Raw genomic sequence first — 363,311 nt, 5'->3', positions numbered from 1 at the left:
GCCGCTCTCCCTCCTTCTCCGCGCGGGTGTTTAACTTTTGTATAACTTTGTCTATAAAAAAAATTTTTTTCGACAGTTTTCACCGATTGTGGACAAATATTTACACATCATGTGGACGAAACTGTCCACACATTATCCACATTTTGTGGATAATGAGAAAAAATTATTAAATTATCCAGAGTAAAAACAACAATATAATAGCAGATAGATACATATGTTGCAATGGTTTTAAAAATATTATCCACAAATCAAAAAAGGTGTGAAAAAATTTTACCCACAAGGTTATAAGATGTGAAAAACTTGTCGATAAATGTTGTGGATACAAAAAAACGACAAAAAAAATATCCACAGTAATAATCACAATATATTCAAAAAAAGATACTCCCGGAGTAGTTGACATTTCTCTTAATTTCTCACTATAATTAGAAAGACTGTCTTTTAACAGTTATTCCTCAGGGAGGTGTCATATATGAAAAGAACGTATCAACCAAACAAACGGAAGCGTAGCAAAGTACACGGTTTCCGTGCGCGTATGAGCACAAAGAACGGAAGAAAAGTTCTTGCTCGCCGTCGTCGTAAAGGAAGAAAAGTATTATCTGCATAGGCCACTGAACGATCAGTGGTCTTTTTTCTAACGGGAGTGACAATTGAGGTGTGATGAAAGCACATGAAAAAAAAATATCGCATAAAAAAGAATGAAGAATTTCAAGAAGTATTTAAAAAAGGAACATCGGTGGCGAATCGGCAGTTTGTTTTGTATGTTCTCGATAAACCAGAGCAACCGTATTTTCGCATCGGGTTGTCCGTTAGCAAGAAAATAGGGAAAGCGGTCGTTCGGAATCGTGTGAAACGATATATTCGCCAAGTGTTTCACGAAGAGCGCGATCGAATTGAGATAGGCAAAGACTATGTTATTATTGCGCGAATGCCGGTAGCTACGATGGAGTATGAAGAGACGAAAAAAAGCTTATTGCACGTTTTAAGACGAGCAAACGTTTTTCATTAAATGTTTGCTCGACCGATATGCTAAAATATTTCATGGAATGTATAAAGTAAGGGGGAAAAAACGAGTGAAAAAAAGGCAGGTCGCATGGCTGTTTTTACTTCTTGCTGTTGTATTAGCAGGATGTTCGGAAATTAACCAACCTATTACGGCGGAGAGTAAGGGATTTTGGAACGAATATATCGTTTACCCGCTATCTTGGTTAATTACATATACGTCTGAGTTATTTGGTTCGAATTACGGCTTAGGTATTATCGTCGTAACTATTTTGATTCGTTTAGCTATTTTGCCGTTAATGATTCAACAAACGAGAAATTCTAAGGCGATGCAAGCGTTGCAACCGGAATTGCAAAAACTTCGCGAAAAATACAGTTCAAAAGACGCGCAAACGCAGCAAAAGCTCCAACAAGAAACGATGTTACTTTTCCAAAAACACGGTGTCAATCCGTTAGCTGGTTGTTTGCCGCTATTTATTCAAATGCCGATTTTAATTGGATTTTACCATGCTATTATGCGCACAGAAGAAATTGCACGCCATAATTTTTTATGGTTTGACTTAGGTGAAAAAGATCCGTTTTTCATCTTGCCACTTGTCGCAGGGGTCACAACATTTATTCAGCAAAAGATAATGATGGCTGGCACCGAGCAGCAAAATCCACAAATGGCGATGATGCTTTGGTTAATGCCAATTATGGTCGTTGTTTTTGCGATCAACTTCCCAGCAGCACTTTCGCTTTATTGGGTAGTTGGAAACTTGTTTATGATTGCACAGACGTATTTCATTAAAGGACCAGACTTAAAAGCAACGAAACAAGCTGGGGGAACAGGAAAGTGAAACGAATCACGATGAGGGGCCAAACGGTAGAAGAGGCAGTGGACAAAGCGTTAGCGCAATTACATTTGTCGAAAGAAGCGGTCGATATTGTTGTTGTGCAACAAGAAAAAAAGCCGTTTCTTGGTTTGTTCGGTGGACAAGAAGCAATCGTGGAGATTGTGATCCGTCATCCGTTTGATTGTGTCAAATCGTTTTTAAAACATGTTATTGAGCAGATGGGTGTGCGTGTCCATCTCGCTTTCGAACAGAAAGATGAACATCTCGTCGTCCTGCTTTCAGGTCCAGAGGTTGCACGGGTGATTGGAAAGCATGGCCAAACGTTGAATGCGTTACAATTATTGGCGCAAGGAGTGTTAAATCGCTATACGGATCGTCCGCTTCGCGTTGTTATTGATGCGGAAGGATATCGAAAACGAAGAGAAGAAACACTTGTTCGTTTAGCAAAAAATATGGCGAAAAAAGCGATACAAACGAGGAAAGATATTTCGTTAGAACCGATGAGTGCATGGGAGCGAAAAGTCATTCATACGGCGCTAAGTGATGACGATAGAATACAGACGTTTTCAGCTGGGACGGAGCCGCATCGTCATGTCGTTATTTCACTAAAAAGATAAACATTCTCTAGGGGAAGTCGTTCCTAGAGAATTTTTTTTGTAAATTCAAACGCAGTATGTATGTTGTTATTCACATGTGGATAAGTTAAAATTTACTTGATTACCATTGTGAATAAAACACGAATGATATAGATGTGGATAATTTTGTTTTAAGAAAGAAGGTGAATAGCGTGGAATTCGATACAATTGCAGCGATCTCGACCCCGATGGGTGAAGGGGCGATTGCTATCGTCCGTTTAAGCGGGGATGAAGCGATAAAAATTGTTGATCAACTGTTTGTTGGTGTAGGGGGAAAGAAGCTAAAAGACGTCCCATCTCATACAATTCATTATGGACACATAGTACATCCGGAGACGAAAGAAACGATTGAAGAAGTGATGGTTACGGTGATGAAGGCTCCGAAGACATTTACGCGTGAAGATGTTGTCGAAATTAACTGCCACGGGGGGCTCGTTTCCGTCAACCGCGTTCTTCAACTCGTGTTAGCGTATGGAGCTCGTCTAGCGCAACCTGGAGAATTTACAAAAAGAGCTTTTTTAAATGGGCGTATTGATTTATCCCAAGCAGAAGCGGTCATTGATCTTATTCGCGCCAAAACGGATCGTGCCATGGCTGTTGCATTGAATCAAATGGAAGGTCGTTTATCGAAACTGATTCGTCGCTTGCGCCAAACGATTTTAGAAACGTTGGCACATGTCGAAGTAAATATTGACTATCCAGAATATGACGACGTCGAAGAAATGACGCATCGACTGTTGCTTGAGAAGGCGACAGAAGTGAAAAATGAAATTGAACGGCTACTACAAACGGCACAACAAGGAAAAGTGTTAAGAGACGGACTAGCGACAGTGATTATCGGTCGTCCAAATGTTGGGAAATCATCGTTGTTAAACAGTTTAGCTCATGAAAATCGTGCGATCGTGACGGATATTCCAGGCACAACTCGTGATGTTATTGAGGAATATGTAAATGTTCGTGGTGTACCGCTTCGTTTGCTAGATACAGCGGGCATTCGTGAGACAGAAGACATTGTCGAACGTATTGGGGTCGAGCGGTCACGGAAAGTGTTAAAAGAAGCTGATTTAATTTTGCTTGTACTTAACTACAATGAGCCGCTAACAGTAGAAGATGAGCAGTTGTTTGAAGCGGTCAAAGGAATGGACGCCATTGTTGTTGTTAATAAAACAGACTTACCGAAGCGAATTGATATGGACCGAGTGAAGCAATTAGCGCAAGGATTACCAATTATTACGACATCTCTTTTGGAGGAAAGAGGGATCGAGCAACTTGAAGAGGCGATTGCCTCATTGTTTTTCAGTGGAGATGTAGAGGCGCGCGATTTAACATATGTATCAAACTCGCGTCATATTGCATTGTTGACGCAAGCAAAAAAAGCGATAGAAGAAGCGATTCACGGCATCGAAGCGGGGATGCCGATCGACATCGTGCAAATTGATTTAACGAGAGCGTGGGAATTGTTAGGTGAAATCGTTGGAGATACGGTGCACGAAAGTTTGATTGATCAATTGTTTGCACAATTTTGTTTAGGAAAATAAGGAGGGTGTTTATGCATTACGAGGCAGGATCTTATGATGTTATCGTTGTCGGCGCCGGTCATGCGGGATGTGAAGCGGCGCTTGCTGCTGCACGCATGGGAGCAAGTACGCTAGCAATTACGCTCAATCTCGATATGATTGCTTTTATGCCATGTAACCCATCAATCGGCGGACCTGCAAAAGGGATTGTCGTTCGGGAAATTGACGCATTGGGCGGAGAAATGGGGAAAAACATCGACAAAACGCATATTCAAATGCGAATGTTGAACACAGGAAAAGGACCTGCGGTGCGAGCGTTGCGTGCACAAGCAGATAAATTTTTATATCAACAAGAAATGAAAAAGACGTTAGAAAACCAAGAGAATTTAACGTTATTACAAGGAAAAGTAGAAAAATTAATCGTAGAAGACGGTGTATGTAGAGGTGTCATTACGCATACAGGTGCTCGCTATTATGCTAAGGCTGTCGTTATTACGACAGGAACGTTTTTACGCGGTGAAATTATTATTGGTGACATTAAATATTCAAGCGGTCCGAACAATCAACAGCCATCGATTAAACTTTCAGAGCATTTAGAGGAACTTGGTTTTGAATTAGTTCGCTTTAAAACAGGAACACCACCGCGTGTAAATAGCCATACGATTGATTACAGCAAAACAGAAATTCAGCCGGGAGATGACGTGCCACGAGCGTTCTCCTATGAGACGAAACAATACATTACCGACCAACTTCCTTGTTGGCTCACTTATACGACAGAAGAAACGCACCGAATCATCGATGAAAATTTACATTTGTCACCGATGTATTCAGGAATGATTAAAGGGACAGGTCCGCGTTATTGTCCATCAATTGAAGATAAAATCGTCCGTTTCCATGATAAACCACGTCATCAAATTTTCCTTGAACCAGAAGGAAGACATACGCAGGAAGTATATGTACAAGGTTTATCGACAAGTTTGCCGGAGCATATTCAACGTCAAATGTTAGCGACAATACCGGGGCTAGAGAAGGCACAGCTCATGCGTGCTGGTTATGCGATTGAGTATGATGCTATCGTTCCAACACAGCTATGGCCAACGTTAGAAACAAAAGTTGTTCAACGACTATATACAGCAGGCCAAATTAACGGGACATCTGGATATGAAGAAGCAGCTGGTCAAGGGCTTATTGCCGGCATTAATGCCGCTTGTAAAGCGCTTGGAAAAGAGGAGTTAATTTTAAGTCGCTCAGAAGCATATATTGGTGTTTTAATTGATGACCTTGTGACAAAAGGAACGAACGAGCCATATCGCTTGCTAACATCCCGTGCAGAATATCGTCTTTTATTACGTCACGACAATGCCGATTTACGTTTAACGGAAATTGGCTATAAAATCGGTTTAATTTCACAAGAGCGATATGAGAAGTTTGTCGCAAAGAAAGAAGCGATCGAAGCGGAAAAGAAACGCTTAAAATCTTACATCATTAAGCCAACCCCACAAGTACAACAACTTATTCGGGATGCCGGGGGAAGCGAGTTAAAAGACGGCATTCGTGCAGCTGACTTGTTAAAGCGTCCAGAAATGACGTACGAGCACATTCAAATGATTGCACCAGCGGAACAACCGATTGATCCTGAAGTAGCAGAGCAAGTAGAAATTCAAATTAAATACGAAGGATATATTGAAAAATCGCTACAACAAGTTGAAAAATTAAAGAAAATGGAAAATAAAAAAATTCCAGAAGACATTGATTACGATGCGATTACAGGATTGGCGACAGAGGCGCGTCAAAAACTAAAACAAGTTCGTCCGCTTTCCATTGCACAAGCGTCACGCATTTCGGGAGTCAATCCGGCAGACATTTCGATTTTATTAGTGTATTTAGAGCAGGGAAAAATCGCACGTGTGTCAAATGAATAAAGAGGGATGAATGATGGATGTAAAGGTATTTCAACAAATGTTAGAGGAGAAAGGAATTTCGCTTTCTCCTCAACAACTTACTCAATTCGAAACATATTATCAATTGCTCGTTGAATGGAACGAGAAAATGAATTTAACGGCGATCACAGACGAAGAAGGCGTGTACTTGAAGCATTTTTTTGATTCCATCACACCTGCTTTTTATTATGATTTTTCGCAATCATTATCTATTTGCGATGTTGGAGCAGGGGCTGGTTTTCCGAGTATACCGCTAAAAATTTGCTTTCCTCATCTACATGTATCAATTGTTGATTCATTACAAAAACGAATCACATTTCTGAATCATTTAGCGGCACAACTTGGGCTTGAAGGAGTAGCCTTTTATCATGATCGCGCCGAGACGTTTGGACAAAAAAGTGTACGTGAGTCATTTGACGTCGTCATGGCTCGTGCTGTTGCTCGTTTATCTGTCTTAAGTGAGCTCTGTTTGCCACTTGTGAAAGTGGGAGGAACGTTTATTGCAATGAAAGGTGCATCAGCACAAGAAGAGCTTGAACAAGGAAAAACGGCTATTCGTGTTTTAGGTGGCGAAGTGGCGAAAGTCGAACAATTTTTATTGCCAATTGAAGAAAGTGAACGAGCAATCGTTTTTGTCGAGAAAAAAAGAAAAACACCGAAGAAATATCCACGCAAACCAGGGGTACCAAACAAGCTTCCGATTGAATGAATGTTTTGAGTTCTCAAAGGTGGTGTCAGGGGGAAATGAAGCATCCTTTTTCGCGATTTTTCAACTTTGGTGAAAAAGAGCAAGAAGAAATTGTCATACCGAATGAAGAAATAAAACGAATCGCCATTTCACAAATTGTTCCAAACCGTTTTCAGCCGCGAACCATTTTTGTTGAAGATAAAATTGACGAACTTGCTCAAACGATTCGCACGCATGGGATGATTCAACCGATTGTTGTTCGAGAATGCGAAGATGGAAAGTTCGAAATTATTGCCGGAGAACGAAGATGGCGGGCGGCACAAAAACTCGGTTGGACAGATATACCTGCCATTATTAAAAATTTAAATGATACGGAAACAGCCTCTGTTGCTTTAATTGAAAACTTACAGCGAGAAGAACTAACTCCGATTGAAGAAGCGGTTGCTTATGCGCGTTTGCTAGAATTGCATAATTTAACGCAAGAAGCGTTAGCACAACGGCTTGGAAAAGGACAATCGACGATCGCTAACAAACTTCGCTTATTAAAACTCCCTCAAGAAGTACAAGAAGCGTTATTGCAACGTCAAATTACCGAAAGGCATGCTCGTGCGTTAATTGTGCTGAAAGATTACGATAAACAGTTAAAATTGCTTGAAGAGATTATTCAAAAGCAACTCAACGTGAAACAGACAGAAGATCGAGTCGCGAAAATGCTAGAAGAAAGCGACGATGAAAAGCGCCCGAAGCCGAAACGAAAATCGTTAAGTAAAGACATGCGCATCGCTGTCAATACGATTCGTCAGTCGTTGACGATGGTTGCTGATAGCGGTGTTGCGATCGATTCAGAAGAAGAAGAGTTTGAAGACTATTATCAAATTACCATCCGCATCCCGAAGAAACAAAAATAACACCTCATCCAAAATGACGATGAGGTTTTCTTTTTGTATATGAAAATATTGAAAAATTCGTGATACAATAAAAGTATTATAAGCAAAGGATGGGGAGCATTGTGGGGAAAATTATTGCGATTGCCAATCAAAAAGGCGGTGTTGGCAAAACGACGACAGCGGTAAATTTATCTGCTTGTTTAGCTCATATGGGGAAGAAAACATTGCTTGTCGATATCGATCCGCAAGGAAATGCGACAAGCGGTATTGGTGTGGAAAAACATGACATCGAACAATGTGCTTACGATCTGCTAGTTGACGAAGTAGACGTACGTCAAGTTATTCGTCCAACAAATATCGATCGTTTACATATTATTCCTGCCACCATTCAACTAGCTGGTGCCGAAATCGAACTCGTTCCGATCGTTTCGCGGGAAGTGCGCTTACAAAAAGCGTTAAGCCCGATTAAAGATGCATATGATTTTATTATTATCGACTGCCCACCTTCACTCGGATTGTTAACGATTAATGCTTTAACTTCAGCAGATACAGTATTGATCCCCGTTCAATGTGAATATTACGCATTGGAAGGACTGAGCCAATTATTAAATACAATTCGCCTCGTACAAAAACATTTAAATTCCAATTTACGCATTGAAGGTGTGTTGCTGACAATGTTTGATGCGCGTACAAATCTTGGTATTCAAGTCATTCAAGAAGTGAAGAAGTATTTTCGCGAAAAAGTGTATGAAACGATCATTCCGCGCAACGTTCGGCTAAGTGAAGCACCAAGCCACGGAAAGCCGATTATTTTGTACGATGCGAAATCGCGGGGGGCGGAAGTATACGCAGATTTTGCGAAAGAGGTGATCGCAAATGGCTAAAGGGCTTGGAAAAGGCATTCATGCTCTTTTTACTAATTTAGAAGCAGAAAAAGGGGAAACGGTTCAAGACATTGAAATTCAACAACTTCGTCCAAATCCATATCAACCGCGTAAAACGTTTCATGAACAAGCGCTAGAAGAATTAAAGCAATCCATTATGGAACATGGGATCATCCAGCCGCTTATCGTTCGCCAAACAATTAAGGGATATGAAATTGTCGTAGGTGAACGTCGCTTTCGAGCGGCACAACTAGCAGGATTAAAAACTGTCCCGGCCGTTGTACGTGAACTTTCGGATGAAAAAATGATGGAAATTGCATTGCTTGAAAATTTACAGCGTGAAGACTTAAATCCGATTGAGGAAGCGACAGCATATCAATTATTGCTTACAAAATGCAAATTGACGCAGGAAGAGTTGGCGAAACGATTAGGGAAGAGCCGTCCACATATTGCCAACCATCTACGCCTTCTTTCACTTCCAAGTGATGTGCAACAAATGATTGAAGAAGGTACATTATCGATGGGGCACGGTCGAGCATTACTTGCATTAAAAAACAAACAAAAACTTTCAGCGGTTATTGAACGAGTTATTCAACAATCGCTCAATGTTCGCCAACTTGAGGCGCTTATTCAACAATTGAATGAAAATGTTCCACGTGAAACATTGAAAAAGAAAGAAGAGAAAAATATATTTTTAACGCAAAGCGAAGCGCTGTTACGCGAACGGTTAGGAACGTCAGTATCCATTAAAAAACATCGAAAAAAAGGGAAAATTGAAATCGAATTTTTCTCTGAGGAAGATTTAACACGTATTTTACAATTGTTGAACGCATATGACGAATATATGGATGAATGAGGGATGTGAAACATTTTGGTTTTGCTCGGTACGGTTGTGAACGGCATATGTATTCTTATTGGAGCACTGTTAGGGGCCATATTTCGGAATATTCCTGAACGCATAAAATCAACGGTAATGAGTGGGATTGGGCTTTCTGTCGTCGTTCTTGGTGTCAAAATGGGATTAGAAAGCAATCAGTTTTTAATTGTAATTATTAGTTTAGTTGTCGGTGGGGTATTAGGAGAAATATGGGACATTGAAGAAAAACTCGAAAGGCTAGGGAAATGGGTGGAGAAACGAGCAGGATATGGAGCAGAAGGAGCGATTTCTAAAGGATTTGTGAGCGCTACGCTCCTGTTTGTCGTCGGTTCGATGGCCATTGTCGGTGCGTTACATAGCGGGTTAAGAGGTGATCATCTCGTATTGTATACAAAGTCGATTTTGGACGGCTTTGCGAGCATCATCTTAACCGCTACGTTTGGCATCGGTGTTATTTTTTCCGCTATTCCTGTTGTCGTTTATCAAGGCTCCATCGCCTTAATGGCTACGCAAATCGATCGGTTCATTCCGCCAAGCGCCCTTGAGGCATTTATCGCTGAATCGACCGCGACAGGCGGAATTTTAATTGTTGCGATCGGATTGAACATGTTGAATCTTACATCTGTTCGTGTAGCGAACTTATTGCCAAGCATTTTAGTCAATGCCTTGATCGTTGCGTTTATGCATGTGTTATTCGAATAACTTATATTTCAGTTCATTTGTCTGCAATGATGCAAGCCGCTGATGTTTCTTTAGTTGCATACCTGCTTCATAAATACCTGTGGCGATCGTTTCCGCCATACTCATGACTAAATGAAGTCTCGTGTTTTGTAATACGAAAAATTCCATAAATCCACTCACATTGACGATCCCAGTAATGTGAGCATCGCCGACAGACGGGAGATTTTTATTGACAGCCGCCCCTGGTTTTAATGACCCTTTTTCAACTGTGACCATCCCAACGTTTTTCACACGACCAAGGCAAGCATCGACAGCGATGATAAATGAATGTTTATGTTGTTGTTGAATATCTTTTAGTCGATCTTCTAAATTAACAGCATGAATCGGATCTTTTAACGTTCCGTACACATAAAACGGCAACGCTCCTTTTTGTTCCAGCATTGTACCGACAAGTGGTCCGAGCGAATCGCCAGTTGAACGATCTGTACCGATACACATGATGATAATTGGTGTATGTATAGAAGCTGGTAGTAAGCGTAAAATGGATGATGAAAGTTGAACTGCCGCGTTTGGCCCATCGTAAAAAAATTTATTTTGCATATGTCCGTTCCCTCCTCCGGTTAAATAACGTGGTAACAGTATACGGAAAAATGTGAATATATATACATTGGGCGATGTAGAAAGTTCGTGCGCTACAAATGTAAGCAAAATACTGTTACAATAACTTATGCGCAAACAAAGAAGCTTGTATAGGTTATTTTGCTACAGCGGAGGTGGCTTGAATGGAGCAAACGAAAAAAATATATGACCGTATTGTTGAACAAATATTAGAAGGTGACTGGCTCGTCACAGTTGGTGTTAGCTTGTTTAAAATCATAGCGATTATTTTATTGGCTTCGATTTTGTTAAAGGTGATCAAATTGACGATTACCAAATTTTTCGCCGTTCGTCAAAAGGCGCCGATTCGGTTATCGGAACGAAGAGAAGCAACGTTAATGCGACTGCTGAACAATATGGCGACGTATACCATTTACTTTATTACGTTTGTGATGATTTTAGACGCTGTAGGCGTCGATATTCGTGCGATTTTAGCGGGAGCTGGAATCGTTGGATTGGCGGTTGGATTTGGGGCGCAAAACCTTGTTCGTGATATTATTACAGGATTTTTTATTATCCTTGAAGATCAGTTTGCCGTCGGAGATTATGTGCGCATCGGAACATTTGAAGGGCATGTTGAGGAAATCGGATTGCGCACAACGAAGTTAAAAAGTTTTACAGGTGAAGTGCATATTTTGCCGAATGGAACGATTACACAAGTGACGAACTTTTCTTTGAATAATAGTGTGGCAGTTGTCGATGTAAGTATTGCGTATGAAGGTGATTTAGAGCAGGCAGAGGCTGTTATTCGCGAAGTGTTAGAGGAAATGCCAAGTAAATATGAAGACATCGTCAGTCCACCAGAGTTGTTAGGAGTACAAAATTTAGGACCGTCTGAAGTGGTCATGCGCATTACATGCGAGACGAAGCCGATGCGTCATTGGCACATCGCACGTGCGTTGCGAAAAGAGATTAAGCTTCGCTTGGACGAGCGTGGAATTGAAATCCCGTTTCCTCGTTTAGTTCTCTATAGTCGCGAACAACAAGCGGAACGTGCTTAAACAACGGAAAGGAGTGTGCTATATTGAATAAGGAGTATGGCATGCATGATATCGTTGAAATGAAAAAGGAACATCCTTGCGGTACAAATCGCTGGAAAATTATTCGGATGGGTATGGATATTCGAATTAAGTGTGAAGGATGCGGTCATAGCGTATTGCTGCCGCGAAAAGAGTTTGAGAAAAAAATGAAAAAAGTGCTCATAAAGCACGAGGAATAGACGAAGAGAGGAGTTTCATTATGGGTTTAACAGCAGGAATTGTTGGTCTTCCGAACGTCGGAAAATCAACGTTATTTAATGCAATCACAAAAGCGGGCGCTGAGTCTGCAAACTATCCGTTTTGTACGATCGAACCAAACGTTGGCATTGTTGAAGTGCCAGATGAGCGTCTAAAAACATTGACGGAATTATTTAATCCAAAACGTACGGTTCCAACTGTATTTGAGTTTACGGATATCGCAGGAATCGTGAAAGGTGCAAGTAAAGGTGAAGGATTAGGAAATAAGTTTTTATCGCACATCCGCCAAGTTGATGCCATTTGTCAAGTTGTGCGATGCTTTGCTGACGAAAATATTACGCATGTGGCGGGGAAAGTAGACCCGATTGCTGACATTGAAACAATTAACTTAGAACTTATTTTTGCTGATCTAGAGACGGTAGATAAGCGGATAGATCGCGTTGGGAAAATGGCAAAACAAAAAGATAAAGAAGCAGTATTTGAATATGACATTTTAAGTCGCTTGAAAGAAACATTCGAAGCAGGAAAACCAGCTAGAACGCTTTCATTTACGGAAGAAGAAATGAAAGTCGTGAAGCAATTGCATTTATTAACGATCAAACCGATGTTATACGTCGCTAACGTCGGAGAAGAAGATTTAGCGGATCCGAACAGCAATGAGTACGTGCAACAAGTAAAAGCATTTGCGAAAGAAGATAATGCAGAAGTCATCGTTGTATGTGCTAAAGTTGAGGCGGAGATGGCGGAGTTAGATGATGAAGAAAAAGAGTTATTTTTACAAGAACTTGGCATTGAACAATCAGGATTAGACCAACTTATTCGTGCATCATACAGCTTGCTCGGGCTTGCTACGTACTTCACAGCGGGCGAACAAGAAGTGCGGGCATGGACGTTCCGGAAAGGAATGAAAGCACCGCAATGTGCGGGAATTATTCACTCTGATTTTGAACGAGGATTTATTCGTGCAGAAACGGTATCATATGACGATTTAGTTGCGGCAGGATCGATGGCGGCTGCGCGTGAAGCAGGAAAAGTACGACTAGAAGGAAAAGATTATGAAGTGCAAGATGGCGATATTATTCATTTCCGTTTTAACGTCTAATCTTGCATATGGACGACGTTCATGATATAATCATCAAATGTGAGTAATGATATATTGCTCCTTGCTCTGTAGAGAGCCGTGTAGACCAAAAGGAGGTGACTGTGTCGTGATGAGAAAGTACGAAATTATGTACATTATCCGTCCAAACATGGAAGAAGAAGCGAGAAAAGCAGTTGTTGAACGTTTTAACAACGTTTTAACTGAAAATGGCGCGGAAATTACGAACGTAAAAGAATGGGGTAAGCGTCGTCTCGCTTATGAAATTCAAAAATTCCGTGACGGTTACTACATGATTTTAAACGTTGTTGCGAAGCCAGCGGCAGTTCAGGAATTTGACCGTTTAGCACGCATCAGCGAAGATATCATTCGTCATATCGTCGTGAAGGAAGAAGAATAATTTCCTCATGAATAGGAGTGGTTCTGATGATTAATCGCGTAATTCTCGTCGGAAGACTGACGAAAGATCCAGAATTACGCTATACTCCAAATGGAGTTGCTGTTGCCACGTTTACGCTAGCGGTGAACCGAACATATACAAACCAACAAGGTGAACGTGAAGCAGATTTTATTAACTGTATCGTTTGGCGCCGACAAGCTGAAAATGTGGCCAACTACTTGAAAAAAGGTAGTTTAGCTGGAGTAGAAGGTCGAATTCAAACGAGATCGTACGAAAACCAAGAAGGAAAACGAGTATATGTGACAGAGGTTGTCGCCGATAGCGTGCAGTTTTTAGAGCCGCGAGGTGGCGGTGAGCAACGTGGCATGGCATCAGGCAGCTATGGCGAGCCGTTTCCATTTGGATCAAATCAGAACCCGAACCAAGGACGTAACAGCGGATTTAGTCGAATTGATGATGATCCATTTGCGAACGATGGACAACCAATCGACATATCGGATGATGATTTGCCGTTTTAATATAATATTAATTGGAGAAAGGAGGATATATGATGGCAGGACGTAAAGGTGGACGCACAAAACGTCGTAAAGTTTGCTACTTTACAGCAAACGGAATTACGCACATCGACTACAAAGATGTAGACACATTAAAGAAATTCATTTCTGAGCGCGGTAAAATTTTACCTCGTCGCGTAACAGGTACGAGTGCAAAATATCAACGTAAGTTAACGATTGCGATTAAGCGTGCTCGTCAGATGGCTTTACTACCATACGTTGCGGGCGAATAAAAAGAGAAAGCAGTAAGGGGGACGGAGCCTTACTGCTTTTTGTTTTCAAGGAGGGAAAAAGATGAAAAACGCTCGTGTATTGACGGAAGGAGCGGTGCAACTTGCCATTTTTACAGTGCTCCTTTTACTTAGTTTATATATGCCGGTTTTTGGAATGGTCACTACGTTTTTTTTGGCGATCCCCTTTCTTTTATTTACGATGCGCCATACATATAAAAATGGCTTGCTTTTACTTGCTGCATCATTTGTCCCATCCATTTGGTTCGGTTCGTTTTTGTCTATTCCGATGACGTTTATGTTTGCAAGTAGCGGAGTTGCGATGGGGCATGTTTGGCGCAAAAAGGGTGGAAAATATGCTGTTTTACTTGTTGGCACACTTTCTTTTTTACTTAGTATGATTATAATTTATGCGGGCTCTGTTTTGTTTTTCGATATTCACATTGGCAAACAAATTGAAGAAATAATGCAACAATCATTTCAAAGTGCAAAAGCGGTGTTAGAGCAACTAGGACAGCCGGTAAATGAGCAGTTTGAAAAAACGATGAAACAAACGATGGACGTTGTCATCGATTTATTGCCGACTGCGTTCGTTTTCGCCGCTGCATGTTTTGCTTGGATTACTCAACAAGCTGCCTTACCTATTTTAAAACGCTTAAACATGCCGATCGGTAATTGGCAGCCGTTTCGCGAGCTCGTTTTACCGAAAAGTTTGTTATGGTACTATTTAGCGGTTATGCTTTTGTTATTTTTCCCAATCGAGCACGGTTCATTTCCTTATGTTGCGTTGCTTAATTTGTTTCAAGTTTTACAGCTACTTATGACCATTCAAGGATTTTCGTTCGTTTTTTATTGGATGCACCATAAAAAAATGGGGCGTAAAGGCGCTATTGCCATTGTCGTTCTATCGCTATTTTTCCCTTTTTTACTTCACCTCGTGCGAATATTAGGTATAATTGATTTAGGATTTGATTTACGAAAGAAGCTGAAAGATTAATGATGCAAGGAGCTGACGTTCATGTCGAGTTTATATGAAAAGCAGAGGCATCGCTATCCCTTGTATGTTTTAATCGGTATTACGTTTGTACTGCTTATCATTGTTACGTATTTTGAATGGATGATTGGGATAGTCGCTGCTGTGCTCCTTGGCCCTACGTTATTTCACGTATTTCGATCGTATAAAGTTGCTCAAGAGGAAATTGAAGATTACATTTCTACTCTCTCTTACCGGATAAAAAAAGTTGGGGAAGAAGCGTTAATGGGGATGCCAATTGGTATTATGCTCATTAACGATGAGTTAGAAATTGAATGGACGAACTCTTTTTTATCTTCTTGTTTCGGAGTGGATACGCTCGTTGGACAATCATTATATGATGTTGCTGAGCAACTCGTTCCACTCATAAAAACAGAGGCAACAGAAGAAGTCATTACATTTCGTGATCGAACGTTTAAAGTCATTATTCGCCGAGAAGAACGATTGCTTTACTTTTTTGATATTACCGAGCAAGCACAATTAGAGCAAAAATATGAGCAGGAAAAAATCGTATTAGGTGTCATTTTCCTTGATAATTACGATGATGTGACGCAAGGGATGGATGATCAAACGAAAAGCCAACTCAATAGTCAAGTGACATCCATCTTAAATAGATGGGCGAGCGAATATGGTCTATTTTTGAAACGGACATCATCGGACCGCTTTGTTGCTGTGTTAAACGAACATATTTTACAGCAACTCGAAAAAAATAAATTTTCTATTTTAGATGAAGTGCGTGAGCAGACAGCGAAAAATCATGTGCCGTTAACACTAAGTATCGGAATAGGGACAAACTCCCCGTCTTTGCCAGAACTCGGTACGTTAGCACAGTCTAGTTTAGATTTAGCGCTTGGACGCGGTGGTGATCAAGTCGCGATTAAACAACCGAATGGAAAAGTAAAATTTTATGGTGGCAAAACGAATCCGATGGAAAAGCGGACAAGGGTTCGAGCTCGCGTTATATCACATGCATTGAAGGAGCTCATTTTAGAAAGTGAACAAGTGTTTATTATGGGGCATAAATATCCTGATATGGATGCGATCGGTTCGGCGATCGGTATTTTAAAAGTGGCTCAAATGAATGAGAAAGAAGCGTTTATTGTTATTGATACGAGCCGAATTGATTCCGGTGTACAACGATTGCTTGAAGAAGTGAAAAAGCAAACGGAGCTCTGGTCGCGGTTTATTTCCCCCGAGCAAGCGTTAGAGTTGGCGACAGAAGATACGTTGCTTGTTGTCGTAGATACGCATAAACCTTCGCTCGTTATAGAAGAACGGTTGTTGTTACGATTAGATCGGGTTGTTGTGATTGACCATCATCGTCGTGGCGAAGAGTTCATTGAAGATCCGATTCTCGTATATATGGAGCCATATGCTTCGTCTACATCAGAGCTCGTAACAGAATTGTTACAATACCAACCAAAGCGTTCAAAATTATCTATGCTCGAGGCAACAGCTTTGCTAGCAGGCATCGTTGTCGATACGAAAAGTTTCACATTACGCACAGGATCAAGAACGTTTGATGCAGCTTCATATTTACGCGCACAAGGGGCGGATACGACACTTGTCCAAAAACTGTTAAAAGAAAATATTGAGCATTACATTAAGCGTGCTAAAATAATTGAGAACGCTATCATTGATGAGCACGGGTTTGCGATTGCAAAGGGAAGCGCCAATGAAACATATGATCCCGTTTTAATTGCTCAAGCAGCGGATACGCTATTATCTCTAAATGGTGTTGTCGCTTCGTTTGTTATTTCGAAGCGAAACGATCAAATGATCGGAATTAGTGCCCGTTCGTTAGGAGATGTGAATGTGCAGTTAATTATGGAAAAACTTGATGGTGGTGGTCATCTCACGAATGCGGCCACTCAGCTTGCCAATATTACAATCGATGAAGCAGAAAAGCGATTGAAGGAAGCCATTCGAGAATATATTGCAGGAGGTAAGGACACATGAAAGTGATCTTTTTAAAAGATGTGAAAGGAAAAGGAAAAAAAGGGGAAGTAAAAAACGTTGCTGATGGTTATGCGCAAAACTTTTTATTTAAACAAGGATTAGCGGTCGAGGCAACCCCAGCCAACTTAAAAGCATTAGAAGCGCAAAAAAATAAACAAAAGAAAGAAGCGGAAGAAGAGTTAGCGCGAGCGAAGCAACTGAAAGAAAAAATTGATACGTTAACCGTCGCATTGTTTGCGAAAGCTGGTGAAGGTGGTCGTCTATTCGGTTCAATTACGAGCAAGCAAATTGCGGAGGCGCTTCAGCAACAACATGATATTAAAATTGATAAACGAAAAATTGAATTAGATGACGCCATTCGAGCGCTTGGCTATACAAATGTACCAATTAAACTTCATCCAGAAGTAACTGCTACATTAAAAGTACATGTACAAGAGCAAAAGTAATGAAATGTGATTTTATGCCGGATTTTTTCCGTGCATATAATCACATTTTTCTTATGAGAAAGGACGGTGAGCGTACATGACAGACATATTTGCTGATCGACTCCCCCCACAAAATATCGAAGCTGAACAAGCTGTGCTCGGAGCGATTTTACTAGAGCCATCCGCGCTCACAACCGCTTCAGAAATATTAATTCCCGAAGATTTTTATCGAGCGGCACATCAAAAAATTTTCCGAACGATGTTACAACTATCTGATCGTGGCGAGCCCGTTGATTTAGTGACGGTTACATCGGAACTAGCAGATGCAAATGCGCTTGAAGAAGTAGGAGGCGTGTCATATTTAACAGAACTTGCCAATTCCGTTCCAACAGCGGCGAATGTGCACTATTATGCAAAAATTGTAGAAGAAAAATCCATTTTGCGCCGTTTAATTCGCACGGCTACATCGATTGCTCAAGACGGTTATACGCGTGAAGATGAAGTCGAAGATGTGTTAAATGAAGCTGAACGTAAAATTTTAGAAGTATCGCAACGAAAAAATACGACGGGATTTCAAAATATAAAAGATGTGCTTGTTCAAGCGTATGACAACATCGAAATGCTTCATAACCGAAAAGGTGAGATCACGGGAATTCCAACAGGTTTTATTGAACTTGATCGAATGACAGCAGGATTTCAACGAAGCGATTTTATTATTGTTGCTGCTCGTCCGTCTGTCGGGAAAACAGCGTTTGCATTAAATATTGCCCAAAATGTGGCGACACGTACAGGTGAGAACGTGGCCATTTTCAGCTTAGAAATGGGAGCACAACAGCTTGTGATGCGTATGCTTTGTGCAGAAGGAAACATTAATGCGCAAAACTTGCGGACCGGCAAACTTACGCCAGAAGATTGGGGAAAGTTGACGATGGCGATGGGAAGTCTTTCGAATGCTGGTATTTTTATTGACGATACGCCGAACATTCGTGTTAGTGAAATTCGTGCCAAATGCCGTCGCTTAAAACAAGAACAAGGACTTGGTATGATATTGATCGACTACTTGCAGCTCATTCAAGGAAGTGGACGCAATCGTGAAAATCGTCAACAAGAAGTATCGGAAATTTCCCGCTCGCTAAAAGCGCTAGCTCGTGAATTAGATGTTCCTGTTATCGCTTTATCTCAGCTTTCGCGTAGCGTGGAGCAACGTCAAGATAAGCGACCGATGATGTCTGACTTGCGCGAATCGGGAAGTATTGAACAAGACGCGGATATTGTTGCTTTTTTATATCGTGATGATTATTACGACAAAGAATCAGAAAACAAAAACATTATCGAAATTATTATTGCGAAACAACGGAACGGTCCTGTTGGTACTGTACAACTTGCTTTTGTAAAAGAGTACAACAAGTTTGTCAACTTAGAGCGCCGCTTCGATGATGCAAACGTTCCACCTGGAGCTTAATTTATACGAATAAAAAACATAAATGAATATATAAACGTTCGGTTTTTTATTGATTTTTCGTAGTTGATTTGGTACACTTACTATGTTTGGAATTGATGAAGCGGAGGTGCTCGCTATGTCTTCAGTTGTTGTTGTTGGAACACAATGGGGCGATGAGGGAAAAGGAAAGATTACAGACTTTTTATCACAGCATGCAGAAGTGATTGCGCGATATCAAGGTGGAAATAACGCCGGACATACGATTGTATTTAACGGCGAAAAGTATAAATTACATTTAATCCCTTCTGGTATTTTTTATAAAGATAAAATTTGTGTGATTGGAAATGGAATGGTTGTCGATCCGAAAGCGCTCGTGCAAGAATTAGCGTATTTGCATGAGCGTGGTGTAAGCACAGACAATTTACGCATTAGCAATCGCGCACATGTGATTTTGCCTTATCATTTAAAGCTTGATGAAGTAGAAGAAGAACGAAAAGGGGCTAACAAAATCGGAACGACGAAAAAAGGCATTGGCCCTGCTTATATGGATAAAGCGGCACGTGTCGGCATTCGAATCGCAGATTTGCTCGACCGCGAAGTGTTTGAAGAAAAATTAGCGCGCAATTTAGCAGAGAAAAATGTGCTTTTTGAAAAAGTGTACGGTGTTGAAGGATTTAAATTAGAACACATTCTTGATGAATATTACGAATATGGACAGCAAATTGCCAAATATGTTTGTGACACATCTGTCGTATTAAACGATGCACTTGATGAAGGGCGACGCGTTTTATTTGAAGGCGCGCAAGGCGTTATGTTAGATATTGATCAAGGAACGTATCCGTTTGTTACGTCATCAAATCCTGTTGCTGGTGGGGTTACGATTGGTGCAGGTGTTGGTCCGACAAAAATTAAACATGTTGTTGGTGTAGCTAAAGCATATACAACACGTGTTGGTGACGGTCCGTTTCCAACAGAGTTAAACAACGAAATTGGTGATCGCATTCGTGAAGTAGGTCGTGAATACGGAACGACAACCGGGCGTCCACGCCGTGTCGGTTGGTTTGATAGCGTCGTTGTTCGTCATGCGCGTCGTGTTAGTGGAATTACAGATTTATCATTAAACTCGATCGACGTGTTAACAGGTATTGAAACGTTGAAAATTTGTGTTGCTTATCGTTACAAAGGACAAATCATAGAGGAGTTTCCGGCGAGTTTGAAAGTATTAGCGGAATGTGAGCCGGTATATGAAGAATTGCCGGGATGGACGGAAGATATTACGGGTGTAAAAAGTTTAGACGAGCTTCCAGCTAATGCACGTCGTTATGTTGAGCGCATTTCGCAATTAACGGGTATTCCGCTTTCGATTTTCTCGGTCGGACCAGACCGCTCTCAAACGAATGTTGTCCGCAACGTATATGCATAAGAAAAACGTCGATGACTCGTTCGTCGGCGTTTTTTTAAAAAAACTATTGTCTTATTACTAATTATATAATAGAATAATAGATGTCTGTTGAAATACGGTTCCGTGGTGTAGGGGTTAACATGCCTGCCTGTCACGCAGGAGATCGCGGGTTCGAATCCCGTCGGAACCGCCATTTTTATTGAAATAGCAATGCGATAAAAATTGGGAAGTTAGTTATACATATGGCTCGGTAGCTCAGTCGGTAGAGCAAAGGACTGAAAATCCTTGTGTCGGCGGTTCGATTCCGTCCCGAGCCACTTGCAAGCATAGATACGTATATGTGTCTATGCTTTTTTGTTTTATAATGGTGACATGGTACACTATATGTAAATATGCCTTTGGGGAGTGAACGTACATGGAAAAAAAAATTTTAGTTGTCGACGATGAAAAGCCAATTGCTGATATTTTGCAATTTAATTTAAGAAAAGAAGGGTACGACGTACATTGTGCATATGACGGTGTAGAAGCGCTGCAAAAAGTAGAAGACATTCAACCGGATTTAATTTTATTAGATATTATGCTACCTCAAAAAGATGGCATGGAAGTATGTCGTGAAATTCGTAAAAAATACGATATGCCTATTATTATGCTAACAGCAAAGGACTCTGAAATAGATAAAGTGCTTGGGCTAGAACTTGGCGCAGACGATTACGTGACGAAACCATTTAGCACACGCGAGCTGTTAGCGCGCGTCAAAGCGAATTTACGTCGCCACCAACAAAGACAAGAACAAGATGTAAAAGAAATGAGCGAAATAAAAATTGGTCCGCTCACGATTCACCCAGATGCTTACACGGTATCGAGACGAGGAGAACAAATTGAGTTAACCCATCGAGAATTTGAACTACTTCACTATTTAGCAAAGCATATCGGACAAGTGATGACGCGCGAACATTTACTGCAAACGGTATGGGGATATGACTATTTTGGCGATGTGCGTACCGTGGATGTCACCGTTCGACGTTTGCGTGAAAAAATCGAAGATAACCCTTCGCACCCGACATGGATTGTAACAAGACGAGGGGTCGGGTATTACTTACGAAATCCGGAACAGGAGTAACCGCATGAGAAAAGTGAGCATATTTCAATCGATTCATGTGAAATTTGCCTTGATTTACATTTTACTTATTTTAATTGCGATGCAAATTATTGGGGCTTATTTTGTACGTCAGTTGGAAGCGCAGCTTGTTGAAAACTTTAAAAATTCATTAAACGAGCGCGTTATTTTACTTGCTTATAACATTGAACAAGAAATGAACAAAGAACGCGATAAAAAGAGTCCGACGATCGAGGAAGAAATTCGTTCTATTTTACAAGACTTCGTTTCGCAAGATATTTCCGAAGTGCGCGTCATTGATCATAAAAGTAAAGTGTTAGGGACATCGAACCCATATAATCAAAATATTGTCGGAAAGCGCATGACAGACTTATTAATTAAACGAACGTTAGTGGCCGGTGAAATGACAGAAAAAATGCGCGTTGACCCGAAAACAGGTCATCGCATGTATATTTCTTCTACGCCTATTAAAGTGAAAAATGAAATTAAAGGGGCGATTTATGTCATCGCCTCGATGGAGAACGTTTTTGCGCAAATGAGGCAAATTAATAACATTTTAGCGACTGGAACGGGCATTGCTTTAGTCATTACGGCGTTATTAGGCATTTTATTAGCACAGACGATTACACGACCAATTTCAGATATGCGTAAACAAGCATTGGCAATGGCAAAAGGTAATTTTTCTCGAAAAGTAAAAGTGTATGGATACGATGAAATTGGACAACTCGCGCTCAGTTTTAACAACTTAACGAAAAAATTGCAAGAAGCGCAAGCAACGACAGAAGGAGAGCGACGTAAATTAGAATCGGTATTAACACATATGACAGATGGGGTTATTGCAACAGACCGAAAAGGACGAATCATTTTAATTAACGATGCCGCCCTCAACATTTTAAATGTTTCACGTGAAACAGTGCTTTCAGCACCGATTGTGACGGTATTAGGATTAGATGAACAATATACGTTCGAAACGTTAATTGAAGAACGTGAAACGTTAATTTTAGACTTTAGTACGGACGACGAAATGTATATTTTGCGCGCTTCTTTATCTGTCATTCAAAAAGAAAAAGGGCTTGTGAATGGCTTAATTGTCGTACTGCATGACATTACAGAGCATGAAAAAATTGACCGTGATCGTCGCGAGTTTGTAGCCAATGTGTCCCATGAATTGCGAACGCCGTTAACAACGATGCGCAGTTATTTAGAGGCACTGGCGGACGGAGCGTGGCGAGATGAAGAAATTGCTCCGAGATTTATTGAAGTGACACAAAACGAAACAGAACGAATGATTCGTCTCGTTAATGATTTGTTACAGCTTTCTAAGCTCGACAGTAAAGACTATAAATTGAAAAAAACACGTGTACATTTTATTCCATATTTCCATAAAGTCATTGATCGATTTGAATTAACAAAAAAAGAAAATGTTTCGTTTGTTCGTGACTTTCCAGATGAAAAAATAATTGTTTATATGGATGAAGATAAAATTACTCAAGTGCTTGATAATATTATTTCGAACGCGCTTAAATACTCGCCACAAGGCGGAACAATTACGTTTCGTGTTGAAAAAGTAGAAGATTACATTCAAGTAAGTGTGAAAGATGAAGGAGTCGGCATTCCGAAATCCGATTTATCGAAAATTTTTGAGCGTTTTTATCGTGTCGACAAGGCACGTTCGCGTAAGCTCGGCGGAACAGGATTAGGTCTTGCGATTGCAAAAGAGGTTGTCGTTGCACATGGTGGGCGTATTTGGGCAGAAAGTCAAGAAAGAAAAGGGACAACCATTTACTTTACTTTGCCGATTGAACAACAGAAAAAAGGATGAAAACGATGAAATACGAAACGATCAAGTCAATTGTATTGACGATTCTTGTATGTACGAGCGTTTTTTTAACGTGGAGTTTATGGACGTATCAACCGAAATATGATTTCATCGAAAACGCAAAATACATTCAAAATGTTCCTGTCAGTAATGTCGCCGTTGATTATGGCACAGTCATTCAGCCTCGTTATATTTTCATTCATAAAAATGAACAACATTATGGGATAACACATCATTCGGACATTTATAAATTTATGAAAGAGATGAAAAATTGGACATTCGATCATTTCGAAAACATATCAAGCACGATAAAGAAAGAACAATTTCTTTCCTTTATCCGTGGAAAAGGAAAAATTGAAATTATTTATCCCGATGACATACCGATTGAAATGTATCGAACGATGTTTCAGTTTGAAGATCAAGATGTCGAAAAAGTTCAGTTCGATCGCATCATCATTCCGATGAATGAAAACGAAGGAGAGGTGACTGTCTATTTCGTATCTGTCAATGAAAAGCGTATATATAAAGCGGTTGTTCAAGATGCAGCAATCGAAAATTTGAAACAAACATATTATGCGCGGGCAGAACGTTATACCCCGTTTTTATCTTATGACATTAGCGAAACAAAATCGTTGTTTTTACCAGCGCGTCCGCTCGTATTAAACCGATTGCAATATTATATGGATGAGTTAAGTACAGATCGTTTTAAAGATGCATTATTTACAGACCCAAGTTTTGTGAAAAAAGATGTACTCGATTTTGGCGAGGAATACACAGATGGATCACGCTTAATGGACGTTGATTTATCTAAAAAATTACTGTTGTACGTCAATCCAGCAGCTCGTGGTGAAACACAAACGTTTGACCCAACTATTTTGCAAAAAAGTATTGATTTTGTGAACGATCATGGCGGTTGGACAGACACGTATTATTTTGATCGCTTAGACGAAAACGGGAGAAAAGTAACTTTTCGTTTGTTCGCCAATGGCTACCCTGTATTTAATCGTTACGGAATGGCGGAAATTGTGCAAATATGGGGGGAAAACGAGATTATAAATTACCAACGTCCGTTATTCACATTAGCGATTCCCGACCGCGTGAGTTTGCCAATTACACTTTCGTCTGGATACGAAGTCATCGATCAGTTGAAAAAACAAAAAAATATTCAACATGAATTTATTGACGACATTTCAATTGGCTACGAACTTGTTCGCGATTCAGAGCGAGAAAATATCGTCGTTTTAGAACCATCTTGGTATTGTTTGTATAACGGAACGTGGCGGAAAATTGTGATGACGACAGATGAACGAAGAGGGGATATCATTGGATTGGAGTAAAACGAAAACCATTTTTATTATTACATTCCTCATTCTTGATATATTTTTAGGTTATCAATTTATCCAGAAAAAAAATAGTAGCCAGCTTGATGTCATTTTAGAAGCGACAATCGAGGAACAGCTCGAAGCGGATGGCATTACATATGTCGATTTACCAAAAGAGATCACAAAATCGACATATGTGAGTGGGAAAAGTAAAACATTCACAGAAGATGAAGTGAAAAAATTAACGAACCAACAAGTCGAAGCTGCAAATGAAACGGTGCTACAAGCCCATTTTATTAAACCCATTCCCCTACAAGACCCGAAAGATGGCTATCGGTTAACGGAATTTTTAAAGCAAAATATAATTGCTGGTGATCAATATACGTTTTGGAAATATGATGAGCATTTACAAGCGCTCATTTATTTTCAGCAATATGACGGAAAAACAATTTATAAAAATATGAGCAGTCACTACCGTCGCATAAATGATGTCTGAATTTTCAGTTTTATTTTTTCTGGACTTTAGAGAAAAAACGAAAACACCTAAGCGAGGGTAGTATACATCCATTTTTTTACTATAACCTATGACTTGTGCAACAACGACTGGCAAACCTTTATGGGACGCTGTTTCCTTCGATTTTTCGTAACCAAATGTGAGCGGATTTCCACAAAGAAGCCTTCAAATAGCGACTAATTTGTAAGTAACTGCGTTCGCTATTCGTGTTCAACTGAGCTAAAACATTCAGACAGTACACTATCATGGCTACGTACACTTGATTATGTACAGCTTGTTCACTGTGACCAAAAAACTTTTTAATGTTCAGATGTTGTTTCATCCATTTGAAAAAAAGTTCGATTGCCCAACGTGATTGGTAGATTTCTGCAATTTCATCTGCGTCAATGTCAAACCGATTTGTCAGTAAATGAAGCTTATTTCCTTTTGTATCTTGCAATTTGAGTAAGCGAAACACGTTTTCAGAACGATTTTGTGGTGTTCCAATGACAACCATTTCATCAGAGAATACGGGTGAATCTTCTGGTAACGAAAAGGATTCTAACACTCGGACAACAGCGTTTTTACGCAAACGGGTCACAAAGAAATAGCCATCTTCCGTCATTTGATCAAAGCGCCTATAATCCAAGTAACCACGATCAAACACGTACATGCATTCTTTGTCATCCACGAATACTTCTAGTTGACCACGATCATGTTCGTTGGCATTCGTGAGTACGGCTTTATCTGGATAGGAGAGTCCTTTTTCCATAAAAACAAGTCGTAAGTGAAGCTTTACTCCTGATTTTGTCTTTCGAAACTCTGCCCACTTATGATTGGTCAAATTAAGCGGTAATGTACTCGAATCAATGATTTTCAAAGGCGTTGTCACTTTTCTTCTTGTTTGGAAATTGGTTTTCCGATGAATTTGTGCCACTAAATCGAGAAAAATCGTTTGAAAGAACTCAGTTGGGATGGTATTGATTCGTCTCCCTAACTGTGAAAAACTAATCGATTCCAATCCCGTTGCTCGTTGTAATTCTTCTAAAAAGACAGCGTCACTCAACGCCCGTAAACTCTCGGTTTCATGGAGTTGGGCATACAAAAGCAGTTTCATAAATGAAGCCATATAAAGTTTCTTGGTATAGTGATTTAATTGATGTGTTTTCACTAGGTCGTCAAATAATGGACGATTAATCGGTGAAAACCATTGTTCAAATGATGTTTTTCGTGTAAACTTATCCATGGTTTTGTCCTTTGTATTGGATTTGGATGGTTTACTACCACCCAACCATTATAAAGGATTTTTTTGTGTTTGGATTATATTTCAGAAAATTCGGTTTATTTAAAGGTGTTAAATTATTTTAATGCGACACTAGTGATGAGCAGTATGTTACTTATTTATGTGAACGACAAAAATGAGATGGTCGGTTATGAACAAACATTGCTCATCGACTTAGAAAAGGATGAGAAAAAGCAAGAGATTTTACCAGCGATTAAAGCGTTAGAAACGTTGTATAAACGAAATTACTTAAAGCCGGGCGATCGAGTAACAAAAATCGATCTTGGCTATTATGCACTTGTCCAATTTACTGCTTCGCAAGTATTAACACCGACGTGGCATGTTGTTGTGAATGGAGAAACGGATTATTATGTCAAATGCATTTGAAGGACAAGTGATTAGTGATGAAAATAAAGTGTTGGAGTGAATTAGATGAGGTTTAGCGTTCTAGCAAGTGGTAGCACAGGAAATGCCTTTTATGTAGAAACGGAACGTGAACGATTGCTTGTTGATGCTGGATTAAGCGGGAAACAATTAGAACAACTATTTGCCGACATTGATCGTCATATTGAAGATATAACCGGTGTTTTAGTAACGCATGAACATAGCGACCATATTAAAGGACTAGGTGTGATCGCCCGTAAGTATTGCCTCCCGATTTATGCGAATGAAAAAACGTGGAGAGCGATGGAAAGTCTTATTGGTGATATCCCATCTGAACAAAAATTTATTTTTCCGACAGGTTCTGTTCGTACGTTCGGAGATTTGGATGTGGAATCGTTCGGTGTGTCTCACGATGCTGCAGAGCCGATGTTTTATGTGTTTCATTATGAAGGAAAAAAGTTAGCTCTCATTACAGATACAGGATATGTGAGTGAACGCGTGAAAGGTGTCATTCGGCATGCCGATGTATTTGTATTTGAAAGTAACCATGATGTAGAAATGTTACGTATGGGAAAATATCCTTGGAACATTAAACGGCGTATTTTAAGCGATGTTGGACATGTATCGAATGAAGACGCAGGTCTCGCTCTAGCAGATGTCATTGGTGACAAAACAAAGCGCATTTATTTAGCGCATTTAAGCCAAGATAACAATATGAAAGAATTAGCACGCATGACGGTCGCTCAGACGCTTGAAAGAAAAGGGATCATTGTAGGGGAATCTTTTCAACTGTACGATACAGATCCGGCTCGTCCAACGGAGCTTATTTCTGTATAAATTTCATCGTTTTTTCACCAATATATTGTATGTATATCATTAGATTAGGTAGTTAGGAAAAAAGAGTATTATAATGAAAAAGGGAGCAACATGTTATAAAGAAAGGATGGGTGAAAGATGGGTTATTATGATGATCATTATGAACATATTCGTCAAAAACAAAAAGGAAATCGTAGAGGAACGTTCTTAGCAGGTTTTGTTGGAGCTGTATTAGGTGGAATGCTTGTTATCGTTGCCGTTCCTTCTTTAGTGAAATGGGATGTCTTGCCTTATGAGCTCGAACAAACGGAAGAAAAACAAGTGACTGTAACAGAGCAACCAAAAGTAGATAAAAGTGTAGCTGTCGATGTTGTGACTCAAGTAACAAAAGCGGTGAATAGAGTATCGGATGCTGTTGTTGGCATTGTCAATATTCAAGAGGCGAGCTTTTGGTCGGAAGGTGGAGAAGCAGGAACTGGTTCGGGGGTCATTTATAAAAAAGAAGGAAATAAGGCATATATCGTAACGAACCATCACGTTATTGAAGGTGCAAGTCGTGTGGAAGTAAGTTTAAGCGACGGAGCAAAAGTACAAGCGCGCCTGCTTGGAAGCGATGTGTGGACGGATTTAGCTGTATTAGAAATCGATGCGAAACATGTCACAAACGTAGCCGAATTTGGCAACTCCGACGTCGTAAAAGTAGGAGAACCGGTCATTGCGGTCGGAAACCCACTTGGCTTGCAATTTGCAGGTTCTGTGACACAAGGAATTATTTCTGGCGTAAATCGTACAATCCCAATTGATATTGATCAAGACGGTATTCCGGATTGGCATGCAGAAGTACTACAAACAGACGCTGCCATTAACCCAGGAAACAGTGGGGGCGCACTCGTAAATATCGAAGGTCAAGTCATTGGAATCAACTCGATGAAAATTGCCCAAGAAGCTGTGGAAGGAATCGGATTATCGATACCGATTAACTATGCCAAACCAATTATTGCGGATTTAGAGAAGTTTGGGCAAGTTCGCCGTCCGTATATGGGCGTAGAATTGCGCTCGTTAAGTGATATTCCAGCCTATCATTGGCAACAGACGCTTCATTTGCCTCCTAACGTCACGGAAGGAGTAGCTATTTTACAAGTCGAACCGGGATCACCAGCTGCCCAAGCTGGTTTGCGTGAATTTGATGTCATTGTGGCATTAGATGACGAAAAAATTGCCGATGTGATCGCGTTAAGAAAGCATTTATATAATCGCAAACAAATTGGCGATACGATGAAAGTAACATTTTACCGTGATGGCAAAAAGAAAACAGTCACATTGAAATTAGCAAAACATTCGTTATAATGAAACGTCAGGGAATTCCCTGTCGTTTCATTCATGAATAAGGAGTGATGCATTGTGTGGAAATGTTGTGAACAACATGTTGAACTCGCTATTGATATGTATGTGGATGAAAAACAACAAGCACCTGAAATATCAACAATTTCTGTGGATAAAAAAGAAGAAATATGCGATTTTTGTGAACAACGCGCTGTATATATAGTAGGGAACTAATGTTTCTACACAATATGTGGATTCGTGTTGTGGATATGTGGATAAAACTTGTGGATATTATGTTTGTAAAGTGGGGATCACTTGTGAATATATACATTATTGCCGTGGGTAAGTTAAAAGAGAAATATTTAAAACAAGGCATCGAAGAGTATATGAAGCGCTTATCAACATATGCGAAAATGGACATCGTTGAAGTAGCTGATGAAAAAGCGCCAGAACAGTTAAGCGAACAACAAATGGAGCTCGTCAAAAAGAAAGAAGGCGAGCGTATTTTAGCAAAAGTTACGGATGACATGCATGTGATCGCCTTAGCGATTGAAGGAAAAATGATGTCTTCTGAGCAGTTCGCTCAAACGCTTGATCGGTTAGCGACATATGGAAAAAGCAAAATTGCTTTTGTCATCGGTGGGTCGCTCGGCTTAAGCGATGACGTCATGAAACGGGCAAACGAATCGCTTTCGTTTTCAAAAATGACCTTTCCACATCAACTCATGCGTCTTATTTTAACCGAGCAAATTTACCGCGCATTCCGTATCAATCGCGGAGAACCGTATCACAAGTAAAATAAGCGGCCGAATCCAGCCGCTTATTTTACCCCTTTCATAAAGCTTTCAATTTTTGGTGAGATGATGAAAAGAATGAGGCTAAAGACGATGGCGATTCCACCGATCGTTCCGAAATAAGCCATTTCTGTTTCTGGTGTATAAAACTTTACGATTTGCGCGTTAATCGCTTGAGCGGCTGCGCTTGATAAAAACCATAAGCTCATCGTTTGAGCTGAAAATGCCGCTGGAGCGAGCTTTGTCGTTGCCGATAAGCCGACCGGTGATAAACATAGCTCACCAAACACAACGATTAAGTAGCTTAGCACGAGCCAAAGAGGGCTCACTAATGAGTCGTTTCCACCGAGATAAGCCGGCAATAAAATGACGACAAACGATAACCCAGCAAACAATAAAGCTAAAGAAAATTTCTTTGGAATGGATGGTTGTTTATCTCCTAGCTTCACCCATAGCCAAGCGAAAATCGGCGCAAACGTAATAACAAACAACGGATTCAACGATTGGAACCAAGCTGGTGAAAGATCGATACCAGCAAAATGTAACTGCGTTCGTTTATCTGCATACGTTGCTAAAATAGTGGAACCTTGTTCTTGAATCGACCAAAACATCGCTGATGCGATGAATAACGGGATATAAGCAATAATGCGTGAACGTTCCACATCTGTCGTTTTCGGACTACGATACATTACGACGAAATAAATCGTTGGAATGACGATACCGAAAATGCCAACGAGTGAGACGAACAAATCGATCGTTAATATATTCATTGATGAGCCGATGAAAACGAGTAAAGCGATGATCGCTGCGCCAATTGCTCCCCATGTGAACACTTTTTTCTTTTCATCTGCAGATAATGGGTTTGGTACATGCGTTCCCGCAAGACCGAGATTTTTCTTTTTCGTTGCGACAAATACGAGAAGTCCGAAAAACATTCCGATCGCGGCAATCCCAAAACCGAGATGGAAATTATATTTCATGCCAACCGTTCCGACAACGAGCGGAGCTAAAAAGGCACCGAGGTTAATCCCCATGTAGAAAATGCTAAACCCCGCATCGCGACGGTGGTCCCCTTCAGCATATAAATCTCCAACGACGCTTGAAACGTTTGGTTTAAGCAATCCTGTCCCAAGAACGATTAACACCATCGAAACAAAAAACATTGTCACACTTCCCGGAACAGCTAGAGCAATGTGGCCGAGCATAATTAAAATGCCCCCGTAAAACACAGCTTTTGCCGTTCCAAACAATCGGTCAGCAACCCATCCGCCAATGATTCCTGACATATAAACGAGAGAACCGTAAATCGACATAATTGCCAGAGCAGTCGTTTGATCCAGCCCTAAACCGCCCTTTGATACTTCATAGTACATGTAAAACACGAGAATGGCGCGCATGCCATAGTAGGAGAAGCGCTCCCAAAACTCCGTAAAAAATAATGTAAAAAGTCCTTTTGGGTGGCCGAAAAAACCGCGTTGGGGAACGCTCTCGATCATGCGTTGTCTGCTTTGTGACATAACGAAACCCCTTCCATTTTTGAAAATAATAACTTTTATTTTCTGTATTTTCTATATGAAGCCAATCCTTAGTAATAAAAAGGCTTCACAAATAATGATTTTAAAACAATATACAGATTAAGTAAATAAAAAATTCTAAAATAATATAAGAGGATAGCTTTTCGCCATCCTCTTATTTGCGATGCATTTTAAACTGTAAAAACAATTCATTGTAATACGCAAGCGTGCTTTTACCGGGGTTTTCATATACTTCAAGCTTATCAGCAAGCTGTTCACTTGGATAAAAACGTTCGTCTTCAACGATCTCTTTCGGCAAGTATTCAAGCGCTTTTTTATTTGGTGTCGAGTAGCCGACGTATTCGGCATTTTGGGCAGCGTTTTTCGGGTCAAGCATAAAGTTAATAAATTGATGAGCACCTTCAATGTTTTTCGCTGTCTTTGGAATGACCATATTATCAAACCATAAATTTGTTCCTTCTTTTGGGATCACATAATCAAGCCGTTCGTTTTCCCACATGATTTCTGCCGCATCTCCCGACCAAACAATGCCGATGGCTGCCTCTTCATTTGCAAGAAGCATTTTAATTTCGTCACCAACGATCGCTTTTACGTTTGGCGTTAGCTTATCGAGTTTTTGTTTTGCTTGTTGTAAATGAGCCCTGTTCGTATCGTTCAGGGAATAATGCAAACTATTTAACGCCATGCCCATAATTTCGCGTGCGCCATCGATGAGCAAAACTTGATTTTTAAACGATGGATCCCATAAATCGTTCCAACTTGTAATTTCTTTTCCACCAAGTAGTGCGCGGTTATAGACGATGCCGAATGTTCCCCAAAAGTAAGGAATGGAATGTTCATTGCCCGGATCGAATGACAAGTTCAAAAAACGTTCATCAATATAGCGTAAGTTTGGGATTTTCGAATGATCGATCGGCAACAATAACCCTTCCTCTTTCATTTTGCTGATGGCGTATTCTGACGGCACAGCGACATCAAATGTCGCGCCACCTTGGGAAATTTTTGTCATCATTGCCTCGTTCGAATCAAACGTTTGGTAAATGACTTTTAATCCGGTTTCTTTTTCAAATTTTTTAATGAGCGCAGGATCAATATAATCGCCCCAGTTATAAATCGTTAACGTATTATTTCCGCCGTACCCTTCAGATGATTCGATCATTTTTGTCGCATAAAGCAAACTAAAAGAGGCGAGCCAAACAAGCACAAAAAGCGACAGTAATTTTTTCATTTTTTCCCCCCCTTAACGCTAGCACGTTGTGTCATTATGTAATACACAACGACGAGGAAAAGCGTAAATAAGAAAAGAAGGGTAGATAAAGCGTTAACTGATAACGAAATCCCTTGACGCGCACGTGAATAAATTTCAACAGACAACGTCGAAAAGCCATTGCCCGTCACGAAAAACGTGACCGCAAAGTCATCAAACGAGTACGTGAGCGCCATGAAAAAGCCGGCAAAAATGCCTGGTGTAATGTATGGGAGGACGACTTTCGTTAAGACGTTCCATTCGTTTGCCCCTAAATCGCGTGCTGCATCGATCAACGTCGGGCTCATTTCCTGCAGCTTTGGCAACACCATTAACACGACAATCGGAATGCTGAAAGCGATATGAGACAATAAGACAGACGTAAATCCGAGCTGAATGCCCGCAATCGTAAATAAGATCAGGAACGATGCCCCGATAATGACGTCAGGGCTGACGATTAAAACGTTATTTAGCGTAAGCAACGTTTGCTTCCAGCGATGTTTTGCATAATAAATGGCGATCGCTCCTAAAACGCCAATGATTGTCGCAAGCGATGACGATAATAAGGCAATAATAATCGTATGCAAAACGATAATAAGCAAGCGTGTATCAGCAAACACTTCCTTATACCAGTCAAGCGTAAACGATTCAAAATGATGCATCGTTCCGCCGCTGTTGAACGAGTAGTAAATTAAATAAAATATGGGCATGTATAACACGAAAAACACAAACGCTAAATAGAGGCGAGAAACTTTCATTGTCTCACCCCCCATTTTTTATTTCCTGTTAAAGCCATGATGCCGGCCATGGCAATCATTAAAAAGACAGCGATTGTCGCACCCATTCCCCAGTTTTGCGTCACGAGAAAATGCTGCTCGACAGCGGTGCCGAGCGTAATGACGCGGTTTCCAGCGATTAATCGCGTCAACATAAAGAGCGAGAGCGACGGAATGAACACTGCTTGACAGCCTGCTTTCACGCCATCAAGCGTAAGCGGAAAAATGACGCGACGAAATGTCGTCCATTCGCTTGCTCCTAAGTCGCGCGCTGCATCGATCAAAGAAGGGTTTAATTTTTCAAGCGCATTAAAAATCGGCAAAATCATAAATGGGATAAAAATATAAACAGATACAAAAACAAAACTAAAGTCCGTAAACAATAGTTGTTTCGTTCCAATTCCAATCGCTTCAAATAGTGCATTGACTGCCCCATACGTGCCAAACAAACCGAGAAAGGCGTATGCCTTCAACAATAAATTGACCCATGTCGGTAAAATAATAAGCAATAACCATAGCTGCTTATGCTTCGTTTTCGTTAACAAATAGGCAGTCGGATAAGCGATAAGAAGTGAGCATGCTGTAATTAAAAATGCATACCAAAACGAATTTAATGTCATTCGTAAATAAACTGGCGTAAAAAAAGTTTGATAATTGACGAGCGAGAAATGTCCTTCGATATCGAAGAACGAATAGTACACAATAAGAATAATCGGCGCAATGACGAACAAACCGATCCATAACCAATACGGGATGGCATAAGCGTAGCGGCGCATGTTATTCCCCCCCGCTTCTTTTCATAACATGGATAGCTTCTGGCTCAAAATGGAGGCCGATTTCTTCCCCGATTTCTGCCTTTTTCGTCGAGTGAACGAGCCACTCGTTACCATATGCATCATAACAACAAAGCTCATAATGTACACCGCGAAATAAAACAGAATCAACACGCACGCGCAACTTGCCGCGTTCAGCGGTTGTTAATTCTAAGTCTTCAGGGCGAATGACAATATCGACTCGTTCATTTTTCGCAAACCCGCGATCGACGCACGTAAATTGTTGATTCGCAAACTCTACAACGAAGTCATCAATCATCGTCCCGACAATGATGTTTGACTCCCCGATAAAATCAGCGACAAAGCGATTGACGGGCTCATCGTAAATGTCTTTTGGCGTGCCGCGTTGTTCAATTTTTCCTTTGTTTAACACGAAAATTTCATCAGACATCGCAAGCGCTTCTTCTTGATCGTGAGTAACGAAAATAAACGTAATACCGAGCCTCCGCTGCAATTCACGCAACTCATATTGCATCTCTGTTCGAAGCTTTAAATCGAGCGCAGAAAGCGGTTCATCTAGCAACAGTACGTCCGGTTCGTTGACGATGGCGCGAGCGATGGCGACGCGCTGCCGTTGTCCCCCTGACATTTCATGAATCGCGCGTTGCTCGTATCCTTCTAAGTTGACGAAACGAAGCGCTTCTTTTACTTTTCGTTCAATGTCTGCCTCCGGTATTTTTTTAATACGTAAGCCAAAAGCGACGTTTTCAAATACGTTTAAGTGAGGAAAAAGTGCGTAATCTTGAAACACCGTATTCACTCGTCGTTTATTTGAAGGCACGTGGTTTATCCGTTGGCCATGAAAATAAATATCGCCTTTTGTCGGTTCGATAAAACCAGCAATTAAGCGGAGAATGGTCGTTTTTCCGCAGCCGGACGGACCGAGAAGCGTATAAAATTTCCCGCGCTCGATGTCAAAACTAACATCATCAAGCACAGGGAGATCATCATCGTATTGTTTTGTGACATGGTTAAAGCGAATGATGACGCGATCGTCCATTTTGTTTTTCCCACCTCATTTATCCATTTTTTAAGTCCATTATGAACGATCATTTTATATTCAGCAACATTTTATTGAAGCGCGTGCGTATAAGACAAAACCGATCGGATCCACCTCATATGTTTGTAATTTTTTACGACCGATTCGAGCTGTTTTTGTATTTCCTTTGCGAGCAATTTTTCAACTTTCTCCTTTCATTATACATCCCCTTCAATCCGCTGGAGCGGTTCGATGGCAGGTCCTTCTAAAACTTTTCCGGTAAAACAAAAGCGAGAGCCATGACATGGGCAATCCCAAGAGTGTTCACTGTTGTTCCATTCAAGCTCGCACCCCATATGTGTACAAGTCGTGTCGACGACATAAAGCGTACCTTGTTCGTCGCGGTATGCACCTGCCCGTTTTCCGTCTACATTGACTACAGCTCCTTCTCCTGGCGATATGTCGCGAGGGGTACGAAGGGCGTATTCAAGCTTTCCGGTTAAGAAATGTTTAGCGACATCGATTCCTTCTGTCACGAAGTTTTGAAGCGATGGATGAGCGATAAATCGTGACGGCGTAAATAGATGGGCATAGCTGTTCTCTTTTTGCAACGTTAAATCGGTTAAAAGGTGGGCTGCGACAGTGCCTGTCGTCATTCCCCACTTTCGATATCCTGTCGCGACAAGCACGTTTGGATAACTAGCACGGACAGGGCCGATGTAAGGAAGATGATCTAACGTTACTAAGTCTTGTGCTGACCAACGATATAATACATTTGATAATCCAAACGTGTGGTTACAAAATGACTGTAATGCTTCGTAATGTTGCATCATGTTTGTTCCTTGTCCGACTTTATGCGACTCGCCTCCAATCAAGAGAAGCGGTCTGTTGTTCAGCACGGCAGATCGAAGCGAGCGCTTTGGCTCATTTGCGCTTAAATACATGCCTTGCAATCGTTCATGCGACTCGACTGCAATAACGTATGACCGTTCGGCATGTAAACGAGCAAAATAAAAAGAAGGATCAAAAAATGGAAAGTGAGTACAAATGACAACGGTGTCACAAGTGATCGTTGCTCCATTTTTCGTTTGTACAACCGGTCTTGTCGATGTCTCAATATGTTGTGCAACGGTTTGTTCATAAAAAGATGCCCCATGTTTGACAGCGAGTTCCACTAATGTTTTTAAATAATGGAGCGGATGGAATTGCGTTTGGTTGCGCATCATGATTGCACCTTGAACGGAAAAAGGAAGCGACAGTTGGTCGACATATGCTCCGTCAATGCCGATCGTTTCATACGCTTTCCACTCTGCTTCGAGCGCATGTAATTTTGTTTCTTCTGTCGTATACACGCATGCGTCTTCAATCGACAAGTCGCAACGAATGTCGTTTTCTTTCACTATGTGTATAATCTCGTGCAAAGCTTTTTCATTTGCTTCGTAATATTTCCGAGCGTTCTCTTCCCCGACATGTGAAATAAGTTCGTGGTAAATAAGATCGTGCTGGGCAGTAATTTTTGCCGTCGTATGCCCTGTTGTGCCGTTACATAGCCGGTCTGCTTCGATGACAGCGACACGCACGCCTTGTTTAGCGAGCAAATAAGCGGTTGTAATACCTGTTATTCCTCCACCAATAATTGCTACATCCGTTTTAATCGGCTTTGTCAAAGGCGGAAAGGATGGTATTGTTGTTGTTTGTAGCCAATACGATTGAGACAACCTTGGTAAAGACATGAGTTTGTTCCTCCATATCCATGTTTTTCTTAATTTTCCCCAAATCGAAAAGTTTATGATGAACATTTGTAAAGATGATAAAATGGAAATAGACGAGTATAGAAATGTTTTTACAACATAACGTAAGAGGGAGAGTTAAAGTGAATAAAGATGCAAGTGTTCGTTTACAAGATAACATCGTATTAGAGCATTACGGACTGAATGAACTGCATTTAGAGTCTGTCCGCCATTATCGCGAGCAGTTTGCGAAAGTAAAGCCAAACCACCCATGGAACGGTTTAGAAACGAAAGATTTTTTATATAAGATTGGAGCATGGGGAAAAATACGAAACACAAGCAAAGAGGGTCTCACACTCGCAGGACTTCTTATGTTTAGCGAAGAGCGAATGATTACAGAAGTTTTACCACAATATTTTTTAGAATATCGCGAATATGATGACGATATGCTTTGGTCAAATCGTTTCACATCCCAAGACGGAACGTGGTCGGGAAATATTTACGATTTTTATTTTAAAGTAATGAACGAGCTAAAAGATGGATCAGAAGCTGAAAAAGAAGCTATGCATGAGGCGCTCGTTAATGCGATTGTTCATGCCGATTACAACGGTGATGGGGGCATTATTGTCGAACGGCAACGCTCATATGTGCAATTTTCTAATCCCGGGCTTTTCGGTATTCCTTTAGAACAAGCATTTAGCGGCGGTGTTAGCCATTTGCGTAATCCGAATGTGTTTAAAATGTTTATTTACATTCATTTTTGCAAACGAGCTGGAGTCGGTTTGAAAACGATCGAAACGATTTGCTTGCAACAACCTGTCATTGATCAATACGATTTCCAGGAGCGGACGGTCATAACATTACCAATCGTGTCCTTTCCAGAAAGACATAAACAAGACGATGATCTAGAGATGATATGTGATTGGTCAGACAATCTAGAGCTAGCCGACTCCATAAATAACGACGAAAACTCCTATAATAGCGACGAAAACTCCATAAATAGTGAGTTAGAGTCCATAAATAAAGAGTTAGAGTCCGTAAACAAAGAATCTAACTGCGTAAATAGCGGACCTAACTCCGTAATTAGCGAAAATAACTCCTGTAATAGCGACCAAAACTCTATAAATAATCTAACCAACTCCGTAAATAATGAAGAAGAAACGAATATCGATCAAGAGCTCTGGAGTATTGCTGAGATTGCGCGTAAGAAAAAAAGGCTTGCACCGGCAAAGATGGAAGAAGTCATTTTGCAACTATGTGCCCATCGGCCATTAATGTTAAAAGAATTAGCTTATTTATTAGATCGAACGCCAGACGGGCTGCGCAACAATTATTTAGGAAAGTTATTAGCGGAAGGGAAAATGCGTTTGAAGTATCCAGAACAACTGAATCACCCGAGACAGGCATATATAACGAATAAGTAATATTCATGATTTGTTCAATGTTTCACAATCTAAAAATAAAAAATCATGTTACAATGATGGTAACAACAGAAAAGTTGAGGTGACGGCTGATGCTTATATGTGAATGGAGAGACTTTTCGACAGATGCAGAAACATATACATTGGGATTATTCGAAAAGATGATTGGCGATGAATTTGAAGCGATGATGTTTGAAGATGATCAAGATATTCCTTCTTATATATGGACGGTTAACTACGTCGTGATCGTTAAACGGAATACGCGTATGTACAACGATATTTCGTTTACGAAGATTCCACGCAATCCCGTATGTGAATAGCTGCTTCTTTTCCAAGAAGCAGTTTTCTTACAAAATACATTTGCTCAATATTTCACAAAGTTGACACACACAAACAAAACCTAATTCATTAAAATAAAAATGTGAAAACAATCACATTTTTATTTTCAACTAATTTGTGAATCTTTTCACAAAAATGATTATGGGAGGGGCTTATATGGCTGTGGAGGAAAAAGTATTAGACCAAAAGAAAGAAGTTACAAAAATGATTGATACGCTCGTTGCTAATGCTCAAAAAGCGCTTAAAGCGTTTCGTGATTACGATCAAGAAACGATTGATCATATTGTTAAACAAATGGCGTTAGCTGGGCTTGATAAACATATGTATTTAGCGAAACTAGCCATTGAAGAAACAAAGCGCGGCGTGTATGAAGATAAAATTATTAAAAACATTTTTGCGACAGAATACATTTATCATAACATCAAATATGATAAAACCGTCGGCGTTATTCGCGAAAATGAACAGGAAGGCGTCATTGAAATTGCAGAGCCAGTAGGCGTCATCGCCGGGGTAACCCCAGTCACGAACCCGACTTCAACAACAATGTTTAAAGCGCTCATTTCTATTAAAACGCGCAATCCAATCATTTTTGCGTTCCACCCATCTGCGCAAAAATGTAGCAGTGAAGCAGCACGTATTTTGCGCGATGCAGCCATTGCTGCGGGTGCGCCAGAACATTGTATTCAATGGATTGAAACTCCTTCTGTCGAAGCGACGCAACAATTGATGCATCACCCTGGTGTTTCGCTTATTCTTGCGACAGGTGGAGCAGGCATGGTGAAAGCGGCATATAGCTCAGGAAAGCCAGCATTAGGGGTTGGACCTGGTAACGTGCCTTGCTATATTGAGAAAACAGCAAATATTAAACGCGCGGTGAACGACCTTATTCTTTCAAAAACGTTTGATAACGGAATGATTTGTGCATCTGAACAAGCGGTCATTATTGATAAAGAGATTTATGATGCGGTGAAAAACGAAATGATCGCAAATAAGTGCTATTTCTTAAACGAAGAAGAAAAGAAAAAAGTTGAAAAGCTTGTTATCAATGAAAATACGTGTGCAGTCAATCCGAATATTGTCGGTAAACCAGCATATGAAATTGCAAAAATGGCCGGTGTGGACGTTCCAGTTGATACGAAAATTCTTGTCGCAGAATTAAAAAGCGTCGGTCCGCAAGAGCCGCTTTCTCGTGAAAAATTAAGTCCTGTATTGGCGTGCTATAAGGTGAATAGCACAGAAGAAGGGTTAAAACGAGCAGAAGAAATGCTTGAGTTCGGTGGACTTGGCCACTCCGCTGTCATTCATTCAGAAAATCAAGACGTCATTCTTGAATTCGGTAAGCGAATGAAAGCAGGACGAATCATCTCTAATGCACCATCTTCACAAGGGGCGATCGGTGATATTTACAACGCATACATTCCGTCATTGACGCTCGGTTGCGGTACGTTCGGAGGCAACTCGGTTTCGACAAACGTCGGTGCGACACATTTAATTAACATTAAAAAATTAGCGAGAAGGAATGTAAACATGCAATGGTTTAAAGTTCCGCCAAAAATTTACTTTGAAAAACATGCGACACAATATTTAGCGAAAATGCCAAACATCTCACGTGCCTTTATCGTTACAGACCCAGGTATGGTGAAGCTCGGCTATGTCGATAAAGTGTTATACTATTTGCGTAAACGTCCAGATTATGTGCATTGCGAAATTTTCTCAGAAGTTGAACCAGATCCATCAATTGAAACAGTGATGAAAGGTGCCGACATGATGCATGCGTTCCAGCCAGACGTCATCATCGCGCTCGGCGGTGGTTCGGCGATGGACGCGGCGAAAGCGATGTGGCTGTTCTATGAACATCCAAATACCGACTTTAATGGCTTAAAACAAAAGTTTTTAGATATTCGTAAACGCGTATTTAAATATCCAAAACTCGGTCAAAAAGCGCAATTTGTCGCGATTCCAACAACGTCTGGTACAGGTTCAGAAGTGACATCGTTTGCGGTCATTACAGATAAGAAAAATAACGTCAAATATCCGCTCGCTGATTATGAGTTAACACCAGATGTCGCCATCGTTGACCCACAATTCGTCATGACGATGCCAAAACATATTACAGCGGATACAGGTATGGACGTATTAACACATGCGATTGAAGCGTACGTATCGAACATGGCGAACGACTATACAGACGGATTAGCATTAAAAGCGATTCAACTCGTCTTTGAATACTTGCCGCGCGCATATAAAAACGGCAACGATGAAGTCGCGCGTGAAAAAATGCATAACGCATCAACGATCGCTGGTATGGCATTTGCGAACGCATTTTTAGGCATTAACCATAGTTTAGCGCATAAACTTGGGGCAGAATTCCATATCCCACACGGACGTGCGAACACAATTTTAATGCCGCATGTCATTCGTTACAACGCGCAAAAACCGAAGAAGTTTACAGCGTTTCCGAAGTATGAACATTTCGTAGCTGATCAACGTTATGCTCAAATTGCTCGCCTGCTTGGATTGCCAGCAAAAACGACAGAAGAAGGTGTCGAAAGCCTTGTTCAAGCAATCATTAAGCTCGCGAAAGAACTCGATATGCCGCTAAGCATCGCAGCTACAGGTGTGAAAAAAGAAGAGTTTGAAAGCAAAGTCGAACAACTCGCTGAATTAGCGTTTGAAGATCAATGTACAACAGCCAATCCAAAATTGCCGTTAGTGAGCGACCTCGCTGACATTTATCGTCAAGCGTATAAAGGGGTTTAGCAGTTAGTTAAATACGGAAGAATTTAAAGTTGTTCTTCTGTCAAGTATAGTATTTTATATGTGTGACCCGTGGTGCTAGATAAAATCGAGTAAGCATAAAAATAGCTCTTGCTTGTGGATGTCCTGTAGAATGAAAGTGCGATCCAACATTCCGATCCAACATTCGAAAGGAGAATCCTCATGCAAGAGCACTTTCGTTTTACTACAGATCAAGCGAAGATTCAAAAACAATATGCAGTCATTTTCTTTTTTGTTTCTGCCCAGCTGTCACAAATTCAATTCTATCTTCAACGTCGCAATCGTCATTTGGCGAAACAAGAAGACGCGGTGATCATGGCCATTCATCTTTTGGGAAAGCTACTTGGCTGCTCTTCCGAACGCGCATGGCATCGCTTTGTGGAGGGAAATTTATTTACCGATGGGCAGTTTATCGAACGATCCCGATACAATCGCCGTTGCCGAGCGCTGCGCTTTGCGATCAAATGGATTCGTCATGAACTAGCGAAACGTGGTCAACACCATGCCTATGCGGTAGTAGATAGCATGCCACTCGAGTTGTGCCATGCCGCAAGAATGTACCGTGTCAAACGATTCCAAGGGATCGCGGACATCGGACTTTGTGCGTCGAAAAAGCAGTGGTACTATGGGTTTAAGTTTCATCTTCAAGTGACCGACCAAGGACTACCTATGGGATACGTGGTAACGGAGGCGTCCTGTCACGATCGAACCGCAGCGGAAACCGTCATGACTCAAATTCCTCACCCCTATTCATACAGGGGCTACATTTTATAGTTCAATCATTCCTTCCTTTATTGCTTTGACGACTGCACCAACACGAGAATCAACACGGAGCTTTTTTATAATTGAAGAAACATGGTGTTCTACTGTTCTCTTACTTACATTCAATGAATTACTAATGTCTTCATTCGTTTTATCTTGAGCAATTAATTTTAGAATAATTAGCTCCATTTTTGTTAGCGGGGTGTTGCTACTTTCATCTATGTTGCTCGGGAAAAATGAAAACCCTTGATGTGCTTGTCGAATGGCAGTTGCTAAATGAAGAATCGAATCTTCTTTTGTAACAAATGCGGAAGCACCCGCTTGTTTAGCAGCGCGTATGTACTCATTATAATTGTAGCCGGATAAGACGACCACGTGGCGATCTGGATACAACAATTTTATCTTTTTTGTCCATTCTAAACCATTCCCGTCTTTTAAACGAATATCCATAACAACAACATGAGGATTTAACGTTTCGATTGCTTCTTGTAAACAAGATAACTGCAAAACTGTGCCAACAATTTTTATATCCTCTTCTCTTTCGAGTAATTCTGCCATGCCGTCCATCACAAGTATATGATCATCGACTAATAGCACTCTAATCATCATATTTTTCCACCTCGTCAAATGGAATCATTATAAAAATTCTCGTGCCAAGTTGTTGGTCGGAATAAATATCCCATCTTCCGCCTAACGTATGTAGTTGCTTTTCAACTGAAGCTAATCCGAAGTGATGTTGTTTAATTGCGTCATATGTGTTTATAGGGATAGAAAACCCTTTCCCATCATCTTCAACAGAAATGTGCAAAATATCATCTTCTTCGCATATGGAAATAATGATGGATGTAGCTTCTGCGTGTTTGACAGCGTTATAAGTAAGCTCACGAATAATCCGGTAAAGAGTGACTTGCAATGTCGAAGGAATAATTCGTAATCCTAAGTCATAATACACTTCAATATCAAGATGACTCTCCATGCGAATTTTATTTCGTAACTCATATAAGCTATTTTCTAAGCCTATATCTTCAACAAACATCGGATATAAATGTTCACACATGTTACGTACTTCACGAATTTTACTTTGTAATAAATTGTGAATTTGTTTCTCGCTTTCTTCATTTTTTCCCAATTGAATCCTTTGCCAAATGGCGATAAGCCCTTGCAATATTTCATCATGCAAAAACATGGCAAGCTTCCATTTTTCATATTCTTGAATGGAATATGCCTGTTTATTAGTCAAACGATCCGTTGTTTGTTCTGTTCGGTGTGTGAAGTACACTTGAATAGTTTGATATATAGTAATAGAAAAGATAAGAAATATGTTTACAGGAAATAAAGGGATATGGTGATCGATCACTAACAGTACAACATTACAAATAATTAAACTTATACATAAAACGGCAATTTTTCTACCCATCTTCTTTGCAGCAACACGCCAATTTGCAATCCCTTGCTTAGTTAATAAGTATGAAAGAACTAGAGGAAAGAAAATCATACTTGTTAGCGTGTAATAAAACGAAAGAAACGAAACACCAAATAACATGTTTGGAAGGAGGCTTAAAAGTATAACAGGTGAAAATGATAAACATAGTCCAACAATAAGTACAAACAATTCGTTTTTTATTTTTTTCGAGTTCGAGCGAAGATGGAACGTAATTAATGCGACGCATGTGCCAACAGCCATAACAATATTTAGTACGATAAACAATCGAGCAATGGTTTTTATAGATGTCTCATCTGCAGCTACACTTCCTCCAACATAAGTGACGAAACAAATGATACTCGTCCACTTTGTAATAGAGGAAACATAGTGGAAAGTTCTTGGTCTCGTTGAACTTGGAAAATATTTAAAAAATTCGAGAAGTGCGTAAGGCGCTAAACAAACAGCGAAAGCTTCAACCATTTGTGCTGTCTGCACACCTCGACTTGAAGGAATGGCAGATATGATTGCAATGGCACTAACACACATTAAAGCAAAAAAACGTTGTACAACGATGGATGTTGGTTTTTGAATATACGTATATTTACCAATTAACAAGAAAAACATCCCGATGAATAGAACAATATAATACGGGTGTTTCATATATTTTTCATGTGATTCGATCAAAATATAAGTAATAAGGAGAAGTGAGAAAAACCAAATCATTGTAAAATGTCTATTCATTGTATCACGAACTTTCTAAGTATGTTTTTAGTTCATAAATGGCTTCTTGTTTTGTTGGAAAGCAAATTTCTACTTGTTTTATTGCACGTTTCATGTATATATCAGAGAGAACAAAACAGTAGTCCAATGCCCCCGTTTTTTGTATATAATTTCTTATTAATGAAATATGGTCTGTAAAATTAGGGCAATTTAGTTTGTTCAATAACCACCCATTATCATGCATCAAACTGTATTCTAAGGCCTTAATAAGAGGCAAAGTCGCTTTTTTACATGTCAAGTCATTTTTTTGGTCACGAAACTTACGCAAGGAAGCCCCTGCCTTTAGGCACGACGAGGAATTGCACCTTACGCAAGTTCCGCCCCCCCTTTCCATAAGCATATCCGTCAAATCGCTGAATGACTTGGACATATCTATAATTTATTCCTTGTGCGATACGCTTTCCGTCCTTGCCTTTAATATCGAAACTTCCAGTCTTTCTACATGCGACTTCGCCAAACCAAACGCCTTGATATTTCCCTCTTGGGACAACAGCCTTAACCATGTCCCCTGTTTGGAAGCCAAAGAAGAACTTTTGTCTTGCAAGATAACCTCTTGGGAAGCCATATCTATCTAGGTTTGTGCGTGAACGACTACCACGCCCCTTTGCTCTAATGAATAACACTTCTTTTGTTTTGAAATATAAGTGATTTGGTGTGCTTTCGCCTACACAACAAGCGTCAAAATAATGTGTTTTCGGCAAGTCTAAACGAATACGATTCATTTTCGTTCGTGCACCTGTTCCACACTCTACTTCGCATCCGCTTTGTTTTAACACTTCATACACTTTCCACCTTGTCGAGTTGACAGCACTTGCATCTTTTAATGATTCTTTGACTTGCTTTTGAATGTGCGGATACCCGAATTCTTCTGCTGTCTTACTTCCTTTGCGCTGATTACAGTCATGACAGGCAAGACATAGGTTATCCACTCGGTCTGTTCCACCTCTCGATTTTGGAATGATATGCTCCACTTCAAGTGGAACATTTTCTTTTCCGCAATAACAACACTTCCGCCCAAACTTTTCAAGCAAATACTCCCGTACTTCATATCCTTGTAGCGTGCCTTGTTGATACTCTACACCATTGATTTCAGGATTTCGCATGAGTTGCGTGTCGAATTTGGCATTTTCGTATGATATATACCCAATGGGGCATAACTTCTTTAGGCGGTTAACCCATGTTTGGATATTTTGCACACGACTCTCTAGTGATGACGGCAACCACCCCTCCTTTCGCTTGCGGTTCAGAAAGCGTGGTTTTCTGTATCTTGTTTTTCGATTTCGTCTTGCTCGACGAAAAGCACGCCTTTTATCTATTCTTTCCTTGATGTCTGTGCGATGGTCAAGTTGCCCTAACCATACCACTTCTTGTCCTCGCAAAATCGCTAATCCTGTATGTCTACTTCCATAGTCGATTTTTAGCCGATATGTTGTTTCATTTTCTGATTCGTCTACTGATTTTTTCAAGATGATGGTAAATGGGAATCGTTTGTAAATCGCCGCCTTCCCTTGTTTCAACAGCTTTCTTGCAACTGCTCCGTGACAAGGAGCAAGCGGACGTTTGTTTGTGTCTAACACAAAAACCATAGGGTTCTCCCCTTTCCTCTGCATAAAGCAGGTCATATTCTCCTCGACCATGTTATAGATGCTTGTTATGTGCAAGACACTAGCGCTACCCACCACGCTTGTTTAACCTTGCACGACAGAGGAACGGGCTGGAGAAGCACCCGAACGTGTCATGACATCTATAACGTAGGCTCTGTTTCAAGCCTTGGTCTGGTCAACATGGGGCTTACAAGCCCATGACTTTAGTCATTGGGTTGTTGACATAAAATATCCTTTGCATCATTACGCAGTTGACCACTTATTCCAATATATGTTGCAATATCGTACCACTTGTACGCCAAAGAACCAGCTCCTAGTTGACAAACAAGTCTTGTTAATGATGATGATTTTTGCGAGATTAGTTTAAAATATTGTTCTTCTGTTGGAACGGATGTGTCAATAGTAAAGTGCAAATCGCTCCATTGTCCATTACATGCTTCCTTCAGTTCTTTCATCATGCGACATATTTCTCTTTTTAAGTTTCGAGGTGTATGCAAAGCAATTAAATGTATGGCCTCGACAAATAATGTATTAGCTATCGTAATCATTTCACCCATAGATGCGTGTTCTCTCACATTATTGTTTTTTTCTTCGTCTGCAATATCATCAAATAGATCTGTTGCTAAAATTAAAAATTCAATGGCAACAGCATATGGAATAACCATTTCAGTTTGTACATGGTTGTGAAATTTCGCGATATAAGTATAGAACTCCCCCCAGCAAAAACGTGTATGTTCATGAAATAATTTTCCAGGGGAATGGAGTAAAAATTGAATACGTTCACATATTTCTTTTTGAATGAGAGAGTATTCGTCTAAATAGTGCAGCATAAATGACTGCATTTCTCTTCTTCCTATATAAGTCAAAGCCACTGATCTCCTTTTTCTTTAGTTATCCCTTGATTGTTAAAATACTCTGTAAGTGAAAGAAACGCGTCAGAAGAAAGCTGTACTCTTGCGTTATCCCAGTCTTCTTGTGTAATAACTTTTTTCGTATATAGCTGCTGAATAACTGTCCATAAGTTCTTTTCCATCTCTTATCTTCCCCTCTTTTTATACAAAATTCTACTTTATAATGAAACATTTGTCATTTATTTTTTGAAAAATAGGTATTTTCCGCAATGAAATTTGCGGAAAATACGGATATGATAGGATGGAAGTTTGTGATAGACTGAAAGCGAGCCGGCTCAGAAGAGAATATTTCGTAAGGGAGGATGTTGAATTGAAAATGAAGACTAAGACTGCCCTTGCATCTTTAGGTCTTTGTACGGCTTTACTATCAGGTGCGCATGTATATGCTGAGGTTCAGAGCGGGATATTAGAATACAAAGGTTTGCAAGCAAATTATAAGTTGGATGTTGATTGGAATTTATTTGATAATGATAATGCAGTAGCGGAGACAAAATTTGTCAATCCTAAGAGTGGTTACAAAGTAGCTGTAAGGTTAGAAATGTGGAAAAATAATAAAATGCAAGGATACAAATATCAAGAGGATAAGGAATGGGCTCAAGCAACTTACTCTTGGACAGGTGTAGATGTCTATCAAAGTCGCCATTCCATTAATGATACAGCTACGAACAAAGAGTTAGTTGTCCGTTCATTACGTGATGATTGATACCTTCTGTAAAGCGAAAATAAATAAGCCTAATGCTTATTTATTTTCGTTTCATTTTGATTTATCGTGTTTGTGGAAGGTGGTTTTTATATGTCCTTTCAATCTTTTAAGAGTCAATGGCGTGCTCATCCATTTACAACTGCCTTTGCCGTTTTAGGTTTAGTTATATCACTACTGATGATTTCAATCGGTATTTCTAGCATAAATTATTCTCATTTACTTCAAAGACAGCTTGAACAGTATGCTCCGCCACATGCAACAAAGCTAATGGTGACATTTTCACATGAACCAACATGGAATGATCTTTTTCGATTGTTTGACAATATAGATCAGGAAACAGGGATTATATTAGAAGGTGTGGCTCTTTTGCATGATGGCATGCCTATCATGGTGACCCCGGAACATGTAAGGGAGTCTGTTGAGCCCCGTCTACCTATAAAGGAAGGACGTTATTTTACTGAGAAAGAAATAAGAACGGGAGAGAAAGTAGCTCTTATAGGATCCGAATGGGAAAAAGATACAACGATCATTGGGAATGAGCGCTATATTGTCTTATCGGGTGAGCGATACAAGTGTATTGGGATAATTGGGCTAACGGGAGAAAATTCAAGATTATTGGATTCACAAGTTCTTATTCCAATGACGTCATTACCCCCGAGTGTTATTAGTAAATTATTAAGTCAGCAGCAAATTACATTGACACTCTATAATGCTAAAAAAGATACGTACAAGGATGAAAAATCTATTCGTATGCAAGCAGAGAAGTTATTTCCACAAGCAAGCATTGATTCTTTTCCATACGAAGCACAGTTATCGTTCCGAATTGATATTGGTGATCGCCTAATGCTTATCGTTCTTATTTACTTACTTTCTTTAGTTAATGTTGTGAATTTATCGTTTTATTGGGTACAAGAGAGAATATATGAAATTGGAATAAGGAAAGCGTTCGGATATACGAATCGCGACATCGTTTTTATGATTTTTAGTGAAATGGTTGTATTATGTAGTATTGCAGTCGTTTTTGGGTATGGTGTGCAATGGCTATTTCAGCATATATTTGAAAAATGGGTAGGATTCCCATTACGCATTTCTTTGTTGCACTTTTCAGCAGCAATTGGATTTGTTTTTTGCTCATCACTAATTGCAATTATCGTTCCAGCTTTTCGTGTTTTTCGTGTGCAACCTATTCATGTCATACATAAAAAGTAGAAATTGAGGAGATAAAAAATGAAGTATATGCTACTCAATTTGAAAAGCATGTGGCAAAGAAAATGGATCATAGTATTAATGATCGTTCAACTCATTGTATCATTTTGGGTCATCAATCATGCGCTGATCACAATCGAGACAATTCGTTATCAACAAAAACAACTATTTTCTGTTACGCATATGAAAGAAGAAACGACCATTCGATTGTTTATTCCAGATGGTGACGATAGTCAATGGTTTGTAGAGAGATTTCGCAAACTTGAAAAATTTATAAAAACAATACCAAATGTAAAGGGATACGGATCTTTTGAAGAAACGACGATTAGTCCACAAAACTTCGTAAATAAAAAACGATACATGCGAAAAAATGAACAATTGTATGCAAATACTCGTATGGAATCATATACAGATAGTACAAAAATTATATATTTCGACTATGACATATATCGTCTTTTTTCAAAGTTTCAATTAATGAAAGGAAGGGAACTAAGCAAAGAGGACTTTGAGAAAACAAACAAAGATGTGATTCCTATTTTAATAGGATATGATTATCACGATGTATTTCACATTGGAGATCGGTTTCAAGCTCTAGCTGGATTAGGAGAGAATGCGTTTTTTGTTACATACGAAGTCGTTGGGATATTGGAACAAGGGGCGAAATGGTTATCCGCCAATGATTATCTTATTGATCACGCGAATGAGCTAGATCGTTTTTTTGTCGCTCCATATTTTCCTGAGGAAAGAGATGGAAGACCGATGGATGTTGCAGTGCGGCTAAACAACCTATTTTTGCAGTTATCTGATAAGCGGGAGTTTTCATCTGTCGAGAAAACTATCGAACAGAAAGGGAAAGAGCTTGGTATTTATCCGACGTTAAAAACAATTTCCAATGAGATGAAAGAGTATAAAAATAATACAAAACAAAGCGCCCGATTTACTTTTATGGTTGGCTTGTTTTTCGTTGTTGTTACACTCATTGGGGTAATTTCTGTGATGATATCTTCTATCCAAGCACGTAAATACGATATTGGGGTCATGATGGTGACTGGGGCAAGCAAACGTGATATCAGGCGAATAGTTGTGATGGAATTGTTTTTACTTGTGATGACTTCAGCCATTATCGGTGTTGTGCTAAGTTATTGGACAGAATGGCAAGATACATTTTTTGAATATAACATTCGTTTGCAAGCGTTCACTTGGTCGTTGTACGTAAAAATTATGGTTGTTTCATGTTTTATAGTTTTGCTATCTTCATTTATTCCACTTTGGAACGTAAATAAATTAGTATTGCGCAATTTGGTGGAAGGGAGGGAATAAATAGATGTTCATTGAATTACAAAATGTAACAAAAATATATGGTAAGGATGAATACGCGACGAAGGCACTAAGTCAGGTAAGTCTACAAATTGAACGTGGAGAGTTTATTTCAATTATGGGACCTTCTGGATCGGGAAAATCGACTTTATTAAATATTATCGGATGTATGGATGTCCCGACAGAAGGAGTATATCGACTTGAAGGGGAAGATGTAACGAGATTAAATGACAGACAGCTAAGCGATATTCGCAATAAAAAGGTTAGCTTCATTTTCCAACAATTCGCATTAATGACAAACTTCACTGTATTTGAAAACGTTGAACTCCCATTATTAAAACGAAACATGTCAAAAAAGGAGCGACGCGAAAAAGTTGAATATTACTTAAACAAGCTTGGCATTTTTCATTTGCGACAAAAGAATGTTTCTAAGCTATCGGGGGGACAAAAACAACGTGTTGCCATTGCAAGGGCGATGGTAGCGGAAACGAACATCGTTTTAGCTGATGAACCGACAGGATCGCTTGATCGTCAAAATGGTGAGAAAGTAATGGAGCTCCTTCAACAAATGAACGAAGAGGGGAAATGTATCATTGTCATTACACATGATGAAAAAATAGCTTCTTATGCTAATCGGATGATTTATCTTAGTGATGGATGCATTCAGCTAGATAAGGGAAAGGGGTAGTGTGAATGAGCAAAAAGTTGTTGCTTTTGTTCGGCAGTCTTACGTTTATTGTTTTGTTAGGCATATTGTATTATACGTTCATATACAAAGAGACATTTGAATCATCCGCAGAAGGATTATTTTTACCTGAACAGTATGAGGAAAAATATCGTGTTTTCGAAGCAACCATTGAGGTGAATAAAATAAAGTACGAAAAGTTGCATATTGACCATCGCATTCAGCTCAAAGGCGGTAGTTTGATATATGAACTGTATGATCCAAAAGGAAATATCATCGATCGAGGAGAAGTCACGGCTACGCAACCGTTAAATAAGCAATTGAATATAACACCACAAAAAGGAGTATGGAGGGCGAAATATTACACAAACAAAGATACAGATGGAAAATATATACTCTTATTAAAAAGCATTGAATGAGACGGTCGCGCTTCGATGGTTGTTCTTTCGTAACTATTCATCCCGATAGTAGTATGTAAAGAAACCCAACACAAATAGGGCATCCCCGTAATAGAAAATGCCTTAAGTGGTAGAAAGAACACGATCGAGCGTTTCGCCTGTCAACAGAAGACATAACGAATCCCACACGTTTTTTTCGTGTTTCGTCAGTGTGGAAACGATGCTTCTTGTGATGCAAAAAGACTGGGCGAATGTTTCTTCGCGAAATGTACCCGAAATGTTCTCTTTGACTTTAACCATGCGAAGATCGCGTTCGGCTTGGTTGTTGTCAAAGGGAACATGCACTTCACGTAAGAAACGCAACGCTTCTTCCTTTCGTTTTTGAAGGCGTCGAACAAAAGCGAGTGCTTTTTTCGGAAGAGGCGTCGCCGTTTCCAATCGGTGTTGTGCTCTTTCTAGGATGCGATCATACACTCGTTCCCACCGTCTCGCTTCTTCTTCGGAAAGTGCACCGTGATGGGCTTCGACGGCTTGTTTGGCGGCTAACAGAAACGTCGTCATGCGCATCGCCCACGTATTCCCTTGTTCGATGAATCCTTTTAACTCACGCAAATGGTGGTCATGACAAAGGGCATGGGTGGCATGTGTGTATTTCGGATATGTACCGAACGCATCGTGCATCATCGTCCCTTCATATCGGGGAAGAATCCCGATATCATCGGTCGCTTTTTTTCCATGAGAAGCGTGAGGAGCCAAGTACGTATATTTCGATGTGCACGCGACATGCACCCATGCGAGTTTCCCCTTGATGCGCAAACTTGTTTCATCGACATGCAGGATGTTGGATTCAAGTAAGGCGTCTTCGATGATGTCCATATTTGATTCCAGCGATTCGCGTCCTCGTTTCACCATATTGGCAAGGGTTCCTGTACTAATCGAGTGTTGATATAACGCTTCGATTGTATCACTTAAACGCTTGTAAGGGATCAATTGGATATGATGTAAATAAACAGCGAGCGCCGTGAGCCGTGGACCGTATTGCACATGATTCGTGACATGGGATGGGAATTCGGCTTGTTGAACACATCGACAATGCGGACACGATTTCACTTCACGTTCATGTTGTGTCACCTCGATCGCCACAGGAGGGACATCAAACACTTGACGGATATCGACTTTGAACGGTTTGACTTCACGCAAAGAAGACCCACATCCTTGACACGTATGCACACGGTGGACGACACGATGATGTGGATGTTCCACTTGACGGAGCGTCGTTCCTTGATGTCCTTCTTGTCCGCCTGGCTTGTTGCCAGATGGTTGACGAGAAGAACGTGTGTTGGCAAAACGGTCAGAAGATGGGGGCAAATGGCTATTGGAGCTGTTTTTTTTCGTGCGTGCTTCCAGCTCTTGAACGCGATACTTCAGTTGTTCATTTTCTTTGCGTAGCTGTTTGTTTTCTTTCAACAGTTGCTCAATGACTTGTTGTTGGTGAGTAATGAGCTGCTTTTGTTGTTGGACTTTGCTGATTAAGCTTTCAACTGTAAATACAGCTTGTTGTACCGTCAACATGCGATTCACCTCCTTGTCTATCAATATTCACATCATGGACAGGAAAAGCAAAAAATATTCAGCTCACTTTATGATGTGGCTGAATAGTTACGTTCTTTCAATAGAAATATATTTGTTTAATAAACATGTATGGGAGGTACCTGTAAGAAACCTCTTTTTTTATTTTTAAAAATTTTATAGATAAAACTTTTTGCATATGTAGATTGTCCTTAATTATAGAAGATGATGCGCATCATCGAGTAAAAAGATTGGAGGAAGCTATAGTACTATGACGGGTGAAAGGAATGAGCAACATATCATTGATTTTATTATGCAAAATCAAGAGCGGTGTTATAGACTTGCGTACAGCTACGTACAAAACGAGCAAGATGCGCTTGACGTTGTACACGATTCAATAGTGAAAGCTCTTCGCTATTCAAAGACATTGAAAGATATCGGATCTCTAAAGACGTGGTTTTATAAAATTGTCGTTCATACATCACTCGATTACTTAAAAAAAAGAAAGAAAATGTACGTTTCTGATTGTAAAGTAGAAAAATGGTATTTGGTAGACTATTCCACTTCTCTGTGCGTCACGGAAGCGATATCTATGTTATCACCTATCGAACAAACAATTATCAAGCTACGATTTTTTGAAGATATGAGAATTGAAGATATTTCTGAAATTCTCGACATGAACAAAAGTACTGTAAAAACAAAACTGTATGCGGCTCTAAGAAAAATGAAAGGAAAGGTGAGCGAATCATATGAAACGGATAAATGATTGGAAAAATGAGTATGAGCGCATTTCGATTCCTCCACTATTGAATGAAACTGTAAATAAAGCTGTTTTGCTTCATCACAAAAAGCGCTCAAGAAAAAAGGTTGCTAAAATGTTTTTTTTATCAGCAGCAGCAATTGTTTTTTCATTTGTGGGAGCTGTCAACGCATCGCCTTCTATGGCAAAAGCGATGGTTAGAGAGCTGCCCATATTAAGAGATATTATTAAGGTAGTGACTTTCTATTCTATCCATTTCGAAAGTGATAATGAAAAATACGCTGTGCATATGAGTACACCACATATCGAAGGACTGGAAAACGAAAAGTTGTCAAATTTTTTGAATGAGAAGTACATATTGGAGAATAAACAATTATATGATCAGTTTATGAAAGAAATCGATGAAATAAGAAGGAGCAGTACACAAGTCAATCGGTCTCTTGATATGGGATATGAGATAAAAACAGATGATGATGGAATTTTATCTATTGCTAGATATGTAACTGAAGTAGCTGCTTCCGCGTCTACTAAGATGCGTTTCGATACCGTTGATAAAAGAAGAGAGATTTTAATTACTCTTCCTAGTTTATTCAAAAATGATGAATATGTGAATGTCATTAGCAGATATATTAAAAAGAAGATGATGGTAGATATGAAGGAGGATGAAAATAAAGTATACTGGATTGATCAATTTACAAATATAGATCCGAATCAATCGTTTTATATCAACAAAGACCGCAAACTTGTCATCGTATTTGATGAGTATACAATCGCTCCGGGATATATGGGTGTGCTAGAGTTTGTTGTCCCGACAGAGCTACTAAAGCACTTGCTGGTTAGCAACGAATATATCTACTAATGGAAGTGGTTTAGAGATGTGTCCCTTCTTTTTGTTTATGGTACACTAATAGGGGAAAGCGAGGGACGGATGGTGAAACAAACGAAGACGAATGCTGTGCGCATGCTCGATCGCGCACGTGTGCCATATGAATTGCTCACTTATGACTATGACGATGGGCAAATTGATGGGAGATCGGTTGCGAAAAAAATTGGACAACGTGAAGAGATTGTATATAAAACGCTTGTGACAAAAGGGACGAGCGGACAACTTTATGTGTTCGTCATCCCTGTCGCAGCGGAGTTGGATTTGAAGAAAGCGGCGGCTGTTGTCGGTGAAAAAAGCGTGCATATGTTGCCTGTGGCGGACATTGAAAAAATGACAGGGTATGTGCGTGGCGGTTGCTCGCCAATTGGGATGAAAAAACTATATGCCACATATGTCGACGAATCGGCGCTTTTGCACGAGCAAATCATTGTGAGCGCAGGGAAAATCGGCATGCAAATGAAACTTTCTGTTCAAGACTTATTAAAGTTGACAAATGGGAAAACCGCACATGTCATTAAAGTGTAGGAGGGTTGACGCATGCGAATGGCAAAAGAGGAAGAACAACAATGGTTAGCACAACGTATAGAAGAAGGATTGTTAACTGACGACAATCGCTTGCTTTGGGAAATGATTTTGCCAAGTCGCTTAAAGCGGATGTACGATGTGTTAAGCGAACGGACGAGGTACATTACCATTTTGACGGAAGCGGTAGACGACCCACACAATCAAGCAGCCGTGTTGCGTTCAGCGGAAGCGTTCGGTATTCAAGACGTTCATGTCGTCACCGGAACGGCTCCATTTGAACCGAATAAATGGGTGACGCGACATGCGGACAAATGGTTAACCGTGCATAAACATTCATCGATTGAGCGGGCAATTCACCATCTCCAACAAAACGGCTATCAAGTATATGCGAGTTATTTAGGAGAAGGAACAATTCCGCTTGAACAAATTGACGTAGCGAAGCCGACAGTGCTTTTGTTCGGAAATGAGCATCGTGGCGTATCAGAAGAGGCGCTTGCTTTGGCAGATGGAAAGTTCGTCATTCCGATGAATGGATTTGTGCAAAGTTTCAATATTTCCGTTGCAGCAGCTATTTCTCTTTACGATGTGACGAAGCGGGCGAAACAAGTGGTGAACGAGCGCTATCATCTGTCGCTAGCGGAAAAGAAAGAAATATATGAACATTGGATGAAGCTTTCACTTAGCCCACGACTAAGAAAAATGGTGGAAAGTCAAATGGGAGGACGCAATGATTAAAGCAGTTATTTTTGATTTAGATGGCGTCATTGCAGATACGGTTGAGCTATATTATATCGCGACAAAACGTGTCGCCGATGAAATCGGAGTGCCGTTTGATCGACAGCTCAATCAAAAGCTTCAAGGTATGAGCAGACAGGCGATGGTTGAGGCGCTTCTTGGAGAAAAGGCGCGTGAATGGTCGGAAGAAGAAAAGCGAGCCCTTGGCGACCGGCGCGGTCAATATTATCGTGTGTTGATCGAGCAATTGTCGCCGAGCGACGTGTTGCCGGGAATGTGGGATCTTCTTTGCGACATTCAGCGCGACGGCGTCCCGATGGCGCTCGCATCGTCAAGTTCAAATGCAAGTGTAGTTGTTGAGCGGCTTGGTGTGCGTTCATTTTTCGACGTCATCGTCGACGTAAAAACAATTACGCGCATGAAGCCCGATCCAGAAATCTTTTTAACGGCCGCTAAACATCTTTATGTCGATCCGCGCTTTTGTGTTGCCATTGAAGATGGTGAGGCAGGAATGAAAGCGATTAAGCAAACAAATATGTTTTCCGTCGGTATCGGGAATCATTTAGCATCTTTATCTCCAGACTGGCTCGTGCAACAGACAACACAATTGACGTGGGACGAGTTAAAAAAACGGTTTATGCAAAAAGCTGGTCAATGACGACCAGCTTATTTTACGCCTAATATTTGTTTTGCTTTTTCAACACTTTCTTCTGATGGTGTCGGGATGCCTTCAAGCGGATACGTCAGTCCGAGCGCTTTCCATTTGTATACACCTAGTTGATGATATGGGAGCACTTCAATTTTTTCGACGTTGTCTAATGTGCGAATGAATGCAGCTAAGCGACGTAAATCTTCTTCATCGTCTGTGACGGTTGGAACGAGCACATGACGAATCCAAACGGGTACGTTTCGCTCTGATAGTAGGCGCGCAAACGCTAAAATATGTTCATTCGTTTTTCCTGTTAGTTTACGATGTTTTTTTTCATCGATATGTTTTAAATCTAGCAAAATTAAATCCGTATACTTCAGCAACTCATCTAGCTTTCGTTGGAACGTTTCTTCCTCGGTATAACAGCCGCCTGAAGAATCAATCGTTGTATGAATGCCAAGCTCTTTACATCGTTTAAATAATTCAATGAGAAAATCGATTTGTAAAAGCGGTTCGCCACCGCTGACCGTTATTCCACCACCGGATGCTTGCATAAAAGGCAAGTATGTTTGGGCATCAGCGATGATTTCATCGACGGACATTTGCTTTCCTTTGCCAATTTCCCACGTATCTGCGTTGTGGCAATATTGACAACGCAATAAACAGCCTTGGGTGAAAATGACATAACGAATGCCAGGACCATCAACTGTTCCGCACGATTCAATCGAATGAATAAATCCGTTCATGATGTTTGCCTCCTAGGTAGAAAGCTCCCACGCATCGTGGGAGCTTCCGCGTCACATTGTTTCATGGAACGTCCGATTAATGACATCAATTTGTTGTTCACGTGTTAATTTAATAAAGTTCACCGCATAACCTGATACGCGAATCGTTAGTTGCGGATATTTTTCAGGATGTTCCATCGCATCGAGCAACGTTTCGCGGTTAAAGACGTTGATGTTCAAATGGTGACCGCGTTTTTTAGCATATCCGTCTAAAATTGCCACAAGGTTTTGAACGCGTGTTGCATCATCTTTACCGAGTGCTTTTGGCACGATTGAGAACGTGTTTGAAATGCCATCTAATGCATATTCATACGGTAATTTTGCGACAGAGCTTAACGACGCAAGCGCACCTTTTGTGTCGCGGCCGTGCAACGGGTTAGCGCCAGGTGCAAACGGTTCGCCTGCGCGACGGCCGTCAGGTGTATTTCCTGTCTTTTTCCCATAGACGACGTTTGACGTGATTGTTAAGATCGATGTTGTATGTTTTGAATCGCGATACGTTTTATGTTTGCGCAATTTTGTCATAAAGCGCTCAACAATATCGACTGCAATTGAATCGACGCGATCATCGTTGTTTCCATATTTCGGGAAGTCGCCTTCAATTTCAAAGTCGACCGCTAAGCCATTTTCGTCGCGAATCGTTTTTACTTTTGCATATTTAATTGCGCTAAGTGAGTCAGCGACGACAGAAAGACCAGCAATTCCCGTTGCCATCGTGCGCATGACGTTTGTATCATGAAGCGCCATTTCAATGCGCTCATAACAATATTTATCGTGCATGTAGTGGATGACGTTTAACGTATTAATGTACAACTCAGCTAGCCATTCCATGACGTTGTCAAATTTGCGCATCACTTCATCGTAATCTAAGTATTCAGATGTGATTGGCGCAAATTCTGGACCGATTTGCACTTTTAATTTTTCATCTACGCCGCCATTAATCGCATATAATAATGCTTTCGCAAGGTTTGCGCGCGCGCCGAAAAATTGCATTTGTTTACCGATGCGCATCGCGGATACGCAGCACGCAATGCCGTAGTCATCGCCGAACTCAGGGCGCATTAAATCGTCATTTTCATATTGGATAGAGCTTGTTTGAATCGACATTTTCGCGCAATATTTTTTGAACGCTTCTGGTAATTTTGTCGACCAAAGAACCGTTAAGTTTGGTTCTGGCGCTGGACCTAAGTTATCAAGCGTATGCAAGAAGCGGAATGAGTTTTTCGTCACAAGCGGACGGCCGTCAATCGCGACACCGCCGATCGACTCGGTTACCCACGTTGGGTCGCCGCTAAATAGCTCATTATATTCTGGTGTTCGCGCGAATTTGACGAGGCGTAACTTCATAACGAAATGGTCAACGAGCTCTTGTGCTTCCCGTTCTGTTAATGTCCCTTCTTGCAAGTCGCGTTCGATATAAATATCTAAAAACGTAGAAACGCGACCTAAACTCATTGCTGCACCGTTTTGTTCTTTAATCGCCGCAAGATAAGCGAAATATAACCATTGGAACGCTTCGTGTGCGTTGCGCGCCGGCTTTGAAATATCGTAGCCGTAGCTTGCCGCCATTTCTTTTAGTTCTTGGAGGGCGCGAATTTGCTCTGCTAGTTCTTCGCGGAGACGAATAATGTCTTCGCTCATTGTACGCGCACCTGTATTTCGTAAGTCTTTTTTCTTTTCTTCAATTAAACGATCAACGCCGTATAAAGCAACGCGGCGATAGTCTCCGATAATGCGGCCGCGTCCATAGGCGTCAGGAAGCCCTGTAATGATGCCTGCTTTGCGCGCCGCTTTCATTTCGTCCGTATACACGTCAAATACGCCTTGGTTATGCGTTTTACGATATTGAGTAAAAATTTTCTTTACGTCATCGCTCACTTCATATCCGTAAGCTTCGCACGCCTGCTCCGCCATGCGAATGCCACCAAATGGCATAAGTGCCCGTTTAAACGGTTCGTCTGTTTGAAAACCGACAACTTTTTCAAGTTCTTTATTTAAATAGCCAGGTCCGTGCGATGTAATGGTCGATACGATTTCCGTATCCATATTGAGAACGCCGCCTTTTTCGCGTTCAAGTTTTGAAAGTTTCATCACTTGTTCCCAAAGTGTTTTTGTCGCTTCAGTTGGACCTTGTAAAAACGATTCATCCCCTGTGTAAACGGTTACGTTATTTAAAATAAAATCGCGAACGTCAATTTCTTTTTTCCACTTATCGCCTTTGAACGTTCTCCAAGCGTCCATTAAAGCTTCGTTCACAGTAAGTAGCGCCATCATAATCTCCTCCCAATCATTATCATTAAGGAATAGTACCCCCTATATAAAGAATACTACTTCTTTACAAAGATGGAGGGATGAAATGATGACAAATTTGTGAAATGTTGATCAAAAACATTTTCTAAAATAAATATTTTTCAAAAAATTATTTTTATAAAATTTGTTGCATAAAAAATAAAAAGCTGATAATATGTGAAACATGAAGAACATAGCATGTTTATACAAAGATACTCATTGTTTTACAGCAAATAGTAAGGGGGAGTAACAATGATAAAAAAAGGAATGATTGCAACACTTGTTTTTATACTTATGTTCGCGCTTGTCGGATGCGGCGGTTCGACAGAAAAGACGACATCAAAGGAACAGAAAAAGAAAATTACCGTTGTGACAAATCCATCATTTGCGCCGTTTGAGTACATGGATAAAGGAGAAATTGTCGGTTTTGATATTGATTTATTAAAAGCGGTAATGGACGAGGCTGGACTAGAATATGAATTAAAAGGCATCGGTTGGGATCCGTTATTTGCAGCCATTCAAGGAAAAACAGCGGATATGGCCGTTTCCGGTATTACGATCAACGATGATCGGAAAAAAACATACGACTTCTCTATTCCGTACTTTGAATCGACACATATGATTCTTGTCAAAGAAGGAAGTTCGATTAAAAGCGCGAAAGATTTACAAGGAAAAGTAGTCGGTGTGCAAAACGGGACAACAGGACAAGAAGCGGTTGAAAAAATTTTAGGAAAAGAGAATAAAAATATTAAAAAGTTCGAGGATACAGTCGTCGCAATTATGGACTTATTAAACGGCGGTGTGGAAGCTGTTGTGACGGACAATGCTGTCGCAAACGAATATATAAAAAATAATCCAGATGCAAAAATCGTGGCATTTGAAGATCCAGATCATTTTGAATCCGAATTTTACGGTTTTATGTTCCCGAAAGGTAGCGAACTCAAACAAAAAGTAGACGAAGCGTTGAAAAAAGTCATTGAAAATGGCACGTATACAGAAATTTATAAAAAGTGGTTTGGCACAGAGCCGAATATTGAATCATTACAACAACAGCAATAACATGGATGTAAAAGTTGCGTAACTGTCCCCGGTTACGCAACTTTTTCAAAGGGAAAGGTGAGACATATGGATTTTCGTTTTGATATTGTAGTTGAATATGCGCCGTTCTTTCTTAAAGGGGTATTGTGGACGATCGGCCTATCATTAGTCGGTATCGTCTTTGGTACGGTGCTCGGGTTAGTGATTGGGCTTGGAAAAATGGTTCAAAACCGCTTCATTCGTCTTCCGTTTGATTGGTACGTTCATTTTTTCCGTGGCACGCCATTATTTGTACAAATTTTACTTATTCATTTCGGTGTGATGCCTATTTTTACCTCTCAACCGAATCCTCTCGTATCAGGAGCGATTTCCTTATCTTTAAATGCCGCTGCGTATATCGCAGAAATTTTTCGGGCCGGCATTCAATCGATCGATCGTGGTCAAATGGAAGCAGCTCGCTCGCTCGGTATGACACATGTACAAGCGATGCGTTACATCATTTTACCGCAAGCGATTAAGCGAATGATTCCGCCGCTTGGCAACGAATTTGTCGTTCTTATTAAAGATTCATCACTTGCAGCAATTATTGCGGCACCTGAGCTTATGTATTGGGGACGAGCGATGCAAGGGCAATATTATCGCGTTTGGGAGCCTTACTTAACTGTTGCCCTTATTTATTTAATTCTCACTCTTTCGCTAAGCAAGTTGCTACACTGGTTAGAAAGAAGGTATGATGCATGATTCAAGTGACCAACTTAAAAAAATCGTACGGATCGCTACATGTGTTAAAAGGAATTGACGTGCATATTCGTGAAAAAGAAGTTGTCGTTGTCATTGGTCCTTCCGGTTCAGGAAAATCGACATTTTTACGTTGTTTAAACATGCTTGAAGATTTCGATGAAGGCGATATTATCATCGATGGATTTCGTTTAAAAGATCCGAAAACGGATTTAAATAAAGTGCGCGAAGAAGTAGGAATGGTATTTCAACGATTCAATTTATTTCCGCATATGACGGTGCTGGATAACATCACACTCGCCCCGATGAAAGTGCGCAAATGGCCAAAGGAAAAAGCGGAAGAAAAAGCGCTACAATTGCTTGCGAAAGTCGGTTTACAAGATAAGGCGAACGTATATCCAGATTCATTATCAGGTGGACAGGCACAGCGTGTCGCGATCGCTCGTGCGCTTGCGATGGAGCCGAAGGTGATGTTATTTGACGAGCCGACGTCTGCGCTCGATCCCGAAATGGTCGGGGAAGTGCTTGCCGTCATGAAACAACTAGCAAAAGAAGGAATGACGATGGTCGTCGTGACACATGAAATGGGATTTGCTCGTGAAGTTGGGGATCGTGTGCTCTTCATGGACGGTGGAGTGATCGTAGAAGAAGGAACGCCACAACAAATTTTTGATGCGCCACAACATGAGCGAACGAAGTCGTTTTTATCCAAAGTGTTATAGGAAAAAGGTGTCCAGTTTGTCAAGACACCTTTTGTTTTTTTATGCTAATAGTTGCTTTTCCAAAGCTACTTCGACCGGAACGTAATCGTAACCGAGGTCGCGTGCGACTGCTTCGTATGTGATTTCTCCGTTTGCGACGTTTACACCGAGGCGTAATGCCGGGTTGTCCGCAACAGCTTTTTGCACGCCCTTGTTTGCAATTTGTAGTGCGTACGGCATTGTGACGTTTGTCAATGCGAGTGTAGAGGTGCGTGGAACCGCCCCTGGCATGTTCGCGACTGCATAGTGAACGACGCCGTGCTTCACGTATGTTGGGTTGTCGTGTGTTGTCACATGGTCGCTCGTTTCCGCAATGCCACCTTGGTCGATCGCTACGTCAACGATGACAGAGCCTGGTTGCATCGCTTTTACCATTTCTTCTGTCACAAGTTTTGGCGCTTTCGCCCCAGGAATTAATACGGCACCGATCACAAGGTCGGACTCGGCGACAGCTTGCGCGATGTTCATTGGATTAGACATAAGCGTATTAATTTGGCTTCCGAAAATATCATCAAGTTCACGTAAACGTTCGGCGCTTAAGTCGATAATTGTTACGTTTGCGCCTAAGCCGATCGCAACTTTCGCAGCGTTTGTTCCAACGACACCACCGCCGATAATCGTTACTTTTCCACGACTAACGCCAGGAACGCCTGAAAGAAGAATTCCTTTTCCGCCTTTTGGTTTTTCAAGGAATTGTGCACCGATTTGTGCTGCCATGCGTCCTGCTACTTCGCTCATCGGTGTTAAAAGTGGCAACGTACGACCAACTTGTACTGTTTCATAAGCGATCGCAATGACACCCTTTTCTTTCAATGCACGTGCCAACTCTGGCTCAGCAGCAAGATGTAAGTATGTGAATAGCACTAATCCTGGACGGAAATACTCGTATTCGCTCGGTAGCGGCTCTTTTACTTTCATAACCATATCCGCTTGCGCCCAAACGTCTGCAGCGCGCTCAATGATTTGTGCCCCTGCATTCACATATGCTTCATTTGTAAAACCGCTTCCAACTCCTGCATCTTTCTCAATGATAACAGTATGTCCATTGCTGACAAATGACATAACGCCAGCAGGTGTAATGGCAACACGATTTTCGTTATTTTTAATTTCCTTTGGAACACCAATAATCATAAGCTGTTTCCCCTTTCATGTTGTCTTTTTGTATTATCTACAGTATAAACGGTTTTTATCATTTGTTGTTTGTTAAGAAGGGAGAAAGAAAAAACGAGCTTTTGTGGATTTCCACAAAAGCTATGTTGTCCGATATTTGTCTAATTTCATATCGATATATAGTTTCACTTTTTCGCTCATGTTCCCTAGGTCGATGTTTCCGATTTCATTGATTCGCTTCAGACGGTAAGCGAGCGTATTCGGGTGAATATTGAGCGTTTTCGCCGTTTCGTTGACGTTGCTGTCACAGTCGAGATACGTTTCGATCGTCTCAACTAAGTTTGTATGATGCTGTGCATCGTATTGTTTCAGCTTTTCGAGTGCTGCGTTGTGGAAATCCCCATGTCGTTTTTTCTCAAAAAGTAAATCAAAAAATTGATACATGCCTAGATGTTGATAACTTTGAATATTCGCAAGTTGATGAGGAAAGGCGCGTTTCATTTTCAATACCGTTTGCGCTTCTTCGTAGCTTTTAGCAATTTTTGTATAGCATTCATATACATTTCCGAATGCTCCCATCATAATGTCAACGCGAAATCGTTCTTTCATTTGCGTCATAAATGAACGGAAAAATCGTTCAATATGTACTTCTCCATAGACGTTCGAACTTGGCGCAACGAGCACAATTAACCGCTGATGATCAATCGTATAAAGCGGAATAGCGAGTTGTTGCGTCGTTTTTAATAAGTAATCAATTTGCCGCTCTACTTGCGTTTGAATGTGTTGTTGAAATTGAAAAATGCCGACAGAAAAAAACGGATACACATGTACGTTTAGTTGATGGCATTGTTCAACGATGTCATGGGAAGATGAAAAATGTCCGGTGAGTAGTTTCCAAAAAAACTCTTGAATGCGCTCTTCTTTTTTATGTTTGCGAATTTGTAATTGCAACAATAAATTTTTTGCTGCTTTCGCTGCTTGTTTTAACAAATCAAACTGATGTTCTGTCCACGGCTCATTCATTTCAATTGCCCAAATAAATCCGAGCACCTCTTTATTTTTCCAAGTCGAGATAGCGATGCGATTGCCTAGCCCTACTTCTGAAATTTCGGCGACACGAACAGGCTCCTCACTTTGTAAAAGTTTTGGAATCACCCCTTCGCGCCATAAACTATTAATGACGCGCTCGGGCACACGACGATGAATGATGGTCGCTGTACGGGCGGGATCGGTATAATGCTCATGTCCACTGTAAGCAATTAAGCGATGGTTTGCATCTTCAATCGTAATCGGACATTGCAATAACTCGCTCACACGATCGGCAAACTCCTCTAAACTTTCAAAATGAGTGGCAAAAGGGTTCACAAACATCCACTCCGTTTCGTATGTTGTTTTACGATCATTGTAGCACGTTTTATTTTTGTGCGTTGCATTTGCATAATTAAACGTATTACGATGGAATGGGAGGGATGATGATGAAGCAAGGAGTTATTAGTCTTGGTGAAGCGTTAATTGATTTTATTCCGCTCGATGCAACAAATCGGGTTTACCAAAAAAGTCCTGGTGGGGCGCCAGCGAATGTCGCGGTCGGTGTTGCACGGCTCGGTGTTCCAGCGACGTTTTTAGGGAAAGTTGGTCGCGATGTATTAGGCGTTTTTCTAAAAGAAACGCTTGATGCATATGGAGTGAATACATCTTTCCTTCAATTTAGTGATGATGTTCGCACAGGTGTCGTTTTTGTAACGTTAGCTGAAAACGGAGAACGAAGCTTTGATTTTTACATTAATCCGAGTGCCGATCGCTTTTTAAGCGAAAAGGAAGTGGATGAGTCGTTATTTTTGACGCATCGCATTTTCCATTTTGGTTCTATTTCACTTATTAGCGAACCAGCACGAAGCGCGACAAAGCGGGCTGTTATGTTAGCTAAAGAAAATGGAATGATCGTCTCGTATGACCCGAATTTACGTCTCGGTCTGTGGGAAAACGAACAACAAGCTCGCGAAATGATTATATCTATGTTAACTGAAGCGGACGTATTGAAAATTTCCGAAGAGGAATTGACATTTATTACAGGGGAAGAAGATATTCAAAAAGGTGTAGATGCCCTTGCTTCCTACAACATTCCACTTATTGTCGTCACGCTAGGAGAAAACGGAAGTTATGCGTTCACGAGGGAAGGATCGGTATTTACCCCAGCGCTTAAAGTAGAGGCGGTGGATACGACAGGGGCAGGAGATGCGTTTGTTTCCGGTATGCTTTATTGCTTGCATGAGCAAGAAGGGGCGATCGACGACTTGTCGCTTGCGGAAGTTGAACAAATGGCGCGTTTTGCGAGTGTTTCAGGGGCGCTAGCTGCATCAACAAAAGGGGCGATGACAGCTTTACCGACGCGTGATGAAGTCGAACGAATTTTACGAGAAGGTTGGTCGAAATAATAGAAATTATGTTAAAACTTTTGCTTGTCAAATGATCAACTGCTTTCGTATGATGAAAGAAAAGGGAGTATTCCTTCAAATATGGAAGGTTGCTCCTTTTTCATTCAATGACAAAAGGTGATGAAGCGATGGAGCAAGATAAGTTAAAAAAAGTAGTGGAAGCAGCGAAATTGTATTATTTACTAGACTACAATCAAAACGATATTGCGAAAAAGCTTGGCGTATCGCGGCCGACGGTGTCACGTTTACTACAACAAGCAAAAGAAGAAGGAATTGTAGAAATTAAAATTAATGATCCTGCCGAAGATATTCAACAGCTAGCAACACAACTTGAACAAAAGTTCAATTTAAAAAAAGCAATTGTTGTATCCGTTCCTGAACATCAAGATGGCATTATTAAAAAATATTTAGGGAAAGAGGCGGCTGAATATTTACGTTCGATTGTAAAAGACGGAGATGTCATCGGCGTCACATGGGGGACGACGCTGTATCATGTTGCGTTACAGCTTAAACATAAGCATGTGAAAGACGTCAAAGTCGTTCAATTAAAAGGTGGCGTCAGCTTGTCGGAAACGAATACGTTCGCTTCTGATATTTTACATTTGTTTGGAAGCGCATTCAATGCAACGGTACATCACTTGCCTCTCCCGGCCATCGTCGATCATGTCGTTGTTAAGCAGGCAATGGAGGCAGATCGCCATATTCGCAAAATTCTCGATCTCGGTCGACAAGCGAATATTGCTGTATTTACGATTGGATCAATTAAATCGGAGTCGCTATTGTTCCAGCTTGGTTATTTTACAGAAGAAGATTTGCAAACGATTTATTCAAAAGCAGTCGGTGACATTTGTTCACGCTTTTTTGATCAAAACGGAAAGCTATGCAGCGAGGAGTTAAATGCCCGCACGCTTGGCATTGAGTTAGAAGAGTTGAAAAATAAGGAATACTCGATTGTGATTGCGGGAGGTATTCATAAAGTGGCAGGCATATACGGAGCATTGAAAGGAAAATATGCAAACGTATTAGTAACAGATCAATTTACTGCCGAATGTTTGTTAGAAAAAGAATAAAAAACGACAAACGGGGGAAAAGAAGAAAGCCCCCTTTATTTATGCAAAGAAGGAAGAAAGATGGAGCAAAAACGTGAATTTTATTTTACGTTTGTTCATGCTAACGTTTACATATGTTCGTTTTCCTGTTATATTGATGATGTAATCAAAAATTCAACTTAGTAACTGTAGTTGAGCAATTTTCGTTACAATAATTACCATTTAAAAAGAGACAAACAGGGTACCCCTTATGCCACGTGGAGCTGTTTTTTCACGGTATCAATGGGAATATTTTGTTTTGCTGCACGATAAATGAACTCCACGAGGCTATGTCCTTTTCTCTTGCGCAGGAGATCGAGCCCATCCGAAAAATCACTGTTAGACTCGAACATGCTGTACACATACGCAAGTTGCACCAAGATCCAATACCGTTTCACCGCCCGACGCCCGCGAACGCGGTATCCATCGAGTTTCAGCTGGTCTTTCGCTTGACGGAAAAAACATTCGATCGACCAACGTGCAGCATAGTAGCGCAAGATCTCTTCATCGCTTAGCTCGCGATCGGTGCTCAAGACGCAATGAAGATGTTTCGGCGTCATCGGCTGATCGGCTTTCCATGCGAGCAGCACCACGGCATCCTTGAGACCGTTCAGAGCGCCTTCGTAGCGATACACCCGATAACGCTCTTTTCCCACCGTGACGAGGCGGGTATCCCGTGGCTCCATAGATTTGGCAAATTCTTTTGCTTGAATGGCCGTCCCTTTTGGATAGAGAATCCGATTCGTCTTCAGCATCGCGATGACGTGGAACCCTTTTTTCAAGCAGGCTCCCACGAGGGTTTTCGATGGATACCAAGAGTCCATGAGCACATAAACGGGGCGACTCACATCCAACGAAGAAAGCATCTCGATCGCGAGTTCCCCTTTGCTTTTCCCCGCCGTCTTGTCGTAGAGGCGAAAGGCAAAAGGAAACGCTTGAGTCATCGTATGAACCATGAGCCAAACGAGAGAATGTCCCCAAATCGATTTTTTCTCTGCGTGACAATAGTGCCAATCACACCCTTGAATGGCGTGTGTTGCCCGTGACGAGGGCTTCGTTTTTTGGCAAATCGTATCATCGATCGAAACAAAAATGGGTTGATTCTCTCGTTTCGAGCTGCGTTCGACACGATGAAGCACCCACTGTTGGAGTTTGCGAAGCAGCGTCTCTTCCTCCCATGGGCTTTTCGTGAAAAAATGGCTCAGTGTCGTGCGATGGTTCGGATGAAAACTCCCATGATGTAGATCGGTCAGCGTTCCCGAAAAGCCCTTTGTAATCATCGCATCCACGATATGAACGAGATGCTTCATGACAGGTTTCGAGAAATAAAGGGCCAACCCCAACATCGTCAAAAACTTGTGGATTCCTTGGTGATGTGCTAATCTATTCATGAGACATGAACCTCCTTGTGAATGGTTTGTTGGCACATCTATTCTAACCAAGGAATCGGGTTCATGTCTTCTTTTTTGTTTGGTTGTAAATTTATGTTAGTAAATTTGCTCATCTACAGTTAGTAAGATGATTGTAGCTATATTTATTTAAAAATAGGGAGGAACGAATGGTCAACTACCCCCACTTAGCTAACGCTTGAAGTGAGGGCTTGCAACTCCCCAGAAGTGCAAACGGATTTCGTCCTCCTTCCTTGACTTGGGGTTGCATCAGGGGCAGGTTGACGACTACCCAACGACGCAGGTCATGCCTGCATCGTTACCGATTCTCTCGGTGTGTCTGTTGGCAGTACTTGGCTTCCACACACAACAGACGGACCTACGCTCGATGTTTTACGGTTACAACGTTTCCTGTAACCAACTCCATACATCGAGTAGCAGTTATTGGAGTGCCTTTATTGAACGGTTTTCTCCACGCCTTTATTATATCATACACAAAAGAAAGGGGGAACGCGCATTCCTCTCCCACTTACTCCCTTTGGTCGTTGAAGTGGGAGTCTCCTGCGCGAAATAGGATGAACATTGCCCGTATGATTGATCATACGTTATTAAAGCCAGAAGCGACGAAAGTGCAAATTGAAAAGTTAGTAGAAGAAGCGAAAAAGTACGAATTCGCATCAGTATGCGTTAACCCAACGTGGGTAAAGCTTGCTGCTGAACGTTTGCAAGGAACAAAAGTAAAAGTATGTACCGTCATTGGCTTCCCGTTAGGAGCGACAACGCCAGAAGTGAAAGCTTTTGAAACAAAACAAGCGATTGAAAATGGTGCGCAAGAAGTCGATATGGTCATCAATATTGGTGCGTTAAAGGATGGTGACGATGATCTTGTAGAGCGCGACATTCGTGCGGTCGTCGAGGCTGCAAAAGGAAAAGCGTTAACAAAAGTTATTATCGAAACAGCGTTGTTAACAGATGAAGAAAAAGTGCGCGCATGCGAAGTTGCTGTTCGCGCAGGCGCTGATTTTGTGAAAACATCAACGGGATTTGCCAGCGGCGGTGCGACAGTAGAAGATGTCGCATTAATGCGCAAAACGGTTGGTCCAAATGTCGGTGTGAAAGCATCTGGCGGTGTGCGCAGCGCAGCGGATGCAAAAGCGATGATTGACGCTGGAGCAAATCGGATCGGTACAAGTTCTGGACCTGCTATTATGGAAGGAACAACTTCAAACGAAGCATACTAATGGAGGCATTCGCATATGAAAGAAGTATTACTAAGCTTACTTGCTGGGCTTGTCGTTGGAATTTTGTTTAAATTTTTACGTTTGCCGTTGCCAGCCCCGCCTGTGTTGGCAGGAGTGATAGGGATTTTTGGCGTATATTTAGGTGGCGTCGTCGCTGACTGGTTAATGAAGACGTTTTTTAACTAAATAGCCCAAGAAGGGATGATCAACAATGAATAAACAACTATTAATTGAAGCGGCAAAACAAGCGAGAGAGCGGGCGTACGTTCCGTATTCAAAGTTTAAAGTTGGGGCAGCGCTATTAACGAAAGATGGGAAAGTGTATGGAGGTTGCAACATCGAAAACGCATCATACGGTTTATGTAACTGTGCTGAACGTACAGCTTTATTTAAAGCGTACTCAGAAGGAGACCTTGAGTATGCGATGTTAGCTGTTGTTGCGGATACGGAGCGTCCTGTTCCGCCATGTGGCGCATGCCGTCAAGTCATTGTTGAATTGTGTGACCCGAATATGCCTGTCATTTTAGCCAATATGAAAGGCGATGTACAGGAAACGACGGTGAAAGAACTTCTCCCTGGAGCTTTTTCAAAAGAAGATTTGCGATAAGCGTCGGCTTTTCCGACGCTTTTTGCATTGATACATAACAAAAAAGGAAATATAATCGTGTAGAGGATAATTTGACAGCTGACAACGGAGGTGTGACATGAGTCAAGATGTATCAAGAAACAAGTTGCTTTGGATCGCGGGGCTTGGATGGTTGTTTGATGCGATGGATGTCGGGATGCTTTCATTCATTCTTGCGGCTTTGCAAAAGGAATGGGGATTAACAGCTGAGCAAATGGGTTGGATTGGGAGCGTGAACTCGATCGGTATGGCCGTCGGTGCTCTTGTGTTTGGATTGTTAGCTGATCGTATCGGTCGAAAGCAAGTATTTATTATTACGCTTTTATTATTTTCGATCGGAAGCGGCTTATCTGCTTTTGCGACAACGTTAACGGTATTTTTAATTTTACGCTTTTTTATCGGTATGGGACTTGGCGGTGAACTTCCGGTTGCTTCCACGCTCGTATCGGAAAGCGTACCCGCTCATGAGCGCGGGAAAGTTGTCGTTTTATTAGAAAGCTTTTGGGCAGGTGGCTGGCTATTAGCTGCGCTCATTTCATTTTTCATTATTCCGACGTACGGTTGGCAAATGGCACTCATTTTAGGGGCTTTACCTGCGTTATACGCCATTTATTTGCGTATTAACTTGCCCGATTCACAAAAGTTTATTGCGGTAAAAACGGCAGAACGTCGTTCTGTTTGGCGCAATATCGCAGACGTATGGGCAAAACCTTATGCGAAGCAAACGACGATGCTTTGGATTTTATGGTTTGCGGTCGTCTTTTCGTACTACGGCATGTTTTTATGGCTGCCGAGCGTGATGGTGATGAAAGGATTTAGTTTAATTAAAAGCTTTGAATATGTGCTAATTATGACGTTAGCGCAATTGCCAGGTTATTTTAGCGTCGCGTGGTTAATCGAACGCATCGGAAGAAAAGCGGTGCTCATTATTTATTTAGTTGGGACAGCGTTAAGCGCTTATTTCTTCGGAAATGCCGAGTCGGTTGCGATGTTAGTGACGTTTGGAGCGCTGTTATCATTCTTTAATCTCGGCGCATGGGGAGCGCTTTATGCCTACACGCCAGAACAATACCCAACGGTTATTCGCGCGACAGGGGCAGGCATGGCCGCTTCATTTGGACGTATTGGTGGCATTTTAGGACCGCTTCTTGTCGGTTATCTCGTTGCACAAAAAGTATCAATTACGATGATTTTTGCTGTATTTTGTATCGCGATTTTCATTGGTGCACTTGCCGTTCTTTTCCTCGGCAAAGAAACGAAACAACAAGAACTCGCATAATCATTCGAAAAGAAGCTATAATGGTATCATTGTAGCTTCTTTTTTGAAAGGGGATTTTCTTTTGGGCGTTTCTGTAGTTATTGCGACATATAATCGGCTACTTCCGCTGGCAGAATTGCTAGAGTCGTTAAGCAAACAAACGTATAAGCCAACGCAAGTTATTATTGTCAACGATGGGGGCTCATCGGTACAAGCTGCTGTCGATGCATATCCTGAGCTTTCTATTGAGCTCATGGAATTAAGCGAAAATGTCGGGCACGTCGAAGCTCGGAATATCGGTGTGCGTGCGGCGACAGAAGACTTTATTATGCTGTGTGATGATGACGATTTACTATTGCCGTGCCATATGGAGCGAATGATTGCAAATATGAACGACGCGGACTTTGTATATAGCGATGTAGAAATTTTTCATTATCGCACGGAAAATGGTATGCGTATACCGACCGATCGCTTTTTATTTGCATATGAATATGATTTACAAGCAATGCGTACATTTTCGACGTATGTTCCTTCAGGGAGCATGTATCGGCGCACCATTCATGATGTAATCGGGTATTTTGATTCATACGTTCATAATTATTGGGATTGGGATTTCTTTTTACGTGTAGCGAAAGAGTTTTGTGTCAAACGCGTACCGACAGCGAGTGTTCTTTATGCTTTTTCCAATGAAGGAGATCATTTATCGAAACAAATGAATGAAACGAGACAAATGTATTTAAACCGATTAAGTGAAAAACATGAACTTGGCAACCTACCAACGAAAAACTTTTGGCTCCTTTTATCAGAGCCGGATGTGCAAAAACGGCAAGCAAAGAGTGAAGTCATATGGGATGGTGAACCGTTTCGTTCGCGGCTCGCTCATCTCGTTCGTTGTTAGGGGATATGTACAGAGTCTTTGCGAAGGCTCTGTTTTTTTGTTTATAGAAAAAGGAATAAAGAAGAAATGTGTCGAAAAACTAACAAGGTTAAGTAGTTTCTACTTGACAAATAAAAATTACTATATGATAATTTATATCGAATTATAATTGTTATAATTTGATTTGTCAGTCATATTTTCTATATGGCTGGATCATACTACTAACATACAAAAAAATGATGCAGGAGGATGATGAAGCATGTCATTAGTAGGAAAACAAGTACAACCATTTAAAGCGATGGCGTACCATAACGGTGAATTTATCGAGGTAACAGAAGAAAACTTAAAAGGAAAATGGAGCGTCGTTTGCTTCTATCCAGCAGACTTTACGTTCGTTTGCCCAACAGAATTAGAAGATTTACAAAACGAATATCCGAAATTAAAAGAGCTTGGTGTTGAAGTATACTCTGTTTCAACAGATACACACTTCACGCATAAAGCATGGCACGATCATTCGCCAGCTATTAGCAAAATTGAATACGTAATGATCGGCGACCCTTCACAAAAATTATCACGCATGTTCGAAGTGCTTGATGAAGAAACAGGTCTTGCGCAACGCGGTACGTTCATTATCGATCCAGACGGTGTTATCCAAGCAGTTGAAATTAACGCTGACGGCATCGGTCGCGACGCAAGCACAATTGTAAACAAAATTAAAGCTGCACAATATGTGCGCAACAACCCTGGCGAAGTATGCCCAGCAAAATGGCAAGAAGGTGGGCAAACATTGAAGCCAAGTCTTGACCTTGTAGGTAAAATTTAAGGAGGCTTACGTCAATGGTATTGGATGCTGAAATTAAAGCACAGCTCGCCCAATATCTACAATTGATGGAAAATGACATTGTGTTAAAAGTGAGCGCGGGAGACGATTCAGTTTCCCGCGATATGCTTGCTTTAGTCGATGAGCTTGCAACGATGTCATCGAAAATCAAAGTAGAAAAAACAACGTTAGAGAGAACGCCAAGCTTTAGCGTCAATCGCGTTGGCGAAGAAACGGGCGTTGTGTTCGCAGGAGTGCCTTTAGGACATGAATTTACTTCCCTCGTGCTTGCGTTGCTTCAAGTGAGTGGACGTCCGCCAAAGGTCGATCAAGCGGTCATTGATCAAATTAAAGGTTTACAAGGAACGTACCGTTTTGAAACATACGTCAGCTTAACGTGCCATAACTGTCCGGACGTCGTTCAAGCATTAAACGTCATGAGCGTACTAAATCCGAATATTTCACATACGATGATTGATGGAGCAGCATTTAAAGAAGAAGTCGAACAAAAAGACATTATGGCGGTGCCAACTGTCTTTTTAAATGGCGAACCGTTCGCAAGCGGTCGGATGTCGCTTGAAGAAATTCTTGCGAAGTTAGGAAGCACGCCAGATGCTTCAACGTTCGCAAACAAAGACCCGTTCGACGTGCTTGTCATCGGTGGCGGACCTGCCGGTGCAACAGCAGCCATTTATGCTGCGCGTAAAGGCATTCGCACGGGAATTGTCGCTGAACGTTTTGGTGGTCAAATTTTAGATACACTAGGCATTGAAAACTTTATTAGCGTCAAATATACAGAAGGTCCAAAGCTCGCGGCAAGCCTTGAAGAACATGTGAAACATTACAATGTTGACATTATGAACTTGCAGCGTGCGAAACGGTTGGAAAAGAAAGACCTCATTGAAGTTGAACTTGAAAACGGCGCCGTTTTAAAAAGTAAAGCGGTCATTATCGCGACAGGTGCGCGTTGGCGCAATCTCGGCGTCCCTGGCGAAGCGGAGTTCAAAAATAAAGGGGTTGCTTACTGCCCGCATTGCGACGGTCCGTTGTTCGAAGGAAAGCATGTCGCGGTCATTGGCGGTGGTAACTCTGGGGTCGAAGCGGCAATTGACCTGGCGGGAATTGCTAAGCATGTGACCGTTCTTGAGTTTGCGCCAGAATTAAAAGCGGATGCTGTGTTGCAAGATCGTTTGTACAGCTTACCGAACGTAACAGTCATTAAAAATGCGCAAACGAAAGAAATTACAGGTACAGACAAAGTAAACGGTCTCACATATATTGATCGCGCAACAGGCGAAGAGCACCATATTGAACTTCAAGGTGTATTCGTGCAAATCGGGCTTGTACCGAATACAGAATGGTTAGAAGGAACGGTAGAGCGCAATCGCTTCGGTGAAATTATCGTCGATAAACGCGGTGCAACAAACGTTCCTGGTGTCTTCGCTGCTGGCGATTGTACAGATAGCGCATATAAACAGATTATCATTTCCATGGGCTCAGGCGCAACAGCTTCTTTAGGTGCGTTTGACTACTTAATTCGGAATTAACCGGTTTCCCTCCCCTTGACGCTCGTATTGTCGTTTGATACAATATTAGCCAAACGAAATACAGGTGCAACGATGAAAGATGGATAGTAGCTAAGATCGTTCTTTTATAGCGAGCTAGGGAGGGTGGAAGCCTAGCAAAGACGCTTAGCGAAACGGCAGTCTGGAGTTGCTTCACGCAAAAAGTGGATGCGTTACGCATCAACTAGGGTGGAACCGCGGGAGTTACGCTCTCGTCCCTAGGCGAAAGGCCTAAGGACGAGAGCGTTTTTTGTTTACACTTCGTAAGAGGAGGATGAAATATGTCGGTAACGATGGATCAAATTGTGGCACATGCGAAACATCGCGGTTTTGTTTTTCCTGGCTCAGAAATTTACGGCGGGTTAGCGAATACGTGGGATTACGGTCCGCTAGGGACAGAATTAAAAAACAATATTAAGCGCGCATGGTGGAAAAAGTTTGTCCAACAATCGCCGTACAATGTCGGATTAGATGCAGCGATTTTAATGAACCCGCGCACGTGGGAAGCGTCAGGTCATTTAGGGAACTTCAACGATCCGATGATTGACTGTAAACAATGTAAAGCGCGTCACCGGGCAGACAAACTTATCGAAAGCGCCCTTGAAGCGAAAGGCATTGAAATGGTTGTCGATGGGCTTCCATTTGAAAAAATGGAGCAGCTCATTCAAGAGCACGACATCGCTTGTCCGGATTGCGGCAGTCGCGACTTTACGAACATTCGCCAATTTAACTTAATGTTTAAAACGTTCCAAGGTGTGACGGAATCGAGCGCGAACGAAATTTATCTTCGTCCTGAAACGGCACAAGGCATTTTTGTAAACTTTAAAAACGTGCAGCGGACAATGCGCAAAAAATTGCCGTTTGGTATTGCGCAAATCGGAAAAAGTTTTCGGAACGAAATTACACCTGGAAACTTCACATTCCGTACGCGCGAATTTGAGCAAATGGAGCTTGAATTTTTCTGCAAGCCAGGAGAAGAATTGCAATGGTTTGATTATTGGAAACAATATTGCGAACAGTGGCTTTTATCGCTTGGCATGAAGCGTGAAAACATTCGTTTGCGCGATCATTCCGAAGACGAACTATCTCACTACAGCAACGCGACAACAGATATTGAATATAAGTTCCCGTTCGGTTGGGGCGAGCTATGGGGCATTGCATCGCGCACCGATTACGATTTGCGCCGTCATATGGAATATTCAGGAGAAGATTTCCATTACCTCGATCAAGAGACGAATGAGCGTTTCATTCCGTACTGCATTGAACCTTCACTCGGTGCAGACCGCGTGACGCTTGCCTTTATGATTGATGCATATGAAGAAGAACAACTTGCGGACGGCACAACGCGTACCGTCATGCATCTTCATCCGGCATTAGCGCCGTACAAGGCCGCGATATTGCCGTTATCGAAAAAGTTATCAGAAGGTGCACGTGAGATCTTTGAACAATTGTCACAACACTTTATGGTTGATTACGACGAGTCAGGATCAATCGGTAAACGTTATCGCCGCCAAGATGAAATTGGTACACCGTTCTGTATTACGTATGATTTCGACTCAGAACAAGATCAAATGGTAACTGTGCGCGATCGCGACACGATGGAACAAACACGCATTCCAATTGTACAATTAAAAAGCTTCTTGGAAGAAAAAATTCAGTTTTAGACGAAAACAGGCTATCCTATGTAGTAGGGTAGCCTTTGTATTAGAAAGGAGTGAAAAGATGAGCATATTGAAAAACGATTGGGCTCCTTTATTAGAAGAGGAGTTTCAAAAACCGTATTATTTGAAGTTGCGTCAGTTTTTAAAAGAAGAATATCGAACGAAAACGATTTATCCCGATATGCACGATATTTTCAACGCCCTTCATTACACGCCATATGCCGATGTGAAAGTCGTTATTTTAGGACAAGATCCGTATCACGGGCCGAATCAAGCGCACGGATTAAGTTTTTCTGTCAAACCGGGCGTCGCTTTGCCTCCGTCACTATTAAATATTTTTAAAGAGCTACACGATGACCTCGGGTGTTATATTCCAAACAACGGTTATTTATTAAAATGGGCGAAGCAGGGAGTGTTATTGTTAAATACGGTATTAACGGTACGGCAAGGGGAAGCAAACTCGCACAAAGGAAAAGGATGGGAACATTTTACGGATCGCATCATTGAACTTGTGAATGAAAAGACGGAGCCGGTCGTCTTTATTTTATGGGGGCGTCATGCCCAAGCGAAAAAAGCGCTCATTACAAATGAACATCATTATCTTATTGAAGCCCCGCATCCGAGCCCACTTTCAGCCGCGCGAGGCTTTTTCGGCAGCCGCCCGTTTTCGAAAACGAACGCGTTTTTACAACGAACAGGGAGAGAGACGATTGACTGGCAAATCGAAAACATTTGATACTCGAATAAACTGTTATGCATGCAAACATTTTTACGTCACGTGGGACCCGCAGCTGCCGCGCGGTTGTCGTGCGTTCGGTTTTAAAAGCGTCGCGTTGCCGTCTATTGTCGTTAAGCAATCATCTGGCGCGCCTTGCATGAAGTTTGTAAAAAAAGGACATAAGGGGAGAAACGGATGAGTTCGTCGCGCTCTATCGTCGTTTCCGTTGTGGCGATGCTCTTCGCCATTGCTGCAGGAACGATAGGGTTTATGTTTTCTGAGCAATTAACGTTTTTTGATGCTCTTTGGTTGACTGTTGTTACGATTTTAACGGTTGGCTATGGCGATACAGTTCCACAAACGTTTTATGGGAAAATGTTTGCACTGATCATTATTCCCGTCGGTATTAGCATCGTGACATACGCGACAGGGGCGGTTGCTTCGATGATGATGGAAGGGGAATTTTCGAAAACAGTGCGGAGGCGAAAAATGAAAAAGAAAGTTGAAACGATGAGAAATCATATTATCGTATGTGGGTATGGACGAGTGGGAGAACAAGTCGTGCGCGAGCTTGTCAAAAACGGGACACCTGTCGTTGTTATTGAGCGAAACACGGATTGGCTCGAAGAAATGGACGACCCTCTTCCGTGCGTCGAAGGGGATGCGACAGAAGATGACGTATTGATCGCGGCAGGCATTGAACGGGCGGCTGGCTTAATTGCCGCGTTGCCATCTGATGCTGATAACGTCTTTATTGCCTTAACAGCAAAAGGAATAAACCGCGACATTCAAGTTGTCGCGCGTGCCGAACGAACGGAATCGGAAGAAAAATTGCGACGTGCTGGTGCGGACAAGGTGATTAACCCTTCGTTTTTGGGCGGCCGGCGCATGGCGATGACGATGTTAAAGCCTGTGAGTGTCGATTATGTTGATACGATTTTTCATGACCATGCAGAACAATATGCGATTGAAGAAATTACGATTGAACCTCATTCCCCATTTGTCGAGACATCTGTTCGCGATCAAGCGGTGCGTACGCGCTTTGGTGTGACGATTATTGCCATTCAACGTCAAAACGACATTATTGGCAATCCGATGCCAGAGGAGCGATTTTATGTTGGAGATGTCATCATTGTATTCGGTGAGAAACGAGCATTAGATGCGTTTGAACAGGCAGTAAACAAAAAGTAAGCAGCCATATCGGCTGCTTACTGTAATGCATAAATTCTCGCTTCGTGTGGGCGCATATGAAGCGTCGTTCCTTCTTCTTTGACGTCTGTATAGTTGCCGAGCAAGAGGCGGCGACTTGCAGAGCTGATCTCTTCTGGCAATGTATATACGTTGTCGCTGTCGCAATGATTTAAAACGATAAGCCAGCGAACGCCATCGAGCTCGCGTGTATAAGCATAAATATACGGCTCATTTTCTGAAAGATCGCGGAACGTGCCGTACACCATTACCGGATTTTGTTTGCGTAATTGAATAAGCTTTTTATCACGGCTGTTGATTATCCAAAATTAGGCATACTCCTCCCATATATTCGGGCATACTCAAATAAGACAGCTGCCATCTCGGATTTCCATTCGAGAGGAAGTTGCCCAGAGAAAAAACGACGGACAAACGAAAGAAAGGTAAGGGACGAGGTTGTCCGTTTTTCCGTTCGATGATATAGCCATCTCAGTAACACATAAGCGATAAATGCCGCAAAAAGTTGGTTGTATACCGCATGCTCGTTGGTGCCAAATAAGGTCGGAACGTTTAGATATTGCTTGATCCATCGGAAAAACACTTCCACTGTCCAACGTTCTTGATACATCTCGGCAATCTTTTCCGCCGATGCCTCTAAGACGTTCGTGACCACACGGATTTCATGCCCGTTCGCATCCTGAAAGATCACGACGCGATGGCGCTTTTTGGAACGACATTGTTTCGTTCCTAACTGGCAAGTAAAATCCGCCACAATAGAAGAAGAGGAGGAAGAAAGGCGCTTTAGGCTCTTTTTTTGATGGATCTCGACATTGTCTTTCATCCGAATCACAAACGGTTGCTTCTGTTCGACAAACCGATCGAGGCGTTCAATTTTAAAGTACGCTCGATCTTCGACAAGAACCGTTTGTACGTCTGTGAGCCGCTCTCCCACCGGTCCATCGTGGCGCAACCCTACGGTTTCTACGATGTCGCTCGGCATTTGTTGCTCAGGGGAATACGCGACGTGCATTTTCACTCCGGATCGTTCCCCATGATAGGGTGCCCATGTCAGGCGGTTTTTCCCCACGGTGACGGTCGTGGAGTCTACTATACGCAATGCTTTTGGAAAGCGAAGCGAACGGCGGGTTTGGCGATTGCACTTAGAAACAACCAAAGCAAATAAGCGCTTCATCACCTCGTACGGAACTTCTTTCGCTTTCTTAGAAACCGTCGAGTAATGAAACGTCGGCAATCCGTACATTTTCGCCACATCGGCACCATGACGGAAACTTTTCCATTCGTGAAGTGCCGCCAGCAGAAAAAAATCAACCAACGTGCGCACCGTAAACGTCCGCGAAGTGTCATGGTAGCCAACGGCTTCGGTAATCGACTGGAGATCTTCATCAGAAACAATTTTTTGCATCAAATTTGGGAGTGTGGTATGCTTGTGCATAGAGAGCACCTCCTAGGTTTGTTTGTGTTGTTACTTACATTCTACAGGAAAGGTGCTCTTTTTTCTATGTTTTTTATGGATATTATTGGTTAATCAACACGCCTGGCTTTTTATAGTAATAATATACTGAGTTTGGATCAGCTAACGCTTGTTTCACGTTAATTTCTTTATAATTCGGATTCACTTTTAACCAAGGCGTTCCCGTCGTAAATCCTGCATGTTCGCTATCGTCCCACTGCATTGGTGTCCGAGAATTATCGCGGCTTAATAGCTGCAAGCTTTCTAGCACTTCTTTCGGATCGCGACCTTTCGCGACTTCTTCCGCATATTTGTTTTTCATCGCAATGTCGTTATAGTCATCAATTGAGTCAAATTTGACGCCCGTCATGCCGATTTCTTCTCCTTGATAAATGTAAGGCGTTCCAGGCAACGTATGCACGAGCGTAGCGAGCAATTTCGCTGATTCAACACGGAACTGTTTATCGTTTCCGTAGCGCGTCACTTGTCGCGTATGGTCGTGGTTGTTTAAAAATTGTGAGTTCCATCCTTTCCCCCACAACCCTTCATACCAACGTTTTTGAATTTGTTTAAAGCGAATCGGATCCCATGTCGGCATTTCGTCACATACTTCAAAATGGAACAGCGTATGTAGCTCGTTTCGGTCTTCTCCAACATATTTCAACCCTTCTTCTGGCGACACGAAAGCGACTTCACCGACTGTGAAAATATCATAATGCTTTAACACTTTTTCATGCATTTCTTGCAAGTAATCGTGCACGCCTGGGTTGTTTGTTAAATAGCGAATGTCATATGGATTTTCGGCATCAGGAAATCCTTCAGGTTTGGCAAGCAAAGCAATCGCATCTAAACGGAACCCGTCAATGCCTTTATCTAACCAAAAGCGCATCATTTTATAAATTTCTTCACGAACTTCTTTATTTTCCCAATTCAAATCTGGTTGTTCAACTGCAAAGGAATGGAAGTAGTATTGCCCTGTTTTTTCATCGTATTCCCATGCGGACGGTGTAAAGTACGAACGCCAGTTATTTGGCTTGTCACGCCATATGTACCAATCGCGTTTCGGATTGTCTTTTGATGAACGAGACTCAATAAACCAAGGGTGTTGATCGGATGTATGGTTTACGACAAGGTCCATAATTAATTTCATTCCACGTTGATGCACTTCGTGAAGCAGGCGATCAAACGTCTCCATATCCCCTGCTTTATCCATAATGCGATAATAGTCTGAAATGTCGTATCCGTTATCTTTATCTGGTGACTCGTAGCACGGATTGAGCCAAATGACATCGACCCCTAAATCGTGAATGTAATCGAGCTTTTGAATGAGTCCTTCTAAATCGCCGTATCCATCGCCGTTTGAATCAAAAAAGCTTCGCCAATATACTTGGTATACGACAGCTTCTTTCCACCATGTCCGTTTCATTTGTTGTCACTCCTTTGTCCAATTAAAGCGTTTTCAATTTGAAAAGTTGCTATGTATAAGATACCATTGTCTTAAGGGAAAAAGGAAGACGGGAGTGAAAACGTTTTGAACATATTAGTGACACATGTGTTAACAAAAATGGAAGAAGAAATTGCAAAAGCAAAGCATACGTCGTCACCGCAGACGATGCGTGAGCATATGTATGCCGTTCGTGCATTGTGTGACGTTATTTTACAACAGCCGCCAGCGAACACGTCAACGATTGTTGCCACGCAGCCGACAACAAAAGAACGATTAGACATTGACGGCGATGCAAACGGATCATCATTACTTGATTTTTAGGGGGAATGAACATGAAACTATTTACAATTATCGCTTCCATTAGCGCAGCATTATGTGTCGCGCTCGGTGCATTCGGAGCGCATGTGCTCGAAGGGAGAATTCCAGAGCGATATATCGACACGTGGCAAAAGGCGGTTCAATATCAAATGTTCCACACGATCGGTTTGTTTATTGTTGCATTACTTGCGACAAAATGGCCGAACGTGACGCCGGCTGGTTGGTTGATGCTTGTGGGAATCGTTTTATTTTCAGGCAGTTTATATGTACTGAGCTTGACGCAAGTAAAAATACTTGGAGCGATCACGCCGTTTGGTGGCGTATCGTTTATTATCGCTTGGCTACTTTTAGCGTATGTGGCGATGAAACATATGTAAAACGAGGCGTGCTTGACGCCTCGTTTTTAACGTGGAGCATATGTGCTTAATCCACCACCCGATGCAAATGGATATTCATAATTAATTTCTTCATCAAATGTCACATAGTCGAGATAAATCATCGGCAATAAATAGCGCATGCCTGTTTGTGGATCACTTAAAATAAGATGGTCGCGTCCAGCTGCTTCAATGGCGCCGCGGAAAATTTTCGCATTCCATTCACGATTGTTTTCAAACGTCGCATAAACTGTGGCGATTTTACCTTTGTTTAGGCGCAAAATGTTTTCAATGTACGACTCTTCAATCGGGAGCATCCCCGGTAGCGGTTGGCTTGCGGTCGTTGGTGTTTGCATCGCTCCCGTTTGGGGCGTAAACGTTGGTGTAGGCAACCCAAATGGATATGTTGGCATTTGGTACGGATAGTAGTAAGGATATGCATAATAAGGAACTTGTTGTCTTTCTTCACTCATACTAATCCCTCCCTTAAATTAATATACACGTGGACAATCCGAGCGAGTTGGCGCGTAAAAACAATGAGATTTGAAGCGACCGGTATTCCATTGATTAAACCATCGTGCTGGACAAGGACCATCTGGTCGGAAAAACCAAAGCGCATTCGTTGCTGGATGAAATCGCTCACCGCGAATGACACGACGGGCAAGGCGCATGTCTTCTTCGCGGGCACGTTGATAAAAATACCCTTTTTGTACAGCTTCAAATCCCCCAGGACTTTGGAATACCATTTGTCGAATGGTACGCAGTCCAATAAAATCTAGACAGTCTGCGATGACTCGATTAATTCCTACGTTCCCTACCATCAACATGCCGAGTTGACCATCTTCTTCTGCTTCTGCCCGCATGAGACGCGCAAGCAGTTTGACCTCTTCTTCTGTATATGCAACAACAGCCATCCCTTCACCTCGCTTTATGGAAATCGCTATTAACCTATGATGAAACATGCGAAAATGTGAGGAAAGTCGTCATTGTTATATGTATGAGATCCATCATAAAAAAAGACCTCCAAATCGGAGGCCTATACATGTAAAAACGATTGTATTTTTTCCTTTGGCAAGATGTTCCCAACAAAAAACGAGCCAAACTCACCAAATCGTGCGCTTACTTCATCGAAACGCATTTCGTACACAAGCTTTTTAAACTGAAGGACATCGTTTGAAAAGAGAGTGACGCCCCATTCGTAGTCATCAAAGCCGACAGAGCCCGTAATAATTTGTACGACTTTTCCTGCGTATTTTCGTCCTGTCATGCCATGTGCGCGCATTAAATTGCGGCGTTCTTCCATCGGAAGCATGTACCAATTATCATTTCCTTGACGACGCTTGTCCATTGGATAGAAGCATACGTGATTTGTTTTCGGTAAAATCGGATATAAACGGCGGCGCACTTCTGGGTTTTCATACGGATCGCCAGCTTCTGCCGGCAAATAGTTGCTTAGCTCAACGACAGAAACGTATGAATACGCAGGGATGAGATATTCAGCTAACTTTGTTTTGTTGATTGCTGTTTCAATTTCATGAAGTTCTTCCATCGTCGGACGTAAAAGCATAAACATGACGTCCGCTTTTTGCCCCATAATCGTGTAAATGGCGTGACTTCCCTCTTTAGCCGCTTCCGTTGTTTCCCATTTTTCCACTAGCGTTAAAAACTCATGAATTGCTTCTTGGCGCTCTTCGTTTGTGAGCGTCTTCCAAGCCGCCCAATCAACCGTGCGAAAATCATGCAGGCAATACCAACCGTCTAACGTTTGTGCTGCTTCGCTCATATGTCACACTCCTTTTGTATGTACTGTTAAAAATTTTATCATATGTGTTTCGTTTATGACAAACCGCACTATTTCAATCGTTTGTGAATGAGGAAAGCGATGACCATGACTATTCCGCCGACGATCGTGATTGTTGTAAAATGTTGTTCAATAAATGATTTCGCTTGCGCACCTAAGATGAAAATAATAAGACCTTCAGCGAAAAAGCGCGCTCCGCGGCCGATGAACGACCAAAAAAGCAACGTGCGAATGCTTATGTTCGAAATGCCCGAAAAAATCGTAAACACTTTATACGGAATTGGGGTAAATCCTGCGATGACAATCGCCATCGCTCCGTATTGTTGAAAGTATTGTTCTACTTTGTCCATTTTTTCATCAGAAATAAAATAACGTAAAATCGGTCTGCCGAATTTTTTTCCAATGTACCACCCAAGCAGTGCGCCAAAGACGGAGGCGATCGTTGTTAAAAAAGAAAACCATAGCGCCTTTTCCGGCTGAGCGATGCTTAACGGGATTAATAACACATCAGGTGGAATCGGGAAAAAAGAAGATTCAGTAAACGAAACGATGACGAGACCAATGACGCCAAACTCAAGCAACCATTGTTCAAGGTGATGAATCCATTGTGACATACGTAACGCTCCTTTGTATTGTGCATGTTTTTTAACAAATATATCACTTGAAATAAAAAAACAGAATTATTATAAAAAAAAGACTATTTTCGTTTGCGGCGTAATTCATTGCTTTTCGTCTCAATAAGAGTATTCTAATAGATAGACGAATTTTTTTAAACTAAGGAGGAACATTTCGTGAGTGATTTATTTGCAGCCTTAAAACAAAAGGTGGCAGGGAAAAATGTAACGATCGTGTTTCCAGAAGGATTAGATGAACGTATTTTAACAGCTGTCGGACGTCTAGCGACAGAAAATGTATTACAGCCGATTGTCATCGGCGATCAAGAAGCTGTCGTTCAAAAGGCGAAAGAGCTCGGCTTGACGTTGGAAAAAGTAGAAATCGTTGATCCGCGCTCATATGAAGGAATGGATGAAATGGTGGCGGCTTTCATTGAACGCCGAAAAGGGAAAGTCACAGAAGAAGATGCTCGCAACATTTTACTTGATGAAAACTATTTTGGCACAATGCTCGTCTATATGGGAAAAGCGCACGGTCTTGTTAGCGGCGCCGCGCATTCGACGGCAGATACTGTACGTCCCGCGCTACAAATTATTAAGACGAAACCGGGCATTCGTAAAACGTCTGGCGTATTCATCATGGTGCGTGGCGATGAAAAGTACGTGTTTGCAGATTGTGCCATTAACATCGCTCCAGATAGCCAAGATTTAGCAGAAATCGCTGTAGAGAGTGCACAAACAGCGAAAATGTTTGATATTGAGCCGCGTGTAGCGATGCTTAGCTTCTCAACAAAAGGGTCAGCCAAATCGCCAGAGACAGAAAAGGTCATTGAAGCGGTGCGCCTTGCAAAAGAAATGGCGCCAGATTTAACGCTCGATGGCGAGTTTCAATTTGATGCGGCGTTCGTACCTTCAGTTGCGAAAAAGAAAGCGCCTGATTCTGTCATTCAAGGCGATGCCAACGTTTTTATTTTCCCGAGTTTAGAGGCGGGAAATATCGGCTACAAAATTGCCCAACGTCTCGGCAACTTTGAAGCGGTCGGTCCAATTTTACAAGGATTAAATCAACCGGTAAACGACTTATCGCGCGGATGTAATGCCGAAGATGTGTACAAATTATCGCTTATCACAGCAGCGCAGGCGCTAGCGGCGATGGAATAATGAGCGAATTGTTGCGACAACAAACGTGGCGCATTATCGATCATTCGAGTCTCGGCTCATTGTTTGATGCTAAGCAGTCATTTGCATTCGATGATGCGCTTTGCGAATCGGTCGGTAACGGTCATTCACAACCGATTGTTCGCTTATGGGTGCATCATCATACCGTTGTACTCGGTATTCAAGATACGAAATTACCGCATATTGAGAGAGGACTCGCCTACTTACATGAACAAGGGTGGCATACGATCGTTCGCAACTCCGGTGGGTTGGCGGTCGTACTAGATGAAGGGGTTTTAAACGTTTCACTTATTTTTCCTGATACAAAAAAAGGAATTGATATTGATCGAGGATATGAGGCGATGGCGACACTCATTGCGCGTATGTTGCCAGAAGCGTATGTGCAAACAGGGGAAGTTGTCGGTTCGTATTGTCCGGGAAGCTTTGATTTAAGCATTGATGGAAAAAAGTTTGCAGGTATTTCACAGCGGCGCATTCGAGGTGGTGTCGCGGTGCAAGCGTATATATGTGTAAGTGGAAGCGGCGCCGCAAGAGCGGAGTGGATTCGCCAATTTTATGAGCGCTCGCTGGCAGGAAAACAAACGAAGTTCACGTATCCGACGATCGTTCCGCATACGATGGCGTCGCTTAGTGAATTACTCGGCAAAGAAATGACCGTTTCATCACTCATCATCCGCCTATATGAAACGCTTCAATCGTTTGGAAGTACGCTTGCGCCATCATCGCTTACCTCGGAAGAATGGGAGCGATATTACATGTATTTTCAGCGCATGATTGACCGTAATGAGATGATGTTGCCGAAATAAAAAAGCTGTCGCATCGGACAGCTTTTTTATTCAGCAATTTTTTCGAGTTTCTCTAAATTTCCGTTACGATCCATTTTAAAAATAGGCGCTTTAAACTCATCTTCTGAAATCTCGATTTGTCTTGCCCGATTAATGATGCGAGCCATCGTTCCGTAATCTTCGCGCAATTCTTCATTTTCTTTTTGTAGTTTTGTAAATTGTTGTTCTAGTTGTTTATGTTGTTGTTGTAGTTGTTCAAGTTCAAGCTTGAGCTGTTTATTTTCGATTAGTGCCGTTTCTTGCCCGACGTACGATTGCTTTAAGGAATGTAAAAAAGCAATGACATGATCGAGCGTTAAATGATTCGTCTCAACATGTTCATATGCATTTATCTCGACTTGTAACGGTTCCATTCCTAACTCCTCAAGTGAAGGAACAGGTGGTGTATAGAGCGGTCGCTTTCGCAAGGCATGCTTATTTCCGAGTGCTCGTTGTCTTTGTTTCCGAAACTTTTTCGCCATTTGTAATGATTCTTCATATTGTTGGCGGACGACTGCATTCCAGCGAAACCCGCATGCCGCTGACGTACGATTCAACTTATCGCCCACTTCTTCAAACGCATTTAATTGCGTGCTCCCTTCGCGCACATGGCGAAGCACCGTTTCAGCTAGCAATAAATCTTCTTCTTCAGTCCAAGCATCTTGTCGTTTTTTTGTCATGAAGAAAACCCCTTTCGCATTCTTTTACTTTTATAATCACCAAAAAAGGAAAAAGATATACTATTTTTCAAAGGAAATAGGTATGAGTAAAATGTTTGTGGGAGAAAAAAAGACAGGTTCCTGATTTGGTATAATAAGGAACCTGTCAGATATGTAAGCAAAATAGATGAAAAACGGGCTCTCCTCCTGGTAAGGTAGTAAGTGCGAAAAAAAATACAACCAAAGAAAGGAGTGGAGCCCATGCAGGATTATATCACAAACGGCTTGACATTAAAAGAGATCGAACAGTCTTTATTTAGACATATGCAAAAACAATATGGTCATCTCCTTCAACAGGTGTTGGAGGAGATCGACCGCACATTGGCAGAACAGCGGGACAAGAAACGATATGCGCTCAAAGATAAGCGGACGATCCGACTCCAAACGCTATTTGGAGAGGTGGAAGTGAAGCGAAACTACTACTTTGACCGTGAAAAAAAGGTGTATACGTCTTTACTCGATGTCTTTCTCCAGTTCGATGGGGCGCATGGAGTGAGTCCGCTATTAGAGGAGACAGCGATTCATCTCGCCGTGACGGGTTCTTCGTATCGACAGGCTGCGCAGTCGCTTGAAAAGCTGGTGGGGTATGCATGTATGAGTCACGAAACGATTCGCCAGTCCATCATCGAGGCAGAGGTGGAAGGGCACCGTGCGATGGAGAAAAAAGGGCGCGTGTTTTTTATCGAAGCAGACGGGTTGTACGTGAAACGTCAACGAAGCCGCATCAAAGGAAAAGAAGAAAAGATCATCACGATTCACCAAGGATGGGAGAAAAACGGGAAACGCGTATCCTTAGTGAATCGACGGTATATGGTTCATCAAACGAATGAACCGATTTGGGAAGCTGTAGAGAATTTTCTGATGAAGGAATACAGCTATGATCCGTTTGAGGATTGGGTGGTCATCAATGGAGATGGAGCCCCATGGATTACAGCGTGTCGAGAATATTTCGGGGACAGGGGGTACTTTCAGCTTGATCGGTTCCATGTGGCAAGAGAGATTCGTCAATTGTTCCGAGGTCATGCGAGATATCGGGTGATTCGAAAGAAGTTAGCATCATGGGATGAAGAAGGTGTGTTACGAGAACTCACAAGTGCCATCGGTACGTTAGAACATGAGGAGAAGGAAAAGCAACTCGAGGCGCTTGTTCGTCGAATCGAGGAGATGCCAGGATGTTTGCGTGACTATCGCGTATGGTTGAAGGAAAAAGGGATTGACACGACAAACATGAGGGCGATGGGGAGTGCGGAAGGAACGATGCATGTGTTTGCGAAACGAAGTAAAAACGGTCGAAGTTGGAGGGATGCAGGGATTGAAGCGATGTTGCGAGCGATCGTCGCGATAAAAGATACGTTACTCATTCGGACACGCGATGGAGTGATGTATGGCGTGGAAGAACGAGAAGAAACGAAACGAGAAACGATCGTGAAAAAGGCACTGAAGCGCGTGCAAACGCAAATGACAGAAGTGGTACGAGATAACATCCCATACCTTCGCCAATCTTCAGGGACACCGATTTACGAGGCATTGCAAGCATTGAAAGGTTTTTAAAACGAGAGAAAACGCACATACCTACAGGATGAGAGTAAGTAAAAGCGCTTACATATAACGATTTTATAAAACCATATATAACCAAAAAAATCGGTCGAGAAAAAAATCTCCCACAAAGTCTTGACTCAAACAGGAAATAGATGCAGCTTGCATTGTTTGTATATAAGCGTTAGAATACTCGTTAGCGAAAAGGAGTGAGGACGGTATGCAAAATGAATTTCGCGTCTGTGACGATTGCCAAGCAACGAATTTAAAAACGTTGTTGCCAAGGTTAAAAAAGTTGGATCCGAACGCCACGATTGAAATTGGCTGCCAATCATATTGCGGTCCAGGTCGAAAAAAAGTGTTTGCGTTCGTCAACAATCGTCCTGTATCAGCGATGACGGAAGATGAATTAATTGAAAAAATTGCTGCGAAGTTGAAAAAATAAGGTGGCGGTTACCGATCAAGGGGCATTCTATGCGAGAGGAATGCCTTTTTTGTTTGATTTTGGTATATGTCATTGAAGGAAGTCTTTGTTTTTTTCATAGAACGCTCTATAATAAAGCTATGTTATGGACGGAAGAGAGGGAGAGAGATTGTATCCCAACGAAAAGTTAAGCGAAGAGAAAGTGTTTAAAGATCCGGTGCATCGGTATGTGCATGTGCGAGATAAAGTCATTTGGGATTTAATTGGTACAAAAGAATTTCAACGGCTGCGCCGCATTAAACAGCTCGGTACGACGTATTTGACGTTTCATGGCGCGGAGCATAGTCGCTTTAATCATTCGCTTGGCGTTTATGAAATTGTCCGTCGCATCGTTGACGATGTGTTCGCCGGTCGACCGGATTGGGATGAAAACGAGCGCTTGCTTTGTTTATGCGCTGCGCTTTTGCACGATTTAGGACATGGACCGTTTTCACATTCGTTTGAAAAAGTGTTTCATCTTGATCATGAACAATTTACGCGCGCGATTATTTTAGGCGATACGGAAGTAAACGCGGTGCTTCGTCGTGTATCGTTTGATTTTCCGAAAAAAGTGGCGGAAGTGATTGCGAAGACGTATGAAAATAAGCTTGTCGTTAGTCTCATTTCAAGCCAAATTGACGCCGATCGTATGGACTATTTATTGCGCGATGCATACTATACAGGCGTCAGCTACGGGCATTTTGATATGGAACGTATTTTGCGTGTCATGCGCCCACGTGAAGAACAAGTCGTCATTAAACGAAGCGGCATGCATGCGGTAGAAGACTACATTATGAGCCGATATCAAATGTATTGGCAAGTATATTTCCATCCCGTCACGCGTAGCGCCGAAGTCATTTTGACGAAAATTTTGCACCGTGCGAAACATTTATATTTAGCTGGTTATACATTTCAAACACCTCCTGTTCATTTCCAATCTCTTTTTCATGGAAATATGCAACTAGAAGACTACTTGAAACTGGATGAAGCGGTGACATTATATTATTTTCAACAATGGCAAGATGAACGAGATGCGATTTTAAGCGATTTATGCTGTCGATTTATGCATCGTCATTTATTTAAATACGTCGAATTTCAACCGACGAATGAGGAAATGAAAAAGCTAGTGGAATTGACGACGTTGTTTAAAAAAGCAGGCATTGACCCGGATTATTATTTAGTCGTTGATTCTTCATCGGATCTTCCTTACGATTTTTACCGCCCGGGAGAAGAAGAGGAGAGGCTTCCGATTTATTTGTTAATGCCGAATGGGGAGTTGCGTGAATTATCGCGGGAATCAACGATTGTTGATGCGATTTCCGGGAAGCGTCGCACCGATCATAAATTATATTTTCCGCAAGATTTTCTCGATGATTTATCGACGAAACGAAACGTGAAGAAAAAAATTAAACAACTTTTATATGAATAGGAGATGAGGGCGTTGCTTTTCGAGCATGCGAAAATGTTGAAAGCGTTAGCAGCAGTAGGGGAAATTGTCGGTCGAAAAAAACTACAAAAAATGATTTACATTGCGAAAAAGATGAAGTTTCCTTTTTATGAAAAGTTCGATTTTCATTTTTACGGTCCGTATTCGGAAGAATTGACGTTGCGTATGGAAGAGTTATGTAACGTTGGCTTTGTGCAAGAAATGAAAGAAAAAAAAGGCGGTTACTATCAATATCGTTACGTGTTGACGGAAGCGGGCGAGCAGTTTTTGACGCACTATCATTTGGACATGCCTGATTTAGACGTTTGTTTACGCAGTTTAAATGAACAAAGTGCAAGATTTTTAGAGCTAGTTTCGACGATTTTATATTTTGAAGATTTAAGTAAAGATGAAGTGAAAGAAAAAGTATTTACATTAAAAAGCAAGCAGCGATATACGGAAGAAGAAGTGGAAGAAGCGTATCGTTACATCGAGCAGTTGCGTGCACAAGCGTACATAAAAAGCTGACCCCCACAGGTCAGCTTTCGTCGCTTAATCGCTTTCCGCCAATCGCATAATGATTTTTCGACATTTCTTCAATAAAGACGACAATTTTTTCTTTCGGTGCACCTGTCGTTTCCGCAACGGCTTCTGTTACTTTCTCAACGAGCGCTCGTTTCTGTTCTTCTGTGCGTCCTTCAAGCATTTTTACTGTTACATATGGCATCTCCACCGCCCCTTTCCTCTTCATTCGACAATCGTTATTATACCACTCATCGACCGTTATCAGTAGTGCTTTCCCTTGTTTTTCGTGTATAATAATCAAAAAATGAAAAAAGTTTGAAAAGGAGAAGAAACGTGGACCAATTTTTAGCATATCCGCTTCGAGAAATACCGTATGTTGTTTTGGCGCTTGCGATTGCATTTTCAGTCCATGAATTTGCCCATGCCTACGTGGCGTATAAATTTGGCGATCCGACGGCAAAGGAGCAAGGGAGGCTGACGCTGTCGCCGCTCGCCCATTTAGACATTCTCGGAACGTTGCTTATTTTCATTGCCGGATTTGGTTGGGCGCGTCCGGTGCCGGTCAATCGTGGCTATTTCCGTCATCCACGTGTGGCGGGTATTCTCGTTTCTGTCGCTGGCCCGCTCAGCAATTTGTTGCTTGCGGCTATCGGTTTTGCTTTATGGTATGGAATGATTCGCATCGGCATATTTGACTTTATTCCAATATGGTTTCGAGACGGGTTGTATCAGTTTTTTGAAATTTATATCGGATTGAATATTTTACTGTTCGTTTTTAACTTATTGCCGTTTCCTCCGCTTGACGGGTATCGCATCATCGAAGATTTAGCGCCGATGCATATACGTGCCAAAATGACACAATTTGAAAATTATGGAGCGCTCATTTTTTTAATTCTCATTTTCACGCCACTAGATCAATATACGATTCGACCAATTTTCCACGTAGCCATTCCAACGGTTGCTCAATGGCTACAAGACATATTTTCAACGCTCATTTTATGATGAAAGGATGAACGATCGTGGAAGAGAAAAAAAAGCCAATGTTTAACATTATTAAAAAAGAGCCGAAAGTGCACGGAACGTTTGGTACAGGGGTGCTTAGTTTGGCGAACGTTTCTCCTGTCATTATCGATGTTGAAGCAGGCGAAGCGTTTATTGATATGGGAGCGATGCATGCGCGCAGCGTCGTAGAGAAAGGCATTAAGTTCACACCAAATCGTGATGAAGTGCCAAACGGCAAGCCTTATTGGCTCGTCTGGGTAACGATTGATCAGGCGGAAGAAGGGGCGTATTATGCCGGGGTGACGGCATGCGAAATGACGGTCGATCGCGAGGCGCGTCGCGGATATAAATCGCTTCCCGAACATGTGAACCGCATGGACAAATCGTTAAAGCGTCATATTATTGTCGATCATATGGATGCGCGGTCAAAAGAGGTGTTAGCTTCGTTTTTACAACAACATAACCGCGACATGTGGGAACGCTCAAGCGAGGAGTTAAAACGTCAGCTTCAAAATCATGGATAAAATGTGACGGTTTTGTGAACGGAAACCTATGTATACTTGTCGTTGAGTGGGAAAAGGAGTAAACTAAAAGTACAAATGTAACACATGATAAAACTAGGACGCATAAACGCCCAAGCACACGCGCTTGGGCGTTTATGTTTAAAACCAGTCGAACAGTCGCTTAAACCATGAATCTTTTTCCTTTTTCTTCTTTTTCTTTTCCGTTGGATGGTCTTTGCAGTAGTCTGTCGGTTCTGTACCGACGACATAGTAGCTTAATCGTTTTGTCGGACAAGCGGTTGTCGCAAGTTCCCCGCTATGAGGATCGACATATACGCCAATGACGCCTTCTGGCGGTTCGAATGTCGCGACTTTTCTTCCGCGTAAACTATCTTCCATAAAATTGACCCAAATATGTTTGGCGTATTGTTTTTCGTCTGTGCGATCAATCGTTTCATCTCGGTCATATCCCGTCCAGACGGCTGTGACAAGTTGCGGCGTGAAACCGATCATCCAACTATCTGTTTTCGTCGTCCCTGATTTTCCAGCATACGGACGGGTCATGCGCGAAATAATCGATTGTCCCGTCACAGACGCATAATCGTTAAGCGTTGGATCAAACATGCCTGTCATTAAATGTGTCGTGACGAAAGCGAGCGCTGGATCAAGTATTTGTTCATCGTTTGATTGTTGTTCGTATAGCACTTTTCCTTCGAAGTTTGTCACTTTTTTAATAAATACAGGTTCGACCTTTTTTCCTCCGTTGGCGATGATGCTGTAGGCGCGCGCCATATCAATGACTTTAACGGGCGACGTCCCGAGAGCAAGCGACGGCACTTGTTTCAGTTTACTTGTAATGCCGAGTTGTTTCGCAATTGCCACAAGCTTGTCCTGTCCAAGCAACAAATGCGTTTTTACGGCATAGACGTTGTCAGATAAGGCAATCGCTTGGGCGAGTGTAATCGTATCGTTTGCGTAATAGTTGTTAAAGTTGCGCGGTGCATATGTCGAACCGTCTTCAAGTGTAAACGTCGTTGGTTCGCTACGTAACAACGTTGATGGGGTAAACCCATGTTGTAGCGCGACATAATATAAAAACGGCTTGAATGTAGAGCCAGGTTGACGTTCCGCTTGTGTCACGCGATTGAACGGGCTTTTTTCATAGTCGCGTCCTCCGACAAGCGCTTTGACTTCTCCTGTCTTTGGCTCCATCGCAACAAGCGCCACTTGAATGTTAGACTGCGAATGAATCGTTTCTTTTATTTTTGCTTCTGCGATTGCTTGCATGTCGATATCGAGCGTTGTATACACACGCAATCCGCCCATTTCAATCGTTTCTTCATCAAATCCGAGTTTTGTTTTTAACATTTGTTTGACCGCATCTTGAAAATACGGGGCGATCGTTTTTGTTTTCATATGCTCGCCGTTTGAAAAATGAAGCGGTTCATTTGCTGCTTTTTCGGCTTCTTTCTCGGATAAAAATTTTGCCTCGACCATCGAATGTAAGACAATGCGTTGCCGTTTTTTTGCTCGTTCCATATCGACAAGCGGTGAATAGTAGCTCGGGCCTTTCGGAATGCCTGCGAGCATCGCTGCTTCCGCTACGGTTAAATCGCGGGCCGATTTTCCGAAATAAAAGTTGGCGGCTGCCTCAATGCCGTATACACCATGTCCGTAATAAATGGTGTTTAAATATCCTTCTAAAATGTCGTTTTTTTCGTAGTTTGCTTCCAGTTGAATCGTATACAGTGCTTCTTGTATTTTTCGCCACCATGTTTTCTCATAGCTTAAAAATAAGTTGCGTGCATATTGTTGTGTAATGGTGCTTGCTCCTTGCACTTTCGCCATTGCTTTAATATCTGCGATGATTGCTCCAGCAATTCGTTTAACATCGAACCCGTAATGGTCGAAAAATTTTCGGTCCTCTACCGCGATCGTTGCATCAATGGCGTGTTGAGACATATCGGATAGTTTTATCCAATATCTTTTTCCTCCGTAATGATTTTCACCAATTTTCGTTCCGTCTTCTGCATAAAAAATTGTGGATTGCGGAACGGCTAAAGGGGGAGGGCCTTTCCATTTCGCAAATATAATAAGTCCGGCGATCGTGAGTGTGCATAACAAGCTAGCAACAAAAGCGAACAAAAGAAAGAGTCGCATATATTTAAACGTTCGTTTCCATCGTTCGATGGCAATCGTCTCCATAGCCATCACCTCATTTTTTACGTTTACAATTTAGTATAAAAACATTTTTATTTTTTTAAACGTTTTCTAGCAATTTTTACTTGAAATTTTGCTAGATTGCTCTATACTTTTTCATGTTTAGCATTTTATTTTTTGGGCATGATAAGCGGTGCATTATTGACGAAAGGGTGTTCAATATGGAACTTTGGTTTACTGAAAAACAGACGGACAACTTTGGGATTACAGCACGAATTAAACGCACTTTACATACAGAACAAACGGAATTCCAAAAGCTCGATATGGTCGAAACAGAAGAATTCGGGAACATGCTTATTTTAGACGGCATGGTGATGACAACGCAAAAAGATGAGTTCGTCTATCATGAAATGGTGGCGCACGTTCCGTTATTTACGCATCCAAATCCAGAAAACGTTCTTGTTGTTGGTGGCGGAGACGGCGGTGTCATTCGTGAAGTGTTAAAGCATCCGAGCGTGAAAAAAGCGACGCTTGTTGAAATTGACGGCAAAGTGATCGAGTATTCGAAAAAATATTTGCCAGAAATCGCCGGTCAATTGGACGACCCACGCGTTGAAGTGAAAGTAGATGACGGCTTTATGCATATTGCGCAAAGTGAAAATAAATATGACGTCATTATGGTTGACTCGACAGAACCTGTTGGCCCAGCGGTGAATTTATTTACAAAAGGGTTTTATGCAGGCATTGCGAAAGCGTTAAAAGAAGACGGCATTTTTGTCGCGCAAACAGACAATCCATGGTTTAAAGCGGACTTAATTCGCACCGTTCAACGTGATGTGCGCGAAATTTTCCCGATTACGCGTTTATATATCGCAAACATTCCGACGTACCCAAGCGGTATGTGGACGTTCACCCTCGGTTCGAAAAAGTATGATCCGCTTGAAGTAAGCGATGACCGTTTCCATGACATCGAAACGAAATATTACACAAAACAGCTTCATAAAGCATGCTTCGTATTGCCGAAATTTGTTGAAGACTTAGTGAAGTAAGGAGAGAAAACGATGCGATTCGATGAAGCGTATTCTGGCAACGTATTTATTAAGAGCCACCCAAATTTTGAAGAAAGCCAGGCGGTTATTTATGGAATGCCAATGGACTGGACAGTGAGCTATCGCCCAGGTTCTCGCTTCGGTCCAGCGCGCATTCGCGAAGTGTCGATCGGGCTTGAAGAATATAGTCCATATTTAGACCGCGAGCTTGATGAAGTGAAATATTTTGATGCGGGTGATATTCCTTTACCGTTCGGTAACGCTCAGCGCAGTTTAGACATGATTGAACAGTTTGTCGATCGTATATTGGAAGCTGGAAAGTTTCCGCTCGGTCTTGGTGGCGAGCATTTAGTGTCTTGGCCAGTTATGAAAGCGGTATATAAGAAATATCCAGACTTAGCAATTATTCATATGGATGCGCACACAGATTTACGCGAACATTACGAGGGTGAACCGTTGTCGCACTCGACGCCAATTCGTAAAATTGCTGAGCTCATCGGACCGAAAAATGTATATTCTTTCGGTATCCGTTCTGGAATGAAAGAAGAATTTGAGTGGGCAAAAGAAAACGGGATGTATATTGCGAAATTTGACGTACTTGAGCCGTTAAAAGAAGTGCTTCCGACGCTTGCAGGCCGCCCGGTATATGTGACAATCGACATTGACGTATTAGATCCAGCGCATGCGCCGGGAACAGGAACTGTTGATGCAGGAGGCATTACGTCAAAAGAGCTATTAGCTGCCATTCACGCCATCGCTCGTTCAGATGTGCGCGTTGTCGGAGCAGATTTAGTTGAAGTTGCGCCTGTATATGATCACTCTGAACAAACAGCCAACACAGCAAGCAAACTCGTGCGCGAAATGCTTCTCGGTTGGGTGAAATAAAGATCAATCCCTGTCGGTGAGACAGGGATTTTTCAATGGGGAAGGAAAGTATAAAATTTTACGATAAGGAGGCTCACTGTCTAGCTCCAATTCCCACCAGTGTCGTGTGTTTTGTCCTCTTTTTTGGTTGTAACATATTCACTGTAGGAAACAAGGGCAATACTTTTTTATCTTTAGGTAGTTTTGTTTATCGTTTATTATGATGAATAATAAAGTTGACGAGTGAACTCCTTTTTATGTCTTTATTAATCTTAGAGTAATTTTCTACAAACAAAACAAGTACACGATATAAATAGTAACCGATCCAAATACCGAATGTATTCATTAAAATGTCATTAATATCTACAATTCGTTCGGAATATGATGTTAGAATAAATTGAATTAGCTGTAACCCTTCAATGACAAGAGGAACAAGTAAACTCCAAAGGATCTTTTCTTTGGAGTTTACTTTTTTTATAAAAGGAAATATGATCCCAAAAGGAACGGTCATAAAAATATTCAGTATATAATTGATAGGTGAGCGATGTAGGTTAATAAAAGGTACCACATTTATTATTTCATCTATGTTTTGCTTAAAGGAATTGCCAAGAAACAAGGTGATAGGGAATTGTGTATATTTAATTAATAAACATATATAAAGAAAGAAAGATGATAAAAAAAAGAATCGTATACGTTCTTTTCTGAACTTTATCCATATAAACATAACACCCATGGCAAAAAAAATAACAAAAAGCGGTCCTTCGAAATATATTCTCATAAAATACCACCTTAAAAGAAATGGTTTTAATAAAAGGTTTAGAGAGTTTCTATGGTGTAGATAATTTGCCGCTACCGACTATTTTCCACCCATTATTGCTTTTTACTATAACTAAATACTGTAGTTGAGCAATTTTCGTTACAATAATTACCATTTAAAAAGAGACAAACAGGGTACCCCTTATGCCACGTGGAGCTGTTTTTTCACGGTATCAATGGGAATATTTTGTTTCGCTGCACGGTAAATGAACTCCACGAGGCTATGTCCTTTTCTCTTGCGCAGGAGATCGAGCCCATCCGAAAAATCACTGTTCGACTCGAACATGCTGTACATATACGCAAGTTGCACCAAGATCCAATACCGTTTCACCGCCCGACGCCCGCGAACGCGGTATCCATCGAGTTTCAGCTGGTCTTTCGCTTGACGGAAAAAACATTCGATCGACCAACGTGCAGCATAGTAGCGCAAGATCTCTTCATCGCTTAGCTCGCGATCGGTGCTCAAGACGCAATGAAGATGTTTCGGCGTCATCGGCTGATCGGCTTTCCATGCGAGCAGCACCACGGCATCCTTGAGACCGTTCAGAGCGCCTTCGTAGCGATACACCCGATAACGCTCTTTTCCCACCGTGACGAGGCGGGTATCCCGTGGCTCCATAGATTTGGCAAATTCTTTTGCTTGAATGGCCGTCCCTTTTGGATAGAGAATCCGATTCGTCTTCAGCATCGCGATGACGTGGAACCCTTTTTTTAAGCAGGCTCCCACGAGGGTTTTCGATGGATACCAAGAGTCCATGAGCACATAAACGGGTCGACTCACATCCAACGAAGAAAGCATCTCGATCGCGAGTTCCCCTTTGCTTTTCCCCACCGTCTTGTCGTAGAGGCGAAAGGCAAAAGGAAACGCTTGGGTCATCGTATGAACCATGAGCCAAACGAGAGAATGTCCCCAGATCGACTTTTTCTCTGCGTGACAATAGTGCCAATCACACCCTTGAATGGCGTGTGTTGCCCGTGACGAGGGCTTCGTTTTTTGGCAAATCGTATCATCGATCGAAACAAAAATGGGTTGATTCTCTCGTTTCGAGCTGCGTTCGACACGATGAAGCACCCACTGCTGGAGTTTGCGAAGCAGCGTCTCTTCCTCCCATGGGCTTTTCGTGAAAAAATGGCTCAGTGTCGTGCGATGGTTCGGATGAAAACTCCCGTGATGTAGATCGGTCAGTGTTCCCGAAAAGCCCTTTGTAATCATCGCATCCACGATATGAACGAGATGCTTCATCACAGGTTTCGAGAAATAAAGCGCCAACCCTAACGTTATGAAAAACTTGTGGATTCCTTGATGATGTGCTAATCTATTCATGAGACATGAACCTCCTTGTGGATAGTTGTGGCACATCTATTTTAACCAAGGAATCGGGTTCATGTCTCCTTTTTTGTTTGGTTGTAAATTTATGTTAGCGAATTTGCTCATCTACAGTAAATAGTATTTTGAAGAATCAGAATCTAATTTTGATGGAAAAGATTCTTTTATTTTTGACACATTACTTTTATCATTGTTTTTTGATACATAATGATTCACACACCCGTAGCTAGTATCAAACCCTGTTTTTTCTCTGTAAAGACAATAAGTTACTGTTTCTCCTGGCGGGGTGATGCCATCAGCCCAGTTTTCTTTGCTGCCGTTGTAAAAAGCGTGACCATCTATTGTAGCTGTTCCTTTGTTTAAAGTGTGATATATTCCGTTAGCCTTTCCATCAACTATATAAACAGCATTATAAGAGTACGAAGAGGATATTGCCGATACAATGATGGGAGTTAGCATCACAATCGATATGAGTAACATCATAGATATTGTAAAAATTCTTGGTTTCATCATTCGCCCTCCTAAAATTTCTTTCATTTTCCTGCTTCATTATTATAAACTTTTTTTCTATACATGTATATCCGTATATTCCACAATTTTTTCATTTTAAATATTTGTATATGTTTTATCGAAAATGGGCAATTGTCATTTTCTTACATTTGGTAAAAATAAAGGCTCTTTACCGAAAGTTGTACTTGACTATTTCAGGACACCTCTTCCCTATACTTATAAGGAAAAATAAGTAAAAATATTTTTGGACACGAAGGCTCAAAAAATCCCTCTCTTTTCAAGTGTATGTTGTGGTGATGAAACAAAATAAAGTGAAACTTGTCAGTTTTGCACATAGAAAAGTACAGATAAAACGTTTGGGAAAGAGAAAATGCGCAACGAACTTTGGATCATTGGCGAGCTATTGCATGTATGCGCCTCTTTTTCTATACTTATCTACAGTCATAACAACAGCAAGGATGTGGGGAAGGTGAACGGAACGCCTATACAGCTCAAGCACGTAACAGAAATTCGGGACGGGGCACGAAAAGAAATTGTTGTCATTGAGGCAAATGGTTTATACTACTTAAAAGGAGACGCAACGTATGTAACGTTTGAAGAGATGTATGAAGGGGAGACGATCAAAAACGTCGTGAAAATTGCCAATGATGAAGTCGTCGTTCTCCGTTCCGGTGCGATCTCGATGCGCCATACGTTTCGCAAGCAGTCGGAAACGATCGGTACGTACGAAAGCCCGATGGCGCGCTGGGAAATGAAAACAAAAACAGAACAAGTATTGTATCAGTACAACGAGAAAGCGAAAAAAGGGAAGCTGTTTTTTTCTTACATACTTCACTTATCTGGTAAACATGTCGGCCGTCATGCTGTGACGATGTCGTTTAAGGAGGCAAAAAAATGAACATTGTTGAACAAATGAAACAAAAATTGAAGGAAGAAATAAAAGAAGCAGTCATTCGCTCAGGAGTCGCGACGGAAGAAGACGTGACGAACGTCATTTTAGAGACGCCGAAAGATAAAGCGCACGGCGACTATTCAACAAACGTCGCGATGCAACTCGCGCGCGTTGCAAAAAAGGCACCACGTATGATTGCGGAAGACATTGTCCGCCACTTTCATGGTGAAGCGGTATTCGTTGAAAAAGTAGACATTGCTGGACCAGGGTTTATTAATTTTTACATGGACAATCGCTATTTAACAGAACTCGTGCCAACCATTTTACAAGCAGGGGACGCATACGGCGAAACAAACGTCGGCAACGGTCAAAAAGTGCAAGTTGAGTTCGTCTCCGCAAACCCGACAGGTAGTTTGCATTTAGGTCACGCACGTGGAGCAGCGGTTGGTGATTCGTTATGCAACATTTTGAAAAAAGCAGGTTTTGACGTCACGCGAGAATATTACATTAACGATGCCGGCAACCAAATTGCTAACTTAGCCAAGTCGGTCGAAGCGCGTTATTTTCAAGCGCTTGGCATTGATAAAGATATGCCAGAAGACGGCTACTTCGGTGAAGATATTATTGAACTAGGGAAAAAATTAGCAGAAGAACATGGTGACAAGTTTGTCGCGCTAGATGAACAAGAGCGACTTCAACAGTTTCGCGAGTACGGATTAGCTTTTGAAATGGATAAAATTAAAAAAGATTTAGCGGACTTCCGCGTCACGTTTGACGTATGGTATTCGGAAACGTCTCTTTACCATAATGGAAAAATCGAGAAGGCGCTTGAGACATTGCGCGAAAAAGGACATATTTACGAACAAGACGGCGCGACATGGTTCCGTTCGACGACATTCGGTGACGACAAAGACCGCGTGCTCATCAAACAAGATGGCACGTACACATATTTATTGCCGGACATTGCATACCATCAAGATAAACTTGAGCGCGGATTTGAAAAAATTATTAACATTTGGGGAGCCGATCATCACGGTTACATTCCGCGCATGAAGGCGGCGATCGCTGCGCTCGGATACGACCCTGATGTATTAGAAGTTGAAATTATTCAGCTTGTCAGCTTGTATCAAAACGGTGAAAAAGTGCGCATGAGTAAGCGGACAGGAAAGGCGGTTACGTTGCGCGACTTAATGGAGGAAGTCGGACTAGACGCCACGCGCTATTTCTTTGCGATGCGCTCGTCGGATACGCATTTAGATTTTGATATGGACTTAGCGGTGTCGCAATCGAATGAAAACCCTGTGTACTATGCGCAATATGCTCATGCGCGCGTATGCAGCATGCTTCGCCAAGGAGAAGAGCAAGGGTTATCATATGACGGCGACTTATCGTTCACGTATGAATTGGCAGAAAAAGAAATTGACTTGTTGAAAAAGGTAGGAGAGTTTCCGTCCGCGGTTGCGGAGGCGGCGGTGAAACGTTCACCACATCGCATGACGAACTACATTTTCGAGCTCGCTTCCGCGCTGCATAGCTTTTACAATGCGGAAAAAGTGCTTGATGCAACGAATGTTGAAAAAAGCCGCGCTCGCCTAGCGCTTATGAAAGCTGTACAAATTACATTGAAAAATGCGTTAGCGCTTGTTGGTGTACATGCACCGGAAAAAATGTAATGCAAAAGAGGGTGTCCCCAATAGGGCACCCTTTCTCATTACAACAATGGAGACATCAAAGTCGCAACGCCTTCTTTTAGTCGGTCAAGCCAAGGCAGCTTGCGAAAATATTCCGCTGTCAATAATGTAGATGTGTCGATGTCGTGAGCGATCGTTTGTTTCACATATTGAATGAACGGTTTGTCATATATGTAACAATTCATTTCGTAGTTGATGAACAAACTGCGATGATCGAAATTCGCTGTGCCGATATCACATATATCGTCATCGATGACAATTACTTTTGCATGGTAAAACCCGTTATAAAACTGATAAATACGAGCTCCGGCACGAAGAAGCTGACGAAAATAAGGATATGCGGCTTCTTTGACGAGTGGATGATCCGCTTGCATCGGGGCAATAATGGTTAGTTGAACACCTCGTTTCATCGCTTTCAAAAGAGCGTTCATCAATTTTTGGCTCGGAATGAAATATGGGGTACCGATCAAGATTTCCCTTTTCGCTTGTTCGATCAGTTGAATAAACTCATCCTCCAAATATGCTCCATCTGTCGGAAGAAAGCGGTGTTTCACCGTTCCTTTTTGAAGAGATGGAAAATACCGTTCATCATCTCCAAACGATTGCCCAGTCGCTTTTTTCCAATCTTCTTGGAATTGTCGCTGCAAATCATGAACCCCTTCTCCCATAATTTTTAAATGATAGTCGCGCCAATGGCCAAACTTCGGATCTTGACCAATATATTCTTTTCCGATATTAAATCCACCTAAATAGCCGATTTTCCCATCAATGACTGTTATTTTCCGATGGTTTCGTTCGTTTAACTTGTAGAAAAAAAACGGCAATGTTGGACGATTCGCAAAGGCAAATTGCCCGCTTTTTTGTCGGACGGAAGGAGGCAATCCGAAGCTTCCAACCCAATCGACAAGGAGGCGCACTTCCACCCCTTCATTTACTTTTTGTTCAAGTAAAGAAAAAAATCGTTGCCCCATTTTATCATCGCGCACGATATAAAATAAAATGTGAATGTGATGTTTCGCTCGTTCTAGTTGCGCGAAATAGTCTTCAAACAGCTCCTCTCCGGCTGTAAATAGCGTGATGTCGCTTTGTCGTTCGACACCGCTTTTTTTTCGCGATGTCGTTTTTGACACTTTATCGCCCCATTTATAATCGAGCAAAAGAAGAAACAATAAAATAATAGCAACTATGAGCCAGCTCATGCCCCCACTCCTTTCATTGTTGTAGTTTTCCCAAAAAGAAAATAAAAAATGAGAAAAAATATTGACTGAATGCTCATTCATTATATAATGAAAGTAAGTTTGTTCAGAAAATTTATTTTATTTTTACAACAAAGGGGGAAGGGTATTGTGCTTTGGTTGAACTGGATTGCATTTTTACTTGTGACAGCGTACGCCGTTCATTTATTTGTGTATCTCGTGAAAACGCGCATTGCGTATATTAAGTTAGGGAAAAAAGTTGAGTTTGATGGAAAAGTGAAAGAGCGTCTACAAAACATATGGGTGAACGTCTTTGGGCAAAAAAAGCTGTTAAAAGATAAAAAAAGCGGGATCATTCACGTCATATTTTTTTACGGCTTTATTCTCGTTCAGTTTGGTGCCATTGATTTTATCATTAAAGGGCTTGTGCCAGGGGCGCACTTGCCGCTTGGGCCACTTTATCCAGCGTTTACGTTTTTCCAAGAAATTGTCACATTGCTTATTTTAGTGGCGGTGTTATGGGCGTTTTATCGCCGTTACATCGAGAAGCTCGTCCGTTTAAAACGTGATTTGAAAGCAGGGCTTGTGCTCATTTTTATCGGTGGACTTATGCTTTCGGTGTTGTTCGGTAACGGTATGAGCCGCATTTGGCATAACGAAGGGACGTCGTGGAGTGAGCCCGTCGCTTCTGCCATTGCGCTTGCGTTTAGTTGGGTAGGGGAAACAGGAGCAGCGGTATTGTTTTTTGTCGCTTGGTGGGTGCATTTGCTTATTTTATTAACGTTTTTAGTGTACGTGCCACAATCAAAACACGCCCATTTAATCGCTGGGTCAGTTAACGTCTTTTTCAGCCGATTAACGAGACCGAAACTTGAAAAAATCAACTTTGAAGATGAGACACAAGAATCGTTTGGCGTCGGGAAAATTGAAGACTTTAAGCAAACGCAACTTATTGATTTATATGCCTGTGTCGAGTGCGGGCGCTGTACGAACATGTGCCCAGCAACAGGAACAGGGAAAATGTTATCGCCGATGGACCTCATTTTAAAATTGCGCGACCATTTAACAGAAAAAGGGGCAGCGATTACATCAAAAGCTCCTTGGGTGCCAACGTTTGCGTTTGCGAACACAAAAGGAAACCAGCTCGCTTTTATGGCACAAGGAATGCGAGAACAAGCCGCAACGATTGAAATGCCGAACTTAATTGGCGATGTCATTACGGAAGAAGAAATTTGGGCATGTACGACGTGTCGCAACTGTGAAGACCAATGCCCAGTTATGAATGAACATGTCGATAAAATTATTGATTTGCGTCGTTACCTCGTATTAACAGAAGGAAAGTTAAACCCAGATGCACAACGGGCGATGACAAATATCGAACGTCAAGGAAACCCATGGGGACTCAATCGCAAAGAAAAAGAAAACTGGCGCGAATTGCGTGAAGATGTCCGTATTCCGACAGTAAAAGAAATGCAAAAAGCAGGGGAAGAATTCGAATATTTATTCTGGGTTGGTTCGATGGGTTCGTTCGATAATCGAAGCCAAAAAATTGCGTTAGCCTTTGCGCGTCTGTTAAATGAAGCAGGCGTGAAATTTGCGATTTTAGGAAACAAAGAGAAAAACTCGGGCGATACGCCGCGTCGTTTAGGAAACGAATTTTTATTCCAGGAATTAGCGACAGCCAATATTGCCGAATTTGAAAAAGCGGGCGTGAAAAAAATTGTGACGATCGACCCGCATGCGTATAACACATTCAAAAACGAATATCCAGATTTCGGTTTTGAGGCGGAAGTATATCACCATACAGAGTTACTAGCAAAGCTTGTTGAAGAAGGTCGTCTTGTCCCGAAATATGAAGTAAACGAAGTCGTGACATTCCATGATTCATGTTATTTAGGTCGATATAACGACGTATACGATGCACCGCGTCAAATTTTGAAAGCGATTCCGGGCGTGAAACTTGTTGAAATGGCACGCCATCGCGAAACAGGCATGTGTTGTGGCGCTGGTGGTGGGTTGATGTGGATGGAAGAAACAACAGGCACCCGCATTAACGTCGCGCGCACAGAACAGGCACTAGAAGTGAATCCGACAGTTATTAGCTCTGGCTGTCCGTACTGTTTAACAATGTTATCAGATGGTACGAAAGCAAAAGAAGTAGAAGAAAAAGTTGGCACGTATGATGTTGCTGAGTTGTTAGAAAAGGCGGTATTCGGACCTGTTCATTAAAAATTCTAAAAAAAATAAATAGTTTTATTTTTAAGATATTTTAAGTATAATGAAGGAAATAGGAAGGTGTACGGTTTCGTGCGCCTTCTTTGCCCGTCCATCATTGAACGAGCGTTCGCTCAATATTTTTGAAAGGGCTTTCTTATAACGAAAAGGGGGATAAACATGGGGAAAACGGTCATTGTTAGTGGGGTACGTACACCTTTTGGAAAGTTTGGTGGCAGTTTAAGCGCATTGAGCGCAGCGCAGCTTGGAGGTATTGCGATCAAAGAGGCGCTCGTGCGCGCAAATGTTAGTGCAGAAGATATCGATGAAGTCGTATTTGGCACCGTATTGCAGGGTGGACAAGGACAACTTCCATCGCGGCAAGCAGCGAGAGAAGCGGGGATTCCGTGGGAGACAAAAACCGAAACGATTAATAAAGTGTGCGCCTCAGGGATGCGTAGCGTCACGCTCGGTGATCAAATCATTCGTGCTGGAGATGCGGACGTCATCGTTGCAGGTGGAATGGAATCGATGAGCAATGCGCCGTATATATTACCGAAAGCACGTTGGGGATTGCGTATGGGCGACTCGACGGTGAAAGATTTAATGGTCTATGATGGATTGACATGCAGTTTTACAGGTGTGCATATGGGTATTTACGGAAGTGAAACAGCAAAAGAGTTAGGTATTACGCGCGAAGAACAAGACCGCTGGGCGTATCGCAGCCATCAATTAGCGATTGCGGCGATCGAAAGCGGCAAATTTGCTGAAGAAATCGTCCCTGTTTCTATTCCACAACGAAAAGGGGAACCGATCACCGTAGCGGTGGATGAATCACCGCGTAAGGATACATCGCTTGAAAAATTAGCGAAACTGGCGCCCGTATTTGATCCAACAGGCACGATTACAGCAGGCAATGCGCCGGGGGTAAACGATGGAGCAGCTGCGCTCGTATTAATGAGCGAAGAGCGCGCGCAAAAAGAAGGGCTCACGCCACTTGCGACAATTGTAGCCCATACGGCGATTGCCATTGAAGCGAAAGATTTTCCGAAAACACCAGGCATCGTCATCAACGAATTGTTGCGTAAAACAGGCAAAACCGTAAACGACATTGACTTATTTGAAATTAACGAAGCGTTTGCTGCTGTCGCTTTAGCAAGCATGAAAATTGCTGACTTGCCAGAAGAAAAAGTAAACGTCAATGGCGGCGCGATCGCGCTTGGGCACCCGATCGGAGCGAGCGGAGCGCGCATTATGATTACGTTAATTCATGAATTGAAACGTCGCGGAGGCGGCACTGGCATCGCAGCGATTTGCAGCGGTGGCGGTCAAGGCGATGCGATCATGATTGAAGTTCATTAACGGGGGATGGGACGATGAAAAAAGTAATGGTTGTAGGCGCAGGCCAAATGGGATCAGGAATTGCCCAAGTGTGCGCAACGGCAGGGTATGATGTCATTTTAAATGATGTCAACGAAGAGCGTGTACAATGGGGGCTCAACAATATTAAAAAAAGCTTGAATAAGTTCGTTGAAAAAGGAACGTTAAGTGAACAACAGCGTGATGAAGCAATGGGTCGTATTCGTACGTCGACTGATTTGCGTGATGGAAGCGACGTCGATGTCGTCATTGAAGCAGTCGTTGAACATATGGATGTGAAAACAGCACTGTTTGCCCAGCTAGATGAAATTACACCTCCGCATGCCATTTTAGCAACAAATACGTCCTCGCTACCAATTACAGAAATCGCTGCAGCTACGAAACGACCAGAAAAAGTGATTGGCATGCATTTTATGAACCCAGTACCGATTATGAAACTCGTCGAAATTATTCGCGGTCTTGCGACGGCTGACGAAGTGTATGAAGCGATTGAGCAAATGACAAAAACGTTAGGAAAAGTGCCAGTTGAAGTGAACGACTTCCCAGGGTTTGTTTCTAACCGCGTATTAATGCCGATGATTAACGAGGCGATTTATTGTTTATACGAAGGTGTCGCGACGAAAGAAGCGATTGACGAAGTGATGAAGCTCGGAATGAATCATCCGATGGGACCGCTCACTTTAGCGGATTTTATTGGCTTAGATACGTGTTTATACATTATGGAAGTGCTTCATGATGGGCTTGGTGACGATAAATACCGCCCATGTCCGCTTTTACGCAAATATGTGAAAGCGGGTTGGCTCGGACGAAAAACAGGGCGAGGATTTTACACGTACGAATAAAGGAGTTGACACCATGAATTTTCATTTTACAGAAGAACAACAAATGATGCGTCAAATGGTGCGCGAGTTTGCAGCAAATGAAATTGCACCGTTCGTCGAGCACATGGAGCGTGGGGAGTTTCCGCGGCCTATCCTTAAAAAAATGGCGGAGCTTGGGTTAATGGGCATTACCGTTCCTGAACAATACGGTGGAGCGGGGATGGATTTTACATCATATATCATTGCGATACATGAAATTTCAAAAGTGAGCGCAACCGTTGGAGTCATTTTATCTGTCCATGCGTCTGTCGGCACCAATCCGATTTTATATTTTGGAACGGAAGAGCAAAAGCAAAAATATGTACCGAAGCTAGCGAGCGGGGAATATTTAGGGGCGTTTTGCTTAACGGAGCCAGGGGCAGGATCGGATGCGGCAAGCTTAAAAACGACAGCTATTCGCGACGGCGATCATTACGTATTAAACGGCTCGAAAGTATTTATTACAAACGGGGGCGAAGCGGACACGTACATCGTATTTGCCCGTACAAATCCAGAAGAAAAAGGAAGTAAAGGAGTAAGCGCATTTATCGTTGAAAAACATACCCCAGGTCTTGTCATCGGAAAAGACGAGAAAAAAATGGGGCTTCACGGATCGCGCACCGTTCAATTATCGTTTGAAGATATGCGCGTACCAGCAGAAAATTTGCTCGGTCAAGAAGGCGATGGCTTTAAAATCGCGATGGTTAATTTAGATAGCGGTCGCATCGGAATTGCAGCGCAATCGCTCGGCATTGCGGAAGCAGCGCTTGAACATGCGACGAATTATGCGAAAGAACGCATTCAATTCGGTAAGCCAATTGCAGAACAACAAGGCGTTGCTTTTAAACTAGCCGATATGGCCACGAACGTTGAAGCGGCTAAACTGCTCGTTTATCGTGCAGCGTTTTTACGCGCAAACGGTATGCCATGTGGAAAAGAAGCGTCGATGGCGAAGCTTTTTGCATCGAAAACGGCGATGGAAAACGCCATTGAAGCGGTACAAATTTTCGGAGGCAACGGTTATACCGAAGACTATCCGGTTGAACGATTATTCCGCGATGCGAAAGTATGTGAAATTTACGAAGGAACGAGCGAAATTCAGCGGCTCGTCATTAGTAAACATTTGTTTAGGGGGATGGGGAAATGAACTTTCAATTAAGCGAAGAGCATGAAATGATACGAAAAATGGTGCGCGACTTTGCGAAAAACGAAGTTGCACCAACCGCAGCAGAACGCGATGAAGAAGAACGTTTTGATCGCGACATTTTTAATAAAATGGCGGATCTCGGTTTGACGGGCATCCCATGGCCAGAGGAATACGGCGGTATCGGTAGCGACTATTTGGCATACGTCATCGCGGTGGAGGAGCTTTCAAAGGTATGCGCATCGACGGGAGTGACGCTTTCTGCTCACATTTCATTAGCAAGTTGGCCAATTTATAAATTTGGGACAGAACAACAAAAACAAACGTATTTACGAGCACTAGCGACAGGGAAAAAGCTTGGGGCGTACGGTTTATCTGAACCAGGAGCAGGTTCTGACGTGTCAGCGATGAAAACGCGTGCGGTGCGTGATGGTGATCATTACGTATTAAACGGTTCAAAAGTATGGATTACAAACGGTGGAGAAGCGGACATTTATGTCGTTTTTGCGGTGACAGATCCAGAGAAAAAGCACCGCGGCATTAGCGCATTTATTGTTGAGAAAGGAACGCCTGGTTTTTCGATCGGGAAAAAAGAGAAAAAGCTCGGCATTCGTTCATCGCCAACAACGGAGCTCATTTTTGAAGATTGTCGCATTCCGAAAGAAAATTTGCTCGGTGAAGAAGGAGAAGGATTTAAAATTGCGATGATGACGCTTGATGGCGGTCGAAATGGTATCGCAGCGCAGGCGGTTGGCATCGCGCAAGGGGCGTTAGATGCAGCGGTAGAATATGCGAAAGGACGTATTCAATTCGGCAAGCCAATTGCAGAACAACAAGGCATTGCCTTTAAATTAGCTGATATGGCAACTGCCATTGAAGCGGCGCGCTTACTAACATATCAAGCAGCATGGCTTGAATCAAACGGTTTACCGTACGGAAAGGAATCTGCGATGGCGAAATTGTTTGCAGGGGATACAGCAATGAAAGTCACCGTGGAGGCAGTACAAATTTTCGGTGGCTACGGTTATACGAAAGACTATCCGGTTGAACGGTTTATGCGCGATGCGAAAATTACACAAATTTATGAAGGAACGCAAGAAATTCAACGTCTCGTCATTTCAAGAATGTTGACGAAATAGGAGTGATGTGATGAAAAAACGTGAAGTGCCCGCGTCTGTGAAAGACGAACGGCTTGTGAAAAAAAGGCGCAATCAAATGATAAAAGGGGCGATTTCGCTATTTAAGCAAAAGGGGTTTCATCAAACGACGACGCGCGAAATTGCCCGCGCTTCTGGTTTTAGCATCGGAACGTTATACGAATACATTCGCAAAAAAGAAGATGTTCTTTATTTAGTGTGCGATCGGATTTACGATGAAGTGCGCGATCGTATGGAGCAGGCAATCGATACGACAAAAGGGGATTTAGACGGTTTAAAATTAGCGATTAATTACTATTTCCGTGTCGTTGACGAGCTGCAAGACGAAGTGCTCGTCATGTATCAAGAGGCAAAGTCGCTCGGCAAAGAATCGCTTCCGTATGTGCTTAATAAAGAATTGCAAATGGTTGCGATGTTCGAACATATTTTACGACGTTGCGTAGACAATGGGGTATTTTCATTAACGGAGCGAGAAATTCAATTGTTTGCACATAACATTTTCGTTCTCGGTCAAATGTGGGGATTCCGTCGTTGGGCGTTGAAAAAAATGTATACGCTCGATGAATATATTGAATTGCAAACAAAGCTATTGCTTGAAGGCATTATGAAGCGGTAGCGAAAGGGGATGGGAGAAACATGGCTCACATTTACCGTCCGAAACATCACATTCGCTTTGTGACGGCGTCTAGTTTATTTGATGGGCACGATGCAGCCATTAACATTATGCGGCGCATTTTGCAGGCGAGCGGAGCGGAGGTCATTCAGGAAAGCGTTGTATGAAGTCGGTGGACAATATCGCCGCAATATGTAATGTCGGGGGATGTCCCGACATTTTTTTTTGGCGTATGAGTAAAATGTTTGTGGGAGAAAAAAAGACAGGTTCCTGATTTGGTATAATAAGGAACCTGTCAGATATGTAAGCAAAATAGATGAAAAACGGGCTCTCCTCCTGGTAAGGTAGTAAGTGCGAAAAAAAATACAACCAAAGAAAGGAGTGGAGCCCATGCAGGATTATATCACAAACGGCTTGACATTAAAAGAGATCGAACAGTCTTTATTTAGACATATGCAAAAACAATATGGTCATCTCCTTCAACAGGTGTTGGAGGAGATCGACCGCACATTGGCAGAACAGCGGGACAAGAAACGATATGCGCTCAAAGATAAGCGGACGATCCGACTCCAAACGCTATTTGGAGAGGTGGAAGTGAAGCGAAACTACTACTTTGACCGTGAAAAAAAGGTGTATACGTCTTTACTCGATGTCTTTCTCCAGTTCGATGGGGCGCATGGAGTGAGTCCGCTATTAGAGGAGACAGCGATTCATCTCGCCGTGACGGGTTCTTCGTATCGACAGGCTGCGCAGTCGCTTGAAAAGCTGGTGGGGTATGCATGTATGAGTCACGAAACGATTCGCCAGTCCATCATCGAGGCAGAGGTGGAAGGGCACCGTGCGATGGAGAAAAAAGGGCGCGTGTTTTTTATCGAAGCAGACGGGTTGTACGTGAAACGTCAACGAAGCCGCATCAAAGGAAAAGAAGAAAAGATCATCACGATTCACCAAGGATGGGAGAAAAACGGGAAACGCGTATCCTTAGTGAATCGACGGTATATGGTTCATCAAACGAATGAACCGATTTGGGAAGCTGTAGAGAATTTTCTGATGAAGGAATACAGCTATGATCCGTTTGAGGATTGGGTGGTCATCAATGGAGATGGAGCCCCATGGATTACAGCGTGTCGAGAATATTTCGGGGACAGGGGGTACTTTCAGCTTGATCGGTTCCATGTGGCAAGAGAGATTCGTCAATTGTTCCGAGGTCATGCGAGATATCGGGTGATTCGAAAGAAGTTAGCATCATGGGATGAAGAAGGTGTGTTACGAGAACTCACAAGTGCCATCGGTACGTTAGAACATGAGGAGAAGGAAAAGCAACTCGAGGCGCTTGTTCGTCGAATCGAGGAGATGCCAGGATGTTTGCGTGACTATCGCGTATGGTTGAAGGAAAAAGGGATTGACACGACAAACATGAGGGCGATGGGGAGTGCGGAAGGAACGATGCATGTGTTTGCGAAACGAAGTAAAAACGGTCGAAGTTGGAGGGATGCAGGGATTGAAGCGATGTTGCGAGCGATCGTCGCGATAAAAGATACGTTACTCATTCGGACACGCGATGGAGTGATGTATGGCGCGGAAGAACGAGAAGAAACGAAACGAGAAACGATCGTGAAAAAGGCACTGAAGCGCGTGCAAACGCAAATGACAGAAGTGGTACGAGATAACATCCCATACCTTCGCCAATCTTCAGGGACACCGATTTACGAGGCATTGCAAGCATTGAAAGGTTTTTAAAACGAGAGAAAACGCACATACCTACAGGATGAGAGTAAGTAAAAGCGCTTACATATAACGATTTTATAAAACCATATATAACCAAAAAAATCGGTCGAGAAAAAAATCTCCCACAAAGTCTTGACTCAAACTTTTTTGGCAACCGTCTAGCATAAAGTAAATGAATTTGTTTATAATGAATGGTATGGATTTTTGTTGTTTTCATACGTTGGAGAAAGGGAGTGCGGAAAGTGAGTTTGGAGCAATACTCTCAAGAACAATTGCGAGAGATGTCTTTCGTCGAACTTGCGTATTTGCTATTGTGTGAGAAAAAACAGACGGTGTCATTTCAAGAGATGATCGAGCAACTCGTCGCGATAAAAGGGTTATCCGAAAGTGAAGTAAGTGCACGACTAGCGCAGTTTTATACAGATTTAAACGTCGACGGCCGGTTTATTTGTGTTGGGGAAACGGCTTGGGGCTTACGCTCGTGGTATCCATATGATCAAACAGAAGACGAAGCGGTGCCTGTAGAACGCGTGAAGAAGAAGAAAAAAGTGGCGGATGACTTTGATGACTTTGATGACATGGTCGATGAGGACGAATTAGTATATGACGATTTAGATGAGGAATTATTGGGCGATGAAGAACTGTTAGACGACGATTTTGCATTAGATGAAGATGAAGAAGTGATTGACGACTTATTAGACGAAGAACTAGATTTAGACGATGAACCGATTGATGAAGAGCTAGATGTCGTCGATGAAGAATTAGAGGATGAAGAATTAGAGTTAGAAGAAGATGAGGAATTATAACCTTGACTTTTTACATCGATATATGTAGAATTCTGTTTGGGCTCTTTTCATAGAGATACGTTCGCTCCCTTACTAATTTGTAAGTGGAGCGTTTTTATTTTTCCCCGAATTCGCACACACTGTAACTATTCCAAATGAGTTGAGGGGGAAGGTTTCATGACCAAATATATTTTCGTAACAGGTGGCGTTGTATCATCGCTTGGGAAAGGAATTACGGCTGCTTCACTTGGTCGCTTACTAAAAAATCGCGGCTTAAAAGTGACCATTCAAAAATTTGATCCGTACATTAACGTTGACCCAGGAACGATGAGTCCGTATCAACATGGAGAAGTGTTTGTCACAGATGACGGGGCGGAAACGGACTTAGATTTAGGTCATTACGAGCGCTTTATTGACATTAATTTAAACAAATACAGCAACGTCACAACAGGAAAAATTTATTCCACCGTATTGAAGAAAGAACGTCGCGGCGATTATTTAGGAGGAACGGTACAAGTCATTCCGCACATTACAAATGAAATTAAAGAGCGCGTCTTTCGCGCAGGTCGCGAAACGAATGCGGACGTCGTTATTACAGAAATCGGAGGGACAGTTGGCGACATTGAATCTCTTCCGTTTTTAGAAGCGATTCGTCAAATAAAAAGCGACGTTGGCCGTGAAAACGTGATGTACATTCATTGTACGCTTGTCCCATATATTAAGGCAGCAGGTGAGATGAAGACAAAACCGACGCAACATAGCGTCAAAGAATTGCGCAGCCTAGGCATTCAACCGAACGTGATCGTCGTGCGCACAGAAATGCCGATGTCCCAAGATATGAAAGATAAAATCGCCCTATTTTGCGACATCGATCCGAAAGCGGTCATTGAAGCGCGTGACGCTGACACGTTATACGCTGTTCCGCTTATGCTTCAAGAACAAAAGTTAGACCAAATCGTTTGCGAACATTTAAAACTAAACTGCAACGAAGCGGATATGACAGAATGGATCGCGCTCGTTGAAAAAGTGCGCAACTTATCCAACAAAACGACGATTGCGCTTGTTGGAAAATATGTTGAACTACAAGATGCGTACATTTCTGTCGTCGAAGCGTTACGTCATGCGGGATATGCGTTTGATACGGATGTCGATATTCGTTGGATTAACTCCGAACATGTTGATCGGGACAACGTGGCGCAATTGCTGCAAGGAGTAAACGGTATTCTCGTTCCAGGCGGATTTGGCGATCGCGGCATCGAAGGAAAAATTGAAGCGATTCGCTACGCTCGCGAACAGCGCATTCCGTTCCTTGGCATTTGTTTAGGTATGCAGCTAGCATCCGTTGAGTTTGCCCGCCATGTCGTCGGCTTAAAAGGTGCACATTCAGCGGAAATCGATCCAAGCACACCGCATCCAATTATCGATTTATTGCCGGAACAAAAAGACATTGAAGATTTAGGTGGAACGCTTCGCCTCGGCTTATATCCGTGCAAGCTTGTAGAAGGAACGAAAGCGTATGATGCGTATCAAGATGAAGTCATTTATGAGCGCCATCGTCATCGTTATGAATTTAATAACGAATATCGTACGATGATGGAAGAGAACGGCTTTATGTTTTCAGGTACAAGCCCAGATGGCCGTCTTGTAGAAATTATTGAGTTAAAAGATCATCCGTGGTTTGTTGCGGCGCAGTTCCATCCAGAATTTACATCTCGTCCGACGCGTCCACAGCCGCTTTTCCGCGAATTTATTCGCGCATCGTTAGAAAAATAAAGGAGGATGTCCGATATGGGCATCCTCTTACTCGTATTCTGCGACAATTTCTTGCGTCATGAGCGCTAAACTATGATAAGCGAATAAAGCGGCAATCGCAGAAGGAAAGCCAACGCGTGTACCATCTTCTGTTGGAACGAGCGGCTGTTTTAAACATAAATCAATATGCACATCGACGTAATCAACAAGTGTTTGTGTCGTTTCTTCTATGATGGATGACATACCGATTGTCCATATGTTTTGTTCTTGAAGTTGTTTAGCGATGCGAATGGCTTCTTCATTTGTACAAAAGCGCGAAACGATAAGCACGCGATCAGCGGTTGTTACTTCGTTTATATCTAGCCGTTTTACGTTTGGTAGCTTTTCAGCTCCATAAAGCGCCTCCGCAACAACTGCTTCCATTTCATCGATGCCGTAAATAAAAATCGTTCCGCTACTAATGACTGCCTGTGCAAGTAAGCGGGCAGCATCTTCAAACTGCTCTTCTTCTTGCGCGCTTATTCGTTGAAACACCCCAGCAAGCTGTGTCGATAATATTTTTAACATGGTGAATCCCCTTCCCATGCGACGTTGTCTATGGTGTTCATTATATTAAAAAATAAAAAAATGATCAAAATCCGAACATGAAGCAGGATAAATGGTAAAAATTTCGAAGTAATGATACGATAATAAAGATAGGAGCTTTACATGTCAACTACCCCCACTTAGCTAACGCTTGAAGCGGGGGCTTGCAACTCCCCAGAAGTGCAAACGGATTTCGTCCTCCTTCCTTGACTTGGGGTTGCATCAGGGGCAGGTTGACGACTACCCAACGACGCAGGTCATGCCTGCATCGTTACCGATTCTCTCGGTGTGTCTGTTGGCAGTACTTGGCTTCCACACACAACAGACGGACCTACGCTCGATGTTTTACGGTTACAACGTTTCCTGTAACCAACTCCATACATCGAGTAGCAGTTATTGGAGTGCCTTTATTGAACGGTTTTCTCCACGCCTTTATTATATCATACACAAAAGAAAGGGGGAACGCGCATTCCTCTCCCACTTACTCCCTTTGGTCGTTGAAGTGGGAGTCTCCTGCGCGAAATAGGATGAAAATAGAGAAAATAGAGGTGTTGATATGGCGGGGAAGGTTTTAATTGTGGACGACCAATTTGGCATTCGTATTTTATTAAACGAAGTATTTCAAAAAGAAGGGTACGAAACGTATCAGGCAGCTAATGGTGTTCAGGCGCTTGATTTGTTTGCGAAACATTCCCCCGACTTAGTGTTGTTAGATATGAAAATCCCGGGCATGGATGGGGTTGAAATTTTAAAGAAGATGAAAGGGATGAATGAAAACGTCAAAGTCATCGTGATGACAGCCTACGGCGAACTAGATATGATTCATGAAACGAAAAAGCTCGGTGCGCTGACACATTTTGCGAAACCTTTTGACATAGATGATATGCGTGATGCAGTGAAAAAATATATTCGTTAACCATTGACAGCTTTTTGAACTTTTTTCACAAAGTTTCGTTCGTTTCGGTGAATAATGTTGATGTGTGGAAACAAAGTTTGTTATTCTTATAATGTACATACTATTCGAGGTCGTCTTGTATAAAATTGTCGTATTTTGGTCATTGTACATGTGAAAGGCGCTTTCGGATAGTGAACAATGGCTAATTTAAGGAGGATTTAACGATGCCTTTAGTTTCAATGACGGAAATGCTTAAACAAGCATTGGCAGGCAAGTATGCGGTCGGTCAATTCAACATTAACAACTTAGAATGGACACAAGCGATTTTAGCGGCAGCCGAGGAAGAAAAGTCTCCTGTCATTCTTGGTGTGTCTGAAGGAGCAGCTCGCTATATGGGCGGCTTTAAAACGGTTGTAAACATGGTCAAAGGATTAATGGAAGACATGAACATTACTGTTCCTGTTGCGATTCACCTTGACCACGGTTCTAGCTTTGAAAAATGTAAGGCGGCGATTGATGCTGGATTTACATCTGTTATGATCGACGCATCACATCATCCGTTTGAAGAAAACGTTGAAATTACATCAAAAGTGGTGGAGTACGCTCATGCGCGCGGCGTCTCTGTTGAAGCTGAGCTCGGAACAGTCGGCGGACAAGAAGATGACGTCGTTGCAGAAGGAATCATTTATGCAAATCCAGATGAGTGCGAGGAGCTTGTGAAGCGTACAGGCATCGACTGTCTAGCACCAGCGCTCGGTTCTGTACATGGTCCATATAAAGGAGAGCCAAAACTAGGATTTAAAGAGATGGAAGAAATTCGTGATCGTACAGGTGTACCGCTCGTATTACATGGTGGAACAGGTATCCCGACAGAACAAATTCAACGCGCTATTTCGCTCGGTACATCAAAAATTAACGTCAATACAGAAAACCAAATGGCGTTTACAAAAGTGGTGCGCGAAGTGTTAGCGAAAGACGAAAAAGTGTACGATCCGCGCAAAATTCTTGGCCCTGGCCGCGATGCGATTAAAGAAACAGTCATTGGCAAAATGCGCGAATTCGGTTCTTCCGGCAAAGCGTTGTAATACAAGCCGCACCGTTTCAGCGTTTGCTGAAGCGGGCGGTTTTGTTTCATTCCATTTTGAAAGCGTTTAGGAGGTTGGAAATCATGAAATTTTTTATTGATACAGCGAACATTGATGAAATTCGCCATGCTCACGAACTTGGCATTTTAGCGGGGGTAACGACCAATCCGAGCCTCGTTGCCAAAGAAAACGTATCATTCCACGATCGTCTTCGTGAAATTACTTCTCTCGTTTCAGGCTCCGTTAGCGCTGAGGTGATTGCAACAGATGCAGAAGGAATGATTGCAGAAGGAGAAGAGTTAGCGAAAATTGCTCCAAACATTACAATTAAAGTGCCGATGACGCCAGAAGGATTAAAGGCGGTCAAAGTATTTAGCGAAAAAGGAATTAAAACAAACGTGACGCTTATTTTTAGCGCCAACCAAGCGTTATTAGCGGCGCGTGCTGGTGCAACGTACGTCTCTCCATTTTTAGGACGCCTCGATGATATCGGTCATAACGGCTTAGACTTAATCGAAACGATCGCAAACATTTTTGCGATTCACGATATTGAAACGGAAATTATCGCCGCATCTATCCGTCATCCACAACATGTGACAGAAGCGGCATTAAAAGGGGCGCACATCGCGACAGTTCCTTACAACGTGTTGATGCAACTGTTTAAGCATCCACTAACAGATCAAGGCATCGAAAAGTTTTTAGCAGACTGGAATAAAGCGAACCAAAAATGATGATCGAACCGTTTTCCGTCGCGTTTTAGTATTTGCTTTGCGAGAAGGGAGACAAATATGGAAAAGTTAAAAATCGTTGGCGGTGACTTTCTTCGAGGCTCCGTGCGCATTAGCGGGGCGAAAAATAGCGCCGTCGCGCTCATTCCAGCCGCTATTTTAGCAAACTCACCTGTAGTCATTGAAGGATTGCCGAACATTTCAGACGTTCATGTGCTCGGACAATTAATCGAAGAAATTGGCGGTGCTTTTCATTTCGATGAAAACGAAGTCGTCATCGATCCGTCACATATCGTTTCTATGCCTTTGCCGAACGGAAAAGTAAAAAAATTACGTGCTTCCTATTACTTGATGGGTGCGATGCTTGGACGGTTTAAAAAAGCGGTCATCGGTCTTCCCGGTGGTTGCCATTTAGGGCCGCGTCCAATTGACCAACACATCAAGGGCTTTGAAGCGCTTGGGGCGAAAGTGACAAACGAACAAGGTGCCATTTATTTACGAGCGGAAGAGCTTCGCGGGGCACGCATTTATTTGGACGTCGTTAGCGTTGGGGCGACAATTAACATTATGTTAGCTGCCGTCTTGGCGAAAGGGAGAACGATTATTGAAAATGCGGCAAAAGAGCCAGAAATTATTGACGTTGCGACACTATTGACAAACATGGGTGCGCGCATTAAAGGGGCAGGAACAGACGTCATTCGTATTGACGGCGTGGAACAGTTGCACGGTTGCCGCCATTCCATTATTCCGGATCGCATTGAAGCAGGAACGTATATGATTATCGGTGCGGCTATGGGGAAAGAAATGATTATTGACAACGTCATTCCGCAACATTTAGAGGCTGTCATTGCAAAAATGCGTGAAATGGGCGTTGTTGTCGAAACGAGCGATGACCAAATTTTTGTTGCGACGAAAGAACATCTTCGTGCTGTCGATATTAAAACGCTCGTTTATCCCGGTTTTCCGACCGATTTACAACAGCCATTCACTTCACTATTAACGAAAGCGTCTGGGACGAGCATTGTGACAGATACAATTTATAGCGCCCGATTTAAACATATCGATGAGTTGCGGCGCATGAATGCGAACGTAAAAGTCGAAGGGCGTTCAGCGATCATTACAGGTCCATCCCGACTGCAAGGGGCAAAAGTGCGTGCGACCGATTTGCGCGCAGGAGCAGCGCTTGTCGTTGCCGGATTAATGGCCGAAGGGATTACAGAAATTACAGGGTTGGAGCATATTGATCGCGGCTATAGCAACTTAGTTGACAAACTGGCCAATCTTGGAGCGACGATTTGGCGCGAACAAATGACCGAGCAAGAAATCGAACAACTAAAGAACACATAATGCAACAAAGGGGAGAGGGAGAAACGATGGAAAGAAGTTTATCGATGGAGCTTGTCCGTGTAACAGAAGCCGCAGCACTAGCTGCAGCGCGCTGGATGGGGCGCGGCAAAAAAGATGAAGCGGATGAGGCGGCCACGTCTGCGATGCGTGATGTATTCGATACAGTCCCGATGAAAGGAACGGTTGTCATCGGTGAGGGGGAAATGGATGAAGCACCGATGTTATACATTGGGGAAAAGCTTGGCAACGGTTACGGCCCGCGCGTCGATGTCGCAGTCGACCCGCTTGAGGGAACAAACATTGTCGCCTCTGGTGGCTGGAATGCGTTAGCGGTCGTCGCTGTGGCGGATCATGGTAACTTGCTTCATGCGCCAGATATGTACATGGATAAAATTGCTGTCGGACCGGAAGCGGTCGGCATGATTGACATTAACGCTCCGATCATTGATAATTTAGAGGCAGTTGCCAAAGCAAAAAATAAAGATGTGGAAGACGTTGTAGCGATCGTTTTAAACCGTCCGCGCCACGAACGCATCATTGCCGAGTTGCGTGAAGCGGGGGCGCGCATTAAGCTTATTAATGACGGCGACGTTGCGGCGGCGATCAATACAGCGTTCGATCATACAGGGGTAGACATTTTGTTCGGTTCAGGCGGTGCACCAGAAGGGGTATTAGCCGCTGTTGCGCTCAAATGTCTCGGTGGAGAAATACAAGGAAAACTATTGCCGCAAAACGATGCGGAGTTGGAACGATGCAAAAAAATGGGGCTAGATGTGAACCGTGTATTGCGTATGGAGGACCTTGTGAAAGGAGACGACGCTATTTTTGCGGCGACGGGTGTGACTGACGGCGAATTGTTACGTGGGGTACAATTTAAAGGGGCATATGGCGAAACACACTCCATCGTTATGCGGGCGAAGTCAGGAACCGTTCGTTTCATTGAAGGACGCCATAGCTTGAAGAAAAAGCCGAACCTTGTTATGAAGTGATCGCGAGATGCGCGAACTTTTTGCGCTCTCGCTCTTTTTCTATTGATTGACAATATGAAAAAAGGGTAAAATAGTCGTGTTATGTCCCTTCTCATCATCTTTTCATCTTCGCTTTTTCCATCCAAAGAGAAATTCATCAAAATAAATAAAAGAGTGGTGTAAGTATGGAGTTAGGAGATTTAACGATTGCAAAGCTAGAAAATATGACCATTAAAGAGCTATATGAATTAGCTCGCCAATACAAAATTTCATATTACAGCAAACTAACAAAAAAAGAACTAATTTTTGCGATTTTAAAAGCGCGCGCAGAACAAGACGGCCTCTTTTTTATGGAAGGCGTGCTTGAAATTATTCAATCAGAAGGATTCGGCTTTTTGCGTCCAATTAACTATTCCCCTAGTTCGGAAGATATTTATATTTCCGCATCGCAAATTCGCCGCTTTGATTTGCGCAACGGTGATAAAGTTTCAGGAAAAGTGCGGCCGCCAAAAGAAAACGAACGATATTTCGGCTTATTGCACGTCGAGGCTGTAAACGGTGAAGACCCAGAAATCGCGAAAGAACGCGTCCATTTCCCAGCGCTCACACCGCTTTACCCAAGCCGTCAAATGAAGCTCGAAACGACGCCAGACAAGATATCTACCCGCCTCATCGATTTAATTGCTCCGATTGGATTCGGTCAGCGCGGCTTAATTGTCGCACCGCCAAAAGCAGGAAAAACGATGTTATTAAAAGAAATCGCTAACAGCATCACAACGAATCACCCTGATGTTGAACTGATTGTCTTGCTCATTGATGAACGCCCAGAGGAAGTGACGGACATTGAACGTTCTGTATCAGCCGATGTCGTCAGTTCCACGTTTGATGAAGTGCCAGAAAACCATATTAAAGTGGCGGAGCTTGTGCTTGAACGTGCGATGCGTCTTGTTGAACATAAACGTGACGTTGTCATTTTAATGGACAGTATTACCCGTTTAGCGCGCGCATACAACTTAGTCATTCCTCCAAGCGGACGCACGCTTTCGGGAGGAATTGACCCAGCGGCATTCCACCGTCCGAAGCGGTTTTTCGGGGCGGCGCGGAACATTGAAGAAGGGGGCAGTTTAACGATTTTAGCTACCGCTCTTGTTGATACAGGGTCGCGCATGGATGACGTCATTTACGAGGAATTTAAAGGAACAGGAAACATGGAGCTTCATCTTGATCGCTCATTAGCGGAAAAACGGATTTTCCCTGCCATTGACATTCGTCGTTCAGGTACGCGAAAAGAAGAATTATTAATTCCAAAAGAACATTTAGAAAAATTATGGGCGATTCGTAAGACAATGTCAGATACGCCAGACTTTATTGAGCGTTTTATTCACCGACTAAAGCAAACAAAGACAAACGAAGAGTTTTTTGCGATGTTGGATGAAGAGTGGAAAACAGCCGGAAATTTAAAACGGTTATAAATGGATAGTTGCAAAACAACGGAACGGTTGTTATAATTTTATCATGTGTGTTTTTCATTGCATATAAACTCTGTTTCGAAAAGATTCAGGGCGGAAGGAGATGAAATGAGATGAAAGCAGGAATCCATCCAAACTATAAAAAAGTGATGGTTAAATGTGCGTGTGGAAACGAGTTTGAGAGCGGTTCTGTTAAAGACGAAGTGCGCGTAGAAATTTGCTCAGCGTGCCATCCATTCTACACAGGACGTCAAAAATTCGCTTCTGCTGCAGGACGTGTTGATAAATTTAACAAAAAATACGGCCTTAAGTAATCCGTATGTCATGAAAACAGGCAAGCGAACATTTTTCACTTGCCTGTTTTTTTCGTGAAAGCTTGAAAGAAAGGGGACGCCCTCATGTATGTTATGAAGCAATCCGGCTGGCTTGAAGTCATTTGCGGCAGCATGTTTTCGGGAAAATCAGAGGAGCTCATTCGTCGTGTACGCCGCGCGCAGTTTGCGAAGCAAGAAGTGAAAGTGTTTAAGCCAGCGATTGATAATCGATATAGTGAAGAAGCAGTCGTTTCCCATAACGGGACGTCTGTTATTGCCATTCCGGTGTCATGTGCATTAGACATTCGCAAGCATATTACTGCGCATACGGACGTTGTGGCAATTGATGAAGTGCAATTTTTTGATGAACGTGTCGTTGACGTCGTGCAACAGCTTGCTGATGAAGGATATCGCGTCATTGTAGCTGGATTGGATCAAGACTTTCGTGGTGAGCCGTTCGGTCCTGTTCCAACGTTAATGTCCATCGCCGAATCGGTAACAAAACTACAAGCTGTTTGTACTGTCTGTGGCTCTCCCGCATCGCGCACGCAGCGGCTCATTGACGGACGTCCTGCATCTTATTATGATCCTGTCATTTTAATCGGTGCGAGCGAATCGTACGAACCACGTTGCCGCCATCATCATGAAGTGCCTGACCACCCAGCGAAAAATAAAACAAGTACAGAAACGGCGACTCGTCCATAAGGGCGAGTTTTTTCGTATGATCGTTTATGATATAATGAAAAGTCGAGGTGAGAAAAATGTTCGATCGTTTACAAGCGGTAGAAGCCCGTTATGAAAAATTAAATGAACTATTAATGGATCCAGATGTGTTAAATGATCCGAAAAAGTTGCGTGATTACTCAAAAGAGCAATCCGATTTAGCTGAGACTGTCCAAACGTATCGTGAATATAAAACGGTGCGTGAGCAGCTTGCGGATGCGAAAGCGATGCTTGAAGAAAAGCTCGATCCAGATATGCGCGAAATGGTGAAAGAAGAAATTAGTGAACTAGAAGAGCGTGAAGAGCAGCTTGTTGAAAAGCTAAAAGTATTGTTGCTTCCGAAAGATCCGAACGATGATAAAAACGTTATTATGGAAATTCGCGGAGCGGCAGGTGGAGAGGAAGCAGCGCTTTTTGCAGGCGATTTATACCGCATGTACACGCGCTATGCCGAGTCGCAAGGATGGAAAACAGAAGTCATTGAAGCACATCCGACAGGACTTGGCGGTTATAAAGAAATTATTTTTATGATTCAAGGAAAAGGAGCGTACTCGAAGCTGAAGTTCGAAAACGGTGCCCATCGCGTCCAGCGCGTACCAGAGACGGAGTCAGGCGGACGTATCCATACGTCGACAGCGACGGTAGCGTGCTTGCCGGAGATGGAAGAAATCGAAATTGAAATTAACGAAAAAGACATTCGTGTCGATACGTTTGCTTCGAGTGGGCCGGGGGGACAGAGCGTCAACACGACGATGTCAGCGGTTCGTTTAACGCACATTCCAACAGGAATTGTCGTCTCGTGCCAAGACGAAAAGTCGCAAATTAAAAATAAAGAAAAAGCGATGAAAGTATTGCGTGCGCGCATTTACGATAAATACCAACAAGAAGCGCGTGCAGAATACGACCAAACGCGCAAACAAGCCGTTGGAACAGGAGATCGCTCCGAGCGCATTCGCACATACAACTTCCCGCAAAACCGCGTGACCGATCATCGCATCGGCTTGACGATTCAAAAGCTTGATCAAGTGTTAGAAGGAAAGCTAGACGAAATTATTGATGCGCTCATTTTAGACGATCAATCGAAAAAATTGGAGCAAGCGAACAATGAGCAGTAAAATATATGAAGTCCTTCAATGGGCTTCTTCTTTTTTCCGAGAGCACGGCAAAGAAGCAACGGCTGCAGAATGGTTGTTGCGCCACCACTTACAAATGACGCGCGCGCAACTATTTGCTTCGTTGCGTGAACCAATCGATGAAACGAGCAAGCGAACATTTATCGCCGATGTAAAAAAACATGCACTTGAACATATTCCGATTCAATATTTAATCGGGTATGAACAGTTTTACGGTCGAACGTTTATCGTGAATGAACACGTACTCATTCCGCGTCCAGAAACGGAAGAGCTCGTCGCCCACGTACTTGCACGTACGACCGAGCAGCCCCTTCGCCTAGTTGACGTCGGAACAGGGAGCGGGGCGATTGCCATTACGTTGGCGTTAGAGCGGCCAACATGGCAAGTGTATGGCATTGATATTGCCGTCCGCTCGCTCGAAGTGGCTAAACAAAATGCCGAAAAGCTTGGCGCTCACGTGCATTGGCTCGAAGGGGACTTACTTAAGCCGATCATTGAAAAAGGGATAACGGTTGATATCGTCGTTTCCAATCCGCCATACATTCCATCGCACGAAATTTCGACGCTATCGCCCGTCGTACAAAAAGAACCGCTCCGTGCACTTGTCGGTGGCGAAGATGGTTTGTTGTTTTATCGTCGCTTGATGGAACAACTGCCACATGTAGTTACCTCGCAAGCACTTATTGCATTTGAAATCGGTCACGGTCAAGGTCGAGCTGTTCAAGCGATGTTGCAACATGCATTTCCTTCTGCGCGTGTGGATGTGATGTGTGATATAAACGGCAAGGAGCGCATCGTCATCGCCGATCTCGCTTCCGAGTAACATCGGAAGCTTTTTTATATTTTTTCATTTTCATAGTTTATGAAACTCCTTTTCTGGTTACAATGCATAACAAGAAAGGGGAGGTAAACGATGAACAAATACGTTATGATGGTATATATAACAATGGTGATGATTGGTGCGATTGTGACGATATATGGACAACAAACAGAAGCGCAAGGAGATGTCGTCATTCCAAATGAAGCGGTGCGGCTACGCATTTTAGCAAATAGCGATGCACCAGCTGATCAAGCGTTAAAACGTGCCGTTCGCGATGCGGTAAACGATCAAATTACAACATGGGTGAGCGATTTAACGTCATTTGAAGAAGCAAAACGAGTAATTGCCGAACATATACCGGAAATTGAACAAACCGTTGCTCGCGTTCTTCAAGAAAAAAAGAGCGATCAGTCGTACAAAGTGACGTTTGGGCGTGTATCGTTTCCGACAAAAATATATGGATCGTACATATATCCAGCAGGTGAGTACGATGCGGTCTTAATTACGCTCGGCAAAGGTGAAGGGGCGAATTGGTGGTGCGTTTTATTTCCACCGCTCTGTTTTCTCGACTTTTCCACAGGTGAAGCCGTTCGTCCTGCGGAAAAACGAGTCGAACAAAAGACACAAGTTGAACAAATGGAGGAACAGCCGCTCGTTGTTGAAGATGAACAGCAAGTAGAAGTGAAATTTTTCGTTGCAGAAGTATGGGAAAAACTTATGCAATAAACATATCCACAAATTTATCAACAAAAACGGGTTAATTATCCACAATTTGTGAACAAATGTTGTGTGTTTTTTGCGAATGTTTTATACTCATTGAAGAATTTGTTGTAAAATGCTTATGAGCGGTCGATAAAAAATAAGCAACTTGGAATATTTATGAGGTGAAAACGTTGAAGACGCGCATATTTTTTGTGGATAAAAATGTGGATGAGTTAAACAGTTGTCCACAAGTGAAACAGGCCGCAGCGTATTTACAACGAGGCGAGCTTGTTGCGTTTCCGACAGAAACGGTGTATGGTCTTGGAGCGAACGCCATGTCCACAGCAGCTGTGGAAAACATTTTTGTAGCGAAAGGGAGACCGAGCGATAATCCACTTATTGTTCACATTGCGACAACGGAGCAGTTGCATGATATTGCTTGCGACATTCCTCCTGTTGCATACACATTGATAGAGCATTTTTGGCCGGGTCCGCTCACGCTCGTTTTGTCGAAAAAAGATGCTGTTTCTCCGCGCGTTACTGCCGGTTTGAACACGGTAGCCGTGCGCATGCCGAACCATCCGATCGCGCTTGCCCTTATCCAAGCGAGCGGTTTGCCTATTGCTGCACCGAGTGCGAATCGTTCAGGAAGGCCGAGTCCGACGACGGCGAAACATGTGCTCGACGACTTAGATGGACGGATTGCAGCTGTTGTCGATGGGGGAGCGACAGGTGTTGGAGTTGAGTCAACGGTTATAGACTGCACGTCAGCCATCCCGACCATTTTAAGGCCGGGCGGTGTGACAAAAGAAGAAATTGAACGGGTGATCGGAGCTGTGGATATCGACCGCGCACTTGTGGAAAAAGAGGCTGTGCCGAAATCTCCAGGGATGAAATATACACATTACGCCCCGAAAGCTCCACTCGTCGTTGTGTACGGCTCACCGTCATTTTTACAACAAGTTGTGAATGAAAAACGAGCGAGTGGATTTACTGTAGGAGTGTTGACGACGGAGGAGCGGCGCGATACGTATGAAGCTGATGTCGTTATTGCGTGCGGACGACGAAGCGATTTACGAACGGTGGCAAAACAGCTTTATGACGCGTTACGAGCGTTTGATGAAACACATGTACATTTCATTTATAGCGAGGCGTTTCCGAACGAAGGCATCGGGGTCGCTATTATGAATCGATTGTTAAAGGCAGCTGGCTATCAACAAATGATGGAAAAATGATGTCTAAACTCCTTAGGGTGTGCATATGTTAACGTGAGGGCACGTCCTAAGGAGGCATTCGTATGGTTGGAGAGATCGTGACATTAGCGATGATGGCATTTGCATTAGGGATGGATGCATTTTCTGTCAGCCTTGGCATGGGGCTGCTTCGGCTTCGTTTAAAGCAAATCGTCTATGTTGGATTAACGGTCGGCTGTTTTCATGTGATTATGCCTTTAATTGGCATGGGGATCGGGCGGCTGCTATCCGTTCAGCTTGGACATATGGCGACATACATTGGTGGAGGGCTATTGTTTTTTCTCGGTATACAAATGGTCATTGCGTCCTTTCGTCATGAACAAGAACATTGGCTGAGACCGGTCGGTATCGGTTTGTTTGTATTTGCATTTAGCGTTAGCCTCGACAGTTTTTCCGTCGGGTTAAGTTTAGGGATTTATGGAGTAGAAATGGCATTAGCGGTCATAGCGTTCGGATTGACGAGCATGATGTTAACGTGGATGGGGTTGCTTCTTGGGCGCCGCTTTCAACGTTGGCTAGGTACATATAGCGAGGTGTTAGGCGGAGCCATTTTGCTTTTGTTTGCTTGTAAACTATTATTTCCGTTATGAGCTGGGATTTTCCAGTTCTTTTTTCTTTCGTTTAGTCTATATTTTGTCCTGCTGCTTACTTTATAATAATAGTAAACATGAGGGAAATGATGAGAGGTGTACGTTGTGAGCCAAACGAACGTTTTATTTGTATGCACAGGAAATACGTGCCGCAGTCCGATGGCAGAAGCGCTGCTTAAGCATAAGCAGCTACCGCATGTGCAAGTGAGGTCAGCGGGCGTTTTTGCGTTTGAGGGGAGCGATGCGTCACAACATGCGAAAGCGGTGCTTGCTGAAAAGGGGATTCATATTCAGCACCAATCGTCGTTATTGACGAAAGAGCATGTTGACTGGGCGACGTACATATTAACGATGACCGAAAGTCACAAGCAACATGTGTTGTCTCGTTTTCCGGAAGCAGAAGGAAAAACGTTTACGTTGTACGAATTTCTTGGTGACAGCAAAGACGTTATCGATCCATTTGGGGGCTCGATTGACGTGTATCGTCAAACGCGCGATGAGCTCGAACAAGCGATCGAAAAGCTACATGAAAAGCTATAAAGCAAGGGGGCTGTATGATGGGGGGAAAATACACATTTAGCTTACAAAAAAAGCTAGTTATTTTTACAACGGTATTAGCAATCATTACGTATTCAACAAGCGCCTTTTATATTTATGTGCTCTATGACTACGTCAAACAATGGCTTCCCTTTGGGGAAAATACGTTTACCATTTTAACGCTATTGTTCGGTATTTTTTGGTCTGGTGTATTGGCATATTATGCGGCGCGGTTCATTACGAAACCGCTTTCTCAACTTGAACAAGCCGTGTTAAAAGATTCAGCAATTAGCGAAAAGCAATGAATCGTCGCTCGATGTTGTACGTCGTTTAGAAGATCATGCGAAAGAAGTCGGTCAAATCATTTCCCTCGTCGGAGATATTGCCGGACAAACAAATTCATTAAATAGTGAAAAGACCGTCTCGAATCGTTAAAATGAAAAGAGACGGTTTTTTCTTTACACAAACAAGGAGGGGTTTAAACGTGAAAGTAGCAATCGCATCAGACCATGGTGGCATTCGCATTCGCGAGGAAATTAAAAAACTAATGGATGAAATGGGGATTGAATATACAGATTTTGGATGTGAATGTGAAACGTCGGTCGATTATCCAGACTATGCGTTGCCGGTAGCGGAGAAAGTGGCGAATGGCGAATTTGACCGCGGAATATTAATTTGCGGAACAGGTATTGGCATGAGTATTGCGGCAAATAAAGTGAAAGGCATTCGTTGTGCGCTCGTTCATGACGTATTTAGCGCAAAAGCGACGCGCGAACATAACGACAGCAATATATTAGCGATGGGCGAACGCGTCATTGGACCGGGATTGGCGCGCGAAATTGCCAAAGTATGGCTGACAACCCCATTTGAAGGAGGTCGTCACGAAAAACGTATTCAAAAAATTTCCGCTTATGAAAACGAGCAATAAAGGTGGGAGTATCGTGACGGACATGGAACAATGGCGTAGTCAATGGCAAAAGGCGCTTGCTGAGTTTCGTGCACAAGTGCCGCTAACGAATCATGACGTTGTCGTCATTGGTTGCAGCACAAGTGAAGTCATTGGAGAAAAAATCGGAACAGCCGGAACGATGGATGTGGCGGCGATGTTGTTTCAAGAATTAAAACGATGGCATGAGGAAACGGGGGTTCAGCTTGCATTTCAATGTTGTGAACATTTAAACCGCGCACTAGTTGTTGAGCGACAAACAGCTGTGACAAAGCAGTTGGAAATTGTGAGCGTCATTCCTGTTCGCAACGCGGGTGGCGCAATGGCGGCATACGCATATACGCAACTTCATGATCCTGTTGTCGTTGAACATATTCGAGCAGATGCGGGCATTGATATCGGTGCTACATTAATTGGTATGCATTTAAAACACGTGGCGGTTCCTGTCCGTACATCGATTAAGCAAATCGGACATGCGGTCGTTACATTTGCAAAAACGAGACCGAAGCTCATCGGAGGAGAACGCGCCGTCTATTCAGAAGAAAAGGCGAACAAATCATGTTCGATCGGTTAAATTTGTTCACTTTTTCATTTGAAAATGTGTTAAGATAAAAAAGAATATTCACAATTTAGGGGAGGATTGTCAATGAGTCGCTTGTCACAGCAAGATCCGAAAGTATTTCAAGCCATTCAAGATGAATTAAAACGACAACAAACAAAAATTGAACTGATTGCATCAGAAAACTTCGTTAGTGAAGCGGTGATGGAAGCGCAAGGGTCCGTGTTAACGAACAAATATGCAGAAGGATATCCGGGACGCCGATATTACGGCGGTTGTGAACATGTTGACGTCGTAGAAGAGCTTGCGCGCGAACGTGCAAAACAATTGTTTGGAGCTGAGCATGCAAATGTTCAGCCGCATTCAGGAGCACAAGCGAACATGGCTGTCTATTTTACAGTTTTACAACACGGGGATACAGTGCTTGGCATGAATTTGTCGCACGGAGGGCATTTAACGCACGGAAGCCCGGTGAACTTTAGCGGTGTACAGTACAATTTCGTTGAATATGGCGTCGATCCAGAAACGCATCGCATTAACTATGATGACGTTCGCGAAAAAGCATTAAAACATAAACCGAAATTGATCGTTGCTGGGGCAAGCGCATATCCTCGCACGATTGACTTTGCGAAGTTTCGTGAAATTGCGGATGAAGTGGGCGCATATCTCATGGTTGACATGGCGCATATCGCGGGGCTTGTGGCGGCAGGTTTGCACCCGAACCCTGTTCCTTACGCCCATTTTGTGACGACAACGACGCATAAAACGTTACGCGGTCCGCGCGGAGGAATGATTTTGTGCCAAGAGCAGTTTGCGAAACAAATTGATAAAGCGATTTTCCCAGGCATTCAAGGGGGTCCGCTTATGCACGTCATCGCCGCGAAAGCAGTCGCGCTCGGCGAGGCGTTACAAGATGACTTTAAAACATATGCCCAAAATATCGTGAACAATGCTAACCGTCTAGCCGAAGCTTTAACGGCTGAAGGGTTTACGCTCGTCTCTGGCGGAACGGACAACCATTTATTGCTCGTTGACCTCCGTTCCATCGGATTAACAGGAAAAGTCGCTGAAAAAGTGCTCGATGAGATCGGTATTACAGTCAATAAAAACACGATTCCATATGACCCAGAAAGCCCGTTTGTCACAAGTGGCATTCGCATCGGTACAGCAGCGGTGACAAGCCGCGGATTTGGGCTTGAGGAAATGGATGAAATTGCGCGCATCATCTCGCTTGCGCTCAAACATAAAGACGATGAGCAAAAATTAGAAGAGGCGCGCCAACGTGTTGCCGCATTAACTGAAAAATTTCCACTGTACGTATAAGGTGTCCATCGGGGCACCTTTTTCTTTAAATCGTAAGTTGAATCCTCGTTTGTTTTTATGTAAAATTTACGAGAATGCATATGAAAAAAAAGGGGCGACTGACATGAGTAAAGTGTACGTATTTGATCATCCGTTAATTCAACATAAGCTTACATACATTCGCGACAAACATACAGGAACAAAAGAGTTTCGCGAGCTTGTCGAAGAAGTGGCGACGCTTATGGCGTTTGAAATTACACGCGATTTGCCGCTTCAAGAAGTTGAAATTGAGACGCCTGTCAGCAAAGCGAGAGCGAAAGTGATCGCAGGGAAAAAATTAGGTATCATCCCGATTTTACGTGCAGGAATCGGAATGGTAGACGGCATTTTAAAGCTCATTCCAGCTGCTAAAGTAGGTCATATCGGATTGTATCGCGATCCAGAGACGTTAAAGCCGGTTGAATATTACGTGAAGCTTCCGACAGACGTCGAAGAGCGCGACTTTATTGTTGTCGATCCGATGCTTGCGACAGGGGGATCAGCTGTTGAGGCGATTCATGCGCTCAAAAAACGCGGGGCGAAAAACATTAAATTTATGTGTTTAATCGCCGCACCAGAAGGAGTCGAAGCGGTACAACAAGCGCATCCAGATGTCGATATTTACATTGCTGCATTAGACGAAAAATTAAACGATCACGGCTATATCGTACCAGGTCTTGGCGATGCTGGCGACCGTCTATTCGGAACGAAGTAAGGTGGGCATCATGAACAAACGAAAAGTGATGACGATTTTTGGGACGAGACCGGAAGCGATTAAAATGGCTCCGCTCGTGCTAGAGTTGCAAAAATATGAAGATATTGAGTCGATTGTAACTGTGACAGCACAACATCGCCAAATGCTTGATCAAGTGCTCGATATTTTCGGTATTCAACCACATTACGATTTAAACATTATGAAAGAGCGTCAAACGCTTGTCGATATTACGACAAGAGCGCTCGCTGGCCTAGACGACGTCATGAAAAAAGTAAAGCCCGACATCGTGCTCGTCCACGGCGACACGACAACGACATTTGTCGCGAGTCTAGCGGCATTTTACAACCAAATTGCTGTTGGGCACGTGGAAGCAGGACTTCGAACATGGAATAAGTACTCTCCGTTTCCAGAAGAAATGAATCGCCAATTAACGGGCGTATTAGCTGATTTGCACTTTGCTCCGACCGCGAAAGCAGCTGAAAACTTGCGCGCAGAAAATAAGCCAGAACAATCCATTTTCATTACAGGGAATACAGCGATTGATGCATTAAAAACAACGGTGCGCGACACGTATACCCACCCGATTTTAGAAAAGGTAGCGGGAGGCCGTATGATTTTACTGACGGCGCATCGTCGTGAAAACCTTGGTGAACCGATGCGCAATATGTTCCGGGCGATTAAACGGCTCGTAGACGATTACCGCGACGTTCAAGTTGTTTATCCCGTTCATTTAAATCCGGTCGTTCGCGAATTGGCGAATGATATATTAGGAGACGATGAACGCATTCATTTAATCGAGCCGTTAGATGTCGTGGATTTCCATAACTTCGCAGCCCGTGCATATATGATTTTAACCGATTCAGGCGGCGTTCAAGAAGAAGCCCCTTCGCTTGGTGTGCCTGTCCTTGTGCTACGCGATACAACGGAACGCCCAGAAGGCATTGAGGCAGGAACGCTCAAGCTAGCTGGAACGGATGAACAAACGATTTATGCGCTAGCAAGTGAATTATTAACAGACGAAAGAGCATACGAGCAAATGGCGAAAGCGTCAAACCCGTACGGTGATGGGTGGGCATCAAAGCGGATTGTTGAAGCGATTCGTTATTATTTCGGGCAAAGCGCTGTTCCGCCGACGCCATTTCAACACGAAAAAGGGATGTGATGACGCATCCCTTTTTTCTACCAAAAATTTTCCCTACTTTTGTGACCGAACGCATTGACATCACGTTTTCACTATTGTATGCTTACAAAGGGACAAAGATAACCTTTTTAAAAATACAGTAAATTCTGAAAATTAAAAGTGAGGCTTTCGTATGCGACCACATGAGCGCCATCCGTTTCGAGCGATCGGTTTGATGACGGCCATCTCTTCCCAGCTTGTCGGTTCCGTTTTAGTTGGGATTTTTGGCGGGCGTTTTGTCGACGAACGTTTTGGCACCGAACCGCTTTTTTTAATTGTCGGTTTGCTTCTCGGTTTGGCGGCTGGTATTTACGCGATGATTCGCCTCATTCGCTCATTTTTTTCAGGGGAGGAAAAATGAACGAGTTACAGCAACATTGGCGACGTCACAAATCATACATACTATATTTGCTGGCGGTTTATGTGCTTGGGTGGGCATTCACCCCCTATTCGCAAGCGTTTTCAAGTTTGTTTCTCGGAACGGTCATCAGCTTATATAACGGCTGGACGATGGTGCGAAAGGTCGAGCGTTTTGGACAAGCGGTTGCGTCTGGACAAAAAGCACGCTCGCTCGGCATGATGTCGCGCATGGCTGCGGCTGCGCTCGCTGTTTTTATTGCTTTTCGCTGGCCAGAGCAGTTTTCTATTGGGTGGATCGTATTGGGATTAATGACATCTTATATTGTCATTATAATAGATTTCTTTTTCCAAAAAACAAAAGGGGAAGAGAGGTGAGTACAGATGCATCACGAAGCTCCTTTATACACGTTGTTTGGCTTAACATTTAACTTAGCCAACGTATTAATGATTACGGTTACATCCGTCATTGTGTTTGTCATTGCCGTATTAGCAACACGCAACTTAGCGATGAAGCCAACGGGAATGCAAAACTTCCTTGAGTGGGTCATGGATTTTGTCAAAGGAATTATTAAAAGCAACATGGATTGGAAAACGGGCGGACGCTTTCATATGCTTGGCATGACGCTCATTATGTACATTTTTGTAGCGAACATGCTCGGTCTTCCGTTTTCGGTCGTCATTGACAATAAGCTATGGTGGAAATCACCAACCGCTGATCCGGTTGTGACGTTAACGTTGGCAACGATGGTTGTGGCGTTATCGCACTATTACGGCATTAAGCTTAACGGCTTTAAAGAATATGCGAAAGGGTTCGTTAGCCCGATGCCAATTTTGTTCCCGCTAAAAATCATTGAAGAGTTTGCGAACACATTAACGCTTGGTCTTCGTTTATACGGAAACATTTTCGCGGGTGAAATTTTGTTGGCGCTCTTAGCGGGAAGTTTAGCGACAGGAGTCGGCGGAACGATTGCGGCGATTATTCCAACGCTCGCATGGCAAGGCTTCAGTATTTTCGTCGGCGCCATCCAAGCGTTTATTTTCACAATGTTAACAATGGTTTATATGGCACACAAAGTGAGTCATGACCATTAATTTTCATACACATTCATTTCAACATAAAAAAATTGAAGGAGGACTTTTCAAATGGGTGTATTAGCAGCTGCAATTGCAATTGGTTTAGCGGCACTTGGTGCTGGTATTGGTAACGGTTTAATCGTATCTCGTACAGTGGAAGGAATTGCACGTCAACCAGAGGCGCGCGGTATGTTACAAACAACAATGTTCATCGGGGTAGCGTTAGTTGAGGCGATTCCGATCATCGCGGTTGTTATCGCGTTCATGGTTCAAGGTCGCTAGAACTGAGCGCTCGTTCGAGACGAGCTATAACTGCATACGGAAACGAAACTCGTTCAACAATGGCGAAGATCATTCCATGAGAACCTTCGCCATTCCTTTATGTTCGTACGCACACGTTCCGATCATTCGGGCGATTTTTGAAGGGAGTGAAACGCGCGGTGGTAAACATGTTTGTATTAGGTGCTGGGTTCAACGGCGGTGATATCGCATTCCAATTACTCATGTTCCTCTTGCTCATGTTCTTGCTACGTAAATATGCATTTGTGCCGTTAATGGGCGTCATGAAACAACGTGAAGAGCATATTGCGAACGAAATCGAGCAAGCGGAAAAACATCATCAAGAAGCGAAAAAGCTTGCAGAAGAGCAACGTGAATTAATGAAAAAATCGCGCCAAGAAGCGCAAGCGCTTATCGAAGAAGCACGCAAGCTTGGTGAAGAGCAAAAAGAACAAATCATTCAAGCAGCGCGTGCTGAAGCAGAGCGCTTAAAAGAAGCAGCGAAAAAAGAAATCGCACAAGAAAAAGAGCAAGCGATGGCGGCATTGCGTCAACAAGTTGCTTCCTTATCCGTACTTATTGCATCGAAAGTAATTGAAAAAGAATTGAGCGAACAAGATCAAGCGAAGCTGATTAGCGAGTACATTCAAGAGGTAGGAGAAAGCCGATGAACAAACAAGTCGTAGCGAAACGATATGCGTCGGCACTTTTTGAAATTGCGAAAGAACAGCAGCTTCTTGATCAGCTCGAACAAGAACTTCGCGTCGTCAAACAAGTGTTTGCACAACATGAAGCGCTTCTTTCTGTGCTCAATCATCCAAAAATTGCGCTAGCAAAAAAGAAAGCGCTCATTGAAGAAGCGTTTGCGAACATTTCGACGGTATTAAAACATACATTAATGTTGCTTTTAGATCGCCATCGCATCGACATCGTCAGCGATTTGGCAGATGCGTTTATTGCACTAGCAAATGAAGCGCGCGGTGTAGCTGAGGCGATCGGCTATTCCGCTCGTCCGTTAACAGAAGATGAAACGAATGCGCTAGCAGAAGTGTTTGCGAAAAAAGTCGGCGTCGACACGCTTCGCATCACAAACATCATCGATAAAGATGTGATCGGTGGCGTAAAAGTGCGCATTGGCAACCGTATTTTCGACGGAAGCGTCAGCGGAAAATTAGCAAGATTACAGCGACAGTTAACTCGCTAACATTTATAGATAGGGGTGAAATGCATGAGCATCAAAGCGGAAGAAATTAGCGCGCTGATAAAAAAGCAAATCGAAAACTATCAGTCTGAAATCGAAGTGAGCGATGTCGGCACAGTCATTCAAGTCGGTGACGGAATCGCTCGTGCTCATGGCCTCGACAACGTCATGTCAGGAGAGCTTGTTGAGTTTGCCAACGGCGTCATGGGATTGGCGCTAAACTTAGAAGAAAACAACGTCGGTATCGTTATTTTAGGACCGTACACAGGCATTAAAGAAGGCGACGAAGTACGCCGTACAGGTCGAATTATGGAAGTGCCAGTCGGTGAAGCGTTAATCGGTCGTGTCGTAAACCCATTAGGACAACCAGTTGACGGGCTTGGTCCAATCGAAACGACAGCAACTCGCCCGATTGAAAGCCCAGCGCCTGGCGTCATGGATCGTAAATCTGTTCATGAGCCATTACAAACGGGAATTAAAGCGATTGACGCGCTTGTGCCAATCGGTCGCGGTCAGCGTGAGTTAATTATCGGAGACCGTCAAACAGGTAAAACGTCCGTTGCGGTAGATACAATCATCAACCAAAAAGGGAAAAACATGATTTGTATTTATGTGGCGATCGGACAAAAAGAATCAACCGTTCGTAACGTCGTTGAAACGTTGCGTAAATACGGGGCATTAGATTACACAATCGTCGTTACAGCGTCTGCGTCACAACCAGCTCCGCTTTTATTCTTAGCGCCATATGCGGGCGTAACGATGGGCGAATACTTCATGTACAAAGGACAACACGTTCTCGTTGTATATGATGATTTATCAAAACAAGCAGCAGCTTATCGTGAGCTTTCGTTATTATTACGCCGTCCGCCAGGTCGTGAAGCGTATCCGGGTGACGTATTCTACTTGCATTCTCGCTTGCTTGAGCGCGCAGCAAAATTAAGCGATGCAAAAGGTGCAGGTTCGTTAACAGCGTTGCCTTTCGTTGAGACGCAAGCGGGCGACATTTCAGCATACATTCCAACGAACGTCATTTCTATTACAGACGGACAAATTTTCTTGCAGTCTGATTTGTTCTTCTCTGGTGTGCGTCCAGCGATTAACGCCGGTCTTTCCGTATCGCGCGTCGGTGGGGCAGCACAAATTAAAGCGATGAAAAAAGTATCAGGTACGTTGCGTCTGGACTTAGCGGCATATCGTGAGTTAGAGGCGTTCGCACAATTCGGTTCCGACCTTGATAAAGCGACACAAGCAAAACTTGCTCGCGGTGCGCGCACAGTTGAAGTGTTAAAACAAGGTTTACATGAGCCGCTGCCAGTGGAAAAGCAAGTAGCGATCATTTACGCGTTAACGCGCGGCTTCTTAGATGACATTCCATTAGAAGACATTCGCCGCTTTGAGAAAGAGTTCCATGCATGGTTAGATAAGGACGAAAACGGTCAAAAGCTAATGGAGCATATTCGCACAACAGGCGATCTTCCAAACGAAGAAGACTTCAATAAAGCAATTGAAGCGTTCAAAAAGACGTTTGTTGTATCCGAGTAACAAAAGTAGAGTGGAGAGCGGAACAGCATGGCTGTTCCGTCCCTTTCAACAATTGAGCGAAAAAGGTGGTGAAACCTTTGGGAGCATCGTTACGCGATATTAAAGCGCGCATTAATACGACAAAAAAGACGAGCCAAATTACGAAAGCGATGGAAATGGTCTCGGCCTCAAAGTTAAACCGTGCTGAACATAATGCGAGATCGTTCACGCCGTACATGGAAAAAATTCAAGAAGTCGTCGTGAGCGTTGCACTTGGCAGCAATGACGCTTCTCATCCGATGCTTGTAAAGCGCCCGGTAAAAAAGACGGGATATTTAGTCATTACATCTGACCGCGGTTTAGCTGGCGCCTACAACAGCAACGTGCTTCGTGCCGTTTTTCAAACGATTCAAGAGCGTCACCGTTCAACAGAGGAATATGCGATCATCGCAATCGGCCGCGTCGGTTTAAATTTCTTTAAACGCCGCAACATCCCGGTAGCTTTACATATTACCGCTTTGCCAGACCAACCGGTGTTTGCGGATATTAAAGAAATTGCGAACAAAACAGTAAACATGTTTGCAGATGGCACGTTTGATGAGTTGTATATGTTTTACAACCATTTCGTCAGTGCCATCCAACAAGATGTCACAGAGAAAAAGCTATTGCCATTAACGGATTTAGCTTCCGATAAAAAGTTAACGACATACGAATTTGAGCCGTCACAAGAAGAAATTTTAGAAGTGTTGTTGCCACAATATGCAGAAAGCTTAATTTACGGTGCATTGCTCGATGCAAAGGCGAGCGAGCATGCAGCGCGGATGACAGCGATGAAAAACGCAACAGACAACGCAAAAGAATTGATTCGGACGCTTACACTTTCTTACAACCGTGCCCGTCAAGCAGCGATTACGCAAGAAATTACAGAGATTGTGGCCGGAGCGAACGCATTGCAATAACGTTGATTAGCAGTTAGGAGGGAAAACGATGGCAAAAGGACGCGTTATTCAAGTTATGGGTCCTGTTGTAGACGTCAAGTTCGAAGACGGACACTTACCTGCGATTTACAACGCCCTAAAAATTAAACATAAAGCGCGTAACGAAAAAGAAGTCGATATCGACTTAACGTTAGAAGTAGCCCTTCACCTTGGGGACGATACAGTACGCACAATTGCGATGTCAACGACAGACGGATTAGTGCGTGGCATGGAAGTTATCGATACAGGAGCACCAATTTCTGTTCCTGTCGGTGAAGTGACGCTCGGACGTGTATTTAACGTACTAGGGGAGCCGATTGACTTAGGAGAAGAAATCCCAGCAGACGCTCGCCGCGATGCAATCCACCGTCCGGCACCAAAATTCGAACAGCTTTCAACACAAGTTGAAATTTTAGAAACAGGGATTAAAGTCGTTGACTTGCTTGCACCTTATATTAAAGGTGGAAAAATCGGTTTGTTCGGTGGTGCAGGGGTAGGAAAAACGGTTTTAATTCAAGAGTTAATTAACAACATCGCGCAAGAGCACGGTGGTATTTCCGTATTCGCCGGCGTTGGTGAGCGCACGCGCGAAGGAAACGACTTGTACCATGAAATGAAAGACTCTGGCGTTATTAACAAAACAGCGATGGTATTCGGTCAAATGAACGAGCCGCCTGGAGCACGTATGCGCGTCGCATTAACAGGATTGACGATGGCGGAATATTTCCGTGATGAGCAAGGACAAGACGTATTGTTCTTCATCGATAACATTTTCCGCTTCACGCAAGCAGGTTCAGAAGTTTCCGCCCTATTAGGACGCATGCCTTCAGCGGTAGGTTACCAACCAACGCTTGCGACAGAAATGGGTCAATTACAAGAACGTATTACATCAACAGCAGTTGGTTCGGTTACATCGATCCAAGCGATTTACGTACCAGCGGACGACTACACAGACCCAGCGCCAGCGACAACGTTCGCACACTTAGATGCAACGACAAACTTAGAGCGTAAATTATCTGAGATGGGTATTTACCCAGCGGTAGACCCGCTTGCATCAACATCTCGTGCGCTTTCTCCTGAGATTGTTGGAGAAGAGCATTACCAAGTTGCTCGTAAAGTACAACAAACGTTGCAACGCTATAAAGAATTGCAAGACATTATTGCGATTCTCGGTATGGATGAGCTTTCAGAAGAAGATAAACTTGTCGTTCATCGCGCTCGTCGCATTCAGTTCTTCTTGTCGCAAAACTTTCACGTTGCTGAACAGTTTACAGGACAACCAGGTTCATACGTTCCTGTAAAAGAGACAGTTCGTGGCTTTAAAGAAATTTTGGAAGGAAAATATGACCATCTTCCAGAAGATGCGTTCCGCTTAGTCGGCCGTATTGAAGAAGTAATTGAAAAAGCGAGAAAAATGGGCGTAGAAGTTTAATAAGGGACCGAGGAGGATTTTCCATGAAGACGATTAAAGTCAGTGTCGTAACTCCGGACGGCCCAGTATATGAAGCGGATGTGGAAATGGTGAGCGCTAAAGCGCAAAGCGGCGAACTCGGCGTGTTGCCAGGGCACATTCCGATGGTCGCACCGCTAGAGATTGGCGCAGTTCGTTTGAAAAAAGGAAACGCAACTGAGCTTGTCGCGGTGAGCGGTGGCTTTTTAGAAGTTCGCCCTGATCGCGTCACGATTTTGGCGCAAGCAGCGGAACGAGCAGAAGATATTGATGTGGCGCGTGCAAAAGCGGCGAAAGAGCGGGCTGAACGCCGTCTGCAAGCAAAACAAGAAGATATTGATCATAAGCGGGCTGAGCTAGCTTTACGTCGCGCGCTCAACCGTTTAAATGTCGCGAATCGCAACTTTTAACCCTAAGAGCATCGTCTCTTAGGGTTTTTTGTTATTAGAAAGAGGGGGGTGTTTTTCTTGTTTTTGGAACAAGTTTTATCGACACATATGTGAAGAAGTGATATAATGTTATCGGTTACAGTCTTAATAGTGTGACGTTTTCGAAAAATGTGTATAAAGTCACAAAGGGGTGGGGCATCGTTGAACGTTTATGTAAACAGTTATGTAGTCGTCTTTGTGTTTCTTTGTTTAGGTATTTTACTTCCGATCGTTGCGCTCACAGCAGGACGTTTTCTTCGTCCACATGCGCCAAATGCAGCGAAGCAAACGACATACGAAAGCGGATTGGATCCATTCCACGATTCGCGCGTGCAATTTAACGTGAGATATTACATCTTTGCGTTGCTGTTCGTCATTTTTGATGTAGAAACTGTATTCTTATATCCGTGGGCGGTGGCATTTGAAAAGCTCGGTGCATTTGCCATCATCGAAATGCTTATTTTCGTCGTCATGTTGTTGATTGGGCTTGTGTATGCTTGGAAGAAGAAGGTGTTAAAATGGATGTAAAATTGTTGAACGTATCAGATCAGGAAATGGAAGAAATGCGCCGCAATGTGTTTTTAACGACATTAGAACAGTTAAAAGCATGGGCGCGCAGCAACTCGTTATGGCCACTCACGTTTGGTCTTGCCTGTTGTGCGATTGAAATGATGGGAGTCGGTTCTTCACATTACGATTTAGATCGCTTTGGATCTTTTTTCCGTACGTCACCTCGTCAATCTGATGTCATGATCGTTTCAGGTACAGTCACGAAAAAAATGGCGCCAATTGTTCGCCGCTTGTACGATCAAATGCCTGAACCGAAATGGGTCATTGCGATGGGATCATGCGCAACTGCAGGTGGTCCGTACGTGAAGTCGTATTGCGTCGTCAAAGGTGTCGATCAAATCGTCCCTGTTGATGTATATATTCCGGGCTGTCCGCCAAACCCAGCTGCCCTTATTTATGGCATTAATAAGTTAAAAGAGAAGATTCGCTATGAAGCAAAAACAGGAAAGAGGGTGCTGTAAATGAGCGATGAAAAAGATTTACAGCAACTAAAAAGAGAAGCGGCCGAACGGGCGAAACAATTAGCAAAAGAGAGATTGGCAGCAAAACAAGCAGCCGAACAAACTGAGCCGACGCTCGAACAGGAAGATGATGTTGCGCTTGCGAAGAAAAAAGCAGCAGCAGCGAAAGCGAAAGCCGCAGCATTGGCGAAACAAAAAGCAGCAGAGACAGGGGACTTAAGCGAAGAAGAATTAGCGAAGAAAAAAGCGGCAGCAGCAGCGAAAGCGAAAGCTGCAGCAGCAGCAAAAGCAAAAAATGCAGATGTCGCTGAACAAAAAGAGGAAACACCGTCGCCAAATCAGCCATATCTCGACAAATACGTCAAAGTGATTGAACAACATCTCGGAAAAGACGTGTTAGAAAACGCTTACATCAATCGTTTGTCGAAAGACGTACCGACACTCGTTGTGAAAAAAGATACATATTTTAAAGTGGCTGAGTTTTTAAAATATAATGAGCAGCTAAGTTTTGATTATTTATCGGAGTTGCACGGAACGGATTTTCAAACACATATGGAAGTGTACGTGCACTTGTATTCTTATAAAAATCGCCAGTCCGTTGCGTTGAAAGTAAAAATAGATCGCGACAATCCGGTCATTGACTCGCTTGTTCCGCTTTGGCCAGGGGCAAATTGGCCAGAGTGCGAAGCGTACGATTTACTTGGCATTCGTTTTGAAGGCCATCCAAACCTCATTCGCATTTTCTTAGGGGAAAATTGGGTCGGCTATCCGCTCCGGAAAGATTACGAACCGTACGATATGGAGGGTTAGAGCGTGCTGAGAACAGAGGAGATGCTTTTAAACGTCGGACCGCAACATCCGAGCACGCATGGCGTGTTTCGCCTCGTGCTGAAAATTGATGGGGAAATAATTAAAGAAGCGACTCCCGTCATCGGTTATCTTCATCGCGGGACAGAAAAAATTGCGGAAAATTTGCAGTATACACAAATCATTCCGTACACAGATCGCATGGACTATTTATCGGCGATGACGAACAATTACGTTATTTGTCACGCAGTAGAAACGATGATGGGTATTGAAGTGCCAGAGCGCGCAGAATATTTACGTGTTTTAGCGATGGAGCTTGGCCGCATTGCGAGCCATCTCGTTTGGTGGGGTACGTATTTGCTTGATATTGGTGCAGTCAGCCCGTTTTTATATGCGTTTCGTGAGCGGGAAATGATTATTAATTTATTAAACGAACTATCAGGCGCGCGCCTAACGTTTAACTACATGCGTGTCGGCGGCGTGAAATGGGATGCGCCAGATGGATGGATCGACAAAGTGAAACAGTTCGTTCCATATATGCGCAAGCAACTAGAAGGCTATCATGAGCTCGTTACAGGAAATGAAATTTTCCGCAATCGCGTCATCGGAGTCGGAAAGTATACGAAAGAAGAAGCGTTAGCATATTCATTAAGTGGGGTCAATTTGCGTTGTACAGGTGTAAAATGGGATTTACGAAAAGATGAGCCGTATTCTATTTACGACCGATTTGATTTTGACGTGCCTGTTCGTACGGAAGGTGATTGCTTCGCCCGTTATGAATGCCGTCTTGCTGAAATTGAGCAATCGCTCCGCATTATTGAACAGGCGTGTGAACAGTTTCCGGATGGCGGTGAAATTATGGCGAAAGTGCCGAAAATTATTAAAGCGCCACCGGGCGAGGCGTATGTGCGCATCGAGTCGCCGCGCGGAGAAATTGGGTGCTACATTGCGAGCGACGGGAAAAAAGAGCCGTACCGCTTAAAATTCCGTCGACCGTCATTTTACAATTTACAAATCCTTCCGAAACTATTAAAAGGGGAAAATATCGCAAATTTAATTGCGATACTTGGCGCGATTGATATCGTGCTTGGGGAGGTCGATGGATGATGATGGAACAACTTTTGCAGTCGACGCCAAGCTGGACGAATGTCGCCATTTTCTTTGCGATTGGCGTTGGACTATTGCTCGTTGTATTAGGATTTGTCACGTATGGCATTTTAGCGGAACGAAAAGTGATGGGATTTATGCAAGGCCGTATCGGTCCGAACCAAGTTGGAGGACGCTGGGGGTTGCTGCAAACGGTGGCTGACGTGTTAAAGCTATTGTTAAAAGAAGATACGATTCCAAAAGCAGCCGATCGCCCGTTGTTTATTTTAGCACCGGTCATCGCGTTTGCCCCTGCGTTTATGGTGCTTGCCGCACTGCCGTTTACCGATGCGTTGCAATTTGCTGACATTGGCGTAGGGCTATTGTATTACATCGCTGTTTCCGGATTAACGACAATCGGGGTCGTGACAGGTGCGTGGGCATCGAACAACAAATATGCGCTACTTGGAGGCATGCGCGCAGCTGCGCAAATGATTTCATACGAAGTGCCTCTCGTCATGTCTGTCATCGGTGTCATTTTGTTGGCGGGAAGTTTAAACTTAAACGACATTGTCGAGGCGCAAAAAGATGTTTGGTTTATTATCGCGCAGCCGATCGGATTTCTCGTTTTCCTCATCGCCGCTGTGGCAGAGTTAAACCGGACGCCATTTGACTTGCCGGAAGCAGAATCGGAGCTTGTTGCAGGATTCCATGTTGAATATTCTGGCTTCCGTTGGGCGTTTTTCATGCTTGCAGAGTACGTATACTTTTTTGCGATGGCAGCTTTAACAACTGTTCTTTTCTTAGGGGGATGGCATCCGCTTCCGTTTCTCGATTTTATTCCAGGAGCGGTTTGGTTTGCGTTAAAGTTTAGTTTAGTCGTCTTTTTATTCATTTGGTTCCGCATTACGTTTCCGCGTGTGCGTGCCGATCAATTGATGGAGTTTGGCTGGAAAGTGTTATTGCCAGTTGCGCTCGTCAACATTTTTGTGACAGCTCTTGTGAAACAACTATTTTTTTAAATAAAAAGGTGGGTGGGCAGAAATGCTCGGTTTAATGAAAGGATTAGCGTATACGCTGAAAAACTTAACAAAAGAAAAAGTGACGTACGATTATCCGAATGAACCGCTTCCGCTTCCGGATCGCTTTCGCGGCATTCAAAAGTTTTATCCGGAAAAATGTATCGTTTGCAACCAGTGCGCAAACATTTGCCCGACCGACTGTATTCAATTGACGGGCAAAAAGCATCCGGACCCGACGAAAAAAGGAAAAATTATTGATACGTACGACATTAACTTTGAAATTTGCATTTTATGCGATTTATGTACCGAAGTGTGTCCAACAGAGGCGATTGTCATGACGAACAACTTTGAATTAGCGGAATATAGCCGCGATGAGTTATTTAAAGATTTAACGTGGCTTGATGAAAACGATACGAACGTGCGGAAGGTGAATAAGCCATGAGTGGACAATATATTGCGTTTTTCGTTCTTGCGCTCATTGCGCTTGGCGGCGGCATTTTTATGTTAAATTTAAACAAAGTCGTCCATATGGTCGTCGCCCTTGTATTTACGTTCGTCAGTCTCGCCGGCATTTACGTACTTTTATCAGCTGAATTTGTCGCAGCTGTTCAAGTGCTTATTTACTCTGGCGCCATTACAATCATTATGTTATTTGGCATTATGTTGACGCGCCACCAAGATGACGGACAATCGACAGGAAGCCCGCTTCGTAAAGCGCTCGCGTTGCTCGGTACGGTAGCATTCGGTGCGGTTATGTACATCGGCATTCGCACGCTTGATTTCGGTACGGAAGCGGTTGGACTTCATGACAAAAATACGGAACAAATCGGAATTGCGATGTATTCGAAATATGTCATTCCGTTTGAACTGACATCTGTATTATTGCTCGTTGCTCTCGTTGGCGCGGTCATTTTAGCGAAAAAAGATGATAAGGAGGCGGGAGAATGAGCGTACCGTTATCCGCCTATCTCGTATTTGCGCTTCTGTTATTTTGCATCGGGTTGTATGGGGCGCTAACAAAACGCAATACAGTAATCGTGCTCATTTGCATTGAACTTATGTTAAATGCTGTAAACGTCAATTTAGTCGCATTTAGCAAGTACGGCGTAAACCCAGGCATTACAGGGCAAGTGTTTTCGCTCTTTACGATTACTGTTGCAGCGGCAGAAGCAGCGGTTGGATTAGCCATTTTAATTGCGCTATACCGCAATCGCAAAACGATTCATATTGATGAAGTCGATTCGATGAAACGATAAAGGATGGGAAACAAAGGGGTTATATATAAATGCACCTGAAAAAGGGGATGATTGAACGATGATGGAAAACGCATGGCTCATACCGCTTTTTCCGTTCGTATCGTTTGTTGTGCTGCTTGTCGTTGGCAAGCAGTTAAAAGAACGAAGCGCGTATGTCGGGATGTTGTTGACGTTTCTTTCGCTCGTTTTGGCTCTCGGAACGTTGTATGAGCGATGGACGGCATCAACATATAAACAAGCATACACATGGCTAACAATCGGGGATGTGGATATAACGGTCGGCTTTGAAGTGAACGCATTAAATGCATTAATGCTCGTTGTTGTGTCGCTTGTTAGTTTTCTCGTACATACGTATGCGAAAGGATATATGCACGGTGATGAGCGCTTTCCGGTATTTTACGCATATTTAGGCTTGTTTACATTTGCGATGCTCGGGCTCGTCGTATCACCAAACTTACTGCAAACGTATATCTTTTGGGAGCTTGTCGGTCTCGGCTCGTTCTTATTGATCGGATTTTATTTTTACAAAGAAGAAGCAAAAGCTGCAGCGAAAAAAGCGTTTATTATGACGCGCATCGGGGATGTCGGCTTGCTGATCGGCATGATTTTATTATTCCTTGAAGTAGGCAGCTTTGAATATGAAGCCATTTTTGCCGCGTTACAAAACGGAAATATATCGACTACAATCATCACGTTAAGCGCCATTCTTATTTTTATTGGCGCTGTCGGAAAATCAGGTCAATTTCCGCTTCATACGTGGCTTCCGGATGCGATGGAAGGTCCAACGCCTGTATCAGCGTTAATTCACGCTGCAACGATGGTCGCGGCTGGGGTATATTTAGTGGCGACATTGTTCCCGCTTTATGAAGCGAGTGAAACAGCGATGACGACCGTCGCTTACGTTGGAGGATTTACCGCTATTTTTGCGGCATCGATCGGTCTTGTGCAAACGGACATTAAACGCGTGCTTGCATATTCCACCGTCAGCCAGCTTGGCTATATGATGTTAGCGCTCGGTTCCGCAGGTTATGTTGCAGGTGTCTTTCATTTAATGACGCACGCCTTTTTTAAAGCGCTCCTCTTTTTAGCTGCAGGTAGCGTCATTCATGCGGTGCATACGCAAAACATTGAACAAATGGGCGGATTATGGAAAAAAATGAAATGGACCGCTCCACTCTTTTTAATCGGAACGTTAGCGATTAGCGGGTTTCCGTTGTTCTCAGGCTTTTTCAGCAAAGATGAAATTTTAATTGCCACGTGGACGCACGGACATGTCGGTCTATTTGTTGTTGCTGTTATTGCGGCCTTTTTCACAGCGTTTTATATGTTCCGCTTATTTTTCCTTGTATTTGCAGGGGAAGCGCGAACGAACGTCCACGACGTTCACGAATCACCAATGGTTATGGTGCTTCCGATGATTGTGCTCGGCGTGCTTGCTGTCGTTTCTGGCTACGTCCAAACACCGTGGGGAGCGTTTTTAGGCGAATGGTTGACGGAAGGAACGAACTGGCATGCACATGCGGAAGGACCGAGCTGGATTATGATTGTTGCGACTGTTGTTTCTTTATGTGGCATGGCTTTTGCGTGGCTCATATATGGCAAACGTGCGATTGCGCGCGACTGGCTATCGTCACGTTTCCCAATGACGTACAACGTGCTTATGAATAAATATTACGTCGACGAGTTTTACGGACTGACTGTCACGCGCGCGACCGCATTCATCAGCTTGTTGTTTGAATACATCGATCGTTTCCTCGTCGAAGGAATAGCTCGGTCGCTTGCAGCAGCTACGCGCGGTATCGGACGAATCGGTTCGCGTCTACAAAACGGTCAAGTACAAATGTACGGCACAGTAACGATTGTCGCTTTAGCGATTCTCGTCGTCATTTTTGCGGTGACAGGGGGGTATTTATAATGCAGCCATACTTTTTATCGCTCTTAATTTTCTCCCCGCTTTTAGGCATACTCGTTCTTTCGCTCTTTCCGAAAGAACAAGAAAAAGCGATCAAATGGCTCGGCGTGTTAGCGACGCTGCCATCGTTATGTTTATCGCTGTTTGCGTTTTGGCAATATCGAAACGGCTATGATATAAGCAAGTTATCGGAAAAGCGATCGTGGATTCAATTTGGCGAGTTTCCGTTTTTGAAAGAAACGGATTTTACGGTCGCGTACGAACTGCACGTCGACGGTTTTGCGCTCGTGATGATCGTGTTAACGACAATTTTAGCGACGCTTGCGGCGATTGCTTCTACGTCTATTCAAAAAGAATGGAAAGGATATTTTCAACTATTTTTACTGCTTGAAATCGGTATGCTCGGCGTATTTGCGGCAAGCAACCTCGTTCTCTTTTTCATCTTTTTCGAATTGACGCTCATTCCGATGTTTTTCTTAATCGGAAAATGGGGATATTTCGAAAAAGAAAAAGCAGCGTACAGCTATTTAATCTATAACGGTCTTGGTTCAGCCGTCTTATTGATCGTCATTGCGGTATTGTTTGCACGTACCGGTACATCGAATATAGCAGAGTTGCGTTACATATTAACTAACTCATCGGTACAAACGATTTCGCCAATTTCCGACGATCTTCGTTACGGATTGTTTATCGCCTTGCTTGTTGCATTTGGGGTAAAATTGCCGATCGTGCCGCTCCATCGTTGGATGTTGCGCGTGCACGTACAAGCGCCGCCGTCTGTCGTCATGCTGCACGCAGGGGTTTTGTTGAAAATTGGTGCTTTTGGTCTCGTTCGTATCGCCCTCGGATTATTTCCTGGGCAATTCCAGCAATTTTCGACATGGCTCATCGTTTTAGGAGTTGTAAATTTATTGTATGGTGCGTTTTTAGCACTTAGACAAACCGATTTTAAAATGGTACTTGCTTACTCGAGTGTGTCACATATGGGGATTGTATTGATCGGTCTTGGTTCGCTAAACGAGGCAGGAATACAAGGAGCTATTTTCCAAGCGGTGTCACACGGATTTATCGCGGCGTTCTTATTCTTCTTCGTCGGGGTCATGTACGAAAGAACGCGTACAACAACGCTTGCTCGTTTAGGAGGGTTAGCGAAGACGATGCCGTATGCATCAGGATTTATTCTTGCTGGAGCGATGGCTTCGCTTGGGTTGCCGGGGACGTCAGGATTTATTAGCGAGTTTATGGCGTTCGTTGGTGCATTTCAAGCCGAGCCTTGGCTCGCTGCGATCGGTACGCTCGGTATTATTATGACCGCGGTATATTTGTTGCGAGCTGTACTTCATATGACGTTTGGGCAAACAGCGGTGACGAGCGTTCGCGATTTACGTGGTATCGAATGGGTGCCAGCCATTAGTTTACTGTTACTCATTATCATCATCGGGGTATATCCGAACGTGTTGGCGATGCCGCTGCAGACGACGATTGAAACGATGATGAACGGGTTAGGGGGTTGATGAGATGGATTTTGAAACATTACTTAGTTATCAATGGGGCGTCATGATGCCGGAATTTATTATTCTCGGCGTAGCCGTCGCGCTCTCGCTCATCGACCTATTTATTCCAGAAAATCGCAATCGGCAGCTGCTTGGCTTATTTGCTTTCGTTGGCGTCGCCGTTTCGTTCGTATCGTTGCTTGGGTTATGGACGAGTGATGTTACATCCATTTTAGATGATACGTTTCGCCTCGATTCGTTTGCGAAATCGTTTAAAGCGTTATTGCTCATCGGTAGTGCGCTCGTGTTACTTCTTGCGATTCATTACGAACCGAATGAGCGCATCGCCTACCGTGGCGAATTTTATTACTTATTTTTAACGGCGCTTCTCGGCGCGATGATGATGGCATCAAGCGGCGATCTCATTACATTGTTTGTCGGTCTTGAACTATTGTCGATTTCCTCTTATATTCTCGTCGCCATTCGGAAAAAACATACGTTAGCGAATGAAGCGGCGTTGAAATACGTCATTACAGGAAGTATCGCAACAGCCATTACGTTGTTCGGAATGAGCTACATATTTGGCTTTACCGGGTCGACAAATATAAAAGAAATTGCCGTACAACTTGCGAGTACGTCCGATGAAAATCATCAATACGTTTTATCGCTCGCCTTTTTGCTCACGTTTGTTGGATTATCGTTTAAATTAGCATCCGCTCCGTTTCATATGTGGGCGCCTGATGTATATCAAGGTGCAACGACGCCCGTTGTTTCGTTTTTAAGCGTTGTTTCTAAAACAGCTGGATTTGTCATCGTGTTGCGCGTCATTGTTTCCGTCTTTGCGCAAACGCCAGCCGGAAGTTCCGCTTCCATGTTGATGACGCTTGCGCCATATATCGCTTTTTTAGCAGGAGCAACGATGATTATCGGCAATACGATTGCCCTTCGACAACGAAACGTGAAGCGTATGCTCGCATATTCAAGCGTGGCGCATGCTGGATATGTATTAGTTGCTTTTGCGAGCTTGTCGATGTTTATGTTTGAAGCGATTTGGTTTTACTTATTAGCATATGTATTTATGACGATCGGTGCATTTGCTATTTTGCAAGTCGTTTCTCAACATCATGATGATGAAGATATAAGCATATTTGCCGGTTTGTACCGCCGCTCGCCGCTTATGGCGATTGCGATGACAATCTTTTTACTATCGCTTGCAGGTATCCCAGGGACAGCTGGATTTATCGGGAAAATGAATATTTTCCTCGGGGCGTTTATCGTCGAGCCTGCTCATTATGTGCTCGCGTCGATTATGGTGATCACAACGGTCATCTCTTACGTATATTACTTTGGAATTTTCGTCCAAATGTTTTTCCGACCAGTCGAACATACGCACCGATTAGAGTGGCCACCTGGGGTCATTGCGGTTGTCGTTATTTGTGTCATCGGCACCGTTTTATTAGGGGTGTTTCCAAACATCGCTTACGATTTCCTTGCACCGTTTGAACATTTTAGCGATTTTCTTCAATAAGACGTATAATGGAAGGGGTTTACCCTTCCATTTTCTTTTGTGAAAGGAGGAATAAACGTGGAAGTATTTGGACAAGAGGCGTTAATTAGTTTACTTTCTCATTTATTTTTTATTACGGTGACGTGGTGGACGTTACAAGCGGTTCGACTTGAAGTCATTTTCAAACCAAATCGTATCATTCAAGCGCGCGTCTTTTACATTTTAATTACGATTGCTATTGGCTCATTAGTGAGCAACTTCTTTTTAGATTATTTACGCTGGTCGCGTCAGTTGCCATTTTTACTTTAAACGCGAGCGTTGTCGATTTTTTTCACGTATGTTCCCTTCCGATCTGGCAACAATAAAGCTAAGGAGAGGAAGGGGAAAAAAGATGAGAAAAAGATGGTTGGCACTTGTTATTTTTTGTTTGTTATTAAGTGGTTATCGGATGTATGATGGTGAACGTGTCGAAAGAGAAATAACGAAAATAAACGACATGCTCGGCGTATTTGACGCTCATCATATTTACCTCAAACGATGGAACGTCTACGCCAAAGAGCAAGTGCTCACGACAGACCCTCACAACTGGATCCAACAATACGTGAGAACATGGTCCTCTTTTCGTTGGACGGTTGAACCGCACAAGATGATTGGCAAACGTGAAACCTCCGCTTACGTTGAAACGATTCAACTTATCACGAACGCTCATCATCCAGCTGTCCTTGTTTTATACGAAGCAACCGGTTCAACGTGGAATAAACAACTCGAACGCACGCTCGTCCGACAAACGACAAAATTATTCGAAAAACCTACATTTTTTACTTGTATTACAGGGGAATTCGATGGTAAGATGAAAGGTGTTTTGTTTGACAAGGCGGTTCGCTTGCTTGCTTCATTTCAAGCGCAACCGATCGAATCATTGCGTGAAGAGACATTTGTCTCCCTCTCAGCATATACTGAGCAGTGGAAGACATCACTTTCTGTCGGACAACAACAAATGAATCTTCAACTGGCGTTACGACAAAACGGATTGGGCGCGCGAACGACCGTTGTCATTGGCACCCCAATCATTACATCTGAATATTAATATAGAGACTTTGGACGCGGAGGGGAATGCCTTGGAAAAAATCATCGTCCGCGGCGGGAAGCGGTTGAGTGGCACAGTGAAAGTGGAAGGTGCGAAAAACGCTGTGTTGCCTGTCATCGCCGCAACATTATTAGCGAGTGAAGGAAAGAGCGTCATTTACGATGTACCTGAACTCTCCGATGTATATACGATTAGTGAAGTGTTGCGTCATTTACAAGCGGACGTAACGGTTGGCAACAACAAAATTGTCGTTGATGCATCTGGAGAGCTAACGATTGAAGCACCTTTTGAATATGTACGAAAAATGCGCGCATCTGTATTAGTGATGGGACCGTTGCTTGCGCGTAAAGGCCGCGCGCGCGTGGCGCTACCGGGCGGCTGTGCGATCGGCTCACGACCGATTGACCAACATTTAAAAGGATTTGAAGCGATGGGTGCAACGGTGAAAATCGGCAACGGTTTTATCGACGCAGAAGTGAATGGAAAATTGCGCGGTGCGAAAATTTATTTAGACTTCCCGAGCGTTGGTGCGACGGAAAACATTATGATGGCGGCCGTGTTAGCTGAAGGCACAACGATCATTGAAAACTGTGCGAAAGAACCAGAAATCGTTGACTTGGCAAACTTTTTAAACGCCATGGGTGCGAAAGTGCGCGGGGCTGGAACAGGCACGATTCGCATTGACGGTGTTACTACATTATATGGTGCCGAGCATACAGTTATTCCTGATCGCATTGAAGCCGGAACGTTTATGATTGCCGCTGCCATTACAGGCGGAAACGTCCTTGTACAAGGTGCGGTGCCAGAACATTTAACGTCGTTAATCGCAAAGCTCGAGGAAATGGGTGTCACGATCGTTGAAGAAGATAACGGTTTGCGCGTCATTGCGCCAGACAAATTAAAAGCGGTAGACGTCAAAACGATGCCGCATCCCGGCTTTCCAACAGATATGCAATCACAAATGATGGCGCTATTGATGAAAGCAGAAGGCACAAGCATGGTAACCGAAACGGTATTTGAAAAACGCTTTATGCACGTCGAAGAATTTCGTCGCATGAATGCTGACATGAAAATTGAAGGCCGTTCGGTCATCATTAATGGCCCATGCAACTTGCAAGGGGCGGAAGTAGCCGCAACGGACTTGCGTGCAGCTGCTGCGCTTATTTTAGCCGGGCTAGCGGCGGAAGGATATACGCGCGTAACGGAGCTGAAGCATTTAGATCGCGGTTACGTTCGTTTTCATGAAAAGTTAGCCGCTCTAGGTGCTGACATCGAGCGTGTCCGCGAGGATGTCGATACGGCACAAACACAAATGACAGACGTTGGATGAACATAAAAGCGACCGTTTGCGGAGGCGAATGGTCGTTTTTTGCATATATGCTTGTCCCCTCGCATACAGTTTAGTAATGACAAAGGGGGGATCGGATTGCGACAATGGATCATCGCAACAATAACACTATTTACACTTATTTTACTTATTCCTGCGTTAGTCGTTTTAGCGTTTGGGGAAAAGCAGAGCATACCCCTTTCGGCCGAACCGAAGCACGTTCAAGCGCGCGATGAACCGATCGTGGAAGTGGCGGTATACCGAAGTAAAGAAAAGAAAGTCGAACGGCTTCCGCTTGAACAATATGTCATCGGCGTCGTAGCGGCAGAAATGCCAGCGGAATTTGAAATGGAAGCGCTAAAAGCACAAGCGCTTACCGCAAGGACGTACATTGTTAAACAGCTTATGCATAAACAGACGATTGAACTGCCAGAAGGGGCGAACGTCACCGATACGGTCATGCATCAAGTGTATTATAACGAAGAACAGTTAAAACAACTATGGGGCATGAGTTACGAATGGAAAATGAAAAAAATTAAAGAAGCGGTCGAGGCAACGAGAGGGCAAATTTTAACGTACAACAACGAGCCGATTGAAGCGGCGTTTTTTTCGACAAGCAATGGCTATACGGAAAACTCAGAAGCGTATTGGCAAAACGCGTTTCCGTATTTAACGAGCGTTGAAAGCCCGTGGGATGAACAGTCGCCAAAGTTTTACGAACAAATGACAATATCCGTTCGCGAATTTGAACAACGGCTCGGTGTGAAACTGCCAAAAGACGGATCCGTTGGCAAAGTGCTTGCACGCACGCCGGGAAAACGCGTCGCTCTTGTTGATATTAACGGGAAACAGCTCACTGGCCGTGACGTGCGCGAAAAGCTGCAGTTAAAATCAACTGATTTTACGTGGGAGAGGAAAGGAAATAACATCGTCATTACGACAAAAGGATACGGTCACGGCGTCGGGATGAGTCAATACGGTGCGAACTTTTTAGCGAAACAAGGAAAAACGTATAAAGAGATTGTCACATATTATTATCAAGGGGTACAAATTCACGATCTTTCACTTGTCGCTTCAAAATTTTGAAGCGGCAAATTTTTTTATTTTTACGTGTATAAATGCGCTTCTTTCTGTTCACAATGGTTGCTGAGGTGATGAACATGAAAGAAGAAAACAAAAAAGTTTCAAAGTTGTTCCGTAAACGTTGGGTTGTTCCTTCCGTTTATTTGTTAAGCGCCGCGCTCATTTTAACAGGTGTGCTTTGGTTCCAAAACAAAACAAACGATATCGTCCAGCCGCCTGCCGACGAGCAAACAGAACAAGGAACGGCGGTGAATGAACAAGAATCTGTTCCGGTACAACAAGCGGTTGAACAAATCATTATGCCTGTCCTTGATCCAAACGCTGTTGAAATCGCTAAACCATTTTACGATTTTCAAGCATCAGCCGAAGAACAAGAAGCTGCTCTCGTCTCTTATAATGATGAATATTATCCGAACAAAGGTGTCGACATCGCGATGAAAAACGGCGAAAGCTTTGATGTGACCGCATCGTTAAGCGGAACGGTCATTAAAGCGGAGAAAGATCCGCTCTTCGGCTACATCGTTCATATTCAACACGATCGCGGCGTTGTAACGGTATATCAATCATTAAAAGACGTACAGGTGAAAACAGGCGATACAGTAAAACAAGGACAAGTGATCGCAAAAGCGGGCACAAACGAGTTCAATAAAGAAGCAGGCGTTCACGTTCACTTTGAAATTCGCAAAGATGGGCAAGCGGTGAACCCAGTCGCTTACTTCGATCAACCGCTAAGCGCATTAGAAAACAAAGAACAACAAACAACGGAGCAACAAGCGGAACAACAAGAAACAAATCAAAACAAAACAAATGAACAAGAAGACGATCCGTCAAGCACTGTTCCAGATGCTTCGATCGGAATGGCAAGAACATGAACAGATGGGCAAAATGCTCATCTGTTCGCTTTTTTATGGCATATATTTTCTTCCTTCCTAATACACTATTACAAACTTGAACAACGAGGGTGTTTGAGGTGAGATGAACGATTAATAGATGAGCTTGACGACTTTGTTATGAGCGAGTAAACGCCACTGCGATCAACGCCTTATACGTCTCATTTCACACTTCTCACATCCAACTTAGGGAGGGCGAGCAGTGTGCACGATTACATCAAAGAGCGTACAATCAAGATTGGCAAGTATATCGTGGAGACGAGAAAAACCGTTCGCGTCATCGCGAAAGAGTTCGGTGTGTCTAAAAGCACCGTGCATAAAGACTTAACGGAGAGGCTCCCGGAAATTAACCCCGAATTAGCGAATGAAGTAAAAGAAATTTTAGATTACCATAAATCCATTCGCCATTTGCGTGGAGGAGAAGCAACGAAGAAAAAGTATAAAAAAGAAACCGAGCAAGCGACGTAAATTTCTCGTTCCCCTTGCGAAAAATGTACTCTTTTTCGTTATCGTTGTGGTAGAATATTTTATTAGGAGAAATGGCAAGGAGGAACATATATGTTTTTCGCAAGGGATATCGGCATCGATCTCGGCACGGCGAACGTGTTGATTTATGTAAAAGGGAAAGGCATCGTATTGAACGAACCTTCCGTCGTTGCGATTGATCAACATACAAAGCGGGTGTTAGCGGTAGGGGAAGAAGCGTGGCGCATGGTTGGGCGCACGCCTGGGCATATTGTTGCCATTCGTCCGTTAAAAGACGGAGTCATTGCAGATTTTGAAATTACGGAAGCGATGCTAAAACATTTTTTAAGCAAACTCAATTTAAAAGGATGGTTTGCTAAACCGCGCATTTTAATTTGCTGTCCAACAAACATTACGTCCGTCGAACGAAAAGCGATTAAAGAAGCAGCGGAAAAAAGCGGAGGCAAAAAGGTATATTTAGAAGAAGAGCCGAAAGTGGCAGCGATCGGTGCGGGAATGGACATTTTCCAGCCTTCAGGAAACATGGTGATCGACATCGGTGGGGGCACAACGGACGTTGCCGTATTATCGATGGGTGATATCGTCACATCCGCATCCATTAAAGTAGCGGGCGATAAATTTGACCAAGAAATTTTAAGTTATATTAAACGAGAATATAAACTACTAATCGGTGAGCGAACAGCGGAAGAAATTAAAATCAATATCGCGACTGTTTTCCCGAATGCGCGCGATGAAGCGATGGACATTCGCGGCCGCGATTTAGTAACAGGCTTACCAAGAACGATTACGATTCGCTCCGGTGAAATTGAAAAGGCGCTACGCGAAACGGTATATACGATCGTCCAAACAGCAAAAAGCGTCCTTGAGCGCACACCGCCAGAACTATCAGCCGACATTATTGACCGCGGCGTTTTCTTAACAGGAGGTGGGGCATTGCTTCACGGCATCGACCAACTGCTTGCGCAAGAATTAAAAGTACCGGTCTTTATTGCGGAAAATCCGATGGACTGTGTAGCGATCGGCACAGGATTAATGCTTGATAACATCGACAAAGCTCCATATCGTCAACCCGTATAGGTACCATTGGGAAATGGTACCTATTCGCTTTTTCCCCACATTTCTTTTATAATGAAAGTAGTGTAAAAACGGTGAGGGGGAGTTTTATGTTTCGCGGACTATATACAGCAGTCTCAGGCATGCTTTCACAACAACGCCGCATCGAGATGATGACGAACAATATCGCAAATGCGAATACGCCGGGCTACAAAGCTGATCAAGCATCGTTGCGAGCCTTTCCAGAGATGCTAATGCACCGCATTCAACAAACAACGATTCCGACAGAAAAAAAACTCACATGGCGCGATCGGACGTACATTGGTCCGCTATCGACAGGGGTGTACGTGCAAGAACTTGTGCCGAACTTTGCGCAAGGAGATATACGCGAAACAGGAAACAACACCGACATGGCGATCGTCGATGGGACAGGCACATCGTTTTTTACAGTACAAAATGAAGCCGGCGACGTGCGCTACACACGAAACGGTCACTTTACAATTGATGCCGATGGTTTTTTAACGACGACAGACGGCTTGTACGTGCTCGATGAAACAGGCAACCGTATTCAAGTGGGCGATGAACAGTTTACTGTACTTGAAGACGGAACGATCACAAAAGACGGCGAACAAATTGCTCGCCTTCGCATCGCTTATGCCGAAAATGTGCAAACGCTTACGAAAGAAGGGAACGGTTTATTTCGAGCCGAACAAGAACTTCCGCCTGCTGACACGTATACAATTCGTCAACAATATATGGAACGTTCAAACGTCGATTTGTCTCGTGCGATGACAGATATGCTTTCAGCTTACCGAGCGTTTGAAGCGAACCAAAAAATTTTACAAGCATATGATAAAAGTATGGACAAAGCGGCAAACGAAATCGGCCGCTTAAGGTAGGGGGATGACGATGCTTCGGTCAATGATTACTGCCGCCAACACGATGAACCAACTACAACAACAACTAGACGTCATTAGCCATAATATCGCCAACGTCAATACAACGGGATATAAAAAACGCGATGCCGTATTTGGTGAATTGCTTGCCCAACAGTTTACGAACTTGCCAAAAACGGACGAAGCGCCTCGTCTGACGCCAGCAGGTGTCCGCCTCGGTGTCGGCGCAAAAGTTGCGTCCACCTATATGCAAATGAAACAAGGTTCGATCGTAAAAACAGATCGTCCATTAGACCTTGCTTTAACGAAAGAAGGGCAATTTTTCCGCATCGCCGTCGATGGCGACATTCAATATACGCGCGATGGTGCGTTTTACCTTAGCCCGTCGGTGAACAATCCAAACGAACTTATGGTTGTAACAGCTGATGGTTACGCGGTGCTAAATGAAAACGACGAGCCGATTACTGTCCGCGACGGTTTTAAAGATATTCAAGTCACCCAAAACGGCACGATGCAATTCATTGCGCCAAACGGAGACATCATGCAGACGGTAAACATCGGGGTATCATATATCACCCGTCCGCAACTTATGCAAGCGCTTGGCGATAACCGTTTTGCTTTTCCAAATGGGCTCAATGTGGAAGACGCAACAATCAACTTAGCTGGCAATAATCGCAACGACATTTCATTACAACAATACGCCCTAGAACAATCAAACGTGGAGCTAGCGACAGAAATGAGTGAACTGATGATTACGCAACGGTCATATCAGCTTAACGCTCGTGCGATTACGCTATCGGATCAAATGATGGGGATTATTAACGGCATTCGTTCGTAGAGAGGGAAATCATTATGGAAGAAAAAAAACAAAAACGCTCGCTTCGCCGTCCGCGCCGTCGCCTTATTCCGATTTGGCTTCGTTTAGTGATCGTGTTCGTTCTCGTTCTGTTAAGTGGGATGATCGGAGCGATGGTCGGCTACGGTGTAATTGGCGAAGGAAACGCATGGGATGCGTTAAAGCCAGCGACGTGGCAACATATTGTCGATTTAATCGAAAAACAGTAGTGGACAGACCACTTCAAAACGTGATACATTGAAAAAAAGGCGGAAGGGAGATCCTTCCGTTTTTTTATAAAGGAGGAACAATGCATGCTTGATATTCAACAAATTCAACAAATTATTCCACATCGCTATCCGTTTTTACTCGTTGATCGCATTGTTGAAGTCGAAGAAGGAAGACGCGCCGTCGGCATGAAAAACGTGAGCGCAAACGAACAATTTTTTGTCGGTCATTTTCCTGACTATCCCGTCATGCCTGGCGTATTAATTGTCGAAGCGCTTGCGCAAGTGGGAGCTGTCGCGATGTTAATGAAAGAAGAAAACCGCGGTCGCCTCGCCTTTTTCACAGGCATCGATAACTGCCGATTTAAAAAACAAGTAAAGCCGGGTGATCAATTACGATTAGAAGTCGAAATGATTCGTTTTAAAGGTGCAATTGGCAAAGGAAAAGGCATCGCCACAGTCGATGGTGAGCTCGTATGCGAAACAGAAATCATGTTTGCGCTCGGTGAAAAATAATGCATAATCGTCTCCTTTCTGGGCATGTTATAGGTGATTACATATAAGACAGAAAGGAGACGAACGATGAAAGCAAAATGGCTACTCAAACTACTTAGCGCGCTCATCGCCATCATGGTCGTCACCGGTTGCAATAACGACGATACCGATAACGATATGAACAATCAAGAAGAAATGCAACCAGGCGAAGATACAAATGAAGGCGTCGGCGACGATGAAGACGATGCTGTGCCAGATGAAGAAGACGCCGTTGAAGATGCAGAAGATATGAATGACGCAGACAATACGGACGAATAAACGTAAGAGGATTCCTCTTACGTTTTTTTATTCCCTCCTTTCCTATAATACGTAACAAAGTTATAAAACAACTTTGTCAACATTCTTTTTTTATGGTACATTAACGGTTGACGATTATTATATGGAGGGTTTTTGTATATGTTAAAACAGCTTCCTCATCGCATCAAGATGAACATCACGCTGTCGATTAAAAAAGTGTTTGAACAATATATGGCAACAATCGGCTGGGACGAAACAAAATATGATGCTGCAGCGTTCATGGAACAATGGCGTCATTATTTATACAATGAAGCGACATGGTTTGCGGAATTAGACGATACGATTAAAACAAACCCACACTTTCATGAACAACTTGCCGACCGCATTAACGAAATTATTGACCAGCTCGTCAATGAACCTCCAACGGACGAACAAATTGCCGAAATTAACCGTCTCGTTGAACGGCTCGGCATCGATGATTTCCCTTACGGCTGTAAACTAGAAGCAAAATATCATATCGAACGTCTCCAACATGAATTAAAAAAAAAGAAAAGCTGACGAAACGAGCGAGCATCAAACAACGAAAACTAGCAGAAATTTTATATTATCAAGCGTATGACGAACCGTTGCCAAATCGTGAGTATACGGTACAAGAAATGTACGACATGATCAATGAAGCGAAGCGAGTATTAGGACAAGAAAGTGAAGATGGCGAAATGATTCATTAAACCGGCAGAAAAAGAAACTGCTGGTTTTTATTTGTAATTTTTTTTTCAAAAAAGGGTAGAGAATTATAGATTGTCTATTTATAATGGAATTAGTCGAATGCTTGTCGAAAAATGAGTGTTTAGGAGGAAACTATGGAAGAGACGATTAGCTTACGAGAACTATTTCAAACGTTGCGCAAACGTGCCTGGCTTATTATTGCAATGACCGTCATCGCCACGATGATAAGTGGGATTGTCAGCTATTTTGTGTTGACGCCGATTTATCAAGCATCGACGCAACTATTAGTGAACCAAGCGAAAAGTGAACAGCCAATTTACAATATTAACGAAATTCAAACGAACTTGCAGCTTATTAATACATATAACGTCATTATGAAAAGCCCAGCCATTTTAGATATTGTAAAAGATGAACTCGATTTAAATATGTCGATTGAAGAGCTTAATGAAAAAATTAACGTCACAAGTGAAAAAGACTCGCAAGTCGTGAACGTAACAGTCGAAGATCCCGATCCGCATATGGCGGCTGATATTGCCAATACCGTCGCAAACGTATTTCAACGTGAAATCGTGAAAATTATGAACGTTGATAACGTCAACATTTTAGCAAAGGCAGAAGTAAAAGAACAGCCGGTTCCGGTGAAACCAAAGCCGCTACTCAATATGGCGATCGCTTTCGTCGTTGGCATGATGACAGGTGTTGGTTTAGCATTTTTACTTGAATATTTAGATAATACGATTAAAAACGAACAGGACGTCGAGAAATTGCTTGAGCTACCTGTGCTAGGAGCTGTCACAACAATTGATGAAGAAGGAAAAGAAGCAAAAGCGTTACAAGCGAAAAAGCAAGTACGAGGTGAGACGATTGGTTCTTAAAAAGAAAAAGCAAGTATTTGAGCGGACGATGCGCTCACTCATTACAAAAACAAATCCGAAGTCACCAATTTCTGAACAATATCGGACGATTCGAACAAACATTCAATTTTCTGTCGCTGATCGACCGTTGCGCTCGATTATGGTCACCTCTTCTGCCCCTGCAGAAGGAAAATCAACAACCGTTGCCAATTTAGCGGTCGTTTTTGCGCAACAAGGAAAAAAAGTGCTTCTTATTGATGCCGACTTACGCAAACCGACAGTCCATTATACGTTTCGAAAAGATAACTACATCGGTTTAACGAACGTATTAACGAAACAAGCTACACTTCAAACAGCGGTGAAAGAAACGGATGTGGAAAACTTATTCGTGTTAACGAGCGGTCCGATTCCGCCAAACCCAGCTGAATTGCTCGGCTCAGCCACAATGGAAGAACTATTAGCGGAAGCGTATGATCAGTTTAATGTTGTTCTTTTTGATACACCGCCCGTTTTAGTGGTGACAGATGCGCAAATTTTAGCGAATCAATGTGATGGAACGATTCTTGTTGTCCATAGTGGAAAGACAGAAATTGAAGCTGCACAAAAGGCGAAAGAACTCCTTTTAGCGGCGAAAGGAAAGCTTCTCGGTGTCGTGCTAAACCAAAAGAAACAAAAAGAAAGCAACTATTACTATTACTATGGCAACAAATAGACAATATTCGACAAAAATTGTATATTGCGTAATACGATTTTCCTATGTTAGTATGAATTACATACGAGGAAATTGTCGAAAAATATGAGAAAAATTTCTTTCATGTCGATAGATCAAAGGGGGGATTGTGATGATTGACGTTCATAGTCATATTTTGCCGTCTGTCGATGACGGGGCGAAAACGCTCGCTGATGCAATTGAGATGGCAAAAGCAGCTGTTGCGGAGGGAATTACAACAATCATCGCCACCCCCCATCACCGCAATGGAGCGTTTGAAAACGATAAATCGTCCATTATGGAACACGTTTATGCATTGAATGAAGCGTTGCAATACCATCGCATTCCCCTTTCTGTTTTACCCGGGCAAGAAGTACGCATTTATGGGGAATGGCTAGACGGTTATCGAGACGGTGATATTTTACCTCTCGCAGAAACGAAGTACGTTTTAATCGAGCTACCAAGCAATCACGTTCCGCGTTACACCGAGCAGTTGTTGTTCGATATTCAGCTGCAAGGTCTCGTCCCTATTATCGCCCATCCGGAGCGAAATAGCGAGCTGATCGAGCACCCAACGAAGCTATATGACCTTGTGAAAAAAGGAGCATTGACACAGCTGACTGCGGGAAGTATTGCTGGTAAGTTCGGCAAAAAAATTAAGAATTTTTCCTTGCAAATCATCGAAGCGAACTTAGCTCATTTAATCGCATCGGATGCGCATAATACGACGTCACGGGCATTCTATATGCGTGAAGCGTACGACGTCATTCAAAAACAGTTCGGCTCGCAAGCAGTATACGTTTTCCGTGAAAACGCCGAACTGCTTGTCGCGAACGAGACGTTGTATAAAGATGCACCAGAGCGAATTAAGAAGAAGAAGTTTTTAGGTATTTTCTAAGTTTTATATGTTCCCAATACATCGTGTGGATTAGTTATGCTTTGCTGGTTTCGTACGTTTGTCGATATCAGCTTTCTTTTTTCGATAGACACCGAATGACGGTCGTCTACATGTTTCGGTGATGTCTCCTTACCGTTATCAACGGAGGCACTCGGCTGTGCTGTGGGTGGGGACGATGACGGTCTTGCCACCTTAGACGCTTGTCGTCGATGGTGCGGTGTGAGGGTGGGTTAGATGCCCAATGCTAACCTTGTTTTTTGTTTATGTCTCTTTTTTGCCATGTTATAATGAGAGAAATGGTAAAGGAGGGATACAATTGAGCCAAGAATTAAAAGCTTTGCTTCGCTCTGTGTTAAAAGAAGAACTGCAACCGATTCATGAACAATTAGAGCGTGTTGAACAAACACAACAAGAGTTGCAACGTGGTCAAAAAGTATTAGAAGCGAGTGTTGCTCAAATTCAGCAAGAAGTAGCAGAGCTACAAGTAGGTCAGCGAGCATTAGAAAACACAGTTGCTCAAATTCAACAAGACGTCGCACAATTACAAGCAGGTCAACAAGCGTTACAACAAGACGTCGCACAACTGCAAGCAGGTCAACAAGCATTACAACAAGACGTCGCACAACTGCAAGCAGGCCAACAAGCGTTACAACAAGACGTCGCACAGTTACAAGCAGGCCAACAAGCGTTACAACAAGACGTCGCACAGTTACAAGCAGGCCAACAAGCGTTACAACAGGACGTCGCACAGTTACAAGCAGGTCAGCAGGCATTACAACAAGACGTTGCACAGTTACAAGCAGGCCAACAAGCGTTACAACAAGACGTCGCGCAATTACAAGCGGGTCAACAAGCGTTACAACAAGATGTTGCACAGTTACAAGCAGGTCAACGAGCATTACAACAAGACGTTGCACAATTACAAGCGGGTCAACAAGCGTTACAACAGGATGTTGCACAATTACAAGCAGGTCAACACAAGCTAGAAAATGATATGGTCGATATGAAACAATCACTCGGAAATATGGAACGGACGCAAGAAAAGATTCTTGAAGAGCTACGCATATCAAAAAACAACCAGACACTAGTCATAAATGATTTGACAAACATAAAAAAATCAATGGATGTGACGGTTGCTTATTTGCAGCGTAGATCTGATGTCATATTTGATAAAATGATTGAACATGAAAAAGAAATTTTAAATTTAAAAACACGTCTACCAAACTAACTCCCAATGGGAGCTATTTTTTTGTACATCGACGTATATGTTGTGCATATATAACATGTACGTGGGTGTACAGTTTAGGAAGCGAGGGATCTATGTGAAAAAAGTACGAAAAGCGATCATTCCAGCCGCCGGACTCGGCACGCGCTTTTTACCTGCGACAAAAGCGATGCCGAAAGAAATGCTTCCGATCGTCGACAAGCCAACGATTCAATACATCGTCGAAGAAGCGATTGAATCAGGCATTGAAGATATCATTATCGTCACAGGAAAAGGAAAACGTGCCATTGAAGATCATTTCGACCATGCATTCGAACTTGAACAAGCTTTACTAAAAAACAACAAACACGACTTGCTTGAAAAAGTAAAAGAGCCGTCTAAAGTTGATATTCATTACATTCGCCAAAAAGAACCGAAAGGACTTGGCCACGCCGTTTGGTGCGCCCGCAAATTTATCGGCGATGAACCGTTTGCGGTGCTGTTAGGCGACGACATCGTCCAATCCGATACCCCTTGTTTAAAACAACTGATGAACGAATTTGAACAAACGCATAGCTCGATCATCGGCGTCAAACAAGTCGCAGACGACGAAACGCATCGATACGGCATTATCGATCCACTTGACAAAAAAGGACGACGCTATCAAGTGAAACAATTCGTCGAAAAGCCAGCGCCAGGCACTGCACCATCGAACTTAGCCATCATGGGTCGGTACATACTCACGCCAGAAATTTTCATGTTTCTTGAAAAACAAGAAACCGGCGCCGGCGGTGAAATCCAGCTTACCGATGCGATTCAAAAGCTAAACGAAATCCAACGCGTTTTTGCGTATGAGTTTGAAGGAAAGCGGTATGATGTTGGGGAGAAGCTTGGGTTTATCCAGACGACGATTGAGTTTGCGATGCAAGATGAAGAGTTGAAACAACATCTCATTCCGTTTATGGAGCAGATATTGCAAGAAGCGAAAGTGAAGGAATAAAAGGTTAAAGGGGGATGAAGGGAGTTGGCGAAGTCAAATACTATGCAGGAAGCAGTTGTTTCGAATCAAAGAGTAGAATACGCTTCCTTTCAAAGTTTAGAAGATACATCTAGACTATACGCCATCACAAAAAGAATCATTGATATTGTCGGAGCAATCATTGGGCTTATTGTATCAAGCCCGCTTTTTTTATGCATTGGCATCTTTTATTTATTTGGCGATTCGAAAGGTCCGATTTTCTTCAAGCAAGTTCGCGTCGGCAAACACGGAGAAAGGTTTTACATATACAAATTCCGTTCGATGATCGTCAATGCGGAGGAAAAGCTAAAAGCCGATAAAGAGCTTTATCAAAAATATTTAAGAAACAATTATAAACTAGAGCCGCATGAAGATCCGCGTATCACGAACCTTGGACGTTTTTTGCGTAAGACAAGCTTAGATGAAATTCCTCAGCTCATTAACGTATTAAAAGGGGAAATGAGCCTGGTCGGACCGAGGCCGGTGGTAGAAGAGGAGTTAAAAGAGTACGGAAGCGACGTTGCGAAGTTTTTGTCCGTCAAGCCAGGAATGACTGGCTATTGGCAGGTAAGCGGAAGAAGTGAGGTCGGGTATCCGGAGAGAGTAGACGTGGAATTATTTTATGTATATAATCAATCGTTGTTTTTAGATATAGTGATTCTCGTAAAAACAGTGTTTATGGTGGTTTTACGAAAGGGAGCTTATTAAAACTGCGGGATCGTACGTTGTATTCAAGCTACACCCTCACCTAAAATATGTTAATAACGGGACATGAGCTTAGTTGGCCCACGTCCACCTCTGCCGAGGGAAGTAGCGCAGTATACGGAATACGATAAGCAAAGACTGCTTGTCACACCAGGGTGTACGGGGTTGTGGCAAGTGAGTGGGAGAAATGATTTAGGATTCAACGAGATGGTGGAACTGGATTTAAAATATATTCGTGAACGTTCGATTTTATATGATTTAAAGATTATACTTAAAACGATTAAAATAATGATTAAGCCAAATAGTGCTTATTAAGATTAAATAGAAAATTGGGTTAATTCTTATATAAAACAAGCCTTGATAAAACTCCTCAACCGATTAGTGTATTAAAAGGAGAAATGAGTTTGGTTGGACCGAGACCAGTGGTTGAAGAAGAACTAAAAGAATACGGAAGGGAAGTTTCAAAATTTTTATCAGTCAAGCCAGGAATTACAGGCTATTGGCAGGTAAGCGGGAGAAGCGAGGTCGGGTATCCTGAGAGAGTGGATTTAGAACTTTATTGTATATAATCAATCAATCAATTTTTTTAGATATTAGGATTTTGTTAAAAACTTTGCTTATAGTTTTGAATAAAAAAGGTGCGTATTAGTAATATAATAATGTAGGAGTGTTGAAGTATTAAAAACAAAATTAAACTTTGGTCAAAAGATAGTAAGAATTTCATTGCTGTAATGTTTTCTAGCATAGTCACAATAATAAATGGTGTTTTTCTTTCTTTAATAGTTCCGAAATATCTTGGCGTAACACAATTTGGTTATTTTAAATTGTTTGGATTTTATCTGGGTTTAGTAGGAGTAGCACATCTAGGATTTATTGATGGGATTTTAGTTCGGTACGGGCATTATAACTACGAGAATTTACCAAAAACAAAATTTCGAACGTTTTTCTTTTTCTTGTTATTTACCCAGGTCATTATAGCTGTTATTCTAATTGGGGCATTAATCCTTTTTACCAACAATATAGATAAAAAAATTATTTATATAATGGTTGCTATAAATATAATCTTTGTAAATATAGCAACCTTTTTTTCATTTGTTTGTCAAATTACGAAGAAATTTCGTATATTTGCAGTAAATACAATGTTGCAAAATGTACTTAATATACTATTTATTTGCATATTAATCTTTTTAGGTATCAAAAATTACTTTTATTATATTTTTATTCAGAGCATCATTAATTTATTAATTTCCATTAAATATACAATTCAGTTTAAGGATATCGTTATAGGAAAAAGAGAAAGTATATTCCTAGTGAAAAATGAGATTGTATCTAATTATAAGATAGGATTTTTTGTACTTGTTGGTAACTTTATGGGGTTAATTGTCCTTGGAATAGATAGAATTTTTATTGATCACTTTCTTTCTATTGCTGAATTTTCATATTATTCTTTTGCTGTTTCGTTATTAGGATTAGTCTTTACAATTATTAATTCAATTTCTGTATATTTGTATCCATATATTGCTCGTAATAGAGGTCAGCTCAATGCTCAAAAATATGAGTTGTTTTCTTCGATTTGTATTCTTGTAGCTAGTTATAGTTTATGTACTTTTTTTGTCATTGAATTTATAGTAATAAATTATTTAGGAGATTATACTGAATCTATAATAATCACAGCTATTCTATATCCAATTATAATTTTAAGAAGTACTATTAATATTGTAAGTGTTAACTTTTATAAGGCTTTACAGTTAGTGAAAGATTACAATAGAAATAATATAGTTGCATTTGCTATAACATTATTATCCAATATTATTATTGTTTTTTCAGCACCTAGCTTATTAAATTTTTCAATAGGTACTTTTCTTTCGTTTTACATATGGGCAATTTATACGGATTTTTATTTTTATAGAAAGTTTAATATTAATACTCTTAAACATCATATATTTATTATTTTGACGATAGCTTCATTTTTCTTATGCACTAACTTGTCTTATGTATTGGGAATGTTTTTATATTTGTTAGTCGTTACGGTTTTTGTCATGCTATTTTATAAGAATTTATTGACTACTATTTTAAAAACTGTAGGAATGGGAGTAAAAACACAATGAAAGGAATTATTTTAGCTGGGGGAAGCGGTACTCGCCTCTATCCGCTAACAAAAGCAGTATCTAAACAATTATTACCTATTTATGATAAACCGATGATTTATTATCCATTGTCGGTGTTAATGCTAGCGGGTATCCGCGACATTTTAATTATTTCCACTCCGAATGATACGCCGCGGTTTGCGGAGCTGTTGGGAGACGGGTCGCAGCTGGGAATCTCGTTGTCTTACGCTGTGCAGCCTTCCCCGGATGGTCTTGCGCAGGCGTTTATTATTGGGGAAGAGTTTGTCGGTGATGATAATGTTGCGCTGATTTTAGGAGACAATGTGTTTTATGGACACGGATTGACAAAGTTATTGCAAAACGCCGTGGAACGGAAAACAGGCGCGACGGTGTTTGGGTATTACGTAAATGATCCAGAACGTTTTGGCGTTGTAGAGTTTGATGAAAATGGAAAAGTCATTTCCATTGAAGAAAAACCGAAACATCCGAAGTCTAATTATGCGGTGACAGGGTTGTATTTTTATGACAACCATGTTGTAGAATTCGCAAAAAGTATTAAGCCTTCCGCGCGTGGCGAGCTGGAAATTACCGATGTGAATAAAAAATATTTAGAGCTTGGCGAATTGCATGTGGAGATTTTAGGAAGAGGTTTTTCATGGTTAGATTCTGGCACGCATGAATCTTTGCTTGAAGCTTCACAATTTATTGAGACAATTGAAAAGCGGCAAAGTTTAAAAGTTGCTTGCCTTGAGGAAATTGCCTATTTGAAAGGATACATTGACCGAGAACAGTTATTAAAACTAGCGGAGCCGCTAAAGAAAAATCAGTACGGTCAATATTTAATTGATATTGCCAACCAGAAAAAACGACCGATTTATTTGTAAAGATGAGGTGCTTTAGAATGAAAGTGAGTAAGACGCTGTTACCCGGTGTATTGTTGATTGAGCCAAAAGTGTTTGGTGATCACCGGGGCTTTTTTATGGAAAGTTATAATAAAAAGCTTTTTGCGGAATATGGTCTGGATTTCGATTTTATTCAAGATAATCACTCGTTATCACAACAAGCGGGAACGATCCGCGGGCTTCATTATCAGTTAAATCCGAAAGCGCAAACGAAGCTCGTCCGCGTTACTAGAGGCGCCATTTATGATGTTATCGTTGATATTCGCAAAGGTTCGCCGACGTTTGGCAAATGGCAAGGTTTTATTTTAAGTGCGGAGAATAAGCGGCAATTGCTTGTGCCGAAAGGTTTTGCACATGGGTTTTGTACGTTAGTGGAAAATACGGAAGTACAATATAAAGTTGATGAATATTATTCACCTGAACATGATCGTGGCATTCTTTGGAATGATCTGACGCTAGGAATTGACTGGCCGACAGCGAATCCAATTCTTTCTGATAAAGATACGAAACATCCACTATTAGCAGATGCCGAAATCAACTTTGAGTGGGAGAGACAGTCATGAATCTTTTAGTTACAGGCGGAGCGGGTTTTATCGGTAGCAACTTTGTTCGTTACATGCTTGAGAAATACCCAAATTATAAACTAGTCAATTATGATTTATTAACCTATGCTGGTAATCTTGAAAACTTAAAGGATGTTGAAAATCATCCTAACTATACCTTTGTGAAGGGTGATATCAATAACCGTGAGCTAGTGAATTATCTTGTTAAAACTCATGAAATTGACGTTATTGTGAACTTTGCAGCGGAATCGCATGTCGATCGTAGTATTACAGATCCTGATATTTTTGTAAAAACAAATGTATTGGGAACGCAAGCGTTATTGGACGTGGCGAAAGCCAACAATATCAAGAAATATGTGCAAATTTCAACGGATGAAGTGTACGGTACACTTGGAGAAACGGGATATTTTACAGAAGAAACACCATTAGCACCGAATAGCCCTTATTCGGCAAGTAAAGCTGGTGGAGACCTACTTGTAAGAGCGTATCATGAAACGTATGGGCTAAATGTGAACATTACGAGATGTTCTAATAACTATGGACCATATCACTTCCCTGAAAAACTCATTCCGTTAATGATCACGAATGCGCTGGAGGGGAAAGAACTTCCGATTTACGGTGACGGTCAAAATATTCGTGACTGGTTACATGTTAAAGACCATTGCGCGGCGATTGATTTAGTCATTCATAAAGGTAGACCTGGTGAAGTATACAATATCGGTGGACATAATGAACGGACAAATAATGAAATCGTGCATCTAATCGTTGAAAAACTCGGGGTTTCAAAAGATTTAATTAAATATGTTGCCGATCGTCCAGGGCATGATCGTCGTTATGCGATTGATCCAACGAAAATTATGACAGAGCTTGGCTGGAAGCCACAATATACCTTCGAAAAGGGTATCGTTGAAACAATCCAATGGTATATCGACAACCAAGAATGGTGGAAAAATATTAAATCCGGTGAATATATGAACTACTATCAAAAACAGTATGGTGACAAGCTATGAAAGTTGTTGTAACAGGTGCAAAAGGTCAGCTTGGCACAGATTTAGTCCATTTACTCGCTGATAGAGGATATGAAGTTTATGGTTATGGACGAGAAGAGTTAGATATAACAAACTTTGACCAAGTAAAACAAGTTATTAGCGCAGTTAACCCTGATGTTGTTATTCACGCTGCTGCCTATACAAAAGTCGATTTAGCGGAATCGGAGCCAGATCAAGCTTTTTTAATTAACGCATACGGGACGAGGAATGTCGCAGTAGCATCAGAAGCGGTAGGGGCAAAACTTGTCTATATCAGTACCGATTATGTCTTTGATGGAACAGCGAATGCGCCGTATAACGAATTTGCCCCGACAAACCCGCTTAGCGTATACGGAAAAAGTAAACTAGCTGGTGAGCAGTTTGTCCGCGACTTGCATTCGAAGTTTTTTATCGTCAGAACATCTTGGGTATATGGGAAGCATGGAAATAATTTCGTCAAAACCATGTTAAAGCTGGCTCAAGAACGGGATGAATTAATGGTCGTAAACGACCAAATTGGTTGCCCGACATATACAGTCGATTTAGCCAATTGCATTTTGGAACTGATTCAAACGGAAAAATACGGCGTTTACCATGTTTCCAATTCTGGGCATTGTTCTTGGTATGAGTTCGCTAAAGCAATTTTTGAAGAAGCTGGGATTGAGGTTAAAGTCAATCCTTGCACGACAAAAGAGTTTCCAAGACCAGCACCAAGACCGATGTATTCGGTGTTTGAGCATATGGCATTAAGGTTAAATGGGTTTAGTGAAATGAGGGAATGGAGAGAAGCGTTGAAAGATTTTATAATACAAATTAAACTATAAGGTAGTGATGAACATTTGAAACAAGTAACTGATAAAGACGTAGCGATTATTATTTTAAATTGGAATGCATATGATGATACATTTGAGTGTTTAAAATCGCTAGAACATTTAACGTATCCTTACTTTCATGTATTTTTAGTAGACAATGCATCACAAGACGAATCGTTTGAAAAACTACAACAAGATTACAAGAATGGTAAGCTTAATGTACCAATTACATTCATTCAAACTGGAGCGAATTTAGGATTTGCTGGTGGGAATAATGTTGCAATTAAAGAAGCATACAATCAAGGATATCAATATTTTTGGATGTTGAATAATGATACGGTAGTAGACCCGAATGCTTTAACTCCACTAGTGGAAACATTAGAAAAAGATCGACAAGTGGGGATTGTTGGCTCAAAGATTTATTACTACGGTACGAATAAAATTTGGTTTGCGGGTGGAAAAGTAAACACTTGGACTGGAGCATGTGCGCATATAGGTTTTAAAGAGGAAGATAAAGGTCAATATAATCAACTTAAGGAAGTTGATTATATAACAGGTTGTAGTTTGTGCTTCAGAAAGGAAATTCTTGAAACGGTTGGGTACATGGAGGAAGATTACTTTCTCTACTATGAGGAAACTGATTGGAATTTGAAATCCTCTAATAAGGGGTGGAAAATTGTTTATATTCCAAATTCTGCAATTTACCACAAAGTGTCTATTTCATCAGGTGGAGAATCTAATCCGTCTCCCTATGTTGCGTTTTATGATATAAGAAATGGTCATTGGATGGTAAAGCGTACACAAGAGAAATATAAGTGGATAACTTCTTATTTATATAGGTATTATAAAGCCTTGAAAAAGCTAATAAAGATGGTCGTTTGTAATTATGATAGAAAGCTTATAAGAATAAAATTGATAATTAAAGCATTGTACGAATAGATAGGGATGGAAGAGTTAGCTGTTCCAAAGAGGTTATCCCGAAAGTAAAACTGCAATTTTTAAATACTATGGTAAAGTAATTATGTATAATCATGGAAATGATTAGTATTTTTTCGACTTCAATCGATAATGTAAAGGTCACAGCTCTATAAAGTGGTCGAATTTGCTTAAGTTTCTCTGGCAGTTAGTTTGTATCGAAAAAGTCAGTTATTTTTCTCCCGACCTTAGTGTTATTAAGGGGTTAGTTCAATGGAAATAACAATTATGGGATATTTATTAATACCTATAGGAATATTTTTATTATTTCTTAAAAAAGATTACTTGTTATATTTTGTAGTATTTTTTTCAGGTTTTACTGGCTCTAGTGTTATAAATTTTAGTTCTATTACTTTTAGTCTTCAGCCTTCATATTATTTCGGAATGCTTTACCTTATTAAGCATTTAATAGATATTTTTTTAAATACTAAAAGTATTGTAACTATTCACTCCGATAGTAGTATGTAAAGAAGCGCAACACAAATAGGGCATCCCCGTAATAGAAAATGCCCTAAGTGGTAGAAAGAAGACGATCAAGCGTTGTCACCTGTCAACAGAAGACATAACGAATCCCACACGTTTTTTTCGTGTTTCGTCAGTGTGGAAACGATGCTTCTTGTGATACAAAAAGACTGGGCGAATGTTTCTTCGCGAAACGTACCCGAAATGTTCTCTTTGACTTTGACCATGGTATGGGTATTTTGAGAAAATTGGAAAACACGTAGTTTATAAATAATACAACTAACATTGGTGATGGTATGTATTCAGTTATTAATGATCATTTTATATTTTTATTATTATGGTTTTTTGTATTCTTTTATTTCGTTTGCTGGTTTGTTTATATTATGATTAAGAGAAAAATGGTTACTGTCTTATCTACAACTATAATAATGAATATATTTATACCTCTTGTTTTGATGTACCCATTTGCACTTTCTCCTAAAAATATTCCTGCTACAGGTTATACTTGGTATTTAAGATATTTAAATTATATAGATAAAGCATTTATAATATCATTAATAGGTATATTGGGCTTTATCATAGGTTGTCTTGTTGCTAGGAGTAAGCAGGCAGATAACTTTCCTGTTTTAAATAGCGTGTCACAATCTTTTAAATTTTTGAGTAAAACTAGTTCGCTATTAGTATTGTCGTTATTTTTAATTGGATTATTTTTTTTAATGTATAAACTAGGTTATTTTGCTCAAGGTAATACCGCAAGGGCTTACGCTATGGCTAATCCAGCTGTAAGACCTATTGCTAATTTGTTTTTGGCTTTATTGCCGTTATTTGTAAGTTTGAGTTTGTTTGTATTTCATACTAAAAGATCTATATTAGCAATTTTTTTTATTTTGATAGGAATACTTTTAGGACTTACAAGTGGGACTAGAGCTGCTACATTAGGGGGTATTTTGTTATTTATTTATGCTAAATTTAATTTTCAGTCTAAAAAAAGAAGCAATCTCTTGAAAATTGTGTTTTTAGGGTTTGTTCTTTTGTTCTTGGCTATCTATATCGGTGATTTGCGAGAGCATCAGTATAATCCGTTTGTAACAATTGACAAATTGTATAATAAATTATTCTACGGAAACAATTTTTCGGATTTAAGAGATTTTGCCTGGGTGCTCTCTGGTTGGGATGAAAGTTATCTATATGGTAGAACTCAATTAGCGGGATTGCTTTCATTTATCCCTAGCTCAATTTTCTCATTTAGAGAGGAATGGGGATTAGGAGTCTTTACAACTAGAGTTCTTGGCTTTGATCACTCTATTCATCCAGGGTTAAGACCAGGAATATTTGGAGAGCCATATTTTAACTTTGGTTATATTGGTGTAATGTTTTTTGGGTTTTTGTATGGATATATTATATATAAAATTCATCTCTTTGCTCAAAAGTCTCTCGTTTTAGAAGATAAATACCAATCAATGAATAACATCTTATCGTCTTATGTTACAGCGCATTTATCCATAAATTTTATGATAACAGCAGGCTTCTTTAGCGTTTATGTCGTTGGCGGAATAATATTGATTGGGGTTGTATTAACAAGATTTAGACTTTACAGGTATAGCTCTCCCTATTTTTAAACGGCTGGGTTTTTTCAACTTGCTGACAAATTCGACATGCAAATATAAAATTTTTGACTTAACTTTGTCACGCTGTTGGTGTAGAGAATAACCGAATAACAATTTTAGAAGAAAATGGTATTGAAGTTGCTAGGCGAAGTGTTGTCCAGTTATCCTTGGTCTGTCACTTGAAGATGAAACTTAAACCCATAGTACCAATGCTTTTTCGATGCACAAAATCCAATGTCAGCGATGCCTTGAAATCGTTTGACACGGTACATTCTTGCGGCATGGCACAACTCGATTGGCATGCTATCTACGACCGCGTAGGCATGGTGTTGCCCACGTTTCGCCAGTTCATGACGAATCCATTTGATCGCAAAGCGCAGCGCTCGGCAACGGCGATTGTATCGAGAACGTTTGAGAAAACGTCCATCCGTAAACGAGTTCCCAGTCACAAAGCGATGCCATGCACGTTCGGAAGAGAAGCCAAGCAGCTTTCCTAAAAGATGAATAGCAATGATCACCGTATCTTCTTGTTTCACCAAATGACGATTGCGACGTTGAAGATAGCATTGAATTTGTGACAGCTGGGCAGAAACAAAAAAGAAAATGACTGCATATTGTTTTTGAATCTTTGCTTGATCTGTAGTAAAATGAAAGTGCTCTTGCATGGGGATTCTCCTTTCGAATGTTGGATAGCACTTTCATTCTACAGGAGATCCACAAGCAAGGGCTATTTTTATGCTTACTCGATTTTATCTAGCACCACGGGTTTTTATCTATATTTACTTATATAGGGTTGGAGAATAAGTTTGAGATATGGATGTGGTTTGTATTTCTCGAATCATTTAGAGAAGTTGAGAAACATAGTTGAGTAGTATTTTCTAGAGAATATTTGTTTTTAATAGACAGGGAGAAGTGTAGATAATAATGAAAATAACAGTTGACGTAAGAATGATCAATGCATCAGGTATAGGAGTATATATCCAAAATATACTACCTAACATCATTAATAGTTTAGACAATTACCATTTTTATTTGTTGGGTGACTTAAATACACTTCTTAATTATGAATGGACTCAAAAATCTAATGTTTCTATTATTAATTTAAAGTCAAAGATATATTCCTTACCTGAACAACGGCATTTACTATCCAAAATTCCTAAAGATAGTGTGCTATTTTGGTCTCCTCATTATATAATTCCTATTTTCTATAAAGGAAAAATACTTGTAACAGTGCATGATGTATTTCATCTTGCTAAACCTGAATTCGTAGGTGGTTTTCATAAAAAGCTATATGCTAAATTAATGTTTAAAGCTGTTAGTAAAAAGGCGGATGCTATTATTTCAGTATCTGACTTTACAAAAAAAGAATTTCTAAAGTTTGTTAATGGAAATCAAGATAATATTTATACAGTATATAATGGGGTAAATAATTTTTGGAGAGAATTTAGAGATAAAGATACAGATTCAAATGATTTAAAATCTTATATTGTCTATGTAGGCAATGTTAAACCACATAAAAATTTAATCTCTCTAGTAAAAGCTTTTGAAAAAATCAAAAATGAAATTCCTCATAATTTAGTTATTATAGGTAAAAAAGAAGGCTTTATTACTGGTGATCAAGAAGTTATTAAATATGCCGAAAGACTAGGAGATAGGATTAAGTTTACAGGATTTGTTGATAATGAAACATTAAAGCGGTATATTGCAAATGCCCATGCTTTAGTTTTCCCATCTTTATACGAAGGCTTCGGCCTCCCCCCTTTAGAAGCCATGGCTTGCGGCTGTCCTGTGATTGTTTCAAATGCCGCTTCCTTACCTGAAGTTTGCGGGGATGCGGCATTATATGTTGATCCTTATAGCTCAGAGGATATTGCTGAAAAAATCAAGCTACTATTGTCTGATGATAAATTGAGAGAGGAATTACGTAGAAAAGGATTAGAAAGAGCCAAGATGTTTTCATGGGAGAAATGTGCACAGGAAACGCTTAAAGTAATTGAGGAGGTGCTAGCAAAGTGAAAGTCGCAATCATTCACGACTGGCTAGTCACCTATGCAGGCGCTGAGAAAGTATTGGAACAATTACTCAAGATTTATCCTAATGCTGATTTGTTTAGCCTCGTAGACTTTATAGATAAAGATCAGAGAGATTTTATTTTAAATAAACAGGTTACTACTTCTTTTATTCAAAAGTTGCCGTTTGCTAAGAAGAAGTATCGAAGCTATCTGCCTTTTATGCCGTTGGCTATCGAGCAATTGGATGTATCAAAGTACGATATTGTCATTTCTAGTTCTCATGCAGTTGCTAAGGGAGTAATTACGGGCCCTGACCAACTGCATATTTCTTATGTTCATTCGCCAATCCGCTACGCATGGGATTTGCAGCATCAATATTTAAAAGAGGCGAGATTAGACCGAGGAATGAAAGGCTGGATCGCAAAGACGATCTTACACTACATAAGAAATTGGGATTATCGTACGGCAAATGGTGTCGACTATTTTGTATCGAATTCAAAATTTATCGCTCGGAGAATTTGGAAAGTGTATCGAAGGGAAGCGGATGTCATCTATCCACCGGTAGATGTGTCCGCTTTTACTTTCCACGATAAAAAAGAAGATTTTTATCTTACAGCATCTCGAATGGTTCCATACAAGAAGATCGACTTGATTGTTGAAGCTTTCTCACAAATGCCAGATAAAAAATTAGTCGTTATAGGTGACGGACCGGATTTTCATAAAATTAAGGCAAAGGCTGCTTCTAATGTGGAATTGCTTGGATACCAGCCTTTTGAAGTTTTAAGAGACTATATGCAGCGGGCAAAAGCATTTGTATTTGCTGCTGAGGAGGATTTCGGCATTACACCTGTTGAGGCGCAAGCTTGTGGTACGCCGGTAATTGCCTACGGGAAAGGCGGGGCATTAGAAACTGTTCGAGGATACGGACAAGCTGAGAATCCTACAGGCTTATTTTTTGAAGAACAGACCGTGGCATCATTAGTTCAGTCTATTCAGTTGTTTGAGAATATCTCGGGAGATATTCAATATCAAGACTGTCGTGAAAATGCATTGCGTTTTTCACCAGAAAGATTTAGAAAAGAGTTTCAAGACTATGTAAATAACAAACTTCAACATTGTAATTAAAAAATTAGGAGGTTTTCCATGAAACTTGTATTACTTTCCGGCGGTTCCGGCAAACGCCTTTGGCCGTTATCAAATGATGCTCGTTCAAAGCAATTTTTGAAAGTATTGGAAAACAAAAATGGCGAGTTGCAGTCGATGGTACAACGTGTATGGGAACAGTTAGGGAATGTTGGCCTAGCTGATTCCGCTGTGATTGCTACAAGCAAATCCCAAGTCGATATGATTCAAAGCCAATTAGGACAAGATGTACCGATTATTATTGAACCGATGCGGCGCGATACGTTCCCAGCGATCGCTCTCGCATCGGTTTATTTGTATAGCGTCGAAGGAATTCGTTTAGATGAAGTGGTTGCGGTGTTGCCTGTCGATCCATATGTAGAGGATCGCTTTTTCCAACGAGTCAAAGAGCTAGAAAAAACGGTTCTTGAAAGTGATGCAGATTTGGCGTTAATTGGTGTCGAACCGACGTATCCATCGGCGAAGTACGGGTATATTGTTCCGACTTCTACATCTAGTGAAAGTGATTATTTAAGAGTAAGCCATTTTACAGAGAAGCCAAACGAAGAAAAAGCAGCGGAGTTAATCAAGCAAGGTGCGCTTTGGAACTGTGGTGTGTTTGCTTTTCGATTGGATTATATGATTTCGCTATTAGAAGCAAAAGGGCTTCCGATTCAATATGAAGAGTTATTGAAGCAGTATGAGCGGCTTCCGAAAATTAGCTTTGACTATGAAGTGGTCGAAAAGACGAAGCATATTGTTGTGTTGCCGTATGATGGGTATTGGAAAGACCTTGGCACATGGAATACATTGACGGAAGAAATGGCAACGGAGCAAATTGGAAAAGGGATTATTGCTGATTCAGAGAATACGCATTTAATTAATGAATTAGACATTCCAGTAACAGTGTTAGGAGTTTCCAATGCGATTGTGGCGGTAAGTCCGGACGGAATTTTAGTTTCTGATAAAGCCGCAAGCCCGCGAATTAAAGAACTGGTGAACGACTTTGACCAGCGCCCGATGTACGAAGAACGTCGCTGGGGTTGGTATCGGGTACTAGACTACACAAAATTTGAAGATGGACGAGAAGTATTAACAAAACGAATTGGCGTTACGGCAGGAAAAAATTTAAGCTATCAAATGCATCATCATCGCAGTGAAGTATGGACGATTATCAAAGGAGAAGGTGAATTTGCGCTTGACGGTGAAATTCGTTTTGTCAAACCAGGGGATGTACTTGAGATCCCTATTGGCGCAAAACATGGCATTAGAGCGATTACTGATTTAGAATTTATCGAAGTGCAAACTGGAGCACAGTTAATTGAGGAAGACATTGTTCGAATCTATATGACGTGGGAAGAAGTCGAGCAACATTGCTTATTTGTCAGTCACTAATTTTTGGGCTGCTAGAAGAGATAAACTTCTAGCAGCCTCTTTTTTATTTTACTTATTACCACCTACATCCATAGGAGGAGTTAGCATATGACTTGGGAAACGACAGTGCAAAAATGGCTTTCATATCCACATTTAGATGAACAGCTAAAACAGCAATTACTTTCGATGCAAGCGGATAAAAAACTGCTTGAAGATAGTTTCTATAGAAACTTAGAATTTGGCACAGGCGGAATGCGCGGGGAGATTGGACCTGGGACGAATCGGATGAATATATACACGATTCGAAAAGCAGCGGAAGGATTGGCACGTTACATTGTCGAGAAAGGGGAAGAGGCAAAAGCGCGTGGGGTAGTCATTGCTTATGATTCTCGGCATAAATCGCCTGAGTTTGCGTTAGAAGTGGCGAAGACGGTAGGAAAACACGGCATTCGAGCATATTTATTTAAAGAGCTTCGTCCGACGCCAGAGTTGTCGTTTGCGGTTCGTTATTTAGGCGCGTTTGCAGGAGTTGTGATTACGGCGAGTCATAATCCACCCGAATATAATGGGTTTAAGGTGTATGGCGAAGATGGGGGACAAATCCCTCCAACGGTCGCAGATGTACTCATTGAATATGTGAATGCGGTAGAGGATGAATTAGCGGTGGCTGTGGCGAGTGAGCAAGAGCTGCTTGAAGCAGGACTGTTGACGTATATCGGGGAAGAAATTGATGAAGCGTATATTGCACAGCTAAAAACAATTCAATTAAATCCAGAGCTTGTGGCGAGTGTCGCGAAAGATTTAAACATCGTTTTTTCTCCGCTCCATGGAACAGCGAATATGCTTGTCCGAAAAGGATTAGAAGCGTTCGGGTTTAAAAATGTGACCGTTGTGAAAGAACAAGAACAACCAGATCCGAATTTTTCAACGGTCGCTTCACCAAATCCAGAAGAACACGCGGCGTTTGGCTTGGCGATCGAATATGGAGCAAAAATAAACGCCGATCTTTTAATGGCGACGGATCCGGATGCCGATCGACTTGGAGTAGCGGTAAAGAACGACAAAGGAGAGTATGTCGTTTTAACTGGCAATCAGATGGGCGCGTTAATGTTAGAGTATTTATTATCACAAAAACAAGCAAAAGGCATCTTGCCAGCGAATGGTGTCGTTTTGAAGACGATCGTGACATCGGAAATTGGCCGAGCGATTGCGGCGCATTATGGATTGGAAACGATCGATACGTTAACAGGATTTAAATTTATCGGTGAAAAGATCGGTGAGTTTGAGCGAACGAAAGAATACACGTTCCAATTTGGATATGAAGAAAGTTACGGTTATTTAATCGGTGATTTTGTTCGTGATAAAGATGCGGTGCAGTCAGCTATTTTTGCGGCAGAAGTAGCAGCGTATTATAAAGCGCAAGGCAAAACGTTATATGAAGGACTAATGGACATTTTTGAAAAGTATGGCTACTATAAAGAGTCATTGCGTTCGTTAACGTTAAAAGGAAAAGAAGGGGCAGAGCGAATTGTTCACATCATGTCTTCGTTCCGCAAACAACCATTACGTGAAGTCGCTGGTGTAGCGGTTGTTGCAGTGGAAGATTACGCAGTTAGTAAACGATGGGAAAATGGAACAGAGCAATCGCTTTGTTTGCCACGGTCGAACGTGTTGAAATATGAGTTAGCCAACGGTTCATGGTTTTGTGTTCGCCCATCAGGAACAGAGCCGAAAGCGAAATTTTATTTTGGCGTAAAAGGCAAGTCACAACAAGAAAGTGATGCGCTGTTAGCCGAACTTGAACAAGCCGTTATGTCGCTTGTGGAAGATGCTTTATATCAAATGAAGTGATGGGGATCTCTTCCCCATCTATCCCCTTTCATACAACTCAATCGGTAATTGATCGGGATCTTGAAAGAATGTGAACTTTTTCCCCGTTATCGGATCGATACGAATCGGTTCGACCTCAATGTGATTCGCTTGTAAATAAGCGATCGTTTCCTCAATACAATCTACTGCAAATGCTAGATGACGTAAGCCACATGCTTCTGGATAGCTTTGTCTTTTTGGTGGATGTTCGAAAGAAAAAAGTTCTAGTTGTAAATCCCCAATTTGCAAATCTAACTTATATGATCGTTTATCAGCGCGATATTGTTCGTGAATGATTGGTAGTTGTAAAACATGTGTGTAAAAATGTTTGGAGCGTTTATAATTCGAACAGATGATTGCTATGTGATGTAGTTGTGTGAACATTTGTCTTCTCCCCCTTGCACGGTAATGATTTGTATTTTACCACAATTTACGGTAAAAATTTGTGACAATGAGAAGGAACAACGAAAGATGAGATTATGGAAGAAATGATTGGATTGATCGATGAGGCAGGGGGGTTAGTTGATCGAGAACAATATAAACAGGCATTATATGATCGGGAAAGAGAGGGAAGTACTGGAATTGGATTTGGAATTGCGATTCCTCATGGGAAAAGTGATGCAGTTAAACACCCTTGTTTAGCATTCGGTATGAAGCATGGGGGGTAGATTGGGATAGTTTAGATGGGGAGAAAGTGAAACTTATTTTTATGATTGCAGTGCCTGAACAATATGCAGGAAATGAGCATTTGAAAATTTTGCAATTGTTAGCGAGAAAGCTGATGGATGAGACGTTTAGGGAACAGCTATTAACTATACGAAAAGTGGAAGATGTTTTACAATTATTTGAGACGTTTCAATCTTAATGGGTGAAGGAGATGAGTCATGAATATACCTCTTTTTTTCGCACCTGTGTTTCAAGAACGAATTTGGGGTGGAAATCGTCTTCGTGAGCAATTTGGATATGATATTCCTTCAGAGCAAACAGGGGAATGTTGGGCAATTTCTGCGCATCCGAACGGACAGACGACTGTGATAAACGAACCATTTCGAGGTAAGACGTTAGGTGAGTTATGGGACGATCATCCAGAGTTATTTGGTCATTTTCCATCGGATCGGTTCCCGTTATTGACGAAAATTTTAGATGCGAATGCTGATTTATCGGTGCAAGTGCATCCAGACGATGAATATGCTCGTACATATGAACATGGAGAATTAGGAAAAACAGAGTGCTGGTATATCATTGACTGTAAAGAAGGGGCAGAGTTAATATACGGGCATCATGCCAAAACAAAAGAAGAATTACGACAAATGATGGAAGAAGGTCGTTGGCATGACTTGCTTCGGAAAGTGCCAATTCGTCCTGGGGACTTTTTTTACGTCCCAAGTGGTACAGTACACGCGCTCTGTGAAGGAACGCTCGTACTCGAAACACAACAAAGCTCGGATACGACGTATCGGATGTATGATTACGATCGTGTAGACGAACATGGAAACAAACGAGAATTACATTTAGACAAAGCGATCGATGTCATTACCGTTCCACATGTTGATATGTATTGTGAACCACATGTGATCCAAACAACAGGAGCGAAGATTACAACATTTGTTCAAAACGAGTATTTTACCGTACAAAAATGGGATATTGAGCGCGAATGGAGCGTTGAACAAACGGATTATTTTTTATTAGTTAGCGTTCTAGATGGAAAAGGGGAGTTTTGTACAGCACAAGGGACATATTCGTTACAAAAAGGGGACCATTTTCTCATTCCCCATTCGTTCGATCGTTTTACGATACAAGGAAATTTGCAATGTATTGTTTCTTCACCAACATGGGGGAAATAATGTTGATAAAAAGCAAGGTGAAAAAAATGTATTTAGGGGCGATTGAAGCGGGTGGCACGAAATTTGTTTGTGCTGTTGGTGACAGTGGAGGAAATATACATGAACGTGTCCAGTTCCCAACGACTGCACCAGAAGAAACGATGCAAAAGGTTATTGACTTTTTCAAGAGCTATTCACTAGACGCGATTGGGATCGGGACGTTTGGTCCTGTCGATTTAAATCGGAAAAGCCAAACGTATGGCTACATTACAAGTACACCAAAACCCCATTGGACCAATTTTAACTTTGTTGGCACGATTCAAAAATACTTTCACGTCCCTATCGGATTTGATACGGATGTAAATGCAGCAGCGTTAGGGGAATTGTTTTGGGGAAGGGCAAAAGGGAAAAACAGCTGTATTTATATGACAGTAGGAACAGGCATTGGTGTTGGGGCGATCGTCGAGGAACGTCTCGTTCACGGATTACTCCATCCAGAGATGGGACATATTCTCGTTCGACGCCATCCAGATGATACGTTTTCTGGCATTTGCCCGTTTCACGGCGATTGTTTAGAGGGGCTTGCTTCCGGTCCTGCGATCGAAAAGAGATGGGGGAAACGAGGCGCTGACCTTTCTGAACAAGATGAAGTGTGGGAGCTCAAAGCTTTTTATTTAGGGCAAGCGATCGCGCAGTACATTTTAATTTTATCTCCGGAACAGGTGATTGTTGGGGGAGGAGTAACGAAACAATCTACCTTGCTATCTCGTATTCACCACCACGTTTTAAATCATTTAAACGGATATGTACAACACGAGGTGATTTTAAAACATATTCATGATTACATCACACGACCTGGCTTAGGGGATAACGCAGGTATATGCGGAGCTTTAGCACTTGCGAAACAGGCTTTGCTGGAATGATGGCGATACTGTTCCTGGAGGTCTCCTTGAATTTAGTGGTTAGACTGATGAAAGTAAAAGAAGTGTCGTTAGAAACAGAAAAATTCAAGCATATTTTACTTCAAGCATGCCAGCGTGGAGAGCTGTCGACTCATATGACCGCGAAAGAGATGGTGCAAGAGCTTGCCCAACAATTAAAGCAAGTATGCAAAGGAAATGAATCTTAACGAATGTCTATATCTTTCTTTCAGCAATAGCCGAAATCAGTCAAGATGATGGTGTATGGTCTTGGAATTACTTTGTGCGTAAGTCCACTCATGTGTTGGTGTTCGGCTTGCTTGCGGTTGTCGCATGGTGGACGATGGCGGGGTACGGGTGTTTATCATCATTTAACCCTGTTTCGATGAGTGGCATCAGTCGTTTCAACCTAGGCGGGTGCTACCTGTGTCGGATGTGGTCATTGATGTACTCTGTGTAACATTGGCGCTCTGGATCGTGTGGCTGCTGGTGCATAATGTACGCTAATTGTATGAGTAGTCGGTTCGGTAGAGAAGTATTTTTTTGGTTTTAATTATCTAAATATTCTATTAAATTAACGGTATGACAACGGATATCATGGTAAGAGGCGATGTAATAGACTTTTGGTTTTGAATATATAGTAATAAAATTTTCGTGGAATAGTAACTATTCAGCCACATCATAAAGTGAGCTGAATATTTTTTGCTTTTCCTGTCCATGATGTGAATATTGATAGACAAGGAGGTGAATCGCATGTTGACGGTACAACAAGCTGTATTTACAGTTGAAAGCTTAATCAGCAAAGTCCAACAACAAAAGCAGCTCATTACTCACCAACAACAAGTCATTGAGCAACTGTTGAAAGAAAACAAACAGCTACGCAAAGAAAATGAACGACTCAGGGGTTGCATTCAAGAGCTGGAAGCACACACGAAAAAACAGCTCCAATCGCCATCAGCCCCCCATCTTCTGACCGTTTTGCCAACACACGTTCTTCACGCGAGTCATCTGGCAAAAAGCCAGGTGGACAAGAAAGACATCATGGAACGACGCTCCGTCAGGTGGAACATCCATATCATCGTGTCGTCCATCGCGTGAACATGTGTCAAGGATGTGGGGCTTCTTTGCGTGAAGTCAAGCCTTTCAAGATCGATGTCTGTCAGGTGTTCGATCTCCCTCCTGTGACGATCGAGGTCACCCAACATGAGCGTGAAGTGAAATCGTGTCCGCATTGCCAATGTGTCCAACAAGCTCCGTTCCCCCACACGTAACGAATCATGTGCAATATGGTTCGCGGCCCACTGCGCTCGCCGTTTATTTGCACCATATTCAATTGATTCCTTACAAACGTGTAAGTGATATGATCGAAGTGTTATATCAGCACTCGATCAGCACTGTGACTCTCGCCAATATGGTGAAACGAGCGAAGCAAGAAAAAACGTGTGGAATTCGTTGTGTCGTCTGTTAAAAGGCGAAACACTCGATTATATTATTTCTACCAATTAGAGTATTTTCTAAAATAGAGATGCCCTATTTGTGCTGGGGTTCTTTACGTACTACCATCTGGGTGAATAGTTACATTTACTTTGTGCTTTACGGCTTCGTTTTCGCCGTCAACAACCATTATCTCTTGCTTTATAGGTTTTTTGTTATAAATTTATGGAATAAAAAGGATTTTGATGGGGTATATAGAATCAGTTATAAATAGGGGGAATTTCTTTTCGTTTTTTATTGTTGATCGTGTTGCAGTGCAATGGAAGAGGCGAGCTTTTGGGATGACATGAACAGAGCTGGAAAGGAAACCATGGGGGAGATCATGGATGAACGGCAAGGGTTGCAATATCAATTGGGAATGATCCAAAGGACGATAGGAGGAAGGAAGATCGATGAATTTTACAGAGAAAACAGAAGAACACACTCCTTTAATTGAGGTCATTGGGTACCAGTTTGAGCGGGTGCACACGGGTGTGATTAAGTGGTTGCTCGATTCGGAATATCAGGACGTCCCCATGGAAGAAAAGAGGAAGATCATCGAACGAATATACGAAAAAAGTCATCAATCGTCTCCATTTGCTTCGGATCAGGTGGAGGAAATCATCTGTCATCCCGAATATGCGTTTGCTCGGACACGAAGAATTGATCTAGTGGTTGAAATCAAGATGGCTGATGGCAACCGCAAGTATATCGTGATGGAGATGAAGGTGGATACCATTCCAGGGGGGAAGCAACTGCAGGGAACGTATAACGATTTTTGTTGCCGTCACTCCGACCAGAAAGACGATACGTTGTTTTTGTTGCTGCTGTTTGGCACAGCGCAAGTATTTAAGATTCCCGATGTCCCTCCATTTCACGTGTGGAAGCTTTCGGACATCATAGACGTTTTCCAAGGTGTAGAAGTGTCACACCCTATCTATGCCGAATGGATGAGGGTGCTTGAGCGGGAACAAGACCGTGCGCGGCATGTGGAGGAGAGATTGGCTGGCATCGGCGGCAAGGAAAAAGATAAAGGATGGAAAAGGCATGGATATCGAAACCGCTTCTCGTTCTTTTATTATTTGTATGACCAGTTGAGAAAGTACTCCCGACACGGTGCGGAACAATGGAAAATCCATGGAAGTCCCCATAATCCACTAATGAATTTCACGTGGATGCCAACAACGCTGTTCGGAAAGCCTGTCCATGTTTATTTTGAATTCAATTACGAACACTTGTTTTTTAAGCTAGCCGATCAGGAACAAAAGTTGACAAGGGACGAACTGACCTTGTGCAGCGTGCCTGTCACGCCCCGATATATGTCGAGATTTGTAGAAACAGAGGGTCATAGATTGGCTCTCTGCTTTTGTTTAAAAAATTCATTCCCAAGCAGGAATTTGGTTCATTTTGTCGAAAAAGTATGTAAAATTTGTAAAATTTTTGGAGGTGAGGTGAATGTATGGCTAGGTGAATGTATGGCCGTCGATCACGACCGCTTGTTTAAAGAGCTCATCACAACGTTTTTTGTATGAGTGCCTGTCACTTGTCGAAGGTTATTCCGTCAACAAAAAAAGGAGCCGGCCGCAAAGCCATTATTGAGTACACCGACCGCCGCCTTGGCGCCCTTTGTCGCCTCATCACAAAAAATTTATGATGCACTCGGCTGGAAAATGGAATATTCGTTGAAATCATCGAAAGCGAGTGGAAATGGTACAGCTAAAAAGTCAAAAGCCTCCTGTTGCTAAATGAGTGTTAACGGGAGGCTTTTTATTATTGTATCAATAATCCTATGTTAATTATATGTGAAATCTAAGGTTCCTCGATAGTTTGGCGAAACACAGGTTATTGAGAATGGGAAGGGATCCGATATTCATCTAGAATGAATTAGTCACTTACATAAAAACATTCTTAATTATTAATGAGTCTATAGCATTCCGTTTATGAATTAGGGGATTGAAGATACAATCCATCCTCATCAAAAATCATCCATTTTGGTTTTATGAAATCACCTTTTACGTCACTGTAAATGGATTGATATTTTGAGAAAGTGTTTTCTAAGAATGACAACATTTCCTTTTCCTTTTTAGGTAAAAATTTGGATATAAAGGTACAAAGTACAGGAGTATCTGCATGATCGAACATTAACCAATCTGCATAGAATTTATCTTCTCCCACCCTATAGTGAATGTGACGTCTTATGTTCCAGCCACGCTCTAAATATGCTTTTGAATGCTTGATAATGAAAAGTTCACGATAAATGTTATAATACTGACCACCTAGCAATTGTAATGATTTTAAATATGTTTCTAACTTTTTAGAGAAATCATTATCCATATAATAAGGATTAACGAGGTATTCAAATAATTCAACACTAAATTCCCCGATCCAGTCCCTCATGGAATAAAGAAGGATTCCTTTCTCTTTAGCTATTTCAAATGCTTCTCTTTCAATGGTTCGATAAAATAAAATCGGAATGATTCGTGTCCCTGTTTTGTAGTTTTTCATTCTGGCACTTTGCATTTCAATACGGGCTACAAATCCTTCTACATCTTCTAAATAAGTTTGCCTATGGAAGAGCATTTCCATAAATACAAAAGACGGTGTTTTTTTCTTTTCTTCGTTTTCATAATACGATTCATAAAAGCCATATAGATAGGTAAATCCAACGGCATCCCATAAATGTCCATTGAAATCTACCCGATTTTGCTCAGAATCAAATATATGAGTTTGATTCCACGCTGTTATGTTACAACGTTCTAACCATGTAGCAGCCTCTAATGCAAAAAGGCGATTGACCATATGTCTTCTGTACCATGGGTAAAGTTCAGCTTCGGATGAGATATTTTGCATTTTGGCAATGATATAAGAAATCTCATTATAATTTGATATATCTTTTATAATCCCAAGTTGTAATAGATTATCTAACACTTTCTCTTTTGGCTCATTTGCTGGAAAAAAGTTGCGGTTGGTAACCGCTGCTGATATTTTGATGGCTTCCGAAGTTAAAATCCTTCCTTTATTATGAACCAGGCTTTGAAAAATTCGATGTAATCCTTTTCGCTGTTTTTGTAATGCTGTCTGCAATGCATCTGAAATATTATGGTGCTGTAAATAATACAAATACTGTCCTCTTCCGAACGATACTGGTTTAGTGGAAAAAATCACTTCGTTATCTGTTGCCCTTTGAATTATTTTTCGAGCATATGCGGACGAAATATCCATAGTTTCCCGAAGTTTTTGATTTAATTCACTTCCTAATAGAGGTCCGTATTTTTCAAGGATCTTTTTCATAACTTCAAAACCAATCCTAGAATTGTTCATCGAATCACCTTCGTCACAGTAATGTTAATATAAATTATAATATAATACACACGGATTATTAAAGTTTAAATGCTGAAAAAATAATATTCTATTTAAATAAATATTGTCACGGTTAAAAATACAGATTATAATAAAAATTGTAAATAGGTAAATATTTCTTTTTTGATGAAAGGAGGGACGAGCTTATGGCTAAAACGAAAGATGGCAAGAAAATTGTTCCTGTTAAGCCATACGTTAAAAAAGTAAGAGGCAAAAGTGTAAAAGTTCGCGGCCATCGGCGTTCTACTCCAAATTAAAAAGCCCGTTGTTTGGCAGAACAACGGACTTTTCACGAATTGGGGACTTCTATAAATTTTCCCTAAAAAATTACCTTCAAATATTTATGTTGATTATAAAGTATTAGATAGTCAAGTCCCCAATTCCTTCTTTTTTGAAGAAATCTATAAATTTTAGCAAAGAAAGAAGGGATAAAATTGGCTGAAAAAATATTTAATGTTGATTTTGAAGGTTATTGGAGAGAGCCGAATATCAGAGGGATTCCGGAAGAATCAGGAGTTTATTGTGTCTATGAATGTAAACACAATGTTTCAAATAAAACAGTCACCATCCATCGCTTAATTTATATTGGGGAATCAGATAATGTGAATGAACGAATCAAAAACCATGAGAAATGGGATGAGTGGAAACAATACGTAGGTTTAGGTAGAGAGCTATGTTTTTCTTTTGGCTATGTCGAATCAACTTATCGGGAAAGAGTAGAAGCGGCGCTTATCTATGAACATAAACCCCCTGTGAATGTTGAATATAAGTCATGTTTTCCTTTTGACAAAACAACGGTGAAAACAAGTGGAGCTAACTCAAAATTAAAAACGGAATTTACGGTTTTACGTACTTTGTAAGAGGGTCTATTATTTTTGGCCTTCTTCTTTTAGTAATCTAATACTTTCTTAGACTAGAGGTGATGAGCTTTGAAAACTCGTCCTATAAAAATATCAATGACTTCTTTTTTAGATTTTACCTTAATGCCAGATAGTCAAAAGATACGTAAAGTAAAAGAAATAAAATATAACGAATATAGTCCTGGAAAAGATTATTGGAAGAAACTACGCGACAAAATTGTAAACATTCACGCAATGAATAACGACTTTTCACAATTGGATAACTTACTTCATGATATTCCAGTTAATCGTATAAACAATTATTAAAGAAGCTATTAAAGGGTATCGGAGATTTTTGAAACGGTATAAAGATTTTAAGTGGTTTGATGTACAAAGTAAATTATGGGTGTATGATAACTTGGCTATTAGTGTTAACCCGGAACTTGGTTTATTTATAGACGGGGAGCCTTATCTTATTAAACTATACTTTAAAGAGACGACTACTCCGGCGGAGATAAATTTGACGAAAAGCCGGTCAGCAAATATTGCATTTTTGATGTTCGATTGTTTACGTGATGATTGTCCAGAAGGTACGAAAATGGCAGTATTGAATGTTAAAAAAGGAAATTTAATTGTACCAGATTTTAATGTAAATGACCAAAAAATATCTATACAAGGTTCATCCGTGCATTTTTTAGCAATTTGGGAACAAGTTTAAATTAAACAGAAAATTAGAGGGGGCTAAATTATGCAAACTCACCAAACGTTTATTGACAGAATCGGGACGGAATATAATCTTGCTTGAAAGTGGTTGAAAGCCTTAAATATGAATCCCCGAGATGGAAACGAACATAGCGAAGAAGAGGATGGAACTTTTTTAGTTCGAATGTATGCTTACTCTTCTTTTGTAGACGATCGCTTGAACGAAAAAATGTATGAGTAAAATGTTTGTGGGAGGAAGTTAAATCCTCTATGTGGTTCAAGGGGGAATTCCCTTGATAAAAGAAGGAGGATGAGCAAAATAGATGCAAAAAGGACTCTCTTCCTGTATGTTGATAAGTGCAACCAAACCACAACAGGAGGTCAGAGAGTCCTATGCAACAGTTTATCACAGATGGGCAAACATTAAAAGAGATAGAAATGGAATTGTTTTCGATGTTGCAAAAAACCTATGGAGCAATGCTTCAACAGGTACTAGAACGGCTGGATGAAGAGCTAGCCAACCAACGAGATAAAAAACGCTATTACCTAAAAGATAAACGAACGGTACGCATCCAGACGCTCTTTGGGGAGGTGGAGGTTCGGCGCAATTACTATTTGGATCGAGAAAAAGGCGTGTATACGTGCTTATTAGATCCCTTCCCCGGGTTCGATGGCGCAAAGGGAGTGAGTCCATTATTGGAGGAAACCGCCATCGAATTAGCCGTTACCGGCCCTTCGTATCGCCAAGCCGCCGAAGCGTTAGAGAAGATGGTAGGTTATGCGGTGATGAGCCATGAAACGATTCGGCAGCTCGTGTTACAAGCAACGGTGGATAGACATCGTCCGATGGAAATGGAGCGACAGGTGTTGTTCGTGGAGGCGGACGGATTATACGTGAAACGGCAGCGAAGTCGGCGAAGAGGGAAAGAAGAAAAGATTTTGGCAGTGCACCAAGGATGGAAAGCCAACGGGAAACGGGTATTCTTGGTTGGGAAACGGCACTATGTACACGAAACAAACGAGCCGGTGTGGGAAGGATTAGAACAATTTTTGATCGAGGAATACGGCTATGACCCCACGAGGGATTGGGTGGTGATCAATGGCGATGGAGCTGCGTGGATTACGGCTTGTCGGGAATATTTCGGGAAGCGAGCGTTTTTCCAGCTAGATCGGTTCCACGTAGCGCGAGAGATTCGTGAATGCTTAAAAGATCACCCACAGTACCGGACGATTCGGAAAAAACTGGCCTTGTTCGATGAAAATGGGTTATTAACCGAACTGCATAGTGCGGTAGGCACCCTAGGGGATGAGAAGAAAGAAAAGCAATTGGAAGGATTGATTCAACGGATCGAATCGATGCCAGGATGCTTGAGTGATTACCGTCAATGGTTGCGGGAGAAAGGCATAGATACGACCGGAATGCGCCCGATGGGAAGTGCAGAGGGAACGATGCACGTCTTTGCGAAGCGAGTAAAAAATGGACGGGGTTGGTGTGAAGAAGGGATTCGAGCGTTTTTACACGTGATGGTAGCCGTGAAAGACGGGTTAACGATTCAGACATGGAAAGGAGAGGTGTTTGCGCAGGAGGAGAAAAGAGAAACGGAACGAGAAACGATCGTGAAAAAGGCGATGAAGCACGTAGGAACAAAGGTAGCAGAGTTGGTGCGAGGGAATATCCGTTATTTCGATCATTCGTCAGGAACGCCTATTTATCAAGCGTTAAAAGCATTGAAAGGGTTTTAAAAAAGCGAAAAAAGGGCACGAAAACAGGATGAGAGGATTAGAAAACGCTTACAAAAACTAGGTTATTTAAACCAAATATATCCAGAGAATCGAAATATCAAAAAAATCTCCCACAAACTCTTGACTCAATCAGAACTACTGATGAACAGTTTGTATCAAATTTATGTTAAAATGAATATAAGATTTATACAAAAAGGAACGATTAGCATTGTTGAGAGATGTTAGTGATTGGGAACGGATCGGATATGGTAGAAAAAGCACATTGGAGAAAGAGGAATTGATATCTCCAGAGAAAATACATTATCTTATAAAATATCCTCGACAATTTAAAGAAGGAGTTTCTTGGGAGGATATTACAGAATTAATTGCTGCTGAAATTGGAGCTATATTTGGTTTGGAAATGATGGATGTGGAAATTGTAACAAGGAATGGTAGAAGAGGATGTCTTCTGCGAAATTTTGTAAAAGAATATGATGCAAAAATGGCTGAAGAAGGCGGAGTTTTATTATCAGCACTAGTAGATGATTATACGAAGCTCCAAGAATCCTCATTGAAGGGCATGGAACTTATTGATGCTGGATTCAAAATAATGAGGGAGTTTGCATATTGGAAGGCCATAAAATCAGAATTTATAGATATGCAATTGTTTGATATTCTTATTGGCAATCAACCTGAATCCGTGACAAAACATCTTTACAATGGTCGCAAACCGTTGATACGATAAGGGAAAACGACGTTGACGACTCTTCATCAAGTAGGTGAATGTGATGAAAGATTTCCCGATTCGGTTTGTATTGACAGATGAAGCGATTACTCCAAGTGCTGGGCTTGCTCTCGTGGGCTACTTACTGCACCAAACGAAGCTGGATAAACGAGTAAACGCACTTCGGCTCCCAACGGTTCGTCGAGATGTGCACATTTCCCATAGCGACGTCATTCGCTCGATGATCGGCTTGCTTGCCACAGGAAAAACGGATTTTGATCATATCGAAGCGTATCGTCAGGACGATATCTTTTCGACATCAATGGGCATTCGGCACGTACCTTCCTCCCCAACGTTGCGACAGCGTCTCGATCAGCTCGCTTGTCTCCCGATGACCGAAACCATCATTTGGGAGGAATCGATGCGTCTGTTGGTTCGACAACACGCTACCTTGTCCGCTTGTTGGACGAAAGGGAAAACGACATGGCTTCCCCTTGATATAGATGCTTCCCCATTTGATAACTCCGATACGAAAAAAGAAGGAGTGAGTCGAACGTATAAAGGATTTGACGGTTTTACGCCGTTGTTTGCGTACGCAGGGAAGGAAGGGTATATCGTTCATGCCGAGCTGCGTCCAGGGAAACAACATGTACAAGACAACATGCCTTCGTTTTTAACTACCGCCATCCGTCGAGCTCGTCCGCTGACCTCGTCTCGTCTGCTTGTCCGCATGGATGCAGGGAACGATGCGGAAGCGAATGTGCACGTATGTCTAAAGGAAGACGTGGACTTTGTCATCAAGCGAAACTTACGCCGAGAATCGAAAGCGCTTTGGTTCCAGATCGCTTCGCAAAAGGGCAGACGCGTCGATGATGGACAAACAGAAGGAGTACAAACGTATGAGTTATGCCTTCCACAGACAGCAGCAATCGATGGACACACGTATACGTACGTTCAAGTCACCCAAGTGACGGAACGAACGATGGAACGAAATGGACAGCTGATGCTCGTTCCTGATTACGAAGTCGAAAGCTACTGGGTGCGCCTCGAAGGATACGAGCATGTTCGAATGAGTGATGTGCTCGCATTGTATCACGATCATGCGACATGCGAACAGTTTCATAGCGAACTGAAAAGCGACTTAGATTTAGAGCGACTTCCATCAGGGAAGATGAAAACGAATGCGCTCGTGTTAGTCATGGGAGCATTCGTGTACAACCTTCTTCGCCTGATTGGACAAGATCTATTAAGCGATCCGAGACATCCATTACATCATAAAGTGAAACGCCGCCGCATCAAGACGATCATTCAGACGGTGATCACGATGGCAGGTCGACTCGTCCGCCGATCACGACAGATCTGGATGAAACTGACGCGAAGGAGTGGGTACAGTATACTCCTACTGAATGTGTATCAAAAATGGAAAGAGGCAAGATAACAAACAGATGTTCGGGTACTCATATCCATCACTCCCCCCTGTACTTTTTTTGTCTCTTTTTTGGTTTGTATCTCCATAAAAGAGGATTTATCTCGTTTTCAAACATGAAAGTGGTGCAGGGAATCATCAAAAAAAGGGATGTATGGATCATATATCCATAGAACTAACACCAAAATCAAAGTTGATTTCCAACCATCACGGATTCAGGAATCAAGATAGGCACCCATTTAATTGGAAATTACTATTTCTCGAAACAGGAGCAAAGTTCTCCCCCATTTATGATAACGGTGTTTCCTTAGGTTTTCGATTTGATGATGAAAAGCTCATGCAAATGGTTTCGAATCCCCAAGAAATGAACAAATATACCGAGAAAACAAAGGTTAAGGCGGGTATATTTGAAAAGAAAAAAGTCAAAGCTAAAGACTTGTTAACATATATTAGTAAAAACTTTACAGATGAGTTTAATCAAAGTATCCAAAAGTTAGTTGAATTTGATTTAATAAGGTATTCTGATTTTATTCAATCATTAGATATTTTAAGCGAGGCACAAAAAGACTGGTTATTGAATATAGTGCCTTTTCGAAGAAAGAAAATATTGGAGTGGATTGGAAGGGATGATCAATAACATGAAAAAAGTTCATACACTTTTAGTGGTTTGGCAAAATCCTAAAACCCGTTCTTTTTATCATATAGGAACTCTTTCTCATTATGATGGCTATTATGAGTTCACTTACACCTATAATGCCTCTGGTCACGGAAAACTGAAAGATGCATTGAATAACGGGTATATGTTGCATCCAGCTTTCCCAGACCCAACTAAAATATATCGATCAAAGGAGCTGTTTCCGGCGTTTGAACGCCGATTGCCGTCACCAGATCGTGCGGATTTTAAAGCCATTTTGTCCGATTTAGGTCTGGATGAGAATTCCACTAAGATGGACTTGCTTCAACAAACACGTGGGCGGTTAGCCAGCGACACTTATTCTTTTGAGCAACCGCTGCGTCTTGAAGACGATGGAAAGCTGTGTGTCAGCTTTTTTGTTCATGGCATGCGCTATCAAAATCTTCCTCAAAATTGGGCAACATGGCTAGCCATTAACGAAACGTTGAAATTGGTACAAGAACCAACAAACGCTTATGACCCTCATGCTGTTGCTATTTATACTCATGGGGGGAAGAAGCTTGGATATGTTCCAGCCTTTTATAGTAAGGCCATCTTTTCCTTGTTAGAAAATGGAGTGAACCCTTCTGTTCGTGTTGTGTATATGAATGAAAAATCAACACCTCATTGGTGGCTGAAAGTAGCCTTTGAGTGCGAAATTCCTTCTTTCCAAGAGGCAACATTGGATGAATTAGATCCTGTTATGGGATAATACTTGTCGTGCTCCGGATTTTGTCAGAGATTTAACATTAGCGGGGATAGCTTGGTCATTGCCATGGATATTGATAACCTCGGCAACGGCTTAGGTTTATTCCGCCAAAGAAGTGATGGAAACATGTGAAAAAGTCACTGCCGCAAAGCCATCATTGAATCCACCGCCCGCCGCCCGGGCGACCCGGCGCGCCTTGTTGCATCCTCGCAAAAAATTTATGAAGAACTTGCTGGAAAGCAGAACATTCGTCGGAACAAATCATCGAAAGCGCGTGGAAATGGCATAAATACAGAGTCTCCTGTTGAACAAGTTTCAACAGGAGATTACTTTTCTGCCACTGTATGTCGCTTTATGTTGGGGTTATTCGGCAACTGTCGAAGCCCTTCCAATTCCGCTTTCAGTATCTCCAACAGTTTCTTTTACTCTTGTCTTGACGTTCATCTTCTTTTGAACTGTACACCAACATATAGCACTGACACCCCTCGCTATCTCCAGTGGTGATCTCTTTGACATATAAATTTCTCAAACTTGGTAGTATCGGTTGCGACAGTTTATCTTTTCTTTCGGGGCGTCCTTTCCGGATCGCATTTTCCCACACATGATATAATGTCTGCCTAGATTTTAAGTTTTGCTGACTACAAATTCCACCCATAAATCGCTTTTAAATTTACTTTGTTATCAGAATCCAACTCATATTTCGCACCTTGGTAGGGCGGAACAAAAGGATTTTTTATTCAGTTTTTTAGAATAACTTTTAAACCAACACCAAAAGCGATGGTATCCTTTTTTTACCATCGTTGGTCGTTCTTTATCCCATTAGACGTAAATGCTCTCGTCCATCCCTAATCCTTGCAGAATCCTTCGCTGCTCGTACGTGAGCGGTTGACCTAACGCGCGTTGAATTCGTCCATCCGGCAGTTCCAACAGGACGACTCTGACATACCAAAACAATTGAAAAATCGCTTGTCCGGTCGGTCGGGTCAGTTTCCGGCCTCCCGCGCCCTTTAATGGGTGTTCCGGGGTGATGAACTGACGCACCCGGCGCTGGAAGACGCGGTAAATCGCCAAGGCCAACAGAAACAAATAGCCCAATACCGCGACCCGTTCCGGTTTTTTTACGTAAATCTCATCCGTAAAGAACGGGTCTTTCAAGAAAGAGAAGTTCATTTCCACCGAGATTTGGCCTTTATACAACTTCAAGATCTCTTTCGCATCCATCGGTTGACCTTTCCATTCCTCCGGAACTGTCGTGACAAGGACAAACCGGGACGCTTTCCGTCTCGCCTGTTCCCACGCATCTTGGTCGAATTCCACGTTCAAGCGAAGGGCGTACAGCGTTTCCATGTCCGGTTCCGCCCCTTTTTTCGGACGTCCGCGCCGTTTTTTCGGACGCACGATCGCTTCGACCGACGCCTCGACGCGATGGAACCGGAGACGAAGGGACGTCTTTAGAGACGCTAGGGCTTGTTCGGCGTCTTCCCGGCACGAAAACAGACGGCTTTCCCACTGGGTTTGTTTCTGCCGAAGAAGCTCTGCTTCTTGGTTTCGCTCTTTTTCGAGCGTCTTTCCTTTTCGTTGGTCGAGCGCGCTGGATTCAACGACGATCAACCGGACCGAATGACCTTCGTACGTCGATGTCGTTTCCCACACCCGGTAGGTGGCTCCGTTTTTCTCCGCTAAGGAGAACGGATCGCTCCACGGCGTGTCTTGGGCATCAGCTTTAGCCAGCGCGGTTTTGACGATCCGGAGCGAAGAAGGGCCTCTTGTGATCAAAAAGGCGTTGGCGGCCTTCGTTTGCGCCAGTGTGTCTTTCGTCATGGCGGCAGAATCGGCAACATAAATCCATTCATCTTCGATCTTCGCCTGCTTCAGCTGTTTCTGCACACGGGACAACACCTCGGGATTCCACGTCTTATCCGGCAGGTTGCCGTCGTGTACATCGCCATAAAACGGGATGCCATCCTCGTTGCCAATCAGCCCAAATCCGATCTGCTTTTGCCAACGATGATGCCGGTTGTAGCCATGCGTAATCTGCAAGGCATCCGGCGAGGCCGATTCATACGCGCCATAAACGGTCTTGTCCGTCGTATCGGCGTGGAAGACGCGAAGAGAGAGGCCTTCTTTCTTGTAGATCTGCACGAGGCAAGACGAAAGGACTTGATGGATATTCGCCTCATACAGGCGATCCAAATGACGCGCGATGGCATCGTCGTTGAACCAAGACGGCTCCAGCCCTGGCCGAATCAGCTTCGGCAAATCGATGTCATGCGCCCATTGTTCCAAATGAACGAGCGCTTGCCGGCCGCTCAAGATATCCAGAACGATTAGTTTGACGATATCGCTGGCTCGAGTTTGGCATTGCGGATCCACGGGAACGAGACGATCAATCAACTGAGGAAGGTCAAGATCTTTGAACAGGGCGCTTATTATATTCAAATAAGAACTTTCATAAATGGCCCGAATTTGAACGTCCATGATGAGCAAACTCCTTTGCTTTCCTTGTATTCCAAGGTTTTATTCGACAGGAAGATAAAAAAATCCTCCCGATTTTTGTCGAGAGGGTGCGAAATGTGAGGTATAAGGAACATCTTTTTCCGTTTTTGCATAATCGATTAGGTGTTTGGAAAATATAGTTTAGTGAGAGAAATCGGTGCAAATAAGGAAGTGAGATGATGAAATGAGTGGACCGTCACTACGGAAATTGGAAGCGCACCGTTCTATTCATCATGGCGCCTTTGTCGAAGCGAAGCGCCTGACAGAGTTGTTGGAAACATTGTATGCCGATGGGCGTTGTGGGCATGCCGCTGAAGTGGCGGATGCCCTTAGGTTTGGTGCCTGTCACCACCCGAGGACAGATGTCTCGTTAAGAAGAAAATGCGCATATTTCTTACTTCAAACATCGTCAGCGGATCATCGGTGTTGGTCAAAGCAGCTAAAATCTCTGTATGGCCGATAAAAGGAACATTGGCAGCTTTCAGCGACTCTTTATTGATCGGTGTGGTTGCTAAAGCTGATAAGCTTCCATTTAATTCCAAACGAACAGCCGTTTCAATATATTCATAGGCTGCCTTGCCACATTGTGTTTGGACTTTTCCCATTTCAAGGGTGTCCACATTTACATTGTTCAGTGAAATAACATCAATCGTTCCGTGTTCATACTTCCCTTCGATCTTCTGTGTCGAAGGAAGCGAAGATCGACGGAGATGGGAAACATTGACCAATCGATTGCACGAACATTGAAATGGGCAAGAAAATTAGTGATTGATATATTGCTGAAAAGAGAAAATGCCATTGCGTTTGACCCACCTTAATAAAGAGAAATGTTTAAGCAGCAATTTGCTAAATCAGGCTGCTGTTTTTTGTGGTATGAGTAAAATGTTTGTGGGAGAAAAAAAGACAGGTTCCTGATTTGGTATAATAAGGAACCTGTCAGATATGTAAGCAAAATAGATGAAAAACGGGCTCTCCTCCTGGTAAGGTAGTAAGTGCGAAAAAAAATACAACCAAAGAAAGGAGTGGAGCCCATGCAGGATTATATCACAAACGGCTTGACATTAAAAGAGATCGAACAGTCTTTATTTAGACATATGCAAAAACAATATGGTCATCTCCTTCAACAGGTGTTGGAGGAGATCGACCGCACATTGGCAGAACAGCGGGACAAGAAACGATATGCGCTCAAAGATAAGCGGACGATCCGACTCCAAACGCTATTTGGAGAGGTGGAAGTGAAGCGAAACTACTACTTTGACCGTGAAAAAAAGGTGTATACGTCTTTACTCGATGTCTTTCTCCAGTTCGATGGGGCGCATGGAGTGAGTCCGCTATTAGAGGAGACAGCGATTCATCTCGCCGTGACGGGTTCTTCGTATCGACAGGCTGCGCAGTCGCTTGAAAAGCTGGTGGGGTATGCATGTATGAGTCACGAAACGATTCGCCAGTCCATCATCGAGGCAGAGGTGGAAGGGCACCGTGCGATGGAGAAAAAAGGGCGCGTGTTTTTTATCGAAGCAGACGGGTTGTACGTGAAACGTCAACGAAGCCGCATCAAAGGAAAAGAAGAAAAGATCATCACGATTCACCAAGGATGGGAGAAAAACGGGAAACGCGTATCCTTAGTGAATCGACGGTATATGGTTCATCAAACGAATGAACCGATTTGGGAAGCTGTAGAGAATTTTCTGATGAAGGAATACAGCTATGATCCGTTTGAGGATTGGGTGGTCATCAATGGAGATGGAGCCCCATGGATTACAGCGTGTCGAGAATATTTCGGGGACAGGGGGTACTTTCAGCTTGATCGGTTCCATGTGGCAAGAGAGATTCGTCAATTGTTCCGAGGTCATGCGAGATATCGGGTGATTCGAAAGAAGTTAGCATCATGGGATGAAGAAGGTGTGTTACGAGAACTCACAAGTGCCATCGGTACGTTAGAACATGAGGAGAAGGAAAAGCAACTCGAGGCGCTTGTTCGTCGAATCGAGGAGATACCAGGATGTTTACGTGACTATCGCGTATGGTTGAAGGAAAAAGGGATTGACACGACAAACATGAGGGCGATGGGGAGTGCGGAAGGAACGATGCATGTGTTTGCGAAACGAAGTAAAAACGGTCGAAGTTGGAGGGATGCAGGGATTGAAGCGATGTTGCGAGCGATCGTCGCGATAAAAGATACGTTACTCATTCGGACACGCGATGGAGTGATGTATGGCGTGGAAGAACGAGAAGAAACGAAACGAGAAACGATCGTGAAAAAGGCACTGAAGCGCGTGCAAACGCAAATGACAGAAGTGGTACGAGATAACATCCCATACCTTCGCCAATCTTCAGGGACACCGATTTACGAGGCATTGCAAGCATTGAAAGGTTTTTAAAACGAGAGAAAACGCACATACCTACAGGATGAGAGTAAGTAAAAGCGCTTACATATAACGATTTTATAAAACCATATATAACCAAAAAAATCGGTCGAGAAAAAAATCTCCCACAAAGTCTTGACTCAAACTTTTTTGTGATAATATTCTAAATAAAGAAGGGAGGAGTGTAGAATGAGAGAAGAAGAGTTTCGAAGATTCTTAATGAACGACAGCAATATAAAAAGCAAAGTGAAAGCAGTTCATTCAAGAGTAGCAAAGGCTTTAAGGGTCGAACGAGAGCTGAACGTCAATTTAGATGATATTGTGAAAAATGATGAAGCCATGTATCATTTGTTGCTGCAAATTCAAGAAAGGCTTAATGATAAGCTATATCATAATGCTTATCAAAATGCGGTGCGAAAATATTATTTGTTTGTGAACGGAAAGGAGTTTCCGAGATTAAGGCGATATTAACAAGATGCAGTCAGAGTTTGCGGGTAACTATTCAGCCCGTACATAGAAAAAATTTACGAGAGCCGGTTTGTTCGTACCTTCCTTGTCTATACGAATTACCATCATAGACATGGGAGGTGAACACAATGGCAAATGTTGCTTTTGGCTTCCAAGAAGCGGTCTTCACACTCGAAAGCATGGTGGCAAACATCGAACGTCAAGCCCAGACCATCGAAAAACTCATCAACGAAAATAAACAGTTAAGACAAGAAAACCAGCAATGGAAAGCACGTATTGCAGAATTAGAAGCCCGTACGAAAAAAACAGTACGAATAGTCATTTTCCGCCGTCCTCTGACCGGTTTGGGGCGAAATCTCCTTCTAGGTTTGGTGCCTGTCACCACCCGAATTGTTTGAAGGAACGCGGTATTATTCGCATGAAGAAGGTTGGAGCGTATCGGATGAGCTGTTTGCAAACTGTCTTTGCTTGCCATCGGGTTCAAGTATGACGATTGAGGAACAACAACGAGTTATTGATGTAATTACAAGCCTCTTGCTTAAATAGGTGGGCGGCTGATTTTTTTATTGCATCGAGGGATGAAAGTGCAGACAAAAGCCGTACAAATAGAAATCGAGCAATTTAAACGCATTTTAATTGAAGCGTACGAACGAGGGCAGTCGAATGAAGTGACAGCCAAAGAGATGGTTCAAGAATTGGCATAGAAGTTATGTGTAGATGGTGAAAAATAAGTTATTATTAGATTTTATAGGAATTTAATACTGTCACGTTTTTTAATTGTGTGTCTTTTCATCCGTTTGCTAACAATTAAAACAAACGTGAAAAATCTTTTTCTAAACGATTGCAGGATATTTTATTTTTAGATCGAATAGTCTTAATATTCTGTATATTTTTTATGGGATGATAAGGGGATGGTTAGTTTGAATAGGCCATTGAAAATAATCATTCTAGCTATTACACAAACATACGAGCGTTACTGTGTTGCAGGGATGACTGAACGTGGACAATGGATCAGACCATTGCCCCCTGATCATCGTTTTTGGGCAAGCTACAAATATGATGATGGTACGTTCATTAAGCCGGGAGACATATGGGAGGTCACCGACTATGTCAAATATAATGATCCTACTTCACCGGGGCATACGGAAGATATTCGAGTACTGAGCTATGAATCCTTATACAAATGCGGGGAATTAAACAATACTGAACTATGTGCATTTGTTAAGCAGCATCTCGAAAGTGAGCAAACACTACATGATACGCTAAATGCTAACGGACGATCGTTATGTTTAATCAAAGTGGATGATATTTGGAAAATAGAAGGAGCGAACCGTATTTGCTTTACAATGAATGCCAAAGAATATCGGAACAATACTTATAAAGAAGGTTATCCGGTAACAGATTTAAAATGGCGTTCCGTTTTTCGCTCTCATCGCTCGATATCCTTTAAAGGGTTTCAAAATTTATATTTGTGTATCGGATTGGCACGAACAGAACCGAATAAGAATATTACACGTGAATATCCGATGGTTATTAGTATTATCACAAATCCCTTTGTGGATTATCCGCCGCAATACCCATAATGGAAGTGGATATTTACGCTTGCTTAATGGTATACTTAATGTAAAAAGAAGGGGGAATGGTGAATGAGGGAACTAAAGGGAAAGTTATACACCTCAAATATCGAAGGATTAAAGTATGCGCCCCCTCATGCAGAAATATGGCAAATTACACGTGCTGGTCATAATATCACAGGTGCTATTGTTGTCCGTAGTTTGTCACCTTCCCCTCAGTTGTTTGAGCGTTACCTAAGGGAGTGGAAAGGGACACAAACGAATGAGTGGTGGCCTTTATATGAAAATGCCTTTCTTTCTGAACTAAGAGAAGAAGAAAAGCTAAAGTCGCTCCGAGATATTTATAAAAAATTGCTTCTAGGGAAAGATATTGTACTCCTTTGTTTTTGCCCGGATCATCGTTATTGTCATCGCCGTTTAGTGGGGGAGTTTTTTAAGCCGTATGGAGTTGAAGCGGTGGAGTTAAATCCTATGAAAACAGAGCAATTAAGTTTGTTTTAGGTGAGTGAAAAAATGAAAGCGAAAATTTGCACAATTGGGTTTGCGAAGAAACCGTTGCGAACGTTTGTGGAACTTTTAAAACAAGCAAATGTTCAAGTAGTTATTGACACACGTTTGCATAATACGTCGCAATTATCGGGATACGCTAAAAAAGACGATTTAGCATTTATTTTAGAAATATTAGGTATTGGTTATATTCATGATCCCCTTCTTGCCCCCACGGAGGAAATTCTCAAAGCGTATAAAAACAAGGAGATGGCTTGGGGAGATTATGAGGAGAAATATGTAGAGTTATTAAAAATGAGAAAAGTAGAGCAGTCCCATCAAGATCTCATCGCAAAGAAAACGGTTTGTCTACTATGTAGTGAACACGCCCCACATTACTGTCATCGTCGTTTATTAGCAGAGTACTTGCGAAAATTTTATTCGGATATAGAAATTGTTCATTTAATGTAGAGAATGAAATTAGTTATAAAAGGATGTACAAACTTTCTCTTCCCCTTCGTCGAGCTATATGATATCCTTCACATGAAAATAACTTCATGATAAGAGGAAGATGTAGATGAAATCGGAACGAAAAAGGGTAAAACGTATATGGATCGGAGCAATTGTTTTATTTCTTGCGTTGGTAGGGGCGTATGCATTTTCTGTTTACTATAAACTACAACAAACGATCAGCGAAATACACGAACCTATTCAACGTGAACATTCAGAGGAACGCCCAGAGGAGCTATCATTTACAAAGCAACAACCGATCTCGATTTTGCTTATTGGGGTAGATGAACGAAAAAATGATCGCGGTCGGGCAGATTCGTTAATTGTGATGACAGTAAACCCGAAAAAGCAGTCGATAGAAATGGTAAGCATTCCGCGAGATACACGCACATTGATTGTCGGTAAAGGGAAAGAGGACAAAATTAACCACTCGTATGCTTTTGGCGGGGTGGAAATGACGCTTGCGACAGTTGAACAATTTTTAGACATTCCAATTGATTATTACATTAAAGTGAACATGGAAAGCTTTAAAGATATCGTAGATGCCGTTGGTGGTGTTACAGTAAATAATGCTTTTGCATTTGAATATGAAGGAGAGTCGTTCCCTAAAGGAGAAATTACTCTAAATGGAGAAAAGGCATTAAAATACGCTCGTATGCGCTATGAAGACCCACGTGGCGATTTTGGCAGACAAGATCGCCAAAAACAAGTGATTGAGGCCATTATTAAAAAAGGAGCTAGCTTCTCTTCTCTTACAAACTATGGTGACATACTTGAAGCGATAGGAAAAAATATAAAAACAAATTTGACATTTGACGACATGAAACAAATTCAAGCGAACTATAAAGAAGCACGACGTCATATCGAGCAGCTACACATACAAGGAAAAGGTCAAAAAATAAACGGGATCTACTATTTGATTGTACCAGAGGAAGAACGTATAGCCATTTCGCAACGGTTAAAGGAGCATTTGGAGATACAGAAAAGGGGCTGACCGAAAAGACCGCTAAAAAGCGGACTTTTGAGTCAGCCCTAAAAAATGCATTTATTTGAATTTGATTGTTGCTAGTCTTCCGTTTACTTCCTCTATATCAAAATATTCCGGATCAAAGTCGTCTCCGTACCATTCATCATACCACTCGAGAAACTCTTCCCGTTCTTGTTTTCTTGTATCGTTTTGCATCATATCAATTACATCTTGGTAGCCCCAAACGCCACCGACATCTTCTGGTGGGCATGCTCGTTTTCCTTTAATGCAAATGGGATGTGGCAATGGTTCCGTTCGTTTTTCAATTTTTTCTAATGTAATAACATGATCCCAATTGTCCCCAAAGTCATACGTATATAAAACTTTGTCTTTTTCTTGACTTAAATATGTTTTTATCCGCACTTTTTGAGAATTGAGCATATCTTTCCAAGGGTGTGAAAAATCATCCAGAGGATGTGGTACATCGATGATCGCGTCGCCCGTTTCAAATTGATATAAGTGATAGTTTTTCCAACCCATTGCTTCTTGAATGATCAGATGAAGTTGATCGAATGTAATATTGCTTGGAATAAGTACACGTCGCCAAATGGGAGGACGAATACCACGCAAGGCGATTTTTAATTGGTAAACGGTTTGTTTTTTCTGCAACACTTTCTCCTCCTTTCTTTTACTATAATGATAGACGAGTTTCTATGTTTTTATAAGAGAAATCTTTCATTTTTTTCGATAGCCGTATCGTGCAAAAATGCTCACGTTTGTGTAAACTGAAAAAAAACGTGCACGGAGGTTGGCTATGAACATTGTCGTTGTCGGAACAGGATATGTGGGCTTAGTGACAGGTGTGGCGCTTGCGCATATCGGACATCGGGTGACATGCGTTGATGTCGATAAAGAAAAAGTTGAGCGGATGCGACAAGGGATCTCACCGATTTATGAGCCGGGCATTGAGCCGTTAATGAAAGAAAATATGGAAGCGAATCGGTTGTTTTTTACGACAGATGGTGCGAGTGCATATCAGGAAGCGGATGTGATTTATATCGCGGTCGGCACGCCTGAAAATGAAGATGGCTTTGCGGATTTAACATATTTAAAGCAAGCGGTGAGAGACATTGCTTCGGCGGTGACGAAAGACGTGATCGTCGTCACGAAAAGTACGGTGCCAGTTGGGACAAATCATGAAATACAACGTATGTTTAAGCAGCTCGTTCCACATGTGCATATCGATGTCGTATCAAATCCAGAATTTTTGCGTGAAGGGTCTGCGATTCATGATACGTTTCATGGCGACCGCATTGTGATCGGTGCGGATGATGAACGGGCAGCAGCGGTCGTTGCCGATATTCATCGGCCATTTGGCATTCCGATTTTTCACACGGATATTCGCAGTGCAGAAATGATTAAATATGCTTCAAACGCCTTTTTGGCGACGAAAATTAGTTTTATTAACGAAATTGCGAACATATGTGAAAAAGTTGGGGCAGATGTTGAACAAGTAGCAGCGGGAATGGGAATGGATCAACGCATCGGTTCATCGTTTTTACGCGCAGGTATCGGTTACGGCGGGTCTTGTTTTCCGAAAGATACGAAAGCGTTAGCGAAAATTGCGGCAAATATTGATCACGATTTCGAATTGTTGAAGGCAGTGATTGAAGTAAACAATAAGCAACAACGCAAGCTAATTGAAAAAGCGAAAAAAAGATTTGGGCATCTCGCAGGGAAAAAAATCGCTCTTCTCGGTTTATCGTTTAAGCCAAATACAGACGATATGCGGGAAGCTGCATCGCTTGTCGTTGCGCGCGAGCTGCTTGCGGAACAGGCAACTGTTGTTGCTTATGATCCGATCGCGATGGGGAAAGCGGCACATGTGTTGCCGAAGGAAGTCATATATGCAAGCAGTGTGGAGGAGGCGTTACAAGATGCTGATGCGGCAATGATTTTAACGGAATGGGATGAATTTCGCCAGCTGGACTTATCTGTATACGTTAACGAAATGAAAACGCCGATTATTTTTGATGGGCGCAATTGTTATGCGCTTCACGATGTAGCGCGCTACCCAATTGAATATTACTCGATCGGACGAAAACCGATAACGAATATAAAATAACTCCATCTTTCCTATATATGTCAACAACCCAATGACTAAAGTCATGGGCTTGTAAGCCCCATGTTGACCAGACCAAGGCTTGAAACAGAGCCTACGTTATAGATGTCATGACACGTTCGGGTGCTTCTCCAGCCCGTTCCTCTGTCGTGCAAGGTTAAACAAGCGTGGTGGGTAGCGCTAGTGTCTTGCACATAACAAGCATCTATAACATGGTCGAGGAGAATATGACCTGCTTTATGCAGAGGAAAGGGGAGAACCCTATGGTTTTTGTGTTAGACACAAACAAACGTCCGCTTGCTCCTTGTCACGAAGCAGTTGCGAGAAAGCTGTTGAAACAAGGAAAAGCAGCGATCTACAAACGCTATCCATTTACGATTATTTTAAAAGAAATTGTCGATAATTTTCGACCGAAAACACCGTATCGGCTCAAAATCGATCACGGAAGCAAACACACAGGACTTGCGATTTTGCGAGGACAAGAAGTGGTATGGTTAGGGCAACTTGACCATCGCACAGACATCAAGGAAAGAATGGATAAAAGGCGTGCTTTCCGTCGAGCAAGACGAAATCGAAAAACTCGATACAGAAAACCACGTTTTCTTAATCGTAGGAGAAAAGACGGGTGGTTGCCGCCATCACTAGAGAGTCGCGTGCAAAATATCCAAACATGGGTTAACCGCCTAAAGAAATTATGCCCCATTGGGTATATATCATACGAAAATGCCAAATTCGACACGCAACTCATGCGAAATCCTGAAATCAATGGTGTAGAGTATCAACAAGGCACGCTACAAGGATATGAAGTACGGGAGTATTTGCTTGAAAAGTTTGGGCGGAAGTGTTGTTATTGCGGAAAAGAAAATGTTCCACTTGAAGTGGAGCATATCATTCCAAAATCGAGAGGTGGAACAGACCGAGTGGATAACCTATGTCTTGCCTGTCATGACTGTAATCAGCGCAAAGGAAGTAAGACAGCAGAAGAATTCGGGTATCCGCACATTCAAAAGCAAGTCAAAGAATCATTAAAAGATGCAAGTGCTGTCAACTCGACAAGGTGGAAAGTGTATGAAGTGTTAAAACAAAGCGGATGCGAAGTAGAGTGTGGAACAGGTGCACGAACGAAAATGAATCGTATTCGTTTAGACTTGCCGAAAACACATTATTTTGACGCTTGTTGTGTAGGCGAAAGCACACCAAATCACTTATATTTCAAAACAAAAGAAGTGTTATTCATTAGAGCAAAGGGGCGTGGTAGTCGTTCACGCACAAACCTAGATAGATATGGCTTCCCAAGAGGTTATCTTGCAAGACAAAAGTTCTTCTTTGGCTTCCAAACAGGGGACATGGTTAAGGCTGTTATCCCAAGAGGGAAATATCAAGGCGTTTGGTTTGGCGAAGTATCATGCAGAAAGACTGGAAGTTTCGATATTAAAGGTAAGGACGGAAAGCGTATCGCACAAGGAATAAATTATAGATATGTCCAAGTCATTCAGCGATTCGACGGATACACATATCGAAGGGAGGGAATGAACATTGCGTAAGGTGCAATTCCTCCCCGTGCCTAAAGGCAGGGGCTTCCTTGCGTAAGTTTCGTGATAAAATTGAAGTGTATGACAAGGAAAGGAGATATTGTATGATTTTAGTCGTTGGTGGTGCGGGATATATCGGCAGCCATGTGGTAAAGAAATTAGTTGAAACGAAGCCGATCGTCGTGCTCGATAATTTATCGACAGGGCATCGTCATCTCGTGGACAAACGAGCGGTATTCGTTCATGGCGATTTAGGCGATCGGACGACGCTTGTACGCATTTTTGAAAAATATCCAATCGATGCGGTGATGCATTTTGCGGCGAATAGTTTAGTAGGCGAGTCGGTCGTTGAGCCGATGAAATATTATAAAAACAATGTCGCAGCGACGCTGACATTATTGGAAACGATGATGGAATATGGTGTCAAACGTTTTATTTTTTCATCGACAGCGGCTGTATACGGCATTCCAAACGTTGATCTTATTACGGAAGATTGCCCGACAAACCCAATTAATCCGTACGGTCGCTCGAAATTAATGATCGAGCATATGCTTTCAGACTTTGCCTCGGCGTACGATTTACGCTACGTCGTGTTGCGCTATTTCAACGCGGCAGGTGCGCATGAAAGCGGTGAAATCGGGGAAGATCATCATCCGGAAACGCATTTAATTCCGCTTATTTTGCAACATTTGCTCGGATTGCGTGATAAAATTTCGGTGTTTGGCACAGATTACGATACGCCAGATGGCACATGTATTCGCGATTACATTCATGTGACCGATTTAGCGGAGGCGCACATTCTCGCGCTGCACGCCCTTCTTTCGGACGAGAAAAAGACAGCGACATACAATCTTGGCAACGGGCTCGGATATTCGGTTAAAGAAGTGATCGATATGTGCGAGCGTGTGACGGGGAAACAGGCGACGATCGAATATACGGAGCGCCGCCCGGGAGATCCGGCTCGACTCGTCGCCTCGTCTGAAAAAATTGCTCGTGAACTTGGCTGGAAAGCGACGCGCTCGCTCGAAGACATTATCGCAAGTGCATGGCTTTGGCATAGAAAACAAAAATAAACAGCCGGTCGCGTCGGCTGTTTATTTTTTTCGTTCTTCTAGTTTTTTGGCCATTTGTTCAAGCAGTTTTTCCCATAATGTTTGTTGCTTCGTTCCTTTTTTCTTTGCCATATTTCACCTCATGAAAGCGTAAATAGTTCACGTAATTGTTCGTTGGACAGTTCGGTAATCCACGTTTCACTTTGGATGAGCTGTTCATTGAGCGACTGCTTTTTCTCAAGCATATCATCAATTTTTTCTTCAATTGTGCCGGTTGTAATGAATTTATGCACATGAACAAATTTCGTTTGCCCGATGCGATATGCTCGGTCTGTCGCTTGGTTTTCAACGGCCGGATTCCACCAGCGGTCAAAATGAATGACGTGGTTGGCGGCTGTTAAGTTTAGCCCTGTTCCGCCCGCTTTGAGCGATAAAATGAATATATGAAACTGTCCGTTTTGAAATTGTTCAATCATTTCATCGCGCGTTTGTTTTGGCGTGCTGCCGTTTAAAAAGACGACCGTTTCTTTTAGATGAGAAGCAAGAATATGTTGAATCATCTCGCCCATTTGAATGTACTGGGTAAAGATTAAGCAACTTTCCCCGTTTTCGCGAATTTGCCCGACAAGTTCAAGCAGCTTTTCTACTTTATGCGATCGCTCGACGATTTGCTTCGGATGTTTTTCTTTTAAGTATAGTGCTGGATGGTTGCATAGTTGTTTTAAGCTGTTTAACATTTGTAAAATGATGCCGCGTCGCGCAAACCCATCGACTTGTTCGAGTTTTTCAAGCGACTGTTGCACAATTTGTTCATATAAGGATGCTTGCTCGACGGTGAGCGGGCAATATTCTTTTTGTTCGAGTTTATCCGGCAAGTCGAGCGCAATACGTTCGTCTGTTTTTGTTCGCCGCAATAAAAATGGACGAATAAGCTTTTGTAAACGTTCGGTCGCTTGCTTATCGCCATTTTTCTCAATTGGAGTCGCAAATTGGCGCTGAAACTCGGTTTGCGATCCTAAATAGCCCGGATTTAAGAAATGGAAAATGCTCCAAAGTTCGTTTAGTCGATTTTCAATCGGTGTGCCGGTGAGCGCAATTTTATGACGCCCTTTTAGTTTACGAATGGCACGCGCTTGTTTCGTTTGGGCATTTTTAATGTTTTGTGCTTCATCTAAACAAATGACATCCCAATCGATGCTTGCGAGGTCGTCGAAATCTAAATGAGCCAAACTGTATGATGTAATGACAAGATCACAGCTTTTTGCTTTTTCGATAAACGTATCTCCATGTCCACGAGTGGATCCGTGATGAACGTAGACGGTTAAAGACGGAACGAATTGCTGACATTCTTTTTGCCAATTGCCGATGACGCTCGTTGGACAAATAAGTAAAGCAGGGCCGTTTCGTTTCTCGTTTTCTTTCACATAGGCGAGATAGGCTAGCATTTGTATCGTTTTCCCAAGACCCATATCGTCTGCTAAACAGCCACCAAAACCGAGCTGGCGTAAAAAGATGAGCCAGTCGACGCCTCGCTGTTGGTATGGACGTAACGTGCCATGGAACGTGCTCGGAATGGTGACGTTTGGGATATGGTCAATGTTTTTCATTTTTCGTACGAGTGTGGCAAACGAGCGATTTAGTTCAATGTCAATCGCTTCATCGTCTTCATGTTGTTCGTTTGTTTTTTCCGCGAGCGTTTGCATCAGCACGTCACGAAGCGATAAACCTTCTTGTTTCGCTCGTTTCATTAGCTTTTGTACGTGTTGAATGACGGCAGGGTCAAGTTGCACCCATTGATCGCGAATGCGCACGAGGCGGCGCTTTTGTTCGACGAGTTCCGCGAATTGCTGCTCCGTTAGTTCGATGCCGTTTGTAGCGATGCGCCAGTCGAAATCGACGAGTGCATCAAGCCCGAATACAGATGTCGCCGATGATTTCACTCGTGCTTTTACACGAAGGCGCGCTTGTTTGACGACTTCCCACCATTCTGGAACAATAACGCGCACACCCGCTTCGGTGAGTTCGATTGTCGCTTCCACTAAAAAGCGCAACGCTTCTTCTTCGTTTAGTTGCGTGCGCAGCGCCCCATTTTCGCTTAGCCATGGAACGATCGTTTGCCAGCGTTGTTGAGCTCGTTCGATATGGTTAGCGTACGCTTGCCAAGCTTTCGGCATATGCGGATACACGGTGATGTCGTTTGTTGTTGCGTCGATGAGCACCGTTTCGAGCGGCCACGCCCCTCCGTCTTCCTCTGGTTCGTTTAAACGAATGGCGACGATAAATGGTGGGCGGTTTTTGTCCCAGCCGATTTCTGTTAGCCATTCGTGCTCGTCTATAAATGGTGTAGCGTCGCCTGAAATAAGCGGATATGTTTCAATGATTTGTTGCCACGTTTGTTTTAGCTCCACGTCCGATTGAATCCAGTCATTGATTGCTTCGGAACGCCAAACGGATACGAATGGATGATCGTCCGCTTCTGTTCCTTTCCATCCGAAGCGCCCGTTTTTCCATGCTTCAAAGTCAGGCATAAACTGCTTTTGTTCGATATGTCCCATGATTTGTTTTGCCCATGTTTGAAATTGTTTGCTTTGTTCGTCCCATATCGTGTCGATGAATGCGTTTGTCGATGGATAAGCAAAAAACGTAAGCGCCTCCCATGGCGAAAGAAGGACGCCAATATGGTTTCCGATTGTATCAACTGTCGCAAATGTCCCGTAAAACGTTTCTTCATGCCAACAAAAGACGAGCTCTTTCCACTCATCTGGGTGCGCATCATCACTATAAATGAAAAACTGTTTCTGTTCTTCAAGCCAGCGGCTTTTTAGTTCAAGTTGCATCATATGAATTTCCCTTTCCGTAATAAATCTTGAAAGGCACGTAATCGTTTTGTTTGTTCAGCGAGTTTTGTAATATATGTTTCCCAGCGAGGCATTTGTTTTAAGGCGCGGTAATGGGCGCGCAGTTTTCGTAAATGTTTTATTGCTTGTTCATATGCGCTCCGATTTTTTTGTTCAATATAATGCATAATCGTTTGGTGATACAAAGGAAGAACGAGCGAACGATCCGCTTGTTCGACTGCTTTTAAATGGAGCGGGTGAATCATATCGACGGTTGTTTTTTCAAGCATATATAATTCAATAAGCTCTTTCCATTTTTGTTCATCAAATAAGTAATCGATGTACGTATAAAAGCTGTACGGAAGCAGCTTTTGAAGAAGCTGTTCGTACCGTTCGGTTTGTTCATTTTTTGTAGCGATACGATATTGGACATAGGCAGATAATACATGTTGAACAAACCACTCACGTTCGGTGATATGAAGCGAATATAAGTATGTTTCCACATTTTGTTCGAGACGATGAAACCACTCTACTCCACGTTGAATTTGTTTTTTGGCAAATGACATATGCATAAAACGGACGATATGTTCCGTTGCTAAGTATGGAAACGGTTCAATGAGCTGATACGCACGATGATCGTTTTCAAGCAAAAACGATACATAAGAAGCTGCGCCGATAAATGGTATTTTTTCTTCTACGGTTTGTTTCTTATTCAACTGTTCAATCGCCCATGTACATTCCTCTTGGCGATATGTTTCGTCGGTCAATACGGTTGTCCATATGATTTCGTATACATCTAATATTTGTCTAAAGTACGTTAATTCGCCTGACAATACGTTTCTTACGTATGGGATAGTAGCGTATAAAAGTTGTTCATGGCTTTTTGTACGCGGTTTTTTCGCTAAATTTATGAGCGCTTGTTGTACGGTTGAAGAAAATTGTTCCACATGTCGCTCTTGCATGATCGCGAAGTAGCCCCATGATTTTTGCGGAATATGAACAAGTTTAATAAATGTAAATAAGGCGGCATGGACATAATATAAATGGTCTAAAAACGATGCTTTAGATGTCGGACGTTCAAATGTTGGGAAAAACGATTGAACGAGCCTGCGCATATGTTCTTCTTCCGTTATATTGTATAGCGGGATGCGGCGATATTTTTCTTCAAACGATTGCCACCACGCGTCAACGATATTTGCGTTGTTTGACGTATTGCTTCTATTTTTCTCGTTTAGCTTCTGTTGCTGAACGGTTTGTTGTTTCACTTGTACGTCTTTTTGTTTTTCATTGCTTTCGGCTTTTTTTCGTTTTGTCGCTGGTTCTTTCCATGTTCTAATTAAATTCCCGACTGCATCAATTTGATTGTATGCATATAAAAATAACGCAACATTGTGCGGACATAGACCGACGGTTGTGCAAGTGCATGATGATCCTGCCGCCTGCTTTAACCGAAAAGATGGCTCATATGTATGTCCCTTATCTGTTACTTTCCCTTTCAGCACATTGTCCTCAATTGTCACGTTATACACATGCCCAGTACGGTACAATTGCCATGCTCGTTTAATGATGTCGCTATGTTTTTTGTACGGTAGCAGCTTCATCAAGCGTTCAGCCGCTTTTGTCATCACTTCGGACGATAGCATCGTCTGCAACATATGTAAATTACTCCTTTTCGTTCATTTGTCCTCATTTTAGCATGCTCTCTATTTGTTTACAAATAGTGAGTAAAGGGATATAATAATCATATATTTGAAAAAGTGAATGTAAAATAGGTTTTTTTAGTTTTTAAAAAATATTTTTATCTTTAAATGAACGTAAGAAGGTGGACGAATTGAGAAGAAAACCGTTTGAGCCCCCAATGTTACCGTTGCAAGATGGCGTGATAGACCAATTGAAGTTTATCCACGAACTAATTGACGCGAACAAAAGCATTGTAGAATATGAAACAATGTTAAAAAACTCTAAATTACATCCGAAATTTTTACTTCGACCAGTTATGTTGAAAGAAGCTGTTCAATCAACAAAGCTCGAAGGAACACAGGTGACATTGGATGATGTCATGGAAGTAGAAGCGGAAACGAAGAAAGTAAATAAAGATATTCAAGAGGCGTTAAATTATTATGAGGCACTAATAAAAGGGATGGATTTTTTGCAGCGCATTCCACTTTCCAATCGTTTATTTAAATATTTGCATGAAATTTTATTATCTAATCATGTGAGAGGTGCTAATCGCGCGCCAGGAGAGTTTAGAAAAATTCAAAATTTCATTGGACCAGAAGGGTGTACCATTGAAACGGCAACATATGTTCCACCGGAACCTCACCTTGTTTACGACTACATGAGCAATTTGGAAAAGTATATAAACGAACCAAAAGACGATTTTGATGAACTTATTCGTGTTGCGATTATTCACGCGCAATTTGAAACGATTCACCCTTTTTTAGATGGGAATGGAAGAATTGGACGTATCTTAATTCCTTTATACTTGTATAGTAAAAAAGTGATTGAGTTTCCAAACTTTTTTATTAGTGATGTACTGGAGCGGGATAAACATAAGTATTACCGTTTTTTAAATGAGATACGATATGAAGGGAATTGGAATCAATGGATTCGCTTTTTCTTACAATGTATAAAAGTACAGGCGAAGAAGAATGTCCAGCTTATTCAAGATATAAACGAGCTATACGAAAGAGATTTAGATGTAGCAAGTAAATTGATCAACAGTAGCCATGTTCGTCATATAATGAATGTCATGTTTCAACGTCCGATTTTTACAGTCAAAACTATTGTCGAGCTGACAGGCATGAGCGAAAGTACTGTCCGAAGATATGTGAACAAATTAGAGCAACATCAATTAATTTTCTCAAATGGAAGAATGCGCTCGAAAACATATTATTATTATAACTTACTTGACTATCTTCGCTAAATTTTCAGTGGAGAACGTAAGAGGAGCATTTCATTATGAATGTTTCGGATCAGCTAGTCGGCCACAAGACACGATCCCCCTCATTAGTATGGGAGGGCTTTTTTGTTGTACAGAAGGGGAAAAAGTGATAAAATGGTATTAATATTTCCATATATAGAAATAGAAAGGGTCTGAATGATGACTAAAACAAATCGTATGATATGGTGGGGTCTTGTCGTTGCATGGTGTGCGCTTATTTACTATTTTACCGAGTCTCCGCTATTTACCGGGGAGCAAACAGCGCAATGGATTCGTCGTTTTCTTGAATATGTTGGCATTCATACGAACCATCCTGTGAGCGACGGATTATTTTCATGGAATCTTATTGTTCGAAAATGTGCGCATATGACGGTATTTGGAATGTTTGCGTTTTTTGCATGGAAAGCAACGGCTTCATACCGTGTCGCTTGGTTGTTGACGCTTTTTTGCGCCATGTTCGATGAATGGCATCAATCGTTTCAACCGAAGCGAAAGGCGCTATTTTCTGACGTCATCATCGATATGATCGGGGCGACGATTGTGATCGGGGCGACGATTGTGTTATGGATGGTTTGGAAGGCGAATAAGCGAGCATAGACGCTCGCTTATTTGTCAGCAGGAAATACAATGCCTGTTTGTTTTCTTGCTTCGTCCATCACTTTCATTGTCGCAAGCGAATGGGCGTGTGAATTAATTGTAGATTCCTTCTCTCCCCGTTCGATGAGTGACATAAATTCAAGCGCCTCATAGTACATCGGCTCGTACGGTTGCGGAACGGTGACGTCTTCAATGCGCCCGTCACGGTAATGAATATGTACGCGCGTTGGTGTATGAATCGCATCGATGACGATTGTCCCTTCTTCTCCTTGAATTTCGGCAGGAGCATACGAGTTTGCGATTTTGGAATACATAACGATCGCATCCATCTCGCCGTAATCGAGCATGATGCTTCCTTCGCCATCTACACCCGACGATAGGCGAACGCTATGGGCTTGAATGGCTTTCGGTTCGCCAAACAAAACAACGAGCGGATATAAACAATAAACGCCAAGGTCCATCAATGCGCCGCTTGAAAAGGCAGGGTTAAAGGCGTTTGCGACTGTTCCTTGCTTAAATGCATCGTAGCGCGAAGAATATTGGCAATAGCTTGCGACGTAGCGACGGACGCGCCCGATTTTCGGCAAATGGTGTTGAATCGCTTGAAAGTTTGGTAAACACGTCGCCTTCATCGCCTCCATCAACACGACACCATTTTTTTGTGCCGCCTCAATCATCGCTTCCACTTCTTTGGCGTTAGAAGCGAGCGGTTTTTCACAAATGACATGTTTGCCGTGATTCATAAGCGTGATTGCTTGTTCGGCATGAAACGCATTTGGACTTGCGATATATACCGCATCGACGTTTTTGCTTACTGCAAGTTCATGTAAGTTTGTAAACGTTTCGGTTGCCCCTGTTTTTTCAGCAAAGGCGTTTGCGGTTTCTTTTTGTCGAGAATAAACAGCTTGTAAATGAAACGAAGGCACTTGTTTGGCCGCGCGAATAAACGCTTCTGTAATCCAATTTGTTCCGATTGTTGCAAAGCGAATCATTCATTTTCTCTCCCTTTGATATATGTCCAACCATCTTGTTGGTACACTTTTTCTTCTTTCATTAATCGTCCAAGCGCGCGTTTAAATGCCGCTTTGCTCATATGAAAGCGGGTTTGAATGTCTTCTGGGTCGCTTTTATCGCTATATGGCATCGCACCGCCACGGCTTTCAAGGTAGTTGTAGATCGTTTCTGCATCTGTTTGTAAACTTTCTTGTTTGCGCGGAAGTAACGAAACGTTAATCGTCCCATCTTCTTTCACAGCGATGATGCGCCCTTCGACAAGTTCACCGAGGCGTGGTTCTTGTCTTCGTTGTGATTCGTGAATAAATCCGATATATCCGACATCTGTAATGAGAAACGATCCTGCTTTAATAAGGCGATAAATGCGTCCGCGCACGTTCGTGTTGAACGCAGAAGCGGGAGCGGGAACGCTTATTTGTTTCATCGTTTCTTCATCCGCGAGTTTCGCGAGGAGGCGACCTCGTTTATCTACTTGAAGCGAACAGTATAACTGATCTCCTTTTTCCGGCCAAAGTGTCGGAATGGACGGTAAGTCATCGACCGATAATAACACGTCTTTTTCAATGCCGATATGAACGAAAACGCCGAGCTGTGGTACGACGTCGACGACTTCAACCCAACCGTATGATGACGTCGTAATGAGCGGGCGCTTCATCGTTGCACGCATCCGTCCATCATGATCGTGATATAAAAATACGGTCACATCATCCCCAACTTGTAACTCGCCTTCACATTGACTTTCATGAAGTAAGGCGCTTTCTTTTCCATTCGTGACGATGTAGCCGAACGGTTTTTGTTCTTTTACTTGCCATATTACGATTTGTCCAATCATTGCTCTCTTCCTTTTTTATAGCGTTTAATGCTTATTCTACACGATTGCAAGGAAAGACACAAAGGGATGTATCTTCTTTCCTTTTGACGTGTTACAATAAAGAAAAAGTGTTGAGGTGGGGAAAATGAGTAAAGTAGCACGAAATGCGTTATGTCCGTGCGGAAGTGGAAAAAAGTATAAACATTGTTGTGGGAATAATGTTGTGTCGATGCATGAGCTTATCGATCAAGACGTTATTCACCATATGCACGATCTCATTCACTATGCTACATTTGAACACGAATCGTTTTTGTATCGAACGGTTCAAAAACATATGATCGTAGAACAAACGGACGAAGATACAACACCTGTGTTTCGCTTTTTCATTAGTATGTGGGCAATGTTTTTCAAAAAGGATGCACATGGGATGACGATTTTCGATTACTATTTGCGCACGCTTCGTAAGCAGGCAATTCGGCCGACTGTATATAGCATCATTCAGTCGTGGCGTCAAGCGTTCCCAACGTTTGTTTGCATTGATGAATTGCGCGATTCGTATGTTGTCGTAACAGATTTATTAACTGGGGAAACGAAACATATGAAACTACTTGATATGCCGGATGAGTTCGAGTTGGAAGAAGGACAAGCGTTGGCAGGAATTTTTGTACCACATGGTCAATATATCGCTTGTTTTGGAACATTTTTTCCTCTCCCGGTCGTTTTAACCCGTCCGTTATACGTATACATACAAGATGTTTGGAAAGCATGCGGCGAACAATATGAACGATGGATTGAGACGTATCCAGAAACGTTTCAAAAATCATTACGTTTAACGATGTTTGACGTCGAAAGTTTATCGCCAAAACAAGAACAAGTGTTTATATTATTTGAACAAAACTTTCCGAAAAAAGATTTGTCCATTCTTGATACCGCTCGTCTCATTTGGGTGGAATATTGTCGTCTGTACAATCCGACGATTCGAAAGCCAGAAGTGTACGCAGCAGCGCTTCATTACATTATGGCTGATGCGATTTTGCATGAATGGATTCCACAAAAACAACTTGCTGAGCAATACGGCATTTCTGCGAGTACGTTATCGAAACGGATCGATACGTTTTACGATGCGTTTGAAGACATTGCCGAACAAATTCACGACCAACTTGATGACTTATTTACTGACTGGGATGATGACGACTGGGATGAAGATGACTGGGATGATGACGACTGGGACGATGAGGACATCTTTGAAGTATGTGAAGATTGTGATGAAGAGTAAAAGGGAGCGAATCGGCTCCCTTTTACAGTTTGCTCAACGCTTTTTTTAATAGCGCGTTGCGTTGCGTTGATTTTTGTTGTTCGTATGTTTCACGAAATTCTTTCGCATGATTTGGGCTAAAGCCATTCTTTTTTAATTCGTTTTCTAGTGCGTTGTAAATGACGTTGAATGCTGCATCTGTTTTTGCCTCAAGCTCTTGGGCAGCTGTGTTGTATTTGGAGAAGAAGTAATTAAATGATACCGATTGTCCATTTGCTTTTCTTTCTTTGTACTCTCCAATTGCGTGATCGACAAGCGCGTCAATTTTAGCATTCGCTTGCTGTTGGAGGAGTTCAAACGACGGACGATACTTTTCTTTAATGCTTGCGACCGTTACTTGTTGGACGGGTTCGTTTGTTTTGTTTTCTTCATTTGTATCATTTTGTTTGTTTGATTCGCTTTCGTTATTTGTTCCTTTTTCATCGGATGGCGACGATGACTTGTTTTCCTCCTCATGTTCTGTTTCATTGTTGTTTGCTTGACTATTTGTGTCGTCTTGCTTCTTTGTTGTGGATGTTTGCTCGTTTCCTGACGCAGATGACCCGCTGTCATCAGGCAACACAATTTCATATTCTTCTTCTACAATTTTAGCTACTTCTTTGTCTTCTTTTTTCAAATCTACTTTTTTATTTGTAAGAAAATAATAGTATCCTCCTGCACCACCAAGAAGCAAAACGATGATGCTAAGTGAAATGACGATCCACTTTTTCACTTGACTGATCTCCTTTCTCTTTGTTCCGCTATGTTTATCATACACGATTTTATAGGACAATGGACATAAAAAATGTAACCAAGCTGGAAATATGTCTTGATATCGTCATACAATTGAGTTACTATAAACTTATGGAAAAAAAGATAGATTACGGTTGTTAGTACTTTCATATTTACATATATTTAAATGAGGTGATGAAATGAAAAAATATCTATGGAGTCAAAAAGCGTTGCGGGCGATGATTGCTACGACGGTTGCTTTTACCCCAGCGGTTGCGATTGGTGGACAAGCTACACATGTTGAGGCGGCGCAAACAGTCGATCAAAAAATTAATCAGCTAGCTAGTCGGTTTTATATTTTTTACAAAAATGCTGATGCGACGACTTTGGAAAACGCAAAAAATAATATCAACAATATTCAATACTCTCATATTTCAAACGCTGTTAATGGGCTATCGTTACATGGATCGAATAAACAAAATGCACTTGTTGAACTTATTAAAGGTGTAGCCGATCTCATCTATACGAAACATGCGGATTCGGCTGATCTTGCGCAGGCGGTAAAAAACTTCCGTACAAATTATGCAGATGAGTTTAATACGTTATTTGATGAAACAAACAACGTCACAGCGGATCAACTCGTTGATTTCGTATTAGCCATGGAGTCTAACTTAGAAACAGCTATTATGCAAAATGCAACACGATCGAATGTATCGTACTCGGCGATCATTCAAACAGCTGTTCAAAATACGTTAAACACAGGAAATTTTGCTACTTTACAAGGTAAGCTCAATTCTATTGGTTTGTCTGTTGAGAAGTTATTCGAATTGCAATCGAATTTGAATGATCAAGTTATTGATACAAATAAACAAGCACGTTCCACAATGCTTCAAAGTGCATTTACGGAGAAGGGTGCGATAATCGCTAATGTAGGAAATGCATATGAACTTCGTGTTCCAATTGTTCAAGGAAGTACCATAACAGTTAGCTTAACAACATCCATTCAATGGGATACATCGAACCCAACGATTGCAACCTTCAGTGGCAACGTCTTGACTGTCCATCAAACAGGGACGATTGATGTTTTTGCTAAAATTGATGGAATAACAATCGCTAAAAGGACAGTCTCAGTTACGGCTGGTAGCACAGGTGGTGGTAGCACAGGCGGCGGTAGCACAGGTGGTGGTGGCGGTAGCACAGGCGGTGGTTCAGTTGTAACTCCTCCAAGTACAGGCGTAGACAATGGAAAAGTAAATGTTGGCCAAGATGCAGTAACGACAAAAGAGCAAACAAACAGCAAAGGACAAAAAGAAAAAGTAACCGAAGTGAAAGTAGATAAAATTGCAGACATCGTTAATCTTGTTTCAGCTCAAAATAAAGAAATCGTGTTAGGCGTTGGTGCGCTTGGAGCGAATGAAGTGGCAAAGGCGGAAGTACCAGCAAAGCTATTTGCGGATGTAGCGGCAAAAGAGGCAAAAGCGATAGTGAATGTTCAAACAGATAAAGCATCATATAAGTTACCTGTGGCGGAAATTCAAGCGAAGCTTACCGAAATCGCGCAAAAGCTAGGTTCAAGCATAGATAATATAAAAATCGTTATTGAAATGACGAAAGTCAATCCGCCTCAAGGAGTAACTGCGGTATCGGATGCGGTGGAGTTTAACGTTGTTGCTACAGCAAACGGAAAAAGCGAAACGATTACACGGTTTACGCAATATGTGGAACGTGAATTAAAGGGATCGAAAGTATTTGTTCCACAACGTTCGGTAGCTGTGCGTGTTGATGCAAACGGCAACCTCGTCTCTGTGCCAACGGTGTTTAACGGTGACAAAGCTACCGTGAAATCGTTAACTAACTCAACATATGTTGTTGTTGAAAATCATAAGACGTTTCTGGATGTAGACGGTGGAAAAACATGGGCTGAAGCGTATGTTGAGGCGCTTGCATCTAAGTACATTATTAAAGGAAAGACAGATCAAACGTTTGCACCAAAAGAAAATATGACACGTGCGCAATTTGCTGTTTTACTTGTTCGTGCGCTTGGATTGCCGAGTGAGACATATGATAAACGGTTCAAAGATGTGAAAGGAACAGAATGGTTCAACGAAAATGGCGAGCTTGCTGCGGCGGTGAAATATGGCATTATTCAAGGAAAAGGTAATGGTGTATTTGCACCGAATGCGCCAGTAACTCGTGCGGAAGCTGCGGTCATGCTAAAACGAGCGTTAGAACTTTCTTTCTTGGACTATGACATGACGCAATTAAATACGTCGAAAAAAGTGACGGATTTCGAAGATGCTGCGCATATTAAGTCGTGGGCAAAAGACGGTGTAGAAAAAATGTATCAAGCTAACATTTTTACAGGTCGGGAGAACGAACGTTTTGTACCGAATGGTTATATGACACGCGCGGAAATTGCCAAAGCGTTAGTAAAGTTTTTAGCATCTGCGAAATTAATGAACGATGTACAATAAAAAAGGGAGCGAATCGGCTCCCTTTTTTTAAATGAGTTCAATTCCTTCTAAAATCATGCTTGCGAAAAAGCCGCTGATGTGATGAAGTGCTTCAAGCACCGCTTTTGGATCGGCATGGAAAAAGTCTTTCATCATCGACTGATTTTGTTCGTGAATAAATGCGAAAATGAAATCTGTCTTGATTCGATTGCTTAGTAAGACAGGGCAATAGCTCAGTTCAAGCTTACGTTTTATATTTCCTTCGTCGCCGAAATGTTTGCGATACACTTCACGCAACGTTGGCAATTGTTCTTGAATTTTTTCATGCGCATCTGTTAACCATGCTTGCACGGCTTCAGCAGGTGGAAATTGTTTATGAAGCAAAATGAGCTCAAAGATTTTGTTTAATGCAAAGCTTGACTCTGTCGCAAAAGCGACGTTCGTCAACAATAACGAAACGTATTCTTCTTCTGTTTTTGTTTCCATGCGCATTTTCATAAAAATTTCTAATATTTCCGAGTGTACTTTCGTCTTCGTCCAATCTTTTGTTAATTGTTGAACGAGAGCCATTACCGTGCGATTGACGGTATCGTTTGTCCATTGTTCCATGGCGTATGCAACCCTTTCTTATGTACATATGTATACCATTAGTTTACCAATGTTATGACAAAGAAGAAATAGTCAATTGTTATATTCATGTGATATGATTAGTAGTGTTGTCGAATGATCGAAGCGAAGGAGAGTTTTTTATGTCGTTTCAAACGATTCACATACTCGGAGTTCCGTTTGTTCGTGCGACAATGGATGAAATGATGTCCGTCATTCATGCGCACGTCAAACAACAAAAGCCTTGTTTTATCGTGACGGCCAATCCTGAAATTGTTATGAAAGCAAATGAGGAACCGACATACATGGCGACCATTCAGCAAGCGGATTACGTCGTCGCGGATGGCATCGGGGTCGTGAAAGCGGCTGAACTGCTCGGAACGCCGCTTCCAGAGCGAGTGGCTGGCTACGACTTGCTTTGCCGCTGTTTGCAGCTTGCTGATGAGCATGAATATCGCGTATATATGATCGGCGCAAAAGAAAAAGTTGTACAAGCGGCAGCGAAACATGTGCGTGACCGCTATCCGAACGCTCGTTTAGTCGGAGTACGCAACGGCTACTTCGATTGGAACGATGAAACGATCATCGAAGAAGTGAAGCGAGCCGAACCGGATTTTGTTTTTGTCGCGCTAGGCATGGGGAAACAAGAACAATGGATTGCCGAACATATACAGACAGTCGGACGTGGTGTATGGATGGGCGTTGGCGGAAGCTTCGACGTGCTTGCTGGAGTGGTCAAGCGCGCCCCTGAACTATGGATTCGTCTCCATTTAGAATGGTTGTATCGACTGTTAAAACAGCCGACGCGAGCGAAGCGGATGATGGCGTTGCCGCGCTTTGCGTGGACGATTTTAAAGCAGAAGGTTGTTAGAAAATGAGCCAGTCATTTGTGAAAGGGACGATCATTTTAACACTCGGCACGATCATCTCGAAAGTGCTTGGCAGCATTTTTCGCATTCCGTTACAAAACATTGCGGGAGATAAAGTGCTCGGCATTTTTAGTCTCGTTTATCCGCTCTATATGGTTGCGCTCATTTTATCGGTTGCGGGCATTCCGATTGCTGTATCGAAATTAATTTCCGAAGCGCGCGCGCAGCAAAAAGAAGATGAAGTGGCGCGTCTCGTGCAGACGGCGAGCGTGTTGGCATTTAGTTTCGGCGTGCTCAGCTTTTCGCTCCTTGCAGGAGGCTCCTCATGGATCGCCCAAGCACTAGGTGGCGAGGAAGCGCAATGGGCGATTATCGTCGTCAGTACAACGTTACTTATCTCGCCGTATATGGCTGTATATCGCGGCTTTTTCCAAGGGCTCGAAGATATGAAGCCGACAGCTACGTCGCAAGTACTTGAGCAATTTGTGCGCGTTACTTTTATTTTACTTGTTGCTTTTTATATGGTGAAAGCTGCATACCCTGACGATATAATCGCCGGAGCAATTATGATTGGCTCGCCGCTTGGGGCGTTTGCAAGTCTCGTATACTTACGGGCGCTGTATGCCCGCTCTCCTTACCGTCCGAAACGTGTGAAACTAACGCGCACGCAGTGGATGGAGACGAGCAAGACGATTTTAACGTTATCTATCCCGATTGCGCTCGGTGCGCTTGCGATGCCATTTTTAAATTTAGTCGACTCGCTATCTGTTCCGCTCGCGCTTCGTTCATATGGCGTAGGAACAGACGAAACGAGCTATTTATTTGGGCTGTATAGCCGTGGAACAGCCCTTGTGCAAATTGCAACCGTATTTTCATCTTCGCTTGTGCTCCCGCTCATTCCGCTGTTAAGTAAACAGCTAGCAAAAGGGGAAATAAACCGAGCACAGCAAACGATCGAACAGTCGTTTCGTCTATCCCACTTTTTATCATGGCCCATGGCGGCAGGACTCGCCGCTTTAACCGTTCCGCTCAACGTCGCTTTGTTTACAAATGACGAAGGAAGCGCGACGATGGCGGTCGTGTTGGCAAGTTCCATATTCACCTCGCTCGCTTTGCTTGGGACAGGCATTTTACAAGGTATTGGCGAGTCGAAACGAGCTGCTTTCATTATTTTAATAGGCTGTCTCGTGAAATGGGGGACAAACATATTGTTCATTTCTTGGTACGGCTTAATTGGTGCCGGCATTTCGACGTTTGTCACATATGCGTTTATTACATGGATGAACCACGTTGCGATTCGCCGTCACATATCGCTTTCGTTTTGGAATCGAAAGGTCATCGTCTATGTATTTGCCTCGCTTGTTATGGGCATCGGCTTATTTCTCATTTCCCCAACGTGGGGAAGAATGGCGTCGCTCGTGTATGTAGCGATTGCAACAATTGGTGGTGGTTTATTCTATATTGGAATCGCACTTGCGCTCGGTGGAGTAACGCTTCAAGAGCTTCGCCAATGGTTGAATCAAACAAAGAAGGGATGAAACACGTGAAAAAATGGTTGTTGATTATCATCGCGCTTTCGCTCGTGCTCATCGCTCCAGCGGTAGGCAAGCGTCATCAAGTAGAATGGGACAATCGAACGTATGAAATGATAATGCCATATGATGAAATCGAAGCATGGTTGCAAGAAGAAAAAGAAGAAGACGTATGGAAGCAATTGAAAGAAGCTGGGTTAACGACGGTGAGCGTTGAAGCAGAAACGCTCGAGTCACTTGGAAAATCCGGGCGTGTTCTGTTGATAGAGATGAGCGAGTTTAAACGTATGCTTATTTTTGCAAACGAAAATGTCGCTCATCTTCCTTCGCGTGGGCTTGTCGTTTATCCGCTCGATGAAACGTTCCCGCTTGTTTCATCGCTCGAAGCGATGTTTGGCGATGACGTTCAAGCGACGCAAGCAAATGGAAAAACGTATTATATAATCGAAGGAAATGCGAAAAAAATCAAGCGTGTTCCATTAGGATATGATGAAATGAAAATCGCTCATCTCATTGAACAAGGCTTAATGGTTGTGCTCCGTATTCCAGATGCACGTGATATGAACGAAGCGAGTGTACATGTACTTCAACAAATTGAAGCGTTAAAAAATGAACATACATCTAAGTTGTTGCCGACAGGAGAAGAAGTGGCCGGCTACCCAACAGATGTCACAAAATGGGGGGAAGTCTGGAAAGAAGCAGGATATGCTTTACTGTCAACAGAGTTTTACGAAGCGAAAGGGTTGACGGCATTAGCAAAAGCGATGGATATGCACGTTGTTCGTTTACATAGTTTAAATTTAGAGCAGCGAAAGCCAAATGAAGCGGTTGATGTAGCGATTCGTGCGATTAAAGAGCGCAACATTCGCGCCCTATTTATTCGCCCGTATACATCCGAAGAAATAGCACAAAATATTGAAAAAACCGTTTCCGTCATGAAACAAATTGTTCAACATATGCCAAGCCACTATACGCTCGGAAAAAGTGAACCGTTCGCACCAATTGAACGTTCGTCTATTGCTACAATTGGATTTGTGATTGGGGCGACTGCTTTCGTTTTTCTTGCGGTTCGTTCGCTCGTGTCGCCAATGATGGCATCACTTGCCGCTGGCGGAACGCTCATTTTAAGTGTTGTAGGAACGGTGTTGGCGATTGATTTAGCCTTGAAGGCAGTCGCTTTGCTCGTTGCTATCATTACCCCAATATATGCCGCTAAACCTTCTTCCGTCCAAGAAGGATGGCGTGGTACATTTATGGCGTATGGTCGTGCGATTGCCATTTCGTTTGTCGGAATTAGTTGGATTGTGACGATGCTGTATGGAAATGAGTATATGGCTTATGTCGGTGAAGGGTTTCGTGGGGTGAAACTTGTTTACGTCGTTCCGCTTGTTGCCATGGTCGTACTCGTTTTACCTTGGATCATTCGAGAGCCGCTTCTTCCTTTTATGAAGCGACTATGGAAGCATCCGATTACTGTCGGACATGTCGTGCTTAGCTTGATCATTTTCGCTCTGTTGGCGTATTACGTCTTGCGCTCTGGCAATACAGGAACGGCAAGTGCTCTTGAACTAGCAGCGAGACAAAAGTTAGAAGAATGGTTATATGTACGCCCACGCACGAAAGAGTTTTTGCTCGGTTTTCCAGCTTATTTGCTTGCGTTATTTGTCATCAATAAGCAAAAGCAGCTAGGGGCGATCCTCCTTGTCGTTGGGACAATCGGATGGTTGTCGATGATCAATACATTTACACATTTGCATATCCCACTTTTTATTTCATTTGTTCGCACAATGTATAGTCTTGGACTTGGGCTATTTATTGGTATTGCCCTTATTTATGCATATAAGTGGGTATGGAAAAAGGTGATACGATGAACATTGTACTATCTGGATATTACGGTTTTCATAACGTGGGAGACGAAGCCATTTTATATGCGATTATTCAGGCGCTTCGTGCGCATGATCCACATGTGCAAGTGACCGTACTTTCAAACGATCCTGAATTTACAAAACAAACATATGGGGTTCATGCTGTAAATCGTTGGCGAATCGGTGACATCGTTCAGGCGCTCCGTCAAAGCGATGGGTTAATTAGCGGTGGCGGAAGTTTGCTTCAAGATCAAACAGGATGGCGCAGCATTCCGTACTATACGGGGATCATGCAAATTGCCAAATGGCTTGGCAAACCGGTCATGGTGTACGCACAAGGCATGGGTCCTGTCAACAACAAGCCAAATCAATGGTTGATGAAATGGACGTTAAATCAAGTCGATCGTCTTACGGTGCGCGATGAACCGTCTGCACAACTATTAAAAACGCTAGGTGTAACGAAACCGATTACTGTCGTACCTGATCCGGTGATGGGACTAGAGCCGCCGACAACGCCAACAGTTTGGTGGCAACAACAGTCGTTTACACGTCCGGTCATTGCTGTTTCCGTACGGGATTGGACGCGCGGTCGCGATTTTGAAAGAAAAATTGCCGTCGCGCTTGACCGTTCGATTGAAGCAGGTTTTGATGTTGTATTCATCCCGATGCATGGACATCATGATGATCAAACGTCCCGTCGTGTGTTAGCGATGATGAAAGAGCGCGCCGTCGTTGCTCCTTATGATGCAAGCATTGAAGAAAAAATGGCGATGATCGCAAGTGCTGACTTGCTTGTCGGGATGCGTTTACATGCGTTAATTTTTGCGGCGGTCGTTCATACACCGTTTATTGCTTTATCATACGATCCGAAAATTGATGCATTTGCCGAGCAAGCAAACCAACCGGTGTTTGCGCATGTCGAACGAGACGACTGGGACGGTGAAGCACTATTTTCATATATTCAGCAATGTATGAACGAACGAGAAGAGCGAAAAGAAGCGATGATTCAAGCTGTCGCACCGCTCCAACAAACAGCCCAACAAACGGCCAAAGAAGCGCTCGCTTTGTTAAAGCGCAACATTTAGAAAAAAAAGGAAAACAATTTACTGTTTAGTCCCGGACATTTTCCGGGATTTTTATTGTTAAAATTATGAAAATTCATTATAATAATAGCGAACATATATTTGTGAGGGGGAGTTTGGATGGAACGGATGGAAGAGTACATGATTATGGAGGAGACAGCTGCACTTGTGCCACAATATGATTCATACGGCCGGCTTGGGACGATCGTTTACGAATTGTACAACACGTACAAAGTAGAGCAATCGCCGAAAGAGATTATACAACAAAGCTGCCGTTACTACGGAAGTACATATGAAGGAAAAGTTCACGCGGCAAAACATATTCTCGGCATTCGGCAAATGGTTCCGATCTCCGTTTGTGAAGCGCTTCGGCTCTACTTCTTTCCAACATGTTCTCCTGACAGCGATCGATGCATATGGATTGCACCATCCCACATCAAGATGATACAACCGTATGAGAAAAAGAAAACGAAAGTCATTTTAAAAAATAAACAAGAACTCATTGTCGACATCCAAAAAGGAACGTTGGAAGGAAAAATGTATAAAACAGCGATGCTTATGGTTACTTTACAACAAAGAATGATGAATAACTATGAAAAGTAGTGTATAATATTTCGAGGATAAAAAAGAAAAGAGGACCATTATGCGAACGTTGCGAGGACATCATTTATTATGCGTACACGGCTTCCAAGGCATGGGATATAGTGAATCGTTCGTCGAAAAGATGACTGAAATCGTTGCGTTTATGCGCGATGACCGTACGGATGGCTCGATTCGCGTCATCGCCGCCCTTGATGAAGCGTGTTATGCGTGTCCCCACCATGGAGTAGACCGTTGCGAGGCAGATGAACAATCGAACGATCATGTGCTGACGATGGATCGGCGTGTACTAAACCATTTACAGCTCAAAGAAAACGAAGTGTATATGAAATCTGAGCTCATTGAACGAACGAAGCAAGCGGTTGAACCAGATGATCTAGATGTGCTTTGTGCTGGCTGTTCATGGCTATCGTATGGTGTGTGCAAAGAAGGAATACGAAAATTGAAAAATTTTTCTGACAAAAGAGATTGAAGATGTGCTATGATAAGGAAATAAAAATAGAAAGAAAGGGTTATGGCATATGAAAGTAGCAAAATTCGGGGGAAGTTCTGTTGCCAATGCACAGCAATTTCAAAAAGTAGCCAACATCGTCACATCGGATGATGCGCGCAAATTTGTCGTCGTCTCTGCGCCGGGAAAGCGATGCAAAGATGATACGAAGATGACAGATTTATTAATTACGCTTGCAAAAAAAGTAATTGAACATGACATATACGAAGGGGTGCTTGCGCAAGTTGTCGCACGTTATGATGAAATCGTCACCGATTTACATTTATCACGTGACATTTTAGACGTCATTTCGGCAAGCTTACAACAAATGATTGATACGTATCGCGATCAACCAAAGCGCTTGCTTGATGCATTAAAGGCGAGCGGAGAAGATAACAATGCGAAGCTGATGGCACACTACCTTCGTCAGCTCGGTTATGAAGCGCACTATGTCAATCCGAAAGACGCCGGCATTTTCGTCACAGATGAGCCGGGCAATGCACAAATTTTACCTGAGTCATATGAGCAACTGGCAAAATTAAAGGAAAGAAGCGGCATTTTAGTTATCCCAGGCTTTTTCGGCTATTCGCGTTCAGGGCATATCGTCACGTTCCCACGCGGCGGTTCGGATATTACCGGTTCGATCGTTGCGGCAGGAGTTGGCGCTGAACTATACGAAAACTTTACCGATGTCGATTCCATTTATTGCGTCAATCCGTCGATCGTGGAACATCCGTGCCAGCTGAGAGAATTAACATATCGTGAAATGCGTGAATTGTCGTATGCCGGTTTCTCGGTGTTTCACGATGAAGCGCTTGAACCTGTGTATCGCCGTGGCATTCCGGTATGCGTGAAAAATACGAACAACCCGGAAGCGCCGGGGACGATGATCGTCGCAACGAGAGACCATCGCGATCGCCCTGTAGCAGGTATCGCAAGCGATACAGGATTTTGCAGCATTAACGTCAGCAAATATTTAATGAACCGCGAAATCGGATTTGGGCGCCGTCTACTACAAATTTTAGAAGATGAAGGTATTTCATACGAACATACGCCATCAGGCATTGACAATATGTCGGTCATTTTACGCGAAGAACAATTAGCTGGCGATGTGGAACGCCGCGTACTAGACCGCATTGTGAAAGAATTGCGTGTCGATGAAGTATCGATTGAACGCGATTTAGCGCTTATTATGGTCGTTGGGGAAGGGATGGAGCGGAGCGTCGGTATTGCGGCGAAGGCTACAGCTGCATTTGCCCGCGCCAACGTCAATATTGAAATGATTAACCAAGGTTCCTCAGAAGTAAGCATGATGTTTGGCGTCAAAGCGGATGCGGTTGAAAAAGCGGTGCGCGCCTTATATGAAGTATATTTCTAATCGTATAAAAATGGAATAATCGAACAAAATAACCATAGCACACATAAGGGAGGAAAATACATGCGCGTGCTATGGTTATTTGTTTTTTTAGTTGCCACACCTGTGCAAGCAGCCATTTCCGAAGAGGCGCTACAACAATACGTACAAGACATCGGTTGGACGATGGACGATTTAACGCGCTATTTAGCGAAATGGAATATGACGATCGAAGATTTTTCTTCATTGGAGGCGTTAAAAGAGCAATTAGGCACACCCATCACGCCTGATCGGCTTGATGCCCTATTACAGCGTTATGAAATGACGCAAGAAGAAGCGGAAGCGCTTCTCGGACAATTTGGCGAACAACTGCAACAATATACGTTTATTGAAGATTTAGCATATGCCTTATCGTTTTACCGCGATCGTTACGATACGATGCAAGCGATGACCGATATTTTAGCGACGATTGGACTAACGGAAAACGAAATTCGAGGATTAATTGAACGTACTCCTCTGTCTGCGAAACAAACGCTTGAACGCCTTGACGACCAAATACAAACGCTTGTGCTGCGTGACTTATCCAAACCGCTAACGAAAAAAGAGCGGGAAGCCATGCTCACCTTTTGGAACGAATGGCTGTCGCTGTATCGTCTGCAAGCGAAAGTGTTTGAAGTAAACGAACATGGGCGAAAACCGATTTCGTTTGAACAAATAGAAACAGCGACAGCCCCTGTCGTTATGGAATGGTATGATGAAAGAGGAAATTTCGTAGCCGATTTATATATTCCGTCTGAACGGCTGAATTCGAGCGTGTTGATTGATGCAAGCGAACAACTTGCACACATTGGGAAGATGGCACTTGATTTAGAAAGCGGTTTGCTTGTTGCGCGAATGCCGAAAACTGCTTCTTCGTACGGGATGAACATATTGATCGGTGTCGCTCTACTCTTTGTGAGCTTCGTGTTATGGAAGAAGGGAAAACGATGCGAGCCGTTGCGATAGCATGTTTTCTTTTTAGCGCATCGTTCATTTGGACAAATGCGTTCGGTTGGTATAAAGCGTATGAAGCGGTAAAACGGAGCGACCAACCTACTGTACAACAAGGTGATGTGATCGGCACGCTTTTTATGCCGAAACTAAACATATCCATGCCGATTTATGAAGGATTGCAACAGTTAAATAAAGGGGTGGCGCTCGATGAACGAAGTGCGCTTCCGGGGAAAGGTAATCATACGATTTTAGCAGGGCATCGCGATACGGTATTTCGTCAGCTTGGCGACATTCAACGAGGAGACGAGCTAGTCATTCGCACGAACGATCAAACATGGACGTACGTCGTTCAACATATTCGCATCGTCAAGCCAGATGATAAAACGGTGCTCGTCCCAAAAGCGCATCCGACGCTTACGTTAATTACATGTTATCCGTTTCGCTGGATCGGGGATGCGCCGAATCGATACGTTGTCATTGCCAAACAAAAAGGGGCTGGATAATCAGCCTCTTTTTGTATGCATGTGTTCTTTAAATTGTTGCAGAAGCGTTTCACCGTGTAGTCCACGGTGAACTAAATCTTCAAGCACAACTTCAGCTAAATTCGACCGTTTGACGAGCGTCGCATCCATTAGTACACTCATTCGTTCACTCATTATCGTTATCGAGCGAACGGTCGCACGTACATGGGCAGGATCGTTCGTTTTGCGTGAAATGGTCACAAGCGCATCAAACGTTGCTCCGCTTTCTTTTAACGATGTAAATAGCTCGCGGTATGTTTGCTCGACGTACGCTTCGATCAGCCACTGCTTGTTTTCATCTTCTTTATTGATTATTAACCCATCAATAAGTGGAATATCTTGCTTTTGTTCATGCAATAGTGTGAGGGCAACGAGCTTAAATGTTTTCACCGCATCCACCTCGCAACAGTAGTTGCCTTTATTATATCATATGAAGAATATGTAACAAAAAAAGAAAAGAAAAAGTAAAAATTGAATTTTCGGCTACTTTTTTTGCGAGAAATGGCTGAAAAACGGCGAAAAAATAAAAAAATCGGCTTGAAAATTAAAAAATCGAAATTTTACATCATTTTTGTATTTTTGTATCATATAGACCGAGGAGGTGATAAAAAGCAATTCCTCTCAACTTCCTTCCAAAATGTGTCCTCTTACTGCTCCCTCACAGTTTGGCTAGCATCCTCTCCGCTAGCCTCTTTTTTTCAATTGACCAACTATGGTCGGAGTGGTATGCTAGGGGTAAAAATGAAAGGGGTGAATGAAACGTGGAAAGCCAAGTGTTACAAGCAGTGAAAGAATTGCTTTATGAAGTACGTGAAATGCGTGGGGAAATAGAAAACTTGAAACAAGAGATGCAAAGCTTTAAGCAAGAAATGCGCGCAGAGATGGAAAGCTTCAAGCAAGAAATGCGCGCAGAGATGGAAAGCTTCAAGCAAGAGATGCGCGCAGAAATGGAAAGCTTTAAGCAAGAAATACGCGAAGAAGTAAAAGAACTGCATGTGCGCATCGGAAAGTTAGAAACAAAAGTGGACAAGCTGCATGACAAATTTGAACTGCACGCACAAAAGCAATGGCAAACGGAAGCAGATGTATATCGTTTAAAAAAATTAATCGGCATTGAATAAAGGGCAGAAAACGCCCCTTTTTTATTTCAATGCTTCAATCATTTCATCGATCATCTTTATGACGATCTCTTCCAAACGTTTGCGTTTATGCGTCGGTAATGACTGCAACGCATATAATCGTTTCGCAAGCTCCGGCTGTTCATTGATGTAGCGAATAACGGATAACTGCTCATCGCTCATGTCATTTGTCCCGTATGCCAATCGTACTTCTTGCAATAGTTGTTCATCTGTCGGGTGTTTACCGAGCAAAAAATCAGTGCTGACGAGAAATAAATCACTCATGTCGATAATCGACTGCAAATCAGGAAGCACTTCACCGTTTTCCCATTTACTCACTTTCGAACGAGACACGTTTAATCGCTGTGCCAATTGTTCTTGCGTCCAATCGTGTGCGTTGCGCAAACGCCTAATTTGTTCTCCGATATGTTGTAACATCATCTTCCACCAAATTCCCTTTTTCTTTTTACGATAGAAGAAGAAAGGGGGATTGTTTGTTCTTTTTGAGAACAAACAAACAAAATGTTCGTTTTCAGAACAAAAATAAACAGTCTTTTTGTCGAAAAAAGTTGAATGAATATTCGAAAAATGTAAAAATATACATTGGAAAAACTTGAGGGGGATGATGAATGATGAATATTTATTTTTCCAATTTCATTGTTCATGAAGCGAAAAAAAGAGGGAAAACGTGTGAGGTGCTTATTAAAGAAAAGCCGAATCCTCCATTTTATGAATCTCGCACAATCGAACCCATTCACTTTTCTGACTCACTTCAGTTTATTTCACCGATGAACAAGCGGCCTCTTGAACCGATGCGCTACCGCATGATTACGTGTACAACAAAAGACGATTTATTTTTATTTTTTAAAACGGTAGATGATCAATTAATGATTGTCATTACGTTTTTATTTGGAAAAGGAAAAGTGCAAATATGTGTACGGCGTTGGAATGACCACGAGAAGTGTTACATCCCCGCATCGATGAATGACCTCACAGCTGCTGAAGAACGAGCCATCTTATGTACTTTCCGCTCAGTTTCTATTCGTTCTGGGCAGAAAATTCAATATTGTTTATTTTGAACGTGTGAGGGAAGGGAATATATGCTTGTCAACAAAAAATTTATACCAAAAAAACTAAAAATATGTTTGTTAAACATAAAAAATGATGCTAAAATATAACCGTAGTACTATTTCCTTCTGTTTATAATAGAGAGCGGTTGGTGGCCAGAGGCAAAGAAAAAGGGGCTGATGAATTTCATCAGCCCCTTTTTCTTTATAAAGGGATAGGAAAGTATAAAATTTTGGATGCAGGGAGATGTCTAGCTCCAAGTGCTATCGGCTCGAGTCGCTCCGTCCCACACTGCGGCGGCGACAGCCTCCTCGGTGGGACTCGTGCGCTCTTCGCCGATAGGCAAGCACTTTGCGCTTTTCTTATTGTGGAATATAGGCTCGCCATGTAGAGAAATCAACTGTTTCTTTTTGGACGAGTGATTTTGGAAAGATAAACGTCCACGGTTTGCTTGTATTTGCTTTTACTTCCAACTGCAATGTAAACGCTCCGCGTGCAACAATATCTCCTGATGCATCTTCGACAGCTAATGGCATTTGCTCGAATGTAATGTTTTTGTCGCTACCATTGCGAATCAGTAACGTGACGACTAAATCTCCCTCTTCGTTCATGCGGGCTTGCAATCCCATCACGTTCACTTCGCTTTGTTTCGGTGGGGTAAGCGAACGAACGAGTTGCTCGAGTTTTTGTTTATCTTCTTCTTTTAAATGTTGCTCCCAACTTTCTTCTAAATCTAGTCGATGTGGCTTTTTTAATTCAAACGCTAACTTCCATCCTGTTTCTGGAATATGTTCTGTATATAAGTCACTTGTTGTAAATACAAATCGCCACGGGCGACTGCTTTTTGGTGGAATGTCGCCAAGTTCGTGCATTGGAAATATTTTTCGCCCGATTACTTTCCCATCCGGTCCAATTAACAACAGTGGTGTTTGCTCAAAACGAATCGATCGATCCAAACTGTTTCGCACAAACGCTGTAACAACATAACGATCCCCTTCTTTTTTCCATTCAATTCCTGATAGTGATACTTGATTTTTTTTCAATGGCGGCAGTTCGTTATTAACGTATTGAAAATAATATTTTTGTTCGGTCGTTAGCGACATGAGCGGATGAATCGATAATGTCGTATGCACGTCTTCATCTTGTTGTTCACTTGCGCCGTCAAATAATTGCTCTGCTTGAACGGTGCTATCTTCCCCTTGTTTTTTCTTTTTGAAAAATGGAAACATCGTTCCATCTCCTTTCCTCAATTTAAATAAGTAGCTGGGCAAGTTGTTGGGAAGCATCTTTTTCTAAACGATGGTACATAAGTGTAAAGAGTTCCAACCCTTCTTTTGCATATTGGCGAATCGGATCTTCTTGTCCGTAATAGCGCAACCCAATTCCTTCCTTTAATAGTTCCATTGCCTCTAAATGTTTTGTCCAATGAAAGTCGATAAGCGAAAGCAACGCCCGTTGAAGCGCCCATTGTTGTTCTTCGGTGTACGGGCATGAAGAAACGCGCTCTTTCCATGTTTCAACGGCTCGTTGAACGATCGTTTCCACTTCTTGTTGTTCGACCACACCAACTATATCAATTTGTTCGTTTGTGACGATGCGAACTGTTTCTACTAAACGCGCAACATCCCATTCTTCTGGAATGGCATCTTCTGGACACGTATAAGCTATTTCTCTTTCTAAAAACGACGGAACCATGTTGACAACAATGGCTACGACATCATTCGCCTCTAGCACGCGATTGCGCAGCGTATAAATGGTGCGGCGTTGCTCGTTTAGTACGTCATCGAGCTTTAAGTTATATTCGCGCATCGAGAAGTTGCTTCCTTCACAAATGCGCTGTACGCGGTTAACAAATTCATGCACGTCTTTGTTTAACACTTCGCCTTCTTCATTTACACGAAGCGACTTTTTCATTTTCTCCAGCTCCTCTTTGGCGAAGCGGCGAAACATATCATCTTCGAGCGAAATGAAAAATTGCGAACGACCGGGATCACCTTGGCGGCCAGCGCGTCCTTTTAGCTGATTGTCAATGCGGCGGCTTTCGTGGCGCTCTGTACCAAGGACGTATAAACCGCCAAGCTCAGCGACTCCTTCCCCGAGCATAATGTCCGTCCCCCGTCCAGCCATATTTGTCGCAATCGTAATTTGTCCTTTTTGGCCAGCGCGCGAAATGAGCTCGACTTCTTGTTCGACGCTTTTTGCGTTTAACAATTGGAACGATAGTCCTTCTTCAGCTAAATATTTCGCCACCTTTTCCGACTGTAAAATGGACGTCGTGCCGATGAGCATCGGCTGTCCTGTTTCATGCACGCGCTTTGCTTCTTTTGCGACCGCCTTATATTTCGCGTCAATGGAAATAAAAATGCGGTCAGGCAAGTCTTGACGGATAACAGGGCGGTTTGTCGGAATTTGTACGACATCCATTCCATACAACGTTTGAAACTCTCTTTCCTCCGTTTTTGCTGTACCTGTCATGCCGGATAAAATCGGATAAAGACGGAAATAGTTTTGAATCGTAATCGATGCTTGAATTTTGTTTTCTTCGGTTATTTCGAGACCTTCTTTTGCCTCGATCGCTTGATGAAGCCCGTTGCTTAAGCTACGTCCTTCCATCGGGCGGCCGGTAAACATGTCAATAAGCAATACTTTTCCGTCTTTGACGATATAATCAACATCGCGTGTAAACATGACGGATGCGCGCAACGCTTGAATGACGTAATGATATAACACTTGATGTTCAAGGTCATATAAGTTTTCGATTCCGAATCCTTTTTCAATCTTTTCAATGCCTTGCTCGGTTAAGTTAACGGTTTTTGTTTCTTCATCGTATTCGTAATCTTCATCGCGAACGAAATGTTTCACGATACGTGCGCATAAGTAGCTTAGTTCCGAGCTTACGCCTGTTTTACCCGCGATAATGAGAGGGGTTTTCGCTTCGTCAATTAATACGCTATCGACTTCATCGATAATCGCATAATGAAATGGGCGTTGGACACGATCAGCGACGCTATACACCATATGATCGCGCAAATAGTCAAAGCCAAACTCGTTGCCGACACCGTACGTAATATCGGCGTTGTATGCTGCTTTTTTCTCCTCTGGTGTCATTTGTGGCAAATTTAAGCCAACCGTCAGCCCTAGAAACTCATGAATTTTTCCGGTTAAGTCACGGTCACGACGAGCTAAATAGTCGTTGACCGTAATGACGTGCACCCCTTTTCCTTCAAGGGCACGCAAATAACTTGGGGCGGAAGCAACGAGCGTTTTTCCTTCTCCTGTCGCCATTTCTGCGATATTTCCTTCCGCAAGCACAAGACCACCGATGAGTTGAACGTCAAAATGGCGCATGCCCAGTACACGTTTCGATGTCTCTCTCACGGCCGCAAACGCTTCTGCTTGTATATCAAATACCGTTTCGCCACGCTCGAGCCGTTGTTTAAACTCGCTTGTTTTTGCGCGCAGTTCGTCATCTGTCAAAGCTTCAAATGTCGGTTCAAGCTCGTTGATACGCGCAACGATTTTATAATAGTTTTTAAGTTTTCGTTCATCGCTGTTTACTAGTTTTTTTATGTAAGACAACATGGGGAACCTTCTCCTTCGCTGTAAATCAAATCGTTTCAACGTACAGTATACCATTGTTCTCAAAATGTTTCACGACCCGGAAAATATTTCTTTACTTTTTGTTTGTTAGATGATATTGTGAGTTTATTAGGACAATTTATCAAAATATGAAACTTTTTTTCGTTAATAGCAGGTGTATTTACCTTCCGTGGCGAATACATATGTTACATTCTTGTTACATTCTCTTTAAGGAGGCTTTTTTATGAAAAGGTGGAAGAAGATCGCATTATCTGTTAGTTTAGCTTCATCACTTATCGTACCAACGTTCGCCCAAGCGTCGACGGAAGCGCCAATCGCACAGTGGAAAAAACAAACGACGACAGCATCGGCTTCACTTGCGTACAAAAAGTTCGAAGATGCACAAAACCAAGTGAGCACCGATACGCTCATCGTAAAGTACAATAAAAAAATTCCAACGGCGGTACATCGTAGTTTAGGAGCGACATTAAAACAGTCGTTTCCGCAACTAGGATATGATGTTGTGACAGTGAAAAAAGGGAAAAGTTTGCAAGAGGTAATGAGAAACTATGCGAAATTAAAAGCCGTCAAAAGCGTGACCCCAAGTTTTACATACAAACGGCTCGGTTCCCTTGATCCGAAAGCAGACCATATGTATTTACTGTCGCTGTTAAATGTGGACAAAGCGATCAAGCTCGCGGGAAAACATAGCGTGACTGTCGCGGTCATTGATACAGGTATGGATACGAAACATCCAGAGTTAAAAGGACACCTCCTTCCTGCTTACAATGCGATGAACCCAGCAGGTGCGCCAATCAAAGACGTGCACGGGACACATGTCGCAGGCATTATCGGTGCCAATGCTAATAACGGTGTTGGGGCGCATGGTGTGAATCCGAACGTAAAAATTTTACCGATTGACGTGTTTGGTGGGGGACTTGGAGCGAACGATTATACGATCGCCCAAGGTATTTTATATGCGATTGAAAAAGGGGCAAAAGTCATTAATATGAGCCTTGGCGGCTATTTTAGCTCACCGATTTTAGAAGAAGCTGTTCAAAAAGCGATTGATGCAGGCATTACCGTCGTTGCCGCAGCAGGAAACGACGCGACCGATATGTATTCCACTCCAGCTGCATATGAAGGTGTCATTAGCGTGGGGGCAACCGACAGCAAAAATAAACTTGCTGAGTTTTCAAACTATGGCCCGTCCGTTGACCTCGTTGCACCGGGGGCGGACGTATATAGCCCGATTTACGACCATGCGAAAGGCTCGTCTTTTGCAGAGCTAAGTGGAACGTCGATGGCATCACCCGTCGTTGCAGGCGTAGCATCGCTTCTTTTATCGAAATATCCGAATTTAAAACCATATCAAGTGGAATGGATTTTAGAGCGCACCGCAACGGATTTAGGTGAAAAAGGATACGACTTAACGTACGGCAACGGCCTAGTCAATCCAGTTGCAGCGCTACAATATAACATAAAAAACGTACCGCAACAAGAAAAATGGAACGATGAAACGATTTTAGCAAAAGCGCCAGTCATTGATGCGAAAGAACTGTATGTGAAACAAGGTTCGTTCACAAAGCCAGAGGAAATGCATTGGGTGAAAGTAAACGTCCAACAAGGTGAAAGCGTGCAAGCGCTATTAGAAGGAGCAGAGACGTACGACTATAAGCTCGTTTTCCGCTTCTATCCTGAAGGAAAAACAACGTCTGAAAAGCCGATTCAAGTGAATGACGGCCGCGCAGGTGAAATGGAAGCGAAACTATTCACAGCAAAACAACCAGGTGTGCTTGCGATCGGAGTCACAGATGCGAACGGCAACTACAATTTACAAGGAAAGTCAACATATACGTTAGCTGTCCAGTCGTTTACAGAACTTGCGGACGATGGCTTGACGAAAGAAAACCCAGCGACGATTGAACAATTACCGTTTTCTTTAGAAAACTTAACGTTCGTTCCAGAAAACAATGAAAGCGACCGCGACTACTTCCAATTTACCGTCGCAGAGCCGACAACCGTGAAGTTTCAACTGTCTCCTGTGCCGGGCATCGACTCTTCTTTACACGTATATGTAGCGGAAGACTTGTATCGTCCAGTCGATCCAGATGCGAAATATGAAGAAATACCGTTCCCGATCGCGTCAGGAAACAACAACGGCGTCGGCAAAGGGGAGACGATGACGTTTGAAGCGCAACCGGGCGTCGAATATGTGCTCGAAGCGTCAAGCGAACCGATGGACGGATTTTATCCAATGGTGCCTGATATGGCAATGTCAAGCAACAAAGTAAAAGAAGCAACCGCTTCAGCAATCCCGTATCAAATAAGCGCCGAGGCGATTACGCTCCCACAAGATGAAGACAGCCTCCCAGCACGTGAACCGATGTCGTCGGAAGAAGGGGCTGTGGAACAAGCCAAAAAAGCGGCCGTCAATATGCGCAAACCAGACGACATCATTACCATTGGCGATGACGGAAGCTGGAGCTACTTTGAAAACAAACAAGTCGCACAAATTAAAGAAAATGCTCTACCTTACAACATCGGCGATCGCGCCGAGGCGTTTATTCAATTTAGCTACGACCAAGATTTTTACAAGTTAACGGTACCGAAAACAGCGATATATCAATTTTCATTCGCAACACCTGACGATATGATGCCGTCAGCCGTTTTGTTTGAATACGATGAGAAAAAAGACGATCTTGTGCCAGTCAACCCGTTCTACCCATTCGATTCGATGACAGGGAAAAAACAATCCGACTGGACGCTCATTCTCGAAGAAGGAAAAACGTATTACATGTCAGTACAAAATGACTACTATCGACCAGTTGCCGATCCGTATGTCATCACATCGAAAAAATTGCTCGACGCACCGACAGATAAAAACGAAAAAAATAACGAACCAATTCAAGCAACCGTTATGAACGTCAATGATGTGAAAAAAGGAAACCTTGTCCTTCCAAACGACAGCGATTACTATTACTACAAACATCAGAAAGCGACCGAACTGTTGACGTTTTATGCAAAACCAAGCAAACAAAACGCATCGCTTCCGAAAGCGTTGCGCGGCACATTAATTCCAATCGTATCTGTTGTTGAAGATACGAACGGAAATATGACGATTGACGAGGACGAATACAATAAAGCTGTCACGTTTTATCCAAACGATCGGAGCCCGTTATACGACGTAAACGGTTCGTTCCGAGCGAAGAAAAATGTCGGATATTTCTTTATCGTCAATCCGCTTATGAGGGATGGATTGTTGCTTCAGTCGTATAACTTTGGTATTCAGTCGCTCAATAAAAAAGATGAAGATGCATCATCTGTCATGAAAAACAATGTGCCGTCCAAACCGCTTTCGCTAAATAAAAAAGGAAATACGTACGAAGCGAAAGGGTATATGAACGTTGTTGATTACGGCGACAAAGACGCATACAAATTCGTCGTTGCAAAAGACGGCACATTTACATTTAAACTCGATGTACCAGGCACGATGGATGGCGTTATCTCCATTTTTGATGCGAAAGGACGGGTCGTTCAAACGTACGACTATTACGGTGATGGCGATGCTGAAATCGGCACGCTATCTTTGAAAAAAGGAACGTACTATGTCGTCGTCGAAGAATCGCTTGCTCGGCCAAACGCCAACCCATATACGCTCTCGATTATAAAAAATAGATGACATAAAGGCTGTCTGTAATTAGGCAGCCTTTATCATTTTCCAGCTACGTGATGTACGAAACCGTGTTAAGATAAATGTAGATTGATAGAATGAGGTGGTCGATATGCGTCGTATGCCGTTCGTCTTGTTTATGTTCGTTTTTTTGTTCTTTTTTCAAACGCCAGCGCATGCCGATGTCGTTGATTTAACGAATAAAGCGAAAGCGCAAGCGTATGAAGATTACTATCCGCTCATTGCGCGCTATAAAGGAACGAGTGGCGTCATATTTGAAAGCTATAGCGTCTATTGGAATGCAACGAAGCTTGCCCAACTTGAGCAAGAGTTATTAAAAAATAAACATGGGACGGAGCTTTCGTTACTCGGAAGCGTAAAAGTTTTCCCAGACTATCCCGCAGGCGAAAGCATGCTCGGACAATATTTTGCGCAATTACAGCGTTATTTCGCGTCGTCCAGCCGACAACAAAAGGATTTAATCGCGGTTCAGCGACGTTACGTGTCCAATACGGAACAATCGGTTCGCTTGTTTCTACACCGCCACTTTTTCCGGACGTCGTTGGGGAGGAATTGCAAGAAGCTGCACAATTATTATCGGAACGAGGGATTATCTCAGGATACCCTGATGGAACGTTTCGTCCAAACGAACGGCTACTCCGCCGCCATGCCGCGCTTATGCCGATTCGTGAACTGAAGTTAACGCTTCCTGAAGGATATGTCGTGAAAGCAAAAGACGTCAAACCGACCGATCCGTGGTATAAAGAGATGGCGATTGCCGAAGCATACGGATTGCTTACAGGATATAACGGAAAGCTATATCCGAACGATTATATTACTCGCGCCCAAATGGCAACGATTTTAACGAGGGTATATGCCGATGTGTACGAACAGCCGAAGACGAATCAACCGTTTGTCGATGTTCCTTTTTCTCACTGGGCGTATGAGCCAATTAATACGCTTTTTTATAATTGAATTACGATCAACAATCCGTATCGCCCGAACGACGTGGTGACACGCGGACAGTTTGCCCTCTTTTTAAAGCGAACGCTCGATAAAAAATAGCGAGGAAGGCTTGTCCTTCCTCGCTATTTTGCATTCATCGCACGATAGAAAAATACTGCAAATTGCGCACGTGTTACTGTCTCTTTCGGACGAAACGTTCCGTCTTCGTAGCCGTTCGCGATGCCTGATGCGACAAGTTTTTCAATCGCATCATACGCCGCATCTGTTTCTTTTACATCGGTAAATGGCACATCCGCCCCGCGCTTTAACTTCCACGCTTCCGCAAACCACATCGCTAATTGTTCGCGCGTTAACGGTTCATCGGGTTGAAACGGCTTATTGTTTCTATCGACAATATTTTCTTTCACAAGGGCGTTCACCGCACCGACAGCCCAATGATCGCTCGGTACGTCAGAAAACGTTTCTTTCCGATTGTTCATGTTGAAGTTAAAGTACGTTGCGATCAGCCCGGCAGCTTCTGCGCGCGTCATCACTTCATCGGGCTTAAAGTAGCTTTTCGCATATCCAAGCACCATTTCTTTTTTACCTAACGCCTCAATTTCTTTACTTGCCCAAAAATCGTTTCCGACATCTTGAAACTGCCCAGCAGCCTGCACGTATGCAAGCACGCGTCTTGCTCCTATGTATCGCTTTTTATAGTAAGAGTCGTCTAATGAGGTGACCGTAATGCCTTTGGATGAGCTCGCGTGAATAAATTGATTATCTCCAATATAAACACCTGCATGCGACGGCCCTTTTTTATACGTCTCAAAAAAGACGAGATCACCGACTCGTAAATCTTCTTTCTTTACTTCGCTTCCTTGTTTATATTGTTCCGCTGTCGTGCGCGCTAACGTCACGCCAAGTCTGCTCATCACATGGCGCGTAAACCCCGAACAATCAAACCCCTTTTCCGAACTTCCACCGAATTGGTACGGCACCCCAACATATTTTTTCGCTAGTGGGATGAGCCGATCGTAGCTATCGCTTGCGTAAGCGAAGGAAGGGAAAAGAAAAAACAAAAGCAATGCTGAAACAAACCGCCTCACCCGTCACACCTCGCTCCGTCATTATTTTTATATTTTCGACATTTTTACACAATTCCAAGTGTATCATAAATAGGAGAATCGTAGCTTTACAGTTATGTAACAAAAGTTTTTGTCAAAAAGTTACGTAGGAAGGTATTGAAAAAAGTCGAACATTCGGTAAAATGGTGAATAGGTGGAAGGCTACAAAGAAAAGTCATTCAAAAAATGGTTGACTTTAATTATGGAAAAAATTATAATGTAGTTTGTAGTCGTTCACTCGCTAAGTTTAAGAGTTTTATAGAGAAAGCATACATATCTCTTAAATTTAGCTAAAACAAATAGAAAGAGAAACAAAAAGGAGGAAATAAGTCGATGGCTTACCAACCAAAGTCTTATCGCAAATTTTTAGCTGGTACAGTCTCTGCGGCAGTTGTTGCTTCAGCGATCGCACCAGTAGCAAGCGCGTCTTTCACAGACGTAGCAGGAAGCGTGCATGCAGATGATATCGCAACATTAGTTGCAAAAGGGTACATTAAAGGATATGCAGACGGTACATTCAAACCAAACAAACCGTTAACACGCGGTGAAGCTGCAATCATCTTCTCACGCATTTTAAAAGATGCAGGTGTCAAAGCTCCTGAGCAAGGTGCAGGCTTCCCAGACGTTCCAGCGAGCAAAGCTGAATTAGCAGAAGCTGTTGCGATCGTGAAAGCTGCTGGCGTCATGGGTGGAGACGAAAAAGGCAACTTCAACCCGAACGCAAACATCACTCGCGAGCAAATGGCGAAAGTCGTTGTTGAAGCGTTCAAATTAACAAAACCAGCAAACTACACAACAAAAATTACGGACCTTGACAAAGCTGGCTCATGGGCGCGTGAGTACATTCAAACATTAGAAGCAAACGGTGTAACGAAAAACACAGAATTTGCACCAAAACAAAACGTCACACGCGGTCAATTCGCTTCATTCGTTGTACGTGCGATGAATGTGAAAAAAGAAGTTTCCGCAGCTGATATCACAGCGGTGAAACTTGTTGACGAAAAAACATTAGAAGTTACATTCAACGGCGAATTGAAAGAAGTGAAAAAAGAAGACTTCGCCATCCAAGGCGTTGAAATCGACTCTGTATCAATCAAAGCTGCAGCAGCTGCTGAAGCAAAAACAACAGTTGTTGTGATCAAAACAAAAACAGCGTTGCAAGAAGGAAAATCTTACAGCGTATCTTACAAAGGTCAAACAACAGACAAAGCGAAAGTTGACGTACCTGTTGTAACGCCTAAGGTTGAAAGTGTAAGTGCGAATAACCTTAACCAAATCCTTGTTAAATTTAACAAAGAACTTGATAAAGATTCAGCTGAGAACTTAGCTAACTATACATTAAACAACGGTACTGTAAATGCTGCGTTAAATAACGCTGCATGGACAGAAGCTCCGAAAGCAACACTTCAAGCAGATGGAAAATCAGTATTAATTACTCTTGATACTGACACTGATAGCACGCGCCAAACTTTAGCTAACCAAATCGAGTCTAAATTAACTATTGATGGCGTGAAAACTAAAGACGGCAAAGCTATCGCTAAATCTGAACACAAATTCTCTTATACTGATGCAACAGTTCCGACTGTAGAATCAGTATCAATGGAAGGTAACAAAGTAATCGTTGTGAAATTCTCTGAAGCAGTTAAAGCTGATCAAGCTGTTAACGTTGCGAACTATCAAATCGATGGAGTTTCTCTAAGTGCTTATGGAGTAGGTACTCCTCAATGGGATGCTGAGAAAAATGAAGTTCGTATTCCATTAACAACAGCTTTAGCTGATAAAACTTACAAGTTAAAAGTATCTGTAAATAACGGAATTGAGGATATTGCAGGATACAAATTATTGCAAGTTGAGAAAGATTTAACAGTTGTAACTGATAAAACTGTTGGTAAAATGACAGAAGTGTCAGTAGCAGCTGATAAATCATATGTATTGGTTAAATTCGACAAAGCTCTTGCTCCTTCTAGCTTTGTAACTGGTCAGCCGTTATTCATTGATGGAGTAAACGTATTTAACTCATCTACAATTTCTCGTACTATTGAAAACGGTGCGTTGAAATTAACTCCAGCTGGTGCAGGAACAGACTTTAACACTATCATCGCAAATGGTATCCATGCTGTTAACTTGAAGAGCGATGATAACAACTATTTAGTAGATGCATACGGTATTAAAGTTGCTGCCGGAGCTACTTCTTATAATGTAGTAGCTGACACTACTAAGCCGACTGTTGAAAATGTAAAAGTAAATGAAGGCGCAACAACCATTGAAGTTAAATTTAGCGAGTCTGTAGATAACGCAACTGCACAAAATCGTTTCAACTACACATTGAAAAAAGCTGACGGTTCAGTTGTTACTATCTCTAATGCAACATTCAAATCTGGTTCTACTAATACTGTTCAGTTAACTGTAAGTGCATTAGCTGCTGGTAACTATACATTAACTGTACAAAATGTTAAAGACCGTGCTGGCAACACAATGGACTCTTATAGCACATCTTTATCAGTAGCAGACTTAGTTGCTCCGACAGTAACAGCTGTTAAACAAGGTACAGGCTCTAACAGCAACAGCATTTATGTATACTTCAGCGAAGCTGTAAATACAGCAACAGCTACAGATGTAAATAACTATCTATACAATAATAAAGCTTTACCAGCAGGTACTTCTATTACTGCTCTATCTGCTAGTGCAGTTAAAATTACATTACCTTCTAGCACTACAGTAACACAAGGTACACCATTTGCGGTATCTAACAACGTTACTGACGTAGCTGGAAACAAAATTGCTGGTTATGGTTACCAAACAACTGTATCTGGTACAGTTACTAACGACTTAGGTTTAGCATCTGGAACTAGCGTAGTCGTGGTTGATAAGAAAACAGTTAAGGTTACATTAAATAAAGAATTAAAAACTGTTGTTGCTACTGATTTTGAATTCAATAACGGTACTGACTGGACAACTTTAACTGTACCTCAACAAAATGTTTCATATGTAAACAAAGATGGAAAAGCTGAGATTACATTTACTTTCACTAATAACGTGGTAGATGAAGCTGGTTATGTAACAGGTACAACTCCACTAAAAGTACGTGTGAAACAGTCAGGTACTTACGGTACAGTAGCTGTGGATGATTCTACATTCCAAAATACAGCATTGAGTGGAGAAAGTGGTACAGCAGCAGCTGATAAGATTGCACCAACACTTGCATCTACAAACGGTATCGTTACTGTAGATTCAAATAAAAATGGTAAGATTGATAAAATCAAGCTTACATTTACTGAAGCAATCAATGGAAATTACTTATCAGCAACTACATTTGATGTATCTGGATACACAGTTACAGGTGCTGCATTAGATGGTTCAGATTCTAAGGTAGTATGGATTACAGTAGCTGAAAAATCTACTCCAGATACAGACGCAACACCAAACATTGTTCGTTTAGGTACTGTTAAAGATGCTAATGGTAATGATTTTACAGGATTAACGACAGCTAGTGCTTCGGTGGATCAAGCTGCACCAGTAATCATTTCAGCTAAATATGTTGATGCAAACGGAGATAGTTCTGTATCAGCTGGAGATAAGGTGGAAATCACATTCTCCGAAAATGTTAAGTTAATTAGCGGTGCTGTTCTGGCTGCTCTAGCAGATGACTTTGTTCTTTCTAGTAGTGGTTCATTCGGTTCAACTCCAACATTCGCAATTGATGGTAACAAAGTAACCGTTACTCTAGGTACTTCACCTTCGTTGACTGTTGGAACAACCACAGTTGAGTTAACGTCGACTACTAGCAATGTTAGCTTAGAAGACAACACTGGTGTTGACGCAATAGTTTCTTCTACACCTAAGACTATTACTAACTAATGGGGTACGTGCAAAAATTAACAAAAACAGAGAGTCATACGGCTCTCTGTTTCTTTTTTTCGCATTAAACGAAACGTGGTGGGCTAGGTGCCTGGTCCGGTGCCTGTCACCTGTCGAAGGGTGTCGGAGATTGATAGAGACAGAGAGTCAGTCATAGTTGGCTCTCTGTTTCTTTTTCTGTTATACTCGTGTAATCATAATTTTTATGTTTCGCAATACAATATAGTTAGGTGCACCTCTCGTCTTTTTTTGTATGTACTTAAGTAAGGAAGGGGAAATCACATGGGAAGAAGGAATTTTTTGGATTATTCATTAGATGAATTTGCACTAGTTGTAGAAAATACAGATATTGTGCGGCAGCTAAGAGAGAAATGTCATTGCGCATCTAACGTGATTCGTTTTGCTTATCTTGCTGTTAGCCATAAATTTGGGGGAAAACTTTCTACAGAGAAGGCTGAGAAGTATAAACTAGTTGATTATGGTGTGTCTGCTGCGAGTTTAGGGGCTTTACAAAATGTGTTGTGCAACACTTTTAGAGTGGATCGTGTGGAAAAACTCCATAAAAGTGTGGAAGATTTTATGAGTGATGTGGTTACGATCGGATTCCTACTAGAAAAACTAATTAAGGAAGACGACAATATCCGTAGCGTCGATGATTATACACGTAGGGTAGGGTGCCTGTCACCCGTCGAAGTTTGTCGAAGATTAATAGAAACAGAGAGTCATTGGGTGGCTCTCTGTTTCTTTTTTATCCGCATCAACGAGCATTTTGTTACGTGCCTGTGCACTGTCAGCTGTCGAAGAAAATTTTTTGAACATGCAGGATTTTCGCTGTTTTTGTGAAATAAGCGTGCCAGTCACGCCCCGAAGATTGTCGAAGATTGATAGAGACAGAGAGTCACACGGCTCTCTGTTTCTTTTTCTGCATTTTGAGGATGCTTGTTCCCGCAGAGCACCTAGAGAAGTTGCCGAACCCGCTGCTTTTGGAGGCACTAATGTACGTGGATGCAGAAGGATACGAATGGATTGCCGGAGTGGTCGTCAATGAGGAGACGAGAAAGAAGCTGTACGAAGTGTGGATAAAGAACGGAGAGCCAATCGCTTACGAAATATATGTCTAAGATTGGCGGATGTTCGTCCGAGAATCTCACGGCTAGACCAAATGAAAGGGGAAGGGAAAATGGCAAAATACCATCGCACCATCATTGACGGAGTGCCGTACTATCGGGAATACAGCTACGGAATGGCAATCTATTTATTAGAAAAAAAGTTGTTCAGTATTCCCTAGTAACTATTCAGCCACATCATAAAGTGAGCTGAATATTTTCTTCTTTCCTTGTCTATGATGTGAATATTGATAGACAAGGAGGTGAATCGCATGTTGACGGTACAACAAGCTGTATTTACAGTTGAAAGCTTAATCAGCAAAGTTCAACAACAAAAACAGCTCATTCATCAACTCGTTCAAGAAAATGAACATTTGCGTCACGAAATCAAACAGCTGCGCAAAGAAAATGAACAACTGAAGTATCGCGTTCAAGAGCTGGAAGCACGCACGAAAAAAAACAGCTCCAATAGCCATTTGCCCCCATCTTCTGACCGTTTTGCCAACACACGTTCTTCTCGTCAACCATCTGGCAACAAGCCAGGCGGACAAGAAGGACATCAAGGAACGACGCTCCGTCAAGTGGAACATCCACATCATCGTGTCGTCCACCGTGTGCATACGTGTCAAGGATGTGGGGTTTCTTTGCGTGACGTCAAACCGTTCAAAGTCGATATCCGTCAAGTGTTTGATGTCCCTCCTGTGGCGATCGAGGTGACACAACATGAACGTGAAGTGAAATCGTGTCCGCATTGTCGATGCGTGCAACAAGCCGAATTCCCATCCCATGTCACGAATCATGTGCAATACGGTCCACGCCTTACTGCGCTCGTTGTTTATTTACATCATATCCAATTGATCCCGTACAAGCGTTTAAGTGATACAATCGAAGCGTTATATCAACACTCGATTAGTACAGGAACCCTTGCCAATATGGTGAAACGAGGACGCGAAGCGCTGGAATCAAATATGGACATCATCGAAGACGCCTTACTTGAATCCAACATCCTGCATGTCGATGAAACGAGTTTGCGCATCAATGGGAAACTCGCATGGGTGCATGTCGCGTGTACATCGAGATATACATACTTGGCTTCTCACGCTTCTCGTGGAAAGAAAGCAACGGATGAGATCGGGATTCTTCCACAATACAAAGGGACGATGATGCACGATGGGTTCGGTACGTATCCGAAATACACACATGCCACCCATGCCCTTTGTCATGCCCACCATTTGCGTGAGTTAAAAGGATTCATCGAACAAGGGCATACGTGGGCGATGCGCATGACCACGTTTCTGTTAGCCGCCAAGCAAGCCGTCGAAGCCCATCACGGTGCACTTTCCGAAGAAGAAGCGAGACGGTGGGAACGAGTGTATGATCGCATCCTGGGGTAGGGTGCCTGTCACCCGTCGAAGATTGTCGAAGATTGATAGAGACAGAGAGTCAGTCATAGTTGGCTCTCTGTTTCTTTTTTTCGCATCAATCAGCATTGTCCGGTGCCTGTCACCTGTCGAAAGGTGTCGGAGATTGATAGAGACAGAGAGTCAGTCATAGTTGGCTCTCTGTTTCTTTTTCTGTTATACTCGTGTAATCATAATTTTTATGTTTCGCAATACAATATAGGTAACTATTCATCCCGATAGTAGTATGTAAAGAAGCGCAACACAAATAGGACATCCCCGTAATAGAAAATGCCCTAAGTGGTAGAAAGAACACGATCGAGCGTGTCACCCGTCAACAGAAGACATAACGAATCCCACACGTTTTTTTCGTGTTTCGTCAGTGTGGAAACGATGCTTCTTGCGATGCAAAACGACTGCGCGAATGTTTCTTCGCGAAACGTACCCGAAATGTTCTCTTTGACTTTAACCATGCGAAGATCGCGTTCGGCTTGGTTGTTGTCAAAGGGAACATGTACTTCACGTAAGAAACGCAACGCTTCTTCCTTTCGTTTCTGAAGCCGTCGAACAAAAGCGAGTGCTTTTTTCGGAAGAGGTGTCATCGTTTCCAATCGATGTTGTGCTCTTTCTAGGATGCGATCATACACTCGTTCCCACCGTCTCGCTTCTTCTTCGGAAAGTGCACCGTGATGGGCTTCGACGGCTTGCTTGGCGGCTAACAGAAACGTGGTCATGCGCATCGCCCACGTATGCCCTTGTTCGATGAATCCTTTTAACTCACGCAAATGGTGGGCATGACAAAGGGCATGGGTGGCATGTGTGTATTTCGGATACGTACCGAACCCATCGTGCATCATCGTCCCTTTGTATTGTGGAAGAATCCCGATCTCATCCGTTGCTTTCTTTCCACGAGAAGCGTGAGAAGCCAAGTATGTATATCTCGATGTACACGCGACATGCACCCATGCGAGTTTCCCATTGATGCGCAAACTCGTTTCATCGACATGCAGGATGTTGGATTCAAGTAAGGCGTCTTCGATGATGTCCATATTTGATTCCAGCGCTTCGCGTCCTCGTTTCACCATATTGGCAAGGGTTCCTGTACTAATCGAGTGTTGATATAACGCTTCGATTGTATCACTTAAACGCTTGTACGGGATCAATTGGATATGATGTAAATAAACAACGAGCGCAGTAAGGCGTGGACCGTATTGCACATGATTCGTGACATGGGATGGGAATTCGGCTTGTTGCACGCATCGACAATGCGGACACGATTTCACTTCACGTTCATGTTGTGTCACCTCGATCGCCACAGGAGGGACATCAAACACTTGACGGATATCGACTTTGAACGGTTTGACGTCACGCAAAGAAACCCCACATCCTTGACACGTATGCACACGGTGGACGACACGATGATGTGGATGTTCCACTTGACGGAGCGTCGTTCCTTGATGTCCTTCTTGTCCGCCTGGCTTGTTGCCAGATGGTTGACGAGAAGAACGTGTGTTGGCAAAACGGTCAGAAGATGGGGGCAAATGGCTATTGGAGCTGTTTTTTTTCGTGCGTGCTTCCAGCTCTTGAACGCGATACTTCAGTTGTTCATTTTCTTTGCGCAGCTGTTTGATTTCGTGACGCAAATGTTCATTTTCTTGAACGAGTTGATGAATGAGCTGTTTTTGTTGTTGAACTTTGCTGATTAAGCTTTCAACTGTAAATACAGCTTGTTGTACCGTCAACATGCGATTCACCTCCTTGTCTATCAATATTCACATCATAGACAAGGAAAGAAGAAAATATTCAGCTCACTTTATGATGTGGCTGAATAGTTACCAATATAGTTAGGTGCACCTCTCGTCTTTTTTGTATGTACTTAAGTAAGGAAGGGGAAATCACATGGGAAGAAGGAATTTTTTGGATTATTCATTAGATGAATTTGCACTAGTTGTAGAAAATACAGATATTGTGCGGCAGCTAAGAGAGAAATGTCATTGCGCATCTAACGTGATTCGTTTTGCTTATCTTGCTGTTAGCCATAAATTTGGGGGAAAACTTTCTACAGAGAAGGCTGAGAAGTATAAACTAGTTGATTATGGTGTGTCTGCTGCGAGTTTAGGGGCTTTACAAAATGTGTTGTGCAACACTTTTAGAGTGGATCGTGTGGAAAAACTCCATAAAAGTGTGGAAGATTTTATGAGTGATGTGGTTACGATCGGATTCCTACTAGAAAAACTAATTAAGGAAGACGACAATATCCGTAGCGTCGATGATTATACACGTATTAAACGCTATTTGTCCACTGCACACTTAGTAGTCGTAAATGAAGATGTATAACTGGGTAGCGTGCCTGTGCACTGCGATCCGAAAGGGGTAGGGTGCCTGTCCATAGCCATCAAGTTAAGCATTTGGGCCTTTGTACACCGTTAAAAACATGGTATCCTTTCTAGCGAATACTCTTCGTTAGAAAGGATTTTTTCTATGGAAAATCAAATGCAAGCATGGATGAAAACCATCCGCCAACTTTTCTCGCCTGAGACATTGACTCATCTTGCTCAAGAAACAGGATTTATCCAACGAAAACGAGCATTAACGGCAGAAGCATTTTTGACTCTTTGTGCATGGGGAGATGGCTCACTGGCACAACAATCACTCCAACGGTTATGTACGTCTCTCACGCTCCGCCATGACTGTTCCCTGTCCAGCGAAGGATTGAATCAGCGCTTTACCGAGCGAGCCGTGGCGTTTTTGCGAGAAGTGTTTTTCCTTCTCCTCCAACGACAACGCCCATTGCTTTGGTCCACCATCCAAACCTACCGGACGTGTTTTACTCGCTTGCGGATTTTGGATTCGACCAGTTTTTTGGTTCCTGCCGACTACGGGGAGGACTACCGAGGTTCCGTCTCATCAGGAGCGAAAATTCAGTTTGAATATGACTTGTTGTCTGGTGCCTGTCTTCAACTATGCGTTCAATCGGCCAATGACTCGGACGCCCGTTTTGCCTATCATGCCCAGCACACGATTTTGCCGAATGACCTATGTATTCGGGATTTGGGCTTTTTCTCCGTTGCCGCACTAACCGAGATCGACGCCCGAGGAGCGTATTATATTACTCGGCTCCGTTCCGATATGAAAGTGTATATCAAAGAGAATAGCCAGTGGAAGGAATGGGATTGGGAATCTCTTGGGAATCAATTAAAGGAAGGGGAATCAGTAGAAATGGAACATGTATACATCGGGCATGAGCGTTTGTATATCCCACGCTTGATTTTTCGACGTTTGACGGAAGAAGAATGGCAAAAACGGATGGCGTATGTGCGAAAAAGGGAAAAAAGAAAAGGGAAGGCGCTGACACGCCAAACCCTCGAACAAAAGAAATACCACATCTTACTGACTAATTTACCACAAGAGTCGTTTGATGGGCAACAGGTTTATGGGCTTTATTCTTTGCGGTGGCAAATTGAACTGCTGTTTAAAGCGTGGAAGTCCGTTTTTGATTTGGAGAAAGTGAAGAAGATGAAGAAAGAACGGTTCGAATGCCATGTATATGGGACGTTGATTGCCATTTTGGTGACTCAAACCTTTCTGTTTCAAGCTCGAACGTATTGGCAACAAACAGAAGGGATTCAAATCAGCGAACGGAAAGCACTAGATGTTCTCCAATCCTATTGGCAACAACTGCTTTTGCGCCTATCCAAGGAAGAAATCAGCCTTTCTTCTCCCCTCCTTCTATTGAGAAAACATGGAAGAAAGGATCGAAGGAAAGGAAAAGAAACGGCATCGGATCTCTTGGTTAAATTGGGTATTTATTGATTAGATTCATAAAAACGCCAAATAACCCTCTCCAAGAGGGTTATTTGGCATGCCTAAAACATGTGGTATTCTTTTTCTTCAGCTAATGATCACAAACATTGCGTATGGACACAACGACCCTTAACACTAAACTTGACGGGTATGGGGTGCCTGTCACCCGTCGAGGTTTGTCGAAGATTGATAGAGACAGAGAGTCGTTAGTGGCTCTCTGTTTCTTTTTCTGCATTTTTGTTGATGTGCTGTGGCATTTTTTGTAGTAGTGGTTGTTGAAATTGCGAGAGTGATAGAAAAATGTTACAATCTCTGTAGCAGCTACATAAGCAGGGTGGGCGGTTGACCACTTCCCCAATGGAGGGAGGTGGGAGTATGACGGCGTATGAAGCATTGAGTCTTATTGCGCAATTCAGCTTAGTGTTCATCGGAATGCTAACATTGACTGTTACCATCGTCGTCTATATAAACAAAAAGAAATAACCGCTCTCCCGCGACCAACGGATGAAGACGGTTACTTCTTTTTGGTAATCGCTAATTCGGTTCGGTCAGCCGCTCTTCTTGCGGCATGTAGTTGCCTGCTGAGCGTTTGCGGCGCTCAGCTTTTTTAGTTTATGAAATATCTGCTTATATTATACAAATGATATCGCTGGTTTGGCAAGTGCGTGCCAGTCACTCGTCGAGAGAGTATCAAAAAATTTTTCTTTTGATGCAGGATTTTCGCTGTTTTTGTCGAAGGGATATGCAAGAAAATTCATGTGAGGTGTGTGGGTCGGGCAAGGCGGATATGGGTGCCGCATTTGTTTTATCACATTGTGTGCCGTGGAAATCGGCGTGATCCGTTGTTTAAAGAAGTAAATGATTTCCGCACGTTTTTGTATATCCTCGAACAGCTTCATGAAAACATTCCGTTTGAAATTGCTTCGTACTGCCTTATGACGAATCATTTTCATCTTCAACTTCGTTCACAACAACAATCCATTTCCAAAGTCATGGCACTGATTAACAAACGATACGCCAATTATTACAATACACGTTACGGGTTAACCGGTCATGTGTTTGAAAAGCGTTACTTCAGTAAAATGATTGACGATGATGCAGGGATGTTAGAAGTCAGTCGCTATATCCACCTCAACCCTGTCGAGGCACGTATGGTGCATCTTCCCGAACATTATCGTTGGAGCAGTTTCCACTTTTATCACCAATCTACCTCATTGCCTTCATTTATGAACATGGATGTACTCCTTCGTTACTTTTCTGGAACAATGAATGAAAAAAAGAAAGCATATGTGCAGTTTGTGAAAGAAGATGTTGTACCGAACTGTGTCAAGGAGGAATAACATGAAAGTTTGTAGTATCGGTTTGCGTGGGATGGAAGGGTATCGTGTGCAAGTGGAAGTGAAAGAACTGCCGGGAATGCCTTCAGTAGTCATTGTCGGATTGCCCGATACATCGGTAAAAGAAGCAAAGGAACGAGTCATTGCGGCATTGCATGCGTTTGGATGTGATGTCATGAATCAAAAACTTGTCATCCATCTGTCGCCGCCCGAGCGAAAAAAACAAAGCCCGATGTTTGATTTAGCAATGGCGATTGGTATTTTAAAAGTAAAAGGAAAACTCGAACAACCAATTCCGTCACATATCGCATTTTTAGGCTCATTGTCATTAGACGGAACGATTCAGTCAGTAGATGGCATGTTACCAGCTATTTTAGCTGCCAAAAAACTCGGCTTTCAACAAGTATATGCCCCATATGATCCGACATTTCCCTTTCAATACCTGCAGCATATCGATTGTGTTTTTGTTCAAACATTAGATCAAGTGATGCAATGTTTACAAGGTCAACCAGTGTTATTTTCGACGAATCATCCCCCTTCAGCTGTCGATCCACCCCAAAAAACTCATCGTGATTTTGAACATATCATCGGACATGACTACGCCAAGTATGCACTTGAAGTTTCTGCTGCAGGAGAACATAACGTGTTAATGATCGGACCACCAGGGTGTGGGAAAAGCCTGTTAGCCGAAACGTTTCCGACGATTTTACCGCGCCTTTCCGATGAAGCGCAGTTGGAAGTACTTAGTTTATACCAACTCGCAGGGGAAACGAAAAACGATTCCTCTCCACCGTTTCGTCATCCCCATCATTCAGCATCTTCTGTAGCATTAATTGGAGGAGGGACGCAGCCGAAACCAGGGGAAGTTTCGCTTGCCCATCGTGGGGTATTATTCCTCGATGAAATGGCAGAGTTTACGGGGGAAGCGCAAGAAAGCCCCTGTCTTTAGACACGGGGATGAATTGCGTATTTTTTTGATAAATTTGGGAGTGCGTGCCTGTCACGCCCCGAAGTTTGTCGAAGATTGATAGAGACAGAGAGTCATAGGAACGGTGCCTGTCACCTGTCGAAAGGTGTCGGAGATTGATAGAGACATGGGAGTGCGTGCCTGTGCACTGCGATCCGAAAAGTAGACAGTATAAATTCAGTTAACGTGAAGGAATCAGAGCGAAACAGTTCTGATTCCTTTCCTTTTCTCGTCTTTTTTCAGTGTCTCAGAACTCCCTGAAACTGTCAAGGAGAGCACTTGACAGCCCCACGGAGTTCTGAGGAGAGGTTGGTAAGACGAGAAGGAGGAAATATAGCCCACTGGTGCTCGTTGTTAACTAGCCTTTGCATATTGAGTCGGTGTCTGATAACGAAGAACACCTTGTATCCGTTGGTGGTTGTAATAGCGAATGTAATCATGGATAAGCTGTGTTGCCTCTTCCACACTTTTCGTACGTCGCAAGTCCTGTTCCATCTCTGTTTTAAGGTAACTATTCAGCCACATCATAAAGTGAGCTGAATATTTTTTGCTTTTCCTGTCTATGATGTGAATATTGATAGACAAGGAGGTGAATCGCATGTTGACGGTACAACAAGCTGTATTTACAGTTGAAAGCTTAATCAGCAAAGTCCAACAACAAAAGCAGCTCATTACTCACCAACAACAAGTCATTGAGCAACTGTTGAAAGAAAACAAACAGCTACGCAAAGAAAATGAACAACTGAAGTACCGTGTTCAAGAGCTGGAAGCACGCACGAAAAAAAACAGCTCCAATAGCCATTTGCCCCCATCTTCTGACCGTTTTGCCAACACACGTTCTTCTCGTCAACCATCTGGCAACAAGCCAGGCGGACAAGAAGGACATCAAGGAACGACGCTCCGTCAAGTGGAACATCCACATCATCGTGTCGTCCACCGTGTGCATACGTGTCAAGGATGTGGGGTTTCTTTGCGTGACGTCAAACCGTTCAAAGTCGATATCCGTCAAGTGTTTGATGTCCCTCCTGTGGCGATCGAGGTGACACAACATGAACGTGAAGTGAAATCGTGTCCGCATTGTCGATGCGTGCAACAAGCCGAATTCCCATCCCATGTCACGAATCATGTGCAATACGGTCCACGCCTTACTGCGCTCGTTGTTTATTTACATCATATCCAATTGATCCCGTACAAGCGTTTAAGTGATACAATCGAAGCGTTATATCAACACTCGATTAGTACAGGAACCCTTGCCAATATGGTGAAACGAGGACGCGAAGCGCTGGAATCAAATATGGACATCATCGAAGACGCCTTACTTGAATCCAACATCCTGCATGTCGATGAAACGAGTTTGCGCATCAATGGGAAACTCGCATGGGTGCATGTCGCGTGTACATCGAGATATACATACTTGGCTTCTCACGCTTCTCGTGGAAAGAAAGCAACGGATGAGATCGGGATTCTTCCACAATACAAAGGGACGATGATGCACGATGGGTTCGGTACGTATCCGAAATACACACATGCCACCCATGCCCTTTGTCATGCCCACCATTTGCGTGAGTTAAAAGGATTCATCGAACAAGGGCATACGTGGGCGATGCGCATGACCACGTTTCTGTTAGCCGCCAAGCAAGCCGTCGAAGCCCATCACGGTGCACTTTCCGAAGAAGAAGCGAGACGGTGGGAACGAGTGTATGATCGCATCCTAGAAAGAGCACAACATCGATTGGAAACGATGACACCTCTTCCGAAAAAAGCACTCGCTTTTGTTCGACGGCTTCAGAAACGAAAGGAAGAAGCGTTGCGTTTCTTACGTGAAGTACATGTTCCCTTTGACAACAACCAAGCCGAACGCGATCTTCGCATGGTTAAAGTCAAAGAGAACATTTCGGGTACGTTTCGCGTAGAAACATTCGCCCAGTCTTTTTGTATCACAAGAAGCATCGTTTCCACACTGACGAAACACGAAAAAAACGTGTGGGATTCGTTATGTCTTCTGTTGACGGGTGACACGCTTGATCGCGTTCTTTCTACCACTTAGGGCATTTTCTATTACGGGGATGCCCTATTTGTGTTGCGCTTCTTTACATACTACTATCGGAGTGAATAGTTACGTTTTAAGGTAGGAGAAAAAGCTTTCTATGCATGCGTTATCAAGCGCATTCGCTTTTCTCGACATACTTGGTGTGATTGAAAATGTATCCATCAGCGTTTTCCATCTTGTTGATCGATATGGCATTCCTTGATCTGAATGAAGGATTAAAGAGTCCTTGGCACGGTGCCTGTCACCTGTCGAAAGGTGTCGGAGATTGATAGAGACAGAGAGTCGTTGTATCATAGGTAGGGTGCCTGTCACCCGTCGAAGATTGTCGAAGATTGATAGAGACAGAGAGTCATATGGCTCTCTGTTTCTTTTTCTGCATTTTTGTTGATGTTCTGTGGCATTTTTTGTAGTAGTGGTTGTTGAAATTGCGAGGGTGATAGAAAAATGTTACAATCTCTGTAGCAGCTACATAAGCAGGGTGGGCGGTTGACCACTTCCCCGATGGGTAGCGTCAAAAAATCTATGAAAAGTCATCATGGTCTACCTGTTGAAGGAAAATAAAGAGGATAGTGGAATTGGATTCGCCCTTGACCAACACTCGCCAAAGGAGAAAAACGGTCAGTAAGGGCAAGGGCAGAAAAGAAGGGCATAGGAAAGCAGCCCTTGCCCTATCCTGATTTTACCTTTGGCGAGGTTCGGATGGTCAAGGGTACGCTCCGCCGAATCCGTCCTTAGGATGCAGCTTGTTGGGTCAACATCTCTTGAGCCATGACAATGAGCCTTGCCCAACGTGCCGGCATATGCGGAAGGCTCTCTAATGCTGGGATGACGACCGGTACCCGTTTTTCTAACGCGCTATGCGGACGCAAGAAGTTGAAATACGCCACAAAGAGTGTGACAAAGGAAACCGAGCCTTCTTCTGCGCCAAACCCATGAGTCGGTCGGTAGTTGCCTTTAAACGTTCGGTTGAATCGTTCAATGATCTGTTTAAGTGGTCGATATTCCTCGGACACAGGATCCTCGTTTGTCAGCCCGATGACTTGACGGACATCGAAAGAAATCCCTTGTTGGGCGAAAAAGTGCTGCGCCAACAAGTAGATCGGGTTGCCATGGGTAGCGTGCCAGTCACGCCCCGAAGATTGTCGAAGATTGATAGAGACAGAGAGTCACACGGCTCTCTGTTTCTTTTTCTGCATTTTGAGGATGCTTGTTCCCGCAGAGCACCTAGAGAAGTTGCCGAACCCGCTGCTTTTAGAGGCACTAATGTACGTGGATGCAGAAGGATACGAATGGATTGCCGAAGTGGTCGTCAATGAGGAGACGAGAAAGAAGCTGTACGAAGTGTGGATAAAGAACGGAGAGCCAATCGCTTACGAAATATATGTCTAAGATTGGCGGATGTTCGTCCGAGAATCTCACGGCTAGACCAAATGAAAGGGGAAGGGAAAATGGCAAAATACCATCGCACCATCATTGACGGAGTGCCGTACTATCGGGAATACAGCTACGGAATGGCAATCTATTTATTAGAAAAAAAGTTGTTCAGTATTCCCTAATTATAAATTATTGTGTTTCAGTAGCATAAATGCTATCATATGTGTAATAATATTATGTAAAGGGTAGAGGATGTTGTTTGAGGTAATATACACAGGAAATGTAAAGGAATTTGAAAATTATCTCTTGAATAAGGCAGAGCAAGAACTTAGACAAAAAGGTCATTCGGGTATATGGTGTCATGTTGCTGATGTATATGCAAGGCAACTTACGATTATTCAACATAATCCATATCCTTCTGATCCAGAGGACAACAGCTTTCTGGACGATATAACCCCTCCATCATTGAAACATCTTAGCATGAATACTCGTTATGATAATTTTTACAGATGGGGTATAAGGGGTGGAAGAACTGGAAATCACAGGATTATATTTGCGATCCACAATTTTTCAAAAGTCATACTGCTCCATTATTTCGACAAGCAGTATAATGGAGCGATAAGACGAGAGGATATTGTGCCTGCCGAATCAGCATATGAAAGTTATTGCGCTTTTGATCCTTACCTTTATTGATCAACTGGGAGGGAAAAAGAATGAGTGATTTTTTTAAGAAATATGCAGCCATTCGAGGCGAGCAGCATGTTCAAAAACTTCAATTAGAGGGAACTATAGCTTCACAGATCAAAACAAGACGGAAGCAGCTGAATATGTCTCAACAGGAACTTGCAGACCGTATTGGAGTTCCAAAATCCACGATTGGGAGAATTGAAGCGGGGCTTACAAGCCCTAGAGTAGAGACACTTTTTAAAATCTCGCAGGCATTGAATACCCCTTTCATCATTGATGGTACAAGTAGACAGGATCATAACTTGCATGTTCAAGTTTAGCGCATAATTAATACGCTTATATTATCGAAGCAGTTCCTTGCTAACATTGACTGTTACCATCGTCGTCTATATAAACAAAAAGAAATAACCGTCCCCCTCGACCAAAGGTGTGAAACGGTTATTTCTTTTTTATCTGTTACACATCTAAAGGTCAGCCGCTCTTCTTGCGGCATGTAGTTGCCTGCTGAGTGTTCACCGCACTCAGCTTTTTTATTTTATGAACTGTAGATGAGCAAATTTACTAACATAAATTTACAACCAAACAAAAAAGAAGACATGAACCCGATTCCTTGGTTAGAATAGATGTGCCAACAAACCATTCACAAGGAGGTTCATGTCTCATGAATAGATTAGCACATCACCAAGGAATCCACAAGTTTTTGACGATGTTGGGGTTGGCCCTTTATTTCTCGAAACCTGTCATGAAGCATCTCGTTCATATCGTGGATGCGATGATTACAAAGGGCTTTTCGGGAACGCTGACCGATCTACATCATGGGAGTTTTCATCCGAACCATCGCACGACACTGAGCCATTTTTTCACGAAAAGCCCATGGGAGGAAGAGACGCTGCTTCGCAAACTCCAACAGTGGGTGCTTCATCGTGTCGAACGCAGCTCGAAACGAGAGAATCAACCCATTTTTGTTTCGATCGATGATACGATTTGCCAAAAAACGAAGCCCTCGTCACGGGCAACACACGCCATTCAAGGGTGTGATTGGCACTATTCTCACGCAGAGAAAAAATCGATTTGGGGACATTCTCTCGTTTGGCTCATGGTTCATACGATGACTCAAGCGTTTCCTTTTGCCTTTCGCCTCTACGACAAGACGGCGGGGAAAAGCAAAGGGGAACTCGCGATCGAGATGCTTTCTTCGTTGGATGTGAGTCGACCCGTTTATGTGCTCATGGACTCTTGGTATCCATCGAAAACCCTCGTGGGAGCCTGCTTAAAAAAAGGGTTCCACGTCATCGCGATGCTGAAGACGAATCGGATTCTCTATCCAAAAGGGACGGCCATTCAAGCAAAAGAATTTGCCAAATCTATGGAGCCACGGGATACCCGCCTCGTCACGGTGGGAAAAGAGCGTTATCGGGTGTATCGCTACGAAGGCGCTCTGAACGGTCTCAAGGATGCCGTGGTGCTGCTCGCATGGAAAGCCGATCAGCCGATGACGCCGAAACATCTTCATTGCGTCTTGAGCACCGATCGCGAGCTAAGCGATGAAGAGATCTTGCGCTACTATGCTGCACGTTGGTCGATCGAATGTTTTTTCCGTCAAGCGAAAGACCAGCTGAAACTCGATGGATACCGCGTTCGCGGGCGTCGGGCGGTGAAACGGTATTGGATCTTGGTGCAACTTGCGTATGTGTACAGCATGTTCGAGTCTAACAGTGATTTTTCGGATGGGCTCGATCTCCTGCGCAAGAGAAAAGGACATAGCCTCGTGGAGTTCATTTATCGTGCAGCAAAACAAAATATTCCCATTGATACCGTGAAAAAACAGCTCCACGTGGCATAAGGGGTACCCTGTTTGTCTCTTTTTAAATGGTAATTATTGTAACGAAAATTGCTCAACTACAGTTTATGAAGTATCTGCTTATATTATACAAATGATATCGCTGGTTTGGCAAGTGCGTGCCAGTCACCTGTCGAGAGAAATTTTTCTTTTGATGCAGGATTTTCGCTGTTTTTGTCGAAGGGATATGGCGAGAAAGTTCGTGTGAGGTGAGGTGTGTGGGACGGGCGAGGCGGATATGGGTGCCGCGTTTGTTTTATCATATCGTTTGTCGTGGGAATCGGCGTGATCCGTTGTTTAAAGAAGCGAATGATTTTCGTGCGTTTTTGCATATCCTCGAACAGCTTCATGAAAACATTCCGTTTGAAATTGCTTCATATTGTTTTATGACGAATCATTTTCATCTTAAGGGGTTGCGTGCCTGTCACGCCCCGAAGTTTGTCGAAGATTGGTAGAAACGGAGAGTCATATGGCTCTCTGTTTCTTTTTTTCGCATTAAACGAGGTTTGGAATATATATTATACTTTTGAACGCCTTTGTTCCGTTTGGAATGGGGGCGATTTTTGTTTGAGGAGGGAGTCGTATGCCATCGGCAAAGCGCGTGAATATTGTGAGTTTGAAGCTCGTTCGGGAGGGGAGTGTGCTGGTGTGGAAATGTTCGTCTTGTTTGCGAAATTTGTCGAAAAATAAAAATGAATGGATGAAGGTTTTTTTCGTTATATGTCGAATTGTTTATCTGTGGCGGGGTTCGGAGAAGAGAGGGAGGATTGAAATGGCTAAAAATACAGGGGAAAATTATCGAATTGGTGCTGTGAAAAATCGTTCTCAAGTATATAATCCAAAGACGGACTCATGGGTCAAACGTGGTGAGGACGGTCGATTTATGGACGTGAAAACGTCAAGCAACAGCCCGTTTAAGGGTGTAAGAAAAGAGAAGTAAGAAAACTGATTCCTTTCCGAAACTCGCTCTTATTATAGATAGGTGAGACATTTGGTTATGGGAAGGAGGGAAGAAAGGTGATTTTTTATTCAAGAAGCGCAAAATTTAAAATAAGGTCAAGTAGAGACGGGTAATATTATTTTGTTTTGATAGCTCCTAACAATGAGGTTGTTGCAACTAGCGAAACATATTCGACTAAGCAGAAATGCAAAGAAGGAATTGAAGCTGTGAAAAAATATGCCATGGGTGCGGATGTTGAAGACGAGACTGTGTAGCAGGTGGTGGATTACTGAAAAGAGAGACTGTTCAGTGCTCATTAGTATGTTACAAAAAATAGAGATTGGGATGGGGGAGTGTAATTTGTTTGCTAGACTTGATAAAGCGATATTTTACACGATAGTTGGGGCGTATATTATTTCTTTTTTAGTTTTATTTTTTCATTATTATACTACTCCCAATTTAAAGGGGGAGAATATTCGGAATTTTATTCATACAATAGTTAATGCCAGTGTAACAGCATCGGTTGGATTTGCAAGTATAATAGTAGCCATAGTGGTAGCACTAAAAAGTCAATTAAATGAAGAGAAAAAACAATTGGTTACCTTAATTAGAGGGTTTTTTTATTATGTAATTTTTAATTTGATGCTATTAGTACTATCTTATTTTGAAAATATGATTAATGAAGGTTTAATCGTTATTTTCTTTGTCCTTATCTTAAGTATAATTGCGTTAATATTGTTCTTGAAGGAATCAATGTTTCTAATTACCAAAGTATTAAATATTCGAGGATGAGAACGCCCTGAAGATTGTAGAAGATCGGTAAATAAATATAGCAATTTCATTTTTTTCAAAATAATTTTTGGGAACGGTGCCTGTCACCTGTCGAAAGGTGTCGGAGATTGATAGAGACAGAGAGTCGTTGTATGGCTCTCTGTTTCTTTTTTTCTGCATCAAACGTCATTTGAAGCATATATTATATCTTTGAACGCCTCAATTCCTTTCGTGGAATTGGGGCTATTTTTGTTTTAGGAGGGAAAAGGATGAGCAAGTATCAAACTATCAGCCGTCAGCAGCTAGAGTTGCTAGAAAGGGAGGTGCCTGCCAAGCAGCCAGCGAAGCGCGTCAACATCGTGAGCCTGAAGCTCGTTCGAGAATCTAGCGTGCTGTACAAGGAGCGCCAAATCAAGTCGCCGGAAGATGCGTACAAGCTGCTGAAGCCGTTTCTCGTTGAAGCCGACCGTGAGAAGTTTGTCGTTGTCTGCCTTGACACGAAAAATCAGCCGACTGCCATCAACATTTGCCACATAGGCAGTCTCAATTCAAGCATCGTGCATCCAAGGGAGGTGTTCAAATCAGCGATTCTATCGAACTCCGCTTCGATTATTGTGGCCCACAACCATCCATCGTCTGACCCGACTCCTTCGTCGGATGGGTAGGGTGCCTGTCACGCCCCGAAGTTTGTCGAACATGTATTTGAAGAAGCTCGATAGAGAGTAAATTCTCTGATACCTCTTTTGTTTAGGTACAATTTTATTCAATGGTATAGTAATGGAGTAGGATAATTATATGGGAGGCATACATAATGAAATTAAAGATATGGATTAGCCTATTTTTAGTCTTGCTGCTGGTAGTTGGCTGTTCAGCAAATGAAGCTAAGAAAGTAAATGAACCAAAGAAGGAAGAAACAACGGTAAAAGAAGAAAAAACAAATGAGCTAAAGCAAAATAAAGAACTGACGAAGAAAGTGAAAGCAGAGAAAGGTGTGCTTGACGGTCAAGTGTACACACAAAACGGCATGGCAGTAGGAACGTTGGTGTTAGATAAAAAAGTTAGCGATGTGGATGCAAAGAAATTGGCTGAAAAATATGCAAAAGAGCTGAAAGAAGAGTATAAGGATATGAAAGTAAACGTACAGGCTGTTCGTGATGGAAAGAATGTGGCGAATATAACTGTAGATTAATAACGGGCTTTGTATTCGATATTTTTGTAAACTTATGAAGGAAATGGGTGATTTTTGTCGAAAAGGAAAAGGGGGCGCATGCTGTCACTTTGTTTGATTGACGGACTACAGAAAGTATACGGATTTTTTAAAAAAGAGGAGGGGATAGTTATGGCTAACATTCGAACGGGTGGCATTGTTGAACAGTCAGGTATTTATAAATGTACAAACACATCATGTGGAAATGAAATTACGTGTGTAAAAGGTGAACGAGTACCCCCATGTCGAAAATGTGGTAATACAGAATTTCGATTAGTTCGGGCAACGAGATAGATAATCATATAAGTGACGTATGTGCCTACTTCAAGGACACGGTGTCAAACACCTGCCGACGAAGATTGATAGAAACAGAGAGTCGTTGTATGGCTCTCTGTTTCTTTTTTTCTGCATCAAACGTCATTTGAAGCATATATTATATCTTTGAACGCCTCAATTCCTTTCGGGGAATTGGGGCTATTTTTGTTTTAGGAGGGGAAAAGGATGAGCAAGTATCAAACCATCAACCACCAACGGCTGGAGTTGCTAGAAAGAGAGGTGCCTGCCAAACAGCCAGCGAAGCGCGTCAACATTGTCAGCCTAAAGCTCGTTCGTGAGTCTAGCGTGCTGTACAGGGAGCGTCAAATCAGATCTCCAGAAGACGCGTATAAGCTGCTGAAGCCATTCCTCGTGGAAGCCGACCGGGAGAAGTTTGTCGTTGTCTGCCTTGACACGAAAAACCAGCCGACTGCCATCAACGTTTGCCATGTCGGAAGCCTGAACGCTAGCATCGTACATCCGAGGGAGGTGATGAAGGCTGCCATTCTCTCCAACTCGGCTTCCATCATCGTCGCCCATAATCATCCCAGCGGTCATTGCGAGCCGTCGAGGGAGGACATTGAGGTAACGAAACGGTTAGTAGAGGCGGGAAGGGTGATTGGCATCGATGTGCTAGACCATTTGATTGTTTGCCCTGAACGATATTTGTCGCTGAAAGAAAAAGGCTACATTTGAAAGTCCTGCGGTAATATGTCAAGGTGAAAAATCATCGAAATTGGAAATTCGATTGTCCGATGACCCGAAAAAAGGCAATACTTAAGAAGCCCAGTCTTGTCTTATGTCATTAACTGGGTTTTAATGCAAAATCAGTTAGATCGATACCCCTATCGATCTTCCCCCTTTCTTGGCGTGTAGATTTGACCGTTGCGTAGCAGCGCATCGATCACACGCACGAGTTTTCGAGCGGTGAGGACGAGGGCTCGTTTGTGTTGGTGCTTTGGTACTTCCTCATACTTCTTCCGGTAATAGGTGCGAAACGACGCATCATGCCGTTGTACCGAGTTGGCAGCCTCCACTAGGTAGTAACGGAGATAGCGATTGCCGGAACGAATGAGGGAAGTCTCCTCGGCTTGGAACCGACCGGACTGGTGCTTAGACCAAGTCAAACCTGCATACTTTGCTAAGGCGGCTTGGTTGTCAAAGCGCTCGATTTGTCCAATTTCGGCTAAGATGCCAGCGGCGTAGACCGGACCAATGCCGGGAATCGTTTGTAACGTATTTGGGATGCCTTCCAAATGGCGAGTAATCGCTTTATCTAGCTCTTTAATTTGCGCTTGAAGGCTACGGATGGATTGAATCGATAGCCCTAAAAGCAAGTCGATGGAATCCTCGACACATTTGGAAAGCCGATACGACGAACGAGCCGCCTTTTGAATGGACTTGGCGATGCATTCCGGATCGGCAAAGCGATTGCGTCCTTTTTGGCGCAAGAAGTCAGCGAGCTGTTGCACGTCCATCTGACTGATTTCGTCTAAGCTAAACGACTCGAGAAGAAGCTCTAAGATGGCATGTCCGAACACGGAGCTGTCCACCTCTTGGGTAAAGGAACTGCACTTGTAAAACAAGTGTTGGAGGAAGTACTGCTTTTCCCGAGTCAGCTGATGGACGAGATGATAGCGCATGCGCGTGAGCCGTTGAAGGGCGATAAACTGTTCTTGCATGACAGCTGTCACTTTCAAACGGCCAAAGCGAAGCCGATCGGCGATGATCCACGCATCGATGCCGTCCGTTTTATCCAAGTCAGTGTACGCTTCTTTAAATTTGCGAATGAGCTTTGGATTGATGGTAAACACCTTGACATTCCAAGACTTCAGCTCCTCCTGTTGGTGGAAAAACATCGCTGGATGCCAGCTGTAGACCGAAGTGGCTTCCATCCCGATGAGAATTTCGGATGGTTGGAGCTTGTTGGCCCACAGGAGGATTTGATCGCGAAGGAAGGTCGCGCCAAGGAGATGATTGTCCACCTTGAATTGGGCGCACGTGTTTCCTTCTTGATCCATGATACACGTGTATAAGTCCGTTGAGCTCACGTCAATCCCGACGTAGAGTTTCATGAGATCACCTCCAATCGTAGTAGGATCGTGGGGTTGGGACTCTTCGGGATGCCCCCGGACCGCGCCTGTTGACCAGTCACCCTCGCATATGAGAACTCACGTTGGGCCATGGGCTGCCTGGAAGCTGCTCCTTCCAGCATGGGAAACCAACGGGAACAGCCTGCGGGTTAGAAGTCCGAACAGGAGCCGGGGAGACAGACTTTCTAAGTAGTCAAAGCTACAGGAGAGAGAAGAGTGTCCCCGATGATCCTAAGACCATTATCCAAGAACATCGCGAAAAGTCCAACCCCGATGTAGTGCCATCCACGGGGGAGGGGCGCGCCCCTCCCCCGTGGGCAAATCACTTACACATATGCGATTGTCAAGGAGCATATCCAACTGGAAATTCGATTTAAAAATCTTTCTAAACATACTATACGAGGAGATGAGAATATGTCGCATATCGACTGGTTCGTGGAGAAGATGAAAAGCGAGTTTAACATGGAAGTGCCGCATGACGAAGTGGGCTATGAGGCGTATGAGTTCTATCATGACGAAATTGACGAGTTGCTTGTTCCCGCAGAGCACCTAGAGAAGTTGCCGAACCCGCTGCTTTTGGAGGCACTAATGTACGTGGATGCAGAAGGATACGAATGGATTGCCGGAGTGGTCGTCAATGAGGAGATGAGAAAGAAGTTGTACGAAGTGTGGATAAAGAATGGAGAGCCAATCGCTTACGAAATATATGTCTGAGATTGGCGGATGTTCGTCCGAGAATCTCACGGCTAGACCAAATGAAAGGGGAAGGGAAAATGGCAAAATACCATCGCATCATCATTGACGGGGTGCCGTACTACCGGGAATACAGCTACGGACTGGACGGCTACGGGGAGATGCTTAGCGAGGACGAGCTCGTTCAGCTGCTGCTCGAGGAGGCGGTGGACGAGGAGATTGAGATTAGCCAAAGGGAAATCGAAGCCGCTCTGCGTCGGATTGCAGACCGTGACGACCGGAACCTATTGCAGAGCTACATCCGCTACTTGGAGCGAATCAGCCGGGAATGAGACCGACTGACGACATTTCTTTCGGCAATCTCACGACAAAACTAAATAGATTTCAACCATACATGGCAGATTCGATGGGCGACAAGAAATCTCTATGATTCCAGCGTCAAAAAACTCCCGACATTATTATATAACTGTCGTGAGTAGGGCTAAAAGGAGGTGAGAGAGCATGTGGGAAAAAGTTATCACAACAGTGTTAGTTGCCGTTGCCACTGAAGTCGTCGTATGAGTAAAATGTTTGTGGGAGAAAAAAAGACAGGTTCCTGATTTGGTATAATAAGGAACCTGTCAGATATGTAAGCAAAATAGATGAAAAACGGGCTCTCCTCCTGGTAAGGTAGTAAGTGTGAAAAAAAAATACAACCAAAGAAAGGAGTGGAGCCCATGCAGGATTATATCACAAACGGCTTGACATTAAAAGAGATCGAACAGTCTTTATTTAGACATATGCAAAAACAATATGGTCATCTCCTTCAACAGGTGTTGGAGGAGATCGACCGCACATTGGCAGAACAGAGGGACAAGAAACGATATGCGCTCAAAGATAAGCGGACGATCCGACTCCAAACGCTATTTGGAGAGGTGGAAGTGAAGCGAAACTACTACTTTGACCGTGAAAAAAAGGTGTATACGTCTTTACTCGATGTCTTTCTCCAGTTCGATGGGGCGCATGGAGTGAGTCCGCTATTAGAGGAGACAGCGATTCATCTCGCCGTGACGGGTTCTTCGTATCGACAGGCTGCGCAGTCGCTTGAAAAGCTGGTGGGGTATGCATGTATGAGTCACGAAACGATTCGCCAGTCCATCATCGAGGCAGAGGTGGAAGGGCACCGTGCGATGGAGAAAAAAGGGCGCGTGTTTTTTATCGAAGCAGACGGGTTGTACGTGAAACGTCAACGAAGCCGCATCAAAGGAAAAGAAGAAAAGATCATCACGATTCACCAAGGATGGGAGAAAAACGGGAAACGCGTATCCTTAGTGAATCGACGGTATATGGTTCATCAAACGAATGAACCGATTTGGGAAGCTGTAGAGAATTTTCTGATGAAGGAATACAGCTATGATCCGTTTGAGGATTGGGTGGTCATCAATGGAGATGGAGCCCCATGGATTACAGCGTGTCGAGAATATTTCGGGGACAGGGGGTACTTTCAGCTTGATCGGTTCCATGTGGCAAGAGAGATTCGTCAATTGTTCCGAGGTCATGCGAGATATCGGGTGATTCGAAAGAAGTTAGCATCATGGGATGAAGAAGGTGTGTTACGAGAACTCACAAGTGCCATCGGTACGTTAGAACATGAGGAGAAGGAAAAGCAACTCGAGGCGCTTGTTCGTCGAATCGAGGAGATGCCAGGATGTTTGCGTGACTATCGCGTATGGTTGAAGGAAAAAGGGATTGACACGACAAACATGAGGGCGATGGGGAGTGCGGAAGGAACGATGCATGTGTTTGCGAAACGAAGTAAAAACGGTCGAAGTTGGAGGGATGCAGGGATTGAAGCGATGTTGCGAGCGATCGTCGCGATAAAAGATACGTTACTCATTCGGACACGCGATGGAGTGATGTATGGCGCGGAAGAACGAGAAGAAACGAAACGAGAAACGATCGTGAAAAAGGCACTGAAGCGCGTGCAAACGCAAATGACAGAAGTGGTACGAGATAACATCCCATACCTTCGCCAATCTTCAGGGACACCGATTTACGAGGCATTGCAAGCATTGAAAGGTTTTTAAAACGAGAGAAAACGCACATACCTACAGGATGAGAGTAAGTAAAAGCGCTTACATATAACGATTTTATAAAACCATATATAACCAAAAAAATCGGTCGAGAAAAAAATCTCCCACAAAGTCTTGACTCAAACGAAGTCGTCAAAGGACTCATCAGCGAGGACTAGGGGGTAATAAAATAAACAAGAAGGGGGAGCCATGAGTGAAAATCTTTCCTTGTCCGTGTCCATGCAGTCAACCGTGTTCAGGCTGCATAGTGAAAACGATCATTGACATCATCAAAAAGTAAAAGCCATTGGTGCAAGTGCAAGCATCAATGGCTTTTTTGTGTTTTAAGGAGGTGCTTCCATTGCAGGAATTAATCGGTGCATTCAAACAATGGCTCACAGAAGAGGGAAAGTCGCCAAAAACGATCGAATCGTATGTAGGAGATGTGGAAGGCTTTCAGAAATACTTGACCGAGAAGGCGGTTGACACGACTCAGCCGCTTTCCCGCTTTTCTTTTGTCCGTTACAAGCAACATCTGTTAGACAATGAGTATGCCATTGCAACGATCAACAAGAAAATCAATAGTTTGAAAGTGTACAACGACTTCCTGCAAAAGAAGGGAATGGAAGCGTGTCTGTCACGCCCCGAAGTTTGTCGAGATTTGTAGAAATTGAGACAAGTAGATTGGAAGGAAGGCTCTGCGGAGAGGTATCTCTGCAGGGCTTTTCTTTTTGCCCAAATCTGTATCAAGCTTGATTTAAGGAACGGTGCCTGTCACCTGTCGAAAGGTGTCGAAGATTGATAGAGACAGAGAGTCATAGTTGGCTCTCTAAATGTTCGTTGGAGAAAAAATGAAATAAGGTTTTAATTATTAAAAGATTGAATTTCTTTATATTTTATATTATATTACATGTAAAGGTTGTTTTTAAAAGATTAAAAAGAAAGGTGGTTTTTATGAAATTCAGTTCCAAGTCGGAGGAAATCAAATTTTACGTACAGGAGCTTTTAGCTGACGGTCAGGAACATACGAGGGAGGAGATCAAGGAGTATGTGATTAAAAGAGCTGGTCATAATAATTTTACAGAGGGAAATTTTGCTGGAAGCTTGTATGACTTGGTTCAAAGAAACAAAATCAAATCGGTTAGAAGAGGGATTTACCGTCTAGCTGAGTTTACGAATTTTTCAGTAAGTCAAGATGTCAATAGTAAAGATTATGATGTTCAAAAAAGGAAATTAAACAATCAATGTATTTCAATCTTGAATAATGCCATTATGGAGTTGCGTAAAGCTGCTAATGAGATTGACATCTTGAATGTTAATGAAGAAGAGCTGCGTGCTATCGCGTTAATTAAGGAAGTGATTTCTAGTTTACAACAGAATATTAAGTTGCTTGAGAAGTCATAAAATAGAGGGGACAAAAAATGAGAATTCCCCTGTATAGGAAAGGTGATCGATCCATCATGGGGAGATTCGCACGATTACTCATCAAACGCACAGAAGAAATCATTTCGTGTATTTTGTCGTCTTATCTGAATCGGAGAATGGAAGGAACGAACAATAGGATTAATCTGATCAAACGTCGAGGGTGTGGATACAGAAATATCCAACGATTTGTATTGCGGGTTCGGCTATGGATGGCCACCATACTTTGATAACAAGTACATCTTTTAGTGATGAGCGAAAAATGATGTTTTATCCCACTTTATGGAGCATAAATTTCACCAAATCAAAAGCAACACACTCAGATTGAATGTGTTGCTTCTATCCAACCTCGCACTCATGTTGAATGAGAGGATCATTAACTATCTTAATTGAAAGTAAAAAATTTATTCATCGCTTGTAAGGAAATTTTATTACATTGCAACAAAAAAGTCAATGTTTTTCTGATGGAGGAATGAACACGTGAGTCACTTATTTAACACCTTTCACACTCGAGAAATAAATGTGTTCTTTGACGAATCAGGAAAGGGAGATGACCGACCAAATCTTTTGGGCGCTCTTTCAATTCCTAAAAAAATATATGATCAAGATGATATGCAATATATGAATTATTTTTTAAAGAAAAGAATTTTTAGTATACACTGGAAAAACTATAATGGTCACGAGTCTGGAAAAGAAAATATTTTAAATCTGATTGACATTTTCGTGATGTATAAAGAATTTATTAGACTCAATGTCATCAACTATCATTATGGTTTTCTAAAAGGGCAAGAGCTATTTTCTAAAAAAGATAGAGATGCAACTATTTACTCAAAATTACCTGAGCGACTAATATATGGACTTATTAGAGGGTATGGTGGAGATATGAGAGTCTCTGCTAACATTTATATTGACAAATCAACGGAGTATGAAACATTAGAATTAGATAAAACTCTCATTTCCACTCTGAATAGTCATTCTTTGTATCGTGGTGAAAAATTTCATGCTAAAGAGTGCTATATGTTTCCTAAAAACTCCGAGATTGGATTGGAATTGACAGATGTACTATTAGGATTAATAAGAACTATAATTAGAAATCCAACTATTAATGATAAAACAAGTAAGGTTGAACAAGCAAAAGTCGGACTTACGATCGAACTTTTAAAAAATCCAGAGTTTAAAGAAATTCTAAGCAATATTAAATATTATGAGTGGCGTGGGAGCAAAGAATTGAGTTTTATACACTTTTCAGATTACATTTCTGCTTTTTTGGAGAAGCAAACTTTTTAAACCAAATAAGAGCAATGCACAGTAACCTAAACAAACAAAAAGAAATAACCGTCCCCCCTCGACCAAAGGTGTGAAACGGTTATTTCTTTTTTATCTGTTACACATCTAAAGGTCAGCCGCTCTTCTTGCGGCATGTAGTTGCTTGCTGAGCGTTTGCGGCGCTCAGCTTTTTTAGTTTATGAAATATCTGCTTATATTATACAAATGATATCGCTGGTTTGGCAAGTGCGTGCCAGTCACCCGTCGAGAGAGTATCAAAAAATTTTTCTTTAATGGGATGCGTGCCTGACACCGCCCGAAGGAAAAGCTCTGCGGAGAGAAATCTCTGCGGGGCTTTTCCTTTTGCCCAAATCTGTATTAAGCTTGATTTCAAATATATATTATGATTTTGAGCCTACAGCCATAGTGTCTCAATTCCTTTCGGGGAATTGGGGCTATTTTTGTTTTAGGAGGGGAAAAGGATGAGCAAGTATCAAACCATCGACCACCAGCAGCTAGAGTTGCTAGAAAGAGAGGTGCCTGCCAAACAGCCAGCGAAGCGCGTCAACATTGTCAGCCTAAAGCTCGTTCGTGAGTCTAGCGTGCTGTACAGGGAGCGTCAAATCAGATCTCCAGAAGACGCGTATAAGCTGCTGAAGCCATTCCTCGTGGAAGAAGTTTGTCGTTGTCTGTCTTGACACGAAAAACCAGCCGACTGCCATCAACGTTTGCCATGTCGGAAGCCTGAACGCTAGCATCGTACATCCGAGGGAGGTGATGAAGGCTGCCATTCTCTCCAACTCGGCTTCCATCATCGTCGCCCATAATCATCCCAGCGGTCATTGCGAGCCGTCGAGGGAGGACATCGAGGTAACGAAACGGTTAGTAGAGGCGGGAAGGGTGATTGGCATCGATGTGCTAGACCATTTGATTGTTTGCCCTGAACGATATTTGTCGCTGAAAGAAAAAGGCTACATTTGAAAGGAGATGAGAATATGTCGCATATCGACTGGTTCGTGGAGAAGATGAAAAGCGAGTTTAACATGGAAGTGCCGCATGACGAGGTGGGCTATGAAGCGTATGAATTCTATCATGACGAAATCGACGAGTTGCTTGTTCCCGCAGAGCACCTAGAGAAGTTGCCGAACCCGCTGCTTTTGGAGGCACTAATGTACGTAGATGCAGAAGGATACGAATGGATTGCCGGAGTGGTCGTCAATGAGGAGACGAGAAAGAAGCTGTACGAAGTGTGGATAAAGGACGGAAAGAAGCTCTCATGCAACATATATGTCTAAGATTGGCGGATGTTCGTCCGAGAATCCCACGACTAGACCAAATGAAAGGGGAAGGGAAAATGGCAAAATACCATCGCATCATCATTGACGGGGTGCCGTACTACCGGGAATACAGCTACGGAATGGCAATCTATTTATTAGGAAAAAAGTTATTCAGTATTCCCTAATTATAAATTATTGTGTTTCAGTAGCATAAATGCTATCATATGTGTAATAATATTATGTAAAGGGTAGAGGATGTTGTTTGAGGTAATATACACAGGAAATGTAAAGGAATTTGAAAATTATCTCTTGAATAAGGCAGAGCAAGAACTTAGACAAAAAGGTCATTCGGGTATATGGTGTCATGTTGCTGATGTATATGCAAGGCAACTTACGATTATTCAACATAATCCATATCCTTCTGATCCAGAGGACAACAGCTTTCCGGACGATATAACCCCTCCATCATTGAAACATCTTAGCATGAATACTCGTTATGATAATTTTTACAGATGGGGTATAAGGGGTGGAAGAACTGGAAATCACAGGATTATATTTGCGATCCACAATTTTTCAAAAGTCATACTGCTCCATTATTTCGACAAGCAGTATAATGGAGCGATAAGACGAGAGGATATTGTGCCTGCCGAATCAGCATATGAAAGTTATTGCGCTTTTGATCCTTACCTTTATTGATCAACTGGGAGGGAAAAAGAATGAGTGATTTTTTTAAGAAATATGCAGCCATTCGAGGCGAGCAGCATGTTCAAAAACTTCAATTAGAGGGAACTATAGCTTCACAGATCAAAACAAGACGGAAGCAGCTGAATATGTCTCAACAGGAACTTGCAGACCGTATTGGAGTTCCAAAATCCACGATTGGGAGAATTGAAGCGGGGCTTACAAGCCCTAGAGTAGAGACACTTTTTAAAATCTCGCAGGCATTGAATACCCCTTTCATCATTGATGGTACAAGTAGACAGGATCATAACTTGCATGTTCAAGTTTAGCGCATAATTAATACGCTTATATTATCGAAGCAGTTCCTTGCTAACATTGACTGTTACCATCGTCGTCTATATAAACAAAAAGAAATAACCGTCCCCCTCGACCAAAGGTGTGAAACGGTTATTTCTTTTTTATCTGTTACACATCTAAAGGTCAGCCGCTCTTCTTGCGGCATGTAGTTGCCCGCTGAGTGTTCACCGCACTCAGCTTTTTTATTTTATGAAATATCTGCTTATATTATACAAATGATATCGCTGGTTTGACAAGTGGCATAAGTGTCACCCGTCGAGAGAGTAGTTTTACGTGCAGAGTATCAAAAAATTTTTCTTTTGATGCAGGATTTTCGCTGTTTTTGTCGAAGGGATATGGCGAGAAAGTTCGTGTGAGGTGAGGTGTGTGGGTCGAGCAAGGCGGATATGGGTGCCGCATTTGTTTTATCACATTGTGTGCCGTGGGAATCGGCGTGATCCGTTGTTTAAAGAAGTAAATGATTTTCGCGCGTTTTTGTATATCCTCGAACGGCTTCATGAAAACATTCCGTTTGAAATTGCTTCGTATTGCCTTATGACAAATCATTTTCATCTTCAACTTCGCTCACCACAACAATCCATTTCCAAAGTCATGGCACTGGTTAACAAACGATACGCCAATTATTACAATACACGTTACGGATTAACCGGTCATGTGTTTGAAAAGCGTTACTTCAGTAAACTCATTGACGATGACGCTGGGATGTTAGAAGTCAGTCGCTATATTCATCTCAACCCTGTCGAGGCACGTATGGTGCATCTTCCTGAACATTATCGCTGGAGTAGTTTCCACTTTTATCACCAATCTACCTCATTGCCTTCGTTTATGAACATTGATGTACTCCTTCGTTACTTTTCTGGAACAATGAATGAAAAAAAGAAAGCATATGTGCAGTTTGTGAAAGAAGATGTTGTACCGAACTGTGTCAAGGAGGAATAACATGAAAGTTTGTAGCATTGGCTTGCGCGGGATGGAAGGATACCGTGTGCAAGTGGAAGTGAAAGAACTGCCGGGAATGCCTTCAGTTGTGATTGTCGGATTGCCCGATACATCGGTAAAAGAAGCAAAGGAACGAGTCATTGCGGCATTGCATGCGTTTGGATGTGATGTCATGAATCAAAAGCTTGTCATCCATCTGTCGCCGCCCGAGCGAAAAAAACAAAGCCCGATGTTTGATCTAGCAATGGCGATTGGTATTTTAAAAGTAAAAGGAAAACTCGAGCAACCAATTCCGTCACATATCGCATTTTTAGGCTCATTGTCATTAGACGGAACGATTCAGTCAGTAGATGGCATGTTACCAGCTATTTTAGCTGCCAAAAAACTCGGCTTTCAACAAGTATATGCCCCATATGATCCGACATTTCCCTTTCAATGCCTGCAGCATATCGATTGTGTTTTTGTTCAAACATTAGATCAAGTGATGCAATGTTTACAAGGTCAACCAGTGTTATTTTCAACGAATCATCTCCCTTCAGCTGTCGATCCACCTCAAAAAACTCATCGTGATTTTGAACATATCATCGGACATGACTACGCCAAGTATGCACTTGAAGTTTCTGCTGCAGGAGAACATAACGTGTTAATGATCGGACCACCAGGGTGTGGGAAAAGCCTGTTAGCCGAAACGTTTCCAACGATTTTACCGCGCCTTTCCGATGAAGCGCAGTTGGAAGTACTTAGTTTATACCAACTCGCAGGGGAAACGAAAAACGATTCCTCTCCACCGTTTCGTCATCCCCATCATTCAGCATCTTCTATAGCATTGATTGGAGGAGGGACGCAGCCGAAACCAGGGGAAGTTTCGCTTGCCCATCGTGGGGTATTATTTCTTGATGAAATGGCAGAGTTTACGAAAAAGACGTTGGACATGCTTCGCCAGCCATTAGAAACAGGAAAAGTGACGATTAGCCGCGTTTCGTCGACGGTGACGTATCCAGCACATTTCATTTTGATCGGGGCGATGAATCCATGCCCATGCGGCTATTTCGGTTCGAAAAAACGCTATTGCATATGTAGCCCAAAACAGATCCACGCCTATCGTCAACGCGTCTCCGGACCGATTTACGACCGCATCGATATATTGTTATCGTTAGAAGCAGTAGATTTGACTCAAAAATCAAAGCAAGTAGACTGTTCGGAAACGATTCGTCGCCGTGTGGAAGCTGCGCGTTTCCGGCAATTCGAACGATATGGGGAAGAAATAACAAACGGCCGTGTGCCGATGGACGTGCTGCTTGCGAAAAGTCCGCTAACGAAAGGGCAACAACAACTGCTTCAACATTGGGCGGCTATGAATGACTGGAGCAACCGCGTGCAAACAAAAATCGTTCGCCTTGCTCGCACCATTGCCGATTTAGCAGAAGCGGAAAACATCACCGATGAAGCATTATGGAAGGCGATGGCGTTTCGGAGAATAAAAGAAGGACGTCAAGAAAGGAATATGAAGGAAGGATGTTGAGTGGAGATAGGGAGAGTGATTGGCTGCCTATGTTTATTTCATGAAAAATTTGTAGTAAAATAAAGGGAAAGGAAGTGTAATGATGAGCGAGCAAACGGATATTGCATATAATAACTATGATATCATATTCCGTAACATGACTGCTCAATTTAAAGAAAAGGTTCTGGATTTCTATGGGATTCGGACTGCTCCGATTGTTCGGGTAGAAGCAACGGATTTGCCGACTATTGCGGTTAATGATCGAAGAATGGACTTTCTATTTTTGCTTGCAGATGATACGTATTTGCATCTTGAGTTTCAAACGACGTTTGATGAGAAAGATTTGGATCGATTTCTTCAATATGATGTGAGTGCGTATGAAAGGTATAAAAAGCCTATTAAGACAGTAGTCATTTATGGAGCCGATGTGGAAAAAGTGTCAGAACAAAAAAGCTACGGTTCTGTTCAATATGAGGCACAAGCGGTGTTGATGAAAAAATATAATGGTGATGCCATTATTCAAAATTTGTGGACGAAAGTCGAGAATGGGGAAGAGCTTACGGATCTAGATGAGCTGCATCTCATTTTCCTCCCATTAATGCGAAGTTCCCTCAATCGTTCCGAACGAGCGATTGAAACAGTAGAAATTGCGAAACGGATCAAAAATGAGGAAAAACAAGTACGTTTATTGGCAACGATTATTGCGGTTTCCGACAAGTTTATTGATAAGGAGTATGTAGAAAAACTAATGGAGGTGTTAAGTATGGCGAGAGTGATCCGAATGGCGGAAGAAAGAGCAAGAATCAATGAAAGCCAGCAGGCAATAAAAAAATATTTAAGCGCAAGATTAGGTTTGGAAAGTAAACCGATGCAAAACAAAGTAGACCTTATTACTGATTTGTATTTGTTGCATCACTTATTAGATGATTTGTATCGAGCGGAGAAGAAAGAAGAAATGGATTATTTAATTGATGTCGTATTAGAAAAACAAAAGAATATGGGGTAGGGTAGTGTGCCTGTCACGCCCCGAACGCCCCGAAGTTTGTCGAAGTTTTATAGAAACAGGGATAGGGTGCCAGTCACCTGTCGAAGTCGCAATGTAGAAGTAGAGGTTTAAAGCATTCGTTTATTCGGGTGCTTTTTTTAAATTGAAGCGATTTGCGAATAAACAACGTATTTTTGGATTTTTTGAAGGAAATAATTCATTTTCATAGGAAATTAGCGATATATTCATATAAATTAAATGAATTTTGTGGTATAATCTCTTTAGAATAGGCGTACACTATGCCTCTAAGGGGGTGTGGTTGTATGTGTTGGGAGGAGGAAAAGGATATGGCAACTGCTCAGAGAGCAAATAACGAAAAATTATCATTTATGGACGACATAAAATCAATAATTAGAACAAATATGAAGAAAAAAGGTCTGACACCTGCTGAAGCGAGGAAGTCTTTAGGAATTAAGAAATATGAAAAGAAATAACATTAAAGCAGTTCTTGATACAAATATTTTTATTGCAGCTTGGTTTGAAGAATCTACAGAATGTGAAAAAATACTTGAATTAGTAAAAAACCGGAAAATAAGACTTCTATTCGCTCAGGACACTATTGGTGAATTGATTTATTTGGTTAAAAATTTTGCTCGTTATAATATCGATGATGTGTCTGAAAGAATTTTATTGTTGAAATGGATTGTGGAACTTTTTTATTATTCATTATCGATTAATACCATGAATGTTCAAATTGAAAAATCTAATGATGAACATGATGATATGTTTTTAAAATGTGCTATTGCAGGTAATGCGGATTATTTAATAACAGATGATATGAACCATGGTCTACATGAAAGAGAATTTGATTTTTTAAAGGTATATACATCAAAAGATTTTGTAAAACAATATGAAGAAGAACATGGGGATATAAAATTACAGTCGTCTTAAGATGGCTTTTTTTTTTTGAACGTTGCCAGTCACCTGTCGAAAAAATTTTTATTGCAATGCAGGATTCGAAAAAGTTTGCGTGAGGTGAGGTGTGTGGGACGAGCGAGGCGGATATGGGTGCCGCATTTGTTTTATCATATCGTTTGTCGAGGGAATCGGCGTGATCTGTTGTTTAAAGAAGTGAATGATTTTCGCTACACCTGTACCGACCACATTTGTTGGCAACAAAGCGGTCATCAAGTCATTGACGAACTCGACATACGTCGTCGTTGAAGGAACACATACATTTGGCGACATCAAGCAACATTGGGCGAAAGGATATATCGAAACATTGGCAGCTAAACAGCTTGTGAAAGGTATGACAGAAACAGCATACCGACCAAATGAGCAGATGACACGTGCCCCAGTTTGCTGTGTTGCTTGTACGTGCATTAGCATTGCCACATGAAACATATAACGAAAGGGAGGCCTCCGATATGGAAGCCTCCCTTTACTTCACCGTCGAAACTTCAACCCCAAGCGGCAGAGCGGCTCCGCCTGCATGCATCAGTTCAAGTGAAAGAACGTCTTGGTTTGAGAAAACAGTATAATCGATATAGGCCGATTGGGTAATCGGTTGGAGCGGTGGGATGAGATAAACAACCCCGTTTATTTTCACAGCTCCACAATAAGCCCCGCCGCGACCGCTAAAACGAAGGCGAATCGTTTTTATTTCCCCTGTTTCATTTTGAATCGGAAGCGATAGACGGTATGTTAAGCCGTAATGCCCTGGATTGTGTACCGTTTCGCTCGGATGGCTTAATGCATTGGCTACTGAAAGTAAATGGTCCGTTTTTCCGTTTGATATACTGTAAGCAACAGGTTCACCATCGATTGTATATGTCGGCAATGTTGCTTCTAATGTTGTCCCTTTCCATACGCCGCGCGGATGGGTTGCATAAGAATCAATCGGTGCGAGCGTAGGAGAAATGGTTGAAAAATTAGCTGCTGCACTTGTCACCACCGTGCGAATACGATAATTTGCTATGCCGCTTTCTTGTTGGACGGTAAAGTCATATAAAAATCCGAGCAGTTGGTTGTTTGAGACGTCAAATGCTTGAATGACCGCGCTCGTTCCTGCTTTCACTTCCACTGCTTGAGCAGTTGCGAGCGATTGGCGCAATATCGCTTCGGCAAGTGGCAACCCGACATCGTAATACCCCCAGCTATTTGGACTTGTGCGGTATGTTCCTTTTATATTCGTTACTATTATGTCGTTTGCTGAACGATTATCAATAATCATTGCGACAGTGACGCGCGTGCCTAAGTTATTGACGTGCCAGCCAAACACGCGATGGTCCATTGCTTGAAATGAACCTTGTACGTCGTCAAGCGCTAATGTTGCTTGTCCAAGCGGCACAGTAGTAGCAGTTAACACTTCTGGATTGTCGCTTATTAATAGACGCCGTCCATCTGCCATGCTTGGCGTTGTGACGTGTTGTGGAACAGTAATGGGAGCTTCGGTAATCGGTAGCAATGGACTACGAAACGTTGTTCGTGGGATAGAGAAATATAAATCGTTATTTCCGTTGCGAGTCATTTGTGCACCAAAAACAGTCATCACCCATGAAGCCGATACGTACCATTCATCGTTTAGTCGAATGGGAGCAAGTGGTGCGACGATTTCATGATCATCAACGACTAATTGTTTTTTTCCTGCCGTAATTGTCATTTGTCCACGAGATAAGCGAATGCGCATCGTCTCATCTGTTTCGATCCAGTCGACATTGACATCAATGGCCGTCAGTAGTTTCTTTAAGGGAAGATATGTATATACTCCATCGGTCATGGCGTTGTTTGTTATTTTCGTTTCGTTTACGTACACCGCCCCGGCACTTGTCTGGAGAGTTGACCAAGAGAGGCGCACCTCTTTTCCTGTCCATTGCACATTCGCATCGAGCGCTTCAGCGATAAAACGAATCGGTACAAGCGTGCGTCCTTTGTAAATGATCGGCGGGGCATCAAGTGTAACGGTTTGATCGTTGATGGTCGCTGTCGATGATTGAACGGTAAGAAAAATGACCTTTTTGTTTTTTTGAACAGTCACTTGTTTTGTATTTGCATTCCAAAAAACATTCGCTCCTGTTGATTGGGCAATTGCTCGAAATGGCACAAGAATACGATTGTTCACCATGATCGGTGAAGTATCTGTTTGTAGCACTTTCCCGTTTGAGATGATAGGGATACGTACCGTTCGAACATTTGTCGCCTCGGCGGATGTCGCCATAGTTAAAAAACTAATGAAGGCAACAAGTACATATGTAATCATTTTTTTAAACAAAACTACCACTCCTTTCTAGCACATTATACCATACGATTTCCTTTTGTCACGTATTTTGGGATTTGAAGTAAAAAAGACGCCCGTTTGGACGTCTTTTATTGATTCACGACTGTTATTCTTCCTTCAACAGTTGGGATCGGCTTGTTCGATTGCAAGTAGTTCATAACAACGGTGCTTAGCAGCTCGCCGCTATCGAACTCAATCGTGCTTGATTTGAACATATCGTAACCGTCGCCGCCTTTGGCGATAAAGTCATTTGTTGCGACAGTATATGTTTTCGTTTCATCAAGCGGCTGTCCGTTAATTTGAACGGATGTAATGCGCGATCCGGCTGGTTTCGTGGCATCGAATGTAAAGCGAATGCCTGAGACGTGCGGGAAGCCGCCGTTTTGTTCTGGGTACAGGCGAACACCATGTTCAAGTGCTTTTTTCAAATCGGCGCCGCTCATTGATACTTTCACAAGTGTGTTTGCAAACGGCAACGTTGTTAAAATGTGATTGCGCGTCACATCGCCTTTCGGAATGGAAGCGCGAATGCCGCCGCCGTTCGTTAGAGCGACATCCGTTTGAAGCGCTTGGCGCATCGCATCGGCGATAAGGTTACCAAGGTTCGTCTCTTTTGTGCGTACGTTTGCACGCTCGCCGTCTAAGTTGACGTCGATTGTTGCGATTACTTGTTGCAATGTGGAATCCGTCGTATTTTTGTACGTGTCTACGATGGAGCGGATCGCAGCATCCTCTTGTTTTGTCGCATGATCGCGATATAAGAAACCGTTGACGCCGATTAGCTTACCTTTATAAAACAATAAATTTGTTTGTCCGAGCGCTTTTCCGTATTCGAACGCTTGCGAAACGTATGCGTATTTAAACTTTTTTGGTGCTTCAATCGTATCGTGGCTATGACCGCCGAGAATGACATCGACACCCGATACGTTGTTTGCCAGTTTTTCATCTGTTTGTAAACCAGAGTGTGATAGGACGACAATATGGTCGACTTTTCCTTTTAATTCACTTACAAGTTGTTTTAACGTCGCTTCTTCATCAGCGAATGTAATGCCGACGATGCCAGCAGGGTTCGTTTTGACTGCTGTGTCTGTCGCAGTTAAACCGACAAGGGCAATTTTTTTATTGCCGACTTGCTTAATTGTATAAGCAGGTAAAAATGGTTTTCCATCTTTGTAAATGTTTCCGCTGACGACTGGGAATTGAGCGGCTTGCTTTAGCTCAAGCAAACGATTTTGACCATAGTTGAAATCGTGGTTGCCCGGAACCATCGCATCGTATTTCATCGCATTCATTAAGTCGACGACAGCTTGTCCACTATTTAAGTTGACATATGTCGTGCCGTGGAACGTATCCCCTAAATCGACAAGGAGTGTTTGTTTATTTTTTTTACGCGCATCTTGGGCAATTTTAGCGATTTTAGCAAAGCCCATTTCGCCGTTTTTTTCGTTCGCAATAATGCGGCCATGTGTATCGTTCGTATGGATGAATGTAATTTTTTCAATGTTTGTTTCGTATCGTTTTAAAATCGCTTTCGTTTGTTCAGCTGTGAGCCATTGTTGCGGTCGAATCGTTTTGTCGCTATATCCTTGAAGTAAGCCGAGGTGAAGGGCTGCAGAGAGCGATTGTTGTGCCCAAGGTTTTGTTGTTGCTCCGTCTTTGTACAATTTAAAGACGTTCGTTGCGTAATGATGGCGAAGCTGTAACGAACGAATGAGAAAGACGTACGCTTGTTCACGCGTTAGTTTTTCGTTTGGTGCAAATGTCGTTTCTGTCTTTCCATTTGCGATGCCAAGACGAATGGCTGCTTCGACGTAAGGAGCAAGTTGCGGATCAACGTCTGTAAAAGGAAGATCTTTCACTTCGCTTTTGATATCAACACCGAGCGTTGTGATGAGCCGTTGCACAAACTCCCCGCGCGTGACATATTCGCTTGCTTCCGATGCTTGTGGCTGGAGAACAAAGGCAACAGCAAACATACAAGCAAGCATCATCCATTTTTTCATTTTGTGCATCTTTTTTCCTCCTCTATGTAATTCTTACTCTATTAAATTATAACAAGTTTTTTCACTAAAATGTTAAAAAACTATTATTTTTTAGTTAAATCTCTATTTTTATGAAGTTGAAATTTTTGTCTATTCTTGTCGAAATGGACGCGATACAATGGAAGTACGTAGGAGGGAATTTCATATGAGTAGATGGTTATGGCTATCATTTATTTTTCTTTTTATCCCACAAGTCGTTTGGGCGAGTGAAAAAGAAGAATGGATCGTTCAAGTTCGCCACACCTCGGACGTTCGACATCTTCAACCGTACGTTGTGGATACGATCGGGACGTTTGTGAAAGTGGCGGTAACAGAAGAAGAGCGAGAAAACATATCTCGTTTACCGTTTGTGTTAAACATGGAGAAAAACGACATCAAACGAGCGGCTGTCGATGATCCGTTGTTTTCGGAGCAGTGGTCTTTAGCGGTGATTGATTGGCATATCCCCTCGCTAACATCTATGAATCGGCTAATTGGTAAACAGATGATTGTTGATGGACGAGAATACGTGTACGATGGTGAATCGTTTGAAGGGGAACATATCGTCATTGCGCTCGGAGAAGAAACATTATCTCGCCTTTCTGTCACAGTCGATCATATCGAAGGATCGTGGCGTATACAGGTGAAAGATGAAACAGGGGCGATGTTAGGGGAGAACGAAGGAGAACTTGCTCGTCTGGATGTTCTTCTCTCTCGCCCTTCCTCAACGGTTCATTTATATGTTATGGCACCAAATTGGACGAATCGTCCGCGCATCGTGGAGTTGAAAGGGGTCAATCATGTCATTGTGGCGATTGTCTCGATTCGGGCGTTGTACAACATGAAGATTTGAACGATCATGTGCTGTATAGTGTAAGCGTTGATTATGCAGAAAAAAAACGTTATGCGGATGATACGTTTGGGCATGGGACACATGTAACGGGCATTTTAGCTGCGGTAGGGAATAATGGAAAAGGAATAGCGGGGCTCATTGGAGATGCGCCGATTGATATTTTGCCAATTAAAGTGTTAGATCGTTACGGCGTAGGCGGTGATTTTGAAATTGCAAAAGGAGTGAAATATGCCCTCGATCATGGCGCTTCTGTTATTAATTTAAGCTTAGCCGGTCAAGGAGAGACGGAAGTGTTAAAAGCGATCATTGAAGAAGCTGTAAAACGTGGCGTGCATGTCGTTGCGGCAGCTGGCAATAGCCATATGGCAACAACAAACGTTTACCCTGCTAGCTATCCAGGGGTGATTACTGTAGCAGCGATTAATCGGCAACAAGCTCCTCTTTCTATTTCAAACTACGGTTGGGAAGTAGATGTTAGCGCTCCGGGAGATTTTTTATGGAGCACTTATATATCTGGCTATCGTACGATGCGCGGCACGTCGATGGCAACGCCGCACGTGTCCGCTCTGTTAGCTGTACTGCGTGCGACATACTCGGAAGAAGATGCGCTTCAACTTCGCAAACGTTTATGGAAAACAGCAAAAGATGTGCATTGGAGAGGATATGATATGTATACCGGATATGGGATGATCCAATGGCAACAAGCACTTGCGTTATCGGCTCCACTAGGTATCGATTGGCTCAATTTACAACCGGGGCAGCCTATCGAAAAAAATCGCACGTATATTTTAGCGTTATCCTCTCCATTTGTCGGGAAACAAGGTCACCTTTTTGTGAATGGAAAGCTCGTTTGTTCGTTTAACGTAGATAGGGAAATGATGTCGTTTCGCTTGTTTGATTTAATGAAACAGCAAGGGGATGTGGCGGTCGTCATCACGGACGAGAAACGAGTGATCGCTTCCGATGTTCGTGCTACCCCTATTCGGCCAACGCCGTTTTCGGATGTAAAGAAAACATATTGGGCGTATAGCGATATTTTACAGGCGCAACAGTTAGGAATGATACGCGGGTATGGAGATGGTACGTTTCGCCCAAATAACCCTCTCACGCGTCGCGAAAGTATTGTAATGCTTGCTCGCCTATTCGATTGGGAAGCGCCATCTTTGTTGTCCGCTCCTTTTGTCGATGTGCCATTGACAACTACAAATGCGCTGTTAGTAGCAACAGCGGCGGAAAAAGGAATTGTGAAGGGGACAGGGGGAAAAGCGTTATTACATGAACAAGTGACACGTGGAGAGCTTGCGCTACTTCTTGCACGTGCACTTCAACTAGAGAATGAGTCCATTCGCTCAGCTTATCCATTTCAAGATGTGAAACAACAAGACGTGTGGAAAGCGGTACAGCTATTAGCGGAAAGAGGGATTGTTGCAAAAGCCCCATATTTTCACCCGAATGAACGTGTGACGAGGGCGGAAATGTGTGCCATAATGGTGCGAGTGTCGACACTAATTCGACAATATTCGACAAAATCAGCATAAAAAAAAGCCCCGCCATTTCCAAATGACGGGGAGGCTGACTTAGCAACCAAAACCTTATCGTATAAGTAAGTATAGCCGTTTTTTCAAAAAAAAAAACACGACAAAAATAATAACTTTGCTGTATATTTTTGTCGTTTTGTGTCGTTATTTGTCGAAAAAGATCGAGGGATTTGTCGAATAGAAAAATGTGCCTTATCGGGTATGGAAAAGGTTAGAATTGTTTGTTATGCTTAAGAATAGAAAAATGTCGAAAGGGAGAAGAACATGCTGGGGAAACGACACGTATATTGTCTAATTATCGTTTTTCTTGCTTTGTTTTCTGTTGCTTCACCTAGTTGGGCGAATACGGAACTAAAGCAAGCAGAGCGATTCGTTGATGTCACGGACGATCATTGGGCAAAAAATGAAATTGAATTTTTAGCAAATGAGCAAATTATTAACGGGTATTCAGTTGGGCAAATATCAGAGTTTCGTCCAGCGCAATCGGTGACGCGAGCAGAAGCAGCAAAAATGATCGTCAGTGCGCTTGGACAAACGGAGTGGAAAGACGGAGCATTGCCGTTTCAAGACGTTCCACCAAATCATTGGGCGCGTGGTTGGATTGCACGTGCAGTACAGCTTGGCATTATGGGGGGAGACGGCACGGCGAATTTTCGTCCGGACGCCGGATTGTCCCGTGCAGAAATGAGCATCGTGTTAGTCAATGCTTTTTCTTTGCCGAGCAAAGGGGCTGCTGTTGAATCTGCTGCGGTGTTTAAAGACACAGCAAGACATTGGGCGTTAGCGCACATTAATCGTTTGTATTATCATGGGATTGCGAACGGAAGTGATGGGAAATTTTTTCCGAAAGATGCTATTTCTCGTGCTGAGTTTGCGACGTTGTTAGCGCGAACGATTAACGATCAATTCCGCTTGCCGCTACCGGATTTAATTGAGCAAGGGAAAACGAATATTCAAGGTATAGTGACGACTGCAACTCTCAATGTCCGACAAACGCCGTCTGCGACAGGAACGCTTGTCGGAACTTTGAGAAAAGGACAAGTTGTCGATGTTTACGATATAAACGGATATTGGGCAAAAATTGCGTATAACGGTCAGTTCGCTTACGTACATAAAACGTATGTAAAATTGCGAAATATCGCAGGCTCTCCTGTGAAAGGACGCATTATTGTCGTTGATGCAGGACATGGTGGAAAAGACTCAGGGGCTATGAGTGGAGGAGCGAACGAGAAAACGGTCGTGCTTGAAGTAGCGAAGTTCGTAAAACAAAAACTTGAACAAGCAGGAGCAACGGTTATCATGACGCGCGAGACGGACGTGTACCCGACGCTACAAGATCGTGTTGATATGGCGAAAAACAACTATGCGGAAATGTTTGTCAGCATTCATACAAATTCGGCGACGAACCCAAGCGCCAAAGGTGCTGAAGTATATTACGATTCATCGACAAATCCGAATGCCGAAGAAAGTAAAAAATTAGCGCAATACATTCAAGAGGAGATTGTCCGCATGGCGAATATGGTCGATCGTGGCGTGAAAAATAGCGGATTGTATGTGTTGCGCAACAATAGTGTGACGAGCGTGCTTGTAGAACTTGGATTTATTTCTAACGCTGAAGATCGCGCGAAATTAACGTCAGCCGAATATCAAAATATATATGCCGAAGCGATTTATCAAGGAATTGTGAAATATTATACGTCGCAATAGAGGGGGTGACATGGTGAAAAAATGGATTCTCTCCGTTGTTTCTATTAGCATGCTGTTGTTAGCAGCGTGTGAGCAGGAACATGCGGGGGCAAGTGAAGAACAAGAAATTGCGACAGCACCATGGACAGAACAGCAGTTGGCGGATACAAATAGCCGTTTGAATGAAATCGATGACAAAATGAAACAATTGGAGCAGGAGTTAGCTAAAATAAAAACAGCTGCCGATTCTCCGCAAGTGTTTAAAGACGTACCGATTAATCATTGGGCGTATGTCTCCGTCACTCGTTTATACCGTCAAAATATCGTTGGGGGTGTGGGTGATGGTTTGTTCGCTCCAAATCAAGCAATTACGCGCGCGCAAGCAGCTGCTATGCTTGTTCGAGCGTTTCAACTGCCGCTATCGACTAAGCCATCGGTTTTCGTGGATGTTCCCGATTCCCATCCATTTGCTCGTGAAATTATGACGGCGTACGAGGCAGGCTTTGTCGGAGGGTACCCAAACAATCGCTTTGCGCCAAAAGAGTCGATGAAGCGAAAACATATGGCAATGATTATTCAACGTGCTTTTCGTTTGCAAGCCACATCTGCTTCGTATGCTAGGTATAAAGATGTAACGGAAAACACACAAGGTGCGTTAGAAATTCGTATCATTTCCCAACACGGCATTGCGGAAGGGGATAACGGTTATTTTTATCCAGAACAACCGACAACTCGCGCTCATTTTGCAATATTTATGGATCGAGCGCTACAAAAAAATAAGTAGGCTGTGTACGAACACAGCCTACTTTATTTTTTTTACTTCAATGCCTTTATAATAGTACTTTAAAATTTGATCGTATGTGAACCCTTTTTCAGCCATAGAGCGGGCACCCCATTGGCTCATGCCGAGTCGATGTCCCCAGCCATTGCCTGTGAACGTAAATTCCGTTGGAGCGGTCGGATAGTACATCGTTTCGTTTTCTGTCCGAATCGAAGCATTTCCTGTTGCGATCGTCGTTTGTCCGCTAGTTGTTTGGAGCGCATAGCCGGCGATATGATCAACTGTCTGCTCGGATCCGTCTGCTCGTTTAATTTTCACGTTTGCATTTCCTTTTACATCAAAGGCAATACTTTTTAGTGAGACGCCAAAAAACGAACGAAACGCATCAGATGACGACACGAATGAAGGGCGAGCTTGGACGACTCGCTTTTGCCCTGTTGCAGCATTGTACACTGTTGCTTCCACTTGTTGAACGCTTCCGGCATTCGTTCTTTGTGTAACGCGAAGGGATACGACTTGTTCGTTTGTTAACTTAAATCTTGATGATACAGTGCTTGTCGCAACTTTTGTATTCCATCCGTAGTGTGGGTTGCTTGGATGGCGATCGTACGGATCGGCAACGGAACGGATGTAAGGAACGTCCGAGCTCCATACGTTCTCGCTATTTTCCGTATTTCCACCAGAGCTTGAGTGAAAATAAGCAGAAATCGGTTCATTTTGGTATGTCGCATATACACCGGCTGTTTCATTTACTGCCGCAGTAGAAGAAGCTTGTTCTTTCGACTTCCCGCCATATACTTGGCTCGCTACTGTCATTTGCAAAAACGACGTATTTTTTAATTGGGCATACGCATAGCTACGCGCCGCCACAGCTTGTGCTTTTAGCGCCTCTTTATGCCAAGATGATGGCATTTCTCCAGGGACGACACCTTTTAAATAATCTTCCATATCTAACGTATTAAATAAGTTTGGTGCTGTCTTCCCAGGAGTGATCTCGAATGAACCGCGATATATGACGGGCGCAGACGTGCCTCCTGCTTGTTGAATGCTGCTGATAGTGACGTCATGTTGTTCGCCTCTTGTTACTTCATCTAATAAAAAGCCACTTGTTGACGTATACGAAACGCCATTAATTGTCGCGACGACTGCTCCGTTCGTTTGTGAAAAGACGATCGGATTTGTAAATGGGATCACTTGTTTTGTTTTTAAATCAATAAGTTGATAGTTTCCATTCGCTGTCGCAAGAAACGTTGCAGTCGGCAATAGTTTTACTTTTACAGGTGTTGGGTACGAAGCGGCGGCAACCGTCTGTGGAATGAGCAACAACATACTAAACGCAAAACATATCCAGCGAGCGATTTTCATATTTATTTCGCCGCCTCTAATTGTTGTTTTAGCTTTTCTACTTCTTGCTCGAGTTGTTGAACGCGTTGTTCAAGCTTTGTGATACGCTCATTCAATGGATTGATTTTTGCTAGTACCCATTCTACGCTTGCTAAAACAGGTTCGCTGTTCGCTAGCGCTTTTGATGCAGATACAGTCAACATCGCTGCAAGCAACATGATGACGATCGTTCTTTTTCTCACGGTTTTCTCCTCCCTTAATTCTATCTATCTTACATTATAGCAAATGATTTCAACAAAAAGGGTGAAAATGTAACAAAATTCTAGTTTTCTATTTTCCGTTTGTCGATTTTAAAATTTATGGTATAATGTCTGATAGGTTTGTGAAAAGAGATGGTAGAAAGTGTTGCTTTTTCAGCAATAATTGATTGAAAAATCGGGAATGCTAACAAATAGGGAGGTTTCCTATGGTTTATTTCACCTTGTTTCTGTGCTTTATCGTAGCTGTGCTTATTACGCCTGCTGTGAAGTGGTTGGCGTTTCGGGTCGGAGCAACAGATAAACCAAATCAGCGAAAAGTTCATCAAAAAATTATGCCACGTTTAGGTGGATTAGCGATTTTTATTAGTTTTATTATCGGTTACTTCGTATTGAAGCCAGCTAGCCCGTACGCAACAGCAATTGTCATCGGAGCAACGATCATCGTATTAACGGGCGTGCTTGATGATATATATGAGCTACCACCAAAATGGAAGTTGCTCGGTCAAATCGTGGCAGCTGTTGTCGTTGTGTATGGTGGTATTCGAGTCGATTTCATTAACTTGCCGTTCGGTGGTCATTTGGAATTTGGGTTATTAAGCATTCCGATCACGATGCTTTGGATTATTGGGATTACAAATGCGATTAACTTAATCGACGGGTTGGACGGCTTAGCTGCTGGCGTATCGTCGATTGCGCTTGTCACGATTGCCGGAATGGCGGCGACGATGGGCAATACGTACGCATTCGTTTTTGCGATGAGCTTATTATTGCTCGGAAGTACGCTCGGTTTTCTATTATATAATTTCCATCCGGCGAAAATTTTTATGGGTGATACCGGTGCATTGTTTTTAGGCTATATGATCTCCGTACTATCGCTTCTCGGCTTTAAAAACGTTACGGTGTTTTCGTTAATTATCCCGATTCTCATTTTAGGGGTGCCAATTTCGGACACGCTATTTGCCATTGTTAGACGGATCGTCAACAAACAACCGTTATCGGCGCCGGATAAGTCGCACTTGCACCATTGTTTACTACGTCTCGGTTATAGTCATCGCCAAACAGTGCTCATCATTTACGGCATGGCGGCGATGTTCGGTTTAGCGGCCGTTTTATTATCTAAGGCGACGATGTTTGGCGCGCTCGTCGTGATCGCATTCGTCTTGCTTGTCGTTGAACTTGTCGTCGAGAAAATTGGTCTTGTCGGCAAAGACTATCGCCCGTTGCTGAAAATGGTTCGAGGCATGAAAAAAATATCGTAAAAAAAGAGGGTGTCCGCGCGACACCCTCTTTTTTACTGTTCTTGAGCAAATTGCTCCGTTCTCGCTTGGTAAGATGATACATCGAGATGAGTTTTCAACGTCTGTTTAATTTCATCGACTGCTGCTTCGTCGAGACGGTAATAATATACCCCACCAATACGTGCGTCTTCTCCTTTGAGATGGAGCGTTTCGATGTTCGCTCCTGCATCTTTCGTTGCGTAAGCGAAGAAACCTTTCATTTCTTCAAACGTTAAGTTCGTTGTCATATTTTTGCCGACCGCTTCCATGATATCATCAAACTTAGTTAACGATTTTATGCTCATCGCTTTTTTGAAAATGGCTTTCATGAGCTCTTGTTGGCGTTTGCCGCGCTCGATGTCGTTGTCATATTTGCGCGTTCGAGCAAGCGCCAACGCTTCTTCACCGTTTAATGTTTGTAAGCCGGGCTTTAAGTGAATGGCGTTTTTGCGATCTTTTGAATCCATTTCGCGAAGTTCATATGGAACGTCAAATTCAATGCCGCCAAGTTCATCAACAACATCGACAAACGCTTCAAAGTTCATTTTGACGTAATAGTCCACTGGAATGTCAAGCAATTCTTCGACTGTTTCTACCGTTGCTTTTACGCCACCGTAAGCGTGGGCGTGTGTAATTTTATCGTATTTTTTTTCAATTGGAATGTACACGTATGAATCGCGCGGAATGCTAAGCAGTTTTACCGTTTTATCTTTGACGTTAAATGTCGCTAGGACAAGCGCATCGGAACGTACTGCGCCCATTCCTTTTTCTTGGCGGATGCTGCTGTCATCGACACCGATAAATAAAACGGAGATGTTATCTGAATTTGGATCGACTTCCTTCATTCGTTTCTCCGATTTTTCGCGACCGTCAATTTGTTCAAACGATTGTTGAATGACAGACTGCGCTTTATTGAATAGAAATGTTGCATACGTTGCTCCTCCGATGATAACGAGAAGGAGAGGAAGCAAAACGAACGTCCATATTTTTTTTCGCTTTTTCCTTTTTTTCATGTATAATCGTCTATTTTGCATAGTCGTTCCCCTTTTTCAAAAGTTCAACAAATATCGACATGTAAACAATCATCATTTTACAAAATTTTTATGCAGTCGTAAATGAAAAAATTTTATTGCGCGACATCAAACTCGACATATACGTGTTCTCCTTCAGAAATCGCGCTCTTTCCGTTTGTTAATTCGATCATCCATGCGCGGAATTCGTCTTTTCGTTTTTCTTCAACGTATGTGTCGATCGTAACGTGCTCGGCATAATGAATGTCTTTAATGGAGTAGGTTGAAGCGCGCAGTTCATTTTCGACTTTCCCAAGCCATGTATAATCGATCGTTGTATGCATGATGCGCATAAGCTTACGTTCGACGATGCCTGCCGCTTTCAGTCCTTCCGTCACCGCCTTGCCATAGGCGCGCACAAGACCGCCAGCGCCGAGTTTAATGCCTCCGAAATATCGCGTCACGACAACGACTGTATCTTTCAACTTTTTCTTTTTTAACACTTCTAGCATCGGAACACCTGCCGTGCCGCTCGGTTCGCCGTCATCGTTTGCTTTTTGAATATGGTCGTGTTCCCCAATGATATACGCGGAACAGTTATGCGTCGCATCCCAATGTTTTTTCTTGATTTGATGGATAAAGCGCACAGCTTCTTCTTCCGTTGTCGCGCGTTCGACATAACAAATGAAGCGCGATTTTTCAATGACGATTTCTGTTTCTCCATATCCTTTTACCGTATAGTATGCCTCTAACAAAACGAAATCACCTCAATGTTTATTTGGAATGTTGTGTGCATGTTGTCGAAAAATGCTGATGGAAATCGTCAAAACATGCTATAATAAAAATTATAAGGCGGGATGCGACATGATGGAAGTACGAATAAACGTCAGCTAAAAGTCAGAAAAGTCATTTCAATTGACTTTTGGTCATATTTTCTTTAGGTGGTGTATATGTCCAATAAAAAACTAGATGCGCGGCAGCTTGACCGTATTGTAAAAAAAATGATTGAAACAGTCGATCAAAGCAAAGCTGAAATTTTTCGTATTAGTGAGCAATCGCGAAAAGAACATGACCGTTTAATCGAAGAACTTCAGCAAGTAAAAGAAGAAGTAAAGCGCGTCATCCATCAAACAGATAACTTAGAGATGAAAACAAAGTTAGCTCGACAACGGTTATTTGATGTGAGCAAAAACTTTTCTCATTATTCCGAAGCAGAAATTCGACAAGCGTACGAGAAAGCGCATTCGCTACAAATGGAATTAACGATGGCGCAAGAGAAGGAAAAGCAGCTGCGTCAACGTCGCGATGAGTTAGAGCGGCGCTTGACAGCTGTGAAAGAGACGATTGAACGGGCCGATCATTTAATTGGGCAAGTGACCGTTGTGCTGAACTATTTGAATGGGGATTTTCGGGAATTAAGCGACTTTATTAACGGTGCAAATGAAAAGCAAGAGTTTGGTCTGCGCATTATTGAGGCGCAAGAAGAGGAGCGAAAACGGCTGTCGCGAGAAATTCATGATGGACCGGCGCAAATGCTTGCGAACGTCATTATGCGTTCTGACCTGATCGAGCGCATTTATCGCGAGCGCGGGGTGGAAGAAGCGATTGGCGAGATGCGCGATTTAAAAAAAATGGTACGTTCTGCTCTATATGAAGTGCGGCGAATTATTTACGACTTACGCCCGATGGCGCTAGATGATCTCGGTTTAATCCCGACGTTAAAAAAATATTTACAAACGATTGAAGAGTACCATAAAACAACGATTACGTTTACATATACGGGAGAGGTAAAGCGGCTATCCAACCGTTTTGAAGTTGCTGTGTTTCGCCTCGTGCAAGAAGCGGTGCAAAATGCCTTAAAACACGCTGAAGCGACAACGATTCAAGTGGAAATGGAGCTAAAAAAAGATCATTTGCTGATCGTCGTAAAAGATGATGGCAAAGGCTTTAATCCGAATGAAAAAAAAGATAAAGCGTTCGGGTTAATGGGCATGCGCGAGCGTATCGAATGGTTGGGAGGAAAATTACATATTTACTCGCAACTTGGACGCGGAACAATTGTTACGATGCATATTCCGCTCCAAAAGACAGCAGGGAAAGGGGAACAACAATGAAAACGCGCATTGTTTTAATTGATGACCATAAATTGTTTCGTGAAGGAATTAAACGTATTTTAGATTTTGAGCAAGATTTTGAAGTGGTGGCGGAAGGAAGCGACGGTGATGAAGCGTTAGCGCTTGTTGAGCGATATAAACCTGATGTTGTCATTATGGACATTAACATGCCTCATGTTAACGGCGTAGAAGCGACACGTCAGCTCATTGAAGCATATCCAGATACAAAGGTGATCATTTTGTCGATTCATGATGATGAAAGTTACGTCATGCATGCGTTGCAAACGGGAGCGATGGGGTATTTGTTGAAGGAAATGGATGCGGACGCTTTAATTGAAGCGGTTCGTGTTGTGGCAGAAGGCGGTTCATATTTGCATCCGAAAGTGACACACAATCTTGTGAAAGAATATCGCCGTCTCATCGCAGGAGAAGGAGTAGAAAAAGAAAAGCAAAATCAAGGTGTATGCCGTCCGTACCATTTATTAACGCGCAGAGAGTGTGAAGTATTGCAGCTGTTGGCAGACGGAAAAAGCAATAAAGGTATTGCTGATGCGCTATCTATTATTGAAAAGACGGTAAAAAACCATGTTAGCAGCATTTTACAAAAATTAAACGTGAATGACCGAACGCAAGCAGTCGTTGTTGCGATTAAAAATGGATGGGTCGAAGTGAAATAAGGTTGTCGAAGTGGATTCGACAACCTTTTTCAATGCAATGGTAGTTATAATGTAGTACAATGCAGATAGGAAAAATTTTGGACAAGGAAGGTAAAGATGATGAAAACGGCGATTTTAACGGATAGTACAGCATATATCCCGAAACATATTCGTGAACAGTTGAATATACATATCATTCCTTTAAGCGTCGTCTTTGGAACAGAGACGTATCGTGAAGAGATTGACATGAGCGCAGAAGATTTTTTGCCAAAGTAAAAACGAGCGAACAACTGCCGACAACATCACAGCCGCCAATTGGACTATTTGTCGAAACGTTCGAGCAGCTAGCGAAACAATACGACGCCGTCATCTCGATTCATTTATCAAGCGGCATTAGTGGCACGTACCAAGGGGCTGTGTCCGCAGGGCAAATGGTTGAGGGGATTCAAGTGTACGCATACGATTCAGAAATTAGCTGCATGATGCAAGGGTTTTATGCGATCGAAGCAGCGGAAATGGCGCAAGCAGGTGAGCATCCCGAAGCCATTATTGCGCGTTTAGATGAAATGAAACAGTCGGTGCGCGCTTATTTTATGGTCGACGATTTATCGCATTTGCAGCGTGGCGGACGGTTAAGCGGTGCACAGGCGTTTATCGGCAGCCTTCTACAAGTAAAGCCGATTTTACATTTCGTTGATAAAGTGATTGTGCCGTTTGAAAAAATTCGTACACGGAAAAAAGCGTTAAGCCGAATAGAAGAACTATTTGCTGAAGACGCGAACCTCGGCGTTCCCATGCGTGCGGTCATTATTCATGCGAACCGTGAAGAAGAAGCACGCGCATGGAAAGAAAAACTTGAGCAACAATATCCGCACGTTGAATTTTTCCTTAGCTATTTCGGACCTGTCATCGGCACGCATTTAGGAGAAGGTGCGATGGGATTTGGCTGGTATAAAAAATAAACAGGAATTTTTTTGCTAGGCACGAATATATGAGGTGGGCGAATGGTCCACTTCTTTTTTGCTGGAGGTGATTTGTTTGCATTTAGCAGGAAAACAGCTGCTTAAATCGGAACTTTCGTCTTCTTACGATAAGCAACATGTGCAGATCGTGGAGAGCATTGTAAAAACGAAGCAAGGCTATCGTTGCGTCCGTTGCAATAACGATGACCAACAGTTATTTGCTTCGTTTCCGTGTGCGCGCTGTGGACGCATATGTACGTATTGCCGCAAATGTATAACGATGGGCCGATGTAGCGAATGTAATCCGCTCGTGATTTGGATTGGACCAACTCCTTCTACCTCTTTTTCTTCACCGCTTCAATGGAATGGTCAATTATCTCCAGCTCAACAACTTGCATCCGATGAAGTTTGCCAAGCGATTGATCGAAACGACTCACTGCTCGTTTGGGCCGTATGCGGAGCGGGAAAAACAGAAGTGCTATTTGCGGGCATTAACATGGCGCTGTCGCACGGAAAGCGCGTTTGCATTGCTGCTCCGCGCACCGATGTTGTATTAGAGTTAGCCCCGCGTTTGGCGAGTGTATTTCCGTCGGTCGATATGGCGGCATTATATGGCGGCAGCCAAGACCGTGGCAAACTTGCTTCATTGACGGTGACGACGACGCATCAGTTGCTTCGCTATTATCACGCTTTTGATGTGATGATTGTCGATGAAGTCGATGCATTTCCGTATAGTGTAGATGCGATGCTTTCCTATGCGGTAGAACGGGCACGAAAACCGAACTCCTCACTCATCTATTTAACCGCAACCCCAAACGAACAATGGCAACGTGAAGTAAAAAGTGGTCAACGTAAAGCGGTGACGATTCCTGCACGGTATCATCGCCATCCTCTTCCTGTTCCGACTTTTGAATGGTGCGGCAATTGGCAAAAAAAGTGGCGTAATCAACGTTTGCCATCCTGTGTCGTTCGATGGGTAAACGAGCATCTCGAAAGAAACAAACAAGCCTTTTTATTCGTTCCTCACATCGACTTTTTACAACAAGTTGTTCCGTATTTCCAACAATTTCATCCTCGCATTGAAGGAGTGCATGCTGAAGATCCGAAACGAAAGGAAAAAGTGCTTGCTTTTCGGCGTGGACAAATTCCGCTTCTTGTGACAACGACCATTTTAGAGCGCGGGGTAACGATCCCAAACATTGACGTTGCCGTGTTAGGTGCAGAGCAACCGATTTTTACAGAGAGTGCGCTTGTGCAAATCGCTGGACGTGTTGGCCGAAGCGCCCAATATCCGACAGGTGATGTTCGCTTTTTTCATTTTGGAAAAACGAAAGCGATGGTGGCGGCTAAGCAGCATATTGTGCGCATGAATGATGAAGCGCGAAAGCGAGGGTTGATTGACGAATGAAGTGCCTCATTTGTCATGATGAATGGCTGCCGCCGGTATCGCTTGCTATGCTTTTAACGCTTCGTCAAGCGGATGTTTGTTGTCCGCGTTGTCGAGCTCGTTTTATTCGCCTTGAGGGGAATCGTTGTGAACGATGTAGCCGTCTAAGTGACGTACCGATATGTACCGATTGTATAAAATGGCAACAGCGCAAAAGCGCCTTGAAACAAAACTATTCCGTCTATATATACAACGACTGGATGAAAGAAGTGATGAATCGTTTTAAATTTCGTGGCGATTATGCGCTTGTTGAAGCGTTTCGTTCCGATGTTCGTCGCGTGTTTGATGAACATTTTTCTTCGGATGTGTTCCTCGTGCCGATTCCTCTTAGCTCCTCTCGATTAGCTGAACGCGGGTTTAATCAAGCGGAGGCGATCGCCTCGCTTTTATCGTTGCCAATGATTTTTGCCTTGCGACGTATCGATGATGAAAAACAATCGAAAAAAACGAGGCGTGAACGTTTTGTTGGGCGCAAGTTTTGTTTGACAGGAGAAGATGTAGCCGGAAAGCGCATTGTCATCGTTGATGATATTTATACGACAGGGGCAACGGTGCATGAAGCGGCCAACGTTCTTTATGCAGCAGGGGCACGTGACATTTCTTCTTTTACGCTCATCCGCTCATAGTTGGGAACAAACCCCCATTGAAAACATCGTAACGATGGTCGATATAAAAAATAGGAATATTGGAGAACGGAGATGGGTCGTTATGGAAATTCACGGATACGGATATTATCGCCCAAAATCATCATCTTCAACGACTGTGACGTTAAAAGCAGGAGATGTGTACGAAGCAGTTGTGAAAGAACAAGTAGGTGAAAAAGAAGCGATCGTGCAATTGCGAGGTGTCGATATTCGATTTCGTTTTGAAGGTGACGTGCCGCCTTCTGGACGAGTGAAAGTACAGGTAACCGGTAGTGATGGGGATATTGTCGAAGGAAAGATTGTGACACCACATTCTACATCAGCATCTGAAACGTTTGAAACGCCTGAACTTCGCCAAGCGGTGACGATGGTGGCACAAAAGCAACTGCCGCTCACGCGTGAAACGATCGAGTCGTTACGCACGTTTTTAGCAGAAGGAAAAGGGACGGTTGAACAAAAGTTAGAAACGATTCAAATCGCAGCAAGCAAAAAGCTTGATATGACGATGAAGCAGTTACAAGCGGTTCATGAAGCGCTCCACGGCAAGCCGTTAAGCGAGTCGTTACATGATATCGTTCGGGCGATTGATGAACATTTTTCATTTACGCCAATCGCAAAGCAACAGTCGCAAACGATCAGTGAGCTGCGTGCCCAACTGCAAGGGGAGCGAAACATTGATCGTGCGATTGAATCGGCAAAGCAGTTTGCAGAGGAAAACGGACATGACGAAATCGCGAAAGCTGTGCGTGAGGCGAACATTTTGAAAGAGCGCGGACATGAGACGTTTGCCCGAAGCCGCATCATGCAAGCTGTCGCTATGGCGGAAACGAATGAAAAAATAGATCATGGACAAATGGAACGTGCGACAACACAAGAGAAGCAACTGCAAATGGTACGTCAGCAAATTGAACGTGAGCCGATTGTCGCCAAAGCGCTTACCATTGCGAAAGGAAGCGAAGTCGTTCGTCAAACGCTCGGTCCAGCGTTACGAGAAGTGGAACAGTTGTATCGCTCAGGTCAACCGCTTAGCGCAAAAGAGCGATTGCTTGAAGCGTTTGCTTCAGTAGAGGAAAAAGACAATGTACCGACACAGCCTGCATCAACTATACAAAAACAAATGGTCGATGAAGCGAAACGAATAGTTCGCAACGCGCGCTCGATAGAAGATGCCGTTCGTCAGTTGAAAGAAAAGGTGCTTCCACGTATCGAAGCAAATGAATTACATGAAGCGATTGAACGTGTAGAACAACTAGGAGAAAAGGCGAAAACCGATCTTATTCAAGCATTGCGAGCAGTAGGAGCAATGAAAGAAACGTTGCGTCCGAACGCACCAATAGCGAAAGTGGTCACCCAAGAAGCTCAGCTAAAACAAGTGGCAGATTTGCGGAAACAAGTAGAAAGTGCTCCGACGGTGAAAGCGGTAGAACCGCAAGTGAGGGAATTGGCTCGCACATTGCCAGCGGAGCAAGCGGAAAAAGTCATTCGTGCGCTCGAGCAATCGAAACAGCAAGAGGCCATGGGACGAAGCGTAGAAGCTCGTCAACAGTTGTCGCAAACATTACGTGCGGTGGAAGAAGAAGTGGTTGCAGACGTCGTACGAACAGCGAAAGAAGCGGTACGAGCAAATAATCCAGCGACGAAAGTAGACGTGCAAGAAGCCCAGCTGAAACAAGTGGCAGAGGTACGGAAACAAGTAGAAAGCACACCGACCGTGAAAGCGATAGAACCACAAGTAAAGGAATTGGCCCGTACGTTACCAGCGGAACAAGCAGAGAAAGTGGTTCGTGCGATTGAGCAGTCGAAACAGCAAGAGACAATGGGACGAAGCATAGAAGCTCGTCAACAGCTCATGCAGGCATTACGTGCGGTGGAAGAAGAGGTGGTTTCGGACGTCGTACGAACAGCGAAAGAAGCGGTACGAGCAAATACACCAGCGACAGCGGTAGAAACAAAAGAAGCCCAGCTGAAACAAGTGGTAGAGGTACGGAAACAAGCGGAAAGCACACCGACCGTGAAAGCGATAGAACCACAAGTAAGAGAACTGGCTCGTACGTTACCAGCGGAGCAAGCAGAGAAAGTGGTTCGTGCATTAAGTCAAGCAAAATTATTTGAAACGGTTGGTCGAGGTGCGGAGGCTCGCGATCAACTTGTGCAAACATTACGCTCGATCGAACAGCAGTTGGCGCCTGAGTATGTCAAACGCGCTCATGTGATAGCTGACCGGCTCCAGCAACAAACGATGACGTTGACCGAGGCGGTGCGTCAGTTGCAAGCGGATCATACGCTTACAAAACAACCGTCCGTATTTGAAGCGATGCAACAAGCAACACAAACGCTGCAAAGCGCTCGTCAACAGCTTATGACATCGCTTTTGACAGCTGAACGTGCCGAACAGCAAGAAAGCGACGTCCGCACCGCCGTTATGCAAGCGATAAAAACGATACAAAAGGAGCCAAATGTCAAAGAAGCGTTACAAATGGCGCGTGCGCATCTTGCGCAACATATGGAACCGCTGCTTCATGATGCGTTCGCCCGTGCTGACGAACTCGCAAAAAACGGGAGAGAAATGGCTGCAAGACAAACGGTCGTCCAAGCACTTCAACAAATCGAAACGACGTTGCCGACAAGTGACGCTTCCTCGCCTGCTGATGCGGCGTACGAGTCGTTGGCGGCACTCGGTTTACAATCAAAAGATATGATCGTTCAAACAGTAACGAAACGAATGGCGGAAGCAACGAAACAGTTTCAACAAGCGAAGCGTGATATGATGCGCAATTTAGACGCGATCGATCATCTGATTACTCAATACAAGCAAGCGGCGCGACCGCAAGCCAAACAGCTGCTGGAAACGACGATTAAACAGCTCGATCAAACGATTTTAAAAAGCGATGCGATGTTGTTTGCGGATATGACGATGGAGAAAAAATTGTTGCAGGCAAGCTCGCAACTAGCGGAAGCGAAAAAGCTGCTAGATAAAGGACAACTGGCGGAGGCGCAAAAAATCGTAAAGCAAGTAAAAAGCACGCTTGAACAAATGCAATTTAAGCCGGCAGATGTGAAAGTAAAACATTTTGTTCAAGCGCAGTCGCTGAAACAACAAACACCAGAACAAGCACTGCTGACGCAATGGAACGAAATCGTTCAGCCTGAGCCGTCCGCGCGCCACATGCTACAAACGATTCACCGCCTTGGTTTTATGCACGAAGCGGATATAGCAAATTCACTCGTATTTCATAGCGAAAGCGAACAGTCTGAAGAAACGATGAAAGGACTGCTCATGAAATTAGCACAAACGGGTGGCGAAGGATCGAAACAAGCCGAACAAGCGTTGACGCATATGACAGGGCAACAATTGTTGAATAAAAACGATCAAGGAAGCGCGATGCAAACGCTCTTTTTCACGATTCCATTGTTGCTGCAAAAGAAAGTAAAAGATGTAAAAGTATATGTGAACGCCCGTAATGACGGAAAACGAGTCGATTGGGAAAACTGCAGCTTATACTTTTTGCTGGAAACGAAAAAGCTCGGTGATGTCGGGGTGTTGCTGAGCGCGAACGAGCGCACGCTTTCCGTGACGTTCCGCAACGATCGGGAAGATTTTGCTGAACGGATGCGTCCGCTTGTGGAAACTGCGACAAAGCGCCTTGAAGAAATCGGCTACCGCGTTGGCAACGTGCAATTTACGACGTTTGCGACAAAAGAGGAAAAACAAACGAACGAGCCAAAACGAGCGACATGGACAGAGAAAGGATATGATTTTACAATATGATGTACTTTAACCAAAAACGAAAGCGTGAAGTGAACGGTCCGTCGGCGGCGGTTATTCGCTACGAACAAGGAGATAAAGCGCCGACCGTCGTCGCCCACGGGCGCGGCTACGTCGCTGAAAAAATTATTGAACTGGCAAAACAAAACGGCGTGCCGATCGAACAAGATGCCACGCTCGTCCAACATTTGCTTGACCTCGATCTCGGCGATACGATTCCGCCGCAATTGTACGCTGTGATCGCAGAAATTTTAATTTTAATTGAAAAAATGGAACGAAACTATTAAACAATAAAAAAACGTGACGATAAATAAAGTAGGTGAACGAGAAAAGGGGAGTGGGCGCGTGGAGTTTTTAACTGAAGAAGCGGTGTACAAAAAAACACCACAACAATTAACAGCGCTACTTTATGAAGGGTTGATTAACAGCTTAGAAGAAGCGATCGCAAGCACAAAAAAGGGCGACTATATTCATGCCAACAAAAGACTCCAAAAAGCAAACGATATTTTACGTCGCCTTGGCGTTGGTTTGAAGTATGACGCGGGCATTATCGCCCATCAACTAGACGCATTATATAATTACATGGCAGAACGTCTTATTGATGCGAACGTGAAAAAAGACGTAGCGATGATGGAAGAAGTGCTCACGATCGCCAAAGACATTGCGAACGCATGGAATGAAGCGTTGAAAAAACAACCGACAACAAACGTTGCAGCAAAAAAAGCTGCCGCATATGAACAGTTTATTATGACAGAGTAAAGGAGCGGAAAAAATGAGAATTAATCATAACATTCAAGCATTAAACGCTTATCGCAACTTAGCAGTAAACCAATCAAACACAGCGAAAAACTTAGAAAAGCTTTCTTCCGGTTTGCGCATTAACCGCGCGGCAGACGACGCTGCAGGATTAGCGATTTCAGAAAAAATGCGTTCGCAAATTCGCGGCTTAGAAGTTGCAGAACGCAACGCGTTAGATGCGATCTCGCTCATCCAAACGGCGGAAGGGGCGCTAAGCTCTGTTCATAGCATGCTTCAGCGTATGCGCGAATTGGCGGTGCAGGCGTCTAACGATACAAATACAGCCAACGACCGTGCGGCATTAGACCAAGAAATTCAACAGTTGAAAACCGAGATTACACGTGTAGCAACGTCCACTGATTTTAACAAAACGGCATTGTTGGATGGAACTTTCGGAACAAAAGTCGATCAGGATTCATCGAAAACAACTGCTTTATTGGTAACAGGGGTGGCTAATATCACAACTGGCGGTGGTTTGAAAGCAGGAACTTATACAATCTCTTGGAATAGTACAGATAAAGTTTATGAGTTAAAAACAACAGATAGTAGCGGTAAGGTGATTGGAAAAGCGACCGATTTGGCTAAGGACGGTGCAGGTTCGATTACTTTTAAAGGCTGGGATAGCACGAACAGCAAATACACAGGGGTTTCATTAATTACGGTTACTACAAATGGTGCATATACGTTGTATAGTTTAACTGGCAAGGTTGAAATCACCGGAACAGAAAGTAACTTCCAAATCGGAGCGAATGAAGGACAAGTAGTTGGACTAGGTATCAGTGATATGACTACAACGGGTTTGGGAGTTGATAGCGTAACTGTAACGGATCATGCTTCTGCACAGTCTGCGATTTCGGTTATTGACGAAGCGATCCGTAAAGTATCTGAAGAGCGTGGTAAACTTGGTGCGATCCAAAACCGTCTCGAGCACACGATCAACAACTTAAAAACAGCACACGAAAACTTAACGTCCGCAGAATCACGTATTCGCGATACAGATATGGCGATGGAGATGACAAACTTCACGAAAAATAACATTTTAAACCAAGCAGCGCAGGCGATGCTTGCGCAATCAAACCAATTGCCGCAAGGAATTTTACAATTGTTAAAAAGCTAATAGTTAAAGAAGGGGGTAGGTCGATGCGACCTCGCCCTTTTTTTGTACGTGTGGCATAATATAAAGAAAAAGGTGTGAACGTTGATGGAAGTGCAAAAAGTGTCACGGGCGTCGTTGAACCGTGTGGCGAAAAAAGAGGATGCACCGATGGAATTGGTGTCATTTACGGAAGTGATGCATAAGAAAAAAAGCGATGTGTTGTTTGAACGTTTTCAAACGATGGCGCAACAAATTGAAGCGCAAGGGAAAAAATTAGCCGAGTCGCAAACGGTCGAAGACTTAAAAACGTATAAAAAGCTTGTTAAACAGTTTTTAGATGATGCAGTAAAAAATAGTTTGCAGCTTGAAGAGCAACGTGGATTTAGCCGCGGGGGACGGTCGAAAATTTATAAGCTTGTAAAAGAAGTCGATCAAAAGTTAGTGGATCTCACAAACGCCGTACTAGAAAAAGAGAAAAAAGGGCTTGATTTGCTTGGACTTGTCGGTGAAATTCAAGGATTGATTATTAATATTTACACGTAAGGGGGAGCAACATGTTAGATAACTGCCCGAAATGTGGAAGTTTGTTCGTGCGGACGCAATTTCGTGATGTGTGCGAGGCATGCTATAAAGAGGAAGAAAAATTGTTTGAAAAAGTATATGCATTTATTCGAAAACGAGAAAATCGCACGGCAACGATGTCACAAGTTGTTGATGCGACGGGGGTAGAAGAAGCGTTAATCATTAAATGGATTAAAAAAGGACGGTTGCAGCTCGTTCATTTTCCAAACCTCGGCTATCCGTGCGAAAAATGCGGGGCAACGATTCGTGAAGGACGCCTCTGTCCTTCATGTATTAGTGGCATTCAAAAAGAGATGACGAAAATCCAACAAGAGGAAGAGCGACAAAAACAAGCGAAACATCAGACGACATATTTTACCGAGCGACGCAAAGACGACTAAACATTTTTTTCTTTTTGCCGATAATAAACGTAGACGAAAAAGAACGGAAAAAGCGAGGTGGGAATATGAAAATTAATCGCATTCAACCGATGAACGTCAATCCGTATGAGCGGACATCACGTGTCGAAAAGCCGACAAAAGCAACGAAAAAGATGGATCAAGTTGAAATTTCTAGCGCGGCGAAAGAACTGCAAGAAGCTGCGAAATTTTCTTCGGAACGGTTAGAAAAAGTGGAACGGCTAAAATCAGAAGTTAAAGCAGGTACGTATACAATCGATGCACGAGCGATTGCAGAAAGCGTATTGCGCTATTATAAACGATAACGGAGCGAACGAACATGATCGATGTGATGCAAAAGTTGCTGACGTTTCATCGTGGGTTATTGCAACTAGCAGAGCAAAAAACAGAAGCGATTAAAAAAGGCGATGTCGGTACGTTACAGCAAATGATGATGAAGGAACAAAAATATGTGATGGCCATTCGCCAGCTAGAAAGCGAACGAATGAGCCTTCTGTCGCATTTACCCGAGAAAGAACGAACGGTGAGCCGATATGCTGAACAGGTGGAAGAAAAAGAACGAATGAAGCTTTTTCAACTAGCCAATGAACTAAGCGACACGATTGTACGATTAAAAGAGCAAAACGAACTGAATATGCAACTACTGCAACAATCGCTCCAATTTATTCATTTTACATTAGATTTGATGATACCGAACGAACAAGATGTGACGTATGACCCGAAGCGAACGGATGAATTGCCGCCACGGTCTTCATTTGAAGCGAAAACGTAAGGGGGGTTTTTTTGTGCTTTCGACATTTCACGGTTTAGAAACGGTGCGGCGTGGGATGACTGCCCAACAACAAGCATTATACGTCACCGGGCATAATATCGCGAACGCCAACACGCCAGGTTATTCGCGCCAGCGCGTCAACTTTGAACAAACGCCACCGTATCCGTTTGCGTCTCAAAACCGCCCCGTCATGCCTGGACAAATGGGAACAGGTGTGGAAGGTGGAACGGTACAGCGAATGCGCGAAGAGTTTTTAGATGTGCAATATCGTGGGGAAAATATGAAATACGGCTATTGGAATACGCGTGCCGAAGCATTGTACAAAATGGAAGAAATTATGAATGAGCCGTCAGACGAAGGATTGGCAAAAACGCTCGATCGCTTCTGGCAAGCGCTCCAAGACTTAGCGGTAAATCCTTCGAATTCGGGGGCACGCTCAGTCGTTCGCCAGCGCGGCATCGCGGTTGCGGAAACGTTTCATTATTTGTCGAGCTCGTTAAAGTCGATTCGCGAAGATTTAAAAAATGAGTTGGATGTCACAGTAAAAGCAGTAAACTCTTTAGCTCGTCAGCTCAATGATATAAACAAACAAATTGGCGAAGTAGAAGTGCACGGCTATTTGCTGAACGATTTATATGATGAGCGAAATCGGCTTTTAGATGAATTGTCGCAATATGTAAACATCAAAGTCACACCTGTGCCAAGCGGCGGTAGCGCGCTAAAAATTGCCGAAGGACGCTTTACGGTAGAGTTAGTGGACCGTAACGGCACGTCTCTTGGGAAGCTAGTAGACGGAAATACAGGTGCGTTTAACGAGATAACGGTAAAGTATGAAACGACAGGTGACAAGTATGTAAGAGAGATAAAGTTAGGGAACGATTCATTAAATTTTTTAAGCTTTAAGGAAAATGGAAAGATTGGCGCATTGCTTCATTCGTATGGGTATGTCGGCGGAACAGGACTATACCCAGAAATGTTGAACAACTTAAACGCCATGGCGAAAGCGTTCGCGGATCAGTTTAATGCAGTTCATTCAAGAGGATGGAGTGTAACGGAGATAAAAAGTAACACAAAGGATGGGAAAACATTTTTCACTTACAATCCAAGTGATCCGGCTGGAACGTTAGATGTCGAACAAACTATTAAAAATTCGCTTGATAATATCGCCGCATCTGCATCTGGTCAAATCGGCGACGGAAGTAACGCCCAAGCGCTCGCTGAAGTAAAAAACGGAACGATGAATATTGCAGGAAACACAACAACGATTCAAAACTTTTACGAAAGTTTAATCGGACAAATGGCAGTCAATGCGCAAGAAGCGAAACGGCTGTCGCAAAATAGCGAAGTGCTTCGCCAATCGGTTGACGAACGGCGCATGGCGGTCAGCTCCGTATCGCTTGATGAAGAAATGATGAACATGATGAAATTCCAGCATGCGTATAACGCCTCTGCACGTATGATTACAATGATCGATCAAATGTTAGATAAAATTATTAACAATATGGGCATCGTTGGAAGGTAGGTGAGTAACGTATGCGCGTGACACAAATGATGCTTGCAAACAATACGCTTCGCAACGTGAGTAAAAGCTATGACAAACTTGGCACGTATCAGCAACAGCTCGCGACAGGGAAAAAAATTCATCGTCCATCGGAAGATCCAGTCGTGGCGGTGAAAGGCATGCACTATCGTACGAGCTTAACAGAAATTGAACAATTCCAACGTAATTTATCGGAGGCGTATACATGGATGGAAAATTCGGAATCAGCGCTTAACCATACGACAAACGTCCTGCAGCGCGCCCGTGAGCTTGTCGTGCAAGCGAAAAACGGTACACTCGGTCAAGAAGACCGCCAAGCGATCGCCCGTGAAATTGAACAGCTGAAAAAAGACTTAGTACAAGTCGCTAACACGAAAGTAGCAGGTAAATACATTTTCAACGGGACAAAAATTGAACAAGCGCCTGTGACGGATGGAACACCGCCAACTGTCAGAAATAACAACGATGATTTTATGGTCGAAGTGGCAAAAGGAGTTAAACTAAAAATTAATGTCACCCCAAACAATGTGTTTAACCAAGGGTTGTTCAATACATTACAGCAAATTGAAAACGAACTAGCCAATCCAACAAGTAATTTAGACAACTTACTTTCCCAATTAGATGGTCATTTAAACGACGTACTCGCAGAGCGTGCGGAACTCGGTGCGCGCGTCAACCGTTTAGAGCTCGTGGAGCAACGTCTTGCCGAACAACAACTCATCGCGAAACGAATGATTTCCGATAACGAAGATGCGGATATTGAAAAAATTATTACGGAATTAAAGTCGCAAGAAAGTGTGCATCGCGCAGCGCTCTCTGTCGGGGCGCGCATCATTCAGCCGACGCTCGTTGATTTTTTACGTTAAGGGGATGATGAATGTTGAGAATCCCGCAACTGACGATGCAAGCGACGTTCCCGCAACTATCCATTACAGTTGAGCGCGGATATATGCATATGCGTCAACAACAAGCCGAGCTGTCGATTGAACAACCAAAACCACAGCTTGAGATGAAAACAACGCCACCGCGCCTGACGATTGATCAAACCGAAGCGTGGGCAGATATGGATTTAAAACATATTTTTCATCGCATTGAAGAAGCTGCGCAAGACGGCTATGCCAGTTGGTTATCATATTTAGAAACGACAGCGATACAAGGCGATGAATTAATGCGCATCGAACAAGGTGGTGATGTACTCGCGATGCAGGCAGAGGCGAATAGCGAACGACCGCCTTTTGATTATAATGTCGGGCTTATTCCACGCCCATTTAGTGTGAAAGTCAGTTTTGAGCCAGGACATATCAATATGAACTGGCAAACATCAAATGCTCGTATTCATATTGAGCCACGCCCTGTGCAAATCGATTACAAACCAAACGTTGTGCATATTGACTTAGCGCGTCACAACAACTTGCGCATTGACGTGACCGTATAAATGAGGGATGAACATGAATATTGAAACGAAATATCATGGAACAGTTCAGCTTTCTCAGCTGGCACTCGTTTCATTTGAAAACGGACTACCGGGCTTTGAACATGAAAAACAATTTGCGTTGCTTCCGATTCACGATTCGCCATTTACCATTTTACAATCAATACAAAATAAAGACGTAGCGTTCGTCATGATTGAGCCGTTTTCGTACTTCCCAACGTACGAAATCGAATTGGACGATACGACGTGTGAGCAGCTGAAAATACAAAAAGAAAACGATGTGGCGCTATACGTCATTTTAACGGTCGCAGAGCCGTTTACAAATACGACAGCGAACTTACAAGCGCCTGTCGTCATTAACGTTCACGAACGAATCGGCAAGCAAGTCATTTTAACGAATACACCGTACAAAACGAAACATCGGCTATTTCCAGAAACGGTTGAGGCGAAATAAGGAGGCGAGGATATGCTTGTATTAACACGCAAAATAAAAGAAGCGATCCACATCGGCGACGATATCGAAGTCGTCGTTCTCGCCATCGACGGCGACCAAGTCAAGCTCGGCATTCGCGCGCCGAAACATATCGATATACATCGGAAAGAAGTATATCTCGCTATTCAACAAGAAAACAGCGCGGCATCTCTCGCCTCCGCCACTTCGCTTCAACAACTATCCGATCAACTAAAGAAAGGAGGGGAAGCAAATGAGCGTTAGCATCGGCGGTGTTCAAATCCCTGGCGTCATCGCTCGCATCGTCCAAGACAATAAAGCGATCGCGGAACAGGCGTTAAATGAAATCATCAACAAACATAAAGACGACCCAGCGCGCGTCATTAAAGAAATTCAACAACCGTCACCGTTCTCACAATTTCTTGACGTCAAAGTATAAAATTTTTTTCGCAACCTATTAAACTTTGAAAAAACGGGCCGATAATAAATGTGAGGGCAAGAAAGAAGGGCGGCCGACTTCATTCTTGCCAATCAAAAACCACAAGGACGTGGGAAAACAAATTCAAGGAGGAAAAAACAATGAGAATTAACCACAACATTGCGGCGTTGAATACGTATCGTCAATTGACTATCGGTAACTCTAACGCTGCGAAAAACATGGAGAAACTTTCTTCTGGTCTTCGCATTAACCGTGCAGGCGACGATGCAGCAGGTTTGGCGATTTCGGAAAAGATGAGAGGACAAATTCGTGGGTTAGAGCAAGCGTCACGCAATGCGCAGGATGGGATTTCTTTAATTCAAACTGCTGAAGGTGGATTAAACGAGGTTCATGCTATTCTGCAACGTATGCGTGAGCTTACAGTTCAAGCCCAAAACGACACAAACACAAACGATGATCGAGCTGCGTTAAACAAAGAATATCAGCAATTATCTACTGAAATTACTCGAATTGGTAATACAACGGAATTTAACACGCAGAAATTGCTCAATGGATCGCTCAGCTCAAGTATCGCTAACGTCGGTTCTAACTTGACAACAGCAAATGGTATTGTCAACATTAAATCGAACGGTGCAGAAGTATTGAATGGTTATAGTATTACTGTTGATACAAAAGCAGGAACGATCACTGTAAACAACGGAGCAGGAAAATCCGAGACAATTAACTACGGTGGGGCACCTACAGGATTTGGTACAAAAGAAATTAACTTTGGTTCACTAGGTATCAGCGTGGAGATTAACAGTAGCATTAAAGATATTAGCCAAGATAATACTTTTAATGTAACTTCGACTGGGTCAATTGATTTGCAAATTGGTGCTAACAGCGGTCAAAAAATGAACATATCAATCTCTGACATGCGCGCAACAGCGCTTGGCGGTGCTACAAAAGTGAGTGCTACAAGTATTGATACAAAAGCGAATGCAAACGCAGCGCTTGATGTGCTTGATAATGCTATTAAACAAGTTTCTGATGAACGTGCTCGATTAGGTTCTTACCAAAACCGCTTAGAGCACACAATCAACAACCTAGGTACAGCTGCAGAAAACTTAACAGCAGCAGAATCTCGTATTCGTGATGTAGATATGGCGAAAGAAATGATGGAGTTTACGAAAAACAACATTCTTTCTCAAGCAGCACAAGCAATGTTGGCTCAATCCAATCAAATGCCACAAGGCGTATTACAGTTACTTCGATAATTTGATTGGAAGGGCGTCTTAGCTGGAAACGGCTAAGAGGATCACTGGGTGAATTGCTGGGAAGCCCTAAAGCTTTCCTTGCCAAAACGTAGCTGGAAACGGCAGGCGTGACGGCGTGAAAAAAGGAAAGATGCAACAATGGGCAACCAGCAGCCAAGCTCCTGTGAGGAAACTCTGGAGAAGGTTCAACGACTAGGACATACCACCTAAGGCGAAAAAACGCTATGGTGATGAAGTCCGTAGGGGAAATCCCCGAAGTGCCCAGCCCTTCGCTAGCCAAATGGCTAGAAAGGTGAAGATATAGTCTACACAACGGTCGAAAGACGTTGAGGCATGGCAAGCCAACCAACAACCACAAGGAGTATTGCAATTACTCCGTTAATTTTAGTGAATTACAGAGGGGCTCTAGATTCTCTAGGGTCCCTTTTTTGTAAAAAATGAATACATGGGGAGAGTTAAATGGAAGTACTGCTTGAAATTAGTCTTCAAGAAAGTTGTTTTGAACCATCAGTTAATGTTTTTGGATCTTCACAGGTCATTTCAGGTATTTCTGACTTTTATCCAAGGGAAACATTAAGTGAAGCGATAGATGTAATAAAACATGCGATTAGAAATCTAGATTTCACAAAAACGATAGTTAAATTTAGTTCAAGTGTTAACAAGGAGCAAAGACGAGTTATAAGTTTAGAAATGCTTGAAAATATGGCTCTTAACGATTTTAAAGATGTGTTAGGAGATGAAAGCTGAAAACGGAAAAGTACCTCTTGTTTTAGTGCTGTCACTTCCCGATAAAAGGTGGTATCTAAGGGGTATAAAATTTTCTATAATTGGAATAAGCGCAATCGGGAAATATTTTAAAGGGAAGCATATTATAAAAGCTTGGGAGCATCTGAAGTGAATAGGTATATTTAATTAAACCCGTGGTGCTAGTTGAGCGCTAGCGCTCAACTAGCACCACGGGTTAGTTTTATAATTTGTCTGTCGGGCAATGCACGCCATCGATCATTTATGAAATATTTTCATTTATGAAATATTTTATTTCCACATATAAAACTAAACAGTAGGGTGTTTGACGTGATGATTTATAAAAAATGGCTCTACCATATCACCCACTATAGCAACCTTCCATCGATCCTTTGTCACGGTGGATTAGTGGCAAATAACGTGGCGAAGGTGAAAAGTGTATCGTATGTCAATATTGCGCATACACGTATACAAGCTAGGAGATCAATCATATCCGTTCCGCTTCCTCCTTATGGCACTTTACATGATTATGTTCCTTTTTACTTTGCACCTAGGTCACCGATGTTATATGCTATTAACAAAGGACGTGTAGACGGGTACGCAAAAGGACAAGATGAGATTATTTATCTCGTGTCTAGGACAGATGTGATCCATCATAGAGGATTAGGTTATGTGTTTACGGATGGGCATGCCATTATGAAATTTACTGATTTTTATAACGATTTAAAGGATTTGGACAAAATCGACTGGAACGTTATGCGCTCTCAATTTTGGTTTGAGACGGAAGAGAACCCCGATCGGGAAAGAAGAAGGCAAGCGGAGTTTTTAGTGTATCAATTTGTTCCTATTGATATGATTTTAGGCATCGGGGTTAAAAATGATAAAATGAAGCAAAAAGTTGAAGAGATTATGTACCAATGTCATTGCCATAAACCGATAGCTGTCCGGCCGCATTGGTACTACTGAAGGAGGTGACGCAATGATCATCCTAAAACAAGGCAACCTCTTAGAAGATGAAGCAGAAGCGTTAGTGAACACGGTCAATTGTGTCGGAGTGATGGGGAAGGGAATCGCTCTGCAATTTAAGCAAGCATACCCGGAAATGTTTTCAGAGTATGAAAAGGCTTGCCGCCGCAAGGAAGTACAGCCAGGCAAAATGCATGTCGTTTCCACTAAATCGTTGTTAAACCCAAAATATATTATTAATTTTCCTACAAAACGCCATTGGAAATATAAATCCCGGATGGAAGATATAGAGTTAGGGTTAGTGGATTTAGTAAAGGTAGTTAAGGAGCTAAATATAAAATCAATTGCGCTTCCTCCGCTTGGCTGTGGTAATGGAGGGCTGAGATGGGATGAAGTACGTCCTAAAATTGAAGCAGCTTTTAAACATCTACAAGATGTGGAAGTACATTTATACGAGCCTGCAGGAAGCCCTAAACCTGACCAAATAAAGATACGTACGGAAAAACCGAAAATGACAAGATCTAGAGCATTATTTCTTATGCTAATGAATGATTACTCCATTCCAGGTTATCGGCTATCTTTGCTTGAAGTGCAAAAGTTAGCGTATTTTCTCCAAGCAGTAGGGGAACCCCTTAAACTAAGATTTGAAAAAAGCAAATATGGTCCATATGCAGACAATTTAAATCATGTATTATTGCGCTTAGATGGCCATTTTATTCGTGGTTTTGGCGATCGCAGCAGAGATGCAGAAATTTACTTAATACCAGATGCAGTCCAAAAAGCGGAGCAGTATTTGATGGACGATTCCGAAGCCTATAAGCACTTAAAAAGAGTAAGGGATATTATTCAAGGGTTTGAAACTCCATATGGGCTAGAATTGCTTTCAACTGTACATTGGGTTGTTAAGGAAAATCCAGATATAAAAGATGATATTCAGTCAATCGTTGAAGAAATCCACAATTGGAACGAACGGAAACGGAAGATATTTAAAGAGAAGCACATTACAAAAGCTTGGCAACATTTGAAAGAAGTAGAGATGCTTAATTAACAAAAATGCTTGTATTACGTTTCATTCAAATTTGAAAATGGGGCTTTTGGTGACAGTATAAACTTTAATGTTGGCACTTTTTAAATTTTGGGTAAAAATTATTATCTCATCTGCTTTGACTTGCCTGTAATATTGTTAATTAACTGCATGCTTAACAACAAGGCATTAGCTTGGCTAGTGCCTCTTTTTATGTCGATTAATAGGATTAATTTTTCATTTCGCTGTTTCACTCTCGTTTGTTTATGTACGAAATGACTTCATATTTTTCTTTTCTAACCGATATAAACAGTAGAAACGTATATGTCAAAGGGGTGAACGGTGATGATTGAACGTATTTCTTCTTCTCTTTCTTCCACATATATGCATGAAAAAACAACGACGGAGCGTCCAGCAGAGCAGCAAAAACAAGAGCAAACCACTGTACAGCAAATGAACGCAAAACAAGAAGAAGAGCGTACTTCAAAAGAAATTTCAAAAGAAAAACTTGAAGAAATCGTCAAAGGAATGAATGAATTTTTACAGCCGAGCCATACGTCGCTAAAATTTGCGGTACATGAAGATTTAAAAGAGTATTATGTTCAACTCATTGATGATCGAACAAAAGAAGTTGTGCGCGAAATTCCGCCGAAAAAATTGCTAGATATGTACGCGGCGATGATGAAGTTTGTCGGGTTGATTGTTGATCGAAAAATTTGAGAGGATGGTGAGAGGGCATGAGTACAATGCGTATCGGTGGCTTAGCGAGCGGCATGGATATTGATAAAATCGTTGGCGATTTAATGAAAGTCGAACGTGCGCCAATTGATAAATTAAAACAAAAAAAGCAATTGCTTGAGTGGCAGCGCGACGCATATCGCGATATGAACCGTTTATTAGACGCATTAGATAAACATATTTTCGACGGTGTCATGCGCCAAAGTACGTTTTTACAGAAAAAAGTGACGAGCTCAAACGAAAATATCGTCACTGCTACAAGCACGCCGAGCGCGTCAAATCAAACAGTTGAGATTAGCAACATTGAGAAACTTGCAACCGCAGCAAGATGGACATCGGGAGAAATTAAAAACAAAAACAAATCTGACGGAGCAGTAGACGTAAATGCTTCACTTGCCAGTCAGTTTGACGGCGTACCAACGACCTTATCGTTTCAAGTGACAAAGCCGGGAAGTACGACGCCAGAAACCGTCAGCATTTCAATCGATCCGAATACAGATACGTTAAATACGCTTATTAATAAATTAAACAGCAACGCGACGTTAGGCGTGCGCGCGTTTTACGATGAACATACAAAAAAGATGGTCATTACGAAAAACGAAACAGGCGAAGGCTCATCAATTAAAATTACAGCTGGGCAAGTTTTTTTACAAGACCAGCTAAAGTTTCAAGTGGGGGAAAATATTTTACAACAAGATGCAGGAACAGGACAAAACGCCATATTTACAATTAACGGTCTTACGACAGAGCGTCCGTCGAACACGTTTACGATTAACGGTATGACGTATACGTTGAAAAACACGCATACCGGGACGGTAACGATTTCATCAACAACAAATACGGATGCGATTTTTAACTCGATTAAATCGTTCGTTGATAAATATAATGAAACGATTGATGAGATCAATAAAAAGTTAAAAGAAACTCGTTATCGTGATTATCAGCCGTTGACGGATGAGCAGCGTGAGCAGTTGACGGAAAAGCAGGCGGAGAAGTGGGAAGAGAAAGCGAGAAGCGGCATTTTGCGCGGCGACTCGATTTTGTCAAACGCCCTTTCTAGCATGCGCCAAGCGTTGTATCGAAAAGTCGAAGCCGCGTCAAAAGGGTTTCAACAGCTTGCCCAAATCGGCATCACGACGACAGCAAACTATTTAGAAGGCGGAAAGCTCATTATTGACGAAGCGAAGTTAAAACAAAAAATTGAAGAAAATCCAGAAGCGGTGTATCGTCTCTTCAGCAACAATGGCGAAGGAGCGAACAAAGGCATCGTTTTGCAACTGCGCGATGAAATAAAAAAGACGATCAAAAGTATTGAGGATAAAGCAGGAAATACGTTAAAAACTGTGAACCAGTATATTATCGGGAAAAATATTCTCGATATTGATACACGCATTAGTGAGGCAGAAGATCGATTAAAACGAGTGGAAGACCGATACTGGAAGCAGTTTTCCGCGATGGAAAAAGCGGTACAACGTGCGAACTCGCAAAGCATGTATCTTATGAACGCCTTTGGCGGTGGAGCACAATAATTTAGGAGGTAACAAACATGGCGATGAATAATCCGTATCAATCATATCAAACGAATGCGGTACAAACGGCGTCACCTGGGGAATTAACGCTTATGCTTTACAACGGTTGCTTAAAGTTTATTGCGCAAGCGAAAAAAGCGATCGAGGAGAAAGATATTGAAGCACGCAACACAAACTTATTAAAAGCGCAAAAAATTATTCAAGAGCTGATGGTGACGCTCAATATGGAATATGAAGTGGCAAAGTCGATGATGACGATGTATGACTATATATATCGCCGTCTTGTTGAAGCAAATATTAAAAGCGATATGTCCATTTTAGAGGAAGTCGAAGGGTACGTGAAAGAATTTCGCGATACGTGGAAGCAAGTCATTCAAATCAATCGTCAACGTCAATATGCGCAAGGTGGACAAGCGTGATGAGCGTTGTTTTTACGCTGTTGGAAGCGACGAGGCAGCTTGCGAATGTGTTGCGAGAGCCTGTATCGAAGGAGAAACGCGATGAGGTGATCGCGCGGATTGAGCAGTTGCTTGAGGAGAGGGAGCGGTTGCTTGCGAAGCTCCCTTCTTCTTTGACAGCGGAAGAGCGGAAGATGGGGCAAGAAATATTAGCATTGAATGCCGAGATTGATGAAAAGTTACAGCAATTGAAGCAGCAAATTCAGTTCGACTTAAAGCAAACGAAAAAAACGAAAACGGTTGTCAAACATTATAACCATCCATATGAACCACTGTCTATTGATGGCATGTTTTATGATAAGAAAAGGTAGGTATGAAAATGGTGAAATTATCGCATGAACAATTAGCAGTTATCCAACAGTACGTGGCGCTTTTAGAGACGATTGAAGAAGGATTTGCGTATGTATGTGAAAGTTTTACGAACTATGAGCGAACGCAAGGGGATGTTGTGCTTGCGGATATTTTTATGGCGTTCGGTCAAATTGATGAGACGAATCGGAGTTCGCTCGCACGTTTTTTTGCGGATGATCGCGCGGTGTTAGAGGAAATTGCTCGTTTTTCTGCGGTAGCCGATGAGGCGTGGAAATTAGACGGAAAGTTGCACGATACGAATGCGAAGCAACAAGTCGTTGAAAACCATTTAGCACCAGCATTTGAAGCGTGGAAAGTAAGTGTGATGCAACATCTTCGTCCGTATATTGAGCAATAATAAAAAGGTGCGAGCGAATCGCACCTTTTGTAGTTTAAAACGCTTCGACAATCGTGACGTTCACTTCTTTTCGTAAGTCAATTTCAAACGGTGATTTCAGCACTTCCCCGTTTGGATTTTGTAAAATGCGAACGACAGGGCGAAGCGGATATTCAGGGAAAATGTTTGAGACGACACCGCGATATCCTGTGTTTAATACGATGTTTGTGCCGAGCGGGTAAATGGCGACATATTTTAAAAACGTTTTAATGAGTTCATAGTCAAACAACGTATTGCCGGCTGCGCATAAATATTCAGCTGCTTCGTGCGGCGAGTGTTGTTTCCGATGGTCACGCGGAGAAGTGAGCGCGTCGAATACGTCTGCGATGGCGATAATGCGCGCGAACTCATGAATGTATTTGCCAGCTGCTTGATGTGGATAGCCGCTCCCATCAAAACGCTCGTGATGTTGAAGTGCACAATAAGCGGATGACGGTGAAACGTTGTTTTGTTTTTTTAGTAATTCAAATCCAAGTTCAGTATGATGGGAAACGATTCGACGTTCTTCAGGACTAAGCGGCCCTTTTTTTCCCAAAAGGGCGCTTGGAATTTGCGTCATACCAATGTCAAATAAAAACGCGCCAACGCCCAAATCAAGCAATTGTTGCGATGAATATCCTTTCGCTAATCCGATAACACCTGCGATTGTTGCCACGTTAACCGAGTGATGAAAGAAATATCCTTTTGAAATGACAAGGTCAGATAAGTTAATGAGCAAGTTTTCTCGACTTAATAAATAGTCTAAAATCTCTTTAAATATTTTTTGATATTCTTGTCCGAGGTCAAGCGAAGACACGCGCTGGGCAGCCTTTTGTCCTTCGATTAGTTCCGTCATCGTTTCGTACACTTTTTTTACTGCTTGTTGCCGCACAATCGGACTAATCATTGGCTTTTCTTCAATATCAAATGTAAAAATATCGTGAATATAAATATAACGAATGCCATCTTCGAGCAGTCTGCGAATGTATGAGTCGGTCAGTTTAACCCCCTTAGCGAGCAAAACTGCACCGTTTGGTCCGTAAATATCAACGGCGAGCACATCGCCGCTTTTTGCTTCAAATATGTACACTTTACGCATGCGATAACACCTGGATAAAAAATAGGAACGCTTTTCATCATCTATAAATTGTAGCATAATTATCCATTGTTTTGTTCATCATTTTTTCACAAAAAATGTGACGATTGAGAAGGAGTTTTGTAGGGAATTGTAGAAATAAATAACTAACCTTTCATAAAAGGAGGAGCAGCGTATGAAATACAACATTCGCGGAGAAAACATCGAGGTTACACAAGCGATTCGAGAGTATGTCGAGAAAAAAATCGGGAAATTAGAGCGTTATTTCGAATCAACCGAAGGAATTACTGTTTACGTTAACTTAAAAGTATATAATGATAAGCAGGCGAAAATTGAAGTCACTATTCCAATGCCACAAATCGTGTTGCGTGCCGAAGAGCGCCATGACGATATGTATGCGGCAATCGATTTGGTCGTCGATAAACTCGAACGCCAAATTCGTAAACATAAAACGAAAGTAAATCGAAAAATGCGCGAAAAAGAAGCAAATGGTGTCACGCTAACAACAACAGCTCCTGTGGCAACAGGAGAGCATGAGGAAGAAGAATTTGAAATTGTGCGTACGAAACGTTTTAGCTTAAAGCCGATGGATAGCGAAGAAGCGATTTTGCAAATGAACATGCTTGGCCATAACTTTTACGTCTTTATTAATGCAGAAACAAACCGCACAAACGTCGTTTACAAACGAAAAGACGGCAAATATGGCTTAATTGAAGCGAACTAATCTTACCACCCTCTGTCGAATCGAGACAGGGGGTGGTATAATGTGAAAGGAGGTGAAAAAGGGTGGAAGCGATTTTACGCGAAATTTTGGCGAAGTTGACAAGCATCGAGAACAACTTTTTGTCCTTCCAACAAGAAGTGCGCGAACGGTTTACACAGATTGATAAACGATTCGCTCAAATTGACGAGCGATTTGCGCAGATTGATGAGCGGTTTGCACAGATTGATGAAAGATTCGCTCAAATCGATCAGCGTTTTGAAAACATGGAGGCTCGATTAGTGGCGCTTGAACAAAAAATGGAAGAAACAAATGAGCGGATTAGTCGCCTCGAGGAAGAAATGTGTGATGTCAAGAAGCGCCTTGCACGCGTTGAAACACAATTAGACGAAGTCAAAGAAACGGTGCATCGTCTCGAAGTTCAACTGGCGAATGACGTGCACACATTACTGCAAAACATTTATAAAAAGATCGATGAAAAAGGATTTGAAATTTATGCATTAAATAAACGTTTGCTTAGAGTGGAAGCCTCCATTGAACAACTACAGTCGCAAGTGTAATCCAGCGAAGATGCTGGCTTTTTCTTTTTCCCCATCTCCCTTTTCCGTATGAGTTGTCACCTTTTCCTGTAAATGATATCATGTAGATTAGTGATTCTATAATTAAGGAGCGTTTTCATATGCTTGGAATGTTGAAAAAAGTGTTTGACCCGAATAAACGGCAAATTGCGCGATTAGAAAAAATCGCAAATGAAATTGATGCGCTCGGTCCACAAATGGCGCAGCTTTCTGATGACGAGTTGCGTCAAAAAACAGAAGAGTTTAAGGCGCGTCTTGAAAAAGGCGAAACGCTTGATGATTTACTTGTCGAAGCGTTTGCGGTCGTTCGTGAAGCTGCAAAACGCGTGCTCGGCATGTATCCATATAAAGTGCAATTGATGGGGGGCATCGCCCTTCATGAAGGCAACATTGCTGAAATGAAAACAGGGGAAGGAAAAACGTTAACAGCGACGATGCCGGTATATTTAAACGCGTTAACTGGAAAAGGCGTCCATGTCGTCACGGTCAACGAATATTTAGCAAGTCGCGACGCAAATGAAATGGGCAGACTGTATCAGTTTTTAGGTTTATCTGTTGGACTGAATTTAAACAGTATGTCGCGTGAAGAAAAGCAAGCGGCTTATAACGCCGACATTACATACGGAACGAATAACGAGTTTGGTTTCGACTATTTGCGCGATAACATGGTGCTCTATAAAGAACATATGGTGCAACGCCCGCTTCATTATGCGATCATTGACGAAGTTGACTCCATTTTAATTGACGAGGCGCGGACGCCGCTCATTATTTCAGGTACGGCTCAAAAATCAACAAAATTGTACATTCAAGCGAACGCATTTGTGCGCACACTAAAACGAGATGTCGATTATACGTACGATGAAAAAACGAAAAGCGTGCAGCTGACGGAAGAAGGAATGAACAAAGCAGAGCGCGCGTTTGGAATCGACAACTTATTCGATTTAAAACATGTGACGTTAAACCATCATATTAGTCAAGCGTTGCGTGCCCATGTTGTGATGCAGCGCGACGTCGATTACGTCGTTGAGGACGGAAAAATCGTCATCGTCGATCCGTTCACAGGCCGTCTCATGCGCGGACGTCGCTATAGCGATGGGCTTCATCAAGCGATTGAGGCAAAAGAAGGGCTTGAAATTCAAAACGAATCGATGACGCTTGCGACGATTACGTTCCAAAACTATTTCCGCATGTATGAAAAGCTCGCGGGGATGACGGGAACAGCAAAAACAGAAGAAGAAGAGTTTCGTAACATTTACAATATGCAAGTCATCGTTATTCCGACAAATAAACCAGTCATTCGCGATGACCGTCCAGATTTAATTTATCGCACGATGGAAGGAAAGTTTCGTGCGGTTGTTGAGGATATCGCAGAACGTCATGCGAAAGGACAACCTGTTCTCGTCGGTACGGTGTCGATTGAAACGTCTGAATTGTTATCGGGCATGTTAACGAAGCGCGGCATTCGCCATAACGTATTAAACGCGAAAAACCATGCGAAAGAAGCAGAAATTATTGCGCAAGCTGGTCAAAAAGGGGCAGTAACGATTGCGACAAACATGGCAGGACGCGGAACGGACATTAAACTCGGTGAAGGTGTGCGCGAGCTTGGCGGTTTGGCCGTCATCGGTACAGAACGTCATGAAAGCCGCCGCATCGACAACCAATTGCGTGGTCGTTCCGGCCGTCAAGGAGACCCTGGGGTATCGCAATTTTACTTGTCGCTTGAAGATGAACTCATGCGTCGCTTCGGCTCAGAAAATATGATGGCGATGATGGATCGCTTAGGGATGGACGATTCACAGCCAATTCAAAGTAAAATCGTATCTAAAGCGGTCGAGTCGGCACAAAAACGCGTGGAAGGAAACAACTTTGATGCGCGTAAACAACTATTGCAGTACGACGATGTATTGCGCGAACAACGCGAAATTATTTATCGTCAACGTTTCCAAGTGCTTGACTCAGAAAACTTGCGCGACATTGTTGAAAAAATGATTCAATCGGTTATCGAGCGCGTCGTGCGTACGCATACACCAGATGAAGAAATGCCAGAAGAATGGAATGTGCAAGCGATTGTTGATTATGTGCAAGCGAACCTCCTTTCAGAAGGAGATGTGACTGTCAACGACTTGCGCGGCAAAGATCCAGAAGAAATGATTGAATTCATTTGGAATAAAGTACGTATACGTTACGATGAAAAAGAAAGCCGCATTCCGTCCGAGCAAATGCGCGAGTTTGAGCGCGTCATCGTGTTGCGTGCGGTCGATATGAAATGGATGGAACATATCGATGCGATGGAACAGCTTCGTCAAGGCATCCATTTACGTGCGTACGGTCAAATTGATCCATTGCGCGAATATCAAATGGAAGGGTATGCGATGTTTGAAGCGATGATTGCTTCTATTGAAGAAGAAGTTGCGCGTTACATTATGAAAGCAGAAATCGAAAGCAACTTAGAGCGACAAGAAGTAGCCAAAGGAGAAGCTGTCCACCCGAAAGAAGGCGAAGAAGTGAAACGTAAGCCGGTGAAAAAAGCGGTGGAAGTCGGCCGAAATGATCCGTGCCCATGCGGAAGCGGAAAAAAATATAAACATTGTTGCGGACGATAAGTCAACAACCCAATGACTAAAGTCATGGGCTTGTAAGCCCCATGTTGACCAGACCAAGGCTTGAAACAGAGCCTACGTTATAGATGTCATGACACGTTCGGGTGCTTCTCCAGCCCGTTCCTCTGTCGTGCAAGGTTAAACAAGCGTGGTGGGTAGCGCTAGTGTCTTGCACATAACAAGCATCTATAACATGGTCGAGGAGAATATGACCTGCTTTATGCAGAGGAAAGGGGAGAACCCTATGGTTTTTGTGTTAGACACAAACAAACGTCCGCTTGCTCCTTGTCACGAAGCAGTTGCAAGAAAGCTGTTGAAACAAGGGAAGGCGGCGATTTACAGGCGATTTCCATTTACCATCATCTTGAAAAAATCAGTAGACGAATCAGAAATTGTAGACGAATCAGAAATTAAAGCAACATATCGGCTAAAAATCGACTATGGAAGCAGGCATACAGGATTAGCGATTTTGCGAGGACAAGAAGTGGTATGGTTAGGGCAACTTGACCATCGCACAGACATCAAGGAAAGAATAGATAAAAGGCGTGCTTTTCGTCGAGCAAGACGAAATCGAAAAACAAGATACAGAAAACCACGTTTTCTTAATCGTAGGAGAAAAGACGGGTGGTTGCCGCCATCACTAGAGAGTCGCGTGCAAAATATCCAAACATGGGTTAACCGCCTAAAGAAATTATGCCCCATTGGGTATATATCATACGAAAATGCCAAATTCGACACGCAACTCATGCGAAATCCTGAAATCAATGGTGTAGAGTATCAACAAGGCACGCTACAAGGATATGAAGTACGGGAGTATTTGCTTGAAAAGTTTGGGCGGAAGTGTTGTTATTGCGGAAAAGAAAATGTTCCACTTGAAGTGGAGCATATCATTCCAAAATCGAGAGGTGGAACAGACCGAGTGGATAACCTATGTCTTGCCTGTCATGACTGTAATCAGCGCAAAGGAAGTAAGACAGCAGAAGAATTCGGGTATCCGCACATTCAAAAGCAAGTCAAAGAATCATTAAAGGATACAAGTGCTATCAACTCGACAAGATGGAAAGTGTATGAAGTGTTAAAGCAGACAGGATTAGATGTCGAGTGTGGAACAGGTGCACGAACAAAAATGAATCGTATTCGTTTAGACTTGCCGAAAACACATTATTTTGACGCTTGTTGTGTAGGCGAAAGCACAACAAATCACTTATATTTCAAAACAAAAGAAGTGTTATTTATCAAGGCAAAAGGGCGTGGTAGTCGCTCTCGTACAAACCTAGATAGATATGGCTTCCCAAGAGGTTATCTTGCAAGACAAAAATTCTTCTTTGGTTTTCAAACAGGGGACATGGTTAAGGCTGTTGTCCCAAGAGGGAAATATCAAGGCGTTTGGTTTGGCGAAGTCGCATGTAGAAAGACTGGAAGTTTCGATATTAAAGGCAAGGACGGAAAGCGTATCGCACAAGGAATAAATTATAGATATGTCCAAGTCATTCAGCGATTTGACGGATATGCTTATGGAAAGGGGGTGGCGGAACTTGCGTAAGGTGCAATTCCTCGCCGTGCCTAAAGGCAGGGGCTTCCTTGCGTAAGTTTCGTGAGGGATATTCCCTCGCTTTCGTTATGTTGCGTACGCCGAGATGTTTACATACAATAATGGTTGAGGTGAAGGACATGATCGATTTAGTAGAAATTAAGCAAGAGCTTGAAAAAATGGCTAAGCGATTAGTGGATATTAGGGGGTCTCTTTGACCTCGAAACGAAAGAAGCCCGCATTGAACAACTAGAAGCGCAAATGGCTGCCTCTGACTTTTGGGACGATCAAAAAGCGGCTCAGGCGGTCATTAGTGAGGCGAATGCGCTCAAAGATTTAGTCGGCGAGTTTCGTTCACTTGAAGAGCGATTTGAAAATTTAGAAGTAACATACGAGCTTGTCAAAGAAGAACCTGATGAAGAATTACAAAAAGAGCTTGTAGCTGAGGCGAAAAAACTATCGAAAGACTTTAGCGAATTTGAATTGCAGCTCCTATTAAATGAACCGTACGATAAAAATAACGCCATTTTGGAGCTTCATCCTGGCGCAGGTGGAACGGAGTCACAAGACTGGGCATCGATGTTGTTGCGTATGTATACGCGCTGGGCGGAGAAAAAAGGATACAAAGTGGAAACGCTCGATTATTTGCCTGGTGAGGAAGCGGGAATTAAAAGCGTCACGTTGTTAATTAAAGGGCATAATGCATACGGATATTTAAAAGCGGAAAAAGGCGTGCATCGCCTCGTGCGCATTTCTCCGTTTGACGCTTCTGGTCGCCGTCATACATCGTTCGTTTCGTGCGAAGTTGTACCTGAATTTGATGACAACATTGAAATTGACGTGCGTCCAGATGAAATAAAAGTCGATACGTATCGCTCAAGCGGTGCCGGCGGTCAGCACGTCAATACGACGGATTCAGCTGTACGTATTACACATATTCCAACTGGCATTGTCGTCACATGCCAATCGGAGCGTTCGCAAATTAAAAACCGCGAAAAAGCGATGAATATGTTGAAAGCGAAGTTGTATCAAAAGAAACTAGAAGAACAACAAGCGGAGCTTGCTGAAATTCGCGGTGAACAAAAAGAAATTGGTTGGGGAAGCCAAATTCGTTCTTACGTGTTTCATCCGTACTCGCTCGTAAAAGATCATCGAACAAATACCGAAGTCGGAAACGTGCAAGCGGTAATGGACGGCGAAATAGACGTCTTTATTGACGCCTATTTACGTTCGAAGTTAAAACAAGGGTAAGGTGTCCGTTATGGGCACCTTTTGTTGTATATTATTGACATCTAAAAAAAGAGCGTGATAATCTGGACATAACGAAAGTCCTGCGGTAATATGTCAAGGTGAAAAATCATCGAAATTGGAAATTCGATTGTCCGATGACCCGAAAAAAGGCAATACTTAAGAAGCCCAGTCTTGTCTTATGTCATTAACTGGGTTTTAATGCAAAATCAGTTAGATCGATACCCCTATCGATCTTCCCCCTTTCTTGGCGTGTAGATTTGACCGTTGCGTAGCAGCGCATCGATCACACGCACGAGTTTTCGAGCGGTGAGGACGAGGGCTCGTTTGTGTTGGTGCTTTGGTACTTCCTCATACTTCTTCCGGTAATAGGTGCGAAACGACGCATCATGCCGTTGTACCGAGTTGGCAGCCTCCACTAGGTAGTAACGGAGATAGCGATTGCCGGAACGAATGAGGGAAGTCTCCTCGGCTTGGAACCGACCGGACTGGTGCTTAGACCAAGTCAAACCTGCATACTTTGCTAAGGCGGCTTGGTTGTCAAAGCGCTCGATTTGTCCAATTTCGGCTAAGATGCCAGCGGCGTAGACCGGACCAATGCCGGGAATCGTTTGTAACGTATTTGGGATGCCTTCCAAATGGCGAGTAATCGCTTTATCTAGCTCTTTAATTTGCGCTTGAAGGCTACGGATGGATTGAATCGATAGCCCTAAAAGCAAGTCGATGGAATCCTCGACACATTTGGAAAGCCGATACGACGAACGAGCCGCCTTTTGAATGGACTTGGCGATGCATTCCGGATCGGCAAAGCGATTGCGTCCTTTTTGGCGCAAGAAGTCAGCGAGCTGTTGCACGTCCATCTGACTGATTTCGTCTAAGCTAAACGACTCGAGAAGAAGCTCTAAGATGGCATGTCCGAACACGGAGCTGTCCACCTCTTGGGTAAAGGAACTGCACTTGTAAAACAAGTGTTGGAGGAAGTACTGCTTTTCCCGAGTCAGCTGATGGACGAGATGATAGCGCATGCGCGTGAGCCGTTGAAGGGCGATAAACTGTTCTTGCATGACAGCTGTCACTTTCAAACGGCCAAAGCGAAGCCGATCGGCGATGATCCACGCATCGATGCCGTCCGTTTTATCCAAGTCAGTGTACGCTTCTTTAAATTTGCGAATGAGCTTTGGATTGATGGTAAACACCTTGACATTCCAAGACTTCAGCTCCTCCTGTTGGTGGAAAAACATCGCTGGATGCCAGCTGTAGACCGAAGTGGCTTCCATCCCGATGAGAATTTCGGATGGTTGGAGCTTGTTGGCCCACAGGAGGATTTGATCGCGAAGGAAGGTCGCGCCAAGGAGATGATTGTCCACCTTGAATTGGGCGCACGTGTTTCCTTCTTGATCCATGATACACGTGTATAAGTCCGTTGAGCTCACGTCAATCCCGACGTAGAGTTTCATGAGATCACCTCCAATCGTAGTAGGATCGTGGGGTTGGGACTCTTCGGGATGCCCCCGGACCGCGCCTGTTGACCAGTCACCCTCGCATATGAGAACTCACGTTGGGCCATGGGCTGCCTGGAAGCTGCTCCTTCCAGCATGGGAAACCAACGGGAACAGCCTGCGGGTTAGAAGTCCGAACAGGAGCCGGGGAGACAGACTTTCTAAGTAGTCAAAGCTACAGGAGAGAGAAGAGTGTCCCCGATGATCCTAAGACCATTATCCAAGAACATCGCGAAAAGTCCAACCCCGATGTAGTGCCATCCACGGGGGAGGGGCGCGCCCCTCCCCCGTGGGCAAATCACTTACACATATGCGATTGTCAAGGAGCATATCCAACTGGAAATTCGATTTAAAAATCTTTCTAAACATACTATACGAGGAGGGAATAGCATGGCAGTAGACAAAAAAGTGCTTCATGAGATGATTGAACAGTTAAGCGAATCCGATCAAAAATCAGCATATGAATTTTTATTGCATTTACTGCAAAGATCAAAAAAAGATCATAAATGGTGGGATGAAGTAGAGGAAGTAAGTGAAGAAGAAGCATTGTTAACAGAAGAAGAAAAACGGCAGTTACAAGGAGATGAAGGATATGTGACTGGTGGTGATGCAAAACGTGAATTTGGCTTACAAGTTGATTTACCGTAAGGAAGCAGTAAAATTTCTTGCTAAGCAAGAGAAAGAAGTACAAGAACGAATAGTTATAGCATTACAGGGATTGCTTTACAGCCCTCCTCAAGGAGACATTAAAAAAATGAGAGGACAACAAAGTTTGTACCGTTTACGTGTTGGCACATACCGCATTCTTTTCCGCATTGATCACCACGAGCAAATGATTTACATCGAAGCGATTGGAAATCGGGGAGACCTATATTAACTTCACTATATTAAATCATTATTGCGTTAATTCGATGTCATTTACTTCCTATATCGGGCATGCTATACTCACAAAGGAAGGTGAGAGGCATGCGAAAAAGAAGCAACATAACAAATCCATTCGTTGAAAAAGTGCTAGAATACGTATATATTCTTGTCGGCTCGGCCGTTGTGGCCGTTGCGTTCAATTTATTTTTACTTCCGAATCGTGTCGCATCAGGTGGGGTAAGCGGCATCAGTACGATTTTACATGCGACGCTCGGTTGGCAGCCAGCGTACGTACAATGGGCGCTTAACATTCCATTATTTATCGCAGGTGTGCTATTGCTCGGAAAGCAGTTTGGTGTCAAAACATTAGTTGGTACTGCCTTTTTACCGTTTATCGTTTATTTGACACATGATGTGGCACCAGCAACGCATGATCCGTTGCTTGGGGCATTATTTGGCGGCATTGGCGTCGGCGTAGGATTAGGCATTGTTTTTCGTGGTCGCGCATCGACAGGGGGAACCGATTTAGCTGCTCAAATTATTCATAAATATACAGGGTTATCGTTAGGGACGTGCGTCATTTTAATTGATGGCTTAATTGTTTTAACAGCGGCGTTTGTGTTTGATTTAGAACGGGCGCTATATGCATTAATTGCGTTATTTGTGACGAGTAAAACAATTGACTTTGTTCAAGTTGGTTTCGGCAATTCAAAAATGGCGATGATTATTACAACGAAAGAAGAACAAGTGCGAGAAGCGATTTTGCATAAAATTGACCGCGGTGTGACAAAACTACATGCATACGGCGGATATACAGAAAAAGAGCGCACGATGCTCATGTGCGTTGTGGCACAAAGTGAGTTCACAAAATTGAAACAATTAGTGAAAACCATTGATCCGTCTGCATTTGTCGTCGTTATGGATGCAGCAGAAGTGCTTGGGGAAGGATTTAAACGTGCCTAACGTAAAAATGATACGATATAATAGAAATGTATGAAAATGTTTACAAGGGGGATATACGTATGAAGAAAAAGCTACTTAGTTTATTCGCTGGTACAGCGATTGTGTTAGCAGCCTGTGGTGGGGGGGATAGCACAAGCGAAAAACCAGCAAACGGCGGAGGGGATACCGCTTCAGCAGCGGAAGCCGTTTACAAAAAAACGTGTGCAAGCTGCCATGGACAAAACTTAGAAGGCGGCGTCGGTCCAGCGCTTGATAAAGTAGGCGGAAAATATTCGCAAGATGAAATTAAAGATATTATCGCAAATGGTCGCGGGGGCATGCCCGGTGGCTTACTCAAAGGCGACGATGTAGATAAAGTAGCGGAATGGTTAGCTGCGAAAAAGTAAGAGGATGCGATTTTGTGCATCCTCTTTTCATTTGTAACACTCTTGAAATATAACTGTAAATAAAATTCGCCCCCCTTTTTGTCGGAAATGATGATATAATGAACAAGGCGAGAATTTTGCAGGAATATGTAGAAAAACATCGAATACTTAGGTGGTTGCTTATGATTGAGATGCAAGATGTATATAAAACATACCCGAACGGAGTGATCGCATTAAACGGCATTTCCGTTCGCATTAAGCAAGGTGAATTTGTATATGTCGTCGGTCCGAGCGGTGCTGGGAAATCGACGTTTATTAAAATGATGTATCGCGAAGAGAATCCGACAAGCGGCAAAATTATGATTAACGGCGTGAACTTAGCGAATATAAAAAATAGCAAAGTCCCTTTGCTTCGCCGAAATATCGGGATCGTCTTCCAAGACTTCAAGCTTCTTCCAAAGTTAACGGTGTATGAAAACGTCGCGTTTGCTTTGGAAGTTATTGAGGAATCGCCAAAAAACATTCGCAAGCGCGTCATGGAAGTGCTTGACTTAGTGCGACTAAAACATAAAGCGCGCTTTTACCCTGATGAATTGTCTGGAGGAGAGCAACAGCGGGTGTCGATCGCTCGTTCAATCGTCAACAACCCAGCAATTGTTATTGCTGATGAACCGACGGGAAATTTAGATCCAGATACATCTTGGGAAATTATGGACATCTTCGAGCGAATTAACGATCGTGGAACGACGATTGTCATGGCAACACATAACCGTGAAATCGTCAATACGATTCGCAAGCGCGTCATTGCGATTGAACGCGGGAAAATTGTGCGCGACGAAGTGAAGGGGGAATACGGTTATGAGGCTTAACACCCTTCGTCGTCATTTTCGTGAAAGTTTTAAAAGTCTCGGACGAAACGGTTGGATGACGTTTGCGTCCATTAGTGCTGTTACGGTGACGCTTTTGCTTGTCGGCGTGTTTCTCGTCATTATGCTCAATATTCAACATATAACGAAGCAAATTGAGCGCGATGTTGAAATTCGTGTGCATGTTGATTTAAGTGCAACAGACGCAGACAAAGATGCGCTTCGAGCCAAGCTTGAAGCTCTTTCTGGCGTGGAAAAAGTGGCGTATTCATCTAAAGATGAAGAGCTACAAAAATTGATTGAAAGCTTTGGAGAAGATGGTCAATCGTTCCGTCTATTTGAACAAGACAACCCGTTAAGCGATGTATTTATTGTGAAAGCAAAAAATCCGCTTGATACAGAAAAAATCGCAAAACAAATTGAAACTTTGCCTTCTGTCAGCAAAGTCAAATACGGGAAAGGACAAATTGAAAAGCTATTTGCGGCAACGACGACGATTCGCAACGTCGGATTGGCGCTCATTGTCGGATTATTATTTACGGCGATGTTTCTCATCTCAAATACGATTAAAATTACAATTTTTGCCCGTCGTCGTGAAATTGAGATTATGAGATTAGTAGGGGCGACTAACGGATTTATTCGCTGGCCGTTTTTCCTTGAAGGGCTATGGCTCGGTGTATTAGGTTCGATTGTGCCAATTGCCATCGTCCTGTCCGCCTATTCGTACATATTTGATTTATTGTACCCGAGATTAAAAGATACATTTTTTCAACTTCTCCCATTTTATCCGTTTGCATGGCAAGTGGCGGCTGTGCTCGTCTTATTAGGTGCATGTATCGGCATATGGGGAAGCATGATGTCCGTCAGACGATTTTTAAAAGTATAGAAAGAGAGAGGGGTTTACGGTGCGAAAAAGATGGGGAACGATTGTTGTCGCTGTGATGTTGCTTGTTTCGAGTGTAGCTGCGCCTGCGCATGCGGTGACGAAGCGCGATATTCAACAGAAAAAAGAAGAAATAAAAAATGTACAACAAAAGCAGTCAACGATTGAAAATAAAATTGAACAGTCGCAACAAGAAATTGAGCGATTGAAAGCAGAACAAGAGCAATTAGATGCAGAAATTAAAAAGCTAGATTTAGCGGTAGAAGAAACAAGCGCCAATATTCGTACAAAACAGCAAAACATTGAAGAAACGAAACAACAAATTGTTGCGCTTCGCAAAGAAATCGAGGAAGTCACAGCGCGCATTGAGCAGCGCAATGAGTTGTTGAAAGAGCGGGCGCGTTCGCTGCAAGAAAGCGGAGGAGTTGTCAGCTATTTAGACGTGTTGCTTGGTGCGAAAAGTTTTAGCGATTTTATTGATCGAATGAGCGCTGTTGCGACCATTTTTGAGGCAGACCGTCAAATGATTAGAGAGCAAGAAGCAGATAAAGCGCTAAAGGAAGCGAAAGAGGAAGAACTAAACGATAACTTAGTTCGCTTGCAAGAGCAGCTAAATGAGCTACAAAAGTTAAAACAAACGTTAAACGAACAAATTGCAGCGAAAGAAAAATTAATGGCACAGTTAAAAGAAGAGCAAAAACATGAGGAAGAAAAACAGCTCGCTTTAGAAGAAGAAAAAGAGTTGCTTGAAAAACAAGAAGCGGCGATGAAAAACCAATTGCAAGAAATGATTCGTCGCCAAAAAGAACAGGAAGAAGCGCGGAAACGAGCATTATCAAGCCGCGGATCGTCATCAGAGAGCGGTGGCAGTTTGCCTCCTGTATCTGACGGGGCGTTTATGCGTCCAGCGAACGGTCCAATTACATCGACATTTGGCCCGCGTTGGGGTGAATTCCACTACGGTGCAGACATTGGTAAGCGTGGTGCTAGCGTTCCTGTCGTGGCAGCTGCTGACGGGTATGTTTACCGCTCATACTATTCCCCGAGTTACGGAAACGTCATTTTTATCATGCATTATATTGATGGGCAAGTGTACACGACAGTATATGCCCATCTTGAGTCCCGCCTTGTTGGTGAAGGACAAAACGTCAGCAAAGGTCAAATGATCGGCTATATGGGCAACACAGGTCGTTCGTTTGGTGCACACTTGCATTTTGAGTTGCATCGTGGGCCTTGGAATGCATCAAAATCGAATGCGGTAAATCCAATGCAATACGTTCCGTTTTAAAGCACAGCTTGCCTGCTGTGCTTTTGCGTATTGGTTGAGAAAACGGTACGCTCGGTGTAAAATAAATACATCTTCATCAGTTATGAACAGTACAAGCTATTCATATAATGAAAACAAACAGGCATCGCACACGGTGTGATGCCTTTCATGTATCGAAGGGTGAGGAGGCAAAACATGAATAAAAAAACAATCGCAGCACTCATGGCTTTATCGATGTTGTTCGGATCTGGGGTGACGTATGTCGGGATGCAGTCGCTTTCTTCCGATACGTCAACGATGACGATCAACATCCCAACAACAACGGAGAAGCCATCGAACGAAGAACTACAAAAAATTGAACAAGCATACAGCATGATTAAACAAAAATACGTTCAAAACGTAGATGAAAAGCAGCTCATTGACGGTGCGATTCAAGGAATGATTGCGACGTTAAAAGATCCATACTCCGTTTATATGGATAAAGAAACAGCGGAGCGGTTTAACGAGTCGCTTGATTCTTCTTTCGAAGGAATTGGAGCGGAAGTGAGCATGGTCGACGGCAAAGTGACGATCGTTGCCCCATTTAAAGGGTCGCCTGCAGAAAAAGCTGGGCTTCGTCCAAACGATCAAATTATTAAAGTGAACGGCGAAAGTTTAGAAGGACTTGACTTATATGAAGCGGTACTAAAAATTCGCGGAAAAAAAGGAACGATCGCTCGTTTAGAAGTCATTCGTCCGGGAGTTAGCGGCGTTTTAACGATTGAAGTCGTTCGTGACGAAATTCCGATTGAAACCGTATATGCATCAATGAAAGAAGTAAATGGCAAACAAATTGGCTACATTGAAATTACATCATTTGCAGAAAAAACAGCTGAAGATTTCAAAAAGAAGTTAGCTGATTTCGAGAAAAAAGGAATCGCGGGACTAATCATCGACGTGCGCGGCAATCCGGGAGGGTATTTACAAAGCGTGGAAGATATTTTAAAAGATCTTGTTCCGAAAGATAAACCGTACATGCAAATTGAAGAACGTGATGGTGATAAACAACGTTTCTTCTCCAATATAACGAAGAAAAAAGATTATCCAATTGTTGTGCTTATTGATAACGGAAGCGCCTCGGCATCAGAAATTTTAGCCGCAGCGTTAAAAGAAGCGGGTGGCTATCCGCTTGTCGGTGAAAAAACGTTCGGAAAAGGGACGGTACAACAAGCGTTGCCGATGGATGACGGTAGCCATATTAAATTAACGTTATATAAATGGCTAACACCGAACGGAAATTGGATTCATCAAAAAGGCATTGAACCAGATGTGAAAGTAAAACAGCCTGACTTTTTCTATGCTCATCCGCTTCAAATCGATAAGCCGTTGGCATATGACATGAACAACGAACAAGTGAAAAGCGCACAACAAATGTTAAAAGGTCTCGGTTTTGACCCGGGTCGCGAAGATGGCTACTTCAGCAAACAAACGGAGCAAGCCGTTCAATCGTTCCAAAAAGCAAACGGCTTACAAGTGACAGGAAAAATTGATAAACAAACAGCGAATATGTTGCAAACAAAAGTGATGGAAGCCGTTCGCGACGAACGATACGACGAGCAATTAAAACGGGCATTGCAACTCATTGCGAAATAAAACATATCCCCCTGCCCATGTTGAAGGCAGGGGGAAACTATTATAAAAAGAGGCTAATAATGCCACGTCGTGTTTGTTTTGGTTGCTCATGAACAAGTTTCGTTTGTTGTTGATGTTCGAGGTCAACAATTCGTTGCTCGAGCCGTTGGATGTATTGGAGCATGTCTTCTATTTCTCGCCGATGTTGCAATAGTTGAAACGAGACAACGTCATCTGCTTTTTGGTCAATTTTTCGTTCGAGTTCATTGAGACGTTGTTCTACCTCTTCCCAATCGACATGTTCCTTCTCTTCTTCCTCTATGCCGAGAAACTTATATTTTTCTAGTTGTTCGACCGCTTCGTTCGTAAACACATAATGTCCTGTCTCGTTTTTTTTGCATGGAATGTTATACTTTTTTACCCACCGTTGCACCGTTTTTGTCGATACCCCAAGTCGTTTCGCGACCGCGCTCGTCTTTAGTTCCATTGTCCCACGCTCCTTCCGAATGATATGTTGAAAAAAGTTAGACATTTTTTATGAAACTCCTTGCATGTTGACAAAACTAGTGCTTATTCGGCAAAGAAAGTGAATTTTCGTCAACAATAAATGCTTGAAATTTGTTACAATACAAAATAGACCACCCGAAAAAATGGAGTTGATGGAAATGGAAGCATGGGGATTTGTGTGGTTAAAAGCGCTCGGAACGTTTTGGTTACAACCGTTGTTATATTATGCAATCATATTTGCATGGTTTATTGGCTGGCGTCGTGTGCAACGCGAAAGACGGGATTTTCATACGCGCGTCTATCGTTCTTCTCGTGAGCTGCGTGCACTCATTCGCTCACGCAGTTGGCTTGCCATTGTTTTTTCAATTGTAACCGTTGGCGTTGGACTTGTCATTCCGAATGATACGCTCGTTTTTTGGACGATTGTGACGATCGTATGCAGTTTTTTTATGCAGCTTCGGCTGTTATCGCCTGCATATGTAGGTAGTATCGTTATATTTACCGTTAGTTTTTTTGCGCAAATGGAGTGGGCACAGCCATTTTTTGCGCGCTTTTTCCCGCATATGACGGAAACAAATGTGACTGCCATCGCGCTTTTAATCGGATTGCTTTTGTTTGTCGAAATGTGGCTCGTTTACCGTGAAGGAGCAGAGCTTAGCTCGCCGCGGCTTGTAACGAGCAAGCGGGGACTTGTCATCGGTGAACAAATGATGCAACGTCTTTGGCTCGTACCTTTTATTATTCCTGTGCCAGGAGAGGGAGTGACGCCGTTTGGAGCGTGGTGGCCGATCATTTCAGGCGGTGAGACGTATTCGCTCGTTCTCGTGCCGTTTTTACTTGGGTTTTCCCAACGCGTGCAAACAGGAATGCCTATTTATTTAGTGAAATGGACAGCGAAGCGTATCGGCTGGCTAGCATCGGTTGTTAGCTTATTGGCTATCGGCAGCTACTGGTTGAAGCCGCTTGCGATCGTTAGTGCTGTTGTGGCTATTTTATGGAGAGAGTGGATTGCTTTATCAGCAAAGTTGTATGAACAAAAGCGCCCTCCGTATTTTACAAAACGAACGAATGGGCTTGTTATTTTAGGCGTGTTGCCGGATACGCCAGCACATAAAATGGCGCTTTCGGTCGGAGAAGTAATTGTGAAGGTAAACGGTATACCGGTCGTGACGGAAGATGAATTTTACGCAGCATTGCAACATAATCGTGCATTTTGTAAGCTAGAAGTATTAAACGAGAGCGGGGAAGTTCGCTTTGCGCAATCGGCTTTATTTGAAGGGGAACATCACGAACTCGGGCTGTTATTCGTAAGAGATGAGGGATAGTATGTGGTTTTTGTTAGCGTTAATTGTACCGGCGTTGCTAGTTATTTTATTTACGCGGGTGACGTATAACCATTATGTCGGTACACTGCTTACTGTCGCGTTGCTCGTAGCATCGTATGTGAAAGGATATACCGATCAATTGTATGAAATTGTTGCTGATATAGCGTCGCTCATCGTCGGATTTTTATATGCGAAACGAATGGTAGAAAAGCAAAAACAGTCGTAAACCTGTCCAAATGGGCAGGTTTTTTCATAGAATATTTGTTCGTATTTTTCGCTTTTCGGTTTCGTCATATGGTACAATGAAAATAGAAATGAAGTGGAGGGACGATTGTGGACACATTTCAATTAGTATCCGCTTATAAGCCGCAGGGCGATCAGCCGAAAGCGATCGCGAAGCTTGTCGAAGGGATTCAACAAGGAAAAAAACATCAAACGTTGCTTGGAGCAACAGGAACAGGAAAAACGTTTACGATTTCAAACGTCATTCAACAAGTGAATAAACCGACGTTAGTCATTGCGCATAATAAAACGTTAGCAGGGCAATTGTATAGCGAGTTTAAACAATTTTTTCCGCATAACGCGGTCGAATATTTTGTCAGCTATTACGATTATTATCAGCCGGAAGCGTACGTTCCGCAAACAGATACGTATATTGAAAAAGATGCAAGCATTAATGACGAAATTGATAAATTGCGCCATTCCGCAACGTCTGCGCTATTTGAACGACGCGACGTCATTATTATTGCAAGCGTTTCGTGTATTTATGGTTTAGGTTCTCCAGAAGAATATCGCGAACTTGTCGTTTCGCTTCGCGTCGGCATGGAAATCGAGCGCGATCATTTGTTGCGCCGACTTGTCGACATTCAATATGAACGAAACGATATTGATTTTCGTCGCGGAACGTTTCGGGTGCGCGGAGATGTCGTCGAAATTTTCCCTGCCTCACGCGATGAGCATTGTATTCGCATTGAGTTTTTTGGTGATGAAATTGAGCGCATTCGCGAAGTGGATGCACTCACAGGACATGTGATGGCAGAGCGAGAACATGTGGCGATTTTCCCAGCATCCCACTTCGTCACACGTGAAGAAAAAATGAAGCTGGCCATTGAAAATATTGAAAAGGAATTAGAAGAGCGGCTTCGCGAGCTGCGTGAACAAGGAAAATTGCTTGAAGCGCAGCGATTAGAACAACGGACGCGCTACGATATTGAAATGATGAAGGAAATGGGATTTTGTTCGGGCATCGAAAACTATTCGCGTCATTTGACGTTGCGTCCACCAGGCTCAACGCCTTATACGTTGTTAGATTATTTTCCTGACGACTTTTTAATTGTGATTGACGAATCGCATGTGACATTGCCGCAAATTCGCGGCATGTATAACGGTGATAAAGCGCGAAAAGAAGTGCTTGTTGAACACGGCTTCCGTTTGCCATCGGCGCTCGATAACCGGCCATTGACGTTTGAAGAATTTGAACAAAAAGTGAATCAAGTGATTTACGTATCTGCGACACCAGGTCCGTATGAGCTTGAACATTGTCCAGAAGTCGTTGAACAAATTATTCGTCCGACAGGATTGTTAGACCCGACGATTGATGTGCGACCGATCGCAGGGCAAATTGACGATTTAGTCGATGAAATTCAAAAGCGCATCGCTCGCAAAGAACGCACGCTTGTGACGACGTTGACGAAAAAAATGGCGGAAGATTTAACCGATTATTTAAAAGATATCGGCATTCAAGTGGCGTATTTGCATTCGGAAATTAAGACGCTAGAACGAATTGAAATTATTCGCGATTTACGATTAGGCAAATATGATGTGCTCGTCGGCATTAACTTATTGCGAGAAGGGCTTGATATCCCAGAAGTGTCGCTTGTAGCGATTTTAGATGCCGATAAAGAAGGGTTTTTACGTTCTGAGCGCTCACTCATCCAAACGATTGGACGAGCGGCGCGCAACGCGAATGGGCATGTCATTATGTATGCCGATACGATCACGAAATCAATGGAAATTGCGATCAATGAAACGAAGCGGCGACGTGCGATTCAAGAAGCGTATAACCGTGAGCATGGCATCGTGCCAAAAACGATTCAAAAAGACATTCCAGATGTCATTCGTGCGACATTTGCCGCGGAAGAAAAAGAAGCGTATGAAACGAAAGATGTCCGTCATTTATCAAAAGAAGAGCGCCTTGCGCTTATTGCCAAACTCGAACAAGAAATGAAAGAAGCAGCCAAAGCTCTTCATTTTGAACGTGCTGCCGAACTGCGCGATCTCATTTTAGAATTGAAAGCGGAGGTGTAACGAATGGATCATATCGTCGTCAAAGGTGCACGAGCGCACAATTTAAAAAATATTGATGTCGTCATTCCGCGCAACAAGCTCGTTGTGCTTACCGGCTTATCGGGCTCGGGAAAATCATCGCTTGCATTTGACACCATTTACGCGGAAGGGCAGCGGCGATATGTCGAATCGTTGTCGGCATACGCCCGGCAATTTTTAGGGCAAATGGATAAGCCTGATGTCGATTCGATTGAAGGGCTGTCACCCGCCATTTCAATCGATCAAAAAACGACAAGCCGCAACCCACGATCAACAGTTGGAACAGTCACAGAAATTTACGATTACTTGCGCTTATTGTTTGCACGCATCGGTCGCCCTGTTTGTCCAACGCACGGCATCGAAATTACGTCGCAAACAATTGAACAAATGGTTGACCGCCTGATGCAATATCCAGAGCGGACGAAAATGCAAATTTTAGCTCCGATCGTTTCGGGAAGGAAAGGGACGCACGTCAAAACGTTAGAAGAAATAAAAAAGCAAGGATATGTACGCGTGCGCATCGACGGGGAATTGCGCGATGTATCTGAAGACATCGTACTTGAAAAAAATAAAAAGCATTCGATCGAAGTGGTCATCGACCGCATCATCATGAAAGAAGGTATTCAGTCGCGCCTGGCTGATTCGCTTGAAGCGGCGTTGAAGCTTGCGGACGGTAAAGTGCTCGTCGATGTCATCGGACAAGAAGAGTTGTTATTTAGTGAACATCACGCTTGTCCACACTGCGGTTTTTCAATCGGTGAACTAGAGCCGCGTTTATTTTCGTTTAACAGCCCGTACGGTGCGTGTCCATCGTGCGACGGGTTAGGGGCAAAGTTGGAAGTCGATCTCGATTTAGTCATTCCAAATAAAGAACTGACGCTTCGTGAACACGCGCTCGCGCCATGGGAACCACAAAGCTCGCAATATTATCCGCAGCTGTTAGAAACGGTATGTCGTCATTACGGCATTGATATGGACGTGCCTGTGAAACAGTTGCCAAAACAACAGCTCGATCTTTTATTGTATGGATCGAACGGTGAGAAAATATATTTTCGCTATGAAAACGACTTCGGCCATGTGCGCGAAACGTATGTGGAGTTTGAAGGTGTCGTGCGCAACGTCGAACGCCGTTATCGCGAAACGACATCGGATTATGTGCGTGAACAAATGGAAAAATATATGACCGAACAACCGTGTCCGGCGTGCGATGGCAACCGTTTGAAAAAAGAAAGTTTAGCGGTTTTCGTTGGCGGCAAACATATCGGGGAAGTGACGGCGATGTCGGTCAATGAAGCGCTGACGTTTTTTGAAACGCTTCAATTGACGGAAAAAGAACAAAAAATCGCTCATTTAATTTTGCGTGAAATTGTTGAGCGTCTCGGCTTTTTAAAAAATGTTGGGCTCGATTATTTAACGTTAAACCGCGCGGCAGGGACATTGTCAGGTGGAGAAGCGCAACGTATTCGATTAGCGACGCAAATCGGATCGCGGTTAACCGGTGTATTATACGTATTAGACGAACCGTCAATCGGACTTCATCAGCGTGATAACGATCGGTTAATTGCGACATTGCAAAACATGCGTGATTTAGGAAATACGCTCATTGTCGTCGAGCACGATGAAGATACGATGCTTGCGGCAGATTATTTAATTGACATCGGACCGGGAGCAGGGGCGCACGGAGGAGAAGTTGTCGCTGCAGGTACACCTGAACAAGTGATGAATGATCCACATTCATTAACCGGTCAATATTTATCAGGGAAAAAGTTTATTCCGCTCCCGATTGAACGAAGAACGCCAGACGGTCGTTGGCTTGAAGTCGTTGGAGCTAGGGAAAACAATTTAAAAAACGTCGATGTTCGCATTCCTCTCGGGCTGTTTGTTGCGGTGACGGGGGTATCCGGTTCGGGAAAAAGTACGCTCATTAATGAAATTTTGCATAAAGCGTTAGCGCAAAAGTTACATCATGCAAAAGTAAAACCGGGAGAGCATACAGACATTCGCGGCATTCACTATTTAGATAAAGTCATTGACATCGACCAGTCGCCAATCGGCCGAACACCGCGCTCCAATCCGGCGACGTATACGGGCGTTTTTGATGATATTCGTGATCTATTCGCAACGACAAATGAAGCGAAAATGCGTGGATATCAAAAAGGACGGTTTAGTTTTAATGTGAAAGGCGGTCGCTGTGAAGCGTGTCGTGGCGATGGGATTATAAAGATCGAAATGCACTTTTTGCCGGACGTATACGTGCCATGTGAAGTATGTCACGGTAAACGATATAATCGCGAAACGTTGGAAGTGAAATATAAAGATAAAAATATCGCTGAAGTGCTCGATATGACAGTAGAAGAAGCGCTGACGTTTTTTGAAAATATCCCGAAAATTAAACGAAAGTTACAAACACTTTACGACGTCGGACTCGGCTATATGCAACTCGGACAGCCAGCTACAACGCTTTCTGGTGGCGAGGCGCAGCGGGTGAAGTTGGCATCTGAATTGCATCGTCGTTCGACAGGAAGAACGTTATACATTTTAGATGAGCCGACAACAGGTTTGCATGTGGATGATATTGCCCGTTTATTACATGTTCTGCAACGGCTTGTAGAACAAGGAGATACGGTGCTTGTCATCGAGCATAACTTAGACGTCATTAAAACGGCAGACTATATTATTGATCTTGGACCAGAAGGCGGCGATGGGGGTGGACAAATCGTTGCGGTAGGTACGCCAGAAGAAGTGGCGCAAGTTGAGCGATCGTATACCGGGAAGTATTTGCAGCCAATTTTGGCACGCGATCGCGAACGCATGCGCCAACGTATACCGAGCGTATAATGCGCTCGGCTTTTTTATACGAAACTTTCCTTTCCAACAATCGTATGTATAAGTAAAGAAAAAGGGAGATGATGCGAATGGAAGGAAATAAGTTGCTTGCGGCGTTATGTTATTTCAGTGTATTTTTTGCCCCGTTTTTATTTCCGATTATCGTTTATTTTGTCACGAAACATGAACGAGTGAAAGAACATGCGAAAAAATCGTTTTTATCTCATCTCATCCCTATTGCAATTGTGGTTGCTACGGGTGGACTGTTTATGATTTTCGCTATCACAGGAGTAGACGGATGGATCGGTCTTCCGTTTATCGGCATTGTGATCGGTGGCATTGTACATGTTGTCGTTATTGTTTGGAATATTATTAAAGGAGTTCAAGTGTTACAACAATCGGGAGGGATGTACGAATGAAAAAGCTTGTAAGGCTTCGTCATGATCGCATGATTGCAGGTGTGTTAAGCGGATTAGCCGCTCACATGAATATGGACGCTACGGTTGTACGTTTATTGTTTGTCGCGCTATTATTAATTACCGGCATTATGCCGTTTGCGCTTTTATACGCGCTTGCGGTATTTATTATTCCGAGTGAGGAGGACGTCATATGAGATGGCTAGCACATATAGTGATTAACGCTGTTTTATTATTAGCATTAGCTGGATATTTTGACTCCATTTATTTATCAAGCGTTTGGGCAGCGCTCGTTGCAAGTATTCTTTTGTCTTTTTTCAATACGTTCGTTCGCCCGTTACTTATTTTACTGACGCTTCCTGTGACCGTATTGACGTTTGGGCTGTTTTTATTCGTCATTAACGCAATCACACTGGCAATGACGGCATGGGTCATGGGAAGCTCGTTTCAAATCGGTGGCTTTAGCAACGCGTTATTTGCATCGCTTGCGATCTCACTCTTTCACTTAATCATTGAGTCAGTACGAAAAGAAAAGTAAAACGCTCCGCTTCGTGCGTGAGCGTTTTTATTTTGACAGGAAAGTGTTACAATGAGAAAAAAGGAGGGGTTCATGTGCCAAAAGTACGGACAAAAGATTTAATTGATGAGTTTCAATTTGAACTTGTAAGCGGGGCAGAGGGGATTCATCGCCCGATTACAACGAGTGATTTATCCCGTCCGGGCATTGAAATGGCCGGTTATTTTGCATATTATCCTGCTGAGCGCATACAGTTGCTTGGTGTGACTGAACTATCTTTTTTCGAACGATTAACGCCTGTAGAAAAACGGTTGCGTATGGAAAAGTTATGTACAGATATTACACCAGCCATTATCGTTTCACGTGGACTAGATGTACCAAAGGAGCTTATCGAAGCATCGGAAAAAAGAAAAGTGCCTGTCATGCGTTCAACGATGAAAACGACGCGATTGGCTAGCCGCCTGACAAACTATTTAGAAAGTAAACTCGCACCGACGACAGCTGTGCACGGTGTGCTTGTTGATGTGTACGGTGTTGGTGTACTTATTACAGGAAAAAGTGGTGTTGGAAAAAGCGAGACGGCGCTTGAGCTTGTGAAGCGCGGACATCGTCTCGTGGCAGATGATTGTGTCGAAATTCGCCAAGAGGATGAAAATTTGCTTATTGGTAGCGCACCGGAGCTCATTGAACATTTGCTTGAAATTCGTGGGCTCGGCATTATTAACGTCATGACGTTATTTGGGGCAGGGGCGGTGCGTCCACATAAGCGTATTTCGCTTGTCATTGATTTAGAGTTATGGGATCTGAATAAACAATACGATCGTCTCGGGCTTGAAGAAGAAAAGGTAAAAATTATTGATACGGAAGTGACGAAATTGACGGTTCCAGTTCGTCCAGGGCGAAATTTAGCGGTCATTATCGAAGTGGCAGCGATGAATTTCCGCTTAAAGCGCATGGGTGTCAATGCAGCGGAAGAATTTTCTGAGCGGTTGGCGGATGCGATTGGCGATGCGGAGCACGATTATGAATGAGAGGATGAGTGTTGATGTTGTTGCATATTGAACCGCTTGATCGCGTCTTTTTCCAACTCGGACCAATTACAATTTATTGGTACGGTGTCATTATTGCGACAGGCGTCTTGCTTGGTCTTTGGCTCGCGACACGAGAAGGCGAGCGGTTAGGGATACGAAAAGAAACATTTGTTGATCTTGTGTTAATTGCTGTGCCGATTGCGATTGTATGTGCACGGGCGTATTACGTTATTTTTCAATGGGACTATTATTCGCAACATATAAGCGAAATTCCACAAATTTGGCATGGTGGTTTGGCGATTCATGGCGGTTTAATTGGTGCGATCGCAACAGGTGTTGTGTTCGCTAAAAAACGAGGGCTGTCGTTTTGGAAACTAGCCGATATTGCAGCGCCAAGTATCATTTTAGGGCAGGCGATTGGACGTTGGGGGAATTTTATGAATCAAGAAGCGCACGGGGGACCTGTATCACGAGCATTTTTAGAAAGTTTGCATTTGCCGGATTGGATTATTAATCAAATGTACATACAAGGGCAATATTACCATCCGACGTTTTTATACGAATCGTTATGGAATATGCTTGGGTTTCTCGTTTTGCTTGCGCTCCGAAGACGAAATTTACGAAGAGGGGAATTATTTCTCACGTACATCATTTGGTATTCGATCGGGCGCTTTTTTATTGAGGGATTGCGGACAGACAGTTTAATGTTAACAGAAACGATTCGTATGGCTCAGTTCATTTCGCTTTTGCTTATTGTGTTTGCGGTCATGATGATCGTTGTGCGTCGCATGCGCGGTTTAGCGAATGAGCGGTACAACGATTAAATGAAAGGGGAAGGGCAGCGTGCTTCAAAGGGGTTTGTTTGTTGGGTTAAAAACGACATGGACGCTCGGAAAAGTTATTTTTCCGATTACGGTTATTGTGACGCTTTTACAATATTCTCCCGTTTTGCCATGGGTGACAAATGTGTTAACGCCGATGATGCGATGGATCGGTTTACCGGGAGATGCTGCGGTCGTTTTAGTGCTCGGCAACTTTCTAAATTTATATGCCGGTATTGGTGCGATGTTGACGATGGACTTGACGGTGAAAGAAGTGTTTATTTTAGCGGTCATGTTGTCGTTTTCACACAATATGCTTGTTGAATCTGCGGTTGCTGCACAAGTAGGTGTTCGCGTTTGGTGGACGGTTGCGGTTCGTGTCGGGCTAGCGTTTAGTGCTGCTTGGCTTATTCATGTGTTATGGGATGGCGGAGAACAAATGGCGAAGTACGGCTTTATGCCGCAATCTTCGACAACGCCGCATACGTGGGGAGAAATCGTTTGGACAGGGATCGAAAAGGCGATATATGGTATTGGGCAGTTAGCGCTCATTATTATTCCGCTTATGATCGCTATTCAAGTGTTAAAAGAATTAAAGTGGCTTGATACGTTTTCGAAGTGGTTATCGCCATTTGCTCGCTTGCTTGGCATTCGTGAAAACGCCTCGCTTACGATGGCAGCAGGCTTATTGTTCGGTCTTGCTTACGGGGCTGGTGTTATGATTCAAGCGGTGAAAGAAGACGGGGTGTCTAAAAAAGATTTAACGTTGACGTTTTTATTTTTAGTGGCGTGCCATGCGGTAGTAGAAGATACGTTATTGTTCGTGCCGCTTGGAATTCCTGTATGGCCGCTTTTAGTCATTCGGCTAACAACGGCAATTTTGCTTACAGCTACGTTAAGTTTTATTTGGAATCGAATGGAACAACGAAAAAGAAAGGAAGCGACGTATGAATATTAACACGATTTTATTCGACTTAGACGGAACGCTCATTAATACGAACGATTTAATTATTGAATCATTTTTACATACGCTCAATCATTATTATCCAAATCAATATACGCGCGAGGATGTGCTCGCCTTTATTGGCCCGCCGCTACGGGATACGTTTGAAGCCATCGATCCAAATCGGGTCGACGAGATGATTGAAACGTATCGGGCGTTTAACCATGCGCATCATGATGCATTAGTGAAAGAATATGAAACGGTGTATGACACTGTACAAACGCTACATGAAAAAGGTTTTAAACTCGGCATTGTGACAACGAAAATTCGCCATACTGTCAATATGGGATTGAAGTTAACAAAGTTAGATTCGTTTTTCCAATGCATTATTACGCTCGATGACGTTGAACATGCAAAACCGCACCCTGAGCCGATTGAAAAGGCGCTCGCTTGTTTACAGGCAAAACCGGAAGAAACGTTAATGGTCGGCGATAACCATCATGACATTTTAGCAGGGAAACACGCGGGAACAAAAACAGCAGGAGTTGCTTGGACGATTAAAGGGCGCGAACATTTAGCGAAATACGAACCTGATTTTATGCTTGAAAAAATGAGCGATTTGTTAAGCATTTTAGGGGTGACGCCGCATTGAGAAAAACCGAACGCCATGTTGTTGAAGGAACGAACTCCTTATGGCAAGTATATCGAACCGTTTCGTTTTGGAAAGTATTGAAAAATGTCATCGTCATTTTGATCGGGCGCTATACTCCATTTTTCCCGCTGAAAAATTGGCTATATCGTACGTTTTTACGTATGGACATTGGTGAGCATACAGCGCTCGCGTTTATGGTAATGCCAGATATTTTGTTTCCGGAAAAAATTCACATCGGTAACAACACGATTATTGGCTACAATACGACGATTTTAGCGCATGAATATTTAGTAAATGAGTATCGGCTTGGAGATGTCATTATCGGCAATGAAGTAATGATCGGAGCAAATACAACGATTTTGCCGGGGGTGACGATCGGGGATCGTGCTGTTGTTTCCGCAGGCACGCTCGTGCATCGTGATGTACCAGCTGGTGCATTTGTCGGCGGCAATCCGATGCAAATCATTCGTCTTAGCGAACGCTAAGGCGTTTTTTTTTTTTTGAATAAACAAAGGAATCAAGTCAAAAAAAATCGAATGAGTTTGTAGTTGACGAAATGAAAAATGGGGAGTAAACTACAAATAACAAACTTTACTTTGCTAATATATTAGCGAACTAAAGCAAAAAGAAGGACGGGACAAAAATGAGAGTATTTATGTTTGAAAAGCCGCTCGGCATGCGAGATACGTTGCCAGATGTATATAAAACAAAACGTGCATTGCGGGAAGCAATGATGGCAGAAATCGAAACGTGGGGATATTCGTTTATTGAAACACCGACGTTAGAATATGACGAAACGGTTGGTGCCGCATCGGCGATTTTAGATCAGCAGCTATTTAAGTTGCTTGATCGGGAAGGACATACGCTCGTGTTGCGCCCAGATATGACCGCGCCCATTGCGCGTTTAGCGGCATCAAAATTATATAAAGAAGGGTGTCCGCTTCGTTTAGCGTATGCAGCAAATGTGTTTCGTGCTCAGCAGCGTGAAGGCGGGAGGCCGGCAGAGTTTGAGCAAGTTGGAGTGGAATATATTGGCGACGGTACGATGTATGCTGATGCAGAAGTGATCAGTTTAATGATTTTTGCTTTAAAGCGAGCAGGATTGCGCGACTTTACGGTGACAATCGGGCATATTGGTTATGTGGATGCGTTGTTTTTTGATATTTTGCGCCACGAACAACGGGTAGAAACGTTGCGTCGCTTTTTATATGAAAAAAATTATGTCGGTTATCGCGAACACGTCAAATCGTTGCCGCTTTCTTCGATTGACCGCGACCGTCTTTTACGTCTTTTAACGTTGCGCGGCGGCGAGGAAGCCGTGGCAGAAGCAAAAGCATTCGCGATGACAGAAGAAGAACATCGCGCCCTCGATGAGCTAAAGCAGTTATGCGAGCATGTGAAACAATATGGCGTTGCCGATATGGTGAAACTCGATATGAGCTTAGTGAGCCATATGAGCTATTACACGGGTGTGCTTTTTGAGGTGTATGCAGAAAACGTCGGGTTTTTACTCGGCAACGGCGGTCGATACGATGAATTGCTCGCTAAATTTCATCGTCCATCGCCTGCGACGGGATTTAGCGTCCGTTTAGATCGTTTAATGGAGGCGGTTGGTGAGCAACAACGTAGAGAAAAGACGACGTGCATTATTTTTAGCCAAGAACGATTTGCGGAGGCGTATGTAAAAGCGGAGGAAATGAGACGAAAAGGGGAAAAAGTCGTATTGCAACAAGTGGCAGGTATTCAGGATATGGATCAATTTACTGCATCATTTGACGATGTAGTGTACGTATTAGGGAAACGCGGAAAGGATGAACGATGATGCTGACGGTTGCGATGCCAAAAGGACGTATTTTTTCAGAAGCGCTTGCTTTGTTAAAACAAGCGGGTTATGAAATTCCTGATGACTTGGAACATTCTCGAAAACTAATGATTGACGTACCGAGTGAACAGTTGCGTTTTATTTTAGCAAAGCCGATGGATGTTGTCACATATGTCGAACATGGCGTTGCGGATGTCGGCATTGCAGGAAAAGATGTGCTCCTTGAAGAAGAGCGCGATGTGTATGAAATGTTAGATTTGCACATTAGCCCGTGTTATTTGGCGGTGGCGGGACTTCCGAATACGCGTGTTCATCCGATCGCACCGAGGGTGGCGACAAAATATCCAAATATCGCCTCGACGTATTTTCGCGAGCAAGGGGAACAAGTGGAAATTATTAAACTAAATGGGTCTGTTGAATTAGCACCGCTTATCGGCTTAGCGGAACGAATTGTCGACATTGTTTCGACAGGGCGAACGTTAAAAGAAAATGGGCTTGTTGAGCTCGAACGAATTGTTGATGTGACATCGCGCTTTATTGTAAATCCGGTTAGTTATCGCATGCAAGATCGAGCGATTGAACAAATGGTTGATCGTTTAACATACGCGATCGAGAAAGCGGGGGAAAATGATGAAAATTGAACGTGTACAAGGAACCGTATCGCTTCGGCGGACGATCGAAAGTGGAACGGAAGAGCAAAGACAAGCAGTCAAACGGATTATTGATGATGTGCGAAACAACGGAGATGGCGCATTAAAAAAATATACGGAAATGTTTGATGGCATTTCACTTGATGCGTTTGCCGTCACCCAAGAAGAAATTGAAGAAGCATATTGGCTAGTTGATGAGAACATGGTTCATATCATTCGCGAAGCGGCGCAAAACATTCGAGAATATCACGAACGTCAACGTGAGACATCATGGTTTATGACGCGTGACGATGGAACGATTCTCGGGCAAAAAGTAACACCGCTTGATGCAGTCGGTTTATATGTGCCGGGCGGAACAGCCGCTTATCCGTCATCGGTGCTGATGAATGTCATTCCTGCACAAGTGGCTGGAGTGAAACGCATCGTCATCGTTTCTCCGCCAAATGAGCGAGGTACGTTGCCAGCGGCTGTCCTTGTTGCAGCATGTGAGCTTGGCGTGCAAGAAATATATAAAGTGGGCGGGGCTCAGGCGATCGCTGCATTAGCATATGGGACGGAGACGATCGAGCCGGTCGATAAAATTTTTGGACCTGGAAACATTTACGTCGCACTTGCCAAAAGGGAAGTGTTCGGTCAAGTGGACATTGATATGATAGCGGGGCCGAGTGAAATTGTCGTTCTAGCCGATGAAACAGCAAAGCCGAATGAAATTGCTGCCGATTTATTATCGCAAGCAGAACATGATGAACGAGCGGTTAGTATATTAGTGACACCGTCTTTACAACTTGCTTTAAAAGTAGAGGAAGAGGTGGAAAAACAGCTTGCTACCCTTCCAAGAAAAGAAATTGCCCAAAAAGCGATCAATGAATATGGCGCCATTTATGTAACGGATACGATGAAACAAGCCATTGATGTCGTGAACGAATTAGCGCCAGAACATTTAGAAATTATGACAGCGGAACCGTTTGAAATGTTAAGCGCCATTCGACATGCCGGTGCGGTTTTTCTAGGATCTTACAGTTCTGAACCAGTGGGGGATTATTTTGCAGGAACGAATCATGTGTTGCCGACAAATGGGACCGCCCGTTTTTCGTCTGGGCTAACAGTTGAAGCATTTATGAAAAAATCAAGCATCATTTTTTATAGCGAGCAAGCTTGGCAACAACATGCGGCAAAAATTGCGGCGTTTGCACGACTAGAAGGGCTTGAAGCACATGCACGAGCAGTAGAGGAACGGTTGAAAAGGGGAGGAAAATAATGCGAACAGCGACCATTCAACGAGCGACAAGTGAAACACAAATTGAGCTTACGTTTGCGGTGGACGGAGAAGGAAAAGCGGAGTTGGAAACGGGTGTGCCGTTTTTAACACATATGCTTGATTTATTCACCAAGCATGGGCATTTTAATTTGTTCGTCCAAGCCAAAGGGGATACACATATTGACGACCATCATACGACAGAAGATATCGGCATTTGTTTAGGACAAGCAATTCGCCAGGCGCTTGGTGATAAAAAAGGAATTAGACGATACGGAAATGCATTCGTTCCGATGGATGATGCGCTTGCGCAAGTCGTCATCGATGTGAGCAATCGCCCGCATCTTGAGTTTCGTGGGGAGTTTCCGAGCCAAAAAGTAGGAACGTTTGATGTCGAGCTCGTACATGAATTTTTATGGAAATTAGCATTAGAAGCGCGAATGAATGTGCATGTCATCGTTCATTATGGGCGCAATACACATCATATGATTGAGGCGGTGTTTAAAGCACTTGCGCGTGCACTTGATGAGGCAACAATGATCGATCCACGCGTCAAATCTGTACCGTCAACGAAGGGAATGTTGTAAATGATCGGCATTATTGATTATGGCATGGGCAATTTATATAGCGTCAGCAAAGCGTTAGAACGGTTAAACGTGCCATATATTGTTGAAAGCGATCAAAACAAGTTGAGTCAAGCAGATGGTTTCATTTTGCCTGGTGTTGGCTCATTTAAAGATGCGATGCACATGTTAACGGAAACGAAGCTGGACTCGTTTATCCACGAACAAGTTGCAGCAGGAAAGCCGCTTCTTGGCATTTGTTTAGGCATGCAGTTGTTGTTTGAAGAAAGCGAAGAAAACGGTTTGACGGTTGGGCTAAAGTTGCTCCCAGGTCGTGTGGTTCGCTTTACGGGCATGACAAAAGAAGGAAAACGATATAAAGTGCCGCATATGGGATGGAACGGGCTTGCTTTCCATCAGTCCTCTCCGCTTTTTGATGGCGTTGAACGAGGGCATGTATATTTTGTTCATTCGTATTATGTACAAACAGATGATCGAACCGTTGTGCTAGCAAGTGCGCAATATGATGTAGAAGTTCCTGCGATCGTTGGACGCGGGAAGATATTCGGGACACAGTTTCATCCGGAGAAGAGTGGGGCACTCGGCATGCGTCTATTGCAAAATTATGCAAGGCTTGTAGAAAGTCCTGCGGTAATATGTCAAGGTGAAAAATCATCGAAATTGGAAATTCGATTGTCCGATGACCCGAAAAAAGGCAATACTTAAGAAGCCCAGTCTTGTCTTATGTCATTAACTGGGTTTTAATGCAAAATCAGTTAGATCGATACCCCTATCGATCTTCCCCCTTTCTTGGCGTGTAGATTTGACCGTTGCGTAGCAGCGCATCGATCACACGCACGAGTTTTCGAGCGGTGAGGACGAGGGCTCGTTTGTGTTGGTGCTTTGGTACTTCCTCATACTTCTTCCGGTAATAGGTGCGAAACGACGCATCATGCCGTTGTACCGAGTTGGCAGCCTCCACTAGGTAGTAACGGAGATAGCGATTGCCGGAACGAATGAGGGAAGTCTCCTCGGCTTGGAACCGACCGGACTGGTGCTTAGACCAAGTCAAACCTGCATACTTTGCTAAGGCGGCTTGGTTGTCAAAGCGCTCGATTTGTCCAATTTCGGCTAAGATGCCAGCGGCGTAGACCGGACCAATGCCGGGAATCGTTTGTAACGTATTTGGGATGCCTTCCAAATGGCGAGTAATCGCTTTATCTAGCTCTTTAATTTGCGCTTGAAGGCTACGGATGGATTGAATCGATAGCCCTAAAAGCAAGTCGATGGAATCCTCGACACATTTGGAAAGCCGATACGACGAACGAGCCGCCTTTTGAATGGACTTGGCGATGCATTCCGGATCGGCAAAGCGATTGCGTCCTTTTTGGCGCAAGAAGTCAGCGAGCTGTTGCACGTCCATCTGACTGATTTCGTCTAAGCTAAACGACTCGAGAAGAAGCTCTAAGATGGCATGTCCGAACACGGAGCTGTCCACCTCTTGGGTAAAGGAACTGCACTTGTAAAACAAGTGTTGGAGGAAGTACTGCTTTTCCCGAGTCAGCTGATGGACGAGATGATAGCGCATGCGCGTGAGCCGTTGAAGGGCGATAAACTGTTCTTGCATGACAGCTGTCACTTTCAAACGGCCAAAGCGAAGCCGATCGGCGATGATCCACGCATCGATGCCGTCCGTTTTATCCAAGTCAGTGTACGCTTCTTTAAATTTGCGAATGAGCTTTGGATTGATGGTAAACACCTTGACATTCCAAGACTTCAGCTCCTCCTGTTGGTGGAAAAACATCGCTGGATGCCAGCTGTAGACCGAAGTGGCTTCCATCCCGATGAGAATTTCGGATGGTTGGAGCTTGTTGGCCCACAGGAGGATTTGATCGCGAAGGAAGGTCGCGCCAAGGAGATGATTGTCCACCTTGAATTGGGCGCACGTGTTTCCTTCTTGATCCATGATACACGTGTATAAGTCCGTTGAGCTCACGTCAATCCCGACGTAGAGTTTCATGAGATCACCTCCAATCGTAGTAGGATCGTGGGGTTGGGACTCTTCGGGATGCCCCCGGACCGCGCCTGTTGACCAGTCACCCTCGCGTATGAGAACTCACGTTGGGCCATGGGCTGCCTGGAAGCTGCTCCTTCCAGCATGGGAAACCAACGGGAACAGCCTGCGGGTTAGAAGTCCGAACAGGAGCCGGGGAGACAGACTTTCTAAGTAGTCAAAGCTACAGGAGAGAGAAGAGTGTCCCCGATGATCCTAAGACCATTATCCAAGAACATCGCGAAAAGTCCAACCCCGATGTAGTGCCATCCACGGGGGAGGGGCGCGCCCCTCCCCCGTGGGCAAATCACTTACACATATGCGATTGTCAAGGAGCATATCCAACTGGAAATTCGATTTAAAAATCTTTCTAAACATACTATACGAGGGAGAGAAACTAATGTTTACGATTTATCCAGCCATCGACATGCGCGACGGAAAATGTGTTCGTCTCGCGCAAGGAGACTATAACAAAGAAACGGTATATGGACATTCGCCAGTCGAAATGGCGCGCTCGTTTGTTTCACAAGGGGCGACATGGATTCATATGGTCGATTTAGACGGGGCGAAAGAAGGAAGACGGGTGAATGATGCATTCGTCGTCGAAGTGGCACAAACGCTTGCGGTGAACGTTCAAATTGGCGGTGGTATTCGTACAGAAGAAGACGTGGCATATTACCTCGAACAAGGTGTATCGCGTGTCATTTTAGGAAGTGCTGCGATTTCGAATCCTTCGTTTGTGAAAGCGATGCTTCGCGCGTATGGTGAACGCATTGTCATCGGTATTGATGCAAAAAACGGATTTGTTGCGACAGAAGGATGGACACATACGTCGACGATCGAAGCGGTTGAACTCGGGAGACAGCTTGCGGACGCTGGAGCAGAAACGTTTATTTTTACCGATATTGCGACAGACGGGATGTTATCCGGTCCAAATATTGAGGCGGTTGTTCGCCTAGCTCAGGCGACGAACAAACGTGTTATTGCTTCTGGCGGCATTCGCTCGCTCGATGATTTACACGCCTTAAAGCAATTCGAAAATGAAGGAGTGGCTGGAGCGATTGTTGGTAAAGCGTTATATACAGGGCAGTTTACTGTTGCTGAAGCGTTAAAGGCGGTGGAACAATGATTACAAAACGCATTATTCCTTGTTTAGACGTGAAAGATGGTCGTGTTGTCAAGGGGGTGCAATTTGTTTCGTTGCGCGATGCGGGTGATCCGGTTGAGCTCGCGCGTGTGTATGATGAACAAGGAGCTGACGAGCTTGTTTTTTTAGATATTTCAGCATCACATGAAGGACGAAAAACAATGGTACACGTCGTTCAGCGTGTCGCTGCACAGCTAGCCATTCCGTTTACGGTCGGGGGCGGAATTAGCACATTAGAAGATATGAAAACGATTTTGCGTGCGGGAGCGGACAAAGTGTCGGTTAATACGGCTGCGTTATTACGCCCAGAGTTGATTACAGAAGGAGCGAATTTTTTTGGTTCGCAATGTATCGTCGTGGCGATTGATGCTAAATATGATGAAACGATGCAATCGTGGCGCGTGTATACGCATGGCGGTCGCCGTCCAACGAATTGGGAAGTTGTTGCATGGGCGAAAGAGGCTGTCAAACGTGGAGCAGGAGAAATTTTATTAACGAGTATGGATCGTGACGGTGGAAAAGACGGTTTTGATTTGGCGTTGACGAAACGAGTAAGTGAAGCTGTTTCTGTTCCTGTTATTGCATCAGGAGGGGCTGGGTGCGCCCAACATTTTGTTGATGTGTTTCAAACCGCTCAAGCAGATGCCGCATTAGCCGCCTCGATTTTTCATTATAAAGAAACGTCCGTCCAGCAAGTGAAACAGTACGTGCGTGAACAGGGGGTAAACGTCCGATGAATATTCAATTTAATGAACAAGGACTTGTGCCGGCGATCGTCCAAGATGCACACAGTAAAGAAGTGTTGACGTTAGCGTATATGAACGAGCAATCGTTGCAAAAGACGTTAGAAACGAAAGAAACATGGTTTTATAGCCGCTCGCGGCAACAGTTATGGCATAAAGGAGAAACGTCTGGAAACGTACAAAAAGTTGTTGATGTTCGTTATGACTGTGATGCGGATGCCCTTCTTATACTCGTTGAGCCGAAAGGACCGGCATGCCACACAGGGGAATACTCTTGTTTTCATCATCGGTTAAACGATGAAAAGCCAGTTGCTACGCCGAATCGTTTCGCGATTTTAAATGTGTTAGAGTCGCTTATTGCGGAACGTGAGGCAAAACGTCCTGAAGGGTCGTATACAACATATTTATTTGAAAAGGGAATTGATAAGATCGCAAAAAAAGTTGGGGAGGAAGCGGCAGAAGTCATTATTGCAGCTAAAAACCGCTCAAAAGAAGAACTACGATGGGAAGCGGCAGATTTATTATATCATTTACTCGTTTTGTTGCGTGAACAGCGTGTGTCGCTCGATGATGTGCTTTCCGTATTAGCGGAGCGTCATCGGTAATGCTTTTTTACCTATCCATGTTGTTCTGAAGCGAAAATGTGGTATACTTTCTTTCGGTGAAAGAAATCAACATGGAGGGTTCGATGAAAAAACATTTGCAAAAACGTGTCGGGAAAGTCATTCCGTTTATTCAAGACGGTACGTACTTTTTTAATAAAGGTGTCACATATTATCGTCGTCGCGATTTACGTAAAGCGAAAGCATATTTGCAACGGGCGGCGCAACTTGAGCCAGAACAAAGCACATTTGCGTGCCAATTGGCGATTGTATTGTCAGAATTGGGGGAATATGCGCAATCGAACGAATGGTTATTACGCATCATTGAACGAGACGACGATTTAGCGGAATGTTTTTACTTTTTAGCGAACAACTATGCTCATTTAGGGTTGTTTGGTGAGGCGACGAAATATGCGGAGCAATATATGGAACGCGAACCGGATGGAGAGTTTGCGGAGTATACGCTCGATTTATTAGATATTTTAACGATTGAACAAGATGACGAGTGGCTGAATTATGATGATATGTTAATGAAGCAAGAACAGGCTCGTACGTTGCTCGAAAAAGGCGAGTTTCAAGAAGCGATTGTTTTGTTTGAAGAAATGATTAAAGAGCATCCAGAACATTGGGCGGCTTACAACAACTTAGCGCTCGCTTATTTTTATCAAGGGAATGTCGGGAAAGCGAAACAAACGATCGAATACATTTTAAAGCAAAATCCAGGTAATTTGCATGCTCTTTGCAATGATGCGGTGTTTTCGTATTATTTGCAAGAACAAGAGCGACTATTTTTACTTATTCAGTCGTTGCAACGCGTATATCCGATTTCATTTGAGCATCGCTATAAGCTTGGGGTGACGTTTGCAATTGTCGGACGCTATGATTTAGCGTTTCAATGGTTGCGACAGTTACAACGCCGCGGTTTTGAAGGGGATGCACCGTTTTATTATTGGTACGCATATGCTGCATATCATATGGGATATCGCATGCTAGCGGAGTCGATGTGGAAAAAGTTCATTGCGCTTCACCCAGATAAAAAAGGAAGCGAGCCGTGGCGTTATCGTGAACAGACGATTGAGCACATTCAGTCATTATTTGCAAAACAAGATATTGCTTCTTCATTGTATGCGTTATATTTAATAGGCAAATCGTTTATAGCAAGCGATTGTCCGTTTCCAAAACAATCATGGTCTCATCCGTTTTTGCAGGAATGGAGCGACTACGTGTACGGATATGAACATGAACCATCCGCGCATGTTGTCGATGCGCATCGCATCGTGACGTTGCTTATTCAACATAACGGGTTTGGATACGAGCCTTTATATATTGCTTGGTTTTCTTTTTTTATCGAGGCAATAAAAGAAATCGATTCGTTTTCTAATCACGAAGGATGGGCAGCGGCGTTTGAATATATGTTTCGTAAACGTCGTGGTGAGCGTGTGACACAGCGAATGCTTGCAGAACGTTATGGGGTGTCAGTAGCAACGATCGGAAAGTATGTGAAAGTTATGAAACAGAAGTGGCACGGATGAGCAAGTTAATAGACCCTTTTGTTTTGTTGTATTATGATAGACATATGGAAAAGATAAAATGAAGATTTGTTTATGCGGAAAGGGTGAAGAAGACGTGTCACAAGAAAAAGTGTATGACGTAATTATTATCGGTGCTGGACCCGCAGGAATGACGGCGGCGGTATATACATCGCGTGCGAACTTGTCAACGCTCATGTTAGAGCGTGGCGTTCCCGGTGGGCAAATGGTCAATACAGAAGAGGTGGAAAATTATCCGGGATATGATCATATTCTTGGACCGGAATTGGCGTCAAAAATGTTCGAGCATGCGAAAAAATTTGGTGCTGAATATGCGTACGGTGATGTAAAAGAAGTGATTGACGGCGAAGCGTATAAGACGGTTGTCACAAGCAATCAACAATACAAAGCTCGTGCCGTTATTATTGCGACAGGTGCAGAGTATAAAAAGCTTGGCGTTCCTGGTGAAAAAGAATTGGGGGGACGCGGCGTTTCGTATTGTGCGGTATGTGACGGAGCGTTTTTTAAAGGAAAAGAGCTTGTCGTCGTTGGCGGTGGAGATTCGGCTGTTGAAGAAGGTGTATATTTGACGCGCTTTGCAAGTAAAGTGACGATTGTCCACCGTCGCGATCAGCTGCGCGCACAAAAAATTTTACAGCAGCGCGCATTTGCGAATGAAAAAATTGATTTCATTTGGAATCATACAGTTAAGCAAATTAACGAAAAAGATGGTCGTGTCGGCAGTGTGACGCTCGTTCATACACAAACAGGGGAAGAGCGTGAGTTCCCATGTGATGGCGTGTTTATTTACATCGGTATGGTGCCGCTAACAAAGCCGTTTGCTTCACTTGGCATTACGAACGAAAACGGCTATATTGAAACGAACGAATTAATGGAAACGAAAGTGCCTGGCATTTTCGCAGCAGGGGATGTGCGTGAAAAGTCGCTCCGTCAAATTGTTACCGCAACAGGCGATGGAAGCATTGCGGCACAAAGCGCGCAACATTACGTGGAGGAATTAAAGGAAAAGCTTAACATTCAGTAATGAAAACGTAATGTGGCTTTAATTGAACTGTAACACGCTTGAAACAATAAAAGAGTATGATAAAAGTAAGTAATTGACCCCCTTTTTTATATATACTTGTTGGCACGGGCTTTCGTCCCGTGCTTTCTTTTTTGTTTATGGTCATGAAAACGTTTCAAAAATTATACTTTGTGACCGTTTGTAAGAAATAGTATAATGAAAAAAAACACATTCATTATTGAGGTGAACGGACGTTGCAACGAGTGACGAACTGTGTATTAGTGAAAGACGGGCACGTACTCTTGCTGAAAAAACCTCGGCGTGGTTGGTGGGTAGCGCCGGGTGGAAAAATGGAGCAAGGAGAATCAGTACGGGAAGCTTGTGTGCGCGAATATCGCGAAGAAACAGGTATTTACTTAAAAAACCCCCAATTAAAAGGGGTATTTACGTTTGTCATGAAGCGAGGAGAAGAAGTCGTTTCTGAATGGATGATGTTTACGTTTTTTGCGGAACATTTTGATGGCGAAAACGTAGTACAATGTGAAGAAGGGGAGCTCGCTTGGCATCCAATTGAACAGATTCCGACGTTGCCGATGGCGCCAGGCGATTATCATATTATTGATTATGTCATTAAAGGAACGGGAATGATGTACGGCACGTTTACGTATACAGAGGAATTTGAATTGTTATCGTACCGACTAGATCCGAGTTGAAGAAAGGAGAGAGGGCGATGAGCACAGGTTCAGCACATGTCCATATGGTGATTATTACAGGGATGTCGGGAGCAGGAAAAACGGTAGCGATCCAAAGTTTTGAGGATTTAGGCTATTTTTGTGTCGATAATTTGCCGCCGACGTTGTTACCAAAGTTTCTTGAATTAATTCGAGAGTCAGGAAATAAAATGAATAAAATTGCTCTCGTCATGGATTTGCGGAGTCGTGATTTTTTCGATCGTCTTTTTGCAGCGCTCGATGATTTGGCAGAAACATCGTGGGTCACGCCGCAAATTTTATTTTTAGATGCAAACGATACGACACTTGTTAGCCGTTATAAAGAAACGCGGCGTTCGCATCCGCTTGCTCCAAGCGGATTGCCACTTGAAGGAATTAAGTTAGAGCGCCAGTTGCTCGAGGAATTGAAAGGGCGTGCGCAAATGATTATTGATACATCCAACTTAAAACCGCGCGAACTGCGCGAAAAAATTGTTCAAACATTTGCGACACCAGCTACGACAACGTTTTCTGTCAATGTTGTTTCATTTGGCTTTAAATATGGGTTGCCGATTGATGCGGATCTTGTCTTTGATGTTCGTTTTTTACCGAATCCGCATTATATCGAGCATATGCGTCCGAAAACAGGACTAGATGAGGAAGTATCATCTTACGTTTTGAAATGGACGGAGACGCAAAAATTTATTGAAAAAGTAACGGATTTACTTTCATTTATGCTTCCACATTATAAGCGAGAAGGAAAAAGTCAAGTCGTCATTGCCGTTGGATGTACAGGTGGACAGCATCGTTCTGTAACGTTAGCGGAGTATATCGCACGTTATTTTGCTGACGAATATACAACGCACGTGTCACATCGAGATATTGCCAAAAGAAAGGATACGCACCGATGAAAAAAATTGTTGTCATTGGCGGGGGCACAGGGCTTCCTGTCTTGCTTCGGGGGCTCAAACAATATGATGTCGATTTGACAGCGATCGTCACCGTTGCAGATGATGGCGGAAGCTCGGGGAGATTACGTGATGAACTGGATATACCTCCGCCCGGAGATATTCGTAACGTACTTGCGGCTCTTTCTGATGTAGAGCCACTCATTATCGAATTGTTTCAACATCGATTTGAAAACGGGAACGGGTTATCCGGTCATTCGCTTGGCAATTTAATTTTAGCGGCGATGACGGCCATCACTGGCGATTTCGTGCATGCGGTTCGTGAAATGGGAAAAGTGTTAAATGTGCGTGGAAAAGTGTTGCCAGCCGCAAATGAAAGTGTTGTTTTGCATGCAGAAATGGAAGACGGGACAATTGTATCAGGTGAGTCAAAAATCCCGTATTCCGGAAAAAAAATTAAGCGCGTCTTTCTAACTCCAGAACATATTGAGCCGCTCGAAGAAACGATTACAGAATTACAAACGGCAGATTTAATTGTGATTGGACCCGGGAGCTTATATACGAGCATTTTACCGAATTTACTCGTTCCTAAAATTGGCGAAGAGGTATGTCAATCAAAGGCGAAAAAAGTATATATATGCAACGTCATGACTCAAGCAGGAGAAACGTTAAACTATACGGCGAGCGATCATGTGAAAGCGCTGTACGATCATATGGCTTGTGCGTTTTTAGATGCTATCATTGTCAATAATGCGCCTATTTTGCCAGAAACGAAAGAGCGATATGCGAAAGAACTGGCGACACCGGTCATTTGTGATATGGAAGAATTAGAGAAGCTCGATTTACAAGTCATTTGTGGTGCGATCATTGATGAGCGAGATGGAACGGTGCGTCACGATACGAAAAAAGTAGCGGCGTTGCTCGTTTCGCTTCTAGCACCTCCTTCGCACGACGTATATTTATAGGAGGTGGGATCGTTGTCATTTGCATCGGAAACAAAGAAAGAATTAACGGGTATTGACGTGAAACCTTGTTGTTTAAAAGCAGAGTTGTCTGCTTTAATTCGAATGAACGGTTCCATTTCATTTTCTAACCGCCGTTTGTTGCTAAACATTCAAACAGAAAATGCCGCAATCGCACGGCGCATTTATACGTTATTAAAAAAAGGGTATGATGTAGTAGTTGAGTTGCTTGTACGCAAAAAGATGCGTTTAAAGAAAAACAACGTATATATCGTACGGGTGGTAGAAGGAACGCACGAACTATTATCAGATTTAAAAATTATGGAGGAAGGATTTTCGTTTGTTCACGCCATTTCGCCAAAACTCGTGCAAAAAAAATGTTGTAAACGTTCGTATTTGCGTGGTGCATTTTTAGCGGGTGGATCTGTTAATAACCCAGAAACATCGTCTTATCATTTAGAAATTTTTTCGTTATATCGTGAACATAACGAATCGCTTTGTGAACTGATGAACACGAATTTTCATTTACATGCGCGCACGTTAGAAAGAAAAAAAGGGTTTATTACGTATTTAAAAGAAGCGGAGAAAATTGCAGAGTTTTTAAGCATTATCGGAGCACATCAAGCGCTATTGCGTTTTGAAGATGTGCGCATCGTGCGCGATATGCGTAATTCAGTCAATCGTCTTGTTAACTGTGAAACAGCGAACTTAAATAAAACGATTGGCGCAGCGTTGCGACAGGTGGAAAACATTCGGTATATCGACGAAACGATCGGGCTTGATCAGCTGCCGGAAAAACTTCGTGAAATTGCGAAATTGCGCATTGAATATCAAGATGTGACGCTCAAAGAGCTTGGAGAAATGGTTTCTGGTGGGAAAATTAGTAAATCGGGTATTAATCATCGCCTGCGTAAATTAGATGAAATTGCAGAACGACTTCGTGCAGGTCAGCCGATCGATTTTCATAAATCTTTATGAACTATGGGAGGAATGCAAAATGGTAGAAAAGCAAGTGGAAGTACGGTTGAAAACAGGGTTGCAAGCGCGTCCAGCAGCGTTATTTGTTCAAGAAGCAAACCGTTTTTCAGCCGATATTTACATCGAAAAAGATGGAAAAAAAGTAAATGCAAAAAGCATTATGGGTTTAATGAGTTTAGCAATTCATACAGGGGCAGTTATCACCATTTATGCTGACGGTCCAGATGAGCAGGAAGCGCTAAACAAACTTGTTGAGTATGTACAAAAAGAAGCATAAAAACAAGGCGGTTGCACCGCCTTGTTTTTATTTTTCATCGACGCGTGTTAATACGCGGTCAATTAAACCGTATTCTTTCGCTTTTTCAGCTGTCATAAAGTTGTCGCGATCGGTGTCGCGCTCAATGACTTCGATTGGTTGTCCTGTATTTTCGGATAAGATGCGGTTTAATTTGTCACGCAAGAATAAAATGCGTTTGGCTGCAATTTCGATTTCTGTTGCTTGGCCTTGTACGCCACCGAGCGGTTGATGAATCATGATCTCGCTATTTGGCAATGCAAAACGTTTTCCTTTGGCGCCTGCTGCCAGCAAAAACGCCCCCATAGAAGCTGCCATACCGATACAAATCGTCGATACATCTGGTTTAATAAATTGCATCGTATCGTAAATCGCCATGCCTGCTGTAATCGACCCACCAGGGCTGTTAATGTAGAGAGAAATATCTTTTTCAGGGTCTTCAGCAGCTAAAAATAAAAGCTGAGAAACGATTGAGTTTGCGACATGATCATCGATTGGGCTTCCTAAAATGATGATGCGATCTTTTAATAAGCGAGAGTAAATGTCATATGCACGTTCTCCACGGCTCGTTTGTTCAATAACTGTAGGAATTAAGTTCATACTCTTCCTCCTCCGAATAATTCATTTTTTTATGTACTTTTATCATACAGGAAAGGTCAATAAAGGTCAAATGAAATACCTTTCATTCATATGTATTCGCCTTTGTTCTTCTGCATCCCTTCTTTCATCGTTTCCGCTTTTTTAAATTTTAAACGTCACCGCTATTGCATTTTTTTTGCTTATTCACTATAATGGTAAATGCGTTTATGATCATGCCCTCGTAGTGTAGTGGATAGCACGAGAGATTCCGGTTCTCTTAGCGTGGGTTCGAATCCTGCCGAGGGCGTTTTTTTTATCTCGATGGTTCAGATTAAAAATCACCAAACCCTTGATACGACTGCGTTTGCGGTCGTTTTTTATTTTTCGAAAATCCGATTGAAAACGATAGAATTCGAAAAAATTTTGCACGAATTTTGCACGGCTTTTTTATTTTGCATTGTACAATTCTGTCATCGTTAAGTCTACTTGTCGGGACTCTTTTTGTTCCATCTCATCTAAAATGTGCGAATATGTTTGCAAGGTGGTTACAATATCTTTATGGCCAAGCCGTCTGGACACATACTTAATGTTTATCCCCTTGTATAAAAGCATAGAAGCGTGCGTATGGCGCAGTCCGTGGCAGGTGATAGGTTTAACCCCAACCTTTTTACATAACGCTTGTAGCGTCTTGTTTACCGCGTTATTTGTGATGACTTCCATTTTCGTGTTAACGAACACTAAGTTCTTTGAATTTCGCAATCCAGTTTTCATCGCCAACTCGTTTTGGTGTTTCCGCAGCTCTTTTAGCATGTTTAACGTTTCGTCATCAATCGTAATCGTTCGTTTAGAATCGAAAGTCTTCGTATCGCTAAAATCGTTTTTATCCTTGAAGTCCCACGTTTTATTGATTGTAATCGTTTTGTTTTTAAAATCGACGCAATCCCATGTAAGTCCCATAATTTCAGAGAACCGTGCACCGGTGGCAATCGCGAACAGAATGATGTATCTGGAGATGTATTTTGGCTTCATGTCTTTTTTAACTTCGACTACCAGCTTTTTTACTTCATCGAAATTAAGGTACTTTAATTCCTCTGATTTTGTTTCTAATTCGCCTTTTATAATGACTTTATATGTCGGATCGCGCGTAATAATTCCGTCCTCGATCGCGTCCCGGAGACACGATTTAATGTACGTGTGCCGTTTCTGGACCGTCGCCGTCGTGTGTTTTTTGCTGATTTCGTTAATAAATTTTTGGTACATGTCACGTGTAATATCTTTCAATTTTACGCCAGCGAAATGTTCTTCGACCAACCGGACGGATAATTCGATATTTCGTTCATGCGCCAAGCTGTATTTCCCTTTCTTATACACCTCATACCAATTCCGCATATACTCCGAAAACAGCTGATCGCCAGCGTTGATGTCGTATCCTTTGTGTAATTGTTTTTCTAGCTCCGCAGCAGCCAATTCTGCTTCTTTTTTGGTACGAAATCCTCCCTTCGTTTTCGTTTTGTATTGCCCATTTTCTTTGTATGAAACACGATAACGCCAACCGTTTTTCATTTTTTGAATGCTGGCCATATGTATTCACCCCTTTCTTTATTATTTTAAGCGTTTTGTCGTCCGGTGCTGGTATAATTCAAGCAAAACACATAAAGTGATTGCTAAAGCATGAATGATTGACTAATATGCGATTTTGAATTTGTGTTAAGCGCTCTTCGCATAACTTCGGTGTCACCTTAAACATGTGAGCCATTTGCTCTATTATGTATCGTTCATTCCAGTCGATGAGCTCAAGCATATGATATGGGATGGCTGCGTATTTCGTGAAAAGCTTTGCATCACGTTCTTGCAGTTCGCGGAACGCCTCTGGCATCATGCTTTGCACACCGACATGACGAAGAATATGGCAAAGCTCATGGAAGAAAGCTTCGCGCTTCTCTTCTTTAGATAGGCGTGAGTCAACAACAATGCAGCGAAAGCGACCAACAACTTGATGAGTTGAAGAGAACGGTTTTTCACGTAAGAAAATACTTAGTTTTTGGGAAATGACTACAGGGTTAATATCTTCTGGACGGAAAATCTTGAGTCTGGAATAAAACTTGGTTACCCAATCTTCAAGTGCGGTTGTATGGTAGTATTGTAGCCCCATATAATCCCCCCCTAAGCTAATTATAGGAACATATGTTTGTTTTTGCAATAAAAAGAAAAAGCCCTTTATAGGGCTTTATAACATTGATGAATTATCACTACCGTCGCATAAATGATGTCTGAATTTTCAGTTTTATTTTTTCTGGACTTTAGAGAAAAAACGAAAACACCTAAGCGAGGGTAGTAGACATCCATTTTTTTACTATAACCTATGACTTGTGCAACAACGACTGGCAAACCTTTATGGGACGCTGTTTCCTTCGATTTTTCGTAACCAAATGTGAGCGGATTTCCACAAAGAAGCCTTCAAATAGCGACTAATTTGTAAGTAACTGCGTTCGCTATTCGTGTTCAACTGAGCTAAAACATTCAGACAGTACACTATCATGGCTACGTACACTTGATTATGTACAGCTTGTTCACTGTGACCAAAAAACTTTTTAATGTTCAGATGTTGTTTCATCCATTTGAAAAAAAGTTCGATTGCCCAACGTGATTGGTAGATTTCTGCAATTTCATCTGCGTCAATGTCAAACCGATTTGTCAGTAAATGAAGCTCATTTCCTTTTGTATCTTGCAATTTGAGTAAGCGAAACACGTTTTCAGAACGATTTTGTGGTGTTCCAATGACAACCATTTCATCAGAGAATACGGGTGAATCTTCTGGTAACGAAAAGGATTCTAACACTCGGACAACAGCGTTTTTACGCAAACGGGTCACAAAGAAATAGCCATCTTCCGTCATTTGATCAAAGCGCCTATAATCCAAGTAACCACGATCAAACACGTACATGCATTCTTTGTCATCCACGAATACTTCTAGTTGACCACGATCATGTTCGTTGGCATTCGTGAGTACGGCTTTATCTGGATAGGAGAGTCCTTTTTCCATAAAAACAAGTCGTAAGTGAAGCTTTACTCCTGATTTTGTCTTTCGAAACTCTGCCCACTTATGATTGGTCAAATTAAGCGGTAATGTACTCGAATCAATGATTTTCAAAGGCGTTGTCACTTTTCTTCTTGTTTGGAAATTGGTTTTCCGATGAATTTGTGCCACTAAATCGAGAAAAATCGTTTGAAAGAACTCAGTTGGGATGGTATTGATTCGTCTCCCTAACTGTGAAAAACTAATCGATTCCAATCCCGTTGCTCGTTGTAATTCTTCTAAAAAGACAGCGTCACTCAACGCCCGTAAACTCTCGGTTTCATGGAGTTGGGCATACAAAAGCAGTTTCATAAATGAAGCCATATAAAGTTTCTTGGTATAGTGATTTAATTGATGTGTTTTCACTAGGTCGTCAAATAATGGACGATTAATCGGTGAAAACCATTGTTCAAATGATGTTTTTCGTGTAAACTTATCCATGGTTTTGTCCTTTGTATTGGATTTGGATGGTTTACTACCACCCAACCATTATAAAGGATTTTTTTGTGTTTGGATTATATTTCAGAAAATTCGGTTTATTTAAAGGTGTTAAATTATTTTAATGCGACGCTAGTGATGAATTATATACATTCAAATATTTTGTTGAATCATCGTATTTTGTTTTTTTCGAAAAAAACATATATTCAATGCCTTTTGTTTTATTCTGTGCACTATAAGTTAAATAGTATTCAAGGTAATTTAAGTCTGCATATAATTTTTTTATTTCATTATTATGATCGTAAGTAACAATCCAATTTCTATTTTTTAGGTCAGTCTGAATCTTCTTAGCCAATTCAGTATGATCGTTTTTAGTATAAAAGTTTGTATATAACGATGGACCTTTTTCATAATAAGGAGGGTCAAAAAATGTAAAAGAATTCCTTGTTTTTTTTATTACTTTATCTATAAATTCAATAGCATCCATGTTATATACTTTAATGTATTTTTTTTTGCTTGATATTAATCTGATTTTGCGGATAATATCGTCTTTATTAAATCGACAATCTAATTTGTAAATTCCTTTTTGTTCTTTGCCGCCAATAACGCCGCCTTTGATAATTCCTGATCGATTTGTTCGATTCAAGAATAAAGTGGAGAAGCCGAGAGTCAAAGCATCAGCATTATTTTTGGCTTCTTGAATCTCTTTTTGTTTATACCACTCTTCAATCGTTATGTTGCAATTTTGGATTTTGTCAATCAATTCTTCAGGTTGGTATATTACTGAATACCAAAATGAATAAATTGATTTATCATAATCGTTAATAATTATTTTTTTTACATCATTGTTAAGTAATAAGGCAAGTGCTACGCCTGCACCACCTGCAAATGGCTCAATATAGGTAGTACTACCATTCATCTCAATTAAATGCCTTATAAATTTGTAAACTTTTGCTTTTCCTCCAGGATATCTTAGAGGAGAATAGGTTCCCATTTTATATCACTCCTGGCCTAATTATAAATCAACAAATTACTTTTGGCCAGCGTTTTTTGCTAACAATTCATCTAGTGTCTCGATAACAGTTGAGATTTTACTCCATGCTTCTAATAGTTCACTCTGATCAGGATAATGAGTACCAGAATGGATGTAATAATTGATAATTTGCATTGCTGAAGCTTTATTGTTATCTGTAAAAGTAACATAAATTAATTCGTAAGTATTAGCATAATCTTGTATTACATTTTTTAGGTGGTTGTATATATCATCAAATATTAATTCCCTCAAACTTTTTTTTCTTTTTTCTCGCTGAGGAGGAATATTTTTCATTTTATATTGATGATGCCGATCTAGTGAAGCGAAGTAATCTATATATTCGTGTACATATGTTTCAAGTATACTTCTAATTAAATACATCGCAGAAACAGGGTTTTCCTTATAATTTATTTGGGAAATTTCTTTTAAAATCTGATTAATTCTTGAATTCTTACGATATTGGTTTTTAAAAGGTATTGCCTTAGTTAAAATATCAAAATCCCTAATGTCTTTAGGAGGTCGTCCTGAAGTTTTTCTGCCATTATCTTTATTGATCTTATCGTTATTGCTTTCCGATGCTTGGTTGAAATTTCCTGTGAGAGACTCATCTCTATTGGAATTGTTCTTATCAGAACTATCTTGGTCTCGATTATCTTGATTTGAATTTACTTTATCCCAATCATTTTGATTAAAGAGATCTTTCTGAGAACTACTCTCCTTATAATTATTCTGATTTAAGTTATTCTGAGCAGGAACTATTTTCTCGTTATTTTTAGTAGTTTGATTATCTTTATTCGTGATTGTTT

Annotated in this window: 369 protein-coding genes, 3 tRNA genes, 20 pseudogenes and 1 other annotated feature (1 of these 393 cut by a window edge); of the genes and pseudogenes, 320 read left to right on the top strand and 72 right to left on the bottom strand. The window is 42.6% G+C overall.

The features are described 5' to 3' along the window. The first annotated feature begins 469 nt into the window (after positions 1 to 469). From rpmH to NST18_RS14935, 11 genes are all read left to right on the top strand, one after another. Positions 470 to 604, top strand: coding sequence for a 50S ribosomal protein L34 (rpmH, locus tag NST18_RS14985; protein WP_003397591.1), 135 nt, complete (start codon positions 470 to 472; stop codon positions 602 to 604). 63 nt (positions 605 to 667) lie between these two features. Further along, the gene (gene rnpA / locus NST18_RS14980) at positions 668 to 1,006 is read left to right on the top strand and encodes a ribonuclease P protein component (RefSeq protein WP_004893265.1); all 339 of its coding nucleotides are present in this window, start codon (positions 668 to 670) and stop codon (positions 1,004 to 1,006) included. A gap of 64 nt (positions 1,007 to 1,070) precedes the next feature. Continuing rightward, positions 1,071 to 1,838 (top strand): YidC family membrane integrase SpoIIIJ, encoded by a 768-nt coding sequence (spoIIIJ, locus tag NST18_RS14975; protein ID WP_004893263.1) that lies wholly within the window; start codon positions 1,071 to 1,073, stop codon positions 1,836 to 1,838. Then, positions 1,835 to 2,452 carry an RNA-binding cell elongation regulator Jag/EloR gene (gene jag, locus NST18_RS14970; protein WP_004893262.1) on the top strand — a complete coding sequence of 206 codons (618 nt, stop codon included), beginning with the start codon at positions 1,835 to 1,837 and terminating at the stop codon, positions 2,450 to 2,452. Before spoIIIJ ends, jag begins: the two co-directional genes overlap by 4 nt. Positions 2,453 to 2,622: 170 nt before the next feature. Further along, positions 2,623 to 4,008 carry a tRNA uridine-5-carboxymethylaminomethyl(34) synthesis GTPase MnmE gene (gene mnmE, locus NST18_RS14965; RefSeq protein WP_004893260.1) on the top strand — a complete coding sequence of 462 codons (1,386 nt, stop codon included), beginning with the start codon at positions 2,623 to 2,625 and terminating at the stop codon, positions 4,006 to 4,008. A gap of 11 nt (positions 4,009 to 4,019) precedes the next feature. After that, positions 4,020 to 5,909: a tRNA uridine-5-carboxymethylaminomethyl(34) synthesis enzyme MnmG gene (gene mnmG / locus NST18_RS14960; protein ID WP_004893259.1), complete on the top strand. Its 1,890-nt coding sequence runs from the start codon at positions 4,020 to 4,022 to the stop codon at positions 5,907 to 5,909. A 13-nt stretch (positions 5,910 to 5,922) separates the two neighbouring features. Continuing rightward, a complete protein-coding gene (gene rsmG / locus NST18_RS14955; protein WP_004893258.1) occupies positions 5,923 to 6,636 on the top strand; it encodes a 16S rRNA (guanine(527)-N(7))-methyltransferase RsmG in 714 nt (237 codons plus the stop codon). 35 nt (positions 6,637 to 6,671) lie between these two features. Next, the gene (gene noc, locus NST18_RS14950; protein ID WP_004893257.1) at positions 6,672 to 7,523 is read left to right on the top strand and encodes a nucleoid occlusion protein; all 852 of its coding nucleotides are present in this window, start codon (positions 6,672 to 6,674) and stop codon (positions 7,521 to 7,523) included. A 101-nt stretch (positions 7,524 to 7,624) separates the two neighbouring features. After that, complete coding sequence (locus NST18_RS14945; protein WP_004893255.1) at positions 7,625 to 8,386, top strand: ParA family protein; 762 nt, start codon at positions 7,625 to 7,627, stop codon at positions 8,384 to 8,386. Continuing rightward, entirely contained in the window at positions 8,379 to 9,242 is an 864-nt protein-coding gene (locus NST18_RS14940) for a ParB/RepB/Spo0J family partition protein (protein WP_004893254.1), read from the top strand. The genes NST18_RS14945 and NST18_RS14940 overlap by 8 nt, the downstream gene beginning before the upstream one ends. A gap of 15 nt (positions 9,243 to 9,257) precedes the next feature. Then, positions 9,258 to 9,965: a DUF554 domain-containing protein gene (locus NST18_RS14935; RefSeq protein ID WP_004893252.1), complete on the top strand. Its 708-nt coding sequence runs from the start codon at positions 9,258 to 9,260 to the stop codon at positions 9,963 to 9,965. On the opposite strand, the gene yyaC is transcribed toward NST18_RS14935, so the two are convergent. Then, on the bottom strand, positions 9,954 to 10,544 hold the full coding sequence (gene yyaC / locus NST18_RS14930; protein WP_004893248.1) for a spore protease YyaC: 591 nt from the start codon (positions 10,542 to 10,544) through the stop codon (positions 9,954 to 9,956). The genes NST18_RS14935 and yyaC overlap by 12 nt on opposite strands. Positions 10,545 to 10,726: 182 nt before the next feature. Here yyaC and NST18_RS14925 point away from each other — a divergent pair, with 182 nt between their 5' ends. The 17 genes from NST18_RS14925 to NST18_RS14845 all read left to right on the top strand — a co-directional run bounded on the left by NST18_RS14925 (position 10,727) and on the right by NST18_RS14845 (position 25,136). Further along, complete coding sequence (locus NST18_RS14925) at positions 10,727 to 11,602, top strand: mechanosensitive ion channel family protein (protein WP_064213887.1); 876 nt, start codon at positions 10,727 to 10,729, stop codon at positions 11,600 to 11,602. A 41-nt stretch (positions 11,603 to 11,643) separates the two neighbouring features. Beyond that, positions 11,644 to 11,820, top strand: a complete 177-nt coding sequence (locus tag NST18_RS14920; RefSeq protein WP_194947791.1) for a DUF951 domain-containing protein — start codon at positions 11,644 to 11,646, stop codon at positions 11,818 to 11,820. Between the two features lie 20 nt (positions 11,821 to 11,840). Further along, positions 11,841 to 12,941 carry a redox-regulated ATPase YchF gene (gene ychF, locus NST18_RS14915; protein ID WP_004893236.1) on the top strand — a complete coding sequence of 367 codons (1,101 nt, stop codon included), beginning with the start codon at positions 11,841 to 11,843 and terminating at the stop codon, positions 12,939 to 12,941. Positions 12,942 to 13,050: 109 nt separating this feature from the next. Continuing rightward, positions 13,051 to 13,338 (top strand): 30S ribosomal protein S6, encoded by a 288-nt coding sequence (gene rpsF / locus NST18_RS14910; protein WP_004893235.1) that lies wholly within the window; start codon positions 13,051 to 13,053, stop codon positions 13,336 to 13,338. Positions 13,339 to 13,364: 26 nt separating this feature from the next. Beyond that, the gene (ssb, locus tag NST18_RS14905) at positions 13,365 to 13,856 is read left to right on the top strand and encodes a single-stranded DNA-binding protein (RefSeq protein WP_004893233.1); all 492 of its coding nucleotides are present in this window, start codon (positions 13,365 to 13,367) and stop codon (positions 13,854 to 13,856) included. Between the two features lie 29 nt (positions 13,857 to 13,885). Beyond that, positions 13,886 to 14,125 (top strand): 30S ribosomal protein S18, encoded by a 240-nt coding sequence (rpsR, locus tag NST18_RS14900; protein ID WP_004893230.1) that lies wholly within the window; start codon positions 13,886 to 13,888, stop codon positions 14,123 to 14,125. A 61-nt stretch (positions 14,126 to 14,186) separates the two neighbouring features. Next, positions 14,187 to 15,119, top strand: coding sequence for a YybS family protein (locus tag NST18_RS14895; protein WP_004893228.1), 933 nt, complete (start codon positions 14,187 to 14,189; stop codon positions 15,117 to 15,119). A 21-nt stretch (positions 15,120 to 15,140) separates the two neighbouring features. Beyond that, complete coding sequence (locus NST18_RS14890; RefSeq protein WP_004893225.1) at positions 15,141 to 17,114, top strand: DHH family phosphoesterase; 1,974 nt, start codon at positions 15,141 to 15,143, stop codon at positions 17,112 to 17,114. Beyond that, on the top strand, positions 17,111 to 17,560 hold the full coding sequence (gene rplI, locus NST18_RS14885) for a 50S ribosomal protein L9 (protein WP_004893223.1): 450 nt from the start codon (positions 17,111 to 17,113) through the stop codon (positions 17,558 to 17,560). The genes NST18_RS14890 and rplI overlap by 4 nt, the downstream gene beginning before the upstream one ends. 76 nt (positions 17,561 to 17,636) lie before the next feature. Continuing rightward, the gene (dnaB, locus tag NST18_RS14880; protein ID WP_004893221.1) at positions 17,637 to 19,001 is read left to right on the top strand and encodes a replicative DNA helicase; all 1,365 of its coding nucleotides are present in this window, start codon (positions 17,637 to 17,639) and stop codon (positions 18,999 to 19,001) included. Between the two features lie 115 nt (positions 19,002 to 19,116). Continuing rightward, complete coding sequence (locus NST18_RS14875) at positions 19,117 to 20,403, top strand: adenylosuccinate synthase (RefSeq protein WP_004893216.1); 1,287 nt, start codon at positions 19,117 to 19,119, stop codon at positions 20,401 to 20,403. A 96-nt stretch (positions 20,404 to 20,499) separates the two neighbouring features. After that, a tRNA-Asp gene (locus NST18_RS14870) sits at positions 20,500 to 20,575 on the top strand. A 51-nt stretch (positions 20,576 to 20,626) separates the two neighbouring features. Further along, positions 20,627 to 20,699: transfer RNA gene (locus tag NST18_RS14865), tRNA-Phe, on the top strand. A 98-nt stretch (positions 20,700 to 20,797) separates the two neighbouring features. After that, positions 20,798 to 21,502, top strand: coding sequence for a response regulator YycF (yycF, locus tag NST18_RS14860; RefSeq protein ID WP_004893214.1), 705 nt, complete (start codon positions 20,798 to 20,800; stop codon positions 21,500 to 21,502). Positions 21,503 to 21,506: 4 nt separating this feature from the next. Further along, positions 21,507 to 23,321, top strand: coding sequence for a cell wall metabolism sensor histidine kinase WalK (gene walK, locus NST18_RS14855; protein ID WP_004893213.1), 1,815 nt, complete (start codon positions 21,507 to 21,509; stop codon positions 23,319 to 23,321). Between the two features lie 5 nt (positions 23,322 to 23,326). Further along, entirely contained in the window at positions 23,327 to 24,655 is a 1,329-nt protein-coding gene (locus NST18_RS14850) for a YycH family regulatory protein (protein ID WP_080601182.1), read from the top strand. Then, entirely contained in the window at positions 24,642 to 25,136 is a 495-nt protein-coding gene (locus NST18_RS14845; RefSeq protein WP_340721608.1) for a two-component system regulatory protein YycI, read from the top strand. The genes NST18_RS14850 and NST18_RS14845 overlap by 14 nt, the downstream gene beginning before the upstream one ends. 118 nt (positions 25,137 to 25,254) lie before the next feature. Here NST18_RS14845 and NST18_RS14840 read toward each other — a convergent pair whose 3' ends face one another. Continuing rightward, entirely contained in the window at positions 25,255 to 26,379 is a 1,125-nt protein-coding gene (locus NST18_RS14840; RefSeq protein WP_064221133.1) for an IS4 family transposase, read from the bottom strand. A gap of 138 nt (positions 26,380 to 26,517) precedes the next feature. Between NST18_RS14840 and yycI the strand changes: the two are divergent. The 5 genes and pseudogenes from yycI to rlmH form a co-directional block, all read left to right on the top strand. Next, positions 26,518 to 26,842: pseudogene (yycI, locus tag NST18_RS14835) on the top strand (two-component system regulatory protein YycI); the annotation flags it as partial. Positions 26,843 to 26,847: 5 nt separating this feature from the next. Beyond that, positions 26,848 to 27,636, top strand: a complete 789-nt coding sequence (locus NST18_RS14830) for an MBL fold metallo-hydrolase (protein ID WP_004893210.1) — start codon at positions 26,848 to 26,850, stop codon at positions 27,634 to 27,636. Between the two features lie 117 nt (positions 27,637 to 27,753). Beyond that, positions 27,754 to 28,962, top strand: coding sequence for a S1C family serine protease (locus tag NST18_RS14825; RefSeq protein ID WP_004893207.1), 1,209 nt, complete (start codon positions 27,754 to 27,756; stop codon positions 28,960 to 28,962). Positions 28,963 to 29,016: 54 nt separating this feature from the next. Beyond that, a complete protein-coding gene (locus NST18_RS14820) occupies positions 29,017 to 29,172 on the top strand; it encodes a CxxH/CxxC protein (RefSeq protein WP_004893206.1) in 156 nt (51 codons plus the stop codon). Between the two features lie 83 nt (positions 29,173 to 29,255). Further along, a complete protein-coding gene (gene rlmH, locus NST18_RS14815) occupies positions 29,256 to 29,735 on the top strand; it encodes a 23S rRNA (pseudouridine(1915)-N(3))-methyltransferase RlmH (protein ID WP_192949113.1) in 480 nt (159 codons plus the stop codon). 23 nt (positions 29,736 to 29,758) lie between these two features. Here the strand turns inward: rlmH and NST18_RS14810 are convergent, their stop codons facing one another. The 6 genes from NST18_RS14810 to NST18_RS14785 all read right to left on the bottom strand — a co-directional run bounded on the left by NST18_RS14810 (position 29,759) and on the right by NST18_RS14785 (position 36,834). After that, positions 29,759 to 31,249 carry a peptide MFS transporter gene (locus NST18_RS14810; protein WP_004893204.1) on the bottom strand — a complete coding sequence of 497 codons (1,491 nt, stop codon included), beginning with the start codon at positions 31,247 to 31,249 and terminating at the stop codon, positions 29,759 to 29,761. A 172-nt stretch (positions 31,250 to 31,421) separates the two neighbouring features. Continuing rightward, on the bottom strand, positions 31,422 to 32,495 hold the full coding sequence (locus tag NST18_RS14805) for an ABC transporter substrate-binding protein (RefSeq protein WP_004893202.1): 1,074 nt from the start codon (positions 32,493 to 32,495) through the stop codon (positions 31,422 to 31,424). After that, positions 32,492 to 33,286, bottom strand: coding sequence for an ABC transporter permease (locus NST18_RS14800; RefSeq protein ID WP_004893201.1), 795 nt, complete (start codon positions 33,284 to 33,286; stop codon positions 32,492 to 32,494). Before NST18_RS14800 ends, NST18_RS14805 begins: the two co-directional genes overlap by 4 nt. Next, positions 33,268 to 34,065 carry an ABC transporter permease gene (locus NST18_RS14795; protein WP_004893200.1) on the bottom strand — a complete coding sequence of 266 codons (798 nt, stop codon included), beginning with the start codon at positions 34,063 to 34,065 and terminating at the stop codon, positions 33,268 to 33,270. Before NST18_RS14795 ends, NST18_RS14800 begins: the two co-directional genes overlap by 19 nt. Before the next feature lies 1 nt (position 34,066). Next, a complete protein-coding gene (locus NST18_RS14790; protein ID WP_004893199.1) occupies positions 34,067 to 35,122 on the bottom strand; it encodes an ABC transporter ATP-binding protein in 1,056 nt (351 codons plus the stop codon). A 197-nt stretch (positions 35,123 to 35,319) separates the two neighbouring features. After that, on the bottom strand, positions 35,320 to 36,834 hold the full coding sequence (locus tag NST18_RS14785; RefSeq protein WP_004893198.1) for an FAD-dependent oxidoreductase: 1,515 nt from the start codon (positions 36,832 to 36,834) through the stop codon (positions 35,320 to 35,322). A gap of 140 nt (positions 36,835 to 36,974) precedes the next feature. Here NST18_RS14785 and NST18_RS14780 point away from each other — a divergent pair, with 140 nt between their 5' ends. The 4 genes and pseudogenes from NST18_RS14780 to NST18_RS14765 form a co-directional block, all read left to right on the top strand. After that, positions 36,975 to 38,255, top strand: coding sequence for a transcriptional regulator (locus NST18_RS14780; RefSeq protein ID WP_035019043.1), 1,281 nt, complete (start codon positions 36,975 to 36,977; stop codon positions 38,253 to 38,255). 89 nt (positions 38,256 to 38,344) lie between these two features. After that, on the top strand, positions 38,345 to 38,572 hold the full coding sequence (locus NST18_RS14775) for a hypothetical protein (protein ID WP_004893192.1): 228 nt from the start codon (positions 38,345 to 38,347) through the stop codon (positions 38,570 to 38,572). A gap of 175 nt (positions 38,573 to 38,747) precedes the next feature. Next, on the top strand, positions 38,748 to 41,351 hold the full coding sequence (adhE, locus tag NST18_RS14770) for a bifunctional acetaldehyde-CoA/alcohol dehydrogenase (RefSeq protein WP_004893191.1): 2,604 nt from the start codon (positions 38,748 to 38,750) through the stop codon (positions 41,349 to 41,351). Positions 41,352 to 41,531: 180 nt separating this feature from the next. After that, positions 41,532 to 42,137 (top strand): annotated as a pseudogene (locus NST18_RS14765) (IS982 family transposase); the annotation flags it as partial. Here the strand turns inward: NST18_RS14765 and NST18_RS14760 are convergent. From NST18_RS14760 to NST18_RS14740, 5 genes are all read right to left on the bottom strand, one after another. Beyond that, on the bottom strand, positions 42,138 to 42,740 hold the full coding sequence (locus tag NST18_RS14760) for a response regulator transcription factor (RefSeq protein WP_004893188.1): 603 nt from the start codon (positions 42,738 to 42,740) through the stop codon (positions 42,138 to 42,140). It lies immediately after the preceding pseudogene. Continuing rightward, a complete protein-coding gene (locus NST18_RS14755; protein ID WP_340721607.1) occupies positions 42,730 to 44,238 on the bottom strand; it encodes an ATP-binding protein in 1,509 nt (502 codons plus the stop codon). Before NST18_RS14755 ends, NST18_RS14760 begins: the two co-directional genes overlap by 11 nt. Before the next feature lie 356 nt (positions 44,239 to 44,594). Continuing rightward, a complete protein-coding gene (iscB, locus tag NST18_RS14750; protein WP_340721606.1) occupies positions 44,595 to 45,971 on the bottom strand; it encodes an RNA-guided endonuclease IscB in 1,377 nt (458 codons plus the stop codon). A 170-nt stretch (positions 45,972 to 46,141) separates the two neighbouring features. Further along, on the bottom strand, positions 46,142 to 46,780 hold the full coding sequence (locus NST18_RS14745) for a class 1 isoprenoid biosynthesis enzyme (RefSeq protein ID WP_230456236.1): 639 nt from the start codon (positions 46,778 to 46,780) through the stop codon (positions 46,142 to 46,144). A 20-nt stretch (positions 46,781 to 46,800) separates the two neighbouring features. Continuing rightward, the gene (locus tag NST18_RS14740) at positions 46,801 to 46,971 is read right to left on the bottom strand and encodes a hypothetical protein (RefSeq protein WP_003397145.1); all 171 of its coding nucleotides are present in this window, start codon (positions 46,969 to 46,971) and stop codon (positions 46,801 to 46,803) included. A gap of 194 nt (positions 46,972 to 47,165) precedes the next feature. Between NST18_RS14740 and NST18_RS14735 the strand changes: the two genes are divergently transcribed. The 5 genes from NST18_RS14735 to NST18_RS14715 all read left to right on the top strand — a co-directional run bounded on the left by NST18_RS14735 (position 47,166) and on the right by NST18_RS14715 (position 51,179). Further along, positions 47,166 to 47,552, top strand: coding sequence for a hypothetical protein (locus NST18_RS14735; protein WP_035019298.1), 387 nt, complete (start codon positions 47,166 to 47,168; stop codon positions 47,550 to 47,552). A 66-nt stretch (positions 47,553 to 47,618) separates the two neighbouring features. Then, complete coding sequence (locus tag NST18_RS14730; protein ID WP_338135671.1) at positions 47,619 to 48,761, top strand: ABC transporter permease; 1,143 nt, start codon at positions 47,619 to 47,621, stop codon at positions 48,759 to 48,761. Positions 48,762 to 48,779: 18 nt separating this feature from the next. Continuing rightward, positions 48,780 to 50,078: an ABC transporter permease gene (locus NST18_RS14725; protein ID WP_035019039.1), complete on the top strand. Its 1,299-nt coding sequence runs from the start codon at positions 48,780 to 48,782 to the stop codon at positions 50,076 to 50,078. A gap of 4 nt (positions 50,079 to 50,082) precedes the next feature. Further along, positions 50,083 to 50,763: an ABC transporter ATP-binding protein gene (locus NST18_RS14720; protein WP_004893179.1), complete on the top strand. Its 681-nt coding sequence runs from the start codon at positions 50,083 to 50,085 to the stop codon at positions 50,761 to 50,763. Between the two features lie 5 nt (positions 50,764 to 50,768). Then, on the top strand, positions 50,769 to 51,179 hold the full coding sequence (locus NST18_RS14715) for a hypothetical protein (protein ID WP_064214270.1): 411 nt from the start codon (positions 50,769 to 50,771) through the stop codon (positions 51,177 to 51,179). Between the two features lie 102 nt (positions 51,180 to 51,281). On the opposite strand, the gene tnpC (NST18_RS14710) is transcribed toward NST18_RS14715, so the two are convergent. After that, positions 51,282 to 52,730, bottom strand: coding sequence for an IS66 family transposase (gene tnpC / locus NST18_RS14710; RefSeq protein ID WP_340721604.1), 1,449 nt, complete (start codon positions 52,728 to 52,730; stop codon positions 51,282 to 51,284). A gap of 268 nt (positions 52,731 to 52,998) precedes the next feature. Here tnpC (NST18_RS14710) and NST18_RS14705 point away from each other — a divergent pair, with 268 nt between their 5' ends. The 5 genes from NST18_RS14705 to pgmB all read left to right on the top strand — a co-directional run bounded on the left by NST18_RS14705 (position 52,999) and on the right by pgmB (position 56,291). Then, complete coding sequence (locus NST18_RS14705; protein WP_004893176.1) at positions 52,999 to 53,493, top strand: RNA polymerase sigma factor; 495 nt, start codon at positions 52,999 to 53,001, stop codon at positions 53,491 to 53,493. Further along, a complete protein-coding gene (locus tag NST18_RS14700) occupies positions 53,477 to 54,346 on the top strand; it encodes a DUF3298 and DUF4163 domain-containing protein (RefSeq protein WP_004893175.1) in 870 nt (289 codons plus the stop codon). Before NST18_RS14705 ends, NST18_RS14700 begins: the two co-directional genes overlap by 17 nt. 69 nt (positions 54,347 to 54,415) lie before the next feature. Next, positions 54,416 to 54,898, top strand: coding sequence for a Cys-tRNA(Pro) deacylase (ybaK, locus tag NST18_RS14695; protein WP_035019037.1), 483 nt, complete (start codon positions 54,416 to 54,418; stop codon positions 54,896 to 54,898). A gap of 18 nt (positions 54,899 to 54,916) precedes the next feature. Beyond that, positions 54,917 to 55,633 (top strand): TrmH family RNA methyltransferase, encoded by a 717-nt coding sequence (locus NST18_RS14690; RefSeq protein WP_004893170.1) that lies wholly within the window; start codon positions 54,917 to 54,919, stop codon positions 55,631 to 55,633. Continuing rightward, on the top strand, positions 55,626 to 56,291 hold the full coding sequence (gene pgmB, locus NST18_RS14685; RefSeq protein ID WP_004893169.1) for a beta-phosphoglucomutase: 666 nt from the start codon (positions 55,626 to 55,628) through the stop codon (positions 56,289 to 56,291). The genes NST18_RS14690 and pgmB overlap by 8 nt, the downstream gene beginning before the upstream one ends. An 8-nt stretch (positions 56,292 to 56,299) precedes the next feature. On the opposite strand, the gene pflA is transcribed toward pgmB, so the two are convergent. Both pflA and pflB read right to left on the bottom strand, forming a co-directional pair. After that, positions 56,300 to 57,028 (bottom strand): pyruvate formate-lyase-activating protein, encoded by a 729-nt coding sequence (pflA, locus tag NST18_RS14680; RefSeq protein WP_004893168.1) that lies wholly within the window; start codon positions 57,026 to 57,028, stop codon positions 56,300 to 56,302. 51 nt (positions 57,029 to 57,079) lie between these two features. Further along, entirely contained in the window at positions 57,080 to 59,308 is a 2,229-nt protein-coding gene (pflB, locus tag NST18_RS14675; protein WP_413432318.1) for a formate C-acetyltransferase, read from the bottom strand. Between the two features lie 300 nt (positions 59,309 to 59,608). Between pflB and NST18_RS14670 the strand changes: the two genes are divergently transcribed. The 3 genes from NST18_RS14670 (at position 59,609) to NST18_RS14660 (ending at position 61,854) form a co-directional block, all read left to right on the top strand. Beyond that, positions 59,609 to 60,415, top strand: a complete 807-nt coding sequence (locus tag NST18_RS14670; RefSeq protein ID WP_004893166.1) for a basic amino acid ABC transporter substrate-binding protein — start codon at positions 59,609 to 59,611, stop codon at positions 60,413 to 60,415. A gap of 66 nt (positions 60,416 to 60,481) precedes the next feature. Next, the gene (locus tag NST18_RS14665) at positions 60,482 to 61,135 is read left to right on the top strand and encodes an amino acid ABC transporter permease (RefSeq protein WP_004893165.1); all 654 of its coding nucleotides are present in this window, start codon (positions 60,482 to 60,484) and stop codon (positions 61,133 to 61,135) included. Next, positions 61,132 to 61,854, top strand: coding sequence for an amino acid ABC transporter ATP-binding protein (locus tag NST18_RS14660; RefSeq protein WP_004893164.1), 723 nt, complete (start codon positions 61,132 to 61,134; stop codon positions 61,852 to 61,854). The genes NST18_RS14665 and NST18_RS14660 overlap by 4 nt, the downstream gene beginning before the upstream one ends. 39 nt (positions 61,855 to 61,893) lie before the next feature. Here NST18_RS14660 and ald read toward each other — a convergent pair whose 3' ends face one another. Together ald and NST18_RS14650 are read right to left on the bottom strand one after the other, a co-directional pair. Next, positions 61,894 to 63,024, bottom strand: a complete 1,131-nt coding sequence (gene ald / locus NST18_RS14655; protein ID WP_088223573.1) for an alanine dehydrogenase — start codon at positions 63,022 to 63,024, stop codon at positions 61,894 to 61,896. Positions 63,025 to 63,144: 120 nt separating this feature from the next. Next, a complete protein-coding gene (locus tag NST18_RS14650) occupies positions 63,145 to 64,374 on the bottom strand; it encodes a PucR family transcriptional regulator (RefSeq protein ID WP_340721603.1) in 1,230 nt (409 codons plus the stop codon). 98 nt (positions 64,375 to 64,472) lie between these two features. Between NST18_RS14650 and NST18_RS14645 the strand changes: the two genes are divergently transcribed. Then, positions 64,473 to 65,438 (top strand): aminoimidazole riboside kinase, encoded by a 966-nt coding sequence (locus tag NST18_RS14645; RefSeq protein ID WP_035019035.1) that lies wholly within the window; start codon positions 64,473 to 64,475, stop codon positions 65,436 to 65,438. Positions 65,439 to 65,566: 128 nt separating this feature from the next. Further along, positions 65,567 to 66,508, top strand: coding sequence for a sugar-binding transcriptional regulator (locus tag NST18_RS14640; protein ID WP_004893156.1), 942 nt, complete (start codon positions 65,567 to 65,569; stop codon positions 66,506 to 66,508). Between the two features lie 227 nt (positions 66,509 to 66,735). Here NST18_RS14640 and NST18_RS14635 read toward each other — a convergent pair whose 3' ends face one another. Then, the gene (locus tag NST18_RS14635) at positions 66,736 to 67,917 is read right to left on the bottom strand and encodes an IS701 family transposase (RefSeq protein WP_340721602.1); all 1,182 of its coding nucleotides are present in this window, start codon (positions 67,915 to 67,917) and stop codon (positions 66,736 to 66,738) included. A gap of 572 nt (positions 67,918 to 68,489) precedes the next feature. On the opposite strand from NST18_RS14635, the gene deoC reads away from it, so the two are divergent. The 11 genes from deoC to NST18_RS14580 all read left to right on the top strand — a co-directional run bounded on the left by deoC (position 68,490) and on the right by NST18_RS14580 (position 77,870). After that, positions 68,490 to 69,155, top strand: a complete 666-nt coding sequence (gene deoC / locus NST18_RS14630) for a deoxyribose-phosphate aldolase (protein ID WP_004893153.1) — start codon at positions 68,490 to 68,492, stop codon at positions 69,153 to 69,155. A gap of 15 nt (positions 69,156 to 69,170) precedes the next feature. After that, a complete protein-coding gene (locus tag NST18_RS14625; RefSeq protein WP_004893151.1) occupies positions 69,171 to 69,341 on the top strand; it encodes a XapX domain-containing protein in 171 nt (56 codons plus the stop codon). Positions 69,342 to 69,366: 25 nt separating this feature from the next. Continuing rightward, a complete protein-coding gene (locus tag NST18_RS14620; protein ID WP_004893149.1) occupies positions 69,367 to 69,762 on the top strand; it encodes a cytidine deaminase in 396 nt (131 codons plus the stop codon). 97 nt (positions 69,763 to 69,859) lie between these two features. Further along, positions 69,860 to 71,059: an MFS transporter gene (locus tag NST18_RS14615; protein WP_004893147.1), complete on the top strand. Its 1,200-nt coding sequence runs from the start codon at positions 69,860 to 69,862 to the stop codon at positions 71,057 to 71,059. A gap of 61 nt (positions 71,060 to 71,120) precedes the next feature. Then, positions 71,121 to 71,936: a glycosyltransferase family 2 protein gene (locus NST18_RS14610; protein ID WP_004893146.1), complete on the top strand. Its 816-nt coding sequence runs from the start codon at positions 71,121 to 71,123 to the stop codon at positions 71,934 to 71,936. Between the two features lie 238 nt (positions 71,937 to 72,174). Continuing rightward, on the top strand, positions 72,175 to 72,738 hold the full coding sequence (gene ahpC / locus NST18_RS14605; protein ID WP_004893144.1) for an alkyl hydroperoxide reductase subunit C: 564 nt from the start codon (positions 72,175 to 72,177) through the stop codon (positions 72,736 to 72,738). Positions 72,739 to 72,752: 14 nt separating this feature from the next. Continuing rightward, a complete protein-coding gene (gene ahpF, locus NST18_RS14600; protein ID WP_004893139.1) occupies positions 72,753 to 74,282 on the top strand; it encodes an alkyl hydroperoxide reductase subunit F in 1,530 nt (509 codons plus the stop codon). A gap of 63 nt (positions 74,283 to 74,345) precedes the next feature. Continuing rightward, positions 74,346 to 74,523, top strand: a binding site (T-box leader). Between the two features lie 58 nt (positions 74,524 to 74,581). Beyond that, the gene (locus NST18_RS14595; RefSeq protein WP_004893138.1) at positions 74,582 to 75,964 is read left to right on the top strand and encodes a glycine--tRNA ligase; all 1,383 of its coding nucleotides are present in this window, start codon (positions 74,582 to 74,584) and stop codon (positions 75,962 to 75,964) included. Positions 75,965 to 76,022: 58 nt separating this feature from the next. Continuing rightward, positions 76,023 to 76,697: a uracil-DNA glycosylase gene (locus NST18_RS14590; protein WP_004893137.1), complete on the top strand. Its 675-nt coding sequence runs from the start codon at positions 76,023 to 76,025 to the stop codon at positions 76,695 to 76,697. Continuing rightward, positions 76,672 to 76,878, top strand: a complete 207-nt coding sequence (locus NST18_RS14585) for a hypothetical protein (RefSeq protein WP_035019033.1) — start codon at positions 76,672 to 76,674, stop codon at positions 76,876 to 76,878. Before NST18_RS14590 ends, NST18_RS14585 begins: the two co-directional genes overlap by 26 nt. Continuing rightward, positions 76,875 to 77,870 carry a potassium channel family protein gene (locus tag NST18_RS14580; RefSeq protein ID WP_004893135.1) on the top strand — a complete coding sequence of 332 codons (996 nt, stop codon included), beginning with the start codon at positions 76,875 to 76,877 and terminating at the stop codon, positions 77,868 to 77,870. The genes NST18_RS14585 and NST18_RS14580 overlap by 4 nt, the downstream gene beginning before the upstream one ends. A 17-nt stretch (positions 77,871 to 77,887) precedes the next feature. Here NST18_RS14580 and NST18_RS14575 read toward each other — a convergent pair whose 3' ends face one another. From NST18_RS14575 to NST18_RS14565, 3 genes and pseudogenes are all read right to left on the bottom strand, one after another. Further along, the gene (locus NST18_RS14575) at positions 77,888 to 78,133 is read right to left on the bottom strand and encodes an alpha-glucosidase C-terminal domain-containing protein (RefSeq protein WP_340721600.1); all 246 of its coding nucleotides are present in this window, start codon (positions 78,131 to 78,133) and stop codon (positions 77,888 to 77,890) included. Positions 78,134 to 78,186: 53 nt separating this feature from the next. Then, on the bottom strand, positions 78,187 to 79,320 hold the full coding sequence (locus NST18_RS14570) for an IS4 family transposase (RefSeq protein ID WP_088223289.1): 1,134 nt from the start codon (positions 79,318 to 79,320) through the stop codon (positions 78,187 to 78,189). Between the two features lie 106 nt (positions 79,321 to 79,426). After that, positions 79,427 to 80,764: pseudogene (locus tag NST18_RS14565) on the bottom strand (alpha-glucosidase); the annotation flags it as partial. Between the two features lie 105 nt (positions 80,765 to 80,869). Here NST18_RS14565 and NST18_RS14560 point away from each other — a divergent pair. Then, positions 80,870 to 81,106 carry a YwdI family protein gene (locus tag NST18_RS14560; protein ID WP_004893132.1) on the top strand — a complete coding sequence of 79 codons (237 nt, stop codon included), beginning with the start codon at positions 80,870 to 80,872 and terminating at the stop codon, positions 81,104 to 81,106. 11 nt (positions 81,107 to 81,117) lie between these two features. Further along, positions 81,118 to 81,480: a DUF423 domain-containing protein gene (locus NST18_RS14555; RefSeq protein WP_004893131.1), complete on the top strand. Its 363-nt coding sequence runs from the start codon at positions 81,118 to 81,120 to the stop codon at positions 81,478 to 81,480. A 26-nt stretch (positions 81,481 to 81,506) separates the two neighbouring features. Here the strand turns inward: NST18_RS14555 and gerQ are convergent, their stop codons facing one another. The 4 genes from gerQ to NST18_RS14535 form a co-directional block, all read right to left on the bottom strand. After that, on the bottom strand, positions 81,507 to 81,950 hold the full coding sequence (gene gerQ / locus NST18_RS14550; RefSeq protein ID WP_004893130.1) for a spore coat protein GerQ: 444 nt from the start codon (positions 81,948 to 81,950) through the stop codon (positions 81,507 to 81,509). Positions 81,951 to 81,968: 18 nt separating this feature from the next. Then, positions 81,969 to 82,391, bottom strand: coding sequence for a cell wall hydrolase (locus tag NST18_RS14545; protein ID WP_004893128.1), 423 nt, complete (start codon positions 82,389 to 82,391; stop codon positions 81,969 to 81,971). A gap of 122 nt (positions 82,392 to 82,513) precedes the next feature. Next, complete coding sequence (hemQ, locus tag NST18_RS14540) at positions 82,514 to 83,260, bottom strand: hydrogen peroxide-dependent heme synthase (RefSeq protein WP_004893127.1); 747 nt, start codon at positions 83,258 to 83,260, stop codon at positions 82,514 to 82,516. Positions 83,261 to 83,328: 68 nt separating this feature from the next. Continuing rightward, complete coding sequence (locus NST18_RS14535; RefSeq protein ID WP_064213862.1) at positions 83,329 to 83,892, bottom strand: YqaA family protein; 564 nt, start codon at positions 83,890 to 83,892, stop codon at positions 83,329 to 83,331. A 177-nt stretch (positions 83,893 to 84,069) separates the two neighbouring features. Here NST18_RS14535 and pta point away from each other — a divergent pair, with 177 nt between their 5' ends. Further along, entirely contained in the window at positions 84,070 to 85,053 is a 984-nt protein-coding gene (gene pta, locus NST18_RS14530; RefSeq protein WP_004893126.1) for a phosphate acetyltransferase, read from the top strand. Further along, complete coding sequence (locus tag NST18_RS14525) at positions 85,053 to 85,877, top strand: lipoate--protein ligase family protein (protein WP_004893125.1); 825 nt, start codon at positions 85,053 to 85,055, stop codon at positions 85,875 to 85,877. The genes pta and NST18_RS14525 overlap by 1 nt, the downstream gene beginning before the upstream one ends. Before the next feature lie 26 nt (positions 85,878 to 85,903). On the opposite strand, the gene NST18_RS14520 is transcribed toward NST18_RS14525, so the two are convergent. Next, a complete protein-coding gene (locus NST18_RS14520; RefSeq protein ID WP_004893124.1) occupies positions 85,904 to 86,575 on the bottom strand; it encodes an RsfA family transcriptional regulator in 672 nt (223 codons plus the stop codon). A 240-nt stretch (positions 86,576 to 86,815) separates the two neighbouring features. Here NST18_RS14520 and NST18_RS14515 point away from each other — a divergent pair, with 240 nt between their 5' ends. The 4 genes from NST18_RS14515 (at position 86,816) to NST18_RS14500 (ending at position 90,567) form a co-directional block, all read left to right on the top strand. Further along, positions 86,816 to 88,165 carry an ISLre2 family transposase gene (locus tag NST18_RS14515; RefSeq protein WP_088223306.1) on the top strand — a complete coding sequence of 450 codons (1,350 nt, stop codon included), beginning with the start codon at positions 86,816 to 86,818 and terminating at the stop codon, positions 88,163 to 88,165. A 205-nt stretch (positions 88,166 to 88,370) separates the two neighbouring features. Continuing rightward, on the top strand, positions 88,371 to 88,595 hold the full coding sequence (locus NST18_RS14510; RefSeq protein ID WP_003397078.1) for a DUF1450 domain-containing protein: 225 nt from the start codon (positions 88,371 to 88,373) through the stop codon (positions 88,593 to 88,595). Between the two features lie 124 nt (positions 88,596 to 88,719). Continuing rightward, on the top strand, positions 88,720 to 90,042 hold the full coding sequence (locus NST18_RS14505; protein ID WP_035019026.1) for an HD domain-containing protein: 1,323 nt from the start codon (positions 88,720 to 88,722) through the stop codon (positions 90,040 to 90,042). Positions 90,043 to 90,054: 12 nt separating this feature from the next. Further along, positions 90,055 to 90,567: a YwgA family protein gene (locus NST18_RS14500; RefSeq protein ID WP_004893122.1), complete on the top strand. Its 513-nt coding sequence runs from the start codon at positions 90,055 to 90,057 to the stop codon at positions 90,565 to 90,567. Positions 90,568 to 90,577: 10 nt separating this feature from the next. On the opposite strand, the gene NST18_RS14495 is transcribed toward NST18_RS14500, so the two are convergent. Next, complete coding sequence (locus tag NST18_RS14495; protein ID WP_003397075.1) at positions 90,578 to 90,766, bottom strand: 2-hydroxymuconate tautomerase; 189 nt, start codon at positions 90,764 to 90,766, stop codon at positions 90,578 to 90,580. A 131-nt stretch (positions 90,767 to 90,897) separates the two neighbouring features. Here NST18_RS14495 and NST18_RS14490 point away from each other — a divergent pair, with 131 nt between their 5' ends. Further along, on the top strand, positions 90,898 to 91,566 hold the full coding sequence (locus NST18_RS14490) for a site-2 protease family protein (protein ID WP_004893121.1): 669 nt from the start codon (positions 90,898 to 90,900) through the stop codon (positions 91,564 to 91,566). Positions 91,567 to 91,583: 17 nt separating this feature from the next. Continuing rightward, entirely contained in the window at positions 91,584 to 92,090 is a 507-nt protein-coding gene (locus NST18_RS14485) for a YwhD family protein (RefSeq protein ID WP_004893119.1), read from the top strand. 138 nt (positions 92,091 to 92,228) lie between these two features. Here the strand turns inward: NST18_RS14485 and NST18_RS14480 are convergent, their stop codons facing one another. Continuing rightward, positions 92,229 to 94,274, bottom strand: coding sequence for a transglycosylase domain-containing protein (locus NST18_RS14480; protein ID WP_004893118.1), 2,046 nt, complete (start codon positions 94,272 to 94,274; stop codon positions 92,229 to 92,231). Between the two features lie 176 nt (positions 94,275 to 94,450). Between NST18_RS14480 and speE the strand changes: the two genes are divergently transcribed. Next, a complete protein-coding gene (speE, locus tag NST18_RS14475) occupies positions 94,451 to 95,278 on the top strand; it encodes a polyamine aminopropyltransferase (protein ID WP_004893116.1) in 828 nt (275 codons plus the stop codon). A 12-nt stretch (positions 95,279 to 95,290) separates the two neighbouring features. After that, entirely contained in the window at positions 95,291 to 96,163 is an 873-nt protein-coding gene (gene speB / locus NST18_RS14470; RefSeq protein ID WP_035049330.1) for an agmatinase, read from the top strand. A 187-nt stretch (positions 96,164 to 96,350) separates the two neighbouring features. On the opposite strand, the gene NST18_RS14465 is transcribed toward speB, so the two are convergent. From NST18_RS14465 to NST18_RS14455, 3 genes are all read right to left on the bottom strand, one after another. Next, entirely contained in the window at positions 96,351 to 96,866 is a 516-nt protein-coding gene (locus NST18_RS14465; RefSeq protein ID WP_230456263.1) for a VanZ family protein, read from the bottom strand. Between the two features lie 234 nt (positions 96,867 to 97,100). Then, positions 97,101 to 98,282 (bottom strand): IS701 family transposase, encoded by a 1,182-nt coding sequence (locus tag NST18_RS14460; RefSeq protein ID WP_340721596.1) that lies wholly within the window; start codon positions 98,280 to 98,282, stop codon positions 97,101 to 97,103. Positions 98,283 to 98,393: 111 nt separating this feature from the next. Beyond that, positions 98,394 to 98,795, bottom strand: a complete 402-nt coding sequence (locus NST18_RS14455) for a hypothetical protein (protein ID WP_004893110.1) — start codon at positions 98,793 to 98,795, stop codon at positions 98,394 to 98,396. Between the two features lie 469 nt (positions 98,796 to 99,264). On the opposite strand from NST18_RS14455, the gene NST18_RS14450 reads away from it, so the two are divergent. Then, positions 99,265 to 99,693: a DUF1934 domain-containing protein gene (locus NST18_RS14450; protein WP_413432201.1), complete on the top strand. Its 429-nt coding sequence runs from the start codon at positions 99,265 to 99,267 to the stop codon at positions 99,691 to 99,693. Next, the gene (gene argS / locus NST18_RS14445; protein ID WP_004893107.1) at positions 99,690 to 101,360 is read left to right on the top strand and encodes an arginine--tRNA ligase; all 1,671 of its coding nucleotides are present in this window, start codon (positions 99,690 to 99,692) and stop codon (positions 101,358 to 101,360) included. The genes NST18_RS14450 and argS overlap by 4 nt, the downstream gene beginning before the upstream one ends. Before the next feature lie 38 nt (positions 101,361 to 101,398). Here the strand turns inward: argS and cls are convergent, their stop codons facing one another. Continuing rightward, positions 101,399 to 102,577, bottom strand: a complete 1,179-nt coding sequence (gene cls / locus NST18_RS14440) for a cardiolipin synthase (protein ID WP_035019017.1) — start codon at positions 102,575 to 102,577, stop codon at positions 101,399 to 101,401. An 87-nt stretch (positions 102,578 to 102,664) separates the two neighbouring features. Between cls and NST18_RS14435 the strand changes: the two genes are divergently transcribed. From NST18_RS14435 to NST18_RS14390, 10 genes are all read left to right on the top strand, one after another. Beyond that, a complete protein-coding gene (locus tag NST18_RS14435; protein WP_064213868.1) occupies positions 102,665 to 104,803 on the top strand; it encodes a (Fe-S)-binding protein in 2,139 nt (712 codons plus the stop codon). A gap of 165 nt (positions 104,804 to 104,968) precedes the next feature. Next, on the top strand, positions 104,969 to 106,150 hold the full coding sequence (locus NST18_RS14430; RefSeq protein ID WP_004893096.1) for an acetyl-CoA C-acetyltransferase: 1,182 nt from the start codon (positions 104,969 to 104,971) through the stop codon (positions 106,148 to 106,150). Positions 106,151 to 106,164: 14 nt separating this feature from the next. Next, positions 106,165 to 107,010, top strand: a complete 846-nt coding sequence (locus NST18_RS14425; RefSeq protein WP_004893087.1) for a 3-hydroxybutyryl-CoA dehydrogenase — start codon at positions 106,165 to 106,167, stop codon at positions 107,008 to 107,010. Between the two features lie 13 nt (positions 107,011 to 107,023). Then, positions 107,024 to 108,175 (top strand): acyl-CoA dehydrogenase, encoded by a 1,152-nt coding sequence (locus tag NST18_RS14420; RefSeq protein ID WP_064213867.1) that lies wholly within the window; start codon positions 107,024 to 107,026, stop codon positions 108,173 to 108,175. Further along, positions 108,172 to 109,311 carry an acyl-CoA dehydrogenase gene (locus NST18_RS14415; protein WP_064221097.1) on the top strand — a complete coding sequence of 380 codons (1,140 nt, stop codon included), beginning with the start codon at positions 108,172 to 108,174 and terminating at the stop codon, positions 109,309 to 109,311. Before NST18_RS14420 ends, NST18_RS14415 begins: the two co-directional genes overlap by 4 nt. A 10-nt stretch (positions 109,312 to 109,321) precedes the next feature. Continuing rightward, entirely contained in the window at positions 109,322 to 109,945 is a 624-nt protein-coding gene (locus tag NST18_RS14410) for a TetR/AcrR family transcriptional regulator (RefSeq protein WP_004893074.1), read from the top strand. 20 nt (positions 109,946 to 109,965) lie between these two features. Continuing rightward, complete coding sequence (locus NST18_RS14405) at positions 109,966 to 110,109, top strand: hypothetical protein (RefSeq protein ID WP_004893073.1); 144 nt, start codon at positions 109,966 to 109,968, stop codon at positions 110,107 to 110,109. Positions 110,110 to 110,332: 223 nt separating this feature from the next. After that, positions 110,333 to 111,682, top strand: coding sequence for an ISLre2 family transposase (locus tag NST18_RS14400; protein WP_064214294.1), 1,350 nt, complete (start codon positions 110,333 to 110,335; stop codon positions 111,680 to 111,682). Between the two features lie 179 nt (positions 111,683 to 111,861). Beyond that, positions 111,862 to 112,476, top strand: a complete 615-nt coding sequence (gene rpoE, locus NST18_RS14395; protein WP_004893070.1) for a DNA-directed RNA polymerase subunit delta — start codon at positions 111,862 to 111,864, stop codon at positions 112,474 to 112,476. A gap of 156 nt (positions 112,477 to 112,632) precedes the next feature. Next, positions 112,633 to 114,228: a CTP synthase gene (locus NST18_RS14390; protein ID WP_004893068.1), complete on the top strand. Its 1,596-nt coding sequence runs from the start codon at positions 112,633 to 112,635 to the stop codon at positions 114,226 to 114,228. A gap of 27 nt (positions 114,229 to 114,255) precedes the next feature. On the opposite strand, the gene NST18_RS14385 is transcribed toward NST18_RS14390, so the two are convergent. Then, a complete protein-coding gene (locus tag NST18_RS14385) occupies positions 114,256 to 114,774 on the bottom strand; it encodes a DUF2529 domain-containing protein (RefSeq protein WP_004893067.1) in 519 nt (172 codons plus the stop codon). A gap of 574 nt (positions 114,775 to 115,348) precedes the next feature. Here NST18_RS14385 and NST18_RS14380 point away from each other — a divergent pair. The 69 genes and pseudogenes from NST18_RS14380 to NST18_RS14040 all read left to right on the top strand — a co-directional run bounded on the left by NST18_RS14380 (position 115,349) and on the right by NST18_RS14040 (position 171,147). Next, positions 115,349 to 115,708, top strand: coding sequence for a response regulator (locus tag NST18_RS14380; protein WP_340721592.1), 360 nt, complete (start codon positions 115,349 to 115,351; stop codon positions 115,706 to 115,708). Between the two features lie 203 nt (positions 115,709 to 115,911). Beyond that, entirely contained in the window at positions 115,912 to 116,772 is an 861-nt protein-coding gene (locus tag NST18_RS14375; protein WP_004893063.1) for a class II fructose-bisphosphate aldolase, read from the top strand. 83 nt (positions 116,773 to 116,855) lie between these two features. Next, on the top strand, positions 116,856 to 117,503 hold the full coding sequence (gene fsa / locus NST18_RS14370) for a fructose-6-phosphate aldolase (RefSeq protein ID WP_003397044.1): 648 nt from the start codon (positions 116,856 to 116,858) through the stop codon (positions 117,501 to 117,503). Between the two features lie 57 nt (positions 117,504 to 117,560). Further along, positions 117,561 to 118,847, top strand: a complete 1,287-nt coding sequence (locus NST18_RS14365) for a UDP-N-acetylglucosamine 1-carboxyvinyltransferase (RefSeq protein ID WP_004893062.1) — start codon at positions 117,561 to 117,563, stop codon at positions 118,845 to 118,847. 26 nt (positions 118,848 to 118,873) lie between these two features. Continuing rightward, positions 118,874 to 119,836, top strand: coding sequence for a class II fructose-bisphosphatase (glpX, locus tag NST18_RS14360; RefSeq protein ID WP_340721590.1), 963 nt, complete (start codon positions 118,874 to 118,876; stop codon positions 119,834 to 119,836). Between the two features lie 164 nt (positions 119,837 to 120,000). Beyond that, positions 120,001 to 121,287 (top strand): transcription termination factor Rho, encoded by a 1,287-nt coding sequence (gene rho, locus NST18_RS14355; protein ID WP_004893060.1) that lies wholly within the window; start codon positions 120,001 to 120,003, stop codon positions 121,285 to 121,287. 110 nt (positions 121,288 to 121,397) lie between these two features. Beyond that, positions 121,398 to 121,598: a 50S ribosomal protein L31 gene (gene rpmE, locus NST18_RS14350; RefSeq protein ID WP_003397039.1), complete on the top strand. Its 201-nt coding sequence runs from the start codon at positions 121,398 to 121,400 to the stop codon at positions 121,596 to 121,598. Positions 121,599 to 121,682: 84 nt separating this feature from the next. Next, complete coding sequence (locus NST18_RS14345; RefSeq protein WP_340720923.1) at positions 121,683 to 122,303, top strand: thymidine kinase; 621 nt, start codon at positions 121,683 to 121,685, stop codon at positions 122,301 to 122,303. Between the two features lie 56 nt (positions 122,304 to 122,359). Further along, entirely contained in the window at positions 122,360 to 123,436 is a 1,077-nt protein-coding gene (gene prfA, locus NST18_RS14340; RefSeq protein ID WP_003397036.1) for a peptide chain release factor 1, read from the top strand. Then, positions 123,426 to 124,277 (top strand): peptide chain release factor N(5)-glutamine methyltransferase, encoded by an 852-nt coding sequence (gene prmC / locus NST18_RS14335; RefSeq protein WP_004893040.1) that lies wholly within the window; start codon positions 123,426 to 123,428, stop codon positions 124,275 to 124,277. The genes prfA and prmC overlap by 11 nt, the downstream gene beginning before the upstream one ends. A 90-nt stretch (positions 124,278 to 124,367) precedes the next feature. After that, positions 124,368 to 125,000, top strand: coding sequence for a stage II sporulation protein R (spoIIR, locus tag NST18_RS14330; RefSeq protein ID WP_004893038.1), 633 nt, complete (start codon positions 124,368 to 124,370; stop codon positions 124,998 to 125,000). Between the two features lie 167 nt (positions 125,001 to 125,167). Beyond that, entirely contained in the window at positions 125,168 to 126,211 is a 1,044-nt protein-coding gene (locus NST18_RS14325) for an L-threonylcarbamoyladenylate synthase (protein WP_004893035.1), read from the top strand. A 62-nt stretch (positions 126,212 to 126,273) separates the two neighbouring features. Then, entirely contained in the window at positions 126,274 to 126,819 is a 546-nt protein-coding gene (locus NST18_RS14320) for a manganese efflux pump MntP (RefSeq protein ID WP_192951431.1), read from the top strand. A gap of 105 nt (positions 126,820 to 126,924) precedes the next feature. After that, complete coding sequence (locus NST18_RS14315; RefSeq protein ID WP_340720920.1) at positions 126,925 to 127,359, top strand: low molecular weight protein arginine phosphatase; 435 nt, start codon at positions 126,925 to 126,927, stop codon at positions 127,357 to 127,359. A 17-nt stretch (positions 127,360 to 127,376) separates the two neighbouring features. Then, positions 127,377 to 127,634, top strand: a pseudogene (locus tag NST18_RS14310) (methyl-accepting chemotaxis protein); the annotation flags it as partial. Between the two features lie 206 nt (positions 127,635 to 127,840). Beyond that, entirely contained in the window at positions 127,841 to 128,284 is a 444-nt protein-coding gene (gene rpiB, locus NST18_RS14305) for a ribose 5-phosphate isomerase B (RefSeq protein ID WP_091700071.1), read from the top strand. 22 nt (positions 128,285 to 128,306) lie between these two features. Next, the gene (locus tag NST18_RS14300) at positions 128,307 to 128,876 is read left to right on the top strand and encodes a TIGR01440 family protein (RefSeq protein WP_422108671.1); all 570 of its coding nucleotides are present in this window, start codon (positions 128,307 to 128,309) and stop codon (positions 128,874 to 128,876) included. A gap of 72 nt (positions 128,877 to 128,948) precedes the next feature. Beyond that, entirely contained in the window at positions 128,949 to 130,184 is a 1,236-nt protein-coding gene (glyA, locus tag NST18_RS14295; protein WP_004893027.1) for a serine hydroxymethyltransferase, read from the top strand. 103 nt (positions 130,185 to 130,287) lie between these two features. Beyond that, entirely contained in the window at positions 130,288 to 130,917 is a 630-nt protein-coding gene (gene upp / locus NST18_RS14290) for a uracil phosphoribosyltransferase (RefSeq protein ID WP_003397013.1), read from the top strand. 10 nt (positions 130,918 to 130,927) lie between these two features. After that, positions 130,928 to 132,079: a non-hydrolyzing UDP-N-acetylglucosamine 2-epimerase gene (gene wecB, locus NST18_RS14285; protein ID WP_192949114.1), complete on the top strand. Its 1,152-nt coding sequence runs from the start codon at positions 130,928 to 130,930 to the stop codon at positions 132,077 to 132,079. Between the two features lie 151 nt (positions 132,080 to 132,230). After that, positions 132,231 to 132,458 (top strand): AtpZ/AtpI family protein, encoded by a 228-nt coding sequence (locus tag NST18_RS14280; RefSeq protein WP_004893022.1) that lies wholly within the window; start codon positions 132,231 to 132,233, stop codon positions 132,456 to 132,458. Continuing rightward, entirely contained in the window at positions 132,455 to 132,832 is a 378-nt protein-coding gene (locus NST18_RS14275; protein WP_004893016.1) for an ATP synthase subunit I, read from the top strand. The genes NST18_RS14280 and NST18_RS14275 overlap by 4 nt, the downstream gene beginning before the upstream one ends. Before the next feature lie 6 nt (positions 132,833 to 132,838). Further along, a complete protein-coding gene (gene atpB, locus NST18_RS14270; protein WP_004893014.1) occupies positions 132,839 to 133,549 on the top strand; it encodes a F0F1 ATP synthase subunit A in 711 nt (236 codons plus the stop codon). 51 nt (positions 133,550 to 133,600) lie between these two features. Next, complete coding sequence (gene atpE / locus NST18_RS14265) at positions 133,601 to 133,813, top strand: F0F1 ATP synthase subunit C (RefSeq protein ID WP_003253662.1); 213 nt, start codon at positions 133,601 to 133,603, stop codon at positions 133,811 to 133,813. 167 nt (positions 133,814 to 133,980) lie between these two features. Then, entirely contained in the window at positions 133,981 to 134,481 is a 501-nt protein-coding gene (gene atpF / locus NST18_RS14260) for a F0F1 ATP synthase subunit B (RefSeq protein WP_035019291.1), read from the top strand. Beyond that, entirely contained in the window at positions 134,478 to 135,014 is a 537-nt protein-coding gene (locus tag NST18_RS14255; RefSeq protein WP_340720916.1) for a F0F1 ATP synthase subunit delta, read from the top strand. The genes atpF and NST18_RS14255 overlap by 4 nt, the downstream gene beginning before the upstream one ends. Before the next feature lie 24 nt (positions 135,015 to 135,038). Then, positions 135,039 to 136,553, top strand: a complete 1,515-nt coding sequence (gene atpA / locus NST18_RS14250; protein WP_004893009.1) for a F0F1 ATP synthase subunit alpha — start codon at positions 135,039 to 135,041, stop codon at positions 136,551 to 136,553. Positions 136,554 to 136,630: 77 nt separating this feature from the next. Beyond that, positions 136,631 to 137,491, top strand: coding sequence for a F0F1 ATP synthase subunit gamma (locus NST18_RS14245; RefSeq protein WP_004893008.1), 861 nt, complete (start codon positions 136,631 to 136,633; stop codon positions 137,489 to 137,491). A gap of 28 nt (positions 137,492 to 137,519) precedes the next feature. Beyond that, positions 137,520 to 138,941, top strand: coding sequence for a F0F1 ATP synthase subunit beta (atpD, locus tag NST18_RS14240; RefSeq protein WP_004893005.1), 1,422 nt, complete (start codon positions 137,520 to 137,522; stop codon positions 138,939 to 138,941). Positions 138,942 to 138,964: 23 nt separating this feature from the next. Then, positions 138,965 to 139,369, top strand: coding sequence for a F0F1 ATP synthase subunit epsilon (locus tag NST18_RS14235; protein ID WP_003396996.1), 405 nt, complete (start codon positions 138,965 to 138,967; stop codon positions 139,367 to 139,369). A gap of 147 nt (positions 139,370 to 139,516) precedes the next feature. Next, on the top strand, positions 139,517 to 139,915 hold the full coding sequence (locus tag NST18_RS14230) for an NADH-quinone oxidoreductase subunit A (protein ID WP_035019004.1): 399 nt from the start codon (positions 139,517 to 139,519) through the stop codon (positions 139,913 to 139,915). Then, a complete protein-coding gene (locus NST18_RS14225; protein ID WP_003396994.1) occupies positions 139,906 to 140,418 on the top strand; it encodes a NuoB/complex I 20 kDa subunit family protein in 513 nt (170 codons plus the stop codon). The genes NST18_RS14230 and NST18_RS14225 overlap by 10 nt, the downstream gene beginning before the upstream one ends. Then, complete coding sequence (locus NST18_RS14220; protein ID WP_004892996.1) at positions 140,419 to 141,228, top strand: NADH-quinone oxidoreductase subunit C; 810 nt, start codon at positions 140,419 to 140,421, stop codon at positions 141,226 to 141,228. It begins immediately after the preceding gene. 3 nt (positions 141,229 to 141,231) lie between these two features. Further along, positions 141,232 to 142,332, top strand: a complete 1,101-nt coding sequence (locus NST18_RS14215; protein ID WP_004892993.1) for an NADH-quinone oxidoreductase subunit D — start codon at positions 141,232 to 141,234, stop codon at positions 142,330 to 142,332. Continuing rightward, positions 142,332 to 143,333 carry an NADH-quinone oxidoreductase subunit NuoH gene (gene nuoH / locus NST18_RS14210; protein WP_004892991.1) on the top strand — a complete coding sequence of 334 codons (1,002 nt, stop codon included), beginning with the start codon at positions 142,332 to 142,334 and terminating at the stop codon, positions 143,331 to 143,333. Before NST18_RS14215 ends, nuoH begins: the two co-directional genes overlap by 1 nt. Positions 143,334 to 143,355: 22 nt before the next feature. Continuing rightward, entirely contained in the window at positions 143,356 to 143,775 is a 420-nt protein-coding gene (gene nuoI, locus NST18_RS14205) for an NADH-quinone oxidoreductase subunit NuoI (RefSeq protein ID WP_003396988.1), read from the top strand. Continuing rightward, positions 143,772 to 144,281 (top strand): NADH-quinone oxidoreductase subunit J, encoded by a 510-nt coding sequence (locus NST18_RS14200; protein WP_004892987.1) that lies wholly within the window; start codon positions 143,772 to 143,774, stop codon positions 144,279 to 144,281. The genes nuoI and NST18_RS14200 overlap by 4 nt, the downstream gene beginning before the upstream one ends. Beyond that, a complete protein-coding gene (nuoK, locus tag NST18_RS14195) occupies positions 144,278 to 144,589 on the top strand; it encodes an NADH-quinone oxidoreductase subunit NuoK (protein ID WP_004892986.1) in 312 nt (103 codons plus the stop codon). The genes NST18_RS14200 and nuoK overlap by 4 nt, the downstream gene beginning before the upstream one ends. 58 nt (positions 144,590 to 144,647) lie before the next feature. Next, positions 144,648 to 146,504 (top strand): NADH-quinone oxidoreductase subunit L, encoded by a 1,857-nt coding sequence (gene nuoL, locus NST18_RS14190; RefSeq protein WP_004892983.1) that lies wholly within the window; start codon positions 144,648 to 144,650, stop codon positions 146,502 to 146,504. Further along, positions 146,504 to 148,015 carry an NADH-quinone oxidoreductase subunit M gene (locus tag NST18_RS14185; RefSeq protein WP_004892981.1) on the top strand — a complete coding sequence of 504 codons (1,512 nt, stop codon included), beginning with the start codon at positions 146,504 to 146,506 and terminating at the stop codon, positions 148,013 to 148,015. Before nuoL ends, NST18_RS14185 begins: the two co-directional genes overlap by 1 nt. A 4-nt stretch (positions 148,016 to 148,019) precedes the next feature. Continuing rightward, entirely contained in the window at positions 148,020 to 149,522 is a 1,503-nt protein-coding gene (gene nuoN / locus NST18_RS14180; RefSeq protein WP_004892980.1) for an NADH-quinone oxidoreductase subunit NuoN, read from the top strand. Between the two features lie 57 nt (positions 149,523 to 149,579). Further along, entirely contained in the window at positions 149,580 to 149,810 is a 231-nt protein-coding gene (locus tag NST18_RS14175; RefSeq protein WP_164875846.1) for a DUF1146 family protein, read from the top strand. Positions 149,811 to 149,892: 82 nt separating this feature from the next. Continuing rightward, positions 149,893 to 150,588 (top strand): YwmB family TATA-box binding protein, encoded by a 696-nt coding sequence (locus NST18_RS14170; protein ID WP_004892978.1) that lies wholly within the window; start codon positions 149,893 to 149,895, stop codon positions 150,586 to 150,588. A gap of 31 nt (positions 150,589 to 150,619) precedes the next feature. Beyond that, positions 150,620 to 151,918, top strand: a complete 1,299-nt coding sequence (gene murA, locus NST18_RS14165; RefSeq protein ID WP_064213965.1) for a UDP-N-acetylglucosamine 1-carboxyvinyltransferase — start codon at positions 150,620 to 150,622, stop codon at positions 151,916 to 151,918. A gap of 96 nt (positions 151,919 to 152,014) precedes the next feature. Continuing rightward, positions 152,015 to 153,001, top strand: a complete 987-nt coding sequence (spoIID, locus tag NST18_RS14160) for a stage II sporulation protein D (protein ID WP_064213966.1) — start codon at positions 152,015 to 152,017, stop codon at positions 152,999 to 153,001. A gap of 74 nt (positions 153,002 to 153,075) precedes the next feature. After that, a complete protein-coding gene (locus tag NST18_RS14155) occupies positions 153,076 to 153,870 on the top strand; it encodes a M23 family metallopeptidase (protein ID WP_231110082.1) in 795 nt (264 codons plus the stop codon). A 222-nt stretch (positions 153,871 to 154,092) separates the two neighbouring features. Further along, complete coding sequence (gene spoIIID, locus NST18_RS14150) at positions 154,093 to 154,356, top strand: sporulation transcriptional regulator SpoIIID (RefSeq protein ID WP_003396966.1); 264 nt, start codon at positions 154,093 to 154,095, stop codon at positions 154,354 to 154,356. A 90-nt stretch (positions 154,357 to 154,446) separates the two neighbouring features. Beyond that, entirely contained in the window at positions 154,447 to 155,451 is a 1,005-nt protein-coding gene (locus NST18_RS14145; RefSeq protein ID WP_064213968.1) for a rod shape-determining protein, read from the top strand. 86 nt (positions 155,452 to 155,537) lie between these two features. Next, the gene (gene flgF, locus NST18_RS14140; RefSeq protein WP_064213969.1) at positions 155,538 to 156,326 is read left to right on the top strand and encodes a flagellar basal-body rod protein FlgF; all 789 of its coding nucleotides are present in this window, start codon (positions 155,538 to 155,540) and stop codon (positions 156,324 to 156,326) included. 10 nt (positions 156,327 to 156,336) lie between these two features. Further along, a complete protein-coding gene (locus NST18_RS14135) occupies positions 156,337 to 157,161 on the top strand; it encodes a flagellar hook-basal body protein (protein ID WP_004892961.1) in 825 nt (274 codons plus the stop codon). A gap of 14 nt (positions 157,162 to 157,175) precedes the next feature. Further along, positions 157,176 to 157,388 carry a DNA-directed RNA polymerase subunit beta gene (locus NST18_RS14130; RefSeq protein ID WP_004892959.1) on the top strand — a complete coding sequence of 71 codons (213 nt, stop codon included), beginning with the start codon at positions 157,176 to 157,178 and terminating at the stop codon, positions 157,386 to 157,388. 84 nt (positions 157,389 to 157,472) lie between these two features. Continuing rightward, complete coding sequence (gene fabZ / locus NST18_RS14125; RefSeq protein ID WP_004892954.1) at positions 157,473 to 157,901, top strand: 3-hydroxyacyl-ACP dehydratase FabZ; 429 nt, start codon at positions 157,473 to 157,475, stop codon at positions 157,899 to 157,901. A gap of 66 nt (positions 157,902 to 157,967) precedes the next feature. Further along, positions 157,968 to 158,198, top strand: coding sequence for a hypothetical protein (locus tag NST18_RS14120; protein WP_004892949.1), 231 nt, complete (start codon positions 157,968 to 157,970; stop codon positions 158,196 to 158,198). Positions 158,199 to 158,336: 138 nt separating this feature from the next. Beyond that, positions 158,337 to 158,735 carry a hypothetical protein gene (locus tag NST18_RS14115; RefSeq protein WP_004892947.1) on the top strand — a complete coding sequence of 133 codons (399 nt, stop codon included), beginning with the start codon at positions 158,337 to 158,339 and terminating at the stop codon, positions 158,733 to 158,735. A gap of 302 nt (positions 158,736 to 159,037) precedes the next feature. After that, positions 159,038 to 159,778, top strand: a complete 741-nt coding sequence (locus NST18_RS14110) for a YveK family protein (RefSeq protein ID WP_004892946.1) — start codon at positions 159,038 to 159,040, stop codon at positions 159,776 to 159,778. Continuing rightward, a complete protein-coding gene (locus NST18_RS14105; protein WP_035018994.1) occupies positions 159,768 to 160,469 on the top strand; it encodes a CpsD/CapB family tyrosine-protein kinase in 702 nt (233 codons plus the stop codon). Before NST18_RS14110 ends, NST18_RS14105 begins: the two co-directional genes overlap by 11 nt. A 130-nt stretch (positions 160,470 to 160,599) precedes the next feature. Then, positions 160,600 to 161,364, top strand: coding sequence for a tyrosine-protein phosphatase (locus tag NST18_RS14100; protein ID WP_064213970.1), 765 nt, complete (start codon positions 160,600 to 160,602; stop codon positions 161,362 to 161,364). Between the two features lie 316 nt (positions 161,365 to 161,680). Further along, positions 161,681 to 162,592, top strand: a complete 912-nt coding sequence (locus NST18_RS14095; protein WP_340721586.1) for a hypothetical protein — start codon at positions 161,681 to 161,683, stop codon at positions 162,590 to 162,592. A gap of 94 nt (positions 162,593 to 162,686) precedes the next feature. Beyond that, complete coding sequence (gene galU, locus NST18_RS14090) at positions 162,687 to 163,568, top strand: UTP--glucose-1-phosphate uridylyltransferase GalU (RefSeq protein ID WP_340721584.1); 882 nt, start codon at positions 162,687 to 162,689, stop codon at positions 163,566 to 163,568. A 24-nt stretch (positions 163,569 to 163,592) separates the two neighbouring features. Next, a complete protein-coding gene (locus NST18_RS14085) occupies positions 163,593 to 164,294 on the top strand; it encodes a sugar transferase (protein WP_445290566.1) in 702 nt (233 codons plus the stop codon). Between the two features lie 60 nt (positions 164,295 to 164,354). Then, positions 164,355 to 164,606, top strand: a pseudogene (locus NST18_RS14080) (sugar transferase); the annotation flags it as partial. 23 nt (positions 164,607 to 164,629) lie between these two features. After that, a pseudogene (locus NST18_RS14075) lies at positions 164,630 to 164,940 on the top strand (sugar transferase); the annotation flags it as partial. 175 nt (positions 164,941 to 165,115) lie between these two features. Next, the gene (locus NST18_RS14070; RefSeq protein ID WP_340721583.1) at positions 165,116 to 166,399 is read left to right on the top strand and encodes an oligosaccharide flippase family protein; all 1,284 of its coding nucleotides are present in this window, start codon (positions 165,116 to 165,118) and stop codon (positions 166,397 to 166,399) included. Next, a complete protein-coding gene (gene rfbA, locus NST18_RS14065; RefSeq protein ID WP_192952114.1) occupies positions 166,396 to 167,283 on the top strand; it encodes a glucose-1-phosphate thymidylyltransferase RfbA in 888 nt (295 codons plus the stop codon). The genes NST18_RS14070 and rfbA overlap by 4 nt, the downstream gene beginning before the upstream one ends. A gap of 17 nt (positions 167,284 to 167,300) precedes the next feature. Beyond that, a complete protein-coding gene (gene rfbC, locus NST18_RS14060; RefSeq protein ID WP_192952115.1) occupies positions 167,301 to 167,864 on the top strand; it encodes a dTDP-4-dehydrorhamnose 3,5-epimerase in 564 nt (187 codons plus the stop codon). Further along, positions 167,861 to 168,874: a dTDP-glucose 4,6-dehydratase gene (gene rfbB, locus NST18_RS14055; RefSeq protein WP_340721581.1), complete on the top strand. Its 1,014-nt coding sequence runs from the start codon at positions 167,861 to 167,863 to the stop codon at positions 168,872 to 168,874. The genes rfbC and rfbB overlap by 4 nt, the downstream gene beginning before the upstream one ends. Further along, complete coding sequence (rfbD, locus tag NST18_RS14050) at positions 168,871 to 169,716, top strand: dTDP-4-dehydrorhamnose reductase (protein WP_192953378.1); 846 nt, start codon at positions 168,871 to 168,873, stop codon at positions 169,714 to 169,716. Before rfbB ends, rfbD begins: the two co-directional genes overlap by 4 nt. A gap of 15 nt (positions 169,717 to 169,731) precedes the next feature. Further along, entirely contained in the window at positions 169,732 to 170,643 is a 912-nt protein-coding gene (locus NST18_RS14045; protein ID WP_192953377.1) for a glycosyltransferase family 2 protein, read from the top strand. A 249-nt stretch (positions 170,644 to 170,892) separates the two neighbouring features. Next, entirely contained in the window at positions 170,893 to 171,147 is a 255-nt protein-coding gene (locus tag NST18_RS14040; RefSeq protein WP_192953376.1) for a hypothetical protein, read from the top strand. A 43-nt stretch (positions 171,148 to 171,190) separates the two neighbouring features. On the opposite strand, the pseudogene NST18_RS14035 reads toward NST18_RS14040, so the two are convergent. Then, positions 171,191 to 171,368 (bottom strand): annotated as a pseudogene (locus tag NST18_RS14035) (IS66 family transposase); the annotation flags it as partial. 69 nt (positions 171,369 to 171,437) lie between these two features. Here NST18_RS14035 and NST18_RS14030 point away from each other — a divergent pair. Beyond that, positions 171,438 to 172,760, top strand: a complete 1,323-nt coding sequence (locus tag NST18_RS14030) for an O-antigen polymerase (RefSeq protein WP_340721579.1) — start codon at positions 171,438 to 171,440, stop codon at positions 172,758 to 172,760. 152 nt (positions 172,761 to 172,912) lie between these two features. On the opposite strand, the pseudogene NST18_RS14025 reads toward NST18_RS14030, so the two are convergent. Further along, positions 172,913 to 173,413 (bottom strand): annotated as a pseudogene (locus NST18_RS14025) (IS982 family transposase); the annotation flags it as partial. Between the two features lie 259 nt (positions 173,414 to 173,672). On the opposite strand from NST18_RS14025, the gene NST18_RS14020 reads away from it, so the two are divergent. The 4 genes from NST18_RS14020 to NST18_RS14005 all read left to right on the top strand — a co-directional run bounded on the left by NST18_RS14020 (position 173,673) and on the right by NST18_RS14005 (position 179,107). Beyond that, on the top strand, positions 173,673 to 174,764 hold the full coding sequence (locus NST18_RS14020; protein WP_206706160.1) for a glycosyltransferase family 4 protein: 1,092 nt from the start codon (positions 173,673 to 173,675) through the stop codon (positions 174,762 to 174,764). Continuing rightward, on the top strand, positions 174,761 to 175,885 hold the full coding sequence (locus tag NST18_RS14015) for a glycosyltransferase (protein ID WP_192953348.1): 1,125 nt from the start codon (positions 174,761 to 174,763) through the stop codon (positions 175,883 to 175,885). Before NST18_RS14020 ends, NST18_RS14015 begins: the two co-directional genes overlap by 4 nt. An 18-nt stretch (positions 175,886 to 175,903) precedes the next feature. Continuing rightward, positions 175,904 to 177,277: a sugar phosphate nucleotidyltransferase gene (locus tag NST18_RS14010; protein WP_192953349.1), complete on the top strand. Its 1,374-nt coding sequence runs from the start codon at positions 175,904 to 175,906 to the stop codon at positions 177,275 to 177,277. Positions 177,278 to 177,364: 87 nt separating this feature from the next. Further along, positions 177,365 to 179,107: a phospho-sugar mutase gene (locus tag NST18_RS14005; RefSeq protein ID WP_192953350.1), complete on the top strand. Its 1,743-nt coding sequence runs from the start codon at positions 177,365 to 177,367 to the stop codon at positions 179,105 to 179,107. Between the two features lie 18 nt (positions 179,108 to 179,125). On the opposite strand, the gene gloA2 is transcribed toward NST18_RS14005, so the two are convergent. Next, entirely contained in the window at positions 179,126 to 179,509 is a 384-nt protein-coding gene (gene gloA2, locus NST18_RS14000; protein ID WP_064213876.1) for an SMU1112c/YaeR family gloxylase I-like metalloprotein, read from the bottom strand. A gap of 95 nt (positions 179,510 to 179,604) precedes the next feature. On the opposite strand from gloA2, the gene NST18_RS13995 reads away from it, so the two are divergent. The 8 genes and pseudogenes from NST18_RS13995 (at position 179,605) to NST18_RS13965 (ending at position 184,873) form a co-directional block, all read left to right on the top strand. After that, on the top strand, positions 179,605 to 179,793 hold the full coding sequence (locus NST18_RS13995) for a PTS sugar transporter subunit IIA (RefSeq protein ID WP_269194766.1): 189 nt from the start codon (positions 179,605 to 179,607) through the stop codon (positions 179,791 to 179,793). Continuing rightward, positions 179,760 to 179,990, top strand: coding sequence for a PTS sugar transporter subunit IIA (locus NST18_RS13990; RefSeq protein WP_340721573.1), 231 nt, complete (start codon positions 179,760 to 179,762; stop codon positions 179,988 to 179,990). The genes NST18_RS13995 and NST18_RS13990 overlap by 34 nt, the downstream gene beginning before the upstream one ends. Before the next feature lie 19 nt (positions 179,991 to 180,009). Continuing rightward, positions 180,010 to 180,969, top strand: coding sequence for a mannose-6-phosphate isomerase, class I (manA, locus tag NST18_RS13985; RefSeq protein ID WP_064213877.1), 960 nt, complete (start codon positions 180,010 to 180,012; stop codon positions 180,967 to 180,969). A gap of 26 nt (positions 180,970 to 180,995) precedes the next feature. Continuing rightward, on the top strand, positions 180,996 to 181,871 hold the full coding sequence (locus NST18_RS13980) for an ROK family protein (protein WP_064213881.1): 876 nt from the start codon (positions 180,996 to 180,998) through the stop codon (positions 181,869 to 181,871). A 26-nt stretch (positions 181,872 to 181,897) separates the two neighbouring features. Beyond that, on the top strand, positions 181,898 to 182,077 hold the full coding sequence (locus NST18_RS13975; protein ID WP_155732435.1) for a hypothetical protein: 180 nt from the start codon (positions 181,898 to 181,900) through the stop codon (positions 182,075 to 182,077). A gap of 178 nt (positions 182,078 to 182,255) precedes the next feature. Further along, a pseudogene (locus NST18_RS15215) lies at positions 182,256 to 182,375 on the top strand (VanZ family protein); the annotation flags it as partial. Positions 182,376 to 182,621: 246 nt separating this feature from the next. Next, positions 182,622 to 183,300: pseudogene (locus NST18_RS13970) on the top strand (IS66 family transposase zinc-finger binding domain-containing protein); the annotation flags it as partial. A gap of 454 nt (positions 183,301 to 183,754) precedes the next feature. Next, positions 183,755 to 184,873 carry a hypothetical protein gene (locus NST18_RS13965; RefSeq protein WP_064213878.1) on the top strand — a complete coding sequence of 373 codons (1,119 nt, stop codon included), beginning with the start codon at positions 183,755 to 183,757 and terminating at the stop codon, positions 184,871 to 184,873. A 406-nt stretch (positions 184,874 to 185,279) separates the two neighbouring features. On the opposite strand, the gene NST18_RS13960 is transcribed toward NST18_RS13965, so the two are convergent. Then, complete coding sequence (locus NST18_RS13960) at positions 185,280 to 186,662, bottom strand: hypothetical protein (RefSeq protein WP_091705001.1); 1,383 nt, start codon at positions 186,660 to 186,662, stop codon at positions 185,280 to 185,282. A 473-nt stretch (positions 186,663 to 187,135) separates the two neighbouring features. On the opposite strand from NST18_RS13960, the gene NST18_RS13955 reads away from it, so the two are divergent. The 8 genes and pseudogenes from NST18_RS13955 to NST18_RS13920 form a co-directional block, all read left to right on the top strand. After that, positions 187,136 to 187,561, top strand: a complete 426-nt coding sequence (locus NST18_RS13955) for a GIY-YIG nuclease family protein (protein WP_004892872.1) — start codon at positions 187,136 to 187,138, stop codon at positions 187,559 to 187,561. 334 nt (positions 187,562 to 187,895) lie between these two features. Beyond that, a complete protein-coding gene (locus NST18_RS13950; RefSeq protein WP_051035106.1) occupies positions 187,896 to 188,258 on the top strand; it encodes a hypothetical protein in 363 nt (120 codons plus the stop codon). A gap of 377 nt (positions 188,259 to 188,635) precedes the next feature. Further along, a complete protein-coding gene (locus NST18_RS13945) occupies positions 188,636 to 189,985 on the top strand; it encodes an ISLre2 family transposase (protein WP_340721571.1) in 1,350 nt (449 codons plus the stop codon). 208 nt (positions 189,986 to 190,193) lie between these two features. Continuing rightward, positions 190,194 to 190,709 carry a hypothetical protein gene (locus NST18_RS13940; protein WP_340721570.1) on the top strand — a complete coding sequence of 172 codons (516 nt, stop codon included), beginning with the start codon at positions 190,194 to 190,196 and terminating at the stop codon, positions 190,707 to 190,709. A gap of 43 nt (positions 190,710 to 190,752) precedes the next feature. After that, entirely contained in the window at positions 190,753 to 192,126 is a 1,374-nt protein-coding gene (locus NST18_RS13935) for an IS1380 family transposase (RefSeq protein WP_088223305.1), read from the top strand. Positions 192,127 to 192,268: 142 nt separating this feature from the next. Then, a complete protein-coding gene (locus NST18_RS13930) occupies positions 192,269 to 192,751 on the top strand; it encodes a hypothetical protein (protein WP_340721569.1) in 483 nt (160 codons plus the stop codon). Position 192,752: 1 nt separating this feature from the next. Beyond that, entirely contained in the window at positions 192,753 to 193,499 is a 747-nt protein-coding gene (locus NST18_RS13925; RefSeq protein ID WP_004892836.1) for an HIRAN domain-containing protein, read from the top strand. Between the two features lie 69 nt (positions 193,500 to 193,568). After that, positions 193,569 to 193,804 (top strand): annotated as a pseudogene (locus NST18_RS13920) (UDP-glucose 4-epimerase GalE); the annotation flags it as partial. 511 nt (positions 193,805 to 194,315) lie between these two features. Here NST18_RS13920 and NST18_RS13915 read toward each other — a convergent pair. Beyond that, positions 194,316 to 195,974: an IS1634 family transposase gene (locus NST18_RS13915; RefSeq protein WP_340721135.1), complete on the bottom strand. Its 1,659-nt coding sequence runs from the start codon at positions 195,972 to 195,974 to the stop codon at positions 194,316 to 194,318. A gap of 374 nt (positions 195,975 to 196,348) precedes the next feature. After that, a pseudogene (locus NST18_RS13910) lies at positions 196,349 to 196,666 on the bottom strand (4-hydroxythreonine-4-phosphate dehydrogenase PdxA); the annotation flags it as partial. Between the two features lie 357 nt (positions 196,667 to 197,023). Between NST18_RS13910 and NST18_RS13905 the strand changes: the two are divergent. The 8 genes and pseudogenes from NST18_RS13905 (at position 197,024) to tagU (ending at position 202,390) form a co-directional block, all read left to right on the top strand. Continuing rightward, positions 197,024 to 198,373, top strand: a complete 1,350-nt coding sequence (locus NST18_RS13905; protein WP_075039588.1) for an ISLre2 family transposase — start codon at positions 197,024 to 197,026, stop codon at positions 198,371 to 198,373. A 174-nt stretch (positions 198,374 to 198,547) separates the two neighbouring features. Then, the gene (locus NST18_RS13900; RefSeq protein ID WP_035018965.1) at positions 198,548 to 198,829 is read left to right on the top strand and encodes a hypothetical protein; all 282 of its coding nucleotides are present in this window, start codon (positions 198,548 to 198,550) and stop codon (positions 198,827 to 198,829) included. Between the two features lie 125 nt (positions 198,830 to 198,954). Further along, positions 198,955 to 199,193: pseudogene (locus NST18_RS13895) on the top strand (DUF6444 domain-containing protein); the annotation flags it as partial. Between the two features lie 211 nt (positions 199,194 to 199,404). Beyond that, complete coding sequence (locus NST18_RS13890) at positions 199,405 to 199,530, top strand: hypothetical protein (RefSeq protein ID WP_004892823.1); 126 nt, start codon at positions 199,405 to 199,407, stop codon at positions 199,528 to 199,530. Positions 199,531 to 199,746: 216 nt separating this feature from the next. Then, entirely contained in the window at positions 199,747 to 200,409 is a 663-nt protein-coding gene (locus tag NST18_RS13885) for a dual OB domain-containing protein (protein WP_064214392.1), read from the top strand. A 63-nt stretch (positions 200,410 to 200,472) separates the two neighbouring features. Then, positions 200,473 to 200,901 carry a DUF488 family protein, N3 subclade gene (locus NST18_RS13880; RefSeq protein WP_004892819.1) on the top strand — a complete coding sequence of 143 codons (429 nt, stop codon included), beginning with the start codon at positions 200,473 to 200,475 and terminating at the stop codon, positions 200,899 to 200,901. Positions 200,902 to 200,913: 12 nt separating this feature from the next. After that, complete coding sequence (locus tag NST18_RS13875; protein ID WP_035018959.1) at positions 200,914 to 201,357, top strand: DUF488 domain-containing protein; 444 nt, start codon at positions 200,914 to 200,916, stop codon at positions 201,355 to 201,357. A gap of 106 nt (positions 201,358 to 201,463) precedes the next feature. Continuing rightward, positions 201,464 to 202,390 carry a polyisoprenyl-teichoic acid--peptidoglycan teichoic acid transferase TagU gene (gene tagU / locus NST18_RS13870; RefSeq protein ID WP_340721567.1) on the top strand — a complete coding sequence of 309 codons (927 nt, stop codon included), beginning with the start codon at positions 201,464 to 201,466 and terminating at the stop codon, positions 202,388 to 202,390. A 51-nt stretch (positions 202,391 to 202,441) separates the two neighbouring features. Here the strand turns inward: tagU and NST18_RS13865 are convergent, their stop codons facing one another. Next, complete coding sequence (locus tag NST18_RS13865) at positions 202,442 to 203,035, bottom strand: plasmid pRiA4b ORF-3 family protein (protein WP_004892813.1); 594 nt, start codon at positions 203,033 to 203,035, stop codon at positions 202,442 to 202,444. 142 nt (positions 203,036 to 203,177) lie between these two features. Between NST18_RS13865 and NST18_RS13860 the strand changes: the two genes are divergently transcribed. The 3 genes from NST18_RS13860 to galE all read left to right on the top strand — a co-directional run bounded on the left by NST18_RS13860 (position 203,178) and on the right by galE (position 207,090). Continuing rightward, positions 203,178 to 204,488 (top strand): UDP-glucose dehydrogenase family protein, encoded by a 1,311-nt coding sequence (locus tag NST18_RS13860; protein WP_088223532.1) that lies wholly within the window; start codon positions 203,178 to 203,180, stop codon positions 204,486 to 204,488. 260 nt (positions 204,489 to 204,748) lie between these two features. Then, complete coding sequence (gene iscB / locus NST18_RS13855; RefSeq protein WP_340721651.1) at positions 204,749 to 206,029, top strand: RNA-guided endonuclease IscB; 1,281 nt, start codon at positions 204,749 to 204,751, stop codon at positions 206,027 to 206,029. A 92-nt stretch (positions 206,030 to 206,121) separates the two neighbouring features. Further along, entirely contained in the window at positions 206,122 to 207,090 is a 969-nt protein-coding gene (galE, locus tag NST18_RS13850; RefSeq protein WP_004892806.1) for a UDP-glucose 4-epimerase GalE, read from the top strand. A gap of 119 nt (positions 207,091 to 207,209) precedes the next feature. On the opposite strand, the gene NST18_RS13845 is transcribed toward galE, so the two are convergent. Both NST18_RS13845 and NST18_RS13840 read right to left on the bottom strand, forming a co-directional pair. Then, complete coding sequence (locus tag NST18_RS13845) at positions 207,210 to 209,906, bottom strand: DEAD/DEAH box helicase (protein ID WP_081254061.1); 2,697 nt, start codon at positions 209,904 to 209,906, stop codon at positions 207,210 to 207,212. Then, entirely contained in the window at positions 209,906 to 211,561 is a 1,656-nt protein-coding gene (locus tag NST18_RS13840; protein WP_004892801.1) for an SWIM zinc finger family protein, read from the bottom strand. Before NST18_RS13840 ends, NST18_RS13845 begins: the two co-directional genes overlap by 1 nt. A 176-nt stretch (positions 211,562 to 211,737) precedes the next feature. Here NST18_RS13840 and NST18_RS13835 point away from each other — a divergent pair, with 176 nt between their 5' ends. Both NST18_RS13835 and NST18_RS13830 read left to right on the top strand, forming a co-directional pair. Continuing rightward, the gene (locus NST18_RS13835; RefSeq protein ID WP_004892798.1) at positions 211,738 to 212,832 is read left to right on the top strand and encodes a Fic family protein; all 1,095 of its coding nucleotides are present in this window, start codon (positions 211,738 to 211,740) and stop codon (positions 212,830 to 212,832) included. Between the two features lie 177 nt (positions 212,833 to 213,009). Then, a complete protein-coding gene (locus NST18_RS13830) occupies positions 213,010 to 213,447 on the top strand; it encodes a VanZ family protein (RefSeq protein WP_035018952.1) in 438 nt (145 codons plus the stop codon). 8 nt (positions 213,448 to 213,455) lie between these two features. On the opposite strand, the gene NST18_RS13825 is transcribed toward NST18_RS13830, so the two are convergent. Further along, entirely contained in the window at positions 213,456 to 214,439 is a 984-nt protein-coding gene (locus NST18_RS13825; protein WP_064214382.1) for a Gfo/Idh/MocA family protein, read from the bottom strand. After that, positions 214,436 to 215,293: a CvfB family protein gene (locus tag NST18_RS13820; protein WP_064214381.1), complete on the bottom strand. Its 858-nt coding sequence runs from the start codon at positions 215,291 to 215,293 to the stop codon at positions 214,436 to 214,438. The genes NST18_RS13825 and NST18_RS13820 overlap by 4 nt, the downstream gene beginning before the upstream one ends. A 124-nt stretch (positions 215,294 to 215,417) precedes the next feature. Between NST18_RS13820 and NST18_RS13815 the strand changes: the two genes are divergently transcribed. After that, positions 215,418 to 216,548 (top strand): YecA family protein, encoded by a 1,131-nt coding sequence (locus tag NST18_RS13815; protein WP_064214380.1) that lies wholly within the window; start codon positions 215,418 to 215,420, stop codon positions 216,546 to 216,548. A gap of 22 nt (positions 216,549 to 216,570) precedes the next feature. Here NST18_RS13815 and NST18_RS13810 read toward each other — a convergent pair whose 3' ends face one another. After that, positions 216,571 to 217,299, bottom strand: coding sequence for a hypothetical protein (locus tag NST18_RS13810; RefSeq protein ID WP_088223529.1), 729 nt, complete (start codon positions 217,297 to 217,299; stop codon positions 216,571 to 216,573). 199 nt (positions 217,300 to 217,498) lie between these two features. On the opposite strand from NST18_RS13810, the gene NST18_RS13805 reads away from it, so the two are divergent. Next, on the top strand, positions 217,499 to 219,772 hold the full coding sequence (locus NST18_RS13805) for an S-layer homology domain-containing protein (RefSeq protein ID WP_128356502.1): 2,274 nt from the start codon (positions 217,499 to 217,501) through the stop codon (positions 219,770 to 219,772). Between the two features lie 27 nt (positions 219,773 to 219,799). Here the strand turns inward: NST18_RS13805 and NST18_RS13800 are convergent, their stop codons facing one another. Further along, the gene (locus tag NST18_RS13800; protein ID WP_064214379.1) at positions 219,800 to 220,360 is read right to left on the bottom strand and encodes a hypothetical protein; all 561 of its coding nucleotides are present in this window, start codon (positions 220,358 to 220,360) and stop codon (positions 219,800 to 219,802) included. A 140-nt stretch (positions 220,361 to 220,500) separates the two neighbouring features. On the opposite strand from NST18_RS13800, the gene NST18_RS13795 reads away from it, so the two are divergent. From NST18_RS13795 to NST18_RS13755, 9 genes are all read left to right on the top strand, one after another. Next, on the top strand, positions 220,501 to 221,235 hold the full coding sequence (locus NST18_RS13795; protein WP_088223527.1) for a WecB/TagA/CpsF family glycosyltransferase: 735 nt from the start codon (positions 220,501 to 220,503) through the stop codon (positions 221,233 to 221,235). Beyond that, entirely contained in the window at positions 221,232 to 222,764 is a 1,533-nt protein-coding gene (locus NST18_RS13790; RefSeq protein ID WP_064214377.1) for a putative polysaccharide biosynthesis protein, read from the top strand. The genes NST18_RS13795 and NST18_RS13790 overlap by 4 nt, the downstream gene beginning before the upstream one ends. Next, the gene (locus NST18_RS13785; protein ID WP_192951784.1) at positions 222,737 to 224,629 is read left to right on the top strand and encodes a DUF5693 family protein; all 1,893 of its coding nucleotides are present in this window, start codon (positions 222,737 to 222,739) and stop codon (positions 224,627 to 224,629) included. Before NST18_RS13790 ends, NST18_RS13785 begins: the two co-directional genes overlap by 28 nt. Next, complete coding sequence (csaB, locus tag NST18_RS13780; protein WP_241738708.1) at positions 224,608 to 225,708, top strand: polysaccharide pyruvyl transferase CsaB; 1,101 nt, start codon at positions 224,608 to 224,610, stop codon at positions 225,706 to 225,708. Before NST18_RS13785 ends, csaB begins: the two co-directional genes overlap by 22 nt. A 117-nt stretch (positions 225,709 to 225,825) precedes the next feature. Continuing rightward, positions 225,826 to 226,308: a competence protein ComK gene (locus NST18_RS13775; RefSeq protein WP_064214374.1), complete on the top strand. Its 483-nt coding sequence runs from the start codon at positions 225,826 to 225,828 to the stop codon at positions 226,306 to 226,308. A 40-nt stretch (positions 226,309 to 226,348) separates the two neighbouring features. Then, a complete protein-coding gene (locus tag NST18_RS13770) occupies positions 226,349 to 226,777 on the top strand; it encodes a DUF1284 domain-containing protein (RefSeq protein WP_064214373.1) in 429 nt (142 codons plus the stop codon). 49 nt (positions 226,778 to 226,826) lie between these two features. After that, positions 226,827 to 228,173 carry an aspartate kinase gene (locus NST18_RS13765; protein ID WP_064214372.1) on the top strand — a complete coding sequence of 449 codons (1,347 nt, stop codon included), beginning with the start codon at positions 226,827 to 226,829 and terminating at the stop codon, positions 228,171 to 228,173. Between the two features lie 60 nt (positions 228,174 to 228,233). Next, positions 228,234 to 229,154, top strand: a complete 921-nt coding sequence (locus NST18_RS13760; protein ID WP_004892768.1) for a processed acidic surface protein — start codon at positions 228,234 to 228,236, stop codon at positions 229,152 to 229,154. Beyond that, entirely contained in the window at positions 229,118 to 229,645 is a 528-nt protein-coding gene (locus NST18_RS13755; protein WP_128356501.1) for a class D sortase, read from the top strand. The genes NST18_RS13760 and NST18_RS13755 overlap by 37 nt, the downstream gene beginning before the upstream one ends. On the opposite strand, the gene NST18_RS13750 is transcribed toward NST18_RS13755, so the two are convergent. Beyond that, positions 229,646 to 230,053, bottom strand: a complete 408-nt coding sequence (locus tag NST18_RS13750; RefSeq protein WP_035018944.1) for a YwpF-like family protein — start codon at positions 230,051 to 230,053, stop codon at positions 229,646 to 229,648. A 371-nt stretch (positions 230,054 to 230,424) separates the two neighbouring features. Between NST18_RS13750 and NST18_RS13745 the strand changes: the two genes are divergently transcribed. After that, the gene (locus NST18_RS13745) at positions 230,425 to 230,784 is read left to right on the top strand and encodes a DUF1640 domain-containing protein (RefSeq protein ID WP_004892763.1); all 360 of its coding nucleotides are present in this window, start codon (positions 230,425 to 230,427) and stop codon (positions 230,782 to 230,784) included. Positions 230,785 to 230,805: 21 nt separating this feature from the next. Here NST18_RS13745 and NST18_RS13740 read toward each other — a convergent pair whose 3' ends face one another. Beyond that, on the bottom strand, positions 230,806 to 231,219 hold the full coding sequence (locus NST18_RS13740; RefSeq protein WP_035019283.1) for a helix-turn-helix domain-containing protein: 414 nt from the start codon (positions 231,217 to 231,219) through the stop codon (positions 230,806 to 230,808). Positions 231,220 to 231,410: 191 nt separating this feature from the next. Here NST18_RS13740 and NST18_RS13735 point away from each other — a divergent pair, with 191 nt between their 5' ends. Continuing rightward, positions 231,411 to 231,860 carry a hypothetical protein gene (locus NST18_RS13735; protein WP_004892759.1) on the top strand — a complete coding sequence of 150 codons (450 nt, stop codon included), beginning with the start codon at positions 231,411 to 231,413 and terminating at the stop codon, positions 231,858 to 231,860. A gap of 351 nt (positions 231,861 to 232,211) precedes the next feature. Here NST18_RS13735 and NST18_RS13730 read toward each other — a convergent pair whose 3' ends face one another. Then, the gene (locus NST18_RS13730; RefSeq protein WP_004892754.1) at positions 232,212 to 233,078 is read right to left on the bottom strand and encodes an accessory Sec system S-layer assembly protein; all 867 of its coding nucleotides are present in this window, start codon (positions 233,076 to 233,078) and stop codon (positions 232,212 to 232,214) included. Between the two features lie 22 nt (positions 233,079 to 233,100). Beyond that, positions 233,101 to 235,431, bottom strand: coding sequence for an accessory Sec system translocase SecA2 (gene secA2 / locus NST18_RS13725; RefSeq protein ID WP_004892751.1), 2,331 nt, complete (start codon positions 235,429 to 235,431; stop codon positions 233,101 to 233,103). 241 nt (positions 235,432 to 235,672) lie between these two features. Between secA2 and NST18_RS13720 the strand changes: the two genes are divergently transcribed. The 3 genes from NST18_RS13720 to NST18_RS13710 all read left to right on the top strand — a co-directional run bounded on the left by NST18_RS13720 (position 235,673) and on the right by NST18_RS13710 (position 240,076). Continuing rightward, entirely contained in the window at positions 235,673 to 239,110 is a 3,438-nt protein-coding gene (locus tag NST18_RS13720) for a S8 family peptidase (RefSeq protein WP_004892747.1), read from the top strand. A gap of 103 nt (positions 239,111 to 239,213) precedes the next feature. Beyond that, positions 239,214 to 239,798 carry a hypothetical protein gene (locus tag NST18_RS13715; protein WP_230456226.1) on the top strand — a complete coding sequence of 195 codons (585 nt, stop codon included), beginning with the start codon at positions 239,214 to 239,216 and terminating at the stop codon, positions 239,796 to 239,798. Then, a complete protein-coding gene (locus tag NST18_RS13710; RefSeq protein ID WP_230456262.1) occupies positions 239,711 to 240,076 on the top strand; it encodes an S-layer homology domain-containing protein in 366 nt (121 codons plus the stop codon). The genes NST18_RS13715 and NST18_RS13710 overlap by 88 nt, the downstream gene beginning before the upstream one ends. Before the next feature lie 113 nt (positions 240,077 to 240,189). Here the strand turns inward: NST18_RS13710 and NST18_RS13705 are convergent, their stop codons facing one another. Further along, positions 240,190 to 241,155, bottom strand: coding sequence for a C40 family peptidase (locus NST18_RS13705; RefSeq protein WP_064214370.1), 966 nt, complete (start codon positions 241,153 to 241,155; stop codon positions 240,190 to 240,192). 351 nt (positions 241,156 to 241,506) lie between these two features. On the opposite strand from NST18_RS13705, the gene NST18_RS13700 reads away from it, so the two are divergent. From NST18_RS13700 to tnpC (NST18_RS13685), 4 genes and pseudogenes are all read left to right on the top strand, one after another. Beyond that, complete coding sequence (locus NST18_RS13700; RefSeq protein ID WP_340721560.1) at positions 241,507 to 245,031, top strand: S-layer homology domain-containing protein; 3,525 nt, start codon at positions 241,507 to 241,509, stop codon at positions 245,029 to 245,031. A 282-nt stretch (positions 245,032 to 245,313) separates the two neighbouring features. After that, positions 245,314 to 245,874, top strand: coding sequence for a hypothetical protein (locus NST18_RS13695; protein ID WP_340721558.1), 561 nt, complete (start codon positions 245,314 to 245,316; stop codon positions 245,872 to 245,874). Between the two features lie 92 nt (positions 245,875 to 245,966). Continuing rightward, positions 245,967 to 246,152, top strand: coding sequence for a hypothetical protein (locus NST18_RS13690; protein WP_340721557.1), 186 nt, complete (start codon positions 245,967 to 245,969; stop codon positions 246,150 to 246,152). Between the two features lie 257 nt (positions 246,153 to 246,409). Continuing rightward, a pseudogene (gene tnpC / locus NST18_RS13685) lies at positions 246,410 to 247,525 on the top strand (IS66 family transposase); the annotation flags it as partial. A gap of 308 nt (positions 247,526 to 247,833) precedes the next feature. Here the strand turns inward: tnpC (NST18_RS13685) and tnpC (NST18_RS13680) are convergent. Next, positions 247,834 to 249,282, bottom strand: a complete 1,449-nt coding sequence (gene tnpC / locus NST18_RS13680) for an IS66 family transposase (protein ID WP_340721183.1) — start codon at positions 249,280 to 249,282, stop codon at positions 247,834 to 247,836. Positions 249,283 to 249,436: 154 nt separating this feature from the next. Here tnpC (NST18_RS13680) and NST18_RS13675 point away from each other — a divergent pair, with 154 nt between their 5' ends. The 5 genes from NST18_RS13675 (at position 249,437) to NST18_RS13660 (ending at position 253,627) form a co-directional block, all read left to right on the top strand. Beyond that, positions 249,437 to 249,874 carry a hypothetical protein gene (locus NST18_RS13675; protein ID WP_064214368.1) on the top strand — a complete coding sequence of 146 codons (438 nt, stop codon included), beginning with the start codon at positions 249,437 to 249,439 and terminating at the stop codon, positions 249,872 to 249,874. Between the two features lie 144 nt (positions 249,875 to 250,018). Continuing rightward, entirely contained in the window at positions 250,019 to 251,350 is a 1,332-nt protein-coding gene (locus NST18_RS13670) for an IS4 family transposase (protein WP_340720650.1), read from the top strand. Between the two features lie 348 nt (positions 251,351 to 251,698). Further along, positions 251,699 to 251,824, top strand: a complete 126-nt coding sequence (locus NST18_RS15210; RefSeq protein WP_035018939.1) for a putative holin-like toxin — start codon at positions 251,699 to 251,701, stop codon at positions 251,822 to 251,824. A gap of 284 nt (positions 251,825 to 252,108) precedes the next feature. Next, a complete protein-coding gene (locus NST18_RS13665) occupies positions 252,109 to 252,681 on the top strand; it encodes a transposase (RefSeq protein WP_192954132.1) in 573 nt (190 codons plus the stop codon). A 1-nt stretch (position 252,682) separates the two neighbouring features. Then, the gene (locus NST18_RS13660; RefSeq protein WP_241739055.1) at positions 252,683 to 253,627 is read left to right on the top strand and encodes an ATP-binding protein; all 945 of its coding nucleotides are present in this window, start codon (positions 252,683 to 252,685) and stop codon (positions 253,625 to 253,627) included. A 372-nt stretch (positions 253,628 to 253,999) separates the two neighbouring features. Here the strand turns inward: NST18_RS13660 and NST18_RS15205 are convergent, their stop codons facing one another. Next, positions 254,000 to 254,140, bottom strand: coding sequence for an IS3 family transposase (locus NST18_RS15205; RefSeq protein WP_445290565.1), 141 nt, complete (start codon positions 254,138 to 254,140; stop codon positions 254,000 to 254,002). Between the two features lie 103 nt (positions 254,141 to 254,243). Here NST18_RS15205 and tnpC (NST18_RS13655) point away from each other — a divergent pair, with 103 nt between their 5' ends. Next, positions 254,244 to 255,692: an IS66 family transposase gene (tnpC, locus tag NST18_RS13655; RefSeq protein WP_088223283.1), complete on the top strand. Its 1,449-nt coding sequence runs from the start codon at positions 254,244 to 254,246 to the stop codon at positions 255,690 to 255,692. Between the two features lie 734 nt (positions 255,693 to 256,426). Here the strand turns inward: tnpC (NST18_RS13655) and NST18_RS13645 are convergent. After that, positions 256,427 to 256,804 (bottom strand): annotated as a pseudogene (locus tag NST18_RS13645) (DDE-type integrase/transposase/recombinase); the annotation flags it as partial. A gap of 94 nt (positions 256,805 to 256,898) precedes the next feature. Between NST18_RS13645 and NST18_RS13640 the strand changes: the two are divergent. The 12 genes and pseudogenes from NST18_RS13640 (at position 256,899) to NST18_RS13585 (ending at position 263,525) form a co-directional block, all read left to right on the top strand. Beyond that, entirely contained in the window at positions 256,899 to 257,084 is a 186-nt protein-coding gene (locus tag NST18_RS13640; protein WP_340720902.1) for a hypothetical protein, read from the top strand. A gap of 237 nt (positions 257,085 to 257,321) precedes the next feature. Continuing rightward, a complete protein-coding gene (locus NST18_RS13635; protein ID WP_064221009.1) occupies positions 257,322 to 257,762 on the top strand; it encodes a hypothetical protein in 441 nt (146 codons plus the stop codon). A gap of 20 nt (positions 257,763 to 257,782) precedes the next feature. Beyond that, positions 257,783 to 258,076 (top strand): helix-turn-helix domain-containing protein, encoded by a 294-nt coding sequence (locus NST18_RS13630; RefSeq protein WP_064214363.1) that lies wholly within the window; start codon positions 257,783 to 257,785, stop codon positions 258,074 to 258,076. Between the two features lie 341 nt (positions 258,077 to 258,417). Next, entirely contained in the window at positions 258,418 to 259,599 is a 1,182-nt protein-coding gene (locus NST18_RS13625; protein WP_088223255.1) for an IS701 family transposase, read from the top strand. Positions 259,600 to 259,814: 215 nt separating this feature from the next. Next, a pseudogene (locus NST18_RS13620) lies at positions 259,815 to 260,024 on the top strand (transposase); the annotation flags it as partial. Between the two features lie 344 nt (positions 260,025 to 260,368). Next, positions 260,369 to 260,536: a hypothetical protein gene (locus tag NST18_RS13615; protein ID WP_340434680.1), complete on the top strand. Its 168-nt coding sequence runs from the start codon at positions 260,369 to 260,371 to the stop codon at positions 260,534 to 260,536. 146 nt (positions 260,537 to 260,682) lie between these two features. Then, on the top strand, positions 260,683 to 260,811 hold the full coding sequence (locus tag NST18_RS13610; protein WP_340721556.1) for a YegP family protein: 129 nt from the start codon (positions 260,683 to 260,685) through the stop codon (positions 260,809 to 260,811). Between the two features lie 34 nt (positions 260,812 to 260,845). After that, complete coding sequence (locus tag NST18_RS13605) at positions 260,846 to 261,328, top strand: hypothetical protein (RefSeq protein WP_340721554.1); 483 nt, start codon at positions 260,846 to 260,848, stop codon at positions 261,326 to 261,328. 248 nt (positions 261,329 to 261,576) lie between these two features. Further along, positions 261,577 to 261,966 (top strand): annotated as a pseudogene (locus tag NST18_RS13600) (JAB domain-containing protein); the annotation flags it as partial. 152 nt (positions 261,967 to 262,118) lie between these two features. Further along, positions 262,119 to 262,496 (top strand): hypothetical protein, encoded by a 378-nt coding sequence (locus NST18_RS13595; protein ID WP_340721553.1) that lies wholly within the window; start codon positions 262,119 to 262,121, stop codon positions 262,494 to 262,496. Between the two features lie 150 nt (positions 262,497 to 262,646). Continuing rightward, a complete protein-coding gene (locus tag NST18_RS13590) occupies positions 262,647 to 262,808 on the top strand; it encodes a zinc ribbon-containing protein (RefSeq protein ID WP_196762576.1) in 162 nt (53 codons plus the stop codon). Between the two features lie 207 nt (positions 262,809 to 263,015). Beyond that, positions 263,016 to 263,525: a JAB domain-containing protein gene (locus NST18_RS13585; protein WP_340721551.1), complete on the top strand. Its 510-nt coding sequence runs from the start codon at positions 263,016 to 263,018 to the stop codon at positions 263,523 to 263,525. 149 nt (positions 263,526 to 263,674) lie between these two features. Here the strand turns inward: NST18_RS13585 and NST18_RS13580 are convergent, their stop codons facing one another. Then, the gene (locus NST18_RS13580; protein WP_064214420.1) at positions 263,675 to 264,904 is read right to left on the bottom strand and encodes an IS110 family transposase; all 1,230 of its coding nucleotides are present in this window, start codon (positions 264,902 to 264,904) and stop codon (positions 263,675 to 263,677) included. Positions 264,905 to 265,336: 432 nt separating this feature from the next. Here NST18_RS13580 and NST18_RS13575 point away from each other — a divergent pair, with 432 nt between their 5' ends. From NST18_RS13575 to NST18_RS13490, 18 genes and pseudogenes are all read left to right on the top strand, one after another. Further along, positions 265,337 to 265,636: a hypothetical protein gene (locus NST18_RS13575; protein ID WP_340721550.1), complete on the top strand. Its 300-nt coding sequence runs from the start codon at positions 265,337 to 265,339 to the stop codon at positions 265,634 to 265,636. Positions 265,637 to 265,695: 59 nt separating this feature from the next. Then, entirely contained in the window at positions 265,696 to 265,947 is a 252-nt protein-coding gene (locus NST18_RS13570; RefSeq protein ID WP_190304957.1) for a hypothetical protein, read from the top strand. Between the two features lie 384 nt (positions 265,948 to 266,331). After that, complete coding sequence (locus tag NST18_RS13565; protein WP_064214294.1) at positions 266,332 to 267,681, top strand: ISLre2 family transposase; 1,350 nt, start codon at positions 266,332 to 266,334, stop codon at positions 267,679 to 267,681. Positions 267,682 to 268,027: 346 nt separating this feature from the next. Beyond that, entirely contained in the window at positions 268,028 to 268,333 is a 306-nt protein-coding gene (locus NST18_RS13560) for a site-specific integrase (protein ID WP_340721548.1), read from the top strand. 287 nt (positions 268,334 to 268,620) lie between these two features. Further along, complete coding sequence (locus NST18_RS13555; RefSeq protein WP_340721546.1) at positions 268,621 to 269,070, top strand: hypothetical protein; 450 nt, start codon at positions 268,621 to 268,623, stop codon at positions 269,068 to 269,070. A gap of 23 nt (positions 269,071 to 269,093) precedes the next feature. After that, the gene (locus NST18_RS13550) at positions 269,094 to 269,318 is read left to right on the top strand and encodes a transposase (protein WP_445290572.1); all 225 of its coding nucleotides are present in this window, start codon (positions 269,094 to 269,096) and stop codon (positions 269,316 to 269,318) included. 250 nt (positions 269,319 to 269,568) lie between these two features. Next, positions 269,569 to 270,375, top strand: a complete 807-nt coding sequence (locus NST18_RS13545; protein ID WP_340721542.1) for a DUF3800 domain-containing protein — start codon at positions 269,569 to 269,571, stop codon at positions 270,373 to 270,375. Positions 270,376 to 270,836: 461 nt separating this feature from the next. Beyond that, a pseudogene (locus NST18_RS13540) lies at positions 270,837 to 271,335 on the top strand (JAB domain-containing protein). Between the two features lie 14 nt (positions 271,336 to 271,349). Next, entirely contained in the window at positions 271,350 to 271,649 is a 300-nt protein-coding gene (locus NST18_RS13535; protein WP_064214365.1) for a hypothetical protein, read from the top strand. Between the two features lie 237 nt (positions 271,650 to 271,886). Next, positions 271,887 to 272,327 carry a hypothetical protein gene (locus NST18_RS13530; RefSeq protein WP_064214364.1) on the top strand — a complete coding sequence of 147 codons (441 nt, stop codon included), beginning with the start codon at positions 271,887 to 271,889 and terminating at the stop codon, positions 272,325 to 272,327. A gap of 20 nt (positions 272,328 to 272,347) precedes the next feature. Further along, positions 272,348 to 272,641, top strand: a complete 294-nt coding sequence (locus NST18_RS13525) for a helix-turn-helix domain-containing protein (protein WP_064214363.1) — start codon at positions 272,348 to 272,350, stop codon at positions 272,639 to 272,641. A gap of 394 nt (positions 272,642 to 273,035) precedes the next feature. Beyond that, entirely contained in the window at positions 273,036 to 273,608 is a 573-nt protein-coding gene (locus NST18_RS13520) for a transposase (RefSeq protein WP_340721540.1), read from the top strand. 1 nt (position 273,609) lies between these two features. Then, complete coding sequence (locus tag NST18_RS13515; protein WP_192949537.1) at positions 273,610 to 275,130, top strand: YifB family Mg chelatase-like AAA ATPase; 1,521 nt, start codon at positions 273,610 to 273,612, stop codon at positions 275,128 to 275,130. Positions 275,131 to 275,212: 82 nt separating this feature from the next. Next, positions 275,213 to 276,115 (top strand): hypothetical protein, encoded by a 903-nt coding sequence (locus NST18_RS13510; RefSeq protein WP_192948850.1) that lies wholly within the window; start codon positions 275,213 to 275,215, stop codon positions 276,113 to 276,115. A 326-nt stretch (positions 276,116 to 276,441) separates the two neighbouring features. Then, entirely contained in the window at positions 276,442 to 276,588 is a 147-nt protein-coding gene (locus NST18_RS13505; RefSeq protein ID WP_155116438.1) for a hypothetical protein, read from the top strand. After that, the gene (locus tag NST18_RS13500; protein WP_004892729.1) at positions 276,575 to 277,045 is read left to right on the top strand and encodes a putative toxin-antitoxin system toxin component, PIN family; all 471 of its coding nucleotides are present in this window, start codon (positions 276,575 to 276,577) and stop codon (positions 277,043 to 277,045) included. Before NST18_RS13505 ends, NST18_RS13500 begins: the two co-directional genes overlap by 14 nt. 93 nt (positions 277,046 to 277,138) lie before the next feature. Beyond that, positions 277,139 to 277,237 (top strand): annotated as a pseudogene (locus NST18_RS13495) (transposase); the annotation flags it as partial. Beyond that, positions 277,230 to 277,493 carry an S-layer homology domain-containing protein gene (locus tag NST18_RS13490; RefSeq protein ID WP_004892726.1) on the top strand — a complete coding sequence of 88 codons (264 nt, stop codon included), beginning with the start codon at positions 277,230 to 277,232 and terminating at the stop codon, positions 277,491 to 277,493. The pseudogene NST18_RS13495 and the gene NST18_RS13490, both read left to right, overlap by 8 nt. Positions 277,494 to 277,535: 42 nt before the next feature. Here the strand turns inward: NST18_RS13490 and NST18_RS13485 are convergent, their stop codons facing one another. Together NST18_RS13485 and NST18_RS13480 are read right to left on the bottom strand one after the other, a co-directional pair. Further along, positions 277,536 to 279,374 carry a stalk domain-containing protein gene (locus NST18_RS13485; RefSeq protein WP_128356493.1) on the bottom strand — a complete coding sequence of 613 codons (1,839 nt, stop codon included), beginning with the start codon at positions 279,372 to 279,374 and terminating at the stop codon, positions 277,536 to 277,538. Positions 279,375 to 279,460: 86 nt separating this feature from the next. Continuing rightward, on the bottom strand, positions 279,461 to 281,383 hold the full coding sequence (locus NST18_RS13480) for a 5'-nucleotidase C-terminal domain-containing protein (RefSeq protein WP_340721538.1): 1,923 nt from the start codon (positions 281,381 to 281,383) through the stop codon (positions 279,461 to 279,463). A 175-nt stretch (positions 281,384 to 281,558) separates the two neighbouring features. On the opposite strand from NST18_RS13480, the gene NST18_RS13475 reads away from it, so the two are divergent. From NST18_RS13475 to NST18_RS13460, 4 genes are all read left to right on the top strand, one after another. Beyond that, on the top strand, positions 281,559 to 282,245 hold the full coding sequence (locus tag NST18_RS13475; RefSeq protein ID WP_230456224.1) for a hypothetical protein: 687 nt from the start codon (positions 281,559 to 281,561) through the stop codon (positions 282,243 to 282,245). Continuing rightward, the gene (locus NST18_RS13470) at positions 282,242 to 283,783 is read left to right on the top strand and encodes a S8 family peptidase (protein WP_340721537.1); all 1,542 of its coding nucleotides are present in this window, start codon (positions 282,242 to 282,244) and stop codon (positions 283,781 to 283,783) included. Before NST18_RS13475 ends, NST18_RS13470 begins: the two co-directional genes overlap by 4 nt. Before the next feature lie 264 nt (positions 283,784 to 284,047). Beyond that, complete coding sequence (locus NST18_RS13465; RefSeq protein WP_004892719.1) at positions 284,048 to 285,490, top strand: N-acetylmuramoyl-L-alanine amidase; 1,443 nt, start codon at positions 284,048 to 284,050, stop codon at positions 285,488 to 285,490. 10 nt (positions 285,491 to 285,500) lie between these two features. Continuing rightward, positions 285,501 to 286,253, top strand: coding sequence for an S-layer homology domain-containing protein (locus NST18_RS13460; protein WP_004892717.1), 753 nt, complete (start codon positions 285,501 to 285,503; stop codon positions 286,251 to 286,253). A gap of 18 nt (positions 286,254 to 286,271) precedes the next feature. Here the strand turns inward: NST18_RS13460 and NST18_RS13455 are convergent, their stop codons facing one another. Both NST18_RS13455 and NST18_RS13450 read right to left on the bottom strand, forming a co-directional pair. Further along, positions 286,272 to 287,615, bottom strand: a complete 1,344-nt coding sequence (locus tag NST18_RS13455; RefSeq protein WP_340721536.1) for a SpoIID/LytB domain-containing protein — start codon at positions 287,613 to 287,615, stop codon at positions 286,272 to 286,274. A 2-nt stretch (positions 287,616 to 287,617) separates the two neighbouring features. Continuing rightward, positions 287,618 to 287,836, bottom strand: a complete 219-nt coding sequence (locus NST18_RS13450; protein WP_340721534.1) for a hypothetical protein — start codon at positions 287,834 to 287,836, stop codon at positions 287,618 to 287,620. A 224-nt stretch (positions 287,837 to 288,060) separates the two neighbouring features. Here NST18_RS13450 and NST18_RS13445 point away from each other — a divergent pair, with 224 nt between their 5' ends. Beyond that, entirely contained in the window at positions 288,061 to 289,113 is a 1,053-nt protein-coding gene (locus NST18_RS13445) for a glycosyltransferase family 4 protein (RefSeq protein WP_340721533.1), read from the top strand. A 32-nt stretch (positions 289,114 to 289,145) separates the two neighbouring features. Here the strand turns inward: NST18_RS13445 and NST18_RS13440 are convergent, their stop codons facing one another. Together NST18_RS13440 and NST18_RS13435 are read right to left on the bottom strand one after the other, a co-directional pair. Further along, positions 289,146 to 290,165 (bottom strand): LCP family protein, encoded by a 1,020-nt coding sequence (locus tag NST18_RS13440; protein ID WP_192954124.1) that lies wholly within the window; start codon positions 290,163 to 290,165, stop codon positions 289,146 to 289,148. A 92-nt stretch (positions 290,166 to 290,257) separates the two neighbouring features. Beyond that, positions 290,258 to 290,896 (bottom strand): YigZ family protein, encoded by a 639-nt coding sequence (locus NST18_RS13435; protein ID WP_192948651.1) that lies wholly within the window; start codon positions 290,894 to 290,896, stop codon positions 290,258 to 290,260. A gap of 195 nt (positions 290,897 to 291,091) precedes the next feature. Here NST18_RS13435 and NST18_RS13430 point away from each other — a divergent pair, with 195 nt between their 5' ends. The 28 genes and pseudogenes from NST18_RS13430 to NST18_RS13295 all read left to right on the top strand — a co-directional run bounded on the left by NST18_RS13430 (position 291,092) and on the right by NST18_RS13295 (position 314,662). Further along, complete coding sequence (locus tag NST18_RS13430; RefSeq protein WP_004892704.1) at positions 291,092 to 292,255, top strand: sensor histidine kinase; 1,164 nt, start codon at positions 291,092 to 291,094, stop codon at positions 292,253 to 292,255. Next, the gene (locus NST18_RS13425) at positions 292,252 to 292,932 is read left to right on the top strand and encodes a response regulator transcription factor (RefSeq protein WP_340721530.1); all 681 of its coding nucleotides are present in this window, start codon (positions 292,252 to 292,254) and stop codon (positions 292,930 to 292,932) included. Before NST18_RS13430 ends, NST18_RS13425 begins: the two co-directional genes overlap by 4 nt. A gap of 99 nt (positions 292,933 to 293,031) precedes the next feature. Further along, a pseudogene (locus NST18_RS13420) lies at positions 293,032 to 293,873 on the top strand (DegV family protein). A 67-nt stretch (positions 293,874 to 293,940) separates the two neighbouring features. Next, entirely contained in the window at positions 293,941 to 295,281 is a 1,341-nt protein-coding gene (locus NST18_RS13415; RefSeq protein WP_004892696.1) for a DEAD/DEAH box helicase, read from the top strand. Next, positions 295,278 to 295,946: a ComF family protein gene (locus NST18_RS13410; RefSeq protein WP_004892693.1), complete on the top strand. Its 669-nt coding sequence runs from the start codon at positions 295,278 to 295,280 to the stop codon at positions 295,944 to 295,946. Before NST18_RS13415 ends, NST18_RS13410 begins: the two co-directional genes overlap by 4 nt. Next, a complete protein-coding gene (locus tag NST18_RS13405; RefSeq protein ID WP_230456221.1) occupies positions 295,876 to 299,733 on the top strand; it encodes a metal-dependent peptidase in 3,858 nt (1,285 codons plus the stop codon). Before NST18_RS13410 ends, NST18_RS13405 begins: the two co-directional genes overlap by 71 nt. Beyond that, the gene (locus NST18_RS13400) at positions 299,730 to 300,017 is read left to right on the top strand and encodes an EscU/YscU/HrcU family type III secretion system export apparatus switch protein (RefSeq protein ID WP_004892688.1); all 288 of its coding nucleotides are present in this window, start codon (positions 299,730 to 299,732) and stop codon (positions 300,015 to 300,017) included. The genes NST18_RS13405 and NST18_RS13400 overlap by 4 nt, the downstream gene beginning before the upstream one ends. A 58-nt stretch (positions 300,018 to 300,075) precedes the next feature. Further along, entirely contained in the window at positions 300,076 to 300,489 is a 414-nt protein-coding gene (fliS, locus tag NST18_RS13395) for a flagellar export chaperone FliS (protein WP_004892685.1), read from the top strand. Between the two features lie 13 nt (positions 300,490 to 300,502). Further along, positions 300,503 to 301,645 (top strand): flagellin N-terminal helical domain-containing protein, encoded by a 1,143-nt coding sequence (locus NST18_RS13390; RefSeq protein WP_340721528.1) that lies wholly within the window; start codon positions 300,503 to 300,505, stop codon positions 301,643 to 301,645. An 84-nt stretch (positions 301,646 to 301,729) separates the two neighbouring features. Continuing rightward, positions 301,730 to 302,167, top strand: coding sequence for a YaaR family protein (locus tag NST18_RS13385; protein WP_004892673.1), 438 nt, complete (start codon positions 301,730 to 301,732; stop codon positions 302,165 to 302,167). An 11-nt stretch (positions 302,168 to 302,178) separates the two neighbouring features. Then, positions 302,179 to 302,586, top strand: coding sequence for a TIGR03826 family flagellar region protein (locus NST18_RS13380; RefSeq protein ID WP_004892669.1), 408 nt, complete (start codon positions 302,179 to 302,181; stop codon positions 302,584 to 302,586). A gap of 14 nt (positions 302,587 to 302,600) precedes the next feature. Further along, positions 302,601 to 302,909, top strand: a complete 309-nt coding sequence (gene flgM, locus NST18_RS13375) for a flagellar biosynthesis anti-sigma factor FlgM (RefSeq protein WP_340721526.1) — start codon at positions 302,601 to 302,603, stop codon at positions 302,907 to 302,909. Positions 302,910 to 302,923: 14 nt separating this feature from the next. Beyond that, a complete protein-coding gene (locus tag NST18_RS13370) occupies positions 302,924 to 303,376 on the top strand; it encodes a flagellar protein FlgN (RefSeq protein WP_004892663.1) in 453 nt (150 codons plus the stop codon). 13 nt (positions 303,377 to 303,389) lie between these two features. After that, entirely contained in the window at positions 303,390 to 304,898 is a 1,509-nt protein-coding gene (flgK, locus tag NST18_RS13365) for a flagellar hook-associated protein FlgK (protein WP_004892660.1), read from the top strand. Positions 304,899 to 304,909: 11 nt separating this feature from the next. Continuing rightward, entirely contained in the window at positions 304,910 to 305,782 is an 873-nt protein-coding gene (gene flgL, locus NST18_RS13360) for a flagellar hook-associated protein FlgL (protein ID WP_004892657.1), read from the top strand. Between the two features lie 11 nt (positions 305,783 to 305,793). Then, the gene (locus NST18_RS13355; RefSeq protein ID WP_004892654.1) at positions 305,794 to 306,351 is read left to right on the top strand and encodes a DUF6470 family protein; all 558 of its coding nucleotides are present in this window, start codon (positions 305,794 to 305,796) and stop codon (positions 306,349 to 306,351) included. Between the two features lie 13 nt (positions 306,352 to 306,364). Beyond that, positions 306,365 to 306,802 carry a flagellar assembly protein FliW gene (gene fliW / locus NST18_RS13350; RefSeq protein ID WP_004892651.1) on the top strand — a complete coding sequence of 146 codons (438 nt, stop codon included), beginning with the start codon at positions 306,365 to 306,367 and terminating at the stop codon, positions 306,800 to 306,802. 12 nt (positions 306,803 to 306,814) lie between these two features. Then, positions 306,815 to 307,063 (top strand): carbon storage regulator CsrA, encoded by a 249-nt coding sequence (gene csrA / locus NST18_RS13345; RefSeq protein ID WP_004892647.1) that lies wholly within the window; start codon positions 306,815 to 306,817, stop codon positions 307,061 to 307,063. Then, positions 307,053 to 307,238, top strand: a complete 186-nt coding sequence (locus NST18_RS13340; protein WP_004892644.1) for a hypothetical protein — start codon at positions 307,053 to 307,055, stop codon at positions 307,236 to 307,238. Before csrA ends, NST18_RS13340 begins: the two co-directional genes overlap by 11 nt. 140 nt (positions 307,239 to 307,378) lie before the next feature. Then, positions 307,379 to 308,494 carry a flagellin N-terminal helical domain-containing protein gene (locus tag NST18_RS13335; protein WP_004892642.1) on the top strand — a complete coding sequence of 372 codons (1,116 nt, stop codon included), beginning with the start codon at positions 307,379 to 307,381 and terminating at the stop codon, positions 308,492 to 308,494. A 459-nt stretch (positions 308,495 to 308,953) separates the two neighbouring features. Next, on the top strand, positions 308,954 to 309,241 hold the full coding sequence (locus NST18_RS13330; RefSeq protein ID WP_004892639.1) for a hypothetical protein: 288 nt from the start codon (positions 308,954 to 308,956) through the stop codon (positions 309,239 to 309,241). Positions 309,242 to 309,571: 330 nt separating this feature from the next. Then, complete coding sequence (gene darT / locus NST18_RS13325) at positions 309,572 to 310,204, top strand: type II toxin-antitoxin system toxin DNA ADP-ribosyl transferase DarT (RefSeq protein WP_004892636.1); 633 nt, start codon at positions 309,572 to 309,574, stop codon at positions 310,202 to 310,204. Between the two features lie 13 nt (positions 310,205 to 310,217). After that, positions 310,218 to 311,252 carry a type II toxin-antitoxin system antitoxin DNA ADP-ribosyl glycohydrolase DarG gene (gene darG / locus NST18_RS13320; RefSeq protein ID WP_340721525.1) on the top strand — a complete coding sequence of 345 codons (1,035 nt, stop codon included), beginning with the start codon at positions 310,218 to 310,220 and terminating at the stop codon, positions 311,250 to 311,252. Positions 311,253 to 311,573: 321 nt separating this feature from the next. Beyond that, positions 311,574 to 311,948: a flagellar protein FlaG gene (flaG, locus tag NST18_RS13315; protein ID WP_064214402.1), complete on the top strand. Its 375-nt coding sequence runs from the start codon at positions 311,574 to 311,576 to the stop codon at positions 311,946 to 311,948. 17 nt (positions 311,949 to 311,965) lie between these two features. Next, on the top strand, positions 311,966 to 313,495 hold the full coding sequence (locus NST18_RS13310; RefSeq protein ID WP_035018932.1) for a flagellar hook-associated protein 2: 1,530 nt from the start codon (positions 311,966 to 311,968) through the stop codon (positions 313,493 to 313,495). 17 nt (positions 313,496 to 313,512) lie between these two features. Continuing rightward, positions 313,513 to 313,914 (top strand): flagellar export chaperone FliS, encoded by a 402-nt coding sequence (gene fliS / locus NST18_RS13305; protein WP_004892629.1) that lies wholly within the window; start codon positions 313,513 to 313,515, stop codon positions 313,912 to 313,914. After that, positions 313,914 to 314,264, top strand: coding sequence for a flagellar protein FliT (locus tag NST18_RS13300; RefSeq protein ID WP_004892626.1), 351 nt, complete (start codon positions 313,914 to 313,916; stop codon positions 314,262 to 314,264). Before fliS (NST18_RS13305) ends, NST18_RS13300 begins: the two co-directional genes overlap by 1 nt. A gap of 8 nt (positions 314,265 to 314,272) precedes the next feature. Beyond that, on the top strand, positions 314,273 to 314,662 hold the full coding sequence (locus NST18_RS13295) for a hypothetical protein (RefSeq protein WP_035018930.1): 390 nt from the start codon (positions 314,273 to 314,275) through the stop codon (positions 314,660 to 314,662). A gap of 34 nt (positions 314,663 to 314,696) precedes the next feature. Here the strand turns inward: NST18_RS13295 and NST18_RS13290 are convergent, their stop codons facing one another. After that, positions 314,697 to 315,779: an HD-GYP domain-containing protein gene (locus tag NST18_RS13290; protein WP_004892620.1), complete on the bottom strand. Its 1,083-nt coding sequence runs from the start codon at positions 315,777 to 315,779 to the stop codon at positions 314,697 to 314,699. A gap of 172 nt (positions 315,780 to 315,951) precedes the next feature. On the opposite strand from NST18_RS13290, the gene hpf reads away from it, so the two are divergent. The 5 genes from hpf to prfB all read left to right on the top strand — a co-directional run bounded on the left by hpf (position 315,952) and on the right by prfB (position 322,460). Then, entirely contained in the window at positions 315,952 to 316,500 is a 549-nt protein-coding gene (hpf, locus tag NST18_RS13285; protein ID WP_004892618.1) for a ribosome hibernation-promoting factor, HPF/YfiA family, read from the top strand. Between the two features lie 62 nt (positions 316,501 to 316,562). After that, positions 316,563 to 317,057 (top strand): hypothetical protein, encoded by a 495-nt coding sequence (locus tag NST18_RS13280; protein WP_004892615.1) that lies wholly within the window; start codon positions 316,563 to 316,565, stop codon positions 317,055 to 317,057. Positions 317,058 to 317,176: 119 nt separating this feature from the next. Further along, positions 317,177 to 319,681 carry a preprotein translocase subunit SecA gene (secA, locus tag NST18_RS13275; protein ID WP_088223516.1) on the top strand — a complete coding sequence of 835 codons (2,505 nt, stop codon included), beginning with the start codon at positions 317,177 to 317,179 and terminating at the stop codon, positions 319,679 to 319,681. A 241-nt stretch (positions 319,682 to 319,922) separates the two neighbouring features. Further along, positions 319,923 to 321,221: an RNA-guided endonuclease IscB gene (gene iscB / locus NST18_RS13270; protein ID WP_088223515.1), complete on the top strand. Its 1,299-nt coding sequence runs from the start codon at positions 319,923 to 319,925 to the stop codon at positions 321,219 to 321,221. 131 nt (positions 321,222 to 321,352) lie between these two features. Next, positions 321,353 to 322,460, top strand: a protein-coding gene (gene prfB, locus NST18_RS13265) for a peptide chain release factor 2 (RefSeq protein ID WP_128357012.1) whose coding sequence is annotated in 2 segments (ribosomal slippage) — positions 321,353 to 321,424 and positions 321,426 to 322,460 — 1,107 coding nt in all. Because the reading frame shifts where the segments join, the coding sequence is not laid out codon by codon here. Between the two features lie 224 nt (positions 322,461 to 322,684). Here the strand turns inward: prfB and NST18_RS13260 are convergent. Beyond that, positions 322,685 to 323,914 (bottom strand): IS110 family transposase, encoded by a 1,230-nt coding sequence (locus tag NST18_RS13260; protein WP_064214420.1) that lies wholly within the window; start codon positions 323,912 to 323,914, stop codon positions 322,685 to 322,687. Positions 323,915 to 324,346: 432 nt separating this feature from the next. Here NST18_RS13260 and NST18_RS13255 point away from each other — a divergent pair, with 432 nt between their 5' ends. The 8 genes from NST18_RS13255 to NST18_RS13220 all read left to right on the top strand — a co-directional run bounded on the left by NST18_RS13255 (position 324,347) and on the right by NST18_RS13220 (position 330,796). Continuing rightward, positions 324,347 to 324,604 carry a hypothetical protein gene (locus NST18_RS13255; protein WP_004892607.1) on the top strand — a complete coding sequence of 86 codons (258 nt, stop codon included), beginning with the start codon at positions 324,347 to 324,349 and terminating at the stop codon, positions 324,602 to 324,604. Beyond that, positions 324,573 to 324,833, top strand: a complete 261-nt coding sequence (locus NST18_RS13250; RefSeq protein ID WP_035019276.1) for a type II toxin-antitoxin system RelE family toxin — start codon at positions 324,573 to 324,575, stop codon at positions 324,831 to 324,833. Before NST18_RS13255 ends, NST18_RS13250 begins: the two co-directional genes overlap by 32 nt. Before the next feature lie 89 nt (positions 324,834 to 324,922). Beyond that, on the top strand, positions 324,923 to 325,783 hold the full coding sequence (locus tag NST18_RS13245; RefSeq protein ID WP_004892603.1) for a YitT family protein: 861 nt from the start codon (positions 324,923 to 324,925) through the stop codon (positions 325,781 to 325,783). A 59-nt stretch (positions 325,784 to 325,842) separates the two neighbouring features. Next, the gene (gene cccB, locus NST18_RS13240; protein WP_004892600.1) at positions 325,843 to 326,169 is read left to right on the top strand and encodes a cytochrome c551; all 327 of its coding nucleotides are present in this window, start codon (positions 325,843 to 325,845) and stop codon (positions 326,167 to 326,169) included. A 161-nt stretch (positions 326,170 to 326,330) separates the two neighbouring features. Further along, entirely contained in the window at positions 326,331 to 327,017 is a 687-nt protein-coding gene (ftsE, locus tag NST18_RS13235) for a cell division ATP-binding protein FtsE (protein ID WP_004892597.1), read from the top strand. Beyond that, the gene (ftsX, locus tag NST18_RS13230) at positions 327,007 to 327,900 is read left to right on the top strand and encodes a permease-like cell division protein FtsX (RefSeq protein ID WP_004892594.1); all 894 of its coding nucleotides are present in this window, start codon (positions 327,007 to 327,009) and stop codon (positions 327,898 to 327,900) included. The genes ftsE and ftsX overlap by 11 nt, the downstream gene beginning before the upstream one ends. Before the next feature lie 19 nt (positions 327,901 to 327,919). Then, a complete protein-coding gene (locus tag NST18_RS13225) occupies positions 327,920 to 329,185 on the top strand; it encodes a murein hydrolase activator EnvC family protein (RefSeq protein WP_004892591.1) in 1,266 nt (421 codons plus the stop codon). A 174-nt stretch (positions 329,186 to 329,359) separates the two neighbouring features. After that, positions 329,360 to 330,796, top strand: a complete 1,437-nt coding sequence (locus NST18_RS13220) for a S41 family peptidase (protein ID WP_340721523.1) — start codon at positions 329,360 to 329,362, stop codon at positions 330,794 to 330,796. 40 nt (positions 330,797 to 330,836) lie between these two features. Here NST18_RS13220 and NST18_RS13215 read toward each other — a convergent pair whose 3' ends face one another. Next, a complete protein-coding gene (locus NST18_RS13215; protein ID WP_035019275.1) occupies positions 330,837 to 331,262 on the bottom strand; it encodes a MerR family transcriptional regulator in 426 nt (141 codons plus the stop codon). A 178-nt stretch (positions 331,263 to 331,440) separates the two neighbouring features. Here NST18_RS13215 and NST18_RS13210 point away from each other — a divergent pair, with 178 nt between their 5' ends. From NST18_RS13210 to hisH, 17 genes are all read left to right on the top strand, one after another. Beyond that, a complete protein-coding gene (locus tag NST18_RS13210; RefSeq protein WP_035018927.1) occupies positions 331,441 to 332,607 on the top strand; it encodes a PDZ domain-containing protein in 1,167 nt (388 codons plus the stop codon). Position 332,608: 1 nt separating this feature from the next. Beyond that, positions 332,609 to 332,833: a CsbA family protein gene (locus tag NST18_RS13205; protein WP_004892581.1), complete on the top strand. Its 225-nt coding sequence runs from the start codon at positions 332,609 to 332,611 to the stop codon at positions 332,831 to 332,833. A 107-nt stretch (positions 332,834 to 332,940) separates the two neighbouring features. Beyond that, positions 332,941 to 334,914, top strand: a complete 1,974-nt coding sequence (gene uvrB / locus NST18_RS13200) for an excinuclease ABC subunit UvrB (RefSeq protein ID WP_004892577.1) — start codon at positions 332,941 to 332,943, stop codon at positions 334,912 to 334,914. 3 nt (positions 334,915 to 334,917) lie between these two features. Beyond that, the gene (gene uvrA, locus NST18_RS13195) at positions 334,918 to 337,770 is read left to right on the top strand and encodes an excinuclease ABC subunit UvrA (RefSeq protein WP_004892574.1); all 2,853 of its coding nucleotides are present in this window, start codon (positions 334,918 to 334,920) and stop codon (positions 337,768 to 337,770) included. A 77-nt stretch (positions 337,771 to 337,847) separates the two neighbouring features. Next, positions 337,848 to 338,177 carry a DUF4870 domain-containing protein gene (locus NST18_RS13190; RefSeq protein WP_035018923.1) on the top strand — a complete coding sequence of 110 codons (330 nt, stop codon included), beginning with the start codon at positions 337,848 to 337,850 and terminating at the stop codon, positions 338,175 to 338,177. Beyond that, on the top strand, positions 338,174 to 338,371 hold the full coding sequence (locus NST18_RS13185; RefSeq protein ID WP_004892568.1) for a PspC domain-containing protein: 198 nt from the start codon (positions 338,174 to 338,176) through the stop codon (positions 338,369 to 338,371). Before NST18_RS13190 ends, NST18_RS13185 begins: the two co-directional genes overlap by 4 nt. Further along, positions 338,368 to 338,712: a phage holin family protein gene (locus NST18_RS13180; protein WP_004892564.1), complete on the top strand. Its 345-nt coding sequence runs from the start codon at positions 338,368 to 338,370 to the stop codon at positions 338,710 to 338,712. The genes NST18_RS13185 and NST18_RS13180 overlap by 4 nt, the downstream gene beginning before the upstream one ends. A 74-nt stretch (positions 338,713 to 338,786) precedes the next feature. Next, positions 338,787 to 339,722 (top strand): HPr(Ser) kinase/phosphatase, encoded by a 936-nt coding sequence (gene hprK / locus NST18_RS13175; protein ID WP_004892561.1) that lies wholly within the window; start codon positions 338,787 to 338,789, stop codon positions 339,720 to 339,722. Positions 339,723 to 339,736: 14 nt separating this feature from the next. Next, positions 339,737 to 340,546: a prolipoprotein diacylglyceryl transferase gene (gene lgt, locus NST18_RS13170; protein WP_004892559.1), complete on the top strand. Its 810-nt coding sequence runs from the start codon at positions 339,737 to 339,739 to the stop codon at positions 340,544 to 340,546. A 19-nt stretch (positions 340,547 to 340,565) separates the two neighbouring features. Next, positions 340,566 to 341,501, top strand: coding sequence for a nucleoside recognition domain-containing protein (locus tag NST18_RS13165; protein WP_192948545.1), 936 nt, complete (start codon positions 340,566 to 340,568; stop codon positions 341,499 to 341,501). Then, positions 341,491 to 342,138: a pyrophosphatase PpaX gene (gene ppaX / locus NST18_RS13160; protein ID WP_004892553.1), complete on the top strand. Its 648-nt coding sequence runs from the start codon at positions 341,491 to 341,493 to the stop codon at positions 342,136 to 342,138. The genes NST18_RS13165 and ppaX overlap by 11 nt, the downstream gene beginning before the upstream one ends. Continuing rightward, positions 342,135 to 342,623 carry an acyltransferase gene (locus NST18_RS13155; RefSeq protein WP_004892552.1) on the top strand — a complete coding sequence of 163 codons (489 nt, stop codon included), beginning with the start codon at positions 342,135 to 342,137 and terminating at the stop codon, positions 342,621 to 342,623. The genes ppaX and NST18_RS13155 overlap by 4 nt, the downstream gene beginning before the upstream one ends. A gap of 158 nt (positions 342,624 to 342,781) precedes the next feature. Beyond that, positions 342,782 to 343,960, top strand: coding sequence for an ATP phosphoribosyltransferase regulatory subunit (locus tag NST18_RS13150; RefSeq protein WP_064220985.1), 1,179 nt, complete (start codon positions 342,782 to 342,784; stop codon positions 343,958 to 343,960). After that, entirely contained in the window at positions 343,960 to 344,601 is a 642-nt protein-coding gene (hisG, locus tag NST18_RS13145) for an ATP phosphoribosyltransferase (RefSeq protein WP_004892546.1), read from the top strand. Before NST18_RS13150 ends, hisG begins: the two co-directional genes overlap by 1 nt. Next, entirely contained in the window at positions 344,591 to 345,868 is a 1,278-nt protein-coding gene (hisD, locus tag NST18_RS13140; RefSeq protein WP_004892543.1) for a histidinol dehydrogenase, read from the top strand. The genes hisG and hisD overlap by 11 nt, the downstream gene beginning before the upstream one ends. Then, positions 345,865 to 346,452 carry an imidazoleglycerol-phosphate dehydratase HisB gene (gene hisB, locus NST18_RS13135; protein ID WP_035018920.1) on the top strand — a complete coding sequence of 196 codons (588 nt, stop codon included), beginning with the start codon at positions 345,865 to 345,867 and terminating at the stop codon, positions 346,450 to 346,452. The genes hisD and hisB overlap by 4 nt, the downstream gene beginning before the upstream one ends. After that, a complete protein-coding gene (gene hisH, locus NST18_RS13130; protein WP_340720894.1) occupies positions 346,453 to 347,154 on the top strand; it encodes an imidazole glycerol phosphate synthase subunit HisH in 702 nt (233 codons plus the stop codon). Between the two features lie 64 nt (positions 347,155 to 347,218). Here hisH and NST18_RS13125 read toward each other — a convergent pair whose 3' ends face one another. Beyond that, positions 347,219 to 348,448 carry an IS110 family transposase gene (locus NST18_RS13125; RefSeq protein WP_064214420.1) on the bottom strand — a complete coding sequence of 410 codons (1,230 nt, stop codon included), beginning with the start codon at positions 348,446 to 348,448 and terminating at the stop codon, positions 347,219 to 347,221. Between the two features lie 433 nt (positions 348,449 to 348,881). On the opposite strand from NST18_RS13125, the gene hisA reads away from it, so the two are divergent. The 10 genes from hisA (at position 348,882) to NST18_RS13075 (ending at position 357,361) form a co-directional block, all read left to right on the top strand. Beyond that, positions 348,882 to 349,610, top strand: a complete 729-nt coding sequence (hisA, locus tag NST18_RS13120; protein WP_004892535.1) for a 1-(5-phosphoribosyl)-5-[(5-phosphoribosylamino)methylideneamino]imidazole-4-carboxamide isomerase — start codon at positions 348,882 to 348,884, stop codon at positions 349,608 to 349,610. After that, positions 349,607 to 350,365 carry an imidazole glycerol phosphate synthase subunit HisF gene (gene hisF, locus NST18_RS13115; protein ID WP_004892533.1) on the top strand — a complete coding sequence of 253 codons (759 nt, stop codon included), beginning with the start codon at positions 349,607 to 349,609 and terminating at the stop codon, positions 350,363 to 350,365. The genes hisA and hisF overlap by 4 nt, the downstream gene beginning before the upstream one ends. Further along, positions 350,362 to 350,976, top strand: coding sequence for a bifunctional phosphoribosyl-AMP cyclohydrolase/phosphoribosyl-ATP diphosphatase HisIE (gene hisIE / locus NST18_RS13110; protein WP_004892530.1), 615 nt, complete (start codon positions 350,362 to 350,364; stop codon positions 350,974 to 350,976). Before hisF ends, hisIE begins: the two co-directional genes overlap by 4 nt. 83 nt (positions 350,977 to 351,059) lie before the next feature. Next, on the top strand, positions 351,060 to 352,505 hold the full coding sequence (locus NST18_RS13105; RefSeq protein ID WP_035018919.1) for a tetratricopeptide repeat protein: 1,446 nt from the start codon (positions 351,060 to 351,062) through the stop codon (positions 352,503 to 352,505). 94 nt (positions 352,506 to 352,599) lie between these two features. Continuing rightward, positions 352,600 to 353,547, top strand: a complete 948-nt coding sequence (gene trxB / locus NST18_RS13100) for a thioredoxin-disulfide reductase (RefSeq protein ID WP_004892524.1) — start codon at positions 352,600 to 352,602, stop codon at positions 353,545 to 353,547. A 233-nt stretch (positions 353,548 to 353,780) separates the two neighbouring features. Continuing rightward, positions 353,781 to 354,239: an NUDIX hydrolase gene (locus NST18_RS13095; RefSeq protein ID WP_004892521.1), complete on the top strand. Its 459-nt coding sequence runs from the start codon at positions 353,781 to 353,783 to the stop codon at positions 354,237 to 354,239. Between the two features lie 17 nt (positions 354,240 to 354,256). Further along, positions 354,257 to 355,147: an RNase adapter RapZ gene (rapZ, locus tag NST18_RS13090; protein WP_004892518.1), complete on the top strand. Its 891-nt coding sequence runs from the start codon at positions 354,257 to 354,259 to the stop codon at positions 355,145 to 355,147. Next, positions 355,144 to 356,109: a gluconeogenesis factor YvcK family protein gene (locus tag NST18_RS13085; RefSeq protein ID WP_004892516.1), complete on the top strand. Its 966-nt coding sequence runs from the start codon at positions 355,144 to 355,146 to the stop codon at positions 356,107 to 356,109. Before rapZ ends, NST18_RS13085 begins: the two co-directional genes overlap by 4 nt. Before the next feature lie 12 nt (positions 356,110 to 356,121). After that, the gene (whiA, locus tag NST18_RS13080; protein WP_004892513.1) at positions 356,122 to 357,084 is read left to right on the top strand and encodes a DNA-binding protein WhiA; all 963 of its coding nucleotides are present in this window, start codon (positions 356,122 to 356,124) and stop codon (positions 357,082 to 357,084) included. Positions 357,085 to 357,103: 19 nt separating this feature from the next. Further along, entirely contained in the window at positions 357,104 to 357,361 is a 258-nt protein-coding gene (locus NST18_RS13075; protein ID WP_004892510.1) for an HPr family phosphocarrier protein, read from the top strand. A 27-nt stretch (positions 357,362 to 357,388) separates the two neighbouring features. On the opposite strand, the gene clpP is transcribed toward NST18_RS13075, so the two are convergent. Further along, complete coding sequence (clpP, locus tag NST18_RS13070) at positions 357,389 to 357,979, bottom strand: ATP-dependent Clp endopeptidase proteolytic subunit ClpP (RefSeq protein ID WP_004892507.1); 591 nt, start codon at positions 357,977 to 357,979, stop codon at positions 357,389 to 357,391. A gap of 214 nt (positions 357,980 to 358,193) precedes the next feature. Here clpP and NST18_RS13065 point away from each other — a divergent pair. After that, positions 358,194 to 358,265: transfer RNA gene (locus NST18_RS13065), tRNA-Arg, on the top strand. Positions 358,266 to 358,405: 140 nt separating this feature from the next. Here the strand turns inward: NST18_RS13065 and NST18_RS13060 are convergent. The 5 genes from NST18_RS13060 to NST18_RS13040 all read right to left on the bottom strand — a co-directional run. Next, on the bottom strand, positions 358,406 to 359,539 hold the full coding sequence (locus NST18_RS13060) for a tyrosine-type recombinase/integrase (RefSeq protein WP_340721520.1): 1,134 nt from the start codon (positions 359,537 to 359,539) through the stop codon (positions 358,406 to 358,408). Between the two features lie 58 nt (positions 359,540 to 359,597). After that, positions 359,598 to 360,110, bottom strand: coding sequence for an ImmA/IrrE family metallo-endopeptidase (locus NST18_RS13055; protein WP_340721518.1), 513 nt, complete (start codon positions 360,108 to 360,110; stop codon positions 359,598 to 359,600). 240 nt (positions 360,111 to 360,350) lie between these two features. Continuing rightward, positions 360,351 to 361,475 carry an IS4 family transposase gene (locus tag NST18_RS13050; protein WP_064214406.1) on the bottom strand — a complete coding sequence of 375 codons (1,125 nt, stop codon included), beginning with the start codon at positions 361,473 to 361,475 and terminating at the stop codon, positions 360,351 to 360,353. A gap of 118 nt (positions 361,476 to 361,593) precedes the next feature. Next, positions 361,594 to 362,466, bottom strand: a complete 873-nt coding sequence (locus tag NST18_RS13045; RefSeq protein WP_340721516.1) for a DNA adenine methylase — start codon at positions 362,464 to 362,466, stop codon at positions 361,594 to 361,596. Positions 362,467 to 362,502: 36 nt separating this feature from the next. Continuing rightward, on the bottom strand, positions 362,503 to 363,311 hold the 3' portion of the coding sequence (locus tag NST18_RS13040; RefSeq protein ID WP_340721514.1) for a hypothetical protein. 805 nt of this gene lie beyond the right edge of the window; 809 of the gene's 1,614 nt are visible here — the last part of the coding sequence; its start codon lies beyond the right edge, outside the window; its stop codon occupies positions 362,503 to 362,505.

The sequence above is a fragment of the Anoxybacillus sp. FSL W8-0104 genome, assembly GCF_038004465.1.
GTDB classification, from domain to species: domain Bacteria; phylum Bacillota; class Bacilli; order Bacillales; family Anoxybacillaceae; genus Anoxybacillus; species Anoxybacillus flavithermus_G.
Note: the sequence above shows the minus strand (reverse complement) of the source record. Positions and strands in the feature narration are given on the sequence as shown.

What these genes read in the sequence shown, in the direction of transcription:
- NST18_RS14940 (WP_004893254.1), top strand. Translation starts at nt 8,379, where the DNA reads ATGGCTAAAGGGCTTGGAAAAGGCATTCATGCTCTTTTTACTAATTTA.
- nuoI (WP_003396988.1), top strand. Translation starts at nt 143,356, where the DNA reads ATGCTCGGTTTAATGAAAGGATTAGCGTATACGCTGAAAAACTTAACA.
- NST18_RS14465 (WP_230456263.1), bottom strand. Translation starts at nt 96,866, where the DNA reads ATGTTTATATGGATAAAGTTCAGAAAAGAACGTATACGATTCTTTTTT.
- NST18_RS14645 (WP_035019035.1), top strand. Translation starts at nt 64,473, where the DNA reads ATGATGATGAAGCAAGGAGTTATTAGTCTTGGTGAAGCGTTAATTGAT.
- ahpF (WP_004893139.1), top strand. Translation starts at nt 72,753, where the DNA reads ATGGTATTGGATGCTGAAATTAAAGCACAGCTCGCCCAATATCTACAA.
- rnpA (WP_004893265.1), top strand. Translation starts at nt 668, where the DNA reads ATGAAAAAAAAATATCGCATAAAAAAGAATGAAGAATTTCAAGAAGTA.
- NST18_RS14130 (WP_004892959.1), top strand. Translation starts at nt 157,176, where the DNA reads ATGGAAGAAAAAAAACAAAAACGCTCGCTTCGCCGTCCGCGCCGTCGC.
- NST18_RS13355 (WP_004892654.1), top strand. Translation starts at nt 305,794, where the DNA reads ATGTTGAGAATCCCGCAACTGACGATGCAAGCGACGTTCCCGCAACTA.
- ftsE (WP_004892597.1), top strand. Translation starts at nt 326,331, where the DNA reads ATGATTGAGATGCAAGATGTATATAAAACATACCCGAACGGAGTGATC.
- NST18_RS13675 (WP_064214368.1), top strand. Translation starts at nt 249,437, where the DNA reads ATGGGAAGAAGGAATTTTTTGGATTATTCATTAGATGAATTTGCACTA.
- NST18_RS13150 (WP_064220985.1), top strand. Translation starts at nt 342,782, where the DNA reads ATGAGAGTATTTATGTTTGAAAAGCCGCTCGGCATGCGAGATACGTTG.
- NST18_RS13880 (WP_004892819.1), top strand. Translation starts at nt 200,473, where the DNA reads ATGAGGGAACTAAAGGGAAAGTTATACACCTCAAATATCGAAGGATTA.
- NST18_RS13575 (WP_340721550.1), top strand. Translation starts at nt 265,337, where the DNA reads ATGTCGCATATCGACTGGTTCGTGGAGAAGATGAAAAGCGAGTTTAAC.
- tnpC (WP_340721183.1), bottom strand. Translation starts at nt 249,282, where the DNA reads ATGTTGACGGTACAACAAGCTGTATTTACAGTTGAAAGCTTAATCAGC.
- NST18_RS15205 (WP_445290565.1), bottom strand. Translation starts at nt 254,140, where the DNA reads ATGGAACAGGACTTGCGACGTACGAAAAGTGTGGAAGAGGCAACACAG.
- NST18_RS14810 (WP_004893204.1), bottom strand. Translation starts at nt 31,249, where the DNA reads ATGTCACAAAGCAGACAACGCATGATCGAGAGCGTTCCCCAACGCGGT.
- hisF (WP_004892533.1), top strand. Translation starts at nt 349,607, where the DNA reads ATGATTACAAAACGCATTATTCCTTGTTTAGACGTGAAAGATGGTCGT.
- atpB (WP_004893014.1), top strand. Translation starts at nt 132,839, where the DNA reads ATGCATCACGAAGCTCCTTTATACACGTTGTTTGGCTTAACATTTAAC.
- walK (WP_004893213.1), top strand. Translation starts at nt 21,507, where the DNA reads ATGAGAAAAGTGAGCATATTTCAATCGATTCATGTGAAATTTGCCTTG.
- NST18_RS14235 (WP_003396996.1), top strand. Translation starts at nt 138,965, where the DNA reads ATGAAGACGATTAAAGTCAGTGTCGTAACTCCGGACGGCCCAGTATAT.
- NST18_RS14040 (WP_192953376.1), top strand. Translation starts at nt 170,893, where the DNA reads ATGGAAATAACAATTATGGGATATTTATTAATACCTATAGGAATATTT.
- tagU (WP_340721567.1), top strand. Translation starts at nt 201,464, where the DNA reads ATGAAATCGGAACGAAAAAGGGTAAAACGTATATGGATCGGAGCAATT.
- csrA (WP_004892647.1), top strand. Translation starts at nt 306,815, where the DNA reads ATGCTTGTATTAACACGCAAAATAAAAGAAGCGATCCACATCGGCGAC.
- NST18_RS14275 (WP_004893016.1), top strand. Translation starts at nt 132,455, where the DNA reads ATGAACGAGTTACAGCAACATTGGCGACGTCACAAATCATACATACTA.
- NST18_RS13340 (WP_004892644.1), top strand. Translation starts at nt 307,053, where the DNA reads ATGAGCGTTAGCATCGGCGGTGTTCAAATCCCTGGCGTCATCGCTCGC.
- NST18_RS13180 (WP_004892564.1), top strand. Translation starts at nt 338,368, where the DNA reads ATGAGATGGCTAGCACATATAGTGATTAACGCTGTTTTATTATTAGCA.
- NST18_RS14785 (WP_004893198.1), bottom strand. Translation starts at nt 36,834, where the DNA reads ATGTCTTTACCAAGGTTGTCTCAATCGTATTGGCTACAAACAACAACA.
- NST18_RS14225 (WP_003396994.1), top strand. Translation starts at nt 139,906, where the DNA reads ATGGATGTAAAATTGTTGAACGTATCAGATCAGGAAATGGAAGAAATG.
- NST18_RS13210 (WP_035018927.1), top strand. Translation starts at nt 331,441, where the DNA reads ATGGAAGCATGGGGATTTGTGTGGTTAAAAGCGCTCGGAACGTTTTGG.
- argS (WP_004893107.1), top strand. Translation starts at nt 99,690, where the DNA reads ATGAACATTGTTGAACAAATGAAACAAAAATTGAAGGAAGAAATAAAA.
- prfA (WP_003397036.1), top strand. Translation starts at nt 122,360, where the DNA reads ATGTTCGATCGTTTACAAGCGGTAGAAGCCCGTTATGAAAAATTAAAT.
- NST18_RS13770 (WP_064214373.1), top strand. Translation starts at nt 226,349, where the DNA reads ATGCGAACGTTGCGAGGACATCATTTATTATGCGTACACGGCTTCCAA.
- nuoH (WP_004892991.1), top strand. Translation starts at nt 142,332, where the DNA reads ATGATGGAACAACTTTTGCAGTCGACGCCAAGCTGGACGAATGTCGCC.
- NST18_RS13380 (WP_004892669.1), top strand. Translation starts at nt 302,179, where the DNA reads ATGTTAGATAACTGCCCGAAATGTGGAAGTTTGTTCGTGCGGACGCAA.
- spoIIR (WP_004893038.1), top strand. Translation starts at nt 124,368, where the DNA reads ATGAACAAATACGTTATGATGGTATATATAACAATGGTGATGATTGGT.
- NST18_RS13740 (WP_035019283.1), bottom strand. Translation starts at nt 231,219, where the DNA reads ATGTTACAACATATCGGAGAACAAATTAGGCGTTTGCGCAACGCACAC.
- NST18_RS14365 (WP_004893062.1), top strand. Translation starts at nt 117,561, where the DNA reads ATGGAAAAGTTAAAAATCGTTGGCGGTGACTTTCTTCGAGGCTCCGTG.
- NST18_RS14415 (WP_064221097.1), top strand. Translation starts at nt 108,172, where the DNA reads ATGAACTTTCAATTAAGCGAAGAGCATGAAATGATACGAAAAATGGTG.
- NST18_RS13945 (WP_340721571.1), top strand. Translation starts at nt 188,636, where the DNA reads ATGCAACAGTTTATCACAGATGGGCAAACATTAAAAGAGATAGAAATG.
- NST18_RS13335 (WP_004892642.1), top strand. Translation starts at nt 307,379, where the DNA reads ATGAGAATTAACCACAACATTGCGGCGTTGAATACGTATCGTCAATTG.
- NST18_RS14455 (WP_004893110.1), bottom strand. Translation starts at nt 98,795, where the DNA reads ATGAAACCAAGAATTTTTACAATATCTATGATGTTACTCATATCGATT.
- csaB (WP_241738708.1), top strand. Translation starts at nt 224,608, where the DNA reads ATGGAAAAAGGTGATACGATGAACATTGTACTATCTGGATATTACGGT.
- NST18_RS14300 (WP_422108671.1), top strand. Translation starts at nt 128,307, where the DNA reads ATGGAACAATGGCGTAGTCAATGGCAAAAGGCGCTTGCTGAGTTTCGT.
- rsmG (WP_004893258.1), top strand. Translation starts at nt 5,923, where the DNA reads ATGGATGTAAAGGTATTTCAACAAATGTTAGAGGAGAAAGGAATTTCG.
- NST18_RS14320 (WP_192951431.1), top strand. Translation starts at nt 126,274, where the DNA reads ATGGTTGGAGAGATCGTGACATTAGCGATGATGGCATTTGCATTAGGG.
- pflA (WP_004893168.1), bottom strand. Translation starts at nt 57,028, where the DNA reads ATGAACGGATTTATTCATTCGATTGAATCGTGCGGAACAGTTGATGGT.
- NST18_RS13640 (WP_340720902.1), top strand. Translation starts at nt 256,899, where the DNA reads ATGCTTGTTCCCGCAGAGCACCTAGAGAAGTTGCCGAACCCGCTGCTT.
- NST18_RS13840 (WP_004892801.1), bottom strand. Translation starts at nt 211,561, where the DNA reads ATGTTGCAGACGATGCTATCGTCCGAAGTGATGACAAAAGCGGCTGAA.
- NST18_RS13815 (WP_064214380.1), top strand. Translation starts at nt 215,418, where the DNA reads ATGAGTAAAGTAGCACGAAATGCGTTATGTCCGTGCGGAAGTGGAAAA.
- NST18_RS13715 (WP_230456226.1), top strand. Translation starts at nt 239,214, where the DNA reads ATGCGTCGTATGCCGTTCGTCTTGTTTATGTTCGTTTTTTTGTTCTTT.
- atpF (WP_035019291.1), top strand. Translation starts at nt 133,981, where the DNA reads ATGTTTGTATTAGGTGCTGGGTTCAACGGCGGTGATATCGCATTCCAA.
- ahpC (WP_004893144.1), top strand. Translation starts at nt 72,175, where the DNA reads ATGTCATTAGTAGGAAAACAAGTACAACCATTTAAAGCGATGGCGTAC.
- NST18_RS14760 (WP_004893188.1), bottom strand. Translation starts at nt 42,740, where the DNA reads ATGATGATTAGAGTGCTATTAGTCGATGATCATATACTTGTGATGGAC.
- NST18_RS13695 (WP_340721558.1), top strand. Translation starts at nt 245,314, where the DNA reads ATGGGAAGAAGGAATTTTTTGGATTATTCATTAGATGAATTTGCACTA.
- NST18_RS14145 (WP_064213968.1), top strand. Translation starts at nt 154,447, where the DNA reads ATGTTTTTCGCAAGGGATATCGGCATCGATCTCGGCACGGCGAACGTG.
- NST18_RS13930 (WP_340721569.1), top strand. Translation starts at nt 192,269, where the DNA reads ATGGATCATATATCCATAGAACTAACACCAAAATCAAAGTTGATTTCC.
- NST18_RS14220 (WP_004892996.1), top strand. Translation starts at nt 140,419, where the DNA reads ATGAGCGATGAAAAAGATTTACAGCAACTAAAAAGAGAAGCGGCCGAA.
- NST18_RS13935 (WP_088223305.1), top strand. Translation starts at nt 190,753, where the DNA reads ATGAAAGATTTCCCGATTCGGTTTGTATTGACAGATGAAGCGATTACT.
- NST18_RS14430 (WP_004893096.1), top strand. Translation starts at nt 104,969, where the DNA reads ATGGGGAAAACGGTCATTGTTAGTGGGGTACGTACACCTTTTGGAAAG.
- NST18_RS13370 (WP_004892663.1), top strand. Translation starts at nt 302,924, where the DNA reads ATGATCGATGTGATGCAAAAGTTGCTGACGTTTCATCGTGGGTTATTG.
- rpsF (WP_004893235.1), top strand. Translation starts at nt 13,051, where the DNA reads ATGAGAAAGTACGAAATTATGTACATTATCCGTCCAAACATGGAAGAA.
- manA (WP_064213877.1), top strand. Translation starts at nt 180,010, where the DNA reads ATGAATATACCTCTTTTTTTCGCACCTGTGTTTCAAGAACGAATTTGG.
- NST18_RS14735 (WP_035019298.1), top strand. Translation starts at nt 47,166, where the DNA reads ATGAAGACTAAGACTGCCCTTGCATCTTTAGGTCTTTGTACGGCTTTA.
- flgL (WP_004892657.1), top strand. Translation starts at nt 304,910, where the DNA reads ATGCGCGTGACACAAATGATGCTTGCAAACAATACGCTTCGCAACGTG.
- hisA (WP_004892535.1), top strand. Translation starts at nt 348,882, where the DNA reads ATGTTTACGATTTATCCAGCCATCGACATGCGCGACGGAAAATGTGTT.
- NST18_RS13085 (WP_004892516.1), top strand. Translation starts at nt 355,144, where the DNA reads ATGAAAAAAATTGTTGTCATTGGCGGGGGCACAGGGCTTCCTGTCTTG.
- NST18_RS14405 (WP_004893073.1), top strand. Translation starts at nt 109,966, where the DNA reads ATGGCTCACATTTACCGTCCGAAACATCACATTCGCTTTGTGACGGCG.
- NST18_RS14705 (WP_004893176.1), top strand. Translation starts at nt 52,999, where the DNA reads ATGACGGGTGAAAGGAATGAGCAACATATCATTGATTTTATTATGCAA.
- NST18_RS13825 (WP_064214382.1), bottom strand. Translation starts at nt 214,439, where the DNA reads ATGATTCGCTTTGCAACAATCGGAACAAATTGGATTACAGAAGCGTTT.
- NST18_RS14380 (WP_340721592.1), top strand. Translation starts at nt 115,349, where the DNA reads ATGGCGGGGAAGGTTTTAATTGTGGACGACCAATTTGGCATTCGTATT.
- glpX (WP_340721590.1), top strand. Translation starts at nt 118,874, where the DNA reads ATGGAAAGAAGTTTATCGATGGAGCTTGTCCGTGTAACAGAAGCCGCA.
- NST18_RS13105 (WP_035018919.1), top strand. Translation starts at nt 351,060, where the DNA reads ATGAAAAAACATTTGCAAAAACGTGTCGGGAAAGTCATTCCGTTTATT.
- NST18_RS13735 (WP_004892759.1), top strand. Translation starts at nt 231,411, where the DNA reads ATGATGAATATTTATTTTTCCAATTTCATTGTTCATGAAGCGAAAAAA.
- NST18_RS13845 (WP_081254061.1), bottom strand. Translation starts at nt 209,906, where the DNA reads ATGCAACTTGAACTAAAAAGCCGCTGGCTTGAAGAACAGAAACAGTTT.
- NST18_RS14745 (WP_230456236.1), bottom strand. Translation starts at nt 46,780, where the DNA reads ATGCAGTCATTTATGCTGCACTATTTAGACGAATACTCTCTCATTCAA.
- NST18_RS14400 (WP_064214294.1), top strand. Translation starts at nt 110,333, where the DNA reads ATGCAGGATTATATCACAAACGGCTTGACATTAAAAGAGATCGAACAG.
- NST18_RS13480 (WP_340721538.1), bottom strand. Translation starts at nt 281,383, where the DNA reads ATGCACAAAATGAAAAAATGGATGATGCTTGCTTGTATGTTTGCTGTT.
- NST18_RS13255 (WP_004892607.1), top strand. Translation starts at nt 324,347, where the DNA reads ATGGCAGTAGACAAAAAAGTGCTTCATGAGATGATTGAACAGTTAAGC.
- NST18_RS14850 (WP_080601182.1), top strand. Translation starts at nt 23,327, where the DNA reads ATGAAATACGAAACGATCAAGTCAATTGTATTGACGATTCTTGTATGT.
- NST18_RS13755 (WP_128356501.1), top strand. Translation starts at nt 229,118, where the DNA reads ATGGAAGAAGGGAAAACGATGCGAGCCGTTGCGATAGCATGTTTTCTT.
- NST18_RS14650 (WP_340721603.1), bottom strand. Translation starts at nt 64,374, where the DNA reads ATGTTTGTGAACCCTTTTGCCACTCATTTTGAAAGTTTAGAGGAGTTT.
- NST18_RS14020 (WP_206706160.1), top strand. Translation starts at nt 173,673, where the DNA reads ATGAAAATAACAGTTGACGTAAGAATGATCAATGCATCAGGTATAGGA.
- NST18_RS14570 (WP_088223289.1), bottom strand. Translation starts at nt 79,320, where the DNA reads ATGCACAAGCATACCACACTCCCAAATTTGATGCAAAAAATTGTTTCT.
- NST18_RS14115 (WP_004892947.1), top strand. Translation starts at nt 158,337, where the DNA reads ATGTTAAAACAGCTTCCTCATCGCATCAAGATGAACATCACGCTGTCG.
- NST18_RS13510 (WP_192948850.1), top strand. Translation starts at nt 275,213, where the DNA reads ATGAGCGAGCAAACGGATATTGCATATAATAACTATGATATCATATTC.
- rpmH (WP_003397591.1), top strand. Translation starts at nt 470, where the DNA reads ATGAAAAGAACGTATCAACCAAACAAACGGAAGCGTAGCAAAGTACAC.
- NST18_RS13820 (WP_064214381.1), bottom strand. Translation starts at nt 215,293, where the DNA reads ATGATTGGACAAATCGTAATATGGCAAGTAAAAGAACAAAAACCGTTC.
- NST18_RS14580 (WP_004893135.1), top strand. Translation starts at nt 76,875, where the DNA reads ATGAGTTCGTCGCGCTCTATCGTCGTTTCCGTTGTGGCGATGCTCTTC.
- NST18_RS13860 (WP_088223532.1), top strand. Translation starts at nt 203,178, where the DNA reads ATGAACATTGTCGTTGTCGGAACAGGATATGTGGGCTTAGTGACAGGT.
- NST18_RS13980 (WP_064213881.1), top strand. Translation starts at nt 180,996, where the DNA reads ATGTATTTAGGGGCGATTGAAGCGGGTGGCACGAAATTTGTTTGTGCT.
- ybaK (WP_035019037.1), top strand. Translation starts at nt 54,416, where the DNA reads ATGGTGAAACAAACGAAGACGAATGCTGTGCGCATGCTCGATCGCGCA.
- prmC (WP_004893040.1), top strand. Translation starts at nt 123,426, where the DNA reads ATGAGCAGTAAAATATATGAAGTCCTTCAATGGGCTTCTTCTTTTTTC.
- NST18_RS14170 (WP_004892978.1), top strand. Translation starts at nt 149,893, where the DNA reads ATGAGAAAAAGATGGTTGGCACTTGTTATTTTTTGTTTGTTATTAAGT.
- NST18_RS14390 (WP_004893068.1), top strand. Translation starts at nt 112,633, where the DNA reads ATGACCAAATATATTTTCGTAACAGGTGGCGTTGTATCATCGCTTGGG.
- NST18_RS14120 (WP_004892949.1), top strand. Translation starts at nt 157,968, where the DNA reads ATGAAAGCAAAATGGCTACTCAAACTACTTAGCGCGCTCATCGCCATC.
- NST18_RS14825 (WP_004893207.1), top strand. Translation starts at nt 27,754, where the DNA reads ATGGGTTATTATGATGATCATTATGAACATATTCGTCAAAAACAAAAA.
- adhE (WP_004893191.1), top strand. Translation starts at nt 38,748, where the DNA reads ATGGCTGTGGAGGAAAAAGTATTAGACCAAAAGAAAGAAGTTACAAAA.
- NST18_RS13875 (WP_035018959.1), top strand. Translation starts at nt 200,914, where the DNA reads ATGAAAGCGAAAATTTGCACAATTGGGTTTGCGAAGAAACCGTTGCGA.
- NST18_RS13400 (WP_004892688.1), top strand. Translation starts at nt 299,730, where the DNA reads ATGATGTACTTTAACCAAAAACGAAAGCGTGAAGTGAACGGTCCGTCG.
- fsa (WP_003397044.1), top strand. Translation starts at nt 116,856, where the DNA reads ATGAAATTTTTTATTGATACAGCGAACATTGATGAAATTCGCCATGCT.
- NST18_RS13455 (WP_340721536.1), bottom strand. Translation starts at nt 287,615, where the DNA reads ATGAAAATCGCTCGCTGGATATGTTTTGCGTTTAGTATGTTGTTGCTC.
- NST18_RS13590 (WP_196762576.1), top strand. Translation starts at nt 262,647, where the DNA reads ATGGCTAACATTCGAACGGGTGGCATTGTTGAACAGTCAGGTATTTAT.
- nuoN (WP_004892980.1), top strand. Translation starts at nt 148,020, where the DNA reads ATGGATTTTGAAACATTACTTAGTTATCAATGGGGCGTCATGATGCCG.
- NST18_RS13830 (WP_035018952.1), top strand. Translation starts at nt 213,010, where the DNA reads ATGACTAAAACAAATCGTATGATATGGTGGGGTCTTGTCGTTGCATGG.
- NST18_RS14255 (WP_340720916.1), top strand. Translation starts at nt 134,478, where the DNA reads ATGAACAAACAAGTCGTAGCGAAACGATATGCGTCGGCACTTTTTGAA.
- iscB (WP_340721651.1), top strand. Translation starts at nt 204,749, where the DNA reads ATGGTTTTTGTGTTAGACACAAACAAACGTCCGCTTGCTCCTTGTCAC.
- NST18_RS13060 (WP_340721520.1), bottom strand. Translation starts at nt 359,539, where the DNA reads ATGGCCAGCATTCAAAAAATGAAAAACGGTTGGCGTTATCGTGTTTCA.
- NST18_RS13500 (WP_004892729.1), top strand. Translation starts at nt 276,575, where the DNA reads ATGAAAAGAAATAACATTAAAGCAGTTCTTGATACAAATATTTTTATT.
- NST18_RS14725 (WP_035019039.1), top strand. Translation starts at nt 48,780, where the DNA reads ATGAAGTATATGCTACTCAATTTGAAAAGCATGTGGCAAAGAAAATGG.
- hisH (WP_340720894.1), top strand. Translation starts at nt 346,453, where the DNA reads ATGATCGGCATTATTGATTATGGCATGGGCAATTTATATAGCGTCAGC.
- rplI (WP_004893223.1), top strand. Translation starts at nt 17,111, where the DNA reads ATGAAAGTGATCTTTTTAAAAGATGTGAAAGGAAAAGGAAAAAAAGGG.
- NST18_RS13465 (WP_004892719.1), top strand. Translation starts at nt 284,048, where the DNA reads ATGCTGGGGAAACGACACGTATATTGTCTAATTATCGTTTTTCTTGCT.
- NST18_RS14620 (WP_004893149.1), top strand. Translation starts at nt 69,367, where the DNA reads ATGAATAAACAACTATTAATTGAAGCGGCAAAACAAGCGAGAGAGCGG.
- NST18_RS14670 (WP_004893166.1), top strand. Translation starts at nt 59,609, where the DNA reads ATGATAAAAAAAGGAATGATTGCAACACTTGTTTTTATACTTATGTTC.
- rfbA (WP_192952114.1), top strand. Translation starts at nt 166,396, where the DNA reads ATGAAAGGAATTATTTTAGCTGGGGGAAGCGGTACTCGCCTCTATCCG.
- NST18_RS14795 (WP_004893200.1), bottom strand. Translation starts at nt 34,065, where the DNA reads ATGCGCCGCTACGCTTATGCCATCCCGTATTGGTTATGGATCGGTTTG.
- NST18_RS14925 (WP_064213887.1), top strand. Translation starts at nt 10,727, where the DNA reads ATGGAGCAAACGAAAAAAATATATGACCGTATTGTTGAACAAATATTA.
- ftsX (WP_004892594.1), top strand. Translation starts at nt 327,007, where the DNA reads ATGAGGCTTAACACCCTTCGTCGTCATTTTCGTGAAAGTTTTAAAAGT.
- NST18_RS14635 (WP_340721602.1), bottom strand. Translation starts at nt 67,917, where the DNA reads ATGAATAGATTAGCACATCACCAAGGAATCCACAAGTTTTTGACGATG.
- NST18_RS13630 (WP_064214363.1), top strand. Translation starts at nt 257,783, where the DNA reads ATGAGTGATTTTTTTAAGAAATATGCAGCCATTCGAGGCGAGCAGCAT.
- NST18_RS14555 (WP_004893131.1), top strand. Translation starts at nt 81,118, where the DNA reads ATGAAACTATTTACAATTATCGCTTCCATTAGCGCAGCATTATGTGTC.
- NST18_RS13460 (WP_004892717.1), top strand. Translation starts at nt 285,501, where the DNA reads ATGGTGAAAAAATGGATTCTCTCCGTTGTTTCTATTAGCATGCTGTTG.
- flaG (WP_064214402.1), top strand. Translation starts at nt 311,574, where the DNA reads ATGATTGAACGTATTTCTTCTTCTCTTTCTTCCACATATATGCATGAA.
- NST18_RS13760 (WP_004892768.1), top strand. Translation starts at nt 228,234, where the DNA reads ATGCGCGTGCTATGGTTATTTGTTTTTTTAGTTGCCACACCTGTGCAA.
- NST18_RS15210 (WP_035018939.1), top strand. Translation starts at nt 251,699, where the DNA reads ATGGAGGGAGGTGGGAGTATGACGGCGTATGAAGCATTGAGTCTTATT.
- NST18_RS14660 (WP_004893164.1), top strand. Translation starts at nt 61,132, where the DNA reads ATGATTCAAGTGACCAACTTAAAAAAATCGTACGGATCGCTACATGTG.
- NST18_RS13785 (WP_192951784.1), top strand. Translation starts at nt 222,737, where the DNA reads ATGGTTGAATCAAACAAAGAAGGGATGAAACACGTGAAAAAATGGTTG.
- NST18_RS13580 (WP_064214420.1), bottom strand. Translation starts at nt 264,904, where the DNA reads ATGAAACTCTACGTCGGGATTGACGTGAGCTCAACGGACTTATACACG.
- fabZ (WP_004892954.1), top strand. Translation starts at nt 157,473, where the DNA reads ATGCTTGATATTCAACAAATTCAACAAATTATTCCACATCGCTATCCG.
- NST18_RS14690 (WP_004893170.1), top strand. Translation starts at nt 54,917, where the DNA reads ATGGCAAAAGAGGAAGAACAACAATGGTTAGCACAACGTATAGAAGAA.
- gloA2 (WP_064213876.1), bottom strand. Translation starts at nt 179,509, where the DNA reads ATGTTCACACAACTACATCACATAGCAATCATCTGTTCGAATTATAAA.
- uvrA (WP_004892574.1), top strand. Translation starts at nt 334,918, where the DNA reads ATGGATCATATCGTCGTCAAAGGTGCACGAGCGCACAATTTAAAAAAT.
- NST18_RS14435 (WP_064213868.1), top strand. Translation starts at nt 102,665, where the DNA reads ATGAAAGTAAGTTTGTTCAGAAAATTTATTTTATTTTTACAACAAAGG.
- NST18_RS14715 (WP_064214270.1), top strand. Translation starts at nt 50,769, where the DNA reads ATGAGCAAAAAGTTGTTGCTTTTGTTCGGCAGTCTTACGTTTATTGTT.
- NST18_RS13595 (WP_340721553.1), top strand. Translation starts at nt 262,119, where the DNA reads ATGAAATTAAAGATATGGATTAGCCTATTTTTAGTCTTGCTGCTGGTA.
- NST18_RS13905 (WP_075039588.1), top strand. Translation starts at nt 197,024, where the DNA reads ATGCAGGATTATATCACAAACGGCTTGACATTAAAAGAGATCGAACAG.
- ssb (WP_004893233.1), top strand. Translation starts at nt 13,365, where the DNA reads ATGATTAATCGCGTAATTCTCGTCGGAAGACTGACGAAAGATCCAGAA.
- NST18_RS13430 (WP_004892704.1), top strand. Translation starts at nt 291,092, where the DNA reads ATGTCCAATAAAAAACTAGATGCGCGGCAGCTTGACCGTATTGTAAAA.
- NST18_RS14720 (WP_004893179.1), top strand. Translation starts at nt 50,083, where the DNA reads ATGTTCATTGAATTACAAAATGTAACAAAAATATATGGTAAGGATGAA.
- NST18_RS14385 (WP_004893067.1), bottom strand. Translation starts at nt 114,774, where the DNA reads ATGTTAAAAATATTATCGACACAGCTTGCTGGGGTGTTTCAACGAATA.
- hisIE (WP_004892530.1), top strand. Translation starts at nt 350,362, where the DNA reads ATGAATATTCAATTTAATGAACAAGGACTTGTGCCGGCGATCGTCCAA.
- ychF (WP_004893236.1), top strand. Translation starts at nt 11,841, where the DNA reads ATGGGTTTAACAGCAGGAATTGTTGGTCTTCCGAACGTCGGAAAATCA.
- NST18_RS14280 (WP_004893022.1), top strand. Translation starts at nt 132,231, where the DNA reads ATGCGACCACATGAGCGCCATCCGTTTCGAGCGATCGGTTTGATGACG.
- NST18_RS13475 (WP_230456224.1), top strand. Translation starts at nt 281,559, where the DNA reads ATGAGTAGATGGTTATGGCTATCATTTATTTTTCTTTTTATCCCACAA.
- NST18_RS14665 (WP_004893165.1), top strand. Translation starts at nt 60,482, where the DNA reads ATGGATTTTCGTTTTGATATTGTAGTTGAATATGCGCCGTTCTTTCTT.
- rapZ (WP_004892518.1), top strand. Translation starts at nt 354,257, where the DNA reads ATGAGCACAGGTTCAGCACATGTCCATATGGTGATTATTACAGGGATG.
- NST18_RS14110 (WP_004892946.1), top strand. Translation starts at nt 159,038, where the DNA reads ATGGAAGAGACGATTAGCTTACGAGAACTATTTCAAACGTTGCGCAAA.
- NST18_RS13405 (WP_230456221.1), top strand. Translation starts at nt 295,876, where the DNA reads ATGAAGCGGCCAACGTTCTTTATGCAGCAGGGGCACGTGACATTTCTT.
- NST18_RS13690 (WP_340721557.1), top strand. Translation starts at nt 245,967, where the DNA reads ATGCTTGTTCCCGCAGAGCACCTAGAGAAGTTGCCGAACCCGCTGCTT.
- flgF (WP_064213969.1), top strand. Translation starts at nt 155,538, where the DNA reads ATGTTTCGCGGACTATATACAGCAGTCTCAGGCATGCTTTCACAACAA.
- ppaX (WP_004892553.1), top strand. Translation starts at nt 341,491, where the DNA reads ATGAATATTAACACGATTTTATTCGACTTAGACGGAACGCTCATTAAT.
- NST18_RS13585 (WP_340721551.1), top strand. Translation starts at nt 263,016, where the DNA reads ATGAGCAAGTATCAAACCATCAACCACCAACGGCTGGAGTTGCTAGAA.
- NST18_RS13615 (WP_340434680.1), top strand. Translation starts at nt 260,369, where the DNA reads ATGGCTAAAAATACAGGGGAAAATTATCGAATTGGTGCTGTGAAAAAT.
- NST18_RS14625 (WP_004893151.1), top strand. Translation starts at nt 69,171, where the DNA reads ATGAAAGAAGTATTACTAAGCTTACTTGCTGGGCTTGTCGTTGGAATT.
- NST18_RS14875 (WP_004893216.1), top strand. Translation starts at nt 19,117, where the DNA reads ATGTCTTCAGTTGTTGTTGTTGGAACACAATGGGGCGATGAGGGAAAA.
- NST18_RS13245 (WP_004892603.1), top strand. Translation starts at nt 324,923, where the DNA reads ATGCGAAAAAGAAGCAACATAACAAATCCATTCGTTGAAAAAGTGCTA.
- NST18_RS14345 (WP_340720923.1), top strand. Translation starts at nt 121,683, where the DNA reads ATGTATGTTATGAAGCAATCCGGCTGGCTTGAAGTCATTTGCGGCAGC.
- NST18_RS13670 (WP_340720650.1), top strand. Translation starts at nt 250,019, where the DNA reads ATGGAAAATCAAATGCAAGCATGGATGAAAACCATCCGCCAACTTTTC.
- NST18_RS13535 (WP_064214365.1), top strand. Translation starts at nt 271,350, where the DNA reads ATGTCGCATATCGACTGGTTCGTGGAGAAGATGAAAAGCGAGTTTAAC.
- NST18_RS13925 (WP_004892836.1), top strand. Translation starts at nt 192,753, where the DNA reads ATGAAAAAAGTTCATACACTTTTAGTGGTTTGGCAAAATCCTAAAACC.
- hpf (WP_004892618.1), top strand. Translation starts at nt 315,952, where the DNA reads ATGAAATACAACATTCGCGGAGAAAACATCGAGGTTACACAAGCGATT.
- NST18_RS13295 (WP_035018930.1), top strand. Translation starts at nt 314,273, where the DNA reads ATGGTGAAATTATCGCATGAACAATTAGCAGTTATCCAACAGTACGTG.
- rfbB (WP_340721581.1), top strand. Translation starts at nt 167,861, where the DNA reads ATGAATCTTTTAGTTACAGGCGGAGCGGGTTTTATCGGTAGCAACTTT.
- NST18_RS13410 (WP_004892693.1), top strand. Translation starts at nt 295,278, where the DNA reads ATGAAGTGCCTCATTTGTCATGATGAATGGCTGCCGCCGGTATCGCTT.
- NST18_RS13890 (WP_004892823.1), top strand. Translation starts at nt 199,405, where the DNA reads ATGAAAGTGCAGACAAAAGCCGTACAAATAGAAATCGAGCAATTTAAA.
- NST18_RS14030 (WP_340721579.1), top strand. Translation starts at nt 171,438, where the DNA reads ATGTATTCAGTTATTAATGATCATTTTATATTTTTATTATTATGGTTT.
- glyA (WP_004893027.1), top strand. Translation starts at nt 128,949, where the DNA reads ATGAGTCGCTTGTCACAGCAAGATCCGAAAGTATTTCAAGCCATTCAA.
- NST18_RS14615 (WP_004893147.1), top strand. Translation starts at nt 69,860, where the DNA reads ATGAGTCAAGATGTATCAAGAAACAAGTTGCTTTGGATCGCGGGGCTT.
- NST18_RS13965 (WP_064213878.1), top strand. Translation starts at nt 183,755, where the DNA reads ATGAATTTTACAGAGAAAACAGAAGAACACACTCCTTTAATTGAGGTC.
- NST18_RS13220 (WP_340721523.1), top strand. Translation starts at nt 329,360, where the DNA reads ATGAATAAAAAAACAATCGCAGCACTCATGGCTTTATCGATGTTGTTC.
- tnpC (WP_088223283.1), top strand. Translation starts at nt 254,244, where the DNA reads ATGTTGACGGTACAACAAGCTGTATTTACAGTTGAAAGCTTAATCAGC.
- NST18_RS13765 (WP_064214372.1), top strand. Translation starts at nt 226,827, where the DNA reads ATGAAAGTAGCAAAATTCGGGGGAAGTTCTGTTGCCAATGCACAGCAA.
- rpsR (WP_004893230.1), top strand. Translation starts at nt 13,886, where the DNA reads ATGATGGCAGGACGTAAAGGTGGACGCACAAAACGTCGTAAAGTTTGC.
- NST18_RS13775 (WP_064214374.1), top strand. Translation starts at nt 225,826, where the DNA reads ATGGAACGGATGGAAGAGTACATGATTATGGAGGAGACAGCTGCACTT.
- NST18_RS13960 (WP_091705001.1), bottom strand. Translation starts at nt 186,662, where the DNA reads ATGAACAATTCTAGGATTGGTTTTGAAGTTATGAAAAAGATCCTTGAA.
- NST18_RS14895 (WP_004893228.1), top strand. Translation starts at nt 14,187, where the DNA reads ATGAAAAACGCTCGTGTATTGACGGAAGGAGCGGTGCAACTTGCCATT.
- rpoE (WP_004893070.1), top strand. Translation starts at nt 111,862, where the DNA reads ATGGTATGGATTTTTGTTGTTTTCATACGTTGGAGAAAGGGAGTGCGG.
- NST18_RS13565 (WP_064214294.1), top strand. Translation starts at nt 266,332, where the DNA reads ATGCAGGATTATATCACAAACGGCTTGACATTAAAAGAGATCGAACAG.
- rfbD (WP_192953378.1), top strand. Translation starts at nt 168,871, where the DNA reads ATGAAAGTTGTTGTAACAGGTGCAAAAGGTCAGCTTGGCACAGATTTA.
- NST18_RS14920 (WP_194947791.1), top strand. Translation starts at nt 11,644, where the DNA reads ATGCATGATATCGTTGAAATGAAAAAGGAACATCCTTGCGGTACAAAT.
- secA2 (WP_004892751.1), bottom strand. Translation starts at nt 235,431, where the DNA reads ATGTTGTCTTACATAAAAAAACTAGTAAACAGCGATGAACGAAAACTT.
- NST18_RS14545 (WP_004893128.1), bottom strand. Translation starts at nt 82,391, where the DNA reads ATGGCTGTTGTTGCATATACAGAAGAAGAGGTCAAACTGCTTGCGCGT.
- cls (WP_035019017.1), bottom strand. Translation starts at nt 102,577, where the DNA reads ATGAGCTGGCTCATAGTTGCTATTATTTTATTGTTTCTTCTTTTGCTC.
- hemQ (WP_004893127.1), bottom strand. Translation starts at nt 83,260, where the DNA reads ATGAGCGAAGCAGCACAAACGTTAGACGGTTGGTATTGCCTGCATGAT.
- NST18_RS13390 (WP_340721528.1), top strand. Translation starts at nt 300,503, where the DNA reads ATGAGAATTAATCATAACATTCAAGCATTAAACGCTTATCGCAACTTA.
- NST18_RS13720 (WP_004892747.1), top strand. Translation starts at nt 235,673, where the DNA reads ATGAAAAGGTGGAAGAAGATCGCATTATCTGTTAGTTTAGCTTCATCA.
- NST18_RS13185 (WP_004892568.1), top strand. Translation starts at nt 338,174, where the DNA reads ATGAAAAAGCTTGTAAGGCTTCGTCATGATCGCATGATTGCAGGTGTG.
- NST18_RS13050 (WP_064214406.1), bottom strand. Translation starts at nt 361,475, where the DNA reads ATGGATAAGTTTACACGAAAAACATCATTTGAACAATGGTTTTCACCG.
- NST18_RS13730 (WP_004892754.1), bottom strand. Translation starts at nt 233,078, where the DNA reads ATGTTTCCATTTTTCAAAAAGAAAAAACAAGGGGAAGATAGCACCGTT.
- NST18_RS14505 (WP_035019026.1), top strand. Translation starts at nt 88,720, where the DNA reads ATGGACGGAAGAGAGGGAGAGAGATTGTATCCCAACGAAAAGTTAAGC.
- deoC (WP_004893153.1), top strand. Translation starts at nt 68,490, where the DNA reads ATGAACATTGCCCGTATGATTGATCATACGTTATTAAAGCCAGAAGCG.
- NST18_RS13330 (WP_004892639.1), top strand. Translation starts at nt 308,954, where the DNA reads ATGGAAGTACTGCTTGAAATTAGTCTTCAAGAAAGTTGTTTTGAACCA.
- NST18_RS14790 (WP_004893199.1), bottom strand. Translation starts at nt 35,122, where the DNA reads ATGGACGATCGCGTCATCATTCGCTTTAACCATGTCACAAAACAATAC.
- lgt (WP_004892559.1), top strand. Translation starts at nt 339,737, where the DNA reads ATGTTGTTGCATATTGAACCGCTTGATCGCGTCTTTTTCCAACTCGGA.
- NST18_RS13290 (WP_004892620.1), bottom strand. Translation starts at nt 315,779, where the DNA reads ATGCGTAAAGTGTACATATTTGAAGCAAAAAGCGGCGATGTGCTCGCC.
- tnpC (WP_340721604.1), bottom strand. Translation starts at nt 52,730, where the DNA reads ATGTTGACGGTACAACAAGCTGTATTTACAGTTGAAAGCTTAATCAGC.
- NST18_RS13075 (WP_004892510.1), top strand. Translation starts at nt 357,104, where the DNA reads ATGGTAGAAAAGCAAGTGGAAGTACGGTTGAAAACAGGGTTGCAAGCG.
- gerQ (WP_004893130.1), bottom strand. Translation starts at nt 81,950, where the DNA reads ATGAGTGAAGAAAGACAACAAGTTCCTTATTATGCATATCCTTACTAC.
- NST18_RS13385 (WP_004892673.1), top strand. Translation starts at nt 301,730, where the DNA reads ATGGAAGTGCAAAAAGTGTCACGGGCGTCGTTGAACCGTGTGGCGAAA.
- galE (WP_004892806.1), top strand. Translation starts at nt 206,122, where the DNA reads ATGATTTTAGTCGTTGGTGGTGCGGGATATATCGGCAGCCATGTGGTA.
- NST18_RS14740 (WP_003397145.1), bottom strand. Translation starts at nt 46,971, where the DNA reads ATGGAAAAGAACTTATGGACAGTTATTCAGCAGCTATATACGAAAAAA.
- NST18_RS14590 (WP_004893137.1), top strand. Translation starts at nt 76,023, where the DNA reads ATGAGCATATTGAAAAACGATTGGGCTCCTTTATTAGAAGAGGAGTTT.
- NST18_RS13635 (WP_064221009.1), top strand. Translation starts at nt 257,322, where the DNA reads ATGTTGTTTGAGGTAATATACACAGGAAATGTAAAGGAATTTGAAAAT.
- dnaB (WP_004893221.1), top strand. Translation starts at nt 17,637, where the DNA reads ATGACAGACATATTTGCTGATCGACTCCCCCCACAAAATATCGAAGCT.
- NST18_RS13995 (WP_269194766.1), top strand. Translation starts at nt 179,605, where the DNA reads ATGGAAGAAATGATTGGATTGATCGATGAGGCAGGGGGGTTAGTTGAT.
- NST18_RS13505 (WP_155116438.1), top strand. Translation starts at nt 276,442, where the DNA reads ATGGCAACTGCTCAGAGAGCAAATAACGAAAAATTATCATTTATGGAC.
- yycF (WP_004893214.1), top strand. Translation starts at nt 20,798, where the DNA reads ATGGAAAAAAAAATTTTAGTTGTCGACGATGAAAAGCCAATTGCTGAT.
- NST18_RS14595 (WP_004893138.1), top strand. Translation starts at nt 74,582, where the DNA reads ATGTCGGTAACGATGGATCAAATTGTGGCACATGCGAAACATCGCGGT.
- NST18_RS13795 (WP_088223527.1), top strand. Translation starts at nt 220,501, where the DNA reads ATGTCGTTTCAAACGATTCACATACTCGGAGTTCCGTTTGTTCGTGCG.
- NST18_RS14890 (WP_004893225.1), top strand. Translation starts at nt 15,141, where the DNA reads ATGTCGAGTTTATATGAAAAGCAGAGGCATCGCTATCCCTTGTATGTT.
- mnmG (WP_004893259.1), top strand. Translation starts at nt 4,020, where the DNA reads ATGCATTACGAGGCAGGATCTTATGATGTTATCGTTGTCGGCGCCGGT.
- iscB (WP_340721606.1), bottom strand. Translation starts at nt 45,971, where the DNA reads ATGGTCGAGGAGAATATGACCTGCTTTATGCAGAGGAAAGGGGAGAAC.
- NST18_RS13045 (WP_340721516.1), bottom strand. Translation starts at nt 362,466, where the DNA reads ATGGGAACCTATTCTCCTCTAAGATATCCTGGAGGAAAAGCAAAAGTT.
- NST18_RS13425 (WP_340721530.1), top strand. Translation starts at nt 292,252, where the DNA reads ATGAAAACGCGCATTGTTTTAATTGATGACCATAAATTGTTTCGTGAA.
- nuoL (WP_004892983.1), top strand. Translation starts at nt 144,648, where the DNA reads ATGATGGAAAACGCATGGCTCATACCGCTTTTTCCGTTCGTATCGTTT.
- darT (WP_004892636.1), top strand. Translation starts at nt 309,572, where the DNA reads ATGATTTATAAAAAATGGCTCTACCATATCACCCACTATAGCAACCTT.
- NST18_RS14840 (WP_064221133.1), bottom strand. Translation starts at nt 26,379, where the DNA reads ATGGATAAGTTTACACGAAAAACATCATTTGAACAATGGTTTTCACCG.
- NST18_RS14535 (WP_064213862.1), bottom strand. Translation starts at nt 83,892, where the DNA reads ATGTCACAATGGATTCATCACCTTGAACAATGGTTGCTTGAGTTTGGC.
- NST18_RS13515 (WP_192949537.1), top strand. Translation starts at nt 273,610, where the DNA reads ATGAAAGTTTGTAGCATTGGCTTGCGCGGGATGGAAGGATACCGTGTG.
- NST18_RS13260 (WP_064214420.1), bottom strand. Translation starts at nt 323,914, where the DNA reads ATGAAACTCTACGTCGGGATTGACGTGAGCTCAACGGACTTATACACG.
- pflB (WP_413432318.1), bottom strand. Translation starts at nt 59,308, where the DNA reads ATGGACGCTTGGAGAACGTTCAAAGGCGATAAGTGGAAAAAAGAAATT.
- NST18_RS13900 (WP_035018965.1), top strand. Translation starts at nt 198,548, where the DNA reads ATGAGAGAAGAAGAGTTTCGAAGATTCTTAATGAACGACAGCAATATA.
- NST18_RS14155 (WP_231110082.1), top strand. Translation starts at nt 153,076, where the DNA reads ATGAAAGAAGAAAACAAAAAAGTTTCAAAGTTGTTCCGTAAACGTTGG.
- fliS (WP_004892629.1), top strand. Translation starts at nt 313,513, where the DNA reads ATGGCGATGAATAATCCGTATCAATCATATCAAACGAATGCGGTACAA.
- NST18_RS14185 (WP_004892981.1), top strand. Translation starts at nt 146,504, where the DNA reads ATGCAGCCATACTTTTTATCGCTCTTAATTTTCTCCCCGCTTTTAGGC.
- NST18_RS14460 (WP_340721596.1), bottom strand. Translation starts at nt 98,282, where the DNA reads ATGAATAGATTAGCACATCATCAAGGAATCCACAAGTTTTTCATAACG.
- NST18_RS14375 (WP_004893063.1), top strand. Translation starts at nt 115,912, where the DNA reads ATGCCTTTAGTTTCAATGACGGAAATGCTTAAACAAGCATTGGCAGGC.
- NST18_RS13800 (WP_064214379.1), bottom strand. Translation starts at nt 220,360, where the DNA reads ATGGAACAATGGACAAACGATACCGTCAATCGCACGGTAATGGCTCTC.
- NST18_RS14525 (WP_004893125.1), top strand. Translation starts at nt 85,053, where the DNA reads ATGAGCGAATTGTTGCGACAACAAACGTGGCGCATTATCGATCATTCG.
- rho (WP_004893060.1), top strand. Translation starts at nt 120,001, where the DNA reads ATGGAGTTAGGAGATTTAACGATTGCAAAGCTAGAAAATATGACCATT.
- NST18_RS14230 (WP_035019004.1), top strand. Translation starts at nt 139,517, where the DNA reads ATGTGTATAAAGTCACAAAGGGGTGGGGCATCGTTGAACGTTTATGTA.
- hisG (WP_004892546.1), top strand. Translation starts at nt 343,960, where the DNA reads ATGCTGACGGTTGCGATGCCAAAAGGACGTATTTTTTCAGAAGCGCTT.
- NST18_RS14800 (WP_004893201.1), bottom strand. Translation starts at nt 33,286, where the DNA reads ATGGGGGGTGAGACAATGAAAGTTTCTCGCCTCTATTTAGCGTTTGTG.
- NST18_RS13525 (WP_064214363.1), top strand. Translation starts at nt 272,348, where the DNA reads ATGAGTGATTTTTTTAAGAAATATGCAGCCATTCGAGGCGAGCAGCAT.
- upp (WP_003397013.1), top strand. Translation starts at nt 130,288, where the DNA reads ATGAGTAAAGTGTACGTATTTGATCATCCGTTAATTCAACATAAGCTT.
- NST18_RS13915 (WP_340721135.1), bottom strand. Translation starts at nt 195,974, where the DNA reads ATGGACGTTCAAATTCGGGCCATTTATGAAAGTTCTTATTTGAATATA.
- rfbC (WP_192952115.1), top strand. Translation starts at nt 167,301, where the DNA reads ATGAAAGTGAGTAAGACGCTGTTACCCGGTGTATTGTTGATTGAGCCA.
- noc (WP_004893257.1), top strand. Translation starts at nt 6,672, where the DNA reads ATGAAGCATCCTTTTTCGCGATTTTTCAACTTTGGTGAAAAAGAGCAA.
- NST18_RS14700 (WP_004893175.1), top strand. Translation starts at nt 53,477, where the DNA reads ATGAAACGGATAAATGATTGGAAAAATGAGTATGAGCGCATTTCGATT.
- NST18_RS14805 (WP_004893202.1), bottom strand. Translation starts at nt 32,495, where the DNA reads ATGAAAAAATTACTGTCGCTTTTTGTGCTTGTTTGGCTCGCCTCTTTT.
- NST18_RS13660 (WP_241739055.1), top strand. Translation starts at nt 252,683, where the DNA reads ATGAAAGTTTGTAGTATCGGTTTGCGTGGGATGGAAGGGTATCGTGTG.
- NST18_RS13055 (WP_340721518.1), bottom strand. Translation starts at nt 360,110, where the DNA reads ATGGGGCTACAATACTACCATACAACCGCACTTGAAGATTGGGTAACC.
- NST18_RS14480 (WP_004893118.1), bottom strand. Translation starts at nt 94,274, where the DNA reads ATGGAGACGATTGCCATCGAACGATGGAAACGAACGTTTAAATATATG.
- NST18_RS14640 (WP_004893156.1), top strand. Translation starts at nt 65,567, where the DNA reads ATGGAGCAAGATAAGTTAAAAAAAGTAGTGGAAGCAGCGAAATTGTAT.
- wecB (WP_192949114.1), top strand. Translation starts at nt 130,928, where the DNA reads ATGAACAAACGAAAAGTGATGACGATTTTTGGGACGAGACCGGAAGCG.
- yyaC (WP_004893248.1), bottom strand. Translation starts at nt 10,544, where the DNA reads ATGCAAAATAAATTTTTTTACGATGGGCCAAACGCGGCAGTTCAACTT.
- NST18_RS14510 (WP_003397078.1), top strand. Translation starts at nt 88,371, where the DNA reads ATGCAAAATGAATTTCGCGTCTGTGACGATTGCCAAGCAACGAATTTA.
- rpmE (WP_003397039.1), top strand. Translation starts at nt 121,398, where the DNA reads ATGAAAGCAGGAATCCATCCAAACTATAAAAAAGTGATGGTTAAATGT.
- NST18_RS13700 (WP_340721560.1), top strand. Translation starts at nt 241,507, where the DNA reads ATGGCTTACCAACCAAAGTCTTATCGCAAATTTTTAGCTGGTACAGTC.
- NST18_RS14010 (WP_192953349.1), top strand. Translation starts at nt 175,904, where the DNA reads ATGAAACTTGTATTACTTTCCGGCGGTTCCGGCAAACGCCTTTGGCCG.
- atpA (WP_004893009.1), top strand. Translation starts at nt 135,039, where the DNA reads ATGAGCATCAAAGCGGAAGAAATTAGCGCGCTGATAAAAAAGCAAATC.
- NST18_RS13490 (WP_004892726.1), top strand. Translation starts at nt 277,230, where the DNA reads ATGATTTTCGCTACACCTGTACCGACCACATTTGTTGGCAACAAAGCG.
- NST18_RS13555 (WP_340721546.1), top strand. Translation starts at nt 268,621, where the DNA reads ATGAAATTCAGTTCCAAGTCGGAGGAAATCAAATTTTACGTACAGGAG.
- atpE (WP_003253662.1), top strand. Translation starts at nt 133,601, where the DNA reads ATGGGTGTATTAGCAGCTGCAATTGCAATTGGTTTAGCGGCACTTGGT.
- NST18_RS13190 (WP_035018923.1), top strand. Translation starts at nt 337,848, where the DNA reads ATGGAAGGAAATAAGTTGCTTGCGGCGTTATGTTATTTCAGTGTATTT.
- secA (WP_088223516.1), top strand. Translation starts at nt 317,177, where the DNA reads ATGCTTGGAATGTTGAAAAAAGTGTTTGACCCGAATAAACGGCAAATT.
- NST18_RS14830 (WP_004893210.1), top strand. Translation starts at nt 26,848, where the DNA reads ATGAGGTTTAGCGTTCTAGCAAGTGGTAGCACAGGAAATGCCTTTTAT.
- hisD (WP_004892543.1), top strand. Translation starts at nt 344,591, where the DNA reads ATGAAAATTGAACGTGTACAAGGAACCGTATCGCTTCGGCGGACGATC.
- speE (WP_004893116.1), top strand. Translation starts at nt 94,451, where the DNA reads ATGGAACTTTGGTTTACTGAAAAACAGACGGACAACTTTGGGATTACA.
- NST18_RS14425 (WP_004893087.1), top strand. Translation starts at nt 106,165, where the DNA reads ATGAAAAAAGTAATGGTTGTAGGCGCAGGCCAAATGGGATCAGGAATT.
- NST18_RS13310 (WP_035018932.1), top strand. Translation starts at nt 311,966, where the DNA reads ATGAGTACAATGCGTATCGGTGGCTTAGCGAGCGGCATGGATATTGAT.
- NST18_RS13570 (WP_190304957.1), top strand. Translation starts at nt 265,696, where the DNA reads ATGGCAAAATACCATCGCATCATCATTGACGGGGTGCCGTACTACCGG.
- NST18_RS13805 (WP_128356502.1), top strand. Translation starts at nt 217,499, where the DNA reads ATGAAAAAATATCTATGGAGTCAAAAAGCGTTGCGGGCGATGATTGCT.
- darG (WP_340721525.1), top strand. Translation starts at nt 310,218, where the DNA reads ATGATCATCCTAAAACAAGGCAACCTCTTAGAAGATGAAGCAGAAGCG.
- NST18_RS13300 (WP_004892626.1), top strand. Translation starts at nt 313,914, where the DNA reads ATGAGCGTTGTTTTTACGCTGTTGGAAGCGACGAGGCAGCTTGCGAAT.
- NST18_RS13625 (WP_088223255.1), top strand. Translation starts at nt 258,418, where the DNA reads ATGAATAGATTAGCACATCACCAAGGAATCCACAAGTTTTTGACGATG.
- ald (WP_088223573.1), bottom strand. Translation starts at nt 63,024, where the DNA reads ATGATTATTGGTGTTCCAAAGGAAATTAAAAATAACGAAAATCGTGTT.
- NST18_RS14775 (WP_004893192.1), top strand. Translation starts at nt 38,345, where the DNA reads ATGCTTATATGTGAATGGAGAGACTTTTCGACAGATGCAGAAACATAT.
- NST18_RS14005 (WP_192953350.1), top strand. Translation starts at nt 177,365, where the DNA reads ATGACTTGGGAAACGACAGTGCAAAAATGGCTTTCATATCCACATTTA.
- NST18_RS14135 (WP_004892961.1), top strand. Translation starts at nt 156,337, where the DNA reads ATGCTTCGGTCAATGATTACTGCCGCCAACACGATGAACCAACTACAA.
- NST18_RS14520 (WP_004893124.1), bottom strand. Translation starts at nt 86,575, where the DNA reads ATGACAAAAAAACGACAAGATGCTTGGACTGAAGAAGAAGATTTATTG.
- NST18_RS14100 (WP_064213970.1), top strand. Translation starts at nt 160,600, where the DNA reads ATGATTGACGTTCATAGTCATATTTTGCCGTCTGTCGATGACGGGGCG.
- NST18_RS14410 (WP_004893074.1), top strand. Translation starts at nt 109,322, where the DNA reads ATGAAAAAACGTGAAGTGCCCGCGTCTGTGAAAGACGAACGGCTTGTG.
- NST18_RS13125 (WP_064214420.1), bottom strand. Translation starts at nt 348,448, where the DNA reads ATGAAACTCTACGTCGGGATTGACGTGAGCTCAACGGACTTATACACG.
- pgmB (WP_004893169.1), top strand. Translation starts at nt 55,626, where the DNA reads ATGATTAAAGCAGTTATTTTTGATTTAGATGGCGTCATTGCAGATACG.
- NST18_RS14420 (WP_064213867.1), top strand. Translation starts at nt 107,024, where the DNA reads ATGAATTTTCATTTTACAGAAGAACAACAAATGATGCGTCAAATGGTG.
- NST18_RS13440 (WP_192954124.1), bottom strand. Translation starts at nt 290,165, where the DNA reads ATGCAAAATAGACGATTATACATGAAAAAAAGGAAAAAGCGAAAAAAA.
- cccB (WP_004892600.1), top strand. Translation starts at nt 325,843, where the DNA reads ATGAAGAAAAAGCTACTTAGTTTATTCGCTGGTACAGCGATTGTGTTA.
- NST18_RS13445 (WP_340721533.1), top strand. Translation starts at nt 288,061, where the DNA reads ATGGTTTATTTCACCTTGTTTCTGTGCTTTATCGTAGCTGTGCTTATT.
- NST18_RS13205 (WP_004892581.1), top strand. Translation starts at nt 332,609, where the DNA reads ATGTGGTTTTTGTTAGCGTTAATTGTACCGGCGTTGCTAGTTATTTTA.
- atpD (WP_004893005.1), top strand. Translation starts at nt 137,520, where the DNA reads ATGGCAAAAGGACGCGTTATTCAAGTTATGGGTCCTGTTGTAGACGTC.
- nuoK (WP_004892986.1), top strand. Translation starts at nt 144,278, where the DNA reads ATGAGCGTACCGTTATCCGCCTATCTCGTATTTGCGCTTCTGTTATTT.
- NST18_RS13530 (WP_064214364.1), top strand. Translation starts at nt 271,887, where the DNA reads ATGTTGTTTGAGGTAATATACACAGGAAATGTAAAGGAATTTGAAAAT.
- NST18_RS13215 (WP_035019275.1), bottom strand. Translation starts at nt 331,262, where the DNA reads ATGGAACTAAAGACGAGCGCGGTCGCGAAACGACTTGGGGTATCGACA.
- NST18_RS13790 (WP_064214377.1), top strand. Translation starts at nt 221,232, where the DNA reads ATGAGCCAGTCATTTGTGAAAGGGACGATCATTTTAACACTCGGCACG.
- NST18_RS14495 (WP_003397075.1), bottom strand. Translation starts at nt 90,766, where the DNA reads ATGCCATATGTAACAGTAAAAATGCTTGAAGGACGCACAGAAGAACAG.
- fliW (WP_004892651.1), top strand. Translation starts at nt 306,365, where the DNA reads ATGAATATTGAAACGAAATATCATGGAACAGTTCAGCTTTCTCAGCTG.
- speB (WP_035049330.1), top strand. Translation starts at nt 95,291, where the DNA reads ATGCGATTCGATGAAGCGTATTCTGGCAACGTATTTATTAAGAGCCAC.
- NST18_RS14515 (WP_088223306.1), top strand. Translation starts at nt 86,816, where the DNA reads ATGCAGGATTATATCACAAACGGCTTGACATTAAAAGAGATCGAACAG.
- clpP (WP_004892507.1), bottom strand. Translation starts at nt 357,979, where the DNA reads ATGAACTTAATTCCTACAGTTATTGAACAAACGAGCCGTGGAGAACGT.
- NST18_RS14200 (WP_004892987.1), top strand. Translation starts at nt 143,772, where the DNA reads ATGAGTGGACAATATATTGCGTTTTTCGTTCTTGCGCTCATTGCGCTT.
- iscB (WP_088223515.1), top strand. Translation starts at nt 319,923, where the DNA reads ATGGTTTTTGTGTTAGACACAAACAAACGTCCGCTTGCTCCTTGTCAC.